This is a genomic window from Halomonas shantousis, assembly GCF_054654615.1.
On the sequence record NZ_BAAIER010000002.1, the window covers coordinates 1,881,779 to 2,337,171 of the forward strand.

Annotated in this window: 427 protein-coding genes, 3 tRNA genes and 1 pseudogene (1 of these 431 cut by a window edge); 231 read left to right on the top strand and 200 right to left on the bottom strand. The window is 59.8% G+C overall.

The genetic code is table 11. The annotated features are described in order from the left end of the window. The first annotated feature begins 47 nt into the window (after positions 1-47). The 17 genes from ACYQ12_RS09075 (at position 48) to ACYQ12_RS09155 (ending at position 19,352) form a co-directional block, all read left to right on the top strand. Complete coding sequence (locus ACYQ12_RS09075) at positions 48-707, top strand: glutathione S-transferase family protein (protein WP_459870476.1); 660 nt, start codon at positions 48-50, stop codon at positions 705-707. Positions 708-770: 63 nt separating this feature from the next. Further along, the gene (locus tag ACYQ12_RS09080) at positions 771-2,414 is read left to right on the top strand and encodes a long-chain-fatty-acid--CoA ligase (protein ID WP_459870478.1); all 1,644 of its coding nucleotides are present in this window, start codon (positions 771-773) and stop codon (positions 2,412-2,414) included. A gap of 212 nt (positions 2,415-2,626) precedes the next feature. Next, positions 2,627-3,874: a branched-chain amino acid ABC transporter substrate-binding protein gene (locus ACYQ12_RS09085; protein ID WP_459870481.1), complete on the top strand. Its 1,248-nt coding sequence runs from the start codon at positions 2,627-2,629 to the stop codon at positions 3,872-3,874. A 75-nt stretch (positions 3,875-3,949) separates the two neighbouring features. Then, the gene (locus ACYQ12_RS09090; RefSeq protein WP_459870484.1) at positions 3,950-4,894 is read left to right on the top strand and encodes a branched-chain amino acid ABC transporter permease; all 945 of its coding nucleotides are present in this window, start codon (positions 3,950-3,952) and stop codon (positions 4,892-4,894) included. Next, entirely contained in the window at positions 4,891-6,186 is a 1,296-nt protein-coding gene (locus tag ACYQ12_RS09095; protein WP_459870487.1) for a branched-chain amino acid ABC transporter permease, read from the top strand. Before ACYQ12_RS09090 ends, ACYQ12_RS09095 begins: the two co-directional genes overlap by 4 nt. Continuing rightward, positions 6,183-6,938, top strand: a complete 756-nt coding sequence (locus ACYQ12_RS09100; protein ID WP_459870490.1) for an ABC transporter ATP-binding protein — start codon at positions 6,183-6,185, stop codon at positions 6,936-6,938. The genes ACYQ12_RS09095 and ACYQ12_RS09100 overlap by 4 nt, the downstream gene beginning before the upstream one ends. Then, positions 6,938-7,636, top strand: coding sequence for an ABC transporter ATP-binding protein (locus ACYQ12_RS09105; RefSeq protein WP_459870493.1), 699 nt, complete (start codon positions 6,938-6,940; stop codon positions 7,634-7,636). The genes ACYQ12_RS09100 and ACYQ12_RS09105 overlap by 1 nt, the downstream gene beginning before the upstream one ends. Positions 7,637-7,827: 191 nt before the next feature. Beyond that, the gene (locus tag ACYQ12_RS09110) at positions 7,828-9,795 is read left to right on the top strand and encodes an acetoacetate--CoA ligase (RefSeq protein ID WP_459870496.1); all 1,968 of its coding nucleotides are present in this window, start codon (positions 7,828-7,830) and stop codon (positions 9,793-9,795) included. A 303-nt stretch (positions 9,796-10,098) separates the two neighbouring features. Continuing rightward, positions 10,099-10,884, top strand: coding sequence for an SDR family NAD(P)-dependent oxidoreductase (locus ACYQ12_RS09115; protein ID WP_459870499.1), 786 nt, complete (start codon positions 10,099-10,101; stop codon positions 10,882-10,884). Positions 10,885-10,914: 30 nt separating this feature from the next. Further along, positions 10,915-11,424, top strand: a complete 510-nt coding sequence (locus ACYQ12_RS09120; RefSeq protein WP_459870502.1) for a PaaI family thioesterase — start codon at positions 10,915-10,917, stop codon at positions 11,422-11,424. Continuing rightward, positions 11,417-12,628, top strand: coding sequence for an acyl-CoA dehydrogenase family protein (locus tag ACYQ12_RS09125; RefSeq protein WP_459870505.1), 1,212 nt, complete (start codon positions 11,417-11,419; stop codon positions 12,626-12,628). Before ACYQ12_RS09120 ends, ACYQ12_RS09125 begins: the two co-directional genes overlap by 8 nt. An 88-nt stretch (positions 12,629-12,716) precedes the next feature. Then, positions 12,717-13,484 carry an SDR family NAD(P)-dependent oxidoreductase gene (locus ACYQ12_RS09130; protein ID WP_459870508.1) on the top strand — a complete coding sequence of 256 codons (768 nt, stop codon included), beginning with the start codon at positions 12,717-12,719 and terminating at the stop codon, positions 13,482-13,484. Between the two features lie 8 nt (positions 13,485-13,492). Next, positions 13,493-14,563: a phosphotransferase gene (locus tag ACYQ12_RS09135; protein ID WP_459870511.1), complete on the top strand. Its 1,071-nt coding sequence runs from the start codon at positions 13,493-13,495 to the stop codon at positions 14,561-14,563. Continuing rightward, positions 14,560-15,351, top strand: a complete 792-nt coding sequence (gene surE / locus ACYQ12_RS09140; protein WP_459870514.1) for a 5'/3'-nucleotidase SurE — start codon at positions 14,560-14,562, stop codon at positions 15,349-15,351. The genes ACYQ12_RS09135 and surE overlap by 4 nt, the downstream gene beginning before the upstream one ends. A gap of 15 nt (positions 15,352-15,366) precedes the next feature. After that, entirely contained in the window at positions 15,367-17,046 is a 1,680-nt protein-coding gene (locus ACYQ12_RS09145; RefSeq protein WP_459870516.1) for a long-chain fatty acid--CoA ligase, read from the top strand. A gap of 62 nt (positions 17,047-17,108) precedes the next feature. Next, entirely contained in the window at positions 17,109-17,858 is a 750-nt protein-coding gene (locus ACYQ12_RS09150; RefSeq protein WP_459870518.1) for a class II aldolase/adducin family protein, read from the top strand. 159 nt (positions 17,859-18,017) lie between these two features. After that, positions 18,018-19,352 carry a hypothetical protein gene (locus tag ACYQ12_RS09155; protein WP_459870521.1) on the top strand — a complete coding sequence of 445 codons (1,335 nt, stop codon included), beginning with the start codon at positions 18,018-18,020 and terminating at the stop codon, positions 19,350-19,352. A gap of 163 nt (positions 19,353-19,515) precedes the next feature. Here ACYQ12_RS09155 and ACYQ12_RS09160 read toward each other — a convergent pair whose 3' ends face one another. After that, positions 19,516-20,445, bottom strand: a complete 930-nt coding sequence (locus tag ACYQ12_RS09160; protein ID WP_459870524.1) for a 2-hydroxyacid dehydrogenase — start codon at positions 20,443-20,445, stop codon at positions 19,516-19,518. 125 nt (positions 20,446-20,570) lie between these two features. After that, a complete protein-coding gene (locus ACYQ12_RS09165) occupies positions 20,571-21,548 on the bottom strand; it encodes an NADPH:quinone oxidoreductase family protein (protein ID WP_459870527.1) in 978 nt (325 codons plus the stop codon). A 116-nt stretch (positions 21,549-21,664) separates the two neighbouring features. Between ACYQ12_RS09165 and ACYQ12_RS09170 the strand changes: the two genes are divergently transcribed. After that, complete coding sequence (locus ACYQ12_RS09170; RefSeq protein WP_459870530.1) at positions 21,665-22,429, top strand: enoyl-CoA hydratase-related protein; 765 nt, start codon at positions 21,665-21,667, stop codon at positions 22,427-22,429. A 95-nt stretch (positions 22,430-22,524) separates the two neighbouring features. Here ACYQ12_RS09170 and ACYQ12_RS09175 read toward each other — a convergent pair whose 3' ends face one another. After that, on the bottom strand, positions 22,525-24,120 hold the full coding sequence (locus ACYQ12_RS09175) for a class I adenylate-forming enzyme family protein (RefSeq protein ID WP_459870533.1): 1,596 nt from the start codon (positions 24,118-24,120) through the stop codon (positions 22,525-22,527). A gap of 207 nt (positions 24,121-24,327) precedes the next feature. On the opposite strand from ACYQ12_RS09175, the gene ACYQ12_RS09180 reads away from it, so the two are divergent. The 7 genes from ACYQ12_RS09180 (at position 24,328) to ACYQ12_RS09210 (ending at position 32,336) form a co-directional block, all read left to right on the top strand. Further along, positions 24,328-26,004 carry a long-chain fatty acid--CoA ligase gene (locus ACYQ12_RS09180; protein WP_459870536.1) on the top strand — a complete coding sequence of 559 codons (1,677 nt, stop codon included), beginning with the start codon at positions 24,328-24,330 and terminating at the stop codon, positions 26,002-26,004. 338 nt (positions 26,005-26,342) lie between these two features. Next, positions 26,343-27,200, top strand: coding sequence for a branched-chain amino acid ABC transporter permease (locus tag ACYQ12_RS09185; RefSeq protein ID WP_459870539.1), 858 nt, complete (start codon positions 26,343-26,345; stop codon positions 27,198-27,200). After that, positions 27,200-28,231, top strand: coding sequence for a branched-chain amino acid ABC transporter permease (locus ACYQ12_RS09190; protein ID WP_459870542.1), 1,032 nt, complete (start codon positions 27,200-27,202; stop codon positions 28,229-28,231). Before ACYQ12_RS09185 ends, ACYQ12_RS09190 begins: the two co-directional genes overlap by 1 nt. Further along, positions 28,224-28,991: an ABC transporter ATP-binding protein gene (locus ACYQ12_RS09195; protein ID WP_459870544.1), complete on the top strand. Its 768-nt coding sequence runs from the start codon at positions 28,224-28,226 to the stop codon at positions 28,989-28,991. Before ACYQ12_RS09190 ends, ACYQ12_RS09195 begins: the two co-directional genes overlap by 8 nt. Beyond that, complete coding sequence (locus ACYQ12_RS09200) at positions 28,978-29,685, top strand: ABC transporter ATP-binding protein (RefSeq protein WP_459870547.1); 708 nt, start codon at positions 28,978-28,980, stop codon at positions 29,683-29,685. Before ACYQ12_RS09195 ends, ACYQ12_RS09200 begins: the two co-directional genes overlap by 14 nt. 46 nt (positions 29,686-29,731) lie before the next feature. Then, entirely contained in the window at positions 29,732-30,886 is a 1,155-nt protein-coding gene (locus ACYQ12_RS09205) for an ABC transporter substrate-binding protein (RefSeq protein ID WP_459870550.1), read from the top strand. An 89-nt stretch (positions 30,887-30,975) separates the two neighbouring features. Continuing rightward, positions 30,976-32,336 (top strand): IS3 family transposase gene (locus tag ACYQ12_RS09210; RefSeq protein ID WP_459870552.1). Its coding sequence is split into 2 segments (ribosomal slippage): positions 30,976-31,432 and positions 31,432-32,336, totalling 1,362 coding nucleotides; the frame shifts between segments, so codons are not numbered across the junction. A gap of 210 nt (positions 32,337-32,546) precedes the next feature. Here ACYQ12_RS09210 and ACYQ12_RS09215 read toward each other — a convergent pair. Both ACYQ12_RS09215 and ACYQ12_RS09220 read right to left on the bottom strand, forming a co-directional pair. Then, the gene (locus ACYQ12_RS09215) at positions 32,547-33,689 is read right to left on the bottom strand and encodes an acyl-CoA dehydrogenase family protein (protein WP_459870554.1); all 1,143 of its coding nucleotides are present in this window, start codon (positions 33,687-33,689) and stop codon (positions 32,547-32,549) included. Positions 33,690-33,699: 10 nt separating this feature from the next. Beyond that, positions 33,700-34,896, bottom strand: coding sequence for an acyl-CoA dehydrogenase family protein (locus ACYQ12_RS09220; RefSeq protein WP_459870556.1), 1,197 nt, complete (start codon positions 34,894-34,896; stop codon positions 33,700-33,702). A gap of 363 nt (positions 34,897-35,259) precedes the next feature. On the opposite strand from ACYQ12_RS09220, the gene ACYQ12_RS09225 reads away from it, so the two are divergent. The 3 genes from ACYQ12_RS09225 (at position 35,260) to ACYQ12_RS09235 (ending at position 38,541) form a co-directional block, all read left to right on the top strand. Next, positions 35,260-36,012 (top strand): electron transfer flavoprotein subunit beta/FixA family protein, encoded by a 753-nt coding sequence (locus tag ACYQ12_RS09225; protein WP_459870559.1) that lies wholly within the window; start codon positions 35,260-35,262, stop codon positions 36,010-36,012. Next, positions 36,009-36,935 carry an electron transfer flavoprotein subunit alpha/FixB family protein gene (locus tag ACYQ12_RS09230; RefSeq protein WP_459870275.1) on the top strand — a complete coding sequence of 309 codons (927 nt, stop codon included), beginning with the start codon at positions 36,009-36,011 and terminating at the stop codon, positions 36,933-36,935. The genes ACYQ12_RS09225 and ACYQ12_RS09230 overlap by 4 nt, the downstream gene beginning before the upstream one ends. Before the next feature lie 292 nt (positions 36,936-37,227). Further along, entirely contained in the window at positions 37,228-38,541 is a 1,314-nt protein-coding gene (locus ACYQ12_RS09235) for a porin (protein WP_459870561.1), read from the top strand. A gap of 262 nt (positions 38,542-38,803) precedes the next feature. Here ACYQ12_RS09235 and ACYQ12_RS09240 read toward each other — a convergent pair whose 3' ends face one another. Together ACYQ12_RS09240 and ACYQ12_RS09245 are read right to left on the bottom strand one after the other, a co-directional pair. Further along, positions 38,804-40,462, bottom strand: coding sequence for an electron transfer flavoprotein-ubiquinone oxidoreductase (locus ACYQ12_RS09240; protein WP_459870563.1), 1,659 nt, complete (start codon positions 40,460-40,462; stop codon positions 38,804-38,806). A gap of 243 nt (positions 40,463-40,705) precedes the next feature. Next, a complete protein-coding gene (locus ACYQ12_RS09245) occupies positions 40,706-42,436 on the bottom strand; it encodes a SulP family inorganic anion transporter (protein WP_459870566.1) in 1,731 nt (576 codons plus the stop codon). Between the two features lie 300 nt (positions 42,437-42,736). On the opposite strand from ACYQ12_RS09245, the gene aptA reads away from it, so the two are divergent. The 10 genes from aptA to ACYQ12_RS09295 all read left to right on the top strand — a co-directional run bounded on the left by aptA (position 42,737) and on the right by ACYQ12_RS09295 (position 55,203). Next, on the top strand, positions 42,737-44,017 hold the full coding sequence (gene aptA / locus ACYQ12_RS09250; protein WP_459874493.1) for an omega-aminotransferase AptA: 1,281 nt from the start codon (positions 42,737-42,739) through the stop codon (positions 44,015-44,017). Between the two features lie 163 nt (positions 44,018-44,180). Continuing rightward, complete coding sequence (locus tag ACYQ12_RS09255; protein WP_459870568.1) at positions 44,181-45,824, top strand: methyl-accepting chemotaxis protein; 1,644 nt, start codon at positions 44,181-44,183, stop codon at positions 45,822-45,824. A gap of 259 nt (positions 45,825-46,083) precedes the next feature. Further along, the gene (gene bktB, locus ACYQ12_RS09260) at positions 46,084-47,265 is read left to right on the top strand and encodes a beta-ketothiolase BktB (protein WP_459870571.1); all 1,182 of its coding nucleotides are present in this window, start codon (positions 46,084-46,086) and stop codon (positions 47,263-47,265) included. 139 nt (positions 47,266-47,404) lie between these two features. After that, a complete protein-coding gene (locus ACYQ12_RS09265; RefSeq protein WP_459870574.1) occupies positions 47,405-48,616 on the top strand; it encodes an MFS transporter in 1,212 nt (403 codons plus the stop codon). A 137-nt stretch (positions 48,617-48,753) separates the two neighbouring features. Further along, complete coding sequence (locus tag ACYQ12_RS09270; RefSeq protein WP_459870576.1) at positions 48,754-49,521, top strand: SDR family NAD(P)-dependent oxidoreductase; 768 nt, start codon at positions 48,754-48,756, stop codon at positions 49,519-49,521. A gap of 9 nt (positions 49,522-49,530) precedes the next feature. Next, the gene (locus ACYQ12_RS09275; protein ID WP_459870578.1) at positions 49,531-50,727 is read left to right on the top strand and encodes an acyl-CoA dehydrogenase family protein; all 1,197 of its coding nucleotides are present in this window, start codon (positions 49,531-49,533) and stop codon (positions 50,725-50,727) included. Positions 50,728-50,948: 221 nt separating this feature from the next. Further along, positions 50,949-51,083 (top strand): DUF6285 domain-containing protein, encoded by a 135-nt coding sequence (locus ACYQ12_RS09280; RefSeq protein WP_459870580.1) that lies wholly within the window; start codon positions 50,949-50,951, stop codon positions 51,081-51,083. A gap of 14 nt (positions 51,084-51,097) precedes the next feature. Continuing rightward, complete coding sequence (locus ACYQ12_RS09285; protein ID WP_459870582.1) at positions 51,098-52,750, top strand: AMP-binding protein; 1,653 nt, start codon at positions 51,098-51,100, stop codon at positions 52,748-52,750. 56 nt (positions 52,751-52,806) lie between these two features. Next, positions 52,807-54,135: a short-chain fatty acid transporter gene (locus ACYQ12_RS09290; protein WP_459870585.1), complete on the top strand. Its 1,329-nt coding sequence runs from the start codon at positions 52,807-52,809 to the stop codon at positions 54,133-54,135. Positions 54,136-54,507: 372 nt separating this feature from the next. Continuing rightward, positions 54,508-55,203 (top strand): TetR/AcrR family transcriptional regulator, encoded by a 696-nt coding sequence (locus ACYQ12_RS09295; protein ID WP_459870588.1) that lies wholly within the window; start codon positions 54,508-54,510, stop codon positions 55,201-55,203. A 71-nt stretch (positions 55,204-55,274) separates the two neighbouring features. On the opposite strand, the gene ACYQ12_RS09300 is transcribed toward ACYQ12_RS09295, so the two are convergent. From ACYQ12_RS09300 to ACYQ12_RS09315, 4 genes are all read right to left on the bottom strand, one after another. Further along, positions 55,275-56,060 carry an alpha/beta fold hydrolase gene (locus ACYQ12_RS09300; RefSeq protein ID WP_459870591.1) on the bottom strand — a complete coding sequence of 262 codons (786 nt, stop codon included), beginning with the start codon at positions 56,058-56,060 and terminating at the stop codon, positions 55,275-55,277. 173 nt (positions 56,061-56,233) lie between these two features. After that, positions 56,234-56,611: a flagellar protein FlaG gene (locus ACYQ12_RS09305; protein ID WP_459870593.1), complete on the bottom strand. Its 378-nt coding sequence runs from the start codon at positions 56,609-56,611 to the stop codon at positions 56,234-56,236. A gap of 74 nt (positions 56,612-56,685) precedes the next feature. Next, positions 56,686-57,243 (bottom strand): FlgO family outer membrane protein, encoded by a 558-nt coding sequence (locus ACYQ12_RS09310; RefSeq protein ID WP_459870596.1) that lies wholly within the window; start codon positions 57,241-57,243, stop codon positions 56,686-56,688. A gap of 6 nt (positions 57,244-57,249) precedes the next feature. Beyond that, positions 57,250-57,912 (bottom strand): hypothetical protein, encoded by a 663-nt coding sequence (locus ACYQ12_RS09315; protein WP_459870598.1) that lies wholly within the window; start codon positions 57,910-57,912, stop codon positions 57,250-57,252. A 441-nt stretch (positions 57,913-58,353) separates the two neighbouring features. Here ACYQ12_RS09315 and ACYQ12_RS09320 point away from each other — a divergent pair, with 441 nt between their 5' ends. Continuing rightward, on the top strand, positions 58,354-59,367 hold the full coding sequence (locus ACYQ12_RS09320) for a cytochrome-c peroxidase (protein WP_459870601.1): 1,014 nt from the start codon (positions 58,354-58,356) through the stop codon (positions 59,365-59,367). Positions 59,368-59,483: 116 nt separating this feature from the next. Here the strand turns inward: ACYQ12_RS09320 and guaD are convergent, their stop codons facing one another. The 4 genes from guaD to xdhA are packed head-to-tail and all read right to left on the bottom strand — an operon-like array spanning position 59,484 to position 65,628. Further along, a complete protein-coding gene (gene guaD, locus ACYQ12_RS09325; protein ID WP_459870603.1) occupies positions 59,484-60,815 on the bottom strand; it encodes a guanine deaminase in 1,332 nt (443 codons plus the stop codon). 38 nt (positions 60,816-60,853) lie between these two features. Then, a complete protein-coding gene (gene xdhC, locus ACYQ12_RS09330) occupies positions 60,854-61,711 on the bottom strand; it encodes a xanthine dehydrogenase accessory protein XdhC (RefSeq protein WP_459870606.1) in 858 nt (285 codons plus the stop codon). Then, positions 61,698-64,166 carry a xanthine dehydrogenase molybdopterin binding subunit gene (xdhB, locus tag ACYQ12_RS09335; RefSeq protein WP_459870609.1) on the bottom strand — a complete coding sequence of 823 codons (2,469 nt, stop codon included), beginning with the start codon at positions 64,164-64,166 and terminating at the stop codon, positions 61,698-61,700. The genes xdhC and xdhB overlap by 14 nt, the downstream gene beginning before the upstream one ends. Further along, positions 64,141-65,628 (bottom strand): xanthine dehydrogenase small subunit, encoded by a 1,488-nt coding sequence (xdhA, locus tag ACYQ12_RS09340; protein ID WP_459870612.1) that lies wholly within the window; start codon positions 65,626-65,628, stop codon positions 64,141-64,143. The genes xdhB and xdhA overlap by 26 nt, the downstream gene beginning before the upstream one ends. Before the next feature lie 461 nt (positions 65,629-66,089). Here xdhA and ACYQ12_RS09345 point away from each other — a divergent pair, with 461 nt between their 5' ends. Further along, a complete protein-coding gene (locus ACYQ12_RS09345) occupies positions 66,090-66,719 on the top strand; it encodes a TetR/AcrR family transcriptional regulator (RefSeq protein ID WP_459870614.1) in 630 nt (209 codons plus the stop codon). A gap of 305 nt (positions 66,720-67,024) precedes the next feature. Next, positions 67,025-67,444 (top strand): MliC family protein, encoded by a 420-nt coding sequence (locus ACYQ12_RS09350; protein ID WP_459870617.1) that lies wholly within the window; start codon positions 67,025-67,027, stop codon positions 67,442-67,444. 167 nt (positions 67,445-67,611) lie between these two features. On the opposite strand, the gene ACYQ12_RS09355 is transcribed toward ACYQ12_RS09350, so the two are convergent. Together ACYQ12_RS09355 and ACYQ12_RS09360 are read right to left on the bottom strand one after the other, a co-directional pair. Further along, the gene (locus ACYQ12_RS09355; RefSeq protein ID WP_459870620.1) at positions 67,612-68,181 is read right to left on the bottom strand and encodes a hypothetical protein; all 570 of its coding nucleotides are present in this window, start codon (positions 68,179-68,181) and stop codon (positions 67,612-67,614) included. Positions 68,182-68,554: 373 nt separating this feature from the next. Beyond that, positions 68,555-68,923 (bottom strand): hypothetical protein, encoded by a 369-nt coding sequence (locus ACYQ12_RS09360; RefSeq protein WP_459870623.1) that lies wholly within the window; start codon positions 68,921-68,923, stop codon positions 68,555-68,557. Between the two features lie 286 nt (positions 68,924-69,209). Here ACYQ12_RS09360 and ACYQ12_RS09365 point away from each other — a divergent pair, with 286 nt between their 5' ends. The 5 genes from ACYQ12_RS09365 (at position 69,210) to ACYQ12_RS09385 (ending at position 75,387) form a co-directional block, all read left to right on the top strand. Beyond that, positions 69,210-69,416 carry a DUF2795 domain-containing protein gene (locus tag ACYQ12_RS09365; RefSeq protein ID WP_459870626.1) on the top strand — a complete coding sequence of 69 codons (207 nt, stop codon included), beginning with the start codon at positions 69,210-69,212 and terminating at the stop codon, positions 69,414-69,416. 586 nt (positions 69,417-70,002) lie between these two features. Further along, positions 70,003-70,710, top strand: a complete 708-nt coding sequence (locus tag ACYQ12_RS09370; RefSeq protein ID WP_459870629.1) for a DUF3581 family protein — start codon at positions 70,003-70,005, stop codon at positions 70,708-70,710. A 1,068-nt stretch (positions 70,711-71,778) separates the two neighbouring features. Further along, entirely contained in the window at positions 71,779-72,225 is a 447-nt protein-coding gene (locus ACYQ12_RS09375) for a low molecular weight protein-tyrosine-phosphatase (protein ID WP_459870631.1), read from the top strand. A gap of 96 nt (positions 72,226-72,321) precedes the next feature. Next, positions 72,322-74,679: a hypothetical protein gene (locus tag ACYQ12_RS09380; RefSeq protein ID WP_459870633.1), complete on the top strand. Its 2,358-nt coding sequence runs from the start codon at positions 72,322-72,324 to the stop codon at positions 74,677-74,679. A gap of 579 nt (positions 74,680-75,258) precedes the next feature. Then, positions 75,259-75,387 carry a hypothetical protein gene (locus tag ACYQ12_RS09385; protein WP_459870635.1) on the top strand — a complete coding sequence of 43 codons (129 nt, stop codon included), beginning with the start codon at positions 75,259-75,261 and terminating at the stop codon, positions 75,385-75,387. A 126-nt stretch (positions 75,388-75,513) separates the two neighbouring features. On the opposite strand, the gene ACYQ12_RS09390 is transcribed toward ACYQ12_RS09385, so the two are convergent. Further along, complete coding sequence (locus ACYQ12_RS09390; RefSeq protein ID WP_459870638.1) at positions 75,514-75,645, bottom strand: hypothetical protein; 132 nt, start codon at positions 75,643-75,645, stop codon at positions 75,514-75,516. Between the two features lie 1,692 nt (positions 75,646-77,337). Continuing rightward, a complete protein-coding gene (locus ACYQ12_RS09395; RefSeq protein ID WP_459870640.1) occupies positions 77,338-77,559 on the bottom strand; it encodes a hypothetical protein in 222 nt (73 codons plus the stop codon). A gap of 634 nt (positions 77,560-78,193) precedes the next feature. Here ACYQ12_RS09395 and ACYQ12_RS09400 point away from each other — a divergent pair. Then, positions 78,194-78,472, top strand: a complete 279-nt coding sequence (locus ACYQ12_RS09400; RefSeq protein ID WP_459870643.1) for a terminase TerL endonuclease subunit — start codon at positions 78,194-78,196, stop codon at positions 78,470-78,472. 270 nt (positions 78,473-78,742) lie between these two features. Here the strand turns inward: ACYQ12_RS09400 and ACYQ12_RS09405 are convergent, their stop codons facing one another. Continuing rightward, complete coding sequence (locus ACYQ12_RS09405; RefSeq protein WP_459870645.1) at positions 78,743-80,158, bottom strand: DUF4214 domain-containing protein; 1,416 nt, start codon at positions 80,156-80,158, stop codon at positions 78,743-78,745. Positions 80,159-80,594: 436 nt separating this feature from the next. On the opposite strand from ACYQ12_RS09405, the gene ACYQ12_RS09410 reads away from it, so the two are divergent. After that, entirely contained in the window at positions 80,595-81,677 is a 1,083-nt protein-coding gene (locus ACYQ12_RS09410; RefSeq protein ID WP_459870648.1) for an alpha/beta hydrolase, read from the top strand. Between the two features lie 64 nt (positions 81,678-81,741). Here ACYQ12_RS09410 and ACYQ12_RS09415 read toward each other — a convergent pair whose 3' ends face one another. The 3 genes from ACYQ12_RS09415 to ACYQ12_RS09425 all read right to left on the bottom strand — a co-directional run bounded on the left by ACYQ12_RS09415 (position 81,742) and on the right by ACYQ12_RS09425 (position 83,425). After that, on the bottom strand, positions 81,742-82,362 hold the full coding sequence (locus ACYQ12_RS09415) for an endonuclease (RefSeq protein ID WP_459874494.1): 621 nt from the start codon (positions 82,360-82,362) through the stop codon (positions 81,742-81,744). A 54-nt stretch (positions 82,363-82,416) separates the two neighbouring features. Beyond that, positions 82,417-83,103 carry a hypothetical protein gene (locus ACYQ12_RS09420; RefSeq protein WP_459870651.1) on the bottom strand — a complete coding sequence of 229 codons (687 nt, stop codon included), beginning with the start codon at positions 83,101-83,103 and terminating at the stop codon, positions 82,417-82,419. 245 nt (positions 83,104-83,348) lie between these two features. Continuing rightward, positions 83,349-83,425, bottom strand: a tRNA-Pro gene (locus tag ACYQ12_RS09425). 260 nt (positions 83,426-83,685) lie between these two features. Here ACYQ12_RS09425 and ACYQ12_RS09430 point away from each other — a divergent pair. The 3 genes from ACYQ12_RS09430 (at position 83,686) to ACYQ12_RS09440 (ending at position 86,123) form a co-directional block, all read left to right on the top strand. Continuing rightward, entirely contained in the window at positions 83,686-84,066 is a 381-nt protein-coding gene (locus ACYQ12_RS09430; protein WP_459870654.1) for a CidA/LrgA family protein, read from the top strand. Continuing rightward, the gene (locus ACYQ12_RS09435) at positions 84,066-84,794 is read left to right on the top strand and encodes an LrgB family protein (protein WP_459870657.1); all 729 of its coding nucleotides are present in this window, start codon (positions 84,066-84,068) and stop codon (positions 84,792-84,794) included. The genes ACYQ12_RS09430 and ACYQ12_RS09435 overlap by 1 nt, the downstream gene beginning before the upstream one ends. Positions 84,795-84,989: 195 nt before the next feature. Continuing rightward, a complete protein-coding gene (locus ACYQ12_RS09440; protein ID WP_459870659.1) occupies positions 84,990-86,123 on the top strand; it encodes a COX15/CtaA family protein in 1,134 nt (377 codons plus the stop codon). 121 nt (positions 86,124-86,244) lie between these two features. Here the strand turns inward: ACYQ12_RS09440 and ACYQ12_RS09445 are convergent, their stop codons facing one another. Then, positions 86,245-87,699, bottom strand: coding sequence for an SLC13 family permease (locus ACYQ12_RS09445; RefSeq protein WP_459870662.1), 1,455 nt, complete (start codon positions 87,697-87,699; stop codon positions 86,245-86,247). A gap of 178 nt (positions 87,700-87,877) precedes the next feature. Between ACYQ12_RS09445 and cysQ the strand changes: the two genes are divergently transcribed. The 4 genes from cysQ (at position 87,878) to ACYQ12_RS09465 (ending at position 91,550) form a co-directional block, all read left to right on the top strand. After that, on the top strand, positions 87,878-88,690 hold the full coding sequence (cysQ, locus tag ACYQ12_RS09450; protein ID WP_459870665.1) for a 3'(2'),5'-bisphosphate nucleotidase CysQ: 813 nt from the start codon (positions 87,878-87,880) through the stop codon (positions 88,688-88,690). Positions 88,691-88,739: 49 nt separating this feature from the next. After that, entirely contained in the window at positions 88,740-89,207 is a 468-nt protein-coding gene (locus ACYQ12_RS09455; RefSeq protein WP_459870668.1) for a DUF2489 domain-containing protein, read from the top strand. Between the two features lie 32 nt (positions 89,208-89,239). Beyond that, positions 89,240-90,385: an amidohydrolase gene (locus ACYQ12_RS09460; RefSeq protein WP_459870670.1), complete on the top strand. Its 1,146-nt coding sequence runs from the start codon at positions 89,240-89,242 to the stop codon at positions 90,383-90,385. Between the two features lie 280 nt (positions 90,386-90,665). Beyond that, positions 90,666-91,550 (top strand): OmpA family protein, encoded by an 885-nt coding sequence (locus tag ACYQ12_RS09465; protein ID WP_459870672.1) that lies wholly within the window; start codon positions 90,666-90,668, stop codon positions 91,548-91,550. A gap of 142 nt (positions 91,551-91,692) precedes the next feature. On the opposite strand, the gene ACYQ12_RS09470 is transcribed toward ACYQ12_RS09465, so the two are convergent. Beyond that, positions 91,693-92,094: a hypothetical protein gene (locus ACYQ12_RS09470; protein ID WP_459870674.1), complete on the bottom strand. Its 402-nt coding sequence runs from the start codon at positions 92,092-92,094 to the stop codon at positions 91,693-91,695. Positions 92,095-92,466: 372 nt separating this feature from the next. On the opposite strand from ACYQ12_RS09470, the gene thrS reads away from it, so the two are divergent. The 7 genes from thrS to ihfA all read left to right on the top strand — a co-directional run bounded on the left by thrS (position 92,467) and on the right by ihfA (position 99,516). Continuing rightward, positions 92,467-94,365 carry a threonine--tRNA ligase gene (thrS, locus tag ACYQ12_RS09475; RefSeq protein WP_459870676.1) on the top strand — a complete coding sequence of 633 codons (1,899 nt, stop codon included), beginning with the start codon at positions 92,467-92,469 and terminating at the stop codon, positions 94,363-94,365. Beyond that, complete coding sequence (infC, locus tag ACYQ12_RS09480) at positions 94,337-94,939, top strand: translation initiation factor IF-3 (RefSeq protein ID WP_459870679.1); 603 nt, start codon at positions 94,337-94,339, stop codon at positions 94,937-94,939. The genes thrS and infC overlap by 29 nt, the downstream gene beginning before the upstream one ends. Positions 94,940-95,026: 87 nt before the next feature. Then, positions 95,027-95,221 carry a 50S ribosomal protein L35 gene (gene rpmI / locus ACYQ12_RS09485; RefSeq protein ID WP_459635863.1) on the top strand — a complete coding sequence of 65 codons (195 nt, stop codon included), beginning with the start codon at positions 95,027-95,029 and terminating at the stop codon, positions 95,219-95,221. Between the two features lie 38 nt (positions 95,222-95,259). Then, a complete protein-coding gene (gene rplT / locus ACYQ12_RS09490) occupies positions 95,260-95,613 on the top strand; it encodes a 50S ribosomal protein L20 (RefSeq protein WP_459635862.1) in 354 nt (117 codons plus the stop codon). Between the two features lie 132 nt (positions 95,614-95,745). Beyond that, the gene (pheS, locus tag ACYQ12_RS09495; protein ID WP_459870682.1) at positions 95,746-96,765 is read left to right on the top strand and encodes a phenylalanine--tRNA ligase subunit alpha; all 1,020 of its coding nucleotides are present in this window, start codon (positions 95,746-95,748) and stop codon (positions 96,763-96,765) included. Between the two features lie 25 nt (positions 96,766-96,790). Further along, on the top strand, positions 96,791-99,175 hold the full coding sequence (gene pheT / locus ACYQ12_RS09500) for a phenylalanine--tRNA ligase subunit beta (protein ID WP_459870684.1): 2,385 nt from the start codon (positions 96,791-96,793) through the stop codon (positions 99,173-99,175). Positions 99,176-99,207: 32 nt separating this feature from the next. After that, positions 99,208-99,516, top strand: coding sequence for an integration host factor subunit alpha (ihfA, locus tag ACYQ12_RS09505; RefSeq protein WP_459870687.1), 309 nt, complete (start codon positions 99,208-99,210; stop codon positions 99,514-99,516). 153 nt (positions 99,517-99,669) lie between these two features. On the opposite strand, the gene ACYQ12_RS09510 is transcribed toward ihfA, so the two are convergent. Further along, positions 99,670-99,879 (bottom strand): DUF2788 domain-containing protein, encoded by a 210-nt coding sequence (locus tag ACYQ12_RS09510; RefSeq protein WP_459870690.1) that lies wholly within the window; start codon positions 99,877-99,879, stop codon positions 99,670-99,672. A 152-nt stretch (positions 99,880-100,031) separates the two neighbouring features. Here ACYQ12_RS09510 and ACYQ12_RS09515 point away from each other — a divergent pair, with 152 nt between their 5' ends. Beyond that, on the top strand, positions 100,032-100,502 hold the full coding sequence (locus tag ACYQ12_RS09515; protein WP_459870693.1) for a flavodoxin: 471 nt from the start codon (positions 100,032-100,034) through the stop codon (positions 100,500-100,502). A gap of 1 nt (position 100,503) precedes the next feature. Continuing rightward, positions 100,504-100,869, top strand: a complete 366-nt coding sequence (locus ACYQ12_RS09520) for a hypothetical protein (protein ID WP_459870696.1) — start codon at positions 100,504-100,506, stop codon at positions 100,867-100,869. 61 nt (positions 100,870-100,930) lie between these two features. Here the strand turns inward: ACYQ12_RS09520 and ppnN are convergent, their stop codons facing one another. After that, a complete protein-coding gene (gene ppnN / locus ACYQ12_RS09525) occupies positions 100,931-102,295 on the bottom strand; it encodes a nucleotide 5'-monophosphate nucleosidase PpnN (RefSeq protein ID WP_459870699.1) in 1,365 nt (454 codons plus the stop codon). A gap of 549 nt (positions 102,296-102,844) precedes the next feature. Here ppnN and ACYQ12_RS09530 point away from each other — a divergent pair. Next, positions 102,845-103,768 (top strand): LysR family transcriptional regulator, encoded by a 924-nt coding sequence (locus tag ACYQ12_RS09530; protein ID WP_459870701.1) that lies wholly within the window; start codon positions 102,845-102,847, stop codon positions 103,766-103,768. A 57-nt stretch (positions 103,769-103,825) separates the two neighbouring features. Here ACYQ12_RS09530 and gcvP read toward each other — a convergent pair whose 3' ends face one another. Continuing rightward, on the bottom strand, positions 103,826-106,720 hold the full coding sequence (gene gcvP, locus ACYQ12_RS09535) for an aminomethyl-transferring glycine dehydrogenase (RefSeq protein ID WP_459870704.1): 2,895 nt from the start codon (positions 106,718-106,720) through the stop codon (positions 103,826-103,828). 110 nt (positions 106,721-106,830) lie between these two features. Then, positions 106,831-107,226: a glycine cleavage system protein GcvH gene (gene gcvH / locus ACYQ12_RS09540; RefSeq protein ID WP_459870706.1), complete on the bottom strand. Its 396-nt coding sequence runs from the start codon at positions 107,224-107,226 to the stop codon at positions 106,831-106,833. A gap of 590 nt (positions 107,227-107,816) precedes the next feature. Between gcvH and ACYQ12_RS09545 the strand changes: the two genes are divergently transcribed. After that, positions 107,817-109,199: an alanine/glycine:cation symporter family protein gene (locus ACYQ12_RS09545; protein ID WP_459870708.1), complete on the top strand. Its 1,383-nt coding sequence runs from the start codon at positions 107,817-107,819 to the stop codon at positions 109,197-109,199. A gap of 71 nt (positions 109,200-109,270) precedes the next feature. Next, entirely contained in the window at positions 109,271-110,383 is a 1,113-nt protein-coding gene (gene gcvT, locus ACYQ12_RS09550) for a glycine cleavage system aminomethyltransferase GcvT (protein WP_459870711.1), read from the top strand. 65 nt (positions 110,384-110,448) lie between these two features. On the opposite strand, the gene ACYQ12_RS09555 is transcribed toward gcvT, so the two are convergent. The 4 genes from ACYQ12_RS09555 to ACYQ12_RS09570 all read right to left on the bottom strand — a co-directional run bounded on the left by ACYQ12_RS09555 (position 110,449) and on the right by ACYQ12_RS09570 (position 115,499). Continuing rightward, on the bottom strand, positions 110,449-111,603 hold the full coding sequence (locus tag ACYQ12_RS09555) for a glycosyltransferase family 4 protein (RefSeq protein ID WP_459870714.1): 1,155 nt from the start codon (positions 111,601-111,603) through the stop codon (positions 110,449-110,451). Between the two features lie 135 nt (positions 111,604-111,738). Then, on the bottom strand, positions 111,739-112,575 hold the full coding sequence (locus ACYQ12_RS09560) for a murein hydrolase activator EnvC family protein (protein ID WP_459874495.1): 837 nt from the start codon (positions 112,573-112,575) through the stop codon (positions 111,739-111,741). 14 nt (positions 112,576-112,589) lie between these two features. After that, positions 112,590-113,462, bottom strand: coding sequence for a 1-acylglycerol-3-phosphate O-acyltransferase, YihG family (yihG, locus tag ACYQ12_RS09565; RefSeq protein ID WP_459870718.1), 873 nt, complete (start codon positions 113,460-113,462; stop codon positions 112,590-112,592). An 87-nt stretch (positions 113,463-113,549) separates the two neighbouring features. Beyond that, the gene (locus ACYQ12_RS09570) at positions 113,550-115,499 is read right to left on the bottom strand and encodes an acetoacetate--CoA ligase (protein ID WP_459870721.1); all 1,950 of its coding nucleotides are present in this window, start codon (positions 115,497-115,499) and stop codon (positions 113,550-113,552) included. 257 nt (positions 115,500-115,756) lie between these two features. On the opposite strand from ACYQ12_RS09570, the gene nhaD reads away from it, so the two are divergent. Both nhaD and ACYQ12_RS09580 read left to right on the top strand, forming a co-directional pair. Continuing rightward, on the top strand, positions 115,757-117,010 hold the full coding sequence (gene nhaD / locus ACYQ12_RS09575) for a sodium:proton antiporter NhaD (RefSeq protein WP_459870724.1): 1,254 nt from the start codon (positions 115,757-115,759) through the stop codon (positions 117,008-117,010). A 252-nt stretch (positions 117,011-117,262) separates the two neighbouring features. Then, positions 117,263-118,600, top strand: coding sequence for an MFS transporter (locus tag ACYQ12_RS09580; protein WP_459870726.1), 1,338 nt, complete (start codon positions 117,263-117,265; stop codon positions 118,598-118,600). Positions 118,601-118,616: 16 nt separating this feature from the next. Here ACYQ12_RS09580 and ACYQ12_RS09585 read toward each other — a convergent pair whose 3' ends face one another. From ACYQ12_RS09585 to ACYQ12_RS09595, 3 genes are all read right to left on the bottom strand, one after another. Then, positions 118,617-119,390: a VOC family protein gene (locus ACYQ12_RS09585; protein WP_459870728.1), complete on the bottom strand. Its 774-nt coding sequence runs from the start codon at positions 119,388-119,390 to the stop codon at positions 118,617-118,619. 445 nt (positions 119,391-119,835) lie between these two features. Further along, positions 119,836-120,105 carry a GrxA family glutaredoxin gene (locus ACYQ12_RS09590; protein WP_459870731.1) on the bottom strand — a complete coding sequence of 90 codons (270 nt, stop codon included), beginning with the start codon at positions 120,103-120,105 and terminating at the stop codon, positions 119,836-119,838. Between the two features lie 181 nt (positions 120,106-120,286). After that, entirely contained in the window at positions 120,287-121,123 is an 837-nt protein-coding gene (locus ACYQ12_RS09595; protein ID WP_459870733.1) for an inositol monophosphatase family protein, read from the bottom strand. Positions 121,124-121,261: 138 nt separating this feature from the next. On the opposite strand from ACYQ12_RS09595, the gene hybE reads away from it, so the two are divergent. Both hybE and ACYQ12_RS09605 read left to right on the top strand, forming a co-directional pair. Beyond that, positions 121,262-121,675, top strand: a complete 414-nt coding sequence (gene hybE / locus ACYQ12_RS09600) for a [NiFe]-hydrogenase assembly chaperone HybE (RefSeq protein WP_459870736.1) — start codon at positions 121,262-121,264, stop codon at positions 121,673-121,675. Positions 121,676-121,742: 67 nt separating this feature from the next. Then, positions 121,743-122,519, top strand: coding sequence for a 3-hydroxybutyrate dehydrogenase (locus ACYQ12_RS09605; RefSeq protein WP_459870739.1), 777 nt, complete (start codon positions 121,743-121,745; stop codon positions 122,517-122,519). A gap of 37 nt (positions 122,520-122,556) precedes the next feature. Here the strand turns inward: ACYQ12_RS09605 and ACYQ12_RS09610 are convergent, their stop codons facing one another. Both ACYQ12_RS09610 and ACYQ12_RS09615 read right to left on the bottom strand, forming a co-directional pair. Further along, the gene (locus ACYQ12_RS09610; RefSeq protein ID WP_459870741.1) at positions 122,557-123,090 is read right to left on the bottom strand and encodes a response regulator transcription factor; all 534 of its coding nucleotides are present in this window, start codon (positions 123,088-123,090) and stop codon (positions 122,557-122,559) included. A 25-nt stretch (positions 123,091-123,115) separates the two neighbouring features. After that, positions 123,116-124,387 (bottom strand): ATP-binding protein, encoded by a 1,272-nt coding sequence (locus tag ACYQ12_RS09615; protein WP_459870744.1) that lies wholly within the window; start codon positions 124,385-124,387, stop codon positions 123,116-123,118. Positions 124,388-124,511: 124 nt separating this feature from the next. Here ACYQ12_RS09615 and ACYQ12_RS09620 point away from each other — a divergent pair, with 124 nt between their 5' ends. Beyond that, on the top strand, positions 124,512-125,156 hold the full coding sequence (locus tag ACYQ12_RS09620; protein ID WP_459870746.1) for a hypothetical protein: 645 nt from the start codon (positions 124,512-124,514) through the stop codon (positions 125,154-125,156). A gap of 9 nt (positions 125,157-125,165) precedes the next feature. On the opposite strand, the gene ACYQ12_RS09625 is transcribed toward ACYQ12_RS09620, so the two are convergent. Continuing rightward, the gene (locus ACYQ12_RS09625) at positions 125,166-125,771 is read right to left on the bottom strand and encodes an exopolysaccharide biosynthesis protein (protein ID WP_459870749.1); all 606 of its coding nucleotides are present in this window, start codon (positions 125,769-125,771) and stop codon (positions 125,166-125,168) included. A gap of 459 nt (positions 125,772-126,230) precedes the next feature. On the opposite strand from ACYQ12_RS09625, the gene ACYQ12_RS09630 reads away from it, so the two are divergent. The 3 genes from ACYQ12_RS09630 (at position 126,231) to ACYQ12_RS09640 (ending at position 129,253) form a co-directional block, all read left to right on the top strand. Continuing rightward, positions 126,231-127,820 carry a peptide chain release factor 3 gene (locus ACYQ12_RS09630; RefSeq protein WP_459870752.1) on the top strand — a complete coding sequence of 530 codons (1,590 nt, stop codon included), beginning with the start codon at positions 126,231-126,233 and terminating at the stop codon, positions 127,818-127,820. 126 nt (positions 127,821-127,946) lie between these two features. Then, a complete protein-coding gene (gene mscL, locus ACYQ12_RS09635; protein ID WP_459870754.1) occupies positions 127,947-128,420 on the top strand; it encodes a large-conductance mechanosensitive channel protein MscL in 474 nt (157 codons plus the stop codon). A gap of 77 nt (positions 128,421-128,497) precedes the next feature. After that, positions 128,498-129,253, top strand: a complete 756-nt coding sequence (locus ACYQ12_RS09640) for a TatD family hydrolase (protein WP_459870757.1) — start codon at positions 128,498-128,500, stop codon at positions 129,251-129,253. On the opposite strand, the gene ygfZ is transcribed toward ACYQ12_RS09640, so the two are convergent. Next, complete coding sequence (gene ygfZ / locus ACYQ12_RS09645) at positions 129,250-130,299, bottom strand: CAF17-like 4Fe-4S cluster assembly/insertion protein YgfZ (protein WP_459870760.1); 1,050 nt, start codon at positions 130,297-130,299, stop codon at positions 129,250-129,252. The two genes, ACYQ12_RS09640 and ygfZ, sit on opposite strands and share 4 nt — an antisense overlap. Before the next feature lie 157 nt (positions 130,300-130,456). On the opposite strand from ygfZ, the gene ACYQ12_RS09650 reads away from it, so the two are divergent. From ACYQ12_RS09650 to ACYQ12_RS09680, 7 genes are all read left to right on the top strand, one after another. Further along, positions 130,457-130,651: a hypothetical protein gene (locus ACYQ12_RS09650; RefSeq protein WP_459870762.1), complete on the top strand. Its 195-nt coding sequence runs from the start codon at positions 130,457-130,459 to the stop codon at positions 130,649-130,651. 216 nt (positions 130,652-130,867) lie between these two features. After that, entirely contained in the window at positions 130,868-132,898 is a 2,031-nt protein-coding gene (uvrB, locus tag ACYQ12_RS09655) for an excinuclease ABC subunit UvrB (protein WP_459870765.1), read from the top strand. A gap of 400 nt (positions 132,899-133,298) precedes the next feature. Continuing rightward, complete coding sequence (locus tag ACYQ12_RS09660; RefSeq protein WP_459870767.1) at positions 133,299-134,411, top strand: branched-chain amino acid ABC transporter substrate-binding protein; 1,113 nt, start codon at positions 133,299-133,301, stop codon at positions 134,409-134,411. Between the two features lie 115 nt (positions 134,412-134,526). Next, complete coding sequence (gene livH, locus ACYQ12_RS09665) at positions 134,527-135,447, top strand: high-affinity branched-chain amino acid ABC transporter permease LivH (RefSeq protein ID WP_459870770.1); 921 nt, start codon at positions 134,527-134,529, stop codon at positions 135,445-135,447. After that, on the top strand, positions 135,447-136,703 hold the full coding sequence (locus ACYQ12_RS09670; protein ID WP_459870773.1) for a high-affinity branched-chain amino acid ABC transporter permease LivM: 1,257 nt from the start codon (positions 135,447-135,449) through the stop codon (positions 136,701-136,703). The genes livH and ACYQ12_RS09670 overlap by 1 nt, the downstream gene beginning before the upstream one ends. Continuing rightward, positions 136,696-137,481, top strand: coding sequence for a high-affinity branched-chain amino acid ABC transporter ATP-binding protein LivG (livG, locus tag ACYQ12_RS09675; protein ID WP_459870776.1), 786 nt, complete (start codon positions 136,696-136,698; stop codon positions 137,479-137,481). The genes ACYQ12_RS09670 and livG overlap by 8 nt, the downstream gene beginning before the upstream one ends. 14 nt (positions 137,482-137,495) lie before the next feature. Then, positions 137,496-138,197 carry an ABC transporter ATP-binding protein gene (locus ACYQ12_RS09680; protein ID WP_459874496.1) on the top strand — a complete coding sequence of 234 codons (702 nt, stop codon included), beginning with the start codon at positions 137,496-137,498 and terminating at the stop codon, positions 138,195-138,197. A 112-nt stretch (positions 138,198-138,309) separates the two neighbouring features. Here the strand turns inward: ACYQ12_RS09680 and ACYQ12_RS09685 are convergent, their stop codons facing one another. Together ACYQ12_RS09685 and ACYQ12_RS09690 are read right to left on the bottom strand one after the other, a co-directional pair. Then, a complete protein-coding gene (locus ACYQ12_RS09685) occupies positions 138,310-138,627 on the bottom strand; it encodes a chaperone modulator CbpM (protein ID WP_459870778.1) in 318 nt (105 codons plus the stop codon). A 5-nt stretch (positions 138,628-138,632) separates the two neighbouring features. After that, positions 138,633-139,589: a DnaJ C-terminal domain-containing protein gene (locus ACYQ12_RS09690; RefSeq protein ID WP_459870780.1), complete on the bottom strand. Its 957-nt coding sequence runs from the start codon at positions 139,587-139,589 to the stop codon at positions 138,633-138,635. Positions 139,590-139,818: 229 nt separating this feature from the next. Between ACYQ12_RS09690 and ACYQ12_RS09695 the strand changes: the two genes are divergently transcribed. The 3 genes from ACYQ12_RS09695 to ACYQ12_RS09705 all read left to right on the top strand — a co-directional run bounded on the left by ACYQ12_RS09695 (position 139,819) and on the right by ACYQ12_RS09705 (position 143,886). Continuing rightward, positions 139,819-141,324 carry a fumarate hydratase gene (locus ACYQ12_RS09695; RefSeq protein WP_459870782.1) on the top strand — a complete coding sequence of 502 codons (1,506 nt, stop codon included), beginning with the start codon at positions 139,819-139,821 and terminating at the stop codon, positions 141,322-141,324. An 82-nt stretch (positions 141,325-141,406) separates the two neighbouring features. Then, positions 141,407-142,831, top strand: a complete 1,425-nt coding sequence (gene cls / locus ACYQ12_RS09700) for a cardiolipin synthase (RefSeq protein WP_459870784.1) — start codon at positions 141,407-141,409, stop codon at positions 142,829-142,831. 140 nt (positions 142,832-142,971) lie between these two features. After that, positions 142,972-143,886 carry a LysR substrate-binding domain-containing protein gene (locus tag ACYQ12_RS09705; protein WP_459870786.1) on the top strand — a complete coding sequence of 305 codons (915 nt, stop codon included), beginning with the start codon at positions 142,972-142,974 and terminating at the stop codon, positions 143,884-143,886. 4 nt (positions 143,887-143,890) lie between these two features. On the opposite strand, the gene ACYQ12_RS09710 is transcribed toward ACYQ12_RS09705, so the two are convergent. Beyond that, on the bottom strand, positions 143,891-144,985 hold the full coding sequence (locus tag ACYQ12_RS09710; RefSeq protein ID WP_459870788.1) for a bifunctional nicotinamide-nucleotide adenylyltransferase/Nudix hydroxylase: 1,095 nt from the start codon (positions 144,983-144,985) through the stop codon (positions 143,891-143,893). Between the two features lie 122 nt (positions 144,986-145,107). Between ACYQ12_RS09710 and ACYQ12_RS09715 the strand changes: the two genes are divergently transcribed. Together ACYQ12_RS09715 and ACYQ12_RS09720 are read left to right on the top strand one after the other, a co-directional pair. Then, positions 145,108-146,025, top strand: coding sequence for a YihY/virulence factor BrkB family protein (locus ACYQ12_RS09715; protein ID WP_459870790.1), 918 nt, complete (start codon positions 145,108-145,110; stop codon positions 146,023-146,025). A gap of 95 nt (positions 146,026-146,120) precedes the next feature. Next, a complete protein-coding gene (locus ACYQ12_RS09720; RefSeq protein ID WP_459870793.1) occupies positions 146,121-146,393 on the top strand; it encodes an acylphosphatase in 273 nt (90 codons plus the stop codon). A gap of 200 nt (positions 146,394-146,593) precedes the next feature. Here the strand turns inward: ACYQ12_RS09720 and ACYQ12_RS09725 are convergent, their stop codons facing one another. The 5 genes from ACYQ12_RS09725 to ACYQ12_RS09745 form a co-directional block, all read right to left on the bottom strand. Beyond that, the gene (locus tag ACYQ12_RS09725; RefSeq protein ID WP_459870796.1) at positions 146,594-147,406 is read right to left on the bottom strand and encodes a PRC-barrel domain-containing protein; all 813 of its coding nucleotides are present in this window, start codon (positions 147,404-147,406) and stop codon (positions 146,594-146,596) included. Between the two features lie 195 nt (positions 147,407-147,601). Next, complete coding sequence (locus ACYQ12_RS09730) at positions 147,602-148,819, bottom strand: PRC-barrel domain-containing protein (RefSeq protein ID WP_459870799.1); 1,218 nt, start codon at positions 148,817-148,819, stop codon at positions 147,602-147,604. Positions 148,820-149,382: 563 nt separating this feature from the next. Further along, a complete protein-coding gene (locus ACYQ12_RS09735; RefSeq protein ID WP_459870801.1) occupies positions 149,383-150,327 on the bottom strand; it encodes a nucleoside hydrolase in 945 nt (314 codons plus the stop codon). Between the two features lie 33 nt (positions 150,328-150,360). Then, complete coding sequence (locus ACYQ12_RS09740; protein ID WP_459870804.1) at positions 150,361-151,281, bottom strand: ribokinase; 921 nt, start codon at positions 151,279-151,281, stop codon at positions 150,361-150,363. Positions 151,282-151,453: 172 nt separating this feature from the next. After that, a complete protein-coding gene (locus tag ACYQ12_RS09745) occupies positions 151,454-152,380 on the bottom strand; it encodes a D-2-hydroxyacid dehydrogenase (RefSeq protein ID WP_459870807.1) in 927 nt (308 codons plus the stop codon). A gap of 235 nt (positions 152,381-152,615) precedes the next feature. On the opposite strand from ACYQ12_RS09745, the gene ACYQ12_RS09750 reads away from it, so the two are divergent. From ACYQ12_RS09750 to ACYQ12_RS09810, 13 genes are all read left to right on the top strand, one after another. Beyond that, positions 152,616-152,876 carry an FmdB family zinc ribbon protein gene (locus ACYQ12_RS09750; RefSeq protein ID WP_459874497.1) on the top strand — a complete coding sequence of 87 codons (261 nt, stop codon included), beginning with the start codon at positions 152,616-152,618 and terminating at the stop codon, positions 152,874-152,876. Positions 152,877-152,960: 84 nt separating this feature from the next. Beyond that, positions 152,961-154,745, top strand: coding sequence for an aspartate--tRNA ligase (gene aspS / locus ACYQ12_RS09755; protein WP_459870810.1), 1,785 nt, complete (start codon positions 152,961-152,963; stop codon positions 154,743-154,745). Between the two features lie 250 nt (positions 154,746-154,995). Beyond that, a complete protein-coding gene (gene ruvC, locus ACYQ12_RS09760) occupies positions 154,996-155,535 on the top strand; it encodes a crossover junction endodeoxyribonuclease RuvC (protein ID WP_459870813.1) in 540 nt (179 codons plus the stop codon). An 81-nt stretch (positions 155,536-155,616) separates the two neighbouring features. Further along, positions 155,617-156,231 (top strand): Holliday junction branch migration protein RuvA, encoded by a 615-nt coding sequence (gene ruvA, locus ACYQ12_RS09765; RefSeq protein WP_459870815.1) that lies wholly within the window; start codon positions 155,617-155,619, stop codon positions 156,229-156,231. Between the two features lie 10 nt (positions 156,232-156,241). After that, positions 156,242-157,282 carry a Holliday junction branch migration DNA helicase RuvB gene (ruvB, locus tag ACYQ12_RS09770; RefSeq protein WP_459870818.1) on the top strand — a complete coding sequence of 347 codons (1,041 nt, stop codon included), beginning with the start codon at positions 156,242-156,244 and terminating at the stop codon, positions 157,280-157,282. After that, complete coding sequence (gene ybgC / locus ACYQ12_RS09775) at positions 157,279-157,674, top strand: tol-pal system-associated acyl-CoA thioesterase (RefSeq protein WP_459870821.1); 396 nt, start codon at positions 157,279-157,281, stop codon at positions 157,672-157,674. Before ruvB ends, ybgC begins: the two co-directional genes overlap by 4 nt. A gap of 25 nt (positions 157,675-157,699) precedes the next feature. Continuing rightward, entirely contained in the window at positions 157,700-158,386 is a 687-nt protein-coding gene (gene tolQ, locus ACYQ12_RS09780; RefSeq protein WP_459870824.1) for a protein TolQ, read from the top strand. 15 nt (positions 158,387-158,401) lie between these two features. After that, complete coding sequence (gene tolR, locus ACYQ12_RS09785; RefSeq protein ID WP_459870827.1) at positions 158,402-158,839, top strand: protein TolR; 438 nt, start codon at positions 158,402-158,404, stop codon at positions 158,837-158,839. A gap of 9 nt (positions 158,840-158,848) precedes the next feature. Then, a complete protein-coding gene (gene tolA, locus ACYQ12_RS09790; protein ID WP_459870830.1) occupies positions 158,849-160,009 on the top strand; it encodes a cell envelope integrity protein TolA in 1,161 nt (386 codons plus the stop codon). Further along, the gene (gene tolB / locus ACYQ12_RS09795) at positions 160,009-161,301 is read left to right on the top strand and encodes a Tol-Pal system beta propeller repeat protein TolB (protein WP_459870832.1); all 1,293 of its coding nucleotides are present in this window, start codon (positions 160,009-160,011) and stop codon (positions 161,299-161,301) included. The genes tolA and tolB overlap by 1 nt, the downstream gene beginning before the upstream one ends. 40 nt (positions 161,302-161,341) lie before the next feature. Further along, positions 161,342-161,860, top strand: a complete 519-nt coding sequence (gene pal / locus ACYQ12_RS09800; protein ID WP_459870835.1) for a peptidoglycan-associated lipoprotein Pal — start codon at positions 161,342-161,344, stop codon at positions 161,858-161,860. Positions 161,861-161,899: 39 nt separating this feature from the next. Further along, positions 161,900-162,664, top strand: a complete 765-nt coding sequence (gene ybgF / locus ACYQ12_RS09805) for a tol-pal system protein YbgF (RefSeq protein ID WP_459870837.1) — start codon at positions 161,900-161,902, stop codon at positions 162,662-162,664. Between the two features lie 22 nt (positions 162,665-162,686). Then, positions 162,687-163,448 carry a YciK family oxidoreductase gene (locus tag ACYQ12_RS09810; protein WP_459870840.1) on the top strand — a complete coding sequence of 254 codons (762 nt, stop codon included), beginning with the start codon at positions 162,687-162,689 and terminating at the stop codon, positions 163,446-163,448. Positions 163,449-163,515: 67 nt separating this feature from the next. Here ACYQ12_RS09810 and ACYQ12_RS09815 read toward each other — a convergent pair whose 3' ends face one another. Both ACYQ12_RS09815 and ubiG read right to left on the bottom strand, forming a co-directional pair. After that, positions 163,516-164,190 (bottom strand): HAD-IA family hydrolase, encoded by a 675-nt coding sequence (locus ACYQ12_RS09815; RefSeq protein WP_459874498.1) that lies wholly within the window; start codon positions 164,188-164,190, stop codon positions 163,516-163,518. Further along, positions 164,190-164,927, bottom strand: a complete 738-nt coding sequence (ubiG, locus tag ACYQ12_RS09820) for a bifunctional 2-polyprenyl-6-hydroxyphenol methylase/3-demethylubiquinol 3-O-methyltransferase UbiG (protein WP_459870843.1) — start codon at positions 164,925-164,927, stop codon at positions 164,190-164,192. The genes ACYQ12_RS09815 and ubiG overlap by 1 nt, the downstream gene beginning before the upstream one ends. A gap of 425 nt (positions 164,928-165,352) precedes the next feature. On the opposite strand from ubiG, the gene galU reads away from it, so the two are divergent. Both galU and ACYQ12_RS09830 read left to right on the top strand, forming a co-directional pair. Further along, positions 165,353-166,240 (top strand): UTP--glucose-1-phosphate uridylyltransferase GalU, encoded by an 888-nt coding sequence (galU, locus tag ACYQ12_RS09825; RefSeq protein WP_459870845.1) that lies wholly within the window; start codon positions 165,353-165,355, stop codon positions 166,238-166,240. A 4-nt stretch (positions 166,241-166,244) separates the two neighbouring features. Beyond that, entirely contained in the window at positions 166,245-167,531 is a 1,287-nt protein-coding gene (locus ACYQ12_RS09830) for a nucleotide sugar dehydrogenase (RefSeq protein ID WP_459870848.1), read from the top strand. A 92-nt stretch (positions 167,532-167,623) separates the two neighbouring features. Here ACYQ12_RS09830 and ACYQ12_RS09835 read toward each other — a convergent pair whose 3' ends face one another. After that, positions 167,624-168,202: a superoxide dismutase gene (locus ACYQ12_RS09835; RefSeq protein WP_459870851.1), complete on the bottom strand. Its 579-nt coding sequence runs from the start codon at positions 168,200-168,202 to the stop codon at positions 167,624-167,626. 266 nt (positions 168,203-168,468) lie between these two features. On the opposite strand from ACYQ12_RS09835, the gene ACYQ12_RS09840 reads away from it, so the two are divergent. From ACYQ12_RS09840 to tamB, 3 genes are read left to right on the top strand one after another with little or no spacing between them, the layout of a single operon-like run. Further along, the gene (locus ACYQ12_RS09840) at positions 168,469-169,521 is read left to right on the top strand and encodes a hypothetical protein (protein ID WP_459870854.1); all 1,053 of its coding nucleotides are present in this window, start codon (positions 168,469-168,471) and stop codon (positions 169,519-169,521) included. Between the two features lie 2 nt (positions 169,522-169,523). Next, positions 169,524-171,377 (top strand): autotransporter assembly complex protein TamA, encoded by a 1,854-nt coding sequence (gene tamA, locus ACYQ12_RS09845; protein WP_459870857.1) that lies wholly within the window; start codon positions 169,524-169,526, stop codon positions 171,375-171,377. Further along, entirely contained in the window at positions 171,341-175,447 is a 4,107-nt protein-coding gene (gene tamB, locus ACYQ12_RS09850; protein WP_459870860.1) for an autotransporter assembly complex protein TamB, read from the top strand. The genes tamA and tamB overlap by 37 nt, the downstream gene beginning before the upstream one ends. Here tamB and ACYQ12_RS09855 read toward each other — a convergent pair. Continuing rightward, a complete protein-coding gene (locus tag ACYQ12_RS09855; RefSeq protein WP_459870862.1) occupies positions 175,416-175,892 on the bottom strand; it encodes a YchJ family protein in 477 nt (158 codons plus the stop codon). The genes tamB and ACYQ12_RS09855 overlap by 32 nt on opposite strands. Positions 175,893-175,927: 35 nt before the next feature. Between ACYQ12_RS09855 and msrA the strand changes: the two genes are divergently transcribed. Beyond that, positions 175,928-176,563 carry a peptide-methionine (S)-S-oxide reductase MsrA gene (msrA, locus tag ACYQ12_RS09860; protein ID WP_459870865.1) on the top strand — a complete coding sequence of 212 codons (636 nt, stop codon included), beginning with the start codon at positions 175,928-175,930 and terminating at the stop codon, positions 176,561-176,563. 11 nt (positions 176,564-176,574) lie between these two features. On the opposite strand, the gene ACYQ12_RS09865 is transcribed toward msrA, so the two are convergent. From ACYQ12_RS09865 to ACYQ12_RS09900, 8 genes are all read right to left on the bottom strand, one after another. Next, on the bottom strand, positions 176,575-177,600 hold the full coding sequence (locus tag ACYQ12_RS09865) for a hydrolase (RefSeq protein WP_459870867.1): 1,026 nt from the start codon (positions 177,598-177,600) through the stop codon (positions 176,575-176,577). Positions 177,601-177,692: 92 nt separating this feature from the next. Beyond that, positions 177,693-179,015, bottom strand: coding sequence for a Xaa-Pro dipeptidase (gene pepQ / locus ACYQ12_RS09870; protein ID WP_459870870.1), 1,323 nt, complete (start codon positions 179,013-179,015; stop codon positions 177,693-177,695). After that, complete coding sequence (locus ACYQ12_RS09875; protein WP_459870873.1) at positions 178,993-179,922, bottom strand: LysR family transcriptional regulator; 930 nt, start codon at positions 179,920-179,922, stop codon at positions 178,993-178,995. Before ACYQ12_RS09875 ends, pepQ begins: the two co-directional genes overlap by 23 nt. Positions 179,923-180,090: 168 nt before the next feature. Beyond that, positions 180,091-181,170 carry an ABC transporter ATP-binding protein gene (locus ACYQ12_RS09880; protein WP_459870876.1) on the bottom strand — a complete coding sequence of 360 codons (1,080 nt, stop codon included), beginning with the start codon at positions 181,168-181,170 and terminating at the stop codon, positions 180,091-180,093. Further along, positions 181,167-182,171 carry an ABC transporter ATP-binding protein gene (locus ACYQ12_RS09885; protein ID WP_459870879.1) on the bottom strand — a complete coding sequence of 335 codons (1,005 nt, stop codon included), beginning with the start codon at positions 182,169-182,171 and terminating at the stop codon, positions 181,167-181,169. Before ACYQ12_RS09885 ends, ACYQ12_RS09880 begins: the two co-directional genes overlap by 4 nt. A 5-nt stretch (positions 182,172-182,176) precedes the next feature. After that, the gene (locus ACYQ12_RS09890; RefSeq protein WP_459870881.1) at positions 182,177-183,118 is read right to left on the bottom strand and encodes an ABC transporter permease; all 942 of its coding nucleotides are present in this window, start codon (positions 183,116-183,118) and stop codon (positions 182,177-182,179) included. Further along, positions 183,115-184,164, bottom strand: coding sequence for an ABC transporter permease (locus ACYQ12_RS09895; RefSeq protein WP_459870884.1), 1,050 nt, complete (start codon positions 184,162-184,164; stop codon positions 183,115-183,117). The genes ACYQ12_RS09890 and ACYQ12_RS09895 overlap by 4 nt, the downstream gene beginning before the upstream one ends. A gap of 144 nt (positions 184,165-184,308) precedes the next feature. Continuing rightward, positions 184,309-185,892, bottom strand: coding sequence for an ABC transporter substrate-binding protein (locus ACYQ12_RS09900; protein ID WP_459870887.1), 1,584 nt, complete (start codon positions 185,890-185,892; stop codon positions 184,309-184,311). Positions 185,893-186,116: 224 nt separating this feature from the next. On the opposite strand from ACYQ12_RS09900, the gene ACYQ12_RS09905 reads away from it, so the two are divergent. After that, a complete protein-coding gene (locus ACYQ12_RS09905; RefSeq protein ID WP_459870889.1) occupies positions 186,117-186,617 on the top strand; it encodes a c-type cytochrome in 501 nt (166 codons plus the stop codon). A gap of 35 nt (positions 186,618-186,652) precedes the next feature. Here ACYQ12_RS09905 and can read toward each other — a convergent pair whose 3' ends face one another. Then, the gene (can, locus tag ACYQ12_RS09910; protein WP_459870892.1) at positions 186,653-187,303 is read right to left on the bottom strand and encodes a carbonate dehydratase; all 651 of its coding nucleotides are present in this window, start codon (positions 187,301-187,303) and stop codon (positions 186,653-186,655) included. A 141-nt stretch (positions 187,304-187,444) separates the two neighbouring features. Between can and gorA the strand changes: the two genes are divergently transcribed. From gorA to yidD, 10 genes are all read left to right on the top strand, one after another. Next, the gene (gene gorA / locus ACYQ12_RS09915; protein ID WP_459870895.1) at positions 187,445-188,806 is read left to right on the top strand and encodes a glutathione-disulfide reductase; all 1,362 of its coding nucleotides are present in this window, start codon (positions 187,445-187,447) and stop codon (positions 188,804-188,806) included. A 256-nt stretch (positions 188,807-189,062) separates the two neighbouring features. Then, on the top strand, positions 189,063-189,641 hold the full coding sequence (ectA, locus tag ACYQ12_RS09920) for a diaminobutyrate acetyltransferase (RefSeq protein WP_459870898.1): 579 nt from the start codon (positions 189,063-189,065) through the stop codon (positions 189,639-189,641). Between the two features lie 32 nt (positions 189,642-189,673). Further along, the gene (gene ectB, locus ACYQ12_RS09925) at positions 189,674-190,939 is read left to right on the top strand and encodes a diaminobutyrate--2-oxoglutarate transaminase (RefSeq protein ID WP_459874499.1); all 1,266 of its coding nucleotides are present in this window, start codon (positions 189,674-189,676) and stop codon (positions 190,937-190,939) included. A gap of 119 nt (positions 190,940-191,058) precedes the next feature. Then, positions 191,059-191,454, top strand: coding sequence for an ectoine synthase (locus ACYQ12_RS09930; RefSeq protein WP_459870901.1), 396 nt, complete (start codon positions 191,059-191,061; stop codon positions 191,452-191,454). Positions 191,455-191,907: 453 nt separating this feature from the next. Next, a complete protein-coding gene (locus tag ACYQ12_RS09935; RefSeq protein WP_459870904.1) occupies positions 191,908-192,636 on the top strand; it encodes an ATP-dependent zinc protease family protein in 729 nt (242 codons plus the stop codon). Between the two features lie 8 nt (positions 192,637-192,644). Beyond that, the gene (locus ACYQ12_RS09940) at positions 192,645-194,150 is read left to right on the top strand and encodes an inactive transglutaminase family protein (protein WP_459870907.1); all 1,506 of its coding nucleotides are present in this window, start codon (positions 192,645-192,647) and stop codon (positions 194,148-194,150) included. A gap of 2 nt (positions 194,151-194,152) precedes the next feature. After that, positions 194,153-195,121 carry an alpha-L-glutamate ligase-like protein gene (locus ACYQ12_RS09945; RefSeq protein WP_459870909.1) on the top strand — a complete coding sequence of 323 codons (969 nt, stop codon included), beginning with the start codon at positions 194,153-194,155 and terminating at the stop codon, positions 195,119-195,121. 79 nt (positions 195,122-195,200) lie between these two features. Next, positions 195,201-195,641, top strand: coding sequence for a transcriptional repressor (locus ACYQ12_RS09950; RefSeq protein WP_459870912.1), 441 nt, complete (start codon positions 195,201-195,203; stop codon positions 195,639-195,641). Between the two features lie 96 nt (positions 195,642-195,737). After that, positions 195,738-196,187, top strand: coding sequence for a phosphoribosyl-AMP cyclohydrolase (gene hisI, locus ACYQ12_RS09955; RefSeq protein WP_459870915.1), 450 nt, complete (start codon positions 195,738-195,740; stop codon positions 196,185-196,187). Further along, the gene (gene yidD / locus ACYQ12_RS09960; protein ID WP_459870917.1) at positions 196,184-196,459 is read left to right on the top strand and encodes a membrane protein insertion efficiency factor YidD; all 276 of its coding nucleotides are present in this window, start codon (positions 196,184-196,186) and stop codon (positions 196,457-196,459) included. Before hisI ends, yidD begins: the two co-directional genes overlap by 4 nt. A gap of 33 nt (positions 196,460-196,492) precedes the next feature. Here yidD and ACYQ12_RS09965 read toward each other — a convergent pair whose 3' ends face one another. Together ACYQ12_RS09965 and ACYQ12_RS09970 are read right to left on the bottom strand one after the other, a co-directional pair. Then, positions 196,493-196,909: a SufE family protein gene (locus ACYQ12_RS09965; RefSeq protein WP_459870920.1), complete on the bottom strand. Its 417-nt coding sequence runs from the start codon at positions 196,907-196,909 to the stop codon at positions 196,493-196,495. A gap of 44 nt (positions 196,910-196,953) precedes the next feature. Further along, complete coding sequence (locus ACYQ12_RS09970; protein WP_459870923.1) at positions 196,954-198,141, bottom strand: tyrosine-type recombinase/integrase; 1,188 nt, start codon at positions 198,139-198,141, stop codon at positions 196,954-196,956. Positions 198,142-198,402: 261 nt separating this feature from the next. Here ACYQ12_RS09970 and ACYQ12_RS09975 point away from each other — a divergent pair, with 261 nt between their 5' ends. Next, positions 198,403-199,368 carry a DNA-binding protein gene (locus tag ACYQ12_RS09975; RefSeq protein ID WP_459870926.1) on the top strand — a complete coding sequence of 322 codons (966 nt, stop codon included), beginning with the start codon at positions 198,403-198,405 and terminating at the stop codon, positions 199,366-199,368. A gap of 86 nt (positions 199,369-199,454) precedes the next feature. Here the strand turns inward: ACYQ12_RS09975 and nfuA are convergent, their stop codons facing one another. After that, positions 199,455-200,045, bottom strand: a complete 591-nt coding sequence (gene nfuA / locus ACYQ12_RS09980) for a Fe-S biogenesis protein NfuA (protein WP_459870929.1) — start codon at positions 200,043-200,045, stop codon at positions 199,455-199,457. A 191-nt stretch (positions 200,046-200,236) separates the two neighbouring features. Between nfuA and metH the strand changes: the two genes are divergently transcribed. From metH to ACYQ12_RS09995, 3 genes are all read left to right on the top strand, one after another. Next, positions 200,237-203,956 (top strand): methionine synthase, encoded by a 3,720-nt coding sequence (metH, locus tag ACYQ12_RS09985; RefSeq protein WP_459870931.1) that lies wholly within the window; start codon positions 200,237-200,239, stop codon positions 203,954-203,956. 183 nt (positions 203,957-204,139) lie between these two features. Then, a complete protein-coding gene (locus ACYQ12_RS09990) occupies positions 204,140-205,792 on the top strand; it encodes a nitrite/sulfite reductase (protein WP_459870934.1) in 1,653 nt (550 codons plus the stop codon). Next, positions 205,785-206,315 carry a DUF934 domain-containing protein gene (locus ACYQ12_RS09995; RefSeq protein ID WP_459870937.1) on the top strand — a complete coding sequence of 177 codons (531 nt, stop codon included), beginning with the start codon at positions 205,785-205,787 and terminating at the stop codon, positions 206,313-206,315. The genes ACYQ12_RS09990 and ACYQ12_RS09995 overlap by 8 nt, the downstream gene beginning before the upstream one ends. Positions 206,316-206,423: 108 nt before the next feature. Here ACYQ12_RS09995 and smrA read toward each other — a convergent pair whose 3' ends face one another. Both smrA and ACYQ12_RS10005 read right to left on the bottom strand, forming a co-directional pair. After that, positions 206,424-207,023, bottom strand: a complete 600-nt coding sequence (gene smrA / locus ACYQ12_RS10000; RefSeq protein WP_459870939.1) for a DNA endonuclease SmrA — start codon at positions 207,021-207,023, stop codon at positions 206,424-206,426. 96 nt (positions 207,024-207,119) lie between these two features. After that, entirely contained in the window at positions 207,120-208,343 is a 1,224-nt protein-coding gene (locus tag ACYQ12_RS10005) for a YihY family inner membrane protein (RefSeq protein WP_459870941.1), read from the bottom strand. A 59-nt stretch (positions 208,344-208,402) separates the two neighbouring features. On the opposite strand from ACYQ12_RS10005, the gene arsC reads away from it, so the two are divergent. From arsC to ACYQ12_RS10060, 11 genes are all read left to right on the top strand, one after another. After that, positions 208,403-208,750: an arsenate reductase (glutaredoxin) gene (arsC, locus tag ACYQ12_RS10010; RefSeq protein WP_459870943.1), complete on the top strand. Its 348-nt coding sequence runs from the start codon at positions 208,403-208,405 to the stop codon at positions 208,748-208,750. 44 nt (positions 208,751-208,794) lie between these two features. Next, positions 208,795-209,424, top strand: a complete 630-nt coding sequence (wrbA, locus tag ACYQ12_RS10015) for an NAD(P)H:quinone oxidoreductase (RefSeq protein ID WP_459870945.1) — start codon at positions 208,795-208,797, stop codon at positions 209,422-209,424. Further along, positions 209,424-209,816, top strand: a complete 393-nt coding sequence (locus ACYQ12_RS10020) for a DUF2069 domain-containing protein (RefSeq protein WP_459870948.1) — start codon at positions 209,424-209,426, stop codon at positions 209,814-209,816. Before wrbA ends, ACYQ12_RS10020 begins: the two co-directional genes overlap by 1 nt. A 124-nt stretch (positions 209,817-209,940) precedes the next feature. After that, positions 209,941-210,999 carry a LacI family DNA-binding transcriptional regulator gene (locus tag ACYQ12_RS10025; RefSeq protein ID WP_459870951.1) on the top strand — a complete coding sequence of 353 codons (1,059 nt, stop codon included), beginning with the start codon at positions 209,941-209,943 and terminating at the stop codon, positions 210,997-210,999. Positions 211,000-211,028: 29 nt separating this feature from the next. Then, complete coding sequence (locus ACYQ12_RS10030; protein WP_459870953.1) at positions 211,029-211,838, top strand: sugar phosphate isomerase/epimerase family protein; 810 nt, start codon at positions 211,029-211,031, stop codon at positions 211,836-211,838. 28 nt (positions 211,839-211,866) lie between these two features. Beyond that, positions 211,867-212,856 (top strand): sugar kinase, encoded by a 990-nt coding sequence (locus tag ACYQ12_RS10035; protein ID WP_459870956.1) that lies wholly within the window; start codon positions 211,867-211,869, stop codon positions 212,854-212,856. 41 nt (positions 212,857-212,897) lie between these two features. Next, positions 212,898-213,878, top strand: a complete 981-nt coding sequence (locus tag ACYQ12_RS10040; RefSeq protein WP_459870959.1) for a 2-hydroxyacid dehydrogenase — start codon at positions 212,898-212,900, stop codon at positions 213,876-213,878. A gap of 219 nt (positions 213,879-214,097) precedes the next feature. Next, entirely contained in the window at positions 214,098-215,204 is a 1,107-nt protein-coding gene (locus ACYQ12_RS10045) for a LacI family DNA-binding transcriptional regulator (protein WP_459870962.1), read from the top strand. Between the two features lie 38 nt (positions 215,205-215,242). After that, positions 215,243-216,268: a TRAP transporter substrate-binding protein gene (locus tag ACYQ12_RS10050; protein WP_459870965.1), complete on the top strand. Its 1,026-nt coding sequence runs from the start codon at positions 215,243-215,245 to the stop codon at positions 216,266-216,268. A 66-nt stretch (positions 216,269-216,334) separates the two neighbouring features. Further along, positions 216,335-216,919, top strand: a complete 585-nt coding sequence (locus ACYQ12_RS10055; RefSeq protein ID WP_459870968.1) for a TRAP transporter small permease — start codon at positions 216,335-216,337, stop codon at positions 216,917-216,919. After that, positions 216,916-218,223, top strand: a complete 1,308-nt coding sequence (locus tag ACYQ12_RS10060) for a TRAP transporter large permease (RefSeq protein ID WP_459870970.1) — start codon at positions 216,916-216,918, stop codon at positions 218,221-218,223. Before ACYQ12_RS10055 ends, ACYQ12_RS10060 begins: the two co-directional genes overlap by 4 nt. A gap of 100 nt (positions 218,224-218,323) precedes the next feature. Here the strand turns inward: ACYQ12_RS10060 and aroE are convergent, their stop codons facing one another. Together aroE and ACYQ12_RS10070 are read right to left on the bottom strand one after the other, a co-directional pair. After that, a complete protein-coding gene (gene aroE / locus ACYQ12_RS10065) occupies positions 218,324-219,142 on the bottom strand; it encodes a shikimate dehydrogenase (protein WP_459870973.1) in 819 nt (272 codons plus the stop codon). Between the two features lie 211 nt (positions 219,143-219,353). Beyond that, positions 219,354-220,040, bottom strand: coding sequence for a cytochrome b/b6 domain-containing protein (locus ACYQ12_RS10070; protein ID WP_459870976.1), 687 nt, complete (start codon positions 220,038-220,040; stop codon positions 219,354-219,356). A gap of 140 nt (positions 220,041-220,180) precedes the next feature. On the opposite strand from ACYQ12_RS10070, the gene ACYQ12_RS10075 reads away from it, so the two are divergent. From ACYQ12_RS10075 to pdxH, 3 genes are all read left to right on the top strand, one after another. Continuing rightward, positions 220,181-220,915 (top strand): AzlC family ABC transporter permease, encoded by a 735-nt coding sequence (locus tag ACYQ12_RS10075; protein ID WP_459870979.1) that lies wholly within the window; start codon positions 220,181-220,183, stop codon positions 220,913-220,915. Further along, positions 220,912-221,262, top strand: coding sequence for a branched-chain amino acid transporter permease (locus tag ACYQ12_RS10080; protein ID WP_459870982.1), 351 nt, complete (start codon positions 220,912-220,914; stop codon positions 221,260-221,262). Before ACYQ12_RS10075 ends, ACYQ12_RS10080 begins: the two co-directional genes overlap by 4 nt. A gap of 244 nt (positions 221,263-221,506) precedes the next feature. Continuing rightward, positions 221,507-222,148: a pyridoxamine 5'-phosphate oxidase gene (pdxH, locus tag ACYQ12_RS10085; RefSeq protein ID WP_459870985.1), complete on the top strand. Its 642-nt coding sequence runs from the start codon at positions 221,507-221,509 to the stop codon at positions 222,146-222,148. Positions 222,149-222,291: 143 nt separating this feature from the next. Here the strand turns inward: pdxH and ACYQ12_RS10090 are convergent, their stop codons facing one another. From ACYQ12_RS10090 to ACYQ12_RS10105, 4 genes are all read right to left on the bottom strand, one after another. Then, positions 222,292-223,176, bottom strand: a complete 885-nt coding sequence (locus ACYQ12_RS10090) for a glycine betaine ABC transporter substrate-binding protein (RefSeq protein WP_459870988.1) — start codon at positions 223,174-223,176, stop codon at positions 222,292-222,294. 104 nt (positions 223,177-223,280) lie between these two features. Next, positions 223,281-224,120 (bottom strand): ABC transporter permease, encoded by an 840-nt coding sequence (locus ACYQ12_RS10095; protein ID WP_459870991.1) that lies wholly within the window; start codon positions 224,118-224,120, stop codon positions 223,281-223,283. After that, the gene (locus ACYQ12_RS10100; protein ID WP_459870994.1) at positions 224,120-225,328 is read right to left on the bottom strand and encodes a quaternary amine ABC transporter ATP-binding protein; all 1,209 of its coding nucleotides are present in this window, start codon (positions 225,326-225,328) and stop codon (positions 224,120-224,122) included. Before ACYQ12_RS10100 ends, ACYQ12_RS10095 begins: the two co-directional genes overlap by 1 nt. 224 nt (positions 225,329-225,552) lie before the next feature. After that, a complete protein-coding gene (locus ACYQ12_RS10105; protein ID WP_459870997.1) occupies positions 225,553-228,300 on the bottom strand; it encodes a bifunctional acetate--CoA ligase family protein/GNAT family N-acetyltransferase in 2,748 nt (915 codons plus the stop codon). 105 nt (positions 228,301-228,405) lie between these two features. On the opposite strand from ACYQ12_RS10105, the gene ACYQ12_RS10110 reads away from it, so the two are divergent. The 5 genes from ACYQ12_RS10110 to ACYQ12_RS10130 all read left to right on the top strand — a co-directional run bounded on the left by ACYQ12_RS10110 (position 228,406) and on the right by ACYQ12_RS10130 (position 232,202). After that, the gene (locus tag ACYQ12_RS10110; RefSeq protein ID WP_459871000.1) at positions 228,406-229,365 is read left to right on the top strand and encodes a histone deacetylase family protein; all 960 of its coding nucleotides are present in this window, start codon (positions 228,406-228,408) and stop codon (positions 229,363-229,365) included. 89 nt (positions 229,366-229,454) lie between these two features. Beyond that, entirely contained in the window at positions 229,455-230,081 is a 627-nt protein-coding gene (locus tag ACYQ12_RS10115; RefSeq protein ID WP_459871003.1) for a helix-turn-helix domain-containing protein, read from the top strand. Between the two features lie 93 nt (positions 230,082-230,174). Then, positions 230,175-230,489 carry a DUF1244 domain-containing protein gene (locus ACYQ12_RS10120; RefSeq protein ID WP_459871006.1) on the top strand — a complete coding sequence of 105 codons (315 nt, stop codon included), beginning with the start codon at positions 230,175-230,177 and terminating at the stop codon, positions 230,487-230,489. Next, positions 230,486-231,013, top strand: coding sequence for a molybdenum cofactor biosynthesis protein B (gene moaB / locus ACYQ12_RS10125; protein ID WP_459871008.1), 528 nt, complete (start codon positions 230,486-230,488; stop codon positions 231,011-231,013). Before ACYQ12_RS10120 ends, moaB begins: the two co-directional genes overlap by 4 nt. Further along, on the top strand, positions 231,006-232,202 hold the full coding sequence (locus ACYQ12_RS10130) for a molybdopterin molybdotransferase MoeA (RefSeq protein ID WP_459871011.1): 1,197 nt from the start codon (positions 231,006-231,008) through the stop codon (positions 232,200-232,202). Before moaB ends, ACYQ12_RS10130 begins: the two co-directional genes overlap by 8 nt. Before the next feature lie 172 nt (positions 232,203-232,374). Here the strand turns inward: ACYQ12_RS10130 and ACYQ12_RS10135 are convergent, their stop codons facing one another. The 6 genes from ACYQ12_RS10135 to ACYQ12_RS10160 form a co-directional block, all read right to left on the bottom strand. Then, on the bottom strand, positions 232,375-232,935 hold the full coding sequence (locus tag ACYQ12_RS10135) for an acyl carrier protein phosphodiesterase (protein WP_459871014.1): 561 nt from the start codon (positions 232,933-232,935) through the stop codon (positions 232,375-232,377). Between the two features lie 6 nt (positions 232,936-232,941). Further along, complete coding sequence (locus ACYQ12_RS10140) at positions 232,942-233,295, bottom strand: TusE/DsrC/DsvC family sulfur relay protein (protein ID WP_459871017.1); 354 nt, start codon at positions 233,293-233,295, stop codon at positions 232,942-232,944. After that, positions 233,295-233,585, bottom strand: a complete 291-nt coding sequence (gene tusB / locus ACYQ12_RS10145; RefSeq protein WP_459871020.1) for a sulfurtransferase complex subunit TusB — start codon at positions 233,583-233,585, stop codon at positions 233,295-233,297. Before tusB ends, ACYQ12_RS10140 begins: the two co-directional genes overlap by 1 nt. 60 nt (positions 233,586-233,645) lie before the next feature. After that, positions 233,646-234,026 (bottom strand): DsrE family protein, encoded by a 381-nt coding sequence (locus ACYQ12_RS10150; RefSeq protein WP_459871023.1) that lies wholly within the window; start codon positions 234,024-234,026, stop codon positions 233,646-233,648. 35 nt (positions 234,027-234,061) lie between these two features. Beyond that, positions 234,062-234,454 carry a sulfurtransferase complex subunit TusD gene (gene tusD / locus ACYQ12_RS10155; RefSeq protein WP_459871025.1) on the bottom strand — a complete coding sequence of 131 codons (393 nt, stop codon included), beginning with the start codon at positions 234,452-234,454 and terminating at the stop codon, positions 234,062-234,064. Between the two features lie 103 nt (positions 234,455-234,557). Beyond that, positions 234,558-235,226 carry a Bax inhibitor-1/YccA family protein gene (locus ACYQ12_RS10160; protein ID WP_459871027.1) on the bottom strand — a complete coding sequence of 223 codons (669 nt, stop codon included), beginning with the start codon at positions 235,224-235,226 and terminating at the stop codon, positions 234,558-234,560. Positions 235,227-235,394: 168 nt separating this feature from the next. On the opposite strand from ACYQ12_RS10160, the gene ACYQ12_RS10165 reads away from it, so the two are divergent. Next, positions 235,395-235,484, top strand: a tRNA-Ser gene (locus ACYQ12_RS10165). A 271-nt stretch (positions 235,485-235,755) separates the two neighbouring features. Next, positions 235,756-236,094, top strand: a complete 339-nt coding sequence (locus tag ACYQ12_RS10170) for a DUF1654 domain-containing protein (protein WP_459871029.1) — start codon at positions 235,756-235,758, stop codon at positions 236,092-236,094. A 124-nt stretch (positions 236,095-236,218) separates the two neighbouring features. On the opposite strand, the gene ACYQ12_RS10175 is transcribed toward ACYQ12_RS10170, so the two are convergent. Beyond that, positions 236,219-236,389, bottom strand: coding sequence for an Arc family DNA-binding protein (locus ACYQ12_RS10175; protein ID WP_459871032.1), 171 nt, complete (start codon positions 236,387-236,389; stop codon positions 236,219-236,221). A gap of 86 nt (positions 236,390-236,475) precedes the next feature. Here ACYQ12_RS10175 and ACYQ12_RS10180 point away from each other — a divergent pair, with 86 nt between their 5' ends. From ACYQ12_RS10180 to ACYQ12_RS10200, 5 genes are all read left to right on the top strand, one after another. Then, positions 236,476-236,778 (top strand): Arc family DNA-binding protein, encoded by a 303-nt coding sequence (locus ACYQ12_RS10180; protein WP_459871034.1) that lies wholly within the window; start codon positions 236,476-236,478, stop codon positions 236,776-236,778. After that, complete coding sequence (locus ACYQ12_RS10185; RefSeq protein WP_459874500.1) at positions 236,778-237,656, top strand: endonuclease; 879 nt, start codon at positions 236,778-236,780, stop codon at positions 237,654-237,656. The genes ACYQ12_RS10180 and ACYQ12_RS10185 overlap by 1 nt, the downstream gene beginning before the upstream one ends. A gap of 542 nt (positions 237,657-238,198) precedes the next feature. Then, a complete protein-coding gene (locus tag ACYQ12_RS10190) occupies positions 238,199-238,645 on the top strand; it encodes a Panacea domain-containing protein (RefSeq protein WP_459871037.1) in 447 nt (148 codons plus the stop codon). Further along, complete coding sequence (locus tag ACYQ12_RS10195; protein WP_459871040.1) at positions 238,620-239,111, top strand: hypothetical protein; 492 nt, start codon at positions 238,620-238,622, stop codon at positions 239,109-239,111. The genes ACYQ12_RS10190 and ACYQ12_RS10195 overlap by 26 nt, the downstream gene beginning before the upstream one ends. Before the next feature lie 40 nt (positions 239,112-239,151). Beyond that, positions 239,152-239,364, top strand: a complete 213-nt coding sequence (locus ACYQ12_RS10200) for a hypothetical protein (RefSeq protein ID WP_459871043.1) — start codon at positions 239,152-239,154, stop codon at positions 239,362-239,364. Here the strand turns inward: ACYQ12_RS10200 and ACYQ12_RS10205 are convergent. The 39 genes from ACYQ12_RS10205 to ACYQ12_RS10395 form a co-directional block, all read right to left on the bottom strand. Next, a complete protein-coding gene (locus ACYQ12_RS10205; protein ID WP_459871046.1) occupies positions 239,361-246,974 on the bottom strand; it encodes an LPD38 domain-containing protein in 7,614 nt (2,537 codons plus the stop codon). The two genes, ACYQ12_RS10200 and ACYQ12_RS10205, sit on opposite strands and share 4 nt — an antisense overlap. Before the next feature lie 80 nt (positions 246,975-247,054). Then, on the bottom strand, positions 247,055-248,032 hold the full coding sequence (locus ACYQ12_RS10210) for a hypothetical protein (protein WP_459871049.1): 978 nt from the start codon (positions 248,030-248,032) through the stop codon (positions 247,055-247,057). 56 nt (positions 248,033-248,088) lie between these two features. Further along, the gene (locus ACYQ12_RS10215; RefSeq protein WP_459871052.1) at positions 248,089-248,700 is read right to left on the bottom strand and encodes a hypothetical protein; all 612 of its coding nucleotides are present in this window, start codon (positions 248,698-248,700) and stop codon (positions 248,089-248,091) included. A 23-nt stretch (positions 248,701-248,723) separates the two neighbouring features. Further along, positions 248,724-249,773, bottom strand: a complete 1,050-nt coding sequence (locus ACYQ12_RS10220) for a hypothetical protein (RefSeq protein ID WP_459871054.1) — start codon at positions 249,771-249,773, stop codon at positions 248,724-248,726. A gap of 1 nt (position 249,774) precedes the next feature. Then, the gene (locus ACYQ12_RS10225) at positions 249,775-250,077 is read right to left on the bottom strand and encodes a hypothetical protein (protein WP_459871057.1); all 303 of its coding nucleotides are present in this window, start codon (positions 250,075-250,077) and stop codon (positions 249,775-249,777) included. Positions 250,078-250,088: 11 nt separating this feature from the next. Continuing rightward, positions 250,089-251,339, bottom strand: a complete 1,251-nt coding sequence (locus tag ACYQ12_RS10230) for a hypothetical protein (RefSeq protein ID WP_459871060.1) — start codon at positions 251,337-251,339, stop codon at positions 250,089-250,091. A gap of 56 nt (positions 251,340-251,395) precedes the next feature. After that, entirely contained in the window at positions 251,396-251,803 is a 408-nt protein-coding gene (locus tag ACYQ12_RS10235; RefSeq protein ID WP_459871063.1) for a hypothetical protein, read from the bottom strand. After that, entirely contained in the window at positions 251,803-252,603 is an 801-nt protein-coding gene (locus ACYQ12_RS10240) for a hypothetical protein (protein ID WP_459871066.1), read from the bottom strand. Before ACYQ12_RS10240 ends, ACYQ12_RS10235 begins: the two co-directional genes overlap by 1 nt. Positions 252,604-252,613: 10 nt before the next feature. Beyond that, the gene (locus tag ACYQ12_RS10245; RefSeq protein WP_459871069.1) at positions 252,614-253,588 is read right to left on the bottom strand and encodes a hypothetical protein; all 975 of its coding nucleotides are present in this window, start codon (positions 253,586-253,588) and stop codon (positions 252,614-252,616) included. Then, complete coding sequence (locus ACYQ12_RS10250; RefSeq protein ID WP_459871071.1) at positions 253,588-254,574, bottom strand: hypothetical protein; 987 nt, start codon at positions 254,572-254,574, stop codon at positions 253,588-253,590. The genes ACYQ12_RS10245 and ACYQ12_RS10250 overlap by 1 nt, the downstream gene beginning before the upstream one ends. Continuing rightward, the gene (locus ACYQ12_RS10255; RefSeq protein ID WP_459871074.1) at positions 254,567-256,045 is read right to left on the bottom strand and encodes a hypothetical protein; all 1,479 of its coding nucleotides are present in this window, start codon (positions 256,043-256,045) and stop codon (positions 254,567-254,569) included. The genes ACYQ12_RS10250 and ACYQ12_RS10255 overlap by 8 nt, the downstream gene beginning before the upstream one ends. After that, positions 256,042-256,671 (bottom strand): phage adaptor protein, encoded by a 630-nt coding sequence (locus tag ACYQ12_RS10260; protein ID WP_459871077.1) that lies wholly within the window; start codon positions 256,669-256,671, stop codon positions 256,042-256,044. Before ACYQ12_RS10260 ends, ACYQ12_RS10255 begins: the two co-directional genes overlap by 4 nt. 3 nt (positions 256,672-256,674) lie before the next feature. Further along, positions 256,675-257,088, bottom strand: coding sequence for a hypothetical protein (locus ACYQ12_RS10265; RefSeq protein WP_459871080.1), 414 nt, complete (start codon positions 257,086-257,088; stop codon positions 256,675-256,677). An 88-nt stretch (positions 257,089-257,176) separates the two neighbouring features. Continuing rightward, the gene (locus tag ACYQ12_RS10270) at positions 257,177-258,169 is read right to left on the bottom strand and encodes a N4-gp56 family major capsid protein (protein WP_459871083.1); all 993 of its coding nucleotides are present in this window, start codon (positions 258,167-258,169) and stop codon (positions 257,177-257,179) included. Positions 258,170-258,349: 180 nt separating this feature from the next. Continuing rightward, on the bottom strand, positions 258,350-259,273 hold the full coding sequence (locus ACYQ12_RS10275; RefSeq protein WP_459871086.1) for a hypothetical protein: 924 nt from the start codon (positions 259,271-259,273) through the stop codon (positions 258,350-258,352). A 34-nt stretch (positions 259,274-259,307) separates the two neighbouring features. Further along, positions 259,308-259,508, bottom strand: coding sequence for a hypothetical protein (locus tag ACYQ12_RS10280; protein WP_459871089.1), 201 nt, complete (start codon positions 259,506-259,508; stop codon positions 259,308-259,310). Between the two features lie 3 nt (positions 259,509-259,511). Next, positions 259,512-261,719, bottom strand: a complete 2,208-nt coding sequence (locus tag ACYQ12_RS10285) for a portal protein (RefSeq protein WP_459871092.1) — start codon at positions 261,717-261,719, stop codon at positions 259,512-259,514. Positions 261,720-261,751: 32 nt separating this feature from the next. Continuing rightward, positions 261,752-263,275, bottom strand: a complete 1,524-nt coding sequence (locus ACYQ12_RS10290) for a terminase large subunit (protein ID WP_459871095.1) — start codon at positions 263,273-263,275, stop codon at positions 261,752-261,754. Continuing rightward, positions 263,272-263,832 (bottom strand): hypothetical protein, encoded by a 561-nt coding sequence (locus ACYQ12_RS10295; RefSeq protein ID WP_459871097.1) that lies wholly within the window; start codon positions 263,830-263,832, stop codon positions 263,272-263,274. The genes ACYQ12_RS10290 and ACYQ12_RS10295 overlap by 4 nt, the downstream gene beginning before the upstream one ends. A gap of 372 nt (positions 263,833-264,204) precedes the next feature. Continuing rightward, positions 264,205-264,444, bottom strand: a complete 240-nt coding sequence (locus ACYQ12_RS10300) for a hypothetical protein (RefSeq protein WP_459871100.1) — start codon at positions 264,442-264,444, stop codon at positions 264,205-264,207. Between the two features lie 2 nt (positions 264,445-264,446). Beyond that, positions 264,447-264,950, bottom strand: coding sequence for a 3TM-type holin (locus ACYQ12_RS10305; protein ID WP_459871103.1), 504 nt, complete (start codon positions 264,948-264,950; stop codon positions 264,447-264,449). Then, positions 264,950-265,276, bottom strand: coding sequence for a hypothetical protein (locus tag ACYQ12_RS10310; protein ID WP_459871106.1), 327 nt, complete (start codon positions 265,274-265,276; stop codon positions 264,950-264,952). The genes ACYQ12_RS10305 and ACYQ12_RS10310 overlap by 1 nt, the downstream gene beginning before the upstream one ends. Next, the gene (locus tag ACYQ12_RS10315; RefSeq protein ID WP_459871108.1) at positions 265,276-265,842 is read right to left on the bottom strand and encodes a glycoside hydrolase family 108 protein; all 567 of its coding nucleotides are present in this window, start codon (positions 265,840-265,842) and stop codon (positions 265,276-265,278) included. The genes ACYQ12_RS10310 and ACYQ12_RS10315 overlap by 1 nt, the downstream gene beginning before the upstream one ends. A gap of 152 nt (positions 265,843-265,994) precedes the next feature. Then, a tRNA-Tyr gene (locus ACYQ12_RS10320) sits at positions 265,995-266,080 on the bottom strand. 79 nt (positions 266,081-266,159) lie between these two features. Next, positions 266,160-267,188, bottom strand: a complete 1,029-nt coding sequence (locus ACYQ12_RS10325) for a hypothetical protein (protein WP_459871111.1) — start codon at positions 267,186-267,188, stop codon at positions 266,160-266,162. Beyond that, positions 267,181-267,804: a hypothetical protein gene (locus ACYQ12_RS10330; protein WP_459871113.1), complete on the bottom strand. Its 624-nt coding sequence runs from the start codon at positions 267,802-267,804 to the stop codon at positions 267,181-267,183. Before ACYQ12_RS10330 ends, ACYQ12_RS10325 begins: the two co-directional genes overlap by 8 nt. Before the next feature lie 353 nt (positions 267,805-268,157). Beyond that, positions 268,158-268,808, bottom strand: a complete 651-nt coding sequence (locus ACYQ12_RS10335) for a metallophosphoesterase (protein WP_459871116.1) — start codon at positions 268,806-268,808, stop codon at positions 268,158-268,160. Beyond that, positions 268,805-269,242: a RusA family crossover junction endodeoxyribonuclease gene (locus ACYQ12_RS10340; protein WP_459871118.1), complete on the bottom strand. Its 438-nt coding sequence runs from the start codon at positions 269,240-269,242 to the stop codon at positions 268,805-268,807. Before ACYQ12_RS10340 ends, ACYQ12_RS10335 begins: the two co-directional genes overlap by 4 nt. After that, positions 269,239-269,562, bottom strand: coding sequence for a DUF1364 domain-containing protein (locus ACYQ12_RS10345; protein WP_459871121.1), 324 nt, complete (start codon positions 269,560-269,562; stop codon positions 269,239-269,241). Before ACYQ12_RS10345 ends, ACYQ12_RS10340 begins: the two co-directional genes overlap by 4 nt. Next, positions 269,559-270,068: a hypothetical protein gene (locus tag ACYQ12_RS10350; protein WP_459871124.1), complete on the bottom strand. Its 510-nt coding sequence runs from the start codon at positions 270,066-270,068 to the stop codon at positions 269,559-269,561. Before ACYQ12_RS10350 ends, ACYQ12_RS10345 begins: the two co-directional genes overlap by 4 nt. Before the next feature lie 100 nt (positions 270,069-270,168). Beyond that, positions 270,169-270,459: a hypothetical protein gene (locus ACYQ12_RS10355; RefSeq protein ID WP_459871126.1), complete on the bottom strand. Its 291-nt coding sequence runs from the start codon at positions 270,457-270,459 to the stop codon at positions 270,169-270,171. Further along, positions 270,456-271,118 (bottom strand): adenylosuccinate synthase, encoded by a 663-nt coding sequence (locus ACYQ12_RS10360; protein WP_459871128.1) that lies wholly within the window; start codon positions 271,116-271,118, stop codon positions 270,456-270,458. Before ACYQ12_RS10360 ends, ACYQ12_RS10355 begins: the two co-directional genes overlap by 4 nt. Next, a complete protein-coding gene (locus ACYQ12_RS10365) occupies positions 271,115-271,438 on the bottom strand; it encodes a hypothetical protein (RefSeq protein WP_459871131.1) in 324 nt (107 codons plus the stop codon). Before ACYQ12_RS10365 ends, ACYQ12_RS10360 begins: the two co-directional genes overlap by 4 nt. Beyond that, complete coding sequence (locus tag ACYQ12_RS10370) at positions 271,435-271,626, bottom strand: hypothetical protein (protein ID WP_459871133.1); 192 nt, start codon at positions 271,624-271,626, stop codon at positions 271,435-271,437. Before ACYQ12_RS10370 ends, ACYQ12_RS10365 begins: the two co-directional genes overlap by 4 nt. After that, entirely contained in the window at positions 271,623-272,348 is a 726-nt protein-coding gene (locus tag ACYQ12_RS10375) for a hypothetical protein (protein ID WP_459871136.1), read from the bottom strand. The genes ACYQ12_RS10370 and ACYQ12_RS10375 overlap by 4 nt, the downstream gene beginning before the upstream one ends. Positions 272,349-272,351: 3 nt before the next feature. Next, on the bottom strand, positions 272,352-273,299 hold the full coding sequence (locus tag ACYQ12_RS10380) for a hypothetical protein (protein ID WP_459871139.1): 948 nt from the start codon (positions 273,297-273,299) through the stop codon (positions 272,352-272,354). A gap of 158 nt (positions 273,300-273,457) precedes the next feature. Beyond that, the gene (locus ACYQ12_RS10385; RefSeq protein WP_459871142.1) at positions 273,458-273,667 is read right to left on the bottom strand and encodes a hypothetical protein; all 210 of its coding nucleotides are present in this window, start codon (positions 273,665-273,667) and stop codon (positions 273,458-273,460) included. Positions 273,668-273,686: 19 nt separating this feature from the next. Next, positions 273,687-274,031: a hypothetical protein gene (locus ACYQ12_RS10390; RefSeq protein ID WP_459871145.1), complete on the bottom strand. Its 345-nt coding sequence runs from the start codon at positions 274,029-274,031 to the stop codon at positions 273,687-273,689. Between the two features lie 64 nt (positions 274,032-274,095). Beyond that, positions 274,096-274,317 (bottom strand): hypothetical protein, encoded by a 222-nt coding sequence (locus tag ACYQ12_RS10395; protein WP_459871148.1) that lies wholly within the window; start codon positions 274,315-274,317, stop codon positions 274,096-274,098. A 70-nt stretch (positions 274,318-274,387) separates the two neighbouring features. On the opposite strand from ACYQ12_RS10395, the gene ACYQ12_RS10400 reads away from it, so the two are divergent. From ACYQ12_RS10400 to ACYQ12_RS10510, 23 genes are all read left to right on the top strand, one after another. Then, positions 274,388-275,131, top strand: a complete 744-nt coding sequence (locus ACYQ12_RS10400) for a S24 family peptidase (protein WP_459871150.1) — start codon at positions 274,388-274,390, stop codon at positions 275,129-275,131. Positions 275,132-275,196: 65 nt separating this feature from the next. Beyond that, the gene (locus ACYQ12_RS10405; protein WP_459871153.1) at positions 275,197-275,556 is read left to right on the top strand and encodes a hypothetical protein; all 360 of its coding nucleotides are present in this window, start codon (positions 275,197-275,199) and stop codon (positions 275,554-275,556) included. A 10-nt stretch (positions 275,557-275,566) separates the two neighbouring features. Continuing rightward, a complete protein-coding gene (locus ACYQ12_RS10410) occupies positions 275,567-276,169 on the top strand; it encodes a hypothetical protein (protein WP_459871156.1) in 603 nt (200 codons plus the stop codon). Between the two features lie 632 nt (positions 276,170-276,801). Next, on the top strand, positions 276,802-277,254 hold the full coding sequence (locus ACYQ12_RS10415) for a hypothetical protein (protein WP_459871159.1): 453 nt from the start codon (positions 276,802-276,804) through the stop codon (positions 277,252-277,254). A gap of 80 nt (positions 277,255-277,334) precedes the next feature. Continuing rightward, positions 277,335-277,541, top strand: coding sequence for a hypothetical protein (locus tag ACYQ12_RS10420; protein WP_459871162.1), 207 nt, complete (start codon positions 277,335-277,337; stop codon positions 277,539-277,541). Further along, positions 277,538-277,762: a hypothetical protein gene (locus ACYQ12_RS10425; RefSeq protein ID WP_459871164.1), complete on the top strand. Its 225-nt coding sequence runs from the start codon at positions 277,538-277,540 to the stop codon at positions 277,760-277,762. Before ACYQ12_RS10420 ends, ACYQ12_RS10425 begins: the two co-directional genes overlap by 4 nt. Further along, positions 277,759-277,938 carry a hypothetical protein gene (locus ACYQ12_RS10430; protein ID WP_459871167.1) on the top strand — a complete coding sequence of 60 codons (180 nt, stop codon included), beginning with the start codon at positions 277,759-277,761 and terminating at the stop codon, positions 277,936-277,938. The genes ACYQ12_RS10425 and ACYQ12_RS10430 overlap by 4 nt, the downstream gene beginning before the upstream one ends. Positions 277,939-278,011: 73 nt before the next feature. Then, on the top strand, positions 278,012-279,094 hold the full coding sequence (locus tag ACYQ12_RS10435; protein WP_459871169.1) for a YqaJ viral recombinase family nuclease: 1,083 nt from the start codon (positions 278,012-278,014) through the stop codon (positions 279,092-279,094). Beyond that, positions 279,091-280,071 carry a hypothetical protein gene (locus ACYQ12_RS10440; RefSeq protein ID WP_459871172.1) on the top strand — a complete coding sequence of 327 codons (981 nt, stop codon included), beginning with the start codon at positions 279,091-279,093 and terminating at the stop codon, positions 280,069-280,071. Before ACYQ12_RS10435 ends, ACYQ12_RS10440 begins: the two co-directional genes overlap by 4 nt. 245 nt (positions 280,072-280,316) lie before the next feature. Then, complete coding sequence (locus ACYQ12_RS10445) at positions 280,317-280,610, top strand: hypothetical protein (RefSeq protein ID WP_459871175.1); 294 nt, start codon at positions 280,317-280,319, stop codon at positions 280,608-280,610. After that, positions 280,607-281,755 carry an HNH endonuclease gene (locus tag ACYQ12_RS10450; RefSeq protein WP_459871177.1) on the top strand — a complete coding sequence of 383 codons (1,149 nt, stop codon included), beginning with the start codon at positions 280,607-280,609 and terminating at the stop codon, positions 281,753-281,755. The genes ACYQ12_RS10445 and ACYQ12_RS10450 overlap by 4 nt, the downstream gene beginning before the upstream one ends. Positions 281,756-281,924: 169 nt before the next feature. Continuing rightward, positions 281,925-282,284, top strand: a complete 360-nt coding sequence (locus tag ACYQ12_RS10455) for an HNH endonuclease (RefSeq protein WP_459874501.1) — start codon at positions 281,925-281,927, stop codon at positions 282,282-282,284. Positions 282,285-282,544: 260 nt separating this feature from the next. Continuing rightward, positions 282,545-283,408, top strand: a complete 864-nt coding sequence (locus ACYQ12_RS10460) for a DNA cytosine methyltransferase (RefSeq protein ID WP_459871179.1) — start codon at positions 282,545-282,547, stop codon at positions 283,406-283,408. A 28-nt stretch (positions 283,409-283,436) separates the two neighbouring features. After that, positions 283,437-283,832 carry a DNA cytosine methyltransferase gene (locus ACYQ12_RS10465; protein ID WP_459871182.1) on the top strand — a complete coding sequence of 132 codons (396 nt, stop codon included), beginning with the start codon at positions 283,437-283,439 and terminating at the stop codon, positions 283,830-283,832. Positions 283,833-283,882: 50 nt separating this feature from the next. Next, positions 283,883-285,052 carry a recombination-associated protein RdgC gene (gene rdgC, locus ACYQ12_RS10470; protein ID WP_459871185.1) on the top strand — a complete coding sequence of 390 codons (1,170 nt, stop codon included), beginning with the start codon at positions 283,883-283,885 and terminating at the stop codon, positions 285,050-285,052. Further along, on the top strand, positions 285,049-285,333 hold the full coding sequence (locus ACYQ12_RS10475) for a hypothetical protein (protein WP_459871187.1): 285 nt from the start codon (positions 285,049-285,051) through the stop codon (positions 285,331-285,333). Before rdgC ends, ACYQ12_RS10475 begins: the two co-directional genes overlap by 4 nt. After that, positions 285,330-285,893, top strand: a complete 564-nt coding sequence (locus tag ACYQ12_RS10480; protein WP_459871190.1) for a hypothetical protein — start codon at positions 285,330-285,332, stop codon at positions 285,891-285,893. The genes ACYQ12_RS10475 and ACYQ12_RS10480 overlap by 4 nt, the downstream gene beginning before the upstream one ends. Continuing rightward, positions 285,886-286,458: a hypothetical protein gene (locus ACYQ12_RS10485; RefSeq protein WP_459871193.1), complete on the top strand. Its 573-nt coding sequence runs from the start codon at positions 285,886-285,888 to the stop codon at positions 286,456-286,458. The genes ACYQ12_RS10480 and ACYQ12_RS10485 overlap by 8 nt, the downstream gene beginning before the upstream one ends. 186 nt (positions 286,459-286,644) lie before the next feature. Beyond that, positions 286,645-286,875: a DUF4224 domain-containing protein gene (locus ACYQ12_RS10490; RefSeq protein ID WP_459871195.1), complete on the top strand. Its 231-nt coding sequence runs from the start codon at positions 286,645-286,647 to the stop codon at positions 286,873-286,875. Beyond that, positions 286,872-287,915 carry a tyrosine-type recombinase/integrase gene (locus ACYQ12_RS10495; protein WP_459871198.1) on the top strand — a complete coding sequence of 348 codons (1,044 nt, stop codon included), beginning with the start codon at positions 286,872-286,874 and terminating at the stop codon, positions 287,913-287,915. Before ACYQ12_RS10490 ends, ACYQ12_RS10495 begins: the two co-directional genes overlap by 4 nt. 980 nt (positions 287,916-288,895) lie before the next feature. Next, entirely contained in the window at positions 288,896-289,159 is a 264-nt protein-coding gene (locus ACYQ12_RS10500; protein ID WP_459871201.1) for a hypothetical protein, read from the top strand. Positions 289,160-289,409: 250 nt separating this feature from the next. Next, the gene (locus ACYQ12_RS10505) at positions 289,410-289,850 is read left to right on the top strand and encodes a universal stress protein (protein ID WP_459871204.1); all 441 of its coding nucleotides are present in this window, start codon (positions 289,410-289,412) and stop codon (positions 289,848-289,850) included. A gap of 381 nt (positions 289,851-290,231) precedes the next feature. After that, entirely contained in the window at positions 290,232-290,489 is a 258-nt protein-coding gene (locus ACYQ12_RS10510; RefSeq protein WP_459871207.1) for a hypothetical protein, read from the top strand. Between the two features lie 133 nt (positions 290,490-290,622). Here the strand turns inward: ACYQ12_RS10510 and ACYQ12_RS10515 are convergent, their stop codons facing one another. Beyond that, complete coding sequence (locus tag ACYQ12_RS10515) at positions 290,623-291,126, bottom strand: tetratricopeptide repeat protein (RefSeq protein ID WP_459871209.1); 504 nt, start codon at positions 291,124-291,126, stop codon at positions 290,623-290,625. A gap of 250 nt (positions 291,127-291,376) precedes the next feature. On the opposite strand from ACYQ12_RS10515, the gene ACYQ12_RS10520 reads away from it, so the two are divergent. Then, positions 291,377-291,610 (top strand): hypothetical protein, encoded by a 234-nt coding sequence (locus tag ACYQ12_RS10520; protein ID WP_459871211.1) that lies wholly within the window; start codon positions 291,377-291,379, stop codon positions 291,608-291,610. A 185-nt stretch (positions 291,611-291,795) separates the two neighbouring features. Continuing rightward, positions 291,796-292,056 carry a hypothetical protein gene (locus ACYQ12_RS10525; protein ID WP_459871213.1) on the top strand — a complete coding sequence of 87 codons (261 nt, stop codon included), beginning with the start codon at positions 291,796-291,798 and terminating at the stop codon, positions 292,054-292,056. 192 nt (positions 292,057-292,248) lie between these two features. Here ACYQ12_RS10525 and ACYQ12_RS10530 read toward each other — a convergent pair whose 3' ends face one another. Beyond that, positions 292,249-292,638 (bottom strand): AAA family ATPase, encoded by a 390-nt coding sequence (locus ACYQ12_RS10530; protein ID WP_459871215.1) that lies wholly within the window; start codon positions 292,636-292,638, stop codon positions 292,249-292,251. A gap of 198 nt (positions 292,639-292,836) precedes the next feature. Between ACYQ12_RS10530 and ACYQ12_RS10535 the strand changes: the two genes are divergently transcribed. Further along, positions 292,837-293,010: a hypothetical protein gene (locus tag ACYQ12_RS10535; protein WP_459871217.1), complete on the top strand. Its 174-nt coding sequence runs from the start codon at positions 292,837-292,839 to the stop codon at positions 293,008-293,010. 1,376 nt (positions 293,011-294,386) lie between these two features. Here the strand turns inward: ACYQ12_RS10535 and ACYQ12_RS10540 are convergent. Both ACYQ12_RS10540 and ACYQ12_RS10545 read right to left on the bottom strand, forming a co-directional pair. Next, a complete protein-coding gene (locus ACYQ12_RS10540; RefSeq protein ID WP_459871220.1) occupies positions 294,387-296,096 on the bottom strand; it encodes a potassium/proton antiporter in 1,710 nt (569 codons plus the stop codon). A 42-nt stretch (positions 296,097-296,138) separates the two neighbouring features. Beyond that, complete coding sequence (locus ACYQ12_RS10545) at positions 296,139-296,987, bottom strand: hypothetical protein (RefSeq protein ID WP_459871222.1); 849 nt, start codon at positions 296,985-296,987, stop codon at positions 296,139-296,141. 221 nt (positions 296,988-297,208) lie between these two features. Between ACYQ12_RS10545 and ACYQ12_RS10550 the strand changes: the two genes are divergently transcribed. The 4 genes from ACYQ12_RS10550 to ACYQ12_RS10565 all read left to right on the top strand — a co-directional run bounded on the left by ACYQ12_RS10550 (position 297,209) and on the right by ACYQ12_RS10565 (position 301,434). Continuing rightward, positions 297,209-297,949, top strand: coding sequence for an ABC transporter ATP-binding protein (locus ACYQ12_RS10550; RefSeq protein WP_459871225.1), 741 nt, complete (start codon positions 297,209-297,211; stop codon positions 297,947-297,949). Next, a complete protein-coding gene (locus ACYQ12_RS10555; protein ID WP_459871227.1) occupies positions 297,946-298,725 on the top strand; it encodes an ABC transporter permease in 780 nt (259 codons plus the stop codon). Before ACYQ12_RS10550 ends, ACYQ12_RS10555 begins: the two co-directional genes overlap by 4 nt. Before the next feature lie 120 nt (positions 298,726-298,845). Further along, on the top strand, positions 298,846-299,910 hold the full coding sequence (locus tag ACYQ12_RS10560) for an ABC transporter substrate-binding protein (protein WP_459871230.1): 1,065 nt from the start codon (positions 298,846-298,848) through the stop codon (positions 299,908-299,910). A gap of 144 nt (positions 299,911-300,054) precedes the next feature. After that, positions 300,055-301,434: a 3'-5' exonuclease family protein gene (locus tag ACYQ12_RS10565; RefSeq protein ID WP_459871233.1), complete on the top strand. Its 1,380-nt coding sequence runs from the start codon at positions 300,055-300,057 to the stop codon at positions 301,432-301,434. Between the two features lie 26 nt (positions 301,435-301,460). Here the strand turns inward: ACYQ12_RS10565 and ACYQ12_RS10570 are convergent, their stop codons facing one another. The 3 genes from ACYQ12_RS10570 to ACYQ12_RS10580 form a co-directional block, all read right to left on the bottom strand. Then, positions 301,461-302,234, bottom strand: coding sequence for an alpha/beta fold hydrolase (locus ACYQ12_RS10570; RefSeq protein ID WP_459871235.1), 774 nt, complete (start codon positions 302,232-302,234; stop codon positions 301,461-301,463). Between the two features lie 63 nt (positions 302,235-302,297). Continuing rightward, positions 302,298-302,966: a 7-cyano-7-deazaguanine/7-aminomethyl-7-deazaguanine transporter gene (locus tag ACYQ12_RS10575; protein ID WP_459871238.1), complete on the bottom strand. Its 669-nt coding sequence runs from the start codon at positions 302,964-302,966 to the stop codon at positions 302,298-302,300. A 171-nt stretch (positions 302,967-303,137) separates the two neighbouring features. Further along, positions 303,138-305,048, bottom strand: a complete 1,911-nt coding sequence (locus ACYQ12_RS10580) for a propionyl-CoA synthetase (protein ID WP_459871241.1) — start codon at positions 305,046-305,048, stop codon at positions 303,138-303,140. A 473-nt stretch (positions 305,049-305,521) separates the two neighbouring features. Here ACYQ12_RS10580 and ACYQ12_RS10585 point away from each other — a divergent pair, with 473 nt between their 5' ends. Next, the gene (locus tag ACYQ12_RS10585; RefSeq protein WP_459871243.1) at positions 305,522-305,848 is read left to right on the top strand and encodes an ArsR/SmtB family transcription factor; all 327 of its coding nucleotides are present in this window, start codon (positions 305,522-305,524) and stop codon (positions 305,846-305,848) included. A gap of 45 nt (positions 305,849-305,893) precedes the next feature. Here ACYQ12_RS10585 and sohB read toward each other — a convergent pair whose 3' ends face one another. Continuing rightward, entirely contained in the window at positions 305,894-306,940 is a 1,047-nt protein-coding gene (gene sohB / locus ACYQ12_RS10590) for a protease SohB (RefSeq protein ID WP_459871246.1), read from the bottom strand. A gap of 186 nt (positions 306,941-307,126) precedes the next feature. On the opposite strand from sohB, the gene ACYQ12_RS10595 reads away from it, so the two are divergent. Further along, positions 307,127-307,441, top strand: coding sequence for an SCP2 sterol-binding domain-containing protein (locus tag ACYQ12_RS10595; protein WP_459871249.1), 315 nt, complete (start codon positions 307,127-307,129; stop codon positions 307,439-307,441). A 32-nt stretch (positions 307,442-307,473) separates the two neighbouring features. On the opposite strand, the gene nudC is transcribed toward ACYQ12_RS10595, so the two are convergent. The 4 genes from nudC to ACYQ12_RS10615 are packed head-to-tail and all read right to left on the bottom strand — an operon-like array spanning position 307,474 to position 310,286. Continuing rightward, on the bottom strand, positions 307,474-308,247 hold the full coding sequence (nudC, locus tag ACYQ12_RS10600; RefSeq protein WP_459874502.1) for an NAD(+) diphosphatase: 774 nt from the start codon (positions 308,245-308,247) through the stop codon (positions 307,474-307,476). Positions 308,248-308,249: 2 nt separating this feature from the next. After that, positions 308,250-309,014 carry a DNA polymerase III subunit epsilon gene (gene dnaQ / locus ACYQ12_RS10605; RefSeq protein WP_459871252.1) on the bottom strand — a complete coding sequence of 255 codons (765 nt, stop codon included), beginning with the start codon at positions 309,012-309,014 and terminating at the stop codon, positions 308,250-308,252. Beyond that, the gene (gene rnhA, locus ACYQ12_RS10610; RefSeq protein WP_459871254.1) at positions 309,014-309,496 is read right to left on the bottom strand and encodes a ribonuclease HI; all 483 of its coding nucleotides are present in this window, start codon (positions 309,494-309,496) and stop codon (positions 309,014-309,016) included. The genes dnaQ and rnhA overlap by 1 nt, the downstream gene beginning before the upstream one ends. Next, positions 309,489-310,286, bottom strand: a complete 798-nt coding sequence (locus tag ACYQ12_RS10615) for a class I SAM-dependent methyltransferase (RefSeq protein WP_459871256.1) — start codon at positions 310,284-310,286, stop codon at positions 309,489-309,491. The genes rnhA and ACYQ12_RS10615 overlap by 8 nt, the downstream gene beginning before the upstream one ends. Before the next feature lie 128 nt (positions 310,287-310,414). Here ACYQ12_RS10615 and gloB point away from each other — a divergent pair, with 128 nt between their 5' ends. Together gloB and ACYQ12_RS10625 are read left to right on the top strand one after the other, a co-directional pair. Next, a complete protein-coding gene (gloB, locus tag ACYQ12_RS10620; protein ID WP_459871259.1) occupies positions 310,415-311,182 on the top strand; it encodes a hydroxyacylglutathione hydrolase in 768 nt (255 codons plus the stop codon). 47 nt (positions 311,183-311,229) lie between these two features. Continuing rightward, complete coding sequence (locus ACYQ12_RS10625) at positions 311,230-312,543, top strand: LysM peptidoglycan-binding domain-containing protein (RefSeq protein ID WP_459871262.1); 1,314 nt, start codon at positions 311,230-311,232, stop codon at positions 312,541-312,543. A 126-nt stretch (positions 312,544-312,669) separates the two neighbouring features. Here ACYQ12_RS10625 and ACYQ12_RS10630 read toward each other — a convergent pair whose 3' ends face one another. Beyond that, entirely contained in the window at positions 312,670-323,079 is a 10,410-nt protein-coding gene (locus tag ACYQ12_RS10630) for a malectin domain-containing carbohydrate-binding protein (RefSeq protein ID WP_459871265.1), read from the bottom strand. Between the two features lie 732 nt (positions 323,080-323,811). Between ACYQ12_RS10630 and ACYQ12_RS10635 the strand changes: the two genes are divergently transcribed. Genes ACYQ12_RS10635 through ACYQ12_RS10650 form a run of 4 tightly spaced genes read left to right on the top strand, consistent with a single transcriptional unit; the run spans position 323,812 to position 329,436 of the window. Continuing rightward, positions 323,812-325,647: an extracellular solute-binding protein gene (locus tag ACYQ12_RS10635; RefSeq protein ID WP_459871268.1), complete on the top strand. Its 1,836-nt coding sequence runs from the start codon at positions 323,812-323,814 to the stop codon at positions 325,645-325,647. Positions 325,648-325,656: 9 nt separating this feature from the next. Further along, the gene (locus ACYQ12_RS10640) at positions 325,657-326,724 is read left to right on the top strand and encodes a microcin C ABC transporter permease YejB (RefSeq protein ID WP_459871270.1); all 1,068 of its coding nucleotides are present in this window, start codon (positions 325,657-325,659) and stop codon (positions 326,722-326,724) included. Next, positions 326,724-327,836: an ABC transporter permease gene (locus ACYQ12_RS10645; protein ID WP_459871273.1), complete on the top strand. Its 1,113-nt coding sequence runs from the start codon at positions 326,724-326,726 to the stop codon at positions 327,834-327,836. The genes ACYQ12_RS10640 and ACYQ12_RS10645 overlap by 1 nt, the downstream gene beginning before the upstream one ends. Before the next feature lie 13 nt (positions 327,837-327,849). Next, complete coding sequence (locus ACYQ12_RS10650; RefSeq protein WP_459874503.1) at positions 327,850-329,436, top strand: ABC transporter ATP-binding protein; 1,587 nt, start codon at positions 327,850-327,852, stop codon at positions 329,434-329,436. Positions 329,437-329,504: 68 nt separating this feature from the next. Here the strand turns inward: ACYQ12_RS10650 and ACYQ12_RS10655 are convergent, their stop codons facing one another. From ACYQ12_RS10655 to ACYQ12_RS10670, 4 genes are all read right to left on the bottom strand, one after another. After that, positions 329,505-331,727 (bottom strand): TRAP transporter permease, encoded by a 2,223-nt coding sequence (locus ACYQ12_RS10655; protein ID WP_459871276.1) that lies wholly within the window; start codon positions 331,725-331,727, stop codon positions 329,505-329,507. A gap of 220 nt (positions 331,728-331,947) precedes the next feature. Then, positions 331,948-332,925, bottom strand: coding sequence for a TAXI family TRAP transporter solute-binding subunit (locus ACYQ12_RS10660; RefSeq protein ID WP_459871278.1), 978 nt, complete (start codon positions 332,923-332,925; stop codon positions 331,948-331,950). A 167-nt stretch (positions 332,926-333,092) separates the two neighbouring features. Continuing rightward, on the bottom strand, positions 333,093-333,782 hold the full coding sequence (gene rsuA, locus ACYQ12_RS10665) for a 16S rRNA pseudouridine(516) synthase RsuA (protein ID WP_459871281.1): 690 nt from the start codon (positions 333,780-333,782) through the stop codon (positions 333,093-333,095). 1 nt (position 333,783) lies between these two features. Continuing rightward, positions 333,784-334,587: an amidohydrolase gene (locus tag ACYQ12_RS10670; protein ID WP_459871283.1), complete on the bottom strand. Its 804-nt coding sequence runs from the start codon at positions 334,585-334,587 to the stop codon at positions 333,784-333,786. 150 nt (positions 334,588-334,737) lie between these two features. Between ACYQ12_RS10670 and rarD the strand changes: the two genes are divergently transcribed. Continuing rightward, the gene (rarD, locus tag ACYQ12_RS10675) at positions 334,738-335,667 is read left to right on the top strand and encodes an EamA family transporter RarD (RefSeq protein WP_459871286.1); all 930 of its coding nucleotides are present in this window, start codon (positions 334,738-334,740) and stop codon (positions 335,665-335,667) included. A gap of 65 nt (positions 335,668-335,732) precedes the next feature. On the opposite strand, the gene ACYQ12_RS10680 is transcribed toward rarD, so the two are convergent. Continuing rightward, entirely contained in the window at positions 335,733-336,857 is a 1,125-nt protein-coding gene (locus ACYQ12_RS10680; RefSeq protein ID WP_459871288.1) for a hypothetical protein, read from the bottom strand. A gap of 324 nt (positions 336,858-337,181) precedes the next feature. Between ACYQ12_RS10680 and ACYQ12_RS10685 the strand changes: the two genes are divergently transcribed. After that, positions 337,182-338,291 carry an NAD(P)/FAD-dependent oxidoreductase gene (locus ACYQ12_RS10685; RefSeq protein WP_459871291.1) on the top strand — a complete coding sequence of 370 codons (1,110 nt, stop codon included), beginning with the start codon at positions 337,182-337,184 and terminating at the stop codon, positions 338,289-338,291. Positions 338,292-338,353: 62 nt separating this feature from the next. Here ACYQ12_RS10685 and fliE read toward each other — a convergent pair whose 3' ends face one another. Further along, the gene (gene fliE, locus ACYQ12_RS10690; RefSeq protein WP_459871294.1) at positions 338,354-338,683 is read right to left on the bottom strand and encodes a flagellar hook-basal body complex protein FliE; all 330 of its coding nucleotides are present in this window, start codon (positions 338,681-338,683) and stop codon (positions 338,354-338,356) included. A gap of 323 nt (positions 338,684-339,006) precedes the next feature. Here fliE and fliF point away from each other — a divergent pair, with 323 nt between their 5' ends. The 13 genes from fliF (at position 339,007) to fliR (ending at position 350,881) form a co-directional block, all read left to right on the top strand. Then, positions 339,007-340,755: a flagellar basal-body MS-ring/collar protein FliF gene (fliF, locus tag ACYQ12_RS10695; protein WP_459871297.1), complete on the top strand. Its 1,749-nt coding sequence runs from the start codon at positions 339,007-339,009 to the stop codon at positions 340,753-340,755. Continuing rightward, the gene (fliG, locus tag ACYQ12_RS10700) at positions 340,748-341,743 is read left to right on the top strand and encodes a flagellar motor switch protein FliG (RefSeq protein ID WP_459871300.1); all 996 of its coding nucleotides are present in this window, start codon (positions 340,748-340,750) and stop codon (positions 341,741-341,743) included. The genes fliF and fliG overlap by 8 nt, the downstream gene beginning before the upstream one ends. Continuing rightward, positions 341,736-342,488 carry a flagellar assembly protein FliH gene (fliH, locus tag ACYQ12_RS10705; RefSeq protein WP_459871303.1) on the top strand — a complete coding sequence of 251 codons (753 nt, stop codon included), beginning with the start codon at positions 341,736-341,738 and terminating at the stop codon, positions 342,486-342,488. The genes fliG and fliH overlap by 8 nt, the downstream gene beginning before the upstream one ends. Next, entirely contained in the window at positions 342,481-343,926 is a 1,446-nt protein-coding gene (gene fliI / locus ACYQ12_RS10710) for a flagellar protein export ATPase FliI (RefSeq protein ID WP_459871306.1), read from the top strand. The genes fliH and fliI overlap by 8 nt, the downstream gene beginning before the upstream one ends. 70 nt (positions 343,927-343,996) lie before the next feature. Next, a complete protein-coding gene (gene fliJ, locus ACYQ12_RS10715) occupies positions 343,997-344,461 on the top strand; it encodes a flagellar export protein FliJ (RefSeq protein ID WP_459871308.1) in 465 nt (154 codons plus the stop codon). 14 nt (positions 344,462-344,475) lie between these two features. Beyond that, on the top strand, positions 344,476-346,245 hold the full coding sequence (locus ACYQ12_RS10720; protein WP_459871311.1) for a flagellar hook-length control protein FliK: 1,770 nt from the start codon (positions 344,476-344,478) through the stop codon (positions 346,243-346,245). 198 nt (positions 346,246-346,443) lie between these two features. Further along, positions 346,444-346,926 carry a flagellar basal body-associated protein FliL gene (gene fliL / locus ACYQ12_RS10725; protein WP_459871313.1) on the top strand — a complete coding sequence of 161 codons (483 nt, stop codon included), beginning with the start codon at positions 346,444-346,446 and terminating at the stop codon, positions 346,924-346,926. Positions 346,927-346,932: 6 nt separating this feature from the next. Then, a complete protein-coding gene (gene fliM, locus ACYQ12_RS10730; RefSeq protein ID WP_459871315.1) occupies positions 346,933-347,943 on the top strand; it encodes a flagellar motor switch protein FliM in 1,011 nt (336 codons plus the stop codon). Then, positions 347,940-348,482: a flagellar motor switch protein FliN gene (gene fliN / locus ACYQ12_RS10735; RefSeq protein WP_459871318.1), complete on the top strand. Its 543-nt coding sequence runs from the start codon at positions 347,940-347,942 to the stop codon at positions 348,480-348,482. The genes fliM and fliN overlap by 4 nt, the downstream gene beginning before the upstream one ends. Further along, positions 348,479-348,952 carry a flagellar biosynthetic protein FliO gene (gene fliO / locus ACYQ12_RS10740; protein ID WP_459871321.1) on the top strand — a complete coding sequence of 158 codons (474 nt, stop codon included), beginning with the start codon at positions 348,479-348,481 and terminating at the stop codon, positions 348,950-348,952. The genes fliN and fliO overlap by 4 nt, the downstream gene beginning before the upstream one ends. Before the next feature lie 26 nt (positions 348,953-348,978). After that, positions 348,979-349,704 carry a flagellar type III secretion system pore protein FliP gene (gene fliP, locus ACYQ12_RS10745; protein WP_488193315.1) on the top strand — a complete coding sequence of 242 codons (726 nt, stop codon included), beginning with the start codon at positions 348,979-348,981 and terminating at the stop codon, positions 349,702-349,704. A gap of 109 nt (positions 349,705-349,813) precedes the next feature. Next, entirely contained in the window at positions 349,814-350,083 is a 270-nt protein-coding gene (fliQ, locus tag ACYQ12_RS10750; protein ID WP_459871327.1) for a flagellar biosynthesis protein FliQ, read from the top strand. Positions 350,084-350,089: 6 nt separating this feature from the next. Beyond that, positions 350,090-350,881 (top strand): flagellar biosynthetic protein FliR, encoded by a 792-nt coding sequence (fliR, locus tag ACYQ12_RS10755; RefSeq protein WP_459871330.1) that lies wholly within the window; start codon positions 350,090-350,092, stop codon positions 350,879-350,881. 96 nt (positions 350,882-350,977) lie between these two features. On the opposite strand, the gene flgL is transcribed toward fliR, so the two are convergent. The 11 genes from flgL to flgB all read right to left on the bottom strand — a co-directional run bounded on the left by flgL (position 350,978) and on the right by flgB (position 362,030). Continuing rightward, positions 350,978-352,204, bottom strand: a complete 1,227-nt coding sequence (gene flgL / locus ACYQ12_RS10760) for a flagellar hook-associated protein FlgL (protein WP_459871333.1) — start codon at positions 352,202-352,204, stop codon at positions 350,978-350,980. Positions 352,205-352,270: 66 nt separating this feature from the next. Continuing rightward, positions 352,271-354,160 (bottom strand): flagellar hook-associated protein FlgK, encoded by a 1,890-nt coding sequence (gene flgK, locus ACYQ12_RS10765; RefSeq protein ID WP_459871336.1) that lies wholly within the window; start codon positions 354,158-354,160, stop codon positions 352,271-352,273. Positions 354,161-354,308: 148 nt separating this feature from the next. Continuing rightward, complete coding sequence (gene flgJ / locus ACYQ12_RS10770) at positions 354,309-355,361, bottom strand: flagellar assembly peptidoglycan hydrolase FlgJ (protein ID WP_459871338.1); 1,053 nt, start codon at positions 355,359-355,361, stop codon at positions 354,309-354,311. Beyond that, a complete protein-coding gene (locus ACYQ12_RS10775; protein ID WP_459871340.1) occupies positions 355,361-356,497 on the bottom strand; it encodes a flagellar basal body P-ring protein FlgI in 1,137 nt (378 codons plus the stop codon). The genes flgJ and ACYQ12_RS10775 overlap by 1 nt, the downstream gene beginning before the upstream one ends. Then, positions 356,497-357,135, bottom strand: a complete 639-nt coding sequence (locus ACYQ12_RS10780; RefSeq protein ID WP_459874504.1) for a flagellar basal body L-ring protein FlgH — start codon at positions 357,133-357,135, stop codon at positions 356,497-356,499. The genes ACYQ12_RS10775 and ACYQ12_RS10780 overlap by 1 nt, the downstream gene beginning before the upstream one ends. 96 nt (positions 357,136-357,231) lie before the next feature. Further along, positions 357,232-358,014 carry a flagellar basal-body rod protein FlgG gene (gene flgG / locus ACYQ12_RS10785; RefSeq protein WP_459871343.1) on the bottom strand — a complete coding sequence of 261 codons (783 nt, stop codon included), beginning with the start codon at positions 358,012-358,014 and terminating at the stop codon, positions 357,232-357,234. A gap of 77 nt (positions 358,015-358,091) precedes the next feature. Next, positions 358,092-358,850 carry a flagellar basal body rod protein FlgF gene (locus ACYQ12_RS10790; protein WP_459871345.1) on the bottom strand — a complete coding sequence of 253 codons (759 nt, stop codon included), beginning with the start codon at positions 358,848-358,850 and terminating at the stop codon, positions 358,092-358,094. A 74-nt stretch (positions 358,851-358,924) separates the two neighbouring features. Next, entirely contained in the window at positions 358,925-360,376 is a 1,452-nt protein-coding gene (locus tag ACYQ12_RS10795; RefSeq protein ID WP_459871348.1) for a flagellar hook protein FlgE, read from the bottom strand. A 78-nt stretch (positions 360,377-360,454) separates the two neighbouring features. Then, the gene (locus ACYQ12_RS10800) at positions 360,455-361,162 is read right to left on the bottom strand and encodes a flagellar hook assembly protein FlgD (RefSeq protein ID WP_459871350.1); all 708 of its coding nucleotides are present in this window, start codon (positions 361,160-361,162) and stop codon (positions 360,455-360,457) included. A 38-nt stretch (positions 361,163-361,200) separates the two neighbouring features. Beyond that, a complete protein-coding gene (flgC, locus tag ACYQ12_RS10805) occupies positions 361,201-361,608 on the bottom strand; it encodes a flagellar basal body rod protein FlgC (RefSeq protein ID WP_459871352.1) in 408 nt (135 codons plus the stop codon). 5 nt (positions 361,609-361,613) lie between these two features. After that, positions 361,614-362,030 (bottom strand): flagellar basal body rod protein FlgB, encoded by a 417-nt coding sequence (gene flgB / locus ACYQ12_RS10810; RefSeq protein ID WP_459871355.1) that lies wholly within the window; start codon positions 362,028-362,030, stop codon positions 361,614-361,616. Positions 362,031-362,330: 300 nt separating this feature from the next. On the opposite strand from flgB, the gene flgA reads away from it, so the two are divergent. From flgA to ACYQ12_RS10825, 3 genes are all read left to right on the top strand, one after another. Further along, positions 362,331-363,011 carry a flagellar basal body P-ring formation chaperone FlgA gene (gene flgA, locus ACYQ12_RS10815; protein WP_459871357.1) on the top strand — a complete coding sequence of 227 codons (681 nt, stop codon included), beginning with the start codon at positions 362,331-362,333 and terminating at the stop codon, positions 363,009-363,011. Between the two features lie 143 nt (positions 363,012-363,154). Further along, a complete protein-coding gene (gene flgM / locus ACYQ12_RS10820; RefSeq protein WP_459871360.1) occupies positions 363,155-363,430 on the top strand; it encodes a flagellar biosynthesis anti-sigma factor FlgM in 276 nt (91 codons plus the stop codon). A 14-nt stretch (positions 363,431-363,444) separates the two neighbouring features. Next, positions 363,445-363,900 (top strand): flagella synthesis protein FlgN, encoded by a 456-nt coding sequence (locus tag ACYQ12_RS10825; RefSeq protein WP_459871364.1) that lies wholly within the window; start codon positions 363,445-363,447, stop codon positions 363,898-363,900. A gap of 168 nt (positions 363,901-364,068) precedes the next feature. Here the strand turns inward: ACYQ12_RS10825 and ACYQ12_RS10830 are convergent, their stop codons facing one another. Next, positions 364,069-364,989: a TatD family hydrolase gene (locus ACYQ12_RS10830; RefSeq protein WP_459871367.1), complete on the bottom strand. Its 921-nt coding sequence runs from the start codon at positions 364,987-364,989 to the stop codon at positions 364,069-364,071. After that, positions 364,990-365,853 (bottom strand): EboA domain-containing protein, encoded by an 864-nt coding sequence (locus ACYQ12_RS10835; RefSeq protein WP_459871370.1) that lies wholly within the window; start codon positions 365,851-365,853, stop codon positions 364,990-364,992. Positions 365,854-366,207: 354 nt separating this feature from the next. Between ACYQ12_RS10835 and ACYQ12_RS10840 the strand changes: the two genes are divergently transcribed. Next, positions 366,208-367,590, top strand: a complete 1,383-nt coding sequence (locus ACYQ12_RS10840; protein ID WP_459871372.1) for an alkaline phosphatase family protein — start codon at positions 366,208-366,210, stop codon at positions 367,588-367,590. Between the two features lie 206 nt (positions 367,591-367,796). Here the strand turns inward: ACYQ12_RS10840 and ACYQ12_RS10845 are convergent, their stop codons facing one another. The 7 genes from ACYQ12_RS10845 to ACYQ12_RS10875 all read right to left on the bottom strand — a co-directional run bounded on the left by ACYQ12_RS10845 (position 367,797) and on the right by ACYQ12_RS10875 (position 373,910). Beyond that, a complete protein-coding gene (locus ACYQ12_RS10845; RefSeq protein ID WP_459871375.1) occupies positions 367,797-368,708 on the bottom strand; it encodes a UbiA family prenyltransferase in 912 nt (303 codons plus the stop codon). Then, positions 368,638-369,831: a metabolite traffic protein EboE gene (gene eboE / locus ACYQ12_RS10850; RefSeq protein WP_459871378.1), complete on the bottom strand. Its 1,194-nt coding sequence runs from the start codon at positions 369,829-369,831 to the stop codon at positions 368,638-368,640. The genes ACYQ12_RS10845 and eboE overlap by 71 nt, the downstream gene beginning before the upstream one ends. Beyond that, positions 369,815-371,035 (bottom strand): 3-dehydroquinate synthase, encoded by a 1,221-nt coding sequence (locus ACYQ12_RS10855; RefSeq protein WP_459871381.1) that lies wholly within the window; start codon positions 371,033-371,035, stop codon positions 369,815-369,817. Before ACYQ12_RS10855 ends, eboE begins: the two co-directional genes overlap by 17 nt. 378 nt (positions 371,036-371,413) lie before the next feature. Continuing rightward, complete coding sequence (locus tag ACYQ12_RS10860; protein WP_459871384.1) at positions 371,414-372,406, bottom strand: adenosine deaminase; 993 nt, start codon at positions 372,404-372,406, stop codon at positions 371,414-371,416. A gap of 176 nt (positions 372,407-372,582) precedes the next feature. Beyond that, on the bottom strand, positions 372,583-372,924 hold the full coding sequence (gene hepT, locus ACYQ12_RS10865) for a type VII toxin-antitoxin system HepT family RNase toxin (protein WP_459871386.1): 342 nt from the start codon (positions 372,922-372,924) through the stop codon (positions 372,583-372,585). 99 nt (positions 372,925-373,023) lie between these two features. Beyond that, on the bottom strand, positions 373,024-373,452 hold the full coding sequence (mntA, locus tag ACYQ12_RS10870) for a type VII toxin-antitoxin system MntA family adenylyltransferase antitoxin (protein ID WP_459871389.1): 429 nt from the start codon (positions 373,450-373,452) through the stop codon (positions 373,024-373,026). A 227-nt stretch (positions 373,453-373,679) separates the two neighbouring features. Then, positions 373,680-373,910: a DUF2835 family protein gene (locus ACYQ12_RS10875; protein ID WP_459871392.1), complete on the bottom strand. Its 231-nt coding sequence runs from the start codon at positions 373,908-373,910 to the stop codon at positions 373,680-373,682. A 337-nt stretch (positions 373,911-374,247) separates the two neighbouring features. Between ACYQ12_RS10875 and ACYQ12_RS10880 the strand changes: the two genes are divergently transcribed. The 7 genes and pseudogenes from ACYQ12_RS10880 (at position 374,248) to ACYQ12_RS10910 (ending at position 381,488) form a co-directional block, all read left to right on the top strand. Beyond that, complete coding sequence (locus ACYQ12_RS10880) at positions 374,248-375,135, top strand: flagellin N-terminal helical domain-containing protein (protein WP_459871398.1); 888 nt, start codon at positions 374,248-374,250, stop codon at positions 375,133-375,135. A gap of 878 nt (positions 375,136-376,013) precedes the next feature. Further along, a complete protein-coding gene (locus ACYQ12_RS10885; protein ID WP_459871401.1) occupies positions 376,014-378,422 on the top strand; it encodes an HAD family hydrolase in 2,409 nt (802 codons plus the stop codon). A gap of 60 nt (positions 378,423-378,482) precedes the next feature. Beyond that, positions 378,483-379,289, top strand: a complete 807-nt coding sequence (locus tag ACYQ12_RS10890; protein ID WP_459871403.1) for a class I SAM-dependent methyltransferase — start codon at positions 378,483-378,485, stop codon at positions 379,287-379,289. A gap of 336 nt (positions 379,290-379,625) precedes the next feature. Continuing rightward, positions 379,626-379,958: a flagellin N-terminal helical domain-containing protein gene (locus tag ACYQ12_RS10895; protein WP_459871406.1), complete on the top strand. Its 333-nt coding sequence runs from the start codon at positions 379,626-379,628 to the stop codon at positions 379,956-379,958. A 727-nt stretch (positions 379,959-380,685) separates the two neighbouring features. Then, positions 380,686-380,808 (top strand): annotated as a pseudogene (locus ACYQ12_RS10900) (flagellin); the annotation flags it as partial. 81 nt (positions 380,809-380,889) lie between these two features. Beyond that, the gene (locus ACYQ12_RS10905; RefSeq protein WP_459871409.1) at positions 380,890-381,246 is read left to right on the top strand and encodes a hypothetical protein; all 357 of its coding nucleotides are present in this window, start codon (positions 380,890-380,892) and stop codon (positions 381,244-381,246) included. A 38-nt stretch (positions 381,247-381,284) separates the two neighbouring features. After that, a complete protein-coding gene (locus tag ACYQ12_RS10910; RefSeq protein ID WP_459871412.1) occupies positions 381,285-381,488 on the top strand; it encodes a hypothetical protein in 204 nt (67 codons plus the stop codon). 472 nt (positions 381,489-381,960) lie between these two features. Here ACYQ12_RS10910 and ACYQ12_RS10915 read toward each other — a convergent pair whose 3' ends face one another. From ACYQ12_RS10915 to ACYQ12_RS10955, 9 genes are all read right to left on the bottom strand, one after another. Further along, positions 381,961-383,100, bottom strand: a complete 1,140-nt coding sequence (locus ACYQ12_RS10915; RefSeq protein ID WP_459871415.1) for a polysaccharide export protein — start codon at positions 383,098-383,100, stop codon at positions 381,961-381,963. A 588-nt stretch (positions 383,101-383,688) separates the two neighbouring features. Beyond that, the gene (locus ACYQ12_RS10920) at positions 383,689-385,050 is read right to left on the bottom strand and encodes an undecaprenyl-phosphate glucose phosphotransferase (RefSeq protein ID WP_459871418.1); all 1,362 of its coding nucleotides are present in this window, start codon (positions 385,048-385,050) and stop codon (positions 383,689-383,691) included. Between the two features lie 120 nt (positions 385,051-385,170). Further along, entirely contained in the window at positions 385,171-386,580 is a 1,410-nt protein-coding gene (locus ACYQ12_RS10925; RefSeq protein ID WP_459871421.1) for a mannose-1-phosphate guanylyltransferase/mannose-6-phosphate isomerase, read from the bottom strand. Between the two features lie 435 nt (positions 386,581-387,015). Beyond that, positions 387,016-387,927 (bottom strand): ATP-grasp fold amidoligase family protein, encoded by a 912-nt coding sequence (locus ACYQ12_RS10930; protein ID WP_459871424.1) that lies wholly within the window; start codon positions 387,925-387,927, stop codon positions 387,016-387,018. 338 nt (positions 387,928-388,265) lie between these two features. Next, a complete protein-coding gene (locus ACYQ12_RS10935) occupies positions 388,266-389,555 on the bottom strand; it encodes a sugar transferase (RefSeq protein WP_459871427.1) in 1,290 nt (429 codons plus the stop codon). Further along, a complete protein-coding gene (locus ACYQ12_RS10940; RefSeq protein WP_459871430.1) occupies positions 389,555-390,481 on the bottom strand; it encodes a glycosyltransferase in 927 nt (308 codons plus the stop codon). Before ACYQ12_RS10940 ends, ACYQ12_RS10935 begins: the two co-directional genes overlap by 1 nt. A gap of 132 nt (positions 390,482-390,613) precedes the next feature. Then, positions 390,614-390,838: a hypothetical protein gene (locus tag ACYQ12_RS10945; protein ID WP_459871433.1), complete on the bottom strand. Its 225-nt coding sequence runs from the start codon at positions 390,836-390,838 to the stop codon at positions 390,614-390,616. A gap of 666 nt (positions 390,839-391,504) precedes the next feature. Beyond that, positions 391,505-391,882, bottom strand: coding sequence for a histone-like nucleoid-structuring protein, MvaT/MvaU family (locus ACYQ12_RS10950; protein ID WP_459871436.1), 378 nt, complete (start codon positions 391,880-391,882; stop codon positions 391,505-391,507). 448 nt (positions 391,883-392,330) lie between these two features. Then, positions 392,331-393,671 (bottom strand): Na+/H+ antiporter family protein, encoded by a 1,341-nt coding sequence (locus ACYQ12_RS10955; protein ID WP_459871439.1) that lies wholly within the window; start codon positions 393,669-393,671, stop codon positions 392,331-392,333. A gap of 246 nt (positions 393,672-393,917) precedes the next feature. Between ACYQ12_RS10955 and ACYQ12_RS10960 the strand changes: the two genes are divergently transcribed. Then, positions 393,918-394,964, top strand: a complete 1,047-nt coding sequence (locus tag ACYQ12_RS10960) for a potassium channel family protein (RefSeq protein WP_459871442.1) — start codon at positions 393,918-393,920, stop codon at positions 394,962-394,964. Positions 394,965-395,005: 41 nt separating this feature from the next. Here the strand turns inward: ACYQ12_RS10960 and ACYQ12_RS10965 are convergent, their stop codons facing one another. Then, positions 395,006-395,479 (bottom strand): 20S proteasome subunit A/B, encoded by a 474-nt coding sequence (locus ACYQ12_RS10965; RefSeq protein ID WP_459871445.1) that lies wholly within the window; start codon positions 395,477-395,479, stop codon positions 395,006-395,008. 258 nt (positions 395,480-395,737) lie between these two features. On the opposite strand from ACYQ12_RS10965, the gene ACYQ12_RS10970 reads away from it, so the two are divergent. Then, a complete protein-coding gene (locus ACYQ12_RS10970) occupies positions 395,738-395,950 on the top strand; it encodes a hypothetical protein (protein ID WP_459871448.1) in 213 nt (70 codons plus the stop codon). 319 nt (positions 395,951-396,269) lie between these two features. On the opposite strand, the gene ACYQ12_RS10975 is transcribed toward ACYQ12_RS10970, so the two are convergent. Together ACYQ12_RS10975 and trxC are read right to left on the bottom strand one after the other, a co-directional pair. Continuing rightward, positions 396,270-397,526, bottom strand: a complete 1,257-nt coding sequence (locus ACYQ12_RS10975) for an MFS transporter (protein WP_459871451.1) — start codon at positions 397,524-397,526, stop codon at positions 396,270-396,272. A gap of 127 nt (positions 397,527-397,653) precedes the next feature. After that, on the bottom strand, positions 397,654-398,088 hold the full coding sequence (gene trxC / locus ACYQ12_RS10980) for a thioredoxin TrxC (protein WP_459871454.1): 435 nt from the start codon (positions 398,086-398,088) through the stop codon (positions 397,654-397,656). Between the two features lie 98 nt (positions 398,089-398,186). Here trxC and ACYQ12_RS10985 point away from each other — a divergent pair, with 98 nt between their 5' ends. From ACYQ12_RS10985 to ACYQ12_RS11005, 5 genes are all read left to right on the top strand, one after another. Continuing rightward, entirely contained in the window at positions 398,187-399,977 is a 1,791-nt protein-coding gene (locus tag ACYQ12_RS10985; protein WP_459871457.1) for an ABC transporter transmembrane domain-containing protein, read from the top strand. 347 nt (positions 399,978-400,324) lie between these two features. After that, positions 400,325-401,152, top strand: a complete 828-nt coding sequence (locus tag ACYQ12_RS10990; protein ID WP_459871459.1) for a diguanylate cyclase — start codon at positions 400,325-400,327, stop codon at positions 401,150-401,152. Between the two features lie 82 nt (positions 401,153-401,234). Beyond that, on the top strand, positions 401,235-402,077 hold the full coding sequence (locus tag ACYQ12_RS10995) for an AAA family ATPase (RefSeq protein WP_459871462.1): 843 nt from the start codon (positions 401,235-401,237) through the stop codon (positions 402,075-402,077). A 3-nt stretch (positions 402,078-402,080) separates the two neighbouring features. Further along, positions 402,081-403,259 (top strand): vWA domain-containing protein, encoded by a 1,179-nt coding sequence (locus tag ACYQ12_RS11000; protein ID WP_459871464.1) that lies wholly within the window; start codon positions 402,081-402,083, stop codon positions 403,257-403,259. 437 nt (positions 403,260-403,696) lie between these two features. Further along, on the top strand, positions 403,697-404,515 hold the full coding sequence (locus ACYQ12_RS11005; RefSeq protein ID WP_459871470.1) for an IclR family transcriptional regulator: 819 nt from the start codon (positions 403,697-403,699) through the stop codon (positions 404,513-404,515). A gap of 190 nt (positions 404,516-404,705) precedes the next feature. Here the strand turns inward: ACYQ12_RS11005 and ACYQ12_RS11010 are convergent, their stop codons facing one another. From ACYQ12_RS11010 to ACYQ12_RS11025, 4 genes are all read right to left on the bottom strand, one after another. Continuing rightward, the gene (locus ACYQ12_RS11010; RefSeq protein WP_459871473.1) at positions 404,706-406,022 is read right to left on the bottom strand and encodes a lipopolysaccharide biosynthesis protein; all 1,317 of its coding nucleotides are present in this window, start codon (positions 406,020-406,022) and stop codon (positions 404,706-404,708) included. 232 nt (positions 406,023-406,254) lie between these two features. Continuing rightward, entirely contained in the window at positions 406,255-407,256 is a 1,002-nt protein-coding gene (gene cydB, locus ACYQ12_RS11015) for a cytochrome d ubiquinol oxidase subunit II (RefSeq protein ID WP_459871476.1), read from the bottom strand. 3 nt (positions 407,257-407,259) lie between these two features. Continuing rightward, positions 407,260-408,657, bottom strand: coding sequence for a cytochrome ubiquinol oxidase subunit I (locus tag ACYQ12_RS11020; RefSeq protein ID WP_459871479.1), 1,398 nt, complete (start codon positions 408,655-408,657; stop codon positions 407,260-407,262). A gap of 384 nt (positions 408,658-409,041) precedes the next feature. After that, on the bottom strand, positions 409,042-410,028 hold the full coding sequence (locus ACYQ12_RS11025; protein WP_459871482.1) for a calcium/sodium antiporter: 987 nt from the start codon (positions 410,026-410,028) through the stop codon (positions 409,042-409,044). 348 nt (positions 410,029-410,376) lie between these two features. Between ACYQ12_RS11025 and ACYQ12_RS11030 the strand changes: the two genes are divergently transcribed. From ACYQ12_RS11030 to ACYQ12_RS11045, 4 genes are all read left to right on the top strand, one after another. Then, on the top strand, positions 410,377-411,705 hold the full coding sequence (locus tag ACYQ12_RS11030) for a PqiA/YebS family transporter subunit (protein WP_459871484.1): 1,329 nt from the start codon (positions 410,377-410,379) through the stop codon (positions 411,703-411,705). Continuing rightward, complete coding sequence (pqiB, locus tag ACYQ12_RS11035; RefSeq protein WP_459871486.1) at positions 411,698-413,338, top strand: intermembrane transport protein PqiB; 1,641 nt, start codon at positions 411,698-411,700, stop codon at positions 413,336-413,338. The genes ACYQ12_RS11030 and pqiB overlap by 8 nt, the downstream gene beginning before the upstream one ends. A 98-nt stretch (positions 413,339-413,436) precedes the next feature. Continuing rightward, a complete protein-coding gene (locus tag ACYQ12_RS11040) occupies positions 413,437-413,997 on the top strand; it encodes a PqiC family protein (protein ID WP_459871489.1) in 561 nt (186 codons plus the stop codon). A 223-nt stretch (positions 413,998-414,220) separates the two neighbouring features. After that, a complete protein-coding gene (locus ACYQ12_RS11045; RefSeq protein WP_459871491.1) occupies positions 414,221-415,543 on the top strand; it encodes a DEAD/DEAH box helicase in 1,323 nt (440 codons plus the stop codon). Positions 415,544-415,561: 18 nt separating this feature from the next. Here ACYQ12_RS11045 and ACYQ12_RS11050 read toward each other — a convergent pair whose 3' ends face one another. The 23 genes from ACYQ12_RS11050 to fliD all read right to left on the bottom strand — a co-directional run bounded on the left by ACYQ12_RS11050 (position 415,562) and on the right by fliD (position 443,475). Further along, positions 415,562-416,263: an RNA polymerase sigma factor FliA gene (locus ACYQ12_RS11050; RefSeq protein ID WP_459871494.1), complete on the bottom strand. Its 702-nt coding sequence runs from the start codon at positions 416,261-416,263 to the stop codon at positions 415,562-415,564. A 100-nt stretch (positions 416,264-416,363) separates the two neighbouring features. Further along, positions 416,364-418,568 (bottom strand): putative bifunctional diguanylate cyclase/phosphodiesterase, encoded by a 2,205-nt coding sequence (locus ACYQ12_RS11055; protein ID WP_459871497.1) that lies wholly within the window; start codon positions 418,566-418,568, stop codon positions 416,364-416,366. Positions 418,569-418,745: 177 nt separating this feature from the next. Beyond that, positions 418,746-419,186 (bottom strand): flagellar protein FlhE, encoded by a 441-nt coding sequence (locus ACYQ12_RS11060; protein ID WP_459871500.1) that lies wholly within the window; start codon positions 419,184-419,186, stop codon positions 418,746-418,748. Then, positions 419,186-419,740 (bottom strand): hypothetical protein, encoded by a 555-nt coding sequence (locus ACYQ12_RS11065; RefSeq protein ID WP_459871502.1) that lies wholly within the window; start codon positions 419,738-419,740, stop codon positions 419,186-419,188. Before ACYQ12_RS11065 ends, ACYQ12_RS11060 begins: the two co-directional genes overlap by 1 nt. Beyond that, positions 419,737-422,043: a flagellar biosynthesis GTPase FlhF gene (gene flhF / locus ACYQ12_RS11070; protein ID WP_459871505.1), complete on the bottom strand. Its 2,307-nt coding sequence runs from the start codon at positions 422,041-422,043 to the stop codon at positions 419,737-419,739. Before flhF ends, ACYQ12_RS11065 begins: the two co-directional genes overlap by 4 nt. Further along, a complete protein-coding gene (gene flhA, locus ACYQ12_RS11075) occupies positions 422,043-424,124 on the bottom strand; it encodes a flagellar biosynthesis protein FlhA (RefSeq protein WP_459871507.1) in 2,082 nt (693 codons plus the stop codon). Before flhA ends, flhF begins: the two co-directional genes overlap by 1 nt. Continuing rightward, positions 424,121-425,317: a flagellar biosynthesis protein FlhB gene (flhB, locus tag ACYQ12_RS11080; protein WP_459871510.1), complete on the bottom strand. Its 1,197-nt coding sequence runs from the start codon at positions 425,315-425,317 to the stop codon at positions 424,121-424,123. The genes flhA and flhB overlap by 4 nt, the downstream gene beginning before the upstream one ends. Positions 425,318-425,513: 196 nt before the next feature. Further along, positions 425,514-426,197 (bottom strand): protein phosphatase CheZ, encoded by a 684-nt coding sequence (gene cheZ, locus ACYQ12_RS11085; protein ID WP_459871512.1) that lies wholly within the window; start codon positions 426,195-426,197, stop codon positions 425,514-425,516. Positions 426,198-426,216: 19 nt separating this feature from the next. Further along, on the bottom strand, positions 426,217-426,606 hold the full coding sequence (gene cheY / locus ACYQ12_RS11090) for a chemotaxis response regulator CheY (RefSeq protein ID WP_459871514.1): 390 nt from the start codon (positions 426,604-426,606) through the stop codon (positions 426,217-426,219). Between the two features lie 92 nt (positions 426,607-426,698). After that, entirely contained in the window at positions 426,699-428,396 is a 1,698-nt protein-coding gene (locus ACYQ12_RS11095; RefSeq protein ID WP_459871517.1) for a methyl-accepting chemotaxis protein, read from the bottom strand. Positions 428,397-428,456: 60 nt separating this feature from the next. Next, complete coding sequence (locus ACYQ12_RS11100; protein ID WP_459871520.1) at positions 428,457-429,521, bottom strand: protein-glutamate methylesterase/protein-glutamine glutaminase; 1,065 nt, start codon at positions 429,519-429,521, stop codon at positions 428,457-428,459. Between the two features lie 118 nt (positions 429,522-429,639). Beyond that, positions 429,640-430,524: a protein-glutamate O-methyltransferase CheR gene (gene cheR, locus ACYQ12_RS11105; RefSeq protein WP_459874505.1), complete on the bottom strand. Its 885-nt coding sequence runs from the start codon at positions 430,522-430,524 to the stop codon at positions 429,640-429,642. Positions 430,525-430,529: 5 nt separating this feature from the next. Beyond that, complete coding sequence (locus ACYQ12_RS11110) at positions 430,530-432,698, bottom strand: methyl-accepting chemotaxis protein (RefSeq protein WP_459871522.1); 2,169 nt, start codon at positions 432,696-432,698, stop codon at positions 430,530-430,532. A gap of 108 nt (positions 432,699-432,806) precedes the next feature. Further along, the gene (locus tag ACYQ12_RS11115) at positions 432,807-434,537 is read right to left on the bottom strand and encodes a methyl-accepting chemotaxis protein (protein ID WP_459871525.1); all 1,731 of its coding nucleotides are present in this window, start codon (positions 434,535-434,537) and stop codon (positions 432,807-432,809) included. A 550-nt stretch (positions 434,538-435,087) separates the two neighbouring features. After that, on the bottom strand, positions 435,088-435,582 hold the full coding sequence (gene cheW / locus ACYQ12_RS11120; RefSeq protein ID WP_459871527.1) for a chemotaxis protein CheW: 495 nt from the start codon (positions 435,580-435,582) through the stop codon (positions 435,088-435,090). Beyond that, on the bottom strand, positions 435,579-437,681 hold the full coding sequence (gene cheA / locus ACYQ12_RS11125) for a chemotaxis protein CheA (RefSeq protein ID WP_459871528.1): 2,103 nt from the start codon (positions 437,679-437,681) through the stop codon (positions 435,579-435,581). The genes cheW and cheA overlap by 4 nt, the downstream gene beginning before the upstream one ends. Before the next feature lie 44 nt (positions 437,682-437,725). Next, complete coding sequence (motB, locus tag ACYQ12_RS11130; protein ID WP_459871531.1) at positions 437,726-438,691, bottom strand: flagellar motor protein MotB; 966 nt, start codon at positions 438,689-438,691, stop codon at positions 437,726-437,728. Continuing rightward, entirely contained in the window at positions 438,688-439,560 is an 873-nt protein-coding gene (gene motA / locus ACYQ12_RS11135; protein WP_459871533.1) for a flagellar motor stator protein MotA, read from the bottom strand. Before motA ends, motB begins: the two co-directional genes overlap by 4 nt. Before the next feature lie 246 nt (positions 439,561-439,806). Further along, on the bottom strand, positions 439,807-440,103 hold the full coding sequence (locus tag ACYQ12_RS11140; RefSeq protein ID WP_459871535.1) for an EscU/YscU/HrcU family type III secretion system export apparatus switch protein: 297 nt from the start codon (positions 440,101-440,103) through the stop codon (positions 439,807-439,809). Continuing rightward, positions 440,096-441,304: a flagellar hook-length control protein FliK gene (gene fliK, locus ACYQ12_RS11145; protein WP_459871538.1), complete on the bottom strand. Its 1,209-nt coding sequence runs from the start codon at positions 441,302-441,304 to the stop codon at positions 440,096-440,098. The genes ACYQ12_RS11140 and fliK overlap by 8 nt, the downstream gene beginning before the upstream one ends. Beyond that, on the bottom strand, positions 441,301-441,681 hold the full coding sequence (fliT, locus tag ACYQ12_RS11150) for a flagellar protein FliT (RefSeq protein ID WP_459871540.1): 381 nt from the start codon (positions 441,679-441,681) through the stop codon (positions 441,301-441,303). The genes fliK and fliT overlap by 4 nt, the downstream gene beginning before the upstream one ends. 4 nt (positions 441,682-441,685) lie before the next feature. After that, positions 441,686-442,084 (bottom strand): flagellar export chaperone FliS, encoded by a 399-nt coding sequence (gene fliS / locus ACYQ12_RS11155; protein WP_459871542.1) that lies wholly within the window; start codon positions 442,082-442,084, stop codon positions 441,686-441,688. A gap of 17 nt (positions 442,085-442,101) precedes the next feature. Next, on the bottom strand, positions 442,102-443,475 hold the full coding sequence (fliD, locus tag ACYQ12_RS11160) for a flagellar filament capping protein FliD (RefSeq protein WP_459871545.1): 1,374 nt from the start codon (positions 443,473-443,475) through the stop codon (positions 442,102-442,104). A gap of 272 nt (positions 443,476-443,747) precedes the next feature. On the opposite strand from fliD, the gene ACYQ12_RS11165 reads away from it, so the two are divergent. The 4 genes from ACYQ12_RS11165 (at position 443,748) to ACYQ12_RS11180 (ending at position 447,458) form a co-directional block, all read left to right on the top strand. Beyond that, the gene (locus tag ACYQ12_RS11165) at positions 443,748-444,248 is read left to right on the top strand and encodes a hypothetical protein (RefSeq protein WP_459871548.1); all 501 of its coding nucleotides are present in this window, start codon (positions 443,748-443,750) and stop codon (positions 444,246-444,248) included. 205 nt (positions 444,249-444,453) lie between these two features. Then, positions 444,454-445,083: a CBS domain-containing protein gene (locus ACYQ12_RS11170; protein ID WP_459871551.1), complete on the top strand. Its 630-nt coding sequence runs from the start codon at positions 444,454-444,456 to the stop codon at positions 445,081-445,083. 98 nt (positions 445,084-445,181) lie between these two features. After that, positions 445,182-446,393 carry an MFS transporter gene (locus ACYQ12_RS11175; protein WP_459871553.1) on the top strand — a complete coding sequence of 404 codons (1,212 nt, stop codon included), beginning with the start codon at positions 445,182-445,184 and terminating at the stop codon, positions 446,391-446,393. A 33-nt stretch (positions 446,394-446,426) separates the two neighbouring features. Next, complete coding sequence (locus ACYQ12_RS11180) at positions 446,427-447,458, top strand: asparaginase (protein WP_459871556.1); 1,032 nt, start codon at positions 446,427-446,429, stop codon at positions 447,456-447,458. Positions 447,459-447,497: 39 nt separating this feature from the next. Here the strand turns inward: ACYQ12_RS11180 and ACYQ12_RS11185 are convergent, their stop codons facing one another. After that, positions 447,498-447,920: an SRPBCC family protein gene (locus ACYQ12_RS11185; protein ID WP_459871558.1), complete on the bottom strand. Its 423-nt coding sequence runs from the start codon at positions 447,918-447,920 to the stop codon at positions 447,498-447,500. Between the two features lie 211 nt (positions 447,921-448,131). On the opposite strand from ACYQ12_RS11185, the gene queC reads away from it, so the two are divergent. From queC to ACYQ12_RS11210, 5 genes are all read left to right on the top strand, one after another. Continuing rightward, a complete protein-coding gene (gene queC / locus ACYQ12_RS11190; protein WP_459871561.1) occupies positions 448,132-448,845 on the top strand; it encodes a 7-cyano-7-deazaguanine synthase QueC in 714 nt (237 codons plus the stop codon). Further along, positions 448,846-449,490, top strand: coding sequence for a 7-carboxy-7-deazaguanine synthase (gene queE, locus ACYQ12_RS11195; protein ID WP_459871564.1), 645 nt, complete (start codon positions 448,846-448,848; stop codon positions 449,488-449,490). It abuts the gene before it with no gap. Continuing rightward, positions 449,490-450,332: a 6-pyruvoyl trahydropterin synthase family protein gene (locus ACYQ12_RS11200; protein WP_459871567.1), complete on the top strand. Its 843-nt coding sequence runs from the start codon at positions 449,490-449,492 to the stop codon at positions 450,330-450,332. The genes queE and ACYQ12_RS11200 overlap by 1 nt, the downstream gene beginning before the upstream one ends. Positions 450,333-450,461: 129 nt before the next feature. Next, entirely contained in the window at positions 450,462-451,811 is a 1,350-nt protein-coding gene (locus ACYQ12_RS11205; RefSeq protein ID WP_459871570.1) for a mechanosensitive ion channel family protein, read from the top strand. Between the two features lie 39 nt (positions 451,812-451,850). Next, on the top strand, positions 451,851-452,111 hold the full coding sequence (locus tag ACYQ12_RS11210; RefSeq protein WP_459871573.1) for a YkgJ family cysteine cluster protein: 261 nt from the start codon (positions 451,851-451,853) through the stop codon (positions 452,109-452,111). 53 nt (positions 452,112-452,164) lie between these two features. Here the strand turns inward: ACYQ12_RS11210 and ACYQ12_RS11215 are convergent, their stop codons facing one another. The 3 genes from ACYQ12_RS11215 to hupB form a co-directional block, all read right to left on the bottom strand. Further along, a complete protein-coding gene (locus ACYQ12_RS11215; RefSeq protein ID WP_459871576.1) occupies positions 452,165-453,166 on the bottom strand; it encodes an NADP-dependent oxidoreductase in 1,002 nt (333 codons plus the stop codon). Between the two features lie 164 nt (positions 453,167-453,330). After that, positions 453,331-455,148 (bottom strand): SurA N-terminal domain-containing protein, encoded by a 1,818-nt coding sequence (locus ACYQ12_RS11220; protein ID WP_459871578.1) that lies wholly within the window; start codon positions 455,146-455,148, stop codon positions 453,331-453,333. Positions 455,149-455,373: 225 nt separating this feature from the next. Continuing rightward, positions 455,374-455,393 carry the final stretch of a nucleoid-associated protein HU-beta gene (gene hupB / locus ACYQ12_RS11225; RefSeq protein WP_459871581.1) on the bottom strand. 253 nt of this gene lie beyond the right edge of the window, so the window shows 20 of its 273 coding nt (coding positions 254-273); its start codon lies off the right edge, out of view — the gene reads right to left on this strand; the stop codon is at positions 455,374-455,376.

Genomic DNA, 455,393 nt, shown 5'->3' on the forward strand with positions numbered 1-455,393 from the left:
CCGGCGACGACGCCACGCCATGTCATGAAATATTCAGGAGAAGCGCCATGTTGAAGCTCTACGGATTCTCGATCAGCAACTACTACAATATCGTCAAGGCTGCGATGCTGGAAAAGGCCTTGGAATTCGAGGAGGTACTGGTTTATCCCTCAGCCGATCCCGACTATCTCGTCCGCAGCCCGATGGGAAAGGTCCCCAGCCTGGAAGTGGAGGGGGGAGTCCTGTCCGAGACCCAGGTCATGCTCGACTTTCTGGAGGAGGCGTATCCGCAGATACCTTTGTACCCTCAGGACGCCTTTGCCCGCGCCAAGCATCGGGAACTGATGCGCGTGCTGGAGCTGTACCTGGAGCTGCCCGCACGCCGGCTCTATCCGGAAGCCTTCTTCGGCGGCTCGGTCAGCGACCAGACCCGCCGGGAGGTCGCCGCCGATCTGCGAAAAGGCGTGGCGGCACTGCAGCGTCTGGCCCGTTTCGAGCCCTATATTGCCGGCAGCCGGTTCGGGATGGTCGATCTGGTGGCGGCCATTCATCTGCCATTGATCAGCGACGCAAGCCGACGAGTGCTGGGCGAAGACGCCCTGGCTGCCGTTGCCGAGGTGAAACCCTATCTGGGGCTGATGCGCGAGCGTGCCTCTCTGCAACGGGTCTTTGCCGACTACAAGGCGGGCCTGGAAGACTTTGCCGTGCAACGGCGTGTGAAAGGGTAAGACACACCGAGCGAGCCTTTTCAACTGAGCGAGCCTTTCTGACAACAACAATGGAGCCTGCCCATGCATGGACTCATGATGGATCGACCGCTACTCATCTCGCAGATCGTCGAGTATGCCGCCCTGAACTACCCGCACCAGGAGATCGTCTCTCGGCGTACCGAAGGGGACATTCACCGCTATCGCTTTCGCGAGCTTCTGCAGCGCACCAGTCAACTGGCGCATGCCCTCGATGCCCTGGGGGTCAGACCGGATGAACGGGTCGGGACGATCGCCTGGAACACCTATCGCCATCTCGAGCTGTACTATGGCGTGTCGGGCATCGGCGCCATCTGTCATACCCTGAATCCCCGGCTGCATCCGGAGCAGCTGGCCTATATCGTCAACCATGCCCAGGATCGCTATCTCTTCGTCGATCTCACCTTCGTGCCGCTGATCGAGAAGGTCCATGAGCATTTCCAGGGAGTGAAGGGCTACGTGATCATGACCGATCGCGAGCACATGCCCGACACCAGCCTGCCCAATGCGCACTGCTACGAGACGCTGCTCGAAGAACAACCGACGCACTACGACTGGCCGGAGTTCGACGAACGTCAGGCCTCGTCGCTCTGCTATACCTCGGGGACCACGGGCAATCCCAAGGGCGTGCTCTATTCGCATCGCTCCACCGTCCTGCATTCGCTCTCCGTGCTGGCATTGCCCGGTGTCGACTTCAACGAGGAGAGTGCGCTGCTGCCGGTCGTACCGATGTTTCACGTCAACGCCTGGGGCATGCCATATTTCGCGCTGCTGACCGGCTCCAAGATCGTCTTTCCCGGACCGCGGCTGGATGGCCCCGGCCTGGCGGAAATCATGAATCAGGAATACGTCACGGACGCCTGGGGCGTGCCCACCGTGTGGATGGGACTGCTCAACCACATGCGTCAGACCGGTACTGCCTTCACGGCACTCAAGCGTGTGCAGATTGGCGGTTCCGCGGCGCCGCGGGCGATGATCCGCGAATTCGCGGAGCGTCATGGCGTGGAAGGCATCCAGGGGTGGGGGATGACCGAGATGAGCCCCGTCGGCTCCGTTTCCATTCCCACGCCAGCGATGCGCGAACTCCCCGACGATGAGCAACTCGACATCCGCGCCAAGCAGGGACGCAGCCTGTTCGGTGTCGAAATGAAGATCGTCGATATCGACGGCAAGCGTCTGCCTCACGACGGCCAGGCCTTCGGCGAATTACTGGTGCGCGGCCCGGCGATCACCAGCGGCTACTACGAGAATCCCGAAGCCAACGCCAAAGTCTTCGATGAGGAGGGCTGGTTCCGTACCGGCGATGTGGCCACCATCGACCCGGAGGGATACATGGAGATCGTCGACCGGGTCAAGGACGTCATCAAGTCCGGAGGCGAGTGGATCAGTTCCATCGATCTGGAGAACGAGGCGGTGGGCCATCCCGAAGTGGCGGAAGCGGCCGTCATCGGCGTCCACCACACCAAATGGGGAGAGCGGCCGTTGCTGGTGGTGGTGCGGGCCGAGGGGGCTGACATCGAGCGCGAGGATGTCCTCGAGTTCCTGCGCGGGCGCGTGGCGGACTGGTGGCTGCCCAATGACGTGGTGTTCGTCGATGAACTGCCGCACAGCGCTACCGGCAAGCTGCAGAAGGCCCGGCTGCGTCAGGATTTCCACGATTACCGTTTGCCAGACGATACGCAGGCGTAAGGCCTTGGCAGCAATCCGCACATTCTAATATCGCAATGCGAAACGAAGTATCGAAAAATTACGATAAGAGGATTGTAAAAGAGCGAGCGCTCTATTTATATGTAAGTCATCCGCAATGATCGGCAAAGGCCGATCACGGATACTCCGAAAGTCGCAACAAATACAACAAAGACACGACCACTCCGGTCGTGATGATGGAAGGAGCACGCCCCATGACAATCCGCCGTCGCGCCGCCACGCTGGCTGGTGCCCTGAGCCTCACGTTCTGCGTTGCCGCGAGTGCCCAGGACGAGGGACCGATCAGGATCGCCTATATCGAGCCGCTTTCGGGCCCGTTCGCCAACGTGGGCGATGCCGGGCTCAAGCACTTTCGTTTCGCCGCTGACAAGATCAATCAGGACGGTGGCGTGCTCGGGCGCGATTTCGAGATCGTGCCCATGGACAACAAGCAGAGTGCCTCGGAGTCCACGCAGTTGCTGCAGCGCGCCATCGACCAGGGCATTCCCTTCATTACCCAGGGCAACGGCTCCAACGTGGCCGGAGCGCTGGTCGAGGGAGTGGATCGCAATAATCGTCGCAACCAGGACAACCGGGTACTGTTCCTCAACTATGCGGCGGTCGACCCCGCCCTGACCAACGAGCGCTGCAGCTTCTGGCATTTCCGTTTCGATGCCAACAGCGACATCAAGCTGGAAGCATTGACCAACTACATGGCCGATCAGCCGAACATCAAGAAGGTCTTCCTGATCAACCAGGACTACTCCCATGGCCATGCTGTGGCCAAGACGGCCAAGGCGATGCTGGCGGAGAAGCGCCCCGACATCGAGATCGTCGGGGAGGTATTGCATCCGATCGGTCAGGTGCGTGACTTCTCGCCGTATATCAGCCGCATCAAGCAGTCGGGAGCCGATTCGGTCATCACCGGCAACTGGGGCAACGACCTCTCGCTGTTGGTGCGTGAAGCCGATAGCGCGGGGCTCGACGTGAATTTCTACACCTATTACGGCGGTGGCCTGGGTACCCCAGCGGCTGTCGGTGAGCGGGGCGTGGATCGGCTGCACCAGATCAGCGAGTGGCATGCCGATGTCAATGTCGACGAGAACCTGTCGGATTACGAGGCCTGGTTCAACGAGTTCAAGCAGCGCTATCCGGAGATCGACTGGTATTACCACCGCATCTACAACGAGATGTACATGCTCAAGGAGGCGATCGAGGAGACCGGCGGTACCGATGCCGTCGAAGTGGCCAAGGCGCTGGAAGGCATGCAGTTCGAATCGCCCACCGGGACCGTCACCATGCGCGCCGAGGATCACCAGTTGATTCAGCCCCTATATATCTCGGTCATGGACGCTGACGCCAAGTACGATGCGGACAACTCCGGCGTCGGTTTCCGCACCGTCGCCCGGATTCCCGCCGAGGATGCCACGCTTCCCACCAGCTGCGAAATGCAGCGCCCGTAACGGTATTCCATCACGCGCCGGCCACCCATGCGGAGGGCGGCGCTTTCAGAATCGGATCGATGGAGGGCGGCGGTCATGATCGAGACGCTGGTGTTTTCCCTGCTCAATGGCCTGTTGTACGGCATGCTGCTGTTCATGCTGTCCAGCGGCCTGACGCTCATCTTCGGCATGATGGGCGTGCTGAATTTCGCCCATGCCAGCTTTTACATGCTGGGGGCCTACTTCGCCTACACCGTGGGCCTGGCGACCGGCTTCTGGGTGGCGCTGTTCGTGGCGCCGATCCTGGTGGGCATGGTCGGCGCGCTCGTCGAGCGCTTCGGGCTGCGCCACGTGCACAAGCACGGCCACGTGCCCGAGCTGTTGTTCACCTTCGGCCTGGCCTACGTGATCGAGGAACTGGTCAGCCTGTTCTGGGGCAACGTGCCGGTCGACTACCGCATGCCGGAGTCGCTTAACTTCTCTCTGTTCACCCTGTTCGGTATCGAATATCCCGCTTTCCGGGTTTTCGTGCTGGCCGTTGCCGCGGTGATGTTCCTTGGCCTGTTCCTGCTGCTCAAGAAGACCCGTGCCGGGCTGATCATTCAGGGGTCGCTGTCGCGGCCCGATATGGTCTCGGCGCTCGGACACAACGTGCCGCAGGTCTTCATGTGGGTGTTCGCCTTCGGCTGCGCGCTGGCGGGGCTGGGCGGCGTGGTCGGCGGGATCCATATGGTCACCGAGCCGGGCATGGCGTTCATGATGGGCCCCATCGTGTTCGTCGTCGTCGTGCTGGGAGGGCTGGGCTCGATCCCCGGGGCGCTGATCGCCTCGATCATCATCGGCGTGCTGCAGACACTGGCGCTGTCGGTGGATTTCTCGCTGGCCAGGCTGTTCTCGTGGATCGAGGTCCCGCGGGACAGTTTCTTCGCCACGCTGTGGTATCTGGATTCGATGCGCATCGCCGCGGTATTGCCGTTCCTGCTGCTGGTGCTGACGCTGATCTTCCGGCCACGCGGCCTGATGGGGAAACGTGAAGCATGAACATGACCATACAACGGGAAAAGCCCATGACCACCGCAGCCCGACTCCCCTCGAGCCGGCTACGCGCCTTCTGGCCGTGGCTTGCGGCGACCGCCGTCGCCCTGATCTTGCCGCAGCTGTTCTCCTCGGGGTACTCGATCGACATGCTCAGCCAGATGGGCGTGATGATCGTCTTTGCGCTGTCCTACAACATGCTGCTGGGCAACACCGGCCTGCTGTCCTTCGGTCACGCCGTATACTTCGGCCTGGGCGGCTACTGCGCCATGCATGTCATGCGCCTGGCCAACGATACGGGGTTGATGATTCCGCTGGAGCTGCTGCCGCTGGTCGGTGCCATTGCGGGGCTGGGCTTCGGCATCATCTTCGGCGCCGTTTCCACCCGCCGGGCCGGGGTGGTATTCGCCATGATCTCGCTGGGCATCGGTGCGCTGGTATATTCAAGCTCCTTGATGTTCACCGACTTCTTCGGCGGCGAGGCGGGGCTGTTCGGCAACCGGGTAGAGGTGGCGTCGCTGTTCGGCGTCGATTACGGCCCGAGCCTCAACGTGTACTACCTGGTAGTCGCCTGGACGCTGCTCGCCGCGGTGGCCATGTATCTGTTGCGCATGACGCCGCTGGGCTGGATGGCCAATGCGGTGCGCGACAACCCGGAGCGGGCCCAGTTCGTCGGCTATAACCCCTATGTGGTGCGCTTTCTGCAGTTCGCACTGTCGGCATTCTTCGCCGGGCTGGCCGGCGGGCTGTTCATCATCACTCAGGAGATCATCACCGACGAGGCCGTCGGCCAGGCGATCTCCGGCGAGGTGCTGCTGAGTACCTACATCGGCGGTATCGGTTACTTCTTCGGGCCGGTCATCGGGGCGGTGCTGGTGATCTATCTGCAGAGCTCGCTCTCGTCGATCACCGATGCCTGGGTGCTGTATTTCGGACTGCTGTTCATCGCCGTGGTGATGTTCGCCCCGCAGGGGCTGTTCGGTGTGGCCCACCAGCAAGTGCAGGCATGGCGGGCCGGACAGTGGAAAGGCAACACGGGGCTGCGGCTTTACGCTGTCGCCTGTCTGCTGGTCGCGCTGCTGGGGCTGATCTGTGTAGTGGAACTGGCCTATCACTATTTCCATAGTTGGGATCCGAGCGCCCCCATGACCTTGATCGCGGTCACGGTGAATGCCACCCAGGTAGCGCCATGGCTGATATCGCTGCTGATTCTGGCAACGGGGCTTGCGCTGTATGTCTGGCACGCCCGGCCCCGGCTGCAACGAGCGCTGAGCGTGCGCGCGGGAGGTGGGGCATGAGTGCGCAAATGGCCCTCACGCTGAAAGGCGTGAAGAAGAATTTCGGCCGTGCCGAGATCATCCGCGGCGTCAATCTCGACATCCGCGAAAACGAGCGCCACGTGGTGATCGGGCCCAACGGGGCCGGCAAGTCCACACTGTTCCACCTCATCAGCGGCCGCTTCAAGGTCTCGGACGGCGAGGTGGCGCTGTTCGGCAAGCCCATCAGCGGCCTGCCTCCCCATCAGGTCAACCGCCGGGGCCTGAGCCGCAGCTTCCAGGTGACCAACCTGTTTCAGAACATGACCGCTGCCGAGAACCTGCGCTGCGCGCTGCTGTGGTCCATGGGCCACAAGTATGCCTTCTGGAAGCGGGTGAGTACGCAGCGGGCGGTGACGGAACGGGCCGACGAGCTGCTGGTAAAGCTCAATCTTCAGGACCGCCGCGACGTGCCGGCATCGCTGTTGAGCTATGCCGAACAGCGCGCGCTGGAAATCGGCGCCACCATCGCCTCCGGCGCCAAGGTGCTGCTGCTCGACGAGCCCACCGCCGGCATGAGCCGCACCGAGGCCGATGATGTGGTCAAGCTGATCCAGGCCATCACCACGGAGTGTACCCTGGTGATGGTGGAGCATGACCTGAGTGTGGTGTTCGGTCTGGCCGACCGCATTTCCGTGCTGGTCTACGGCGAGATCATCGCCACCGATACGCCGGAAGCGATCCGCGCCAATGCTGCGGTTCAGGAAGCCTATCTCGGCACGGAGGTGCACTGATGCTTCAGGTACGCGATCTGCATGCCTATTACGGCAAGAGCCATGTGCTCCGCGGTGTCGATCTCGAGGTCAACGCCGGCGAAATCGTCAGTCTGCTCGGACGCAATGGCGGAGGACGCTCCACATTGTGCAAGTCGGTGATGGGGCTGGTGCCGCCCAAGGGCGACATTCGCCTGGACGGCACACAGCTCGCCGGACTTTCGCCTCACCAGATTGCCCATCACGGCATGGGCTATGTGCCCGAGGACCGGGCCATCTTCCCGGGGCTGACGGTGGGGCAGAACCTGGAGCTGGGCATGAAACGGCGCGGCAAGACCGGCAAGCAGTGGAGCCTGGAGACCGTCTATGCGCGCTTTCCCCGGCTCAAGGAGCGCGAGGACACCCCCGCCGAGGTGCTCTCCGGCGGCGAGCAGCAGATGCTCACCATGTTCCGCACCCTGATGGGAGACCCCCGCTGCATCATGGTCGACGAGCCCACCGAAGGGCTGGCGCCCAAGGTCGTCGCCGACGTCGCCGAGATCCTCAAGGAGATGGCGCAGGCCGGCATGGCCGTGCTGCTGGTGGAGCAGAAGCTCAGCATCGCCCTCGATATCTCCCAGCGCGTCTATGTGATGGGAGAAGGGCGCATCGTCTTCGACGGTACCCCCCAGCAGCTGCAGGACGATCCCCAGGTGCGTCGGGAGTGGCTCGAAGTCTAGGTCCTTATGAGAAGTGTCTGCGCTCGTCCATGCGGTGTTAAAAAACTGGCTCAAGGTACTCGTTTACCCCCATGTAAACTCCGTCCTTTCACCGGTTTTGCCTTGTCTGGTCAGCGCTCGCCGACTTTTCAGATAGGCCCTAAGCCCCCCGCCACGCAGACAGACAACAATGACGTTCAAGGAGGCCTGCAGTGACCCCTCAGCCCGACGTGCTCTGGACCCCCAGCCCGGAGCGGATTGCCGAAAGCCGTCTGCACGATTACATGCAGTGGCTCGAACGCCACCACGGCCTGCACTTCGAGGACTACGAAGCACTATGGGCGTGGTCGGTGGAGCATCTGGAAGCCTTCTGGGAAAGTCTCTGGCGGTATTTCGATATCCGCCATTCCGCGCCCTATGAGCGCGTGCTCGATCAACGCATCATGCCCGGTGCTCGCTGGTTCGAAGGGGCCCGCCTGAACCTGGCCGAGCAGCTGTTCCGTTTCCCGCGGGAGGATGGCGAGCGTCCCGCCATCCTGTCCCGCTCGGAGCTGCGACCGTTGCAGACATTGTCCTGGCGCGAGCTTCACGAGCAGGTCGCTGCGGCGACGCAGGGGCTGCGCGAACTGGGTGTCGGGCCGGGCGACAGGGTGGTGGCCTACCTGCCCAACGTGCCCGAGACGGTGGTCGCCTTCTTTGCCTGCGCCAGCCTCGGTGCCATCTGGTCGAGTTGTTCGCCGGACATGGGCCATCGCAGCGTGCTGGATCGTTTCCGCCAGATCGACCCCAAGGTGCTGATCGCCGCCGACGGCTATCGCTATGGCGGCAAGGACTACGATCGTCTCGAGGTGGTGGCGGAGCTGCAGCAGGCGCTGCCCACGCTGGAAAAGGTCGTACTGCTGCCCTATCTGGACCCCGGGGCGTCGCTGCCGGAAAGCCTCGCATGGGAAGCGCTGCTCGAGCGCCAGGCATCGCCGCGGTTCGAGCAGGTGCCCTTCGATCACCCGTTGTGGGTGGTGTACTCCTCGGGTACCACCGGCATGCCCAAGCCCATCGTGCATGGTCATGGCGGCGCTCTGCTCGAAGGGCTCAAGGGGCATGCGCTGCATCTCGATCTCGGTCCCCAGGATCGCTTCATGTGGTTCACCACCACCGGCTGGATCATGTGGAACGCCCAGATCAGCGGCCTGCTGGTGGGCGCCTGTATCTGTCTCTACGACGGTAACCCCGGCTATCCCGATCTCGGCACGCTGTGGCGCTTCGCCGGGGAGACCGAGATGACCTTCTTCGGCGCCGGGGCGGCCTATTTCGCCAACTGCAAGAAAGCCGGCATCGAGCCCGCTAAGCTGGCCGATCTTCGTCATTTGCGTAGCGTCGGCTCCACCGGCTCGCCGCTGGCGGAAGAGAGTTATCACTGGCTGCAGGCACAGTTGGGTGACGTGCTGATTGCCGCCATCAGCGGTGGCACCGACGTGGCCGCCAACTTTGTCGGCGCCTGCCCGATCAAGCCGGTGATCGCCGGCGAGATGCAGTGTCGGCCGCTCGGCGTGGCGACCCAAGCGCTGGATGATGCCGGCAATGCGCTCGTGGACGCCGTGGGCGAACTGGTCGTCACCGCTCCGATGCCGTCGATGCCGCTCTACTTCTGGAACGACGAAGGCGATAAACGCTACCGGGAAAGCTACTTCGAGACGTACCCGGGCCGCTGGCGTCACGGCGACTGGATCCGCATCACCCCGCGCGGTGGCGGCATCATCTACGGTCGCTCCGATACCACCATCAATCGCCACGGCATCCGCATGGGCACCGCCGAGATCTATCGCGTGGTAGAGGAATTCCCCGAGGTGCTCGATAGCCTGGTGGTGGATCTGGAGTACCTGGGGCGGGCCTCCTGCATGCCGCTGTTCGTGGTGCTGCGTCCGGACACTGGCCTGGATGCCGATCTGATCGAACGCCTGAAGGCCGCCATTCGCGACAACCTGTCGGCGCGCCACGTGCCGAACGAGGTCATTGCCGTCGACGAGATTCCGCGCACCCTGACCGGCAAGAAAATGGAACTGCCGGTCAAAAAGCTGCTACTGGGCATGCCGCTGGCCGAGGCAGCGAATCCGGATGCCATGGCCAACCCCGCCAGTCTGGAATTCTTCCGACACATGGCCGAGCGCTCCATGTCGGCTTGAGAGGCGGCAGGCAGGTCGTCGGCCACATGACGAATGGTCGCTTCCCGGCGCAAATGCGGCGAAATGGGGATGTTTCGCCGCATTTTGCTGCGCTAATTTCGTCGCTCCCTTTTCTTGCAGCTGGCCCGACAGCTCTGCCGGATATCCGATTTCAGCGGCAGGCACCGTGATGAGGGCATTGGCCATTAGCGTTTTGTCTAATGAAATTAGATTCCGTATATGTTGACGCTTCACGACCAGACATGACAGATTCGATAGCTAGCGAATACAGGGAAAGCCTGCACTGAATAAAGGAGCCTCTTCATGCGTTTTGAGGGTCGGGTTGCCATCGTGACGGGAGCCGGCAGCGGTATCGGGCGTGCCACCGCGCAGCGTCTGGCAGCCGAGGGGGCACGGTTGGTCTTGATCGACTGGTCTGCGCAGGGGCTGGCCGAAACCCAGGCGTTGCTGGCGGAAGGCACCGAGGTCCTGGTGCATGAAATGGACGTCTCCGACGAGGCCGCAGTGCAGGAGATCGTGACACGCTCGCTCGAGCGGTTCGACCGCATCGATGTGCTCTGCAATAACGCTGGCATCACCGGCAGCGGTTATCCGCCGATCACCGAGCAGGATCGCGGCGACTGGGAGAGAATACTCGGCGTCAATCTGATCGGACCCATGCTGTTCACCAAGCATGTCGGCGCCGCGATGCAGGCCCGGGGCCAGGGCGCCATCGTCAACACTGCTTCGGTGGCCGGTATCCGTTCCGGTGCAGGCGGCAACGCCTACAGCGCCTCCAAGGCTGGCGTCATCAACCTCACCATGACCAGCGCCTGCGATCTGGGCGAAAGCAACGTTCGCGTCAATGCGGTATGTCCCGGGTTGATCGAGACCGGCATGACCCAGCGCATCTTCGATGCCGCCCGCGCCAAGGGCAAGGAGCACAAGCTGGGTTCGCGCTGCGAGCTGCGCCGTTATGGCCGCCCCGAGGAGGTCGCCGCGGCCATCGCCTTTCTGGCCAGCGATGACGCCAGCTTCATCACGGGCCAGGTGCTGCCGGTAGACGGCGGCAATACTGCCTCACTCAACCTGCCCGGCATGAAAGTCTAACGCCACGTAACGGCTTGCCCAGGAGCTGCCATGACGGAATACCCGGAACAGTTGCATCAGCGAGAGAACGGCAGCCTGCCCATCGGTGGCGGCAATGACCTGCCGGGCTTCCATAACGTGCTGGGATACCGGCAAGTATCGTGGAGTGAAGAGGAGGCCGTCATCGAACTGACGGTCTCCCCCCACCATCTCAATCTGGGCGGGGTCATCCATGGCGGTGTGCTCACCTCGCTACTGGATATCGTCCTGGCTCAGGCAGGCGTCTACTGCCCCTATCCGGGGCGTATCCGCAAGGCCATCACCCTGTCGCTGACCACGACCTTTACCGGACAGTGCTCGGGTGGCGTGATTCGTGCCATCGGCTTCAAGCGGGCAGGGGGCAGCCGGGTTTTCAACAGCTCCGGAGAGATACGTGACCAGGACGGCCGGTTGCTCGCCATCGGCGAAGGGACCTTCCGCCTGCGTTCCGGCAGTGAACATCCAGAAGGTGTGCCGCTGGTTCCGGCGGTGCAGGACAACAAGGAAAACAGCCATGTTTGAGCTTTCGGAAAAAGCGCAGCAGATCCGGGATCGACTGATGACCTTCATGGATCAGCACGTCTATCCCAACGAGCACGTCTTCCACGAGCAGACGGCCCAGGCGGAGAACCGCTGGGCGCCGCCGCCCATCCTCGAGGAATTGAAGGCCAAGGCGAAGGAACAGGGTTTATGGAACCTGTTCCTCCCCGAGAGCGAGTTCGGCGCCGGCCTGAGCAACTTCGAGTACGCCCATCTCTGCGAAGTCATGGGCCGCTCGCACGTCGCCTCGGAAGTCTTCAACTGCTCGGCGCCGGACACCGGCAACATGGAAGTCCTGGCCCGCTACGGTACGCCGGAGCAGCAGGAACAGTGGCTGCGCCCGCTGCTCGACGGTGAGATCCGCTCCTGTTTCTCCATGACCGAACCCGAAGTCGCCTCGTCCGACGCCACCAACATTGCCTGCGAGATCCGCCGTGAAGGTGACGAGTATGTCGTCAACGGCCGCAAGTGGTGGTCCTCCGGCGCCATGACCACGACCTGCAAGATCGCCATCGTCATGGGTAAGAGCGATCCCAATGCCGAGCGACACAAGCAGCAGTCGATGATCCTGGTGCCGCTCGATACACCTGGGGTGAAGATCGTGCGCCCGCTGACCGTGTTCGGCTACGATCATGCGCCGCACGGCCATGCCGAGATTCATTACGACAACGTGCGTGTGCCGGCCAGCAACATGCTGCTGGGCGAAGGGCGTGGCTTCGAGATTGCCCAAGGGCGCCTGGGGCCGGGGCGCATTCACCACTGCATGCGTACCATCGGCGTGGCCGAGCGGGCCCTGCAGGCGATGTGCGAGCGTGTGCACGAGCGCGAGGCGTTCGGCAAGCCGCTGGCCAGGTTCGACTCCATCCGCAAGGACATCGCCCGCTCGCGTATCGAGATCGAGCAGACCCGTCTGCTGACGCTCAAGGCGGCACACATGATGGATACCGTGGGCAACAAGGTGGCGCGCCAGGAAATTGCCATGATCAAGGTCGCGGCGCCGAGCATGGCGCTGAAGATCCTCGATCGGGCCATCCAGGCTCACGGGGCGATGGGCGTATGCCAGGACAGCTTCCTGGCTGCGGCCTGGGCGCAGGTGCGCACCCTGCGCCTGGCCGACGGGCCGGATGAGGTGCACCTGGACTCCATCGCCAAGCTCGAAATGCGTTCTTACGCACCGCAGCGCTGATCCGGACGACTGAACCTCGAGACCCGTTCATGACCATCTCGTCTTGAACGGGTCTTCAGAACAAGAACCTGCTGAAAGGAAGCGACCCATGACCAACCCATTGTTCGACCTGACCGGCAAGGTGGCGCTGATCACCGGTTCCACCAAGGGCATCGGCCGTTCGATCGCCGAGGAAATGGCCAAGTGCGGCGCCAAGGTGGTGATCTCGAGCCGCAAGGCGGATGCCTGCGAAGCCGTGGCCAATGAGCTGAAGGCGGCCGGTCACGAAGCCATCGCCGTGCCCTGTCACGTAGGGCGCAAGGAAGACTTGCAGAACCTTGTCGACACTACCTTGAAAACTTGGGGGCGTATCGACGTACTGGTGTGCAATGCCGCCACCAACCCCGTGTACGGCCTGACCAGCGAGATGACCGACGAGGCCTGGGACAAGATCATGGACACCAACGTCAAGGGCACCTTCTGGCTCGCCAACATGGTGCTGCCGCAGATGGCCGAACGCGGCGAGGGCAGCGTGGTCATGCTCTCCAGCATCGCCGCACTGCGGGGCAATACCGTGATCGGGACCTATGGCGTCTCCAAGGCGGCGGAAGCGGCACTGGCACGCAACCTGGCGGTGGAGTGGGGGCCCAAGGGCATCCGCGTCAATGCCATTGCCCCGGGACTGATCCGCACCGATTTCGCCAAGGCCCTGTGGGAGGATCCCAAGCGCGTCAAGCAGGCGGAAGACAAGACGCCGCTGCGCCGCATCGGGGATCCGGTGGATATCGCCGGATTGGCCGTGTTCCTTTCGACGCCCGCCAGTGCCTACATCACCGGACAGGTGATCGTGGCGGATGGCGGTGAAACGGCCTGCTGAGGTTCTTCATGAGCGAACCACAACTGATTGACGTGCTGCCGGCGCACCGTATCGATGAAGCGGCGCTGGCCCGTTACCTGCGCGATTATCTGCCGGCAATGGACGATGACCTGAGCGTACGGCAGTTCCAGGGCGGGCAGTCCAATCCCACCTATCTGCTGGAGACGGCCGGGCGTCGTTATGTCCTGCGCAAGAAGCCTCCCGGCAAGGTGCTGCCCTCGGCGCACATGGTGGAGCGGGAATACCGGGTGATTCGCGCTCTGGCGGAAAATACCTCGCTGCCGGTGCCGCAGACGCATGTGCTGTGCGAGGACGACAGCATCATCGGTACGCCGTTCTACGTCATGGACTACATTGCCGGTCGGGTGTTGACTCATCCGGCACTGCAGGAGGTGGAGAAGTCCGGGCGCCGCGCCATTCACATGGCGACCATCGACACCTTGGCCGATCTGCATCAGGTCGATGTCGAGGCAGTGGGGCTGGGGGACTACGGCAAACCGCAGGGCTACGTCGCGCGCCAGGTCAAACGCTGGAGCGGGCAGTACCAGGCTTCGCGTACCGGCGATATGCCGGCCATGGAGCAATTGATGAAGTGGCTACCGGAACATGTTCCGGCTCGCGATGAGACCGCCATCGCTCACGGCGACTACCGCCTGGGCAATCTGATCTTCGCCCCCGACGAGCCCCGGGTCGCGGCCATCCTCGACTGGGAACTGTCTACCCTGGGTCATCCGCTGGCGGATCTGGCCTATTGCTGCCTGCCGTATCACCTGCCTGCCGACATGGAGGGCATGCGCGGTCTGATCGGCATCGATCTGCAGGCGCAGGGCATTCCCTCCGAGGCGGAGGTGCTCGAGCGCTACTGTCAGAAGACCGGGCGCGGGGATATCGGTGACTGGCACGTATTCGTGGCGTTCTCGCTGTTTCGCCTGGCCGCGATCCTTCAGGGCGTCTATGCCCGGGCCCTGCAAGGCAACGCGAGCAATGCCAATGCACTCGAGGTCGGACAGCGCGCGGGGGTACTGGCCGAAACCGGCTGGCAGATCGCCCAGCGCGGCGAACAGGGAGTCCTGTCATGAGCGGACGACCGTTTCGTCGCGTACTGCTGACCAACGACGACGGGATCGCCGCCCCCGGGCTGGCGATTCTCGAGCGCATCGCCGCCGGGCTGGCGGACGAGGTCTGGGTCGTGGCGCCGGAGCATGATCAGAGCGGTACCGGACAGAGCATCTCGCTGCATTCGCCGCTGCGGGTTTTCAAGCACGACACGCGACGCTATGCCGTGTCGGGGACGCCGGCGGACTGCGTGATGTTCGCCATGGCCGAATGGCTGCAGGATTCGCCGCCCGACGTGGTGCTCTCGGGGGTCAACTGCGGCACCAACGTCGGCGACTCGGTGCCCTATTCGGGCACCGTGGGCGCCGTGCTTTCCGCCGAGCTGCTGGGCCTGCCCGCCATCGCGCTGAGTCAGGCCTTCTTCGACCGCGACAATGTCGACTGGTCGCCCGCCGAGACCTTCGCCGATCCCATGATCCGCAGGCTCTGGCAACAGCGCGAGGGGGCGGGTTGCTGCTGGAACGTGAACTTCCCTGCCTGTCGCGCCAGCGACATCACGCATCTACGCATGGTCCATCAATCGCGAGGCTCCATTCAACGGCCCCGTCTGCTGGCCGGTGAGGATGCCCGCGGGTTGCCTTACTGGTGGTTGGGGTTCGAACGCTCCTCCAAGCATATCGTGGCGCCCGAGGCCGATATCAGTGCGCTGCGCGACAACAGGATTGCCATTACGCCGCTACGGGATACCCCAAGCTGGCTCGAACTGGGCGAAGAGCAGGCCGTCGCTGAACTGACGCCAATGTCCGGTTAAAGGAGACCGTTATTCATGTTTACCCGTCATTACGCTGTCTGGCCTGAGCATCTGCCCAAGCATTTGACGGTGCCCGCAACCAGCATGTTCACCAACCTGGAGATTTCCGCCCGGCGCTATCCCGACAAGGCGGCGATCATCTACTACGACACGGTGATCACCTACACGGAACTGCTCCGCGAGGTCGAGGCGCTGGCCGGCTACCTGCAAAGCCAGGGCGTAAAGAAGGGCGATCGCGTGTTGCTTTTCATGCAGAACGCCCCGCAGTTCACCATTGCCTACTATGCGATCCTGCGGGCCGACGCCGTGGTGGTACCGGTCAACCCCATGAACCATACCGCCGAGCTCGAGCATTATCTGAGCGATACCGGCGCCGCCATTTGTATCTGCGGTCAGGAGACGGCAGGGCAGATCTCGCCTCTGGTCGGCGTGGAGCGGCTCAAGCAGGTCATCGTCACGGCCTACAGCGAATATGTGCGCGAGCCCACCGACCTGAAGCTGCCGGCGGAGGTTCAGGCACCGCTCGAGGCGCCTGATTTCGAGGGAGGTATCGCCTGGCGCGAGGCGCTGGAGCGCGGCCACGCGCCCGGCGAACATACCGCCGGCCCCGACGACTACTGCGTGTTCCCGTACAGTTCCGGCACCACCGGTGCGCCCAAGGGCTGCATGCACACGCATCGCTCGGCGATGGCAACGGCTCTGCACCGTGCGATATGGAACCAGAACACCAGTGAAACCGTGATTCTGGCAACCTTGCCGTATTTCCACGTCACCGGCATGCAGGGGGCCATGAGTGGCCCGATCTACAACGGGGCGACGGCGGTGATCATGACCCGCTGGGATCGTCAGGTCGCGGCCAAGCTCATCGAGCGTTATCGGGTTACTGCCTGGGTCAATATTGCCACCATGGCCATGGACTTCCTGTCCGACCCCGATGTCGAGCAGTACGATCTGTCCAGTCTCAGCAGCATCGGTGGTGGCGGGGCGGCGATGCCCAAGGCCATCGAGGAGAAGCTGCGCCGTCTCACCGGGCTTCATTACATCGAAGGCTACGGGCTGTCGGAGACCATTGCCGCCACCCATATCAATCCGGTGGAGCGGCCCAAGGCGCAGTGTCTGGGGATTCCGGTCTTCGATGTCGACTGCCGGATCATCGACGTGGCAACCCAGGAAGAGCTGGGCCCCGACCAGGTCGGCGAAATCGTCAGTCACGGACCGCAGGTCTTCCAGGGCTACTGGAATCGTCCCGAGGAGACCGAGCGCGCCTTCATCGAACTCGACGGCAAGCGCTTCTTCCGCACCGGCGATCTGGGCTATTACGATGAAGAGGGCTACTTCTTCATGGTCGACCGCGTCAAGCGGATGATCAACGCCTCGGGCTTCAAGGTCTGGCCGTCGGAAGTGGAGAGTCTGATGTATCGCCACCCGGCGATTCAGGAATGCTGCATCATCTCCACGCCCGATCCGCGTCGTGGCGAGACGGTCAAGGCGTGCATCGTGCTGCGTGAGGAGCAGGTAGGCAAGGTCAGCGAGCAGGATATCATCGACTGGTGTCGTGAGGAGATGGCCGCCTACAAGGTGCCGGCCTACGTCGAGTTCCGCGATGCCCTGCCGCGCTCCTCCACCGGTAAGCTGATGTGGCGGGTGTTGCAGGACGAGGAAAAGCAGAAACAAAGCGGTCAGCCAGCCAGCTGATCCATCAGGAGGCGGGCGCCTCCTGATGGCACGCATATTCGCTCATACGGGAGACAACAACAATGCAGCCGGCACAACAAACCCCCAATCAGGACGCGGAGTGGCAGGTCCGCAAGGACCTCGCCGCCGCCTATCGTCTGGTCGCCCACTTCGGCTGGGACGATCTGGTCTTCACCCATCTCTCGGCACGGGTGCCGGGGCCCGAGCATCACTTCCTGATCAATCCCTACGGATTGCTGTTTCAGGAGATCACCGCCTCGTCGCTGGTGAAGGTGGACCGTGACGGCCAGATCGTTCAGAGCGGCAGCCTGCATCGGGTCAACCCGGCGGGCTTCACCATCCATAGTGCCGTGCATATGGGGCGTGAGGATGCCGGCGCGGTCATGCACCTGCATGCCGCGGATGGGACTGCCGTATCGGCGCATCGTGATGGTCTGCTGCCGTTGAGCCAGACGGCGATGCTGTGCCTCGATCACCTCAGCTACCACGACTATGAAGGCGTGGCATTGAACCTGGACGAGCGCGAACGCTTAATCCGCGATCTGGGTGACAAGCGAATGATGATCCTGCGCAATCACGGTACGCTCACGGTGGGCAATAGCGTGGCGGAAGCCTTCACCTATCTGTATTTCCTGATGAAGGCCTGCGAGATTCAGGTCCGCGCTCAAGCCTGCGGCCCGACTTACTTACCTTCGGAGGCGGCGATAGAGACCACTCGCCAGCAGTCGGGCGATCTGGGCAAGGCGGCTAAGCTGACCTGGCCGGCGCTGCTGCGGCTGCTCGAGAGCAACGGGCACGTCTACGCAGTGTGACAGCGTCGGGCTGACCGACATGGTGGTGCAAAGGGTGCGTGACATGAAAGCGGCCTCCCGTCGGGGGCCGCTTTTGCATGGCGCTTCGATTCCTCTCTCAGCCAAGGCATATCGTGCGTAACACGAGCCAATCCCTCATTTTCTTGCCCGTTCGACGTGATGCGTAGCACCTGGTTGTCCAGCGGCGTGCTGCTTGAGCTGATGGCCATCGCTGGCGGTATCGAAGGGTTCAGCTATCTGGCCTGCGGATGCTTCGTCACCTATTTCGCCTGCTCTTTCCGCCAGCTCGAAGGTTATGCGCAACTGTTGGCGACAGTCGCTGCGTTGAGCCTGGCCATGGTCGCCTTCAGCGGTCGGATGACACTCGAGCGGCTGGCGGGAGCTGCCGAGGCCGCGGCCTTTTATGCCTGCTTCCTGGGCAGCCTGGGACAGATGCAATGCCTGGTACGACGCTTCGAGGTGCTGAGACGCATCCATGACGTTCTGCTGGGCGGCACCTCCTTGTGGCTGTACCCCAAATATGCGCTGGCCAGTTGCGCAATGGGGTCGGTCCTCAATTTCGGCATGATGAGTGTCCTCTGCGGAGGATTGGCGGAAACGCTCGATCAGCGCGGCATTCGTCATCCGCTGCGTCTGGAGTGGTTGCGCTGCCTGCTGGGCGTGACGCTGCGCGGCTTTGCGCTGGTGCCTCTCATCGCTCCGACCAGCGTGGCCATGGCTATCGTGACGCGCGAAGTGCCGGCGCTCTCATGGGGAAGCCTGCTGCCTTATACCGCGCTGGCTGCCGGCATGTTCCTGCTGGTCGGGTGGGGGCTGGAGCGCCGTCGCTTCACCGTGATCAGCAGCCAGCGAGTGCGTCTCGATGGAATGCCCGAGGGTAGCTTGACCTTGGGAGGTCTCGTTGTCGTGCTGCTGGCGGCCATGGGGCTTATCGTAACGTTGATGGAGCTGAACGTGTCGCGTGCGGCAATGCTCATGGTGCCCTGCATTACCGTGACCTACCTGCTCATCAGCGAGCGCCGTCCGCGCCATGCCTGGCGGGAAATGACCGCCAATACCGTTCTGCTGCGCAACGAGATGTGCATCTTTGCCAGCTCCGCGGCGCTGGGTACGGTGCTGGCATCGCTGGTGCCCACCGATCTGGTCGATCCTGCGTTGCTGTCGGCCCGGCATGAACTGGCACTGGCGGTAGCCGGCATGCTGACGCTGCCGGCAGCGGCAGCGCTGGGCATCGCGCCGATCGCCGTGTTGAGCTTTCTGGCTGGAGTGCTTGCTCGCGTCGAGGAGAGCGGCATCTCGGCACTGACCATCGGTACGGGGCTGGTGATCGGCTTCTCGCTGGCGATGATGCTATCTCCCTTCGGGCCGTCGGCCATGACCTTGGCGCGCTTTGGGCGCATTTCCAAATATACCGTGGCGTTTGGCTGGAACGGCCTTTTTGCTCTCGTCTCCCTGCCGCTGATGCTGGTGCTGCTGGCTCTCATGGCGTGGTAATGGCGGCGGAACAATTCGCCCTGGGCAAGGGGGCCGAACACGACAGAGCCCGCCAGGCGGCGGGCTTGTAACGGGGCTGTCTTGGCCGCTCAGGGCTGTCTCGATCGCTCAGGGCTGTCTCGACCGCTCAGGGCTGTCCTTGGCTGCCCAGGGCCGGCATGGCTCAATAGCCGCGCTGGATGTCGATGACACCGCTGATCGCCCGGCCGGCCTCGAGCACCTGGATCTTGCTGGTGATTTGCTCAATGGTCGCCTCGCGCAGGGTACGCGCAGAGACGTGCGGCGTGATGGTGACCTGCGGCATGCGCCAGAAGGGATGCGAGGCGGGCAGGGGCTCCTCGCGGAAGACGTCGAGTACTGCCTGACTGACATGACCTTCTTCGATGCTGCGACGCAGGTCGTCATCGACCAGATGCTCGCCGCGGCCGACGTTGATCAACGAGGCTTCCTCCTTGAGTTTGGAGAGCAGCTCATAGTCGATGATGTCGCGTGTCTCCTCGGTCAGCGGCAGAGTATTGATCAGAATTCGGGTTTCGCTCAGGAAGGTGTCGAGTTCGGCTTCGCCGGCAAAGCTTTTCACCCCGTCGATGTCATGCGCCGAGCGTGCCCAGCCGTAGACTGGATAGTCGAGCGATGCCAGGGTGCGGGCGACGCGCTTGCCGATATGGCCCAGGCCGAGCACACCGATAGGCCATTCGCTGCGTTTGATCGGGCGGCGAATCTTCCAGACGCCTTCGGCTTGCTGCTGCTGATAGACGGCCATGTCACGGCTGATGCCGATCACATGGTAGGCCACGTATTCGGCCATCTGCACCGACATCCCGGCATCCTCCAGGCGGACGATGGGAATATCGCGGGGCAGGTTGGGTACCTGCAGGAGGGCGTCGATACCGGCACCGAGGTTGAAGATCGCCTTGAGCTTCTTCTCCTTTTCGAATAGCGCGGTAGGCGGCTGCCAGACGATGGCGTAATCGGCATCGCAGGCCGGAGCATCGGGGTCCCAGACGTGAATTTCGGCTTCGGGCAGCGCGTCCTGGATCGGATTCGTCCAGCGCTCGGGCTTGGGATCTCCGGCAACGAAAATGACTTTCATTAGGTTTCTCGTATGGACTGAGGATGAAGATGCCTGAACGACCGAACCTGCCATTTCCGCTCCGATAGGCGGGAATGGCAGGAGGGAGAGGTCAGACAGTGCGGTAAGGCAGTGTCTGCCGCCTGTCAGGTCATTTGCAAGACGACCTTGCCGATGGCTTCGCGGCTGGTCAGGATTCGCATGGCCTCGGCACCTTGGGCGAGCGGCAGCGTGTGACTGATGTGCGGTTTGAGCTGGCCCTCGGCGTGCCACTCGAACAGCGTCTGGAAATTCTGGCGATCTTCCTGCGGCTCTTCGGTGCGAAAGCGCCCCCAGAACACCCCGACGATGGCACAGCCCTTGAGCAGCGGCAGGTTGGCCGGCGCCTGGGGAATCCGGCCGCTGGCGAAGCCGACCACCAGCAGGCGACCGTTCCAGTTGATGCAGCGCAGGCTTTCGTCGAAGGCGTCGCCACCGACGGCGTCGTAGATCACATCAGCGCCGCGTCCGCCGGTCAGTTCCTTGACGCGATCCTTGATCGATTCCTCGCGATAGTTGATGGTTTCAGCCGCCCCGCTGGCCCGGGCGATGTCGAGCTTTTCCCGGGACCCCGCGGCGGCAATGACCCGTGCACCCATGATCCGGCCGATCTCGACCGCGGCCAGGCCGACGCCGCCGCCGGCGCCGAGCACCAGCAGAGTCTCGCCCGGCTTGAGCTGGGCACGCTGTCTGAGGGCATGCATCGAGGTGCCGTAGGCCATGCTGAAGCCGGCGCCGGTGACGAAATCCATGGAGTCGGGCAACGGGGTGACGCGGTCCTCGTCGGTGACCATCTGTTCGGCGTAGCCGCCCCAGCCGGCCATCGCGATGACTCGGTCGCCCGGCTTGAAGCGGGTCACGGCCGCGCCGACCGAGTCCACTATGCCGGCAACCTCTGCGCCGGGGGAGAAGGGCATTTCGGGCTTGATCTGATACTTGCCTTCGATGATCAACGTGTCGGGAAAATTGACGCCGCAGGCGTGCACCTGGATGCGCACCTGCTTGTCGACGACTTCGGGAGAGGGCAGGTCTTCGAGTGTCAGGGTTTCGGGGGGGCCGTATTCACGGCAAACCAGGGCCTTCATATCATGCTCCTTATGACGTTGTTGGAGTTGTGGCCAAACAAGGGTCGCTCATCGGATTTAATTGTGAAACACTATTCTGCAACAACAATCAAGCAGATCGAAAGGAGACCATCGTCATGAGCGAGTCGTCAGCTGTGCTGCGCACCATCGAACAGGGAGTTTGCCATCTTCAGATCAATCGTCCGGACAAGAAGAACGCCCTGACCGAGACGATATATCGTGAGTTGTCGGAAAGCGTGAAGGCCGCCGACCGGGATGATGCGGTTGGCGCCATCGTACTTTCCGGCGTGGGGGACTGCTTCACGGCGGGCAACGACATCGGCGACTTCCGGGATCGCGCCCAGGATCCCACTCCGCGTCCCAGTGCCGGGCTGGACTTCATCGAACACCTCATGAACTGCGAGACGCCGGTAATCGCTTCGGTCAAGGGGCTGGCCATCGGCATCGGTACCACGTTGCTGATGCACTGCGATTTCGTCATCGCCGGTCGCTCCGCGGTCTTTCGCACCCCTTTCGTCGATCTGGGGCTTTGTCCGGAGGCGGCCTCCTCCTTTCTGATGCCGCTGATGCTGGGCTATCGCAAGGCCAATGAGCTGCTGCTGCTGGGGGAAGCGCTGGATGCCGAGACTGCGCTGCGCCACGACCTGATCAACTGGGTCGTGGAAGATGACGCGCTGGAAGCGACGACACGGGAAATGGCGCAGCGCCTGGCGGCCAAGCCGCGGGAATCGGTGCGGTTGAGCAAGGCGCTGCTGCGCCGTGCCTGGGCCGCTCAGGTCAAGGAGACCCTGGAGATCGAGCGCGAACACTTTGGCGAGCGGCTCAAGTCGGACGATTGTCAGGCGGCACTCAGACGCTTTCTCGAGCGTGGCAGCAAGTAAATACAGACCATGTCTCGTTGCCACCGGCACGGGGTCCAGCAGTTGCGCTGCATCCCCGTGGCGGTTGGATTCGCCTTGCTGGGCCAGTCGCGTTTCTAGGCGTGCTGGGTCCAGTAGGGCGCCCGGAGTTCTCGCTTGAGAATCTTGCCGATCGTGCTGCGCGGCAGCTCATCCCGGAATTCGATCCCGCTCAGGCGCTGCGTCTTGCCCAGTTGCCCGTTGGCCCAGTCGAGCAGTTCGTCGCGGCTCACGTCGCTGCCGGTCTGGCGCACGACCAGGCCCAGCGGGGTCTCCCCCCAATGTTCGCTGGGGATGCCGATCACTGCCACGTCGGCCACGTCCGGATGAGCGAGCAGTGCCTTTTCCAGATCTTCCGGATAGATGTTGAACCCGCCGGAGATGATCATGTCCTTGCGCCGATCGAGAATGTACAGAAAACCATCCTCGTCCAGGCGTCCCATGTCGCCGCTGCGCAGGAACGCCTCGCCCTCGGGGCTGATCCATAGCATTTCGCGGGTCTGCTGATCCCGCTTGTAGTAGCCTCGCATCATGGCACCGGCACGGCCGACGATCTCACCGATCTCCCCCTGGGGAAGTTCCCGTCCCTCCTCGTCGAGGATACGCACCTGCGATCCTTCGGTCGGCTTGCCTACCGAATCCCACTTGTCCGGATGGCTGGCACAATCGAGGCTGGTGGAAATGCCGCCTTCGGTCAGGCCATAGACCTCGAGAATATTCCCGGGCCAACGGCGCATGGCCTCGGCAATCACCGGGCTGCGCAGCGGGGCACTGGTGGAAAGCTTGAGTCGGAAGCTCGAAAGATCGAAGTCATCGAAATCCTCGACCGCCAGGATACGCTGGTACTGCACCGGGACCAGCATGGCGTGAGTGACCCGGCGTTCCTGGGCCAGCTCCAGGAAGCTGCGTGCATCGAACTTGGCCATCAGCACCAGCGTGCCGCCATTGAACAGCGTCGGCAGGGCCGATACCAAGGTGGTGTTGGAGTATAGCGGCGTGGAGACCAGATTGACGGCGTCGTTATCCAGCCCGTAGGTGGTCAGGCGCCGAATCTGGCGCGAGCGAAAACGGTAATCGTGCAGGATGCCCTTGGGCGTGCCCGTGGTGCCGGAGCTGTAGATGATATTGAAGGGATGGTCCGGCGTGATCTCGACCGCGCATCGCTCGCAAGGCGCCTGCGCCAGCCAGTCATTGAGCCCCGGCCAGTGCGTATCCTGAAAATCCAGACCGACCTGATGTTCCGGGGGGATGGTCGCCAGACGATGGCGGAAGCCTTCCGTCAGTTGGCGATTGCGCGCCGACACGAACAGGAACCGAGCATCGCTGTCGTTGATCATCAGTTCCAGCGCATCATCGCTTGCCATGCCCGACAGCGGCACCATGCAACCGCCCGCTGCCAGCACTCCCAGATACAGTGCGACGTAGGGAGCGCTGTTCTCCGACAGGCCCGCCACCTTGTCGCCCGATTGCAGCCCTTGCTCCCGCAGACGGTGGGCGATGGCATTGACCGTACCGACCAATGTCTTCCAGGTGACTCGCTGGTCGCGATCGTATAACGCGATCTTGTCGGGTTGAGAGACGGCGTATGCCTGAATGCGTTCGGTCAGCGGCTCGAAAGGCTCGTCTGCGACATGGGGAGAGAAATCGGGCGCCTTCTCGTCTAGGGCAAGCATCGTCGTGATCTCCAGAACATTAACATTTTGTCTAATGAAATTAGATTCCATCCTTATTGACGCTCATCAACAATACATGACAGATTCGAAATCGAGCAATCGCTAGAAAAACGGGATGGCGTGTCGGTGAATTCTCCTCGCACCGACATGGACACAAGCGGCTGTTGCGGGGCCTGCACAATTCACAACAACAGGAGATCGATCCCCATGTTTACCCGTCATTACGAAGTGTGGCCTGAGCATCTGCCCAAACACCTGACGGTGCCCGAAACCAGCCTGTTCACCAACCTGGAGATTTCCGCCCGGCGCTATCCCGACAAGGCGGCGGTCATCTACTACGACACGGTGATCACCTACACGGAGCTGCTCCGCGAGGTCGAGGCGCTGGCCGGCTACCTGCAGAGCCAGGGGGTGAAGAAGGGCGATCGTGTGCTGTTGTACATGCAGAACGCCCCGCAGTTCACCATTGCCTACTACGCGATCCTGCGAGCCGATGCGGTGGTGGTACCGGTCAACCCCATGAACCATACCGCCGAGCTCGAACACTACCTGAACGACACCGGTGCCGCGGTATGCCTGTGCGGGCAGGAACTGGCGGGATTCATCGCCCCGCTCGCGGGCAAGGGGAAGCTTGAGCGAGCCATCGTCGCCGCCTATTCCGACTATGTTCGCGAGCCCACCGAGCTGGCCCTGCCTGCGGAAGTGCAGATGCCGGCGAAGGTGCCTGAGTTCTCCGGGGCCATCGGCTGGCGCGAGGCGCTGGAGCCCGATCACACCCCCGGCGAGCACACCGTCGGGCCCGACGACCTCTGCGTGTTTCCTTACAGTTCGGGGACTACCGGGGCGCCCAAGGGCTGCATGCATACCCATCGTTCCGCCATGGCCACCACGCTTTTCCAGACGGTGTGGAACCAGGGCACCAGCGAGGCGGTAGTACTGGCAACGCTGCCGTACTTCCATGTGACCGGCATGCAGGGGGCCATGAACGGACCGATCTACAGCGGAGCGACGGCGGTGATCATGACCCGCTGGGATCGTCGGGTCGCCGCCGAACTCATTCAGCGTTACGCCGTGACCAGTTGGGTCAACATCTCGACCATGGCCATGGACTTTCTCGCCAATCCCGAAGTGGAGAAATACGACCTGTCCAGCCTCAAGGGCATCAGTGGCGGCGGAGCGGCGATGCCCAAGGCCGTCGAGGCGAAGCTGCGCCATCTCACCGGGCTGCCTTATGTCGAGGGTTACGGTCTATCGGAAACGATGGCGGCAACGCATATCAATCCGGTCGATCATCCCAAGGCCCAGTGTCTGGGCATTCCCATCTTCAACGTGGACTGTCGGGTGATCGACATGGATACCCAGCAGGAGCAGGAGACCGGTCAGATCGGTGAAATCGTCAGTCACGGACCGCAGGTTTTCCAGGGCTACTGGAATCGTCCCGAGGAGACCGAGCGCGCCTTCATCGAGCTCGACGGCAAGCGCTTCTTCCGTACCGGTGACCTGGGCTACTTCGATGAGGAGGGCTACTTCTTCATGGTCGATCGGGTCAAGCGGATGATCAATGCCTCGGGCTTCAAGGTCTGGCCGTCGGAGGTGGAAAATCTGATGTACCGACACCCGGCGATTCAGGAGTGTTGCGTGATCTCGACGCCCGATCCGCGCCGCGGCGAGACGGTAAAGGCATGCATCGTGCTGCGCGACACCGAGATCGGCAAGGTCAGCGAACAGGACATCATCGACTGGTGCCGGGAAGAGATGGCCGCCTACAAGGTGCCGGCCCAGATCGAGTTCATGGAGACGTTGCCGCGTTCGCCGACCGGCAAGCTCAAGTGGCGGGCCCTGCAGGACGAGGAGTGGGCTGCCAGGGCGGAAAAGACCGAATAACCCCCGAGAACGTGGTGCCGATCCGTTGGTCTCGGCATGCCATGGATCGGCGTTGATTGGCATGCAGTATGCGTCGCGCCATTCTACGTTTTGCTGTATGAAACTACGTTTTATTAATTGACAGTTTAATTGGCGCCGTGCCAGATTGATCACACGCTCAGGTTAATAATTCGCTCCAAGGGTTAAATTAATAATGATTAATAATTCCATGGGTGAATTATAAGTTAGCCGGGTCAGAAGTTAACGCGCTTATCAATAAAGTACTGGCCGATATCAATCGGCTGGTAATCACTGTCCGAGACAAAAACAAACTTCTCCGGGAGGGCGCCGCTTTGAACTTGTTCTTTCAACAAATTCTTAATGGCATAACATTAGGAAGTATCTATGGGTTGGTGGCCCTAGGCCTGACTCTAGTATACGGCATATTGCATGTACCCAATTTCGCGCATGGCGCCTTTTATATGGTGGGTGCCTTTGCGTCCTACTTCTTCATGACGGAAATCGGCGTGCATTACTGGATTGCCATGCTGATGTCCGGCGGTGTCGTCGCAATACTGGCGGTACTCTCGGAGCGACTGGTTTTCCATCCGCTGCGCCATGCGCCTCCCATTCATGACAAGATCGCGGCGATCGGCATCCTGCTGTTTCTGGAGGCCGTGGTCCAACTGATCTGGGGATCGGATTTCCGGCGCATGCAGTCGCCCTTTACCGGCATCATGAACTTCGATGGCCTGATCATTCCCGAGCAGCGTCTGCTGATCGTGATCGGGGCCTTCACGCTGATGATACTGCTGCATCTCTTCCTCAAGAAGACCATGATCGGCTCGACGATCATCGCCATGGCGCAGAGCCGCGAGGGCGCCTTCCTGGTGGGGATCGACGCCAATCGTGTCGCCATGCTGACTTTTGCCATCTCCGGCATGCTCGCCGCCTTCGCCGCCACGCTGTATGCCCCGATCAATCTCGTCTACCCGGCGATGGGGCACCTGGTGATCATGAAGGCCTTCGTCATCATCATTCTCGGCGGTATGGGCAGTATTCCCGGGGCCATCGTGGGCGGAATGATCATCGGCTTCGCCGAGAGCTTCGGCGGCTTCTATATCTCCACCGACTATAAAGACATCATCGCCTTCGCCCTGCTGGTGGTGATCCTGTCCATCCGCCCGACCGGCCTGTTCACGAAGGGGGCGCACTAATGCATCGGATCGCATCCTTGCTTACCGGACGCAGCGCCAAATTCTTCCTGCTGGCCCTGGCTCTGGTGTTCCCCCTGGTGGCGAAGAACGAATACCAAGTCTATGTCATGGCCAGTGCCTTCATCTGGGCCATCGCCGTCTACGGTCTCAATATCATTACCGGTTATTGCGGGCAGCTGAACCTGGCGCATGGCGGCTTCTTCGCCATCGGGGCCTACACGCTGGCGATCCTGACCAGCGACCATGGCTGGAACTTCTGGCCGGCATTCCTGGCGGCGGGCGTGATGGCGGCGTTTCTTGGCTTGCTGGTCGGCGTGGTGTCGCTGCGCCTGAAAGAGCATTACTTCGCCATCTTTACGCTGTGCGTCGGATTCATCATCTATCTCCTGATGGACAAGTGGGAAGAGCTGACCCATGGCGCCATCGGCATTCGCGACATCGCCGCGCCCTATGGCTTCGGGGTGGTGGATTTCACCCAGACCACTCCCTTCTACTATCTGGTTCTGGCGTTTCTGGTATTTGCCATCTGGTTCATGGGGCGTCTCTCCTCATCGTTGCTGGGGCGGACTTTTCTGGCGATCCGCAACGGGGACGAGCTGGCGCAGTCGCTGGGCATCAACCTGATGCGCAACAAGGTGCTGGCCTTCGTGCTGTCGACCACCTATGCGGGAATCGCCGGGGCCCTGTACGCCGCGATGATCCGCTTCATCGGTCCCGAGGAGGCGAACATCAACCATACCTTCGACATGATCACCTATCTGCTGGTGGGGGGGATCGGCACCCTGTTCGGTCCGTTGCTGGGCACCGTGGGGATCGTCTGGATCACCCAGTCCCTGCAGTTCCTCGAGGACTACCGGATGATCATCTTCGGTCCGCTGCTGGTGATACTGGTGATCTTCATGCCCCGCGGGGTCGTCGGGACCTTCCTGGGCTGGAAGCTGCGCAAGGATACCGAGATGGCGCGCAAGAAGGATCCCAGGCCGGCGTCCAAGGTCGCAGCCAACAAGAACGGGGTGAACCACAATGCTTAAGATCGAGCACCTGACCAAGATGTTCGGCGGCCTGGCGGCGGTCAACGACGTCAGCGTCGAATTCGATGCCGGCAAGATCAATGCCATCATCGGCCCCAATGGCGCCGGCAAGAGCACCTTCTTCAATCTGATCTCCGCGGTACACAAGCCGACGTCGGGACGCATCCTGATCGATGGGCAGGACGTCACGCGGATGCGCTGCGATCTGGTGGCCCGCCTGGGGGTCGGACGTACCTTCCAGACCACCCATCTCTTCGAGCAGGCTACGGTGCTCGATAACCTGATCGTCGGGCATCGTCTGCGCACACGCTCGGGATTGTGGGATGTGCTGATCAATTCCCGCCGGCTGCGGCACGAGGAGCGCCAATGCCGCGAGAAGGCTCGCGAAGCGCTGGATTTCGTCGGCCTGGCCCACCTGGAAAACCGTGTGATCCTGGACATCTCCCAGGAAGAGCGCAAGCGCGTTGCCTTTGCCCTGGCCCTGGCGACCCAGCCCAAGCTGATCCTGCTCGATGAACCCGCTGCCGGGGTGAACCCTGAAGAGACGGAAGGGTTGGCCGCCCTGATTCACAAGATGGTGGCACACGACATCACCGTCTGTCTGATCGAGCACAAGATGGACATGATCATGGGCATGGCCGACAAGATCATGGTACTCGACCACGGCGAGAAGATCGCCGAGGGCACGCCCGAAGAGATCAGGAAAGATCCGGCGGTCATCGAGGCCTATCTGGGAGGGGATTACGATGCTGCAGCTTGATCGTGTCGATGTCTGCTATGGCAGCTTCAAGGCACTCAGCCAGGTTTCGATGCACGTGGAAGCGGGGGAGCTGGTGGTCCTGCTGGGCGCCAACGGGGCAGGCAAGACCACCCTGTTCAATACCATCAGCGGCCTGCTCAAGCCGACAGCGGGCGAGATCAAGCTGGAAGGGCGCAAGCTCAATGGCCTCAAGCCTTCGGCGCTGGTGGCGGCCGGCGTCGTGCAGTGTCCGGAAGGGCGCAAGCTGTTCCCGCAGATGTCGGTGAAGAAGAACCTGATGCTGGGCGCTTATCTGCATCGCCGCGACAAGGCGGGCAACCAGCGCAACCTGAAGGAAGTGCTCGAGCTGTTCCCGATTCTCGAGGAGAAGAAGGATCAGCCCGCCGGCTCGCTCAGTGGCGGACAGCAACAGATGGTGGCGATCGGTCGGGCGCTGATGAGCCGGCCCCGGCTGCTGATGCTGGACGAGCCATCGTTGGGGCTGGCGCCGTTGGTCGTCAACCAGATGTTCGAGGCGATTACCAAGATCAACCGTCTCGGCACCAGCGTATTGCTGGCGGAACAGAATGCTTTTGCGGCGCTCAAGATCGCGCATCGTGCCTACGTCATCGAGGGTGGCAAGCTGGTCATGGAAGGCGATCAGGAAGCCATGCTGGGCAATGAAGCCGTGCGCAAGGCATATATCGGGGCCTGAACGGCCAGCTCTGTAGCAACTAGCAAGTACCAAGGAGACGACAACAATGAAAACACTGAGATCGCTCGGAATCACCGCGGCCACCGCCCTGGCCATGGTGCAGGGCGCCGGGGCCTATGCGGATCAGACACTCAATATCGGTTTTACCGGGCCGCTCAGCGGCGGTGCCGCGCTGTACGGCGAGAATACCCTGTCGGGGTTGCGCATGGCGGTGGATGAAGTCAACGAAGCGGGTGGCTTCACCATCGACGACGAGACCTACAAGATCAACCTGGTGACGCTGGACGACAAGTACTCGCCGAGCCAGTCGGCGACCAATGCCAAGCGCCTGGTGCAGGAGTCCAACGTCAAGGCCATTTTCGTGCCGCACACCGGTGGCGTGTTCGCCCTGCAGGACTTCAACGTGGCGGATGACTTCCTGATCATGGCCTACACCAGTGTGCCCTCCGTGACGCAGCGCGGTAATCCGCTGACGTTGCGCATACCGCCGACGTTCACGGGATACGTCGACGCCTTCTCCGACTATGCTCTGGAACACTATGGCAAGAAGCTCGGCGCGGCCGGAGCGACCCATGAGTATGCCAAGATCTGGACGGACATGCTCCTGAGTGCCTGGAAGGAGAAGGGCGGCGAGGTGGTCGCGCTCAACCCCATGGACTACAACAAGTCGGCCGATTTCTACACCGGGGTCAGCCGTGTTCTCGCTTCCAACCCGGAAGTCATATTCGTGGGGGGCGCGTCCGAGCCGACCGGGCTGGTCGTGCAGCAGGCGCGTCAGTTGGGCTACCAGGGCGCCTTCATCCTGATGGATCAGGCCAAGCTCGACGAAGTGGCTGAAGTGGCGGGCGGCCTCGACATGCTCGAAGGTTCTGTCGGGGTCGTGCCGCTGTCTGTCTATGACACCGAAGCGGCAAAGAATTTCATCGAGAAGTATCAGGCCGAGCATGACAAGACGCCCGGTTCGGAAGCGGCCTACAACTATCTGGCGCTTCATGCACTCGTCAAGGCCATGGAACTTGCCGGCAGTACCGAGCCCCAGCAGGTGCGCAGCCACATGGACGAGGCGCTGTCCAGTATGGATCCGGCATACAATGTCTATGATGTCCAGGGCGTGACCGAAGACGGCGGTTTCATCACCGGTACCACCATGGCCGTGGTGGAGAATGGAGAGATCGTCCAGAAGTCGGTCGAGACGAACTGATTTCCCTCACTGCAATATAAAAAACCCAGCCGGCATATTGAACTGCACCCCGAAAGTTGGACAGCCAAGCCAACCTTCGGGGTGTTTTTATGAAGAAGCAGTACGACGAAAGGTTCAAGCTGCGGGTGGTGCAGCAGTGTTTACGTGAGGACACCAGCCTAAGGGAGTTGGCTCGCCAGCATGGCCTGGACGAGTCGAGCCTACGGCAATGGCGGGACAACTACCGGCAGCATGGCGCGCTGGGCCTGCGCAGGAAGTACCGTCACCGCAGTGCGGCATTCAAGCTGGCGGTACTTGAGAGGATGTGGCGGGATGGCTTGTCACGGCGCCAGGCTGCTGTCCTGTTCGATATCCGTGAGTGTGGTGCTATTGGCAGATGGGAACAGCAGTATCATAGTGGAGGATTGAGCGCGCTGGCGCCGAAGCGAAAGGGACGACGCCCGATGGCCAAGAAGCCTTCTTCATCGCCACCCCCGCCTGATCGCGAACGCTCCCACGAGGAGTTGCTCGAGGAACTGGCGTACCTGCGGGCGGAGAACGCCTACCTAAAAAAGCTCGATGCCTTGACCCGCGAGAAGCGGGCGGCGATGCGGGGCAAAAAGCCCAAGCCGTCCAAGGGTTAAGGAATGAGCATCCGCTGGTTCTGCTGCTACGTGCGGCAGAGCTGCCGCGCAGTACCTTTTACTCCCGGATCAAGGGGCAGGACGCTGCCGATCGGTACGCCTCCCTGAAGGCGCGTATCCAGGCAACCTATGAACGTCACCAAGGGCGCTATGGCTATCGTCGTATCACTGCTGTCCTCCGCCAGGCAGGCGAGACGATCAATCATAAGACTGTCCAGCGCTTGATGCAGCAACTGGGCTTGAAATCTCTGGTTCGGCCAAAGCGGTATCGCGCTTACCGAGGATCGGTAGGGCGTGTAGCTCCCAATGTACTCGACCGCCAGTTTCAGGCCCCCGGTCCCAACCAGAAGTGGGTCACTGATATCACGGAGTTCAACATCGACGGGCAGAAGCTGTATCTCTCCCCCATCATGGATCTCTACAACGGCGAAATCGTGGCCTATCAGACCGGTAGGCGTCCCGACCTCTCACTGGTGAAGCGCATGCTGCATCAGGCGTTTGGCCGCTTGAAGAACTCGGACCGGCCACTGCTGCACTCCGATCAGGGGTGGCATTACCAGCATCCCGCCTATCGTGCCCTGGTGGCAGGGCAGGCGCTGACGCAAAGCATGTCACGCAAGGGCAACTGCCTGGACAATGCCGCGATGGAGAGTTTCTTTGGCACCCTGAAAGCCGAGTACTTCCATCTGAGCCGGTTCGACACTGTCGAGCAGTTGCAGCAGGGCCTCGACCGGTACATCCATTATTACAACCACGAGCGAATCAAGATGAAACTAAAAGGCCTGAGCCCCGTGCAATACAGGACTCAGGCCTTGAGCGCCGACTGAATGAACCGTCCAACTATTGGGGGTCACTTCATATCACCGGCTGGGTTTTTTTATGCCAGGTATTCAATCACGACAATGCAGGGTGGGAGTCGCATTGCAGCAATGCGAATTGATCTACCGGCAACATGATCCGGAGCATCGTGGAAAAAGATTTCGCCAGCCTGTCGTTGCAGCGCTGGCGAAGGATGTCAGGCATCAGCGGTCAACGAATCAGGTGTTATTCATCAGTTCGCTGAAGACTTCGAGGTGATGGTCGTCATCACCCAACTGATGGTTGATCATGATCAGTCGCTTGGCATAATGCGCGAGATTGTATTCCCACGTCATGCCGATACCGCCATGTAACTGAATGGCTTGTTCCGCCACGTACTGTCCGGAACGTCCGATGGCGTTCTTGGCGGCAGAGAGCACGCGCTGACGTTCTGGACTGTCGGCATCATCCACTACGCTTGCGGCCACCAATGCCATGGAGCGGGCCTGCTCCAGTTCGGAACTCATATCCACCATGCGATGCTGGAGCACCTGAAACTTGCCGATGGGCATTCCGAACTGCTTGCGTGTCTTGAGGTAATCCAGGGTCAATGCGACGGTCTCTTCCATGGCGCCAACGGCTTCGGCGCACAGGGCCGCAATGCCTCGGCCTGCCTGGTAGATGATGCCTTCGTAAGCGTTGCCTTCTTCACCCAGCAGCGCGCTGGCGGGCACCTCGACGTCGTTGAGGAACAGATCGCACCCCTTGAAGCCGTCGTTAGTGGGGTAGACGCGCTTCTCGAGGCCCGCAGCATCGGCATCGATCAGAAACAGACTGATTCCCTGGGAATCGCCGGCTTCGCCACCGGTGCGGGCGGAGACGATCAGCTTGTCGGCGACATGGCCCCCGATCACGACCGCCTTGCGACCGCTGAGACGATAACCGGAGTCGGTCTTCTCGGCGCGGGTTGCGATATCCGCCAGATTGTAGTGGCTCTGCGGTTCCTGCAGCCCCACGGCAAGCTTGAGCTCGCCAGCGGCGACCTGCGGAATCAACTCCTCCTTCTGAGTGTCGCTGCCCAGCTGCGTGATCAGACCGCCGCCGAGGATGACGGACTGCATGTACGGCTCCAGGCACAGCCCGCGGCCCAGTTCGGTCATGACCAGTTGGGTTTCCACGCCGCCGCCGCCGATGCCGCCGTACTCCTCGGCGAAGGGAATCGCCGTCAGACCCAGTTCGCTCAGCTGCTGCCAGAAGCTCTCGCTGAAGCCGGCCTCGGACTGACGATAGGTTTCACGCTTTTCGAACTCGTATTCGTCCCGCACCAGACGCAATGCGGTTTCCTGCAGCATCTGCTGCTCTTCGGTCAGTTTGAAGTCCATGGCCGGTCTCCTAAAGCTCCAGGATCATCTTGGATACGATATTCTTCTGGATCTCGTTGGACCCACCAAAAATCGACAGTTTGCGCATATTGAAGTAGTGCGGTGTCAGCGGGGCGGCGAATTCGTCGGAGAGGTACTCCCCGTCGTAATCGAGCTCCAGCTCCTCCTCGAGGAACGGTTGCGCGTAGGGACCGATCGCCCGGCGCAGCAGATCGGTGATGGCCTGGCGGATCTCGGTGCCCTTGACCTTGAGCATCGAACTCTCCGCGCCCGGCACGCCACCGCCCTCGACGGCTGCGATGATGCGCAGGTTGCTGGTTTCCGCTGCCATGAGATCGATTTCCAGCTGCGCGATGCGACGCCGGAAACTGACGTCTTCCAGCAGTGATTTGCCATTCTTGCGCTGCCGACCGGCGAGCTGCTTGAGATGGGCCAGGGCGGCCTTGGAGGCGCCGATGCCGGCCAGGCCGGTACGCTCGTAGGTGAGCAGGTACTTGGCGTAGGTCCAGCCCTTGTTTTCCTCGCCCACCAGATTCTCGACCGGCACCCTGACGTCGTCGAAGAACACTTCGTTGACCTCATGTTCGCCGTCCAGCGTGATGATCGGACGCACGGTGATGCCTGGCGTGTTCATGTCGATGAGCAGGAAGGAAATGCCGCGCTGGGGCTGCACTTCGGTATCCGTGCGCACCAGGCAGAAGATCATGTTGGCGTGCTGGCCCAGCGTGGTCCAGGTCTTCTGGCCATTGACGATATAGTGATCGCCGTCACGTACCGCGCGGGTCTTGAGCGACGCCAGGTCGGACCCGGCACCCGGCTCGGAGTAACCCTGACACCACCAGTCCTCGCCACTCAAGATGCGTGGCAGGTACTGCTGCTTCTGTTCCTCACTACCGAACTTGATGATGACCGGTGCCACCATGTTGACGCCGAAAGGAATCGTGCGCGGGGCGCCGAAACTCGCGCTCTCCTCGTCGAAGATATGCTTCTGAATGGCGCTCCATTCGGTGCCGCCGTACTCCTTTGGCCAGTGAGTGGCGTACCAACCCTGCTTATTTAGAATCTGCTGCCAGCGCTGATGATCTTCCTTGGAGAGCTTGCGCCCCCCCTTGACCTTCGCGGCGATGTCGTCCGGCAACTGATTCTTCAAAAAGGCCCGGACTTCATCGCGGAACGCCAGTTCCTCGGGAGTGAAGTTGAGATTCATGGCTAATCTCTGTTTTGTCATTTGTGGAAGATGGTATCGCATAGCAGAATGTAAAGGATGCAGCCGGCCGATGGCAACACCCGGCCCGTAACCGGCGCGGGCCGAAAAGCCTGATGAGCAGCGAAGTGAGAAGGCATCACCGAGACTCGACCATCATTCTGCAACGAAAGCATAACTCTACATCAATTCCTGTCTTCTTTATCTTGGTTCTCAAGAAGAACAATGAATTTCATTAGCACAAATTGAAATTACACCTTTGGTCGTGCTGGCGGGTTATTGCTTGACGCCCTGTTGGGCATGATTTTATTTTTCAATAAAATCGAAACTGTATTCCTCATTGCGAAAAATATTGAAGGTAACGCCATGAAAGTCCTCGTCGCGGTCAAACGCGTCATTGACTACAACGTCAAGATCCGCGTCAAGCCGGATCACTCCGATGTCGATCTGGCCAACGTCAAGATGGCCATGAACCCCTTCTGCGAGATCGCCGTGGAAGAGGCCGTGCGCCTGAAGGAGAAGGGCATCGCCACCGAGGTGGTGGTCGCCACCGTCGGACCCAAGGCCGCCCAGGAGCAACTGCGCACCGCGCTCGCCCTGGGCGCCGACCGCGCCCTGCACATCGAGACCGACGACAAGGTCGAGTCGCTGGCCGTGGCCAAGCTGCTCAAGGCCGTGGTCGACGAGGAGCAGCCCGGGCTGGTGATCCTCGGCAAGCAGGCCATCGATACCGACAACAACCAGACCGGCCAGATGCTCGCCGCGCTCGCCGGCCTGCCCCAGGCCACCTTCGCCTCGGTGGTCGAGATCGATGGCGACAAGGCCACCGTCACCCGCGAGATCGACGGCGGGCTGCAGACCCTGGAACTGGGACTGCCGGCCATCGTCACCACCGACCTGCGCCTCAACGAGCCGCGCTACGCCAAGCTGCCCGACATCATGAAGGCCAAGAAGAAGCCGCTCGACGTCAAGAGCCCCGCCGACTACGGCGTCGAGACCGGCTCCCGGGTCGAACTGCTCAAGGTCGAGCCGCCCGCCGAACGCCAGGGCGGCATCAAGGTCAGCTCCGTGGACGAGCTCGTCGACAAACTCAAGAACGAAGCCAAGGTGATCGCATGAGTCTGCTGGTTCTCGCCGAACATCAGGGCGGCGAACTCTCCGCCGCCACCGCCCACCTCGTCGCCTGCGCCCAGGCCATCGGCGGCGACATCGATCTGCTCGTGGCCGGCGACAACGTCGGCGGCGTGGCCGAGGCCGCCGCCCAGCTCGACGGTGTCGCCCGGGTACGCGTGGCCGACAATGCCGTCTACGCCCACCAGCTCGCCGAGCCCCTGGCCGACCTGCTGGTGCAACTGGCCGACGAGTACAGCCACGTGCTGGCCGCCGCCTCCACCACCGGCAAGAACGTCCTGCCGCGCCTGGCCGCGCTCAAGGACGTCTCGCAGCTCTCCGACGTCATCGGCGTCGAAGGCCCCGACACCTTCCGTCGTCCGATCTACGCCGGCAACGCCATCGCCACCGTCAAGAGCGGCGACCCGCTCAAGGTGCTGACCGTGCGCACCACCGCCTTCGACGGCGTGGGGCAGGGCGGTAGCGCCGCCATCGAAGCGGTCGACATCGTCGCCGAGGCCGGACGCTCCAGCTTCGTCAAGGAGGAGCTGGCCGAAAGCGACCGCCCCGACCTGGGCAGCGCCAAGATCGTCATCTCCGGCGGGCGCGGCATGGGCAACGGCGACAACTTCCGGCTGCTCGACGGTATCGCCGACAAGCTCGGCGCTGCGGTGGGCGCCTCGCGGGCGGCGGTGGACGCCGGCTTCGTGCCCAACGACATGCAGGTCGGCCAGACCGGCAAGATCGTCGCCCCGGAGCTGTACATTGCGGTGGGCATCTCGGGCGCGATCCAGCACCTGGCGGGGATGAAGGACTCCAAGGTGATCGTGGCGATCAACAAGGACGAGGAAGCGCCGATCTTCCAGGTGGCGGACTACGGCCTGGTGGGCGATCTGTTCCAGATCCTGCCCGAGCTCGAACAGAAGCTGTAAGGCAGGCATGAGCGCGACATGCGGTCGCGCTCTTCAGGCCGACGTCCCGAAGCCAGGGACAGCGGCCGGATGGGGTTCGCCGTCGGTGGTCAAGTCGGAAGCTCAGTGAAGGAGCAGAACGGAGGTAGACAAGACTGCAGTGAGGCAGGCGTCGCCTGACGGCGCACCGCCGGATGGTTGCGCCATTCGGCTAACGGCTCGGAGCGGGCCAATGATGTGTCATGTTCTGATGTACCGGCAGGCCTTGCCGGGCGCAGAGACAGGCATCGGTACAAAAATAATGAGGATCATCATGCATAAGCCAGTCACAAAGATAATAACCGTTTCCGCGTTGGGCGCTGTACTAATGCTGCCGCTGGGCATGGCCCATGCTCAGCAGTCTTCGGCGGATATCGATGCTCTGCAGCGCCAACTGCAAGCATTGCAGGCGCAGATCGATGAGCTGAAATCACAACAGCAACAGACGCAGCAGAGCGTTGCCGCCGTCGAGCAGAACGCACAAAGCACCCAGATCAGTGAATCCGATCGCAGCGCCATCAAGAAGATCATCGAGACTGTCAAGCCGGTCGAATTCTACGGTGTGGCCCGCCTGTCTCTCGATTATGGCGACTCGGGGGTTAGCGACTCCGAAGAGAATAACGGGCGAGGAATCACCAGTGGCGATGTGGGGCTGTCGTCCAACACCACCATCTTCGGTCTGCGGGGGACGCATGACTTCGAGTTGGGCGGGACGCAGTATGCGGCACTCTGGCAGCTTGAGCAGAGCTTCAATCCCGGCTTGAACCAGGGCGATACCCTGGCCAACCGTGATACGTTCCTGGGTCTCAAGACACCGGCCGGCACCTTCCGAGCAGGTCTTCTGGATACGCCGTTCAAGACCATGGGTATCCTCTATAGCGCTTTCACCACCACCGTGGGTGATCCGCACGCGATCCTGGGGACCGGGCCGAATCCCGCCTATGGACGTATCGACCTGCGCGCCTCCAATGCCCTGATGTGGGACGGCAAATTCGGCGACGTATCGTATTCGCTGCAGTACGGGCTCGACCAGAATCGCGGGATTTACGACAACAACGAACAGATCCTCAACGGTACCGAGGATCTGATCGATGACAACAGCTCGGACATGTACAGCGCCAGCGTGTCGTGGAACACCGGTGGGCTGAATCTCGGCGCGGCCTACGTCAATTACTCTCAGCTCTATTCGGAGCAGAGCATCGAAGCCTACCGCTTCGGCGCCAATTACACCTTCGGTGCCGCGAAGGTCGGCGCGATCTACGAAAATATCAACGAATACGACCCCATGGATCGCGATGCCTATGGTGCCTTCGCCACCTATCGTGTCGCGCCGCGTACCACGGCCGGTGTGCAGTGGATGCATGCCAACGAAACCGAGAACGGCAGCGACAACGATGCCGATCAGGCCAGCATCGGCGTCTTCCATTCTCTGACCAAGGCGCTGACGGTTCATGCCATGTACACCAAGACCATGAACGGCGACAACGCTCAGTACCGTACGGCCGACTATGCCCATGGCGACCGCGTGAACGCGCTGCCGGGCGGAGATCCGCAGGCCTTCTCGGTCGGCGCCCAGCTCACATGGTAAGCAAGAGGTAAGAGAGCGACTTCTGTCGAGTGCAGGGGCGATCGGCAACTGAGGGCAAGTTCAGGACTGTTCGCTCCCTGCCGCTTGGCAGGTGTCAAACGACGCCATCCGATTCAAGTTTCGCTTGTCGTCACGCCTACTGTTCGTTGCCCCGCCCTTGGCGGGGCTTTTTCATGCATGCTGGCACGTGAGTGCCCGAGCGATGCTCAAATCGTCAATGAAAAGGCCCCGCATGGCGGGGCCCTTGGCATGAGGAGGCGGACTACATGTTGGGATAGTTGGGCCCGCCGCCGCCCTCGGGCGCCACCCACTGGATGTTCTGCGCCGGGTCCTTGATATCGCAGGTCTTGCAGTGCACGCAGTTCTGGAAGTTGATCTGGAACCGCGGCTGGCCGGCGTCGTCCTCGACCACCTCGTACACCCCGGCCGGGCAGTAGCGCGTCGCCGGCTCGGCGTACTTGGGCAGGTTGTGCTGGATGGGAATCTCCGGATCGACCAGCTTGAGGTGGCAGGGCTGGTCTTCCTCGTGGTTGGTATTCGACAGGAACACCGAGGAGAGCTTGTCGAAGGAGAGCTTGCCGTCGGGCCTGGGGTAGTCGATCTTCTTCGCCTGGTCAGCCAGCGCCATGCGCTCGTGGTCCGGGGTGGTGTCGCGCACCACCGGCAGCTTGCCGCCCAGCAGCTGGTTGGCGAAGTTGTAGGCCCCGCCGACGTTGGTGCCGTACTTGTGGATCGCCGGACCGAAGCTGCGCGCCTCCTGCAGCTCCTCCCAGGCCCAGCTCTTCTCCCACCTGGCGGTGAACGCCGTCAGTTCGCGGCCCCCCTCGTCACCCTCGACGAACGCCTCGAACACCGTCTCGGCGGCCACCATGCCCGACTTCATCGCCGTGTGCAGGCCCTTGATCTTGGCGAAGTTCAGCGTGCCCGCGTCGCAGCCGATCAGCAGCCCGCCGGGGAAGGTCATCTTCGGCAGGCTGTTGGCGCCGCCCTTGACGATGGCCCGTGCCCCGTAGGACACCCGCTTGCCGCCCTCCAGATACTGCTTGAGCACCGGATGGTGCTTCATGCGCTGGAACTCGTCGAACGGCGACAGCCAGGGATTGGTGTAGGAGAGATCGACGATCAGGCCCACCACCACCTGCTGGTTCTCGGCGTGATAGAGGAAGAACCCGCCGTGGGTATCCTTCTCCAGCGGCCAGCCCGAGCCGTGCACCACCAGGCCCGGCTCGTGCCGGTCGGCGGGCACGTCCCACAACTCCTTCAGGCCGATGGCATAGTGTTGCGGGTCCTTGCCCGCGGCCAGATCGAAGCGCTGGATCAGGCGCTTGCCCAGATGCCCCCGGGCGCCCTCGGAGAACAGCGTGTACTTGGCGCGCAGCTCCATGCCCGGCGTGTAGCCCGCCTTCTCGCTGCCGTCCGCCGCCACGCCCATGTCGCCGATGACGATGCCGCGCACCGTGCCGTCCCCGTCATGGAGCACCTCCTGGGCGGCGAAGCCGGGAAAGATCTCCACGCCCAGTTCCTCGGCCTGCTCGGCCAGCCAGCGGCACAGGTTGCCGGCGCTGATCACGTAATTGGGCATCGCCCCGCCGGTGTTGTGCATGCTCTTGGGGACCAGGGCGTTGGGCAGCTTCTGGGCCTTCTCGGCATCCTTGAGCAGGTAGACGTCGTCGCGCGTGGCCGGTGTGTTCAAGGGGGCGCCGCGCTCCTCCCAGTCGGGGAACAGCTCGCGCAGGGCGCGAGGCTCGAAGACCGCACCGGAGAGGATATGGGCGCCGACCTCGGAGCCTTTCTCGACCACGCAGACCGAGAGTTCGCGTTCGGCGGCCTGGGCCTGCTGCATCAGGCGGCAGGCGGCGGATAGACCACTGGGACCGGCGCCGACGATGACCACGTCGAAGTCCATGTATTCACGTTCCATGCGTCTCTCCGTGATAGAGGGTAGCTAAAAGACCATCCGCAGCGGCGCATTTTCGGACCGGACATGATGCGAGCGGTCGTCCATGGCTGAAAATGCAGTTGTCATTTCGCCGGGCCGGAGCGCGGCAGATGCATAGCGGACTTACATTCAGCTTATGATGCTGACAAGGCATGCCAAGGTCAAATTTTTCGGAATTGGATTTTATATAGCAAAATATCGGTGCCGATACTGCCGTGAAATGGTTCACCTGGTGACCGAAGAAGCGGACTTATGGTGATTTTTAAGCTCGCTCCAGGCGATGTAGGTGCTGAGAAAGACCTTGCCGGTGAGATGATCGACGAAATCGCTGCGGGCGAGCTGGTCCATCACCGGCCCTTTGACTTCTGCCAGGTGCAGGGTCACGCCGGAATCCGCCAGCCGGGCATTGATTGCCTCGAGGCTCTCCAGGGCGGAGGCATCGATGAGGTTGACGGCCGAACAGATCAGGACGACGTGTTCGATTTCGGGATGCTCGGCGACCAGGCCGTAGACGGTATCCTCGAGATAGCGAGCATTGGCGAAATAGAGACTTTCATCGATACGCAGCAAGGCCACGTGCGAAGCGCTTTCGACCCGATGACGCTCGACGTTGCGGAAGTGCTCGGTACCCGGTACGCGTCCGACCACGGCGCTGTGGGGACGGCTGGTACGGTACAGGTGGAGGACGATGGATAGGCCGACGCCTGCGATGATACCGGCTTCCACCCCTTCACCGAGCGTCAGCGCGATGGTGGCGAGCATGGCGGCGAAGTCGCTGCGCGAGTAGCGCCAGGTACGCCGTATCGCCTGCAGATCGATCAGCGTGAAGGTGGAGACGATGATGATGGCCGCCAGCGTGGCAAGCGGCAGAAAACGGATCAGCGGCGTGAGATACAGCGTCACCAGCGCCACACCGAGGGCTGCGAAGGCGCCTGCCGCCGGGGTCTGGGCACCGGCATCGAAATTCACCACGGTGCGCGAGAGGCTGCCGGTGACCGGCATGCCGGAGGATACCGCGGCGGCGAGATTGGCGGCGCCCTGTCCGATGAGCTCCTGGTCGGGCGCGATACGCTGGCGTCGCTTGGCGGCCAGCATCTGGGCCAGCGACACCGACTCGATGAAACCGACCACGCTGATCAGCAGGGCGGGAATCAGCAATTGCTGCCATAGCGCAAAATCGAATGATGGCAGTCCCAGCGGCGGCAATTGCTCGGGAATATGCCCGATGACCTTGACGCCCGCCGCGGCCAGGTCGGCTTGCCAACTGATGACCGTGGTCGCCGTCACGGCCATGATGGGACCCGCCTTCACCACGAAGCCCGCCAGCGTGGCCGACATGCCGCAGCGCTGTAGCCAGGGGCGTGCACGGCGCATCAGCATCAGGAAGATCACGCTACCCATGCCGACCAGCAGGGTGGGGAGATGAATGTCCTGGGCATGGCGAATCAGATGAGCCAACTGGTCGAACAGGGTGAACCCGGCAGATGGCAGGCCGAGCAGGCCGGCCAGCTGACTGGCGGCGATCAGGATCCCCGAAGCGCTTAACAAGCCCGAGATGACCGGGTGACTGAGGAAGTTGGCCAACAGGCCCAGTCGGAAGACACCCATCAGAATCAGCATGCCGCCGGACAGCAGCGCCAGGGTCGCGGCGGCCTCGAGGTAGGCGGGCGTGTCCTGGGCAACGACGCCGGAAAGTGCTGCGGCCGTCATCAGCGACACCAGCGCCATGGGACCGATGGCCAGCGTGCGGCTGGTGCCGAATACCGCGTACACGATCAATGGCAGGATGCTCGCATAGAGACCGACCATGGCGGGCAGTCCCGCCAGCAGGGCATAGGCCAGCGCCTGAGGAATGATCATCAGTGTCACGATGACGGCGGCGAACAGATCTTGCGACAGGGTGTGACGATCGTAGGCCGGTAGCCAGTCGGCGATGGGCAGGTAGCGTTTGAGCATCCGTTTCTCGTATTGGGAGTCGGCCGGCGATGCATGCAGCATGCGTAGAGGAATAAGGTTAGAACGCAAATGGTGGCCTGTCGTGAAAGACAGTGCAAGGTCGGCGCGATGCGCTAAATAGCGCTAACGTGCACATTGATGTCGTTGTATTTTTAAACATCCATTTTACGCCCAGTCTGAAAGAGCCGATTCCACGCGTTACTACAGGGACGAATATTCATGCCCAGCTTGGACCCCCATACCGATGCGGCTGTCAGGCCGGCCGATGGCACCGAAGCACCGCCAGGCACCGCCTACTGGATGCCGTTTACCGCCAATCGCGACTTCCGGGCGCACCCGCGCATGATTGCGGGAGCCGAAGGACGCTACCTGCGTGACACTCGCGGGCGCCAGCTGTTCGATTCCCTGTCGGGACTATGGTGCTGCGGGGCGGGGCACAATCGTGAGGAGATCCAGCGTGCCGTGTCGCGGCAGCTCGGAACGCTCGATTACGCTCCCGGCTTCCAGGCCGGGCACCCCCTGGCCTTCGAGCTGGCCGAACGTCTCGCCGCCCTGACGCCCGAACCGCTCGATCATGTCTTCTTCACCAGCTCCGGTTCGGAGTGTGCTGACACGGCGGTCAAGATGGCTCGCGCCTACTGGCGGCTCAGAGGCAAGCCGGAGAAGACCCGTCTGATCGGGAGAGCCAAGGGCTACCATGGGGTCAACATCGCCGGTACCAGCCTGGGAGGAATCGGCGGCAACCGTAAGCTCTATGGCCAGCTGATGGAGGTCACTCATCTGCCGCATACCCTGCAGCCGGGGCTGGCCTTCACTCGGGGGCAGGCGGAGACCGGCGCCGAGCTTGCCGATGCCTTGCTGGATCAGATCGCGCTGCATGACGCCTCGAACATCGCGGCGGTGATCGTCGAGCCGGTATCCGGTTCTGCGGGCGTCATCGTACCGCCCAAGGGGTATCTCGAACGGCTGCGCGAGATCTGTTCCGCTCACGACATCCTGCTGATCTTCGATGAAGTGATCACCGGTTTCGGTCGTTGCGGTGCCGCGTTTGGTGCCAACGCTTTCGGGGTAGTGCCGGACATCATGAATGTGGCCAAGCAGATCTCCAACGGCGCGGTACCGATGGGGGCGGTCATTGCCTCGCGCGATATCTTCGACACCTTCATGCATGCCGATGTCCCGGCGCATGTCGTCGAGTTTACGCATGGCTACACCTACTCGGGGCATCCGGTGGCCTGTGCCGCGGCGCTGGCGACACTGGAGCTGTTCGAGCGCGAGGATTTTCCCGCCCAGGTCCGTGCCATGGCGCCCATCTTCGAGGACAAGCTTCATGCACTGAAGGGGCGTCCATGCGTCGTGGATATTCGTAACTACGGGCTGGCCGGGGCAGTTCAGCTCGAACCACGTGAAGGCGATCCGCTGATCCGCCCACGTGACGCGGCACTCGCCTTGTGGGAGGCGGGATTCTACGTGCGATACGGCGGCGACACCCTGCAGTTCGGTCCTCCTTTCGGCTCTACCGAAGCCGAGCTGGAACGGCTTTTCGACGCCGTCGCCACTACGCTGGACACGCTGGGCTGACCCTCTTGCAATCGTGACGGGACGGCAAGCGCCTCACTCCGTCTCATTCCTGCTACGCCTAAAGTTCGATCTGCTCATGCTTCACTTGGGCGCTTTTCTCGCCGATAACGTTAGGTAACAATCCCAACAAGAGTGAGTGCGAGCCATGCAGGGAACGAGAGAGATGGCCTCCGTCGCTTGTCTCGGGGGCGCGGTGGGGCTTGCCGCATATGACGCTTCCTGGGCGCCTTATGCCGCGATACTGCCCGGATTTCTGGCAGGGTTGCTGCTGGGGGCAGGCCGGCTGGCACGCCTGTATGGCGCATCGGAGGAAACGCTGGAACGTCTGGGCGGGCGTGGCCTGGGGCCTGCCCTGCGCGACTATCTGTCCTTGCGGCGCATGGCGCATCGTCTGGTGAGACGGGCAGGGCGCACGGCGATTGCCTCGGCGGAAGTCTCTCACCATGCCGATCGCATGGACCAGCGCCTGCAGGTACAGGAGTCGGTCATTCGCGAGGCCGTCTCCAGCATGACCTCGATCACCACGGCCGTCACCCAGGTGTCATCCAGTACCCTGCACGTGGCGGAACTGGCCAGCCGGTCGCACGAAGCGAGCCAGACCAGCCGTGAAGCGCTCGAGCAGGTGATCGTGGAAATGCGCACCCTGGCGCAACGATCCCATGAAGCACTGGCCCTGTTGGGCACGTTGAGTGAAAAGACGGCACGCATACGGGACGTGACCGGCTTGATCGAGAACATTGCCGTACAGACCAACCTGCTGTCGCTGAACGCATCCATCGAAGCGGCCCGTGCCGGGGAGCATGGCCGTGGCTTTGCCGTCGTCGCCGGCGAAGTCCGTCAGCTTGCCGGGCGGACCAGTGACGCGACCCGTCAGGTAGAGGGGCTGGTCGGCGAGATCGGCACCAGCAGCCAGCAGGTGGTGGACACCATCGGACATCTCATGCAGCGTGTGGGAGAGCGTGCCCAGGAGGTCGAGACCGTGGGCACACATCTGACCTCGCTGGGCCAGGATTTCAATGAGGTCGAGAGTCAGATCGGCAGCATCGCCCGGGCCATGAGCGATACCAACGGCCACGTTGGCCAGGTGGCCGGTACGCTGAAAGCGCTGGAAAGGCATATCGACGAGGGCACGCGGGACATGCACGATCTTGCCGAGCAGTCACGTGCGCTGATGTCCGCTGCCGAGGCCGTCGACGGTGAATTGGCCCAGCAGCGCCTGCCGAGTCAGCATCAGCGTGTCTTCCATGTCGCCCGGCGCACGGCCGATCATATCGGCCTGCTTTTCGAGCGGGCGCTCAAGCGGGGCGAGCTCGACGAATCCGCACTGTTCGCGGATCGTTATCAGCGAATCGAAGGCACCCATCCCGCCCAGTACCATACTGGCTATGACGATTTCTGCGACCGCCACCTGCCGGATATCCAGGAACCGTTGCTGGATGCGTTGGGGGCGTCTTATGCCATTGCCTGCGATCGGCGCGGCTACGTTCCCACCCATCAGCGCCACGTCAGCCAGCCGCCGACGGGGGATTACGCCACCGATCTCAGACTCAGCCGCAACAAGCGCATCTTTGACGATCCGACCGGCAGTCGTTGCGGGGCGCACACGCAATCGTTGCTGGTCCAGACGTACAAGCGCGATACCGGCGAGGTCATGCATGATCTCTCGGTTCCCATCTATGTCCATGGACGGCATTGGGGCGGGTTTCGCATAGGGTATGCGCCTGAATCGGAACCTCAAGCCGCCGCCATGCCCGCCGAGACTGCGCAGGGCGAGCCCCTTCCTTCAAGGCGCGAGCCGTCCCGGTGATGGGCTGACACCCTGGCCGTAGCCGGCTCGGCCTAACGCAACCCGCGCCGTACACCTCTCCTCCTTGCAGCGACTTATGGCGAATTGACCGGTCGGTGGCGCCTGACTAGAGTGAATTTTTTGGATTATTGTCGACAATTATTGCGGATTTTCAGTCAGGCTGACGGAACGGCGATGTGCCGTCTCTCTCCGGCAGCTACAAGCACTTCTGGCGCGGCCGGGACACTGCCGGTAACAGCGATATGGTGGAGCAAGACACATGCGTGACGTAGTGGTAGTGAACGGAGTACGTACGGCGATCGGCACTTATGGCGGCGGCCTGAAAGACGTTTCCCTGGGCGATGCGGCTGCAGCAGTGGTTCGCGAGGCGGTAAATCGTGCGGGTATCGATCCCGGCGATGTGGGGCATACCGTGTTCGGCAACGTCATCCATACGGAGCCGCGCGACATGTACCTGGCACGGGTCGCCTCGATCAATGCCGGACTGCCGGTTTCCACGCCGGCGCTGACGCTGAATCGCCTATGCGGCAGTGGCCTGCAGGCGATCCTGACCGCAGCTTCCTACATTCAGCTGGGCGAGCACGACTGTACCGTGGCCGGGGGTGGCGATGCCATGAGTCGAGCGCCATTCTGGCTACCCACGAGCCGTTGGGGGCAGCGCATGGGCGATGGGGTCATGCTCGATGCCATGGTCGGTGCGCTGACCGACCCGTTCGACAAGTGCCACATGGGTATCACTGCCGAGAACGTTGCGCAGAAGTGGGGCATTTCCCGTGAGGAGCAGGATGCGCTGGCCGCGGAAAGCCACAAGCGTGCAGTGCAGGCCATCGAGCAGGGACTGTTCAAGGACCAGATCCTGCCCATCGAGGTCAAGACCCGCAAGGGGGTCGAGGTCTTCGATACCGACGAAGGTCCCCGGCAGGGCGTCGAGGTGGCAAAGCTGGCCGGGATGAAGCCGGTGTTCAAGAAGGACGGCGGCACGGTGACTGCGGGTAACGCTTCCTCTCTCAACGATGGTGCGGCGGCGGTGGTGCTGATGGAACGCCAGGCAGCCGAGGCGCGAGGCTACCGTCCGATGGCGCGGCTGGTCGGTGGCACGGTGGCGGCGGTGGAGCCGAAGTACATGGGCATCGGGCCGGTCCCGGCAATCCAGCAGCTCTTGGCGAAAACCGGCGTGTCCAAGCATGACGTGGACGTCTGGGAAATCAATGAGGCCTTTGCTGCCCAGGCGCTGGCCGTGATCAAGGATCTCGAACTCGATCCGCAGCGCGTCAATCCCAACGGCAGCGGCATCTCTCTGGGACACCCCATCGGCGCCACCGGGGCGATCCTGACCGTCAAGGCACTGCACGAACTGCAGCGTACCGGCGGACGCTACGCCGTGGTCTCCATGTGCATCGGTGGCGGGCAGGGCATCGCGGCGCTCTACGAACGCGCCTGAGTTCTTCTCTCCGTACGATTTATCAGCGGTGGCCCTGGCCGCCGCTGGTTCGCTCCCCTCGATGAAGATGTCGGCATTGGCCGGCTGCGTACCGTCTCGTGCCGGACGGTGATGGAATTCGCCACGACAGGATGTCGCCATGACCGCTCCCCAACGTCCCCCGGCAGGATTGATGATCGCCACCGGCATTCTCGTGATTGTCGTCACGCTGGTGTTCGCACGATTGGCCTACGGACTCATTCTGCCGCCCATGCGCGAAGGATTGGGGCTTAGCTACCAGCAGGCGGGCAACCTGGGCACCGTCACCGCGCTGGCCTATCTCTGTCTGGTAATGGTGGCGGGCAGCGTCGCGGCTCGCAAAGGAGGCAAGCTTGCGATACTGCTCGGCGTGCTGTTCGCCACGACCGGTTTTGTCGGGCTGAGTCTGGCGTCGAACTATCTCGTACTGCTGGCCTTGATGGCGCTGCTGGGATTCGGCACCGCCTTCGCCTACACGCCCCTGATCTCGCTGCTGGCCACCTGGTTCCCGGCGCGGCGTGGCGCGGTGATCGGACTGCTGACCTCCGGGGTCGGTATCGGCATGCTGTTGGCCGGCTTCCTGGTGCCCTATCTGACCGAGAGGTTTGGCAGTGAAGGCTGGCGGATGACGTGGTGCGTATTTGCCGCCACCGGGGTACTGGCGATGGTCGCGGTGCTCGCGTTTCTGCGCAATCCGCCGCTACCCGAGACGAGCCAGGCGCAACCGATCGATCGCGCGGGTGTGTTCCGCAACCGCCGGGTCATCGTGGTCGGGCTGGCATATGGGGTAATCGGCATGACCTATATCGTGCAGACCCTGTTCATGTTCAGTTACGCCCTGGATGCGGGGGTATCGACGCAGACGGCAGGGCGCCTGGTATCCGCCATGGGCGTTCTGTCGATCGTCGCCGCGCCCACCTGGGGCTGGCTATCCGACCGACTGGGGCGGGGCAGTGCCATGCTGGTCGCGATGATCCTGGTCCTGGTGGCAACGGCCATGCCGGTGGCATGGCCGGTGACATCGAGCTTCGTTGCGCACTATCTGTTGCTGGGCGGGGCGACGTCGGGGCTCTTCACCTCCGTGCTGGCCGCCTCCACGGAGCAGGTGGCGCCTCGCGAAGCGCCCCTGGCGGTGAGCTACGTCACCGTGTTCTTTGCCATCGGACAGCTCCTGGGGCCGGCGCTGGCCGGGACGCTGATCGAATGGACCGGGGGATTCCAGGTCGTGTTCGCGATCAGTTGCCTCGTGCTGATGGCAGGTATCTACCTGAGCTGGTTGATCCGAGGCTTCTCGCGCCCGGCAGCGGCCAGCGGCGTCATGAACCGCTCATAACCCGCGTATCCGACAATCCTGATTTTCGTTCGCCTACCTTTCGTTCGCCTACCACCTATGTCTAGTCGGCAGGACCGACATCGGCATTGTAAAAATCGAGCGCTCGCTCTAATTTTGAGTAAAACAAGGAGAACGTCATGCAGGACATGTTCAACCTCAATGGCAAGACGGCGTTGATTACCGGCGCTTCCGGTGGGCTCGGCGCCCATTTCGCGCAGACTCTGAGCGCGGCAGGCGCTCGCGTGCTGCTGGCGGGGCGTCGTGTCGAGCCGCTTGAAACGTTAGCCGAGAATCTCCGTGCAAAGGGAGGTGAAGCGCACCCGCTGCCGATGGACGTCACCAGCGCAGGCAGTGTCAGCGAAGGGCTCGATGATGCCCAGTCGCGCTATGGCGTGGTCGATGTTGCCATATGCAATGCCGGCGTGGCGGTCAACAAGATGTCGCTGGACACCTCCGAAGAGGAGTGGGATCAGGTCCTCGATATCAATCTCAAGGGATGTTGGCTGGTGGCCAATCAAGTCGCCAGGCGGCTGATCGATGCGCAACGAACCGGAAGCATCGTCAACGTCAGCTCGATTCTCGCTCACCGAGTGGCGGGAGCGATCGCCTCCTATGCGGCTTCCAAGGCAGGGCTCGAGCAGTTGACCCGCAGTCTGGCGCTCGAGTGGGCGCGCTACGGGATTCGCGTCAACGCCCTGGCGCCGGGTTATATCGAGACCGATCTCAACCGCGAATTCTTCGCCACCGACAAGGGCCAGTCCATGCTCAAGCGCATTCCTCAGCGCCGCCTCGGGCAGTGCGAGGATCTCGACGGCGCCCTGTTGCTGCTGGCCTCGGACGCGTCGCGTTACATGACCGGCAGCGCCATCGTCGTCGACGGCGGCCATCTCCAATCCTCTCTGTAAGGGCTTCGCATGGATTTCACCCTCTCTTCCGAAATCGACGACTATCGCCAGCGCATCAGGACCTTCGTCGACCGCGAACTGCTGCCGTTGGAGCGTCTCCCTGAGGCCTTCGACGTTCACGAGAATCTCGAGGAGTCGCAGCTGGTATCGCTGCGCGAAAAGGCCAGGCAGGAAGGCTTGTGGGCACTGCAGATGCCCAAGGCGCGCGGTGGGCAGGGCTTGTCCATCGTCGGTATGGCGGCCTGTTACGAGGAGATGAACCGTTCGATCTTCGGGCCGGTGGTGTTCAACTCGGCGGCCCCTGACGACGGCAACATGATCGTGCTCAACAAGGTGGCCAGCGAGGCGCAGAAGGACCGTTGGCTGCAACCTGTCGTCGAGGGAAGGGTCCGCTCCGCCTTTGCCATGACCGAGCCGCCTCCCGGTTGCGGCTCGGACCCCACCATGATGCAGACCCTGGCTCGGCGCGAGGGAAACGACTGGATCGTCTCGGGACACAAGCACTTCATTACCGGGGCGGGTGTCGCCGAGCATTTCATCCTGATCGCGCGAACTTCGGAGGATGCCCGCAAGGGGCTGACGGCATTCATGTTCCATCGCGACGATCCGGGTTGGGAAATCGTGCGGCGCATTCCGATCATGGGGCCGGAGGAGCACGGTGGACATTGCGAGCTGCGTTTCGACGGTTTGAGGATTCCCGACGAGAACCGCCTGATGGAGATCGGCGATGGGCTGAAGCTGACCCAGATACGTCTGGGCACGGCACGCCTGACGCATTGCATGCGCTGGCTGGGGCTGGCCAAGCGTTCCATGCAGATCGCTGTCGATTATGTCGCCGAGCGCGAGTCTTTTGGCCAGCGGCTGGCCGAGCGCGAGGGCGTGCAGTGGCTGCTCGGCGAGGCGGCGATGGAAATCCAGGTCGGCCGTCTGCTGACCATGCACGCTGCCTGGAAGCTCGACCAGGGCGACTTCGCCCGCAAGGAGGTGTCCATGGCCAAGGTCGCCGTCTCGGAAACGCTCCACAAGGCGGTGGATACGGCCATTCAATTGTGCGGGGCTCGCGGCTACTCCAAGGATACGCCCCTGGAGTGGATCTATCGTTACGCCCGTCAGGCCCGACTGGTTGACGGTGCCTCCGAGGTGCACAAGATGGTCTTCTCACGCAACCTGCTCGAGGAAGGCCAGGATTTCTGGGCCTGGGGGTAGGAGGTGGATCATCAGGATACCGCCCGAGCCTTTGCCACCTTCATCGCCCAGGCCACCGGGGCCGACGCTGTCGCTGCTGCCCGGGCAGCGCAAGTACGACGTATGGATGATCGCCGATGTGATGGGGATCGCAGCACGGGAGATCGCCTTGGCATCGCGACAGGAGGCGGAGATAGCTCGGCAATTTCCATGACAATGCCGGCTTGGGAGATGGCCGGGCCATGACCGAAGCGACCCTGGCCGAGGACATCCGGCGTCATGCCCTTGACGATCGTGCTGATGAACTATGCGACCTGCTGCTGGCCGTGACGCGTGCCAAACTTGCCATCAGCAATCCGAAACGTCTTACCAGCTGACTGCGGAGACGCCCATGACCCGCTCCAATGACAACATGAACGACGCACGCCAAGGCGATGCAGACAACGCGGCACTGGACAAGCGACAAGCCAACTATTCGGCGCTCTCTCCGGTGGCGTTTCTCAAGCGCTCCGCGCATGTCTTCCCGCACAAGACGGCGGTCATCGACGGCGACACGACCCTGACGTATCACGACTTCTATCGACGCTGCCGGCAGGTGGCCTCCGCTCTTGCCGCGCAAGGCATCGGGCCGGGCGATACAGTGTCGGTGATGGCGCACAACGGCCGCGAGTTGCTGGAAAGCCATTATTCGATCCCGATGCTCGGGGCCGTGCTCAATGCCGTCAATACCCGGCTCGATGCCTCAACGGTCGGTTTCATCCTCGAACATGGCGAGTCGAAGGCGCTGCTTTACGATACCGATTTCGAAGCCCTGGTCGAGCAGGCAATCTCGGGGCTCGATTCACCGCCGCGGCTGATTGCCATCGAGCGCGACGGGGGCGCGACCCGGGACGCGGAGCGGCTCGATTATGAAGCGCTGCTCGAGGCGGGCGATCCGGACTTCATCTGGCAGCCGATCGAAGACGAATGGGCCTCGCTGTCGCTCAACTACACCTCAGGCACGACCGGAAATCCCAAGGGCGTGGTTTATCATCATCGTGGCGCCTACCTCGCCGCGATGAGCAATGCCATGGCCTTCGACATGACGGCGCAGAGCGTCTATCTCTGGACGCTGCCCATGTTTCATTGCAACGGCTGGGGGTTTCCCTGGGCGGTGACCGCCATCGGGGGCACGCACGTCTGTCTGCGCGGTGTCGATTGCGAGGAGATTCATCGGCGCATCGAGGCCCACCGGGTCACGCACATGTGTGGAGCCCCCATCGTCATGAACATGCTGCTCAATGACCTGAGCCACATGGGCAAAACGATTTCCTCCCCGGTACGCTTTGCCCTGGGCGGTGCCGCGCCGCCGGATACGGTGATCGCCAAGGCCCGTCAGATCGGCTTCGAAATCACGCACCTCTACGGCCTGACGGAGACCTACGGCCCTTCGGCGCTCTGCGTCGATCAGGAAGAGTGGGCGCAGCTCTCCGTTGCCGAATTGGCCAAGAAGATGGCCCGACAGGGCGTGGCCAATTTCGCTATCGACGACATGCAGGTGTGGCGCGTGGAGGACGACCGCCCGGTACCCTGGGATGGTGTCACGCTCGGTGAAATCGTCATCCGCGGCAACACGGTGATGAAAGGCTATTTCAAGAACCTCCGCAAGACCGAGGAGGCCTTCCGCGGTGGCTGGTTCCACACCGGCGATCTGGCGGTGACTCACCCGGACGGCTATGTCGAGATCAAGGATCGCTCCAAGGACATCATCATCTCGGGCGGAGAGAACATCTCGAGCCTGGAGATCGAAGAGGTGCTTTACGCCCATCCGCGGGTCATGGAGGCGGCCGTGGTCGCCTGCCCCGACGAGAAGTGGGGGGAGGTGCCTTGTGCCTTCATCCATGTCACGCCGGACGACGAGGATGTCAGCGAACAGGAGATCATCGAGTTCTGTCGCAGCCGCATGGCGCGCTTCAAGGTGCCCAAGAAAGTCGTGATCGGCGAACTGCCCAAGACCGCCACCGGCAAGATTCGCAAGAACATCCTGCGCGAACGTATTCAGTAACACGTCTCACAACCCTGACCCACCTCCATAACAATCCACAACAACGGAGTCACACCATGCTCAACAAGCTTGCCGCGCCTTTCACGTATCTCTTCCAGCGCTGGATGCCGGATGCCTTCATTTTCGCCTGTCTGCTTTCGTTGCTGACGTTCGTCCTGGCCTTCACCGTAACCGACTACTCGCTGGCCGACACGGTGGATTCCTGGGGCAACGGGTTCTGGGGGCTGCTGACCTTTTCGGCCCAGATTGCCATGACCTTGATCACCGGCCATGTCCTGGCCCACACGCCTCCCATGAAAAGACTGCTGGAGAGACTCTCCGACATGGTCACGACCCCATCTTCGGCCTATTTGATGGTCGGGTTGATGTCAGGCATCGCGTCGCTGTTCTCCTGGGGAGTGGGGCTGATCGTGGGGGCGATCATCGCTCGGGAGACGGCGATCCAGTGCCAGCGCAAGGGCATCGTCATTCACTATCCGTTGCTGGTAGCGACCGCTTATTCCGGCTTTGTCATCTGGCACATGGGACTGTCGAGCTCCGTCGCCCTGTTGATCGCCACACCGGGCCATTTTCTGGAGTCGAGCATCGGCGTGATCCCTGCCTCGGAAACGATCTTCGCGTACTGGAACATCATCATGGCGCTGGCGGTGTTGCTGACCATGCCGGTGGTCATGATGGCGCTGCGTCCGCGTGACGAGAAGTGCGTGCCGCTGGCCATGGAGGAGGTCGCCGCCACGCATGAGGAGGTGTCGCCCGTCATCGATACTCCGGCCAAGCGGCTGGAGCATGCCCGTATCATCAATCTTATGGTCGGGGCGATCAGCCTGGCGTTCCTGCTCAAGTACTTTGTGTCCGATGGTGGCGGACTGAACCTCAATACCGTCAATTTCGTCTTCTTTACCTTGGGCATCCTGCTGTCGCGTTCGCCCATCCACTTCGTGGAACTGGTTGCCAATGCCGGCAGGACGCTGGGTCCGGTGTTCCTGCAATACCCTTTCTACGCCGGTATCATGGCGATGATGGCGGATTCGGGGCTGGCCGCGATGATCGCTCGCTGGTTCGTGGGCATCTCCACGGCGGATACGTTGCCGTTCTGGAGCATGATCAGCGGGGGGCTGATGAACATGTTCGTGCCCTCCGGAGGCGGACAATGGGCGGTTCAGGGACCGATCATGGCGCAGGCTGCCGCCGAGCTTGGCGCCGACATGCCGCGTGTCGCCATGGGCGTGGCGATTGGCGATCAATGGACCAACATGATCCAGCCGTTCTGGACCATTCCCGCCCTGGCGATCGCCGGGCTCCATGTCCGTTCCATCATGGGATATACCGTCATCGCACTCTTCTGGAGCGGGATCATCTTTTCACTGGGATTGCTGTTTCTCTAGTGGCTGGTGCCGAGAGGCGATTCGCCGGGCACCTCGTGGCCTTACTCAGGGCGCGCGGCAGCGAAGGGCGCTTTGACCTGAGCGATGCGGCCAACCGCCCTGGTGCTTCATGAATGCGGATCCGCACTGGACGTTCTCATGCAGTCCTCGACCGGTGGTATCATGCTCGCCCAAGGCTTGGAGAATGACATCCGCCATGCCGCCGAACTGGACCGTTACGCTGTTGTTCCGGTACTGAAGCAGGGAAAGTGCTGCCTTTGAAGGCTTGGCCGCTTGGTGCGGCATGTCTGGCTATGCCTGTATCGAGCGCCTGGGTCGGGTGCCGGAATCTAAACCGAAGGTTCTTTCTCAGTCTGTTTCCTGGTGTCCTGCATGCAGTCGGATTATGAAGCGTTCAAAGATGAAATCAGTCTGTCGAAATCGGAGATCTGTAGTGAGTTGTTCCATCAGAACTCCGATCTGATCCGCATCAAGAAGGAAAGGGTCGCGGTCAAGAACCTGATCCGGATCATCGACTCGACGTTGCGCCTGGCCAACTCCAAAGGTTTCCAGGCCATGACGTTGCGCGATCTGTGCAACGACTCGGGTTTGAGCATGGGCGGGCTCTACTCCTATATCAAGAACAAGGACGACCTGCTGCAACTGATACAGAATCACGGTTTCATCCTCACCCGGCGCACCCTGCTCAAGTACACTCGGGACGTCACGCCGCCACGCGAAAAGCTGTTCGTCGCCATCCGCACTCACCTCTATCTGAGCGAGCTGATGCGGGCCTGGTTCTATTTCTCCTACATGGAGGCCAAATCCCTGCCTCAGGAGGAGAAGCAGAAGGCGATCGCCGTGGAGCTCGAGATCGAGAACATCTTCGAGGCGATACTGCGCGAAGGTATCGAGACGGGCGTCTTTCAACCCGTCGATACTCGACTCATCGCTTCCTTCATCAAGGCGCTGCTGCAGGACTGGTATATCAAGCGGCGCAAGTATCGCGACCAGCAGCTCGATGTGACCGAATACGCCCAGGCGGTGCGAGAGCTGATCGAAAGCCGGATCCTGGCCACTGCGGCCTGAAGGGCGAGGTCAGGCAAGGCGCTGCCAGGCAAGGAAGAAAGCGCCTGCCTCGGGTGAGGCAGGCTTCGCCGTTACAGGGTGGCGAGGAAGGCCTGAATCGCGGTATTGACCCGCTCGGAATGCGTGAGGTTGGCGGCGTGCGGGGCCCCGTCGATAAGCTCCAGCCGGGCCTGGGGAAGGGCGTCCGCCATGGCCTGGGCGCGTGGAGTGGGGATGGCCTGGTCCGCCGTGCCGTGGATGACCAGCGCCGGGACGTTGATTTCGCCCAATCTTGGCTGGATGTCGTCGCGCTCGTCCAGGGTCGTGAAGCAGGCGGCAATGTCATGTGCGGCCTTCTGTTTCCAGCGGTCCTTCCAGGCCTCGGCGCCGGGCCAGTCCCGGCCGATGATGATGTCGGCAATGGTATCGGCACTCTCCTCCGACAGCCCCCGGGACGACCATTCCTCCACCAGGGCACGATGCCGTGGCAGGGTTTCGGGAGCTTCCGGCAGCGCCTGGGAGTCGATCAGGACCAGCGCACGGACCCGCTCGGGATGGGTCAGGGCACAGCGTAGCGAGAGGTAGCCGCCTTGCGACATTCCCACCAGAATGGCCTTTTCGATGTCGAGATGTTCGAGCAATGCCGCAAGGTCATTGGCGGAGTCGTAATAGGTGAAGGGTTCGATACTCTCCTTGGCAGTATTGCCGTGACCGCGTTCGTCCCAGGTGATGCAGCGGTACTTGCCAGACAGCGCATTCACTTGCGGTTCGAACATGCGGTGATCCATCAATAGCCCATGCGAGAAGATGATGGCAGGAGCGTGACCGCCGGTATCTTCGTAATAAAGATGTTGTCCGTTAACGTCGGCATAAGGCATGGCGTCATCCTGATTGTTGTCGATTGTTGTCAGTCGTCGGGCATCGCAAGGTCAGACCGGCCTGACCTTTCTGCTGTGAGAAATCAGATTTCATTCTCAATGATTTAAATTAGCGAATGCCGTGAGGCTGTCAACCGAACGAGCATCGATCCCCCTTGCGCTTTGGTCGGATGTCATACGCGCAAGGTGATCAAGCGTCCCTGAAGCTGTTCCATGGCCTGGGCGATACGCAACACTTCCTCGCAGGGAATCTGACGAATCAGGTCGCCGCTCGCGCGATCCACGATGCGCGTGATGACCCGGCCGTCGAAATCGTCGAGTTGGAATTCGACGCCATAGGCACGCATTGCGGTGTTGATCCGCTCGATTTCCTCGGTGAGTTCACCCCGGGTAGCCGAGGAGGCATGCATGCCTTGAGCCCCGTAGAAACCATCCGGTGCCGCGGACGAAGGGAGATGGGAGAGCAGCATGTCCAGTCGTTGCTGCCCGGTCAGCGTGTCGCCCCGTGTCGTGGCATGGGCGGGTATCGTGTCGATAGGTGAAGACGCCATGAATATATCCCTGCAGACGAAGACATTATGGTTGTTATCGGCGTGTCCGGTTTCCCGCTGCCCCGCGGTTCGTATCAATAGGGCGTCGGCAGCATGGAGCGCACATTACGATTCATGGGTAGCGTGAAGTTGGTGGCGCCCAGAATCATGTTGTCCGAGGCACGTACGATTCTGGCATTGACGTAGGCATAGGTATCTCCCTGGGCATAAGTACCGATCAGGATCGCCTGGGCATCGTGTGAGGCCGACAATCGATGGATGTCGCGAGAGAGCATGAGCTCGCCAGTGTCTTCCTGAATGAACAGACTGTCGCGCATCTTGACCTCGATGACCGATACTCCGGAGCGCACCAAGGCCGAGGCAAACATCTCTGAAAGCGTTCTGCCCAGGGTCGAGGACTGCTGAAGATTGTCGATATTGACGAACGTGGCGGCGATAACCGTTCTGTCGGGCTGCAGTGCATGAGTATGCGTGACGAGATCCGTCGCGGCATTCTCGACCTGCTCGAGAATATCCACATCACTGTCCCGTTTCGCCGGGGCGTGTGTCGTCGTCGAGCAACCTGTCGCAAGCGCCACGAATGCCGTCAGGATCATGGCCATGATGGGGTTGCGAAATCGAGTCATGTTCATGGCTATTTACCAACGGTTCGTGACGGGGATGGTCTTGGTACCGGATTCGTAATGGTCGTCGTCGCCGGCATTGATGTAGTAGATATTCGAGGAGGAATACAGGATTCGGTTATTGTCGGTGACCTGCGTGGTGATGATCACTTCCTCGTGACTCAATTCGGTCCAGTTGCCGCTGAACAGGTCGACGATTCCGGCAGCGGGAATCAGGGCCAGAGCCGGTTCGTTCCAGTGATTGATGGGGAGCGTGGCCACGGCGATGCCCGTCGACAAGGCCGTCCAGGTACCGGGAGATTCGCGGATATAGCCCCGGTCCTTGTGCTTGACCACCTGGACGGAGTAGTGAACCTGGGCGGCATTCAGCGGATCGGTACGGACGATGGCTCCGCTCGACACCAGTCGACTGATCAGCAGATCGTCGAAGCCGTTGGCAAAGGGCGTCGTCTGGGTATTGCCGGCAACGAAGAGAGGCCTGTCACGCAGGCTGGGCCTTGTCAGTATCTGCTGCGCCTCATGCTGGGCCAGTACATCCCAGTGATGGGCGGCCTGCATCTTCTGCTGCTCCGTGATGGGATAGGTCGTCGCCATGGGAACCTGCGAGGTGTTGACGTAAAAGCAGCCACTCAACAATGTTGCGGCGCTCATGGCAACGATCCATGTCCTGACCGGCATGATGGTTATCCTGTCTCGATAGGTAGAGTTGTCTCTTGAAGGTATCGGCGTGACGGGGAAAAGCTTGAGGGGGCGAGAATCCATGGAAAACATGGGCGAGTCGAAAGTGCACCACGTTGGCGGTCGGGTTCACGTAACCGAAGAAGGGGTGTAGATCGGATCCTGGCCCGAGCGGGCCATATTGCGGATGACACGCTCGGCATCGGCGCCCTCAGGCGCATTCCCGACGGCATAGGCCCGTACAGGTCCAGCCGGAATCGCCTGCCTCGACGGCGTCGGGCGTCAGCGGTCTTGATCTGCATCAACGCTGGCGGTGGCGAACTTGATCGGTATCAAGTCGCGCCAAGGAGGGCTTCCCAATAATGAAAACAGAGTGAAAAGACAACCTGTTGCATAGGTTGTCTGGGCAGGGGCCTGTCTGATTCAGCAAGGGAGAAAAAAATGAAATACCGTGCCTGGGGACTTGTTACCGCCATGGGGATGGCCGCATCCATGGCGACCTCGCCGGCTATCGCGGATCGCATCGCCAATGAGCCGATCAAACCCGTGGAGCCCGCCAGCGTCGAGAATCCGCTCAAGGTGGAGCTTGGCAAGAAGCTATTCTTCGATCCACGACTGTCGCGTTCGGGGGCCATTTCCTGCAATTCCTGCCACAACCTGAGCATGGGCGGTAGCGACAATCTGCCGACATCCATCGGCGATCATTGGCAGGAAGGGCCGATCAATTCACCCACGGTGCTCAATTCCAGTCTGAGCATGGCGCAGTTCTGGGATGGCCGTGCCAAGAACCTGCAAGAGCAGGCCGCCGGACCCATCGCCAACCCCAAGGAGATGGCCTTCACTCACAGTCTGGCCATCGATGTCGTGAGTTCCATACCCGAATATCGCGAGATGTTTCGTGATGTCTACGGCACCGTTGAGATCAGCATGGATGAGGTGACCGACGCCATCGCCGAGTTCGAGAACACGCTGGTCACGCCCAACTCGCGTTTCGACCAGTGGCTGAAAGGGGATGACAGTGCCATAAGCGATACCGAACTGGCCGGCTACGAGTTGTTCAAGGAGATTGGCTGTGCCGGTTGTCACCATGGACCGGCCGTGGGAGGCACATCGTTTCAGCGTATGGGAATGTTTGAGGAATATCTCACCAACAACCCGTCCCAAGGGCGCTTCGAGGTTACCGGCAAGGATGCCGACCGTATGACATTCAAGGTGCCCACCCTGCGCAACGTGGAACTGACCTACCCGTACTTCCATGACGGTGCCTACTGGAAACTGGAAGAAGCGGTGAATGTCATGGCCACTCTACAGGTGGGACGTCAGCTCGAGCAGGAGGATATCGAAAAGATCGCTGCGTTCCTGCGTACCCTGACGGGCGATCAGCCGGACTTTGCCATACCGCAACTGCCTCCCTCCAGTGTGGAAACGCCGCGGCCGGTTCCCTTCGCGGAGTAAGACGCAAGCAGATGACAGACCCCGCCCGTTCATGACGGGCGGGGTTTTTCGTTTCTTGGCGCTTTCTTGGCTTCGGCCTTGTAGCGGGATTCTTGCTTCGTCGCTTTCGGATTGCCTCAGTTCGTGGTTGTCGCTTCCTGACGCTGGTGGACACGTTGACCATTCGCCCAGGTGGCAAAAACCTGACGATCGTCTCCCAAAATCATCAGTGCGAACAGGCGTTCCGCCAGCGTCTGGGTGCGTGCCATACGCCGTGACGACAGCGGCGTGGCGTCATGATCGAGTACTACGATATCCGCTTCCATCCCCTCGCGCAGACTGCCGATGTGCGCATCCAGATGCAGTGCGCGCGCGTTGCCCAGAGTCAGACGGTAAAACCCTTGCCAGGCAGTAAGCGGTTGGCCGAGCAGCGCGCCGACCTGATAGGCGCCCCGCAGGGTGCCGAAGCCGGACAGGTCGGTGCCACCCCCCACGTCGCTGGCCAGCGACGTGCTGAGTCCCGCTTCGCGGCAGGCCAGACGATCGAACAGGCCGCTGCCGAGAAACAGGTTGGACGTCGGGCAGAAGGCGATATTGGCGCCGGCCTGGGCCAAGCGCTGACGCATCTCCTGGGTGAGATGAATACCATGGGCGAAGGTGCTGCGGGGGCCTACCAGGCCGTAATGCTCGTAGACGTCGAGATAGTCCTTGCGCTCCGGATACAGCTCGGCAACCCAGTCGATCTCGCCGAGATTCTCGGAGAGGTGGGTCTGCAGGTGAAGATCCGGCGCATTGCGCAGTATGGCCCCCGTCGCCTCGAGCTGGGCCGGCGTGGAAGTGGGCGCGAAGCGCGGTGTCAGGCTGTACCCCAGGCGGTCCTTGCCGTGCCAGTCACTGATCAGGCGCTCGGTGTCGCGTGCGCCGCCCTTGGCAGTGTCGACCAGGGCCTCGGGGGCATGGCGGTCCATCAGTACCTTGCCGGCGAGCATGCGCAGTCCACGACGCCGGGAGGCGGCGAAGAAAGTGTCCACCGAGATCGGGTGCGAAGTACAGAAAACCTGGGCGGTCGTCGTGCCGACTCGCAGCAGCTCATCGAGAAACGCCTCGGCGACACTCTCGGCATGGGCACGTTCGGCGAAGCGGCACTCCTCGGGGAAGGTATAGTCATTGAGCCAGTCGAGAAGTTGACGCCCATAGGAAGCCATGATGTCCAGTTGCACATAGTGCACATGGCTGTCGATGAAGCCCGGCATCATCAGCTTGCCGCTGTAATCCACCACCTCGATGCCCGCCGGCAACCGCGACTGCAAGGCGGTGAAATCATCCACGGCGCGGATATGGCCGTCGACGATCCATATGCCGCCATCCTCGAGGTAACGCACACTGCCCTCGGCAGGTGCATCGCCTTCGCCGGGGTCGTCCAGAAAGGTCAGCAGGGGGCCGCGCAATACGCGGGTATCAGCCGTCATGAATCGGATTTCTCCTGAAGTGCTGGGCAAGGGGATGTTTATGGCTGCCGAGAGCTTGGGAAGACGTTGCGCAACGCCTGAGAGGATAGCCCACGCTGATCCGGGCCGCCGGGCGTGGCTGCCTTGAGCGTGAGCAGCTCGGCCGTTACTGCCAGGGCGATTTCGTAAGGGCGTTTGCCCGGGGCGCCGGGAATGCCGATCGGGCAGCGTACCTTCTCCAGAGCCGCCGCGCCATGGCCCGCCTCGCGCAGGCGACTTCGGAAGCTGGCCCATTTGCTGTCCGAGCCGATCAGGCCAATGGAGGCACTGTCGTTGCGCATGAGCAGGGCATCGATCAATTCTCGATCCTGGGCGTGATCATGGGTCATGACCAGTGCATGGGTCCGCGAGGGTAGCGCTGCGATGGTCCGGCGAGCCTCGCTCAGGGCATGGCAGGTAAGCCGGGGCTGTTCGCAGGCCCAGGCGGGAAATATCTCCTCGCGGCTGTCGAACCACATGACACGCCAGTGCAGCGGTGCCAGCAGACCGACCAAGGCCTGTCCCACATGGCCGGCACCGAATACCGCGACTGTCATCTCGGCACCGGCGAAGAGTTCGATCAGCACATGCACATAACCGCCGCAGCACTGTCCTGAGCGCCCGCCGAGGGGGAAGGCTTCGAGCTGGGGCGTCGCGACGTCTTCACCACGCGTCAGCGTCGCCAGTGCGTGGCGTGCACTCTCGATCACCTGATATTCGAAAGTGCCGCCCCCCAGCGTATCGAATATACTGTCTTCGGTAATCACCATCTTGGCGCCGGGCTCTCGAGGTGTAGAACCTGCCGCCCCGACCACGCTGGCCAGGGCGTGGGGCGTGCCATCACGCTGTAAGCGCGCGAGGGCATCATACCAGGTCATGCGCGGTTTCCTCGGCCCGCTGGTGGGATGCACGCAGGGCTTCGGCCGCCATCAATACGCGCTCCGGCGTAGCTGGGGTATCGAGGCGCGGACAGCGACGATAGTCGCTCAGGCTGGAGAGGGCATCGCGCAATGCCGCCCACACCGAAATGGCGAGCATGAACGGCGGTTCGCCCACGGCCTTGGAGCGATAGATACTGGCCTGGGAGTTGGGATGGCCCTGAAGCAGTTCGACATTGAACTCGGGAGGCAGGTCGCCGAAGGTGGGGATCTTGTAGGTCGCCGGACCGTCAGAGATCAGGCGGCCTTCGGCATTCCACTTGAGCTCTTCGCTGGTCAGCCAGCCCATGCCCTGGATGAAGCCGCCCTCCACCTGGCCGAGGTCGATGGCCGGATTGAGCGAGTCGCCCACGTCGTGGAGGATGTCGGCTCGAGTCAGCCGATACTCGCCGGTGAGGGTGTCGACGAGGACCTCGGCGACCGCCGCGCCATAGGCGAAGTAGTAGAAGGGCCGGCCCTTGCCGGTATCGCGGTCGTAGTGGATCAGCGGGGTGGAATAGAAGCCGGTGGCGGACAGCGAAACGCGGCCCAGGTAGGCCGCTTGCACCAGCTCACCCCAGGCGATACGGCGCTCGCTCTCCCCACTGCCGGTAATCAGCTCGCCGGCCTGTAGATGCATGGCTTCGCGGTCGATCTGGTAGTGTTCGGCGGCGAAGTCGAAGAGCCGCTCGCGTATCTGACGCGCGGCGTCGCGTGCCGCCATGCCGTTCAAGTCGGCACCGCTGGATGCGGCGGTCGGCGAGGTGTTGGGTACCTTGTCGGTGCGCGTGGCGGAGATACGCACGGTATCGAGATCGAGCCCCAGCTCGCGAGCCACGACCTGGCACACCTTGGTATGCAACCCCTGGCCCATTTCGGTGCCGCCATGGTTGATCATCACGCTGCCGTCAGTATAGACATGCAGCAGGGCGCCGGCCTGATTGAGATGCTTGGCAGTGAAGGAAATGCCGAACTTCACCGGCGTCAGTGCCAGACCCTTCCTGAGCACTGGGCTTCTGGCGTTGTAGGCGGTGATCGCCTCGCGACGCGCCCAGTATTCGCTGCTCGCTTCGAGCTGTTCGATCATTTCCACCATCAACGCCAATTGATCGACCTGCTGACCGTAGTGGGTGACGTCTCGTCCCGGCCGGTAGAGATTGCGCTTGCGCACTGTCAGCGGATCCTCGCCGACATGGCGGGCAATGTCGTCCATGGCCTGTTCGATGATCATCATGCCCTGCGGCCCGCCGAATCCACGGAAGGCGGTGTTGGAGGCGGTATGCGTACGCGCCCGGTGACCGGTGACGCGTGCCGCGCCCAGCGAGTAGGCGTTATCGGCATGGAACATGGCGCGGTCCACGACCGCTTCGGAGAGATCCGGCGAATGGCCGCAGTCGCCGATGACGGTAATGTCGCCACCGAGCAGCACACCCTGCTCGTCGAACCCCAGCCGATAGCGATTATGGAAGGGGTGGCGCTTGCCAGTGGCGCGCATGTCCTCGGACCGCGGCAGGCGCAGGCGTACCGCTCGTCCGCTACGCCGGGCAATCAGTGCGGCGATGCAGGCCCAGGGGGCGGCCTGAGTCTCCTTGCCGCCGAAGCCGCCCCCCATGCGCCGGACCTCGACGGTCACGGCGTGGAAAGGGATGTCGAGCACTTCGGCGATCAGCTTCTGCACCTCGCTGGGGTGCTGGCTTGAGGTATGCACGACGACGCCTTCGTCTTCGCTGGGCAGCGCCAGGCAGGCCTGGCCTTCCAGATAGAAATGCTCCTGGCCGCCGACGCACTGTTCGCTCTCCAGCACGTGGGGCGCCGTGTCCAGAACCTGCTCCCAATCGCCGCTCTGCTGAACGTGGGTGGGGCGGACGAACTCTTCGGCCTCGACGGCGGCCACCGGATCCAATCGGGCCGGCAGAGCGTCGATCTCGACGATCGCCTGCTTGACCGCGAGGCGTGCCGCCTTGTGGCTGCTGGCGGCGACGGCAAACAGTGGCTGACCGACGTAGCGGATCTCGTCGTCGACGAACAGCGGATCACCGGGAAATACCGGGCCAACATCGGTATGCCCGGGAATGTCGACCACGGTCACGACATCCACCACGCCAGCGGCGCGCTTGACCTTCTCCAGGTCCAGACGGGTCAACCGGCCATGGGCGACAGGACTCAAGCCGACGGCGACATGCAACGCACCGGACGGCGCGGGGAGGTCATCGATATAGGCGGCGCGGCCGGTGACATGCTTGATGGCACTCTCATGAGCCCGGCTATGAACCTGCGGGTGGACCACGTCACGTGCCAGCGGGCCATCGCCTCGGATCTGCCCCTCCAGCTCGCGCCTGGCTTCGGTCGATTCCGGCGCCACATCGCCGGTGGTGGGGTGGCAGGTTTTCTTATGAAGCTTGGTGAGTGTGCGCATCGAGGCTGATCTCCCTATTGTCGTTGTCGGAACTGGTCAGGGTCAGGTACAGGCGCTCGAGCAGGTTGGCGGCGGCGGTCAGGCGATACTCGCTGGAGCCGCGCACATCGGAGAGCGGCTGGAATTCGCCACGCAGGGCTGCCTTGGCGGCTGCGAAGGTTTCGGGTGTCGGCTCTTGCCCTTCCAGAACGGCTTCGGCCCGAGTGGCGCGGCGCGGAATCGCGGCCATGCCACCGAACGCCAGGCGCACGTCTCGCAGAACGTTGTTTTCTAGGCACCAGCCAAAGGCGCCGAGCAGAGTGGAAATATCATCCTCGCGGCGCTTGGATAGCTTCCAGACTTCGAGCTGTTGGTTCTGCGCCGAACGAGGGAGAAAGATGGCGCGGATGAATTCACCTTCTGCGAGCGCGGTCTTCTTGTAGCCGAGGAAAAAGTCCTCGAGGGGCAGCTCCCGCGAGCCGTCCGGCCCCGCCAATGCCAGCCGGGCTTTTAGTGTCAACAGTACCGGCGGGGTATCACCGATGGGCGAGGCATTGGCGATGTTGCCGCCCAGCGTGCCACGATTGCGCACTTGGGCCGAACCCAGACGTTGCAATAAACGGGCGAAGGCAGGGTAATGCGCGGCCAGCAGGGGCTCAAGGCGGCTGTAGGTGACGGCGGCACCGATCCACCAGCCGTCAGGCGTCTCCTCCAGGTCGTTCAGCTCGGCGACCCGGCGCACATCGATCAGCTCGGTGAGCGGGTTCAGCTGTTGTGTGGTTTCTAGCCATAGATCGGTGGCACCGGCCACCAGGCGGGCTTCGGGGCGTTTACGCTTTATCTCGCGCAACTGGTCGAGCGTCCGTGGGGCGACGAAGTGGCCAAGATCCGAGGAGGTTTCGCTAGGTGGTTCCTGTGCTGCAGCCTGGCGCAGGGCGGCGATATTTCTGGCCAGATCGGGATCGTCTGCCCAGATCGGACGGGTGTCGACCGCCTCGCTCATGCTCAGGGCGGCATCACGGATCGGACGATAGCCGGTACACCGACATAGATTGCCGCCGAGCGCTGCCTCGAGGCGTTGCTGGCTCAGCGGAGCGGGAATTCGGCGTTGCTGTTCGTGCAGGGTGAACAACGACATGACGATACCAGGCGTGCAGAAACCGCATTGACTGGCATGACAATCGACAATGGCGGCCTGAGCCGGGTGTAAGGCGTCACCGCGTGACAGACCTTCAACCGTTACCAGATGACAGCCCTGGAGCTGGTGCGCCGGGGTGATGCAAGCGTTGGCGCTGTGGTAGTGCAGTTCTCCCGTTTCATCGGGTTCGCCGATGGCAACGGTACACGCGCCGCAATCGCCCGAGGCGCAGCCTTCCTTGGTGCCGGTGTGGTCGAGCATGGTGCGCAGGAGCTCGAGTACGCTCATGTCTGGTGCAACATCGGCGCAGGTTCGACATTGTCCATTGAGATAAAAGTCGATCATCACGGTTCCGCCAGTGGTGAATATTGTTCAGTTTGTCGTTGTATTGCCTGATTCCCGGGAGGCGACACGCCCGGTAAACGTCAGGCGTTGGGCCGCCAGGAGCGGGCCTGGGTCATCACCGCTTTCTGACCAAATGGTCAAGCCATGAAAATCCTGGGCCAAATCAAGCACGATGGCAAGTTCGTTGCTACCGAATTTGCCGACTTGTTCAGATGGTCAAAAACATCGCGGAATGCCATGCAATGTATGGGCCGGGACACGGCACCCGTGCGGACCCGAGAGGCATGATGCATGAGAACGGCCCATTACCCATGAGGCCCGCGACATGAGTCAGGCCATTGGCGCCAGGTTGGCGGGGCTGGCCAGTGTGGGCGAGGTGGCAGGGCCCCATCCGCCGGCAACGTTGCTTGCGACACGTTTTCTGGGCAGACTCGGAGGCCCTTCAGGAGTGGATGAGTTCCATGACTTCTATGACCATGCCCGAAGGTGGAGCACGAGCCCGCAACGAAAGCCTGATTTTCGAGGCGGCGGAGCGAGTTTTCGCCTGCCACGGCTATCGTGGCGCCAGTGTGCAGAGCATTGCCGAAGCCGCGGGTCTACCCAAGTCCAATGTCCTCTACTATATCGGCAGCAAGCGCAAACTGTATGTCGCACTGCTCGAGCGCATGATGTCGCGCTGGAACATGATGCTCGATGACATCAGCGAGGATGACAACCCAGCGGAAGTGCTGGAAACCTTCATTCGCACCAAGATGCAACTGACAAGAATGCATCCTCAGGGCTCGCGGCTGTTCGCTGCAGAGATTCTCCAGGGCGCCCCCTTTCTACAGGACTACCTCAAGGGGGAACTGCGCGAATGGGTGCGGGCGAGGGCGAAAGTGTTCGATCAATGGGCTCAGAAGGGATTGATGGATCCGGTGGATCCGGTATGGCTGATATTCCTGATCTGGTCCGCGACCCAGCACTATGCGGATTTCGAGGCTCAGGTACTGGGAATTACCAACCGTGCCGAGCTCGAGGAGAGCGACTATCAATCCGTTACCGACTTCTTGTGTCAGGTCGTGATCAAGGGCTGCGGTGTCAGAAAGTAAACGGGAACCTGGCTGCCCTTTCGTATCGCAGTCTGGAAGACGGGTAATGGCTACAGGAGCCGTATGCCGATGAGGATGCATCCGGCATACGGTGGGGTCTGACTTATTGGTGTTGGAAGCCTGATGTCATGATGCTTGGATGGGCGTCTTTCGCGCTGTCAGGGCGGGGCAAGGATTGACTGGCATCAGAACATGACCGGCGAGGCTATTCCGGCGGGAGCGGCCTGTACCGGTAACGGTCGAAATGTATTATCGTAAGGCTGGCTTGAGCCTCATCAACCTATGGATACAGGTGAATCATAGCTATGAAAACAGGACTGCTTCTCGCCAGCTTGCCATTGTTGTTGCTGCTGGGATGTAGCGATGATGCGCCACCGAATGTCGAGGCGCCTGAGGATCAAGCCGACGTGCAGGATGTGGAAGAGGGCGCGCAGAAAGGTAAGGCATTCCGTGTCACCTGTGACGATGATGCCAAGTTTCTCATTCGCTATATGCAGGAGAATGGCCAGGATGCCGTCGAGCTGACCTATGACAGTCAAGTCTACGAGCTGAACCGGGTCGAAGGGGCCATTGATGAGCGTTATGCCTCTCCGCGGGGGCCCGTCGAGGGCTTGGGCATCGAATGGCTGCATGATAAGGATGAGGCGACATTGTCGACTTATCCGATAGGCTCTGATAGCAGCAAGACAGGTACACCTCTGCATATTCGTTGTCATGCGCAGTGAGACTGGTGCCTGCCAGACGGGAAAAGCGGCTGCGCGACTTACGCCAGCGCAGCATGCAATACATGACATCCCGGCGTTTTGTGTCTTGTCTTGGCTTCGATCATCGACTCGGGGCAAGACACATTACCTGTCATCGATCGAGTTCAAAAAGCGCACAGCGGCTGACATCATCGAATGCTAGATGCTAGCTGGCCCGCATCCAGAACCTTCTCCAATACCCGTACCTTGCGTTTAAGATCCCTGTCTGCTGATCTGGCATTGCTGCCCTGACCATAGATGAAAAGATCCATTATCCAGCCATCGATCCTTTCATCGGTGAGCCTGGCTCTTTGGAATTCGAGCTGCGCAGCGTCTTCGTCATTCTCGAACGCTTCACTGCTATGACAGGCCTGCAACAGCTTTCCCGTAACCATCATGCACTCTTCAAAGCTGGCAAACCGCTTCCTGTCACGAAAGAGGAACCCGAGGGCGACAATGTGGAGGGTGTGATGTCCACGCTCGGTATACCAGCGTTCGATACGTGCCGTTTCGAAAAGACCTTGCGGTGAATGTATTCGATAAAGAAGAGATTTGAGGAAAGGCTGGTGTTCGATTTCAGGAATCGTTTCGACAGCTTCCGGCACACTAACCAAGGATCGATACGGATGTATTTCGCCATTCTCGTGTGTCTCGGAAGCATAGGGGATATTGAAACATTCATCATCGAGGGTGAGGCGTAGGCCGACTTTTCTGATCACGATTGCTCCGGGTCTCGAGGACGAAAACACCAGAGCATAACGCTAGATTTCTCCCAGAGCACGGATCAGCCAGTGAATTCGGCACATTAGAAGGAACCGCCGGCCCGGAAGCCGGGTTCAACCGCCCCCGATGCCTTCAATGACATATCCCGTCCCAGCGCATTGCGGGCATTCCTGCTGCCCGATGCGGCCGCTACCTTGACAATGGCGGCATATGTTCTCTCCTGTCCCCGGTGTACCCGGTTTCGCCTCATCTCCAGGTTCCATGGGTCTATCGGATCTATCGTCCTGTACTGTCATGACCACACTCCGTTATAGGATATCTGGGTTCGATTGAGCGAAAGGTAACCCGCTGAAGAGAAGCTTCAACCTTTCAGGAATTTTCTTGATTCCTCTCATCGGCAAGGGTTCTGGCCTCTTCTTCGGTCTCGAAAGTCCCCATGCTCTGGCCACTATGGGCGTGATAAACCTCGAACCGGGTCGCCATATCGCTGCCAGGAACATCTATTTGACGCACCATGTAGGCTTGGTCTAGCTCACCTTCCCCTATCTGATCATAGAGTGTGTATTCAGGGTCACCCTCGTAATCGCGGGCTGCTTTTATCGCCTCAGGCTCGGTATCGTGTCGAGATATTTCAGCTCCTTGATTATCGTCACTAGCGTCTACGACTTTCCAGCCGCTAATAAATTGGCTATCCCCATGATGCTCGGTAATGGGTTCAACGCGGGCTGTCCTTACCATCCTGAAACTCCTTTAACATATCGAGGCTACTTGTATAGCTCGAAACATATATAGTTCAAAATATCGATGTTAGCGGTACGGTACCAGGCATGGATCGCGCTTCGTTACGCAACAACACCTGCAATGCCGGCTCTATCCGCGCCGCAACGTTTGATTTGCGTATCGCTGAGCGAAGCGGACCTGAGATCAGGGTTGTCGTGGCTCATCGTTTGACTACATTGAGAATGCAGGAAGAGAGTACAGGTAACCAATCATCTTCTATTGTCGGTGAAAAAAGGAGCGAATCATGACGCGCGGTCTCGGAGGTCACTCGCCTGCCAATATCACTCACCATCTGAAAGGAGTGGACTTTCCAGCTTCCAGAACGGATCTCGAAAAGCATGCCAAGGATAACGGTGCCGAGAAGGATGTGCTTGAGGTAATCCGAAACATGCCAGACAAGGAGTATGGGGATATGTCGGATGTCACGAAGGGCATCGGTGAAGCGGAATGATGCTGGTCACTGCTAGTCAGCAAACCCCATGATGAATAAATATCACCATGAGGCTGAATATATGGCCTCATTGTAGAATCAGTTTTGTGTGACAAGCGGGGCGCATGCTCGGCTGGTTTTTGCTCCGCTTTATTTGATTGCGTTGCTTCTTCTAGTGTCGTCTTCTTCTATAATTCTTCTGTAACAAGTAACCTGCATGTCGTTCTCCAGCGAGATAGTACCAGTGCTGTCGTGCAATCGGAGCCATGGCTTAATTTCTAAGTGGTAGCCAATCCTCTCTCCATATCCATCCTGCTACAAGCCCGGTAAGCTGTTTAACATTCATCATGGCATCGTTCAGACATTAATTCTGATCGACGGTTGTGGCCTGTCTCCTGGATGCCTTTCGCGTCTATGCGGTGTTATGACACTTGCGATTTTTGTAAAGTCATGATGCTGACGCAGGCGGCCGGTTGAAATGGCGCATCGTGCGAAAACGCTTGGCCTCGGCGGCGCAGGATGATAGAACGCATGGCTCATGTCATATCAAGTCAACAAGATCATCCTTGGCCGCTATACTTAGGCCCGTCAGGCATCAGGACATTGCATGTTTCTCGATAATTTTCATACTCGAACTGGTGAGCGGATTGCTATCACCGCAGAGCAGGCCAGTCGCTTTGCCAAATGCATGGCGGATGATTACAACCCTATCCACGATCCGGGGGCTCGACGCTTTTGCGTGCCGGGAGATCTGCTATTTGCGTTGGTGCTGGCTCGCCATGGTCTTTCCCAGCACATGTCGTTCCATTTCTGTGGCATGGTGGGTGATGGCGCTTCGCTAAGCATTCACGAGCATGCCGACAACCATCTCAGCGTGTCCGATGATTCAGGCAAGAAGTTTCTGCATGTCGAGCGTGAAGGTGAAATCATACAGGATACGCTCACCGTTGAATCCTTTATACGTCGCTACATCGCTTTTTCGGGACGAAACTTTCCTCACTATCTCAAACCCTTGATGGAAGAACATGGGGTCATGTTTAACCCTCAGCGTCCGCTGGTCATCTATGACCGCATGGATTTCATGCTGGAGACACTGGATATCGCCGAACTGCAGGTAGAGTTTGCTGACTCCCGATTCCACAGTCAGGGGCGGCGGGGAGAGGCGTTACTGGAATTTCGCATGAAATCCCAAGGCAGGGTCGTCGGCAGGGGGTCCAAGACGCTAATCGTAAGTGGCCTGCAAACCTATGATGCGGCCCTCATGGATGCTTTCGTAGAAGAATTCAATCGTCGCAAGCTCCAGCAGGCTAACTGAGCGGCAGCTTAGCCTGTTTGGACGAAAGCCTTGAAACCTATACGGCAGGATGCAGGGCAGTAGTCGCACGGTATCAGTGCCTTCTACTGCCTATGTACTGACTGAAAATGCCTGCACTCGCCATGCAGCGTTAAAAATCATCTCGGCGCGGGTCCGATCACAATGCTCATTTACCCTTCGTAAATCCGAATTCGAGCCCGGTCTGTTTGTCGCTAACGCTAATTTTGTCTTGGCTACGCGCCTCGCCATTCAGAGAGCCCTCACCATGCTCTTTAAGAAAACCGTAAGAACAAGACAGTACTGTCAACAGAGTTGCTGCGCCGACGGGCCAATTCGACTTTTGACACTTATAGGTACTTTTGCATGTTCTACTTGAGTTTTCTTTATTTAAAGCTAGTTTGGGCTTTTATAGGAGTGCTAGAGGAAGAGGAGGAAGAGAAAATTTTTTATCACCAACGTATCGTCCAGAGCGAATTTGGCGAAAATCATGAAGAGTCATTCGTGAAAGCTGAGCGTAGTGAGCCGTCAGGGTGTTGTTAGCATAGCTCCGCTATCGTTAGCTTGTCTCATTGACTTGCATATCATAAACTTTGATGTTATAGGGCTCGGAAGGATGCCCTGCGTTCTGTCTGAAAAATGCCTGCGCTCACTCATGCAGAATTAAAACCAGCTCGGACGCGAGTCCGATCACAATGCTCATTTACCCTCTATAAACCGCGAATACGGCTCAGTCCGCTTTATCGCTAATTTTTACCTTGACTACGCGCCCCGGCCGAACATCGTTCGCCGATTTTACGGAAACTTAACGCTTCTAGCGTACGCCTTGCAGCCTTCAGGATGAATTATGCAGTCAGTTTTACGATGCTTGGTATGAAAAAATTAATTCCATATTTATTTTAACTTAAATTTTCTATAGAAAAAGCATGTTTTTTTTAAACAGGAAGATATTGAATGGGAAAAACATTGCATTGTGTGAAGTTTATATTAATGTTGTAACCATGATTCGTCTACATCACGCGGTTCGCTTATGAATATTTGTAGCTCTAACGTATATTTATTAGATCGATCATGAAATTTTCAAATATACTCATCGTTTGCACAGGAAACATTTGTCGTAGTCCTGTAGCACAAAATCTACTCAAGACTCGCTTGCCCCATCTTTCTATAGAGTCAGCGGGGCTCGGTGCACTCGTGGGCCAAGACATCGAGCCTACAGCGAAAGCCTTGCTTGAGGCTGAAGGAGTAGAAGTTGGGCAGCATCAAGCTCGGCAAGTTACTGCAGAGATGATACAACAAGCCGACGTGATCCTGGTGATGAGTGAGGGCCAGCGGCACGCTATCGGCAAAATTCTGCCTTCAGCCATTGGAAAGACGTTGTTATTTGGACGTTGGCTTGGTCAAGGAGGAAAGGGCATCGAGATTCCCGACCCCTACCGCAAAAGTCGTGAAGCTTTCGAGCACGTCCATGACCAACTGGTGAAGGCTGCCGATACCTGGAGTTCCAAGCTTGGCTAAATTCAAAGGTAAACAGTTACTTGTTAGTCTTGGGAACCATGCTTGGTTGGTACGGTTCATGTTTTAGCAGCATGCTGACTTCGCTTTGAGGAGAGTATGGAGTTAAAGACCTTCTTTGCACAAGATGAGAAAGGAAATGTAGTCCCCGGTGCGAAGGCTCATGTCTATTTAACGGATACCATGCAGCTGGCTGTGGACCTACATGATCGTAACGGTAATGCTTTAACCAATCCATTTACCGCCGATGACAACGGACAAATCCAGTTTGCTGCGCCGAATGGTCTATATGATTTGCATGTCTCTTCTGCAGGGCGTGACTATATCGTTCCGGTCAAGTTTTTTGATGCCGAAGATATAGGGACGTTGCGGGTAGTGGCGCAGGGTACCCATCATCTTCCCAAGCCGGATCAAGTGACGCTTGCCGAGATTGCTCGTCGTGTAGCAATGCAGGAACCTGCCAGGATAGCTTACCTGCCCAAGCCTCTTCTGGCAGGTGAGAATATTGTCGCCCTGGCAGACTTGGTTGGGGATGACATCGATCCAACAAGAATCGGATTTTCATTAAAAATAAAGCGTGATGATGATTATTTGTCTGTCAATGACGATGCTTGGCAATATAATAAAGCCAATAAAGCCATTGCTCTCTTCGCCCGAGGAGGAGACGAACTAATAGCTGTAGAATTAGTAACTGGCAATGGGGCCAAGAATGACAATGCTGTACATATCAAGGATTTTATAACATCGGTTGACATCGAGTTTAGTAATGATCGGCATGATGCCGATAAAGATTGCACGCAAATGTTTGAAAGAGCGCTTCGGGCTTCACAGCAGCTAGGTCTGCCGCTTGACTTGGGGAGCGGAAATTATTTCCTTTCAGGAAAGACTATCAATGCTTTGGAGGATTGTGATGTCAACATCCGCGGAAATGCGGGTTCATGTAATGTCTATTGTTCAGGATGGGAAGTTAAAGATTTAACCAAAGATCAGGCTTTAACCGCTCATACTCAATTCAGTTTTCCTATGCAAGGGGAGAATTACAGCAAGCTGAAGAGACGGCTGTCTCTTTCAGGGATTCGGTTTATCAATCTTGACGATTCATTTTCCACCCGGTGCGTTCATGCTAGTGGTTGCATGGATTACCTTGAGGTAAACCAATGTGAATTTATGGGTTTTACCGCCGCAGGTGTTTTTGGAAAGAACATTACGACCTTTGGGATACACCCCGGTTCCGATGCACAGACATCGATAAATAGTGCTTCTATCCATAATGTGTCTGTCGCGTCAGATAAGAGGACGACAGGGCAGGCTCCGAAGAGTTTTCATATCCATCACAGTCACAACACCACGATAATGTATTGCCGCTTTATGGGGTATGGCAATGGCTATGTCTTTCGCCTCAACGGCGGTGGGTTCGATACAGTTCCCGTTGTAGGCCGTGGTTCCGCTAATGTTCGGTTTGTGGCGAACTATGTATATACGGAAGTAAGGAATTACGAATATTGCCAGATTACAAAAACAACCAATATCATCATAGCCAATAATACGGCAGATGCTTCAAATGGTGATACTCCTCATAATTTTTTCGATCTTTTTAATTGTATTGGGGTATCTTTTTATGGAAACACCGTTTACGGTGGTGGTCTGTTATTTCATGGCCATGCAGATCTTAATCATGGGAAAAGTCCTGATAATTTGATTGGCTCGCGTGGGCTGACTGCATCAGGTAACGTTATAATAAACCCAACCCATTATGCCGTTTTTAACTTGGGAGGGGACGGAACGGTAGATGGTGGTCGCGCATATGCTGTTGCAACGATTACAGGGAACTCGGTGTATTTGACGCCAGATTTTACACCGTTCAAGAAGTGCTATTTCATTTATGCTTTTGTAGCAAGGGATATCACCGTTACTGCTAACACTGTCTCGGGGGTCGCTGGTTTTTTTAGAACATTCTGGAGCAGAAATATATCCATTTACGGCAATACGATTAAAAATTGCATGGATATTGTTCGCAATGATGGCAACGATCGCAGGCAGATCAGGTTTGGCGTTAATGACATTGGTGAATCAAAATATGACTTTGCAGGGCAGCATGTCATTGAGCCTGAGAAAATTCATAATGCTTTGGAAGTCGGCGGAGATATAAAAGCACATAAATTTTATACACGGTCCGATACCACCGAATATGTGTCGGACGGGAGTGTGGTCCTCGATTTGGACATGCCCAATGAAGCTTCTCTTTATCTGTTGGCAGTAACGCTGGGTTCCTATATAGGCGGTCAGTCGCAAGCAATGTATATGGTGAGTCGTTCAGGAGATGCCGGCTATGTGGTGCCAATAACCGATGCAATTAAAGGTGTTGTTGTCGCAGTCGACAAGAAAAACGGTTTGAGCGTTAGGAATGTCACGGGGAACCGAAAAAAGTTATCGGCTACTGCATTCCGAATCCAATAGAGCTATGGCGGCTAAAGTTCTATACCGCTCATATATAAAGAGCATCATAATGAAGAGTAACGACCAATACAGTGTGAATAGGAGGCAGCTGACTATGGATCGTCGGGCTTTCCTTCAAGGGGCGGCAAGTGTGGTAGCGCTATGCTTTACTCCGCTCGCTGCAGGCGCGCTTACTCAACGGCCATGCAATATAATTCGTGTTACTAGCGAGGCCAATATACTGGTGCTGACAGAAACCGGCATTGCGAACCCTGACAGCATGTAACAGCTAGCATATCAAAGAGTTATAGCTGGGCTTGGGGCTGCCAGTAGAGCGCCCATATCGTAGATGTTGCCCTTGATTTGTTGCCAACGAGCACCATTACCATCAAGGTAAGGCTGGGTCATTTCTTCGTCTGCGTGTCCCATCAGTACCTGGATGTCACTGATCGGCACGCCCTTGAGTTCGAGCAGACGGGAGCCCAGTGAGCGGATCTCATTCTCACGGTGGGCCGCATGAGCTGGCGGAGGTGTGCGATTCGCAGTTGGTGATCCTCACGCGGTTGAGACGGGCGCTGGGCGACCCCGCAGCGCGAGGCTGTGCTGGCGTCTTTCGTCTGCAACGCTGGGGCTAGCGCATTCAGGGAATCGACGCTGCTGCGCAAGCTAAATGGTGCGCCGTGGGGCGAATGCCGATCAGGCGGCGGCCGTGGAAATCATGCACAATGATATTGGAACGAACGAGTGAAAATCTGTGAGGCAGCTTAAACGCTTTGTATCATCACCGGTAATAAGCGATAAAAAAGCGGGAGGTTACCCCCCGCTTTATAATGTACTCTAGCCCGAAAAAAAGAATTAGACGTCCCAGATACCTTGATCGCCGGCATCATCTCCGAAATCGCCAAATTCATCTTCGGCCAGATCACCATCGCCGTCCTGATCGTAGGAGTTATAGACACCTTCGCTAAACTCACTGTCGTCAAGCATGCCGTCACTATTTGCATCCCAGTCTTCAAAAACGCCCCCGTTATCAAAACCGGCATCCCACTCTTCAAAATTGACGACGCCGTCACCATCAGAGTCCCAATCATTGAAATTATTTTCCTGCGCGAATGCACTTCCGGCACTCAGCAGAGAAAATGCAACGAGAGTTCCACCAATACCATTAATCTAATTGCGTTTCATGCTTACCTCCTAGGCTGCTGAAAACGAAAGGGAACCATAACGACTGCTCCCTAACCGATTGAAATTTATGGCTTGTATGATTAACGCTTTAATATTTAAGCGTTAATTCAAGATAGAAAAGAAAGGCGGGATGTTCAAAATAATAAATGCGGTTTCATGTTGTAAAAAAGTAATATTGCGAAACTTTTTGGGCTGGAAGGAAGCTAAGGACTTTGCTCAAGATTGATCTTAACGCTTACGTATGTGCTGCTTGTGCCACTAATATACTTATGAGTATGCTAATTAGAAGGCTTTTGATAGCAACATCTTCGAAACTCATTGATGCTGGTTGAGGCTGGCCCAGTAACTTCATAAGGTACTTCGTATATATAAATGCGTGGCCAATACAATGCCTCTTTAAAGCCTTGGCATGAGCCGCTGACAAAAATGGCAGCCGGTGTTGGCTGCCATTCCCTGTGGTCGATAGCAGCTGATCGGGCGGCCACGGCTGAAATCATGCGTAACGATGTCAGCGGAGAAGAGTAGCTTCTATGCAATAAGAGAGTTAGGCGAGTTACTTCGATGCCGGCCTACCGAGCGCAGGCACCTTGTATTGGCAAGCCCGGGGTAATTGTCTGCTCATTATCGGGATTGGTGTAGCCAGTGGGAGAGACAGCAATGGCTGCTGCCAAAAGAGAGTATGTAGTGACCCTGCTTCTTAGAGAGTTTGAGTACCTTGGTTTGCCTTGACACTCTCGATTTAGAGCATCGTCATTTCTCGCCTCTGTCCTGTCCGCTTGCAGCGTTAATCGCTGCTGTTCTTCTTCGAGTAGATGCTGGCTGTAATCAGACGTTCGAGGAGACGCACACCCGGACATAATGATGCTTAGGACCGTGATGGCGTAAATGAGTGTTCTCATCATTGTCTCTCTGCCATTTGTATGGATACCATTTTAGAACGGTGTTTTCTAAATGGCGAGGTTAGCTGTTTGTGGATGGGATAGCGATAACCTTGCCATATGAGAGCCTAGCGTGGCCTACCTTCATTGACCGCCCGACGAGGGTCTATCGGGGGACACACCGTCATGACGCAAAATCGCGGGTCCTTCCCCGGGGCGCCGCCCAGACCACGGGGGTGTGCAGCCACGGATTCTGGCAAGTTTTCGGGTCAATCCTCTTCGGTAGTGAAAAAATATCCATGAAGAACATGCAATACCACAGGAAAGAGAAGGCCCGGGCTGAGTTCTCTCTCGTTCCGTACTCGTAACATTCTCCATGAAGACCGTATGACGGTTCACCATGTGCTCGGGAAATCCGGCTTGCTCACGTTGTTTGGAGTATCTTATATAGGCATATGCTTTGAAGCAAAGTCTCAACAACGGCGCTTAAGGATGCGTTCTGATTCGCCTCTCTAGCATCTTTAAAAAGGCTGGCGTCGGCGATCCGCTGCCTCGGTACGTACCTGGAGGATTTGTCCGCTGTCTTCGTGACGCTCGCGCATCGTCTCCAGGCGCATTACCACGCGCAGTGCGAAAAGATTACCGGTCGATCGAGCAGCACACGCGTCACGATGATTCCGCTCGACGGTTGATGGCGATACGGGGCATTGGGCCGATTATGACTAGCGTGATTGTCGGGGCGGCGGGCGATGCCTCGCACTATCGCGCGGTGATGCAGCGGCAGCACCAGCGCAACGATCGATTGGGCGATCTGGTCAACGGAGGTGAGTTCGCCCACGTCGGGTGCGACGCTCGCCTGAGAGAGTGGCCCCGCCTAAAGGGTTTTGCAGCGTAGGATCGCGATGACGACAAACGGCTCACTGCCTGTCCGAGAAACTGACCATAAAACAGCACTACGATGCTGTGGGCTTTTTGAGGTCGGACAGTCGCGGCTTCTCATCAAGGGCCGGGCGCCAGTGATGCGTGCCCATCAAGAGCCCGGATACGTTGGCACAAGCCCACTTTGTCAATGTCGTAGATTCGCGTTGCAAAAGCCAGGCTGACCATACCTTTTCATGAAAGGATTTCGGCCGTGGACAGGGCGCGGCCGGATGGCCTAAGGCCCGGCAATGATCGATCCAGACCGGTGCGCATTAAGCACGCAGCGGGATGATCCTATCGATCAAGCTGCATAAACTAGCGATCCATCTTTCAGTCGAACCGGGCAGGATCAGATGCAGGAAGTCCTATGGTTCATCATGCGCGCTATTGATGCCCTGATCGCGATGATCGTAAGCCTTACAGCCAGGCGCGGGAAGGTATTCTGGATACTGACGCTGCTCTCAGTGTCGTTATTCTTTGGGATCATTCTCTCTTACTACTTATAGACGTGCCTACCTAGCTGGAAATCGAGGGTTCTTCCCCCGAAGAACATGAGCCCGCCGATGCGCGAGATGAAAGCGGCCGTGACGTCCAAGCGCTGGCGTCATTCCTGTGGCCCGGCGCTGATATGGATGAAAAATAAAGTCGTGGCCAAAGTCGATGCCAAGGAGAACATCTATCCGCGCAAGGAAAATCCAGAGAACAAGACCGACGGCATCGTTGCTATCCACATGGCGCTGGGCCGGGCCTCCTGCTCACACTCGCCTGCTGCGAGCCTTGGTCGATTTCACAATAACGCTGCTGGGGCTCGTGCCTCATGTTGCACCTGATTTACCGGCCCCGCGAGGGACCGGTTTTCTTGCTTTAGGCTGCCTCTCTGATGCACTCTGTCTCAGCTTCACAGCGGTGCTGGGGGTACCGCCACAAGTTCTTTCATGATAGTGCTCATACTGGGTTCCGGGCTTGCTCTGCGTTCAGGGACAGCACTGCATCCAGGTCCGCTCACACCGCAGCCGTCTCGAGCGGTTTTTGTGCCTGTCGGTTGGCACTGCCTGGCAGAAGAAGCGAGCCAGCATTATGCGGGCTCGTTGTGCAGGCTATTAGGTGAGAATGAACTCTCCTGGCTGAACGCCTAGTACGGGCTCGAACTGGTCATCGGTATATACGTCCGCATAGTCGATGCCTTCTGAGCGTGCCGGTATCTCAAGGGCCAGCAAGGGATTGAGGTCATCGAATGTGCCACTAGCCATGGCATCTATGATCCCTGTCAGACCAATAATCCCTTCAAGAGTCAGTGCACTGGCAAGGGCGCTGTAATCGATCTCGAGCCCCTGGGCAACCTGATCCATCTCTTGCAAGCCCCGTTGCTCGATGAGTAGCGTCGGGGTTCCTTCTATACCCAGACCATTTCTGCCAATCGCGGGATTGTCGCTGCCTGGGTAAATAGTCAGCTGGTCATGCTCGTAATCTTCCAAGGCGCTGGAAATGGCAACAGCGGCACGCATTCCGGCTTCCATAACCTCAGTAGAGGCATCTTCGTTGGTGGCCCAGAGCACCGATGTCGTATCCAGCGAGCCATCGTCGTTTCGATAGTTATTCTGGTTGTGGTAATCGACCATCAGATCCGGCTGATACCGAGCAATGACCTGTTTGACAGCATCTGATTCTGGGGCTTGAACCTCGCTGTAATCTGCCTCAGGGTCATAGGTTCGATTAAGGTCCACCTCCGCCTCATTCAGCCTGGGATCCAGAATATCCTGGCCTCCTGCCGCTTGCTCCTGCCAGCGAGCAAAGCCATCCGGATTGACCCGGGGCATGACGACAAGGGTAACTTCATCTCGCAGAGCTTGGGCCTCTGCGCTATCACCTGCAAGATATTCCAGCAGCTGCAGCGCCGCCTCGGTGCCTAATGGCTCGCCCCCGTGCTGTTGGGTGACCAACATAAGCGTCTGCGGTCCATTGCCGACAACGGCGGTATAGAGAGGATTGCCCCCTATGGATGAGCCAACTTGTTCGAGGTTCAGCGTGTCATAGTCTTCATTCAGGCGCTGTAATTCCGCATAGAGTTCCTCGTTTGAATGAAGGTTCTGGTAGGTGAGTTCCTTGTCGGGATCGAACTCCTCTTGTGTGACGTTTTCCGTGTAGTAATCCGAGATAGCCAGCTTGGCGTTTAGTGCTTCCTGGTCTTTCTCGCTCGCCGAGTCCATCATGGTCGTTGCGAGCTGCCCAATCGTAATCTCGCCGCTCTCAAGGCGCCCCGTCCAGTACTCCCTGCCTCCTGTGTCCGCCTCTCTATCGAAAAGAGACTGGTACATGGCCTGAACCGTCTCTTCCGCAGAGAGACCGCCTGTATACTCTTGGAATTCTTCCGAGGAAGAAAACGAGGCGATGAGGTTGTCAATATTGCTGTTCTGTAATTCATTCGTCCAATAATCATATCCTGACGGGTCTGCTGCACGGCCCAGCATAGAGAGATAAAGCCCTTGTACGCTCTTGGCTTGTTCCGATAGTGCCATGGGAGATGCTCAAGATTACTAATATTTATTAGTGAACCCCATGATCAGATTAGCCATATTTTGTTGCGCTGGGCTCTGTTTAGCAAAAAAATACGCTTACAGCATCAACTTAGCTGACTGGTTGTTTAATGTTTACTAGGTATCTTGGCGATATGTTGTGGTAGATAACAATGGGCGCTGCCTAACGTCTTAATTATCTGAGTCATTGTCGCCGCGAGCGGTTTTTGTGCCTAATGTTTCGTTGTTATAGATTCGTTCCCTTGCGTGATAGCTGTTTTTTATGCAGTAATCGAAGTGTTAAAAGCGAGAGGCAAGAACCGTTGAGATTTCCCTGGCCCACACCTGCATGACAAATGTCTTACGGTGGGCTCATGAGCTCCGTCTATGCTGCAACATGCAGAGCAGCGTTATATAAAAACAAGCACGGAGTCCGCCTATGCCGCACTTACTCAGAACAAGCATCAGCTTTAGCTCGGTTGCCGCTCTACTGGTCTCTTCGCCATTGCTGGCGGAAACGACGATGAACGAGCATCACGTCACCAGCCCGACGGATGACAATATCGAGATCTATGTCAGAGAGAGACTCCCCGAAGGGAAGTCGCCGACTGAGTTGAAGGAGGCGGTGCTCTTCGTTCATGGCGCTACCTATCCGGGGATTTCTTTCGACATGGATCTGGAGGATGGCAAGAGCTGGATGGATCATACGGCCGAGGCCGGCTACGCCACGTATTACCTTGATCAACGGGGGTACGGTAACTCAACGCGCCCGGAGGTAATGCAGCAGCCCGCTGAAGAGAATGAGCCCTTTGCCCGAGCCGAAACTGTCATTCATGACATTGATGGCGTGGTCGACTTCATACGTGAACGCACCGGGGTGGATAAGGTCAACCTGGTCGGATGGTCTTGGGGCACGGTCACCAGCGGTATGTATACAGCCCAGAACGGTGACAAGGTGGATCGGCTGGTGCTGTTCGCCCCGGTCTATAGCTATGAAAATGAGAACTGGACCAGCATGCTGGCTGACAAGGAGGCCCCCGATCAGCTCTCGGACGTGGGTGCCTATCGGGAAGTGAACCATCAGCAAGCTGACGAGCGCTGGGCCAAACAGATTCCGACAGAAAACCCGCAGGATTGGCGAAACCAGGAGGTATTCGATAGCTGGTTTAACGAGATGCTCAACATGGAGCCGGGAGAGAACGCCGAAGTTGTCAAAGCACCGAACGGTGTGCTCGTTGATCTGTGGGAGATCTTCAACGCTCGGCCAATCTATGACGCCTCGCAGATTACCGTACCCACTCTGGTGATTCGTGGCGATGACGATCCAACGGCAACCGATCCGGATGCCCGCGGATTGTATGAGGCGCTAGGTTCAGAGGTGAAACGCTATGTCGTTGTAGGCGAAGGGACGCATTTCCTCAACTTGGAAAAGCACGCTCCCCAGCTGTTTGCGGAAACGACGCTGTTCCTGAACGGGGCAGAGGAGAGCCTACAGCAGCTGCAGCAGGTTCAGACGAACTGATCGCCAACAGCAGTGAGTCCGAGGGGCAAGCGGCTCCTCGGCTTTCCTTTTGTGGCTTCTCCTCTCAACGGCTGCATATCGACTCGCAGGGGACGCCATCGCCGTCACCATCGAGCCGCCTGATACCGCACTGCTCGAGATAGAAATGCGCCTCCGCGCAGCTCGTCATGGCGCCGCAGGTTTTCTTCGTTCCGCATACAGATGTGCCGCTGGCGGCCGGGGCGATAACCGGATCGTTCGCCGCTGGGGTGGGCATTGGCGCCGGCGTGGCGTCTGTCTCGATGTAGGGGTTGCCGTGGCCCTGTATTGCGGCAATACGGCGATTGTGCAAGCGCTCCCAATCGTTGACCGGATCGGCAACCGCCCAGGCTTCGGATAGTTGCTGCTGCTGGCGGCTGATCGAAACGTCGTAGGTGTCGCGTATATACCAGTACGTCCGGGCTATGTCGCCGCGTATCCCGGGCCGGGGCTCGAATCGCCGCTCGCTGAAACTCATCTTAGATTGGCACTGGCCATACTGGAACGTATCGACACTGGCGACCATTCTATATCGCATGTTGATGTGGTCCCCATTGGCTTCACCGATACTCGACACCAGATTCATCAGGTCTCCCTCGGCCTGGTTGAAGGCAAGCTGGCGGAACGATGAGGATGCAAAGCAGAGCGGCGAGGATAAAGCGCATATGGCACGTTCCGGATAGAGAGCGGAGCGCGATTGTGCCTCAGTGTAGGACGGTGTCTAGCTTTCGTTGTCTGGAAGGGCAGAGGATGCTTTGCGACGGTACTCAAGCATCACTCGCAGTTGCTCGACGGCTACAGCAAGGTTGCCATCCATGGAGGATTCCTGACGTGCAGTACTGGAGTCACCAGTCACCGGGCGCTCTTTATAGAGCCTGACCATTTCGTCAGAGCTGGGTACCTCTTCTTGCTTGGCGAATATCGGTGCCTCAAGCAGCTTGGCGTGGGCCTTACCGATGATGACATCGAGTGCTGAGATGATTTCAGGTGCTAATTCTTCTATCAGTTTGGCTTTCTCAATCTCCCTGAGCAGATCAATAGCGTCAGCGCTTCGTCCGTCACGAGCATCGAAAAGGTTATCGTATTCTCCCGACTCCCGCTTAACGAGGCGTAGTGCGATTCGATACAAAGCGATTCTGCTCTCACCAAGGCTTGAAAGCATATTCTCGGCATCCTTGGTCAAATTTCTAAGCTTAATCTCGCTTCCGAACAACGTGAACTGCTCAACCCTGTTCCATACCAGGGCTATGCCAGCCAGGCCCAGGCCAAGCGTCAGCATGCTGACAAAGGCTCCACCTGCCATACGCTCCGATAGGAAAAAATAAAAAGCCAGCGTGATGAGCAGTGCTGAGACGATAGCTACGGCAACGCGGATTATCGTGTGCTTGGTATCGGTGCGGCTCTCCATCCATTCCCTGCCTAATCAGTTGTTGCAAGATCTACTGAGAGTATCAGAGCACACGTGGCGTGGGGCATAAATGGGGCAAACCGGACGCCAGTCCATGCTACTCGGTGCCGGCGCAGGACTGGCAGCGTTGCGAGAGGAGGATGGTCCTAAGGTTGCTATATGTAGAGTTTTGGGGGAATTTCTTGAGAGCAACAAAAAACCGCCACTCGGCATGATCCGTAAGTGGCGGTTTTTACTAACTATTCTGGTCGGAGCGACAGGATTCGAACCTGCGACCTCTGCAACCCCATTGCAGCGCGCTACCAAGCTGCGCCACGCTCCGTTTTACTGTTTCCACGCCAGCATATTTCGCCTTGCCCCGTGGAACGCTGCGTATATTACCTGCCATGCTTGGAAAAGCAAAGCCCCGTTTGTGTTTTTTTTCAATTGCTTGCTAGATTGCGGTAGGGCAGCGTCAGCTGAATGCCGGCCTCTCTTGTCACGCAAGCGCCAAGCCACGATGCATTGCTCTGTCGATCCTCGTCCCCCTTCGTTAGACGAAAGCATATAGAATGCTCGTGGGTTTCGCTTGAGGAGCGGGAGATGCCACTCATTATCGGTATGAGCATCATTCTAGGATGCCAGTTTGTCGGGGAGTCGTTAGTACTCGCCTTGGACCTGTCGGTACCCGGACCAGTCGTTGGCATGTTGCTACTACTTGTAACGCTGATGATCAATGGCCGTGTCCCCGAAGGACTCAGATATACAGGGGAGGGATTGCTGCGTTACCTGACATTGCTCTTCGTGCCGGCAGGGGTCGGTATGATGGTGCACTTTGATCTGATACGGGCCGATTTCTGGACGCTTGTCGTCACGCTGATAGGTTCCACTGCCATCACGATGGCGGTCACGGCTAAGGTTATGGACTGGCTCAACCAGAAACATGCCGGGGAAAGCTGCCGCCAGCCGGGGGACGAGAACTGATGAATGTCGCCTCACTCGATCAGCTTTGGGTATATCTTGCTGCCAGCCCGCTGCTGCATTTGCTTGCCACGCTGGTGGCTTTCATCATCGGCACTCGTGTCAACAGATGGGCGGGTGGGACACCCTTCCTGCATCCGGTGTTGGTAGCCATTTCCTTGCTCATTGCATTTCTGCTAGCAACGGATACGGACTACGCCACCTACTTCGAAGGAGCCCAGTTCATTCATTTCCTGTTGGGGCCGGCAACGGTCGCTCTGGCGATCCCTCTATATGATCATCTGGATCGCGTCAGACGCATGTTGTTACCCATCATCGTCGCCTGTGTGACGGGCATCGTGACCGCCGTGGCGTCTACCGTGGGGATCGCCATGCTGTTAGGAGCCAGAACGGAAACCATAATGTCGCTGGCGCCCAAGTCGGTCACATCTCCCATTGCCATGGGAATTGCGGAGAAGCTGGGCGGAATACCATCATTGGCTGCGGGACTGGTACTGCTGACGGGAACTGTCGGCTGTGCCTTGGCACCGCTCATCTTTCGCATCATGAAAATTCGCGATCCCAGTGTACAGGGATTCACCATGGGGCTTGCGGCGCATGGTTTCGGCACGGCGTACAGCTTTACCTCTATTGGCGCGTTGGCCGGTGCTTTTGCGGGGCTCTCCATGGGACTGACGGGCCTGCTGACGGCTTTCCTGCTACCGCCACTGGTCAGACTCCTCGGTTTTTGATTCGCCAGGCCGGATGGCCGGGGTATTCGACGGCGCTTCTGCCGCTACCTTTATTTGCATGATTCGCGGCTCGTTACGGGCAAAGCCGTTTTAGAAGGAGATTTGGGCTTCAGGTGGGGTTGCGTTCCGGACCGTCCATGACTAGAGATTAATGTTAGGGGGCAAGGACGCGAACGTAACCGCAAGGATATCGCCGTGAAAGGAGACTTCCAGAATTCCGAATCCCGTTTCGTTGGATATGGCCTGGGCGCTGACATTTCGAGGCCTCTCTATCGCAAAGGCGGAAGCAATGTCATAGCGCTGCGTTGGGCAAAGATTATTAGCCTGGCAAGCGTGGTGTTGGCCCTCGTGGTTATCTTGTTGGGTGCCGGCACGAGATTGCTGGATGCAGGATTGGGATGTCCCGACTGGCCGGGTTGTTATGGACGTCTGGTAGTGCCCGATGCGGACACGGCAGCGCTGCATGCCTCCGGTGTCCCGCTGGAGCCTATCAAGGCCTGGGCGGAAATGCTGCATCGATACGTGGCTTTCGTGCTCGGTATGCTGGTGCTGTCCCTGGTCGCCCTCGGCTGGAAGCAACGCCATGAGCCCGATTATCCCTGGCGGGCCACGTTGATACTGATGTTGCTGATCTTTTTGCAGGGGGCTTTCGGCGCATTTACCGTCACTCTCCGGCTCTGGCCCCAGATCGTGATGCTGCACCTGCTGGGTGGGCTGAGTATCATGACCATGTGCCTGTGGCTACATTTGCGGCTTCGCCAGCAGGGCCGTGGATCGCCGCCGCAAAGCATGCATCGTCCTGGCATCTTGTGGTGCATCGTAGCTGGCTTACTGATACTGCAGATAGCCTTGGGCGGGTGGACTTCGAGCAATTACGCCGGGCTGGCATGTCAGGGGTTCCCGACCTGCAATACGCAATTGTGGCCAGCCATGGACTGGAGCGAAGGCTTTCATCTGACCCAGACCATTGGCCCTAACTACCTGCATGGAAAACTGCACGCCGAGGCACGTACGGCCATTCACGTGGCCCACCGGCTTGGAGCCTTGTGGCTGGGGATCGGGATTATCCTGTTGGTATGGCGCTATCGGCATCACGGTACGCTGAGAAAATATACCGTTATCTTATTATTGGCTTACACAGCTCAAGCCACAATCGGAGTCGTCAATGTTCTGTTATGGCTGCCGCTGGGGCTGGCTCTGGCGCATACCGCTGGTGCGGCATGTCTGGTATTGGCACTGACGCTAGGCATATGGCGAAGTGCGACGACTGAGAGTGATGAGAGCACTGCTGGCGTGGCCAGGTATGGGAAGCGGGCCACCCCGGTGTAGCGGGCCATTCACCGACGGTGTTATCGCTGCCCATCAGAAAGGGGCAGGTAGCGGATGCAGCTCTACAACGCAAAACGGGGCCTGTTGGCCCCGTTATCTTTCAGCGACAGAAAATCAGGCGCTACATCCAGACCAGTTCGATCAAGGCAACCGTCACTAGCGTGACGAATATCGTCCCCGCAATATTGAGGAACAGGCCGGCACGAATCATCGACTGGATTTTCATATGCCCCGTGGCAAAGACGATGGCATTGGGGGGCGTGGCCACTGGCATCATGAAGGCGCAACTGGCCGCTATTGCGGCTGGAGCCGTGATCAAGAGAGGGTTCATGTCCAGCGACAGGGCCAGTGCACCAAGCAGCGGCAGAAAGGCGGCTGCCGTGGCAGTGTTGGAGGTGACCTCGGTCAGGAAAATGATGACCAGGACCACGATGCCGACCAGCAGCAACAATGGCAAGGCTCCGAACATGGACAGTTGGCCGGCGATCCACTCCGCCAATCCGGAACTCTTGATGACACCAGCCAGTGCCAGGCCGCCACCGAACAGCAGCAGGACACCCCAGGGCAGTTTCTGGGCATCGTCCCAGTCGAGCAGACGCGTGTTGGCCTGAGTTCCGCTAGGCAGCAGGAACAGGGCGATACCTGCAATCAAGGCGACAACCGTATCCGACAGCCAGCCGATTCCCGCCTGGTTGAGCATGGGGCGGAATATCCACGCAATGGCCGCCAGAAGGAATACCAGACCGACGCGCCGCTCTGCCGATGTCATGGCGCCTAGCTTACCGAGCTCGTTGCGGATCATCTGCCCACTGTCTTCGGCGGCATTCAGCTTGAAACCGCCTCGTGTCAGCCACCACCATGTGATGATCATCATGCCGATACTGACGGGAAGACCCACGATCATCCACTGAGCGAATCCGAGATCGATGCCCTGGGTGTCGGAGAGGTAGCCGGCCAGCAGGGCGTTGGGCGGTGTACCGATAAGAGTGGCAATGCCACCGATACTGGCGGCGTAGGCAATAGCCAGCAGCAGAGCGGTGGAGTAGCGAGCCATTTCCTTCTCGTCGTTGTCACCGAGCAGACTGATGACCGACATGCCGATCGGCAGCATCATGATACTGGTGGCCGTATTCGAGACCCACATGCTGAGAAAGCCGGTGGCAATCATGAACCCCGCTATCTGACGCTTGGGCTGCTGACCAACGGTCTGCAGCACTCTCAGGGCAATACGGCGATGGAGATTCCAGCGCTGCATGCCGATACCCAGCAAGAATCCGCCCAGAAAAAGAAAGATGATCGGGTTGGCATAACTAGCGGTAGTGGGGCCAAGTTCTCCGATGCCGAGGGCGGGTACCAGCACGATGGGAACCAGTGAAGTGGCCGGAATGGGGATGGCTTCGGTAGCCCACCAAGTGGCCATCAAGAGCGACAGACCCACACAAGCCCAGGCGGGATCGGACATCCCGGCGGGGGCAGGCAGCAGTATCGTGATGAGTACCCAGGCTGGGCCCAGCCAAAGGCCGATGCGCGAGGCAAGGGAGGGCTTTGCCGGCTCGGGTGTCGAAGCCTCGTTCATAGATGTCTCCCTCAGCAGTCATGATAAATATTGAGGCGGTATTCTACTTAAGTCCCACATGTGGGCGAGCGTTTCTTTTTTAGCCTTTGGTCTAAGGTATCCGGCCGGTTGTGGTCCTGATAACGGGCAGGTAACGTGCCTGCCTTGACAGCGAGACGTGATGGACGCCGGGAGAATAATGATGAGGCATGTGGAGCCCAGTATTGCTCTGATGGATGAGGTCATCGGTTTGTGCCGCAAGGCAGGCAAGGCCATCCTTGCGGTAAGCCGTGACCGCCTGGATACACACCAGAAAGCGGATGAGAGCCCGGTGACTGCGGCCGACCTGGCGGCTAACGAAGTGCTGGTCAGGGGACTCGAGCGCCTCACGCCGGGAATTCCGATCCTGTCGGAGGAACAGGCGGAGACTGCCTGGGAGGAGCGTCGGGGCTGGGCGTGTTACTGGCTTGTCGATCCCTTGGACGGCACCCGGGAGTTTCTGGGACATTCCGGAGAGTACACCGTCAACGTTGCCTTGATCGAAGGACACGTTCCCGTATTGGGCGGTGTTCATGCGCCGGCGCAGGGCGTTTCCTGGAGTGGTGTGGTGAAGCTGGGAGCCTGGCGCCACGAGGAGGACGGCGCTCGTCAACCGATTTCGGTAAAGCCGCGGTCTCCGTTGAGGATCGTCGCCAGCCGCTCGCATCTCAATGCAGAGACAAAAGCTTTTATCGAACGCTATCCCGATGCTGTCGTCGCCCATGCGGGGAGTTCGCTCAAGTTATGCCGTATCGCCGAGGGTAGTGCAGATCTGTATCCACGCTTCGGGCCGACCAGCGAATGGGATATTGCAGCGGCGCAGGCTGTTCTGGAAGCTGCAGGCGGGCAGGTGCTGGAAGCCATGGGACTGCAGCCATTGCGCTACAATCTGTCTCCCAGTCTGCGTAATCCCGATTTCATTGCCTGCGCCGAAGCGTTCGGCGGCTGGCGGGCCGCGTTCGAGGCACAATAATGCCAGGAGACTCTTGCCGAGTGTCCGCATCGCAACTCAAGGAGCTTTCATGACGTTAACACTGGCGTGGGGGCTGCTGGCCGTAGCCGTTCTGATAGTGGTGGGGCTGGCACTCTATGCCTTTCGGTTGTGGAAAAGGGTTCACCATCGCGAGGCGCTCCAGCGTGACGAGATACGTCGTGCCAATGAGAACTGTCTGGAGAGTCTGGATGTCATTGCCAGAGCCATGCTGGCGGACCAGGTTGACCTGATCGAAGGTGCGCTGCGCTGCAAGGTGCTGCTCGAGATTATCGAGCCGCAACTTGTCGAGCGCTCCCGCTTCCATGTCTTTGCCGAGGTGCATCGGCGAGCAGGGCATTTACATACCCATTCGGCACGCCAGGCACTGTCACCCCGTCAACGACTGGAGGAGGACCGTGAGCGCATCGCCTTGGAAGAGGAACTGCGTGCTCCCTTGCAGCAGGCGGCACACGCAGTGGTGGATTTTAAAAAGCGTTGGCCGGCCGGCCTGCACTAAGCTTCATGGTTCGTATTGAAGAGTACTGTTTCATGACTGACAAGCTGTTGGGAGCATCGCTAGCCGAGCTGCGTCACGCGTTACATGCTCGCCCCGAGAGATCCGGGCAGGAAGCCGAAACGGCGCGATATATTGCGCAGTGGCTGTCCGAGGCTGGAGCCGATACCGTCATTACCGGCCTGGGTGGGCATGGTGTTGCCGGTGTGTTTCGAGGACGCGAGCTAGGGCCAAGGATCATGTTCCGCGCCGAACTGGATGGGTTGCCTATTCAGGAGAGCGGCTCCGTTGCCTGGGCATCGGTGCGCTCTCACCATGCCCATAGCTGCGGCCACGACGGACATATGGCGATACTGCTGGGCCTGGCGCAGCAATTGGCAAAGACGCCTCCACGCAGTGGTGAAACGGTGCTCCTTTTCCAACCCGCCGAGGAAACAGGCGAAGGGGCGCGAGCTGTCATCGGATCACCTCGCTTTGCCGAATTACAGCCGGACCGGGTCTATGCCCTGCATAACCTGCCGGGCCGTCCGCTGGGTGAGGTTTCTTTGCGCGAGGGAGCTTTTACCTGCGCTTCGCGTGGCCTGATCATACGTCTGACGGGGTTATGCTCTCACGCGGCACACCCTGAGCAGGGACGTAATCCTGCCATGGCCATGTGCCGTATTCTCCAGGGGCTCAAACGTCTGCCGCAACAGCTTCCCGATGATCAGGGGCTGGCCATGGTGACGCTCATCCATGCGCGCCTGGGGGAGGTAGCCTTCGGCACCTCTCCCGGGCAGGCCGAAGTGATGGCGACCCTGCGTACCGAAAGCGATGAAATGATGCGGGCATTAGCAGAAGCGGCGGTGTCACTTGCCCATGCCGAGGCGGAAGAGGATGAGCTGGGTATCGAAATCGATTGGTGCGACGTTTTCATGGCAACGTACAATGATGCTCGTGCCGTGGACGAGATAGAAGAAGTTTCGAAAGCGTTGGGGCTGGCGGTAAATCGTATGGAAAACGTGCATCGTTGGTCCGAGGATTTCGGTCGCCTTGCCGCCCTGGGGCAAGGCGCGATGTTTACGCTGGGAAGTGGAGAGCAATGCCCCTCTTTACATCATCCCGACTACGATTTTCCGGATGAGCTTCTCGATATTGGCGTGGCAATCTTCGAGCGCTTGCTGCGCCAGTACCAGGGATGACCCGCGTCAGGGCATCAGCACTTTTCTGTCATCTGGAGAGTGTCAACGTTGCAACGCGTCGTGACTTGCGTCAATGTAACCGCTGGATAATGCCGGGTTCCGGCGGGGGAGGAAAGTCAGCTGTTGGCCTTGTAAAGTACTAGCTGAGCGTGGCTGAATATGCTTTCTTTCCAATTGAGCGGAAAGAAAATGTCTTCCTCCTCGGGGGTTCCACTTCTATACTTGGACCCGCTGGGTAACGCCCTGTTACGACTAGCGCTGTGTTAAGAAGGAGTCTTACATGAGAAAATCTACGACTGGCTTGCTGCTCGGTTCTGCGTTGGTGGTTGGCCTTTCGGGCTGTGCCAGTTCAGGAATGCAGTCCACAAGTGGCAGCACGGGTGACAAGGCTTGGTACCAGCAGCCTTTTGTCTGCGGTATTGCCGGCGGTCTGATTGGCGGTGGTATCGGTTACGCTACCAGCGGCGAGTCGGATGAAGATACAGGAGCAGCCATCGGTGGCGTAACAGGCGCAACGGCAGGTGCACTGCTGTGTGCAGATTATTCGGCCTCTATTGGCGATGCCGATGGCGATGGTGTGCCTGATGATCGCGACCAGTGCCCGAACACGCCGGCAGGAGTGGCGGTCGATGCCGTTGGTTGCCCGCTGGACACCGATGGCGACGGCGTTGCTGACTACCAGGATCAATGCCCCGGTACTCCGGCAGGTGTAGAGGTCGATGCCAAGGGTTGCCCGCTGGATTCCGACGGTGATGGCGTTCCCGACTATCAGGACCAGTGCCCGGATACCCCGGCAGGCACCGAAGTCAATGCGTTGGGCTGCCCGGCAGATCTCGTGCTGCGCGATGTCAACTTCGAGTTCGATTCCGCCCAGCTGACGGAAAATGCCGAGACGATTCTTGATCGTGTCGCTGAGAAACTGGTATCCAACGAGAACGTACGCGTACGCCTGGAAGGCCATACCGACTCGATTGGTTCTGCAGCGTACAACAAGGAACTCTCGCAGCGTCGTGCTGAGTCAGTCAAGGAATACCTGGCGTCTCAGGGCGTTAGTCAGGATCGCATGACCGCTATCGGTTATGGCGAAGAGCAGCCGATCGCGACCAACGAAACGGCTGAAGGTCGTGCCGAGAATCGTCGTGTCGAGTTGGGCGAAGCTCAGTAAAACGCAGATCAACAAGGCCGCAAGACGAAGCTTGTCGGTACTTGACCTGAAGATACAACCCCGCCGAGGCGGGGTTGTATCGTTTTTGAACTTTCTTTCGTGAAAGTGGGTGCGGGATGATGAACAGCTCGGGCTGAAACTGCTACTTGGGTTGCTGCTGACAGAGAGCGGTTGCCTGAGTGGTTCCTTGAGGAGTGTTCAGGCGGACTGTTACGGTGTCGATCCCATGCTTGCGCAAAGTACTGCGCAATTGTTCATTACAGGCGATCGCTTCCCAGGCGGCCGTGGCGGCAGGATTGCGCCGGCCTGTCGTGTTGGGGCCTGCGCTGGAAGCGGAGCGATCGTTCAACTCGAAACGCATTTCATAAGCGTTTCCGGGCCCGCCAATGTGGCGGATATCTTCAAGCTGAACGGCGTTTTCGTCATAACTTTCCGTAATGCTCGCTCCTGCATCCTGTAAATCCCCAATGGCGGAAGGCGACTGGGCCAATGCGGCGCCGACCGGGAAAAGCAAAGCCCCAAGCACTGCATCTCTCCATTTCATGCAAACCTCCTCTCTCCGTGGGTCAGCTTTCAATCTGGTGGGCAACCCGCAGTGACGCAAGTTCCTGCGTCATGGTTACGATCCTGCATTGCAGGACGTTTCGAGCCTGCTCTGCAGTGCGAGAGGAGGCACGAACCTGGTCCGCCGATGTGATGGATCAAGAGCATGTGCGGTGGACGAAATGCTGTTGGCTTGCTAATGTTGCGGGCCTGTTATCTCTCGTTGTCTTGTAACGGCCGCTTGATCCGGATTTCCAGCCTGTCCCCATCGTAAGGGTGACGGGTGGAGTGGGGCCTGCCGCTGCTTCAAATGATTTCATCCTCTTCATGTGGTCCTTGGTAGGGGCCACCACTGAATCCAAAGGATACGTTGATGCCTATCGTAACTCTGCCCGACGGCAGTCAAAGAACCTTCGATCGTCCGCTTAGCGTCATGCAGCTTGCCGAGTCCATCGGTCCGGGATTGGCCAAGGCCTGTCTGGCTGGAAAGATCGACGGTGAGCTCGTCGATGCCGCCGACATCATCGATCACGACGCCCAGGTGGCAATCCTGACTGCGCGTGACGAGGAGGGGCGCGACATCATCCGCCACTCCTGCGCTCATCTCGTGGGACATGCCGTCAAGCAGCTTTATCCGGATGCCAAGATGGCTATCGGGCCGGTTATCGAAGATGGTTTCTATTACGACATCGACTTCGGTCGCTCGATTACGCCTGAAGATCTCGACGCTATCGAAAAGCGCATGAAGGCGCTCATCGACTCGGAGTACGACGTAATCCGGGAGTATGTCGATCGCGATACGGCCATGGCAACGTTTCGGGAACGGAATGAGCCCTATAAGCAGGAGATCATCAGCGCGATTCCCGAAGGTGAGACCATCCGGCTCTACTACCATAAGGAATACACGGACATGTGCCGTGGTCCGCACGTGCCCAATACGCGTCACTTGAAAGCATTCAAGCTGCTCAAGTTGGCGGGTGCCTACTGGCGAGGCGATGCTTCAAAGCCCATGCTGACCCGGATCTACGGTACGGCCTGGGGAGACAAGAAGGAGCTCAAGGCCTACCTCCAGCGCCTGGAGGAGGCGGAGAAGCGCGATCATCGCAAGATTGCGCGTAAGCTCGACTTCTTCCATATGCAGGAAGAAGCACCTGGCATGGTGTTCTGGCATCCTCGCGGATGGGCGATCTGGCAGGTTGTCGAGCAGTATATGCGCAACGTCTATAAGGAAAGCGGCTATCAGGAGATCCGCTGCCCTCAGGTCATGGATGTCTCGCTATGGAAAAAGTCGGGCCACTGGGACAACTATGCCGAAAACATGTTTTTCACCGAGTCGGAGAAGCGGGAGTACGCGCTCAAGCCGATGAACTGTCCCGGCCATGTCCAGGTATTCAATTCAGGATTGCGTAGCTACCGGGAGTTGCCGATTCGCTATGGCGAGTTCGGGGGGTGTCATCGTAACGAGCCCTCTGGCGCCCTGCATGGCATCATGCGCGTCAGGGCCTTTACTCAGGATGACGGTCATGTGTTCTGTACCGAGGAGCAGATCGAGTCCGAGGTGACGGCATTTCATTGTCAGGCGCTTAAGGTATACAACGATTTCGGCTTTCACGATATCGATGTCAAGATCGCATTGCGCCCTGACAAGCGTATCGGTGCCGATGTCGATTGGGACCGTGCCGAGGGCGCGCTGCGAGCGGCGCTTGCGAGTTGCGACGTGCAGTGGGAGGAGCTGCCTGGGGAAGGGGCGTTCTATGGTCCCAAGATCGAGTACCATATGAAGGATTGCCTGGGGCGCGAATGGCAGGTCGGTACCATGCAGGTCGACTTCATGATGCCGGGGCGTCTGGGGGCGCAGTATGTCAGTGAGGATGGCAGCCGTCGCGCACCGGTCATGCTGCACCGTGCTATCGTCGGTTCCTTCGAGCGCTTTATCGGTATCCTGATCGAGCACTATGCGGGAGCATTGCCGCTCTGGCTGTCACCGGTCCAGGCGGTAGTCCTGAATATCACCGATGCTCAGCAGAATTATGCGATATCGCTGACGCAACGTCTGCAGCAGGCCGGTATTCGAGTCAAGACAGACTTGAGGAACGAGAAGATCGGCTTTAAAATCCGGGAGCATACTTTGCAGAAGATCCCTTATCTGCTGGTTGTCGGTGATAAGGAGATCGAAACGGATTCGGTGGCCGTTCGTACCCGGTCCGGGGAAGACCTCGGTACGTTCCAAGTGGACGCTCTGATTGGACGTTTGCTGGAAGAACGGGTATAAGTATAACGTTAATTGCCAAAATGGAGATGTAACGATCAAGCGGAACAATCAGCGTGGGCGCCCTCAAGAGAAGCGCGCCCCGATCAATGACCGTATTCGTGCGGATGAAGTCCGCCTCATCGATAGCGAAGGCGAACAGGTCGGTGTCGTGCCGATGCAGGAAGCTCTTGAGCGCGCCGAAGCCGAGGGGTTGGATCTCGTCCAGATTTCCAGTGGTGATCCGATCGTCTGCAAGATCATGGATTACGGCAAGTCTCTCTTCGAGCAGAAGAAGCAGAAGTCCGCTCAGAAGAAGAAGACTAAACAGATTCAGGTGAAGGAAGTCAAATTCCGCCCTGGAACCGACGAGGGCGATTATCAGGTCAAGCTTAAAAACCTGACGCGTTTCCTCGAAGGTGGGGACAAGGGCAAGGTCACGCTGCGCTTCCGCGGTCGTGAGATGGCTCACCAGGATATCGGCCGCAAGCTGCTGGAGCGGGTTGCTGCGGATATGGATGAGCTGGCGGTGGTCGAGTCCTTCCCCAAAATGGAAGGACGGCAGATGATCATGATCCTTGCACCCAAGAAGAAGTGATCCGTTGGCAGTTTAACGGGTGAATCACGTATGGCGTGGTTCATCGGCCACGGGTTTTCTGAAAAACATCGAGTGGAGTTTTCCCTCATGCCAAAAATCAAGAGTAACAGTGGCGCGGCCAAGCGCTTCAAGAAGACTGCTAACGGCTTCAAGCACAAGCAGTCCTTCCGTAGCCACATCCTGACCAAGAAGTCCACCAAGCGTAAGCGTCAACTGCGTGGTATGAAGCAGATTCACGACGCTGACAAGTCATTGATTCAGCGCATGCTGCCGAATCTATAAGACCTTGGGTCGGTAATTTTTAACGTCAGGAGATAGCTATGTCTCGCGTCAAGCGTGGTGTCGTCGCACGTCGTCGGCACAAGAAAATCATGAAGCAGGCCAAGGGTTACTACGGAGCCCGGTCTCGTGTGTTTCGCGTTGCCAAGCAGGCGGTCATCAAGGCAGGCCAGTATGCCTATCGCGACCGCCGCCAGCGCAAGCGTCAGTTCCGTGCGCTGTGGATTGCGCGTATCAACGCTGCGTCCCGCATCAACGGTCTGTCCTACAGCCGCTTCATCGCCGGCCTGAAGAAGGCGGGTATCGAGATTGACCGTAAGGTCCTGGCCGATCTCGCGGTTCATGAGAAAGCCGCTTTTGCTGCCATCGTCGAAAAGGCCAAGGCTGCTCAATAAGTGGCATTGTTACTGTCGCGATCGGCAGTAATTCACTTATGAACGTCACAGGGGGAGAGCAGCCGCTCTCCCCCTGTTTTTTGTTATGCACGTATAGGCGTGCGCTGGACATTCATTATCGGAGCTCAACGGATGGACCATCTTCCCACTTTGGTCGCCGAGGCTCGTTCTGCCATCGAAAGTGCTCAAACGGTCAAGGCACTCGATGAAGTTCGGGTTCGCTATCTCGGTAAGAAGGGCGAGATTACCGCCTTGCTCAAGAGTCTCGGCAAGTTATCCGCCGATGAGCGCCCCAAGGCTGGTGAAAGCATCAACCAGGCCAAGCAAACGTTAGCGGCAGAACTGGATAGTCGACAGCAGCAATTGGAGCTGGCCGCACTTGATGCCCAGCTTGCCGCTGAGCGTGTCGACGTCACCCTGCCGGGGCGGGGGGAGTCCAACGGCGGCCTTCATCCGGTAACGCGTACGCTGGAGCGGATAGAGGGACTGTTCACCCGTATCGGCTTCGATGTGGCCATAGGTCCCGAGATCGAAGACGATCATCATAATTTCGAGGCGCTCAATATTCCTGCGCATCATCCCGCCCGAGGGATGGCCGACACATTCTATTTCGATACCACGCGGCTTCTGCGGACTCATACATCACCGGTGCAGGTGCGGACCATGAAGTCGCAGGAACCACCGATTCGTATCGTCTGCCCGGGACGGGTTTACCGCAGTGATTCCGACCTGACACATACCCCCATGTTCCACCAGGTCGAAGGATTGCTGGTAGATGAAGATGTCAGCTTTGCCGATCTCAAGGGGACCATCGAGGATTTTTTGAAGGCCTTCTTCGAACGCGATGAACTGTCGGTGCGCTTTCGCCCCTCCTACTTTCCTTTCACCGAGCCCTCCGCTGAAGTCGATATCCAGTGTGTGATCTGCAGTGGCGAGGGGTGCCGTGTATGTTCCCACTCGGGGTGGCTGGAAGTCATGGGGTGCGGCATGGTGCACCCGGAAGTGTTTCGCCATTCGGAAATCGATGCCGAGCGATACAAGGGCTTTGCCTTCGGTATGGGGGCCGAGCGCCTTGCAATGCTGCGTTATGGCGTAAATGACTTGCGCCTGTTCTTTGAAAACGATCTGCGCTTCCTGCGTCAGTTCGCGTGACCCGAGCTAGGAGACTGGAAGGATCATGAAATTTTCCGAAACGTGGCTGCGTGAATGGGTCTCGCCCGAATTGAGTACTCAGGCGTTAGCGGATCAGATCACCATGGCGGGGCTCGAAGTGGACAGTATCGAGCCCGTAGCGGGTCTGTTCAGCGGTGTGGTCGTGGCCGAGGTGCTTGCTAAGCAGCCGCATCCTGACGCGGACAAGCTGAACGTTTGCCAGGTTGACGACGGCAGTGGCGAGACGGTGCAGGTGGTATGTGGTGCGCCCAATGTGTCCGTCGGGCAGAAGGTTCCTTTCGCCCGTGTCGGCGCGGTGTTGCCCGAGGACTTCAAGATCAAGAGAGCCAAGCTGCGGGGTGTCGAGTCTCGTGGCATGATCTGTTCCGCCTCGGAGTTGGGGCTGGAAGAGGGCAAATCCGAAGGCATCCTGATCCTGCCCCCGCAGGCACCCAGTGGCGAGGATTTTCGTCATTGGATGGCACTGGATGACCATGCCATCGAAGTGGATCTCACTCCCAATCGCGGAGATTGCTTGAGCCTGAAGGGGCTGGCGCGGGAAGTCGGCGTGCTCAATCGGCTGCCGCTGAAGAATGCTGGTACCGCGGCAGTGCCTGCCGAGCATGAGGTGAATTTCCCGGTACGGGTCGAGGCGCCTGATCAGTGTCCCCGCTACGTGGGACGTGTGATTCGCGGGGTTGATCCGCAGGCTCAGACTCCGATATGGATGGTCGAGCGGCTGCGTCGCAGTGGGGTGCGCTCAATCGACCCCATTGTCGATGTGACCAACTACGTGATGCTGGAGCTTGGCCAGCCCATGCATGCCTTCGATCTGGCGTGCCTCGAGGGTGCGGTCATCGTTCGCCCGGCACGCCCGGGGGAGCAGCTGACCCTGCTTGACGGCCAGAAAGTGGCGCTCCATGAAGATACGCTGGTCATTGCCGATGAGCGTGGTCCTCTCGCGATTGCAGGAGTGATGGGAGGGGAGAACTCGGGTGTCAGCGCCAAGGCGCGCGATATTTTCCTGGAGTCGGCGTTCTTCACGCCGCTGGCCGTTGCCGGACAGGCCCGTCGCTACGGGCTCCACACCGATGCCTCCCATCGCTTCGAGCGTGGCGTGGATCCCGCGCTGACCCTGGATGCGATCGAGCGTGCCACTGGCCTGCTGATGGAGATCGTCGGCGGTAGTCCCGGCCCACTCATCGAAGTGGCGAGTCCCGATCATCTGCCTCATGAAAGACGGGTTCGTTTGAGAGCGTCGCGCCTCGAGCAGGCCTTGGGCCTGTCGCTTCCCGATACCGAGGTGGTCGAGATACTGCAACGCTTGGGGATGTACGTCGAAGTCGAGAGTGAGGTGGCCTGGCGGGTCACGGTGCCTAGCTGGCGCTTCGATATTGCCATTGAAGAGGACTTGATCGAGGAGCTGGCACGGATCTATGGCTATAACCGTTTGCCGGTGCGTCGCCCCAAGGCAAGCCTGTCGCTCAGGGCCGACGGGGAAATTCAGCAGCCCCTGGCCCGGCTTCGCCGCCATATGGTGGCCCGTGGGTACCAAGAGGCCATCAGTTACAGCTTCGTTGCCCCTGATTTGCATAAACTGCTGAGCCCCGACGCCATCTCGCCCACATTGGCGAATCCCATCTCCAGCGACATGTCCATGATGCGGGCCAGTCTGTTTCCTGGGTTGGTAAAGGCTCTGATGCACAATCTCAACCGCCAGCAAACGCGGGTACGCTTGTTCGAGACCGGCTTGGTGTTCCGGGGGGATCTCGACCATCTGGAGCAGGAGCCGATGATCGGCGGGCTGATATGTGGCAGCCGTGATCCTGAAGGATGGTCGGCACGACGGGACAAGGTCGACTTCTTCGATCTGAAAGGGGACGTGGAATCGCTGCTGGCGCTGTCCGGCGCTTCTGATCAGTGGCGTTTCTCTCCGGAACAGCATCCCGCGCTGCATCCGGGGCAAACGGCACGTCTGATGCACCGCGATGCTCCCGTGGGCTGGCTTGGTGCATTGCATCCTGGTGTCAGGGCCGAGCTGGGTATCAAGGTCGAGGTGTTTGTTTTTGAGGTCAGTCTTGCGGCGGTCTCGGAAGGCGAATTACCCCGCTTCCTGCCCCTGTCTCGCTACCCTGAAGTGCGCCGTGACCTGGCTCTGGTGTTGCGGGAAGAGGTGCCGGTGCAGGCGGTACTGGATGCCGTACGGGGCGAGGCGGGCGACTGGCTTACGGACCTGCGTCTGTTCGATGTCTACCAGGGGACAGGGGTCCCGGAGGGATATAAGAGTTTGGCGATGGGCTTGACCTGGCAGCATCCTTCGCGCACCCTCAATGATGAAGAAATCAATCAGTTAATCGAGGCGATTGTCAATGAAGCGCAACGGCGTTTCGAGGCAGTGCTGCGGAGCTGATGAATGTCGTCATTCTGCACGAGGAAGTGAGAATGGGTGCGCTGACCAAGGCTGAACTGGCCGAACATCTGCATTCCGAGCTTGGTTTTTCCAAGCGCGAAGCCAAGACGATGGTAGAAGCGTTCTTCGAGGAGATACGTGGATGCCTGCGAGAGAATGAGCAGGTGAAGCTGTCAGGCTTCGGTAACTTCGACTTGCGCGATAAACGTGAACGTCCTGGACGTAACCCCAAGACCGGCGAAGAAATCCCGATTTCCGCTCGCCGAGTGGTAACTTTCCGCCCGGGACAGAAACTCAAGTGTCGTGTAGAGCACTTCGAAGGCGAGCTGGAAACCGAGTAACCCACGCTCTATAGAATGCAGTCTGGCCAGAGCGCTCTTGGTGAGGCGGGGAACATTCGAAAACCCGCTGGGCGAGTCAATCTGCAGAGCACCAGTATAGAGTCATCCTGCTTTTGAAAGGGCGGGATGACTCTCGTATGGACGCACCCCGCTTCAGGCGCCCCCATAACTTTGAAGAAGCTCAGCGATAACTGCCTTGAGAATGAAACCCAGCATACCGGCCCCAAGCACGATGAACAGCATGATGGTGCCGAACTTGCCGGCCTGTGATTTTCGTGCCAGATCCCAGATGATAAAACACATAAACAGGATTAAACCGCCGATCATCAATGGCGTGAGCCATGTCTCGAAACTGTTTGGCATAACGACTCCTTGACTGGATTCAATATTATAACGCGTCTTCTCTAGGGTTTCCGGGTGAAGGCCTTGAGTCCAAAGCTATCGTCGATGCTCGCGTTCGCCGCGGCACGGGCTATGGTAATATCCGATCAAATTCTGCAAGCAGGGCGGTACTTATGCCTACGTTGAAGATCTTTGTTGGCACCATGTACGGTGGGGCGTTGGATGTGGCTGAGCAGGTAAAACCCCTGTTCGAGCAGGCGGGCTATAGCGTCAGTATCTTCGACCAGCCGACGCTGGCCGACCTCACCGATACGCTGCCCGATCTGGCGTTATTCTGTACATCGACTACCGGAAGCGGCGATTTCCCGGGAAACATGGTGCCTTTCGTGCGGGAAATGAAGGACTCGTCTCCCAGCCTGACAAGGCTGCGCTATGGCATGATTGCGATGGGGGACAGTTCCTACGGAGAAACTTTTTGCGGCGCAGGACGGGCATTGGATGCGTTGCTCGAGGATCTGGGAGCGCAGCGCCTGGGAGAGCGTCTGGAAGTCGACGCCACGGAAACCTTCATGGCCGACGATGCGGCCCTGCCCTGGGCAGAAGCCTGGATCGAGGAGCAGGAACTGGCAAGCCGCAAGGATTGATATGCCATTCCCACTGTCCTCCTCGCGCCTGAGCGTCATGCTCGGGCTGTTGTTCGTCATGCTGGCGACATTGCCGCGTTATTGGCTGGGGCAGCATCAGACACGCTTGACTTTGATGCTGGTTGCCATGGGCGTCGTATCTGTCGTGCTCATTGCCCAATGGCGGATGCTCGATCGTGCGCAGCGCCGGCACATGCCTCATTGGTGTGCCCGCCTCGCCGTCGCAATGATCGCTGGACTGGCGCTGGCAGGCATGTGGTACCTGCTCGTCTCGCCATATGTGAATGCATGGCCGACAATCCTGTCGCATGGCGCCACGCTGGGGTTGTTCCTGCATGTATTGAGCACGTGGTGGCGGCCCGATTGAGAAATGTTTCGTGCAGGGCAAGGAGGGCACCGCAGATGAGCCGCGGCGCCCTCGGCATATATCAGCTAAGCGTGTAGCAGGGCACGTACTCGGTTCCCGGCAGCTTCATGCGCCCTTGAGCGACAAAGGAATTGAGCATTTCATCCAGTCGCGTCATCAACTCCACTTCGGCATGTAACCTGAAGGGGCCATGTGCCTCGATGGCTCGAATGCCTGCGTCCTTGACGTTACCTGCAACGATCCCCGAGAACGCGCGCCGCAGATTGGCGGCCAGTTCATGAATCGGCTGGTCATGGTGCAGCGCGAGTCCGGCCATGGCCGAATGAGTCGGCTCGAATGGTTGCTGAAAGCCACCCTGGATGTTCAGACGCCAATTGAAGTAGAAGGCGTCATTGTGAGCGCGACGAAAGGCCGCGACGTCGTCGATGCCCTGCCGCATCGCCCGAGCCACACCGGTGGGATCATCGATCATGATGCGGTAGCGTTCACGAGCCTTGTCTCCCAGTGTGTAGGCCAGGAACTCGTCGATGCGCTGAAAGTAATCCTCTGCGCTGCGTGGCCCGGTGAAGATGACCGGAAACGGTATGTCCGCATTGTCGGGATGAAGCAGAATGCCGAGCAGGTAGAGGATTTCCTCAGCCGTTCCGACGCCACCCGGAAAGACGATGATGCCATGCGCTACCCGTACGAAGGCCTCGAGGCGCTTTTCGATGTCGGGCATGATGACCAGTTCGTTGACGATCGGGTTGGGAGACTCGGCAGCGATGATGCCGGGTTCTGAAATGCCCAGATAACGCCCGTCATGCCGGCGCTGCTTGGCATGAGCCAGATTGGCGCCTTTCATGGGGCCTTTCATGGCGCCGGGGCCGCAACCGGTACAGATGTCCAGCTCGCGAAGCCCCAGGTGGTAACCCACGTCCTTGGTGTAATCGTACTCTTCGCGGGAAATGGAGTGGCCGCCCCAGCATACTGCCAGGCTGGGTTCACGCGAGGACTTGAGCGTCCCGGCGTTACGCAGGATATGAAACACCGCGTTGGTGATATCTTCGCTGTTACTGAGGTCGAAGCGCGGATGATTCTGTATTTCGTTGTAGGCATAGACAATGTCACGGAGCACCGCAGAAAGTTGCTCGCGGATGCCGCGGATCATCTTGCCATCGACAAAGGCGCAGGCGGGTGCATTGTCCAGCTTGAGACGAATACCGCGGTCCTGCTGGATGACTTCGATTTCGAAGTCGTGATAGGTCTCCATCACGGCGCGGCCATCGTCGGTCGGGCTGCCACTGTTAAGTACTGCCAGGGCGCAACGGCGCAGCACATCATGCAGCCCGCTGGCCGAGGTGTCGCGCAGGCGGTTGACCTCTTGCTGGGACAGGACTTCCAGGCTCCCTTCGGGAGATATGACGGTAGAGAGGGTTCGGGACATCGACGGGGCTCCTTGTCCTGTCGTTACGATAACGGCTACGGCTAGCGACTCATTTCTTCAGCTTCGCGTGACGACGGCGCCTTGATCCCATGCACGCGGCGGGCTTTCTCTCGATTGGTTTGCCATGCTCCGTAGGAACTCGCCTTTTCGGCAGTCTTGCCGGGTCTCGGCTTCGCTGGTGTCAATCGTGAAGGGGTTATACGGCTGCGCGGGCGTCATTCATGGCTGCTGAATGTGGAATCATGTCGCTCAGAGTAAAGAGATCCGCTTCCGGCGCATGGGGCTCCATGCCGATGGGAGCAGGGTAAATGGCGTCGGCACGCTGGGTGAAAGGGTCAGACATCAAAATATCCATAAACCGTATTCGAGACGCCTGATGCTATCACGTGTCTCGAATGTGCGCAGCGCCGCCTCTTGGTGTATAATCTGATATAATAGATTTTCCGAACTTCTTCTAAGTTACCGTTATCGGAGCTGGCCTTGACCAAAGGCACCGTCGGATTCCGATCACGCGCTCCTGATGAACCGTAAGTGAGTCATCGACGCTCCATGTTCAACGCTCAATATTTCCGAACCTTCATTACCCTGGTCGAGACCGGCAGCTTCACGCATACGGCTCGCAAGCTGGACATGACGCAGCCGGGCGTCAGTCAGCATGTGCGTAAGCTTGAACAGTATCTCGACAAGGCGCTACTGCATCGGCATGGTCGCCGTTTTACCCTGACCGAAGCCGGGCGGCGTGCCTACGATTACGCCATCAAGCTTTTCGCAGAGCATGAATACTTTCGCCATTCGCTGGACAACGATTCGCCCGATTCGGGGGAGTGCCGCATCGCGTCGCCTGGCAGTATCGGGTTGATGTTCTATCCGTTCATCCTGGGCTATCAGCAGATGAACTCGGGGCTGACGGTCAGCTATAGCTTCGCCTTCAATAGCGAGATCGTTCATGATGTACTGGCGGGTCGTTTCGACCTGGGCATCGTGACGGATGTCATCAAGCATCCTGATCTGCATTACGAGCCGTGGCATCAGGAACCGCTATGTCTGGTTGTGCCGGCCGACTTTACCGGTAGCACGATAACCGAGCTGATGGCTTTAGGCTTCGTGAACTACTCGGACGGCGTCAATAACGCCAGCCAGGTGCTGAGGAGCAATTTTCCCGGCGAGTTCCGCTCGGTGAGTCATTTCCCGCAGCAGGGTTTTACCAATGAAGTCGGGCTGGTACTGGATGCCGTGGCGCGTGGGCTGGGCTTTACCGTGGTATCGCGTCTGGTGCTGGAAACCTCACCCTGGCAACGCCAGGTAAAGGAGCTGGTACTGAGCCAGCCGGTCTACGAGACTCTCCACGTGGTCACCAAGGCAGGATCGGAAATCCCCAAGCGCTACGAGCAATTGCTGACTGAATTCCGCCAGCAGCGGCGTAACGTCCTGTATGGGTATGCCGAAGCGCCTGCGCTGGAAAATGAGCGCTAGCACCACCACACACCCCGGCTTACGCCGGGTGTGTGGTTTCAAGCCATGCTTGGCGGCTCAGTCTCGATACGCATCGACCGAAGGGCATGAGCAGATCAGGTTGCGGTCGCCATGGACGTTGTCCACCCGGTTGACCGAGGGCCAGAATTTTGCAGCCTTGACCGCTTCGGAGGGGAAGGCTGCCTGCTCCCGCGAGTAGGGGCGGGACCATTCCGGATCCATGAGATCCGCCATGGTATGAGGCGCCCTGACCAGAGGATTGTCATTTCCCGCCCACTCGCCGTTCTCGATGTGTCGGATTTCCTCACGAATGGCAATCATCGCGTCGCAGAAGCGATCAATCTCATAGCGCGACTCGGACTCGGTGGGCTCCACCATCAGCGTACCCGCGACCGGGAAAGACATGGTCGGCGCATGGAAGCCGTAATCCATCAGGCGCTTGGCGATATCCTCTTCGGTGATGCCTGAAACCGACTTGATCGGCCGAATGTCGAGAATGCACTCATGCGCTACGGTGCCGTTTGCTCCCTTGTACAGCACGGGATAATGCTTCTCGAGTCGCGTGGCGATGTAGTTGGCGTTGAGTATGGCAAGCTCCGTGGCCCTGCGTAGTCCCTGGGCGCCCATCATTTTGATGTAGGCCCAGGAGATCGGCAGGATCGAGGCGCTACCGAAGGCGGCGGCTGAAACGGCCCCGCAATCCTCGCGTACACCGGCCAGGGGCGTGACTACATGATTGGATACGAACGGTGCCAGATGTGCCTTGACACCGATCGGCCCCATGCCAGGACCGCCGCCGCCATGAGGGATACAGAAGGTCTTGTGCAGATTGAGATGCGAAACGTCTCCGCCGAAGTCGCCGGGGCGGCATAAGCCGACCTGAGCATTCATGTTGGCGCCGTCGATGTATACCTGCCCGCCATGTTCGTGAACGATCCGACAGGCTTCGCGTATGCTCTCCTCGAAGACGCCATGAGTGGAGGGGTAGGTAAGCATGATGGCCGAGAGCGCTTCACTATGCTTTCCGGCCTTGGCGCGTAGATCCTCCAGATCGATGTTGCCGTTACCGTCGCATTCCACTACCACGACTTTCATCTGTGCCATCGCCGCAGAGGCTGGGTTGGTGCCGTGGGCGGAGCTGGGAATGAGACAGATGTCCCGCTCGCCCTCACCCTGGGCCGCCTGATAGCGGCGGATTGCCACCAAGCCTGCATACTCGCCCTGAGCCCCTGAGTTGGGTTGCATGGAGATGCTGTCGTAGCCAGTGATCTCGACCAGAAATGCCGAGAGCTCATCGATCATCTGCTTGTAACCGACAACCTGATCGGAAGGTGCAAAGGGGTGAATCTGCGCGAACTCGGGCCAGCTGATGGGGATCATTTCGCTGGTGGCGTTGAGCTTCATGGTGCACGAGCCCAGCGGGATCATGGCATGGGTCAGTGACAGGTCCTTGTTTTCCAGGCGCTTCAAGTAGCGCAGCATTTCGGTTTCGCTGCGGTAGCGCTGGAAGGTAGGGTGTGTCAGGAAGGCGGATTCACGACGGCATGCAGCGGGAATGCCACTGGCGCCAGAGGCTATCACTTGCTCGTCGAGGGTGGTTACCGACAGGCCATGCTCCTCGCCGATCAGGACATCGAACAGGGTCGCTACGTCAGCAGGCGTTGTCGTTTCGTCAAGGCTGACTCCGATACGCCCGCCCGAGTGATAGCGCAGATTGATTTCATGGGTCATGGCGCGACCATGAATCTTGCCGGCATCGGCGCCTTCCAGCGTCAGCGTGTCGAACCAGCTATCATGCGCAAGCTGGATACCCTTGCGCTTGAGCCCCTCGGCCAGGACCGTTGTCAGCCGATGAATGCGGTTGGCAATGGTCCTGAGTCCTTCTGCGCCATGATAGACGGCGTAGAAACCGGCAATGTTGGCCAGCAGGGCCTGGGAGGTGCAGATATTGGAGGTGGCTTTCTCTCTGCGGATATGCTGTTCGCGTGTCTGCATGGCCATGCGCAGAGCCGGGTTGCCGCGGGCATCCTTGGAAACCCCGATGATGCGACCGGGCAGGGAGCGCTTGAGGTCATCGGTGGTGGCGAAGAAGGCAGCATGAGGGCCGCCGAAGCCCATGGGTACGCCGAATCTCTGCGAGTTGCCCACGACGATGTCGGCCCCTAGTGCGCCGGGTTCCCTGAGCAGGACCAGACTCATCAGATCCGCGGCCACGCAGGTCATCACCTGACGCTCCCGGGCGCTGGCCAGCAGCGGGGCAAGATCGCGGACCTGCCCCGTTTGACCGGGATACTGGAAGAGTGCGCCGAAGACGTGGTAATCGCTGAACTTCTCGGCACGATCGATGACCAGCTCGAAGCCGAAGTAGGCGGCACGAGTGCGCACCACGTCGAGCGTCTGCGGCAGGACATCATCCGCGACGAAGAAAAGCTCCGTCTTGGCCTTCTTGTTGGCTCGCCGACACAGTGCCATGGCTTCCGCCGCAGCGGTCGCTTCATCGAGCAGTGAGGCATTGGCAAGCGCCATGCCTGTCAGATCCATGATGGTCTGCTGGAAATTCAGCAACCCTTCGAGGCGCCCCTGGGCAATTTCCGGCTGATAGGGAGTGTAAGCGGTGTACCAGCCGGGATTTTCCAGTACGTTTCGGGCAATGACGGCCGGCAGGTGAGTGTTGTAGTAGCCTTGGCCAATATACGTCTTGAAGACCTTGTTTTGTCTTGCCAGACGTTTCAGATAATCGAGGGATTCAGCCTCGCCTCGCGGACCTTCCAGATCGAGTTCCCGGTCGAGGCGGATTCCCTTGGGCACGGTCCTGTCAATCAGGGACTCGAGGCTGTCCAGGCCAAGCGTAGCCAGCATCTGCTCGATGTCGTGGGCGCGCGGACCGTTGTGACGATGGACGAAAGCATCATGGTTGGCCAGCTCGGCCAGGCTACGGTTGTCTTGTGCCATGGAAATACCCGAAAGAGGCGAGCGGCTGGGGCTCGCAGGCAACGTGAAAACACGCCGAGGCGAAATCGAGTCGCCTCGGACATGACAAGCATGGTATGGCGAGTAGACGGTCAGTCTTCTTCGGCTGCTGCCAGGTTGGCGTAGGCCTCAGCGTCGAGAAGCGTTTCTAGGTCGTCTGCATCCGCCAGCTTCAGCTTGGCAATCCACCCGTCTTCGTAAGGCGAGTCGTTGACGGTCTCGGGAGCGTCCTCGAGCGCTTCGTTGATCTCGACGATCTCCCCCGAGAGCGGGGAGTACAGATCAGAGGCAGCCTTGACGGATTCGATGACACCGAACTCCTCGCCGGCTTCAAGTTCCCGCCCGACTTCCGGCAGTTCGACGAAAACGACGTCACCGAGTGCTTCCTGGGCATGATCGGTGATGCCGATCGTGACGGTCCCGTCGCCATTATCCAGCACCCATTCATGGCTGTCGGTATAGCGGAGATTTGCGGGAATGTGGCTCATCACGTTTTTCCTATAAGAAAAGGTTTTCTGATCCGGAAACGAGGCGCCATTATGCATCATTATCGGGATGGTTGGCACATCGTTCGCTAGTCATGGGTTTGGATACCCGGCTTCCAGTAAGCGTGGCCATCTCGGGGCGAGGCGTCCAGCATAAGAGTGCTTGGATGCATAGAGACGCGCAAGCCTCGCCAAGGCGAAAATAAACATCATTCAGTGTCGAGGTACAAGCATTGGGTGCATGACTCAAGGCAGCCCCTCGTGGCGTCCTTGGGAGCCTTACGACTTCTGCCTGGCTTGCGAGCAAGGGCGTCATCAAGGCAGCTCGGCATGGGCGGAAAGGAGGATGGCGTTTCTTATAAGAAATATATTTTCTTATCGGGGCTGGAGGCCAGTGATCAGAACCGCAATCCAGCAGCCCGATGTTGTACAAGAGAGGGAACATGACGGATAGCAGCATAAATTCTCCATGAAGCTAGAGCATTCATAGTGTAATCCGCTATGGTTGGCGGGTTTTTGATCCTGTCTGGTCATGCAGTGCGGCAGCGCATGCTGATGCTGCATTAATAATAATGCGAAGTGGAGGAATGCAATTGGAAACGCTTAACAGTCTGTTCGGAGCCATCAATGGTGTGGTCTGGGGCCCATTGATGCTGGTCCTGCTGCTCGGAGTGGGGATCTATCTGCAGGCGGGGCTCAAGTTGATGCCGATTCGCAAGCTCGGCCTGGGCTTCAGTCTGTTGTGGGGTGGCCGCTCGGCGACCAAGGGAGATGAAAAGGACGGCGAAATCTCGCCTTTCAATGCCTTGATGACGGCGCTATCCGCCACTATCGGCACCGGCAATATCGCAGGGGTGGCTACGGCGATTGCACTCGGCGGTCCAGGAGCCGTGTTCTGGATGTGGATTACCGCGTTGGTGGGCATGGCCACCAAGTTCTCGGAAGCGGTGCTGGCGGTACGTTATCGTGAGAAAGATGCCAACGGCAATCATGTCGGCGGGCCGATGTACTATATCCGTAACGGACTTGGCAAAAAATGGGCGTGGCTGGGAGGCGTGTTTGCCTTCTTCGGCGCGGTGGCGGCCTTCGGCATCGGCAATACCGTTCAGTCCAACTCTGTCGCCGATGCGCTGGTGACGTCTTTCGGTATTCCGACCTGGCTGTCGGGGCTGGTCATGATGGTCCTGGCCGGCGCCGTGATTCTCGGCGGCATTCAGCGTATTTCGAAAGTTGCCGGCAAGCTGGTGCCCATCATGGCCGTCGCCTATTTCACGGCAGGCATCATTGTTCTGATCATCAATGCCGGACAGATCGGTGACGCTTTCGGCATGATCTTCGGTTACGCCTTCAATCCTATCGCTGCCACCGGTGGCTTCGCAGGTGCCGCTGTCGCGGCGGCTATCCGCTTTGGCGTGGCCCGCGGCATCTTTTCCAACGAGGCAGGCTTGGGAAGCGCGCCGATCGCCCATGCGGCGGCCCAGACCAAGAATCCCGTGCGCCAGGGGCTGATCGCGATGCTGGGCACCTTCATCGATACCATCATAGTGTGTTCCATCACGGCGCTGGTCATACTGACCTCCACGCATTGGACCGATGGCGAGAACGGTGCGGCGCTGACGTCGCTCTCCTTCGACTCGGCATTGCCCGGGGTCGGGCAGCCTCTCGTCGCGATCGCGCTGGCGGTCTTTGCATTCACTACCATTCTGGGCTGGTCATTCTACGGCGAGAAGTGTTTTCAGTACCTGTTCGGTACTCGAGCCATCATGCTGTATCGCATTGCCTTCGTCATCGCCATTCCCGTGGGCGCCATGGCCAAGCTCGGTTTTATCTGGCTGGTGGCGGACACGTTCAATGCCATGATGGCCATACCCAACCTGATCGCGCTGGCACTGCTGTCGCCGGTGGTGTTCAAGTTGACCAAGGATCACTTTGCCGGCAAGACCGTTCTGCCCGGGGAAGATCTGAATCAGCGCTGATTAACGATACGCAACAATGCGGTATGGGGCGGGTGTTCCGCTCCATGCCGTATCCGACCGGGAGTGTCACGATGTCTGACCTTCACAAGACGCCACTGCACGACCTGCATGTCGAGCTTGGCGGCAAGATGGTGCCTTTCGCAGGCTACAGCATGCCGGTGCAGTACGCACTGGGAGTGAAAAAGGAGCATGAGCATACACGCCAGAGCTGCGGGCTCTTCGATGTATCGCACATGGGGCAACTGGTGGTCCGCGGAACGGCGCCCGCCAGAGCGCTCGAAACGCTGGTGACGGCGGATATCGTCGGGCTGGCGGAGGGCATGCAGCGTTATGCCCTGTTCACCAACAACGAAGGGGGCATTCTCGACGATCTCATGGTGGCCAATGCCGGAAGCCACCTCTATCTGGTGGTCAACGCGGCCTGCAAAGGGCAGGACGTGGCGCACCTGCGCACCGGGCTTGGCCAGGATTCAGAGGTCGAAGTGCTCGATCGTGCCCTGCTGGCACTGCAGGGGCCTCAGGCCAAGGACGTCATGGCTCGGCTGTGTCCGGCGGCCTGCGACTTGGTTTTCATGCAGCATGGCCGCTTCGAGGCGGAAGGCATGGAGCTCTGGATCAGCCGCAGTGGGTACACCGGCGAGGATGGATTCGAGATATCCGTGGCGACAGGCGATGCCGAGCGTCTGGCGCGCTGGCTGGTGAGTCAGGAGGAAGTCGAGCCCGTCGGCCTGGGTGCCCGCGACTCGCTGCGCCTCGAGGCCGGTCTTTGCCTCTATGGCCATGATATCGACAGCACGACAACGCCTGTCGAGGCGAACTTGATTTGGGCGGTGGGCAAGGCGCGCCGTCAAGGAGGCGAGCGCGAAGCAGGGTTTCCCGGCGCCGACATGGTCCTGCACCAGATCAGAGCAAAGGATCATGGGCGCCTCAGGGTGGGGCTGCTGGGTGAAGGGCGTGCCCCCGTACGGGAAGGGGCCGAGCTGTTCGATGCCTCCGAGCGGCGGGTGGGTGTCGTGACCTCCGGTAGCTTCGGTCCGAGTGTGGGCAGGCCGGTGGCGATGGCCTACGTCGACATCGATCATGCGGCATCAGGTTCAACTCTCTATGCCGAAGTGAGAGGTAAGCGTCTCCCCATGACGGTCGAGAAGATGCCGTTTGTTCCGGCAAAATATTATCGCGGCTGATATACCGTTATCTTCATGTCTTTGATATAGGCGCCAAAGAATAGCCATGGAGAAATGTGTCGAATTCAGACCCGAAAGGTAGGGGCGACTTGCTGCTCGGTTTGCCGGGCAGCAAGCAGGTAGTCGAGAAACATCTCGCCAATACGTGACCAGCCAAGGTCTTCAACGCTTTCTCGTGCCGCTCGTCCCAGCCGAGCGTACATGGCAGGGTGCTGGCAGAGTTCGACGGCCATATCGATGAATCCAGCAGTGTCCTCGAGTTCAGCGAGACGCCCGTTGTACCCGCTGCGTATCAGCTCGGCAGCAGCCGCATACCGAAAGGCGACAATGGCGAGGCCGCTGGCCATGGCCTCGGGTATCACGTTGCCGTAAGTCTCGGATTGGGAAGGAAACAGAAAAATGTCGGCGCTGGCATAGTGGCGTGCCAAGGCTTCGCCCCTCAGGGGGCCGGTAAATACGGCTTGGGGCAACAGGCGTTCCAGTTGAGGGCGTTGCGGGCCGTCCCCCACCATCACGGGAACCAGATTAGGCTGAACCTTCTGCATGGCGTGGATGCTTTCGGCAAGCAGGGTGACATTCTTTTCCGCCGCAAGCCGCCCGACATACAGAGCAACGGGCTGGTGATCGGCGGCGCCCCACTGGCCTCGTAACGAAGCATCACGCTTGCGCGGAGAGAAAACCGCACAATCGATGCCCCGGCCCAACACTTTGACGTTTCGATAGCCCTGTTGGGTCAGTTGCTCGGCCTGAGCAAGGGTGGGTACCAGCGTCGCCTGAGAGCGATTATGAAAATGGCGCAGCCCTCGATGTACGATGTTGCGTAGCCAGCCTAGGCTGTAGCTGCTCGTGTACTTGTCGAAGTTGGTGTGAAAACCGCTGACGGCGGGAATCGACAGCCGCCTTGCTGCGCTGAGGGCCGCCCAGCCGAGAGGACCTTCCGTCGCGATGTAGGCGACGTCAGGCCGGGCCTCGCGCCAGAAGTTTATCAGACGCGTACGGCAGGGTACGCCGATATGGACGCTGGCGTAGAGCGGAAGGGGGAAGGCGCGTACCTGGAGATCGCACTCGATGCCCTGTTCCTGGCCCCCATCCTCGGGGCTGGGGCGTATCAGCTGCAGAGCGATGTTGTGCTCCAGCAGGTATTCGGCAAGATGCCCCAGGGTATGAGCGACACCATTGATTTCCGGCGCCCAGGTTTCGCTGACGATTGCGACTCGCATTGACCCTCTCCATGTCGGCCCAAGGTGTTACAGCTTCGATTTCCGGCATGACAGGTGATCAAAACACCGGTGACATTTCCATGACGATTGCCATGAATTCATTCATGCCTGTCAGTATACGTAGCGAATCATTTCTTAGCGTAGCATTCTGAGTGGGTCGATGGGTTTGCCGCCGTGGCGAAGATCGAAAAGCAGATCGTAGCGCTCGGTGCTGCTGTTGCGTCCCACTTCACAGACGGGTGTTCCCTGCTTGACATGCTCGCCCTCCTTCACCTTGAGCGTGGCGCAGAGGGCATAGACACTCTGCAGGTTGTCGGCATGGTGGATGATCACGACATGATCGAGCTGACGCATGGTATTGGCAAATCTCACCGTGCCCGCAGCAACGGACTTGGCAATACTACCGGACTTGGTCGTCAGCAGCATGGGTTGCAGGGTTCCACGACTGTCGGGGCCGAAGCGGCGGGCAATCTTGTAATCATCGAGCGGCCATGGCCAGTTCTTGGCTGAACCCGGCAGTGGACCGGGGTCGGGGCGGGTGACTGGAGCGGCCTTCGCAACGGAAGCCGGCCGCGGCCGGGAAGAAGGGGGCGCGCCGCTGCGCAGAGGAACCTGGATCAATTGGCCGACCTTGAGTGCGTTGGGATCAGTGCCGCGATTGGCGGCCTGAAGGTAGGCGGTCTGGCTGCCAAAACGGCGCGCAATACTGGAGTAGGTGTCGCCCGGGCGAACCTGGTAGCGATAAGGGCCTCCGCTGGGAGCACGCTCATTCCGGGTCGGTATCAGGATACGCTGGCCAATGGCAAGGCGCCGGGCATCGACACCGGGGTTGAAGCGCTGCAGGCGTGCCAGAGGAACATCGGCGCGCCTGGCGAGTGCTCCCAGCGTGTCACCACGCTGAATGGTGACCCAGTTACCGCCGATTGCCGAGCCTCCCGGTCGTGTACCGCCCGCGCAGCCGACAAGCAGCATCATGAGCAGAAGGATCAGGCTCGCGATGAAAGGATGCGATCCTTTTCCTGCCATAGCGCGTTCAGCCATGAATGGAAGCGTTCCTTGTAGAGCGGGTCGTGTTGGTAGTCGCCATGGAGCATCCAGCTCGGCAACTCCAGCTTCCTGAGGTGTATGTTCACGGCGCTCTCCCGGCCGCAGAGAAAATCCCAGAAGTCGGGAAGCGTACGTTGGTAGTGCAGGGTGACGTCAATGATGCCGCTCAAGCGATTTCCCAATAGCGAGATCACTTGCGCCGTTCCTCCGGCCTTGGGCCGCAGAAGGTGGCGGTAAGGACTCTGCTGGCTGTCGCGCTTGGCCGGAGTGAAACGAGATCCCTCGACGAAGTTGTAGATCGCCATGGGCATTTCCTGGGCGCGCTCGCACATACGCTGCGTGGCTTGCATGTCACGCTTGGCCAAGCGCGGATTGCGTGCCAGCCGCTGACGTGAGTAGCGATTCATGAAGGGAAATTCCAGCGCCCACCATGCCAGACCGACGATGGGGATAAAGATCAACTCCCGCTTGAGAAAGAACTTGGGCATGGGAATGTGTCCATGCAGAACGTACTGCAGGACAAAGATATCCGTCCAGCTGCGGTGATTGGCAATCACCAGCCACCACTGTTTGGGCGACAGGCCCCCCGGTAGCCGGGCGCTGATACGGGGACGGATCCAGTGCCGGATCCACCAGTTGTTGGTTGCGATCCACGCCAGGGCGATACGATTCAAGCCACCCAGCACACGCCGGCGAAGCCGGCGGGTCGGCGTGACCAGCTTGATCGCCGTCAGCAGGAATAACGGCATCCCCCAGACCAGAGTATTGATAATCAGCAGTAGCATGCTTACGAGGCCCTTCAGGGTCGACATGCCATTCTCCTTCAATGACTTGCCGCCTATGCTACTGGAACCGGACGAAGCTGCCCAGCTTCTGCGTTCGGCTGGGCTATGGTGCGATCAACTGCTGAGTTCGGGAAGGTCCTCGTAGAGCTTCAAGGCCTCGGGGTTGGCCAGAGCATCCACGTTGTTGACCGGGCGTCCGTGCACAACGTGACGTACGGCCAGTTCGACGATCTTGCCCGACAAGGTGCGCGGGATGTCCATCACCTCGATGATCTTGGCCGGGACATGGCGCGGGCTGGTGTGGGTGCGGATGGCCTGGCGGATCTCGTCGCGCTTGGCCTCGTCAAGTGCCACGCCTTCCTGCATGCGGACGAACAGAATCACGCGCACGTCATTCTGCCATTCCTGACCGATGCACAGCGATTCCATGACGCCTTCGACCTTTTCCACCTGGCGGTAGATCTCGGCCGTGCCGATGCGTACCCCGCCCGGGTTCAAGACGGCGTCCGATCGGCCGTGAATGATCAGGCCGTCATGCTTGGTGATCTCGGCATAATCGCCATGCGCCCATATGCCCGGAAAGTGTGAGAAGTAAGCTTCGTGATAGCGCTTGCCCTCGGGGTCGTTCCAGAAACCGACCGGCATGCAGGGGAAGGGCTTCGTGCAGACCAGCTCGCCTTTGCCCTCGGCGAGAGGGTGCCCGTCATCGTCATACACCTCGACTGCCATGCCCAGTCCACGACACTGCAGTTCGCCACGATAGACAGGCCGAATGGGACAGCCCAGGGCGAAGCAGGAGACGATATCCGTGCCGCCTGAAATCGAAGCCAGCAGAAGATCCGATTTTATGTCCCTGTAGACATAGTCGAAGGATTCATGAGACAGGGCCGAACCGGTGGAAAGTACCGCTCGCAGCGGCCTGAGATCGTGGCTTTGTCCGGGCCTGAGCTCTGCCTTTTCGCAGGCGGCAAGATACTTGGCGCTGGTGCCGAAAACGGTGACGCCTTCGTGAGCCGCGATGTCCCAGAGAATCTCGGGGCGGGGAGCGAAAGGCGAGCCATCGAAGAGCAGCAGCGTGGCGCCGCTGGCCAGGCCCGAGGCCAGCCAGTTCCACATCATCCAGCCGCAGGTGGTGTAGTAGAAGAGAACATCTTCATCGTCGAGATCCGTATGCAGGCGATGCTCCTTGAGATGCTGGAGCAGGGTGCCGCCCGCGGAGTGCACGATGCACTTGGGCACTCCCGTCGTTCCCGACGAGTAGAGGATATACAGCGGATGCTCGAAAGGCATGGCCTGGAAATCGATTTCGCTGGCCGAATTGTCAAGATAATCGCGCCAGTTCACGGCCTTGGGAATGGCGGAGAGTTCGGGTGTGTCGTTCAGGAAGGGAAGGACCACGATCTGATTCAGCGATTCGATAGCCTGGCCGAGCTTGGCGACGCGTTCGCGGGTGTCGATGGCCTTGCCGTTCCAGGTGTAGCCATCGGTGGCGATCAGCACCTTGGGCGTAATCTGGCCGAAGCGGTCGAGAACGCCGTTGAAACCGAAATCCGGAGAGCATGACGACCATACGGCGCCGAGGCTGGCAGTCGCCAGCATGGCGATGATGGCGTGCTCGCTGTTGGGCACGAACCCCGCGACCCGATCGCCGGGGGCGACACCGCTCTCCTTGAGTGCCTGGGCCAGCTTGGCGACTTGCTCGTAGAGCTCGGCATAGCTGATGACGCGGCGGCGTTCGCGTTCGTCCCGCACGATCAGGGCCGGATGCAGGTCCCGGCGACGCAGGAGATTGGCGGCAAAGTTCAGGCGGGCTTCGGGAAACCAGCGAGCGCCAGGCATGGCGTCTGGGTTCTCCAGTACTCGGCTGCCACGTGATTCGGCGATGACCCCGAATTCGTCCCACAGCAGCTCCCAGAACTGTTCGGCATGCGCAACGCTCCAGGCGTGCAGGGCGGCATAGTCGGGAAGATCGTGTGCGTGCTCGTGGGCGATGCGCTGCATCAATGCCGTCATCTGGGTGGCATTGATGGCCTCCGGGGAGGGCTGCCAGAGCGGGGTTTCCATACGTCGTTCTCCTTCCTGGGGGAATAATTCGCTCCAAAAAGATCAAGAATTACGCATTGGAGACGATAAACCTGACATCAGGAGCGTCGCGCTTGCATAATGCCTCCCGATTCAGTGCGAGTCAGGCAGATGCGCTAGTGGCGATGGCATAGCTGCCGTTCATTTAAATCTTCGATTCGCCTGCCGTCCACTCGACTATTGTGGGAAACCCTCCTGTCACGTCCGAGCGCCCAGCAGGCTCAGACGGGAGTGTTAGCATGTGGTTGCAGGTCCTGTTGCTCATACTGGCAGTAGGGGCGTTCGTCCTTATCGCGCTTGAAGATGTCCTTCATCTCAACAAAGCCAAATCGACGCTTTTCATCGGCTCCTTGAGTTGGCTGTTGCTGTTCATGTTCGGGAAATCCGCTCTGGGATTGGAAAACGTGGTCGACTCTCTTGACGAGAATCTGCTGGAAATCGCCACGTTGTGGTTGTTCCTGATGGCGGCAATGACTTTCGTCGCCTACCTCAACGCCAAGGGAATGATCAGCAATCTGATCTATCGGGTTCTACCCCGACGAATTGGTGAGCGGCAGTTGTTACTGCTGGCTGCGACCTTTGCCTTTCTCTTTTCGTCTCTGGCCGACAACATTACCGCGACACTGGTTTCCATTGCGCTGGTCCTTTCTCTTCAGCTGCCTCCCAACAAGACGGTCAAATTCGCCGTTCTGACGGTTTTTGCAGTGAACTCGGGAGGCGTGTCGCTGATCACCGGCGACGTCACCACGCTGATGATCTTCCTAGATGGCAAGGTGGCGATCCCGGATCTGATCACCCTGATTGTGCCTGCGTTTATCGGCGTGCTGCTGCTGGCGCTGATGCTGATGCCCGGTCTTGGAGGGGAAGTGCGCATTCCTCATGAGCGCCAGCCGACGCGGCGCATCGACAGAATTATCGCCGTCATCTTCCTGCTTACCATCGTCTCGACACTGGCCGGCAATGTCGCCTTCGGCATTCCACCGTTGCTGACATTCCTGTTCGGGCTGTCGTTGATGTTCATGATCGGGCACTTTGCCGAACGGCGCTTTGATCAGGATGAACGCAAGCTTCTCGATTACATTCGGGTCATCGAATATGACACGCTGCTGTTTTTCCTCGGCGTGCTACTGATTGTGGGGATGCTCAAAGAGATAGGCGTGCTGGAGGCCTTGCCGGCACTCTACGCAACCCTGCCTACGCTGGGAGCCAACTACTTGATGGGACTGATGTCCGCGCTGATCGACAACGTGCCGCTGACCGCTGCGTTGCTCAAATCGGGCATCGTCATGGATCGTGCGGAATGGCTGGCGTTGACCTATGCGACCGGCGTCGGCGGGTCGCTTCTGGTCATCGGTTCCGCGGCCGGCATCATCATGCTCTCCAAAGTGCGTAGCATGACGTTCATCAGCTATCTGCGTTACCTGCCGTTTCTGTTCGTGGCGTATAGCGTGGGGTATGCGGGGGCCTATGCCATCGGCCTGCTGGCGACCTGATCGATGATGAAAATCTGAACAAAATGTACTAGAAGCGCTTGGTAGCTACGGTATAACGAGCTGTCACGGGGTAACGCACAAGGTTATCCACAGAAATTGTGAATACTTTCTTACGCCCTCGAAAAAACATAACAGAGAGCGGATGAAGCCGACTGCACCGGCCACTGGAATAATGGCCTACACTTGCAGACATCCTGGCCGTGCCTTACCCGCACGGCCTTTTCGTCTTTTCAATTCGTTACGGAGGTCGACTTGCGCAGTTTACCCGCGACACTGCCCATTCTGTTTCTCTGTGAGATTTTCTTCCTGCTGGGGCATGGCCTGATCATGACGCTGCTGGGCGTGCGCATGTCCCTGGAAGGGTTTCCCTCGCAGATGGCGGGGCTTTTGATGTCGAGTTTCTCGCTGGGGTTCGTGCTCGGCAGCTATATGATCGAGAAGCGTATTCGCTCGGTGGGCCATATTCGGGTGTTCGCGGCTTGCGCTGCGGTGCTGGCGGTGACTGCCATGCTGCATGGACTCTGGATCAACCCTTGGGCCTGGCTGGCCTGGCGAGTCGCCGGCGGTGCGGCGACGGCAGGCCTGTTGATGGTCATGGAGTCGTGGGTTTCGGGAGAGTCGAACAACGAGAACCGTGGCAAGGTACTGGGCTGGTACATGGTCATCTCGACACTGTCCCTGGCGGGGGGGCAATGGATGCTGAACTTGGCCGATCCAGCGACGGTAGTATTGTTCTCGGTCACGGGCATCCTGTTTGCGCTATCGCTGGTTCCATTGTCGATCCATCGTATCCATGGCCCTTCGATAAGCCACGACGTGGCTCACAAGATCAAGTTGCGCGATCTCTACCAGAGAGCTCCGGTAGGGCTGGTCGGGGCATTTACCGCCGGGCTGATGGTCCAGGCCTTCTTTGCCATGACGCCCTATTACGGTCAGGAGATCGGTCTGAGCACCAGCCAGACGGCCCAGTTCATGGCGATTACCACCATGGTTGCGCTGGTCGCCCAATGGACGCTGGGGCGCGTATCGGATCGGATCGACCGGCGCAAGGTGATCCTTTGCATGGCACTGGTCATGGCTGTCACCGGCAGCTTGATTTCGCTGGCCGCCGGTTACAGCTACGTGGCGCTGCTGGTCGTGGCCTGTCTGCATACGGCCATGCTGCATACCCTGTACTCGCTTAGCCTGGCGCACACGCATGACTGGCTGGAGCCTGCCGAAATCATCGCAGCCAATGCCAAGCTGATGATCTGGTACGGCATCGGGTCGATCATCGGGCCGTTCAGCTCATCGCTGGTCATGCAACTGGCGGGGCCCGAAGGGTTGTGGTTCTTCCTGGGCGCGGCGGCCTTGTCGCTGGCGGTCTTTGTCATGTTCCGTCTCTTCAGCCGTCAGAGCCTCGAGGAACCGGAAGTGGAGCAGGAGCCTTTCGCACCCATGCCGTTGGTGGAAACCTCGCACTATTTCGAACTCGACCCGCGCCACGAGCTACAGCAACTTGAGTTCGATTTCGACGCCTACGGGCTCACCGACGACGAAGCGCCGAGTGAGGATGAAGAGCGTTCCGACTTGCGGCGCGAGGTCGCCTGAGAAGAAGGTCAGCGGCTCAGGCAATCTCACAACGGGTATGGTGAGGCAGCAGGAACTCGGCTGAACGCTCCCTTCTGCCTGGGAGGCATCGCTGCACCAGTGCGAGTCCTCCCGAGACGATGCGGTGCTCGTCGCCCTGCGCGAAGACCAGTTTTTGGGAACAGCAGGGATAGTAGCGGTAACTGAGCAACGGCGAGACCGGCAGGAAACCCCGACGACGATCGGCGCTCCCGACCAGGCCGTTTTCCTGCATGGCGCGATCGAGGCTGACGAGATCGCTGTCGAGAGAATCGCAATCGAAGCCGGCATGATGCAGGCGAGGCCCCATTGCTGCCAGCCATGCCGCCAGCGGATGCGCTTGTTGCAACAACTGGTAGGTGGCCCAGTCCGGCATTGGCCAGGGACGGCCTCGGCACAACAGGTTCTGTCCCTTGGCATCCTGAGGATGGGTCTGTTCGACCAGGCGTTCTAATGCAAGACGCGGTTCGCGGGTCAGGGCCGCCATTTGCAGTTCAGCCACTACCAGCCAGGGACCTTGGTCTCCCGAAGACAGCAATGTCACCAGTAGCCCGCGATCCGCCAAGGCATGGCTGCCCGCTGCTTGGTAGCCGAAATGATAGAGACTGGGCAACAGGGAGGCGGTGTTCATGGGCTGCTTGTCGAGGGTCAACAGTACCATATACTCCGCGGCTTGCCCCGGGGGCCAGAGTCGCATGTCGCCGATATCGGGATGTTGATGAATATAATCGAGCCAGAGCTGCTGTAGAAACTCGGTACGCTGCATCGCCATGTTCCCCCTGTAAGGCATGAAATCCATCAGCCGATTCCACGCAATACCTTTCCAGGCAACCGGTGTCACTCAGCAGGCTCAGGCGAAGGCGGGTTCGGTCTGGCTCATACCTCATGGCCCGGATTGACTCAGCCGGCTGCCTGGCGGCTGGATCTTTCCTAAACGGTAGGTGGCGGTCTAGCGCTGCGCTGTCAGGCCATGAATCCCCACCGTCTGGCCGGGATATGGCTGTACATCTTGGGCGATGCCGCCTACCTGTCTCAGGAGTATAGGCCTAGCCTGGAATTTGCCATTCAACGCTACGGAGGGTTTGTAGGTGGGCGCTAGAGAGCATGGAGATGAACGATAACCGCCGGCAGGAGCCGGCGGCATAGAACCTTCGAATGCGAAGCTACTGGCAACGTGACCGTGCCGTTACCGGGTATGGAGATACAATGCCGTGCCTTTATGCGCTGGCAGGTATCAACGCATTATCGCGGACGTACTGATCAAACTCGGTGAAGCCGCCGATATGCGTCTGATCGACGAAGATCTGCGGCACAGTTTCGACCGGCTTGCCGATGGTCTTCTCCATGTCGGCCTTGGTAATGCCTTCTTCATGGATATCGATATAACGATAACTGAAATCGTCACGTGCTTCGCTGAGCTTTTCGGCAAGCTCCTTGGCACGAACGCAAAAAGGACAACCGGGGCGGCCGAAAATAACGGTTAGCATTCATCTCTCCTTGGAAATGGAAGAGCAGATAGATTTGGAGCCCATTATTTCTCATCCGATGGTCGAATGCCAATAGTGTCTCCCTAGGCCACTCATTGCCCTCATCTATCGCGTGGCGGAAGCGAAGGCAAGACGCCGGGAAGCGGCTCTCTGCAGAAGTCTGTCAGCGGCAAAAGACGCATCAGGAGGTGCTCTCGCCCGGAGTATCGAATTGTCCTGCATCGGCCCGTTCGAGCAGCTTTCTAAGCGGTGCAAAGAGAGACGGTGCCGTCACCAGCAGGTTCTCGCCGTAGAGGTCGGCGGGCAGACGATCCGGGACATCATAGAGATGTCCGGTGCGAGCGCCGGCTTCGCGGGCGATCAACAGGCCGGCGGCGAAATCCCAGGGCGAGACGCTCTCATAGTAGGCATCAAGGCGCCCGCAGGCGACATTGCACAGATCCAGTGCGGCTGAGCCGTTACGTCGGATATCGCGACATTGGCCGAGTACCGCCGTCAGTCGTCTCAGCAGGGGAGTGCGTCCATCGCGGCGATAGGGAAACCCGGTTCCTACCAGACTGAGCGACAGATCGTCGACCTCGCTGGTCCGGATCGGTTTGCCATTCAGCATGGCGCCCTCGCCACGCACCGCCGTGAACGTCTCGCCGAGAAAAGGCGCATGAACCACGCCCAGGCGGACCTTGCCGCCCTTGGCCCATGCGATCGAGACCGCCACATGGGGATGCCCATAGGCGAAGTTGACGGTACCGTCGATGGGATCGACGATCCACAAGGCTCCTCCATCGAGCAGGATGTCGCGGTCCGGAGAGAGCTCTTCTGTCAGGCGGGCCTCATCATGGAAATGCTTGTCCAGTTCGCCGGCGATCAACCTGTCCACCGCGACGTCAGCCTCGGTCACGAGTTCACTGTTCTCCTTGTAATGATGAGCGAAATCCTGAGTCTGACGTGCCTCGAGGATGCGTTGCCCGGCCAATTCCGCGATGCGTACCGCCTCGGCCAAGCGCTCTGAAGAATGCATGGTTGTCTCCTGTACCGGTGTCCCAATGGCTTTCAAACTAGCCTAACAGCTTATACGCTCGTGACCGGGTTATCAGCGATCTGCTCCCTGATAGAAGATGACTTCCGTTTTCGATACGAGTGATATCCGGTAAAACTCATGCAGTCTCTATCTCCAGAACTTTATGCGCGTCTTCATCGACTGGCGACCTCTTATGCAGACCAGCACATCGCCGAATACAGGCATGACGAGCGGCGCAACGCGCGGCTAGGGGTCGATACCTTGTGCTTTCAATGGCATGCCCGGGAATTGCTGGGCATTCTCATCACTCCCGTGTCGCTTTCGCTGCTACTGGTGGCGCCTGGGGCGGAGCATGAGGAAAGCCATCGGGTGGAAGAGCGTGTACTGGAATTGCCTAGTGGACGTTATCTTTTGCGGGGCGAATGGGTCGCGGGTGAGGGGCCGATATGGCGCTGCGAGCTGCTGGCGGGGCTGGAAGACATCGAGGATATGCTTGAAGCCAGTCGTCTGGCACAACGGGTAATGCGTCAGGTGATGAGCGAATCGTCCTGAGCTCAGGTGGCGTCGACGCTCGGGCTCGGCATATGCTATGGCAGTTCACCTCGTCAAGGAGTTCACGATGAGCATGCCTTCTTCGCCCGGTAATCCGCGGGTCGCTCTCGTTACCGGCACTACCAGCGGTATCGGTGAGGCAGTCGTCAAGCAATTCTGCCAGGATGGGCTGCAGGTGCTGGCGGTCGATGCCAATGCGGCTGGAGAAAACGTGGCCGAGGCGGCGGGAGCCGCTTTCTTCCATGCCGACCTGACTCAGGCCGACGCATGCCGGCAGGCCGTGGACGAGGCCGTCAAGCGCTTCGGCCACGTCGATATTCTGGTCAACAATGCCGGCATACAGCATGTGGCAGCCATCGAGGATTTTCCCGAAGCGAAGTGGCGCCAGATCATCGACCTGATGCTGACGGCCCCCTTTCTGCTGACGCAGGCCGTATGGCCGTACATGCGGGAGGGGCAGTGGGGACGCATCATCAATATCGCTTCGGTCCATGCCCAGGTAGCCTCCGCCGGCAAGGTGGCTTATGTCAGTGCCAAGCACGGCCTGATCGGCCTGACCCGCACGGCCGCACTGGAGGGCGGCGGTGATGGTATAACCGTCAATGCGCTGTGTCCCGCCTACGTACAGACCCCCCTGGTGGAGAACCAGATCGCCGCCCAGGCCAGGATGCATGACATGGGGGAGCAGGAGGTCATCGCTGACGTGATGCTGAAGAATGCCGCCATCAAGCGCTTGATCGACCCCTCCGAAGTGGCGCTGCTGGTCGGTTATCTGGCGTCGGAGAATGCCGGTGCCGTGACTGGGGCCAGTTGGAACATCGATCTGGGGTGGACGGCGCAATAATCGGTAAGGATCGAGAGTCCGCCAGAATCGAAGCCAATCAGTGTCTGACAGGACGCTTCTGAAGTTTGCGCTGTAGCGTTCGCCGATGCATGCCCAATGCCCGGGCCGTCGCGGAGATGTTGCCGTCGTGCTCCTGCAGCACCTTCTGAATATGCTCCCAGGTCACACGGTTGATCGATGGCGGAGTGTCGGAGATGTGGATGTCGGGGTCGCCCACTTCGCGATCCAGAGCCGCCAGGATCTCGTCGGCATCGGCAGGCTTGCAGAGATAGTTCACGGCTCCCAGCTTGATGGCCTCGACGGCCGTGGCAATGCTCGAGTAGCCGGTCAATACGACGATGCGGCATCCGGGGGCGACGGACATCAGTTCGGGAAGCAGCTTCAATCCCGACGTCTCCTCCAGCTTCAGGTCGAGAGTCGCCAGGTCGGGAGGTGTCTGATGGGCAAGCTGTAACGCTTCGGCCGCCGTGCGGGCCGAGGCGACATCGAAACCCCGCCGACGCATGGCGCGAGCCATGACAAAGCAGAACTGTTCATCGTCATCGATTATCAGTAACCGTTCAGGGTTCATGATGTCTCCTTAGCGATCTTGCCGGTTATGGACCCGCTCTTGTCGCAGCCCGGGGAAGCTTGACCTCGGTCAGCGTTCCGCCTTCCTCATGGTTGAAGAGGCTGACACCGCCTCCGAATCGGTTGATGGTGGCATGTGTCAGGAACAAGCCGATACCCATTCCCTTGCTCTTGGTCGACACGAAAGTATCGCCGAGCTGGTCGGCGATGGACATTGCAATGCCCGGGCCGTGATCGCGAATATCGATGATGACTTCGTCATGGTCCCAGTCCAGGCTGATGACAATGTCGTCAGGATTGGCGTCGGCCGCGTTGTTCAACAGATTCATCAGGGCCTGCTCCAGGGTGGCATCAACCGCCAGCCAGGGGGTGCCACGCTTGCCGAGTTTCTCGACCCGGTGGCTGACATCGGGACGCAACACCAGCCAGCGCTGGATGACTTCTTCCAGCCAGGTCGCGGCAGGTCGTGCTTCGGGTTCGGCGAGGCGGCGTCGGTCGGCATTGGCTACCAGCGTCTGCAGTCGCGTCTTGCAGGTGTCGACCTGGCTGCGTAACAGGTCGATATCCTCTCTCAGCGAGGGATTGTCGCGTGCATCCTCGCGCATTTCCTTGAGCAGTACGGCCATGGTGGAAAGAGGCGTTCCCAACTCATGGGCGGTGCCGGCTGCCTGAGTGGCAACGGCCAGTACCTGCTCGTTGCGCAGGGCGGCCTCGCGCGTGCGCGATAGGGTCTGGTCGCGACGCCGCAGGGCTAGGGCCATCTTGAAGATGAAGAAGGTCACCAATCCCGCAGACAGGCCGAAATTCAACCACATGCCGAGAATGTGCAGGCGAATGTCGGTGCCTACGAAGCTGTTGCTGAGTTGGGGAACCGGCTCGAAGAAGAGCATCAACAGCGTATAGCCCGCCATCGCGGCGCTGGCGATGATCCAGGCATAGAGCCAGGGCAGGGTCGCTGCGGCGATGGTCACCGGCACCAGGTAATAGGTGATGAAGGGATTGGTGGAGCCGCCGGTATAGTAGAACAGCAATGTCAGGCCGACGATGTCGGCAAGCAGATGCAGTAGATATTCCGTGTCCGTCACGGCCCGGGGGCGCCCGAGGCGCCACCACGTAGCCACATTGACCATGCCCATGGCCACGATGATGGCGATGACCGGCACGATATGCAGCTGAAACCCCAGCATTTCGATGCCGAAGATGATGGCCCCGAGGAACCCTGTCCAGGTGATGCCCCGAACGATGGTCAGCCGTACCAGATTGCGGTTGGGGGTAGATAAGGGCAACGGTTGATGCATAAGATCCCACTAAATTTCTCTGGCATCATCATACCTGAAGTCGGACGCTGCGGTCGTTACCTATTCCGCTCTGGCATGATGGGATACGCTGCGTTCCTGCAAGCAGGCCTCAAGGAGCACGCGCATGGAGTGGCTAAATGAGAATTCCGGTAGCCTCAACGTTATCGCCAGTTTCTTTACTCTGGTCATATGGCTCTTCTATGCCCAACTGCTTTACTTCAATTATGCTCGCCAGCGCCGCCCACGTATCCTGATCAATCGCGGACGAAGCAAGGATATCAATGCCCTGTGCCTGATCAGCAACATGAGTTCGGAAGCCATTTTCCTGGAACATATCGTCGCGATCCTGCACACCTCGGAGGGCGAGATAGTCCGGGATCTGATCGAGTTCGAACGGCCCGGGGACTATGACAAGGAGACCGATCGCCTGGCGGAAACGACGCAGCCGGGACCGTTGGAATCCGGTGGTTTCCGCCATATCGGCTCTTTCAGTGACATCATCAAGCGTGTCGCCCAGTCACAACGCATTCGCATGCGCGAAGGACGTCCCCTCGACGATGTCCAATTCTTCTCCCTGGAGATTCGCATCATTGCCGTCTATGGCAGCGAAGACAATCCGGTGGGCGCCTGCCGTTCCTTCAATCTGAAGGATACCGAAGAGGATGACGCCTATGAACTGGAACCGGCGTCATTCGACACCATGCGCCTGGCGAGCCGCCGTAAGCGTCGGGAAGTGCGCCGCTGGATTCGCGACCTGCCTACCGTATGAGGGCTGGCGCTACAGGAACTGATAGATGAGAATGCCCAGCCCCACCAGGTAGAGCGCGAGCGTCACGGCAAGCAGCGCGCCATCACGGGCGATGAGACCGAGTCCGATGGCGGACAGGGCGGCGCCCGAAAGACTGTTGGCAAAGGGAATCAGCTCCAGGGGCGGCATGCTCAGCGCTATCACCAGGCAGATGATGGCGACGAGCGGTTTTGCCGGTCCGTGGGTCAGGATCTTCAGACGCGGCTTGATGAACCTGTCGACCCGGCGTGCCCAGGGCTGCAGAAACAACGTTGCTCGCAGAAAGCGCTTGCGCGGAACGGAGCGTTTCAACAGCCACTGCGGTAGCCAGAAATGCGAGCGTCCCGCCAGCAGCTGTCCCGCGATCAGCGCGACCAGCACCCCGCAGAGCGTTGGCAGGCCCGGGATACCGCTTAACGGCGAGAAGAGGAGTAGCCCCGGGACCAGCAGAAGGGCGCCGAAGGAGCGATGCCCGACCGCACTGAGCATGGTGCCAATGCTGACGTGTACTTCGTCATCGGCGTGGGTGTCGCCTGCCTGGTGCAGGTAATCGACGAGTTCTTCGAGGTTTTCGGGGTCGTGTTGCCGATTTCCCATAGGGCAGGCGGTATCCGGAGCATTGTCGGGCCGTGGTGTCCTTACCCGGCCATGAGGCTTTGCATAGTTTGTATAATAAGCGTAGCGAATGCGTGCGAGAAACAAAGCATGAGAGAATCGCGGAGGGAGATTGAAGAGCCGAGAGGAGCCAAGCATGTTCGCCGGGAGGAGACTGAAGTCTGCACTGCGCTGCTGGAGACGACTCAGACTATGGGGGCACATCCCTGTGCAGTGACATCCTGTCGGGTACGGGTCCGTGCACCTTTTCAGGCATCCTGCCCTTTTCAATATTACCCTTGCGGTGATGGCAATCCTGTTACGTTTTTTTCTCGCATCCTGGTCCATCAGCCTGCCCTACACGAATTCGCTGCGAAATCGTAGAATGCACCTAGAGTCAATCCACCGTCGGCCGGATGCGTAAGTGCATGAGGCTGCGTAAGAATCAGTGAATAACATTCGATGCCAGATTCCCAGATAGCCCACCATACCGGGCTGCGCAGAACGTTCGCGATCATCAGTCACCCCGACGCGGGCAAGACCACCATCACCGAGAAGATGCTGCTGTTTGGAAATGCCATCCAGCTGGCGGGATCGGTCAAGAGCAAGCGCGCCGAGCGCCACGCGACATCCGACTGGATGAAGATGGAGCAGGAGCGCGGCATCTCGGTGACGACGTCAGTGATGCAGTTTCCCTACAAGGGACGCATCGTCAACCTGCTCGACACCCCGGGCCACGAGGATTTCTCCGAGGATACCTACCGTACCCTGACAGCGGTGGATTCGGCGCTGATGGTCATCGATGGCGCCAAGGGTGTCGAGGAACGCACGATCAAGCTGATGGAAGTCTGCCGTCTGCGTACCACGCCGATCCTGACCTTCATCAACAAGATGGATCGCGACATCCGCGATCCCATCGAGGTCATGGATGAGGTGGAGACGGTCCTGAACATCCAGTGTGCGCCGATGACCTGGCCGATCGGCATGGGACGTCATTTCAAGGGTGTCTATCATCTCTACAATGACGTCATCCACCTCTACAAGCAGGGGCAGGGCAGTCGGATTCCCGACGACGTTCGCATCGAGGGGCTCGACAACCCCAAGGTGGACGAGATACTGGGGGCAGACCAGGCCGAAGAGTTGCGCATGGAGGTCGAGTTGGTGCGCGGGGCCTCGCATGAGTTCGATCTCGAGGCCTATCGGCGCGGTGAGCTGACGCCGGTCTACTTCGGCACGGCCATGGGCAACTTCGGCGTTCGCGAAATGCTCGACGGTTTCGTGGAGTATGCGCCGGCGCCACTGCCTCGCGAGACCGATACCCGCGAAGTCAGCGCCGATGACGAGCGCTTCAGCGGCTTCGTTTTCAAGATCCAGGCGAACATGGATCCCAAGCATCGTGATCGGGTGGCCTTCCTGCGCGTCTGCTCGGGCAAATACGACAAGAACATGAAGATGCGTCACGTGCGTATCGGCAAGGATGTCAAGATTGCCGATGCCCTGACGTTCATGGCCGCCGATCGCTCCCATGTCGAGGAGGCGTGGCCGGGCGACATCATCGGCTTGCATAACCATGGCACCATTCAGATCGGTGACACTTTCACGGTTGGCGAGGACATGCGCTTCGTCGGCATTCCGCACTTCGCCCCTGAACTCTTCCGGCGCGTCCGTCTGCGTGATCCGCTCAAGATGAAGGCGCTGCAGAAGGGGCTGCAGCAGCTCTCCGAGGAAGGCGCCACGCAGGTCTTCATGCCGCTGGACAACAACGACCTGATCGTCGGCGCCGTAGGGGCACTACAGTTCGATGTGGTGGCGCACCGCCTCAAGGAGGAATACAAGGTCGATTGCCTCTACGAGCCGGTCAACGTCCAGACCGCACGCTGGGTGTACTGCGACGATGCCAAGAAGCTCGATGAGTTCAGGCGCAAGGCGAGCCTCAACCTGGCGCTCGATGGCGGCGGGTACCTGACGTATCTGGCACCGACTCGGGTCAATCTGCAGATGATCCAGGAGCGCTGGCCGGAGGTGCGCTTCCAGGCTACGCGCGAGCACTAAGCGGCCTGCCCAGGCGCGAGGCTTGATGACGGCTCCCGTCTGGGCAATGCTGAAAAGGAGGCGGTCACGCCGGTATCAGAACGCCGGTACCATGGATGAAGGCCGTTTCGTGACAAGGAGTCGAACATGGCAGCCAACTTTCTCAAGGAATTTCGTGAATTCGCCGTCAAGGGCAATGTCGTCGACATGGCGGTCGGCATCATCATCGGCGGCGCTTTCACGCTCATCGTGCAGAGTCTGGTCAAGGATATTTTCAATCCCTTGCTGGGCATGCTCATCGGCGGCGTGGATTTTTCCAATTTCTTTCTGGTGCTCAAGTCGGGTACCCCCTCGGGCCCTTACCAGACCCTGATCGAGGCTCGCGAAGCGGGCGCGGTCACTGTCAACTATGGCCTGTTTTTCAATGCCGCCATCAGTTTCGTCATCGTGGCGTTTGCGGTATTCCTGCTGGTTCGGACCATCAACCGCCTCAAGCGTGAAGAGACCGTCGCTCCCAAGGCACCTACGGACAAGGCCTGTCCGTTCTGTTTCCTGACGATTCCCATCAAGGCGACTCGCTGCGGACATTGCACGTCCGAACTGCCGCCTTCCGATACCTGACATGCGAACCCGCCAAGGTGAGCGCCGATCAGCCTGATATCGCGCCGGTTGCCGCTGTCTGCAAAAGGAGATTGCCCATGATCGACACGCATTGTCACCTGGATTTCAACGATTTCGCCGAGGATCGCGAGGCGATGTTCGCCAGAGCCCATCATGAGGGGGTGACGCACTTCGTGGTGCCGGGCACGACGCGCGCCCGCTGGGAGGGCGTGATTGCTCTGGGCCGGCGCGATGACGTAAGCCTGTGTCTCGGCCTGCATCCCTATTTCCTGGATGAGCATGCCGAAGGCGATCTGGAGGCGCTGAACGAGCAGCTGGATGCGCATCCCGAGGTAGTCGCGCTCGGTGAGTGTGGTATCGATGCGCGTTTCGATACTCTCGATGCGCAGTGGCATTGGTTCGAGGCGCAGCTACGTCTGGCCAAGGAACGCAAGCTGCCCGTCATCATTCACTGCGTGCATGCCAATGACAAGGTAGCCAAGCGCCTGCGGCAATTGGATCTGCCGGCAGGCGGCGTGATCCATGCCTTTGCCGGCAGTCCTGAACAGGCGCATCGGTTCCTGGATCTGGGTTACCGGATCGGCCTGGGAGGCGCCGTCACCTACGAGCGGGCGCAGCGCCTGCGCCGCGCGGTGGAAGCGTTGCCGGATGATGGCTACGTACTGGAGAGCGACAGCCCGGACATGCCGATAGCCGGTTATCAGGGGCAACGCAACGAACCGGCAAGATTACCGCAGATCCGGGATTGCATCGCTGAGCTACGCCAACAGGATCCGCAGGACATCGCCGCACACAGCACGGCGAATGCCCGAGAACTTCTGAAGCTGGCTTAGGGCGCTCCCTGAGCCAGGGATTCGGGATCCAGCCGTTCGATGGGATACGGCAGCTTCAGGGGCTTCAAGGGGATACCGTTGACCTGCATGGCCTCCGGCGTATCGCGCGTCGTGACCACCGCCAGGATCTCGGCCTGACCGTAGGCGTCGATGGCCGCGCAGAATACTTCGCCCAATGCCTTGCCGCTATTGTCCTCGACGGATGTGCCTGGAGCAGGCAATTCGCTGCCTTCGAGCTGTCCACGCATCAGGCGCTTCTTGACTTGGCCGCGGAAGTGCGCCCGGGCCACCACTTCCTGCCCCGTGTAGCATCCCTTGCGAAAGCTGACCCCTCCCAGGGCCTCCCAGTTCACCATCTGTGGCAGGTAGGCATCCTGGTGAGGCTTCGATACCCATGCCAGGCCGGCCTGAATGTCATGGAGTTGCCACACGGCATTGCCTACCGGTGTTGCGCTGGAGGCCAGCCTGTCCCAGAGCGCTGCCGCTTCGTCTTGTGGTGTACCGATCAGAAAACGTGGCAGGGGCCCGGGATGACGCGTTGCGATGTAGCCCGCGGTGTGTCTCATGCCCCATTGGCCCGTAGGCACCATGTCCAGGCGGGTCTCCAGCAGTGCCGGTGCATCGCGGCCGATGAGTCCCAGCAGAGCGATATCATCGCGAACCGTGATGGCCAGCTTGTAGAAAACCGCAAACTTGCCCAGATGTTCATGCAGCGATACCGCCAGGCTGGCATCGAGGATCAACCAGTAGCGCTCGGGGGCAACCTGCATCAGTTGCGCATTGGCCTGCATGCGTCCCTTGGCACTGCAGAACGCTGTCAGGGGCGCGAAGGTGCCGTCGGCCAGGTCCACCTGGGCACTGGTCTGTCCCTGCAGGAAAGGCTTGGCATCCGCACCATCGATCTCAAGCACTCTGAGGTGGGGGAGCGGCGCAAGCGTCGTGTTCTCCAAGGCCAGGCGTGCCTGATGTTCGTCACCGAAATCGCAGCGATCCGGTGCCGCAAAACGGGCACCTTGTGCTTCGAGGTAGGCAATCCAGTCTTTCATGGCGCAACTCCTGTTCGGCTGAAGAGCGGGCCTGACCCGCCGGCAGTATAGTAGCTACATAATTGGGACCGCGACGTCATTTCCAACCGTCGTGATGGGTGTGGCATGTTAGACTACAGACCAATCATGATCCTATCTGCAGCCCGTAGGAGGCAGCATGGCCATCATCTCCTTGAGTTTCGACGGGGTCACGACACCCGAAGATGTCAATAAAATCACCACGGCCCTCATGATGGTGGATGGCGTCGACAGTGCTGAAGTCGGCCGGCATGGTGCAGAAGTGGAGGGACGCGTTAAGCCTGAGGCACTCGTCAATGCTGTCGAGGCGCTGGGCTTCAAGGTGCGTCGCTAGTTCGACAGACAAGGCCGTGAGGCAACGGGGTGAACATGGCAGGGGTTTCGCTGTCTATCGCTTCGCCTACCGATGGCCTGCTGCCATCGGCATCGCGGTGCCGTTGCCCCGCAGACATTGCCGTACCACTGGCATGATCCCTCCCTGGCATTCGATACGGCGTGATCTCGAAGCGTGCGCCTTGAACCCGGGGAACGTGAGCCCCATCTGAGAGCCATGAGCAAACCATTTCGTATCCAGTCGCAATACCGTCCCGCCGGTGACCAGCCCGCCGCCATTCAGGGCTTGATCGATGGCCTCGAAGCCGGGCTGGCCCATCAGACCCTACTCGGGGTGACCGGCTCCGGCAAGACGTTCACCGTTGCCAACGTGGTGGAGCATCTACAGCGTCCGACGATCGTCATGGCGCCCAACAAGACGCTGGCGGCGCAGTTGTACGGCGAGTTCAAGTCGTTCTTTCCCGACAATGCCGTCGAATACTTCGTCTCCTACTACGACTACTACCAGCCCGAGGCGTACGTGCCGTCATCGGACACCTTCATCGAGAAGGATGCCTCGATCAATGACCACATCGAGCAGATGCGGCTGTCGGCGACCAAGGCATTGCTGGAGCGACGGGATGCATTGATCGTGGCCTCGGTCTCGGCGATCTATGGCCTGGGCGATCCCGCCAAGTATCTGCAGATGGTCATCCATCTCGACCGCGGCGATCGCGTCGACCAGCGCGAGTTGCTGCGGCGGCTGGCGGAGTTGCAGTACACGCGCAACGACATGGACTTTCGTCGCGGGACCTACCGCGTGCGCGGCGACGTGCTGGATATCTTCCCGGCCGATTCCGAGGACGAGGCGGTACGCATCGAGCTGTTCGACGACGAGATCGATACCATTCGGCTCTTCGACCCGCTGACCGGCGAGATGCGCGGCAAGCTCCCGCGCATCACCATCTATCCCAAGACGCACTATGTGACGCCGCGCCAGACCATTCTCGATGCCATCGAGTCGATCAAGGAGGAGCTGGCGGAGCGGCTGTCGGTGCTGCGCAAGCAGGACAAGCTGGTCGAGGCCCAGCGGCTGGAGCAGCGCACGCTGTACGATATCGAAATGATGCTCGAGCTGGGCTATTGCAACGGCATCGAGAACTATTCGCGCTACCTGTCGGGACGTGCGCCGGGCGCGCCGCCACCGACGTTCTTCGACTACCTGCCCGACGATGCCTTGCTGATCATTGACGAGTCTCACGTCAGCGTACCTCAGGTGGGCGGCATGTACCGCGGTGACCGCTCGCGCAAGGAAACGCTGGTGGAGTACGGGTTTCGTCTGCCATCGGCCCTCGACAACCGTCCGATGACCTTCGAGGAGTGGGAGTCGATCATTCCTCAGACGGTTTTCGTCTCCGCCACGCCAGGCCCTTATGAGGAAACGCACGCCGGCCAGGTGGTCGAGCAGGTGGTGCGTCCCACCGGGTTGGTCGATCCCGAGGTCGAGGTGCGCCCGGCCACCACTCAGGTGGACGATCTGCTCTCCGAGATCCGCTTGCGTACCGCAGTGGGCGAGCGTGTCCTGGTCACCACGCTGACCAAGCGCATGGCCGAGGATCTCACCGAATATCTCGACGAGCATGGTGTGCGGGTACGCTATTTGCACTCCGATATCGATACCGTCGAACGGGTCGAGATCATCCGCGATCTACGGCTGGGCAAGTTCGATGTGCTGGTGGGCATCAACCTGCTGCGAGAAGGGCTCGATATCCCCGAAGTCTCGCTGGTGGCGATTCTCGATGCCGACAAGGAGGGTTTCCTGCGAGCCGTGCGTTCGCTGATTCAGACCATCGGCCGTGCAGCGCGTAACGCCAACGGCAAGGCGATTCTCTATGGCGACCGGATTACCGACTCGATGCGCCGGGCCATCGATGAGACCGAGCGGCGCCGGGCCAAGCAGATGGCGCATAACGAGAAGCACGGCATAACGCCCAGAACCGTGACCCGTTCCGTCGCCGACATCATGGAAGGCGCCCAGGTACCGGGCAAGAAGGGGGGGCGCAAACGAGCGGAACAGCGCGTAGCCGAAGCGCCGGGCCAGTACACGGCCGATGCCCTGCGCAACATGAACGCCGAGCAGCTGGGCCGTGAAATCGCCAAGCTGGAAGATGCCATGTTCGAGGCGGCGCAGAATCTGGAATTCGAGGAGGCTGGACGTCTCCGCGATCAATTGCATGCACTCAAGGCCCGCCTGATCGAGCTGGGCTGATTCCTTTCCTTTCTTTGTCTCGCTTGACGTCTTGTCTCCTCATTCCGGCCGAATGACGCCGGGATGAGGCTTTGCTGCCTGTCCGTGCGAGCCGGTCCTTGGGGTATGACGGTCGCGCATCGGACTGCTGCAATGCGCCGGCTCAATGTCTGGACGCCCGAAAAAAAATTTCAGCGCCTGTTTTTAGGTCTCGGAAGCGCTTTTTGCTCTGAAGCGAGTGCGTCTCGGTGTTTGTTTTCGGGAAACCGTCAATCGCAGGTTGAGACATGATGTGATACGACTAAAGAGCCCCGTTTCATGGTGGTTACGTGGCTTTACAGCTTGTTCGGCCGAGGCCAATAATGGCGCCGTATGCCGCATCATGCGGTGAGCCATAAATAACAACGAGATCAAGAACACCATGAAAAACGCGATGCGCAAGTCACTGCTGGTGTTGACCGTGGGAGCCTGCATGGCGAATGCCACGGCGCAGGCCGATATCACCATCGGTCTGGCGGGGCCGGTGACCGGGCCGCTGGCTCAATATGGCGACATGCAGTTCACCGGTGCCGAAATGGCCATCGAGAGGATCAATGAGCAGGGCGGCGTCAACGGTGAAATGCTCAAGGGCGTGAAGTATGACGACGCCTGTGATCCGAAGCAGGCCGTGGCGGTAGCCAACCAGATCGTCAACGATGGCGTGCAATTCGTGGTGGGGCATCTCTGCTCGAGTGCGACCCAGCCGGCTTCCGATATCTATGCCGAAGAGGGCATTCTGATGATTACCGCGGCGTCGACCAGCCCGGCGATCACCGAGGCGGGCTACGAAACCATCTTCCGCACCATCGGGCTCGACAGCATGCAGGGGCCGGTCGCCGGAAAATTCATCGCCGAACACATCAAGCCCGAGCGTCTGGCGATCATTCATGATAAGCAGCAATACGGAGAAGGTATCGCTACCGGTGTTCGTGATACGGTCGAGGACGCCGGCATCGATGTCGCCGTGTTCGAAGGTATCACCGCTGGCGACAAGGATTTTTCCTCGCTGATCTCCAAGCTCAAGCGCGAGAACGTCGATTTCGTCTATTACGGCGGCTACCACCCTGAGCTGGGCCTGCTGCTGCGTCAGTCCCGCGAGCAGGGGTACGATGCTCAATTCATGGGGCCTGAAGGTGTCGGTAATCCCGACATTTCCAAGATCGCAGGCGACGCTTCCGAGGGATTGTTGGTGACCCTGCCGCAGGCCTTCGAGACCGATCCGGCCAATGCCGATCTGGTTGCCGCCTTCGAGGCGAAGAATCAGGATCCCTCGGGTCCCTTCGTGATGCCGGCCTATACGGCCGTGTATCTGATGGCCGAAGGCATGAAGGAAACGGGCTCCACCGATCCTTATGAAGTGGCCGAATACCTGCATTCGAACACCTTCGAGACGCCGATCGGTCAGGTTCAGTACGACGAGAAGGGAGATCTCAAGGAGTTCAACTTCATCGTCTATAACTGGCATGCCGATGCCACCAAGACCGAGGCCGAATGATCGTCGCTTCAGCACATCACGCTAACCGTCGCTGATCGCGACGCCTCTCTTCGCCCGACCGCTTTCCCGGTTCTATCGAGAGAAAGCCGGTCGGGCGTTTGCGTAGGTAATTCCGATGGAAGCAACACTCTACTTCCTGCAACAGGTGATCAATGGGCTGACCATTGGTAGCACCTATGCGCTGATCGCCATTGGCTACACCATGGTCTATGGCATTATTGGCATGATCAATTTCGCCCACGGCGAAATCTACATGATCGGCACCTATGTGGCTTTTATCGTCATCAGTGGGCTGGCGATGATGGGCATCGACAATACTGCCTTCATCATGGTTGCTGCGCTGCTGGTCGCGATGGTCGTAGCCAGCGGCTATGGCTTCGCCGTGGAGCGTGTCGCCTATCGTCCGGTCCGCGGCTCGAAACGGCTGATCGCGTTGATCTCCGCCATCGGCATGTCGATTTTTCTGCAGAATTACATGCGCCTGGCCCAAGGCTCAAGGGACAAGGCCATTCCCAGCCTGTTGCCGGGCGGCTGGGAGTTCGGCAGCGATAGCTACATGGTCAATCTCTCTTACATGCAGGTGATCATTTTCGTGGTCACGCTGATCAGCATGGCACTATTGGCCTTGTTCATTTCGCGCTCCCGGCTGGGACGCGCCTGTCGTGCCTGTTCGCAGGACAGGGGTATGGCCAACCTGCTGGGGATCAATACCGATCTGGTGATTTCCATGACTTTCGTCATCGGCGCGGCGCTGGCCGCAGTGGCTGGCCTGCTGCTGGGCATGTACTACGGCGTGGTCAACCCCTATATCGGTTTCCTGGCAGGGCTCAAGGCGTTTACTGCAGCGGTGCTGGGCGGAATCGGCAGTATTCCCGGTGCCATGCTGGGCGGCCTGATCCTGGGTGTGGCCGAGGCGCTGACCGGTGGCTACCTATCGACCGAATACAAGGATGTGGTGGCTTTCGGGCTACTGATCCTGATTCTCCTGTTCCGTCCCTGGGGCATCCTCGGCAAGCCGGAAGTGGAGAAAATCTGATGTCGGGTCATATTCTTTATGCCGCCTTTTCCGCCGGGCTGACTCTGCTGCTCGGTGCTTCGGTGCTGGGCGTTCAACTGCGCTCCGAAGGGGTCATGACAATCGTGACCCTGCAGGGGCCGATGACATGGTTGTGGCTAGGGCTTGCCGCTATCGCCGTGTTTGTCTATCAGCTGCTGAGACCACGCATCGAAGCCATGCGCCGGAACGCCCGGAGCGGGTCACGCTTTTCGCTGCCGCCGTTCTTGCAGCATCATGCCCAGCGTCGGCTGATCGTGGCGCTGGTGATCGGCGCGTTGCTGCTGTTTCCCTTTCTGGGCAATCGCAGTGCGGTGGATATCGCCACACTGACATTGATCTATGTGATGCTGGGGCTGGGACTCAATGTCGTGGTCGGCCTGGCTGGGCTGCTGGACCTGGGCTATGTCGGCTTCTACGCCGTGGGTGCCTATACGTATGCACTGCTCAACAGCTATTTCGGCTTTTCCTTCTGGGAGGCGTTGCCTGTTGCCGGAGCCATGACGGCGCTTTTCGGCTATTTGCTGGGATTTCCGGTGTTACGTCTGCGTGGTGATTACCTGGCGATCGTGACGCTGGGGTTCGGCGAGATCATTCGCATTCTGCTCAACAACTGGACCGAGCTGACCGGTGGCCCCAATGGGATCTCGAGGATTCCCAAGCCGACCCTGTTCAATCTGGAGTTCTCGCGCCGTGCCAGCGAAGGCTATACGCCTTTCCACGAGTTCTTCGGCATCGATTACGACCCCAGCCACAAGGTGATCTATCTCTATATCCTGGCGCTTCTCCTTGTCCTGGCGACCGTCTACGTCATCTATCGCCTGATGCGTATGCCGATCGGTCGTGCCTGGGAGGCGCTGCGTGAGGATGACATAGCCTGCCGCTCCCTGGGGCTCAATCCGACAGGTATCAAGCTGTCGGCATTCACTATCGGAGCCAGTTTTGCCGGGTTCGCCGGGTCGTTCTTCGCTGCCCGTCAGGGGTTCATCAGCCCCGAATCCTTTACCTTCATCGAGTCGGCCATCGTGCTGGCCATCGTGGTGCTCGGCGGTATGGGGTCGCAGTTGGGCGTCATTCTTGCCGCGATCGCCATGACCCTGCTGCCCGAACTGGCACGCGAATTCAACGAGTACCGCATGCTGCTGTTCGGGCTGATCATGGTGCTGATGATGGTGTGGCGCCCGCAGGGGCTGCTGCCGCTCAAGCGACCGCAGATGGAGTTGAAAAAAAGTGGCTGAATCTCCCAAGGGGATTTCCCCCCTGCTCAGCGTGCGCGACCTGTCCATGCGCTTCGGCGGTCTGCTGGCGGTGGATCGGGTCAGCATGCACGTGAATCCCCGTGAGGTGGTTTCGATCATCGGGCCCAACGGCGCCGGCAAGACCACGGTCTTCAACTGCATCAGCGGCTTCTACCGGCCGACCAGCGGCGAGGTGATCTTCGAGAACCAGCCGATGCATCGGCTGCCCGGGTTCAAGATTGCGCGTGCCGGCATGGTGCGCACTTTTCAGAACGTGCGCCTGTTCAAGGAAATGACCGTTATCGAGAACCTGCTGGTCGCCCAGCACATGCAGGCCGAGCGTAACTTGTTGAAGGGACTGTTTCTGACCCCGGGCTATCGCCGGCGCGAAAGCGAAATGATGGAGCTGGCGGCGCACTGGCTCGAGCGAGTGGGATTGGTCGATTTCGCCAACCGCGAGGCGGGCAACCTGGCTTACGGGCAGCAGCGACGCCTGGAAATCGCTCGTTGCATGGTCACTCGTCCCAAGCTACTGATGCTCGACGAGCCGGCCGCGGGGCTCAATCCCAACGAAACGCGGGATCTCGATCATCTGATCGTCCAGCTCAAGGAGGAGGAGGGGATCACGGTGCTGCTCATCGAGCACGACATGAGTCTGGTCATGGGGATTTCCGATCGCATCTATGTCGTCAATCAAGGCAAGCCGCTTGCCGATGGCACGCCGGAAGAGGTGCGCCGTAACGCCGAAGTGATCAAGGCCTACCTGGGCGAGGAGTGAATGTGACCGAAGCGATGCTGAAAGTCGATGGCCTGACGACGCATTACGGCCCCATCCAGGCCCTGGACAATGTCTCTCTCGAGGTCCGCCAAGGTGAGATCGTGACATTGGTGGGCTCCAACGGGGCAGGAAAGACAACGTTGTTGATGTCGATCTGCGGTGACCCATGTCCGAGTGCCGGCAGAATCCGGTTCGATGGCCGGGAGATTCAGGGGCAGCCTACGTCGCGGATCATGCGCTCGGGACTGGCCGTGGTCCCCGAGGGCCGACGCATCTTCACCGGTATGACGGTGGAGGAGAACCTGGCCATGGGGGGCTATTACCGTTCCAAGGGAGAGAACCAGGACAGTATCGATTATGTGCTGTCGCTCTTTCCCCGCTTGAAGGAACGCTTCCACCAGCGTGGCGGCACCATGTCCGGCGGTGAACAGCAGATGCTGGCCATCGGCCGTGCACTGATGACCCGGCCGCGACTGCTGCTGCTCGATGAACCGTCGCTGGGGCTGGCCCCCATTATCATCGCTCAGATATTCGAGATCATCGAGAAGCTGCGCGAAGAAGGCACCACGATCTTTCTGGTCGAGCAGAACGCTCATCGAGCGCTGTCGATCGCTGATCGGGGCTATGTGCTGGAACATGGCAGGGTGGTACTGCAGGACAGCGGCAGAGCGCTGCTCAGCAACGATGACGTGCGGCGTGCCTATCTGGGTGGGTAATATTTATACCGTTATCTAGATAAATAACCTCAACGATATCATCCGGCGATATGAAGTCGCCGGAGAGATCACCTGAATTCAGCCAAGCCCTATATCGAGACCCGACCGAACTTCATCGATAACCCTGCCTTCCCAGGCGTTCGCGAAGGTCATCGATCTCATCCATGAGCTCCAGCGCCAGCGCGGCACCGGCCAGGTTGACGCCCAGGTCCCGTTGCAGGCGCCGTACGACCAGTGCACGGCGCAGACTGACACCATAGAATCGCCAGCTGGAACGATCCTGGCCCACCGGCGTGATGATGCCCTCCTCAACCAGTTCGATGACCCACTCGGCATGCATGGTGCAGGCGCGACATAGCTCACCGAAGGTGAGAATAGGGGTTTCGTCGAGGTTCTCTCCGGTCAACACGGAGTGCGTTTGGTTTGTCATGACAACTAAACTCCCAGGTCGGCACGCGGATTGAAACTCAGTTCTTCAGCCATGCGGCGATAGGCCTGCCGCGCCCGCTCGTTGTCGGCAGGGGGCAGGACAACCTGCAGAATTGCATAAAAATCACCGGGAGGCTTACCGGGAATGCCGCGCCCCTTGAGCCGCAAGCGCTGTCCGGCATGCGATTCGGCAGGAATCTTGAGTTCCACGCTGCCGTCTGGCGTCGGTACCCTGACGGTGGCTCCCAGGGCAGCTTCCCACGGCGTCACCGGCAGTTCGAGAAAGACGTCATGCCCTTCGACGCGATAGCGGTTATGCACGTTGAATTCGACTTCCAGATAGAGATCGCCGGCCTTTCCGCCTTCCAGGCCGGGGCCGCCCTGACCGCTCAGGCGTATGCGCTGGCCCTGTCTGATCCCCTTGGGAATACGAACGTTGAGCCTGCGTTCACGCCGCTGAATTCGGCCTCGGGCGTCCAGCTCCGCCGATTGGAGCGTGATGGTGCGTGTGGCACCGCGGTAAGCGTCTTCCAGCTCGATCTGTATGCGGGCATGATGGTCCTCGCCGCGCAAGTCGACGCCATGGCGATGGGCGTCATGGAACCCACGTTGGCCGAAGCCACTTCTTCCGAACAGCGACTCGAAGAAATCGCTGAAGGCCGCGGCATCTTCCTGCGTATAGCCACCGCCACGGAATTCAAATCCAGTGTCCCAGTCCGGCGGTGGTTGGAAGTCCTGTCCGGCCTGCCAGTTCTGACCGAGCTGGTCGTAAGCGGCGCGTTTTTCCGGGTCCTTCAGGACTTCATAGGCTTCCCCGAGTTCCTTGAAGCGCTCTTCTGCGTCCGCTTCCTTGCTAACGTCGGGATGATACTTGCGGGCCAGCCTGCGATAGGCTCGCTTGATCCCGTCCTGTGGCGCATCGCGTCCCACACCCAGTACCTGATAGTAATCCTTGAATTCCATTCCATGCTCCAATGACCGCTTGTAGCGGCATATCACGAACGTCTTCTTTATAGCAGAAGTGGGCGACAACGGTTTCGTCGTGTATGGCCGTGAGCAGCAAACGGCTCTCGTGGCGAGCAAAGCCTGCCGTAGCGGTGACGATCAGGTATAATTCGTGCCCACGAAACGCGACGCGCCTCCTGACGGCATCCTCGCGTCCATACCGTCATCCGCAAGGAGCTTCTTCTTCATGACCGTGATACGCCAGGACGATCTGATCCAGAGCGTGGCTGATGCCCTGCAGTACATCTCCTATTACCATCCCAAAGATTTCATCGACGCCATGCATGCGGCGTATCAGCGGGAGGAGAACCCTGCCGCACGTGACGCCATTGCTCAGATCCTGATCAATTCGCGCATGTGTGCCATGGGGCATCGCCCGATCTGCCAGGATACGGGCATCGTGACGGTATTCGTACATGTTGGCATGAACGTGCGCTGGGACGCCGAGATGAGTCTCGACGACATGATCAACGAGGGCGTGCGTCGCGCCTATCTGCTGCCGGACAATGTACTGCGTGCTTCTGTCCTTGCCGATCCCGACGGCAAGCGCCAGAACACCAAGGACAATACACCGGCGATCATTCATCACAAGATCGTTCCCGGCGACAAGGTGGAAGTCCATGTCGCGGCCAAGGGCGGCGGCAGCGAGGCCAAGTCCAAGTTCGCCATGCTTAACCCTTCCGACAGTGTCGTGGATTGGGTACTCGAGCAGTTGCCCAAGATGGGGGCGGGCTGGTGTCCGCCGGGCATGCTGGGCATCGGTATCGGCGGCACGGCGGAGAAGGCCATGGAGATCGCCAAGGAGGCACTGCTCGATCCCATCGACATTCAGGACCTTCAGGCGCGTGGCGCTTCCAACCGCGCCGAGGAACTGCGCCTGGAGCTGTTCGACAAGGTCAACAAGAGCGGCATCGGCGCTCAGGGGCTGGGCGGGCTGACCACGGTACTCGATATCAAGGTCAAGGATTACCCGACCCATGCCGCCAACAAGCCGGTAGCCATCATTCCCAACTGCGCGGCGACCCGTCATGTTCACTTCACGCTGGACGGTAGCGGCGCTGCCGAACTGCCGGCGCCCAGGATCGAGGACTGGCCGGAGATCACCTGGGAAGTGGGCGAAGGCGTCAAGCGCGCCAATCTCGACGACATCACGCCGGAAGAGGTCAGGACCTGGAAGCCCGGCGATACCGTCCTGCTATCGGGCAAGCTATTGACCGGGCGTGACGCCGCCCATAAGCGAATGGTCGACATGCTGGCCAAGGGAGAGTCGCTTCCCGTCGATCTCAAGGGGCGTTTCATCTACTACGTGGGGCCCGTCGATCCGGTGGGTGACGAGGTGGTGGGACCTGCCGGGCCGACGACGGCCACGCGCATGGACAAGTTCACGCGGACCATGCTGGAGCAGACGGGACTGCTCGGCATGGTGGGCAAGGCGGAGCGTGGCCCGGTAGCCATCGAAGCGATCCGCGACAATCAGGCCGTCTACCTGATGGCCGTGGGCGGCGCCGCCTACCTGGTCGCTCAAGCCATCAAGAAATCGCGTGTCGTGGGCTTCGAGGATCTGGGCATGGAGGCGATCTACGAATTCGAGATCGAGGACATGCCGGTGACCGTCGCCGTCGACAGTCAAGGAGAGTCCGTGCATCAGACCGGACCGGCAAAGTGGAAGGAAATCATTGCAGAACGTGCCTGAACCGGCATGATTGAACCTAAGGCCCCGCTCAGGCGGGGCCTGTTTGTATGACACGCTTGCCCGAGACAGGAGACCGTTACGGATGACATCCGAACTCATCGGTGGAGCGCTTTTTCTCATTCACGTGACAGGCGCTCTGACTGCCGTCATGGCACTGATGTCCGTGCGCACGTCTCAGGGGGCGGTGGCATGGATCGTGGCGCTGCTCACGTTTCCCTATCTTGCCGTACCCGTCTACTGGATATTCGGTCAGCCCCGTTTTTACGGTTATGTGTCGGCCCGTGATGAGCGCGATACCATTCTGCGTCAGGTATTGCAGCGCTATCGCCCCAACCTGCTGCCATATCTGTCTCATCCCAAACAGGATGTCGGACATATTCATGCCGTCGAACGCCTGGCCATGATGCCGATGACCACCGGCAACCGGGCCGAGTTGCTGATCGATGGGGCGGCAACGTTCGAGAGTCTGCTGGCCGGAATCGATGCGGCGCAGGAGTACATCCTGATTCAGTTTTTCATTGTGCGTGTCGATAGGGCAGGCCTTGAACTGAAGCGGCACCTGGTGCGCCAGGCCGAACGGGGAGTTCGCGTCTGCTTTCTCTACGATGAAGTCGGGTGTCACGGTCTGCCCGACGGCTATCTTCGCGATCTGGAGGAGGCGGGTGCCGAAGTTTCGGCCTTCAATTCGTCTCGCGGATGGCGGCATCGCTTTCAGCTCAACTTTCGCAATCATCGCAAGGTCGCCGTTGTCGACGGACAGGTGGGGTGGACGGGAGGGCTCAATGCGGCCGATGAATACCTTGGCAGAGTCGAGCGGTTCGGTGCCTGGCGAGATACCCACCTGAAGCTGACAGGACCCAGCGTGCTGGGGCTTCAGGAGGCATTCTGGGAGGACTGGTACTGGGCGACAGGGACGATTCTCGCTCTGGAATGGGAGCCCGCGGTAACCTGCAGGGAGTGCCAGCATGTCGTCATCGTTCCTTCCGGCCCGGCCGACCGACGTGAAACGGCGAGCCTGTTGGTTCAGCATGCGATCCATAGCGCCAGGAAACGACTATGGGTGACCAGTCCTTACTTCGTCCCCGATCAGGGCGTGCAGGACGCACTGGTTCTGGCGTCGCTGCGCGGGGTCGATGTCAGGGTGATGATCCCGGAGCGCCCCGATCATCTTCTGGTGTTTCTGTCGGCTTTTGCGTTTCTGCCGGACATGATTCGACAAGGCATCAAAATATACCGTTATCTTCCTGGATTTCTTCATCAAAAAGTTCTCTTGATAGATGATCATACAGCCATGGTCGGCACGGTAAATCTCGACAACCGTTCCTTTCGCCTGAATTTCGAGATTAGCGCTTACGTTCCCGATAAGCAGTTTGCCGCTGAAGTTCATGCCATGCTGGAAAACGATTTTCTCCACTGCCGGGAAGTCAGCTGGGAAGAGCTCAACTCTCGTCCCTTATGGCGCAAGCTGGTATCGCGCGCAGCCTATCTGCTCGCTCCCGTGCAGTAAAACTCCACTACACGCATGGACGACAGAATCGCGATTGGCTGTCATGGTGCGTTTCGTTACACTTTCCGGTTATCAATTACCTGGCTTGCCCCCATCCGCTGGCGGCGTCCTGATATGCATCGCCGAGCGAAGGAGATCCGGTGAATCTCGAAACCAAATGGCTGGAAGATTTCGTTGCCTTGGCCAATACACGCAGTTTTTCCGCATCCGCTCGTCAGCGTCACGTCACCCAACCGGCTTTCAGCCGCAGGATACGCTCTCTGGAGCAAGCGGTCGGTACTACGCTGGTCGATCGCTCGACCACTCCGGTGAGCCTGACACCGGAAGGGCAACTCTTTCTGATTACGGCACGCAACATGGTCGAGCAGCTCGGGGAATGCCTTGGCCACCTGCGAGGCCTGTCGATGGCCAACGAGGCGCTGGATATCGTCGCGGCTCACTCTCTGGCTCTGGCATTCTATCCTCAGTGGATCTCACGCTTGCAGAAGGGCGTCGGTGAACTGCCCACCCGACTGGTGGCCATGAACGTGGGTGATGCTATCCATGTCCTGCGCGAGGGTAACTGCGATCTGATGCTGGCGTATCATGACCCTTACGCCACCATGCAGCTGGATGCGGAAGCGTTTCCTTCGTTCTCCATCGGGCAGGTCAAGATGCTGCCCGTCTGCGTGCCCAAGGAAGATGGCTCGCCACGCTTCCCGCTGTCCGGAGAGGAGGCGATCCCTTTTCTCGCCTATACCCAAGGTGCCTTTCTGGGGCGCAGCGTACGCATGCTGCTGAAGAATGACCCACTGCGCATGCGCCTGAAGACGGTTTATGAAACGGCCATGGCGGAAGGGCTGAAAGGCATGGCGCTACAGGGAGTCGGTATGGCCTGGATTCCCGATTTCTGCATTCGCGAAGAGCTGGCCTCAGGCCGCTTGGTGCAGGCAGGACCGGACTGGAGTATCGATCTCGAGATACGTCTCTACCGCTGCTCGCTGGTTCACAAGCCTGGTGTCGAAAAACTGTGGCGGCAAATGATGAAGCTGCCGCGTGACTTTCTGCAAGCGTAATCCATCACGAGGATGCCATATCGGCAGGCAGCCCTAGAAAATTCTGGATAATGAAGAAGTGATCCTCGAACAGCGTGTCCGGCTCAAGATCCGCCAGAGGCACCCAACGCGCCTGCTCACTCTCTTTGGACCCCTTGAGCCGCGGAAGCTGCTGTTCCGGTCGTAACGCAAAATAGAAGGCTTCTGCCAGCGTGCGACCTCGCCAGCTTCGATGAGGTTCGTCGAACAGACGTTGTCCCCGAAGCGATCCCTTCAGGACCGCTTCGGGGACCTTGAGGCGCACACGCTCGCGTAGCTCCCTCAGACAACCATCGATCAATCTTTCATGCTGACGAACGAAACCGCCCGGCAAGGCCAGGAGCCCCTTGCCGGGGGCCGCACTGCGCTTGACCAGCAACACGTGTCCGGACTGCACCACGACGGCATTGACGGTGATGAAAACCGGTGGATAGGGCGCCTGGGCCCATGCCGCCTGATACTGGCCGAGCAGATGCTGTTCCTCGAGCAGGTTCTGATAAGGCTCGGAGCGCTGGAATGTCGCCAGCGTCTCACGGATCGGCTGGTCCAGATCCCGTTGAGCCTCTCTCGCCAGATAGGCCGTCGCTGAAGGGGACGAATGGAAAAGATGTTCTCGAATCTGGCTGGCCGATATCCCGTCGACCAGCGGTACACTGACCGATTCCCACTGCGGAAACAGACTCAGATAGTAGCTCGACTGCCCACGGCTGGCACCGATCAAGCCGATTCTCGGCAATTTGCCATGTACCGGGCGGGCAATGTCCCGCACCTTGCGCTGGACATCCCTGACCCAGACATCATCGTTATAAAGGGCATCCAGTAACGGCTCGATTTCGAGGCGGTGATTGGCACTTTCGTCGAAGCAACTGCGCAGCATCCCGGCACGCTCATCGAAGCGCCACGGATTGCGCAGCGAACGGGCCTGCCACGCGGATCCCACCAGGACGATGACCTGACGAGCCCGCCGCAGGGCTTCATGAATGACCGCCAGGTGCCCCAGGTGTGGCGGCTGGAATCTGCCGATGAATACAAGGCAGTCGAAATCATAAGATGCTGACGAGCTGGAAGGCGTTGGCGCCATGAAAGCTCCTGTGGCTGAATCACTGGGCGGTCGCCATTATGGTCAGACCAGGCTCAGCCTGCAATGTGAGGGAGCTATCGGCGAGCTGCTTCGCTATGCTGCTGATAAAGCCTTCGAAATACATGAAAGGAGCCTATGTGAAGGAACAGCTGCGGGTCGACTGGTTGTGTGTCGTGAAGAATGCCGTAGGGTTATGGCTTGATCGAAATGCCTTCAGTTATGCGGGTTCTCTCGCTTTCTACACGCTATTTTCTTTGGCGCCGACCGTCATCATTGCAGTGACCGTAATCGGCCTGGTGCTGGGCGAGGATGCCGCTCAGGGGCAGATTGTCACGCAGTTGCAGGACACCATAGGTGCCGATGCGGCATCGGCCGTCGAACAGGCCGTGGCCCAGTCACGCATCGAGGAGTCTGGCATCCTGCCGACCTTGCTTGGGGTAGGGGCGTTGCTGGTCGGTGCCACCACGGTCTTCGGCCAGATGCAGTTCTCGCTCAACATGCTCTGGGGCGTGACCGCCCAGCCGGGACGAAGCAGCATACTGCTCTTTCTCAAGACGCGCTTGCTGTCGTTGGCCGTAGTACTGGCAATCGGTTTCGTCATGCTGGTATCGCTGTTGCTGGGGGTCGCGCTGCGTACCGTAATCCGTTATGCCAGCGAGTGGTTACCTCTGCCGGGATTCTTGCTCAGCGGTTTCGAGTTTCTTCTGTCTCTGGCGATGATCACGTTATTCTTTGCCACCATCTTCAAGGTGTTGCCGGACATCGTCATCGGCTGGCGAGATGTCATGCTTGGAGCGTTCGTCACGGCAGTGCTGTTCGCGCTGGGACGTTATGGCATCGCTGCCTATCTCGCCTACACGGCAACGGCATCGACTTATGGTGCTGCCGGCTCCGTTGTATTGATTCTGTTGTGGGTCTACTACTCCTCCTTGATTCTGTTGTTCGGAGCCGCCTTTACCAAGGTCCATCTGCAAGCGCGCGGCAAGCCCATCGTGCCGCGGAATACGGCTGTACGGGTCAAGCATGAAATCGTTTCCTGAAGCCTGGAGGCTTTACGCGGTCGGGTCGGGTTCAGTGTTCGGAGCAACGGATACGAGAAACCCTAATCACACATGAAGACAGAAGGAGGCGGGAAATGAGCAAGTGCAGCGTCAGAGCTGTCGTGACAGGCAAGGTCCAGGGCGTATCGTTTCGTCAGGCCACTCAGGAGAAGGCCCTTGCGATGCGGGTCACCGGCTATGCGAAGAACCTTCCCGATGGTCGAGTGGAAGTCCTGCTCTGCGGCGAAAGCGAAGCGGTCAATACCGTAGCGCAGTGGCTCTGGCAGGGCCCTCCGGAGGCACGGGTAACTCATGTCGAGGTGGAAAGGCTGCCTTGGCAGGACAAGGACAGCTTTTTGTTATATTAAAGAGTCCATTTCCAACCTTCTCGGCGAGGCGGACCGAGGGCAGGTCGGAGCGACGGTCATTCGACATGGCCGGAAATTGATCCCTTTCATTGCGGCGCCCATGGCGGTCAGATAACGCATATAGCGCCCAAGGAAGGGTTTGCTGCGCCGTCGCAAAACCTGGAGGAGACTCGGTATCTAGGGCCTCCTCCAAGTAGAGCTTACTGAGCATTTCTTCTTAAATCGCCCACTAACTCGTAATCTTGTGAAGAAACCTCGGTGTAGTTCTGCTCATCGAAACCTGACTGCTCCATTTCATCAGGAGTCTTGGTGGTTTGCCAAACGAGCTGATCCCCGTCGAGCTGAAGTTCGCTGAGAGGGATCAATACCTGCTCCTCAAACAGCCCCCAGAAGCCACCCATGCCGATGACGACCCCAACATTGTTGTTGTCATTGGACATGACCACATTGTCGATGGAACCAAGTTCGTCGCCTCCTGTGCCGTGAACGGTCATTCCTTCAAGATCGGAAACCTGCATCCTGTCCAAGGGACTCGGTTCCGGTGCAGCAGGCTCCGGTGCAGCAGGCTCCGGTTCAGCAGGTTCCGGTGAATCCTGACCCGCCGTCACCCTGGGCTGCTCTTGCTCTACCTGAGCTCCGGGTTGCTCCTGTTCTACTTGAACATCATTAGTCTGGGGGGGCTGGGAAGCTTCGCCACCTTCTGCAGAGTCTGCCTGAATAACCTCTACATCCGGCTCCGGCATATTGACAGTCACCTTGGGTTCTGGCTGTTCGACGATAACTTCTGCTTCATCCTGATCGTTCGCGACGTTCACGTTGGGGGTTGCCGAATCACCGACCGTCACTTCAGGTTCCGCTTGTTTGACTGAAACTTCTGGCTCAGAGGATTCCACCGTGACCTGAGCTTGGTCGGTTTCTTCCGATTGAGCGTTTGCAAGTGGCGCCAACAATAAAGTGCTGGCAGCCCCGAGCGTTGCGATTTGCAGTTTTCTTGTCAGCTTCCGGTCCGTCATAATATCCCCTTTTACTTGATCGCTAGCACTGCCCACCACGATACAGCGGAGGAATCGTAGCCGCTTCATACCTGGCTGACTTATTACACGGGCATGGATGCCCCATTTAATCCATGGCGGTTATGAACTCCCCCTTCAAAGCCTTTCGTCTTGGGAGCCTTGAAGGGGGATATATGAAGCCTGTATCGATTTATATCACTGGGCGTTTCTTAGTTGGCCCAGGTTGTCATATTCCTGTGGCGAGACTTCATTGTAATTCTGTGCCTGGTAGCCTTCTTGTGACATCTGGTCCAGTGTCATTCCTGTTGCCCAGACGAGCTGATTATCAGCATTGAGGCGTACTTCGTTAAGGGGCACAACCACCCGGTCTGCACCAAAGCCCAGAACGCCGCCAGACTCCACGACAAAGGCGGGTTCATTCGTATCTCGTGCGACTACGATCCTTTCCACGGAGCCAAGCTCATCGCCTTCCTGAGTAAAAATATCTGCACCTACCACATCAGTAACCAACATTGCATCCAAAGCTTGCTGCTGAGCTGACGTGATACGAACTTGTGCACCTTCGGCGGATTCAACCTCAACTTCAGGGTTGGCGTTATCGGTTACCCGTACGTCAGCCTCCGCCTGCTCTACCTGAACCTGGGCTTGATCCTGATCTGCCACTGCCACACGGGCTTGGTCGCTTTCATCTACAACGACACGCGGTTTTGCAGGCCTGACAGAAACTTCCGGTTCGGGGCGCTGAACAGCTACATCGGGACGGCCCTGGGTGACATCGACCTGAGGCTCCTGCAACTCCACCGAGACGTCAGGCCGGCCCGTTTCGACATCCACGTTCGGGTCACGCAAGATCACTTCAACTTCCGGTCTAGGGATGTTGACGGTGACCTCGGGACGTGGCTGCCTGACAATAACCTTGGGTCGTCTCTGGTCGACTGTAACGCTTGGGTCTGCTGGTTCGACTCTGACTTGAGGCGCAATCTGCTGCACAGATACTTGTGGCTCAGCGGGATCGACATTTACCTTGGGCGGCTCGCTATCCACGACAACCTGAGGCTGCTGAGACTGCACGACGACTTCTCTTTCTCCTCCATCACCGTTGCGCTCCTGCTCGGCAATGAAAACCAGTAAGCGCTGATATTCTTCCTGATTCAGGGCTTGATCGTCGTCCTGATCATATTCACCCAGAATTTCATCGCGGCTGCTCTGGATCTGGGCAGTCTCGAGTCGTGGCCTGAGCTCCTCCCATTCGAGAAGTTGGTTAGTGTTCTGATCTAACCGCTGGAATTCGGTTGCTGCCCGATCAGCTGTTTCGCTCTGCGCGTGAGCCGCGGAAACAAGTAGGAATGTGCTTGCCGCACCTAGGGTTGCAAGTTGCAGGCTCAACTTTCCTATCAGTTTTTCTTCCTTCATAAAATTCTCCCTTGCCAAGCATATATCTGATGGTATGTCTCGTTAACTTAGAGCGTCAGGATCCACATGGCGCAATCGTACTGCACCAATGCATGTCGCTACGCATAGAGCGCGGAACCTAATATAATATTCAATGATGGTTATTAAATAATCGTATTGAATTAACTTTCGTCAAAAGCGTAGTGCTCTTCCCGGAGGCCGGCAAATAAATGTTTTGCTGACAATCCCGTCAATGTTTTGTTATGTTTGTTTTCTTTCGAGCAATGTGTTTTCGTCAAACGAGGCGGTACGTATTTTTTATAAAAAATGTTAAATAAAATATTGTCTCGTCTAAATGGGGCGAGGGTGAGAGGGAATAATTGCATTTAAATGTTGGTCTAATATTGTTTTTATAATAATAATCTCTGGATTATTGTAATGATGGATATGATTGGATGATTTTAGCCAGCACACGGGCAGTGGATAAAGGAAGTCGTAAGCTGACTACCCGTTGAAGGTGGGGAAGGGGAGCAAAGGATGCCAGGATCCGGCTCCCCCGTTTGCCGTTTGGGCAGGTTAAAATTTCAAGCCGTCAGGGTCTCGACAATCCAGTCAACCACTGCATCACCGTCGGCTCCCAGGCAGACGTCCACCAGCGGTGTCCGGGACCACTGTTCGCCCAGGAATGCACGCCCCTCGGGGGCGAATACCGTCTGGCCTTCGGCGAGCCCATCGGTGATGACGTTCAGGTGCCCTCTGGCAGTGGTAAACAGCTCCGGCTTCAATAGCCACGCCAGCGCACAACTGTCGTGAGGGCAGCAGCCGTCGATTCCCAGCGCGCCCTGATAGAAGCGGCGATAGAAGGCGTAGCTGCCCGATAGAATCTTGCCGAGTTCACCTTGTGCGGCGGCGATTTTTTCCATGTGTGCCGGACTCAGCACGCAGCGATGAGTGGCATCCAGCCCCACCAGCGTCAGCGGCCAGCCAGCGGTAAGAACGCGGGCGGCAGCATGCGGGTCGTTGAAGATGTTGGCTTCCGCCACTGGCGAAACGTTACCGCCTTCGCGAATGGATCCGCCCATGATCACGACCTGCTTGACCTTATCGACAATGCCCGGATCGAGTTGCAGTGCAGCGGCGAGATTTCCCAGAGGGCCGACGGCGACCAGCACGATTTCGCCCGGCCGGGAGTTGACCTGCTCGACGATGAAAGCCGGAGCGGACAGTGTTACGGCATGATGCTCAAGCTCCGGCAAGTCAATGTTGCCCAGCCCGTTCGCACCATGGATGTGCGCTGGAGCGGGGTATTTGTTCTTGACCAGCGGAGCCGCTGCCCCTTGGGCCACCGGAATGTTCTCACCTGCCAGTTGCGACAGCAGCAGGGCGTTATGCGTGGCAGTATCGATGTCGACATTGCCGTAGGTCGTGGTCATCCCGATCAGATTGATTTCGGGGTGTGCCAGGGCGATGGCGATGGCCTGGGCATCGTCGACGCCTGGGTCGGTATCGAAAATGATGGGAATGCGCATGGTGGCTTCCTTTCCTTGTTCGAGTGGGGGCATTCAGTTGTGAAGCATCTCGAGTGACGGCCAGGCTTGCGATGCCGCTTCGACCTCGTTTGCCAAGGGAATGCTGGGCGCCGCTCCCGCTTTCTGTACGCACAGGGCGGCAGCCGTGCTGGCTCTGCACAAGCACGATTCGATGGCACTGCCAGCCTGCCTGGCCGCCATGAAGTAACCGATAAAGGTGTCTCCCGCTGCCGTGGTGTCGACAGCCTCGACCCGATGAGCCGCCAGCTCGATACGCTGCACGTCATACTGGTAGAAGGCTCCCTCATGCCCCAGGGTCAGGACAATTTCGACGCCGGGCAGACGTTCATGCAAGGCATCGAGCAGGACGTGAGCCGAGGTCCGCTCGTCGTTGCCTGTCAGGGCGGCCGCTTCACCGCGGTTGAGGAACAACAGCTGGCAATATTCCAGCGGTAGGCGCGTCACGTTGGCACTTAGCGGCGCCGGATTGAAAGCGATCTTCATGTCGCGTTCGGCGGCCAGCCGGATAATCTTGTCGGGGGAGTTGCATTCGTTCTGCATCAACAGCCAATCCCCGGCTTCTACCGAAGCCATCAGCGCATCACGGTGCGTGTCGGTAAAGCCGTGGTTGGCACCGGGATGCAGAATGATGGCGTTTTCCCCGGTATCGTCGACCTGAATCAGGGCATGGCCACTGGCTTCGGCGGTCAGCTCGATATGGGAGGTATTCACTCCCGAGGAGGCCAGTGTCTCCAATGCCCAGCGGTCCTTCTGACCGAGGCGTCCCCAATGGGTGACCCGGCCACCGGCTCGGGCAATGGCCAGCGACTGGTTGGCGCCCTTGCCACCGAGCACCTGTCGATAGCCTTGGCTGGTCAGCGTTTCGCCGGGGCGCACCAGGTGAGGCACTCGGTAAACGTGATCAATGTTGATGGACCCGTAATTATAGATCATGAACCCTCCTGTAAGGCGCGCATCCTGTCGAAGCCCGGGGCGAATGTGTCGACGAGTTTAGGGCAGGTCATGACATCATGTAAGCTCCGGTACGCCTGAAAGACCTGACGGACAGGAAGGGAAATTCACATGCCGGCGAACGATGCACGGCTCATCGCAACGCCGACACCCTTCATCGACGACGCAGATTGTCAGCGGTCAGGCGCACGATATTGGCGCGGGCTTCGGGCGAGATCCAGGCGCTATGCGGTGTGACAATCAGATTCAGCGGCTCCGCAAGCGCGTCGATCAGAGGGTGGCCCTCACGAGGAGGCTCCTGCGGCAGTACATCCACGCCAAGCCCGCCCAGACGGCCCTCCCTCAGCGCCATAAGCGCTGCCTCTTCGTCAATCATGCCGCCACGTGCACAATTGATCAGCAGGGCATCCGGCTTCATCTTGGCGAGCAATGCCTCATTCACCAAGTGGCGGGTCGCATCGGTCAAGGGGCAGTGCAGGCTCAGCACGTCCAGCTCCCCGGCCAGATCGGCGAGGGATGGCCTCGTGTCCTGACCCTCCATGCCCGGGCGTGCGGCAAAAATGACCTGCATGCCGAACGCCTCGGCAAGCCTGGCGACAGCCTGCCCCAGAGTGCCATGGCCGACGATGACCAGCTTCTTGCCTGACAGTTGCAGAGTGCGATGATCCAGCAGGCAGAAGAAGGGGCTCTCTCCCCAACGCCCCTGGGCGACGTCACGCGTGTAAAGAGGCAGGCGATTGGCCAGCGCCAGCATGAGCATCAGCGTGTGCTGAGCAACACTGTCGGTCCCGTAGGCACTGACATTCCTGACCTCGATTCCCAGGCGCTTGGCCGCCGCCATGTCGATGTTGTTGGTGCCGGTCGCCAGAATGCAGATCAGCTTGAGTCGGGGCAGGGCATCGAGCAGTTCCGCATCCAGTACCACCTTGTTGACGATCGCGACGTCGGCCTTTTCCAGACGCGCGTATCGCGCCTCCCGGTCGGTATATGCATGGACTTCCAGTTCGTCTACCACCTCTCTGATAGGGGACAGATCGATATCGTCACCCAGGCTCGCTGCGTCCAGTAGTACGGCGTTCATCACGGCTCCTTGTCACATCATGAAAAGCATGGGCGGGATTCAGGGCATCGGATGAACAAGCGACGAAGACGCCTGCTTGCCCTTGCCCGCCCAGCCCCGCAACACGCTATAATGCTCGGCTTCCATGGCAGGCTTGGAAAACGCCACGAAAGGCCACATATTCAAGCCGCCGCATGCCAGGTTTGTTCTTGAGGATGCCTGCGGTTGCCTTGTCGATTACAGAGTGATGAGAACCATGCCCATCTACGAATACGAGTGCAAGACTTGTGGCCATCGCTTGGAGAAATTGCAGAAGGTCAGTGCCGCGCCGTTAACGGATTGCCCTAGCTGCGCCAAGCCTTCGCTATCCCGCCTGGTATCCGCTCCCGGATTTCGTCTGGCCGGCGGTGGATGGTATGAAACCGATTTCAAATCAGGCAGCAAGAAGAACCTGGCAGGAGATTCGAGCGACAAGCCGGCTGCGTCGAACCAGGACAGCGCCAAGGCTTCCGCCTGAACCCGACTGGCTCCGCAAGGCGGGGCCAGTGGGCCGCCATCGATTCAGCCACTACTTACAGCAGCAACAGAAACAGGATTTGTCATGCGCAGCCATTATTGCGGCCAGTTGAACGAGACCCTGGTGGATCAGGAGGTCACGCTTTGCGGATGGGTTCACCGTCGGCGTGATCACGGCGGGGTCATCTTCCTCGACATGCGCGACCGGGACGGCGTCGCTCAGGTCGTGGTCGACCCCGATACGCCGGAGGCGTTCGCCAATGCTGACCGCGCTCGCAGCGAATATGTACTGCGCATTACCGGGCGCATCCGCATGCGTCCGGAAGGCACCCAGAATCCCAACATGCCGACGGGACTGATCGAGGTGCTGGCCAAGCAGGTCGAAGTGCTCAATACCTCCGCCACACCACCATTCCAGCTCGATGAGCATGGCAAAGTCGGAGAGGAAGTACGCCTCAAGCATCGCTATATCGATCTGCGCCGTCCGGAAATGATCGAGAAGCTGCGCCTGCGTTCGCGTATCTCGCACAGCGTACGGGCCTATCTCGAAGGCCAGGGCTTTCTCGATATCGAAACTCCGATCCTGACTCGGGCCACCCCTGAAGGCGCGCGTGACTATCTGGTACCCAGCCGCACCCATCCCGGCAGCTTCTTTGCCTTGCCGCAGTCGCCGCAGCTGTTCAAGCAGCTGCTGATGGTGGCCGGGTTCGATCGCTATTATCAGATCGCCAAATGCTTCCGCGACGAGGACCTGCGCGCCGACAGGCAGCCGGAATTCACTCAGATCGATCTCGAAGCCTCGTTCGTCGATGAAGATGACATCATGGGCATCACCGAGGCGATGATTCGTCAGCTGTTCCAGGACGTGCTCGACGTCTCGCTGCCGGACTTTCCCCGCATGTCATACAGCGAGGCGATGCAACGCTACGGCTCCGATAAGCCGGATTTGCGCATTCCGCTGGAGCTGACCGATGTCGACGATCTGATGCAGCAGGTCGATTTCAAGGTCTTCTCCGGACCTGCCAAGGCTGAGGATGGACGTGTCGCCGCGCTGAAGGTCAAGAATGGCGCCAAGCTGTCACGCAAGGAGATCGACGAGTACACCAAATTCGTCGGTATCTACGGCGCCAAGGGGCTGGCCTGGATCAAGGTCAACGAGCGCGCCAAGGGGCTCGAAGGGCTGCAATCGCCCATCGTCAAATTCATGGAGAATGTCGTCGAAGCACTGCTCGATCGAGTGGGTGCGGAAGATGGCGATATCATCTTCTTCGGCGCCGACAAGGCCCGTGTCGTCAATGAAGCGCTAGGGGCGTTGCGCGTCAAGCTGGGTGAAGATCTCGATCTCTACACGAGCCAGTGGGCACCGCTGTGGGTCGTCGACTTTCCGATGTTCGAAGCCGATGATGCTGGCCGCCTGTCCGCGCTGCACCATCCCTTCACCGCGCCGTCCTGCACGCCCGAGGAGCTCAAGGCCGCTCCGGCCAAGGCCTTGTCGCGTGCCTACGACATGGTGCTCAACGGCACCGAACTGGGCGGCGGCTCGATTCGTATCCACGATCAGGCCATGCAGCGTGCGGTATTCGAGGTATTGGGCATCGGTCAGGAAGAGGCCGAGGAGAAATTCGGCTTCCTGCTCGACGCCTTGAAATTCGGCGCACCGCCCCATGGCGGACTGGCTTTCGGTCTCGATCGCCTGGTGATGCTGATGACAGGAGCCCGCACCATTCGCGAAGTGATTGCTTTCCCGAAGACGCAGAGCGCCGCGGACCCCATGACCGATGCACCGGGGGAGGTCAGCGCCGACCAGCTCAAGGATCTCAATATTCGCCTGCGTCAGAAGGCTCAGACGGAGTCCGGCACGGAGCAGTAGGTCTCGTCTCGGCGGAAGTCTTGCACTGACGGAACTTGCCGGCACTGGAAACGGTGTCGGCAATCTGCGAGAGGAAACCTCTATGAATGTGCTGTCGACTGCAGAGCCCGACAATGTTCAGGACGTCCACTCGAATGTCGCTTTTGATGATGATGTCGTGGCGCCGCTCGATTGAGCCTTTCGGGGCAGGCCGCTTGCGTCTTCGCGATCTGCCTACCTTTCCATTCCCCCTGTCCACTATCGAGATGTCATGATTCTGCTGGGTATCGACCCCGGTTCGCGTATCACCGGGTACGGCGTCATCGATATCGCTCTGTCCAAACCCCGCTATGTCGCTAGTGGCTGCATCCGCATCCAGGCCGATTGCCTGGCGCAGAAGCTGGCTCAGGTCTATGCCGGTGTCGCGGAACTGGTCGCCCAATACCGGCCTGGCGAATTCGCCATCGAGCAGGTGTTCATGGCCAAGAATGCCGATTCGGCATTAAAGCTGGGGCAGGCCCGAGGCACGGCGATCGTCTGCGCCGCCAACCATGGCCTCGAAGTGTTCGAGTATGCGCCGCGTCAGATCAAGCAGGCGATAACGGGAACCGGCGCGGCGGAAAAGGCTCAGATACAGCACATGGTCACGGCAATCCTGGGCTTGAGCGCCGCCCCCCAGGTCGATGCTGCCGATGCGCTGGCCATCGCGCTGACCCACGCCTATGCCCGTCAGGGGCTGATAGCGCATGCCAGCCGCAGCAGCCGTCGGAGCGGGCGGGGACAGCGTTGGCGGGATTATCGTCCGGGCTGAAGCCGTCAACGCCAGGATGCTAGTCAGTCGAACGACTGATCAGTATAGTGGCTTCCCAGTTATCGGAAGGATACGAACTGCATGATAGGACGCCTGCGCGGCATCTTGCTGGAAAAACAGCCGCCCTGGATCGTGGTTGATGTCGGAGGGGTCGGCTACGAGCTTGAAGCCCCCATGAACACCCTGTTGGCGTTGCCGGGCATCGGCGAAGAGGTGCATCTGCACACGCACCTGAGCGTGCGCGAGGATGCACATCTGCTTTACGGATTTTCCGGCCCCCAGGAGCGGCAGCTGTTTCGCGCCCTGATCAAGGTCAACGGCGTTGGGCCCAAGCTCGCGTTGGCCATTCTGTCCGGAATGGAACAGAACGCTTTCATACGCTGCGTGATGGAGGATGATGTCAAGGCATTGACACGCCTGCCGGGTGTCGGCAAGAAAACCGCCGAGCGTCTTATCGTCGAGATGCGTGACCGCTTTCCGCACTGGAGCCTGGAGCACGGCGATGGCCTCGAGGCCATGGGGCGTGCCGCCACTGCACAAGCCATGGCGCCGGACGCACAAGCCGATGCCGAAGCGGCACTGGTCGCGCTGGGGTACAAGCCGACGGAAGCGTCTCGCATGTTGTCCGGCCTGGATGACAACCTGTCGACGGAGGGGCTGATCAAGGCCGCTCTGACACGCAAGCTTGCCGGTTGAGGACGTCCCGATGATCGAATCCGATCGACTGATCGCGGCTGCGCCGCAGGAGGGGGAAGGGCGTGTCGACCATGCCATCCGGCCCCGTCGGCTGGCCGAATATATCGGTCAGCCGCGAGTGCGCGAGCAGCTCGACATCTTCATCACTGCGGCCCGCAATCGGGGAGACAGCCTGGACCATACGCTGGTCTTCGGGCCGCCCGGACTGGGCAAGACCACCTTGGCGAACATCATTGCCGAGGAAATGGGCGTGGATATCAAGTCCACTTCCGGGCCGGTGCTGGAGCGGGCCGGCGACCTGGCCGCGATGCTCACCAATCTTCAGGCAGGCGATGTGCTGTTCATCGACGAGATTCATCGTCTTCCGGCTTCCGTCGAGGAGGTGCTCTATCCGGCCATGGAGGATTACCAGCTCGACATCATGATCGGGGACGGGCCGGCGGCACGCTCTATCAAGCTGGATCTGCCCAGGTTCACTCTGGTCGGCGCCACCACCCGCGCCGGCCTGTTGACTTCACCGTTACGGGACCGCTTCGGTATCGTACAGCGGCTGGAGTTCTACGCCATCGACGAATTGACCGAAATCGTGGCGCGCTCGGCCCGCCTGCTGGGTATCGATGCCGATCCGGCGGGAGCGTTGGAAGTGGCTCGCCGAGCACGGGGCACGCCTCGTATCGCCAATCGCCTGCTGCGCCGGGTGCGGGATTTCACCGAAGTCCGTGGCGATGGCCGACTCAGCGCGACCATTGCCGATCAGGCGCTAAACATGCTCAATGTCGACCGCCATGGACTCGATCATATGGACCGCCGCCTCTTGCTGACCATGATCGAGAAATTCGATGGAGGCCCGGTAGGCGTCGACAGCCTGGCCGCCGCGATCAGCGAAGAACGCGACACCATCGAAGATGTCCTGGAGCCGTACCTGATCCAGCAGGGCTTCATGCTGCGTACCGCCAGAGGACGGATGGTGACACGTCTGGCTTATCTGCACTTCGGACTGACGCCCGCGGACTCGGCGGTCGAGTTGCCCTCCGGGGGCGACACGCAATGAGCACTTTTCAGCATCCGGTCACCGTCTATATCGAAGACACCGATGCCGGTGGCATCGTGTATTACGTCAATTACCTCAAATTCATGGAGCGGGCACGCAGTGAGTGGCTAAGGCAGTTTGACCTGACCCAGCAGCAATTGATGGAGACCGGTGTCCAGTTGGTCGTTCATCGCCTCGAATGTCGCTATGCCAAGCCTGCCCGCCTCGACGACCGTCTGCTCGTCAGTGCCGAAGTCGTCGCGACCTCCGCCTGTCGCATGACGTTCAGGCAGGAGGTGTCAGGCCATGGGGACGTGCTGTGCGAAGCCGAGGTCGATGTCGCCTGTCTCGATGCCGCGACGCTCCGCCCCAGAAGATGGCCGGACGCATTGCGTCCGGTGCTGAACGGTTGATTTCATCAGCGTAACGAGGATTTCCGTGAACGACACCATGTCCATTCCCCACCTGATCATGAATGCCAGCTTCGTGGTCCAGATGGTGATGCTGTTGCTGCTTGCCGGATCGATTGCTGCCTGGGTGGTGATTTTCCAGCGAAGTTTTGCGCTCAAGCGAGCGAAGAAAGCCTATGCCGATTTCGAGGAGCGTTTCTGGTCCGGTGTCGATCTCAACGAACTGTATCGAGAGATACCGGCCGAACAACAGCCACAAGGTGTCGAGCATGTCTTTCGGTCCGGTTTCAGGGAATTCAACCGCCTGCTTCCGAAGGCGAAAAGCCCCGATGCCGTACTCGATGGCGTACAGCGGGCCCAGCGTATTGCCTTGTCTCGTGAAGAGGATCATCTCAATCTGCACTTGATCTTTCTGGCCACTGTGGCATCGGCCAGCCCCTATATCGGCCTGTTCGGTACCGTATGGGGCATTATGGGATCGTTTCAAAGCCTTTCCATGGCGCAGCAGGCCACGTTGAGCACTGTCGCCCCCTGGATTGCCGAAGCTCTGGTCGCGACTGCCATGGGGCTTTTTGCTGCCATTCCCGCCGTCATTTTCTATAACCGACTGTCGGCCCAGGCTTCGCAATTGCTCGGCAAATATGAAGATTTCGCCGAGGAGTTCCACTCCATCCTGCATCGCAATCTGCAGGGACGCGACGAGCGTACTGCCTGAGCAAGGATCCGAGACATGCAAGGTCCCTATAACCGCAGCCATCGGCGCAAGCCTATGGGCGAAATCAACGTGGTGCCTTTCATCGATGTGATGCTGGTGCTGTTGGTGATCTTCATGATTACCGCGCCCATGCTCACTCAGGGCGTGCAGGTGGAACTTCCCCAGGTCACTTCGGAACCCATCGACACGGAGAGCCAGGAGCCGCTGATCGTGTCCGTGGATCGTGAAGGTGCCTACTATATTTCTCTGGGTGAGGAAGAAACCTCTGTTTCACTGGAAACGCTGGGTGATCAGGTCATGGCCGTACTCAGCCGCCGCCCCGAAACACCGGTCATGGTAAGGGGGGACCGAAACGTCTCCTATGGGCAGATCGTGACACTGATGAGCACTCTCCAGGTTGCGGGTGTCGCCAATGTGGGGTTGATTTCCGAACCCCCGCCCAGTGATAGCTAAGGAGTCGACATGGCGAGATATCAACGCCGTGTAGGCTATGGCTGGCCGATCGTGCTTGCGATCGGGGTGCACGTGGGTGTGTTGTTGCTCACGATGCTCAAGCTCCCCCAGAGCGAGCCCACTCCCACTTCCTCTTCCATTGTCCAGGCCACGCTGATCAGCACCGAAACCGCGACGGATCAGGCACAGCGGGTTCAGGAGGCACGCGCCCAATCTGCCGCCCGGCAAGCACAAGCACAGCAGGAAAAGGAGCGCCAGGCCGAAGCGGAAGCCCAGGCGCAGGCTCAGGAGGAAGCCCGGCAACAAGCTGAACTACAGGCACGCGAGGCAGCGCTCCAGCAGGCTGAAGCCGAGGCTCGCCAGCGTGCGACTGAGGCCGAACAGGCTGCCCAGCAGCGCCAGCGTATCGAACAGGCACGCCAGGCCGAGGCGGAAGCCGAGAAGAAACGCCAGGCCGAAGCGGAAGCCGAGAAGAAACGCCAGGCCGAAGCGGAAGCCGAGAAGAAGCGTCAGGCCGAAGCGGAAGCCGAGAAGAAGCGTCAGGCCGAAGCGGCAGCCGAGAAGAAGCGTCAGGCCGAAGCGGCAGCCGAGAAGAAGCGTCAGGCCGAAGCGGAAGCCGAGAAGAAGCGTCAGGCCGAAGCGGCAGCCGAGAAGAAGCGTCAGGCCGAAGCGGAAGCCGAGAAGAAGCGTCAGGCCGAGGCGGCAGCCGAGAAGAAGCGCCAGGCCGAAGCGGCAGCCGAGAAGAAGCGCCAGGCCGAAGCGGAGAAAAAACGTGCCGAAGAGGCGGCACGCCGCGCCGCTGCAGCCAGCGCTTCCTCATTGGATGACCTGATCGCCAATGAGCAGGAATCGATCGCCAATGCGCGTCAGGCCAGCGAAGCGGCGAACGGCTTCAAGAATCTGGTGCGGCGCTACGTCGAGCAGAATTGGGTACTGCCTGCAACTTCAACCGCAGGGCTGCGTGCTATCGTCCGCATCCGACTACTGCCCACCGGCGAACTGGTAGACGCCACTATAATCCAGAGCAGCGGTAACGCAGCATTCGATCGCTCGGTCGTAGTGGCTGTCGAGAAAGCGGCACCGTTCAGAGAGTTGCGCCAGCTTGATCCAGCAGCACAACGCCAGTTCCGTGAATTCAATCTGGACTTCAAACCAGAGGATATGCGCTGATGAAACGAATCAAAGTATTGTGGGTCGGGCTGCTTATGCTACTGGCAAGTGCCATGGCTCATGCCGAACTGACCATCGAGATCACCAAGGGTAATGACCAGGCGATTCCGATCGCTGTTGTCCCGTTCGAATTCAGCGGGCAGGGCGGGCTCCCGCAGGATATTTCGCGAATCGTCAGTGACGATCTGGCACGCAGCGGACAGTTCGATCCCTTAAAGCGTGAGTCGCTCATCGCTCTGCCCAGCCGCAGCGAGGATGTTTTTTATCGTGACTGGCGTCAGGTCAATGCCGATTATCTGGTTGTCGGCAGTGTCCAGCCGGAAGGTAGCGGTTATCGCGTCCAGTTCGAATTGCTGGACGTTTATGGCGAACGCCGAATGATCGGTGAAGTCGTCACTTCCAGCCGCGAGCAGTTGCGGGCCAGTGCGCACTACATCAGTGATCAGATTTTCGAGGCCATCACTGGCATCCGTGGCGCCTTCTCGACACGTATCGTCTATGTCACGGCTAACGGCACGGGCGACAATATTCGCTTCTCGCTGCAGGTTGCCGATGCCGACGGCTACAACAATCAGGAAATCCTGTCGTCCGACGAGCCCATACTTTCGCCTGCCTGGTCTCCCGATGGCCAGAAGCTGGCTTACGTTTCCTTCGAGACGGAGCGCCCTGCGATCTATATCCAGAATATGGCGACCGGCCAGCGGGTAAGGGCGACTTCTTTCGAAGGTATCAATGGCGCTCCTGCCTGGTCTCCGGACGGCAGAAAGCTTGCCATGACACTGTCTAAAGATGGCCAACCCGAAATCTATATCATGGATATCGGTGCACGAAGCTTTCAGCGCATGACCAATAATCCAGCGATCGATACCGAGCCGGAATGGGCGCCGGATGGCCGTAGTCTTGTGTTCACATCCGATCGCAGCGGCGGGCCACAATTATATCGGCTGGATATTGCCAACGGGCAGGCAGAGAGAATAACCTTTACCGGAAATTACAATTCCCGAGGCCGCTTCGGAACGGAGGGCAAAGAGATATTTATGGTACATCGTGATGACAGTGGTTATCACGTGGCAAAGCAGGATCTGGATACAGGACGCGTCACGGTTCTGACCGATTCACAGTGGGATGAATCTCCTAGTGTTGCGCCGAATGGCACCATGGTAATCTTCGCCACCCAGCAGGGAACCCGAGGGGTGTTGGGTGCAGTGTCGGCGGATGGTCGGGCGTCTTTCCGCCTGCCTTCGCCACAAGGTGACGTAAGGGAACCCGCCTGGTCACCGTTTTTAAACTAAGCACTAACTGTTGTTGTGTCATTCGAGCAAGGAGATGACAATGCAATTCAAACCGTATGCCAAGAGCCTGGCTGTAGCTCTGTCCCTCGCTGTTATGGCTGGTTGCTCCAGCAGCGGTGGCACCCAGGATGGGGGCATGGATGGCACTGCCGGCACTTCCGGCGCAGGCACTTCTGGCATGACCACCGGCCAGGGCGCTTCCGGTTCCCAGATGGGGCAGCGTGATCAGATTCCTGATGTGCGCACGATCTACTTCGCTTTTGACCGCGACACCATTCGTCCGGAGTTCGAATCCGTTCTGAACGCGCATGCGCAGTATCTGCAGTCTCATCCCAACACGAGTGTCGTGCTGGAAGGTCATGCCGATGAGCGCGGAACCCGCGAGTACAACCTGGCACTGGGCGAGCGTCGTGCCAAGTCCGTACAACAGTATCTGACCGTTCAGGGCGTTTCTCCTTCCCAGATCGAAATCGTCAGCTACGGTGAAGAGCGTCCGGCGGTTCAGGGGCACAGCGAGCAGTCCTATGCCCAGAATCGTCGCGTAGTTTTCAACTACTGAGCTAAGCTTTGATCCTATAGGCTTTAAAGGGAATCAAGCATGAAACACAGTCTGAAAGGACTGTGCGGCGCGGGAGCCTTAGTGCTCCCGTTGTCCGTATGGGCCCAACCCGTCGTTGAAGACCTGACGGCTCAACCGCAGTCCATCTACAACCAGGCGGTCGTGCGGGAGAAGGGAGGGGGTAGCCTGACCCTCTTCAATGATGTCCAGGAGAACCAGCAGCAGATACAGCAGCTGCGCGGTGAAATAGAAGAGCTGCGCCACCAGCTCGAGCAACAGCGCAAGCTGTCTCAGGAGCGTTATCTCGACCTCGAGCAGCGGCTAAGCCAGATGACTGGCACTGGCAGCCCGGGCAGTCCTCAGGACAGCACCTCGCAGCAGGCTCCCAGCGCCGACAGTGCCGGTCCGAGCGGCGCCACGAGTGGCGACGAAGGCCGCGAAGCCTATCAGGCCGCTTTCCAGAAAGTCCAGGCGCGTGACTTCGACGCGGCAATCCGCGATTTTGAAGCTTTCATCGAAGATCATCCACAATCGAGCCTGCGTGCCAATGCCCATTACTGGCTGGGTGAACTGTATTCCGCTCAATCCAGTCTGGATGACTCGGCGCAGGCTTTTCAGACCGTGATCGAGGACTTCCCGCAGAGCAGCAAGGTTCCCGACGCGCTCTACAAGCTCGGTCTGCTTCGTGCCCGACAAGGGCAGCCCGAGAAGAGCCGTGAGCTTCTCGAGCGGGTTCGAAGTGAGTATTCCGACAGCAACGCCGCCCAGATGGCCTCGGATTTCATCAACCAGTCCGGTAACTGATCCCGGTGCGACAGGAGTAGCAATGAACTGCCGGATTGATTATCAAGCTCCCAACGATCTGCTTGAGGGGCGTATCGTCCTGGTCACCGGCGCAGGTGATGGCATCGGGCGTGCTGCAGCGCTGTCCTATGCGCGTCATGGCGCTACCGTGATTCTGCTCGGACGAACGACCGCCAAGCTGGAGCACGTCTATGACGAAATCGAAGCGCTGGGGGCGCCTCAGCCCGCGATATTTCCGCTGAATTTCGAGGGGGCCACGCTCAAGGATTATCAGGACATGGCGCAGACCCTGGACAAGGAGTTTGGCCGCCTGGATGGGATCCTGCACAATGCCGGCCAACTCGGGCGCATCGCCCCCTTCGAACAGTACAACCCCCAATTATGGGAGCAGGTCATGCAGGTCAACCTGAATGGCCCTGTCTGGATGACCCAAGCCCTGCTGCCGCTGCTCAAGGCCTCCGATGATGCGTCGGTCATCTTCACGTCGTCGGGGGTCGGTCGCAAGGGGCGCGCATACTGGGGCGCGTATGCCGTCTCCAAGTTCGCTACCGAGGGATTCGTTCAGGTTCTTGCCGACGAGTTGGAAAATCTCACCTCGATCCGCGTCAACTGTCTCAACCCTGGCGCCACACGCACCCAGATGCGCAAGACTGCGTATCCGGCCGAAGACGTTAATACGCTGCGCCTGCCGGATGACATCATGCCGACGTATTTATGGCTGATGGGGCCCGATAGTAAAGGCCATACGGGAGAGTCGTTCGACGCACAGCCTCCCCGTCCGTGACCTCCGGCCACTGGGAGAAGCGGAATCTGCCGAGTTACCAACGCCTCCTGCGGGAGGCGTTTTCATGTCATGCAAGACGCGACAGCAATGCCTCGGCCAGTGCTGCGGGCGTTTCGAACCAGCAGTCCACCGGCCAGTTGTCGGGAGTCTCTTCATCACCGATATAGCCGTACCGCACCGCGATGGCCTGCATGCCGGCAGCTCGTGCCGCCTGCATGTCGCGTAGATGATCCCCGACATACCAGCAGCGTTCGGATTCCACTGCCAGGATTCTGGCAGCTTCCCATAACGGTTCGGGGGAGGGTTTCTTGACCGGCAAGTCATCGGCACACAGCAGAACGCCAGGCGTCAACTCCAGTGCCTCGATCAGGGGGGCCGCGTAGGCACGCGGCTTGTTGGTGACGATCCCCCAAGGAAGCGCAGCGGCTTCCCACTGCCGCAAAAGACGCTCCAGTCCGGGGAACACCCGGCTCTGCGAAGCGACATCCCGGCCATAGGCTTCGAGCAGAAATCGCCGGGCCTCGGCATGATCGACATGCGATGCTTCCAGCCCCAGCGCCAGGCGAACCAGGGCGCTCCCTCCATTCGACACCTCGGCACGAATGGTCTCGTAGGGCAGGTCATCGAGACCGTGATGGGCACGCAGCACATTGGTTGCCTTGGCCAGATCCGGTGCCGTATCCACCAGCGTACCATCCAGGTCGAAGAGCAGGGCGTCGGGTAGGGTGCGTACCGTCTGCATCACGCGCTCGGCTCTTGAGGTACCCACTCGGGGGTGCAGTGCATCATGTAATTGACCGAAACGTCGCGCCTGTTCAGGCGGTAGCGGCGGGTCAGGGGGTTGTAGGTAAGGCCGGTCTGCTCACGTACACGCAGGTCGCTCTCACGGCACCATGCCGCTAGTTCCGAAGGACGGATGAGCTTACGGTATTCATGGGTTCCCTTGGGCAGCAGCTGCAGGACATATTCCGCCCCCAGTATCGCGAAGGCGTAAGCCTTGGGGTTGCGATTGATCGTGGAGAAGAAGACGTGCCCGCCCGGCTTGACCAGCGTCGCACATGCCCGGATCACGGCGGCGGGATCCGGCACGTGCTCGAGCATCTCGAGGCAGGTCACCACGTCATACTCTCCGGGATGCGCAGCCGCCATCTCCTCGGCACTGGCCTGGCGATATTCGACGTCGACGTCGCTTTCCATCTGATGCAGGCGAGCCACCGCCAGCGGTGCTTCCCCCATGTCGATGCCCGTCACCCGGGCGCCGTGAAACGCCATGGCTTCGCTGAGAATGCCCCCGCCACATCCGACGTCGATGACTTTCTTGCCGGCCAGCCCGGCGCGTGCGTTGATGAATCCCAGGCGTAGCGGGTTGATATCATGCAGTGGCTTGAACTCGCTATTGCGGTCCCACCAGCGGCTGGCCAAGGCTTCGAACTTGGCGATCTCGCCCTGATCGACATTGTGGCGTAGCGGTGTTGTCATTTGCCTTCCCTCGCATTGTGCATGGCTGACATCATTTGTCGGTAGCGTATGGCCATGGTCTTGAGTTCTCTGGAATCGATCCTCCACCGTACTCCTCCCCAGCTGGATTTGCGTGCGTCCTCAGACGTGGCTGGCCTGACGATCGTTACGTGCATGGGCGATAGCCGAGGATGTATCGGCGGGCTCCTTGGGTATGATCTCTTCATTCTACTCTTTACACTGCTTTTGGGGCCACGCCGATGAAGCGTCGGACCCGCATCGGGCAGATGCGGCGCCGCGCTGATCGCTGGAATTATCTCAGCCAGCAAGGGGGAGTCCGTGAGCCGCCCAGCATGATCACGACCATGCTGGGCGGCATCGCAAGCGGGGCGCAGCTATGCCATACTGCAGGCGTCGCTTTCATATACACCAAGGAAGGAGTTGTTATGATTCGTAAGGCTGTGCTTCCCGTTGCTGGTCTTGGCACTCGTTGTCTGCCAGCCTCCAAGGCGATCCCCAAGGAGATGATCACCATCGTCGACAAGCCGGTCATTCAGTATGTCGTCGAGGAAGCGGTCGCGGCCGGGATCAAGGAAATCGTCTTGGTCACCCATTCCAGCAAGAGCGCCATCGAAAATCATTTCGACAAGCACTTCGAACTCGAGGCGATGCTGGAAGCCAAAGGCAAGCAGGAGATGCTCGAAGAGGTGCGCAGCATCGTTCCTCCCGACGTCAATATCATCAGTGTGCGTCAGCCGGAGGCGCTGGGCCTGGGACATGCCGTTCTTTGCGCGCAGCCCGTCGTAGGCGACGAGCCCTTCGCCGTACTGCTGCCGGACGTGCTGGTCGATGGTGAGGGCCTCGAGCGCAACGATCTGGCCGGAATGATCGCGGCCTACGAAGCGACGGGCGATGCGCAGATCATGGTGGAAAACGTTCCCGAAGACGTGACCTACAAATACGGCATCGTCGCTCTCCAGGGCGATACGCCGGCACCGGGGCAGAGCGAGAAGATCACCGGTATGGTGGAAAAGCCCAAGGCAGGCGAAGCGCCTTCGACTCTGGCCGTTATCGGACGCTATCTGCTGCCGGGCAACATCTTTTCGATTCTGGCCGAGACGCCTCCCGGGGCGGGTAACGAGATTCAGCTGACCGATGCCATAGACAAGCTGCGTGAGACACAGGGTGTCGCTGCCTACCGGATGCAGGGCGAAACCTACGACTGTGGTCATCAGCTGGGCTATCTGGAAGCCACCATGGCATTTGCCAAGCGTCATCCCAAGTTCGGGGAAGGTTTCCGCGAACTGCTGACTCGCTACGCCAGCGAGGGTTGAGACTATGCGAGTCGTGGTGCATGGAAGTGAACTGGCAGCGGCGACGGCCGCTGCCGCCCTGTCGTCGGTCGGCCATCAAGTCTCCTGGTGGCCACATCCCGATTTTCCATGGTCAAGCCTGTCGAATGCGGAGTGGCTGATTCGGGAGCCGGGCCTCAAGGCACAGATCGACGACAGCCTGAGTTCGGGCATGCTGAATCTGGTCGATGACATCTCCACCCAGGCCGATGCCGAAATCCACTGGCTCGCATTGGCCCCGGATCAGCGGGATGCCGCCGAAACCTACGTTGCCCGTGTGCCTGGCAAGCAGTCGACCCCACTGGTCGTCATCAACAACTCCACGTTTCCCGTCGGCCAGACTGAACGTCTCGAAGCACTGCTTGGTCATGCCGGACAGGTTGCGGTGGCATTGCCCGACATGCTCGAGGAGGGGCGCGCCTGGCAGACTTTCACGCGTCCTTCACGCTGGTTGCTGGGTAGCGAGGATGAATGGGCGACACAGCAGCTGCGGGAATTGCTGCGCGCTTTCAACCGACGCAACGAAATCTTCCAGCGCATGCCCAGGCGTGCCGCCGAACTGACCAAGCTGGCCATCAACGGCATGCTGGCGACGCGCATCAGCTACATGAACGAGCTCGCCGGTCTGGCTGACTCGCTGGGTGTGGATGTCGAATGCGTCCGTCAGGGAATGGGAGCCGATCCGCGCATCGGTTTCGAATACCTGTATCCCGGCTGCGGGTTCGGTGGCCCCAACTTCTCTCGCGATCTGATGCGTCTGGCCGATGTCCAGCACTCCACCGGGCGCGAGTCCCTGCTGCTGGAGCATGTGCTCGACATCAACGAGAACAAGAAGGAAACCTTGTTCCGCAAGCTGTGGAGTCACTTTCACGGCCAGCTCGAAGGCCGCACCGTGGCCATCTGGGGCGCGGCTTTCAAGCCTGGCACGACACGCATCGATCACGCGCCGCTGCTCATCCTGCTCGAAGCTTTGTGGGCGCAGGGTGTCAAGGTTCGCGTGCACGATCCGGAAGCGCTGCCGGCTCTACGAGCCCAGTACCCGCAGCAGCCGTTGCTGGAAACCTGCGAGGGCGACTTCTATACGGCCTGTCAGGATGCGGATGCGTTGATGCTGGTCACCGAGTGGAAGTGCTACTGGAATCCGGATTGGCGTCGGCTGTCCGGACTGCTGCGCACTCCGCTGATTCTCGACGGACGCAACATCTACGATCCGACCTATGTGGCCTCGCGCGGTCTGGTCTACCGTGGAATAGGGCGACGGGCCGATCCATAGTTGTTGGTTCTTCCTGCGATCATGCTCGATGACATACGCCCCGCAATGCGGGGCGTATGTCTGAATGCGCCGGGACGATGGGGGCTATCGGGTCAGGCGTAATTCTGGGCCACGAAGTCCCAGTTGATGACGTTCCAGACCGCCTCGAGATATTTGGGCCGCGCGTTGCGGTAATCGACGTAGTAGGCATGCTCCCAGACGTCAATGGTCAGCAATGGGGTCTGGCCGTGAGCAATCGGGGAGTCGGCGTCGTCGGTATTGATGATATCCACGCCGCCATCGGCCGTCTTGACCAGCCATGTCCAGCCGGATGCGAAGTTGCCGACGGCCTTGGCATTGAACGCTTCCTTGAACTTGTCGAAGGAGCCGAATTTGGTATCGATGGCTTGTGCCAGGGCACCGCTCGGTTCACCGCCACCGTTCGGCGACAGGCAATGCCAGTAGAAGGTATGGTTCCACACCTGCGCCGCCTGGTTGAACAGAACGCCGGAAGAGGAGTCGATGATCTCTTCCAGTGATTTGTCGGCGTCGGCAGTGCCTTCGACCAACTCGTTGAGCTTGGTCACGTAGGCCTGATGGTGCTTGCCATAATGATATTCAAGCGTCTCGGCGGAAATATGCGGTTCCAGTGCGTTCTTCTCGTAAGGCAGTGCGGGCAATTCAAATGCCATGAGGAGTCTCCTTGTAGTCAGGGTAACTTGTAATCGTTAGAGGGGATGCGAGACGGAGCGCCGCCTTCAGCGATTTGCCAACTAATGCCGATCGCTCGTCAGGGTCACGCCGAGCGGCAAAAAACCTTACAATACCAAGCACCTTTATAGCGAAGCGAAACGGTGCGGCGCCATCATAGCACCACGCTCCGATAGCGCCAATTCCGACGCCTGCGCTAGGAATTGTCATCCCATAGCCGAAAGAGTCCGAGACGAAAGGTAACGTTATGGCCCCTCGACCCGACAATACGCGACTCGGTCCCATCGTGCCGGAAAGAGAAGATGGTACGCAGCCGCCACGCTACATGAAGATGGAATACGCCGGAGCACCACGCAAACCACGTGTATGGCCACTATGGGGGCTGACCCTGTTGCTGATGGTGGGAATGATTGCCGGCGGGTATTACTACTGGCAGCAGCGCCACGCCTGGCAAGCTCGCTTCGAAAGCATGAATGCCCAAGTTGAGTCACTGCAGGAGCGGGTGGCGGCCACGGATGATATTCTCAACGCTTCAGGTGCCAGCCTGCGCGATGAACTCGACCGCTTGCGTCAGGATCTCGAGGCATCCCAGGCGGTCATCGGCAGCCTCGACCAGCGTGTCGCCGAGGATAGACGATTGAGGCCCGAAGCCTTGCGGGCTTCGATTGATGCCCTCGAAAAGGCGGATGAAACGCGCCAGGCTACGCTGGCATCGTTGAGCGATTCGCTGCAGGCTCTGGAAAGGCTGGGTGAGGAAAGGCGCACCATCCTCGCCGAGCGGCTCGAGGGGCTTGCCGCCAACCAGGCCGATCAGGCCGAGCAGCTTGAAACCCTCGCCGATCGTCAGGCATCGTTGACCTCCCTGCGCGGTGAGCTCGAAACGCTGCAAACTGCGTTCGACAGGCTGATGGACAGAGCCGATACTCTGGAAGAGCAGGCGGCCGGGCGCGCTTCTCGTCTCGAGGAGATGGCCAGTCGCCAGGAGAGTCTCGCGGCTCGCATCGAAACGCTGGAAGCTTCGCCTGGGGATTCGACAGATATTGCTTCGCTCGACAGCAGCGTGCAGCAGCTCGAAGGCTCATTGAGAGAGCTGCGTCAGGCACAGATTGCCATGAGCGCCAGCCTGGAATCGCTTCGCTCAAGAATGGAATCGCTCACGCAGGGTGCCTCTTCGCAGGAACTGCGGGACCTCAAGACAAGGATGGAATCTTTGGAAACCAGTCGAGCCCAATTGACGCGTCGCGTCACTTCTCTGATGTCGGATGTTGCCAGTCTCCAGCGCCAGGCGGGGAATGGATAAACATGCGGTACGGTGCACTGCTGCGTTGCGGTTTGCCCTGGTTGGCGCTGTGCCTGGTACAGACTGCCCAGGCGCTGGATGCCGAGGTGCGTGGACTATCCGGCCCGGCGGCTGCCAACGTGGTGAATTATCTTGTCGAGCTGGAAGCAGCTGACGAGCCCGACCAGACGAGCCTGGATGCTGCCGTTCGCCAGCGTACTCAGGAAGCGCTACGGGCTTTCGGATATTACCAGCCGAATATCGAGACGGCGTATCCCGGCCGCTTCCCTGACGATGAAGTGATCATCACGCTCAGTCCCGGTCCGCGTGTTCATATCACGGAGCTGGATATCGACATTGCCGGTGATGCCAGGGATGACGAAGCCTTCCAGCTCGCGCTGGACGAGTTTCCTCTATCGGAAGGCGATGCGCTTCGCCATGCTCCCTACGAAAGCTTCAAGAGCCAACTGGCGACGCTGTCGCTGGAACGCGGCTACTTCGATTCCAGTTTTACGCATCAGCGAATCGAAGTGCGCCCTTGGGAAGAGAGCGCAAGAATCTATCTTCACCTGAAAAGCGGCCCCCGCTACCGTTTCGGCAACGTCACCTACAGTGGCAGCCAGATCGATGAAGAACGTCTGCGCCGCATGCTGACCTTTGCGCCGGGCGAGCCTTATCTGGCCGGTGACCTTGCCCAGTACAACCAGCGCTTGAGCAGAACCGACTGGTTTCGGGGCATTGCCGTGCGCCCCCGTGTCGATGAAGAGCCTCTCGCATTGGCGGCGAATACTACCTGGTGGCAGGAGGTCACGGGGGAGGGCCTCGCCGACTCGACGCCGATGATCGGCGAAGCGGGAATTCGCGCCTCACGACGTCTGGCAGGGCAACGGAGTACCACCGTACCCGTGGATGTCAGCCTGATCCCCGCAGACCGCCACAAATTCGAAGTCGGCGTCGGCTATGCCACCGATGTCGGTCCCAGGATGCGCTTCGCATGGGACCGACCCTGGATCAACTCACGGGGACATAGCCTGGAGCACGAGCTTTACCTGTCCGCTCCGGAGCAGCGCTTCAGCGGTGAGTACATCATGCCTCTGGAAAACCCGCTGCGCGACAGTTATCAGCTGCGTTATGGCCTGGAGAGTCTCGACAACGAGGACACCAAAAGTTTCGTGAGTGCGGTGGAACTCGCCCGCCACTGGGAGTTCGACACGCTGGACGATGGCTGGAGCCAGGACGTGTATCTACGGGCGGCATACGAGGACTTCGTCCAGGCGGATCAGGAAAACCAGGTGTTCCTGCTGTATCCGGGCATCAGTTGGTCCCGTGTGCGCACGCGCAATCCGCGCTTTCCGACCTGGGGGGATCGTCAGCGCCTGGCGATCGAAGTTTCCGACCCGGCCTGGGGCTCGGATGCCCGTTTCGTTCGAACCACCTTCGATAGCCAATGGATTCGCATGCTCGGCAGCAACAACCGCTTTGTCGGTCGGATGGGGGTGGGCGCCATGGCCACCGACACCTTCGAGGATGTTCCACCTTCGTTGCGGTTCTTCGCAGGCGGGGACCGAAGCGTGCGCGGCTACTCCTACGAGAGCCTGTCACCGGAAAACGAGGAAGGCGAACTGCTCGGTGGCCAGCACTTGCTGACGGCGAGCCTGGAGTACCAGCGTCGTGTGACCGGTGACTGGTGGGGAGCCGCCTTCGTCGATACCGGCAACGCCTTCGATGCCTGGTGGCCCGATGACCTCAAGACAGGGGCCGGGCTCGGCATCCGCTGGGTCTCGCCGGTCGGTCCGATACGCTTTGATATCGCTCACCCCTTCGACGACGAGGAGGACTCGTGGCGTCTGCATTTCGCCATCGGGCCGGAATTCTGATCCGCGCGCTGATTTACGTCCCACTCTGGCTGTTGGGGTTACTGTTGCTTGTGCTGGGTCTGGCACTTTCGCCCTGGGGAACGTCCTGGCTGGTGTCCCAAGGCGAGTCGCGAGGCTGGCTGAGCGTAGAGAGCGTCGAAGGCGCGCCACTCGACACACTCGTGTTGCGTGGCCTGCATGTCGAGACCGACACGCTGGAACTCTCCGCCGATCTGCTGCGTCTGAACTGGGCCGATGATTGTCTGCTCCATGGCCGGTTGTGCCTGGACGCCTTGCAGCTTCGCGGGGCACGTATCCGCCTCGAGCAGGGCGAATCTGCTGACGATCCCGCACCGGATGCGTCTGACTCGCAGCAGGGTATGCCGAGTATCGACCTTCCTTTTCCCATCGAGCTGCGTGCCCTCGCGCTCGAGGATGTGTCGGTTCATCTGCCCGATGGTACCCGGCTGAGCTGGGCGCGATTCACGTCAGGCCTGCGGGCTTCCGGTCATCGTGTCACGCTGCTGCCGACCCGCTGGGAGGAAATCCGTCTGGCGTTGCCGCAATCCGCGGGCCAGACACTCGCGCTCCAGCCGCTGGAGGCTGCCTCCCGCCTCACCGCGGAGGCGATCGATGCCGCCAACGCAGTGCACGAATCGCCGCAAGCAGTCGACGAGCCACTGTCGAGCGATGTGAATGTCGCCGCCGCCAAGCAGGTCGTGCCGCAGACCCCGGCCGAAGACATTGCCGACGCGATACCGCCAGTGACGGCGCAGACGCCAGATGGCAAGGAAGAGGCACCACGCTTGGCATTGCCCGATGTCGAATTGCCGATGGATGTCCATGTTCCACGCTTGATCGTCGATGATTTCCGCCTGCAGGGGCCGACACCGTATCAGGTCGATCAACTGCGCCTGTCGGCCAGCGCCCAGGACAGCGAGGTTTCTATCGATCAGTTGCATGTGGAGACCCCGGATGGCAGCGCTCGCCTCAAGAGTCAGGTACGACTGCAAGACGAGTACCCCCTCGAGGCTCACCTGGTTGCCGACATTCACCGCGAGCCGCTTACCGATCAACACGTGGTGTTGGATGCAGCAGGATCCCTGGCATCGCTCGTGCTCACCCTGCAGGCCGAAGGGGATGTCACGGCACGGTTGAATGCCGAACTGGACGCCCTGGCACCGGCGTTGCCCTTCTCGGTGGAGTTGCAGGCCGAAGATCTGCACTGGCCGCTGACGCCGCCTGCCACGGGTGGGCCCCTGGGCTCGGATGACGGGATCCACGCTCCCGCGATCGCGGCTTCACGCCAGCTGGCGCAATCGAGCCAGCCTGCATACCGTCTCGATACGTTGACGCTACAGGCCTCGGGCAGCCTCGACGAATATCATGTAGCGCTTTCCGCTGCCGGCGAGGGTGACGGAATTCCCCCGGCGCAGTTGGCGTTGACCGGACGCGGGGATCTCGAGCACTTCGCTTGGCAGCCGCTGACCCTGGAGACCCGGCAGGGGAGCTTGCGCAGTGAAGGCGAGATCCACTGGGTGCCGAATCTGGCCGTCGAAGGACAGATCAATCTGAATCGTCTGCCCCTGAATCTGTTTACCGATGCCGTGGATGGCAGGCTCAACGGTCAGGCCCGTCTGAACTTCAACATGACCGACGAGGGCTGGTACCTCGATCTGCCTGAGCTCTCCGTCGACGGCACCCTGCAGGACCGTCCCCTGAATCTCGAGGCGCGCCTGCAGGGTGACAGCGACATGCATTGGCAGGTCGAGCGCCTTGAGCTTCGCCAGGGCCGCAATCGTCTCCAGGCCCAAGGGCGGATCGGCGAGACGCTGGCTCTGCATGGTTCGGTGGAAGCCCCGGCGCTGTCGACGCTGCTCCCCGAACTGGGTGGCGCGCTGAATGGGGAGTTTGAAGCCGGCGGCACCTTGGAGGCACCCCAGCTCGACATCGAGCTGCAGGGTAGTGCACTGCAGTACGCAGACAACCGCGTGGGTTCTCTGAGCCTCGAGGCTCAGACCGCCGGACTCGAGGATCCGCGCCTGAACCTGGACCTTGACGTGCGGGATATCGTGGCGGCGGACAATCGCATCTCTTCGCTCAATGCCGAGCTCGACGGGCGCCTCTCCCAGCATCGGCTGACCATCCAGACCGATCTGGGAGAGGAGTTGCCGGCGTCGCGTGCCCAACTGAGTCTGGAAGGAGGGCTGAACCAGCGGACCCAACGCTACGAGGGACGTTTCACGCAACTCATGGCCAAGACGGATTACGGACAGGTTCACCTCGAGGACGGACTGCCATTTAGCGCCGATCTGGCCGCCTCGCGCCTCGAGGCGCAGCCTTTCTGTCTGGTACGCGAAGAAGGAGGACGCATCTGCTCTCGGGAAGCCCTGCAGGCCTCCGCCCAGCAGGGTAATGCCGCTTTCATCCTTCGTGAAATTCCCCTGTCACTGCTCAACGAGTCGCTGCCACCGCAATGGAAGATCGCAGGCGACCTCGACGGCCAGACGGCAGTGCGCTGGAGTGGCGGTGGCGCAGAGTGGTCCGCCGATGCCAGCCTGGAAGGAGAATTCGGCATCACCGGTGAGGATGCTTCCGGCCAGCCCTGGCAGGTGCCTCAAGCCTCTCTGGCGCTGCAGGCACAGGCGACGCCGCGCCAGGCCAGTACCGAGATGACACTTGACCTGGAGGAGGCCGGACGGCTAGCGCTGGATCTGGATATCGATGATCCTACCGGCCGTCGGGCCCTGGATGGGCGCATGACGCTCGATGATCTGCAACTCGCGCCTTATCGCGCGCTGGCTGGAGATCTGCGCAGGCTGGAAGGGGCGCTCAACGGTGACGTGGCGATCGAAGGTACGCTCGAGGCACCACGCCTGAACGGCGATCTCCTGCTGGAGAATGTCCAGGTTCAGGGCACCGACATTCCGGTCACCATAGCGGATGCGCGTCTGGCCGTGGCTCTCGAGGGCACCTCGGCCCGCATCGATGGTTTTGTGGCGGGAGACAACGGCGGTCGCCTGAATCTCGAAGGGACCGCAGCCTGGCCTGAGCCGGCCGAATGGCAGGTCAGCCTGCAGGTCAACGGCGTCGAGTCACCGCTGCTGGTCACGTTGCCCCAATTCGGGCGCTTGCGCGTGGCGCCGGATCTGCAGATTGACGCCGATCCCGACCTGCTGCGGGTGCGAGGTCAGGTTCGGGTACCCTGGGCCCGTATAGAGGTGTCGCAGGTACCGGAGTCGGCGGTGGCGCCCAGCAGCGATGAAGTGATCATCACGCGCCGCGAGGATGCCCGAATGGCGGCCGAAAACTTGACGGAGGAGCAGAGCGAAGCCGCGGCCCAGGCACTGGCAGAAGCCGGTATGGCGCTGGACGTTCGTATCGAGCTGATCCTAGGAGACGACGTTACACTGGCAGCGTTCGGTCTGGAAACCGACCTGACCGGCAATCTGGAAATTCATCAATCCACCGGCCCGGTCCAGCTCTTCGGCGATATCAATCTGGAGAATGGTCGTTACAGCGCCTTTGGTCAGGACCTGGTGATTCGGCAGGGACAGGTGCTGTTCAGCGGTCCGGCCTCACAGCCGCGCCTGCAGTTCGAGGCGATACGCAACCCCGATACGACCGAGGATGACGTCACTGCCGGATTACGCGTCACCGGACCGGCATCGCAGCCCAGCTTGGAGATCTTCTCGGAGCCCGCCATGGACGAGAGCCGGGCCCTGTCCTATCTGCTGCGCGGGCGGGCCCCGGAGAGTTCGGGCGACGACAATGCGCTGGCTTCGGCGCTGATCGGGCTGTCATTGTCACGCAGCGGCCGCGTGGTCGGCCAGATCGGCCAGGCATTCGGTGTCGAGGATCTTAGCCTCGATACCGCCGGCAGCGGCGATGAAAGCCAAGTCGTGGTCAGCGGCTATGTTTTCGACGATCTCAAGGTGAGTTACGGCGTGGGCGTCTTCTCGCCGATCGCCGAACTCACCCTGCGTTACCGGCTACTGCAGGATCTGTATGTCGAAGTGGTCAGCGGGGCGGCCCAGGCCGTCGATCTGATCTATACCTTCAGCCGCGGGCGCAGCAGCGCTTCGCCTTGAGGCCACTGCCGCATGGGCAGAGCGTGTTGCGGCCGATATCGAGGCGATGCCACTGAGCGTCGCCGTCGACATATCGCCAATGACCGTCTTCGGCAGAGAAGCGGAAGCGGCTGGTCTCGCACAGCTCACCGAAGCGGCCGGACTCGACAAAGCGGGCTCGAAAAGTGACGCTGCCGTCCCCATCTTGCTGTTGGGCATTTTCGATGGTGAGCCCTATCCAGCGTGGCCCCGGCTCGGATAGTGCCTCGGGCGAAGGGCGCCGCTGCGGATCCCAGGTCGCCAGCAGCACGTCGGTCGCCTGCATGACGAAGGCCGTGTAGCGCGCCCGCATCAGGGCCTCGGGAGTCGAGGCGCAGCGAGGGTCTTGATGCACCGGGCCGCAGCATTCGTCGAAGCGTCGTTGGCTGCCGCAGGGACAGAAATCGCTATGCTTTACATTAGTCATTACTATTTGCATCCATCAGAGCGAGGCGTTTCTCCATGTGGACATTGAACAAGACCCGTCTTCCCACCGCCGAGGAGGCGTTACCGGGTCGCGATACGCCCATCCGCATCAGTGGCGAACATCACGTGACAGGGCGCTCGATGATACCGCCCTATCCCGAGGGCAGCGAGACCATCGTTCTGGGACTGGGCTGTTTCTGGGGCGCCGAGCGCCTTTTCTGGCAGTTGCCCGGGGTTCATGTCACGGCCGTGGGCTATGCCGGGGGGATTACACCCAACCCCACCTACGAAGAGACCTGCACCGGCAAGACCGGCCATGCGGAGGTCGTCAAGGTGGTCTTCGACCCCACGGTCATCGGCCTGCCCGAGTTGTTGCGCGTCTTCTGGGAAGCGCACGACCCGACCCAGGGCATGCGTCAGGGCAACGACATCGGCAGCCAGTATCGCTCGGCGATCTACACCACGCGGGATGAACAATTGCCCCTGGTCGAGAAGAGCCGCGACGAGTATCAGCAGGCGTTACAGGCGTCCAGGCTCGGTGCCGTTACCACCGAGATCGCTCCGCTCGATTCGTTCTATTACGCCGAGGAGTATCATCAGCAATACCTGGCCAAGAACCCCGGCGGTTATTGCGGCCTGAAAGGGACCGGAGTGAGCTGCCCCATCGTCTGAGCGCAGCGGAATCAGCAATTGCGCCCGGCGGTGGCTCGTGCCCGCCGGGTCATGGTCGTCCAGTCCTGCAGTTGCGCCTCCACCCGGCGACACAACCATGGCACTAGTCTGCCCCGGTGCATCTCCATGAATCCGACGTGGCCCCCCTGAGGGGCGATCTCGATGCGCACCGCATCCGATGGCGCAGGCAGCCGGGTCAGCATGTCCACCGGCATGAAGGGGTCGTCTGCAGCCTGCAGAATCAGGGTGGGCAGTTCGATTTCACCCAGGTATCGTCCTGCCGAGGCCCGCTGGTAGTAGTCGCTGGCCGAGGTGAATCCATGTAGCGGCGCCGTCACCTCGTTGTCGTAGGCCCAGAAGGTGTCGAGCTCCTTGATCTGTTCAGGTGAGAGACGAATGGGCAAGGGGCCACTGGCCAACTTCAGGGCAATCTTGCGTTTGAGACATTTGAGCAAGTGCCGCTGGTAGAGGCGCGAGAAGCCCCGGTTGAGGGCATCGGCACTGGCCGCGAGATCGAGCGGGGCGCTGATGGCGATCGCCCCGGCCAGATCGAGCCCGTCACCGCCCTGTTCCGCCACCAGTTTGATCAGCATGTTGCCACCCAGTGAAACGCCGGCAGCCACTTTCATTGCCTGGGGATAGCGTGCGCCGAGTTGGCCGATCACCCAGTAAGCGTCGGCCGTATCACCGGAATGGTAAGCCCGCGGCAAGCGGTTGGGTGTCTTGCCGCACCCCCTGAAGTGCATCATCACGGCCCGCCAGCCGAGCCGCGAGGCCATGAACAGCAGCTCGCGAGCATAGGGGGAGTCGAAGGAGCCTTCCAGGCCATGAAAGAGCAGGAAGATGGGTGCGTCGGGGGCAACGGGAGCCGGACGCACCCAGACCAGTTCGACGAAATCGCCATCGGGCAGATCGAGAATCTCGCTATCCCGTTCAAGCGGCCGTCGTGGCATCAACCTCGGCAGCAGCGTCTGTACATGGCAGTTGCCCAGCCCCCGCGGCGCTCGAAAATCAGCGGCAACGATCGTGCGTGACATGGCGATATTCCCGGTCTGCTAGCTTCAGCTTATCCATTCCCCGAGTTCCGGCAAGCGCAAGCGAGCGTGGCAATCCAGCTCGACGAAGTCGTTCAGCGGCGGGTCAGGTTGCGTGAACCTTCGGCCGTGATGGCAATATTGTCCTCTATGCGAATCCCGCCGTGAGCGCGCAGCCCATCGACTCTTGCCCAGTCGATATCACGACCTGTCTGACCCTGTCTGAGGGGCTCGAGCAGCATGTCGATGAAATAGAGCCCGGGCTCCACGGTGACGACCATGCCCGTCTTCAGCGGTCTCGTCAGACGCAGGGCCGGATGCTCGGCGGGGGCGGGCAGCGTTTCGCCGCTGGCGCTCTTTTGCCGTCCGGCCACGTCATGCACCTGGATACCCAGCAAATGTCCCAGGCCATGCGGACAGAATGCCCGCGTGATGCCCCGGGCAAGCGCGGCATCGACACTGCAGTTGATCAAGCCTTCGCGTTTCAGCAGAGCAGCCAGGTGGCGGTGCGTCGAGAGATGCAATTCGACGTAGCTGACCCCTGGATGCATCTCTTCGATCAGCGCCTGCTGCAAGGTTTCAACGCCTTCCACCAAGGCCCTGAAAGTGTCGTGCGCCTCGTCACCGGCCCAGGTGCGGGTAATGTCGGCGGCGTATCCGGCCACCCGGCATCCGGCATCCACCAGCAGCGAATGGCGTCGTGCGGCAGGTGTCCGGTCATAATGCTGATAATGCAGCACCCCGGCATGAGTGTTGACGCCGACGATGTTCTGGTAGGGCACATGAGATTCGCGCTGCCGGCTGGCCATGAGATAGGCAAGCTGGATGTCGAGTTCGGCGTCGCCTGCGAAAAAGCTGTCGCGAGCGGCCATATGGCCTCGCAGCGCGAGGCGGTTGGCCTCTTCGATGCAGGCGATTTCGTAGTCGCTCTTGCAGACACGTAGCTCATCCAGGGCCGCGACGAGCGCGGCAGGATTGGCCTCGGCGCCAAGCGCCTGAGCCTGGATTGGCGTGACGTCCCCCAGCACCGCCAGCCTGCCCGGCAGTCGCTCGGTAAAGCGTGGTTCGCGCAGTGCCTCGATGGTAAAGCGTTCGGCAGTGACACCGCCAGGGAGGGCAGGGCTGAGATGCCAGAAATCCTCGGGCGCGTAGAACCACAAGCACGGAGGATGGCCGGGACGAATCAAGAGCCAGCTGTGCTCGATGTCCGCAGCCGACAACCAATGGACGAAATGGCCGTAACTGACGAAGGAAGCTTGCTGATCATCGGCGAAATGATAGTGGGGATGACCGCTGTAGAGCCATACGCCGTCATACCCCTGCTCGTCGAGGACACGGGCATAATCACGCTCCAGCCTGTCGAGGTGGGCGTGGTGAAGCGATTTCAGCCGATCATCAGTCATGGCGTCGTCCATCATGCAGTGTCTCCCGTAAATGTTTCCATAGATCGTCGAGGCCGGGGTGGCGAGAATTCTCATGCGCATAGAGCCGCAAGTGCAAAGGAACGTCCCAGCGCTGATCGCCGGCACGTACCAGCTCGCCGGAATCCAGGCCCTGTCGCGCTGCCCGCCAGGGCAGCCAGCCCATGCCGTAGCCCTGCGCCACCAGCTCCTTGATATTGGCCGTCTGGATATTCTCGTTGAGAGGCATGAGATATGCCTGCTGCGAGGAGCGCTGCAGATGCGCCTCGAGCGCCGCGGCCATCAGGCTACGGGGGTGAAAGGCGATGAGCGGCAGCGGCATTCGCCGCTTGCCGGGTAGGGCGAAGCGAGGCTTTCCCTGTTCATCGGGGGCGCTGACCGGAATCAGCCGCTCCTCGCCGATGGTCAGGTAACGCAGCCCCTGCCAGTCGCTCTCCAGGTCGAACCGTCCTTGTGGCCAGTAGCACAGCGCCATGTCGCATTCGCCTCGCTCCAGCGCCTGAAAATAGTCGGCCAGTAGCCAACTGGTCGCACGCAGGTAGGGAATGAGGCGCTGTCGCAGACCGTGGGCGTCCAGCCACTGGGGCAGGAAATACGATACCAGACTCTGCGGCGCGGCCAGCGAGATACGGCTTGCATCCACCGAGGCAATGCTCTGCAGACGCTCATGCGTCAGCCGAACCCGCTCGGTGACCTGTTCGCAAAGCAGCAGAAACTCCTCGCCGGCCGGCGTCAGGCTCAGCGGAAGCGTCTGCCGATTGATCAGCGTCGTGCCCATCTCTTCTTCGAGCAGGCGAATGCGTCGCGAGAACGTCGGCTGGGTGACGTTCTGTTCATCGGCGGCACGCGAGAAGTGACGCGTCTTGGCCAGGGCAATGAAATCTTCCAGCCAGCGGATTTCCATCTTAGAGTCTCGTGGCGAACAGAATTGCCGAAGCAACGGGCAACGATAAGTCGGCGAGCGCAAGCCAGGCGGTAGCATGCTGCCCTCGTTGCGTGCGGCGCTTCCATTATGTGATACCGCTGCCCGTCCGTCCGTCACGGGCAGGCAGCGAACGGGCCGTCCCGGCGATCAGATACGGCCTTCTTCCACCGCATGGCAGGCCACAAGATTATCACCGTCGGTTGCGAACAGGTGCGGCACCTCCTGACGACAACGAGCGTTGGCGTGCGGACAGCGTCCGTGGAAGACGCACCCCGAGGGCAGGTGAACCGGCGTCGGCACCTCGCCCGACAGGCGCACGAAATCCGGCCGGTCATCCTCGAGACGCGGAATGGCCGACAGCAGGGCCTGCGTGTAGGGGTGACGGGGCGTGGCAAACAGGCTGCGGGTATCCGCCAACTCGCAGACCGTCCCCAGATACATGACCGCGACGCGAGTCCCGAAGTGTTCGACCACCGCAAGATCATGGGTAATGAACAGGTAGGTCAGGTTGCGCTGCGTCTGGGCATCCATCAGCAGATTGAGCACCTGCGCCTGAATCGAGACATCCAGCGCCGAGATCGGCTCGTCGGCGACGATGAATTCCGGGTCGACGGCCAGCGCCCGGGCAATGGCGATGCGCTGACGCTGGCCGCCGGAAAACTCATGGCCGAAGCGCGCCCCCCAGTCGGGGTCGATGCCGACCGATTCCATGACCTCGGCGACCTTGCTACGTATCTGGTCCTGGGTCCAGTCGGGATGGTGGAAACGCAGCGGCTCCTCCAGCGTCTGTTGAATCGTCATGCGCGGATTGAGCGAGGCATAAGGATTCTGGAAGATCATTTGCATGCGTCGGCGGTACGGCAGCAACTGGCGCGGGCTGAGGTGATCGATGCGTTCGCCGTCGTAGCGGATCTCACCGGCACTGGGCGTCAACAGGCCCATGACGGTACGCGCTACCGTCGATTTGCCGCAACCGGACTCTCCGACCACGCATAGCGCCTCGCCACGCTTGACCTCGAGATTCACGCCGTTGATGGCGTGCACGGCCTCCTTGCGCCGGACCAGCCGCCCGCGCTCGAAGCGCAGCTGCTCGAGTAACCCTTCCGTCAGCGGGAAACGCTTCTCTAGCCCATGGATCTCGACCAGAGGACGTGCCGTGGTCGTCTCCGAGAGAGGCGTGCTGTCGACTGCAGGAGCGTCGCTGGCAGGAGATTGAGCGGTCATCATGGCGTTTCCCTCTCGTGGAGCATATCCCGCACCATGTGGCAGGCGACTCGACAGTTACCGGCGACGACGAATTCCGGCACGGTCTCCTCGCAGTCCCGTCGCGCATTGTCCTGGGTATCGAGACGATACTGGCAACGCGGATGGAAGGCGCAGCCGCTGGGAATGCGCGACAGCGAAGGCATGGCGCCGGGAATCTGGTTGAGCCGCTGCCCCGGTGTGGCCATCTGCGGCAGGGCATTGATCAGCCCTTGGGTATAGGGGTGCTGGGCATCGTTGATGATCTCCCGGGTCGGCCCCTGTTCGATGATGCGCCCGGCATACATGACCAGCGTGCGCTGCGTCACCTGACTGACCACGCCCAGATCGTGGGTGATCAGGATCAGACCGACATTGTGCTGCTCGCACAACTCGAGCAGCAGCGCCATGATCTCGGCCTGGATGGTGACATCCAGCGCCGTGGTCGGCTCGTCGGCGATGATGATGTCCGGATCGAGCAGCAGAGCAATGGCGATGATGATGCGCTGACGCATCCCGCCGGAAAGTTCATGAGGGTACTGATCGAGCCGCTTTTCGGGCGAGGGGATATGCACCTGCTGGAGTTTCTGCAGGGCGATGGCGCGTGCCTCGCGAGTTGAAATGCGCCGGTGAGCCTTCAGGCATTCGACCATCTGTTCACCGATCGACAGCACCGGGTTGAGCGTCATCATCGGATCCTGAAAGATCATCGACATGCGATTGCCTCGAATACGCTGCAAGGCACGCGATGATAGCTTCGTCAGGTCCTGGCCATCGAAGCGGATACTGCCTCCGGCGATGTAACCCGGCTTGGAAATCAGGTTCAGCAACGTGAAGGCAGCGACGGATTTGCCCGCGCCGGATTCGCCGACGATGCCGAGGCGCTCGCCGCGGTCCAGGGTGAAACTGACATCGCGAAGCGCGCGAACCTCACCCTGGCGAAGGGCGAAGCGCACGTCGAGATTGGAGACTTCGAGTAATGCCATGTGCATCAGCCCTTGTAGAGTCGGGGGTTCATGACGTCGCGCAGCCAATCACCGAGCAGGTTGATGACCAGCACCAGCACGACCAGCACGGCGCCGGGCAGCAGGGTGATCCACCAGGATCCCGACTGGATGTAGTCGAACCCGGACTTGATCAGTGAACCCAGCGATGGGTGGGTTTCGGGCATGCCCAGACCGAGAAAGGACAGCGCCGCCTCCGAGATGATGGCGTTGGCGATCTGTACCGTGGAAATGACGAAGATCGGCGACAGGGTATTCGGCAGGATATGGCGAAACATGATCCGCTTGGCGCGAAAGCCCATCACCCGGGCGGCATCGACATACTCCTTGCTGCGTTCGGCCAGCACCGAGGCGCGTACGGTACGGGCGTACTGGGGCCATTCGGCGAGCCCGATGATCAGCACCAGGATCGGCACGGCATATTCGCTATAGGTGGCACCGCCGAAGGTGGCCTTGATCACCGCGCCGACGATGATCGCCACCATCAGCGTGGAGAACGACAGTTGGATATCGGCCAGTCGCATCAGGAAGGTATCCACACGCCCGCCCAGATAGCCTGCCAACAGGCCGAAGGTGACACCGATCAATGCCTGAAGGATCACCGCGCCGAAACCGATGATCAACGATACCCGCGCCCCGTAGAGAATGGTGGAGAGCATGTCGCGCCCCTGGGCATCGGTACCCAGCGGATACATGGGATCGCTGCCGTCGACCCAGAACGGCGGAAGCTCGGAACTGAGAATGTCGATCTGCGTCAGGTCGTAGGGATTCATCGGCGCCAGCCAGGGTGCCAGAAACGCCGCGAGAACCAGGGCGACGAACACCACCAGACACAGCTGGGCAATGATGTCCCGCTTGAAGCTGTAGAACAGGTAGGAGTTGCGTAGCCGCGTCCAGCGTGACGGTGTCGTCTGTAGGGTCGTGTTCATGCAGGCTTCCCGGTCAGCTTGACGGTGGGATTGACCAGGCCGTAGATCAGATCCACCAGAGTGTTGGTGATCACGAAGATCAGCCCGACCACCATCAGATAGGTGACGATGAGCGGAATGTCGGAGCGGTTGATGGCATTGAGGAACATCAGCCCCATTCCCGGCCACTGAAATACCGTCTCGGTGAGAATGGTGTAGGCCACCATGGTGCCGATCTGCACGCCACCGACGGTGATGACCGGCAGCATGGTGTTCTTCAATGCATGCAGGAAATAGATACGGCGCATGGAGATGCCCTTGGCCCGGGCGAACTTGATGTACTCGGACTGCATGACTTCGAGCATCTCGGCGCGGATCAGGCGAATGAACAGCGGCAGCATGATCGAGGCCAGCGAGACAGCTGGCAGAACCAGGTACTTTAAGCCATCGAGCGAGGCGAAATTGGTGTACCAGGTACCGAAGACGTGGGTGAGGTCGTTGCCTCGGCCGTAGGCCGGCATGCCGCCTTCGGTAGACAGCAGGCCGTTGAGCCAGGCGCCCCAGCCGGTGTCCTCGGGGAAGGGCGTGAAGCTGACCCCGACGGCGAAGATCTGGATCAGCACGATTGCGGTGAGGAACACCGGGATCGAGATACCGACGATGGAGACGCCCATGAAGAAACGTGACAGGGGCGAGCGCGGCTTTATGGCGCTGTACACCCCGATGGGGGCCGACAGCAGCATGATGATCAGGGTGGCCGCAGCGACCAGTTCCAATGTGGCCGGCAGGTGGCGGAGAATCACTTGCGTGGTCGGTTCGTTGAAGAAGTAGGAGTAACCGAAGTCACCCTGTACGGCGTTCTTGGCGAAACGCAGATACTGGACGAGGAAAGGGTCGTTGAGCCCGAGCTGCTCGCGCAGTTCCGCCCGTTCGCTTTCCGGAACCGACTGGCCAACCATCTGGTGAATGGGGTCGCCGAGATTGCTCTGTATGGAGAAGCCGATGATGCTGATGACGAGCATCACCAGGATGGCGTGCGACAGCCGCCGGATCAGAAAGGCAATCATGGATTGCGTGTCCTGTCTGCAGACGAAAAGGACGCGGACGTTACGAGCGTCCGCGTCTTTTCCGAGCTTGGATGAGTTAAGCCACTGGCAGGAAGCCACCGCCCGCCATGCCAATGAACGGAGCCGGGCAAGTGGCGATGAAGATCACTCCTCGACGACGAGGTCCCCCAGGTAGGGGAAGTTCATCACGTTGAGTACCGGCTCGATCTGGATACCCTTGCGGGCCGCCCAGGCAAGATCCTGCCAATGCAGCGGCATGAAGGCGGCATCGTCATACAGGGCCTTTTCCACGGCCTGCAGCAGCTCGGCCCGCTGCTCACGGTCGATCATGGTATTGGCCTCGTCCACCATGGCATCGACTTCCGGATTGCAGTAGTTGGCCGAGTTGTACTGGCCGGCGCCGGTCTCCGGATTCGGGCACTCGGTCAGGTACTCGAAGAAGTTTGCCGAGTCCTCGGTGTCTGAGTGCCAGCCGATCATCATCATGTCGGCAGCACGGTCATCGAACTCATCCCAGTACTGCGCAAGAGGCAGCGTCTTGAGGTCCACCTTGACATTGATGCGAGAGAGCATCGCGGCAACGGCCTGAGCGATCTGGGCATCGTTCACGTAGCGATTGTTGGGCGCCATCATGGTGATGCTGAAACCGTCGGCGTAACCGGCTTCCTCCATCAACTGCTTGGCCTTCTCCAGATCGTAGCGCGGCGTCAGCTCCGGATTATGGCCGGAGTAGCCTTCAGGAGACAGCTGGGCAGCGGGAGTGGCGAAGCCCTTCATCAACCGGTCGGCGATGCCTTCCTGATTGACGGCGTAGTTGAACGCCAGGCGCACGCGAGGATCCTTGAACGCCTCGACCCGATTCTGGTTGAGCTGGAAGGTGATGATGCGAGTCCCCGACATGGTGACGAGGTCGGCGTTCTTGTCGGCGCGCACACGATCGAGATCATTGGGCGGCACCGGAGCGATGAAGTCGACATCGCCGGAGAGCAGGGCGGCGACGCGTGTCGCGTTCTCGCTGATCGGCGTCAGGACAATGTGGTCGACGTTTCCTGGCGACTGGGTATCCCAGTAATCGTCGAAGCGCTCGAATTCGACCTTCACGCCTTGCTGACGGCTGGTGACGGTATAGGGGCCGGTCCCTGAAGTGTTGCGCGAGGCAAAGGAATTGCCGCTCTTGACGATCTCGCTCTTGTCCTTGCCGTCCGCGGTCGTGCCGGAATAGAACTCGCTGTCCATGGGGAAGATATAGGTCGCGAGATTGAGCAGCAGCGGATAGGGCTTCTGAGTCTTGATTTCTACCGTATGCGCGTCGATCGCCTCGGCACTCTCGATGGGCTCGAAGATGGCCTTGTAGTCCGGGCTGCGCTTCAGACGCTCGATGGTCCAGACCACGTCCTTGGCGGTGAAATCGTTGCCGGAGTGGAACTTGACGCCGTCACGCAACGTGAAACGCATGGTGGTGTCATCGATCCGCTCCCAGTCGGTCGCCAGGCGCGGCTCGAAGTCGAAGTCCTTGGTCCAGCGTACCAGCGGATCATGGGTCAGGTGGGACAGTTGGAGCATGCCCCCCGAAAGCTGCTCATGAATATCCAGGGATACCGGATCCGCGTCATATGCCACGCGCAGGGTGATATCGCCATCGGGACTTGCGGTTTGTGCCATGCCTGCCAGCGGAAGGCTGAACGCCGCACCGACCAGAGTGGCCAGCAAAGTCTTCTTGAATGTCATGTAAAAGCCCATGGTAATGTTGTTATGCGGCTGTATAGCCGTTAACACAACATAAAGAAGGGCGTCGCCCGGCGACAATCGAAATTGTCACTGACCTCATGCATGGACTGAATAACGCAAGCCGGGCGAAACTTCGAAATGCTTCGATCAGAACTTTTCCTGCAAGATATATAACAGCGTGACTCTGCGTTCCGCTGCCTCAATCCTATTGACCAAGGATATCCATGATGACGTTACTGCGTTTGCTGCCCCTGATGCTGATACCGGCCCTTCTGACGGCCACGCCCCTGGTGCGAGCCGCTGACACCGAGACGATGCCTGACGAAACCTCTACTGAGACCTGGGACACGCCAGAGCAGGCCATCGAGTGGCGACGCGAAGAGTTCAAGGCCATTGAACGCGCTCTCAAAAAGCTGCGCTTCTCTCTAGTGGTGCATACCGATCCACAAGCGGCGCGCGAACCTCTGGCCCTGTTGAAGGAGAAGGCCAATGGCGAGCACATGCTGCCTGCGTTTCGCATGAAGAGCCTGGGCGGCGACTCCCAGGCGCGCCCCGAGATCTGGGAGAACTGGGAAGCTTTCGCGCAGGGATTCGATGATCTCGAGGCCCGGGTAGACGCACTGAATCAGGCGGCACAGGCTGAGGATTACGACACTGCCAGGCAGGCTCTCAGCGACGTCGCTCTGAGCTGCAAGAGTTGTCACCGGCGCTTCAAATCGCGCTGATCCTGCCGCCGGCAGGCGGCAGGACTCATGACGTTTCAGGCGTCCGGGGAGGGCACCAGGCGGTCCATGCGGTACAGCTGGGCCACCTGTTCGAGCCCCGACAGAGTGGTGTCCAGATCGGTGACCCGACCATCATTCAGGCTATACACCCAGCCATGCACCGAGAGCGGCTGCTCTCTCAGCCAGGCGCGCTGCACGATCTTGGTGCGGCTGAGGTTGGCCACCTGCGCCTTGACGTTGATTTCGCACATTCGATCGACCTGCTGCTCAAGCGGCAGATGTTCCAGCTGCGCGCGATGCTGGTTGTAGAGCTCGCGCACATTGTGCAGCCAGTAGTCGACCATGCCGTTCTCGCCCCCGGCGATGGCGGCCCTGACGCCGCCACAGCCATAGTGGCCCACGATCATGATGTGCTTCACTTTCAATACATCGACGGCAAACTGAACCACTGACAGGGCATTCATGTCATTGTGGTAGAGGATGTTGGCCACGTTGCGGTGGACGAACACCTCGCCGGGAGGCAGGTCGATGATCTGGTTGGCCGGGACGCGGCTGTCGGAACAGCCGATCCATAAATAGTCCGGATTCTGCTGCTGGGAGAGCCGAGAGAAGAAATCGGGGTCTCGTTCACTGATCGATTGCGCCCAGCGACGATTCTGTTCGAGAAGCTTGTCGATGTCGTTCATGGATTGGTCATTATCCTCTAGTCCATTGTCATGTTAGGGCTTTTACTCTGAGCCCGCGATCCGGGTCAACCTGAGACACCTCTCCCTGAAGGGACGCTGGGCTGGTATCATCGCCGATATTTTACGCATCAGGAGATCGACGTGGCGCAATACGACTTTGACCTTTTCGTCATCGGAGCCGGCTCAGGCGGAGTGCGCGCGGCCCGTACCGCAGCGGCAACCGGCACCCGCGTGGCCATCGCCGAGGATCGCTACCTTGGCGGTACCTGCGTCAATGTAGGGTGCGTCCCGAAGAAACTATATTCCTACGCCGCTCATTTCCACGAAGCATTTACCGACAGTGCCGGTTTCGGCTGGACATTGCCCGAGGCCCCGCATTTCGACTGGGCAACGCTGCGCGATAACAAGATCAAGGAGATCCAGCGACTCAATGGAATCTACGGCCGGCTGCTCGATGGCGCAAACGTAGAGTTGATCAACGGTCGCGCCACGATCGTCGATCCCCATACCGTCGAAGTCGCCGGGCAGCGCTACAGTGCCGAAAAGATCCTCGTCGCCACGGGCGGCTGGCCGTGGATTCCGGATTTCCCCGGTCACGAGCACGTGCTCGACTCCAACCGTGTCTTCGACCTCGAGACCTTTCCCAAGCGCTTCCTGGTACTCGGCGGGGGCTACATCGCCGTCGAATTCGCTAGCATCTTCAATGGTCTGGGCAGCGAGTCGCACCTGATTTATCGTGGCGAGCTGTTCCTGCGTGGCTTCGACCGCGAAGTGCGGGAATTCACCCGCAACGAAATGCAGAAGAAGGGCGTGAACCTGCATTTCGAGACCACCATCGAGCGAGTCGATCCCCAGGGCGATGCCTTGCTGGTGACGCTTACCAACGGTGAGCAAATCGAGGTCGACGCTGTACTTGGCGCGACGGGGCGGCGTCCCAATCTTGCCGGGCTGGGACTCGATTCGCTGGACGTGGAACTCAACGCCAATGGCACGATCAAGGTCAATGAGCGTTACGAAACTTCCGAGCCCAGCATCCTGGCACTGGGCGATATCATCGGAGGCCCGGAACTGACACCGGTGGCCCTGGCAGAAGCCATGCACCTGGTTCAGATCCACTATGGCGAGACCTCGCCACGTCCGCTGGATTACGAGAACATTGCCACCGCCGTGTTCTGTCATCCTAACATCGGCACGGTCGGCCTCTCCGAGGAGGAAGCCCGCGAGCGTTTCGGGGAGGTGCGCATCTACAGTGCGGACTTCCGGCCCATGAAGCACACGCTGTCCGGTAGTGAGGAGCGTTGCCTGATGAAGCTGATCGTCGATGATGCCAGCGATCGTGTCGTCGGCGCTCACATGGTGGGCGAGGAGGCGGGCGAGGTGATCCAGGGCATCGCCATCGCCGTCAGGGCCGGGCTGACCAAGGCTGACTTCGATGCCACTGTCGGCATCCATCCCACTGGGGCCGAGGAATTCGTGACCATGCGCAGCGTCACCCGTCGCTGATCGCTCATGCAGTCCAGAGGCCGCGCAACGCGGCCTTTTTCGTTTTCTGACTCTTTCCCGCTAATGGCGGGCATCACTGCGCCAGAGTGAACTAGACTGAATCCATCCAGAGCGAGTCACGTATGTGACGTTTGCCGGAGGGGCATGCTCATAATCTCTCATTATTGTTTTATAAGACCTTGATAAGTCCCCATTTGATTGCTTTATAAGCTCCTGTTATCATTGCTAGTGAATTCGCCAACTGCGAAATATAGATATGAACGCTACCACACAAGTCTTCACGCCTTCAGCCGATCTGGCCCGCCCGAGTGTTGCGGATGCCGTGGTCGGCAGTGCCGATAAGCCATTGTTCATTCGCAAGCCGACCACGGATGATGGATGGGGTATTTATGAGCTGGTGAAGTCCTGCCCCCCGTTGGACGTCAATTCAGGCTATGCCTATTTGTTGCTTGCCACCCAATTCCGGGATAGCTGCGCAGTCGCCACCAACGAGGAAGGGGAAATTGTCGGTTTCGTTTCAGGCTATGTGAAACGCAGTGCACCCGATACCTATTTCCTGTGGCAGGTGGCCGTAGGCGAAAAGGCCCGAGGCACTGGACTGGCCCGCCGTCTCGTCGAAGCGGTGTTGAGCCGTCCGGAGCTGGCTGAAGTGCGCCACCTGGAAACCACTATCACACCTGATAACCAAGCATCGTGGGGGCTGTTCAAGCGCTTGGCGGACCGCTGGCAGGCGCCGCTGAATAGCCGTGAATACTTCTCGACAGATCAACTTGGCGGAGAGCACGATCCGGAAAATCTGGTCCGGATCGGTCCTTTCGAGCCTCAACGTATCTGATTTGACACCAGGAAGGTGGAGCAAGCATGAACATGATCACTGATATTCTGGAACGGATGGAGTGCGGAGTTCGCACCTATTCTCGCTCTTTTCCTACGGTCTTCACCCAGGCCAAGGGTGCGCGCCTGTACGCCGAGGACGGCAAGGAATACATCGATTTCCTGGCCGGCGCCGGCACGCTGAACTATGGGCATAACCATCCCAAGCTCAAGGAAGCGCTGCTCGATTACATTGCCTCCGACGGCATCGTCCATGGTCTCGACATGTGGACCAAGGCCAAGCGCGACTATCTCGAGGCGCTCGAAGAGAACATTCTCAAGCCGCGCGGTCTCGACTACAAGGTCCACCTGCCGGGGCCGACCGGTACCAACGCCGTCGAAGCCGCAATCCGACTGGCACGTGTCGTCAAGGGGCGCCACAACATCGTCGCCTTTACCAACGGCTTTCACGGCGTGACCATGGGGGCACTTGCCACCACGGGCAATCGCAAGTTCCGCGAAGCCACCGGCGGCATTCCCACTCAGGGCTCCAGTTTCATGCCGTATGATGGCTATCTGGGCGAGGGCATCGATACGCTGGACTACTTCGAGAAGCTGCTGGGCGACAAGTCCGGCGGCATGGATTTTCCGGCAGCCGTCATCTTCGAAACCGTACAGGGGGAGGGAGGTATCACTCCCGCCGGTATCGAATGGATGAAACGTCTCGAGAAGATCTGTCGCGAGAACGACATTCTATTGATTGTTGATGATATCCAGGCCGGCTGCGGCCGTACCGGCAAGTTCTTCAGCTTCGAGCATGCCGGCATCACGCCAGACATCATCACCAACTCCAAGTCCCTGTCCGGCTTCGGCCTGCCGTTTGCCCACGTACTGATGCGTCCCGAACTCGACAAGTGGAAGCCCGGCCAGTACAACGGCACGTTCCGTGGCCACAGCCTGGCCATGGTCACCGCAACTGCCGCGATTCGCCACTTCTGGAGCGATGACACCTTCGAGCGCGAGGTTCAGCGCAAGGGGCAAATCGTCGAGGAGCGCTTCAAGCAGATTGCCGCCTGGATCACTGAGAAAGGGTATCCGGCCAGCGAACGCGGCCGTGGGCTGATGCGCGGTATCGATGTCGGCCGTGGCGAGATCGCCGACAAGATCACTGCGCAGGCCTTCAAGAACGGGCTGATCATCGAAACCAGTGGTCAGGACGGTCACGTGGTCAAGTGTCTATGCCCGCTGGCAATCAGCGATGAAGACCTTAACGAAGCGCTCGATATTCTCGACAAGAGCACCAAGGAAGCATTGTCTTGATCGCTGCATTGACAAGTATCGTGCTTGTCAGCCTGCCAGCTAGTCTCTAGCGTGTACGGTCGGCCCGTCAGTTACGGGCCGGCCTGTTTTGTGTTGACCTGTCAAAAAGGAAGATTGATATGATCGTGCGTAATCTTGAGGAGTGTCGCAAGACAGACCGTTTCGTCGAAGCGGAAAACGGCAACTGGGACAGCACGCGTCTGGTTCTGGCCGATGATAATGTAGGATTTTCCTTCAACATTACTCGCATTCATCCGGGCACCGAAACCCACATTCACTACAAGCATCACTTCGAGGCGGTTTTCTGCTACGAAGGCGAAGGCGAAGTGGAAACCCTGGCCGACGGCAAGATTCATCCCATCAAGGCCGGCGACATGTATCTGCTGAACCTCAATGACGAACATCTGCTGCGCGGCAAGGAAAAAGGCATGACCGTAGCCTGCGTCTTCAATCCGGCGCTGACCGGACGTGAAGTGCACCGCGAAGACGGCTCTTACGCACCGGCCGACGAATAAAACCGGCCAGCCAGACAAGCTAGCCGAGGATGCTCCGGAAGGAGCATCCTTTTTTATGCTTAGGGCCATGAGGTGCATCCATCGATGTGTGTCCATGTCATCGGATCCGACAGACAACGAAGCTGCAGCCTGTTCGTATAATAAATATTATGTTAAATCCATGGTGTCCAGCCGCACAGCTTTCGCTGACTCAGCCCTCTGCGCATGGACGTGCCGCAACCCAGCCCTTATCATCTTGTGCAGCTTAATTCCTGCCGCCCGACTCTGAGCGGACACCATTCTCATCAGGGTTGCCAAACCCTTGACGCGTTTCTCGCTGGAAGCGTTGCCGAACTGGAATCAGTAATGCCGATCCGATCTTTTGCGTTGCCTGCCTTGTTCATGGGGATGCTATCCCTGACCGCTTGTACGGCCATGTCAGATTCGCCTCCTGCTCCTGAGACTGTCACTCCGATGCAGCTCGATACGCGCATTGGTCAGCTTGAGCAGCTGCTGGCTCAACAATGCAATGTTCAGACGGAACTGCTGCGAGAACATGCCGAAAAGACGCAGCGGGTAATGGCCGGCATTACCGACAACGGCGTGTTGCTGCGAGGCTTGCGAGCCGATGTCGAGAATCTCGACGATAGCCCGCAAATCATCCGTACCTGTCCCACCGACACGGAAAGCCCCGTAGACAACAAGGAGATCGTGGGGCGCACCGAATGGGTCGGCTTTCCCTCGATCGGTACCTACCTCAAGGCCCGTGTCGATTCTGGCGCCAATACTTCGTCTCTGTCGGCCAAGGACATCACCGAGTTCGAGCGCGACGGTGAAAACTGGGTTCGATTCAAGCTTGCGCTGGAAGATGACGATGCCGCGAGCGCAGGCATCCAGGAGCAGTGGATCGAGGCACCCGTGTCCCGGTCGGTCAAGATTCTGCAGGCTTCGGGTAGCGAAAGCCGCCCGGTCGTGCGTCTGCTGATGACACTGGGGCCCATAAAACAGCGTGTGGAGTTCACGCTCAATGACCGGACCCACCTGACCTATCCCGTGCTGTTGGGACGACGTTTCCTGATGGACATCGTGGTGATCGATGTCAGTCGTACCTATATGCATCCACGACCGGAGTTCGCCGGCGATGACAGCATCAACGCCACTGGCCAGGATGATGCGGCGATCGATAACGCAGAGACGCGCTAAGGACTCCCATGTCACGAGTACCCTTTTATCTTCTGGTCGGCACCCTGCTGCTGGCCGGCATCGTTCTGACAGCCTACCGGCACGTGCACTCCGACGTACCCTTGACGCCCGGAGAACAGCGTCAGATATGGGAGGTCGAGGCCCAGGTCAACTTCACGGCACTTGGAGAGGCGGTGAAGGTCGACCTGGCTCTGCCCTCGCATCAGCCCGGGTTCCGGATCCTGACGGAAAATACGGCCTCTTCCGGTTATGGGCTCTCCTTTCTCGAGAATGACAACGGCAGGCGTGCGCAATGGGCGATTCGTCAGGCCGTAGGGCCTCAGCAGCTCTACTACTCGGCCCAGTTTCTGGCGACTGAAGGTAACGAGTCTCTAAAAGCGCCCCTGCCGGCGCTGCAGGAGGACATCGTCTGGGAGCACCCGTACGATACGGCGGCGGCCGCCGTGATCCGTCAGGCCTATGAGCGTTCCGCGGACTCCTATACCTTCACCCGTGAGTTGATAAGAGAATTCGGCGAGAACCGCCAAGGCGAGAATGCCCGCCTGCTGCTGACTCAGTATGCACGTCCCGACCTCCTCATCCGTCTGCTCAACGAGGCAAAGGTTCGCTCGCGTCTGGTCTACGGTCTCATGCTCGAGGATGGCCGACGCCGCCAGGCGCTAACGCCCTGGCTGCAGGTATTCGAGGGTGATCGGTGGGTGCTGATCAATCCTGAAACCGGTGAGCAGGGCCGGCCTGACAACCTTCTGCTATGGGGGGCTTCGGGCCAGGCCGTTCTCGAGGTTCAGGGCGGAACCAATTCCCGCGTGACGTTCTCCATCATCCGGCATAGCGAACCGGCCTCGGTTGCGGTCCGCAACCAGCTGGTCGACAGCACGCTGATCAACTTCTCGATCCACAGTCTGCCACTGGAAGAGCAGGCGCTTTTCAAGACCATCCTGCTGATTCCCATCGGCGCGCTTGTCGTGGTGCTGCTGCGGGTGCTGGTCGGTCTCAAGACATCCGGCACTTTCATGCCGGTACTAATCGCCCTGGCCTTCATCCAGACCACCCTGTTCACGGGGTTGATCGGCTTCCTGCTGATCGTATCGGTGGGCCTGGTCATTCGCAGCTATCTGTCGAGACTCAATCTGCTCCTGGTGGCGCGAGTATCGGCAGTCATTATTACCGTGATCGCCATCATCTCCATTTTCTCGGTCATGGCCTACCGCTTCGGCCTCAATGCCGGCCTGACGATCACCTTCTTCCCCATGATCATCCTGTCATGGACCATCGAACGCATGTCGATTCTCTGGGAAGAAGAAGGTCCCAAGGAAGTGATCAAGCAAGGGGGCGGCAGCCTGTTGACCGCAGTATTGGCGTATCTGGCAATGAACAACCCCTGGGTACGCCACATCACGTTCAACTTTCTCGGTGTCCAGATGATCCTGATGGCGTTCATCCTGCTGCTTGGCAACTATACGGGGTACCGGCTACTCGAGTTGCGCCGCTTCAAGCCCTTGGCAGAGGATTGAGTATGTGGATTTCTCCCGCCAAGCTTCATGCCAAGGGCATCATCGGCATGAACCGGCGCAATATTCGCTATATCGGCCGCTACAATGCGCGCCATCTGTATCCGCTGGTCGATGACAAGCTCAAGACCAAGCTGCTGGCGCAGCGCCACGGCATCACCACACCGGAGCTGATCGGCACCATCACCACTCAGTTCGGCGTCAAGAGCATCGCCGATCTGGTCGCTCCCTATGCAGGATTCGTCATCAAGCCCTCCAAGGGCAGCGGCGGCAAGGGTATCCTGGTCATTGAACATCAGGACGCCGAGGGCTACGTCAAGCCCAGCGGTGCGCATATCGACCGTGGTGACATCGAGCGCCACGTTTCCAACATCCTGTCCGGTCTCTACTCGCTGGGAGGATCGCCTGACGTCGCCCTGATCGAGACGCTGATCGCATTTGACGAGGTCTTTGCCGAGTACAGCTATGAAGGCGTGCCGGATATCCGCGTGATCGTCTTCAAGGGATATCCGGTCATGGCCATGATGCGCCTGTCGACGGCGGCCTCCGATGGCAAGGCGAACCTGCATCAGGGGGCCGTGGGCGTCGGGTTGGACATCGCAAGCGGAACGGCGCTGCGTGGCGTGCAGTACAATCTGCCTCGCGAGGATCATCCCGATACCGGACACGATCTCGCCTCGCTACAAGTGCCTGGATGGGAAGAGCTGTTACGTCTGGCGGCCAGCTGTTATGAAATGACCGGTCTTGGCTACCTGGGCACCGACATGGTGCTGGATCGTTATCGCGGTCCCATGCTGCTGGAGCTCAATGCCCGTCCCGGGCTTGCCATTCAGATGGCCAACGGCGAAGGCTTGCGCAAACGCCTCGATCTCGTCGAGCGTCAACCCGAAGGGCGTTCAGTGAACGAACGGGTCGCTTTCTCTCAGCAGCACTTCGCTCGCAAGGGAGAGCTCATCATCGATAGGGCATTGTGAAGCTGCAGCCGGGAAAGATGCCTGGCCGTCACCTTGGCGAACCACGTAGAATGTTTTCTTTTAAAAGCTCTGGTCTTCCATGTTCGATTCTCAAGCGCTTCTCCGGCAGGCGGAGCATCAATGTCAGTTACGGGGGGTCCGCTTCACCCCGATTCGCCGCCGCGTGCTGGAAATGATCTCGACTTCGCCCGGTGGCCTGAAAGCTTACGATCTGCTGGATCGCCTGGCGGCCGAGCACGCCTCGGCCAGACCCCCTACCGTTTATCGAGCGCTGGATTTCTTGATCGAGCAGGGTCTGGTGCATCGTATCGAGTCACTCAACGCTTATGTGGCCTGCCCGTGTCCGGATCACGTGCATAGCTTTCAGCTACTGATCTGTCGTCACTGCGGGCGTGTCGAAGAGCTTCACCTCGATGACGTCGGCGACCAGTTGGCTGGCGCAGCGCACCGGCAGGGGTTTCATGTCGAGCGCCAGACCATCGAGTTGCTGGGGGCCTGCGACCAGTGCGCTTCGCGCTGAGACAATGACGTATGGCCGCCCTGCCCCAGCGCCCTGAACATGCAGAAAAATGAAACGGCGTGCAGCTTTCGTTAGCCGTTTTCCCACAGGTGATCCATGACCGAACTTTTCAGACAACTTGAAAGTGCGACTATCGATACGAAGCGCCCCTTGCAGGAGACGCTCGAAGCCGTTCGCTGGAACGGCGACGGACTATTGCCGGCGATTGCCCAGCAGTTCGATACGGGTGAAGTCCTGATGATGGCCTGGGTGAACCGTCAGGCGCTCGAGGAAACACTCACGACGGGTCGGGTCTGTTACTGGTCGCGCTCGCGCGGCAAGCTATGGCGCAAGGGCGAAACCTCCGGCCAGGTGCAGCAGCTCAAGACGGCTCATCTCGATTGCGATGGCGACACATTGCTGCTGAGCGTCGACCAGCACGGTCCGGCCTGTCACACCGGACGCCGCAGTTGCTTCTATGTCGAGCTAAGCCAGGAGGGTGCCAGGATTGATGCCGCACCTCTTGTAGATCCTGCCGAACTGTATGCAGGCCATGAGCGGAAATGAATCTCGTGCGTAGCATCCTGGCGGGGTCGTTGATCGGGCTGGTGAAGAGTTATCAGTACTTGATCAGCCCGATTCTAGGGCCGCGTTGTCGCTTCTGGCCAAGCTGTTCCCAGTATGCGGTAGAAGCCATCAATGAGCATGGTCCGCTCAGAGGGAGCTGGCTGTCATTGCGACGCATTCTGAAATGCCACCCCTGGCATCCCGGCGGCGTCGATCCCGTCCCCCCCTGCCGTTCTTGCCACGAATCGGATGACAGGAGTGTCAACCACTGATTGGCGACCGCTACAAGCGGTCGCCAATCGCTCTCAAGCCGCTGCTTCCTGTCTGGCGACGTCATAGATCCTTGCGAGCATGGCATTCAAGCCATTGCTGCGTGTGGGCGACAGGTGCTTGTCGAGTCCCAGATCGTTCAGAAAGCTCGGTTGGGTAGCGAGAATCTCCCCGGGGGTACGGTCATTGTAGATACGCAAGAGTACCGCGATCAGCCCGGAGACGATGGCGGCATCCGAGGTGGCCTCGAAGTGCAGCTTGGCGTCGTGTCTTTCGTGATGCATCCAGACATTGGACTGGCAGCCCTCGATCTTGTTTTCGGCGTTCTTGAAAGGCTCGGGAAAGCCCGGCAACTGCTTGCCCATGTCGATGATGTACTGGTAACGGTCCATCCAATTGTCGAAAAGCGAGAATTCTTCGATCAGTTCCGCCTGGGCTTGCTGCGCACTCATAACTCTCTCCTGCGGGTTCCGGCTTCGATATCGATAGAGGGGCATTATAACGTTTCTGGGGACTCATCCGGGCGGACGACCTTGTGGCGTGCCAGTTGCTGCTGCCACTCTTGTGCTTCGGCATGCAGGTAACGCGCCGTGGTGTCCAGGCGGGCGTGCCGGGCGGTCTTGGCCAGATAGCGTAGCTCGACTCCTGCCTGGGCCTGATGCGTCAATGCCGTATGGCGTAGCCAGTGCGGTGTTGCCCGTCGCAAGTGGCATGCCGATTCCGGGGCCTCCCCTTCCCGCTCGAGGGCATCGGCCGCATCGCGAAACGTGGTCCGAATCATCCGATAAAGCTGATTGTCACCTAGCGCGCGCTGGCCATCGAGGGTACGCAGCAGTGGGCTATCTTCCGCGCCGTCGGGATAGGCCGGGAGATGCAGCACCTCGCGCCATTCGATGAGTAGCCGCAACATGTCCGGCGGCAGCGGAATCTCGGCCAGCTTGTCGCCCTTGCCCACGACTCGCCACCACCAGTACCCCTCCCGGCGATAGAAGTCGTTCATCCTTGCCGCTGCCATCTCGTGCAGTCGCGGCGCGAGCAGGTAGGCAAAGCCGAACACGAAGCGTCGCCGCACATGATCAAGCTGGCGGGCCGCGGTAGCATTCTCGTCAACGGGGCGCTCTAGCCAGCGCCAGAGCCAGGCCCACAACGGCTGCTCGAGATAACGTTCGATCGTTGTCGTCCGGTTGTCGAGCTTGCGGCGCTTGCCTCGCATCAATCGAAAGGGATTGTGATCGAGCCACCCCGCTTCCACCAACCAGGCGAACATGCCCTGAAGGATGACAAGGCTCTGCCGGCGGCTGGCGGCGGTCAGCGGACCGCGAAACGGCCGCCATTCAAGAGATTGGCGCGGCCTTGGCGGGCCTATCCAGCGGTGTGCCGGCTGCGGGTCGGCCAGGAAGCGCTCGTATTCGTCCAGGCTGTTTCGACGCAAGTCCCTTAGACCCTCGCCCCGCCCTTCCAGCCATAGCAACAGCCGTTCCGCCTCCTTGCGATAGGCACGAAACGTCTGAGGACTGTCGCGATACTCGGCCAGCCATTGGCTCACTGCCTGGGCATCGTCATTGGCGAAAATCCTTGGTTCGCGAGCAAGCAAGGCCTTCCGGCCCTGCGAGACGGCAAGGCCCGATGCGGCGGGTTCTTGCGTCTCTTCTTCCCGTTGCAGAAGCAGATTTCGTGACGTCATGCGGCCTTATGTTTCCTGATCTTCATTTCACCCTGTCGGCAGCGTGTTGCTCCATTGCAGCTGTCATTTTCTGCCTGACAGCCAAAATAATCAAGATAATGCGCGTAATCATGAGTTTTTAGCTTTTAAAGTAACGTATTTTACGTATTACGTATAATGTAATATATTGCATAGCCATACTGATTCGCTATGATCGCGTGTCGGTAAAACTGATGGATCCCGGCCGAAACCTAGGCAATTCGCTCATTCACAGGAGTCACTATGGCCCGCAGCGGTATTCAGTACGGGGATGTACAGCGCGCAATCGATACCTTGCTCAAGCGCCAGGAGAACCCCAGCGTGCAGAGAATCCGGGAGGTGCTGGGCACCGGCAGCTTTACCACCATCAATGAACACCTGCGAGAGTGGCGCACTCGGCGCGAGGAGAATCGCGACATGCCAGCTGCGTCGGGGGTGCCCGAGCCGCTCGAGAAATGGACCCAGGAACTCTGGGACAAGGCTCAGGAATTGGCTGTCGAGCATCTGGCCCACTATCGGGAGCAGGCCGATCGCCGTGTCAGCGAAGCCCAGGAACAGGCGCGGCAGGCATGGCGTGAGGCCGAGGATGCCATCCAACGCCTGGAAGCGCTGAATACCCACCTAGGGCAGATCCAGGCGCGCCTGGAGGAGAAAACGGCGCTATCGGCTCGCCTGGAGAGCGAGCGGCAAGCGGCGGAACAGCGCGAAGCCGCGTTGAGCCAGCAATTGCTGGAGAGCGAGAGACGGCATCAGGAACAACAGGCGCACCAGGAACGAAAGATACAGGCCTACCGCGAGCAGCTCGACCAGATGCAACAGGAAGCCGCCACTCGACTTGAGCAAGAGGAGCAGCGCCATGAGGCGGCGGAGGCGCGACTCATGGCGCTGCTCGACGAATCTCGCCAGACACGCCAAGCTCTCGAAAAGCAACACGCCAAACGCGTGGAATCCCTCGAGAACCGTATCGAGAAACGGGAAAGGGAGCTGAGCGAACAACGCCGCCTGCAGGAGGAAGCACGCGAGACAGCGCGCCGAAGCGATTGGGAGAAACAGCGTCTGGAAGAAGCCCTACAAGCGTCGCGAGAGCTTGCGGAACAGGCCCGACACGACAAGTCGCGCCTTGAACAGGAACATCAACAGCTATGGGCAGCCCATCAGGGCCTTCAGCAGCGCCTGGCGCAGACGCCACTGCCGCCTTTCGTCTATTGATGTTCGAGGTGTCGCCATCACCTGGCGTATGGCAAACCGAGCGGTAGGGAGAGAACGCTGGAGAAGGTCACGAGACCTTCCCCGCCTCAGCGATAATAGGCGTTGGTCGCGTCGCTGTGATCAGTCACGTCACGAATGCCGGCCAGCTCGGGGATACGCTCCATCAGCGTCTTTTCGACCCCTTCCTTCAGCGTCAGGTCGACCGCGGCGCAACCTTGACAGCCGCCACCGAACTGCAGCACCGCAACACTCTCGTCGGTCAACTGAATCAGCTTGATCTCGCCACCATGCGCGGCCAGCCCGGGATTGATCTCGCTGTAGAGGATGTAATTGATACGATCCTCCAATGGACTGTCGGCGTTGACCTTGGGCATCTTGGCGTTGGGCGCCTTGATGGTCAGCTGCCCCCCCATGCGATCGGGGTTGAAGTCGACCACGGCTTCCTCGAGAAACGGCAGGCTGTTCTTGTCCAGGTAAACGGTGATCTTCTCTAGCGCCAGCCGCTCGTCGCTAGGCTCTTCTTCACCGGGGCGACAGTAAGCCAGACAGGTTTCGGCATAGGGCGTGCCCGGCTGAGTGATGAAGACGCGCACTGCGATATCCGCCACGCTCTGCTTCTCCAGCAGTTCGGCAAGATAATCCTGGGCGCTGTCGGTAATCTGAATCGCTTGACTCATAACTCGTCCACTCTGCGATGGGAATAATGTATATGGTAAGAAAAACCCCGTGCGGACACAATCCCGACTGAATTGCTGGGTTATAGCACCTGCCCGGCTCTCAACGCTTCTGCTACCATATTGCGCCCGGTTTCGGTGGCCTCGTGCTATCGACGACAACGAATCGCTACCGCTGGAGAACCATCACCATCATGGCCGCCGATATTGTTCCCTTGCCGACCATCTCTCCTGTCTTCCAGGCCCTGACCGACGGCATGAAAGACAGGATCCTGCTGCTGGATGGCGGCATGGGTACCATGCTGCAGAGCTACCGCCTTGACGAAGCGGATTTCCGCGGTGAGCGCTTTGCCGACTGGCCAGCGGAACTCAAGGGCAACAATGACCTGCTGGCGCTGACCCGCCCGGATATCGTTTGCGACATCCATCGCGCCTATCTGGAGGCCGGGGCGGATATTATCGAGACCAATACATTCAACAGCACGCAGCTATCCCAGTCCGACTACGGCATGGAATCGCTGGTCTTCGAGCTCAACCGGGAAGCGGCTCGCCTCGCCCGGGAGGTTTGCGACAGCGTTGCCGCCGAGACCGGCATCCCGCGCTATGTGGCCGGCGTGCTGGGCCCGACCAGCCGCACCGCCTCGCTCTCCCCGGACGTCAACGACCCGGCCAGGCGCAACGTTACCTTCGATGCCCTGCGCGACAATTATCGCGAGGCTGCCAAGGCATTGATCGAGGGCGGCAGCGATCTGATCATGATCGAGACAATCTTCGACACCCTCAATGCCAAGGCAGCCATCTTTGCACTGGAGGAGCTGTTCGAGTCGCTGGGTCAGCGTTTACCGGTGATGATTTCCGGGACGATCACCGATGCCTCAGGACGGACGCTGTCCGGACAGACCACCGAGGCGTTCTGGAACTCGGTCCGCCATGCCCAGCCGTTGTCCGTGGGACTCAACTGTGCGCTGGGCGCCGCCGAACTGCGTCCCTATCTGGAAGAGCTATCGAGCAAGGCGGATACCTTCGTCTCGGCGCATCCCAACGCCGGCCTTCCCAACGAGTTCGGCGAATACGATCAGACTCCCGAGGAAATGGCGGCGATCATTCAGGAGTTCGCCCAGAGTGGGCTGGTCAACATCATCGGCGGCTGTTGCGGCACCACGCCGGAGCACATTGCGGCCATCCGCGCCGCGGTGGATGGCGTGACGCCACGCGCTGTTCCTCAGCGCCCCCGCGCCTGCCGTCTTTCCGGCCTTGAGCCCTTCAACATCGAGACCGACTCGCTGTTCGTCAATGTCGGCGAGCGCACCAATGTGACCGGCTCTGCCCGCTTCAAGCGCCTGATCAAGGAAGAGGACTACACCACGGCGCTGGAGGTGGCGCTGGAGCAGGTCGAGAGTGGCGCTCAGGTCATCGATATCAACATGGACGAGGGAATGCTCGAGTCCCAGGAAGCAATGGTGCGCTTTCTTAACCTGATCGCTTCCGAGCCGGACATCTCCCGCGTGCCGATCATGGTCGACTCGTCCAAGTGGGACATCATCGAGGCCGGCCTGAAATGTATCCAGGGCAAGCCGGTGGTGAACTCCATCTCGCTCAAGGAAGGCGAAACGGCCTTTCGTCATCAGGCCACCGCCTGCCGGCGCTACGGAGCCGCAGTGGTGGTGATGGCCTTTGACGAACAGGGCCAGGCCGACACCTTCGCGCGCAAGACCGAAATATGTCAGCGTGCCTATACCATTCTGGTCGACGAGATTGGCTTCCCGGCGGAAGACATTATCTTCGATCCCAACATCTTTGCCATCGCCACGGGCATCGACGAGCACAACAACTACGCCGTCGATTTCATAGATGCCACGCGCTGGATTCGCGAGCACCTCCCCTACGCCATGGTCTCCGGCGGCGTCTCCAACGTGTCGTTCTCGTTTCGCGGCAACAACCCGGTGCGCGAGGCAATTCACTCGGTATTTCTCTATCACGCCATCCGGGCCGGACTGACCATGGGCATCGTCAATGCCGGCCAGTTGGCGGTCTATGACGATCTGCCCGGAGAGCTGCGCGATGCCGTCGAAGACGTGGTGCTCAACCGGCGAGACGACGCCACCGAGCGCCTTCTCGACATCGCCGAGCAGTATAAAGGGGATGGAAACGCCGACGAGAAGAAGGAGGATCTCGAATGGCGCACCTGGCCGGTGGAGAAGCGCATCGAGCATGCCCTGGTCAAGGGCATCACCAGCTACATCGATGAGGATACCGAAGAAGCCCGCCGTCGGGCTGAACGCCCTATCGACGTGATCGAAGGTCCGCTCATGGACGGCATGAACGTGGTTGGCGACCTGTTCGGCGCCGGCAAGATGTTCCTGCCCCAGGTCGTCAAGTCCGCGCGGGTCATGAAGCAGGCCGTGGCGCTGCTGATCCCTTATATCGAGGCGGAAAAGAGCGAGACCACCCAGGCCAAGGGCAAGATCGTCATGGCCACCGTCAAGGGCGACGTGCACGACATCGGCAAGAATATCGTCGGTGTGGTTCTGCAGTGCAACAATTACGAAGTGATCGACCTCGGCGTCATGGTGCCCGCCCAGAAGATCCTGCAGACGGCCATCGACGAGAAGGCCGATATCATCGGTCTGTCGGGGCTGATCACGCCCTCGCTGGATGAGATGGTACATGTCGCCAAGGAGATGCAGCGCCAAGGTTTCGAGCTGCCATTGCTGATCGGCGGCGCTACCACGTCCAAAGCGCACACGGCGGTCAAGATCGAGCCGCAATATCAGCAGCCGGTGATATATGTCACTGACGCCTCGCGCGCCGTGGGTGTCGCGGGGCGTCTGCTGTCTGCCAGTCAGAAACCGGCTTATGTCGCCGAAATCCGCGCCGAGTACGAGAAGGTCCGCGAGCGCAACGCCAAGCGGCGCCCCAAGGCTGCGGATCTCTCCTATGCCGAGGCTCGCGAACGGCGCTTCAAGCCCGACTGGGCGGGCTATGCGCCCCCTGCGCCGGCCTTCACCGGCCTCAAGGTATTCGATGACTATGATCTAAGGGAACTGGTCGATTACATCGACTGGACGCCCTTCTTCATGAGCTGGCAGCTGGCGGGCAAGTATCCCAAGATACTCGACGATGAGATCGTCGGAGAGACGGCACGCAGCCTGTTCGAGGATGCCCAGGCGATGTTGCACAAGCTGATCGATGAAAAGCATCTCACCGCTCGCGGCGTGATCGGTTTCTGGCCGGCCAATACGGTGGATGACGATGTCATCGAAGTTTATGCCGACGATTCGCGGAGCGAAGTACTGAGTCGTCTGCACCATATCCGGCAGCAGATGACCAAGAATCGCGACGGTATCTGTTATAGCCTCGCCGATTTCGTCGCGCCGCGGGAAAGTGGCACAACGGACTGGATCGGCGGCTTCGCAGTGACCACCGGGCATGGCGCCGAGGAATTGGCCAAGCGCTACGAACAGGCCGGTGACGATTACAATGCCATCATGGTAAAGGCACTGGCGGACCGCCTGGCCGAAGCCTTCGCCGAGTGCATGCATGAGCGTGTGCGCCGGGAGTATTGGGGGTATGTTCCCGAGGAGTCGCTGGACAATGAGGCGTTGATCGCCGAGAAATATCAGGGTATCCGCCCGGCGCCAGGGTACCCGGCATGCCCCGACCATACCGAGAAGGCCACGCTGTTCCAGTTGCTGAATGCCACGGCCAACGCCGACATGACATTGACCGACAGCTTTGCCATGTGGCCCGCCGCCGCCGTCTCGGGATGGTATTTCTCGCACCCGCAGTCCAAGTACTTCTCGACGGGCAAGATTACGCGCGACCAGGTCGAAGCTCTGGCGGATCGCAAGGGAATGCGCCTTGCCGAACTGGAGCGCTGGCTCTCTCCAGTGCTCTCCTATGATCCCGAATGACCGGAAAACGCTTGGGTTTGCCCTGTTACGCCGTGGCCCGTGAGCGAGACCGGCTACGCCACGAGTGCAGCCTGATATAACATAAAAGCCAATAGCTATGATTATTTATTCTTTCATAGAATATAGGTGGCAGAGTAAGGTGCTGCTCTGCAATGGCCATTCTGACTAGTAGGATACGCTTGAATGTATCGGTATGACACGTATGACCAGACGCTCGTCAATGAACGCGTTGCGCAGTTTCGCGACCAGATGGATCGCTATCTTGCAGGCCGCCTGAGTGAAAGCGAGTTCCTTCCGCTGCGCTTGCAGAATGGCCTCTATATCCAGCGTCATGCGCCGATGCTGCGCATCGCCATTCCTTACGGCATGCTGTCCAGCCATCAGTTGCGTACACTCGCCGACATCACGCGCCGCTACGATCGGGGCTACGGTCATTTCTCCACGCGCCAGAACATCCAGCTCAACTGGCCCAAGCTGGAAGACGTGCCGAGTATTCTGGCAGAGTTGGCCAAGGTCCAGATGCATTCCATCCAGACCAGCGGCAACTGTATCCGCAACACTACCAGCGATCAGTTCGCCGGTATCGCCAGTGACGAAGTCGAGGATCCACGCCCCTGGTGTGAGTTGATCCGTCAGTGGTCCACGTTGCATCCTGAATTCGCCTACCTGCCGCGCAAGTTCAAGATCGCGGTGACCGGCGCCCGCGAGGATCGTGCCGCCATTCAGGTGCATGATATCGGGCTTCGCCTTTGGAAGAACGAGGCTGGCGAACTGCGTGTACGCGTGCTGGCCGGCGGTGGCCTGGGCCGCACCCCGATGATCGGCGACGTGGTGCGTGAAGATCTGCCCTGGCAGCATCTCCTGACCTATCTCGAAGCGATTGTGCGGGTCTACAACCAGTTCGGGCGGCGCGACAACAAGTTCAAGGCACGCATCAAGATCCTGGTCAAGGCACTGGGCATCGAGGAGTTCCGGCGCCGCGTCGACGCGGAATGGGCCCACATGAAGGATGGTCCGCAGACGTTGAACGACACGATCATCGCCTCGGCTCGTGCCCACTTTCCCGAACCTGAGCGACGCCCGGTCAGTGAGACGGCAGTCGTCGAATTCGAACGGCTGCGGGAAAGCAATCGTGCCTTCGCTCGCTTCGTGACCAATAACGTGACCGACCACAAGGTCCCTGGCTACAAGGCCGTCACTCTCTCCCTCAAGCGTCGCGAACACGCCCCGGGAGACGTGACGGCGGATCAGATGGAAGCCATTGCCGATCTGACCGATGCCTTCAGCTTTGGCGAAGCCCGAGTCACTCACGAACAGAATCTGGTGCTTTCGGACGTTCCGGTGGATGAACTTGAGGCACTATGGCACAAGCTCGAGACACTGGGCATGGCCAACCCGACCGTGGGGACTCTGGCCGATATCATCTGCTGCCCCGGCGGTGATTACTGTGCGCTGGCCAATGCAGTGTCGATTCCGATCGCTCAGGCTATCCAGGAGCGCTTCGAGGATCTCGATTTCCTCTACGACCTGGGACCTATCGATCTCAATATCTCTGGCTGCATGAATGCCTGCGGCCATCATCATGTCGGCAATATCGGCATTCTGGGCGTCGACAAGAAAGGTGAGGAATACTATCAGGTCTCGCTGGGTGGCAGTGCCGATGACGATGCGTCACTAGGCAAGATTCTGGGTCCTTCCTTCTATCGCGAGGACGTGCCCGAGGTCATCGACAAGGTACTCAAGGTCTTCGTCGAGCAGCGTCACGAGGAGGAGCGTTTTCTCGATACCTATCGCCGGATTGGCCTCAAGCCCTTCAAGGAGCGGGTCTATGCCTGACACTCAACCTGTTACCGCCCCCCAACTGACCAGCACGCTGCTCAAGCTCGGGCAGCCGGCCGAGGATATCTGGTACCTGTCCAGGGATAGCGAGGCGTTGCCCGAAGAACGCCCTGCCATCGTTCCACTGGCGCTGTGGCGTGAAGCCGACTCAGCGGATGACCTGGCGCCCTGGCTGCCCAGCGATACCGAGCTGTCGGTGGAGCTGGCCAGCCAGCTGCAGTCGGCCCCACTCGTCGCGATCGATTTTCCCGCCTTTACCGATGGCCGGGGCTATACTCTGGCCCGCTTGCTGCGCGAGCGTTTTCAGTACGCAGGGGAAGTCCGGGCCATCGGTGACGTGCTGATCGACCAGTTGTATTACATGACGCGCTGCGGCTTCGATGCCCTCGCGCTTCGTGAAGATCAGAACGTCGACGACGCGCTACGAGCGCTGACGACATTCAGCGTCAGCTACCAGTCAGGCGTCGACGTCCGGGAGGCACTGTTTACCCGTCGGCTGCGTGAAGCCTCGGCGCAATAGTTTCCCCCGCATGAAGCACAAAGCCTCGCCAATTGGCGAGGCTTTGTGAAAGGCGTTGATGAAAAGCCTACCTGAAAAGCGGCAATGGATAGTGCCGCCCCCTTCTCTTTACCCACCGCGTTTCTGTTGAATCTCACGGTTTCGAGCGCGTGCACGTTCGGACTTGCGCAACATCACATACGTGGCACCGATGCCGCCGTGCGCTGGCTGCGCCGAGGCATAGGCCTGGACGTTCTCGAACTGGGTAAGCCATTTTGCCACATAGGAACGCACGACATTGGCGTGACTGGCAAGTTCTCGACCACGGCCGTGAACGATCATGACGCAGCGCAGGTCATGTGATTGGGCATCGGTAATGAAACCGAACAGGGCCCGCCGACATTCCGTAAGCGGTGTCTTCTGGATATGAAGACGGGCTTCAGGCGCATAGCCCCCTTGGCGCAGCCGATCGAGAACGCCGGTCTGAATACCGTTACGCCGATATTCCAGCGGATCATGGGGGGGTAGCAGATCGACAAACTCATCGGAAAGAAAGTTATCGTCTCCCAACGATGCCTGAGCGCTTTCGCGCCTGGCCAGCTGAGCTTCTGAAGGCGTTCTGGAGATGCCCCTCACGTCGGCACGATCCTGACCCTTGGTCAAAGGCTGGATATCGCTACCCATCGCACGACGAAACTCCCATTCGTCACGGCTCACAGACTGATTCATCGGCCTCTCCTCAGAACTATGCTTAACTATGGAGCTTCTTTCTTCGTTTGGGTTCCCACCTTTTTATAGTTGTTATTTAAGATAACGGTATAAATATCATTTGACCGACTTGGACCCGACAATCAACGCCCCTAGCGGTATCTGCGTCGCCTGACGCTGACGTTCGCATCCTTCCACCAGAACTTCGTACAAAGGCTGCAGGCGTGGTAGCGGCACATGATCCAGCTCGGCCGTCCACGGTAGCGATCGAGTCGCCTCCCACAAGGTGATGGAATCTAGGTCGCGAGACAAGACCCAATCCCCCGAGCCTGTTTGTGTCGCTACACCAATTGAAGCCAGGGGCTCCATGATCAGGTGATAATGGCTTCCCAGCCGGGAGATCAGCGTCTTGTCACGCAACGGGACCCCCGCCGTATGGGCATCCCGCAACATGACGAGTATCCCCATTGCCTGCCAGAAATCGGGCCATTGCTGCCAACTAGCCTGATGCCGCTCCCCTAGCCAAGCCGTCAGCTCCGCTCCTAACAGAACGATCGACCAAAGCAGAAATACCCAGAGCAGAAACAAGGGCACGGTGGCGAAAGTGCCATAGATCACTTGGTAAGTGGGGAAGGAGGAGACATAAAGAGAGAACCCTGCCCTGGCGAGCTCCAATGCCAGGGATGCCATGGCTCCTCCGATCAGTGCATGGCGCAACCGGACACGACAGTTGGGTACAGCCATGTAGATGAACACGAAGGCGATGAAACTCAGCAGGAGCGGTAGAAGGCGCAATACACTCACCAGGCTACCGAATAGCGAAGCGGCTCCCTGAAAGACGCCCAACGACGCCAGATAGGACGATAACAAGAATCCCGAGCCGACCAACAAGGGGCCAAGCGTCAGTACCGTCCAGTACAGCAGGAAGCTGGCCAGCCCCCGGCGACTATGGCGAACCTTCCAGATGACATTGAACGCATGCTCCACGGTCACCATCATCAATACGGAGGTCACGAACAGAAACAGCAGTCCCACGCTCGTCAGGCTGCGGGCCTGATTGGAAAAGTCACGAAGATATTCCAGCACGGTAGATCCCGTAGCCGGGACGAACTGCTCGAATATCAACGACTGTATCTGTTCGCTCACGCCCTGAAAGCTGGGGATACCGGAAAGCATGGCATACAGCACGGTCATGAACGGCACGACGGCAAACAGCGTCGTGTACGTCAACGCCGAAGCGGTTCTGAAACCATCATGCTCGTTGAAACGCCGCATCAGGATCCGGGCAACATGGAAAGGGCCTTGAAGCCAGGCGATGCGGGGGAGTTGTGGCCATTGCATAGGGCGCTCTACAATACTTAATCGCTTGATTTATCGAATTCAATCGACCGGAGTTGGGCATGGCTGAATTTATAATGTATCACAACCCCCGCTGCTCCAAGTCGCGGGAGGCCCTGGCCCTGCTGGAAGCTAGCGGCGTGGAATTCCGGCTTCACCGCTATCTGGACGACCCCCTCGATGAAAAGGCGCTTCGGGAGTTGGCGGCACGCCTGGATGGCGACAGCACCGAACTGTTGCGAACCAATGAAAGCGACTGGAAGACGCTCGGCATCGACTCCCCCAGCGAGGCACAGCGCCTGCATGCCATCGCAGATAATCCCCGTCTGATGCAACGCCCCATTCTGGACCGGGGCGACCGGGCTGTTATCGGACGTCCGCCTGAAGCCATTCTTGCCTTACTCGAGTAAGGCGCGCAGTACGTACTGCCCTCTCACCGGTAAAAGGAACCGACATGCCGCCGCCAGCCAATACGCTACCTTACATACTCGTGCTGTATTACTCTCGACACGGCGCGACTCGCACCCTGGCCGAACAGATCACCGCAGGCGCCGAAAGCGTTGCCGGAATGAGTGTACGCCTGCGCACCGTACCGGAGGTCTCGCCGACCTGCGAAGCCGTAGCTCCCAGCATTCCCGAGGAAGGCGCCATCTATGTCGACCAGGAAGATCTGCGCGGATGCGCTGGCCTGGCCCTGGGGAGCCCCACCCGCTTCGGCAACATGGCGGCACCGCTCAAGTACTTTCTGGACACGACCAGCGCCTTGTGGATGAACGGCGCATTGATCGACAAGCCCGCGACTGCCTTTACCTCGACCGCCAGCCTGCACGGCGGTCAGGAAAGCACGCTTCTCACCATGCTGGTGCCACTGCTGCATCACGGCATGGTCTATGCCGGGATTCCCTACAGCGAAACTACGCTGCTTTCCACGCAGAGCGGCGGGACTCCCTACGGCACCAGCCATGTAGCGGGCGCGCGCGGTGAACATGTCGTCAGCGAAGATGAGCGTATCCTGGCCCAGGCACAGGGGCGGCGACTCGCCCAGCTTGCCTTGGCCCTGGCGCCCCTGCATGAGGAGTCCTGATGCGTCAGTTATTTGATCGTCTGGAGCGTACCTACGGCCTGGATACGGTGACCCGGCGAGCGCGCCAGGGCGTATGGGCCGGGTTCGCTGCATTGATCGTTCTGCTCCTGCTGGGCGGCCTGCAACTTTATCAGAGCGGCCAGTCCGGCCTGGCACCGGTACTGGTGCGGGTACTGCCGCTGCTGCTGTTTTTGCCCTCGATCATGACCCAACGCCCGCGAGGTCATGCCTGGCTGGCGTTCGTCAGTCTGCTCTACTTCATGCAGGGCACCATGATCGCCACACTTCCCGACAAGACCTGGCTCGGCTTGCTCGAGATAGCTGCCTCGCTGCTGCTGTTTGTAGCCTCGATGAGCTTTGCACGCTGGAGAAGCCGACAGCTTCGACAGTAATCCTCACGCGAATTGCCAATCCATGCTGGCGGCACTCGCCGCATGGGTTGGCAGCCCTTTTCACGACTTTCGGTGCATTGTCTCGGCTCTTCTCGAAGGCTAGTGTGGGAACGGTTCCATCGCCATGCCTCCGACGGAAGATATCGTGCCATCGACATCAAGCAATGCCACGCCACGCTCCACCATCATCGAGGTCGCCCGCGATGCCGGCGTTTCCAAGACCAGCGTATCGCGCTATCTGGGCGGCGAGCAGCATCGACTGTCAGCGGATATGCAAGCGCGCATTGCCGCCTCGATCAGGCGGCTGAGCTATCGCCCTAACCTGATGGCACGTGGCCTCAAGGGCGGGCGCTCGAGACTGCTTGGCATGCTGGTCGCGGATATTCGCAACCCGTTCTCGGTGGAGGTACTGCATGCTGTCGAGCAGGCTTGTCGTGCCCAAGGTTTCTCGCTTCTGGTCTGCAATACCGACAACGATCCAGCCCAGGAACGTGATCATCTGGCCCTGCTCGCCTCCTACCGGGTGGAAGGCCTGATCATCAATGCCGCCGGACGACCCAGTACCGAACTCAAGACCCTGGCCGAACAGGGCACGCCGATCGTGCTGCTCGATCGCAGCCTGAGCGATTTCGAGGCGGACGTGGTCGGACTCGACAACGTTCACGCCATCGATATGGCCATCGACCATCTGCTCGCGCAGGGATACGACAAGCTGATCTATGTCAGCGAGCCTCCCGAAATGGCCAGCTCGCGCCAGACACGCCTGGAACGCTTTCAACAACGCCTGCAGGAGCTAGACGACGCATCGGGCAGTGTCGTGTGTCAGGACATTACCGCTGGCAGCCAGACACTGCGCAATGCACTCGAGACGCTTCTTGCCGGCCCATCGGGCGCCGCGCATGCCATCCTCTGCGCCAACGGCAACGTTACGCTGGCCGTTGCCCATGCCCTTCAAGCGCTTGGTGTCCCTCTCGGCCAGACCGGCCTGATGGGTATCGATGAACTCGACTGGTGCGCCCTGGCCGGCCCGGGCATCACCACTCTGGCCCAGCCTACCGATGCCATCGGCCATGCAGCGATCGATAGCCTGATGCATCGGCGGAAAAACCCTCTCCGCGACGAGCCTCCCAAACGCACCGTATACGCAGGCCATCTGATTTCTCGCGGCTCGACACGCCGCTGATGCTTACCACATACCGTCAGGAACCCACTATGCGCGATACGAGGGGAACGTTCCCAGGACATATTTTCCAGAGCCGACACCGTGACCGTCCTCCCCTGCTAGTCGCCACTTCGGCCTATGGTCATGAGCAGGTGGCACGCCACGGGCAGAGGGGTGTATTGCCCTGGCTGGTCGCCGCCGGTGCCGACGGCGTCGAGATACGCCGTGAACTGCTGCCTGAAGGTTTCGTGGATTTTGCGGCATTGGGCAAGGATTGTGCGCGACACAACCTGGCGGTGGTCTATTCGGCCGCCGACGCGCTATGGCACAACGACGCCTGCTTGCCGGACGTGACGACTCGCCTGAACGAAGCTGCAGCCCTGGGGGCCGTGGCTGTCAAATTCTCGCTGGGACAGTACACGACTGGCCCGGAAACGGCCTGGAGCCGCCTGAGGAAGCTCCTGCTGGCCTCGCATACTCCCGTGGTGATGGTCGAGAATGACCAGACCCGGGATGGCGGCACGCCTGAACCCCTAAGCGCGTTTCTTGCCGATGCCGAGCGGGCCGAATGCCCGCTTTTCATGACCTTCGACATCGGCAACTGGCGTTGGACCGACAGCGATGTCGACGACGCGGCACGTCGGTTGGGAAGGCATGTGCGCTACGTCCATTGCAAGGGTATCGAGGCTCGTCAGGGGCAACTTCATGCCTGCATCCCGAGCGAAAACGAACTCGATGCCTGGCGCGCGCTGATGGCACGCTTTCCCGCCGGCGTACCGCGTGCCATCGAGTATCCCCTGCAGGCCCCCGATTCCGCGGCGCTGACGCGGCGGGAACTGGACCGGCTGGCCACGCTATGACCCCCGACATCATCAGGAGAATATTCGCATGACATCCCCCGCCTCCCCCACGCCCCGAACGACCGCGCCGGAGATTCTCACGTTCGGCGAAGCCATGACGATGTTCATCGCCGAGCAGCCCGGTGAACTGGCCAGCGTCGACCTGTTCCATCGGCGCATTGCCGGCGCCGACACCAACGTCGCCATCGGCCTGGCCCGTCTGGGGTTTCATGTCGGCTGGCTGAGCCGGGTCGGTGCCGACAGCTTCGGGACCTATATCCAACGCACGCTCGAGTCCGAGGGGCTCGACTGCCGGTACTTGCAGCACGACACCGAGCACTCCACCGGTCTTGTCTTCAAGGAGCGGGCCGAACGTGGTGAAGATCCTCACGTGGAATACGTCCGGCGTGGCAGTGCCGCCAGCCACCTCGGCGTAGCAGATGCCGCCCAAGTCGACTTCTCCTCGGCCCGGCATCTCCATGCCACCGGTATTCCTCCGGCGTTATCGGCCAGTGCGCGCGAATTGTCGTTCCACATGCTAGACCGTGCACGCGAAGCCGGCACCAGCGTCTCCTTCGATCCCAACCTGCGCCCCAGTCTGTGGAAGAGCGAGCGCGAAATGTGCGCAACCCTCAATGATCTGGCCGCCAAGGCCGATTGGGTTCTCCCCGGGCTCGCCGAAGGACGCCGCCTGACCGGCCTGGACACGGCGCATGACATCGCGGGCTTCTATCTCGACCGGGGGGCCCAGGCGGTAATCATCAAGCTGGGTCCGGAAGGCAGCTATTATCGATCTCAGGAGCAAGATTTCACCGTGGAAGGATTCAAGGTCGACAAGATCATCGACACCGTCGGTGCCGGCGACGGCTTTGCCGTCGGCGTGGTCAGCGCCATGCTCGATGGTCTCACGCCACGTGCCGCGGTACGCCGCGGCAATCTGATCGGCGCCCAGGCGGTGCAGGTGATAGGCGATATGGAGGGCTTGCCCAGTCGTGAGCGCCTGACCGAACTCGAAGCCGGCCTGCCCATCCTCGATTGAGACGACCCCCGATCGAGACAATCACCCAGGGAGCATCTGTCATGCCAAAACGCATCGTCGCCTTTCGCCGCCTGAACGAACAGCAACTGGCTCAGCTGCGCGAGCGATTCCACGTCGACTATTTCCCGTCGCTCAACAGCGCGGACGACCCGGGATTTCGCGAGGCATTGGCCGAGGCCCACGGCCTGGTCGGTGCCAGTCTGAAAATCACCCCCGAACTGCTCGACCAGGCCCCCCACCTGGAGGCCATCGCCAGCATTTCGGTGGGCTATGACAACTACCCCCTCGATGAGCTGTCCCGTCGCAACATTCTGCTCTGCAATACACCGGACGTGCTGACCGAAACCACTGCCGACACCGGCTTCTCGCTGATCATGGCGACTGCACGCCGAGTGGTGGAACTGGCCGAATTCGTCAAGCGAGGCGACTGGCAGGAGAGCATCGGCGAGGCGCAGTTCGGCTGCGACGTCCACGGCAAGACACTCGGCATGGTCGGTTTCGGTCGCATCGGTGCCGCCGTGGCGCGGCGCGGCGCGCTGGGCTTCAACATGCAGGTACTGTATGCCAATGCCTCTCCCAAGCCGGCCCTCGAAGCCGAGCTCGGCGCGCGGCACTGCGAACTGGACACGCTTCTCGAACAGGCGGATTTCGTTTGCGTGACCGTGCCGCTGACCGCCGAGACCACGCATCTCTTCGGCGCCGAACAGTTTGCGCGCATGAAGAAAAGCGCCATTTTCATCAATATCGCTCGCGGCAAGGTGGTCGACGAAGCCGCGATGATAGGAGCTCTTCAAGAGGGACAGATTCACGGTGCCGGGCTCGACGTCTTCGAGAAGGAGCCCCTGCCCGCCGGCTCGCCGCTTGTGCAGATGAGCAATGTCGTGGCACTGCCGCACATCGGCTCGGCAACCCACGAAACGCGCACCGCCATGGCTCAGCGAGCCGTGGACAATATCACGCGGGCCCTCGATGGCGAGCGTCCGCTCAGTCTGGTCAACACCGAGGTCTGGGAACGCCGCTAGCGCCAGGCCCCGCCTGCTTTCCATTTTCACGCCTCGCCGGCTGACGCCTCATGGACGTCAGCCGATTCTTTTTCCATGGATAGCGCTTCCGCTCCGCTTGCACGACTAAAGCCCATTCCACCAAAGGGGCATTGGTTCCTTACCCCGGTATCGCCTAGATTTAGACCCATCCAAATTTAGACCCATCCAAAAACACTCTCTCGGTAAAGCGGAGCTCGCATGGTCCAAGACAATGACAACGTTCCGGCCGATGCCCCGCAGCCTCCTGCCCGGCCCGAAGGCAATGTGACGCTGCAGGACATCGCCGCGCATGCCGGCGTGTCACGTTCGACAGTGTCGCTGGTACTGCGCGAGAGCCCGCTGGTCGCCGAACGCACCCGGGAGAGGGTACGGGCATCGATCAAGACGCTGGGCTACGTCTACAACCGCGGTGCCGCGGCGTTGCGCGGTAGTCGCACCCACACGCTGGGCGTCGTGGTGTATGACATCGCCAATCCTTTCTTCGGTGCCATGGTGGCCGGTATCGATGCCGCACTGAACCACCAGGGCTACGTGTCGTTTCTGGCCAACAGCGAAGACTCGCCAGCGCGCCAGCAGCGCTTCCTGGAGCGCATGCGCGAACACCGAGTCGACGGTATCCTGCTGTGCCCTGCCGAAAACACCGATCCCCAACTGATCGACACCCTGCGGGAATGGAAACTGCCCTGCGTCCAGGTGCTGCGTCACGTCGGTCGGCCGCCCTTCGACTATGCGGGTACCGACTTCGAACAGGGCATGCATCAGGCCGTGGATCATCTCGTGGCCTTGGGACATCGGCATATCGCTTTCATCGGCGGCCTGGCCGAGCATTCCGCCACTCAGGCACGCTGGCGCGGCTATTTCGCTGCCATGGCCCGTCACGGCCTGGAGCAGACCCGACGGCTTCGTACCGGACTGACCCGCCAGGCCGGCTTCGAGGCCATTCAGACATTGATGGTCGAGTCCACACCGCCTACCGCAGTGATCTGCCACAACGATCTGATGGCCTTTGGCGCCATGCTCGGCCTCAAGCGCATGGGTCTCATGCCCGGCATCGACTGTGCGGTGATCGGTACCGATGACGTCGAGGAAACCGAACTCAGCGACCCGGCATTGACCAGCGTCGCCACGCATCCCTATGCCATCGGCGAGGAGGCCGCACGCCTGGCCCTTCGCCGTATCGCCAATCCCGACGGGGCGCGGGAGCAAGTCGTATTGTCGCCTCGACTCAAGGTACGCCAGTCCTGCGGCGCCACGCCCTCTGACGTGCCTCATCACGCCAAGCCACTCGCTACATTCGAAAGCTGATCTGCGTCACTCGCAGACAACAACAACGAGGTGCACTCATGACTCATCGATGGATCGCTCCAGACGCCCACCCCAAAGCCAACGACTTTGTCAAGACTCTCTTCACCGGTACCGTGCTGGCCGTGAGCCTCGGCCTGTCAGGGGCCGCTCAGGCCGTCGACCTGCGCTTCGGTCATGGCGGCACCGAGGACACTGCCTATCAACTGGGCGCCGAGAAGTTCAAGGAGCTGGTCGCCGAGAAGAGCGACGGCGATATCGACGTGACCATCATGGGCAACTCGGTACTGGGTCACGAAACCGAGATGTTCGAGCAGCAGATGGCCGGGGCACTGGACATGTCGATCGTCAATCCCGGGCTGATCACCGATTTCTCGCATACCGCCAACGTCTTCTCGATCCCCTTCATGTACCGTGACGTCGATCACTGGCAAGCCGTGCTGGATGGCGACGTGGGTCGCGAAATCGCCGACCGGATCGAAGACGAGACCGGCGTCAAGGTGCTGGCCTTCTTCGGTGGCGGCAAGCGCCAGGTCGTCAGCACCCGTCCGCTCGAAAGCCTGGATGACCTCAAGGGCATGAAACTGCGCACCAACCCCACCGAGCCGCTGATCGCCGCCTGGTCGGCCTTGGGTGCCGAGCCCACCGTCATGGCCTGGAAGGAGATCTACACCGGCCTGCAGCTGGGCGCCATCGATGGCCTGCTCAACGAAGCCGAATGGATCCTGCGCATGCGCTTTCACGAGGTCGCCCCGCATATCGGCCTGTCGCAGCACGACATCACCGTGCGTCTGTTGACCATGTCGCAAATGAGCTGGGAGCAGCTCGATGACGATCAACGCCAGGCGGTGATGGAAGCAGCCCAGGAAGCGGCCAAATACGCGCGTAACGTACAGCTGGAGCAGGACGCTGCCGCCCTCGAGACGCTCGAGCAGCAAGGCGCCACCCTCTATCCGATGGATCGTGAGCGCATGCAGGAGATCGTTGCCGAACCGCTGCAGAAGGTCATCGACGACATGGGCCTGAGCGAGCTGTATCAGAAGATCATCAACGCAGGCCAGTCCTGAGCCGCAGGCCGGGCGTCGGCATGACGTCCGGCCGACACTTACTTCCATCATCATGAGGAGAACGCCATGGCCTCTCTCCTGCACGGCCTGTCGCGGCTCAATCGGGGGCTGGAGCGTCTGCTCAACCTCCTTCTGCTGGCATTGTTGCTGGGCTTCATCCTGCTGGTCATTTACCAGATCGTCAGCCGTAATCTGCCTCTGCTGCCACGTCTCTACTGGACCGAGGAGTTCAGCCGCTTTGCCTTTCAGTGGCTGATCATGCTGGGTACCGCGATCGGGGTCTACCATGCCGACCACTTCGTGCTCGAGGCCTTTCCGCGCGGCACGCGTGCGGACATGGCGACACGGCTGCTCCGCGATCTGGCCTGCCTGGCGGTAGGTGCGATCTTCATCTACTACGGCAAGGACTTCGCGCTCTCCGGACTGCGCCGCAAGGCGACGGCTTCGGGGCTGCCGATGATCTACGTCTACTCGGCCTTTACCGTCAGCGGCATCTTCATCCTGCTCTACAGTCTCGAGCGCCTGTTGCATACCGCCCTGTACGGCATGAATGCCATGGAATCGGCACTCAACACGCCCAACGAGCTCGACGAAGTCGCTCACGTCGATCAGGCGCGGCTCGATACCATCGAACGAGGGCCGACACCATGATGCCGATGGACTGGATTTTCATTCTGCCCTGGCTGCTGTTCGGGCTGCTGGGGGTACTGATCGTCGCCGGCGTGCCCATCGCCATGTCGCTGGTGCTGACCGCCTTCGGCGTCATTCTGCTCGATCCGCGCCTGACCTTCTGGATCATGTTCCAGCGCATGTATAACGGCATGGACTCCTTCGTGCTGTTGGCGGTGCCACTGTTTCTGCTCGCCGGCAACCTGATGAACGCCGCGCATATCACCGATCGCCTGATCACCCTGTGCATGCGTCTGGTGGGACATGTGAAAGGCGCACTGGCCCACGTCAACGTCATGGTCAGCATGCTCTTCGCCGGTGTCTCCGGCTCCTCCACGGCAGACAGTGCCGGCGTGGGCACGGTATTGATCCCGGCGATGAAACGCGAGGGCTATCCGGTCCACTTTGCGGTCGCCGTCACCGCCGCCTCATCGGTCATGGGCATCATCATTCCGCCATCGATCAACATGATCGTCTGGGGTGCGCTGACCAACACCTCGATTGCCGGGCTGTTTCTCGGCGGTATCGTGCCGGGGGTAATGATCGGCATCGCCCAGTTGCTGCTCAACATGCTCTATGTACGTCGCTATGACGTTCCCGTGCGCAAGCGGGCGACCTTTTCTCAACTGATGAGTTCGGGAAAGGACGGGCTGCTGGCGGCCGGCATTCCCATCGTCATCATCGGCGGCATTACGCTGGGGCTGGTCACGCCCACCGAGGCGGCCGTCATTGCCGTGCTCTATGCCATGGCGCTAGGCTTCTTCGTCTACCGCGAGCTGACCGTCAGGCATGTGCTGGAGGCCTCGACCAGCACCGTACGACTCTGCTCGCTGTCGTTGTTCAGCCTGGTCGGTGCCGCAATCTTCGGCTATCTGATCAGCTTCTACCAGATCCCGCCCAAGCTGATGGCCGGCGTCAACATCACCGACCCTGTCGTGCTGCTGGTCATCATGACGGGCGTCATGCTGCTGATCGGCACCTTCATGGACTCGCTACCGGCCATGGCCATTCTGGCCCCGATCTTCCAGCCCTTGGCGATGCAGGCCGGGGTACATCCCGTGCAGTTCGGTGTGATCAGTGTCATGGCACTGGGGCTGGGGCTGATCACGCCTCCCTACGGGCTGTGTCTGATGATTTCGGCCAAGATCGGTGGCATTCCCCTGCTCAAGGCCTTAGGTACCACGCTGCTCTACCTGGCGGTCATGCTGGCAGTCATCGTGCTGCTGATCTTCTATCCGCAACTGATCCTGGCCGTGCCGCGCTGGCTGACACCGGATTTCGTCTGACACCGACCATCGGGCCAGGCGACCTGGCCCGATGCATCTCCTCCATCTCTCGGTGCATTCTGCGGCTGTAGCGCCTCGTGAATTTGCTATTCGTCCCCTTTCAGAGGCCGAGGCGCTCGATCTCGTCGAACATGGCCTTCTCCATGACCTCGAAGGGGGCCGAATCGACACCGGTGTAGAGCTCGACCTGGCCACATGACTGGTGGATCATCATCCGCGTTCCCGGAACCGTCGTACAACCGAGCGCATCGGCCTCGGCAATCAACCTGGTGCGAGTCGGAATGAAGGCAACGTCCATGACGATGAGGTGGGCCGCGAGGCGCCCTTCGAGCGGGCTGGCGCCGGCATCGCGAAAGCCGACCGATGTCGCATTCACCACCACGTCAAAAGCATCGGGATCGAAATGCTCTAGCCCGCCGCCATAATGCACGCCCAGCGATTCGGCCAGCTCGCGGGCCTTCTTCTGGGTGCGATTGAAGACACTCACCCTGGCGCCCTGCTCTCGAAAGCCATAAGCCACCGCCCGTGCAGCGCCGCCTGCTCCGATGACCGCGAGACGCTTGCCCGCCGGGTCGGTGACTTCACGCAGCGCACGCACGGCCCCGACATAGTCGGTGTTGTAACCGGTCAGCCGCCCTTCAATATTATTGATGGTGTTGACGGCCCCGATCGCCTTGGCGGCCGGATCGAGGGCATCGAGATGGGGAATCACCGCCTGCTTGTAGGGCATGGAGACGTTGGAGCCTCGAATCCCCAAGGTACGCATTGCCTCGATCGCCGCCTCGGGGTTCTCGACGCCGAAACAGACGAAGGTGTAATCGAGTCCTAGTGCCTGATAGGCGGCATTATGGATCCTGGCGCTGAGCGAAAACGGCTTGCCCATGATCGAGCCACACAGAACGGGAATCGACGTCGACATTGCATTTCTCCTGAAAATGGTACTTGTAAGTCGATGGGAACGGTTCCATGCCATTCCATGAGAAAACCCACGATGTAACCTCACGCCCTTGGCCGAGGCCGTATCGTTCACTATAGGGACCGGAGTCCCTCACCGACAACAGCCCAAGACAGAATGAAAAGAACATGAGCATGAAATGACGGGATTCCTGACAGCGTTGCCGGCCCCATGATCAGTTAACCAACCAGACGACCAGGGTCGCAGCAATGGCGGCAGCGCCCCACGCCCGCCATGCAGGCACCTTGTCGCTGGCCAGCCCTACCGCTTCATCGCCTACGGTCTTGCGTCCGGTGATCATCGCCATGACGAGCGATTCGCCCTGGAAGCGATGCAGCACGACGGCAACGACATGAAACGCCACCAGCCACAGCAGTACGTTGACGTTGATCCGATGGAGCCACATCAATGTGTCAGCCGTCTCGCCGGAAACCGCACCCGCCAGAGGCCCCTCGAAAAAGACATCATCCGAGGCGAACAGCCCCGTGACGGCCTGCAAGGTAAGCGATGCCAGCATGGCCAGTACCATCCAGCCCCCCAAGGGATTGTGACCGACATAGCGCGGCGCCCTGCCTGTCAGAAACTCCCTGGCGTAGCGCATGCCGGCGGCGGGAGATGCCAGCAGATTCCGCCAGCGGGCATGGCGGCTACCGACAAAGGCCCACATCCAGCGAAAGACCACCAACCCGAGCACGACATAGCCCGCCCGGGAATGCCACTCCATGGGAAAGGCAAACAACCTGGCATCGGTGGAGCCGGTGTACCACAGCAGAGCCAGCGCCAATACCAGCCCCCAGTGGAATAGTCTCACCGGAATGTCCCAGACCCGAATACGCCTCCGTGTCGTTGCCTGCCGTTGCATCACGCGTTCTCCCCTAGTCCAATCGCTTTATCAGCACTTCGCTATATAATGGCATGCCAGGATACGATAAAGCGCCCTTTGCCGACGCTGGCGCGTTTACCGTAGCTTCCGCCTCAACCCACCCTGACCGATTCGACACAATGTCCGACGCGCCCTATTCACCAGTCCCGACAATCTCCTGGCGCGATGCCGCCACGCGCACCCTGCCTGTCATGTTCGGCTACCTGCCGCTGGGTGCGGCATTCGGTATCCTCTTCAGCCAGCTCGGTTACCCTTGGTGGGCCGCCCTGCTGATGTCGTGCATTATCTATGCCGGGGCCGGACAGTTTCTGGCCGTGACCCTGCTGGCCAATCATGCGGGACTGCTGGAGGTCGTCGTCGCCACCTTCATGCTCAATTCACGCCATCTTTTCTATGGCCTCTCCCTGCTGGAGCGATTCAAGCATGCAGGATGGCGCAAGCTATACCTGATCTTTTCCCTCACCGACGAAACCTACTCCCTGCTGACTTCCTATCCGCGAACCCGTGAATGCCATCGCAAGGAGGATCACCGCATGGCATTACGGGTCAGTGCCCTCAATCAACTCTGGTGGGTGCTGGGTACGGTGGTCGGAGCGCTGGCAGGCGCTACGCTGAGCTTCGACAGCCAAGGCATCGAGTTCGCTCTGACGGCGCTCTTCATCGTGCTGACCATCGAACAGGCCAGTCGCCTGAGACAGTTTCTGCCGTTTGGTGTCGCGCTGCTCTGCGGCCTCGGCGCCATCATGCTGCTACCGGAGCGCCATCTCCTGCTGGGTGCCATCGGTGCCACCAGCCTGGTGCTTCTAGCGCATTACCGCATGACGACGCATCAAGCTCACGGGAGCAGAGAATGAGCCTTTCGCAATTGATCCTACTCATCGTAGCCTGCGCTCTGGCGACATTTGCCACGCGCGTTCTGCCCTTCATTGCTCTCTCGCGGCACGCCGATCATCCCCTGATTCTGCATCTCGGGCGTTATTTACCGCCGGCCGTCATGCTGATCCTCGTCCTTTATGCGCTACGCGACTTCCGCCCGCTCCAGGACGGCTTGATCAACCTGGCTCCCAATGGTCTGCCGACACTGCTGGCATCCGTGACGGTTGTGGTCATTCATCTCTGGCGGCGCAACGCGCTGTTGTCCATCGTTTGCGGTACCGGACTTTACATGCTCCTGGTGCAGACCGGATGGACCGGACGCTGATTATCGGACTCCGATTGGAACCACACCGGCGGCTCCCCGATAATCGAGGTTGAGCCATGACACAACCACTGCGAAGATAAGGCCTGCGCTCTGTCTGAAAAATGCCTGTGCTCACTCATGCAGCATCAAAAATCAGCCCACGTGATCATTTGCCCCTGGCAAGCTCCGCTTGCTCGCTGATTTTTGCCCTGTCTGATCATCGCTCGTCCATTTTTCAGACAGAGCTTAAGCCCAGGAGAATGCCATGAACCGCGATATCGCCGATATCCGCCGCGATTACTCGGGAGATCATCTCGATCCTTCCGCCAGTCCCGATACGCCCATGCCGCTATTCGAGCAGTGGTTCCAGCTAGCCCACGCGCGCGAAGGAGGTGACGCTAACGCCATGACACTGGCCACCGTCGACAGTCAGGGATATCCGCACGCGCGCATCGTGCTGCTCAAGGGCCTCGACGAGCAGGGTCTGGTGTTTTTCACCAATTACCAGAGCCACAAGGGGAGTGAAATGGCCAATGTGCCCAAGGCGGCACTGGTATTCTGGTGGCCGGCCCTGCAGCGCCAGGTCCGTATCGAGGGCAGCGTCGAGCAGGTCAATGCCGATGAGTCTGAAGCCTACTTCCGCAGCCGCCCGAGAGATAGCCAACTGGGCGCCTGGATCTCGCAGCAGAGCGTCGAAATACCCGATCGCGAGTGGCTCGAGGAGCGCAAGCAACGCTTCGAGCAGGTCTACGATGGACAGGACATTCGCCGCCCGCCGCATTGGGGAGGCTATCGTGTTCGCCCCACACTCTTCGAATTCTGGCAGGGTCAGCCGAGCCGTTTGCATGATCGGCTGCGTTACCTGCGCCATGACGGCGATTGGCTGAAGGTCCGCCTGGCGCCCTGAAACGACGCCTGCAAAGACCTGCAAAACCCTGCAAAGCTACGCTGAGAAAAAAACACCTACGCAAAAGGCCCGATCTTATGATCGGGCCTTTTCATGGCACTTATACGCACTTATGCCGTTGCGTTAACTGCCGGCATTCATGCTCAGCCGTCGCAGTTCTGCGTCCACTGATCGACGATGTCGGCGTGGTTCTCTACCCACTGTTTGGCATTGGCGTAGGGATCGGAGTCCTCTTCCTGATTCATGAGCATGACCTCGCCCATCTGATCGGGAGTCCACTCGAAGTTATCGAGGATGCAGTAGGCCTGGGGCATGTCATCCTTGAGCCCATCACGTGCGATGGTGTGGATCTGCTCGGCCCCGCCGTAGACGTTCTTGGGATCGTCGAGATACTTGAGGTCCCAGCGCGCGAACATCCAGTGCGGTGTCCAACTGGTCACGACGATGTCTTCATGATTCTTGATGGCATTGGACAGCGCTGCCGTCATGGTGGCACCGCTGCCGGACTGCAGATCGATTTCGTCTTCGAGGCCGTACTCATCGAGCATGTCCTCGGTCAGCCCCATCAGGCCGGCGCCGGGATCGATTCCGATGATTTCGCCGTTAATGCTATCGGCCTTGTCACCGAGTTGGTCAATGGACTGGATATCGGTATAAGCCGGAACGACCAGTCCCAGCTTGGTGCCATCCAGGTTGGCGCCCAAGTCCTCGACCTGATCCTCGACCCGCTCCAGATACTCCTTGTGCGTAGTAGGCAACCAAGCGGCAACGATGGCATCCGCATCACCATAGGCCACCGCCTGCCACATGGCTGCAGCGGACAGCGAGGACATGTCCACGTCGTACCCCTGCTGCTCCAGCACGGCGCGCACGACATTGGTCGAAGCGACCTCGGAGGCCCACTCGACATAAGCCAGATTGACCGTTCCCTTGTCCTGAGCCTGGACGGCTCCAGCTCCGAGGCTCATGCCCACTGCCGCCATCAAGGCGCCGAAACGAGTCGCTTGAGACCTTGCGTTGTGTGTCATTGTTTTTCCCCTTCTATCTAGCGTTGGATGGGTCTTGAATGAGGCTGCTCCGCCTGACAGGCATGAACGGCCTCGTGGTGCCTTGCTGCACCTTGTGGATCGGCTTACTGCGCCTTCTTCTTGCGCACGGCCTGGGTCAGCCGGTCCAGCAGCATCGCCAGAATCACCACGGCGATGCCGGCTTCGAAGCCATCACCGGGGCGCAGACGCTGGATGGCCCGCCAGACTTCGCTGCCCAACCCGTCGGCACCGATCATGGCGGCAATGACCACCATCGACAGCGCCAGCATGATGGTCTGGTTGATGCCTGCCATGACCGTCGGCAGCGACAGCGGCAGCTGCACCTTGAAAAGCTTCTGGCTGCGCGTCGAGCCGAAGGCGTCGGCAGCTTCGATCAATTCCTTGGGAACCTGACGGATACCCAGGGTGGTAAAGCGGATCGCGGGCGGCATGGAGAAGATGACCGTGGCGAAAATCGCCGACACCGAACCGATCCCGAAGAAGGGAATGGCAGGAATCAGGTAGACGAACGCCGGCATGGTCTGCATGAAGTCCAGTATCGGCATGATCACGTTGTAGAAGCGATCGGACAATGCCGCGAAGATCCCCAGCGGGAGCGCGATGATCACGGCGACCAGCGTCGCGATCACCACCAGCGTCAACGTCTCGATCATCGGCTCCCAGAGACCGAGGTTCCAGATCAGCGACAGCCCAAGTATCGAGCCGATCGCCAGGCGGACCCCGGAAAGGCGCCAGCACAGCAGCGCAATGAGCGCCATCAAGGACCATTCGGGCAGCCACATGAGAGCATCGTTGAGGAAATTGATGCCCGTTTGGGTCACCCGCGAAATGCCCCGCGTTACCACGGAGTATTCGGAGGTCAAGAAATCCAGGCCACTCTCGATCCAGTCGCCCAAGGGAATATGAGGAATGTCGATCGCCATCAATGGTCTCCCGCTTCCGCCAGCTCAGCCAGTACGGCTCCTTTCACAACGACGCCCAACAGGCGCTGCTCCTCGTCCACCACGGCGATCGGATAGCTGTTGTCGCCGAACAACGCAAACAGGTTATGCAGGGGTTCGTCGGGGCCAACCTTGTGGAAGTCCTGTCGAAGCTGATCGGCAATGGCATTCTTGCCGGCCTTTGCCGCCTGATCGGCGGTTTCGGCATCGACGATACCCAGCAGCGTCCGGTCGCGGCGGGTGACATAGATGGAATCGAGACCATTTTCACGCATCTTGTGCAATGCGGTACGCGGGCCATCGTCTTCGCGTGCAGTGGCCCGTACCGGGCGCATGGCACTGCTTGCCGTCAACACCCGCGACATGTCCACGCCCTCGATGAAACGCGCCACATATTCATCGGCCGGGTCGGTCAGGATCTCCTCGGGCGTACCGATCTGCACGATTTCGCCATCCTTGAGCAGGATGATGCGATCGCCGATGTTGAGCGCCTCGTCGAGATCGTGGGTAATGAAGATCGTGGTCTTGCGCATCCGGCTCTGCAGCTCGAGCAGTTCCTGCTGCATATCCTTGCGGATCAGCGGATCGAGGGCGGAGAACGCCTCGTCCATGAGCAGCACGGTAGAATCGTTGGCCAGCGCGCGTGCCAGACCGACACGCTGCTGCATGCCACCCGAAAGCTGGTTGGGATAGGAGTTCTCCCACCCCTCGAGTCCGACCTGCTTGAGCGCGTTCTTCGCTCGCTCCTGGCGGGCGGACTTGTCCACGCCCTGGATTTCCAGGCCATATTCGGCGTTCTGCTGCACGGTACGATGCGGGAACAGCGCGAAATTCTGGAACACCATGGAGAAGTGCTTGCGCCGGCAGTGGAGCAGTTCCTTGTCGCTGAGTCGCGGAATGTTTTCGCCATCGATGATGATATCGCCCTCGGTGGGCTCGATCAGGCGATTGAGACAGCGGATGAGGGTCGACTTGCCGGAGCCCGAAAGCCCCATGATCACCAGCAGCTCTCCTTCACGCACATCGAAATCGATGTTGGAAAGCCCCAGTGTCTGGCCGGTCTTTTCAAGGATTTGGGGACGCTTGAGTCCCTGGTTGCGCAACTCCAACGCCTTTTTTGGCTGGTGGCCAAAGACTTTGCTGAGTCCGCGAACCTGGATCTTGGTCTTGATCTCTTGAGTATCGGTCATGGCCTGCCTGTTCGCTCAAGACAGCAGTCACCATCAGCACGATGGCCCTGTGTCAAGTTATAACGTTAGGTTATCTTTTGTTTCGGATCATACGTTGTTATTGAATCGTCATCAAACAAAAACACATTATAATTGATTGACGGTTCAATAACCACCCGATGCAGTAGCCTGCAAGAAAGCAAACGCAGAGGAATAAAAAGGCCACCTCAAGGGTGGCCTGAAAATTACGCTGTCGAGGTTTCCAACCGGTGTCGCTGCCAGTCGCTCGCAGGCTCGTTGAGCCGCAGCACCGCATCCACCACCTGCTCTTCCATGTTGTAACGACAGGTGAAACCGAGATGCTTCATCAGGGCCCGCATGGGATGGTTGTCGACCATGATCTTGCCTTCCATTTCCAGCGTGCCCACCGCTTTGCAGTAGCGAATCATCTTGTTCATCAGCAGACTGCCAAGTCCCTGCCCATGCAGGTCGTCGCGAATGATGATCGAGAATTCGGTACGAATGTTGTCAGGGTCGTTCCACACGCGAACCACTCCCAACATCTCCTTGCTGCCATCGTCGAGCTCGTGTTCGGCGATGAAGGCCATCTGTCGGTCGTAATTGATATGCGTCAGCAGCGACAGGTCGCGCTTGGAAAGATCTGCCTTGTGATGGAAGTAACGGAAACGAATGCTCTCCTCGGAGAGGCGCGTATGAAACTTGGTGATCAGCGGCGCATCCTCACCACGGATCGGACGCACTTCAACGCGCATGCCGTTCTCCAGGGTCACCCATTCCCGCAACTCCTCGGGATACGGCATGATCGCATGACGCGCCGGAGAGCCAAGATCCATGGCGAAGTCCACGGCCACGAGGCGATCGCGATTGAGCAGCAGCGGGTTGAGCTCCAAGCCCTTGAGCTCGGGCAGATCCGAGGCCATTTGCGACAGCTTGACCAGCAGCTGGCATAACTGATGGATATCCCGTGACGGCGCCGACGAGTGTTCGAGGATGACTTGGGCAGCGTGGGTATGTGATACCAGATCATGCGCCAACGTCATGTTCAATGGAGGCAGTGCGACGTGACGGTCGGCCAGCACATCCACCTTGTAGCCGCCCGTGCCGAATACGATGACGGGTCCGAAAACCGGGTCCCGGGTAATCCCGGCGCAGAACTGCATGGAGGACTTGCCGCGCTGCATGGCCTGCAGGCAATAGCTGTAGATTTCACTGCTGGGATATTTCTCCTGGATCTTATCCGCCAGGCGCTGGACGCCTTCGGCCACCTGCTCCGGGGTGGAAAGATCCTGCAGCAACCCGGCCGAGAGCCGGCGGGGATGCTTGCGATAACGAAACGGGACACAATTGTTTTCATGTACCGCCTTGAGCGCCATGGGACCGTCGAACTCCCGGGCAGCCTCGAGCGCGTCATCCGGGCCGAAAATGTAGCGGCTACGGGCCACGGGAATACCATAGGCCGCCAGCACTTGGGCGGTTTCCTGATGGGTCAGGCGATCGCGCCCCCGTGCCTTGGCCGCATCGATCAGGGCATGACAGCGAGCCCGGATTTCAGGGCTCGTCGCGAATGGCAGGCTGGGAGGCGTCTCCTGCAGCAGCAGTTGCACGCGCTGATAGTCGACCATGTGCATGAATGCCTTGACGGCCTTTTCCGGCGAGATGTACGTCGGAATGCCTGCCAGGTTGCACTCGTGCCGGGCGGTCAGCGCCTCCTCCAGCCCCATCCAGCTGGTCAGCAGGTTGCGTTTGAACCGCTTGCGATTCGCCACCAGGGCTTCTGCGGTGATACGCGATGGCGCCATGCGTGTCGGGGCATGGACCACCAGCACCGCATCGACATTGGCATCCGCCGCGACGATCTCCAGCGCCTCGACGAAGCGCTGCGGCGAGGCATTACCGCCGAGATCGACCGGGTTGCGCCCCGGAAGACTGACATCGAACTCACCTTCCAGTAGTGCCGTGCGGGTCGCCTCGCTGAACTCTGCCAGTTTGCCGCCACCGACGATCAGCTTGTCGATGGCCAGCAAGGCCGGCCCCAGTCCGTTGGCAACGATGGCCAGCCGATCTCCGCGCAGGGGACGCATGCGCGACAGCGTCTCCAAGGCATCGAACAGCTCGTCGGAGTTGTCCACGCGCACCACACCGGCACGCGCCAGGGCAGCATCGAAGATGACATCACGATTGTCCACGCCCGGCGTCGGGGGTTCGCCGGAAAGGTCCGACTGCGGCGTGCGGCCACTCTTGATGGCAACCACCAGGCGATTGCGTGACGCCTCCCTCAGCGCCGTCATGAAGTGCTGCGAGTCGTGAATGCGTTCCAGATGCAGCAGAATGGCCTGGGACGGGGCATACTGGTTGATGTAGTCGATCAGGTCGGGGATCATCACGTCGATGCTGTCGCCTAGCGTGACGAGGTGCGAAAACCCGATGCCGCGTCCGGCCGCCCAATCGATCATCGCGTTACCCAGCATGCCCGACTGGCCCAGATAGGCCACCTTGCCGGCCTTTACCGGCTGACTGGCGTAGGTGGCGTTCAGCTTGCGCCCCGGCACCACGATTCCCAGACACTCGGGGCCCAGCACGCGGATACCCGAGCGCAGCGCCGCCTTGAGCATGCGCTCGCGGATGGACGAGCCGCCGCGGCCCTGGTCATCCAGATAGGAGCCTCCCGAGAGCACCATGGCGGCGCGCACGCCGAAGCGCCCAAGCTGATCGATCAGCTTGGGTACCGTCTCGACCGGTGAGCACACCACGGCGAGATCCGGCACTTCGGGTAGATCGCTCACCCTGCGAACGCAGGGTACACCGAATACCGACTCGTAATGCTTGGGGTTGACGGCCCATACCGGGCCGGGAAATCCGCTATCCTGAAGGTTGCGAATGACCAGCCCCCCCATGGACAGGTCCTTTTCCGAAGCGCCGATCACCGCCAGCGTCTGCGGCTCGAAAAAATGGCGTAAGAATCGCGTACCCACAGACGTCTCCTCTAAACCACCGTATAGCTTGTGTACGACTTATTGCCACTGTGATGCAAGTACAGCGTAGCCTTATCTTCCGGCTCACGACGCGCGGAGAACACCATGATCACCTCCTACATCACCCATCCCGATTGCGCCCTGCACTACATGGGACCGGAACATCCTGAAAGTCCGTTGCGACTGGAGGCGATCCGGGCACGTCTCGCCCTGTCCGGCGTGCTGCAGCAGACCATGCAGTCGGAAGCGATGGCTGCCAGCAACGAAGCTCTGGGACGTGTCCATGCACATCGCCATCTGCACGCCCTCGAACGGTGCGTTCCCGATGAGGGACTGATCGGCCTGGACGATGATACCTTCATGTGTCGCGATACCCTATCGGCCGCGCGCGTCGCAGCCGGCGCCGTGATTCGCGGTGTCGATCAGGTCTATCGTCACCAGGCCGATAACGTCTTCTGCGCAGTGCGCCCACCGGGACATCACGCCGAGCATACCGATGCACTCGGCTTCTGCTTCTACAACAACGTTGCCGTGGGGGTCGCCCATGCACGTGCCCAGCATGGCGCGCAGCGTGTCGCCGTGATCGATTTCGACGTTCATCAGTGCAACGGCACCGTGGATATCTTCAAGGACGATCCAGACGTCCTGATCTGCTCCAGTTTCCAGTATCCCTTTTACCCTTGGCGCTATCTGCGCTCGCAGTGGGACAACGTGATCAACACGCCGCTGGACCAAGGCACCGGCAGTCGTGACTTCCGCATCGCCGTCGAACGCGACTGGTTACCGGCGTTACAGGCCCATAAGCCGGACATCGTGCTGGTGTCGGCTGGATTCGATGCCCATCGGGAGGATCCCATGGCAGACCTTTGTCTGGAGGATGAGGATTATCACTGGGTGACGCAGCTGGCGATGGATGTTGCCCGCCTCTATGCCGACAATCGCCTGGTCTCGGTTCTCGAAGGCGGTTACGACCCGGCAGCGCTCGGCCGCAGCGTCGAGGCGCACGTTCAGGCTCTGCTCGGCTTACCGTTTGGCCCCCCCGTGGGGATGGACAACTCCGCCTGAACAGGCATCATCTTGTCTTCCGGGCAGGCGCAGGAAGCCGGTCTGCCTATGGTATGATGCGGGAAACTTTTTTCCTATCGTGAAACTTCATGACCCACGACCAAGATGCCGCGCTACGTATCGCTTCCGGGCGCAAGGCATTCGTAGAACCTTTACGGCTGGGCGAGCGTCTCAAGGAGATCCGGCTGGCCAACCACTGGACACTGGAAGACGTGAGTCAACGCACCGGGCTGGCACGCTCGACCCTGTCCAAGATCGAAAACGACCAGATATCCCCTACGTTCAGCGCGGTCCAGAAACTGATCGGCGGATTGGGCATCGACCTTCCGCAGTTGCTGACTCCGCCAAAGGCGCAATCGCGCACTCTGGGCCGACGCGACCTGACCCGGGTCGGCGAAGGCAAGCAGCACCCAACGCCCACCTACGAGCATGAACTGCTTTCCTGGCAGTTGGCCCAGAAACGCATGATCCCCTTCAAGACGATTGTCAGGGCCAGGAGCTTTGGCGAATTTCATGAGTGGGTTCGCCATGACGGCGAGGAATTCCTGATCGTGCTCGAGGGCGATGTCCTGCTGTACACCGAATTCTACGAACCCCTGCGCCTGGTGCGCGGCGACAGTATCTATTTCGACAGCGACATGGGCCATGCCCTAGTATCGGTCAGCGAGAGTGATGCCGTGGTGTTGTCGGTATGCACACCTGGCGAGTCCGCCTGATCCGACGACGTTGATGCGCTGTCCGACATGCTCACGGCATGGTTTCTCCTTTGTTATGCTTGTACCGCGATCACGCTCAGGAGAGACCAACCCATGCAACACCTTGACGATACAACACGCACCGAGATTGAGGCGGCCGCCTTTCGTCGCCTGCTGGCGCACCTGGATGCCAACAAGGACGTCCAGAATATCGACCTGATGATTCTTGCCGACTTCTGTCGCAACTGCCTGTCGAAGTGGCTGGTGGCCGCTGCCGAGGAGCGCGGGCAGGCGCTGGATTACGAAGCAGCACGCGAACACGTCTACGGCATGCCATACAGCGAGTGGAAGGACAAGCACCAGGCCCCGGCCACGCCGGAGCAGCTCGCCGCTCTCGAGGCACGCCAGCGGAACAAGGGATCGGCATGAACACCGGTGAAGAATTCGTTCCCCTCGATGTGGCAGTGCTGACCATCTCGGACACTCGCACCGAAGCCACCGACCGCTCCGGTCAGACGCTGATCGATTGTCTGAACGACGCAGGGCATCGACTGGCGGCCAGACGGATCGTCCCCGACGATGTCTACCGTATCCGTGCCGTCGTCGCGGAGTGGATCGCCGATAGTGACATCCAGGTGATCCTGACCACGGGCGGCACCGGTTTCACCGGGCGCGACTCGACGCCGGAAGCTGTCAGCGTGTTGCTCGACAAGCACATCGAAGGCTTCGGTGAACTGTTCCGCCATCTGTCCTGGCAGGAGATCGGCAGCTCCACCATCCAGAGTCGTTGCCTGGGGGGGCTGGCCAATGCGACCGTGGTGTTCTGTCTGCCCGGTTCCACCGGCGCCTGTCGCACTGCCTGGAGCGGCATCCTGCAAGAGCAGCTCGACAGCCGCCACAAGCCCTGCAATTACGCCAATCTCGTCATTCCCGGCCGGGGGACGCATGGCTGAGCTGCAGAGCGTCGAGCGGGCTCTCGAGGCCCTGTTGCGAGACGTCGTGCCTCTTGAAGGCGAGTCCGTGGCATGCGATGCGGCGGCAGGTCGCGTGCTGGCGGTTCCGGTCATGGCCGAACTCGATGTCCCCCCCGCCGATAACAGTGCCATGGATGGCTATGCGCTACGCGCCGCCGATGCCGGTCGACGCCTGCCGATCCAGCAACGTATCGCTGCAGGCCATGCTCCGACCTTCTTGCCCGTCGGCACCTGCGCACGCATTTTCACCGGCGGGGAAATACCTCCCGGCGCCGATTGCGTCGTCATGCAGGAAAAAGTGGAAGTCGACGATACGGGGCAGGCGGACATCCCGCACGACATCAGGCCAGGCGATAACCTGCGCCGCCGAGGCCAGGATGTCACGGCAGGATCGGAATTGCTGGCGGCAGGGATACGCCTCGAGGCGGCGGTGCTTGGGCAGCTTGCCGGACAGGGCGTCGAGAGGGTCGTCGTGCGGCAGCGGCCACGGATCGCCTTGCTGTCGACCGGCGATGAAGTCGTCGATCCAGGACAGCCGCTGAAACCGGGACATATCTATAACTCCAACCGCCCCATGCTCAAGCGCCTGCTGGAACGCTTCGGTGCCGAGGTCGTGCTCATGCAGCACGTGCCCGATGACGCTGACACAACCCGCCGCCTTCTCGCCGACGCCGCGGAGCAGGCCGATATCGTGGTCACGACAGGCGGGGTGAGTGTCGGCGAGGAGGATCACGTCAAGCATGCCATCGAAACACTGGGCCAGCTCGACCTCTGGCGCATCGCCATGCGTCCCGGCAAGCCACTGGCCTTGGGCCGGATCGGCAATACCCGCCTGGTCGGCCTGCCGGGCAATCCCGTCTCGAGCTTCGTGGGAGCCTGGATATTCCTTCGCCCCCTGATGGGCGCTCTTCTCGCCTGCCCGGCATTGAACGAACTGCCCCGCATCGCTGCACGCGCGGATTTTGCCACACGCACCCAGCTACGCCGGCACTACATGCGTGTTCTTCTGGAATTTACACGAGATGGCATCATCGCTCGCGCTTTCGAAGATCAGAATTCCGCAGTGCTATCATCCTGCGTGCATGCCAATGCCTTGGCAATGGTGGAAGCGCATAGCGTGATCGAACCGGGTGACACCATCGAGTGTCTTTGGCTGGCGGGGACTTAGAAGACATCGCCAACGTATCTTCGCCGAGATCCGTGGGCAGGTCGGAGCGAAGGTCGTTCGCCATGGCGAATATAGCGTTCAGGAGAAGCTTACAGCGCCTTCGCAAAAACCCGTCTTGGGGCAAAAGCCGGTCATTTGGCGTCACGAAAGGTATTACCAATCGCGTAAGGCATTATTGAACCGGGTCACTCAGCTCGTGTCGCAGGGCGGGCCATAGCCGGTTAAAGTCCCGCTCAAGCGCTTCGTAATCCGCCATGAGCCAGGGGATCAACTGAGCCAGCGGATTATCGGAGCCGCGCAGACGCCGTCCGATACCTTCGATGGCCCGGCAGGTGAACGCGAAGTCCGCATAGCGCGTCAGCCAGTCCTCGGCGACCAGGTGTGGCACCATGGCGGCCAAGCGATTGGGCGCCGGCCGAGCGGCCATGACGCGATAACAGCGCCGAACCAAGTCGGGATCCTCATGATGAAGCGCCACGAAGTGATCCCAGACCAGATCCAGGGCGATCCCCACGAAGCGTCGCTGCGCGGAAGGGGCGCGGGCCTTGGCCTCGGCAATGACCGCGTGGCGATCAACGACGGCATCGACACGCCGATGATGCCGTATCCCCCGTGCCATCTCGGCGGGCCAGGCGGAGAGGTCCTGCCCTTTCACGCCGTCCGCGATCAGGTTGCCATAGAGAAAGGCATCGCTGCCATTGCGCGCCAGCCAGGCGTGAGCGAGAAAATTCATGATCGATCAGAGGCAATTGGTCGGTTTGGGCAACCCGGCAAGACGGGCGGCCACCTTGGCCGGACTTTCCGGAAACAGCTGCATCAGGTAGAGGGATTTCCCCTTCTCCGGACCTAGCGACTGCCCCACGGCCTTGACCAGTGGGCGCATGGCCGGCGCCGTCTCGAAACGCGCGTAGAAGTCGCGTAGCACATGAATCACCTCCCAGTGCTCCTGGCGGAGCTCGCGCCCCTCCTCCAATGCCAGCACCAGCGCGACTTCCGGCGACCAGTCGTCGAGAGACACGAGATAGCCCTCAGGATCGAGGGCCACGACACGATTCTCGACGTTTATGTAACGCGCCGCCTGTACTGTTCCCATCAGAACCAGCTCACCGTTTTTTCAGCCTCTTCCGTCAGGGTGACGAACCCCTCCATATCGACTACCCAGACCTTCTCATCGCAGCGTCCGAGCATACCACGAGCGCCCAGATCCTCTTTCAGGGCATAGAGACGCCCCGTCACGTTCTCGAAGTAGCGCACCAGCGCCGGCATGGCGCCAAGCACACCGTCTTCGACCAGCAGCAGGCGATCCTCGGGCCCCATGGCACGAAGTGCGTCCTGATAGATCCTGCTCGTAGCGGGAGAGCGATTCAGCAAGTGCAGAATCATTCGCGATGAACTCCTCACGTAGGTGTCGGACAGCACCGACATCCTTCCTTGTACCAAACGTCAGAAGGAAAAAATAAGCGTATGGTCTGCCAGCGTCGCCGCAACCTCATGCGCTGACAATAGCCTGACGGGCAATCGAAGATCATTCTCGTCCAGCCCACGACTGGTCAACGCGTCACGGTCCACCAGAATATCGTCGATGTCATACATTTCGAGCATATCGATCTGGGGATGCGTTCCTTTCTGCCCCAGCGGGCCGCCACCCTGACCTTGCAGCAGTGCGGTGACGCCATCTCCGGTCAGCAGAAGCTTGACACCCTGTCCCAGAGCAGCGGCAACCAGCGCTACATCCAGCCCTTCGCGCAGCCAGCTGCTGCCATGTGGAGCATGACGCAGCATGACCAGAACTTGCTTGTCAGCCGCTTCATCACGAGAGGCCATGGCGTTTACTCTTTCGCAGTCTTGCCCTCGAGACATCAGGGGGCAAAGGTGATCAGACGATCATGGTTCAGGCCCGCGTCGATCAGTTGACCCAGCCCGGTCAGCTCAAAGGGAAACTCAAGGCTATTGCCCGCCTTGCCATGGCGAGCGGCCTCCTTGTCGTCGAGCAGGCCACGCCGCAGCGCAGCAGCAATACAGACCAGCAATGACGTGCCATAACGGGCGTGCAATTCACACCAGGCATCCACGAGGTGGGGCTCATCCTGGGGTGGCGCCGCCAGACGAGCCGCATTGTAAACGCCATCATGATAGAAAAAAACGGTCGCCAACTCATGGCCTCTTGCAATCAGGGCATGCGCAAAGCGGATGGCCGAATGGGCCGCCTGGTGACTGTAAGGTCCTCCATGAACGATCAACGCATAACGCATGGGCGTCCTCTCTCGCCTGACCGACAGCTACGAACCAATAATTGCTATCCAACCCATAATGACAAGGCCCCGCACCAGGCGGGGCCCAACGCATCTTCACACATCAGTCGTCGGACATGATGCCCAGCAGGGACAGCAGACTGACGAAGAGATTATAGATCGAGACGTACAGGGTGATGGTCGCCAGGATATAGTTGGTTTCACCGGCGCGATGCACCATTTCGCTGGTCTGATAGAGAATCGCCGCAGAGGCGAACAGGACGAAACCTGCAGATACCGCCAGCGCCAGCCCTGCAATGTTAAAGACCATTGCCGCAATCATGGCAAGCACCAGCACGATAGCGCCCGCGATCATGAAATTGCCCAGGAAGCTGAAATCCTTGCGCGTGATGAGCGCTACCGCGGACAGCCCGATGAAGGTCGCGCCGGTCATCGCCAATGCGGTCATGACCAATTGCGCCCCATTGGGGACTGACAGGTAGAGATTCAGCAGCGGACCCAGCGTGAACCCCATGAACCCGGTGAAAGCGAATGTCGCCAACAATCCCGCTGCCGAGTTCGCCGTCTTGTGCACCAGGAACATCAGGCCATAGGCACCAATGAAGAACACGAATATGTTCATCTGCCCGACGCCCATGGCCATCGCGGCACCCGCCGTTGCAGCAGAAAACAGCAATGTCATGGCCAGCAGCATATAGGTGTTACGCAACACCTTGCTGGCGCTTACCGAGCGCGTCTGACGCTCGGTAACATGGGAAGTCTGATAGGCCATAGGTCTGGCTCCTGTCCTAGTTGGGAAACCGTCAATAAGACAAGAATGCCCGTAACAGGTTCCTTAAACAAGGATTGTTGCGAAACGTTCGCATGCAAATAACTTGTTGAAACCAAACGCGGCACTTGACGAAACAGAACAAGCTGGTAAGATTGCTCGCCGTAAGCCGGAGGGATGGCAGAGCGGTTGAATGCACCGGTCTTGAAAACCGGCAAGGGTTAACGCCCTTCCAGGGTTCGAATCCCTGTCCCTCCGCCACAATACGAAGGGGAATCAGTCACTTGGCTGATTCCCCTTCTTCGTTTCCGCCTGCAAAAATCCCCCAAAGTGCAACGGGTGCAACGTTTGCTGTTGCACCGCCCGCCCTAGACCAGTGCCTAATCACCATTTTTTAGACGAAAGTATTAATCTTTTCCCTGCTCGCTCAACCCTTCGGGCCGTTGATATCCGCGTTCCGCTTAACGCTTGCCTTTCTCTTTATCCGTTTACGATACTGTACAAACAACCAGTAATCGCAAAGGAGGAGATCATGACGTTTGAAACGGAGGCCGCGGAACAATCTTCCTACATCAAACTCGGCAAGCGAATGCAGCGGGCGGTCAACTCGCCCCGGGGCCGAGTCGCCCAGAACATCATTCTCGAGCGACAGCCTGACGAGAGCACCGAAGACTGGGAACGCATGCTGGAACCTGGCAGAGATGTCAGCATGAGCCTGCCGCCCTCTGCAGCGCATGCGCCCTTCTCGCCGCGCCCACGACATGCTCGTGGCACTCAATGGCATGATGGCTGCCGAGCGTCTGTAGCGCCGGCCCTAGCTCGCGCTGCCAACGGCTCGCCATCCACTTGGCGTGATAGCACAACAGCCTGAGCTCGACCGCCTGCGATTCGCTGAGCGTCACCCGCCCCTCCCGCCTCTTCCAATATCCAGCGTGCCGCTTGCGGGCAATCTGCCCGCTCTTACGTCTCAATCTGCTCATGTGGCCCTGTCTGCGTTATGTCTTCGACCGGTCTCCCTTCCCTCTATGCTCCTCCTGAGCAAGCGATTGCTCGAGGCGATAAGCGATCTCGGAGCTCAGGCTCCGACGATTCTGCTTCGCCCGCTGTCGCAGTCGCTCCTTTATACCGCTGGGCAGGCGTACGTTGGTCTGTTCGTGAGCGGCCATAAGAAAGTCCTTTTCAAGCGTTGCGCTTTATAAAGCTAGCACACCGCTACATTGACCCATGTAGCACTTTGCTACATCTTCGCTGCATGGCAGATACCGACCCCCAGTTGAACATGCGCATCCCTGAGTCGCTCCGTGACTTGATAAGAGATGCTGCAAAACAAAACAGACGCTCTCTCACGGCGGAAGTGGTCGATCGCCTCGAAGAAAGCTTTGCTCGAGAGGGATTGCTCAAGGGACCTCGCTCCTTCAGGCCGCGCAGTGCTGACGACCCTGATACACGAGAACTCATCGTAATGATGGAGCTGATGATGAATCAGCTGGACCTGATGCGCCGCGAACTTGATGCGAGGATGAAGGGATTGAAGAGCGAGGATGAGCCGTCTTGATGCATCGCGCCCTCCTTCTGCTCTCCTGCTTGCTCATCGCACTACCCACGTTTGCTGACGCCCCCTCGTCGTTCTCAGCAGCCAAACGGATTGCTTGGGAAATCCACGCTGATCACAGGGAAACTTTCTACTGCGGGTGCTCGTATGGCGGACCTGATAACACACCAGACTTGGCCGGCTGCGGCTACCAGGTGCGCAAGCAAGAGGCGCGTGCCAACCGAATCGAGTGGGAGCACGTCATGCCGGCTTACGACTTCGGGCGGGCGCTACAGTGCTGGCAGGAAGGAGGGCGTAAGAACTGCGAGGCAACCAGCCCCGAGTTCAATCGGGCCGAGGCCGACCTGATCAACCTCGTGCCGAGCATCGGTGAGGTCAACGGAGACAGGTCGAATATGGGCTACGGCATGGCGACCAGTACCGACGCGTTTCAGTACGGCGCCTGCAAGTCGAAGGTCGATTTCGGCGTTGATCGCTTCGAGCCACGCCCTGAAGTGAGAGGCGATGTAGCCCGGATCTATTGGTACATGAGCGACACCTACGACATCAATATCAGCAGCCAGCAGCAACGCCTATTCGAAGCGTGGGCAGCGGCGGACCCTGTAGATAGCTGGGAGCGCCTGCGCAACCAGCGTATTGCCGCGATCCAAGGCCGTGGCAATCCATACGTTGATTCCAAGGCGACGCCCGCACCGCTCCCTACCCCAGCGGCCAACGATCCGGTCTTCGCTCAGCCATCAGCGCAGTTTGATTGCGGGACGAAGAAGACGTGCAGCGCTATGTCCAGCTGTCAGGAGGCAATATTTCATCTGCAGCAATGCGGTAATGGAAGGCTTGATGGCGATAAGGATGGCACGCCGTGTGAGGCTATCTGCCGGTAACCGTAATGCTGAGCCATGACGGCGAAAGGAAGGTGACGCGGTATCAGTAGCCGAAAGGTCGCAGATGCGCGCCAAGCACACCACTCTGCTCTAATATAGGTTCTCCACAACAAGGAGAACATCATGAAGAAAGTTGCTATCGCTCTGCTCGCCGTTCTGGTCCTGGGGGCTGGATCTGCTTATGCGTGCCCCAAGGGAGAGCATCCTCACGGCGGTACCGGACCTCACCACAAAGGTGGCTACTGCTCTTGATCGCAAGATGGCGCCGGCATTCAGCCGGCGCCAACCGTTTGGTTATTTCAAATTCGACCCTGCTAGAGCATAACGATCAGAGTAAATGTTTCAGGCTACTGGCCGATGTGATGGTAGATGGTGAGAGTTGAGGAGTTGAGGTCTAGGGCTGATCGATGCCGGGCAGGCCCGGGCGTATGAGGGAGGAACGAAGGGCGGCGCGTGATGCAGTGGCGTTTGATTGTGGCTTGTACTGTACTCATATATAGTCGTAATTCATTTTTGAATATAACTGAGCTTAGGAGGTACTTATGGCTATCTCCGCAATGCAGGCAGCCAAAGCGGCCTGCCAGATGTCAGGTTGGGATCTGAGCAACTTGCAGCTGCACAAGCTCCTATACATCGCCCACATGCTGTACTCGGGTACTCATGAGGGAGAGCCGCTGATCCATGACGAGGACTTCCAGGCCTGGGACTACGGCCCGGTTTTACCCTCCGTCTACCGTCAGTGCTCAGCTTTTGGCAGCTCAAAGATACGAAACGTGTTCAATCATGTGCTACCTGATCCAAGTGCGGATGACGAGTATGAGTTCATTCAGGATGTACTGAAGCAGTTTGGGGACACGCATCCTTATAAGCTCGTCGAGCTGACACATGAGCCGGATTCCGCTTGGGCGCACACCTATATCCCTGGCGTCAGGAACATGCCTATCAGTCATGCAGAGGTCCTGGATGAGTACCAGCGACGATTCGGATAAGCAGGACCCTGGAAGTCCCTCCGGTAGACGAACCTCTTCAGCCATGCGTGCTAATCTCCTTGAGAAGCTCAAGCAGATGGATAGCAGCTTCGGCTCGACAAGATCAGATCAGAGCCGTTCCAGGGCAGAGCAAAGGTTAGAGGAAGAGCTGGATGCTGAGCGCGATGGGAGGCAGGAAGATCGTTTCCTGTTCATCATTGCGCTCTTTGTTTTGTTCGATATATGGACATTAAAGGATTCGGGCACCTGGGCGCTGCCCATAGTCCTAGCGGTCATACAGCTTTTCGCCCTCCTCATCCTTGCGCGGCGCATGGGAATTGAGGAGATACACTTGATCCTCAACCAACTGCTTCCTCATTTCAGGTTGAAGAACAAGGACGCCGATGATTCACCCCCGGTCGGCCAAAAAAAACAGGGTGTAACCAGCCCGGCAGCCAAAAAATATGAGCCGCCGCCAGAGGAATGAAAATCTCGCATTCCGCGCCGCGCCCCGTTACGCTACACCCATGAACATGGATACATTTGGCCCGGTACTGATGGCCCTGCCGCTGTTTGGCTTGCTGGTCATGACCGTAATGCCGCGTGACTGGCAAAACCTGCAAGGCTGGCTGATCGTCAGCTTTGTGGCCATCCCTGGCCTATTGCTGGTGATCTGCTTCCCTCCCCTGGTCTTCGGGCTGCTGTTCTTTGCCGGCGTGTTCGCCAGCAAGAAACGCTAGCTGGCTGCCCTCGCCTCCTGCACCCGCTCACCCAAGGCCCGCTGAATCTGGTTCTTCACTGCACGCAGCCTATCCATGCGCTGCCGCTTCTCTTCGCCGCCCAGATTCGATCGGCGAATCAGATCCATCTGCTGGTTCACCGTGCGCAAGCGTGACTGGGCGCGATTGAGTGCCGGGCGCAGCCTGAGCATGGCCTGCTTGCTGTCGGCGACTTCCCTTGCCTTCTCCAGCTCCCCCATCTCGCGCAATTCTTTCACGTCTGAATAGGCGCGCTGGGCCTCGCGCATGCCGTCGTAGAACAACGTGCCGTATTTGGTATAGCGGTCCTCGTCATCCAGGTTCTGGTAGAAGCGCCGTATCGGCTGATATTCATACCAGCGCTGCGCCGGGCTGGATTCGCCATTCAGGGTTCTCCAGCCGACATCCGTCGCACCGGCTGCCCAAGCGCCGACCTGCCCTAGATAACCCTGAATGAGGTGATCGACCTGCACCGGGGACAGTGCCAGCGGGTTGTCCTCCTTGGAGATGCCCAGCCATTCACCCAGTGCCCCCGCCGTACTGTTCAGGGCCGTGCTGACACCTTGTGCCGCGGCTGTCGTCGAGCTGTTGCGGCGCAGTTCTGGTGATAGCCGATCCATGCCCATGCTCTCGATCGGCCGGCCGGTGAAGTCGTCCTTGTTTGAGTAAACATTGAGAATCGGCTGGAAGGCCTGCGGTACCGGCGAGAAGCTGAACGTATCGGTGAGCATGTGCACCAGGCGCTGACGGAACAGCGCGCCGGTTGCCTCGTCATCCATGGCCTGCTCGAGCATGCGCTCTGTCAGCGTGGCGATGGCGCCCACTTCGAACGGCTTGGGAATGAAGAATGCCTTGTCGCCTACCCTGAACCACCAGTAGGTATCCTTCTGCCAGTCCTCGAGCTTGCGGTATTCCTCGTCGTCGTGGTTGTGGGCATACAGCGCCATGGTGGCCACGGCCAGTGCACCGGTCACGGTCCAGAAGCGTGCTGCCGCCTGCTTGTCACTGACGCCAGCCTGCCCCTTGCCGAACGCTGCAAGCACGACATTGGCGCCGGGCTTGATGCCGCTACGGTAGATCTTGTCGAGGCCCTGGATGCGGGCATTCAGAAACGGCACGATGTCGATGAGAATGCGCACGGCCGGCCAGGCACCGTGGGCGCTGAAGTCCATCAGGTCACGGCTCTCGAAGGCCGAATACAGCTTGCCGCGTCCGGCTTCTCGGTTCTGCTGGTAGACCGCGGCGCGGTTGACGTTCTCGGCGAAGTTGTTGACCTCGTTCCAGCCAGCCCACAGCTTACGTATTGCGGCAGAAGGCAGGGCCATTACGCCGGGCAGTTGTGAGCCTGGTAGCCCAATGATCTTGGCGTTGCGCATGTTGCGGGTTAGCTGAGCGCGCAATTCGTCGGGGTTGTCGCCGTAGAGATGCCCGAAGTTGAAGTTGGCGCCGCTGGCCATCATGCGCGCATGGGCACGAGCGTCGCGTAACGTCCGGCCCCCGGTGAGCATGTTGGCCAAGGCGTTCTTGCTGACCTGGGACGTTGCCGAGGCCTGGAGGCTATCGCGGATCAGGTTCGCCACGACGAACTGCGGCGTGACGGTCGTCATGTTCGTGAACACGCGCTTGAAGCCGCGCATCACTTTCATAGCAGTGCTATTCATGCCCGGGTGCGCCAGGCTGGTGATCGCTTTGAACACCAGCGGGTCGTCGATCTGGTAGAACACTTTCTTGCCATCGCGCATCACGAAGGTGCTGTTGGTGGTGTCGCGGTTGGACTCTGGTACTACCTGGGCAATGCCCACCTTCTCGGCATTCTCCACGGCCTGCATGGCGGCCTGGTTCTTGAGGCTCGCCTCCATCAAGTGGTGGAAGTTCATCATCGTGTTCTGCAGCAGGTCATTCAGGTTCTCGGTGCCGCCCTTCAGCTTCTTGAAAGCCTGCTGCCGGGATAACCCACTGGTCGCGATCGGGCCCTGGAATGTCTTGTCCTGCTCGCTGACGCGGTAAAACGGCACATAGAACTCGTCGCGCCACATGGCCCGCTGATCGGCGCTGATGATGCCGGACTGTTCGGCGATGGCGAGCACGTCGTCACGGTACTGCTGGAACTCCTTGAATACGTCGTCGTAAAGCTGGGCGCGGTTGCGACCGTCTTCGGTAGAGCCGCGGTTCCAGTTGCGCATTGCGGCAATTTCGGCCGGCTCGAACAGGTTCTCCCGGCCTTCGGCGGCCAGCTTCGCCGACCGGTTGCCGGCAATCCAGCCCATGAAGCGCTCGATCTCGGCGGCACTACCCAGGCGCCCCAGCACACTACCCAGCCCCTTGCTGTCGTCGTCGCGGATGTCGATGACCTTCTCGTCGGGATCTAAGTAGACGCGGCCATTGTGGAGCATGGCATGCAGCGCGCCGTTGGCGGCATTGGCCATGCGAGCCAATACCCAGCTCGAGGATGCGGTGCTGTTCTGGACGACGTCGCGGTCGCCGGCAGCGGCCCGGTCGATCTCGAGTAGCGCGGCATAGCGGTCCACCATGCCCTGACGAATCTTCAGGCCGGCACGGTCGGCATGCTCGCGGAACCAGTCGATGGCGCGTCGCGTCGGTGTCTTGGGTCCAATCTTGTCAGCGGCGCTGCGGTCGGTATCGGTGAAATCGTTGAACTGGGCGGATAGCGGGATGCGACGCTTCGAAGCGAGCGCATAGAGGGGATCGTTTAGAGGTGCTTCAGGTCCGGATCGATCGCCAGTTGCTCCTTCATCCACTGGCCAGACGCCTTCATCTCGCGCCGCAGAGACTCGATCTCGGACGGTGTCAGGCGATAGATGTCCCTTGTCGAACTTGAGGAGCGTTCGAGCTTCGGATTGGGTGAGGCCTTCGAAGCCATGTCCGAAGGTGTCACGCCACCAGTTTTCGATAGAGCCGAATCGGTCACGGACTTGCTCGATAACGGAGGGTTCAACGGCAAGTTTGCGCGAGTACTGCTTGCCGGTCAACGCCGTGACGCCCAGGACGCGCCCGCCCTGGTCTTCGATGTGCGTCTTGAGCTGGGCCAGCGTGCCACCCTGAGTCAGTGTGTCGTCGATCAGAACGTAATCGCCGGCTCCCACTTGACCATCAAAGGTTGGCTGTCGGCCCAGCCGATCGAGTGCTGACGCCGAGGTGCGCGAGACTTTCTGGACCTGTACGGCATCGTCGCTGACATCCAGCCCAAGCCGACTGGCCAGCACATACGCCGCGGCTTGGGGGATGCGATTATCACCGGCACCTTCTCGGGCCAGGACAGGCACAATGCGAGGATGGGCCCCGTCGGGAATCAGTTGCCGAACCTGCTCGACATACTCCGGCGTGACTGCATCACGCGCCAGACGCAGGGCTGCCTGGTTATCCCCGGCCTTCGCCGCCTCGTAATCAGGATGGCTGTTGAGCCAGCGAAGCGGATGAGCAAGGGCTGCGTCAGGGAAGCTTTCTCGCCAGCCGCGACGGGAGAATAGCGGCTGATCCTGTTGCTGATCGCCGCCCTGCTGCTCCGCCTGCCGCTTCTGCAGCCACGCCCGGCTCTGCTCGCCCAGGGCCAGCACGTCGGTATACGTCCAGGCGACGGTCGGGAACAGCTTGCGCAGCAGGCTGCGGATCTTCGCCATGGCACGCTGCCAGGCCTTGGGGCGGAAGCCCTTCTCAAGCAGATGGGCGACCATTTCCTCGGCGATGGTGATCTGATCGTCGGGGTTATTGCGGTCGAGGAAGGTGTAGGTCTCCAGCACCTCATTGAGCGCTTCGCGGCCCTTCGGATGGTGCGGCAGGTTGCGGTACAGGCTGCGCATCACCGGAGCCAATTCGTCGCCGAGTACAGCGCGCATGCCCTTGTGACCGACGGTTTCGTGTACGGCGGTGCGCACGGCCTGCTCCAGGCTGTCGTTGTTCGAGGCGATGACGTAGAGCTGATCGCCGACGTACAAGCCGCGCACGCTCTGGGGGCTCACGCCCCGGAACGCCATACCCATAAGCACGTCAGGCGGCAAGTCACGGGGATGATCGATGACCTCGACGTCGTCGAACTCCGCATGGCCGGACAGGGCTTCGCGAACGGCGTCGGCGGTGAGTGGCTGAGCGGTTCCTGCAGTTTGATCGCCGAGCGAATAGCGGGCCTCATCAGTCAGCAAGTCGCTCTGCCCCCGCGCCATGGCCTCATCCGCCTGCCGGTCACTGCCGGCCAGCGTGAAGTCCCTGGCTTCGGCATCCGCCTGGGCGCGCTGCTCCTGCTCGAGGCGCTGGGTGGTTTCGGCCTGCTGCGCCTGTTCACGGGCCCGGTCGCGCTCAGCAAGATCCCGTTCGCTGTAGGTTTCGAGCAGGGGTGCGTCGTCTACCGCTTCGGCTTCTGCAGTCCTTTCGGCAGGCTCAGCTTCTCTCCCCGGGGCAGGTTCCGATTGGCCTCGCCCAGTGCGTCCTGAAACATCCCGCGCAGGTGTTCGTTGCTCCGGGCGCGCAGCTGGATCTTCTCGGTTGAACGCGGCATCGAATACGTCCTCGTTGGTAGTGGTGTCTTCGAACAGCGCGCCATTGCGCTCGCTCTCGGCGCGACTGCGCACTGACTGACCAATGTAACGCGCCGCGTCGCTCAGTGTACGACGGGAGCGCATGCTGTTGTTGAATGCCAGTGCCAGCTCGGCGGTCAGCGCCGGCACCGGGTCGCTGAAGGCATCGCCCTGGTTGACCAGTTCCCGCACGCCGATGCCCTCCTGACGGGCGCGGCGAACGATACGCACGGCATCGTTGATGGTATCGATGGCATCGAGCGCCTCTTGACTGCCGGTCTCGCGGGCAATCGCCAGATCCGGCGCGGCGGATTGCAGGGCCGCCGTCAGGTTGCGCATGGCGTTACCCTGCTCGGTGGCCATCTCGACCATATCGGGGTCGGCGTAAGCCTTGGCGAACACGGCACGCTGCATGCGCTGTCCGAGATCAGGCGCAGCTTGGCCGTCACGCGTGGCATAACGCGCCGCCTCGTTGTTTCCCAGACGAGAGACGAAGGCGCGCTGGAAGGCACGGTTGCTGGCTGCCAGGGGATCGCCAGTCTGGTCGGGGCTCCATTGCTGCAGATCGTCGGCGCTCAGGCTGTCCGCATCGGCCATGGCCTGCTCGTAGCCGCTCATGCCGGAGACGGTGGACTCATTGGCGCGACGAGCGAACTCGGCGCGGTCGATGTTGGTCGCGCGCTCGCGCACCAGCACCGGCTGGGCCATGCCTTCGACGGCGGCAGGGTCCATGCCCAGGGCGCCGGCCTGCTGTCGCACGTAGTCCCGGTACCGGCGGGACTGTTCGCCGTTCTGCTGGTAGGCCTGAGCCAATGCCATCGTGCGGCCGTTGCCGGACTCCACGACGCCATCGGGACCGATGATCGGCGCGCCGGTGGCGGCATCGCTGCTGCGACCGAGACGCTCCGGATTGAGGTTGGCGGCAATGTTGCGCACCTGCACCTGGCTGTTGGCGTTGGTGCGGTCCCGAGGCTGCAGCTCCTGCGGATAGCGGGAGTTGATACGACCGTCCGGCGCGTTGGATGCCGTCAGGTCGGCCAGATCCACCACGCGGTAACGGGTCTGTACCGGTGTATTGTCGGGCAGGTAGGCGGTTTCCACCGGGCCGCGTGTGCGGGAGAGCTCGGCGACACGCTGCGCCTGACGCTCCATGTCGGCGCGCTGGGCGTCACGGCCCTGCTGGGCGCCGGTATCGGTGAAACTCGCACGGTCGAAGGATTGATCAAGGCCGGTGTTGGCATTGCCGCGGCGCGTGGTCTCGCCCTGGCCATAGACGATGCCCTGAACGGTGATCTGAGGGCGCTGGGCAGCGACCTGCTCACGCATGCGACTTGCACCCTGCTGCTGAGTGGCCATCCGCTCGTCGCGGCGCACGGCGCGGGCCTGCGGGTCGTATTGGGTGGTGTCGGCGGTCGGTCCGCCCATGTTGATCACGGAGGGATCGGGGGCGCCCAGCCGCGGGGCGCTATCCTGGCCAATCAGGCCGGATAGGCGGTCGGGCTCGGCAAGCTGGCCCTCGAGGGGACGCTCGCGGGAGCCGGCGCGATTAAGGGCGACGGTCAGGTTCTGAGTGATACCTTCGGCGCGGGCGGTGAGCCGCTCGGCCAGATCGAGGTTGCCGCTGTCGTAGGCGGACTCGGCGCGGTTGAGCACCGACTGCAGGTTGCGAAGGCGGGCCTGCCCTTGATCGGAGCCGCGTGCCAGCCCTTCCAGATCGGCGGCGGCGTCCAGGGTCATCTGGATGCGGTTGCCCAGCTGCGCGGCGCGCTGCGGCGCTTGCGCGGTCTGCTCCTGACGCGTCACGCCATCGGCCATCTGCTCGGCCTGTTGTGCGGCCTGCGCCTGGCTCAGGGCATCACCACCGGCGGCAGCCGTCTGCTGTCGGGCCTGGCTGATCGCCTGATCCTTGCGCTGCTGGGCGCGCTGCACCGGAGGTGTATCGTACTCCGACCAGGCGTTGCGCCACTGCTGCTCGCCCACATTGGCGTTCTGGAAACGGGCGGGATCTGGATCGGCGTCAGCCCCCTGCTCGGTCGGCGGCAGGTTGTTGCGCCGCTGCTCCTCGGCAGCCACGGCGGACTGGGCGCGGCCACGTTCGACGATGCCGGCAGGGGCGCCCATGGCGCCACCCATCAGACCGCCGGCCGCCGCGGCGTCGATAACCTCTTTCCAGTTGGCTTCGCCCAGGTTGTTGAACAGGCTCTGTCCGTTGTTATCAACCCAGTACTTGGCGTGCTGCTCGATCAGGGTCTGCAGGCCCTCGGTCGAGGATTCGGCGAGCGTCTGGGTCAGCATGCCCTTGCCAGCCGCGCCTTTGAGCGATTGATCTGCGGTACGCTTCAGGCTGGAAACCGTGCTATCGGCGATCTCGTTGGCGGCTTTCTTTGCCAATTCATTCCCGCCGAACTTGCGAAGGGCGCGCATTACCGGCAGTGCGTCGAGCGCGCCAGCAATGGATCCGTGAGTCAGCGCGACGTCGGCATTCTCGACCTCACCCATGATCGAACCGGTTTCCATGCCCGCTGATGCGGCATAGGCGCCGATGGCCTGGCCGGCCCGGGTCGCGGCCTGCTTGGCAACGGTCCCGGCCAGCATGCGCGCACCGACGCCACCCACGCCGCCGCTGACCATGGACGTGGCCAGCATGGGCAGCAGGTTGCCTGCGGTGTAGCTCGCCCACTGCAGCGCGCTGGTGTCGGGGTCGGTGAACAGGTCGGTGAAGCCGTAGCCCAGGCTGTTTTCCTCAGCCTCGGCCATGTTGCGCTGGTAGACGTCGCGACCAGCGTTCCATGTGGATTCGCTGCCGAGCTTCTCGCCGGCCGCCATGAGCAGACCGCCACCCATCGCCTGCATTTGATCGACGCCGGCAGAGAAGCCAGCGCCGAAGCCTGGCTTGTTGTCGGATTGAGGCTTAGCGCCCTCGAGCGTGCCGAAGGCGGCATAGCGCAGCGCGCTGTCGGAAAGGTTGCGGTACTGGGGATGTTGGGCGAGCAGTCCGAGCAGTTCGTCGTCGGATGCATCAGCCAGGCGAGGATCCTGGCGCAGTTGTTCAATCAGAGCCATGCAGCGTTGTCTCCCGACAATGCGTTGTGAATCGCTACACGGCGCAGGCGTGGTTCAGCCAGCGCCGTGTAGCGGACGGGTCATTGTACCTCGATACCGCTATCGCGCAGCTGTCGCAGCGCATCCATGATCTGGTTGCGCTGGAAGTCGGTCGTGCTGGGGTCGTCGTGCAGCCGGATCAGTTCGCTGGCCAGTTGCTGACCACGGCTGACCGATTCGGCATCGGGCTCGATCGCCCCACCGTTGCGGGCCTGGTTGACGCTCGCGGCGAGCCAACTGTCGGCACCACCGTTGCGCTGGCGTGTGATGGACTCGACAAGATCCGCTGCTTGCTTGGCGGTGGCGTTCACGACACGCTTGTGCTCGTTGCTCTGCGCTTTCTGCTGGCTGGCCTGTCGCTCCTGCTGGAGCAAACCTCGGGCGCTGGTCGGCTCCTGCGGGGCCTGCTCGGCTCCGGCGTCGGATGAGGCTGGCGCAGATGGGGTACTGGCGGCGTTGCCACGCATCGCGACTACATCATCGGCCAGGCTGCCACCGCCGGCGCCCCCGTTCATACCAAGCATACTTTCCAGTTGAACCTGCAACTGATTGCGTTGCAGCTCAAGCTTGTTCTTCTGTTCCCCTTCCAAAGGGACATTGGAGTTATACAGCTGTTTGTCGATGGCCTGGATCTGGCTCTGCAGATATTTGCTCTGCGCCTGCTGGCGCTCAGTCATGGCGCCGCCCAGCAAGCCTTTCGGACTGATGCCTTCCGGCACCGCGGCGGTTTCGCCGGTGGCCGTGTTGAATCGCGTGTAGCCGCCGTCATCGGTGGGTACCATTTGCCATGCACCGGCATTGGTCCGGTAGTTGGCGCCGGCTTGCCGCTGGTCGGCAAGACGCGCCTTTTGCTCGCGGTCTGCAGTGTTCTGCTCGGCCGTGAAGTCGCGTTGCTGCGCATTCTCGTCCGAGGTGAACTGCTGCTGATCGTTTTGCTGCTCCATCGCCAAGTTGTGATCCATCTGCTTCAGCGCTTCCTGCCGCTTCTGCTCGATACTGCTCTGTGCATTCCATTGCATTGCCTTCCCCCCGCCGGCCACTGCCCCAGCGAGTACGCTTCCGAGTAGCCCTGCCATCACATACCCCCTGCTTGCTGCGGTTGTGCTGAGGCCTGCTGCACTTGCCCGCCCTGCCCAGTGGCTTTTGCTTTAGCCTCGCGCAGGGCGCGTATCATTTCGGCGTAACGCTGTCGCTGGCCGGGCTTCATATGCTTGGATGCGGCCTTGCCGAAACGAGCCATAGCGATCATGAAGCCAGCTTCGATGGCGTCACCGTCATCTTCGGCGAGCACGCCGCGGCGAATAGCCATTTCCCCCACGGCCTGGGCCACGATCATTGCCGCCTGAATCATCACGCCGGGCGGAATGGTCTTTCCCTGTTCGACCAGCGCTTGGTAGGCGGTGAGCAGCAGTTGCGAGACCACGCTGCCGATAGCCTCGGCAGGCTGGTCGCGGCGCTGTTCGAGTTGGGCGCGTACTTGATCGAGCGCCGGGCCGTAGAGCGACTCCAGCATGGCGTTGACGAGCTGCTCGCGCTGCTGGCCGCCCTGTTCGGGACTCATGTTCACGCTGGGATCACCTTGCGGCGCAGTCTGTTGATGCTGGCCCGGCCGAGCCTGTCGTGATGGGGGCGGGGTGCCTTGGGGGTGGGCCTGCGGCTGCATGCCCTGCTGGAGAAGTCCTGCCATGTGTCACCTCGCGGCGAGTGGAGTTAAGCGAAAAAGCGTTCGGCGTAACTTGAATATCCGTCGAAGTCTACCGCACCGTAACGGGCGCTAGGGCGTCTCGTGGCCGTATTGGACGGCGCGCTGTTCACGGCGCTGGCAAGCAGTCCCTGAGATTGGGCTCCACCCGTTCCGGAGCCTATTGCCGAGCCTTCGTTCGGGTCTGCAAGGGCGGCTTGGCGGCCAAAGTTCTTGCCCATCGCACCGGCCAGCAGCCCACCGGCAACAGCGCCCGGCAAGCCTGCCACCGACGCGCCTGCCCTGGCGCCTGCCATGCTACCGACCTTCCCGCCCAAGAAGCCGGTAGCAGCGCCGACCGACTGCTGCGCCAGGCTATGGCCGAAACTGGAATCCAGATTGGCGCCGGTCATGTCATTGTAGTGCTCGATGTTCCGTGCCGCTTCCCGGGCTGACAGCGCAGTGTTGATACTCGTACTCAGCGCCACGCCCGGCACACCGCCCACCAGGCTGGCCACGGTAGAGATTGTGCTGCCCAGTGCGCCCGGGCTGGCATTCTCCTGAATGCTACGCTCCGCCTGGGCATCCGTCATGGGGGCGGCGTCCAGGCGATCCATGAAGCTGCGCTCTGCTTGCTCGCTGGTGTCATTCAGGCTGGCTACGGCGCCCTCTGCGACGCCACTCATGGGGGTGCCGGTCTCCACGCTGCCGTATAGCCCGCTGGCACGACGGGCCTCGGTGCGTGTCATGCTGGCCGTGTCGGCTCGTGTTGTTGCAGTGTCCCGGCCGGTATCTCGACTCAGGCCGCCCCCCTGCCCGGCAACTACCCCGCCTGAATCCACCTCAGAGCCGAAACCGTTTGAGTAGCCGCCGCCATCATCCCTCGAAGATCGGCTTGAGGCATCAACTGCATTGCCGATGGCGCCACTGTAACCGCCACCGCCTCGTCCGCTATTGCCGCCACCGGCGGCTCCCTTGCCGGCACCCGAGGACGAGCCGCTGCTGCCGCCATGAGAACCGCCTGGAGAGCCAGTGCTGCCGCGCCCGACGCCGCCGCGACCGTCAGAATCGCCTGCCATGTCACTGGCCCTCCGTAATCAGGCCGTTGGAAATCAACCCATTGGTTACGGTATTCAAATGCGAGCCATAATTGCCAATCTCTCCGGGCTTGGCATAGGCATCCTCGCGCTTGCGCTTGTACATCTGCATATCGAAGGCGCGTTGATCTTCCGCTTCCTTGTTTTGCAAATAAGCCTGCCCCACACCTACAGCCACACCTCCGATAAGGTTGGCGGCCTCGGGATTTTCGCCAATCCAGTCGAACGCGGTGGTGGCGTATTTTGCTGCTGACGAAAAAAGATTGCCGACACTATCCCAGTCCATTGCTCATCTCCTTACGCGGTTGGAAACACGCCGGTATCGGCTAGGTAGTTTGGCAAGCTCTGGTAGAGGCTTTGCTGGAACTGGATATCGCTATCGCGCATAGACATGACCTGCTCGATCATCTTCGTCTTGTCTGCAGCGGCGATATTGCTGTTGGATTGGATATTGTTGATGGCGTCCATTGACTGAGCCACGATGTCGGTGACGTTATTGCCCATCACGCCCCATGCGTTGGCCATGCTGGAGCCGTACAGTTTTTTCATCTCCTGTTCAGTTTCCTGCTTGAGCAGATCGCCCCTCAGCCCGTATTCCTGCGCAGTGGATTCTAACTGCTGATTAAACAAAACTTGATCACGCTCACGCTGGATGCCGGCTTGCTGATCGGTGATCTGCTGGGTGCGCTCAAAATCGTTGGCCGCCTGGGCTTCCTGCAATTCCGCGTTGAGACGCTGCATATCCTTGTCGTAGCTGGCCAGCTGCTCGTCGCGCTGACTCTGGAGTTGAGCCTGCTGATCGTTGAGACCCTGCTGCTGCTGGTAGCTTTGGTCGGAGAGCTGCGTCTGATACCCGAACTGCTGATCGTTGAGACCCTGCTGCTGCTGGTAGCTTTGGTCGGAGAGCTGCGTCTGATACCCGAACTGCTGATCGTTGAGACCCTGCTGCTGCTGGTAGCTTTGGTCGGAGAGCTGCGTCTGATACCCGAACTGCTGATCGTTGAGACCCTGCTGCTGCTGGTAGCTTTGGTCGGAAAGATAACTTTCACCCAACAGGCTGTTAGCCTGGCTGCGCATCTGGTTCTCGGCGTTGGCGTTGAACTGGGCCTGGTCGAAGTAATTTCCGGAATCCTGAAGCGCGCCCTGTCCCATGATCTGGTTTTGCTGGCTTCGCATCTGGTTTTCCTGCCCAGTGTTGAATTGGGCAAGGTTGGCGTAGGTCTGGGCGTCTTGCAGGGCGAAGGGTTGCGCGTTCTGAATCATCGCGCCCTGGCTTGCGCCCGCTGCCATGCTGGAGTTGAGCAGGCCGCGCCGGGCCGCCTGTTGCCTTCCCTGCGTCGCCGCCTGCTTCATCAGCGGCGAATCGCTCTTGAGCATGCTGTTCAGCAGGCCGGCCGAGGTCTGGCCTTGGGAGACGGATGCTTTCGTCGCGCCTTGGAAATCGACGTCTGACAGAAGCCCCAGTGCCGTCTGATCCTGCGAAACACTGGCCGTTTTGGCGGACTTCATCTTGTTGAGCGTATCTTGAAGACTATCGGTTGTTGCCATGGGGAAACCTCACGGTTTGCCGGAAATTGAGAATCAGGGAGCGAGCGATTCCCACATCACCGCCCTGGCCGCTCGCTATCTTGCACCGCACCCGATAGCACCGCCTCGGGATCGATCGTGAACCCGGCATCGACCAGCATCTGCAGCCCAGCTGGCAGCGTTGCGGAGTCCAGATCGATGTGCTCGCGTACCGTGCAGTCGGTGATCAGCGCCTTAACCTGGGTGTTGTCGCTACTCAGGATCGGGTACTTCTGATCGCCGAAGCGGTCAAAGAAGGCGCCGACGGTGATGTGGCGAGGGCTAGTATCGATTGGTACGTAGCCATCCAACGCAAGCCTCCCTTCATAATCGGCAACTACGTAATCGCCAACAATACGCGCGTTTGCAAATAATGCCTTGTCGTCTGGGTAGCTTACCAGCCTGCTGCCGGGAATGTGTTCAACAGGAAACTGTACAGTACGCATCACAAGATTCCTCCGAGCGCCACATAAGTCTCTTTGACAGTTTTTGAAAACGATGTCATTGATGCTCTAAACGGGGATGACCCGCACTGTTGCACAAACCCATTATAATCAGTGCAGAACAGTTGTCTGGACTGATTGTAGTCGCTTGCCAACAACCCAACCTCTCGCGCAGCGTATAAATTCACTGCCGATTGCTTTGAAATGTTGTATATAGTCAATCTCGCACCGTCAGAGAATGTGCTAGTGCTGCCGGTAATTATTACGCCAAGCCCATCCGTCGTCACAAGCTTTCCACCTGTACTATATTCGCTAACGAAAGCAAAGCTATTATCGACCTCTATCAAAGAATAGCCGCCGATATAGAAGCCTGATAGGTCTGGTTTATGCCAAAATCCGTTGTACATCTCTGTTGAACTAACGCCCGCATCAGCAACAGTCAAATCTACGGATACGCCAGAAAATGAACCGTCTGATATGGATACTTCTCGAATAAAAAATGTTGCCGATCCGTCTGTAAAAGCAAATAGCAGGCTGGTCTGACTATACCAGCAGGCGCCGACCGTTGCCGTGGCTCCGGGAACATCTGAATAGCTTATCGTCCACAGGACTGAGCCACCCTGGTAGTAGGACCAGTTGCCTGTTGTTGCTCCTGCTTCAAAAGCGTCCCCGGTGTTTTCCGGGTGACCAAAAGCAACAGAGCTTCCTGCTGGGTAAGCAGGAAGGACGTCAACTGGCGTTATTCCGTATACTGATCCACTACCACCGCCACTACCCCCAAAGAAATCGCTCAAGTTGCTCATCATTAACTCCTTATGCCAGGACCCAGCCGCGGGTCGCGTCTGCGTAGCTCAGTGTGATGGCCGCATTGGCCGCGTCGATCGTCAGATCCTCAGCCAGCCCCATGATGTTCGCGCCGTTACGTCCGACGACGCAGGTCTCGCCACCCGACAGATTCGACACCCGCACCCAGTCGCCCACCCTGGGCGACGCAGGCAGGATCAATGCCAAGCTGCTGGTCAGCACGTAGGTCTGAAATGCCGCCGCCGTGGTGCTGTCCGAGATCACCTGAATGGCGTCGGTATTGCTGCGCTTTCCGTCCAGAGCGCTCTGCAATCCGGTAACGGCGCTGATCGCGTGGCTGTGCGTCGCGGGCGGGAAGGTTGTCGGCTTGTCGGTGACGCTGGTCCATGTGTGTGAGTGCGTCGCGGGCGGGAAGGTTGTCGGCTTGTCGGTGACTTCATCGAACGTCGGCCAACGGGTGGCAGCTTCAGGCGTGTCGGTCACCTCGCTGAAGGCGGGCCAACGGGTGGCGGTGACAGGTTTGTCCTGTACTGCATCCCAGCCCAGATCCGCTGCCGACTTGGCCTTCTGGCTCCAGTGATAGGCGCTGAATTTGCCCGGCTCAACTTCAACGTCTTCCGCTTCGCTCGCCCATTTGCCGGCCAGTTGCGCGCTGGTATCGGCGGCCTGACGATCTTCGCCGGTCGCTGTCCTGTCCTGCCCTGTCTGCTGGGCATTGCCGGCTGCGGACTGTGCGCTACTGTCTGCTTCACTGGCTGCCTGTAACGCCTGAGCGCGGGCCGCGTTGTAGTCCGCGCCGCGTACCAGCATGTCGTCCCAGTAGCCGCTGCCCCCAGTGTCATTGGGGCCCGTGCCACTGATAGGCGCCGTGCAGAAATATGACTGACCATCGTCTTCTACCACATCGTATTCGGCATACGAGGCTGCAGCATCATACTGGCCGCGCCAGTTGAAGCGTACGCGGCCCAGATTGAGTATTGGCATTACAGGATTACCTCCATTTCGCCGGCGGCATTGATTGAGAAGGTGCTGTCATCCGCGTAGCCCATGAAACTGACGATCAGGTCCGCGCCACTCAGCTCAAAGCTGAGAAAATCCACGGTCGTGGTCGCGCCGATCCGCTCTTCGATCTCAACGGAATGTTGCTCCGATGCGGCAGCAGCCTGGGCGCTTTTAGCGGCGCCGCTGGCCGAATCACCGGCAGCCGAAGCGCGAGCATCTGCCGTACTGGCCGAGCCGGCGGCATTGGTGGCCGACTGACTGGCGCTAGATGCGGATTCGCTCGCGGCATTGCGATGTTCCAGCGTCGTATCGCGGTACTGCTGAGACAGATCGCGGGCGGCCTGGCTGGCATCGCGGGCCTGCTCGGAGAACCCCTTGGCGCTCTGGCTAGCGTCGCGGGCAGCCTGCGACGCGTCGCGTGCCTTCTCGCTGCCCTGCTGGGCGACCTGCGACCCATACAGCGCTTCGCGTGAATGATCGCGGTGCTGCCGCGCCAGATCGCGGGCATCGAGTGCCTCATCCTTCAGCCCGCGCGTATCCGCCTTGAGCTGCTCTAGTTCCTCGGCATTGATCGCCAGCGCAAGGTTGGCCGTGCTGAACGTGGTGTCGCTGATGTGCCGGACCTGCACGACATGGATGTTGTGCGTCACCGGATTGCGCAGCACGTCGTTAATGAAATATTCGGTATTGGCCGCCCAGTCGCCGCGCCAGTTGAGGCCGGCCAGCAGAGCCAGGTTGCCGTCCTGATCGAAGCCCACTACCCGGCGACGGCGTTGGTACGCCGACGCATTCAACTCTTGACTGATCGCCTCGGCGGGCAGCTTGATGGCGCGGTTGGTGTCTTGCTCGACCAGCCCCATGCCGGTGGCGATCTGATCGAACTTGTCATCCACCTCTTGCGCCTTGGCGGTGGTGCCCGGCTGCAGGCGCTGCGCCTCGTTGCTGTTGTCGTAGTACCGATTAGCCACGGCGTGCTCTCCTCATGTCGAACGCCAGGTCGTAGCCCAGCACTTCGTGCGGCTCGCTGATGCTGTTGCTGTAGATGGCGAAGTTGATCGCGGTTCCGCTGCCGGCGATATCCATCGGCTCTTGCGCCAAGCTCGGCACCGACCAGGTGAACTCATCCCAGTTATCCGCGTTCCACAGCCCGCCGCCGAGAATGAATGACAGAATCTGGCGCAGGTGGCGGGCGGACTCGATCTTGCCGTAGTCGAAGTCCGGCTGGATGCTGATAGTGGCGTCGCTCCCCGAACGCAGATCCCAGAATACGCGCCGGAAGCGCTTGCGCGCCGAGGGCTGCTTGAGGTCGGTATAGGCCAGCGTCAGAAACGCCTCGATGGGCTCGCCGTTGAACGAGGGGGCGTCGTTGCCCAGGCGATGCACGCGCCCCTGATCGTCGCCGAACAGCAGCACCTCCTGGCCGTTCTCGTACTCACCGGCATGTGTGACGCGGACCTGGTCGGGGTATTTCACCGTGGTAATGCCGGTCGGGCTCAGGTACATGCCGGTGCCGTTGTCGAAGTACACGCGGTACTGAGCGAGACGCTTGCTGACCACGCTGGCCACCACGCGAGTGGCCAGGCCGTCCTCGGCGAACAGCGATTCCACACGAGCGCCCGGCTGCAGAGGCCGGAAGTCGCCATACTGCTGGGTCGCGTCCAGGGCCGTGATGCCGCGCTCGGCAATGAAGTACGGCTGCATCAGCGACTGCGCCGAGTACGGCCAGGCGCCACTGTTGGGCACGGTGGTCTTGAGCTGGAAGTCAGCGCTGCTGGTACCGTAGAGCGTCTTGACGCTGTCGCGGCAGAGGATATGCAGCACGCCGCCGGTGCCCGGCACCAGGCCGGTCAGAGTCTGGCCGACGCCGATCTCGCCGGCGCCGCCGGTCGCCGCGTCCCACACGGCAGGCTCGCCAATGCCGGAGTGCTGCAAGCTGCCGGCGGGGAAGCCCAGCATCAAGTGATTGCTGAACAGGGCGATGTAGCGAGCGCCGGCCATGGCGCCAGTCAGTTCGGTGAACGTGCCGCCGCTGGTCAGCTCGAACGGCTTGCCGCCGCCGACACCGTAAAGCGCCCGGCCGGCCTCGGTGGCGTAGACGTTGCCCTCGACGAACTCGTGGCGGCCATTGTGAAGCGCCCCCGCTATCCCGACCACGTCCCAGCTGTTCGTGCCGGTATTTAGCGTGTACAACGTGGCCGTGTCGGCCCCAACATCCTTGCGCACGGCATGAATAGCGTCGTTGAACGTCACCACGCCCAGCATCGGCCCCTCACCGGGGACCACCGGGCCTTGCTGGGTGTAGCCGTCGATGCGCCGATAGCCGCCGCTGATCGGACACTCGTAGTTGACCGCATACAGGCAGGTACCAGGGGACAGCTGACGGGGCGGCGTCATCAGGTCGATCCCCCCGCCCAGAGCGATGTAGCTGGATTGGCTCATGCCAGGGGCCCCGCGAAGCTGAGGGTGGGCAGTTCCGACAACTCCATCTGGCTGAGCAGCCGCGCTGCATTGATGCCCGCTTGCTGGACCACTTCGGGGGCGTTCTCGTAGAGCCCGTACTGCAGCATGGCTCGGTAGACGACGAGCATGTGGTAGCGCTCAGGCAGGCGCGGCGTGTCGGTGTTGCTCTCAAGCACCTGCGGCGTGCGCCAGTACTCGAAGGTTATCTCTCCCGATGTCGCCGGATAATCGTCCAGATGCAGAATGCCATCGGGGGCGATGGCGACATGACGCGGCCCTTGTCCGGCCGGCTCTCGGTAGCGCTCACGAAAGACGGCCCAACTCACAACCTGCAATGTCTTGCCCTGTAGGCGTAAGGTGCCGGCATCCCAGCGGTCGAAGTCATCCGGCAGCAGGTATTCGCGGAAGTCGTGCACCACGTCCACGCCGCCCTGTGCCCAATCGAAGCGCCAGTCGCGGCGCTCAGCCTGCAACTCCGCCCAAGCGTCACGCACCCAGCCGATCAGTCGCGCATACTCCCCCGACTGCCCGGCAATGTTGGACGGGCCATTACCCGCTGCGCCAACCTCCCGGCGCAGCCGTTGGCAAAGCTCGAGGAAGGTCATGGGTTACTCCGTACTGAGGACGGTATAGGGATAGGACGGGACCTCGATCATCTCTTCGCTGTCCTCATCCTTCACCATTTGAACCGCGTTCTTCAGGCTCTCGAAAAGTCCTTCCCCGATGGTCACGGTCTCGCCACGCTTGATACGCACCACGCGGCCGTTGCAGGCCAGCGGCACCGGCTGCTTGTCCTTGCCATCCTTGTGGATCTTGATGGTGTAACGCTTCTCGTCTTTGCGCACGGCAATGCCGCTATCCTCAGAGACGGCAGGCTTAGCAGTTGGCTCACCCAACGCTTCCCGGATCTTCTCGCGAATAGTGTCGTCGCTGGGATTGCCTTTCAGCTCAATGCCGAGAATGCCGGCTTGTGCCTTGAGCTCTTCCTTATTCAGGGTGTCGAGATTGAGTTCTTCGCTCACTGAGATTCTCCTGCGGCCCTCACGGGCGGCGTTTCATCAGATATAAAGGGAGGCGAATGCCTCCCTTGAGTCACTGCATGTCACTGGTTTACACCAGATCGGTAGCTGCCACTTCCAGGCGGGCCATCCACATCTCGTTGGCAATGAAGCCCTTCCAGTAGGTTTTCCAGCCCACCCAGCCCTTCTGGCCCAGCTTGTCATTGGAGTCGATCTCGCCGGGCTGGCGAATCTTCATTTCAACGGCTTCCTTGCCCTTCAGCGCGATATGCCCGTAAGCATCCTTGCCGAAATAGATCACCGGGTAGACGTCGGCGTTGGCGCCGCTGGTTGAGACCATGCCATTCACGACACCTCCGGCATCGGCGAACGGTTCGAGCACCGGCGTGAGCACATAGCGCACGTCCTCGACCTTGCCGATCTCGAACGGTAGCGGCTTCATGCTTCCGTACTTCTCGGTGGGTACGAATCCGGGCATGTCGCGGATGTCGGCTTCCAGATGGGTGTGGGCCACACCGATGTAAGCGGCATCGATCGCTTCGGTGCCGTACTTCACGCTTGAGGACACCATGCTGGTGACCTTCTTGGCACGCTCCGCCTTGAGCAGCCGGGTCACGGCACGCTGCTTGGCCAGGCTGATCGGCGAGTTCACTGCGTTGCGTGCGGAGCCATTGGCATAAAACACGTTGGTGCCGCCGCGCAGGATGCCCCACATCAACGACTCGATAGTCTCGCCCGACTGCTCGCCCGTCAGCGCGGTCGCGTCCTTGAGGACCGGATCTTCAGCCAGGTCGGCGACCTTGTCGGTGATTTCAACCACATCGCCGTATTGGTCAAGCGTGACCGATACGTCTTCGTAGGTCAGCGCCTTGGACGTAGGCGCGACGCCCTCGGTCAGTGGCGTAGTGGCCAGGGCCAGCGGTACAGGACGGCGGAACTTCACTGACTCGGACTTGTTCTTCGGCACGGGCTTGGACATGCCGAACTTGGAAAGCACCAGCTGCGGCTCGGCATGCTTGAGATGCTCGGCCATGGCCCAGAAGGTGGTGCGCTGGGAAAGGCCGCTATAGGTAGTGGCAGGCATTGCTTGGGTTCCTATGTGTCAGAAGTAGAAAGGCTTGCGTTGCGACCCTTTCGCTTGCTCACACGGAGGAGGCATCAAAAAGCCCCGCGTCCCGAGGGAGGCAGGGCTTTCGTGTTTCGTCCGCTCGCTTGCGTTGCGGGTATGTCGTGCAGACCAGGATGTCAGGCGGCGACTGCGGCCTTACTGGTTTGCGAAGTAATCAAACAGTGCATCCTCATCATTGTCGGGGATAGCGCTGCGCTGACGACCGCCCCGGCTCGGGACGGTCTGGGCGGATTGCAGCTGCCTTTGGCGGCGTTGCTGCAGTTGGGAGTTGGGCTGCTGAGCTTCACCAACGGTCAGCTTGAAGGTGGAAAGCAGATACGCGGCATCTGCGGCGCTGTCGCTTTCCGTCAGCTTCTGAATGGCCGGTGGCTGCTGTTGCAGCCAGTTGTGAAACTCGGGTTTGTTGACGGTATCCCGCCAATCGGGGTGCTGTTGATCGAGCGCGGAGAACTGAGCCTGCATCGCCTGGTCCTGCGCCTGCTGCTGGATGGGCTGGATCTGGCCCTTGAGCTGCTCGATCTGCTGCTCGTAACGGGAACTCATGGCGCCTAGCCGAGCATCCAACGCTTTGGCGAGGTCAGGGAAGTCACTTTTTAACGCCTCCCACTCGGCATCTGACATGCCTGAGCCTTCAGGATTTTCACCGGTAGCCTTTTGCTCGGGCTTCTGGCCGCCCTTCTGCAGCTGTTCGATCAGTTGCTGCTGCTCTATGATCTTGCGCTGCAGGGCGCTCTGACGGCCCAAGTCGGACTGATAGCGGTGCTGCCACTGCTGGGCCTCCTGCCGGTAGCGCTCGAGCTGTGCGAGAGGGTCGGCATCGTTGCCCCCGCCCTCATTCGCTTGAGCGTCCTCGCCTGGCTCGTCGTGGCCATCGTTCGTCGCAAATCGCCCCTGGTCGTCACGAGGCTGGCCAGCCGGATCGTCTCCGTTCTCCTGGTCATCAGGCAGGCCGGGGTCTTCAGCGGGCTTGCCCCCGGAAAATTCCTCGAACAGTGCATCTGCATTGGCGTCGTCGATGGCGGCCTGCTCGTCAGGAGTGGCGTCACGTTGTGTGGTCATACAGCCTCCAGCGGCCCTCACGGGCGGCTATTGGTTACCGGTAGTTGTCCGCCACAACGGGCGGGATGGATGCTTCCTTGGTGAGCTTGAGCAGCTCGTCGATCAATTCGATCTTGCCGCGCTGCTGCTCGGAGTCGCGGTCCGCAATCAGCATATCGATGGCCTCCTGGCGCTGCTGCCGTGCCCATTCGGTCACGGCCCGCCAAGTATCGGAGTGCTTGTCGATCTCAGCCATGCCTTACCCCCAGCTGTCGTAACCATTAGCCATGTTCTGCTGGCGAGACATGCGCTCGTTCTGCTGGTCGGTGAGTTGCGCCGCGGCCTTGTCGCGTTCTGTCTGGATCTTGGCCGCTGTCTCCTGCATCTTCAGCTCGATCTTCTGCGACTCCAGGCCCAGCTTGGCCTCAAGTTCTGCCTGGGTCATGCCTTGATCCAAGGCCATCTTCTGCCGGGCAATTTCCTGATCGCTTTGTAGCTGGGCCGCCTTGTACTGCTGATCCCACTGCTGCTGTTGCTGACGCAGCTGGAAGTCGGCTTGCTGCTGTTGAGCCTTCATCTGCAGCTCCTGCTGTTTGAGCTGCAGTTCCGCCATCTTAATTTGCTGCTCGGGGTCGCTCTGTTGCTCTGCCATCTGCTTGCGCTTGCTCTCGACATCGCCATCCGACAGGGTGATGTTCTGATATGGCACCTCCAGCGCCTTGGCAATCTCCCGGTCCATCCCCGCCCAATCGCGCCGAATGGCGAATTCCGGATTGCTGGCACTGATGTTGGCGTAGACCATCAGGCTCTCTTGCTGCTTTTCGCGCACCAGCAAAGCACCGGAGCCACGCGCATCGATGCTGTAGTCGCCTTTGATTTCTGCCTTGCTGCTGTACTGCATATTCCAGTCGTAGAAGCGAGTGATCGTCGGCCGGGTAATGTCGTCGTCCCAGTTCTTCACGGCGCGGCGCAAGACGATGTTGGCGCTGTTCATCAGCATGGCCATGCCGCTGGATGTCTTGGTGACATGCTGGGACTGCTCGCCCTGGGCAATCAGCGGCAGATTGGTTTCTTCATCGGCAAGCTGGCGAGCCATCTGGAAAATGGCAGCCAGCTCCGCCTGGTGATTAGGGATGGTGAAGCTACCGAATACATCGTGAACGTTGCGCCCCTTCTCGGTGAGAAAGTAGAGCTTCTTCTTGCCGGGCTGGCTGGACCAGCTACCATCGGCGGGAACAATAGCTTCCCGGTTGGCGACGATGATGTCGCTTACAGAAGCCCCCGCATTGTCGAGCATCATGCGCCAGGCGGCGTTGATGACGCGCTGCGGGCTACGCATAAGATAGGGAATACCGAACCCGAAGATGCAGCTCTCGTCCTTCTCCCAGTTGAACACCGAGTAGGGACGGTCATCGGTATCCATGGGATTGAGAACAACTTTCAGCACGTGGTTGCCGGAGAAGAACACGACAGCCTCGACTTCATCATCCAGCTCGTCGATTTCTGCGTCTTCCAGCGTCTCGCCAGACTCGTCCATGGCATCCATCAGCTCGGACTTGCTGATCGGGCCGTGGTACTCCCACACCTCGTACTTGGTGTCGGAGCTGATTGAGTCCACTCCGGTGATGGCGCGGATATCGTTGGTGTGGTCCTTGGCGATCGCCGTGTTGTCCTTACCGCCTTTCACCACCGCCCGGATCTGATCGACCAGAGTGCCAGGCAGTCTGGCGAACTCGCGCAACTGCCGCTTGCTCATCATGCGGCGCTCAAAGATGAACTCGCACTCATCAACGGTGCGAGCGCTCATGTCGGGGTAGAAATCCCACGGATCCACACGCTCGATAGAGGGCTCCAGCGCTTCTTCAATCGTCAGAACCGAAGTCCCATCCTCGCCCGTGTCCCAGCGCTTATGCATACGGCCCACGATGACCGGCCCCTTGAGCACACCGGTTCCCATGAGCGCCGCATCGTGAATGCTGTCACGCGCCTTGATCTGGAAGCGGCTCTCTTTGAGCTGGTCGTCGATCTCAGATTGCATACCGTCAGCCTTCTTCTTGGCCTCGCGCATGACATCATCTGCGATCTTTCCCATGTCCACCGGCTGTCCTTCGGGCCCAGTGGCCATTTGCCCCGGCTCGATGCGATCCAGCTCCGGAACCGGCGTGGGCTGAATGCCCCAGTTGCGGTCGTCGGTCGGAAACAACATGTCCTGCAGTCGGGCTTCGGCGGCATTGGTCTTGTTGCGGGTAATGTTGACGTAGACCTCGGAGCCCTCGGCGCGAGCTAGGCGCGACGCGGTTTCCGGGTCGTACTCGCCATGATACTGGCGATAGTCGTCCAGCCAGCGGGTCTCGAGCGAACTGCGCTTTTGCACCTGCTCATGCGCCTTGCGCGACAGGCGCGTGGCAAATACTTGCAGACGCTCGGCGGCGAGCTGCTGTTCGTCGTCTTGATTGGCAGAGTGCATCAGAGCCTCACGGCTGTGAAAAGTGAAGGGGGTCAGTAGCCGGCAGTGGAGTCGGCCACTACTGTTTCGACGACAGAATGGCGGTCCTTGGGCCTGACCGGCTCGGCAAATGTCATTGCCAGCGCGTCGGCGCCGTCCGGCGATCTCAGCCCCCGGCTGCGCATGTTCTCCTTGCTCTCAAGGATGCGGCGCTGGTTGCTGTCGTATTTGTACTGCGGGCCGCACAGGTCGGCGTGCAGCGCGTCGGAATCGGGGATCATCACCGGCATGTCGCTATCGAGCCAGTCGCGCATCGTCCACCACATTTCCGCACGCTTGTTGCGGTAGCGCTCAGGATCCAGGGCAGACGAGCCGAAGTTAACCGCCACCACGATATCGCTATGGCCCAGCTCGTTGAGGCGATCCACTACGCCGGCACCGATGCCGCCCACGTCGATGGCCACCTGTGCCGGCTTCTCGGTCTTGATGATCGAATGCACCAGGCCAGCCACCTCCATGGTGTCCTTGTTCTGGTGCGTCTCTAGGTTATAGGCCGCCCGGTTGCGACGTCGAATGATCGCCGTGCGGTCATCACCGAAGCGTGCCGGGTCCACGCCGATAATCAGCGGACCGCTGCCCAGGCACTTGTACTTACGTGCCGCGACCACCGGCTCGGGCTGGATCAACGTATCGCCACCGGAGACCTGGAAGGCCTCCTGCGCGGTCATCGGGTATTCCTGCTTGAAGGCGCTCTTGCCGTCGATGCCGTCGGCAGTCAGTTCGGCGATCTTGAAACGCCGGAACATGATCTGCGCATTGTCCAGCCGGTAGAGCTCGACCAGCTTTTCTTCTTCGGCGGTCAGGCTGAAGTCGTTCGGTACCGGTTTCCGGTACTCGGGCTGCCAGAACCAGGGCACGAAGATGGCGATGAACTCGCTCTCGCCGGACTCTGCCTTCTGCCACTGTTGGTGGTAGTAGTTGCCGATGCCGTTGGCGGTGGACTCGAGGATGACCTCGGTGTCAGGCTCATCCGGCACCGCCTGCAGGATGCCCTTGGCATGCTCGGCGGCATGCGGCCAGAAGGCGACCTCGGAACCATGGAAATACTGGACCGTGGTACCGCGACCTACCGCCTTGTTGCCCGCGGTGCCGACCTTGTAGCCCGAATCCAGCCGGTCGAAGATCAGCTCCTTGGCGTTGGATGCTCCGGTGCTGGGCTTCACCAGGGGCGGACAGTGCTCGTGATAGCGCTCGGCCATCTCGAACAGCGCGGCGGTACTCTCGGCCTCGTGCGTCAGGATGAAAGCCCGCACACCCTTGCGGTGCGACACCAGCCAATAGAATCGGCCTTCAGAGTATGTGGACGCACCCTGCTGCCGCCCCTTGAGGATCAGCGCTCGTACCTTGCCAGTTTTACGCTTCTGTTCCTCAAGACAGGCATGGATATGCCGCTGCGCCTGGTTCAGCGTGAACGGCTCGACCCTGCCGGCTTTGGTCCGGATCTTCAGGCAGCGCGGCGCGTAGTGCTCGAAGTCGTCTCGCAGCTTGAGGCGTATTTCCCTCTCACGCTCGTTCATTCGAGTTCGTCGAGCGCATCCAGCGCATCTTCGTGACTGGCTTGCTTGTCACCTTCCAGATCCAGCCCATAGGACTGACGCTCCAGCTTGACCACTTTCTCAAGCGCCGCGGTGCCGTTGGCCATGGCCTTGCCGACATAATCCAGCGGTACGTCGATCTCGGCCACGTCGCCAGACTTCAGTTGTACATCGATCTTGCCGGTGGCCAGTTGTGCCTCTAGCTGTTCGGCATAGCGATCGGCAATGCCACGCCACCGGCCCAGCAGCTTGCGGTGACCGTGCACAACAGCGGAATTCTCGTTCGCGGCATGCTCGACGATGGCCTCGTCATCATCGCTCAGCGCCTCACGGGCTTCGGGAGGCAGCGCCTCCCTAGTAATCTTCTCCCGAGTGCGCTCGCGTACCTTCTGGGTCAGATCCTTCTTCCAGCCCTGCGCCTTGATCTTCTTGCGGATCGCAGCCTCAGACGGGCCGTGGCGGTCAGCAAGTTGGCGTAGCGAGAAACGACCGGTGCGATATTCCGCCTCGATCGCCTCCCAGTCGAATCGTGCTGCCATTCCATATCCGGACGCCTCACGGCGTGCGGCCTCTTTGTAAGGGTGCGGGCGTCTCACGACGTGCCGCTAAACTTTGAACGTTAAAAGCCGATATCTAGGGCTCAATTACTCATGAGGACCGGTATGTCCACATCTCGTTACGGCGTCCGCGCCATTTCGCAGAACAGCCCTACTGATGCACCTGAGTGGGAGGTTTATGATCTCGATACCGGCCTGTCGATGGGACGGTTTGCAACCCAGGCTAGTGCAGCAGGAGAGGCCAACAGATTGAACTCACTTGAGACTGAATGGGAACCACCTGCTCCTTCGGGGCCGTCTATGTAAAATCCGGGCGGCGCCTCACGGCGTGGCCCTACCCCTCGCGGGGATTCGTTACTCCACTACATTGCGCTCGGCGAACACCTTGGCATTGCAGTGGTACACGTCCTGATCGTTCAGGTAGACGATGTAATCGCCGACCATGACGGGCTCGTACGCCTTGAAGTCGATCTGCTTATCAGCAATTTCGATGCGCCAGGTAGCTTCACCCACCTTGGTGATTCGGCTATTAGGCTGAACCTGATAGGCGAGACGCGTGATGGGCTTGCTCTGGTACTTGCGAAAACCTTTCATACTTACCTCGTCTTGATCCGGTCCAGCAGCCCCTGGCCGCTGATGGTCTGAGTGACTTTCTCGAGAGAGCGCCCGCCAATGTACCCGCCCACCCCCAGGGTCATGAGATCCCAGAGCCGATCCGGCAGGTCCAGCGTCAGCGCACTGCCGAACATGGCGCCCAGGTACGGCGCGAACAGATAGTTGTTGGCCACCACGGCGGTGATGGTCAGCATCAGGATCGGGCGCCAGTTGCGCTGCAGGTAGCTCTCGCCCTGCGCCTCGGCGATGACCACCTTGGCCTGAGCTTCAATACGCACCGACTCCAGATCCGCCTCGACCTGGCGCAGCTTTATTGCCGCCTCCGGATCAGCCTTGAGCGATTCGGCCAGCGCTTCCGGCGTTTCCGACACGCCCAGGGCGCGAGCAGCGAGGCCACCAACAGCAGCACCAGCAGGGCCGCCCAGAGCTGCGCCAAGCGCTGGCGCGATCTTGCCCACCGTCGTTGCGACATCTTTCCACTCCATCACGGCACCCCTTTCATGAGCTCGAGGATGGCGTTGGCAATGAGCGTGCCGATGGCCCCGACTACCACCAGGAACACGGAGAACAGCGCTCCCCAGCGGCCCAGCAGTCGCTTTCCCTCCTGCTTGGTCGTGGCCACGTTGACGGCATGCTGCAGCTCCACGTCACGGATGCGCTTGCCATGCTCAGCCAACTGCGTGTCGTGAGCCTCGAGCTTGCCGGCATGGGAGTTCTGACGCTCCTCCATGCGGGTCAGTCGGTCGAGAATCTGATCGACCTTGCCCTCGATGCGGTCCTGTTGGGAGCCGGGCACCGGTACCTGGGACATCAGCTGGCCTCCCCGTACAGATGGACAACACGCCGGAACCAGCCATAGGCGAACGCCTCCTGACTCTGGCGTTTCCGCGCCAGGCCTCGGCAGTAGATGATGCGACCGGCATTGACTGTCGCAGCCAGCACCTCAAGCCCCTCGCTGCCACGCGCCTTGCGATAGGCACGCAGCGCCGAGAGCGTGATCGGACCAATCGCCCCATCGACTCGCATGTCGCGGTAGTAGCGTTGCTGGTCGTTGAGAACATTGAGTGTGATCTGCAACTCTTCACCGGCCCGGGCGGGACCGGAGTTCACGCCGTAGTCGAAAAGTGCCTCGGCCAGCGGCTCGTGGATCGCGGCAACGTCGTCGAGGCGTAGCGAGTCCCAGTAGTCGGCGGCATAGATCTCGCACGCTTTCTGCCTGGGCAGATCGCACATGGCACCGGTGTAGCCATGACGCCTGGCCACCGCCTGGGTAATGCCGTACTTGGTGGGCCCGCCTCGGTCGGCGGGATGATCGACGTAACCGCCCTCACGGTCGATGACCGCGGCGATCAGTCGCTGCTGGAGCGGATGCGTCATGTAGGTACCTGCTGTCTCACGACAGTAGAAAAAGAGAGCGGCGGCCAAGGCTGACTGAGTCATGACATCACGGAGCGGTCAGGGTCACAGGGCCAGACTTACGCGGCGCGCCGCAAACGGAAAGGCCCCGCCGGACTGGCAGGGCCTGGAATTGGTGGGCAGCGGTCGGAATCGAACCACGCAGCCAGTGGCGGCAGATTTACAGTCTGCTGTGCGTCCCAGCGCACGGTCACTGCCCGGAAACGAAAACGCCCCGGCTTTTGCCAGGGCGCAGTAATCGATCATGGGGAAAGCGTAAGCGAAACGTAGGCAGACGGTCAATAGGAATTCAACCAACTATGAGCTAAACCTATAACTCCAGCATCTTTGGTTGGGCTTTTCTCTATTTCGTCAGCTAATATTCTATCACTTAATTCTCTTGTGCCGGCAATGTTTGTGGTGATCACTTCTTTAACTTCCTCATAGTTCTTTTTTGTAATCTCCGAAAAATCACTAATTATACTAGAGAGCTCCTTGAGCATTACAACATCCCTAGAGTTGAATACATTAGAAGCTCGCCGCCAAACTTCAATGATCAAATACACCCTATCCAGCATAGATATTAACTGCAAATACTGTTTACTAGCTGCGCCTATAGTTACGATATTCCCCGGCAAGCCCATCACATAATCATATTCTCCAACATATTCAAAACCATCACCTTTGGATAGATTTATTCCCTTATCAAGAAACAGGTCCTTTAATAACACTAGGGCAGCCATGTTCGCATATTCTATCTGCTCTGCGAAGCTATCAGCTTCCTTACGGCCTGTATGAACCCACAACAGGGCGCTGAGAAAATCCTTAACCCTACCCAGGGTATTATTATTCTTGAAGTCACCACTAGCAGAGTTTGGAAAAAACATCTGATAGTAGAACGGCGGGTCTTGTGATATTTTTTTCGATATTTGACTATCCTGCTTCTCTCCAAACATCTTGTTGCAGATGTTGGCAAAGTAATCTGCGTGTTGGATTGCGTTTGCAAGTTCGTTCTGCTGAGAGGTTATCCTGAGAGACTTGGCATTCTGTGCTGAGCTGTGCATCCTTGAGAAAGTGGCACCGAGAGGAATTGCCAAGGCCATGACCCAGAATTGCACCTTGAAATTATCATAAAGCCGCCCCCACCCCTCAGGCCTCGGGTCGAAGCGCAAGGCCTCCCAGCCAGTAATAACTGAAATCATGATCCCCGCTATGCCTAAAAGGATAGGAACAGCCGTAACCATCCAAAACCAGCGGTGATGGAGCAGACCAGCTTCTGCTTCCAACCCCCAGATAGATTGCTCCCACCACTTATTCAACTTACGCAACGTATCTATGCTCCATTAATTCAGCGCATGGAGTAAGTAGTACCACATCCCAGTCATCCAAGGCATTAGTTGCGGATACCCATACCCCGCCCCAAGTCATCCGGTCCCTTCGTGCCCAGTAGTGCACATCCAGTTCAACGTCATATTCATCCGCCATGAAGCGCTGCACCGCCTTGGGTGTTGCCAGCCCAGGCCGCGAGTAAGGCCATGTCGTTTCTGCGTAGTGATACGCCGCCGTCCGGCAGAGCCAGTAAAGCTGGTTCAGCATCTCTTGTGTCGGCTTGCCCTTTCCTTGACCCGGCAGCTTAGTACCCTTAGCCAGCAGCTCTCGGTAAAGCGCTACCTGCACCTCGTCGAGGTACTCGTCGCGCTCCTCCCTGGTCAGCGGGCCATAGCAATATAACGCCAACGCCTTCAGATGCGCCGGCAACGCCTCGACCACCGACATAACCGCTCCCGCCTCGAGCCCATGCACGATGCGCCAGTCGTTGTTCTGCTTCACGCTCGCCTGCACCACGTTGCCCAGCTGGGCCCGCTCGATCGCACCTGCCATCACGCTATCGCCGGTCATGCGATAAGCATCAAAGATCATCTGCCGTGCCGAGTTATATCGCATCGCTATCCCCTCATGGTTCGCACCACTGCGTACTGCGTACCAAATCGCGTACTTTCGCGAACTGTTATTGCCCCTGAATCCCGCTCTATCCCGCATGGTTGCTGCGGTTCGCAGGTGCGTACCTTATGCCCCGTTCAGCTCTCGCATCGCATCTCTCACCCGCTCTCTGGTCACACCCGGCAACTTCCCCTCCCAGCGCTGGAATACCGCCTCTCGATTTCCCTGGCCGGCCTCGAGCGTCTGCCTCGCAACCATCTTTGCCTGGCAGTACAGCGTCCACTCGGCCCACTCCGGCGGATAACCGTTCACGCCCCCGACTGGGCGGCCGTCTGGCCAGGTGCGGGGTGGCGGGTTCACTCGAACAGCTCTCGTGCATCGATCAGCGTCAGGCGTCCGGTATGGAATGCCCCAGTGTCGATGTAGTAGACGTTGCCCAGCCAGGCTGGCTCCTCGACGATGGTGTGCCCGACAATGACAGCGTCGATGCCAGCCACTGGCGTAACGTCCATGCTCTTGATGCGCGAGCGCCCCCACACCAGCTCTTGCTTGTACGCATTACCAGCCAGCTCGAGCAGCGCCCAATCCCCCGGTGGCTCCGCATGAACCATGCCGATACGCTTACCCGCTACTTCGATCTCTCGGGCATACGGCAGATAGCGCAACGCCTCGCCAAGGATCTGCTTTACTTCGGCCGTGTTCAGGTTCAGCGACCACGTCCCACCGTTTATCAACCAAAGCTCTGTACTGCCCTCACCGGTCAGGGCCTCATAGGCCAGCATCTCGTGATTGCCGCGCACTCCGTAGAACCACGGCTCAAAGGCCAACGAGAGGCAATCGAAGGAATCGGCGCCACGGTCGATCAGATCTCCCACCGAAAACAGCCGGTCTTTACTCTTATCGAAGCTGACACGCTGCATGGCATCCTTGAGCAACTGAAGCTGCCCGTGGATGTCGCCTACGAAGAAGTCGCGCCCCACTGTGTTTGGTCCATGCTTCACGATCATGTCGCCTTTCCCTCCTGGGGCAGTTCGCCTTGGCTTGCCCCGTTATCGCCGGTTTCTTTCCCTACAGGGATAAGCCATACCCACATGCCCGGCTGCCCTTCCTGCCCTATCTCCGGCGGCCTGATGCTCCAATCCCGCACATACTCGCCGCGGTCGTCATGCAACACGCCAGACGACACCAGGCAGTCCTCGATCATCTTGGCCGTGAAGCTGTAGTTGCCGGTGTCCCTGGGCTGGCGTGCCATCCTCCCGGTCAGGTAGGGCCTGAACACGATATCGATGCACTCATGGATCCGTTGCAGCCCAGCCAGGCGCACGGCATTGCGAGTGATCAGCAGGCAGGCATCCTTCTCCTGCTTGCGCTTGCGCCAGTGGAGACCGGCGTAGATATCGTTGGTACTGGGCCCCATGAACGGCACGAACAGGCGGATCATGCAGCCCCCTGGATGCTGATGACGCCCTTGGCATACAGCCGTTCGATGGTGCGGGCCTGCCCCCGGCGCATGTAGAACTCGCGCTCCTCGTCGGTGATGGAGATGCAAGTCCGGCGGTCGATGGCGTCATGGCAGCTCGAGCAGGCGAAACAGGAGCTGACGTCGCTACTCTTGGTGCCCATGCCGTTGGTCTCGCTGGGCAGGTGGGCCAGCACCGTCGTATCGGGGTTGTGATTGCATATCCCCGGTATCTGGAGCGTGCACTCTTCGCCCCGGGCTGCGTCACGGATCTTCTGCGAACGAATCTTGGGTCGGATCACGCCACCTCCCTCGGCATCAGCCGGATCATTTCCTCGATAGTCTCCTGGCTCTCGCTGGGCCAGTAGCGCTCGCAGATGTGGCGGCAGATCCCACACCAGAACTGCTGAAACTCGCTCTCGTCCATCGCATCGAACGCCATCGACTGCGGCACCACGGTCTTGATCTGGCCTACCCCGGGCACGTCGGTGTAGTAAACGTCGCAGCACACCTCGGCATCCTGCTGGAGCTTCTTCAGGGCACTATGGTGGTCGTGGTCCTCGAACCCCTCGATGTGCTGGCAGACCAGCCCACCCAGGCCGTGCACGAGGCGATGAATGGTCACGTTGCGGGGTGCTGTCAGCTCGGCGCGAACCGTGGCCCCCACCTTGAGCCCACGCTTACGCATCATTGCGCCATCGATGTCATAGGCCGGGACCAGGGCGCCAACCTCGACGCCCGTTGCGGGATCTACCAGCTTGCGCACCACCAGATACAGCGGCCGGGCTGGGCGCTTGCGCTTGGTCACTCCGAGCCCTCCGGTTGCAGCGGATCGCACTTGGCACCACGCAGGAAGGCGCAGGCAAGGACGTAAGCGAGCAGCCATAGCGCGGGAATCAGGATCCAGTTCATGCCGGCTGCTCCTCGTGTTGCTCCTGTTCCACCAGTTCGTCGCCGCCGTCGATGCGCATCAGGTTGTTCTCGGCTACCCAGTAATCGCAGAGCGAGTCGCTCGTCATCTCGACGAGCCAGAAGTCATGCTTCAGATGCAGCTTCTTCTCGCTCGCCAGCGTCTTTTCGGGGTGGAAAGGCACGCCTTCGCCCTTACTAGCTTTCTCGACGCATCGCACAACATGGTTGGCGAGGTTGCCGCGCAGGATTAGGGCCAAACACCCCGGCTCAATCGGCTTCATGCTCATGCCACGTCACCCCCTGCGCTCTGAACAGCTTCGGCAAGTGCCATCAAGTGAGATCGATGGGATCGCCGCCCATGATGCAGTTCTTGGACTAAGTCATTGACCCGCTTTGCAAGCCGGGCCTGTTCGCCGTAGGCATCCTTGAGGCGCCGGTTCATCTCCTCAACATCCCCTACGCGGGACAGCAGCTTCACTAGGATGAACTGCTCACGGCCGTGGTCGGTTTCATGTCGCCATTCTCGAAGCGCTTCCACATATGGGCCGTAATGCCGCTTCATGACTGGACCGGCCTGAGGCTTCACATGCCCGCGTTTATTGACCCACAGCAGTCCCCAGCTCTCGGGCAGCTCATCGGCGCCGATCAACCCTTCGGGGCACATGAAATAGCGCCAGTTTCCGACGCCGCCCTCCTGGCGATGGCGTTTCTTGCTGTCGGCCAGGAAGTCCGAGCGGGAGACCTTCACCTCGACGACCACGGAGCCATCCCGGTGATCGTCCTTGCGCCGGAACCCAATGGCGTCGGGAATCTCGCCGGTGTAGCCGGTCTTCACCTCGCTGACGGCGACGTTGCATCCATGGCCTTTCTGGCTCGGCTCCCGCTTGAGCCACTTGACGGCAACGGCACATAAATCTGCATGAGAAAGCTGAAATAGATCGGTCACGCGGCACCCCCGAACATGTCGTCCTGTTTCGGCCCGGGCGCATACCCGCTGACCATCCGGTATTCATCCGCCGTGCTGCCCTGGCGCCGGCGGCGCATAATGGTCAGTCCGCACTGGTTGCGCAGGTCACGGATACGGGCACTGACTGCCGCATGGCTGTCCATCACCTTGAAGCGCGTCTGGATCGACTCGGCGATCTCATGCAGTTGCATCCAGTACGTGGCGTCGCGCAGCACCAGGTACGTCCGGCCCATCTGACTCCCGGCATCCAGCTGCTCGGCGACCCGGCGCGGGCGGAGTTGCGTTACGGTTCCCATCAAGCGGTCCTCCCTTTGCTGGCGACTGCCAGGGCCTTGCGATTGAGCCGGCTGATGCTCATCTGGCAATCCTTGCACTCCGTCAGGATCTGGCGCTCGTAGCGGCTCGTAGCCACGGTCATCTTGCCGATCGGCTTGTCGTGCCCGCATGCCGGGCAGCGAATGGTTGAAGGGCGGCGTAAGGTGGTCATGCGGCACCTCGCTGCAGGCGCTCGGCCTGGTCCAGTAGTTCGTTGCGGCGTTGTTCGGTGGCCACTTTCTCCTGGCACCGCCTCTCGGCGGCGGCTTCGCTCTGCCCATCGATGATGGCGCGAAGGTGATCAACGATCTGCCGGCGTTGCTCCTTGCTCTCGTCCGTATCCGGCGCCTTGGGGGCTGGTAGCAAGTGCGCTACTTCCGGAGCAGGCAGTAGGCCCGTCGTCACCGCCTTCTGGGCCGCTTCCTGCCGGCGCACCGGGTCATGTCCCAGCGATAACTGCCACTCAGGCTGACGCCCTTCTGCCTTGGTCGCCGCCACCTCCCGCTCATAGGCGCTGATGAACGCCATACGGGCCCCGACTTTGTCGCCTTGCTCAAGGACCGGTTGTGCCACACCCTTGGCAACCGCCACCTCACGGGTCCAAATCACGGTTTCGTGCTCATCTTGCGAGGTCAGTGCCAGCGCCCAGGCCTCATTCGGTGAAAGGAACGCATTGGCGCTCGGCATCCGCTCGAGGATCGCGGCCAGCGTCAGGCGCCCGGACAACTCGGCACGGCAGCGAGCCAGGGCCTGCTCGACTTCCGGTCGGTTGTAGGGTTTCAGGTCGCGTACCATCAGGTTTACGACGGTATCGCGCATCTCGTGCCCCAGGAGTTCGGCAGTGGCGCCGATCTGTTCGGCCAGAGCGTGGGCGTCTTGCTTGGTCAACGGCATTGGCTAGTCCTCCCAGGTCGCGTCGATCAGGGCCTTGGCTGACTCGATGTGGCCCAGGTTGGTTTGCGTGCTGTCCATCTGACGAGCTCGCGTCGCGGTCATCTGGCTGCCGGTCTGCATCTGGGTGGCGATCCCTTCGCAGTCCTGCAGCAGCAGGCCAACGCCATGGCCCTTGGCCACGTAGAACTGGTTATTCATGCGGAGGTAATACACGGCAACAGCCGGGGCCAGCTCCTTGCCCACCCGGTCTACCAGCTGGCTCAGCTGTCCAGCGGTACGCTGGTTCCAGATCGGATAGACCCCGTAGCGCTGCCGGTAGGCCACGGCGTAGTTCGCCCAAGGTTTGAAGGTCTTGGCGTGTGGATCCTTGGGGCCTGGTAGGTCGGCAGGAATGCGAGCGAGTTCATCAGCGGTTTCGTCGTTCGAAGCTTCGAGCCCGTCGAGTGTGAGCGGCTGGGGCTCTGCCCCGGCCGCAACCTGATTGCTGGTATCCTGATTGGTACCCTGATTACTGGTATCCTGATTTGTCGGAGATTTTTCCGACCCTGGCTCGGATATTTTTCCGTGGGAGCTCGGATTTTTTTCCGACCCGGTACGGATTTTTTTCCGACCCCCGCTCGGATATTTTTCCGACCCATCGAGCTTCTTGTTCCACGTCTTTCCCTTGGCCGTTAACCGCACCAAAGTGATGGACTGGGTATTCGATAGCTCGATCAAGCCCGCCGACTTCAGAGCACGCAGCATCCGGTAAGCGGTGTCCGGCTTGTCGGTCAACAGTGGCAGCTCTTCGATGATCTTCGTCTTGCTGAGCGCGTAGAAAACACCGTCATCCGTGGTGACCGGTTTCGCCCAGGAGGGGCATTCGTAAACGAAGGCGAACAGCAGCGATTGCTGCGCATTCAGCCCCCATTCGAGCGCCTTGGCCTGGTTGATGGAGATAGTGAATTGCATTACGCACTCCTTGCCGGGGCACTATCAGGCCCTGACGATTTGGCGCCCTCACGGCGCGTACGGTACTTGTCGAGCTCTGCTACATTCGGCATACTGAAATCACTCCTTGAGCCCCGGCATCGGTCCCCACCACCGCCGGGGCTTGTTCTTTCTGGTTGCTACACCAGCCGCAACGGCGGCGGGTTACCCTTTCGATTATTCAGCGCAAAAAGCGCCTCTCTTGTTGCTTCCTGCGCGACCAGTAGCGCCGTCTCAAGCGCTACGTCACAAGCTGCCATGCCGCGTTTCCTTGCGACTTCCTCCACCATTGCCTGGTACTTGGGGCTTGTTCTTTGGAGTGCGGCTTGCGCCATTTCCCGGTCGTACACTCGTGCCTCCTAGGGCCTTTCAGGCTGTTAGCTGCTGATGCAGACTCCGCATGAGCCCGACCTCGAGCATGCGCTGCAGCATCTGCGTTGCGGCTTCACGGCTATCCGTACTGAGCGGTTTGCCTTCGGCCAACTCAGCGAGTAGCTGGGCGTGACGCTGCTGGTTTGTTTCGAGCGCCTCCAACGCCAGCTCGCGGACATAGGTCGCAACGCGGCCCCCTGTCTGCAGCGCCGCTGCCGCCTCCAGATCCGCGAACTCGTCGTCGGTAAAGCGCACCTTCACCTCGTTGCGCTGATGCGTGCCCTCCGGCTTTCGGCGGCGATCCTCGAGCAGGTGGGCTTCGTTTGAGAGATAACGATCCATGTGGAATTCCTTGTTGCTTCTGGTTCTCGATGGTCGCGGCTCTCACGAGCAGGCGGTCAGGGAGTTAGGCGGCTTGATGGGTGCCGAAGATGTCAGGGCGCAGCCCCTCGATAGTCAGCTCCCCGCCGGAGGCGTCTTGCAGGCGCTTGGCTTTCTCAAGTGATGCCTTGCGATGACCTCCTGCCAGTTGCCAGAGGTAGGGAACCGTTGTGTTTGCGCTGGCAGCGACTTGCTCGCGCTTGGCCTCGGGGGCTTGAGCAAGCCAGTCGCGAAGTTGTTGCGACATAGGGCGTCTCCTTCTCAATGTGAGAAATTTAGCTTGTAGCTAACTTTTTTTCAAGCATAGGTTTAGCTGTATGCATATTTATCACCATGCTAAATCCTGCGATTCTTTCCCCATGGACATTTACGCGATCCGGAAAGAAAACCTGCGAAACCTGATGAAGGGCAGGAAGCAGTCGAGCTGTGCTGAGAAGTGGGGGACGTCGGCTTCCGCTCTGAGCCAGATCGTGTCTAAACGTAGCGTCAGAAATCTGGGCGACGATTTGGCGCGCCGCATCGAGACGGCCGAAGGGTTGGAGTACGGGTGGCTGGACCGATTTCACGCCGAGATCGCAAGAGAGCCGTTATTGCCTCAGGTGAAATTGATGCAAGACATGGCGGCTCACTCAGCGCAAGCAGGCAATGTCAGACCCGGCCCACTCAGCTTCAGGCATGTGCCTGAGATATCCTGGGTTGCAGCTGGGTGCTGGACCGATGTTGATGAGTGCAATGTCAACCTGACAGATGCTCCTTACTGGCCCTGCCCCGTCAGTTGCAGCGAGAACACGTTTGCGCTTCGAGTAGAGGGTGACTCTATGGCGCCCACCTTTATGCCCGGCACGCTGATCTTCGTTGACCCCGAAGTGATGCCCATTAGTGGCAAGAAGGTCGTCGCCATCATGACCGACACCAATCAGGCCACCTTCAAGCAGTACATCGAGGACGGTGGCCAGAAGATGCTCAAGGCGCTGAATCCCAACTGGCCTCAGCAATACGTGCCAATTAATGGCAATTGCCGGATCGTGGGGACAGTGATCTTTGCGGGAATGGAGATGTAAGCCTGGCGATAAGCACTGAGCCGCCCGCAAGAGGCGGACCATTCACCAACGCAAGGGGAACGAAAATGCTCAAGAAGACTTCTGTGGCCGCCGCTCTGGCGTTCGCCCTGTCAGGCACGGCTTATGCTGGATGCTACGGCACCGGCAATTATGAGCATTGCTACGATTCGCAGTCCGGTAACAATTACAGCATCCAGCACAACGGCAATACGACCCGCATGCGCGGATATAACAGCAGCACCGGATCGACCTGGAGCGAGACCAGCCACGACTATGGTAGTTTCACTCGCCATAGAGGGGTTTCTTCCGATGGAGAGGCCTGGAGTTCAACGACTCGCAATTCTTCAAACAGCAGCTCGTTCGGCTCAGGAGCTGGAATCACCGGCCAAGGTATCAGCAACTGTGGCATCGCTGGCTGCGAGTAAGGAGCGCCCCATGAAAAGGATATTGATCGCATCCTCTCTCGCGGCGGCACTGTCCGGGTGTGCCGGCCTTCCAGCCGGCAATGATCGCCCTCACTATGACCATGACCGTCAGGCAATGGTGGCACCTGGGTATTCTGTAGAATTCATACCCAAGCCTAAAGGGTATAAGCTCTACGAAATTTATGGCGACGAGTCTCGCCAGAAGTATTCCCAGCCTGGGGAATACGGTAGTGCAGGCGCCACTTTCGATGCTGTTGTCTTTGTGCGAGACAATCCTCAAGCCGCCATCGTGATGACCTTCAAAGGAGCGGGACCAGACAGTCGTTGGCTTCCTTTCAAGCTTGATTACTACGAGTTCGTCGGAAACACGAAATTTTCATATGGGTTCGAATCAGGGCGATTCATTGAACTCTCTGGAAACGACCCGTATTTCACCAATTCGACCAACTGCGCCATTGCCGTCAACATTGGCTCAAACAATCGTGATCAGCGTAAGCAATTTGTCGGAAGGTATGTGGAAGAGGTGCCTTGCGAGAAGATAACACCGAAGCCAAGTCGCAGACTGGAAGAGTCTATGCGGAGAAAGGCCTATCACGCACTCAATATAAACTGACCTCCTGCCTGCATCGCAACCCGCCACCCGGCGGGTTTTTTTGTGCCCATTTTTTCCCCTTCAGTACATCCCTTTCAAAAAATTTAGCTCTGAGCTATTGACGAATATTTAGCTTGAAGCTAAATTCGTGCTTAACGGTTGCCAGATGAAACTTTAGCTGTCAGCCAAAGGCCCTACCAGGCCATCCCGAGCCAGCGGGTTATCTGGACGTGAGCTTTGATCCGGGAAGACCCGGGGAGCCTAGGCCGAGCCGACCCTCTCAATGCATGGCGGTAGGCGAGCGATGAGTCCAAGACTCAGCCCAGCCGGAGGTGGCGTTATAACGCCGGCATGCAAGACGCGCTACCTGCGACAGTGAGACCAAGTGCCCCGCCCCTGGGCTGAGAATACGGGGGTATCGGGAAGGGCTGAATGCGCAGGCTGATGCGTAAATACGTGATGAGGGCTAATCACTGGGCAGGCCACTCAGGACGGCGATTCATCCGCTCCAACCGGGCAAGGGCAGAATCGAAACCTCAATGCCGGGATCAGCACCGGCCAGCCCTTCCCGATACCGGCAAGCGTCTGTATCGATCGTGTCCCCTGCCCGCCGCCGAGCGGGCTTTTTTACGCCCAATCAACAGGAGATCGCCATGAGCGATGCAATATCAGTTGGCTACGAAGTCGGTGAAACCTGCAATCGCCATGGCTGCCAAGGCGTCATTCAAGAGATTGATCCGGATGGTTGCTGTAGCTGCCACATAAGTCCGCCGTGTGGCTATTGCACAGCGCCTCGCGAGCATTGCCCTGAATGCGAATGGCGGCTGGAAGACGACGAAACCACCTTCAACGATTTCCGAGTTGGGCCAGTCAAGTTAGATGGAGCGTGGACGCATTACCGGCCGCGTCCACTCAATCCAAGCAAGATCGATTGGCGCAGCAAATCGCATACACACTCAAGCATGATCAAAGAGGGTGTCTATCCACAAAGCGTCGATGACGACAAGGACAGGGCTGCGGTACTGAAAGAGGTTGAAGGCACATTCGGTGGCCGCTTCAAGCATTTCGGCAACGGTAGGTTCGAGTACATCGCTTACACCGACTGATCACTCCGCAGCATCCCATTGAGCAACCCATCCAACCCGCCAAGCGCGGGCTTTTCTTCGCCCAAACCAAGGAGGTTTGCATGCCACGTCCCATGGACCTGTTGAATGCCCGCGTAACGATGCCCTCTCTCGAGGCGCAGACGCGGGCACAAGCCGAACGCCGCGAACTGGCTGCGCAGGCGGACTATCGAGCCAACAATAAGCCGCTAACGCTGGATCAGCTCAAGAACGCCCAGCAAGCGGTGGCATACCGGGAGCGGGCTATCGGGTTGGGAGGTGCCTCATGAACCAGCCCGACGTCACCGAGGAACACGTCATCCAGCTCAACGCCCTCGCCCAGGCGAGGCGCCGCATCGACGAGCTAAATCAGGCGATCCGAGAGATGAACGAGCGCTACGAGGAATTGCTCAGGACAGCCGAGCAGGTCTGCAACGCCCCGCTGCGCAGCTCTGGGACAGCAGTGCGGCTGCTCGAGCGGGCCATCGAACGTGTACGGGAGGTGTCATGAACCAGGTCGAGCAGGTTCTTGAGGCCATTTATAACGGTCACGGCGAAGCGGCAGAGCGGTTCAACGAGTACGCCGCTGGCGAGGCTATGGCCGCGTTCCTGGAAACGGACCGGGGCGCAGCGTTCGCCCGGGCATGGGCGGAGCAACAGGTAGAGGAAGCCAAAGAAGCGGCATGAAAAAGCCGGCTGTTGCGAGCAGCCGGCCACCTGCCACACGTAATCCTGTCGGATCACATACGGAGCATATCTCATGATTCTCGAAGAGGCGAAAGCGGAGCTCTCCGCCAATGGTCGCATCAGCACCCTGGGCATGGATCAGGACGTCTGGCTGCAGCTGCGCGGCTTAGGCATCGGGGCCAGTGAAGCCGCTGCGGCGATCGGCATCAGCGAGCACCGTACGCCCTATGAAATAGCCGAGCGCAAACTCGGCCTGGCCCAGGACGACGACGAAGCCAACTATCGCCGTCAGCTCAAGATGGCGATGGGCCACGTCATGGAGCCGGTCACCGCCTCGCGGTTCGCCGAGGCCACCGGGCTCAACGTCCAGAACTACAACGCCATGGTCTGTCATCGTGACCATCCGTGGATGATGGCCAACATCGACCGCCGCGTGGTCGGTGTCACCGAAGGCCAGGCCGCCTGGCTGGAAATGATCTTCGGTCAGACAGTGAAGGGTCCCGGCGTGATCGAGTTGAAGAACGTCGAGTTCGGCCAGCAATGGGGCAAGCCGGATAACGTCCACGCCACCGCCGGGCTCTGCACGTCTGGCGAGGTGCCCGAAGACTACTTCATTCAGGTCCAGCACCAGCTCGCCGTGATGAATTACGAGTGGGCTTTCTTAGTCGTGACTATCGCCGGCTGGGAAACCCGCTGGTACCCGATCCTGAGCGATGAAGATCTGATCGCCGACATCATCGACCTGGAAGGCGAGTTGTGGGCCAGTATCCAGCGCGGCGAACTGCCGGATATTGACGTTGAGCATCCCAAGGCGGTCGAGCTGCTCAAGCGGCGCTTCCCAGGGACGGATGGCAGCATCGTGGATCTATCCGAGCTAGAGCATTGGCGCAAGGTTGAGCACGAGGCCAAGGAAACCATCAAGGCCAACGAGGTCGTTGCCGAGCAGGCTCGGGCGCGAATCCTCAAGGCGATGGGGCCGGCCGCCGTGGCCACCTTCAGCGGCGATGAGGTTCTGCGCCGCAAGGTCACCAAGCGCAAGGCGTACACGGTTCAAGTGGAAGCCAGCGAGTTCATCGACATCCGCTACGGCAAGATCAACAAGGCCGAGCGCGAAGCGCTTGAGGCCGAAGCCAATCAACAAGGAGAAGCCGCATGACTACCCAGACCGCTACCGCATTGCAGCAGAACGATCTTCAGCAGGAATTCAACGCCCCTGCTTCCATTGCGGACCACCCGCTGGCCGGTGCCGACATGCGCAACCAGCTGCAGACGGCGATGATGCCCAAGACGTTCGCCGACGTGATGACCATGAGCGAGTGGATCGCCAACAGCGACCTGGCCCCCAAGGACTTCAAGGGCAAGCCGGGCAACGTGATGATCGCCTGGCAGACGGCCATCAGCGTCGGCATCATCGACCCGCTCCAGGCCATCCAGAACATTGCCATCATCAACGGCCGCCCGGCCATCTGGGGCGACATGATGCTGGCCATATGCCGCGCCTCCCCCGCCTGGTCGGAAGCGGACTTCGCCGAATGGATCGAGGGCGAAGGCCTGAATGCCACCGCCTACTGCACCGTGCGCCGCCGTAGCGGCCAGCCAGTCACGCAATCCTTTAGCATGCAGGATGCCAAGGCCGCCGGTCTGGCCGGCAAGCAAGGCCCCTGGACGCAGTATCCCAAGCGCATGCTGCAGATGCGGGCCCGCTCCTTTGCTCTGCGCGACACCTTCACTCCCGAGCTGAAAGGCATGCGGATGGTCGAGGAAGAGCGCGACATCACCGCCGAGTCCGGCCAGCCGGTTCAGCAGAGCCAGGCCTCGCCACAACAGCGGGCCGGCACCGCCGGCAAGGTGGGCAGCAAGCTGGCCGAGCAGCGCGCCAAGCGTCAGAGCCGCCAAGTGTACGAGGCGACCGTCGAGCAGCAGGCCGATACCCAGCCCGACCAGGCCGAACAGTCAGGCGTGATCACCTGTGCCTACGTCTGCGATCAGATCAACAAGGCAGCCACGCCGGACGAGCTGGCCGAAGCCATCGACCTGGCTCGCCATGTGCCCGAAGAAGATCGTGGCGTGGTCAACGAAGCGTACAAGGCTCGCGTCCAGCAGCTAAAGGCGGCGGCTGCCAAGCAAGAATAGCCAACATCCCGCCGTTACCCTGAGCAGCTAGCCCCGGTGGGGCATGGCGGGTGGTTTACGAGGGACGAATAACCGGAGAGCAGCCAGCGATTCTGCCGTCCTCCACGCGCTACCCGCCGTTGCCGCGGCGGATGGGCGTACCGCAAATGCGGGAGGCAGGGGGCGCTGGCCGTCGCCGCACGTCACGCGGCTCTCATTCTCAGGCCCTGCCAGTTCGGCGGGGTTTTCTGTTTCTGGAGGTGGTTATGCAGTGCGAATGCCGATCACGCATCGAAGAAAAACTGCGGGCCAAAGTGATGGAGCAACTGCCCGAAGGGGCCCGCGATTTCGTCGGAACGCTTGAAGGTTACGCCTTCATCATGACCGATAACATGGGCCTCGGAATGCAGCCAGTGATGCCGTTCAAGGTCGAGTATGAAGCGCCCAAAAAGCGCGGCGATGGTTTCACGAAGAAGAAGCAGACAGTGAACATCACCGCCAATTACTGCCCGTTCTGTGGAAAGGCGGCCAAGAGCCCGGAAGGCGAGGTAGCCGCATGAAGGAGCGTCCGATCTTATTCAATGGCGAGATGGTCCGCGCCATTCTCGATGGCAGGAAGACGCAGACGCGACGGGCAGTGAAGCTCAACGCCGCCGGCCGAGTTCAGCGCGCTGGGAAGCAATGGCACATAGAAGATCCAGATGCCGTACTGGCTTGTCCTTATGGTCGCCCGCCTCAGGTGACACGCAGACCGATACCTAGCTGCTCTAACTACGAAGCAGGTGACGACGGGAACATCTATCGTCGTGGTTCCGTCGCGCCGTTGAAGCACTGGATGGGTGGGTATGAGTGCGGCTACCGCATGGTGTCCGCTGGGGCGATGCGGAAAGCATACGTCCACCGCCTCGTATGTGAAGCGTTCTACGGCGTAGCGCTGCCCGAGTTTCCCGAGGTTCGCCACCTGAATGGCAACACGCAGGACAATCGACCGCAGAACCTCGACTGGGCCACGAAGGGTCAGAACGCAGCCGATCGCAGCGCACACGGCAGGGCGAGTCATTCTAACCACGGAGCGTCAAAGCTGACCGCCATCGAGGTTGCCGAGATCCGTGCCAGCGGACTGACCCGCCCAGCCATCGCCGAGAAGTACGGCATTAGCAAAGGAGCCATCGACGACATAATTGACGGTCGGACATGGTTGCCGCTCCCGGAGCAGCCGCCCGCCAACTTCGAGAGGTACGTTACGGAGCAGCCCGGCGACCGGCTCTACATCAAAGAGACGCACTGGGCATGGGGCCGCTGGGAAACCCGCTTTGACCAGAAGAAAGGGCGAGATGCCTGGCATTTCGTAGACATGACCCATGAGTGCGGAAGGGAATACGCATTCGAGCAACTGGAACCGGCCGGTACTCGCGCGGGTACCGCACCGGCGTGGCATAAACGCCCTTCCTTGTTCATGCCCTGCTGGGCGTCGCGCATCACGCTAGAGATCGTCAGTGTCCGCATCGAGCGGCTTCTGGATCTGAGCTACGAAGATGCGATCGCCGAGGGCTGCGCTGGCGGCCACGGATCAATCCCTGGGTACGGATACTCCTCAACGCCGAGGGAGCATTTCCGCCACCTATGGGACTCCATCAACGGCGCCGACTCATGGGACGCTAACCCCTGGGTGTGGTGCATCACATTCCGGAGGATCGGCGCATGAAACGATGCCCATCCTTTCCCGGCTATTCAGCCACTGCTGACGGAAAAGTCATTTCTCACAGAAGCGAGGGATTCGCCCTTCGGGTAAAGGCTCCGTTTCGAGAATCGAGGCCTCGCATCATTTTGAGTTAAGCCAGGCCACAACATCGAAAGGCTACAGGACTGTCAGTATCTCATTTGGCAATGGTCGCGCCCGCCCTGTAGGGGTCCACCAGCTTGTGGCAGATGCTTTTCACGGCCCTTGCCCAGATGGTTTGCAGGTCAGGCACCTCAATGGAATCCCAAGCGATAACCGACCTGCCAACCTTGCTTATGGAAACGCTCTACAGAATGCGATGGATCGCAAGCGACATGGCACTTACCTCGGCGGAAGCAATCACCACAACGCAAAGTTATCAGGTGGGCAAGCCGCTGAGATCAGGCATAAGCGACGGCTCGGCGCCAAGGTAAACGCCTTGGCTGAGGAGTATGGAGTCAGCGTTTCCACAATCGAGAGCGTCATCTATGGAAAATCTTATAAAGCGTCCTGAGGCGTGCAAACGCCTCGATGAGCCGAGGGCCGCCGCATGAACATGATGAAGGCCATCGGCGCGATGCTCGGCGCCACTGCTCAGGAATGGTCGTTGCCTGCCTCACCCTCGCCTCTGCCTCGCGCCACCGCTTGCCAGGGCGTGAAGCATCATCAGCGACAGGCGGCAAAGCGCAGAGCTCGAAGGCGGGCGAAGCGATTCAACCACTACTGACCAGGCCACCCCAAGCGGTGGCCTTTCTCGTTTCATAAGGAAGAAAAATGAACCTGAACTTGGGGCTGTTCGGCCACGAACTTGTGGTCGATAACTTCGCGGGCGGGGGCGGCGCATCCGAGGGCATCGAACAGGCCTTGGGTCGCCCGGTGGATCTCGCCATCAACCACGACGAAGCGGCCATTGCCGTCCACACCGCAAACCACCCGGGCAGCGAGCACGCCGTCGCCGACGTCTGGGACATCGACCCCGAGCAAGCAACGCGGGGCATGCCTGTAGGCCTGGCGTGGTTCTCGCCCGACTGTCGCCATCATTCCAAGGCCAAAGGCGGCCGGCCTGTATCGAAGTCAGTGCGCGGCCTGGCCTGGGTGGCCGCACGCTGGGCTGCGAAGGTGAAGCCCCGGGTGATCATCCTCGAAAATGTCGAAGAGTTCCTCGGCTGGGGGCCGCTGATCAAGGGCGCAGACGGAAAGTGCCGGCCGGATCCTGCCCGCAAGGGCCAGACCTTCCGGGGATTCGTCCGTTCACTCAATCGGCACGGCTACCAAGTGGATTGGCGCATCCTGCGCGCCTGCGATTACGGGGCGCCGACCATTCGAAAGCGCCTGTTCCTGCTCGCCCGCCGCGACGGCCTGCCGATCACCTGGCCGAAGCCGACGCATGCCGACCCGGCAGCGTCCACCGTGCGTCAGGGCAAGCTCAAGGCCTACCGCACCGCTGCCGAGTGCATCGACTGGTCGCTGCCCTGTCCCTCGATTTTTGGGCGCGGCCGGCCGCTGGCCGAGAACACTCTCAAGCGCATCGCCAAGGGCGTGATGCGGTACGTGGTCGAGAGTGGTGACCCGTTCATCGTGCCGATCGCCAACTATGGTAACGGCGCCGTCCAGGCCAACGACATACGCGAGCAGTGAGCGCGGCGGGCGAGATCTTCGCGAGCCAATGCCCACCGTCTGCGCCGGCGGCACCCATGCCGCAGCGGTGGCCGCGTTCTTGGTGAAGTATTACGGCCGAGGTATCGGTCAGGATCCAAGCGAGCCATTGCACACCGCACCAACCCGGGACCGCTTCGGCCTGGTCACCGTGACGATCAAGGGCGAGCAGTACGTCATCACCGACATCGGCATGCGCATGCTGCAGCCCCACGAGCTCGCCGTGGCGCAGGGGTTTCCGAGTACCTACCAGTTCACCCAGGCCGAAGGACGGTCCGTTCCGAAGTATGTCCAGGTTCGCCTGATCGGCAACAGCGTCTGCCCGCCTCTCGCCCGCGCAATCGTCGAGGCGAACTTCACTCACGAACGTCGCTTCATGCCGGCGCCGGATTCGGTTGCCGCCTGACTGTCATTGCCGCCCATTGAGGCGGCCTTCTTCTTTCTGGAGACCCTGCCATGTGGTTCAAAACCCTACACCTGTACCGGCTTCACTCTGATGCCGTCGCCCTGCCCCTGCTGGAAGCTGCCCTGCCCGGGATGGCTTTCCGTCCTGTTGGCCCCACCGAATCCCGGCGCATGGGCTGGGCCCCACCTGCCGGGCGCCATGGCGAGCAGCTGGTGCACGAGATCAACGGCCAACGGTTGCTGACCGCACTGCGCCAGGAGCGTCTGCTGCCCGGCTCGGTGGTCAAGGATGAGGTCGAGGAGCGCGCTGCCGAAAAGGAATCCACGCTGGGGAGGCCGCTGTATCGAGCCGAAAAGCAGACCCTCAAGGAGCAGGTCTATGAAGAATTCCTGCCCCGCGCCTTCACCCGCACCCAGCGGCTGGACGTGTGGTGGGACACGACACGCAACCTGATCGCCATCAACGCCGCGAGCCGCAAGCGCGCCGAGGACGTGCTCGACCTGCTGCGCCAGACGTTGGGCAGCCTGAAGGTCACGCCACTGGCGACCAGGGCGCTGCCGAGCCGCACGATGACCGAATGGCTGCGCGATCCCGGCAAACGGCCGGCACGGATGGAAGTGGGCAATCAGGCGGTGTTCACGGCACCCGCCGGCGACGAGGGCGCGATCACTGCCAAGCAGGTGGACATGGACGGCGGCGAAGTGCTGGCCTGTCTCGATGCCGGGCGCCAGGCGGCACGCATGGCCCTGACCGTGGATGAACAGGTGTCGCTGATCCTGCACGACGACCTGACGCTCAAGTCGCTGCATTTCAGCGATGCCCTCCTCGATGAGGCCAGCCAGGCCAACGATGGCGACGATCCGGTGCTGAGGCTCGAGACAGACTTCGTGCTGATGACCGGGGCGCTGGGCAGTGCCATTGATCTACTGATCGAGGGGCTGGGTGGCGAGGCGGATCCGGCGTTGCCCACAGCAGATAGCGCGGCAGCGATGGCGAGCTACAACGGTGAGCCGGACCCGCTCTATGACCAAGCTGTCGCGTTCGTTATCGAGTCGCAGCGGGCCTCAGTGTCCACGCTGCAACGGCAGTTCAAGCTCGGTTATAACCGCGCAGCGCGCCTGATCGAGGTCATGGAGGTTGCTGGCGTCGTCTCGGCGATGCAGACGAATGGCAGCCGCCGCGTACTTCATGCGGGGGAGCCATTGGAGGAAGCCCAATGACGATACGTATAGCGGACCCCACTACAGGGGAAACGGTGTCACTCAAAGAGTTAGCCGCTCGCCATGGCTGCAACTACAGCAGCATGAAGGGTCGATATCACCGAGGGCGCCGCGACTGGGATCTGATCCGCGCTTCTCCGAGGGGGCGCATCCAGGAGGAAGCTAAGCGTCGCGAAGTCATGGTGCACCACACCAACCGGATCGCGCTGGAGCGGTTCATGTCATCCCCGCAGGGGCGGCTGACGACACGATTGTTCAAGGACTATGGGAGGGCGGCGTGATGGAGGTGGATCGCGACTATGCGACCGACAAGCTGGAGCTTCTGCTTCGCGACATCGGCATGTACACGGCTGAGGAGTTCTGGCGGCAGATGAGCCGCATTGCTGCCGGCGCTACCGGCATGCCGCACGCAGAAGAGCTGCGTCAGGATTGCGACATGCACCGTGACGCCGAAATGGCCTGGGAGAAGGCGATGATGCAGGCCATCGGCGAAGATGGCATTAGGTCGGCTGTCGAAGCGATCGAGCAACTGCGCAATGAGCGCGAAGCGCTGGCCGCGCATGTGGAAGCCTGTCAGCCAGTCGTTCGCGCCTATGCAGATGCCTGCTTCTTTGACGTGGGAAAAGAGGGCCTGAAGGAGGACGCCAAGCGGCTTGCTCGCCACCAGCCCGAAGCCAGCCTCGCCCGCCTGATCGCTGAGAAGCAGGCTGAGGCGCTTAACCATGTGATTGATAATATGCCACGTCGAGTACCTGTAGAGGCGCAGTTGGACTGGCTTGTCGGTGAGAAATGGAAGCTCGATAAAAAGGCTAGCCAAGCGGAGGGAGAGCAAAATGGCTGACTTCAAGCGGGAGCATCGATACTGGGCTGTTAAGCGCAAGCACCTGACGCCGGACCAGGACGAGCGAGTACGGCAATTTCTGAGCCAGCTACGGGATGAGGGCGTGCCTGATGTTGAGTGCGTCGCGGTTGAGAGCGACTGGCCTATCTATGAAGAAACTTGGGAGAACGTCCAGCGACTGGCCGAAGGCAAGCCATCTATCCGTGACGAGCGAGACGAGTACCGGCGATTAAGCGATCAATACAGCGATCTGTGGCGAAGGGAGAGAGACAGAGCCGACGCGCTGACATTGAAGATGTCAGGTGTGTGCCTTGCCGCTCACAAGCTGGTAGCTGCCAAGGATGAAGGCGAAGCCGATGCCGCAGTCACGGAGATTGAAAAGGCTTCGCTGGCATTCAGCGAAGATCTTCTCACCCGCTGCATTGCTGACGAGCGTGCCGATGCGATGGGCTGGGCGCTTGCTCAGTCATGCCTCGAGGAAAACGAAGGCGTCATGTGGCGGGCCAAGATTGTCGGTCCGGAGATTGAGCGGCTGCGCCGCATTGCTCAGGGAGGCGAGCCTTGATTAGCAAGCGAGAGACCATCCAGCTTGCAAGGTGGGCTGGCAGCTTCGCTGCATGGGTGCGCGACTGCATTCGGTAGTCAATGCGCACACATAAACCAGAGAACACGCGCCGCCTACGAGGCGGTTTTTTATTGCCCCATGCAAGGCCCTGCCGGGGCCTGTCAGATCAGATAGATAGAGGACATCATGGCAATCGAGCCGCTTTTTCTGACCCCCGAAGAGCTTGAGCAGCTCACCGGTCGTAAGCGCAGCAAGGAGCAGCGCGAGACGCTCGACAGCATGGGTATTCGCTGGAAGCCGAATGCCTCGGGCGACACGCTGGTCGGTCGTCGCCACGTCGAAGAGGTGTTCTGCGGCAACTCCGTTCGCCCTGAGCAGGAACGCAAACGCCCCAACCTTGGAGCCTTGAGTCGATGAGCAATATCGGTATCCCACGCGTCTACTGGCGCAAGGGTGCCTGGCGGTACATGTGCAACAGCCGCCAGAAGGCCTTGGTCGGCAAATCGTGGATCCGGCTGGGCGCCACTGAGGAGGAAGCGCTGGCCGAGTTCAAGCGCTGGGAAGAGAGGCTGTTTCCGAAAGCCGGGATGGGTCGGCTGTTCGATCGCTATGAGGCCGAGATCATCCCCGCCAAGCCCAGCTCGGCAACGCGTGACTCCAACAGAAACGAGCTCAAGCGTCTCAGGTCAGTGTTCGCCGAATGTGAGCTGGAGGATATCGGCGTACATGACGTCTACGCCTACATGGATGCTCGCGGTGCTCAGTCGAAGACCCAGGCCAACCATGAATTGGCGCTACTCAAGCACATCTTCCGCTATGGACAGCGCTGGGGTGTCTGCGAGCACAATCCGGCGGACCCGGTCCAGAAGTTCAAGACGAAGTCGCGAGACCGATATGTCACCGACAGCGAGTTTCGACGCTTTCTCAAGTTCACTTCCCCCTGGGTGCGCCGCTACGCCCTTTTCAAGTACAAGACCGGGCTGCGCCAGGGAGACCTGCTGTCCCTGCGCCTGGATCAATTACAGCCGGACGGCATCCATCTACGCACGAGCAAGGCGGGCAAGCTGGCGATCATCCCCTGGGACGATGAGTTGCGCCGGCTGGTGATGGAAATTAAGGCCGACAATCTTGCGCGAGGGCGTCAGGGCCCCACACTGTTCTGTACTCGGGAAGGTAGGGGTTACGACAAGGACCGTTTCCACAGTCGCTGGCAGTACGGTATGCGCAAGGCAATGAAGGAAGGCGGCGTGCAGCGATTCACTGAACATGACCTGCGCGCCAAACATGCCACCGATGCCGAGAAGCAGGGACTCGATGTGCAGGCCAATCTGCAACATAGTGACCGCCGCACCACCGAGATCTACCTGCGCGCCAAGCAGGTGTTGCAGGTATCCACCCTGGGCGCCGACTCCTTCATTGAGGGCGGCGATAGTGCAACGCCAATGCCCCGAAAGTGAGGGGTAACCGCCTCGGAAGCAACGGGGTGCAACGCAAAAGCGTTACCCCCAAGCCATATAAGCTATTGAATGATACTGATAAATCCAGCGAAGCCGACCGGTCTTGAAAACCGGCAAGGGTTAACGCCCTTCCAGGGTTCGAATCCCTGTCCCTCCGCCACAATACGAAGGGGAATCAGTCACTTGGCTGATTCCCCTTCTTCGTTTCCGCCTACCGATATCCGTCCGACTGACGCGATTCTTCTTTGCAGCCAAGGACTTCGTCCTTTGTCAGCACAGGAGGTTATTGTCGTCGCCCTGCATCGATTGAGTCTCGTCAGAACTGATTCGTCATCGTCCGAATCGCCAGGGACGCCTACTGATACTCATATCCACTTGCCTCCTGATGGCTAGGCCACCGGCATGCAGCATCCTTGCGCTTCTCACGGAGCGTGATGAGAACTGCTCCGAAAGGCATGGCAAGTGATGCGAGCAAAGAATCGATCTACGTTCACATGGTGATGGTCGATATTGTCGGGAATCTCGCTGGCTCGTATCGGAAGATGCGCTCCAACAGTCCAAGCTGGTAATCGGATTCGGGGTCGATGAATTTGATCATAAGACGCACCACTTCACGACGGATCAGACCATGGAGGTAATCGTTGTAAGTCGTGATGAACTCATGACAATGTTCGCAAAAAAGCCCATCGGAGAGGTCTGGTTCCCCTCTCCAACATGTCGATCGACAGCAACCGGGGCACTCCACTTGCCGAGACATATTGAACATGCTGCCTCCTACCTAAGTGTGGCGAGACGGTATGAGGTTAGTACTTCTTCGATGAACAAGACATGAAGTTTTATTAGCAATTCATTTATAAAACAGTGTTTTAAATCAAAAACAATTGCCAGGTATCATCGATGAGCCACTGTCTGTGTCTCACGACAGGGACGAAACAGGTAGGCTACGCTGTGGTGGTAACCCCATCCAAAGAGGAGCCTTCGTGCATAAACTCGATCTCACCCAGGAAGAGCGCGAATACATGAACGAGCTAAGAATGCTTGCGACGGACAACCGCGGCGATGAGATTGTCGTCGGGCTCAGCCGAGACGAGTCGCTTCGCTATATCGAGAGTCACCGCGTTTTTCTTTCCGGCGAGGGCGGCCATAGCGGCGCGGGAATCGATGATTATATGATGCTGCAGGCAAAGCACGAGCGTGCTCGCATGGCGGGAATGGCTGCCGACTCGAGTCCTGCCGAGCCTTGACCAGGGTAGAACGAGCCAGGATTCACGGGGTAGCCTGACTCCGGTCGGAACAGAATCGGCCTCAGCATCTTTTCAGTGGCTTTCACCGACGCCTTGGCGGCAGTATCTGGCTCCTTGAATCGGACATAGCAGAGTACCGTCCGAACATGGCGGAACGGGCCCACATGTCTCGTAGCGCTATCCAGGCAATATTGCCTGCGATAGCCCAAACGTACATAAGCAGGATAATCAGGAACTGAGGAGTCACACGATGGCCAAGACATTTCTTGTTCCCGTGGACGGTTCAGAGACCGCCAGGAAGGCACTGGATGTCGCCTGCCTTCTGGCCAGGCAGGAACAAGCTCGCCTTTGTATTCTGCATGTCCCTGAAAAAGTGTCTTGTGAAACGACCTTGGTGTGGGATGCGGGCTCGATACTGATGAATGCATCGCCGACCGATCTCGAGCAGGCCGGGCGAAAGATCTTGGAAGGTGCCAGACAGGCTGCAACCGAACAGGGCGTCACGGATGTGGATGTAAGTATTCAACAAGGCGACCCTGCAAGAGTCATCACCGAGCAGGCCAAGCTGCTGAGCGTCGATACAATCGTCATGGGTAGCCGGGGCTTGAGCGACATAGAGGGGCTCATCGTGGGCAGCGTTTCACACAAGGTCGCACATGCGGCCAATTGCCAGGTTATCGTGGTGCACTAAGTTCTATCTGAAAAATCGGCGAGCGATGCCTCAGGCAAGGCAAAAATCAGTGAAGAAGCGGAGTTTACAAGAGTAAATGAGCATTCTGAGCTGATTTTTAACGCTGCATGAGCGAGCGCAGGCATTTTCAGACAGAACGTAGTACCGAATTCTCCGGTCTCTCAAGTTGTCACGAAGCGCCATTGCCTATCCAGTACGAAACTGACAGGCCAGTTTTCTCATCGAGTCATGGGATGCTCGGTGCGGATATCGCCCTGACGTAACTAAAGCCATAATTTTGTATATTTTTTTTAGCACTGTAATAATGACGTTTTCCATCTGCTGCTACGAACATCGGAAATGCTACGCTATGTTGGTCAACCTGAAGCGACGAGGTGCAACATGGCACAAGGACATCTTCCTTCAAAGTATTCTTATGCGCGGCTCATGGACTCCCTTCGGAGCCAGCAGGACGATCCGCGCAATCCTGTGGAACGCATGCAGGAAGCCAACCACAAACTGCAGGAAGCGGTAGCGAGACTCAAGCAAGCTCAGACGCACATGGAATACAGCGTTACTGACTTACGTTTTTCCGTTTCCCGGTTAATGGAGAAATATCCAGAGCTATATAAAGCTCCTAGTAATAAAGATCATTCTTGATGTGCTCTCGGCCTCGAATCCTTTGGCAATAGGCAAAGCAGTTCGAGGCTTGTCCATCCACGCATGGATAAGTCCATAAGCACTCTCTGTCGCACCCTTCCGGCTCCTGTCTGGTCAGGGATATCAAACGATATCAAGGTGAGGTCCGTGCAACAGGAGCCAATTTTTCGCTGCAATGCGACTCGAGCCAGCTTGATGCCAAGCGCTGAGCTTGGTCGATGCGCTTTTCCGACATTCGCTGGGCCAGTTTATCGCGTTGTGATCTTGCAGTATCGCTTCCGGCATTGGCAGCGATACTAAGCCATTTGTAAGACAGAATGCTGTCTGCAGGCTCGATTCGCCCTTCGTTCAACATGAGCCCAAGATTACGCTGCGCTCCCGAATGGCACTGCTCGGCAGCCTTGCGATACCATTGCAAGGCTGCTTCAGGATCCTGCGGCACCCCCTTTCCTTCATCGTACAGGACCGCCAGATGATATTGAGCCCTGGCATCATCCTTTTCCGCAAGGGGCTTCCAGAGGTTAAACGCCGTTTTCCAATCTCCGAATGAGGCCGCCGCAAACCCGTTTTCAAAATCTCCTGCCAGGATTGGCGAGGACACTACGAGAAAAATCAATAGGGCTATTACCCTTTTCACGACCCGCCCTCCCCATGGATATTCCTTGACCGCTTTTCACGCCCACCTTGCCGTGCATTGCGTTCTGCATCGCGCCATTACCCGCCCTGATCGCCAAGATTGCCTCTAGAATCTCTCTTTGTCCCTACCAAACACCTCATCCTTCGGGGATGAATAGTGTCATCAAAAGTGACATTTCGTTGCCGATATGACTATGCTGTAAAAAGAAGCAATGCAACACGCTACGTCAGGGAAAGATGTGGGGATAATAATGAAACTCTTTTTCACTACCACCGCCGCTATCGCTGCACTGGGTCTAGGCATGGTCTTTCTTAACACTTCGGAAGAGGCTGATGCCGCACTGACACCGGATCAGGAGAAATACTGCGCTGACGTCGAGAAATGGCGCATGCAGCAGTTGCTCGATGTCCCTAAATGGTCCCGGACTTCCGGCTCTCCCGATTACAAAGGGACATATCAGCAATGGTGCGTTTCATCCAAGTAATATGCCGAGTGATCCGCGACTCCCGGCCATCGTTCGACGATGGCCGGAATTTCTTCGTGACAGCTCCATCAAACGCCAGGCATCGCTTCACTTGGAAATGGGAAAATTTGTCGTGAGCTTTACTGCCGCTACACTTCGGTAGGATGCAATACGGTATAGCATAGCGCGATGCGGAGACCCACTCGATGAGCGAAATCACACGGGACCTTATCCAAAAGGCTCAGGAACATCATGACATCAACGCCGTCATAGAGGCCGATGAGCACGAACAGCCCCCACCGGAGGATGCCCCCCTCGCTGAGCTAGGCAAGGCGATCTACGAACTTGAAGGTGAAGGGGTGGATATCGGTAACATTGTGGATCGCTATCGGGGCGACGGCCTTACGCCAGCCCTGGCAAGCAACGCCAGGCTCTTCTATCTCTCACTAAACGGTGAAAGGGAGTGAGTGACCAGGCTTTCTGCAAAAGCTTTTCGATGAGCGTAACCACTTGGCAAGCAGACCATGAGCTTATGCAGTCATCGAATGGCTTCAGACCAGAGAAGCGGGTGAGAGTCAGCCTTTCGCCCGCGCTCTTGCCCTGCACTTTATTTTTTTATTTTATTTTATTTTTCCAAATCATTCTTGATTTACTCTTCCCTACAACTTTACATTGAAGCGTTGGCTCATCCTTTCAATGTCTTCTTCTGGCACATCATGTAACGAAGTACTGCCATGCCTGTTTTCGACAATAACGGAAAAAACCCGATATCCATATATCTCAGCGAGACGATAATAAGGCTTCATTTCTCGGTAACGTGTAAAAGTGTTCGTTACGGCAATGTCATGCCCCGACCGCATCTCTTGCTCGACCGCGCTCTGACAGCTCCGGTGAGCTGGCCATAGCTTATCGACATCGAAATGATAATGGCCTTGCTGATCATAGAAGTAATCATCAGCCGCGAAGATACGTTGTGAGTCCATGATGCTCTTGGCGAATGTCGTTTTGCCGGCACCTGGCAACCCCCTGACGAGATACAGATTAGGCATGGTTGCTTGCTACCCCTTTCGACACGATTGTCCTTGCTCAACGATAACAACCCTTCACACGCCCTCCTCGGCGTGCACAGTGTGCCCCTTCAGCGTAGACGTAGCCAGGATTACCGATCGTACCCGCCCCTCTCGTACCGCTTGATACGAATTTTTGAGCTATAGGTATCTCTACCATTTATCAATCGAGGAGGTCATATGCCTAAGCAAGCCCGTATCGAGCCCGTTTTTGAAGCTAGCGATCTCAATCAGAAGGTTACGGGATGGTTGGTCATCGACACGAGCCAACCGGAGAACGAAACTGTCGTATCGGAGCATGAAACCCAGGCTGAGGCCATCAAGGCCGCCGAAGACTTCGAGCAGTACTCCTGAGTTCTACCTGAAAAATCGACGAGCGAAACTGAGGCTAGGTGGAAAAAGCCGAAAGAACGGAGTTAAGGAAGCTAAATTAGCAGCTTGAGATTTTTACAACGCCGTATCTTTGGGCGTGAGGATTTTCAGAGCATCCTCGCCACCAACCCTCTCACGAGGCCAGGCTTAGCTTGGCCTCGTGAACCGAAACGAAGTGGCGACGCAGGTCATTTATCGCTTCTTACCAGTGCCAGGGCCATGAAAGTGCCCGAAACAAAGAAAAGCAGCAGGATGGCAAGCCAGTATGACATTTGAGGCTCCGTTGAAGCTGTCTGACAGGACACAGACAGCAACATTGCAATGGTTATGTTCGATAGTGTGTACGGCAGGTGTTGCCGAAACTAAAGCCATAAGCCTTTTTTCGCAAGTTTTTAATCAACGCAGTGAGATGTCACCTCACACCTGAAGTCGCTCTCCCATGCTCAACCGTGCAAAATCCTCAGGTTAAAGAGCAGGATAGCGTAGCCCTCTTCCATTAGACCTTGCTTCAAGAAGAAACGGTGACGATACAGGGTCGGCAGCGTCCCACTTCCGATGCTCGGACGATACGCTAGCGAATTACAGAACGGGTTGGATACGCGGCTGTCTCCGGAAGAGACGCGGCCGGAGGAGCTTCATGCTGGCAGGTGGCGTCAATAGAACATCAGGCAACGATGATGAGAAAGAGGCACATGTATGAGAGCGGCACGGCGATGTCGTCATTCCACGTTCAAGACAGGTATAACCTTATGGCCCGCCTGGCTTCGACTTCATGGATCATGGGCGCCCATCTGAATCCATGGCAAGCAGGCGATCCAGAAGATTGTTCGGCCGCCCTTTCAATGGCGAGCCCAGAAATTCGTAATCGGTCATCGCGCATTTCGGGCAAGGGGGCTTCGTTACGGGAGGTTGGCTGATAAAAACGACCACACCACAACAACGACACCGAAAAAGGCCTTTCTTGGTGCTCGACATAAACACTCCGTAACGGCAGAAATATGTTTCTGTTGCTTATATGTAAGTAACATAGCGATCTGCATGACAGCATGCCATATCAATATACTCATTAAAGTGATGAATTATTTAATATCGAAGATGAGCCACAATATTTAAAAAGATATGATCAATACCCGAAACAAGGGACTAAAAGCTTCAAGGAAAAATAGACTATAAAATTAGAGCATTCATGGCGGTAATGAAAAACCTAGTGTTTTCTTGCACGGCCAACCTTTTAGTGTGCCAATATTTATCAAGCGTAATCTGCCGCCCATCCACTGCCAGGCCGTACCATTCATGATGAATGCCAGCCCAGTAGCTCGCGCACCGCGAGATAACTACACAACGGCTTCCTGACAGGTTCACTGGTAGAGCCGTAGTCCTACACGAACGACACGGTTGCCTTCCATTTCGCTGATGACCCAGTGAAAACCATGCCAATCGACATCATCGCCCACAACCGGGTGCCCCCCGACGCGTAACGAGACGAATTCCCCCAACGTCATGTCCTGCTCGCCTGCACTCAAGGTCAAACCATAGGCGTCCGCGACATCGCGCATCAGCGCGCCACCCTCGAGAGTGAAGGTGCCAAAGAAGGCCCGTTCGCGCTTGAGTTTTGCCTCGCCGTTGAAAAGCCGGTTGAGCGCTGGCAGATCGCCGCTGCGTCCGATGACGCAAATGATGTCATGAAGACACAACTCGGTGCTTCCCTTGGGGTGCAACATCGTATGCTGACGGAACAGGGCGGAGATCAGCGCCCCCGAGGGGAAGCGCAAGAGTCGAATCGGCACGCCCTCCAGAGCATCGTTCTCCACCGTATAGACGAACATCTCGTAATCGTTCTCGGGCAGTATCCCCAAGGGACCACGCCGATCCGGAGTCACTCCCTGGGGGACTTCGACACGCATCCAGCGTGCCATGGGTGCCAATGTCGTTCCTTGAAACAGCAACGAGAACAGCACGACGAAGAACGCCACGTTGAAGTAGAGCGATGAATTCTCGACCCCGGCAATAACGGGGAAGATGGCCAGGACGATCGGTACCGCCCCGCGCAAGCCGACCCAGGAAATGAAACACGACTCGCGCCAACGGAACTTGAAAAACGGCTTGAGAAACAGCAATACCGCCAACGGACGGGCCACGAAGATCAAAATCAGCGCCAGTATGACGCCGGGGATCGCGTAATCGATCATTTCACTGGGGGTGACGAGTAGCCCGAGTATCAGAAACAACCCGATCTGACTCAGCCAGGCCAGTCCGTCATGAACCGGAAGAATGAAGTCGAGGTGTCGTCCGGGTTGGTTGCCGATCATCAAGCCCGCCAGATAGATGGCAAGGAAACCGCTGCCTCCGATGAGCCCCGTCACTCCGAAAATGCAGAAGCCCAGCGCAAGCGCCAGCAACGAGTAGAGACCAGGCGCCAGATCCAGCCAGCGCAGCAGCTTCGCCACCAGCCAGCCGCCTCCGATGCCGATGACCAGCCCGATTCCGAACTGCGAGACGAAACGCAGGGCGGTTTCGCCGACCCCCGAGGTTTCACCGACCAGCATTTCTGCCAGGGTGATGGTCAGAAAGATCGCCATGGGATCGTTGGTGCCCGACTCGATCTCCAGCGTGGCCCCGACACGCTCATTGAGACTGACGCCCTGTCCGCGGAGCATCGAGAAAACGGCTGCCGCGTCCGTGGACCCCACAATGGCGCCTACCAGCAATCCCTCGACGGGGCTCAGACCGAATATCCCCATCGCGGCGACCCCCACGACACCGCTGGTCACGAACACGCCCAGGGTCGATAGCGACAGAGCGGGTTTCAGGCCGACACGGAAGGTCTTGAAACGGGTGCGTAATCCGCCATCGAGCAGGATCATGGCCAGTGCCAGTTGCCCGATCAGAAAGGCGCGAAAGTAATCGTTGAACTGTATTCCCAGCAGCCCATCCTCTCCGGCGAGCATGCCCAGTCCCAGAAACAGTACCAAAAGCGGCACACCGATGCGGGAAGACACCCGGCTGCCGAGGATGCTTAATGCAATGAGAAAACCGCAAACCAGAAAAAGACTATTGATCGAGTCCACTCGCCACCTGCCAGTTGAATATCCATTTCATTGTATCCCGCCTCAGCAGGCACTCCGCCAGACAGGACGTGCCGCCATCCACTGCCATTGCACGTCACCGCAAACGTGCATGGCCCAGAGTACCGCCCGCATTGCCATACGAAACGCTCCAAGCTCAGGTACTGGCTGATGGCAGCGATAAGCGGCGAGAAAGGCGTCATACTGCCTCTGGGAGCGACACAACAACTCTACCAGACAGTGATCCAGTTCCCATGGAGCCCACACCAGCGCCTCCCAGTCGCTCCAGTACCAACCTGTCGCTCCACACAAGAACTGGTCGGGGCGCAGATCCGGCAGGCTCCATACCGCCCGGGTGGGCACCGGCATGGACAGGGATATCTCGATCTCATCGCGCCGCGGATGACGTTCGAGAAACGACCGGGCAAGACGTGGCCACTCGTCAAGGGCCCACATTTTGGTGAGTGGATGTCCCCAGCCGGACACACTCTCATGATGCAAGCGCCCCACCTGGTCTCCCAGCAGTTCGGCGAAGGTCTCGGTCATGGCGGGCTTGTGTGCTTGCCGCCAGGGCAGACTCCACAAAGGAGCGCTCTGCATGCGCCCGAGAAAGGTCAGCGGCAGCGGCGGCATCGGCAAGCGCGCCGGCAGCGCGCCGCCCAGCCGTGTCAGCGCCTCGGGATGTTCCCAGCGATCGAAGCCAAACAGATCTTGTATCCCTTTCCAGAAGGCATCGCCACGAGGCGACGTCCGGGCCAGCTTGAGCAACTGCGGAGCATCCCCCCGGGTCCGCCATAACCAGTTGGCGCTGTCGGGCCAATCCAGCGGCACCGGCGAAACGCAATGCCCCGTGTATGCCTTGATGCGGCGGGTCAGTTCAGCATCGGGATACATGCAGGCTCCTTCCTGACAGATGACGATCGGCCCCGGTACCGTGCTGAGCTGGGCAGGCCGACCCGGCACAGGATACAATAAAGCTTCTGGATGGGGGTGCCCCTGCAACTCGCAGTGGCTGAGAGTGCCAGTCACAACCCCGGAACCTGATCCGGTTAATCCCGGCGGAGGAAATGCCAGACCGTGCCGAGCGCACGCCTTCGCCTCGCCACGGAGCTTCAATGCCATCTCTTGGGCTATCTCTGCGCCGCGCCAGCCTGGCTTTCCATGGCCAGCCCCTGTTCAGCGACATTGCCTGCGAGCTTCCGCCTGCCAGCTGGACCTGTCTGCTGGGACGCAGCGGCAGTGGCAAGAGTTCGCTTCTGCGCATGATCGCCGGGTTACCCCTGCCAGAGCCGCATACCCTCGATCTGGCCACGTCCGATAGACTTCCATTGACCGGGCGCATCGCCTGGATGGCGCAGCAGGACCTGCTGCTGCCGTGGCGGCGCGTGATCGACAATGTCCTGGCCGGCCCCGCGCTACGCGGTCGCATCACGGCCGTTGACCGTCAACGGGCGCATGCGCTGCTCGACAAGGTCGGCCTCGCCAGCAAGGCCCGGCAATGGCCGGCCGCGCTCTCCGGAGGGCAGCGCCAGCGAGTCGCCCTGGCCCGGACCCTGTTCGAGGATGCCCCGCTGGTGCTGATGGATGAGCCGTTTTCGGCTCTCGACGCCATCACGCGCCTCGAGCTTCATGAACTGACGGCCCGCCTGCTACAGGGGCGTACGGTGATACTCGTCACTCACGACCCGCTCGAGGCGCTGCGCCTGGGAGACCAGTTGCTGATTCTGGGTGGAGATCCGGCCCGGCTCGAACATTTCCAGGCTCCTGCCGGACAACGGCCTCGCTCTCTGGATGACCTGGAGTTGCAGCGCCTCCAGGCGCGTCTGGTGGCACGACTGAGCGGAGGCACATCATGACGCGACGTCTCCAGGCTGCGAAGCGCCTGCTCCCGCCCCTGCTGGGACTGCTGGTACTGATAGGACTCTGGCAGAGCGTAGTGACGCTGACCGGGGCACCGCGTTACGTGCTGCCCTCGCCCCTTGCGGTCGCCCGGGCGCTTGGCACCCATCGCGATCTGCTACTGCACCACGCCAGCGTGACCGCGTTCGAAATCGTCGCCGGGCTGCTGATCGGCAGCTTGTGCGGTCTCGTTACCGCCCTGTCGCTGGCCCGTTTCCACGGCCTGCGCCGGACGTTGTTACCACTGCTGCTGATCAGCCAGGCCATTCCGCTGTTCGCTCTGGCCCCGATCCTGATGCTGTGGTTCGGCTATGGCATGGCCTCGAAGATTCTCATGGCCACGTTGATCATCTATTTTCCCGTGGCCTCGACCTGCTACGACGGCCTGCGCCAGACACCCCAGGGCTGGCTGGACCTGGCGCAGACGCTGGGTGCCAATCGTTGGCGCCGCCTGTTGCACATCCAGTTGCCCGCGGCACTGCCGGCGTTGTCTTCCGGCATGCGCATGGCGGCAAGTGCCGCTCCCATCGGCGCCGTCATCGGCGAGTGGGTCGGCTCCAGCCAAGGACTGGGTTATCTGATGCTGCAGGCCAATGCCCGCCTGCAGGTGGATGTGATGTTCGCTGCCCTGGGCATACTCGTGACCTTCGCCGTGGCGCTGTATTTCGGCGTCGATGCATTGATGCGACGCCTGATGCCCTGGCATGACGACCGGATCGGTAGAACGACCTGAACCTGCATACGCCCGGTCTCACGCCATGAGGCCGGGCAGGAACGACCGTGATACGGTCACCATCGCCGCCCCCGATGTCGGTATCGTGCATCAGGGGATGAGCTCCGTGGAGATGATGAGATGAATATGCCGTTACGCCACCTGATGACAGGCTTGATATGGCTGGGGCTGGCAACGTCGCTCTCGGTACATGCCGACACGACGGCCCAGAGCCAGTCGCTTTCCGGCGCCGCACTTGAGGCGACTCAGCAGGCGACAGGCAGTGCGGCGGAGCCCGAGCCGCTTATCCCGCCACCGCTGCGTCCGCTGAAGGTCATGCTCGACTGGTACCTCAATCCGGTACACGGTCCGCTGGTCATCGCCCGGGAGAAAGGATTCTTCGAGCGACAGGGGCTGGATGTGGAGTTGATTTCCCCCGCCGATCCCAGCGTGCCTCCCAAGCTGGTCGCCGCCAACCGGGTCGATATCGCCATCAGCTACCAGCCCCAGTTGCACCTCCAGGTGGACCAGGGCTTGCCCGTGGTTCGCATCGGTACCTTGGTGGCAACGCCGCTCAACATCGTCGTGGTCCGCCAGGACAGTGGCATCGATTCGATGGCCCAGTTAAAAGGCAAGAAGGTGGGTTATTCGGTCGGCGGGGTCGAGGAAGTCCTGCTGGCTGCCATGCTCGAACACAATGGCCTGAGCCTCGACGATGTCGAAATGGTCAATGTGAATTTCTCGCTGACGCCGGCGTTGATCAGCAAGCAGGTGGATGCCGTCACCGGGGCATTCCGCAACTATGAGCTTGCCCAGATGGCCCAGGAAGGTGTGCCGGGACGTGCCTTTTTCATCGAGGAAGAGGGCATTCCCATCTATGACGAACTGATCTTCGTTGCCAATCGCGATACGCTCAATGTCAATCGCGATGCCTATTCGCGCTTCCTTCAGGCCGTCGAGGATGCGACTTCCTGGATCATCAATCATCCCGAGGAAGGCTGGGATATCTTCAAGCAGTCGGATTCCGCCCTCGATACGCCGCTCAACGAGAAGGCCTGGTTCGCCACCCTGCCGCGCCTGGCGCTACGGCCGGCGGCTCTCGATGCGCGTCGTTATCAGGCGTTTGAATCTTTTCTGCTCGAACGCGGTCAGATTCGCGTACAAAGCCCGGTATCGCGGCTGGCCGTGGATCTGCACGCTCCTTGAGATCGTTTCGCTTCGTCCATCACGCCAGTCGTCCTGGTCAGCCACTGCTCTGCAGTGGCTGATGGCTTTCGGCCTTCGATGCCAGAATGCCATCCTTCCCCGAGATCCGAGCTTATTACTCTCCCATACGGTGAAACGGAGCGCATGATCGACGATCCCCTGATATTTCTCGACCTGGAAACCACCGGTACCCGCACCACGCGTGACCGTATCACTGAAATCGCAGCACTCAAGGTCCTCGACGGCGAGGTGGTGTCACGCTACGTCACTCTGGTCGATCCCGGGATCTCGATTCCCGAGCCGATTCGCAACATCACCGGTATTACCGACGCCATGGTCAACGGACAGCCGACATTCGAAGCCCTGGCCAATGATTTCTTTGCCTGGCTCGGCACGGGCCGCTTGGTGGCGCACAACGCCCGCTTCGATTACGGTTTCCTGCGCAACGAATTCAAGCGTGCGGGACTGCACTACCAGGCCAAGGCCATCTGCACACTGAAACTGTCACGCCGTCTGGCCCCACAGGAGCCCCATCACAACCTCGATGCGCTGCTGGCCCGTCACGCTCTCGTCAACGCCTCGCGCCATCGGGCCCTGGGCGATGCCGAGGCACTACTGAACCTGTGGCAGCGCTGGCATGTCGAGCACGATTCGGACCTTATCGAGCGTGCCGTTGCCGAACAGCTGCGTCGGGAGAGCTGGCCCGCGCATCTGGACCCGGGTGCCTTGAATGACCTGCCCCAGCGTCCCGGAGTCTATCTCTTCTACGGCCATAACCGGACACTGCTGTACGTCGGCAAGAGCGTCAACCTACGCTCACGCGTGCTCAGCCATTTCAGCAGCGATCATCGAGACGACCGGGAGATGCGCATCAAGACCCAGTTGCAGAGCCTCGAATGGCAGGAGACGGCTGGAGATCTGGGCGCCCAACTGCTCGAGGCCCGCCTGGTCAAGCGACTGATGCCGATACATAACCGTCAGTTGCGCCGGCGCGGCCGGCTGGTCAGCTGGCGATGGCGTGAAGGCGAGACGATGCCGGAACTGCTCGAGGATACTCGGTCAGACAGCTTGCAGCATGTTCTCTACGGCCTGTTTCGCAACCGGCGTGACGCCCAGAAGGCCCTTCAGGGCATCGCCGAGAGAGAAGGGTTATGTCCCAGGGTCCTGGGGCTCGAGAAGGGCAGCGGGCGTTGCTTCTCGCATCAGCTGGGACGCTGCCGGGGCGCCTGCTGCGGAGGGGAGTCGCTCGAGACACATACGAAACGGGCATGTGCGGCCCTCGAAGGGTTGAAAGTCCGGCACTGGCCCTGGCCAGGACGCGTGGCCTTTCGCGAAGAGGGGCCGGAGGGCGTCGTGGCGTATCATCTCGTCGATCACTGGTACTACCGAGGCAGTGCAGCGCGTCTCGACGAGCTCGATACGCTGCCCGCAGCCGATGCCGCTTTCGATGTGGACACTTACAAGATCCTGAGCCGTTTCCTCACCGCTCAGCGTGACGACATTACGCCCATCGCGCTCGATTGAATCGTCCTCCGGCCGGTCCCCGGAACTTAGCGTTCGGACAGAAAGGCTTCGACCGCCGCCTGGAAAGCCTCGGGCTGCTCGGCATGCAACCAGTGTCCAGCCTCCAGGGTTTCGATCCTGGCCTCGGGCAACACTTCACGGACGCGGGGAAGCAGTGCGTCGGTCACGTAATCGGAGCGCGACCCTCGCAGTACCAGTGCCGGCCCTTCATAAGCCCCCTGCCCACCCGGCTCGGAGACGATCGAGGCATAGTCCGCCTCTATCTCCGCGAGCCCGACACGCCAGACCATGACACCCTCATCGTCACGCACCAGATTGGTCGCCAGAAACAGGCGCGTCGCCGGTGTTTCGATGCTTTCAGCCATAAGCGCATCTGCCGCCTTGCGGTTTTCGGGGCGGGCCTCGGCGACACGATGCATCGCCTCGAAGATCGCCTCGTGTCCATGACGATAGGCGACGGGTGCGATATCGGCCACGATCAGACTGGCAACACGCTGCGGAGCCTGGCGGGCCAGCGTCATCGCGACCTTTCCTCCCATCGAATGACCCAGCAGGTCGCAATTCTCGATCGCCAGGTGGTCCAGCAGCGCGGTGACATCCTCAGCCATCTGCTCGTATCGCATGCCCGGGGCATGCGGAGAGCGGCCATGATTGCGCAGATCCACGGCGATGACGCGACGCTTCTGCTGCCACTGCTTGACATGCGAGCGCCAGTTGTCGGCACTGCCGAACAGGCCGTGAAGGACGACCAGCGGCCGGGAATCGCCACTGGTATCGACATGATGCAGTTCGAGACTCATAAGTCCTCCTGAAACTGAAGGACCTTATGCTAGCAGATTGCCCGATCAGACACTGCGTCCCGATCAGACACTGCGTGTAGTGCCGCGCTCGGTCGTGAACGCCACGAGACGGCGTGACAGCCAGCCCAGCAGCAGGCCATACAGGGGCAGGAAGAACAACAGACTGATACTGAGCTTGATGGCGTAATCGACCCAGGCGATTTCCACCCAATGCTCGCTCATGAAAGCGCTGGGCCCATGCCAGAAGGCGATCGAGAAGAAGGCGAAGGTATCCGCCAGGTTGCCGAAGACGGTCGACACGGCCGGTGCGACCCACCAGGCACGCAGGCGGCGCATCCTGTCGAAGACGTGTATGTCGAGCAATTGGCCCAGCACATAAGCCATGAAACTGGCCAGTGCAATACGTCCGACAAACAGGTTCCAGGTGAAGAGCGCCTCGAACCCCTGGAAGCGCCCCTCCTGAAACAGGACCGATACGGCATAGGACACCACCAAGGCAGGCAGCATGACCCGGGCGATGATGGCTCGCGCCGGTTGCTTGCCGAACAGACGGACTGTCAGGTCGGTGGCCAGGAAAATGAACGGAAAGCTGAACGCTCCCCAGGTGGTATGCAGGCCGAACAGTGTGAACGGCAACTGGACGAGGTAGTTGCTGGCGGTAATGACGGCGATATGAAAACCGACCAGAATCGCCAAGGCGAGGCGAAACTGTCGCGAATCGAGCATGAGCATTGAGGTGCCTTTTTGCGTCGCTGGGTAGCCGAGGGGTGAGGGAACCCTCGTTGAATTGGCGTCTGATCGCGGGGATCAAACAAAGGGCGCGGAGTATAGCACGCTCAAGAGCACCTCAGGCAAACCGACCGAGTCCCGTTGCGCCGACAAGAGGCGGGACCCCTCGAGGCGCTATAAGCGCCGCGCTTCGTGTGACGTGCCGACCTCGCGCTCGATCATGGCTTCATGCACGTCCTGGATACTGACCGGATCATCGATGGTGGATGGAACGCCGTACTCCTTGCCGTCGGCAATGGTACGCAGCAGCTTGCGCAGGATCTTGCCCGAGCGCGTCTTGGGCAACCGATTGACCACCAGCACCTGGCGAAAACAGGCGACGGGACCAATCTGGCGGCGCATCTCGGCCACCAGTTCCTCCTCGAGGCGTGCCTCGTCACCATCGAAGCCATCCTTGGGAATCACCAGCCCGATGGGAATCTGTCCCTTCAGGGCGTCATGAATTCCGATCACGGCACACTCCGCCACTGCGGGGTGCGTGCCCAGAATCTCCTCCATCTCGCCGGTTGACAGACGATGTCCGGCGACATTGATGACGTCATCGGTACGCCCCATGATGAACAGATAACCGTCCTCATCGAAGTATCCCCCATCACCGGTCAGGTAAGCGCCGGGAAAAGCCGCCATGTAGGCGCGATGAAAACGCTGCGGATCGCGCCAGATACCGCTCAGGCAACCCGGTGGCATCGGCTCGCGGATCACCACGCTACCCTGCTCTCCCGGGCGCGCCGGTTGCCCGTCGCCCTCGAGCACCTGCACATTGAAACCGGGCACCGGAAAGGATGCCGAGCCGGCCTTGACCGGACGGGGATCGAGCCCCTGAAGATTGGCGGCGATGGGCCAGCCGGTCTCCGTCTGCCACCAGTGATCGACAACCGGTACGTCGAGTAGGTCCTCGAGCCAGTGAAAGGTCGGCGGATCCAGACGCTCGCCCGCCAGGAACAGGGTCCGCAGACAGGAGATGTCGTGCTCCTGCAGGCGTTGCCCTTCGGGATCCTCCTTCTTGACGGCCCGAAAGGCGGTCGGCGCGGTGAAAAAGGCACGTGCACGATACTCTGCGATAACACGCCAGAACGCCCCCGCATCGGGGGTACGTACCGGCTTGCCCTCATAGACGACCGTGGTGCATCCGCGAATCAGCGGGGCATAGACGATATAGGAGTGGCCCACCACCCAACCGACATCCGACGCCGAGAAGAACACCTCTCCCGGCGCCATGCCGTAGACGTTCTCCATGGAGTAATGCAGCGCGACAGCATGCCCGCCGTTGTCCCGTACCACCCCCTTGGGCTTGCCGGTCGTGCCGGAGGTATAAAGGATATAGAGCGGGTCGGTCGCCCTGACCGGCACACAGTCGGCCGGTTCGGCATCGGCGATCAGCGATGTCCAGTCATGTTCCGTCGGCCCCAGCTCCGCCCTCAGTTGTGGACGCTGGAAGATCACGCAGGCGTCGGGCCGATGGCGGCTCTGCTTCAGTGCCTCGTCCAGGTAGGGCTTGTAGGGCACGGTTCTGTCCACCTCCACGCCGCAGGAGGCAGCCAGCACCACCTTGGGTTCGGCATCGTCGATACGTACCGCCAGCTCATGGGGTGCGAAACCGCCAAACACTACCGAGTGCACCGCGCCGAGACGGGCGCAAGCGAGCATTGCCATCAACGCCTCGGGCACCATGGGCATATAGATGATAACCCGATCCCCCCGCGCCACACCGAGCTTCGCCAGCCCTCCCGCAAGCCGTGCCACCTCGTCGCGCATCTCCCGATACGTCAGGGTGCGTTTTGAACCGGTAACAGGCGAATCCCAGAAAACCGCCGGCTGCTCGCCTCGTCCCTGCTGTACATGATGATCAAGAGCGACGTGGCAGGTATTCAGCATACCGTCTTCATACCACCGGGCATGGTCCTGATCGTCGTAGGTCAGGATACGCGTCGGCGCCTCGAACCAAGGAATCCGTTTGGCCTGTTCGCGCCAGAAGGCCTCCGGCTCATCAATGGAGCGCTGGTATTCGATGTCGTACGTGCTCATGGAAACACCCCGTTCTCGTTTGGGGGCTGGCCTGGCGGGCTTGCGGCAGCCGCTTGCGGAAGTCATGACGGTGCGAAGCACATCGTGATTGCTGACACTTTAGAGGATTCCCGGGGCATTACCTTCATACCATTGGCTAGCCCGAGGGGGGATATGCCACATGCCTGATTCTACGGAAATCGGCACTTGGCGAAATTCGCAACCCCCTTATCGATGATTCACCGTTAAATAGATGTTTGGACAGGGATGGCGAAGTTATTGAAGATTCGCTAAATCAGAAAGATAACAGTGCGGCATTGCACCGCACGAAAGCGAAGCGGCCTCTCTGCGCTTACAAGACACACGACACCGACACTTAGCTATATGGCACACACGGCAGGCAGGACGAGAAGCCCCTCATTGTCATCGAGGGTTTCAGAAAGAATCTGCGACACCGGCTCGTCCCGCTGCCGCGACGCATCAGGAGAAACATCATGAGCTCCCACCAGTCATCAGCCACCTCATTGCACGAAGCCGGAGAGCACTCGCTTCATCGAGCCACTTCCCTGCTCAAGGCCATGGCCAACGAAAATCGGCTGCGCATTCTCTGCCTGCTCGACGGTAACGAACTCTCGGTCACTGAACTGAATGGCAAGCTGAACCTCAGCCAATCAGCGCTTTCGCAACATCTGGCCATTCTGAGACGCGAAGGATTAGTGACCACCCGACGCGCCTCGCAGATCATCTACTATTCGCTGAGCGGCGAGGAGACCCGAACCGTGGTAGGGGCGTTGGAGACACTTTACGCAACCCAACATTGAAGTTGAATGTTCTGGATCGACCAAGGTTCACGGGGCCGTTCCGGATCAGCGTCTTTGCCAGGGGGCGCTTTCCAGACGCTCGAAGAGTCGCTCCAGCATCCGCTCCATGCCCAGCGACAATCCAATTCCCACCCGTTGCGTGATCGGCTTGCGCTGCTCCAGTGAAACCATCAGGACCCGAGCGGTTTCCATTCGGGAAACCAGATAGGCCTCACTGGTTCCCAGCGAGTCGATCAGCCCCTTGTCCAGCGCCTGACGCCCGTACCAGATTTCGCCGCTGGCCACCTCATCGATAGGCAGGCCAGGGCGTCGCTCGGCAACATAGTGCTTGAAGAGATCGTGGGTGCTCTGCAGATCCTCGATGAACTTGGCGCGCCCCTCTTCGGTATTCTCGCCCAGCACCGTCAGTGTCCGCTTGTGGCGCCCGGCCGTGAGCAGTTCCACATCGATGTCATGCTTCTTGAGCAGGCGATGGACGTTGGGCACCTGCGCGACGACGCCAATCGAGCCAATGACGGCGAACGGTGCGGCGATCAGCTGATGAGCGCAACATGCCATCATGTAGCCACCACTGGCGGCGACCTTATCGACGCACACGGTCAATCGGGCCCCGGCTTCGCGCAGCCGATCCAGTTGCGCGGCGGCCAGACCGTAGCTATGGACCAGTCCGCCTCCGGAGGTGAGCCGCAGCACTACCTCGTCGCCAGCGCGAAATTCTCCGAGCAACAGGGAAATTTCCGTGGATAACGCCGGAGTCGCCGAGGCTTTCAGATCCCCCTCGAAATCCAGTACCCAGACACGGGAGGAAACATCGTCCTCCTGCGAATGCTTTTTCTTCTTGCGCCGCGCCTTCTCCACCTTGCGCATGGCCTTGTCGGCCTGCGCCCGCCCTGCCGGTGCCATGCCCGCCAGATGCAACTGCTCACGCCGCTGGCGAAACCGCTCGTTGAGATCGACGATCTTCAGGCGTGCATCGTCTCCCTTCCCGCCACCTCTGGCTCGCAATATCAACACCACGACGGCAACCAACGCCACCACCAGGGTGGCGACCTTGGCGAGAAACCCCGCATAGTCGGAAAGCCACTCGATCACATCGACTCCTTGTAGACTCATCAAAAGCAACAATACGAAAAGAAATTTCCACCTTTACTCAAAGCGCTATCTGGAGGGCCGGCGCGATACTCAGCCAACTCGACAGCCAGCCTCTTGTATCAAACAATCGTTTTAAATATTCTCGTGTTGTAGTTTCCATCTTGTACCGACAACAGGAACATTCCCATGGCCGATGCACAAGCCGTCGTCGAAAAGCTTCAGAAACGCTTCGATCCCAACGCCGCCAAAGGTATGGACGAGGTCTTTCAGTTCAACCTGAGCGACGCGGAAAACTATTATCTGCATGTCAACGATGGCGCTCTGGACGTGCAGCAGGGCGAGCACGACGACCCATCGGTGACGCTGAGCATGGACAGCGACACGCTCAAAGGGATCATGGATGGCGAGATCGACGGCATGCAGGCCTTCATGAGCGGCAAGCTCAAGGCCACGGGCAACATCATGCTGGCAACCAAGCTGACCAGCCTGTTCCCCAACTGACAGCACCGACCCGCTGAGCCGCAAAAGCTGGCTCAGCGGGTTGCCACCGCCCGGATGTGAGTCTCGATCAGTTCACGGGATATCGAATAGGGCGGGGGCAATCCCGGCAGGCGGGTCGGCGTGAACCAGGCCGCATCGGCAATCTCCACCCCATCGATACGGATGCGGCGGCTCGCCGCTTCGGCGAAGAACCCCAGCATAAGGGAATGCGGGAATGGCCAGGACTGGCTCTTGAAGAAACTGACTCGCCCGACCTGCACCCCCACCTCCTCGGTCACTTCGCGCCGCACGGCCTCTTCGGCCGTCTCCCCGGGCTCGATGAACCCCGCCAGTGTCGAATAGCGCCCCGCCGGGAAACGCGGGCTGCGTGCCAGCAACAGCTCCTTGCCGTACGTCACCAGGGTGATGATACAGGGTGAAATCCGCGGATAATTGCGATTCCCGCAATTGTCGCAGTGCATCGCGAACTCATGCGCTATCCGACGCATGACCGCTCCGCAGCGGCCACAGAAGCGATGATCGCGAGCCCAGGACAACACTTGCAATGCCGTAGCCAGCAGACTGAACTGCTGCTCCGGCAGGTGTCCCAGCCAATCCCTTGGCGCCGGCCAATCCGGCTCTCCCGGCTCCTCGACCACCGCCACCGCCTCTCCCTGCCAGTGCCCCAGCGCGAAGGCCTCTTCCGGCCAGGCATCGCACCAGGTCAGAAAACTGCCGTCGTGCGCTGGCGCAATGCCCTGGGCTCCCACACGGATCAAATACCCCCTGCGGGGCGCGGCATGACCGGGCAATTCACGCAGAAACATGGTCACGTCGTCTCCTGCGTTGCGGGCTGCCCTGACGTCTCGAGCACATCCCATTGGCAACTGCCCGCCGCCTGGCGGATCCTGTCCAGCTTGGCGCGATGCGCCTGCATCTCGGCATCCGTCGGCACTGTCACGGCCAGGCGCAACCCTTCGCGAGCGATGCGCCGAATGCCGCTGGCGCTTCTCTGATCACCGCCCCGGCTCTCATCGTTGCCCCCCAGCAGCAGCGCTGTCTGCCCGCCCGTCATCGCCAGATAGACATCGGCGAGGATCTCGGCGTCGAGCAGTGCCCCGTGCAGCACGCGGTGGCCATTGTCGATGGCGTAACGCTTGCACAGCGCATCGAGATTGTTGCGCTGCCCCGGATGCTTGTCCCGTGCCAGTTTCAGCGTATCGAGAATGCCACAATGCGCGCTGACCGGGCCCAGCGCGGGAGAGCCGCGCGAAGCATTGAGCATGCCGAACTCATGATCGATGAACCCGACATCGAACGCGGCATTGTGAATCACCAGCTCGGCGCCCTGGATAAACTCCCAGAAGGCATCGGCCACGTCAGCGAACACGGGCTCGTTGGCAACCCGTTCGTCGGTGATGCCGTGCACCTCGATCGCCTCGGGATCGATGGCGCGCTGCGGGTTGATGTACTGATGATAAGTGTTGCCGGTCAGACGGCGATTGATCATCTCCACGGCCCCGATCTCGACCAGGCGATGCCCTTCCTTCGGGTCGATCCCGGTCGTCTCGGTATCCAGCACGATCTGGCGCATCAGAGATCTCCTTGCGTGTTCAGGGTCACGGCAGCCTGCATTTCGTCGATGGCCTCGTTGGCCAACGCATCGGCCCGTTCGTTGCCGGGGTGGCCGCTATGCCCCTTGACCCAATGCCACTCGATAGTGTGACGGGCCGTTTCGCCAAGCAACTCCTGCCATAGTTCGGCATTCTTGACCGGTTGCCGGGAGGCGGTCTTCCAGCCGCGCTTCTGCCAGCTGTGGATCCACTCGGTGATCCCCTTGCGAAGATACTGGGAATCGGTCCAGAGCTCGACATGGCAGGGCTGGTTCAGTTCGCGAAGCGACATGATGGAGGCCATCAGTTCCATGCGGTTGTTGGTGGTCACCGCCTCGGCCCCTTTCAGCACCTTTTCGTGCCGTCCGGCCCTGAGCACCGCGCCCCAGCCACCGGGCCCGGGATTGCCGCGACATGCACCGTCGGTAAAGATGATCACGTGGGGTTGGGGTCTGTCAGTCAACCTCGGGTATCCTGTATTCGTGGATAGCACTATGTTCATGCTGGGACCGCGAAGGCCGTGGCCGCTCGCAGTTATGCAGAGGCGAAGCTCCTAGCCAGGAACCGGCCATCAATGGGCGGGGGGCAAACTCCGGACGAATCGGCTGCATTCGGATCGTCTTGCGCCGGGCGACGATCAGGTAGGTGCCGCCCAAGGGAAGATTGTAGCGTCGTCCCAGGGTTTCCAGCCGCAGGTTGCGCACGACCCGCCCGGGAAAGCGAAAACCGCAGTAGTCTACCCGTTCGATCTCGAAATCGACAAACGCCAGCCAGTCCCGCAGGCGATTGCTGCTTCGCCAATGTCCACGCCATGGCCACTGACGCCGACGCGCAGGCCATATTCGGGACAATCCTTCGGTTCCGAAGGGATGCCAGCCCAGAATGACGAGCCGTCCATTGTCCTGAAGCACACGCGTCGCTTCACGCATGACATGATGAGCCTCGGGCACGATTTCGAGCAGATGATGGATCACCACCAGATCCAGGCTATCATCGGGCAGAGGCAGGCTATCCGGCATGCAGACCAGACTCGAAGACGTCTCGGCCAATTCACGCGTCGGTGCCCAATCCAGTGGATGACGGATGGGACACATGTCCGTGAGCCGCGGCGCCATACCCAACTGCAGGCTGTGCTGGCCAAACAGCGACTCGCACACGGGCCCCAGGCAAGCGCGTTCCGCCTGCCATAAGGCCTGGCCGGCAGCCGAAGCCCAGAACCGTCGGCCTTCGAGCACGGCCTGCGCCAAGGTCATGGGGTCACATGAATTTGACACTGGGGAGCGTTCCCTCCATCGTTGACGCATTTTTGCGGCATGTCTCCTGTTACGCTGTAAAGTTGGCATTATCGGAGACCAGACTGCACCGTCGAGGAAACCTGATCATGTTGACCGTGATACCCATTCCCGCATTTCAAGACAACTATATCTGGCTACTCCGCCAGGACACCACGCCCCAAGTTACCGTGGTGGACCCGGGAGATGCCCAGCCCGTCATCGACTATCTGGAACGGGAAGGCCTCGAACTGGGCGCCATTCTGATCACGCATCACCATAAAGACCATACTGGGGGTATCGGGGCGCTCGTCAAGCGCTACGGTCCGAGAGTCATCGGACCCGATAACCCTGCCATTGCGGGTGTCACCGAGCATGTCGCCGACGGCGACGAATGTCAGGTACTGGGGCGGCGCTTCGAAGTCCATGCCGTCCCCGGCCATACATTGGACCATCTCGCGTTCTTCACGCCCGGCACGCCGCCGCTGCTGTTCTGTGGAGACACGCTCTTCTCGGGCGGGTGCGGGCGGCTTTTCGAGGGTACACCGGAACAGATGCATGCTGCACTGTCTCGCCTGGCCCGTCTGCCCTCGGATACGCTGGTGTTCGCCGGTCATGAATATACGCAGGCCAACCTGGCGTTTGCCGCCGCTGCCGACCCCGACAATGCCGCACGTGACGCTTATCGTCGCGAATGCGACAAGGCACGTGCGCTGGAGCGCCCGACCTTGCCCAGCACCATTGGCCGTGAGCGCCAGATCAATCCCTTCCTGCGCGTTTCCGAGCCTGGAGTGAAGGCAGCGGCGGCGACACAAGGCAGCACCGAGGATGACCTGGCCACGTTCACCACCTTGCGTCACTGGAAAGACATTTTCTAATCCGCCATGTCCCATCTCGCCCCGATTCTCCGGAAGGACTTCGTTTCATGATCGAGCGATCGACTCGCCGCCAGGCCACCGGCCTGGCGGGCGGTTTGCTGTTGGCCCTGTTCTCCCTGCATTGTGCAGCCGGATCCGGTCTGTCTGACACTTCACGGTCGTTCAATACTTTCTGGACAGCGCTGGACACTCAGTCCGCCTCCTACCCGGACGTCTGGACCCGCCTGAAAAGCGGCTTCACCCTACCCCACGATGTTCAGCATCCACGCGTACGGAAATGGCTCGACTGGTACCGGACATACCCTCACCATGTCGAAGAGATCGCCGAACAGGCCCGCCCCTGGTTACGCTGGATCACCCGCCAGCTCGAGGCCCGCGGCATGCCGACCGAGCTCGCCCTGGTGCCGTTCATCGAGAGCGCCTACGATCCTCTGGCCAGCCACCCCGGAGGTGCGGCCGGTCTCTGGCAGTTCATGCCGGGCACCGGCGACGCATTCGGCCTGTCGCGTACCTGGTGGTACGATGGCCGCCATGATGTCGTGGCCGCCACCCAGGCGGCACTCGACTACCTGCAGCAGCAGGCGGACCAATGGTACGAGGGCGATCTCGAACTCTCTCTGGCAGCCTACAATGCCGGGGCAGGCACGGTGAACAATGCTCGTCGGGTCGCCGCCAGCCAGGGTCAGCCGATAGACTACTGGCATCTCGATCTTCCCAACGAAACCATGGACTACGTGCCGAAATTGCTTGCGCTGGCGGCGGTCATCGCCGATCCCGAGCATTACGGCGTCAGTCTGCCCGATATTCCCGATACGCCCGTTTTCGCTCGGGTCGAGACGGGAGGCCAGATCGATCTGGCACTGGCGGCCGAACTTGCTGATGTCGATTTGGAGACATTGCGCGAGCTCAATCCGGGCTTTCGTCGCTGGGCGACCCGGCCGCAGAACGATCCGCCACTGCTGATTCCTGCAGACCGCCAGCAAGCTTTCGAGACCAGTCTCGCCAAGCTTCCCGATGAACAGCGGATGACCTGGGATCGCTATGTCGTGAAGGCGGGCGATACCCTGTCAGGCATTGCGGCAAGCCACGCGACCCCTATCCATTTGCTGCGTCAGCAGAACCATCTGCGCAGCGACATGTTGCGTATCGGTCAGGCATTGCTGATTCCCGTTCAGGAGACTCGATTGGCAAGCACGGGTGAGGCTGATGCGGCCATGACGGTTCAGGTTCGGGCCGGCGACAGTCTCTCGGGAATCGCCGCACGTCATCATGTACGGGTTGAGGACATCGCCCGCTGGAACAAGCTCGATGTTCGCAAGTACCTGCGCCCGGGTCAGCAATTGACTCTCTACGTGAAGTAGCTCGGTGCACGCCGGCCTCCGGTCTCGCATACGAAAACTGCCTCATCAGGCATCTGATGAGGCAGCGTGTCGAGGCCAGCCTGTTCCGATCAGTCATCCCGATCAATTCACCGGCTCGGCTGCCAGCTAGATGACGCCCTCCATGGTGCTCAGGTTAATTCCCACGATGTCGGCGCTCTCTGCCATCCCGGTGACATCAGCGCCTGCGGGGCTCGTCCACTCGATCTCGATTTCCGCCGGATTGCCGGTTTCAGCCGCCTGAAAATAGTAACCACTTTCCTGCGAGGTGAGCCGGAAACCAATCGTATCGCCTTCATCCAGCTCGGCCTGGTCGACGAGTTGCTGAACCAGCTCTGTCACATCGATCTCGAAGCTGTCGCCGTTCAAGGCCGGTGTCGCCGTCATCGATGCCAGGTAACTCCGCCCGATGATGGTCCCCATCTCCGCATAGGAATCCGCTGTATCCGTCGACTCGATCTGGACGGTGATATCGCCGGTCACGAAGTTCGACAGGGGCCGCGGATCGGGACTGAAGATCAGCTTGGCGCTGGAAACGCTGGCCTCTGCGGCGACGGTGTCGGAGAGCGTGAATACCACGCCGGTGGTGTTGGTCTGCGCGCCCCCACTTGAGGTAACCTCCAGATCATTACTGGTGACCTGAATACCCGATCCCGGCTTCTGTTCGGCATCGAATGCGCCGCTGACCACGACCCCAGTCGCAACACCGCTCTGGCCAGCACCGCCACTCCCCTCACCGTCATCCCCTTCCCCGTTGCCGGCGTCATCATCGGCAACCTTGATCGCCAATGACGGTGCCGTGCGATTTCCCCCCGCGGCCTCGACGTAGCGGGTTCCACCGGCTCCCTCAACCTTGACGGTAATGACGTCGCCTGCCGTCAGGCCATTCTCGTCGATGAGAACGTTGAGCTGATCCGCCAGGTCGACACCGACCGTGATCGTTTCTCCGTCCTGCCAGGTGCCGGATGTCTGCCACGTCTCCTGATCGGCCAGGTACGTACGGCTCGTCACGGAACCGAAATTCGCTCCGTTGAGCGTATTCTCGACCGAGAAGGTCAGCGTGGTATTCCCTGAGTGCGTCCTGTCGGAAACCCAGTCGATGATGGCGCTATCGATCGTCGCCTCACTGCCCAGGGCAACGTTATCGGGCACGGTGAATTGCATGCCTACCACGTAAGAGCCGATCTCGAGATCGGGACTCGTCACACTCGACCCCTGCTCGATATCGTCACTGGCGTTCTGCACCGTGGCGACGAAGGTTGCCTCCCCGCCGTTTCCATCATCGTCTTCCGGCGCCACTATCAGATCGAACGAGGCTGTTGCGAAGGCGCCGTCCTCATCGGTGACGCGCACCTGCAGCGGGTAGGTTCCGACGCCTGCAGCGGGAGTACCCGAGAAGGCTCTGGCCTGCTCGTCGAAAGCCACTCCGGCAGGCAGGTTCAGCGCCTCGTAGTCCAGCGTATCGCCATCGAGATCGGCGAACACGTTATCGGGAATCACGAAGACGAACTCGGTGCCGGCCTCGATGGTTCGATCCGCGATGGGGTTGTCCACGAAGGGGGCGGTATCGCCATTCGCCACCAGATAGATCGGTTGCGAGACCGGGCCCAGCGCCAGCCCTTCGGAGGTAGTGGGGTTATCGATGACCGCCGCCACAAAGCCCAGCGGGAGCGTGTCGTCTCCATCGAAACCGGCAGTGCCGTTGAGAAATTCATCGTAGGTGAATTCTCCGGAAATGTCGGCACTACCCTCGGCGCCGAGCTGCACATCGACGATCTGGAACTCCGCCGCGTTGTTAGCCGGGAAATCCTTATCAGCCAGGCGCTCCTCGACGGTATCGGCAAGACCGTTCTGGTTATTGGCTACCGGCTGATGCCCCTTGGTCATTACCACCCTGACCCATTCGCCCGCCGGGCCGCTGACGATGACAGACGGGACCGCCCCGCCATAGGCACCCAGGCCGCCGGAAGACACCCCATTGACGGACAGCTCCGCCGTCAGGTCCGGCGACGCCTCGGTGACCTGCACCTGCGCGCCCGCCTGACTGCCGTCGCTCATCAGCTGACCGCGGGCCGTGCTGCCGTCGGTGAATTTGATGTAGACGTTGGAGCCGATGAGCTCTGCGCCGGAAACGCCCCCGACATCCCAGGCCGGAACCGAGCCGGTATCGACGCCCGCGGACCCGTTCTTGTCGAAGCCGGCAATGGAGTTGGGATCCATGTCACCGCTGAAGCCGACCACTTCTCCATGGGTAAAGCCGCCATCGTTCGTCGCGGAAAACTTCACCAGGGCGCCCCGGAAGCCGCCGTTATCATTCGGATTGGCCGGGTCGGGATCGGTGCCCGGCAGGAAGTAATGCTCATAGCCGCTGGGCTGAATGGCGCCGGTGTTCCCGTCGCTGTTGATCGCCCACTCCTTGAATGCCGCATCTCCCCCCTTGCCATCGGGATCGAAGACGCTATCGCCGTAAAGGGCCGTGGTCACGTCGAAGAAGACGGCGGCGATCTTCTTGTCTCCGGTGTTCTGGACCTTGAACGAGTCGTTGCCGTAGTTCGACTCCTGAACATCGTTGTTGCCTGGCGTCACCGTCACGAGCGCCGAACCGACATCGCCTTGCCCATAAGTGTCGCCGAGGTCGAGATTGGCTGCGGCGAATATCTTCTCGACCTGCGTGGCAGGTACCGGCGGCGTGCCCGTATCGTCGTCGATTTCCGTTGCCGTGACCTCGAGATAGTCATAGGCAGCGGTGAAAGGGGTGGCCGTGCCGTGGGTATGGGTGACCCCGACGCCCACCGAGGCCGCCGGATCGACGATGGCCTGCTCAAGCGTGCCGGTCAGGTCAAGCCCGTTGATCGTGACACTGGCAGCGTTGGGTAACGCCTGCCCAGCGCTATCCAGCAAGGTGATCGTGGCATTGGCCGTCGCATTGCCGCTGCTGTCGACGACGACCTCCATGATCAGCTTCGCCTTGGCGAAGTCCGCAAAGCCATAGCCGCCCGGGAAATCGGCACCCAGCTTGGCCTCGACATTGCTGTCACGTGTCGAGAATTCGATATCCTGCCCCACGCTGCCGAAGACCAGCTTCACGAAATCATCGCTGTTGACGCTGACGGCAATGCCCAGTTGCGAGTAGCTGCCTGGCGTCGTGGTGAATGGATTATCGACCACCGTCTCCAGCACGAAGCCGCCCTCGCGCACGATGCCCAGGTGATAGTCGTTCTGCGGCGTGTTGGCGCTCCCGGTATCGCCGCTGGTCGTCGTCACCCTGAGCTGGCCATTCTCGACCGTACCCGCTCCGGTATCTTCCTCCACGAACGCCGGGTTCGAGCTGGCCATCACGCCTGTAAAGCCATTCTGGTACGGCGTTCCATCGACATTGAAATCCAGCCGCAACGTATCGCCATCGGCGAGAGGCTGGCCATCGTCAGCGTCGTAGGCAAAGACGTCGTCCCCGTTGGCGACGCCATCACCGTCTATATCGTTGTCATCCTGGTTGGCGATGCCATCCCCATCGATATCTTCTTCCGAGGCAGGATTGTCCGGCGCTTCCCCAGCATCTTGCTGTATGCGCAGATAGTCGTAGCTGGCAATGAAGCTCGGGCCGCTACCGAAAGAGGTCTGTGTCACACCCACTCCGAACGTTGCCCCCTCGGTGGTGACGGCCGTATTGAGCGGCCCCTCCGGCAGTTCGAGCGCCGGTAGCGCGGTCGACCCCAGGGCCTGGCCCGAGGCGTCGAGGAAGGTCATGCTGCCCGAGAAGGTCGCCACGTCGTTGGCCACGCTCGCCTCGAGCGCAATGACCACGTCGGCGATCTGAGAGAAGCTGACACCGCTGGGCAGGCCAAAGGTCTGCTTGGTCTGCGCTCCGCCATTCTCGTAGGAGTATTCGATCTGCTGGCCGCCGCCGGTATTGCCGAACGTGACTTTCAGGTACTCGTTCTGGCTGAGACTGATATTCATGCCGAGCTGCGAGTATTGCGCCGGCAATGTCGGGAAGGGATTGCCGAACTTCAGCGAGGCGCTGAAACCCTCTCCTCCGGACACGTTGGTGTAGTAGTTGTCGTTGGCATCGTTGCCGCCGCCGGCATCGCCGTCAGTCGTCTCGATGACCAGATTGCCGCCGGTAATCGTGGCCGTGCCGGTCTCTTCGGCATCGGTTCCCGAACCGTCGGTGAGGCCATCGAAGAGCGCAGCAAGGGTATCACCATCGTTGAATTCAAGATCGGTCGTGGAATCCACATCATCATCCTCGTTGACGCTGCCGATCGCCTTGGCGGACTCGGCATCGATGGTGAAGGCGGAGTCATCTACACCGGTCAGGGTGACCGTGACACTCTCCGGACCGTTGTCCTGATCGTCACTGGCCACCTCGACCGCCAGCGTTCCGATGCCGTCGTTGAAGCTTACCGTGCGGGTTTCGGCGCCGCCGTCGATGGTCAGGTTCAGGACCACGTCGCCACTGAACCCCTCCGAAGCGCTCAGGCCGAAGTTCAGCGTGGTCGTGCCGTCATCGCCGCTCTCGACAACGGCCGGGGCATCGGCGATGGAAATCGCGATCTGCGAATCGGGTGGGTCGACCAGGTCCGGCGAGGTCACGTTGAGATACTCCCAACTAGCCTTGAAGGAGCCGACAGGATTGTTGTAATCGGTCGAGGTCACCCCGACGGCCGTTTGCCCGCCGGGATCCGTCAGGTTGGCCAACACCGCCGCCGGCAGGGTTTCTGCGGCTGCCGTCGCGAAACCCTCGGTCGGTTCGGCACGCAGCCCGCCCAGAACGCTATCGTTGGTGCCGAAAAGCGTCACGATGGGCGTCACCGTCCCCGCCGCCTTGTCGATGGACAGGGTGAGTTCCACCGCAGCGATATCGGTCAGGCCTGTCGAGGCATCGCTCAGCAACTCCTCGAGGTCGAGAACCGTATTGATGCTGCCCTTCGACCAGATCTGTACGGCCGTGCCGCCGTTGCCACCGAAAACCAGCTTGACCAGTTCGTTGCTGTTCTGGCTGCCCAGGCCGAAAACGATGCCCTGCTGAGCCCAGTTGGGTACGGTCGCAGTATCCAGCCCTTGCGCCGCGAGCGCTTCGGGAAAGGGATTGTCGAAGCGTGACGAAATATTGATCTCGTTGAGGGATTCGCTGCCCAGTGCCACGTACTTGACGAAATCATTGGCACTGGGATTGGCCGCCTGGGAGAGGTCGCCGTTGGAGGTCCATACGACCAGCTCGCCATCTTCGATACTCGTCACGACGGAGTCATCCGAGACGCTGCCCAGCGTACCGTCGAAACCGCCCTCTTCGAGCGGCGATCCTGCGTTCTCGAAATCGAGCTCGAGAATGACACCATCGCTCGAGTAGTTGGCGTAGACCGAGCTGGCCGTCGCGCCGTTGCCGTTGGCGTCGTCATCGAGCACCGCATTGGCGGCGACCGAGGCGGTGAGGGTCCCGGTCTGCCAACCGCCGTCCGGTGCATCGAAGGCATAGGTGGCAACGCCACTGGCGCTATCGTAAGCCACCAGTGAGGGAGACACCGGCGCACCGCCGGCCGAGGACGAGACCGTCACGTCATTGGCATCGATCTGCGCCTGCGCAATATCGTCATCGTCGGTATATCGAACGGCGACGACCACTTGCCCATCGCTCGATTCCGGTGTGTCGATCGACAGAATGCTGGCGACCGGCATGCCTCCCTCAACGGCTCGATAGATGGCAATGGCGTTGAAGCCCGGCTGGCCGGTATCCGCACTGACGCCAATCACGATCTTGCCGTCGGTGACGACGACGTTTTTGGTCAGCACGACCGGCTTGTCGGCCCCGCCTGCCTGGGTGAAGGCATCGAAGTTCTCGGCGAGAACCTCGCCCTGGATCGTGTAGTCGCCTTGGCGCTTCCCCGCCTGGGACTGGTAAAGCTCGGCGAAATGCAGCTCGACGACATAGACGCCGTTGGGCACTTCATAGGTAGCGGTATACGAACCGGCGGAAGAGTCGCGATAGGTATGGTAGGCCGACCCGTCGAGATCGATCCCCCCGCTGTTGCTACCGGTGGTTCCGGCCTTGCCGTCGATATTGCTGCCGATCTTGGTGCCTGGGGAGTAGTAACTGGGATCGTCCGCTTCGAGATCGATGCCCAGAATCGGGTCGTCGACAATCGCGCCGCCATAGGTGTGCTTGTCGTCGCCCGCGAGGCTGTTATCGACAGCGTCGCTAGTCGGGCCGACATTGATGGCACGTTGCAGCGTGCCTTTTACCAGACTGTCCAGGTTCGTGACGATGAAGGCATCGGTTTCGTAGGCGGCAACCCCGAGTCCCGCCGTATCGGTATAGCTGCCGGCGGCAACGCCCACCTGGAAAGCCCCACTGCTCCAGGCATTACTGTCCGACGGCGGAGAAATCAGATACTGGATAGTGGCCGTCTTGCCATCGCTACCGAGCGTAATCGCGTCGCTGCCGGTGGCCAGCGAGACACTGCCCGGCTCATACCCGGTGAAGATCAGTTCATCGCCGGTGATGGACTGCGTATCGATGCCTGCATTGTCAGTCACCACGACCGTGGCCAGGATGGCGCTGTCGTTGTCGAGCGGCTGGTCGAGCGTGATCGAGACGACTTCCGGAGGTGTCGTATCCTCGGATGGCGCGTAGTTGCCCTCCACCTTCCATATCGCCAAGCCGCTGATCTTGGCCTGGTTGACCGAGGCATCGAAGCCGATGTCGAGAACACCGTCGGTGACGGTCACGGCATAGGTCTTGATCACTTCAGCGGCTGCGCTGCCGACATCGCCGATGATGTCGTAATCATCCTCCACCAGCGCATCTTCGACGCTGATGTCAAAGACGCGCGCGCCGGCTCCCTTGGCGTTTTCCACACCATGGAAGATCTCGGCGAAATACAGATCGATCAGGTAGTCACCGTTCTCGACCGGAATCGAATAGCCCCACTCCCCGGTGTCCACTGCCGAGCGCTCGGACTGATGCAGTGCATCGGGCACGCTGCCATCGACGTCGACTGCGTTGACGTAACTCTTGGAGGTGACCCCGCTGACCCAGCCATTGACCTCGGCGTTGGTCATGTCGGAGAGAAAATCGATCTGCTGGTCACGCACGGTGACGCCATTGATATCGGGTCCGCCCGAGCTGATGGCGGCGACCGGGGTCAACGCAGGTGTCGTGGTTATACGCGTCCCGTTGGCGGTGGACGTAAAGTGGAATACGGATGCACCGGTACCGGGATCGAAGTCGGCGAAATCCTCACCGCTGAACGTGATGGCCGTCTCGCCATTGATGGTGATGATCGCCGACCCGGCCTGATAGGTCACGTCGCTGGCATCGAACGAAGCGCCCTGGACCACGACTTCATCGTCGGGCGAAAAATCGGTAATTTCCGTGCCGTCGAGATTTCCCAGCGTTCCCTGGAAACTGTCGGCTCCGCCGCCTCCGGTGAATGTGTTGTCGCCGCTCCCGGCAATCATCACGTTGGCGCCGCTGTTGCCCGTGGCGTGGAAATCTGCCGCGGAGCCGGAGCCATCGAAGTTCTCGACGCTGCCGTCGAGCGGTGCCAGCTGGGTATCGGTACCCGTATAGAGAATGGTATCCACACCACCGGAGCCAGCAGCGCCGACACCTTCTGCGCTGCTGGCCGCGATCTCGTTACCGAACCCGTGAATATGCAGATTATTGAAGTTGACCGGCGCCAGCGGGGCCCCTTCACTGGTTTCGGCAAGGAAGCCGAAAGCCGCTCCCGAGGATAGCTGGGTATCGCTATCGCCGATGGTGTGCGCGCCGGTCAGGACGTCCTGCAACACTCCTTCAGGCAGAGAGAAGCCCTTCAACGGCAGAGCGGTGAATTCGTCTTGGCCATTGAGACGATAACCCGCATGGAGGGTGAAGCCGTTCGCCATGTCGATTTCGAGGCGTAAATCGACCTCGGTAGTGCTGCCATTGGCCAGCGCCGGCAAAGCCACCTGCGCCAAGGTCTGATAATGGCTGTCGCCAATTTCGTAACCGACCTCGAAACCCGGTTGGCCGTTTACTTCGCCAAACACCAGGCGTACGAAATTGGCCTGCGTGCCGTCACCGAACATGATACCGGTCAGTTGGCCGTCCTCTACGCCGCCCGCGGTGGGAATCCAGTTCTGCACCTGCGTGGTTGCGACCAGACGTTGTACATCGTCGCTGGGATTGACGCCCACATGCATGGCGTCACGGGCGCCATTGCCCGAGCCGACCACGCTGCCGGGAACCACGTTCTTGATCTGAAAGATCGGCGCGTTGGCGCCAGGAATGATATTGCCGCCGTTATCGAAAAGCCCCGGGATGCCCTGATCGGGATTGGCGTCCTGGTTGGGTGTCGAACCATCCAGGGCGGCGCCCATCAGGCCGGTGTCGGCGAGCGTTCCGGGATAAGGCGCCTCGGTCGGCTGAAAATCCAGGATGATCGCCTTGTCAGGCGTGAGTTCGAGCCCGTTGGTGGCGCTGTACTCGAAGGGGTCGTGGATATTGTCCACGCCATCGAGATCGTGATCCGACGGATCATTGGCTTCCGAGCCTGCCAGCGGCACGGCGCCATTGTTCGGCTGCAGGATCTCGATCTTGGTACCGCTGCCGCTGTAAACCGAGGCCCAGACCGAACCACGAAAGGCCGCCTGGTTGTCCCAGGCGGACAGATCGTCGCCGATCGAAGCCAGACCCAGGGGACTGCCGGTCAACTCCAGTGTGATCCGGTCGGCCGCTTTCGTCGCGCCGGCGCCGCTGACGGTCTGCATGACACCGCTAGCGTCACGGCCCATCACGATCAGATCCCCGCCATTGTACTGCGATGCCAGAATCGCGCCCGACATCTTGACGCCGCCTGAATCGAATACGGTCGAAGTGTACTCGGTCAGGCCGTTGATCGACCCGAGACCGGAATCGAGCGCCCCATCGGTATACCCCCCCTCCAGGTAATTGCCTTCGATGGGATTGAGCGTCGCGACCACCTCGTCGAAATCTGCGGGTACGCCGGCCTCGCCCAGCACGTTCGAGCCTTGGATACTCGAAGGATTCCCCGGGTTCTCGCTAACCGGGTAGGCATTTCCATTCTCGGTAATGTAGTAGAGCTTGCCCGGGACGACGCTGATGACGCGGCTCGTCAGTGCACCCGCCCCAACCCCGCCAGGCGGGTTCTCGACGCTGGCGAACCAGTCGATGACCGCACCGTAATGCGCCTCGGAGACCAGCAGAAAAGCATCGTCGACACCGTTCTTGGGAGTAAACAGCAGTCCGGCCTCGCCCCCGCTGGCACGTGTCGGATTGGGATGCCCACCGTAAACCAGAGTCAGCGGCTCATCGAAATCCGGGTGTGTCATGGTGTAGGTTGCGGCACCGCCCTGTCCTGCGGAGAGAATCCGCCCGGCGAGATCATCGGAGCGCGTAATCTCATGAAACTGATCGTAGTTCTTGGGGTTCCAGCCGCCTTCGAGGTTGATGGTATCGCTGCTGTTGCCGTCGCCATTGTTCAGGTTCGTGGCGATATAATCGGCATCCTGCGCATAATCGACTTTACTACCGTTATCCCCCGCTTCACCGATGGGCCGGCCACCCCAGCTGTTGTTGGCCCCGTTGTCATAGGTCCAGACACGCCCGTCTTCGGTCACTTCCACGTCATAGGCGTTGCGGTACCCGGGCGAATAGATCTGCACCGGGCCGTCGGGATCGATCTTGCCAGCATTGAATCCGTCATTGCCGCCGAAAGGATCGTTGTTGTCCCCCACTCCGGCACGCGAGGGGTCATCGAGCGTCGGCACGTCGTAAATGTAGTCACGACCATTATCCGACTTGATCGCCATCGTCTTGAGCTGATCGAGATCGATGTCGAGAATCGCGCCGCTGTAGGCGGTCTCCTGCTGGCCCGAGAAGTTATTCGAGGGCGCTCCGGCGTTGGCGTTGCCACCGTTTGCCACAATGATCCGCTCGCTTAGCAACTGACCGTTCCCATCGAGCTCCTGAATCACCTCGAGCCCATTGAGGGCATGGTTTTCCTCGGAGCGGGCCAGCCCGCGGACGAGATCCACCGCCTTCCACCCGCTCTCCGTCTGGGTCAGGCGGGTGATGATTCCCGAATTCGTATCCAACCCGGTATCTTCACCGCCATTGCCCGCACCGATGCGGCTATCGCTCGACGTGACATAGACATTGACCGCCGGCTTTCCGTTGATGAGGACCGGCGCCCCGTTCTCATCGAACTGCGGGGTCACGTCGATCCCGGTAACCTCGCGGCTGCTCGAACCACTGCTCGAGCCATCGTCATCATGATTGGGAATGCTTTTTATCAGCGAAATGGTTTCGGCTTCGGTGACGTAGAAACCGGCGGTGTTGTCACCGTCACCGGGATTCGGATCGCCAAATGCTACCGTCAACACTTTCACGTCCCCAGTGACTTCAGTGACGTAAAGGCGGCCATCCTCCCCCCAATCAAGTGCCGTCGGCATGTAAAGGGATATCTTGCCGTTAAGGTCCAGGCTGCTTTTGGAGAAGTTATTGGTAACCATGATATATCCCGGTGAGCTTATATAGGCTTGAAGATATTTATCTTTCGAGGCACATAAAACTCACCACATCACCCGTATGAGCTTTACTACCTCTATATCTTGAATCGGCAGGAGAAGAGAGACGCCTTTGGTTTCCTGGCCCTCTTTTGGCTTCACTTACCATAGCCAAACGCCGCCCAACAAACCAACGCATAAAGGCATGCTTTTTTAAACCAAAGAAAAACTACTGGCGCCATGCTTTTTTATGTTCGAGTGCCAAGTCAAACGCTCCTCATCATCTAGACCATGAAAAACAACGTTTCTTCAGGATAAAACGAAAGACGCCCCCACCCCTCCAAGCTTTATTTACTAATACCATTACAACCACAACCCACGTAAAAACGAGACTTGATATAAACATCCATACTTATTAATTCAGTGCCAAGCGAAACAAACCGCAACAATTATCGATAGATTGTTTCCTCAGTCTTGTAACCCGGCATCAAGCAATTAAGACCCATCGAGATTAAGTCTTATAGAAAGCCATCATAAGAGCGGGCTTACACGGCCATACTCAATCTGCAACCCCGACATTCGGAAGGACAGCGGCCAAGGCTATCCCCATAAAGAGGGTTCCTATATTCTGGGGATGCGCCATGGAATTAACCTCCAGGCGCGTTGTCATGAGAAAGGACGTGTTTCGCTCCGAATTTCCCGTATCGCCGGGAGAGATGCATCAGGAAGCAGTTGCCGATGACTTTTTTTACCCGTGCCGTATGGTTTGCTGTCAGCATTGCCATGGTTCCCTCGCTGGCCAGTGCGGCCGCTCCCGAGGATGTTCCTACCGTTCACGGTATTGCCCTTTACGGCGAGCCAGCCCTGCCGCCCGGCTTCACTCATTTTCCTTATGCCGATGTGGACGCTCCCCAGGGAGGAAGCCTGGTGCGAGCCGCTCAGGGCAGCTTCGATTCCACCAATCAGTTCATCATTCAGGGAACGCCAGCCACCGGCCTTGACGAAATCTACGATACCCTCATGGTCGCCAGCGCCGATGAGCCCTTCACCATGTATGGCCTGCTTGCCGAGGGGATTCGCCTGGACCCGGATCGCCGCTGGCTGGAAGTCGATCTCAATCCCGAGGCTCGCTTTCACGATGGATCGCGGGTCACCGCAGAGGATGTCGTATTCAGCTTTCGTCTATTGCGCGACGAAGGCCAGCCCTTCTATCGAGCCTATTATGCCGATGTCGAGTCGATCCAGGCCGTTGACGACGACACGGTACGCTTCGATTTCGCCGCAGATAACTCCCGTGAGCTTCCGCTGATTCTGGGCCAGCTACCGGTCCTGCCCGAGCACTACTGGGAGAAGCGCGATTTTGCCAAGCCCACGCTGGACATCCCCTTGGGCTCCGGCCCCTACACGATCGCCAGCATCGACCCTGGGCGTCGCATCGTGTATCGGAAGGCCGAGAACTACTGGGGCCAGAACCTGCCGGTGAACCGCGGACGACACAACATCGAGCGGCTGGTCTATGACTACTATCGCGACCAGACCGTCGCACTGGAGGCCTTCAAGGCAGGCAATCTCGATCTGCGCATCGAAAGTAGCGCCAAGAACTGGGCCACCGCCTACGATATTCCGCCTGTCGAGCAGGGCTACATCGAGCGCCTGGTCATTCCCGATGCGCAGCCGGCCGGCATGCAGGGCTATGTCATGAATACGCGCCGCGACAAGCTCTCGGATCCTCGGGTTCGCGAAGCGCTGAGCCTGGCGTTCGATTTCGACTGGCTCAACCGGCATCTCTTCTATGAAGCCTACACTCAGACCGATAGCTACTTCGAAAGCTCTGACATGGAGGCAAGCGGTCTTCCCGAAGGCGACGAACTGGCACTTCTCGAGCCCTATCGCGACCAGTTGCCGGCCGCCGTCTTCGAACAACCGCTGCCCATCGAAGAGCCTACCGATCTGCGCCCCAGGCTGCGCAAGGCGCTTGGCCTGCTGCGCGATGCGGGTTACGAGGTACAGAAAGGCGTGCTGGTGAATCGCGAGACCGGCCAGCCGCTGACGCTGGAGTTTCTGCTTTACGACACCCAGTTCGAGCGCGTCGTCCAGCCGCTGCTGCGCAACCTCGAGCGCATCGGTATCCAGGGCAAGATCCGTGTCGTCGATGTCAATCAGTATCTCAACCGGCTGCGCAATTTCGATTTCGATATCGTCGTCGGCGGTTTTCCCCAGTCGGCCAACCCCGGCAATGAGCAGCGCGAATTCTGGACGAGCGATTACGCCGACCGCCCGCAGAGCCGCAATCTGGCGGGCATCAAGCTTCCCGCGATCGACGCGCTGGTCGAGGCACTGATCAATGCCGATTCCCGCGAAGCGCTGGACACGACGGCCAGAGCCCTGGATCGCGTACTGCGCTGGGGATTCTATGTGATTCCCCAGTGGCACATGGATGGGACTCGTGTCGCGTTATGGGACAAGTTCGGCTATCCGCAGCCATTCCCGACCTACCAGCCCGACTTTTCCAGCTGGTGGGTGGATCCCGAGCGGGCCCCCGCCATCGAAGCGCGTCAGCGCGGTCAACGTTAAGGAACGCCAGTGGCACGTTATGTACTGCGCCGCCTCTTGCTGATGATTCCCACCCTATTGGGAATCATGCTGCTCAACTTCATCATCGTGCAGGCGGCCCCCGGGGGGCCCATCGACCAGATGCTGGCCCGCTTCGAGGGACTCGACAGCAGCGCCAGCACGCGGCTCGACAGCGGCGGCGGGGATCGTACCGGCGGTTCGCGGGGTGCCCGGGGGGTCGATGAACGCCTCGTCGCCGCTCTGGAACAGCAATTCGGCTTCGACCAGCCCCCCTATCAGCGTTTTCTCGGCATGCTCAAGGATTATGCGACGTTCGATTTCGGCGAAAGCTTCTTCCGGGGCCGGCCGGTCCTCGACCTGATGCTGGAACGGCTGCCGGTTTCCATCTCGCTGGGGCTCTGGACCACGCTGCTGGTCTATCTGGTGTCGATCCCGCTGGGTATACGCAAGGCGCTGCGCCATGGATCCCGCTTTGACGTCTGGACATCCGGCCTGGTGATCGTCGGTTTCGCAGTCCCGGGGTTTCTGTTGGCGATCCTGCTGATCGTACTGTTTGCAGGGGGAAGCTACTTCGACCTTTTCCCCTTGCGCGGCCTGACATCGCCCAACTTCGACGAGCTCTCGTCAGGAGGGAAAATCGCCGATTACTTCTGGCATATCACCCTGCCGGTCATCGCGTCGGCCGTCGGCAGTTTCGCCACCCTGACCATGCTGACCAAGAACAGCTTCCTCGACGAGATCCACAAGCAGTACGTGCTGACCGCCCGCGCCAAGGGAGCCAGCGATCGCCGCGTGCTGTACGGTCATGTCTTCCGCAACGCCATGCTGATCATCATCGCCGGCCTGCCGGCGGCCCTGGTGGGCATCTTCTTTACCGGGTCGCTGCTGATCGAGGTGATCTTTTCGCTCGATGGACTCGGCCTGCTGGGATTCGAGGCGGTCATGCAGCGCGACTATCCGGTCATCTTCGGCACGCTGTATCTGTATACCCTGATCGGGCTGATCCTCAAGCTGGTCTCCGACCTGACCTATGTCTGGGTCGATCCGCGCATCGATTTCGAAAGTCGGGAGAGCTGATGGCACATTCTTCGTTTCGCTCACGTCCGCTATCCCCCATCACCCGCCGGCGCTTGGCAGTCTTCCGCGGCAACCGCCGCGCCTGGCTGTCGCTATGGCTGTTTTCGATCATCTTCGTGCTGAGCCTCGGCGCCGAACTCGTCGCCAACGACAAGCCCCTCGTGGTGCATTACCAGGGGCATTGGTATGCCCCCTTGCTGGTCGATTATCCCGAAACCACCTTTGGCGGATTCCTGCCCACCAAAACCGTGTATCGCGATCCTTTCGTACGCGAGGAAATCGAAGCCAACGGCTGGATGGTGTGGCCGCCGATCCCCTTTTCCTACCAGACGCTGGACGAAGCCCTGGACCAGCCCGCCCCCTCGCCGCCGAGCCTGCGCCATTGGCTGGGCACCGACGATCAGGGGCGCGACGTGTTGGCCCGGGTCATCTATGGCCTGCGGCTGTCGGTGGTCTTCGCCCTGGTCCTCACCGCCGGGTCGCTGGTGCTTGGCGTACTCATCGGCGGCGTGCAGGGCTATTTCGGCGGCAAGGTCGATCTGGTCGGGCAACGCCTGATCGAAATCTGGTCGGGCCTGCCCGTACTGTTCTTGCTGATCATTCTGGCCAGCCTGGTCCAGCCCAACCTCTGGTGGTTGCTGGGCATCATGCTGCTGTTCTCCTGGCTGGGACTGGTCGATATCGTACGCGCCGAGTTTCTGCGCGCGCGCAATCTGGAATATGTGCGCGCCGCGCGCGCCATGGGGCTGCCTTCTCACCTGATCATGTGGCGTCACGTGCTGCCCAATGCCATGGTGGCCACACTGACGTTCATTCCCTTTCTGTTCACCGGAGGCATCACCACCTTGACGGCGCTGGATTTCCTGGGCTTCGGCTTGCCACCCGGCTCGCCCTCGCTCGGCGAACTGGTGGCCCAGGGCAAGAACAACCTGCAAGCGCCGTGGCTGGGGATCACCGCCTTCTTCAGCCTGGGCATCCTGCTGACGCTGTTGGTATTCATCGGCGAGGGGCTGCGCGACGCCTTCGACCCTCGCCACATTCTGACGCCCGCCAGGCCGGCCGGCACGACGACGCCCGTGACATCGCGAGAGGAGCTTGGACACAGTGTCTGATAGCGCGACCCAGGTGGTCTTCGAACTCCAGCATCTCAGCATCCGCTTCGGCTCCCAAGCCGTCGTCTCGGATCTTTCGCTGGCCCTCTCCCGGGGCGAGACCTTGGCCCTGGTGGGCGAGTCCGGCTCGGGCAAGTCGGTCAGCGCGCTGGGAGCGCTGGGTCTGTTACCGAGCAGTGCCGAGGTCGAGGGGGAGCGCAGGCTCGAGGGCAAGGACCTCTCCCGCTTGTCCAAGCGCCAATGGAATGACGTACGTGGCGGTCGGGTCGGCTTCGTTTTCCAGGAGCCGATGACCTCCCTCAACCCGCTGCACACCATCGGCAAGCAGCTCGGCGAAACGTTGCGCCTGCATCAGGGCCTGACCGGCCGCGCCGCTCGTAAACGGGCACAGGAGTTACTGACGCGGGTCAGGCTGCCACGGGCCGATGAAATGCTCGATGCCTGGCCGCACCAGTTGTCCGGCGGGCAGCGTCAGCGTGTCATGATCGCCATGGCCATCGCCAACGACCCGGTGCTGCTGATTGCCGACGAGCCGACGACGGCTCTCGACGTCACGGTACAGCAAGAGATCCTCGCGCTGCTGGCGGAACTTCGCGATCACCACGGCATGGCGATGCTCTTCATCACCCATGATCTCAATCTGGTACGCCGCCACGCCGACCGAGTCTGCGTGCTGTATCGCGGCCACGTACAGGAAACCGGTCGGGTGGAAGATGTCTTCACCCGGCCGCAAAGTGACTATACCCGTGCCCTGTTGAATGCCGAGCCCGAGGGACGACCGGCCCCCGTGGAGCAAGTATCGCCACTGCTCGAAGCCAGACACCTGAGCGTCAGCTTCTCTCGCCCCAAGCGCCTGTTCTCGCGCCGCCCACCCCCTTTCGTCGCGGTCCAGCCTCTCGACCTGAGCCTGGCCAAGGGCGAGACTCTGGGCATTGTGGGCGAGTCCGGCTCCGGCAAGACCACACTAGCCATGGCGCTGTTACGCCTGAACGCGGCGCAAGGCGAAATTCACTTCAACGGCGAGCGCCTCGACACGCTCTCGGGCTCGGCCATGCGGGCCCGACGCAAGCAACTCCAGATCGTCTTCCAGGACCCCTACGGCTCGCTTTCTCCGCGCTTGCCCGTGTTCGACATCGTCAGCGAGGGGCTACGCTTTCATTTTCCCGAACTCAGCCGGGAAATGATCTCACGCCGGGTCGCAGAAACCCTGAGCGAGGTCGGCCTTCCCGAAGACTGCAGCGCGCGCTATCCGCATGAATTCTCCGGTGGCCAGCGCCAGCGCATCGCCGTGGCCCGGGCCATCATTCTCGAACCCCAACTGGTAGTACTCGACGAGCCCACTTCGGCGCTCGATCGCACCGTACAGAAACAGCTCGTCGCTCTGCTGCGCGATCTGCAAAAACGTCGCGGCCTGAGTTACCTGTTCATCAGTCACGATCTGGCCGTGGTACGTGCCATGGCCCATCGGATCATGGTCCTTCGCGATGGCGAGATCGTCGAGCAGGGCGATTGCCGGGAAGTGCTGGAGCGCCCCCGTAACGCCTATACCCAGGCCCTCGTCGCGGCAGCGGGGTTATCCCACTCCCAGTTGGCTCGATGAGCTGCCCGCGATGGGCGCCGTATCCTTCACCCCATCAGAACTGCCCCGGGCAGCAGCGCTCCATCCGCTCATGTACCGGCCGGGCGCTTTCCGGTCGGCAGTTTCTTCTGCAGCAGCAGTAGGCCCGATGCCAGGGCAACGCCAGCGGCATCGGTTATCAGTCCTCCCGCGATCATGAACAGTGCGGCGATGACCAGGCCTCCCCGGACCAGCCAATTGGCCCGGGCACCGAAGAACCATCCCTGCACACCCGCTGCCAGCAGGAAGACCCCGACGCAAGCGGTAATCAAGGCTTGGGCAATCTTCAATGTCGATGCCTCCATCAGTAGCGCATCGTTATAGAAGAACATGAACGGGACGATGAAGGCCGCCAGGCCGATCTTGAACGAGGCCACCGAGGTCTGCATGGCGTTGGCACCGGAAATGCCGGCGGCGGCGTAAGACGCCAGCGCCACCGGCGGCGTGATGGCCGAGACGACGGCGAAGTAGAAAACGAAGAAGTGGGCGGTCAGCGGCTCGATGCCGATATTCACCAGTCCCGGCGCCACCACGGAAGCCGCAACCGCATAAGCCGCCGTGGTAGGCATGCCCATGCCCAGTAGAATCGAAATCAGCATGGCGAATACCAACGCCAGTAGTTGGCTGGCCTCAGCCAGCCCCAGCAGCAACGAGGAAAAACGCGCCCCAACTCCGGTCAACGAAATCACCCCGACGATGATGCCCGCGCAGGCACAGACGGCAATGATCTGGATCGACATGGTACTGGCCAGGGCCAAGGCTCTCAGCATGGCCCTGATTCCCATCTTGTGCGGGGAAAGCCAGCTCACCACGACAGCCGATACCGTTGCCAGCGTCCCTGCGCGGATCACCGAATAGCCCAGGTATAGCGCCGCGATCAGGATGATGATCGGGGCGAACAGATACACTTGCTTGATCAGTCGCGAAAACAGCGGGATTTCCTCCTCGGGCATCCCTTGCATGCCTCTCTTCGCCGCTTCGAGATCCACCATGAAATACACGGAAGCGAAGTAGAGGATGGCGGGAATCAGGGCGGCGACGGCGATCTCGGTATAGGGAATGCCCGTGATTTCCGCCATGATGAAGGCACCTGCGCCCATGATGGGCGGCATGATCTGTCCGCCGGTGGAAGCTGCGGCCTCTATCGCCCCGGCATTCTGCTTGTTGTACCCCACCTTCTTCATCAGCGGGATCGTCAGGGAACCGGTGGAGACGACGTTGCCGGCGCTGGTGCCGTTGATCATGCCCATGAGACCCGAGGCGAAGATCGCCACCTTGGCCGGTCCGCCCCGTGCACGGCCGGCGCAGGCAAATGCGAAGTTGACGAAGTAATCCCCGACCTTGGAAGCCTGCAGGAAGGCGGCAAAGATGATAAACAAAATGATGTAGGTCGACGACACGGCCGTGGTGGGTCCCAGGATGCCGGCGTCGGTGTAAACCTGGCTGAAGAAGCGCTCCACCGACAGGCCCGGATAGCTGAGGAAACCGGGCAAGGATGGGCCGGCAAAGACATAACCCAGAAATACCAGCGTGATGATGACCAGAGCCAGACCGGCGACGCGGCGAGTCAACTCCATGATCAGCGCTGCACCCGCCACCGCCGCGAAGGAGATCCCCACCGGAGCGAAAGGAGTGCCGGTGGACATGCGCAGCGATGTCCCGTAAATGACGACCAGATAAGCACTACTGGCAAGAGTGCATAACATCAGCACGCCATCCGGCGGGCTGAAACGCGCCTGTTTTTCCCGCCAGACCCATGACAGTATGATGGCCGCACCCGTGGCCACCAGTAGCGGGATGCCGAAATGGTAGGTTTCGATCTCGGGCGCGATACGCATTGCCCCGGTATTGAACGACTGATGCATGAAAAATACCTGCACGACGGCATAAGCTGCCGGAAGCAGAAGCAGGTAACTGACGATACTGATCCAACGGGAACGCCTTCCCGCCGTCACGGGAGCGATGGCGGCACTGGCGTATAAGGCGAATCCCAGCAATAGTGCGCCACTGACGTGAAGAATCCGAAACGTCCAGGTTTCCAGCGGAAGGATATTGAGCGTCACGAGATGAAAGCTCGAGTAGAAGATGGCGAACGCCGTGCAAACCCACCACTTCCAGCCGGTGAATAGCCGGCGATTGGGCTCGACCGGTTCCTCGTCCACACCTTCCACTCTGATCCGCTGGTCGGCGGCAGCAACTTCGTCGCCGCCATGCTCTTCGAAACGGCCTGACGGCTCGGGCCGCTGCGCAGCATTCTTTGAATTGTTATTCATGTAGATCATCCTGCGCTGGGTACGATGCTGCGGGCCCTGCGACCGGAGGTGGTGCAGGGCCCGGTACTGCCTGGTTTGTCAGAAAAGTGCCTGCGCTCATCCGCTCGGTGTTAATCGGCTCAAGATATCCATCACTTCACATGAATGCCGCTCTTCTGCCGATTTTTGCCCTGGCTACGCGCCCCGGCCGAGCATCGCTCGCCAATTTTTCAGACAGAACCTAGGACTGCTTGATCATGTCGTCGGCGATGTCATAGCCATTTTCGTTGAACCAGCGCGCCGCGCCCGGGTGGAAGGGAATGACCGTATTCTTGTCGTAGTTTTCGGGAACCGTACTTTGGGCCGCCTTGTGGATCTGCACCATCTGGTCGTGGTTTTCCATGACCGTCCTGGTCACTTCATAGACGAAGTCTTCGGGCAAGTCACAGCCGGCAATGGCGAAATTCCACATGGAGACTGCCCGCGCATCATCCTCGAGCGAGGTATAGGTGCTTGCCGGAATGGTGAACGCCGAGACCGGAAATTCTTCCATGATCCTGGCCTGCTCGTCCTCGGTGAACTCGATGATATTGATATCGGTCTGCACCTCCAGCTGGCTTACGGCGGGGATAGGAATACCGGCCGCAAAGGCGATGACGTCTACCAGACCATCCTGCAGTTGCCCGGCCAGGTCTCCCCACCCACCGTTGCGACGTTCGAAATCCACGCCCAGGGTTTCCATCATGGCCGGGAAGTAGGAGTCGGAGGTCGATCCGGCCGGACCGAAACCGATCGAGGCGCCATCGGGAATGTCATCTATCGATTCGATTCCCGAGCTGGTCAGAGCGGTGATGGAAAACGGAGTCTGATACATGGGAAACATGGCGCAGACGTTGTCGAACTTGACGCCCGGCGCCAGAGGACTATTGCCTTCCAGCGCTTCCCGAGCCGGGCCCATGGTCGTCATGCCGAAGGCCAGATCGCCGGTTTCGACCAGCGCCAGGTTCTGGTTGGGGCCTCCGGTGACCTCGCCACCGCCGGATATGCCCAGCGCCTCTCCCACCATGTTGGCCCAGCCCGAGCCGTAAGCGAAGTAAGTGCCGCCCTGACTGGCGGTGCCGACGGTAAAACTCGATGGCCATTCGGAACGATCGGCGTAAGCGCTGGCCGCACACAATGCGATAAGGCCTGCAGCGGCGATCCTGATGGGAAGAGACATGATGACCTCCGGTCTGTTGTTATGGTTGTACGACGCTTTCTATGCCGCCTCTTTACCCTAGCGAACTCCTTTATTGGTCGATAGCTGACGCTTATTGGTCTTTAGTTGAGCCATATGAATATCAAGTGAAGGGTTATTTAGTGTGACTTCACAAGATAACGGTATAACTATATTCTTCCGATTTCTTCCTCGGTCAGTTCACGCCATTCTCCCGGTGCCAGCTCGTCATCGAGAGCAATCGGGCCGATCCGCTCGCGATGCAGGCTGACGACCCGATTGCCCAGCGCCCCGAACATCCGCTTGATCTGGTGATACTTCCCTTCCATAAGGCTCAGCCGTACATGATAGGGGTCGAGGATTTCCAGCTCGGCAGGTGCCGTAGGCTGCTCTTCTGCGTCGAGGAGGATGCCCTGGGCGAACTCTTCGACAGCGGAGGGGACGACCGGCTCCGCCAACACGGCATGATAGATCTTCGCGCACCGATGCTTGGGTGACGTCACGCGATGCGACCACTGCCCATCGTCAGTGAGCAGTACCAGCCCGGTCGTGTCGACATCGAGCCGACCCACGGCATGCAGGCGCTCGGCCTTGGGAAGATCGATTAGTTCCAGCACCGTGGGATGCAGGCCGCGACGCGTGGTGCACTCGTAGCCTTGCGGCTTGTGCAGCATGATATAGCGCAACCCGACCAGTTCCAGGGGCTCGCCGAGCCAGACTACCTCACTGTTTTCATCCACCTGCGTGGCCGGGTTCTTGACGACGTCGCCGTCGACCGTCACCTCCTCTCGATGCAGAGCCTTCTTGGCCAGCGTTCGCGTCAGCTCGGTGGTATCGCTAAGAAACTTGTCAAGACGCATATCAACGCTCCAGGGTAAAACGGTCGGCATCCATCCATGCCGGGAACTTTTCACGAAACTGCACCAGCGCTTGGCGATCGAGGACACCTGTCTCGATGAAGGGCCGATCGCGGGGCTCGTCGATCATGGCTTCGCCCTTGAAGTCGATCAGCATCGAGTCGCCGGCATACGCCAGCCCCTTGGCATCTTCGCCGACGCGATTGACACCGACGACATAGCAGAGATTCTCGATCGCCCTGGCCTGCAGCAATGTCCGCCACGGATGGCGCCGCGCCGCCGGCCAATTGGCCACGCATAATAGGGCATCGTATTCGAAATGTTCATCGACAGGCGCCTGCTGTCGTAGCCAGACGGGAAAACGCAGGTCATAACAGACCGAGAGCAGCAGACGAAAGCCCTTGAGTTCCACGACGACCCGATCATGGCCCATGCCGTAGCGCTCATGCTCACCGGCCATGCGGAAAAGGTGTCGTTTGTCGTAGCAGGTCACGTCGCCATCCGGTGTCGCCCAGACCATGCGGTTGTAGCAGGTATCCCGATCGTTGACGGCGATGCTGCCCGTCATGACGCAACCTCGCCTCTGCGCCTGTTCACGCATCCAGGCAACGCTGGCGCTGTGCGCCATCGGTTCGGCCATCTCGCGAGAGTTCATGGTGAAACCGGTGGCAAACATTTCCGGCAACACGATCAGGTCGGTCTGCCGGGCATCGAGTCCCCCCAGCAAAGTCTCCAGCGCCCGGCAGTTGGCGTCGGGATCTTCCCAACGCAGATCGGCCTGCACCAGTGTAGTGCGCAATTGGCTCATCGACATTCCCTCACGGTAAGCGTGACAACAATGTGTCATTGTACACGCTTGGCTGTTGCCTCTACCGAGTGAAGACACCGTGCGGCAAGTGGGCGCCCATCATGCTAAATTAGCGCATCCCGGTTCGGTGACCCTTGCTGAAGAGAGACTATGACGACCGCTCGTTCCCCCGAATATGACGACACCTCCCGCAGCGCCGGACGCGAAACCAGCAAGGGTGTCGCGTTTGGCCTGACCGCCTACACCATGTGGGGCTGCTTCCCGCTGTTCTTCGCCCTGTTCGAGGGCGTACCGGCCTGGGAGATCCTGATTCACCGAGTCATCTGGGCCTGCCTCTTTCTGGTTCTGGTCATCTCCGCCCTGAGACGCTGGCAACCCATCCGACAGGCGCTCACCGAGCCACGCCGCCTGGGTCGTGTGCTGGCCTGCTCCCTGCTGATCGGCTTGAACTGGGGGCTGTACATCTACGCCGTCGAGCAACATGAGGTGCTGCAGGCCAGCCTGGGATACTTCATGACACCTCTGGTCAACGTCGCCCTGGGCATGTTGGTGCTTCGAGAACGCATGTCGCGCCTGCAAGGCGCTGCCGTGGCCTTGGCCTGTATCGCGATTGCCGCTCAGTTGGTGATGGTGGGCCAGCTACCCTGGATCAGTTTGACGCTGGCCACCACCTTCGGCACCTATGGCCTGCTGCGCAAACAGATCCCTCTCGACGGCCTGTCGGGCCTGTTCGTGGAAACGCTGGTGCTCTTTCCGCTTGGCCTGGTGGCTGTCGCCTGGCTATGGCAATCAGGCGCCTCGCATTTCGGTCGTGACGCCATGACCACCGGCCTGCTCGCCGCCAGCGGTGCCATCACCGCCCTGCCGCTGCTGGCCTTTGCCGGCGCCGCGAGGCGACTCAAGCTATCCACGGTAGGGTTTCTGATGTATATCAACCCGACCCTGCAGTTCCTGATTGCGCTCGCGGTCTTTCATGAACCCCTGGACTCGACTCAGCTCACGACATTCGTACTGATCTGGATCAGCCTGCTTCTCTACTCTTTTTCCGCCTGGAACAGGCATCAGCAAGGCAGTTCGTGACGGCCGGTTCCCGTCACTATCATTGTTGTCGATACGTCATGTCTTCGATACGACATGCTCGGGGGCTAGGCACTGCCAAGCAGAAAATTGTCGCGAGGCAGTTCCTGCGGGTTACAGACGAGCTCGGCACTTTGCGGCATATTGCTGTCCAGAATAGTGATCATCGCCTTGAGCACATCCAGGCTGGATATCTGGAACTGCCAGAGTGCCTCGACCACACCATCGCTCGCAAAAGCCTCCCGGTAGAGCCGAGCGGCAGGCTCATCGCTGCGATCCTGGAGTTGCTCGATCGCCAGCGCCAAAAGCGCCGCAGAAGGGGTTTCGGGCAGGGTGATGCTGCAATGGCGGATGCCGTGCGCATTGATGGCGAACATTCTGCCACTGTGTCGGGTGCGCCATATCTCCAGGCGCAGGCGACTGATGAAGGAGATACGTTCCACCGCATCGCAATTCGCCAGCCATTCGCTGGCAACCTTGCCGTTGGTACGCTGGTGGACGCATAACATGCCTGCATGCATGAAGCGGAACCCACTGCGCTGCATCAACCAGTTCATGGCATCATCACAAGGCACGCCGTCAGGGCGCTGATAGGCCATTTCCCGCCGGGATATGGCATTACGCACCGTGGCCAACTTGAGCCCCGAGACAGCAGCGATCTCCTTGATGGTCAACATGTCCGGTCGGCCGATTGGCAAGCCGCGCACGGGCCTGCCACCGAATGCCAAGTCATCGTCGCGGCAGATGGTGCATCGACTGCGGACATGAGTTTCCAGCTTGTAGCGAATCGCGACCAGCCCCAGAAGATGCTCCAGACGGCAGGAGTCGACGGAATGAAAATGCTCGGCTGCCAAGCGCGCCAGCATGACGAAGGCGGAGTAATCGAAAACCCAATGCTCGAAGCTCTTGCCCTGCAGGACCGAGCCATCGAGATTGCCTCCCTCGACACCATAGAGGTGGAATACCTTGGCAATGCGCAGCACGTAGGAGAGGAGAATGTCACTTTCCAGAATCTCCAGGCGTGAACGCTCATCCGGATGCAGCGTCAGCAGGCGCAGCAATGTTCCCGAGTGAAAGGTGCTTGCCGAACGAATGTCCTCTTCCAGCACCGGCCATGCCAACTGCTGGGTGACAGGCTCCCCGAGCAGCCCATCGTGCAGCCACGCGTCGGGCGACATCATCCTCTTGAACATTGATTCATCTCCCCGGCTTTCCGGTCGTCCTTGACTGCGTACCGGTCAGGCATATGCGATAAAGAGCGTATCGGCGGCTCACGAAGTGGCTCTGCCCGAATGGATACACCAAATAGACAGACTAACACAAAAAATTACTTTACTTGTTTCCACACCATCCAATGAAATGTCTTGCTACCTATATCGTCCGCTGCTGCCCATACTTGAGCCTGGATGCAATAAACTTGAGTCTCGACGAATCGAGCGAGCGCCCGGCTCGGCCAGCACATGCACGAAACCCCGCCAGATCCACCATGTCATCCGGACGACTGCGCACCAGACGGCATGGCCCATATCGTGCTGGCAGGCGCCGGGCACGCCCATCTCCATCTCGTGACCCAGGCGGCACACTTCCGGACGCATCGCATACGCCTTACCCTCGTCGCCCCCGGCCGGTTCTGGTACTCAGGCCGGGCCAGCGCCGTACTCGGCGGCCACTATCGCAAGGAAAAAGGGACTATCGACGTCACCCGTTTGAGCCGGGATCACGGTGTCGCTTATTGCCAGGACACGCTGCAACATCTCGACCCGGCCCGGCAACTCGTGACGCTAAGCGACGGTCATCGGCTTCGCTATGACAGGCTCTCGCTGAATATCGGCAGCCGCATCACTCCGCGCTTTCCCATCACCTCTACCGCCAATACCTCCACACGACTCTGGACGGCCAAACCCGTCGCCAATCTCTGGGCACTGCGCCAATCTCTGATACGCCAGCTCGCCGGCGGCGGTACACCACAGCTGGTAGTCGTCGGCAGCGGCGCAACGGGCATCGAGATCGCCGCCAATCTCAGCACCTTGTGCCAACGGTACGGCAAGTTCTGCCCGATCACGCTGATCGGCAAACACTCCCGGCTGTTGCCCCAGGCTCCCGATTCAGCATCGCGCTGGATACGGCGCCATCTCGTCTCGCGTGGCATACGCCTGCAGCTCGAGCGCGAGGTCACCTTCCTTGACGGCTCCATCATCGGCGGTCGGCACTGGTCGCTGTGCGCCGACCATGTCGTTCTGGCCACCGGGCTGACGCCTTCCGTCATCCCCACGACGCCTCCACTGCCGACATGCCGGGGAGGACTCTGCGTAGCGGATACCCTGCAATCGTCAGATGCCCCTCATGTCTTCGCAGCCGGAGACTGCGCTGCGCTGGAGAGCATGGCGTTGCCCAAACTGGGGGTCCATGGCGTGCGCCAGGCCCCGATACTGCAGAACAACCTGCTGGCCTCTCTCGCAGGGAAGCCATTGAAGCCCTACCAACCGCCGCCCCGGTCATTGCAGATCCTTGAGCTGGGCAACGGCCAGGGCCTGGCATTACGCGGGAACTGGTGGTGGGCCGGGCGGCTGAGCCTGTTTGCAAAACACCGCATCGATGAGCGATTCCTGCGCCGCTATCGCCGCTGAGCGGCAGATGCCGAACATCGCCGCACCCGGTGCCCATCCCTTGTGAAGCCCCTGCGCAATCTCTATACCTGCATGTTCATGACATCCTTGTAGGCGGTCACGAGGCGGTTACGCACCTGCATTCCCATCTGGAATGCCACGCTCGCCTTCTGCATGTCGACCATGACGTCGTTCAACGCCACGTTGGGTTCACCGGCTTCGAATGCCTTGGCCTTGGCATCGGCGGCCTGCTGCAACTGGTTGATACGCGAAATGGAAGCCTGCAGTTCATTGGCGAAACCGCCCTGCCCGACGGCAGTCGCAAGCTGCGCGCCCTGCGGCGCCTGGCCGGCAGCCTGGGTGGCCAGTGCCTGCATCTGCTGCAGAGCGGCGGCGATGGCGGGAGAACTCATGTGACTCACTCCTATCTCTCGGACAATGCCGAAACAAAAAAGGCAGGCACACGCACCTACCCCAGCGTGGAGCAAGCCTAGCAGGGCTCCGCCCGACCTCATGCTTACAAATGGATAACAAAATATCGGCTTTTCGGGCCTTTATGCTTTCCTGCCCCCCACATAATAGCCGCCATCACACATACGCCCCGACGCTTCCACCGGATGGAGCCCCACTGCTCCCAACGAAGCTCGGTTGATCGGATGCAACGGATTCTGGAGCTGGACATCGCAATGCATTCTGGACCGACACCGCGCCCCACGTTGCGCAGGCGGAGAACCGCATGAGTACAGCTGCTTCTGCCAATGACGCCTCCCAGAACACGACCGGGCAGGCGACTGCAAGCCCCGCCCAGGGAGCCAACCAGTGGCTGACACAGCTGCGCACCAACCCCCGCCTGCCATTGATCATCGCGGGCGCCGCCGCAGCGGCGATCATCGTCGCCCTGCTGATGTGGGCGCGCAGCCCTGACTATCGTGTGCTCTATTCGACACTGACCGACGCCGACGGCGGCCAGATCATTGCCGAACTGGACACGCTTGGCGTGCCCTACCGTTTCAGCGAAAGCGGCCAGACACTGCTGGTGCCCGCCGACCAGGTCCACTCGTTGCGTCTGAAGCTTGCCGAGCAAGGACTTCCCCATGCCAGCGGCGTGGGTTTCGAGCTGATGGACAATCAGGCTTTCGGTATCAGCCAGTTCGCCGAACACATCAATTATCAGCGCGCCCTGGAAGGCGAGCTCGCGCGTTCCGTCGAAACTCTCGGGCCGGTGCAGAAAGCCCGTGTCCACCTGGCCATGGCCAAGCCATCGGTCTTCGTGCGTGAGCGTCAGCCCGCCAGCGCCTCGGTCATGCTGGAACTGCAGCCCGGCCGGGTCATGGGCGAAGGTCAGGTCAACGCCATCGTGCACATGGTATCGAGCAGCGTTCCCGAGCTTGCCGCCGAGGATGTCACGGTGGTCGACCAGAACGGCCGCCTGCTGTCCCAGCCCGCCGCGGACAATCTGCAGCTCAACGGTACACAGCTCGCCTACATCACCGAAGTGGAGCGCTCCTACCAGCGTCGTATCGAAGCCATCCTGGCTCCGATCATGGGAACGCAGAACATCAAGGCCCAGGTCGCCGCACAGATCGACTTCTCGCACCGCGAGCAAACCGCCGAACGCTACAACCCCAACCAGGGACCCAACACCGTCTCTGCGGTACGCAGCCAGCAGAACAGCGAAGCGTTCCAGAGTCGTGCCGACATGGCTGCAGGCGTTCCCGGCGCGCTCACCAACCAGCCTCCCGGTGTCGCCCCCTCCCCCATCGACAACGGTGCTCCGGCAGAGGAAGGCGAAGAAGGTGAAGCGACTGCGACGGCCGAAACGGCCGAGACCAATAACCAGAACCTGGGGCAGATGCGCCGCGAGAACACGGTCAACTATGAAGTGGACCGTACCGTCGAGCACGTGCAGCAGCGCAGCGGCAGCATCGAAAGACTGTCGGTCGCCGTCGTCGTCAACTATCGCACCGCACTGGACGATGAAGGCCAGGTCGTGCACGAGCCGCTCAGTGACGCCGAGCTGGCGCAGATCGAGCAACTGGTGCGTCAGGCCATGGGCTATTCCGAAGCGCGGGGCGATGCCATCGCCGTCGTCAACAGCCAGTTCACCGAGCCACAGAGCGATGAGCGCGACGTCGACTGGTGGAAGACGCCGCAGACCATCGAGCTGGCCATGACCCTGGGCCGCTACCTGCTCGTCGCCCTGGCCGCCCTGTTCCTGTGGTTCAAGGTCATCCGTCCGCTGGTGCAGCGTCATAGCCGCCCGTCGGCACCGGCCACCCCGACCTTCACCCCGGCACCGGATATCCAGAAGATTGCGGAAGACAGCGCAATGGAATCCGATACCTACAGCCGTGGCGAGCCGAAGCGCAAGCGTAACAAGTCGGCCAGCTACGAACAGAATCTCAAGGATGCCCGCGAGATGGCCCAGGAAGATCCGCGTCTCGTGGCCATGATCGTCAGAGGCTGGGTAAGCAAACATGACTGACATGAGCGGCGCCCGTCGCGGCGCAATCCTGTTGCTATCGCTGGACGAGGACAGTGCGGCGGAGGTGTTCAAGTTCCTCTCGCCGACGGAGATCCAGCAGATCAGTATCGAGATGGCCTCCCTCGACCAGGTGTCGCACGAGGACATGGCCGAGGTGCTGCGCGAATTCCATGACGAGGCCGAGCAGTTCACCGCCATCAACCTGCACTCCAGCGATCATATCCGTTCGGTGCTGACCAAGGCGCTGGGCAGCGAGCGCGCCTCGAGCCTGATCGAGGACATTCTCGAGAGTTCCGGTACATCGTCGGGCATCGATGCGCTCAACCTGATGGAAGCGTCGATGGCAGCGGATCTGATTCGCGACGAGCATCCGCAGATCATCGCCACCATCCTCATCCACCTCGAGCGTCACCAGGCGGCCGGTGTCATCGAACAGTTCGACGACAAGCTGCGCAATGACGTGGTGCTGCGCATCGCCACTTTCAGCGGCGTGCAGCCCGCAGCCCTGCAGGAACTCACCGAGGTGCTGGGCGGCATGCTCGATGGCCAGAATCTCAAGCGCAGCAAGATGGGCGGTGTACGTACGGCAGCCGAGATTCTCAACCTGATGAACTCCTCGCAGGAAGAGCAGATCATCGAGACGGTGCGGGCCCACAACGAGGACCTGGCGCAGCGCATCATCGACGAGATGTTCCTGTTCGAGAACCTGCTCGACATCGACGATCGCGGCATTCAGCTCATTCTCAAGGAGATCGATACCAACTCACTGGTTATCGCACTCAAGGGCGCCCAGGATGCACTGGTCGAGAAGTTCATGCGCAACATGTCGCAGCGTGCCGCGGCCCTGCTGCGCGAGGACCTCGAGGCCCGCGGCCCGATTCGCGTGTCCCAGGTCGAGGCCGAGCAGAAGACCATCCTGCAGGTGGTACGCCGCCTGGCCGATGGTGGCGAGATAGTTCTCGGCGGCGGAGACGATGCCTATGTCTGAGCAACGTCCCGAGCGCCCCGCAGCGGCTTACGGCGCCGCTCACTGGCAGCGCTGGGAAATGGACTCGCTGGCCAGCGCCGGCGAAGACAGGCGCGACATGCAGCAGGCGATCGACGCTCGACGGCGCCTGGCTGCCAAGCGTAGCGCCGAACTCGAGGCACAGCAGCGCAAGGCCTACGACACGGGGCATCAGAAGGGCTACGAAGCGGGCCACGGCGAAGGATATGAAGCCGGTTACCAGAAAGGCCTGGCCGAAGGCCGGACGGCCGGCGAACAGGAACTGAGCCGCCAGACGCACCAGACGCTGGCCCCGCTGGCCGGACTGGCCGCGGAATTTCGCGACGCCTTGGCCCAGCTCGACGACCAGTTGGCCGATCATCTGACCGAACTGGCGCTGACGGTGGGTAGACAGTTGGCTCTCGAGACGCTCGAAGCACGCCCCGAGGCCGTCGTCAATCTGGTGCGTGAACTGCTGCATACCGAGCCGGCACTGAGCGGCCGGCCACGACTCTGGCTACACCCGGCCGACCTGACGATGGTCAAGGCCCACCTGGGTGCAGAGCTCGACGCCCAGGGCTGGCAGACACTTCCCGACGAGACACTGACCCGGGGCGGCTGTCGCGCCAGCAGCGCCTCGGGCGGCTTCGACGCCAGCGTCGAGGCCCGTTGGACCGCAATCCTCGATCAACGCCGACGGCGCACCCAGGCACCCGACATGCCTGTACGGAACGACCCTCATGAGTGACATGAATCTCGCCTCCGACAGTGCCGCACCGGAAACGGTACATTCCCGACACTGGAAGCATGTGCTGGGCAAGGTCTCCCAGCGCATCGACGGGCTGCCCCCCTACCAGGCCCATGGGCGGATCACCCGCGCCACCGGCATGGTGCTCGAGGCGGTCGGGCTGCGCCTGCCTCTGGGCAGCGCCTGCCAGATCGAGCTCTCCGCCCCTGACAACAGCAGTGGCGACTCCGCCCAGAGCGGGGCACACCGGTACGCCGAAGCCGAAGTCGTGGGCTTCTCGGGCGAAAAGCTGTTCCTGATGCCGTTGGGTGAAATCAGCGGCCTGCTGCCGGGCGCCCGGGTATTCGCCCTGGGAACCAGCCGCCTCGATGGCGCCAGCGCCCGACGCTTCCCCATCGGCGAGACCCTGCTGGGCCGCGTGGTGGATGGCAATGGTCGGCCGCTGGACGGCAAGGGCCCGCTGGACCAGGCGCCGCATGCACCGCTGGCGACACCGGCCATCAACCCGCTGGAGCGCGCCCCGATCGAGTCGGTCATCGATGTCGGCGTGCGTGCCATCAACGGCCTGCTCAGTGTCGGTCGCGGTCAACGCATGGGATTGTTCGCCGGTTCCGGCGTAGGCAAGAGCGTGCTGCTGGGCATGATGGCGCGCTACACCGAAGCCGACGTGATCGTGGTCGGCCTGATCGGTGAGCGCGGCCGCGAGGTCAAGGATTTCATCGAGAACATTCTCGGCGAGGAAGGACGCCGACGTGCGGTGGTGGTCGCCGCGCCTGCCGACACCTCGCCCCTGCAGCGCCTGCAGGGTGCCGCTTATGCCACCCGACTGGCCGAGGCCTTCCGCGACGACGGCCACGACGTGCTGCTGATCATGGATTCCCTGACCCGCTATGCCATGGCCAGTCGAGAAATTGCCTTGGCGATCGGCGAACCGCCGGCGACCAAGGGCTATCCGCCCTCTGTGTTCGCCAAGCTCCCGAGCCTGGTCGAACGGGCCGGCAACGGTACCGAAGGAGGCGGCTCGATTACCGCCTTCTATACGGTGCTTACCGAAGGGGACGACCAGCAGGACCCCATCGCCGACTCGGCGCGGGCGATCCTCGATGGGCACATCGTGTTGTCACGTCAGCTCGCCGAAAGCGGACACTACCCGGCCATCGATATCGAAGCCTCGATCAGCCGCGCCATGAACGCCATCGTCGATGCCACGCACCAGATGCGCGCGCAGCGCTTCAAGCAGATGATTTCCCGCTATCAACGCAACCGCGACCTGATCAGCGTTGGCGCCTACGCGGCCGGAAACGATCCGCAGCTCGACCGTGCCGTCGCCCTGTACCCGCGACTCGAGGCCTTCCTGCAGCAGCGCATAGACGAGCGCGCCGACGTGGCCGCGACCCAGACCGCGCTCGCCACGCTACTGCCCGAGGTGAAGCCATGATGGCTTGTCCCGGCAACCCTTATGTTCAGCTCCACCGCGCAAGCGGTTCGTTCTGCTAGGAGGTGAGTTCATGGCACAGTCCGCCCCGCTGGATACCCTAAGAGAACTGACCCGAGAAACCCGCGATCAGGCGACGCAGGAACTGGGACATCTGCGTCGCGCGCACCAGGACGCCCAAACGCGCCTGGAACAACTGCAGCATTACCGCCACGAATATCGCCAGCGCCTGCAGCAGAGCATGCAAGGCGGCATCGACCCGGCCAGCTGGCACAACTACCAGCAATTTCTCGTCTCGCTCGACCAGGCCATCGATCGCCAGCGCCAGCAACTGACGGAGCAGGCGAGGCGTGTCGACCAGGGCCTGATCCGCTGGCAGGGGCAGCAACGCAAACTGAATGCCTACGACATACTGGCCGAACGCCGCGAGCAAGACGCTCGGCGCCATGCCACGCGCCTCGAGCAGCACCAGTTCGACGAGATTGCCGCCCGCTCGGTCCGGCGCCGGAACGAAACCAACAACGAATCATTGTCTTAACGAGGCCATTACGCATGGATATCGCGTTGCTCACGCCAGCCAAAGGCGGCGACTCACGCCCGGAGCCCCGTAACGGCGCACCGGGGCAGTCCGGCGCTTCCTCGCCATTTGCCGCCGAGTATCACAAGGCACGCCATTCCGGCAGTGCACGTCAGGAAGCCCCCGGCGCTGCAGGACAGGAGGCTACCGCTTCAGCCGTACCGTCCGCTCCCGGCAACAAATCCCGCCCCGCCTCAGCGGATGAGCGGGCACACGCTGGCGAAGCGTCGGAAACAACGCAGCCTGGCGCACAGACGGCCACGCCTGCCGCCGGTGCTGCGCTTGCTGACGCAGCCACACTGTCTACCGGTGTCGCCGTGAGTGATGCGGATCTGGCAGAGGCTGCACGAACGGCGCGGGAAGCCGCTGCACTCCCCGATACCGCTCAGACGCTTGCCCTCGATCCGCTGGCCCGGGATATCGCGCTGGCCAACGGCGAGATCCTGCTCGGCGGTGAAAGCGTCGATTTCAGCGGCATCTGGCATGAGCGGGCACACGCTGGCGAAGCGTCGGAAACGACGCAGCCTGGCGCACAGACGGCCACGCCTGCCGCCGGTGCTGCGCTTGCTGACGCAGCTACACTGTCTACCGGTGTCGCCGTGAGTGATGCGGATCTGGCAGCGGCTGCACGAACGGCACGGGAAGCCGCTGCACTCCCCGATGCCTCCCAGGCGCTTGCCCTCGATCCGCTGGCCCGGGATATCGCGCTGGCCAACGGCGAGATCCTGCTCGGCGGTGAAAGCGTCGATTTCAGTGGCATCTGGCAACAGACGGCCCGGCTCGAGACGAAGAAGGACGATCAGGATACGCTGGCCGCGCCCCTGTCGCTCAACCTGGCTCTGGCGGATGTCCGCGAACGTCTGGCCGCCATCCAGCAGGCCGGTCAGGCACCGGCCCCGACATCCGGCGAGCGCTCCACTGCGGTTGCCGGCAGCATGCCAGGGTTGCAGGCGCTGCTCGCCGAGCAGGCTCCCTCGGCGACGCAGCCGACCTCTCAGGCCGGTGACGACCAGGCCTTCGATGCGACGATGACGAAGCTCCAGTCCGCCACGCCCCCCACCGGGGATGCCACCCTGCAAGGTACCACGCTGCAAAATACCATGCTGCAGGGCGCCACCCTGTCGAAGGCAGACCGGGCCGGTCTCGAATCCCTTGCGACAAACGCCGGCATCAGCGGCACCGAGTCGGGCAGTTCTGCCTCCAGCTCTCATCACTTGGCAGCAGCCATGCCACAAGCTCCGGGAGCCCAGGCCCAGCCTACCGTCGGGCCCGGCAGCCCTCCGATGGCCACGGCCACGCTGAGCCCACCGGTGGCCTCCTCCGAGTGGGGCGCCGCGCTTTCCCAGCAGCTGGTACGTATCCAGCAGCGCGGCGACCAGCGTGTCGAGCTGCACCTCAACCCGACCGAGCTGGGGCCGCTCAGCGTCAGTCTGAAGCTGGGCGAACAACAGGCCCAGCTGCATTTCTCATCGGCACATGCCTCGGTGCGTGCCGCAGTGGAAGCGGCCATTCCGCAACTGCGCGAGGCGCTGGCTGACAGCGGTATTTCGCTCGGTGAGGCAATGGTCAGCGATCAAGGTCAGTTCTCCCAGAATCCGTTTTCCCAGGAGCAATCGGAGCAACAAGCGGGCTCCGGCCGGCCGGGGCTCGTCGATAACGGGCTTGCCGACATCGGCGAAAGCATCGCGGGCAGCGCAGAGACACGCGATCTCGACGTCTCGGGTGCCATCAGCCTTTATGCCTGAGCCCTGCTGCCGATAACACGACTGGAGCTCGCCGCCTCGGCCTGCTCGACATTGGCGCCCGGGAACATCCCGGGCGTCAATTTTCCACGAACCTTAAAGCGTGAAGTTGGCGTGATTGAAACAGCTTTTTCGAGCAATCGATCCAGAGCGCAATCGCCATACTCACTTCCAGCATTCGACTGACTTACGGCGGAAGCAATGGCCAAATCACAAACAGCGACGGACAAGCGTCGTAAACCCTGGTGGCTCATCGGGCTATTGATCGTACTTCTCTCGGTCGGCTCCTCGCTGGGTGTGTACTTCTTCATGAACTCACCGAGCGTGGCCAACGAGACGCAAGCGGTCGAACCCCCGCCTCAGCCTCCCGTGCCGGTGTTCGTGACCATCAATCCATTCACGGTCAATCTGCAGAGCGACTACGACAACCGCCTGCTCTACGTCGGCTTGTCGCTGCGTGTGGGTGATGAAGCGACACGCGACTTCCTGATGGAGCACATGCCGGAAGTCCGTAGCCGTTTGCTGCTGCTGCTGTCCAATCAGCAAGCCGAGGAACTGGTCACCTCCGCGGGCAAGAAGAAGCTCACTGCAGAGATCCTGGCCATCTTCGATACGCCGATGTCCGACCCCCAGCCCACGCTGACGGTCAATGACGTCCTGTTTTCCGATTTCATCGTGCAATAGGTCACCATGTCTCAAGATGATCTGCTCTCGCAGGAAGAGATCGATGCCCTGTTGAAAGGGGTCAGCGGCGACGACGACAGCGCCAGCGAGGAGTCCTCTCGCGGTGGCTCGAAGATCCGCCCCTACGATCCTGCGACTCAACACCGGGTGATCCGCGAGCGCCTCAATGCGCTGGACATCATCAACGAGCGTTTCGCTCGCCAGTTCCGCATGGCGCTGTTCAATCTTCTCCGGCGCAGTGCGGATATCACGGTCGGCAGCGTCCGCTTCCAGAGCTACAGCGAGTTTTCACGCAACCTGCCCGTGCCCACCAACCTCAACCTGATCGGCATGAAGCCGCTCAGAGGCACGACGTTGATGGTCTTCCCGCCGAGCCTGGTGTTCATGATCGTGGACAACCTGTTCGGCGGTGACGGGCGATTCCTGACCAAGTCGGAAGGGCGCGAGTTCACGCGTACCGAGCAGCGCATCATTCAGCGTATCCTCGACCTGGCACTGCATGCCTACGGCGATGCCTGGAAGGCCATCTACCCGCTGGACATCGAATACCTGCGCTCGGAAATGCAGATCAAGTTTGCCCACATCACCAACTCTCCCAACGAGATCGTGGTCAACAGCACCTTTCATGTCGAGGTGGGCAACCTTTCCAGCGATTTCAACATCTGCATGCCCTATTCGATGATCGAGCCGATACGCGACTTGCTCGCCAGCCCGACCCATGACAGCCATCCCGACGAGGATCGGCAATGGGAAGCGCGCATGGCGGGCGAGATCAAGCACTCCGAAGTGGAGCTGATCGCCGATTTCCTGCATATCCCCTCGAGCATTGCCCGCGTGATGTCACTCAGTGTCGGTGACGTCCTGCCCATCGAGCTGCCGGAGACGGTCACCACCCGGGTCGATGGCGTTCCGGTCATGACCTGCGAATACGGCAGCCAGAAGGGCCAGCGCGCCCTGCGGGTCAAACAACTCATCGAACACGGTTCGTTACCTGTAGCGAAGGATCCCCTCAAATGACAGACCCCAACAAACCCGACCAGAAGAGTGCCGAGGACGAGTGGGCCAACGCCATGGCCGAGCAGGAAAGTGCCGACACCCCGGCGGGCGATGACGATCCCTGGGCCGAGGCGATGGCCGAGCAGGCCAGCGCCGAAACCGGAGCGGACGACCCCTGGGCGCAAGCCATGGCCGAACAGGAATCCGCCAGCGAGCCGGCACCGGCTGCCAGCAAGGCCGAAGCGGCCGGCGACAAAGTTTTCAAACCCCTTGAGCGAGGCGCTAGCGAACATCACGTGCGTGATCTCGAAATGATCATGGATATCCCGGTCAAGCTGACCGTCGAGCTTGGCCGCACCCGCATTACCATCAAGGAACTGCTGGAGCTGGCCCAGGGCTCGGTCATCGAGCTCGAAGGACTGGCGGGGGAGCCGATGGATATTCTCATCAACGGCTACCTCATCGCCCAGGGCGAGGTCGTGGTGGTCGACGACAAGTACGGCATCCGGATCACCGAGATCATCACTCCGTCAGAACGCGTGCAGAAACTCAACCGATGAGTGTCACCGCCTCCGCCAGCCAGGCCGGCAACGCGGTCAACTCCGCCCAGGGAGACACCCTGCTGGGGCTGGCCGTGTTCGGCAAGACGGCCCTGTCGCTGGTCATCATCATCGGCGTGATCCTGCTCTGTGCCTGGCTGCTCAAGCGCATCGGCCCGGGGCGCATGCATGGCAGTCAGCATCTGAGAGTCGTGGCGAGCACCGCCGTCGGTCAACGCGAGCGCGTGGTCATCGTCGAAGTGGAGGACAGCTGGCTGGTGCTGGGCGTCGGCGGCGGACAGGTCAATGCGCTGCATCGTCTAGACGTGCCCCCGCCTGCCGAGCGCGAAAGCTCCCGTGCGCCCACGGACGCCTCGAGCTTCGCCCAGCGTTTCGCCCAGGCACTCAAGCATAATGCCCGCCAGAGCCTGCCGGGAGGGCGCAGCAAGCCGGGGCGCGATGACACGGCAGCACCGGAGGAGCGCCCGTGATGCAACGACTGCTACGCCCCGGAGTCATGCTGGGCCTGCTGTGCCTGATCCTGTTTCCCGCCTCGGCGGGGGCCCAGGAGATCACCGGCGTGATCAGCCAGCCGACGCCCGGCGGCGGGCAACAATGGTCGCTGAGTCTGCAGACGCTGCTGCTGCTCAGCTCCCTGGCCTTCCTGCCGGCCCTGTTGCTGATGATGACCAGCTTCACGCGTATCATCATCGTGCTGGGGCTGTTGCGTACGGCGATCGGTACCCAGTCCGCCCCCCCCAATCAGGTGCTGCTCGGTCTGGCGCTGTTTCTGACCTTCTTCATCATGTCGCCGGTGCTCAACCAGGTTTACGAGCAGGCCTGGCAGCCGTTCAGCAACGACCAGATCAGCATCGATCAGGCCTTCGAAATCGGTCAGCAGCCGTTTCGCGAGTTCATGCTCGCTCAGACCCGCGAGACCGATCTCGCCCTGTTCGCCCGCCTGGCCGACATCGGCGAGATGCAGGGTCCCGAGGATGTGCCGATGCGTGTCCTGCTACCCTCCTTCGTCACCAGCGAACTCAAGACGGCCTTCCAGATCGGCTTCACCATCTTCATTCCGTTCTTGGTCATCGACCTGGTGGTCGCCAGCGTGCTAATGGCGCTGGGGATGATGATGGTGCCGCCCTCGACCATTTCGCTGCCCTTCAAGCTCATGCTCTTCGTCCTGGTGGATGGCTGGCAGTTGCTGATCGGTTCGCTGGCGGAAAGCTTCTACATGTAGCGTGCGCCACGGCCGCCTTTCGGCAAGACCCAATTTCCGACTGACATCCAATTTCCGACTGACATCCAATTTCCGACTGACTATGGGGCGCAGGCCCCGGAGACCGACGATGACGCCCGAAACCGTGATGAGCCTGGCTTACCAGGGCATGAAGGTGACCCTCATGCTGGCAGGGCCGCTGCTACTGACGGCCCTGCTCATCGGTCTACTGGTCAGCCTGTTTCAGGCGGCCACGCAGATCAACGAGATGACGCTGTCCTTCATTCCCAAGATTCTGGGCGTGTTCGGTGGGTTGATACTCGGCGGTCCGTGGCTGCTTCAACTGATCGTCAACTTCACCCGCGAGCTGTTCCAGAACCTTCCCTACCTGGTCAACTGACACGCCGTGATCGATGTCACTTTCGCCCAGCTACAGGGCTGGCTACTGCTGTTTCTCTGGCCATTCGTCCGCATCATGGCGTTTATCGCCGCCTCGCCGCTGTGGGGTGACAAGAGCGTGCCGCGCCAGGTCCAGATCGGGCTGGGTGCCGTTCTGGCCCTGGTGATCGCTCCGACCCTGCCTCCGTCCCCCGATATTCCGCTGTTTTCGATCGAAAGCTTCGGCATTCTGGTGCAGCAGATGCTGATCGGTACCGCCATGGGCGTCGTGCTGCGGGTGATGATCGCCGTGGTGCAGGCCGCCGGGGAATTCATCGGCCTGCAGATGGGTCTGGCCTTCGCCACCTTCTTCGCCCCCGATGTCGGCAACACCATGGTGCTGTCGCGGCTGATGCAGATGCTCACGCTGTTGATGTTTCTGGCGCTCAACGGCCATCTGATGACCATCGAAATCCTGGCGGCGACCTTCGACACGTTGCCGATCGGCAACACGCCGCTGGATGCCTCGTTCGGTGAAATCCTGGCTCGCTGGGGCGGCACCATCTTCACTTCCGGCATGTTGCTGGCCATTCCGCTGATCGCCTCGCTGCTGACCATCAACCTCTCGCTGGGCATCCTCAATCGCGCCTCGCCCCAGCTGTCGATCTTTTCCGTGGGCTTTCCCATGACGTTGACGGTCGGCCTGATTCTACTGATGGTGCTGATGCCGAATCTTGCCCGCTTCCTGGAGGGGCTTTTCGGCGATTCGCTGGTCTTCATGCAGGCCCTGGTCGAGCAGATGAATCCCGCCATTGACTGATCACGCCTCGCGCGACCCACACGAATCCAAACAAGCCCAAGCAAGAAAATCGCCCGCCAATTGGCGGGCGATGCATGTGGCGATACGGTAGAGCGATTACTTCAGGAAGTTGAGCAGCGACATGCCCTGCACATCGACGAAAGCCTTCTGCGCGGCCTGCAGTCCCACCTGACGCAGCGCATAGTCGGAAACCGCCTTGTTGTAGTCGAGATCGACCAGATCCGACAGGGTCTGCTGGTAGCTCACGTCGCGGTTGCTGCCCACGGTATCCAGCACGTCCAGCTCGTTGAGACGCGCGCCCACCGAGGCCCGCGTGGTCAGCACGTTGTCCAGTGCCCCGTCCAGTTGACGGCTGGCGGTGGCAAGCGTGTTCTCCAATGCTGCCTGGTCCGACTCCGTTTTCACCGGGTTACTGAGTACATCCAGAGCGCTCTTCAGCGTCGAGAACAGACTGTCGTACTGATCTTCGGCGGGGCCCATCGTGATTTTATCCGTTGTCTCAGGCTGGCCCTCCAACGTTAGAGACAAACCGCCAGCCTTGATAGCCAACCCTTCGGTATAAGTCCCGGCTTCAGTCGTTTCATTCCCGTCTTGATCGACTGTAGTCACTTCAAAATTGGTCGCGTCACTAAACTCCACCGTAACACTCTTGAGGTTAGCGGCAGCACTGGCATCGACCACCGTCGGCCCGGTAAAGGTCAGATTCCCTTCGCTGTTTCCCGCCGGCTCGGCCTTGGCGGTATACCCCGCGCCGTTCTGCAGACTGTTGAAGATGCTCGCGCCGGTATCGCCGACTGCCATCTGACGCGAGGCGTCGACCTGCTGAGTGCGAACGCCGCCGTCCCCGACATACTCGATATCGCTGTCCGCTCCGTCCTTGCGCACGAAGGGCGGTGAGCTGTCGCTGTAGCCGCCGAACAGATAGCTGCCACTGCCGTTGGTGGCGTTGGCCTGGCCGATCAATGTCTCGTAGATGCCGTTGAGTTCGGAAGCGATCGATTCACGGTCGGCGTTGCTCAAGGTGCCGTTGCCGGCCTGCACGAGTAGCGTCTTGGCGCTGGCGATGGCGTCGCTGACGCTGCCCAGCACGCTCTCTTCCTGGCTCAGGGCATTACGCGCCGATATCCGGCTGTCCTTCTGCTGCTCGTTGACCGCGGCGGACTGCGACACGCCGACGGCACGCGAGGCCGCCTGCGGGTCGTCGGAGGGGCTGACCACGCGACGCCCGGTAGCGATCTGCTGACCCACCTGCATGAAGTTGCTCTGCTGGCGGTTCATGGACGACATACTTTTTTCGAACATGGTCACGGTACTGATACGCATGACGCTCTCCTCAATAAGGGCCGCCGCACTTGTGCAGCGTGCCCTGGCATCAATTCATCACACGCGTCAGGCGCGCAGACCCAGAATACTGTCGAGAATGGTGGCCCCGACCTCGATCGTCTTGGCGTTGGCCTGGTAGTACTGCTGGTACTTGACCAGATTGGCGAATTCCTCGTCGAGGTTGACGCCGGACTCGGCCTGCTGAAAGGCGCGCAGCTGCTCGGTGAGACCCTCCTGGGCGCTGAGGTTGACCTGAACGATGTTGGTGCGGTTGCCCACTTCGCTGACCAGCGAGGCATAGGCGTCGCTGAAGCTGGCGCTCTGCCCCACTGTCTTACGCTGCTGGAGACCCTGCAAGGCCAGAGCGTTGCGGTTGTCGCCGGTACCACCGAGATTGGCAGGATCGGAGAAGGTAATCTTGTCGCCGACCTTGGCTTCGCCTCCGAGCGTAAAGGTGATGCCCTTAAGCGTATTTTCCTCGCCAAGGTTAAGCGTATCTCCCCCCTCCAGGGTCAACGTGCCGCTCTCCTTATCCACCGCGGTAATCGTATAGCTCATATCACCGGCATTTTTTTCAACTTCGGTTTCACCGGAAATGTCGCTCACCTTCAGACTGATTCCGGACACGTTTTCCAACTGCACCGGCCCGGCGGCGGCAGCGATTCTGGACGTATCCTTGATGGCCACTTCGAACTGACCGGCCGTCTGGCGGGTGGGCTGGATCAGGAAGGTATCGCCTTCCTGGGCTCCATTGCCCGGTTCACTGGAAACGGTAAACGTCATGCCGTCGAAACCGAACTTGTCGTCTTCAAGCTCAAACGAGCCCAGATCGGTGTTATCGGCAAGACGCGTGACCTGATATTTATCATCTTCCGTCACCGTGACGCGGTAATCGCTGGCGGTGACGGCATTGCCATCGGTGAATGTGCCGGTCAATTCCGCACCGCCATTGTTATTGGCGTTGGAAAGGACATTGGGACCACCAATGGAAAAGAATTCTCCGCCGGTCGCGCCTTTGAGATCCACGCCCAACGCATGCTGCGCATTGAAGCTGGTGGCCATGCTTACGGCCATCTGCCCCAGGCGGTTCTGCACGCCATCCAGGGTTTCGCGACGGAAGGTCACCAGGCCGCCCAGCTCACCCTTGGTGATCAGGGTCTCGTCGAGTTCCTGCAGGTTGCCGCCCGCGTCCCGGTAACCCACGGCAGTGCGGGAGGGATCGGCAGAAGAGGTCGTGGCCTCCAGGGCGAAGCTCTTCTGCCCCGCCACCAGCGGCTGGCCGTTGCCGATCGACAGGGTGTAGCTGCCGCCGTCCTGCACGGTCAGGTCTACGCCGACCAGCTCGTTGAGTTCGGAAACCAGCTGGTCGCGCTGATCCAGCAGGCTGTTGGGTTCTTCACCGGTCTTGGCCCGCGCCAGGCTGATCTCGCGGTTGAGGCTGGCGACCTGGTCGGCGGTGTTGTTGACCTGGGTGACGACATCCTTGATCTGGCTGTTGATGCCCGACTGCATGTCGTCGAGGTAACTGTCGAAGGCGCGGAACTGAGCCGTCATGCTGTCGGCGGTGCCCAGCACGCCCTGCCTCGCGGCAGGATCCGACGGCGCGCCGGCCAGGTCCTCCAGGCCGGAGAAGAAATCCTGCATCAGCGGTGCCAGCCCCGCCTCGCTGTCCGCCAGCAGGTTGTCGATCTGGCTCACCTGAGACTGATAGGTGGTCAGCGCGCTGTTCGCACTGACAGCCTGGTTGTACTGCGTAGTGAGATACTGATTGAACTGACGCTGGGTGTCGTCCACCGACACGCCGATGCCCACCGAGCCGCTGGAACCGCTCTCGCCCAGAATCGTCAACTGACGGTTGTAGCCCGGCGTATAGACGTTGCTGATGTTGTTGCTGGTGGTCGTCAGTGCGGACTGGGCCGCACTGAGACCGCTCAAGCCGATGGAAAAGATGCTCATCACTGGTTTCCTGGGCAGAGGCGTTACGAGTTACGCCAGCGCATATCATGGTGGCCTGTATGAAAAGCGTCTGCGCTCGCCAACGCGTTGTACAAGGCCGGGTCTATAAGAGTTATCGGCCGAAACAGGGCGCTCTTGAGCGCCTATATCAGAAGATCTGTGTCGGGTTGCGCTCGATACTGAAAGGCGACTTGGCCGTGGCGGCATCATTGCTCGCTACCGCTCGCGCCGGCAACGTCCCGTCGTCGACCTGGGCCATGATGGAGATCAGCTTGTCCGCGTACTTCGGGTCCGTGGCATAGCCTCCCGCCTGCAATGCCCGCGCCGCCTCATGGGGAGTGGCGGCGGTGACCACGCCGGCATAGCGCGGGTTATTGCCGATCAGCCGGGCATAGTCGGTGAACGCCTCTTCGAAGGAGTCGTAGACACGGAAGGCGTCGACGACCTTGCGCGGCCGCCCATCGATATATTCCGTGGTAGTGATTTCGGTTACCTCACCGTCCCAGCGGCTGCCCGCCTTGATGCCGAACAGGTTGTGGCTGTTGCCGCCATCCGCGGTGGGAATCTCGCGACTGCCCCATCCGGTCTCCAGTGCCGCCTGAGCCAGAATCAACTCGGCCGGCACGCCCGTCGTGCGCGAAGCCACCTGGGCCGGCGTCTGCAGCTTGCTCAGGAAGGCCTCGACATGTGGCGCCCGGTTGACCGGAGACGCTGGAATGTCCGTCTCGTAGCGCTCGCCCGGCGCTTCCGGTTCGCCCGGCACCTCGTCGAGAGCCGCGAGCGAGGCGATTTCCTCGTCCAGCGCGGGCAGGTCGCTGCGCAGACCGTCATGCAACACCCGCGGCGTGCCGCGGGGAATGCCGGCAATCAGGTTGTCGCTCGACGAAGCCCCCGGTACCAGACCGCTGCTTTCGAGCTGGCTGACGATCTGCTCGGCCAGGCCGAGGCCCCGTCCGGCGAGATGCTGCGCCCACTGCTGATCCTGCATCGAGGTATAGAACTGCGACTGCTGGCTGTTCAGCAGCCCCGACTGGGGCGAGGCATCGCGCATGCTCTTGAGCATCATCTGCAGGAATACCGCCTCGAACTGCCGGGCCGCCTCCTGCACCCCCTTCTCCGGCGCCGTCTTTGCGGTATGCTTCAGGCGCTGCATGCCCTGCATGTCGAGGGCGAACTGGCTACTCAAATCTCCCATGCTCATCAGATGATCTCCAGTTCGGCCCGCAGCGAGCCCGCTGCCTTGAGCGCCTGCAGGATCGACATCAGATCCTGGGGATTGGCTCCCAGCGCGTTCAGCGCATTGACGACATCCACCAGATCGGCGCTGGAAGTGATCATCTGCAGCGCACCGCCCTCCTGCTGCACGCTGATGTCGGCATTGGGCACCACGACCGTCTCGCCGCCCGCCAAGGGGTTGGGCTGGCTGACTTCGGGGTTGGAGTCGATGACGATCGACAGGTTGCCATGCGCCACGGCGGCACGCTGCAGCGTCACCGCACTGGTCAGCACTACCGAGCCGGTACGCGAGTTGACGATGACCTTGGCCGGCCCCATGCCGGGCGTGACCTGAAGCGACTCCACCCGAGCCAGGAAATTGACGCGAGAGTTGCTGTCCGCCGGTGTCTTCAGGCGGACCACACGGCTATCGAGAGCCGCCGCAACGGGGGTGCCGAACTCGCCATTGATGGCATTGACCACCTGCTGGGCGGTACCGAAATCCGCGTCGTTGAGATACAGATCCAGCGTGCCGTCCGCGTGTCCCAGGCTCAGCGGCACTTCACGCTCGACGATGGCACCGCCCGCGATGCGTCCCACGGCCTGCTGGTTGACCTGTACGCTGCTGCCTCCCGCCTCGGCACCCACACCACCGACCAGCATGTTGCCCTGCGCCAGGGCGTAAATGGCGCCATCCGCCCCCTTGAGCGGCGTCATCAGCAGGGTGCCGCCGCGCAGGCTCTTGGCGTTGCCCATGGAAGAGACGACGATATCGATCTCCTGCCCCTGACGCGCGAAAGGCGGCAACTGGGCCGTCACCATCACGGCGGCGATGTTGCGCAACTGCATGTTGGTGCCGGAGGGAATCGTCACGCCCAGCTGCGACAGCATGTTGGTCAGGGTCTGTCCGGTGAACGGCGCCTGCATGGTCTGGTCACCGGTGCCGTCGAGCCCGACCACCAGCCCGTAGCCCACCAGCGGGTTGTCACGCACACCGGCGAAGGACGCCAAGTCGCGGATACGCTCGGCGTGTGCCGGCAGGGCCAAGATCGTCAGGCTCAGCATGGCGGCGATCAGGAGCGCAGAGATACGCACGGGACGAAAAACGTTGAGCATATTCATCAGAAGGGCGACACGTTGAGGAAGAAACGTTGCAACCAGCCCATGGTCTGGGCCTCGTTGATGTAGCCATCACCGACATATTCGATGCGTGCATCGGCGACCTGGGTGGAAGGCACGGTGTTCTGGGACGTGATGGTGCGTGGATTCACGACCCCCGAGAAGCGGATATATTCCGTGCCCTGATTGATGGCGATCTGCTTCTCGCCTCGCACGACGAGATTGCCATTGGGCACCACATCGACGACCGTGACCGTAATCGTCCCGGTGAAGGTGTTGTTGGCATTGGCCCCGCCCGAGCCGCTGAAGACATTCTCGCCTTCGACATCGATGCCGTAATCCGCGAGGGTATCGAGCACGTCGGGGAGCTGATTCATCGTCATGCCGATGCTGCCGTTGCGCGTAGCGTTGGCCGCGGAATTCTTGCTGGCGCTGACCTGCTCATCGAGCACGATGGTCAGGATATCGCCCATCGAGCGCGGACGCCGATCCTCGAACAGTGGCTGGTAGCCATAGCGGGCCTGGAAGATCGAGCCGTTGGCTTGCGGCAGCGGTCGTTCCGGCACGACGATGGGGGTGGGCTCCGCCACCACCGACTGGCGCGGAATCTGGGCACAACCGCTCACGACCAGACAGGCCATGGCGACGATCAGCCCGCCGCGCAACAGTGCGATGGGGTTACGTGCCTTCAAGTCATGTTCCTGTCTGGACATCAGCATCTTACTCACAAGGATTCATTAAAGCTGGGAAAGGCGCTGCAGCATCTGGTCGGAGGTTTCCACGGCCTTGCTGTTGATCTCGTAGGCCCGCTGGGTCTCGATCATGCTGACCATCTCCTCGACGACATTGACGTTGGAGGTCTCGACATAGCCCTGATAGAGACGCCCCGCCCCGTCCATGCCCGGCATCACGTCGTTGCGCGGCCCGGAGGCATCGGTTTCGAGATAGAGGTTCTGGCCGATGCTTTCCAGCCCCGTCGGGTTGATGAAGGTGGTGAGCATCAGCTGGCCGACCTGGGCGCTTTCGGTGGAGCCCGGGCGGGTGACCGAGACGATGCCGTCCTCGCCGATGGTGATCGACAGCGCGTCCTGCGGAATGATGATCGCCGGCTCGATGGGGTAGCCGTTGGCAGTGACCATCTGGCCGTTCTGATCGACCTGGAAACTGCCGTCGCGCGTGTAGGACGTGGTGCCGTCCGGCATCTGCACCGGGAAGAAACCCTGGCCGTTGATGGCCAGATCCTTGGAGTTCTCGGTGTTCTGCAGGCCACCCTGGGTGTGCAGGCGCTCGGTGGCGACCGGACGCACCCCTGTACCCACCTGCATGCCGGAGGGCAGGTTGCTGACCACCGAGGATTGGGCACCTGGCTGGCGCATGTTCTGGTAAAGCAGATCCTCGAATACCGCCCGGGAGCGCTTGAAGCCATTGGTGGAGACGTTGGCCAGGTTGTTGGAGATGACGTCGAGCTTGGTCTGCTGCGACTCGAGGCCGGTCTTGGCCGTCCACAACGATTTGATCATGTGAGTATTCCTGAGTGATTCATCATGCTGTCTGCGTCATGCCGCCGTAGGCTGGCCTGCAGGGCGTCGTGTCTGCGTCAGCCCTGCAGCGACAGGATGTTGTTGGCCCGCTGCTCGTTCTCGTCGACGCTCTCGATGATCTTCATCTGCATGTCGTAACTGCGCGAGCTGTCGATCATCGCCACCATGGCGTCGGTGGCGCTGAAGTTGCTGCCCTCCAGCGCACCCGATGCCAGGCGGGCCTGATCGTCGAGAGGCTGGGGCGGCGCGATATCCTCTCCCGGCGGCGGCGGCAGACGGAACAGGCCGTCCTCGCCGCGCTGCAACTGGGCCTGAGGCGGCGTGACCAGCTTGAGACGTGCGACCGGCTCGATGGCGTCCGGCTTCTGGCCCGGTTCGATTACGCTGATCGAACCATCCTCGCCGATGGTGACGTTGGCCTCCAGCGGCAGGAAGATCGGCCCATCCTCGCCCATCACGGGCCGGTCCAGCACGGTCAGCAGCCCCGTGGAGTCGACCTGGAGATCGCCGCGCCGGGTATAGGCTTCGCTGCCGTCCGGCGTCTGCACGGCCAGCCACGCGTTATCCTTCAGCGCCACGTCCAGCGTGCGCCCGGTGGGCGTGAAATTACCGGCACGAAAATCGTATCCCGGCGTGGTGGCGGCGGCCGATACCCGAGTCGCCAGGCCATCGCCCTGCACCGGCACGGCACGCATCGCCATCAACTGGGCGCGAAAACCCGGCGTGGAGATGTTGGCCAGGTTGTGGTTGTCCACCGCCTGACGATCCATGATCTGCTTGGTACCGCTGGCGGCGGTGTAGAGAATCCGGTCCATGTCGCGAGTCGCTCCGGCAAGACGAAAAAGAGCCCATGTGCCCGGCCGATACGGTTACCGGCCGGGACTGCGCATTACTTCAGGTTGACGACGGTCTGCAGGACTTCGTCCTGCGTCTTGATGGTGTTGGTGTTGGCCTGGAAGTTGCGCTGGGCGATGATCAGGTCCACCAGTTCCTTGGTCAGGTCGACGTTGGAGGCCTCCAGCGTACCGGACTCGACGGTGCCGAACTGCCCAGTACCCGCCGTACCCATGACGGCGACACCAGAGGCACCTGTTTCAGCCCACATATTGTTGCCCATCGATTGCAAGCCTTCTTCATTGCCGAACGTCGCAAGGGCCATACGACCGAGAGCGATAGACTGCTCATTGGTGTAGTTGCCGACGATGGTGCCATCATCCGCAAATTCGATACCGACTAGCTGACCGGAAGCATAACCATCTTGCCGCGGGGCACTGATGGCATAGTCCTGAGAAGTCTGGGTAGAGCCGGCAAAGTCAAAGGAGAAATCCATCGGCGCAGAGCCGTTCTGACCATTAAAAGAGAACTTGACTGCACTTTCTCCTAACTGACGGGAGCCAATGGTTTTATTATTCACTGCACCTGTCGCAGCAACCAAATCACCGTTCTGATTAAAGGCAAGTGTCACATCATCGAGTACTGATTGATAGGATATGCTTCCTCCTGAGTAGCCAGTGACACTACCACTTGCATCCGTTGTGGCGGTTGCATCAGTAACAGTTGCTTCATAAGCTTGACCACCCACAGTAAATGGATAGGTCTTATTTCCTCCTTGGGCAGTATAGGGAGCAATTCCTCCCGGGTAAGTGGCACTACTATCTACTTTTTTAGGGAAAGTATTATTTTCGCCAAGTGTTACCCTTGACTCTACGTTCCAATTATTAGCCCCTGCTTTAACAAAATACATCTGCAGATTATTGGCATTGCCCTGCGAATCATAGAATGTAGTGGAAGTACTGTAATTATAAGAAGAGGCATCCTGCGTATTGAATGGAGTCGTCTCCGGCACCTTGTCGCTGGCATCCAGGCTCATGGCTGCTAAAGACTCTGTTGTTTTCTGAGCTTTCATCGCCTCTGAAGGCAGCTGAATGATTTCGGGTTCGCCACCGGTTGGTACCGACGCTGTCTCGGTATTGAATCCGGTAATGTTATAACCCATCAGCTGAGCACTCTGAGCGTTCTGCAAGTAGCCATCCTTGGTCATGGTCAGCTGGCCGTTGCGGGAGTAACCGACCTGTCCGCCTTGGTTGAAGCGGAAGAAACCGTCACCACTGATTGCCAGGTCCAGGTCGCGGTTGGTGGTTTCCAGCGTACCGTTGTTGAAGTTCTGCAGGACACCAGCAACCCGCGTGCCGAGACCGCCCTTGCTGCCGGCGAAGACATCGGCGAACTGCACCGAGGAACTCTTGAAGCCCTTGGTCTGGGAGTTGGAGATGTTGTTGCCGATGGCGTCGAGCTGAGTGGAGGCTGCGTTGACCCCACTCAATGCTTGTGAAAAGCCCATGTTTCAGTTCCTTATCGTATGTAAGCGATCAAGTGGTGACAGCGCGCCTGCATGGCTGCGCTCATCCGTCACTGCTGGTTAAAGAATCTGTCGGACATCCGCCAGCTTGACGTCATCCATGTTCGGTCCCAGGTCGAGCAGCGGCTCTCCATCACCTTTCATCACGCCGCTCACCAGGCCATAGTTGAGCAAGGTATAGGAGGAGACCGGCTCATCACCCACGGTGGCCTCGACGCGGCTAACATAGTAAACGCCATCCGGTGCCGGCGTGGCGCCACCCTCGAGCATTCCATCCCAGTAGAAGGATTGAACACCCGCTTCGACCGCCTTGCTGGACGTGTGGGCAACGACCTGTCCTGAAGCGTCGGTAATCGTAAAATCGATATTATCGACGTCTTTTCCTAGCTCGATACCGATCGGTGTCGTCACGACATTACCGTCAGCATCCGAGCCCATACGGATCTCATTGCCCGGCACCAGCACGCCCTGCCCGATCAGCGCGGTAGCCTGCAGCGACTGCCCCGCCTCGATCTGTCCGGTGATGCCTTCCAGCGTGGTATTGAGTTCCTGAATGCCGCTGACGGTATTGATCTGCGCCATCTGCGAGGTCAGTTCCGCGTTCTCCATGGGATTGAGCGGGTCCTGATTCTTCAACTGGGTGATCAGCAGAGTCATGAAACGGTCGTTGAGCTCATCTGCCGTGTTGGCGCCGGTCGTCCTGGAGCTGCCGCTACTGGCAGTACCGTTGATGGCAGCGAGAGTGCTGTTGCCGATAGGGCTGGTCATGTCTTCTCTCCATTAACCTTAGCCGTTAACCTGGGCCGTTAGCCTTCGCCTATGGTCAGGGTCTTGAGCATCATCGTCTTGCTGGTGTTGAGCACCTCGACGTTGGCCTGGTAGGAGCGCGACGCCGAAATCATGTCGACCATCTCGTTGACCGGCTCGACGTTGGGCATGGAGATATAGCCCTGCTCATCTGCCAAGGGGTGATCGGGGCGATACTCGCGGCGCAGCGGAGACTGATCCTCCATGACCTTGGATACCCGCACGCCCCCCGTACCGTGGCTCCCCTGGGAAACGGTCTCGAACATGACCTGCTTGGCGCGGTAGGCCTCGCCATCCGGGCCGGCGACGCTGTCGGCGTTGGCCAGATTGCTGGCGGTCACGTTCATCCGCTGCGCCTGGGCACTCATTGCCGAGCCGGAAATCTCGAAGATATTGAACATCGACATCGGGTTTACTCCGGTTGCATTGCCGACTTCAGCCCCTGAATCTTGCGGCTGAGAATGGTCAGGTTGGCCTGATAGCGCACGGCGTTATCGGTGAAGTTGGTGCGCTCACGGTCCATGTCGACGGTATTGCCGTCCAGACTGGGCTGATCCGGCACCCGATAGAGCAGATCGCGCCCCAGCCCCATGTCGCTGCCCTGAGCGGGCAGATGGCGGCTGGACGTGGTGTTCAACGACAAGGCGTTGGCGCTAGCCCGCCCCTGCGTCATCACCTGGTCGAGCTCCGCGGCGAAATCGAAGTCGCGCGCCTTGTAGTTCGGGGTGTCGGCATTGGCGATATTGCCGGCCAGCACCTGCTGGCGCTCTGCGCGCAGGTTGAGTGCTTCCTGATGAAAGCGCAGTGCGCCGTCAAGCTTATCGATCATTCTGAGAGTCCCTGCTTTCTTGTTCCCGGCCCGGGCCGTTCGGGAGAATGTGCAGGCTGGAGAATAGCCGCCCCCCTGTCATCCCAAACGCTGGAACAGACTCGCAATTGAGCGTCATTTCCACCTTTGGCAATGCCCCTGCGCCCCTAGAATCTCTTTTCATCGATGCGCGCAACGGCGAATCGCGCAATCCATGCCAAGGTAGCGGCAATGCCAACGGGGTTTATCATGACGCAGCGCAACACGAGCAATTGGCGAAAAACGCTTCGTCTGTCCGGGTATATCGGGGCTTTATCCCGCATGAGGTCCCGCATGGGCTTGCATGGCGTGGCACTACTGATTGCGGCACTCGTCGCGCTGTCCGTGGCATCGCCGGCAGCGGCCAGCGATCAGGATGTAATCGACACGGTGGAGTCGTTTCTCTATGCGCAAGCCGAAGGTGAATCGGTCAGCGTGGAGGTTCAGCCCTCCCCGGTGCGCCTGCCGCAATGCGACAATCCCGAGCCCTTTCTGCCGCGCTCGGGGCCCCCACAGGGGCGGGTGACGGTCGGGGTCCGCTGTGGCGATCAGACACGCTACCTGCAGGCCACGGTCTCGATCAGCGTTCGCCATCTGATTGCCGGGCGCGACATCGCTCCCGGCGACATCGTCACCCGGGACATGCTCGAGTGGGACATCGCCGATCAGAACCGACTGCCAAGACAGTGGCTGGACGATCCCGGCACCGTAGTCGGTGCGGTCACGACCCGGCGCATTCCCGCCGGTACGACCCTGCAGCCCTCGATGATCCGGGAGCGCTATCTGGTCCGGCGTGGCGAACCGGTGACATTGGTGGCGCAAGGAGCGGGATTTCGTATCACGCGTGAGGCGAAGGCGCTCGAGAGCGGCGGGCTGGGGGCCTCGATACGCGCCCGGACGGACAGCGGCGATATCCTGCACGGACAAGTGAGTGGGCAGAGCCGGCTCGACGTTGCGTTCTGATCGCCGATTCGAAGAACAGATGACAGGGCACTAAAATTGCAATGGCTGTTCCAAGGAACCGCTGAATTTATCCAGCCAATCCCTAAAGCTTTGGCCTGCAGGGCCGATACTCCCTACAAGCCCGCTTTCAAGAGATCAGAACCTTGAAAATCGATACATTGCATTCGTTAACTCGCCCTTCGTCGCTGGAGAAGTCCGACAATACTTCCGGCGTACGCGATACCGCGCACAATGCCCCGGCCAGCTCGGCGACGGTGACAACCCTCAGCAAGGCGGCCTCCGGCGATAACGCTCAGGATATCGACACGGCACGCGTTGCCGAGATTCGCCAGGCCATCAGCGAAGGCCGCCTCGATATTCGCTCAGACAAGATTGCCGACGGTCTCATCCAGAGCGTACGAGACCTGCTCGGCGAGTAAGGATGAAAGCCTGCATGAACTACCGTGACTGCCTGACCCGCCAGAAGGCGGCTCTGGAAACCTTCGTCGCCCTGCTCGACGAGGAGCACCTGCAACTCGCTCAGGGTCGGATCGACGGCGAGTCGTTGTCCCGCCTCGCCGTCGACAAGCAGCGCATCGCGGCGGAGATGGAAGAACAGGAACATGCCCGCCTGGCCGCTCAGCGCGCGGCAGGCTACGGCGACGGCCAGCGTGGTGCCGAACGCGCGGCCCAGGCGAACGCCTGTCACGACGACTGGCAGGCGATGCGAACCCTGGCCGAACAGGCCCGTCAGAAGAATCGCATGAACGGCCTGGTGATTCAGTTGCGCCTGGAGCACAACCAGCGAACCATCAACTTCCTGTCGGAAGCGGCAGGCAGCGCGCTCTACGGTCCCAACGGCCAGTCACGGCGCAAGGGGTTTGGAGGAGGCGTCAGTTCCCGCGCATGAGCCTGCGCAAGGACATTTGATGAACAGGTATCCCGTCGAACATGGCAGGTTGGCGGAATAGAGTCCGGTCAAGCCCCGGGCTCGTTGCGTTTTTTCTGTCATTCTCATCGCCGCCCGACTCCTGTCACCCCACCTTCTGCCGCCCCCGCCTTCCGCCAGACTTCACGGCTATTCGATCAGCAACTTGCCGGCGCGGCGCTCACCGGGCGCCTCGATACGCGGCTCGCGTCCGCCGCGCAGGATCGAGTTGCCTTCGAACAGGGTGCGCTGATCGATCTCCGGCGGACTGAGCCAGTCCTCCTCACGTATCTGGCCACTCTTGCCGTACACCTCGAGCGTATTGGCATAAGTCACCTTGCGTACCGTGTCCTCGGGGATACCGCTCTCGAGTGCCAGCCTGGCGGTCTTGGCCACCCCCAGACAATCGGATATGCCCCAGTCGCAGGCGCTGTCGACGATGATCCCCTCACCCCCGTATTGCTTGAGCAGCTCGACCATGCGCGCATTGCCCATCTTGGTCGAAGGGTAGATGGAAAAGCCCGCCCAGAAACCGCGGTCGAGCACTTCGGCAACCGTCTCCTCATTATTGTGATCGATCACCACCCATGACGGATCGACTCCCATCTCCTCGCAGACATCCATCGAGCGGGACGTGCCGCGTTTCTTGTCCCGATGCGGCGTATGCACCATGACCGGCAGCTTGAGTTCCCGGGCAAGTTCCAGTTGGGCACGAAAGTACTTGTCCTCCAGCGGCGTCTGCTCGTCATAGCCGATCTCGCCGATGGCGACGACGCCCTCCTTCAGTGCAAACCGCGGCAGCCACTCCATCACTCCCTCGGCGAGTTCCTCGTTGTTGGCCTCCTTGGAGTTGAGCCCCACCGTGCAGTAGTGCCGGATGCCGAACTGCCCGGCACGAAACCGCTCCCAGCCGACGATGGTGGAAAGATAATCGACGTAGGTGCCGACGAAGGTGCGTGGCTGTCCCAGCCAGAACGCCGGCTCGATCAGTGCGACGACGCCGGCCGCTGCCATGGCCTCATAGTCGTCGGTGGTGCGGGAAATCATGTGAGCGTGCGGATCGATGAACATTCAGGCGACCTCAGTGGCGGGCAGGGAGTCCCAGCTGACGCGACCTTCGTCCAGGTCCGCCATCAGTGGTGTCGTTTCGAGAATCTCGCGGGCCCTGACGCTCGGGCTGGAGAAGAGCGCCAGCGCAGCTGCCGCCTGTTCGGTGGCACTGCCGGCCAAGGCGCGTTTCAGTTCCTCGAAGGCGCCGACCTCCTCGGCGAAGGGTCCCACACAACGCCAGAGTTCAGGAGAAACCGAGCGCTTCGCCGCCCAGCGCTCATGCGCGTAATCCACCAGGATACGCGCCAGCTCCGGGTTCGCGCGTTCGTCCAGGCCGCAGATGGGTCCCAGACGGCTACCCACGAACAGCGCCTTCAATACCATGTGATTCCAGCGATGATCGTCGAAATGGTCGCGCGGATAGGGGTTGTAATGGGCGATGGACTCGAAGACCGCCCGTATGTTCGAGCGCAGCCCCTCGCCCACTTCGAATGCCAGACCCTGCGGCTCGGGATAGAGCGGCAGCCCTCGATAGAGTGCGATCATCTCGCTGACGTCCGCGGTGCGGCGCAGGTCCTTGAACGTGTCGACAAATGCGCGCTCGCCGCGGAAGGCCAGAAGCGCCGCCACCCGGGCCGCACCATCCACACTCCAGCCCTGCGGGTTCCAGCCGGGCCGGGCGTCATTCGCCTGCGCCAGTTCCTCCCGGGACAGCGCCAGATCCGCCTTGCCCAACCGGCGCGGCGCCAATCCCATGACGATATGCAATTCTCTTTCGGTACTGCCAGCGGCCAGTGCATCCAGACAGTTACCGAACCAACTGCCCTGCTCCCCCGACTGGCGTATCACCCAATAGCGTAAAAGCTCAAATGCTTGAACAGACATGTTTGACTCCCCTGGTTCCCCTGCAAGGAGCCTTCACATTAATTGCGTATCTCTTGTTTACCAATATGATTTATATAGTGACATAAACCGTTATTTATCATGCTCCATCAAAACGGATCCATCATGAATCTCCTGTTTCAAAAAGCATGAGCAATCAATAAAACCATGTTTATGCATTAATTTATCCCCTCTCATGCACAACGACTTGAGTTAATTGCAACGCATTGATAATCGTTGTGCTGCAAACGTGAAGATACTGCAAGGAAGCTCACCCAGGCAGACACCGACTCCGGCTATCACATGAGAGGATCGGAGCGGCGCTTCTCCCGTTAACACACCTCAGCAGGGCATGTCGTGAACAGTACACTCGTGATTCTTGTCGTAGGCCTGACTCCCGGCCTGGTCGGTCGTCATACGCCGCACCTGGCAGCGTTGGCCAAGCGTGGCGGCATGCGACCGCTCAACACGGTGACACCGGCCGTGACCTGCACCGTGCAGTCCACGCTGGTGACCGGCCTGCCCCCCGCCGAGCATGGCGCCGTGGCCAACGGCTGGTATTTTCGCGATCTCTCGGAAGTCTGGCTATGGCGCCAATCCAACCGGCTGATCGGCGGCGAGAAGATCTGGGAAACCGGCAAGGCGCGCAATCCCGACTTCACCTGCGCCAAGATGTTCTGGTGGTACAACATGTACGCCAGCGCCGACTGGAGCGCCACGCCCCGCCCGATGTATCCGGCCGACGGGCGCAAGATTCCCGATCATTACACCTATCCGCCGGAGCTGCATGATGAACTGGATGCCAAGCTCGGCCAGTTCCCGCTGTTCAAGTTCTGGGGCCCTGCCGCGGACATCTCCTCGAGCGACTGGATCACGAAATCGACCCTGCACATCATGGCGACGCGCAACCCCACGCTGACCCTGACCTACCTGCCCCATCTGGACTACAACCTGCAGCGTCTGGGCCCGGACCTGACGCACCCGCGCATTCAGCAGGACCTTGAGGAGATCGATGCGCTCTGCGGCGAGCTGATCGATGCGGCAGACAAAGAAGGGCGGCGTGTGATTGTCGTCTCGGAGTACGGCATCACCCCGACCACCGACGCGGTGCATATCAACCGCGCCCTGCGTCAGGCGGGCCTGATCGCGGTACGGGTCGAGAAGGGGCGTGAGCAACTGGACCCAGGCGCGTCGGCCGCCTTCGCCGTGGCCGATCATCAGATCGCGCATATCTATGTACAGGACACGCAGCGCACCGGCGAGATCAAGGCGCTGATCGAGTCATTGGACGGCGTCGAAGCGGTGTGGGATCGCGACGCCATGCATGCCAACGGGCTCGATCACCCCAACTCGGGGGAACTGGTCGCCATCTCGAAGCCGGATCGCTGGTTCAGCTACTACTACTGGCTGGACGATACATGCGCGCCCGATTATGCCCGTACCGTCGATATCCACCGCAAGCCCGGCTACGACCCGGTGGAACTCTTCTTCGACCCCACGCTCAAGTGGCCCCTCTTCTCCGCCGGTTGGCGGGTGGGCAAGCGCAAGATGGGGTTCCGCCAGTTGCTGGACGTGATCTCACTCAAGGACACCCAACTGGTGAAAGGCTCTCACGGACGCATCACCGACGACCCGCAGGAAGGGCCGCTGGTCATCTCCTCGGAGGCCGACCTGCTGCCGGAAGGCGCCGTGGACGCCACCGACTTCAAGCGCCTGACCCTTGCGCATGTGTTCGACTGAGCAGAAAGGCTCCTGACAGATCGAACTGCATGAAGCGGTACCCTCCGTCTACCGCAGGACGTTATATCCTCACGGGGCCTTACTTCAAAGAACTTGTTTCAAAGAGCCTGCTTCAAAGAATCCGACCCGAAAAAAAGGGATGCCGCGCTGGCGGCATCCCCGATGCTTGGCTTTGGTTCTGGCTTTCCATCTGCGGCTTTGGCGCTCTACGTTCCCGGTGCGATCCGCTGCAGCACCAGCGTGGCTCCGAAAGCCCCAACGGCAAGTCCCGCCAGGCCATACGCTCCGACGGCGGCCACGAGCGCCGCGTCGTAAAGCGAGATGCCGGCGATCAGGCTGACCACGGCTTTCGGCACGTCGCCCGGCTGGCGCCGAAACAGCAGACGCAACGCCCAGCATCCCCAGCCGACATAGGCGGTCAGCAGCACGAAGCCCACGATGCCCTCCGCACTGACCGCCAGCCATGTCGCTATACCGACCGGCACGAGCATGACCAATAGCGGCCAGGCGGAACCGATCCGGTCGTAGGCTTCCTGCTTGGCGGCATAGGTCAGGCCCACCACATGGCAGAACAGCCCCAGAGCACCGATCGCGACGGCGCTCTCCACGTTCGCCCCTGCACTCAGCGCGGCGGTGAAGTAGACCAGCAGCCGGCAGGCGCCCATGATCACCGGGCCCAGGGCAATCCGCTTGTGCCACCAGTCGTAGGCCACGATGGCCGTGCCCAGCGCCAGACCGCCCAGCCCCGCCGGCACGCCGATGAAGAACAACAGCGTCGCTCCCAGCCCCAGCATGACAAAGCCCAGCGCATAGACGAGGCCTCGGGACACCTCACCCAGCGGGATCGGTCGGTTGGCGCGCTCACGCGCATCGATCTCGGCATCGAAGGCATCGTTCAGATACATGCCGCCGACATAGAAAAGCGACAACGCGAACAGCAGCAGCAACAGGTTCCCGGCTGCCGGCGAGGCGCCCGCCAGCACCCAACCGGCGATGCCATTCGACCAGACCGTGGGCAGGTTCGATACACGGCCGAGCTTGAGCCACTTATGCCCGTTCGACCAGCCGCTCCATGACCCAGCGAAGCTCGCCTGCCACGGCATCTTCCATCCTGTCATGTCTGAGTTCCTCAGGTAGTACGTTCCAGCTGTAGGTTTCGACTTCCAGATGCGCCGCGATGGGTTCGCGGCGATGCAACGCGAGAATCTCTTCCAGGAAGGGCTGCGTCGTCCCCAGCACGCCGAAGGTGCTGGCGAAGACCGGCACATGAAAATGGATACGCCACTCCTCGCCATCCGCCGCCGCCCCGCGCGCCAGCGCCTCGGGCAGATCGGCGTAGCGCGCGAGCCCCGAGGGCCCGCGGGCCACGACCTGATGCAGATAGGTCGGCTCGCTGAATGCCGCCAGCGCCTCACGCGTCTCGGCGTTCACCTCGGCGACACGCAGTGCCGTACTCAGTTGCAGCTTGTGGATCGGAATCCCCGCGGCACGCAGTGCCGCGATGCTGGCGACGGGATCCTCGAATTCGACTGCCGCGTGGCAGACGTCGTAGCAGAGCCCAAAGTGCATCGGCAAGGCCTCGGCGGCTTCCGTCACGGACAGGCCGCTCAGTTGCGCCAGCCGCTGCGCCGCGGCATCCGAGTACAAGTATTGTGAGAAGAACGACGTCGTCTCGGCGATCGTTTCCAGGAAACAGAAAGGCTCCGGCTCCAGAGCCAGCGCGATTCCTACGCCGGTACGCTGCCTCAGTGCCACGCAATGCGCAGCCGCACGCAGCATCCTGTCGGCCATCGCCTGTTCGGTCCCCTGGCTCAGCGGCTTGAAGCTGCCCGGCACCGTACTCAGGCTGACCCACTCCCCGGCCGGCGTGATCGCCGCCATCAGATCGGCCAGCGCCGTGGTGTAGGCCAGCCGTTCCTCGGTGCGCCAGTCGGGCTGGTAGACATCCTCCTTCACCCGCATGCCATGAAACGGCCCATAGGGAAAACCATTGACCGTGATGGCCCGGTAGCGCTCTTCATCCAACAGCGCGACAAGCTCCGCCCGGGATTCCGGCGATGACAGTGCCTGGACGGTTTCGGCGGAGAAACGCAGCCCTACCGCAAAGGGCGCATCGGGCGAGACGAGAGCCTTGACCGCACGCACCGGCCCGGTGAGCGCCGCGCGGGCCTCCGCCCAGGTCTGGGTCGGGTGGATGTTCAGGCAATAGGTGAGCTGGCCCAGGTCATCCGGCAAGCGCATGGTCCACCTCGCGCGCCTGGAGCCAGGCAACGGCCTGCATGGCCAGCTCGGGATTCATGGCATGAATCTCGACGCCCACCCCCATGTCCGCCAGCAGGGTGATCGTCAACTCGCCCCCGAGGTGCTCGCGAAACTCCTGCAACCCGGTCAGTATCAGCGCCTCTCCGCCCTTCCCTGACGACGCCAGTGCCGGATGGAACGTCGCCAGGCCGAGCCCTTCCAGCAGCGAGACGATACGTACATCCTCTCCGTCCGGCAGCAGGCCGGTCAGCACCGAATAGCGCGCATCGAGCGCCATGCCGATGGCCACGGCCTCGCCGTGATGGACCTCATGATGCGTCAACGCTTCCAGCTTGTGTGCCGCCCAGTGACCGAAATCCAGCGGCCGGGCCGAGCCCAGCTCGAAAGGATCGCCGCCGTGCGCGATCTGGCGCATGTGCAGCTCCGCGCTCCGGCGAATCATGTGCTCCTCGACGTCGCGCTCGTGAGCGTTCAAGCCGTCGACGTTGGCCTCCAGCCACTCGAAGAACTCCCGGTCGCGGATCAGGGCGACCTTGATGGCTTCGGAGATACCGGCCATGCGCTCGCGGCGGGACAGCGACTCCAGCAGATCGAAATCGTTGAGTACCGCCCAGGGAGGGGCGAAGCAGCCCATGAAGTTCTTCACGCCGTTGAGATTGACGGCATTCTTCACCCCGACGCCGCTATCGTTCTGCGACAGTACCGTGGAGGGGATACGAATGTGACGAACGCCGCGATGCGCCGTGGCCGCGGCAAAGCCGATCGCATCCAGCACCGCCCCGCCGCCGATGGCGATCACGTAGGAATGGCGGTCCACACCCAGTCGATGGATGGCATTCTGGATGGACTCGACATATCCCGGCTCCGCCTTGATCCGTTCACCGCCGGGGACCAGCGCGGGAGATGCCAGCAGTTCTATCTGCGCATGTGCCGCAAAGTAGGCCTCGATACGCTCGATCAGATCCGGCTGAGCCTCGGCAAGTCCGCTATCGAGATACACCAGGCATTTGTGACGCTTGTGCGGCTCCTTTAACGCCAGCATATCCGCGAGCAGGAAATTCGCCGGTGAAAACAGCCCCCGAGTAAACGCCACGGGGTATTCGTATGGCACCGAGAAGCGCTGCCAATTGATAACGGTTGTGGCGTGATTATTACCGGCCACCTGAGTCTCTGTGATCGCCATCGGCAGTGTCCTTGCTCAACGCAATAGTGGAAATATGACTTGTCATGGAGCATGCCACCCAAGAGCCATTAAGCTCGATTCAGGGAAGGAATTAATATTTAAAAAAGCGGTGGCCATGATTTCAATAACATAACAATACATAAAACCGGGCACTGATCACAAGGATCATCAGAGAAAAGTAATAATCAATTTAACCATTCTGAAAGCGTAATTCGAATATGAGTTTTACCATGTCGAAAATCAGAAAATTAATATTGAATATGTTATTAATCTCATGATTACTCTCTTACAGGAGTACCTCCATAACAAATCGTCCATAAAAAAACGCGATGAGGTCTCATCGCGTTCAATTCAATTCGATGGCTGCGCCGATAACGACTAACCAGCGCTCAACTGTACCAGCAGTTCCTGGCGTCGCGTCTCTTCCATGAAAGCCACGTCGATGGCATTTTTTGCCAGCTCGGTAAACGTCGCCTTGTCCCAACCGAAGGCAGCATGACAAGCCAGGTAGTTATCCAGCACGCCACCGCCAAAGTACGCCGGGTCGTCGGAGTTGATCGTCAGCTTGAGGCCGGCGTTCAGCAGTTTGGGCAAGGGGTGCTCCGTCATGGCATCCACCACCTTGAGGCGCACGTTCGACAGCGGACAGACCGTCAGCGGAATGCGTTCCTTCCTGAGGCGTTCCACCAGCGCGTCGCTTTCCAGACAACGCACGCCGTGGTCGATCCGGCACACGTCGAGAACATCCAGTGCCTCCTCGATATATGCCGCCGGCCCTTCCTCGCCCGCATGCGCCACCCGCGGGATACCCAATGCCTTGGCACGCGCGAATACCTCGGCGAACTTGCGTGGCGGGTGGTCACGTTCAGCGCTGTCCAACCCCACGGCATCGATCAGCTCGTAATAGGGCTTGGCGTCTTCCAGCACCTGCATGGCCTCATCGGCATCGCGATCGCGCAGGAAACTCATGATCAGCGCCGTGGACATGCCCCACTGCTCATGAGCCTGCTGCATGGCGCGCTTCAGCCCCTCGAAGGGAACCGCCAGTTCGATGCCGCGGGCTCGGTGCGCCTGGGGATCGAAGGACAATTCGACATGCACCACCCCCTCGGCCTGAGCGCGGGTGAAGTAATCCATGGCCAGATCATAGAAATCCTGCTCGGTCTTCAGTACGCCCATGCCTTGATAGTAAAGATCGAGAAAGGACTGCAGATCATGAAAGTCGTAGGCCGCCCGTACCTCCTCGATCGATGCGTAGGACAGCTTCACCTGGTTGCGCTCGGCCAGGGCAAACATCAACTCCGGCTCCAGCGAACCCTCGATATGCAAGTGCAGCTCCGCCTTGGGAAGTGTGCGTAGCCAATCCTTCATGAAGCGATATCCTTCTGCCGCCTGGGTGGGTAGTGAATTATCCCCATAGCATGCAGGAAAGGTGCCATACGACCAAGCGGTCAGCTTGGAAGGGGGTCGGTCAACCGCCTGCCGGCAGCCGAGGGCAAAATTACGTCTGTCTAAGGGCAGTGCTCAGCGCGGCCACGATATGGAAATCATCCGACGCCAGGCCCTTTCAACTGTGCGTTGGCGAAATCCAGCAGTTGTTGGTAATGCCGCTGTCGGATAATTCCAATCACGATATCGGCGTCCAGATTCAGATAGTCGTGAACGAGCGCATTTCGCAGACCAACGACCCTGTTCCATGGCGTGCCGCTGTTATCCATGCCCAATGCCTGCAACTTGGCAAAGGTCTGGCGGGCATCATTGGGCACGGCAGTGTCTCGGGCCTTCAGTGTCTGTTTGGCAATACCGATACAGGTTTCGGTCAGCAACTGCAGATTGCGCTCCGCAGCGCGATAGAGTAACGGTGGAAGCTGACCGGTTGGCAGCGTCATCTCATGCAGCTGCGCCAGTTCTTCGGCAAGCTACGCGATATGTTCCTGCATCGCGGCGGTATATTCAGGCTCCACATTTGTTCTCCATGTATCGCTCGACTACGCAAAATGTTGCCGATGGTACTGATAATCCAGCTCCCACATCGAGGTGATGCGATTTTCTTCCCGCGCCAGCCTTAGCGCGCTATTGACGCACAGCGTCCTGCCAGTGCGCACGATGGCCATGGCCAGAGGCACGGGTGCCAGATTGATGTCCACGACAGAGAGCATCCCTTCCGCAAGCGCCAGCTCGTCCTGCCATTGCTGCGCCAGCAACTCAGGACGCAAGCGCTTCTGCAGAGGGTCACGCTCGGGGAAGCGAAAGGCAACCGCCAGATCGTAATCGCTGTCCTCGCTCGCCATCCCCTTGGCCCGAGAGCCGTATAGCCAGAGCACATCGATATCCGGGTTGCGACGAACCAGATCGGTTAGACGTGACAGAACGGTGGGTTCGTCAGGGCGCGTTTCAGGTGAGTGCGCAATGGTCATGTCAGTTCTCACGACACGTCGGAAACATGCCGCAGTGTAGCATTCGTCGTGATCGTGGCGGCAAGCGCTTCGATTTCCAAGCGATGCCGCAGCGCCTTCACGTCTGATTGCCAAGCCCCGTGTCATTGGTGATGGTCATGCCTCCGGAGTCGTTCGCCCCCCCCCTATGCGCTACATGTAACGCATGGATTGTCTACCTGCCGCTTCCAGGCAATGCTTTCACGCCGTCAAGGAATGCCTCGCAACGCTATGATCGATTCGAACTTCCCCGCTTCGCTGAATGACAGTCGGAACACTCCGCTCACCCCATCTCGGGTCACGACATGGCGCAGCGCGCGGGCAGGAAACATCACCCTTCGCCCATCCAGGCTATGCGCATAAACCTGCTGCACGCCGCCCTGATAGTGCGCCAGGCACTGGGCAGCGGTTAATTCGATCACCACGTCGATACTGGGCATTCTTCTTTCCGACCAACAAATAGCGTCAACACATCACAATCCCTCCCCAGCCCACGGCGACACTGTGCGAAGGGGATAGTCACAACCATGCATGGTCCAGGACAGCCGAGAATCCTGTCATGGCATTGGGGATCATACCGATTGGTTCGCCCCGCGGGGGCCAAGGTACCACCAGGCGAAGCTGATGCTACCCACCCCACCAACAAATTTACATTTTTTCCTAAAGCATTCTGCGCACGCGTCGATAAACAGGGTAACGGCAACGGTGCCGTTGCGGCGGGGCAGGCTCCAGAGGCGCCCCGCCAAAGCAGCCCCCTACTAGAGTAAGGAAATTGTCATGGCAGTTATCAATACCAACATCACCGCTCTGATTGGTCAGAACAACCTGAACAAGTCCCAGTCTGCCCAGCAGACTGCCATGGAGCGTCTGTCTTCCGGCCTGCGTATCAACAGCGCCAAGGACGATGCAGCTGGTCAGGCCATCGCCAACCGTATGAGTAGCCAGATCACTGGCCTGAACCAGGCCAGCCGCAATGCCAACGATGGTATTTCCTTGGCCCAGACTGCCGAAGGTGCATTGGATCAGGTCAACGACAACTTGCAGCGCATCCGCGAGCTGACCGTGCAGGCCCAGAACGACACTAACTCTGCCAGTGACATCGACTCCATCCAGAAAGAAGTCAATGAGCGCCTTGCTGAAATTAATCGTGTGACGGAGCAAACCAGCTTCAATGGCACAGATGTATTTGGCGGAGCGAGTGGCACATCTTTCTCTATCCAAGTTGGAGCGAATGATACTGAAACCATTTCTATTGAAATTGGCCAGTCCAACAGTGCTGGATCGGCTTCCACGACAGGCTGGGATATGTATGATACTTCAGCCACGAACAGTGTAACTATTGTAAATGGAAATTCGCGCGACATAACTAATAAGGGTTTTGATGTCCTTAGTACAAACGCTCTAGCTACTTTAGACAACAAACTGAAAGCTGTAGATAATACTCGTAGTGATCTTGGTGCAGTACAGAACCGATTCGAATCTGCAATCGATAACATCACGACAACCTCAACCAATCTGAGTGCTGCACGCTCACGTATCCAAGATGCAGATTATGCAACAGAGGTGTCGAACATGACGCGAGCAAATATTCTTCAACAAGCTGGCACCTCTGTTCTATCCCAAGCTAACCAAACGCCACAGAGCGTTCTCTCCCTTCTAAGATAAGTTAGCTTAAACAAGCCCGATATAGGCCCCGCATATTGCGGGGCTTTCTGTTAAGCAAAAAGCCAGCTTTCAGGCCAGTACACGACGGCTGTGCCGGTCCACGATGGCGACCAGATACATAAACCCTCGCGCTATTGGGATATGGTCACACTATGACCCAAGCCTGATTGGAACGGCCGATGACGCGATCCCTCAGCAGGCAAGGATAAACCCGATGCCCTACGTCAGGCTGGCTGGTGCGCGGCTTCGGGTACAGGTGCTCTTCGTCGATCAGGCGCATCAGTGACAGGTTCTCGGCCCGCATGCCTCGGGGTTAGTAGTACATCGATGAGTGGCTGATGTCGAGCAACTGGCATGCCTTCGGAGACTGACATCGGGCACCTGCGGCTCGACCAGGACCAGGCGGAGGTCCGGCTCAACGATCGAGCTTGCGTGATAAAAAATTTCGCTTCACTGTCGCTTGCCGATTTAACGGTAGAGGGTATCGATCTCCTCCTGGCTCTTCTGAACGGTCTTGCCAGTCTTGCCTTCGAAGACGACGGTGACGTTATCAGCAACTTACGCCTCCACTGGCTGACTATGGTGGGGTAGTTATCGAACCGTGCGGCAAGCTCTGATGGGGGCTGACCGCCCTTGAGCGCTGCGAGGGCTATTTTGGCCTTGGAGCCGCTGCTGTACTGCTTGCGTTCTCTGCTCATGCTCGTTATCTCCAGTAGTCATGATCAGAGCTTAACGCTTGGTTCGAATTCAGGGATCGTTTCATTCTACCAGCACCAACAGACAAAAAGGGCTGATTTTCGCCTGCTTTTCTCTCTAACCCTCCTTTTATTCCATGAGAAAATGTGCAGCCGGCTTCCTATTGATTTCTGGAAAAGAAAATGACGACTAGTGTAGCGCCTCCCTCTCCTCACTTAGCCAATGAAAACAACATTAATGTTGCAAGTGATGTTTTCCGTTCAGTTAGGGATAAGATTTTAGAATCGGATACGCCAGGCGTCCTAACCATGGACTGCTTTGATACGCTATTCTGGAGGTTCCTAAGCAAACCAACCGATATATTTTTTTACATAAAAAACGAACACAATATTAGCGCACAGGATAGGATAATTGCAGAACAAAAAGCACGTCGCAAAAAAAATATCACCACTGGAACAACGGAAGTTAACTTAAAGGAAATTTATGAAGAAGCCTTACCCGGCATAAGCGAAGACATCATTACGGAATTAGAAAAATCTGAAATAAACGCTGAAGTTCAGTTTGGATTTATCTTCCAGGAAGCGCTAGAGCTTTTAAAAATAGCCAAAAAAAAGGGTTGGAAAACAGCTATCGTAAGTGATACTTATTTCTCATCCTTTCAACTAGCAACCATACTGAACTCGACCGAAAGCAACACGACTGATTATATTGACGCTATTTACTGCTCAAGCGAATACGGTGCTTCAAAAACCACAGGGTTATGGTCACATGTATTGAAAATAGAAAAATTAACGCCAAATAATATACTACATATTGGCGATAACAAACACGCTGACTACATTTCTCCAGCTAAAAAAGGGATTAACGCTTGGCACTTTGAACAAAGTATAGCAAGTGTACAAAATATAAATAGAATGCGAGCCAACCCCGCCAATATATTATTTTCAGAGATTGGAAAAACAGAGGGCGTGCTTTCTCCATTTCATGCTTGGATGTCATCTAACGTTCCCATCATTCATAAACGAGAAGAAAGAATAGCATATAGTTTTCTAGGGCCAGTCACTTTTAGCTTTGCTTCATTTATTGTGGAGGAGTTGCGCCCGAAAAAAAATAAAAAAGTCGCATTCTTGATGCGTGATGCTCATCTCATAAGCGAAGCCGTTAGAGTGATGTCTCCCGAAGATACTTCACATTACAGCAATCTTCGCATTAGTCGCTACACATCATTGGCTAGCTCCTTTGTCGATAAGGAAAGCATCAAACAATATTTAGTAAGATTCTTGAGAAATGACAACCTAGAGGAGGTACTTAATCAGCTTTTACTCTCTAAAGAAAAAACAAGAAAGATTTTGAAAAATATCAAGCAAACAGCCTTTCCCTCTAATGCGCTGGCAAAGTTCGTATTATCTAATAAGACTTCTAAAGAGATCATAGGTAATTCTTTAAATTTTAGAACGAGGTTGTATAAACATATTTTGAAGGAGACAGGTATAAAGCCAGGGGATACGCTCTTCCTTGTAGACCTCGGGTATGAAGGGACAACACAAAACTTTCTCTCCAAAATAATGGAAAGAGAGCTAGAAATTAAAGTGAAAGGTTTATATTTTTTAGTTTCTAAAACCCCTAATTGGCATGAAGACAGAAAGGGTTTAATTGACCCAGAAAAATTAGATAGCTCAGCGATAAGCACACTGACACGTCATATTGCTGCTTTCGAGATACTAAATTCAAGTAATGACAGCACGGTAATCGACTACTCTGAGTCAGGCGATCCTATTTATGGGAAAAAGCCCAGCTTGGAGCCTGCATCCTTGAAATCTATAAAAGAGTTACAAAATACTACAATAAAATTCGTCAAAAGCTATCAACTTCAATACGGAGAAAAAATAAATAAAAGCAATCTTCCTATGTGGAAATCAGCCGCCATTGACTTGGCCAGGTATATATTTTTCCCAACTCAGGAGGAAGTTAAGCTTTTAGAATCCCTTGCTTTTGAAATTAACTTGGGCACAGACCAACAAGTATCATTGGTAAATACCAATGCGGGAAGAGCAACAGTCAGAGAGAAAGGAACGTTTTTTTTGACTAAGGATAATACCTCAAACATGAGAATGAATTACCCAGCTGAGCTAAGGAATATCAGCCTTGATCTTTCCATCTCGCTAATGAGTAGCTATAGAAACTCTTTAGATTTCAGCTCCCAAGATACTACTTATTCTCTCATAGACGTTGAGGTATTATTCGCTTCAGGAAAACAAGGGCTAACCCAAACATTACAGGCCAGTTTAACATATGATGGTCTTTATTCGTTAACGTTACCGCACGGCAACCTTGATATTGCCGTGCTATTTGGAAGGATTTTCAATTCTGTTGAAATCTATCAAATTAACTTTATAGAAAAAGAATTTTTTTTAACAGGCCTTGAGCCTGACCACACGCAGAAGGCTACCGAATCCATTGATTACTTTATTAGTGGAGATAAATTAAACAACAACTTGTTATCTTTCAAGCAGGATGGTTTTATCTATATACCGGCGAACAAGGGTGTTGAGGAAATTATACGAATTGTTTTCCGCCCACCACTTCAATAAATTACTGAAAGCTGCGCAGGATTTTCACCTGCCAGCTATAAATTTTAACAAGGAACTCAAATGGACCTACTCATACATTCTCTCGCAGAATTCAAATCAATAACCATCCCTTTGCTCAACATAGCTAAGCCGCACAGAGTGTGTGAAATTGGTGTTGAGCACGCAGGAAACACACAGCTTATTTATGAATGGGCAAAGAATCAAGACTCTTCTATATTAGGCATTGACCCATCGCCGAGTAAAGCCTTCTATGAATGGCATAAAGGTAAAGAAGATAAAGTATCTATTATATTAAAAAATAGTCTTAGCGCACTTGAAGAAGCTAGAGATGTAGACTTTTGGTTTGTCGACGGAGATCATAATTGGTATACTGTATATCATGAGTTGATTGCTATAAAAAATGTATCTATTAAATCTAACAGAAAACTTTTAATAGCCTTGCATGATGTCTCATGGCCATGTGCCAGAAGAGACTTTTATTATGACCCCACTTCCATACCTGAAAAATTTAGGCATGAGTATTCATGGGATTTAGGTGTCCACCTTAACTCTGACAACCTAGTAGAAGGAGGATTTCATGGAGCCGGAAACTTTGCTATCGCAAAGAATCTTGGCGGCCCTAAAAATGGAGTTTTAACAGCAATTGAAGATTTCATTAAAACTGACCCTGAAAGCTATTGCTTTGCTTATATCCCTGGCGTTTTCGGCTTGGGCATTCTATTTGAAAAGAGTCACGAAAAAGCACGAGAGATAGCTGAATTCTTAATTCCTTACCACGAAAACGAACTATTAAAGAATTTGGAAAAAAATAGAATCTTGAATTATCTTAAAGTTTTAGAATGGCAAGAAGGGCTTAAACTATCATAGTGCAGTAAAACTACAGCATATAAATTACATATTATGCTCTTATACAGTTGCTGGCGTTATCTAATTTAAAGAGCGGCCTCAAGCTTCAAGCGCAACCGACAATAACCTTGTGTTCTACCCCAATCAGGAGGCAAAATGCCCGCCGACACGTCACCCGCCTCACCTAGCTTGTCTGCAGACGATACGCTATTGCATGTCGCGGGCTGCTGCGCCAACGCTGTGCATGCCCGCTGCGCTTCAACCTGTTCAACACGCTGCACAGCGCATCCGATGAGATGCGTCTGCATTTATGCTTTCTTGCCACCCAGCTCGACCCGCAGGCGCATCGCTAGGCACATGGCCGTTGAGACATTTTCTATCCTGCCTCTGCGTTCAGGGTCCGATCTCGATGGAATATATGTTGAAATTTGCCAGTACCAAAATCGCGCTCAGCACGGCCTTGCCACAGCCATGGAGCGCGCACCTTCAGGGCTACGCGTCAATAGCGCTCGCGATGCCGCCGCGGGCACTGCTATTACCAACCGAATGGAGGCCAACCTGCGTGCCAACAGCCAGATGACGCGCGGAATCAACGATGGCATCAGCTTGGCACAGACGGAGGGAAACGGGCTAATTCCCCGGAAACTGGCAGTCCAGACGGCCAACGATACCTTGTCGGATATCGACTGAGCCTCGATCAATCAGGAGTACAAGCAACTGCACAGTGAAATCGGCCGGATCACATTGGATATGGAAATCTTCGACAAACAACCCCTTACCTCACTGGAGCCTCGTCCCAAAGCCGTCAAGCTGGGCGATACATCTCATGTCGTCGATATCGAAACGGATAATGATGCTTCGATACGATCTGGTATAAAATACTTGGCCTATATTTCTGCCAGCGCAACGGGTTTAGTCATTGAAATCGACTCTTGTAATAAAGATGATCGGCAAGTCTTCACTCGCTCAGGTAAGTACCTGGTCGGCCCCCCTATCACGGAGGATACCACCATGCTGTCTGGTTCAGTAATGAGATCGATACGGAAGCAGTGCTCAGCACAGGAGTTGCAACTCCGAACAGTGGCTTCCAGACCAATGCTGCCTACGACGGTACCGAGTTTCTCGATGTCATCGACCAGTATAGCCAGGCCTCTCCTCCAGTCACCTTGACAACTGACAATGGGACAATGGATGACGATCACCTATTCCGGTAATGGCGACCGCTTGAATACGGACTTGACTGAGATGGTAGGCACTCCGTTCAACAACGGTACCGCTTCCAGCAATACCAACTTCGACGAAAAGCGTACTGACACTTGAGCGAGTCATCATCGACGAAACGAACGACAGAAGACCTTCTCCTTTCGTTACTAGCAAAGGCGCTTTCTGGCCAACTTTCAGTTGGGATGAAATCCCTGCCGACTATGCCGTGGAGGTTTCCAGCATGACCAAGGCGCAGATCCTGCAGCAGGTTTCTACATCCATGCTGGCTCAGGCCAACCAAACGCCCCAGACCGTATTATCGCTACTGCAATCATAGTGAAGAGTCGGCTATGCCCTGCTGCCCCGTTCTGAATCGGGCCGGCTCCCAGCAGGAAGCCTAGATATTCAAGGAACTACAGTGCCAAGTGCTCAAAGCAACCTATCCGCTCGGGATCTCCTGCATGACGTCATTCCCAAGCTGAACGCCACGGAAAAGCTGGTCAACGATACGCTTCAGGCAAAGCTCGAAGAGAGCCGCACCGCGGAAGAGCATGCACGCGCATTGAAGCAGCAGCAGGAGTTTCAGCTGGAAATCACCATCATCAGGATGAACCTGGATCATCTTTTAGCTCGTTATGCCAACGAGCTGAAGCAGTTCACCGATACCGGCAGCCGCCATCCCGGCCCGATGCTGAAGCTCGATCCGCATGAAAGCGTGGCGATCAACAATGCCAGGCAGCTCTATACACGAGTCCGCGAGATTCAGACCGGGTGATCGCTCACGTCCCAGCATACAGCTTCGCAGGCAGCGATATGAATGAGTCCGAATGTCAGCAGGTCATCGATAAACTCGAGGATGCCATTGTCGACGCCCGCCAGCTGATGGAGCGCTTCGAGGCGACGGGCATGGAGGAGGAGATGCCGGGGGATTACGCCAGGCTCCATGCGCTATATACGCAAGCGGTCAATGAGCAGCAGCACTACACGCATCTTCTGTTACAGACCGAGGCGCCGTGAGCCGCTCTCCTTTCGCTACGGCTTACTTACATTACGTCTCTATCATCTCGCTAAGTGTGTGGCCCCATGGCCAATTACCTGATCTTTCTGGTCACGCCGCGCTGACGGTGTGACCCCTGACATCGACTTTCGGCGCCTTGTGAAGCGCACCAATAGGCTACCGGATTGTCCATTCCCAGATTACTTGACGGGAGAGCATACGATGCAGGCTCTTGCCGGGCTTGCCGGTACCCTCGGCCAGCGCCTCGAATCCTACTGTTGCGTTGATCAGGTCACGGAGTATCAGGCGCGCGGTCTCGGGCTCTCCGTGCAATAAATTGCTCAAATACAAGCAAGCCGCGAATTTCTACGCGTTATATTGCTCAAAATTCACCATGTTGCGTGTTATTGAGTGCATCTCAGCAAATCCAAAAAAGCGGACCCGGTACCTTTCGGTAGCGGGTCCGCTCTGTTGATCAACCGTACTGACCGATCACATATCCTGAACGTTGTCGGTAATTTCCGTCGCCATGAAGATAGTCGACAGTGACGGCAGCAGCAGGCTCAGCACGCGGTTCCAGCGAGCGACCGGTGCGGCGGTCACATAGACCACATCCGTCGGCTGCAGGATGAACTGCGCACCCAGTATGAAGGCGGTGGCGTTACGCGCATCCAACTGATAGACCGTCGCAATGGTGTCGGTGTTGCTGATATCGGGGTTGCGGCGGATGACGAAGATGCCCGAGGCGTTGGCTCGGCCTTCGTTGATGCCTCCCGCCTGAGCAAGGGCGTCGGTCAGCGAGATCGGGCTGTTGAGTAGCGGTATGGTCAGCGGATCGTTGACTTCGCCCATCACGTAGACTTTCTGGTTACCGGCATCGGGGATGTGCAGTACATCGCCGTCCTGCAGCAGCAGATTCTGCTCCAGCTCACCGTAGGTCAGCATGTCGTAAAGCGATAGCCGGATGTCCTGACCATTGCGGGTCAACACGATGTTATGCCAGCTGGCCGTGCCGCTGAGACCGGAGGCGTAACTGATCGCGTCCAGTACGCGCATGGGCACATTGGTGATCGGGTAAGGCCCGGGGTCGCTCACCTGCCCGGTGACGTAGACTTTCTGCGAATTGAAGGCTGCCACGCGAACATCCACCTGGGGCTCGGCGATATAGCCGGTCAGGCGACGCTGAATCTCGTCGCGCACTTCACGCACCGTACGACCGGCGACTTTGACCTGCCCGATATAGGGATAGAAGATGTTGCCTTCGGGGTGGACGACTTGACCGGATTCCGTTGCGGAACGCTCCGAGCCGGCAGGGATCGTAAGCTCGGGATGGTCGTAAACGATGACCGAAAGAACGTCGCCACGTCCGATACGGTATTCATAATCGGCCAGCGACTTGTCCTTTCCGTACAGCTTTTCCAGATCCTCGATGCTGTACATCGGCGTCTGGCTCTGCTCGCGTAGCAGTTGCAAGGTAATCGGCTGGATATCGACATGGCCTTCCAGCGGTGTGGCCTCGGCATCATAATCAATGTGCCCGCCCGGAGATAATGCACACCCCGACAGGGTGGTGAGTGCTAGGCAGGTGGCGGCAACGAAAGGTAACCACCGCTGGCGAGATTTCCGGTTCATGTTTGTCATCCTTATAATTCGATGTTCCTTTTCCTGACCATGGCTATCGAATGGTTCCGCACTTCAATAACCGCTCTTATAACCGCCAAAATCATGTTTTTAATATTCAGCCCCGCTCCAGCATCGTAAGGCTCCTCGATATTGGAAGACGCTTAATACTTAAAGCCTTCTTAGTCCCCGTCCGGCATCGCGCTATCAGGCGGCGGTATTACTTTCCAGCCTCAATATATCCTCTCCTCCTACACTCTCTACCTGACAAGTGGACCGGTGATTACCGGTTAATGAATAACGATTAACGCTCATGTCTTGTAAGGACGTTAGCCGATGCTACCGCGCTTGTCATTATGGTAAAGTTAATTATCTGAATGATTTTAAAAAAACCATACGACTGACAATTTAGAGATCATGCCCTCTGTATTAATGAATGACTTTGTCTCATGTTTTTTAGCTAGTTACTGCTCAGCCACGCCACTCGCGCAAAAACAAAACCAATGGTTTGCACCATTGGCTTCGTTTCGTTCAGTATGACGACTATTTCATCTTGACTTCCGGCAGGGATGGAGTGGGCCGTAATAATGAGCAGCGGAGTCAATAAACATGCTTGCCTGAAAATCCCTTGAACACAGTCAGGAAGATAATCTTCATATCCAGTAGCAGCGACCAGTTATTGATGTACCAGAGATCGCATTCGACCCGTTTCTGCATCTTGTCCAGCGTGTCCGTCTCGCCTCTATAGCCACACACCTGCGCCCACCCGGTAATACCGGGCTTCACCTTGTGACGCTGCATGTAGGATTCCACCAGATCCTTGTAGTAATCGTTATGAGCCAGGGCATGAGGCCGCGGGCCCACGATCGACATGGAGCCTTGCAGGACATTCAGGAATTGCGGCAGTTCATCCAGCGATGTCCTGCGGATAAAGGCACCGACCCGCGTGACGCGTGGATCACCCTGGGTCGCCTGTCGGACCCAGCCATCCGCCTCATCGTGTATTTTCATGGAGCGAAACTTGTAGACGAGAAAATCTTCACCGTTGATGCCCGTCCTGTACTGCTTGAAGATGATCGGGCCCGGCGAGGTCAGCTTGATGGCCAGCGAGACGAACAGACACACCGGCGATATGGCCAACAGGATCAGGCTGGCCACGACGATATCCTCAAGCCGTTTGACGAATATCGCCCCACCGGTCATCGGCGATACGCTCAGATCGATGGCATGCATGCCCGATACGCGGCTAACGCGATGGTTGAGCAGAGGAATCTCGGAGAATTGCGGTATGAAGCGTATCTCTACCGTGAGATGACGCAAGGCATGCATGATCGGCTTGACACTGTCGCCCATCCTGACCGGCATGCATAACCAGACTTCTCTTGCCTGCGACTTCTTGATCCGACGTGCGAGACAGGCCAGTTGATCTACATCGAGACTGCCGGCGGAGCGGCATATCCCCGCGATGGCGTATCCCTCCTGCTGGTTGGCCCGCATGGACCTGGCAACATCCAGCAGCACGTCACCGGGCCCCACGAGAAAGACCTGCTTGCGGTGCCGCGCATGCATGTTGTGGTAGGCGACCAGCATCATCAGGAAAGCGCGAGCGGCGCAGGCAAAGCAGAAGGACAATGCCAGAGTGAACACCACCCATTGACGCGAAAAGGTTTCAGCCTGCTGGAACAGGAACATGAAGCTCGCCACCAGCGCGAACATTGCGCCCCAGACCCATACCAGCCGATAGATTCGCCGCATCAGATGCGTGGAGCGCCATCGGTTGTAACCGCCACTGAAGAGGTTGATCAATACGACCAGCAGCGCCATGCCGAACAGTACGACGATATACCGGTCGGCCAGCATGTAGTTCTCAAAGCGCGCTCCATATGCGAGGAAACCGGCCAGTATGATGGCCACGATGTCGATGATCGGAGCGACACCTCGAATCGGATTCAAGCTTTTCATATGGCCTCCCTACGAGCACCCTGGCGAGTCATTGCCTGTTTTCCGAGGGCTGCTAAAGCCATCTCACGCTGATGATCTGCAGTTGAAAAAATCGTGTTGGACATAGCGTCTTGCTTGTTTTCAGGCTCGACCATATTTGTCTTCGAAACGGACGATATCGTCCTCGCCCAGATAGGAGCCGGACTGTACTTCAATCAGCTCCAAGGGAATCACTCCCGGATTTTCCAGAGCGTGAACCTGCCCGATCGGAATGAACGTCGACTCGTTTTCGGAGACCAGGTAGGTTCTGTCCCCGTTCGTGACCTTGGCCGTTCCCGATACGACGACCCAATGCTCGGCGCGATGATGGTGCATCTGCACCGAGAGCTTGGCGCCAGGCTTGACCCTGATGCACTTGACCTGGTAACGCTGGCCATTATCGATGCTGTCGTAGGAGCCCCAGGGGCGAAACACCTCCCGGTGACATTGATATTCGGGACGGCCTTCGGCCTTGAGACGCTCCACGATACGCTTGACCTGCTGGGCCTGATCCTTATGGGCGACCAGCACGGCATCCTTGGTTTCGACGATCATCAGATCCTCGACACCTACGGTGGCAACCAGACGGTTCTCGGCTCGCACCAGGGTATTGCGCGTATCTTCGAACATGACATCGCCGGTCAGGCAGTTGCCCGACTCGCACTTGTCGCTCATCTCCCAGAGGGACGACCAGGAGCCGATATCGCTCCAACGCGCATCCATGGGCACCATCGCGGCTCGATCGGTTTTTTCCATGATGGCGTAATCGACGGATTCTGCAGGACACGCGGCAAAAGCCTCCGCATCCAGGCGTGTGAACCCTAGATCCTTCTGGACACTGCTCAGGGCTTTCTGACATGCATCGAGAATGTCCGGACAATGAGTGCCCAGTTCCTCGAGATAGCGACTGGCACGGAACAGGAACATACCGCTGTTCCAGCAGTAGTCCTGTGATGCCAGATAGGTAGATGCCGTATCGATATCCGGCTTTTCCACGAACCGCTTGACCTTGGTACCAGGCCCCAGGCCCAACATGTCGCCTTGCTGGATATAGCCATAACCGGTCTCGGCATGAGTCGGCACGATACCGAATGTTACCAGGTACCCCTGCTCAGCCAAGGGCAGTGCGTGCTTCACGCTTTCATGAAATTTTTCGACATCATGGATCTTGTGGTCAGCTGCCAGTACCAGCAATAGAGGATCCTCGCCATGCTGGGCAGCGGTAATCGCGGCTAGCGCGATAGCCGGTGCCGTGTTGCGTGCCAGAGGCTCCAGGAGAATCTGCGCATTGTTAACCTCGATCTGGCGTAGCTGTTCGGCGACGACGAAACGGTGCTCCTCGTGACAGATAACCGTTGGCGCTGACGTCTCCAGCCCCTCCAGCCGGGCCAGCGTCTGCTGCAGCATCGTGCCCTCGCCCTGGAGATTGAGGAACTGTTTCGGCCGCAGGTGGCGGGAAAGAGGCCAGAGGCGAGAGCCATTACCACCAGCCATGATAACGGGGGTTAACATTTCGGTTGTTCTCCTTCGATATGGCTATAGCCGTGAGTTAGGACATGGTCTGCTCGCCTTAACACTAATCAGCCGCCGTAAAATGAATTTATCGACATATTTCAATAAGTTTGCTGTTAGTAATAAAAGCAATTGTCCTACTTTATGTCTATAACCATTTTTTTTGATTTTTATTTTAAATAACAACCTGAAAAGAGCTACAGAAAAACCCGCTACAACCAATATTTTTTAGCTGTACATTTAATGCTTCGAATATTGAAAAACTAATACCCCGGATTCCAGACGCTCATCATCAAGAATATGAGAGCTGCACACTGGCATAAAAATAACGTTACCTTGACGTTACCCATTATTACTTATACTGAGACAAGAGGTTACTGAAGATAAAATAATTTCTCGCTGCATTCTCGATGTAAAAGCCACCATGCCGCATCATTAAGAAGAGCTGGAATCCAGAACTTCTTCATTAAGGTAGTTTTTGTATTCTCTCCTTTCCTTTCGCTGATGCTGATTGCTAGAAAAGGACAAGTCCTGCATCGTGAACAAGGATAGCTGACGCTCAAGGTCAAACCATTGCCCAAGCTTTTCGTCCATATTACTGGGCTCATATATCATATGCCCGGCAGCAGGAGTAAAAGTCATTTCTCCAAAATACACATGGTTTCTATGGACATATAGATCGACACGCACATAGGCAAAACCATCGGCAAGTGCCCAGGCCGTTTCAATCAACTTATTGCGCACTTTGGCGCAGTCGGGGCGCATATCCTCAATGCTGTTCGGGTAGTACGCTTTAAGGGGTAGAAAATTCCATTCAGCATCGTAATGATTTCTGACATGGCTACCATGGCGATCCTTGTCCACTTGAATAATGATATTTCTATCACCATTTCGAGAAGTGAAACAATGTATCTTGTAATCATCCGGCACTCTGCCTTCGTCATCCAGCAAGAGCTCTTCGACTAACAATTTTGGACGTATATGTTTATATTGTTTTTCACGAGCGGTTACGTAAAAATTTCTCGCAATCCAGCTATCCGTCATTTTTTTCAGGTTGCGATAAGAGTATTCTTGTTTATCGAACACCAGACAATTCATAGCGCTACCATGATTGGCTTTGATGACAAAGCTTCGAGGAAGTCGCTCATAAATTTCATATGTCAAATGTGGCATCGTTGTTATAAAAGGAATAAGGTAACCGCTACCTAGCCTTTTGGAAACAAATTGGCGCACCGTAATCTTATCGGCCAAATCCCGATAAATAGGTCTATCTGCGTCCAATTTGAAAACGACAACTTTCTCGTTATAAGTCGTAGGCTTTTTTAATGACGGCTTGTATCCGAGCAACCTCTCAAATCTCCAGACCGAGTAAACCCTATCCGGGATGAGGTTTACCTTCATGGATTCGTAGACTTTTCTAACATAACAAGATAAAGACATTTCCTTTGTCCTTTACAGCAGATCAAGGCCACCCTGCATGTACCATTACTGCTATGATTTACTATAACTATGGCGGATGTGGCAGAAAGAAAATCATCACTGCAAATTATTTTACAACAATATTAAACAAAATGCCCAACAACGCTACGAATTAATCAACAAAATGATCATAATTACTGTCTTTTAAGAAAAAAACATTAGATTATTACCAGCCGAGGCATATTAAATTAATGCAATATAATTAATTACCTGGCACCAAATCCTGAGACAACGGTCTTTATCGTCTTAAAGAAAATAAGCACATCGATCCACAACGAGAAATGTTTAATATAATAAAAATCGTACTGTAGCTTGGCCGTCATGCCTTCAATTTGAGCGGCATAGCCCAACTCCACTTGAGACCAGCCAGAAATGCCAGGCCTGACAACATGACGATAGCTAAAGAAAGGCACTTCCTGTTCATACCACTCGGAAAGCTCCATCGACTCAGGGCGAGGGCCAATAAAGCTCATTTCACCTTTAATGATATTCAGTAGCTGAGGCAGCTCATCGATCCGGTACTTGCGTATGACTCTTCCAACCCGGGTTATTCGAGGGTCTTCGCTGCATTGTGTATAGCCACACCCCTCCTCTCCTACATACATGCTGCGAAATTTGTAGACGAGAAAAGGCACACCGCGGTAACCCATACGCTCCTGGATGAAGAATACGGGGGCATTAGGGTTTTCCAATTTTATCGCTATGCCTGTAACGAGCATGATCGGCATGAGCAATGGGAATAATAAAATGACTCCCAATAAATCTATGACACGCTTGAAGAGAAAATATAGTGATGATGGCAATAACGATCCGAACACATTTTCCGAAAGATGCTCGATCTGGACTCTTCCCGTCATGGATTCACGGATCTGTTTTATGTGATAGACAGGAATGCCAGACAATGTACAGTGTGCCAGGAACTTTTCCCAATCAGGTGCCAGGTCTTTCGCTCTTAAGTCAGCGACTATACTGTCGAAGCGGACTCCAGAAGTGTCAGGGACATCCAGCCAACGTAGCTCGACACTCTCGGTAGGCTGCAGATCAAGCGCTTCCCCAAAAGGAACGACCGCCAATTTTAAACGTCGATAACGGCGGCCAAGCCAGTAGCCGCAAAAAAACCAGACCAGGCTAAATAAGTAAGCACTGAAAAGAACCTGGCGGGTATACCCCAATCGCATAAAGAACAATATAGCCACTGCGATGAGGAAAATAATCGTTACGGTAGGGATAATATAAGCGGAAGTATGCGCCCCAGGGAATCTGACCAGCCTGCGCAAGGTGAAAAAAACGAAGACGAAGGAAGCGCCAATAGCAATTAATGTATTGGTCCGTATATTGGGCATGTAATCCCAGAATCCCCACCCCCAACGCAACAGAGAGGGCAAGAAAATGACTAATGTAAGACCTAGCAGTAGCTGAAAAGGTAAGCCTAACAGAATCCTTTCATACCATCGTGAATGGCGGCGTTGATAAGGAGTACGCACTTTACCTTCCATTAAAAGAAACCAAAGAGTATAAACAAAAAAAGCATTACTTGGTCACGAACTCTTCTCCGGAACTTTGCGACACAACAAAGCATACGGAGTCTACAAAAATAATTATTATAGCATACCCAGTTTGCTGGAGGCAATTTTTCAACCTCAAGCAAAAGTACTAGTTTTTTAATTTCATTACGATACCAACCTTGCCTGACTTTAGCCAAGCGGTTATATGCTTGTTTCATTCCTTGGTTGGCACCGACCTGATTAGCTTCATGTTGCCTATAATAGAGAGAAGGTTCACTGTCAATGAACCAATTCCACCCTTGGGCTCTAAAAAAGGCATATATTAACCAATCATGTAATACAAATTGATTTATTTCATCCCAGCGGAGCTTGATGAAGCCCTTAAGAAAACATGCATTTTCATTTTTAAGAACGTAAGTGCTTCCCGGCCCTGCCGCCTCAAACAGGAAATCCCACTCTTTTTGCGACTGAGCTTTGTTAATTTCCAGTTTTCGCCCACTGGGCCAACAAGCTACCACATTACTGGAATAAGCCTGCAGATTGTTGCTATCCATTATGGCCTGAGCACGCCATAACTTGTCTTTAAACCAGATGTCATCCTGATCCGAAAAAGCCACATAGTCGAATTCAGAGAAATCCACTTCATTTATCAATCTATAAAAATTAGGCCCAGCTCCTCCAAAATAACTTCCAACAGGTAATATATCGATACAGCCATTAAATTCTTCAACAAGCGCCTTACAAATATCGTAAGTTTTATCGGTAGATAAATCTATGCTGACGAAAATCCTGACCCATACACCCTTTTGATCAAGAATCGATCTTATTTGCTCGGAAATCCATTTTTCACCATTGTGAGCGGCTAAAAGAACTGCGAAAGTAGGAATGTTTTGCCTGCCTGCAATGGACTGCATCATAATAGTTCATTTCAATAAAAACTTGTTCACGTCATCGACAATTATAATGCGATCCGTGGGCTATAAAGGAACTATAACAGAAAACGTAGTTATATGTATATATTACACCAACTTACAATGCCATTATTTGTGTCAAGAAATTCGCTCCAGATCGATTAGAGTGCGCAACAATGCCGTTACATTTTCCTGAGAAAGACGATATTCTTCCATCAGATCATGCAGACGTTTTTCAAATGATACCGGGGGCTGTTCCTCCGTCTGCTGGCTCGGGCGGTTTGAATGTTCCATGTCACGCAGGGCCTGAGCAAATGCATCATCCAGTTCACGGAATTTCCTCAGCTTTTCGCGCTCATCCATGGGCTTTGCTGCGAAGCGATTATCATGTTTTCTCATAATGAAATTAAATTTGCCGGGTTTGAGGCAGTCAGATGCCAAGCGTAACGCATTTTGAGAGCCAAAACGCGCTTATCGTGTGATGAAGTTTAACGCACTGGAAAGCTAGGTTCCTACCGTATTTCCTATACATCTCGATACACACCTGTAGGCTACAGCGTTATCATAAATTTATCGGATTAATACCAAGCAGTTTTAAATACTTCTTACTGTATTATTTATTAGACTCTATCTGGAAATCTGCAGGCTTTTCAAACTTCTAATATATGGCAAGAAGCCATTCCTGCCATGCTCCTATTCACGGGACTTGTCCAGGTTGATTACCTGGCCTGGACATCGCTCGCTACGCTCTGCCTGAAATGTCGGCACTCACTCAGGCAGCATTAAAAATCAGCTCGGGCGCGGGTCCGATCAAATGCTCATTTACACCACGTAAGCTCGAATGCGGGCCCTGTCCGTCTATCGCTGACTTGCCTTGGCTACACGGCCCGATCAAGTATCGCTCGCCGATTTTTCAGACAGAACTTAACAGTCAGAAGTATTTAATCACCAAGCCTGGTTAGCCTAAGCGATCAGGCAGCATGAGCCTTTACATGCCACTTGGTCATATCGATAGCTTGATGACACTGCTCAATCTTCGGTGCGCACCAGCCATTCTTCCACGGTGTCATTGCCGTATTCGTCTTTCCAGGCCTTGAGCGTCTTGTGATTGCCCCCTCTCGTCTCGATAACTTCACCCGTCTCCGGATGCTTGTAAATCTTCAGTTTACGCTTGCGCCGGCCGCCGGTGGACGGCGCCTTGGCAGACGTAGCACGCGTCTCACTGCCGACATTAAGAAATTCTGCAACGTCAGTTGCATTCTTGCCGTATTCGCTCATCAAGGACTCAAGCTTCTGCTTGAAATCGAGCTCTGACTTCAGACGCTGGTCTTGCTCAAGCTGTTTGAGCTCTTCATCCAGCTGCTTGAGCAGCTGTTCCTTTTTCATGTACTCGCTTAACAGGGACATTCTCGCCTCGTATCACAGATAAGTTCAGCATGTTGTATTTATTATCAACCTTGAGTGGTTAATTGCCAAGCCCAACGTAGCTAATAAATCGAGCATGAAAGAAGATGCGGCTTATCATTCATTAGCTGGGAATAGATGCCATGCCGGACGACGAGGAAACACTACGTTCTATCTGAGAAATGTCTGCATTCTCTCACGCAGCGTCAAAAATCATCTCATGAGCGAGTCCGGCCAAAACCCTCATTTACAATGCACTCCGTTTTCTCGCTGGCTTTTGGCCTTGGCTACGCGCCCCGGCCGAGCATCGCTCGCCGATTTTTCAGACAGACCCTTGGCGTCTCACTCGGTTTGGTCAATCGAAAGCGGCACAGGCAAGCGCTTGTACCGCCGCAGTGACTCGAGCCATCCGCACTTTAGCCACATGAGCCCATGAAACGACCAACGTCAATTACAGCCACATGGCAGCCAGCCAGCCGAAGATGACCAAAGGGATGTTGTAATGAAGGAAAGTAGGTATCACGCTATCCCGAATATGGTCATGCTGCCGGTCGACATTGAGCCCCGAAGTGGGTCCAAGCGTAGAGTCCGAAGCCGGTGATCCCGCGTCTCCCAAGGCTCCCGCGGTACCTACCAGTGCAATGGTGGCCATCGGCGAAAAGCCGAACTGCATGGCCAGCGGCACATAGATGGCAGCAATGATAGGGATCGTCGAGAAAGACGAACCGATCCCCAACGTTATGAAAAGCCCCACCAGGAGCATGATCAGAGCGGCCAGAGCTTTATTGTTGCCGATCACGGCAAAGGCATTCTCCACCAGCGAGCCGATATCCCCTGTCGCTTTCATGACGGAGGCAAACCCCGCTGCGGAGATCATGATGAAACCGATCAGGGCCATCATGCGCATGCCACTGGTAAAGAGATCATCGGCCTCACGCCACTTGAAGATCCCGCCTACGGAAAGCAGGGCAAAACCCACTAGTCCGCCGAGAATCATCGAACCACTATAAAGCTGGATACCCAACGCCGCCGCAATCGCCACCAGAGCCATGAGCAGCCCTTGATTGCTGACACGGATATCGGCGGTCTGCTTAGGCATCATCTCGATATCTTTCGGCACATAGTGGCGCGGCCTGCGGTATGAGACGAACAATGCCACGACAAGCCCCAGAGCCATGCCGCCCACGGGGATCCCCATCGCCAGAGGCACCATCGCGCGCGTAATCTCGAGACCGAATTCACTACCGGCACTGTTGATGTTGGCAAGCAATATCTCGTTGAGAAAGATTGAGCCGAAGCCCACAGGCAGGAGCATATAGGGCGCCGTCAGTCCGAACGTCAGCGCACACGCCACAGCACGCCGATCCAGGCGTAACTGATTCATCATGTGCAGTAAGGGAGGGATCAGAATCGGGATAAAGGCAATATGGACCGGAATGAGGTTCTGCGAGGAAATCGCTACCAGAAGCACGATTCCCAACAATAGATACTTCACGACTGCCTGACGTTGTACCGATGCCTCATGCCCCAGCAGACGAATCAGTCGCTGCGCCAATAGATCCGGCAGGCCAGAGCGAGAAATGGCGACCGCGAAAGCACCCAACGTCGCATAAGCCAATGCAACCTGCGCACCTCCACCGACGCCCTTATTGAAAGCCCCAAGAGTCTCCTCCAGACTCAAGCCACCATAAAGGCCCCCCACCAATGCCCCGATCACGAGAGCGAACACGACCGACACGCGCGCCAACGCGAGCCCTACCATAACCAGGACGGCCAGAATCACCGCATTCATGCGTTATTCCCATCAGGATTCACGGTCAGGCGGCATATCGCCACCACGAAAACCGGCGATATTAACAGAACGCCAAGGCTAGCTGGGATTAGAAATTGATGAAGAGTCCTGAGAACCCGGCTCCACAAGGCTGCTGCGCTTGGCTTAGCCGCGAGGTTCTTCTTCACTGTTCCGTCAGGAAGACGCAAAGAGAGGGCAACGGCATGCCGAGCCGCCCCGCTTCATACTACAAGGAGGTACATCAACATGATAGGTCACCCGTTTTGGGCGATAATGGGAACGTTACTGATACTGTTTGTGGCCTACGACTGCACACGAACCACACTGTCCGCTTCCAGTTCCGGCCCGTTGACCAATCGTCTGAGCAAAGGCACGTGGTCCGTGCTGATGGCTTATCATCGGCGTCGTCCGCACCATTCCTTGCTTGGCGCCGCTGGCACCTGGGTTACGCTAACGCTGATTTTCTGCTGGCTCAGCCTTACCTGGTTAGGGTGGTGGCTGGTTTTCTGCGGGGATCCTCAGGCCGTCGTCAACTCGACTTCCATGGCGACCGCTTCGCTCATCGAACGGGCCTATTTCGTAGGTTATACGATTACGACGCTGGGTTATGGGGATCTCGTACCCAATACTTCTCTATATCAAATATTGTGCTTCCTCGCGGCAGGCAACGGCTTTCTGCTTTTCACACTCTCCATCACTTATGCCATACCGATCGTTTCAGCCGCGACGCAAAAGCGTCAGCTTGCTCTTTCAATCAATGCGCTGGGGCATGATCCGCTCGAGATCATCCGGCAGGGAGCCGATGACGGGAGCTTTCAGAGCCTCTGCAATCAGCTTCAGCAGGTCCAGAGCTCGATAGTAGGCAGCAGCCAGCAGCACCTGGCCTATCCTATCCTGCATTACTTTCATAGCGAGGAAACCAACAGTGCCCTCCCACTGGCTCTCGCCAGGCTGGATGAGGCGCTGTCGATGATTCTTTTCTCTTGTACCAGCTTGCCTTCGACGTCACGTTCCCAGATGGCGATAACACAGCGTAGTATCGATGAATTCCTGCACACGCTCGAGAGTGCCTTTGTGCATCCGACACGGGAAGCGCCCGACATTCCGGAACTTGAAGGCCTCTCAATGCTTTCCATCAACGATACGCCGCCCTCTGCCATTCGCGATCACTTGCAGGCTCTGGATAGACAGAAGCTTCTGCTTGCCTTCGTCGAGAATGACGGCTGGGAGTGGCAGGATGTATGGCAGGCGACTCGCGATCAGGGCAGAAATTCGCCTGCTGCAGCCACATGACCCCATGCCGTGTGTGTCTGAAAGAATACCTCAGGTAGGACTCAAGCCACTTCGGGTGCCACCACATCCTGTCGTATCGAAACGGTGGCGGGATGGGTCGATACCCGCATCGACTGGATATCGCCACCGGTATCATGATCTCGTGTGGCAGCATAACGAACGGCCTCGATGGCGCTCTTGCCATGATCCATGGCCGCCAGGGCCCATTTCCATCCCGTGCCATAGGCGACAGGGCCCGTGACCGGCATTCTCACGAGCCGGTCGAACATTTCGAAGACTCCGTCAGGACCGGCAATGATCATCTCGATTCGCGTGACGTGCGGTTTGGCGTGGTTCGGCGCACCGGCATTGAGCCACTCCATCACCTCCCACCACCCTTGCTGTTCACCGGCAAAGGCCACCCACTCCCCATTGTCGAGTTGGAAAAGCTTGCGCGCATGGTTGTAGGTGGAACCGTTAACGCTGATCAGGGAATCCGTTGCCAGCGTTGTGCCATCCCAAACGATCGTGGTCATTGTCTGCCTCTCTGCTCGGACTGGGTGAGAGCCGCCTGCCGTTCGCTGCGAGTTGCCGCAGCCTCGCCCGGATGCAAGTGTGAATTAAGCTTTCACTATTTTGTATATTTTTGTATGTACAGGTGGAGCGATAAGAGCTGTCGAGCGCCATCTATTCGAGGTTTCGCCCATTCTTCCCTATTGGGCCACATTCGATTCGAAGCCTGAGGAAAAGCAGGCTAGGGTGTGAAAGTGCATGAACTTCATGGAGGAAACAGGATGCAGATGCCGATCAATACCCCGACAGACGCACGCCAATGGTTTGTCGGCAGCCAGTATGTCGATTGGGAATGGTACGAGGGATTCGATGAGGATCGGCTGATCGCCTTCGTCCATCGTTACGGCAACGATTACGACGATGAGCAACGCATGGTTGCGGACTTCCTGATTGCGGAGGAGCTGGTCCCCGAGGACTTCGGATTGCCTGGATAAGGGAGCTGCAGTTGCTCAATGAGCAGGAGGCATCTCGAACGTGTCTCCTGCAGCTGCGGTCAGCAGCGCCCTTTCCTGGTCTGTTCCGGCGCGCAGAATCGTCTTCGTGACGAGGATTCCCATGGCGATCGTGAGCGTCACCGATTGCCACTATCGGCTTGGCTTCGGTGCGCGCCGGCGTATAACGGCAACCCGCGATTATCAGCACGAGGCTGACCACGCCTGCCGGCAGCAATGCATATCCTTCCCGCAAATGGTCTGTCTCGCCGCGACTCTATCACTATGTCAGTGGCTTCATGTCAGCTCATGCCGAACCGATCTACGCGGGCGTCTTGGGCGAGACATCCTCCAGCCGATCGGCCTTGCGCAACGAGGGGAACCCCCACATCCACAATCCCACTACCGCCAGGGTTCCCATACCGCCGATCACTGCAGCGGGCACTGTTCCGAACCAGGATGCCGTCACCCCCGACTCGAACTCCCCGAGCTCATTGGAAGCGCCAATGAACAGCATGTTGACGGCGTTGACGCGCCCTCTCATCTCGTCGGGTGTCGCCAGCTGCAGAAGCGTCAATCGCACGTAGACACTGATCATGTCGGCCGCCCCCGCAATCATCAGCGCAAGGAAAGAGAGCCAGAAGACATGCGAAAGCGCAAATACCAGATTGGCGATGCCGAATACGGCCACGGCTGCGAACATCACTATCCCCGCATGGCGTTTGATGGCCCGTACGCCAAGATAGAGCCCCATCAGGAAGGCACCGATGGCAATGGCACTACGCAAGGCGCCCAGCCCCTCCGGGCCGACATGCAGAATTTCCTGAGCATAGACCGGAAGCAACGCCACGACGCCACCGAACAGCACGGCAAAGAGATCAAGCGAGATGACGCCGAGAATGACCGGCTGGCGACGGATGTAGACGATTCCCGCGGTGAAGCGTTTCCAGGCGGTCGTCTCCTGGGCGACACGCTCGCCCTTGTAAACCACGGGCACGAAAAACAGCGTCGCCACGGCTATCACGAAGCATGCCAGGCACACCAGATAGGCCATCTGGGCACCGAAAGTGTAAAGCAGCCCTCCCAGCATCGGTCCGCTGATCACGGCAATCTTCATGATCGACGAGTTCAGGGCAATCGCCTTGCCCAGCAGAGCCGGCGGGACGATTTGCGGCAGCAGACTCTGCAGGGTCGGCCCGGTAAAGGCTCGCGCCGCGCCGAACAGGACCAATACCGCATAGAAGGGACCGGCGTGGCTCGGCGGCTCTAGCGCCAGCCATAGCAGCAATGCACTGCAGATCCCCTGGACGGCCCAGCTCAAATGGAGAATCAGGCGCCGGTCGAAACGATCGACCAGGTCGCCGGCGGGCAATAGCAATACGACCATCGGCAGGAACTGTGCCAGCCCCACATACCCCAGCGTAAGAGGATCCTGGGTGATGGCATAGACCTGCCAGGCGACCACGATCGCCTGGATCTGCATGGCGAACGCGGCCGCTAGACGCGAACCAAGAAACGGCGCAAAACCGGGATGGCGATAAACGGGTAGATCGGGTGTTGCAATGGAATCGGCAGACATGAGGTCTCGTAGCGACATTGAGCAGACTAACGGTCTGGTAGTGTACGCCACCTGCCGGAACAACACGACGCCTCTACTCTGCGCTCGGATCAGTTTGGCCCAGACATCTCCTGTAGGGACAACAATCCTAGAGGTAGGATTGCAGCCACTGCTTGAGTTGAGTGGCCGACATTGCTCCCGCCTGACGGGCGATCTCCTTTCCCTGCTGGAAGATGATAAGGGTCGGAATGCTGCGAATACCGAAGCGCCCCGCCAGGGCCTGCTCGGCTTCGGTATCCAGCTTGGCGAAGCGCATGCGGGGCTCGAATTCGGCTGCCGTCTGGGCGAAAACCGGCGCCATCATCTTGCATGGGCCGCACCAGCTGGCCCAGAAATCCACCACGAGGGGCAAATCGCTGCGCTCGACCAAGGCTTCGAAGTTGGCACTGTTCAACTCCATCGGGCCTCCGGTGAAGAGCCGCTGGCGACACTTGCCGCATACTGGCTGGTCCTCGAGACGCGACTGGCGGACACGATTGAGGGTTGCGCAGTGCGGGCAGGCAAGCTGCAGGATGTCAGGCATGATAACCTCCCGATCAGTTCAATGTTTCACTTCATATGGAGGCGAGCGAGCGGCGCGTCAAGCGATACCGCCCCTTCCTCACTGACAAGAGCTCGCAGATGTCCGAACCCCGTCGAAATCCACGTGTTCTATTGCGTCTGCTATCGATGCTGCGGCCTTACCGCCTACGCCTGTTCAGTGCCAGCATGGCGCTGCTGGCGGCCTCCGGCAGCGTACTGCTGCTGGGTCAGGGGCTTCGCCTGGTCATCGACCGGGGGTTCATGGCCAGCGATGCCGCAAGCCTCAACCAGGCATTGATGGCGCTACTCGGGGTGGTCGGCATCCTGGCTGTCGCCTCGGCGCTGCGCTACTACCTTGTCACCTGGATTGGTGAACGACTCGCTGCCGATCTGCGCCGTCGGGTGTTCGATCACCTTTTGACGCTGGAGCCCGACTTCTTCGAGCGCAACGGGGCCGGCGAGATCCAGTCGCGACTGACTGCCGATACCAGCGTATTGCAGAGCCTGTTCGGCTCCTCGTTGTCTGTCGCGCTGCGTAACCTGTTGATGCTTATCGGCGCGATAGCGCTGATGGTGGTGACCCAGCCATGGCTGAGCGCCTTGGCCCTGCTGGGTATTCCCGCCACCGTACTGCCGATTCTATGGCTTGGACGCCGTGTTCGACGGCTTTCCCGGCACAGCCAGGATCAGGTGGCCGAACTGGGACGCTATGCCAGCGAGGCCCTGACAGGCATCCGGACCCTGCAGGCCTTTGGTCATGAAGAGATCGACCGACGCAGTTACGCTCGCCATGCCGAAGCCGCTTTCGTCATGGCCATCGCCCGAACCCGCCAGCGCGCCTGGCTCACCGGCATCGCCATGCTGATGGTTTTCGCCGCGGTGGGGCTCATGCTCTGGCAGGGCGGGCACGCCGTACTGGCTGGAGAAATGACGGCCGGAGAGCTGTCCGCCTTCATGTTCTATGCCGTACTGGCGGCCGGAGCCGTCGCCGCTCTGGCCGAAGTCGCAGGCGATGTTCAACGTGCCGCAGGTGCCGCCGAACGATTGCTGGAACTGCTGGATGCCAAGCCCCGTATCAAGGCGCCCGTCTCGCCCGTCTCATTGCCGCAGCCTCCCCAGGGCGATATCCGGGTGGAAGCGCTTCACTTCTCCTACCCCAGCCGCCCGCAGACGCCGGCCCTGACGCAGCTTTCACTTCATATCCAGCCTGGTGAACGTGTCGCTCTGGTCGGCCCTTCCGGCGCCGGCAAGAGCACCCTGCTGCAGCTACTGCTGCGCTTTTACGATCCCGATGCCGGCCGACTATGCCTTGATGGTGTGGATCTTCGCGACCTCGACCCGGCGGTACTCCGTGCATCGATCGGCATGGTGGCGCAGGAGCCGGTGCTGTTTTCCGGCACGGCCGCCGACAACATCCGCTACGGCGTGCCTGACGCCAGCGACGAAGCGGTGTTCGCCGCGGCGCGCGATGCCAATGCCCTGGCCTTCATCGAAACGCTGCCTCAGGGTTTCGACAGTTATCTGGGGCCGGGCGGTATACAGCTCTCGGGTGGCCAGCGCCAACGCTTGGCGATTGCCCGGGCCTTGTTGCGCAACCCCAGCGTACTGCTGCTCGACGAGGCCACCAGTGCACTGGATGCCGAAAGCGAACGCCTGGTTCAGGAGGCGCTGGACCGGCTGATGAGCGGCCGCACCAGCCTGGTCGTCGCCCATCGTCTGTCGACGGTGGTGGCTGCCGACAGGTTGCTGGTGTTCGATCGGGGACAACTGATCGGTGCGGGAACGCATGCCCAGTTGCTTGAAAGCAATACCTTGTATCGCCATCTGGCCAGCCTGCAGTTCGATCTCGGCGCGCCCTCTCGCTCCCTCGAGGACCGTCCGCTCGGGTAGGACATGGCCCATGCGCCCTCCCGATGCCGGAGCCAGATCGAACCGCCGTCCCGACAGGCGGTCCCTGATGCACTGCATTGCCTGCCGATCCGTTTTTCAAGCTATTGCGTCCTCCTGCCGATAAACCAGGTTAATCCACCCTCGACGACTCGGCGGGCCGGTCCGGCTCGGTGCCCTGTGTCCTTGGTGCCATGCATCACAGCAAGCGATAGCGGCAAGCCATGCGACTCCTGCGGACTCTCATCTTACATTTCCCTTTTCTTCCCGCGTTGACGGTCCTGCTACTGGCAGCGGGCAGCATGCTCTGGTGGATCGCCCAGCCTTCGCTTCCCTTGTCCGGTGCCTTCATGCCGACGTCCGGTTTGACGTTGCGCCTCGGTCTTGCCTCTCTGGTGCTTCTGGTTACCCTGGGGCTCAGCGCCATGCTCCTGCAACGCTGTTGCACCTCCCCACTGCTTGAACTCGTCGACTATGTCAAAGGTCAGCGCCGTGGCCGACCCATGGCCCCGCCGTCTTCAGTGCTCAGACGCCAGGACGCCCTTGCCCAGCTTGCACAGGAAATTCAGCAGGTCCTGGAAACGTTACGGGAGCAGAACGACAGGCTGCTCGAAGAGTCGCTCAATGACCCTCTGACCGGCCTGGGCAATCGGCGTCTACTGGAACAGCGTCTCGAGATTGCGTTGCCCCTCAGCCGCCGGCGCATGGCACCCCTGTCCGCGCTGATGATCGATGTCGATCATTTCAAGAGTTACAACGATCACTACGGGCACCTCGCCGGGGACGACTGCCTGGTAGAGATCGCCAACGTCCTGCGGGACAGCTTTCGCCGCGAGACGGATATCGTGGTCCGCCTGGGCGGCGAAGAGTTTCTGGTAGTGTTGCTCGATACCGGCCTCGACGAAGCCATGCGACTGGCCGAAGCCATGCGCGGTATGCTACAGGCCGTCGGCATTCCTCATGAGGCGTCCCCCACCGCTCAGGTTGTTACCGTCAGCATCGGTGTGGCCACGGCCAACGCCGGGACCCTGATCGATGTCGAGAAACTGATCGCCTGCGCGGATATGGCTCTCTACCAATGCAAGTCAGAGGGCCGCAATCGCAGCGCCGGTTGTGTGGTTGAAATCGAAGGCCTCCTTGGAGTCGAGGATCCCATCGAAGCGCCGGTTTCACGGTAGGCCTCTCAACCCTCTGGTTAATTGAGGATACATGCCGGCTTCCGTACACTCGTTTCATTCCCCCTGAATGAAGAGACTGCGCATGGCTTTCGACAGCACGTCCACCTACGTCGCCACCGAGGCACTGAAACTGGCGGTAAACGCGGCGATCACGCTGGAGCGCCCGCTGCTGGTCAAGGGCGAGCCCGGCACCGGCAAGACGCTGCTTGCCGAGGAACTGGCGAGCTCTCTGGACGCCAGGCTGATCACCTGGCACATCAAGTCCACGACCAAGGCGCACCAGGGATTGTACGAATATGACGCCGTGAGCCGTCTGCGCGACTCGCAGCTCGGCGTGGAAGGCGTGAATGACGTGCGCAATTACCTGCGCAAGGGCAAGCTGTGGGAAGCCTTCGAGTCTGATGAGCGTGTCGTTCTGCTGATCGACGAGATCGACAAGGCGGACATCGAGTTCCCCAACGATCTGCTCCAGGAACTGGATCGCATGGAGTTCTACGTCTACGAAACGGACGAGACCATTCGCGCCCGCCAGCGCCCGATCATCCTTATCACTTCCAATAACGAGAAGGAGCTGCCCGACGCCTTCCTGCGCCGCTGTTTCTTTCACTACATCGATTTCCCCGACCGCGAGACGCTGCAACGTATCATCGACGTGCACTTTCCCGACATCGAGGCCCAACTGGTTTCCAGGGCGCTGGAGGTCTTCTTCGATCTGCGCCAGACCCCGGGGATAAAGAAAAAGCCCTCGACCTCGGAAATGGTCGACTGGCTGAAGCTGCTGATGGCCGACAAGCTCGCCCAGGACGCCTTGCATTCACGTGACCCCGGGCGTGCTCTCCCTCCGTTGGCAGGCGCACTGATCAAGAATGAACAGGATACGCAGCTGCTCGAGCGCTTGGCCTTCATGATACGCCGGGGGCGCTAAGCCATGTTTCTCGGCCTGTTCGACACGCTCAAGCGTGCCGGGATTCCCGTCACCCTGCGTGAGTTGCTGGATCTGCATGCTGCAGTGGAGCGCGGCGTGGTCTTTGCCGACATGGAGGACGTGTATCGGCTTGCACGCACGATCATGGTCAAGGACGAACGTCATTATGACCGCTTCGATCGGGCATTCGCCGCCTGGTTCAAGGGTCTCGAGAACATCGACGACGCCATAGAGGCGTTGATCCCCGATGAGTGGCTGCGTCGCGAATTCGAGCGCTGGCTGAGCGACGAGGAGAAGGCCCGAATCCAATCGTTAGGCGGGCTGGAGGCGCTGATCGATACGTTCAAGAAGCGTCTGGAGGAACAGAAGGAGCGTCACGCGGGCGGCAACAAGTGGATCGGCACGGGCGGTACCAGCCCTTTCGGTGCCTACGGTTACAATCCAGAGGGGATCCGCATCGGTCAGGACGGCTCCCGCCATCGTCGTGCCGTCAAGGTATGGGATGAACGGCAGTATCGCGATTATGACGATACCCAGGAGCTCGGCACCCGTAACATGAAGGTGGCATTGCGACGTCTGCGCAAGTTTGCCCGTCAGGGCGCTGCGGAAGAGTTCGATCTGGAAAGTACCATCGCCTCGACCGCACGTGATGGAGGATTGCTCAACATCCGCATGCGCCCGGAGCGCCATAACGCCGTCAAGCTGTTGCTATTGCTCGATGTCGGCGGCTCGATGGACGATCACATCCAGGTTTGCGAGGAACTCTTCTCCGCCTGTCGTAGCGAGTTCAAGCATCTGGAGCACTTCTACTTCCATAACTGTGTTTACGAAGGGCTATGGAAGGACAATGCCCGTCGAGGTCGGGAGCGCATCGATACCTGGGATGTGCTGCGCACCTTCGGTGCCGATTACAAGGTGGTGTTCGTGGGCGATGCCGCCATGTCGCCTTACGAGATCAGCCACCCGGGGGGAAGTGTCGAACATTTCAACGACGAGGCGGGTCACGTCTGGATGTCCCGGTTCGTCGATAAGTTCGGTCACCTCGTTTGGCTCAATCCCATGCCGGAACGCGCCTGGTCCTACACGACCTCCACTCAGATGATCAGGGATCTGGTGCAGGAACGAATGTATCCCCTGACCTTGCAGGGACTCGAGGCCGGCATTCGCGAACTGACCCGTTGATATGACCGGCTCGGCGCCAGCTCACCGCGCTGTTCAATAGCCATCGCTACGCTAGCGATCGGCGCCGATACGCAGCAAAAGCGCGGTGAACCCTTTTAGCGCGGTGAACCTTTTTACTGCCTCTCGAACTCCGGGCTTGCCCGGCTTGCACTCTCCTTCGCTCTATATTTTTCCTGGCAGCCCCTGCCTTTGCCGTAATCTCTGAATACAATGAAACCGAGATTCGCATAGCAGAATCACATTGACAATCACTATCACTTGATGGCATTGAAAGGGAGAGCATCGCCGGTTGGCGACCTGGCCGATTGGCTATCAACGTTCGACAAGTGGCAAGATACGTCCCTGTCAGGGACAACTAACAGGAATAGACGTCTGGAGCGCTTGGTGGCAATACAACAACGAGGCGGACCGATATTTGAAGATCCATGGGGTGAAACATGAACAAGCCATTGAGCATTGACGACGACCAAGCCGCACACGCCAAGGATCGCAATTTCGTCACCGCCCTCTCCCGGGGACTGGAGTTGCTTCGGGCCTTCGGGGCAGGCGAGGAATATCTGGGCAATGCCGAACTTTCCAGTCGCACGGGAATCCCTCGGCCTACCGTCTCGCGCCTGACCTATACGCTCACCCAACTGGGTTATCTGCAGCACAACGAGCGGCTGGAAAAGTACCGTCTGGGAGCGGGCGTCCTGGCCCTGGGGTACCGCTATCTGGCGAGCATGGGCATTCGCGATCTGGCCCGCCCCCACATGCAGCGCCTGGCCGATGCCACCGACTGCATGGTGGCCTTGTGCAACGAGGACCGCCTGGCCATGACCTATATCGAAGTCTGTCAGGGCAGTGGCCCATTGGTGATGCGGCTCGAAACCGGATCACGCATCCCCATGGTGACCAGCGCGGTGGGGCGCGCCTGGCTGTGCGGTATCACGGAGGCCAGAAGAGAACAGGTCCTGCACGACCTGCGCAAGCGCGACCCCGATAACTGGCCCGCCATCGAGAAAGACGTTCAGAACTCCATGAAGGACTACGCCAAATATGGATTCTGCATTTCCGAGGGCGACTGGGAGCGCGAGATCAGTGGAGTGGCCGTCCCGCTGGTACTGGAAGACGGCGCTGAAGTCATGGCGATCAATTGTGGTGGATCCTCGCTACGCCTGAGCCATCGGGTTCTGACCGAAAATCTCGGCCCTCGCCTGCGCGATCTGGTCGAGCAGATCAAGGCTCCGCTGAACCCGTCACTCGGCGCGTCATAACAGCTCACTTCACCGCAAAGCTCTACGCGCCGACAAGAGCCGGGCTGGGCCTGGCTCTTTCTCTCTTATCCATTCCTCTGGGGCCCAGGTCGCCCCATGATGCCCATTGCCTCCCTTTGCCGTGGGCCGTAATGTGCCGCCTCAGGCCCCCATGGGCCGAACCGCCTGCACCCGCCCCGAAGAGACCGCTTCAGGCAGGCTCCTTGCCATGGAATGTGTCGTAATCCAGCCTTTTCGCGTACAGGATGGTGAAAAGAATCAATGCCGCATTCAACACGGTACCTGCGAGCGAAAACAGTGCAACGGCTGCGATGTCGTCCGCAAGAAGATAGAACCCAGCGCCAAGTGCGCCGAAACGCACCACGACGCTTACCACCTCATAGACCAGAAACAAGCCTTGCAGCTTCAATACCGGCAACGCACTGACGGCCGGCCGGTTGACCAGGGCGAAGAGGAGCCACAGGCTGAGCCAGCGGGCATATTCACCGGCCACACTCCATTCATCGCCGAATACCAGGCCGAAAAGCCAGGGGCCGGCCAGCATGACCAGCCCGAAAGGCACGATCCCCAGAGCCATCAGCGCCAGAGTCGCCTGGATAAGCAGCTTCGCCAGATTCTCGCCGTTCTTCTCGGCGGCACTGATGCGCGGGTAGAAAACGTCTCCGATGGACTTGCTCAGCAGCTGCGCAGGTGCACCCAGCGCTTGCTTGGCGAGCGTATAGAACCCGGCCGCGGCAGGCCCGAACAGGCTGGCCAGCATCAGCACCGGCAATCCCTGAGACAGGGCATTGAGAAACACTTGTGGCGTCCTGTACATGGGAAAATCGCCATACTGCCTGGCCAGATGTTTCAGCGAACGACGCTCTTCGCCTCCATCTGCCGCCTCCTGCGTCAGTGTCTTGCCCTGGAAGGCATATTTCACAAGGATCAGGACATGAAATGCCGTGCCCAGTATGGTCAGAACGATCAGGGCAAGCGCCGTCGGGGCAAATAGCCCAGCGCCCACCTTGCTACCGTTCAGCACCAGCGCCTTCGCAATGAGCGCCTTGGCTGTCGCCTTGTAGCGGTGCTTCCTGATCAACCACTGTTCGGCGATCTGGACGCCTGCCATCAACAGCATGGCGAGAGGCAGAAACGCCAGGAACGACGACAGCGATTCGGCCCCCAGTAACGAAACGACGTCATGCCCCCACAGCAGCAGTATCAGGCTTGTGGCCAGTGCCGTAGCCACGGCGATCAGTGCCGCCAGCCTGACCAACCCCACGGCCTGTCCGTCATGCTTGGGCAGGATGATGGCGACCGGATACGTCAGCGACGCCAATGGCGCCAGTATTGCCACCACGGTCATGAACGTGCCGAGTATGCCGATGACATTCGGGTCGTAGAGGCGCGTGATGATCGGCGCCAGGGCTAAAGCGATGATCTGCGAAAGCGCGGCCCCCGAGGCCACGGTTGCCACATTGCGAACGAACTTCTTGCGTACCAGTCGGGCCAGCAGCTGCTGCATGATATTGACCGTTCTTATTGCTATTGAGGTTGTTGCTATCGACGTTGCGAAACAGGCTCGAGACCGCTCAAATACCGCCCGGCACCATGCCTGCGCATCCTGTTGTCGGTCAAGGAATACCGGCTTGGCTCAGCTTCACTCAGGGAGGGGATTCGCTACGCCGACACACGACCGCCACGCTCTAGAGCGTGGCGGTCGTTATTGCTGCGCTTACGCGACATTTCGGGCCGTATCAGTGATAGCCCTCATCGGCGCGCACCTTTCCACGGAAGACCCAATAAGACCAGCTCTGATACCCGAGGATGATGGGAATGACGAACAGGGTCCCTACCAGCAGAAACATCTGCGACTCAGGTGCCGAGGATGCGTCCCAAAGAGTGTGGTCGGGCGGCACGACATAGGGCCAACGACTGACCAGCAATCCCAGATAAGTGAAGATGAACATGCCCATCGTGAAAACGAAAGGCAGTACTTCACGCCGGGCTCTGGCTGACCAGAAAAGTGCTGCTGCACAGAGTATCGCCAGTGCCGGCAGAATCCAGATCACTTGAATGTTGCTGAACCAGCGCTCCCAGACACCGGGATCGACATAGGGGGTCCACAGGCTGACGATGGCGAATACGACCAGCACGATGGCAAGCAGCTTGGGAATCAGCCCATAGGCCCACTCCTGCACGTGCCCTTCGGTCTTCATGATGATCCAGGTGGCGCCCAGTAGCGCCAGACCCGCCATCATGCCGAGACCGGTCATGATCGTGAAAGGCGTCAGCCAATCGAAGGGGCCACCCGCGAAGGTACCGCTCTCCGTCTTGAAGCCCAGTATGTAGGCTCCCACCACTGCGCCTTGAGCGAAAGCCGCCACCGCAGAGCCGCCGGCAAAGGCGATGTTCCACAACTTCCGTGAACGCTGGGCCTTGGAGCGCACCTCGAAGGCCACTCCCCGAAAGATCAGCGCCGCCACCATCAGGAAAACCCCGATGTACAGGGCAGGCAGAATGATCGTGTAGACCAGCGGAAAGGCGCCCAGCAGCGCAGTGCCGGCAAGCACCAGCCAGGTTTCGTTGCCATCCCAGATGGGTGCCCCGGTGTTCATCACTATGTCGCGGGCCTCTTCGTCGGGAGCGAATGGAAACAGAATCCCCATTCCCAGCACGAAGCCATCCAGCAGTACATACATGATGATGCTAAAGGCGATGATGACCGCCCAGATTATCGGCAGACCGGACATGTCCATGAGTTACCCCCTCCTTGATGCAGTGTTGCCAGCAGCAGATACATGAGAAGGCATCGATGCCGATGTCGGCACTGCGCCATGATCCTCGCCCTCCTGCATCCCCTTGCGGATGACCCGGGTGAGATAATAGATTCCCGCCCAGAAAATCACTGCGTAGACCGCGGCATAACCGAGCAGGGTAAACAACACCATGCCTCCGGTCAGCGACGGCGTGACGCCCTCAGCCTGGCTCATCATGCCGTAGACCACCCAAGGCGCACGGCCTGTCTCGGTGGTAATCCAGCCCGCCAGCAGAGCGATGAAAGGCGCCACGCTCATCAATCTCAGCCCCTGCAGGAAGGGCCGGCTGGTATAGATCCTTCCTCCGCGCCGCAGCACCAGACCCGCCACGGCAAACGCGATCATCAGCACGCCCAGCGCCACCATGATGCGGAAACCGTAGAAGGTGAACCACACCGGAGGCTGCTCATCGCGGGGAATCTCGTTGAGGCCCGGCAATTCACCATGCGGGTCGTGAGTCAACAGCAGGCTCGCCAGATAGGGGATGCCAATCTCGAAGCGGCTGGTCTGATTGTCCTGATCGGGAATCGTGACCAGCAGCAGCGGCACCGAGGATTCTGTCTCCCAGATCCCTTCGATGGCGGCGATCTTGCTCGGCTGATGCTCCAATGTATTGAGACCATGGAAATCGCCAATGACCGCCTGGGCCGGCGCAGCGAACAGCAATAGCCACAAGGTCATCGACAGCGCCTTCTTGTTGGCTTCGACGTCATGGCGACGCAGCAAGTACCAGGCACTGACCCCAGCAACGATAAAGGCGCCGCACAGGAAGGAGGCCATGACCATATGCATGAGGCGATACGGGAAGGAGGGATTGAAGATGGCATCTATCCAGGAGGTTACATGGAAGACACCGTCTCGCAGCTCCACCCCGTCCGGGGTATGCATCCAGCTGTTGCCGGCGAGAATCCAGAAAGACGAGATCAGCGTGCCAAGCGCGACCATAAGCGCGGCAAACAGGTGTACACCGGGCGGAACGCGATCGCGGCCGAAGAGCAACACACCGAGAAAGCCCGCCTCGAGGAAGAAGGCGGTCAGTACTTCGTAACTGAGCATGGGCCCGAAGAAGTTGGCTGCGGCCTGGGAAAAGTTGCTCCAGTTGGTGCCGAACTGGAAGGCCATCACGATACCCGACACGACCCCCATGCCGAAGACCACGGCAAACACCTTGGTCCAGAACATCGACAGGCGCTCCCAGGCCTGGTTGCGGGTCGCGACATAAAGTCCCTGCAGGAGTGCGACAAAAGATGCGATACCGATCGAGAACGCTGGGAAAATGGCATGAAAGGACACGACGAAGGCAAACTGAAGTCGCGACAGCAATAGGGGATCAAGCTCCATGGTTGACTCCTTGCAAACCCATGAATGTTTTTTTGCCGCAGCCGCCAGGGAGTGTCTCTACCGGAACCTCGACAGCCTCTTCCGAGCCACGAAGCCCGCGCCGGGCGCTGATCGGCACGAGCGGCGCAGCTAGCGGATACGGCGAACGGCCCGGAGGCGACATGACTTCACGGCAAGCAACATCGTACGGCGACTCGTCCTGTTACCAAAGTCTCTTTGCCCCAGTCGGGTGTGTCTTGTCGTCGCAGGCAATCGCCGGGAGGCATCCCGCCTCTCCGGCAGAACATCACCAACCGTAACTCTAACGCTTCAGGACAAGGCACTTCGCGCCTTCTAAAGCGTAGAGCGTCATGGCAAGGCTTCGCCAGTCATCGGAGGGTGAATTCATGCACCCCGCTCAGCGATGACCGTCATGACCAGATACGCGGTATAGCCGACGAAGGTCGTCAGCAATGCCGCTCCCTCCCAGCGATTGATGCGACCCTGCCGCCCTTTCCAGCCGATACCGAAAATCATCAGCGCCAGGGTTAGCCCTGCCATGACCGGCCAATCGCGCATCAGTACATCACCGCCGGCCTCGATGGGCGTAATGATTCCGGCCAGGCCGACCACTGCCAACGTATTGAACAGATTGGAGCCCACCACGTTGCCGATGACCAGATCATGTTCGCCCTTCTTTATCGCGCTGATCGACGAGGCCAGTTCAGGCAGCGACGTACCGATCGCCACTACCGTGAGGCCGATGATCAGGTCGCTGACGCCGAAACTTTCGGCTATCGTCACCGCTCCCCACACCAACAGGCGCGAACTGCCAATCAGCACTATCAGCCCTATCAGCGTCCATATCACACCCTGTTTGAGCGACATGGGATGTTCATCGAGGTCTTTCTGCGCTCCCGTGGCCAGGACGTCGTCATCGTTATTCTGACGGGCCTGCCAGATACTGTAACCCAGGAAAGCCAGCAGGATGACGAGCAATACTCCCGCATTGAAGCGCGATATCACGCCATCCATCAGCACCCAGACGGAGAACAGAGTGACGACCGCCAGGACCGGTAACTCCTTTCGCAGCACCTGTGAATGCACGGCCAGAGGGCTCATCAGCGCGACCACCCCGAGGATCAGGCCGATATTGGTAATGTTGGAACCATAGGCGTTACCCAGCGCAAGCCCCGGGTTGCCCTGCGATGCGGCCAGTACCGACACCATGAGCTCGGGTGCCGACGTGCCGAAACCGATGACGATCATACCGATCAGCAACGGCGGCAGTCCCAGATGGCGCGAAGTAGCAGCGGCACCGTCAACAAAGCGATCGGCGCTCCATACCAACAGTGCGAGGCCAATTCCGATGGCAATCAAGGCAATCAGCAAGATGTCTTCTCCCTATAATGAAAATCCATGTCGGGCAGCCCCGCCAGACGAGGCTCTCCTAAACTTTCCACTCCCCAGCCTAACGGCCCCTGACCAGAAAGCGAACATGGCATAATGCTCTGGCATGGCGCGCATTCTAGCCAGATTTCACGGAGAGAGTCGCCATTCATGGGAGAAGACTGCTAACCTGCAGCACTGCATGTAAGTAAATCGTCCCAGTCAGCAAGCCAACGGATGAGCCGAGAGTCTCGCTCCGATGCTGGTAACGATGGATCCGCATTCGACGAGGAACGGTACAATTTGGTAGACACCGCATTCACTGCTCCTGACCACTCCCCCAGACCCTCCATGTCGTCGCGCGTCGCGTCGGTATCCAGACGTCGGCTGCGTGCTTGTCACGAGTGCGATCTGGTGGTGGCCCTTCCTCCCCTGAATGCGGGTGACAAAGCCGATTGTCCCCGCTGCCGCCATACCCTTGCACGGCGTTACCATCACCCCGCCGAGCGCAGCCTGGCACTGGCGCTGGCGGCCCTGATTACGCTGGGACTGGCCGTTTCCTTCCCCTTCGTCAGCTTCGAGGTGCGGGGTGTCGGTAACCGTATCGACCTGACCGAGACCGCGACGACGCTGATCGGTTTTCATGAGCCGATCGTTGCCGCTATCATTCTGCTGACCGTGGTGATACTGCCCATGGTCTACCTGCTGGGTGTGATCTGGCTGCAGGTGGGGCTGATGCGTCGTCGACCTCTGCCACGTAGCCGGCAAATCGCGCGTTCACTGGCCCACTTGACGCCCTGGATGATGGCCGACGTATTCGTCATCGGCGCTCTGGTCAGCCTGATCAAGGTGGCGGGCATGGCCGAAATCAGCCTTGGCCCGGCCTTCTGGGCATATTGCATCTTTGCTGTGTTACTGCTGATGACCAGCCAGTCGCTCGATGAAGACTGGATGTGGTTTTCGCTGGCCAGCGAGCCTCTGGCACCCGAAGGGGCCCGAACCGGCGAGACGGCGGCACCGCAGCGCCTTGCCGGCTGCCCAACCTGCGGACTTCTCAATCGCCTCGATGAACACTGCCGGGGTTCGTGCCAGCGTTGCGGCGAACATCTGCACGCTCGAGAGCCCCATACGCTTCAGCGAACCTGGGCACTACTTATCGCCGCGACGGTCCTGTATGTGCCGGCCAATACCTATCCGATCATGACCACGACCACCCTGGGGGAAGAGATACCTTCAACCATCATTGGCGGTGTCCTGATCTTTCTTCAGGGAGGCGACTGGCCCATCGCGCTGATCATCTTCACCGCCAGCGTCGTGGTGCCGATCGGCAAGATCCTGGCCCTGGCCTGGCTGTGCGTCGTCACGCGCCGCGGTGCTCCGCCTCTGAGCCATATGCACCGCATCCGCCTCTATCGCCTGACCGAGTTCATCGGTCGCTGGTCCATGATCGATGTCTTCGTGGTGGCCATTCTCGTCGCCCTGATCCGTGCCGGCGCCCTGATGTCCATCACTCCCGGCCCTGCAGCGCTGGCCTTCGGCTCGGTAGTCGTCATCACCATGCTGGCCGCCATGAGCCTGGATCCCCGTGTTCTCTGGGATACTCCTTCGCACTCGTCCCGCAGGCGGACGCGAGCCCCGCTCCATGCCCCGTCATCAACCCAGGATGTCCATGATGAATGACACCCCCCGCCGTGCCATACGTCAAAGACAGAGTCGCCTGTCGCCGATCTGGATCGTTCCTCTGGTCGCCGTATTGATCGGGCTGTGGATGGTCTATGACAGCTACTCCAGACGTGGCCCGGTGATCACGCTGACCATGCAGAACGCCGAAGGGATCGAGGCCGGCAAGACGCTGGTCAAGTCACGCAATGTCGAGGTCGGCCGCGTTGCGGAGGTCGAGCTTTCCGAGGACTTCAGCCATACCATCGCCACCGTGCGCATGGATCCGGATACCGAACGGATGCTCAACGATCGCACCCGATTCTGGGTCATCAAGCCACGCATCGATCGCGAAGGTATCAGCGGCCTGGGAACCGTGCTGTCGGGGGCCTACATCCAGCTGTTGCCCGGCCAGAGTGAAGAACCCCAGCGCCATTTCGAGGTGCTCGATCATCCTCCTGTCGCGCCTCCCGATGCCGCTGGGCTGCGTATCGAACTGGTCAGCCAGTTGGGCAACTCCCTCCGTACCGGGGATCCGGTCACTTATCAGGGCTATACCGTGGGAAGGGTCGAAAGTACAGAATTCAACCCCGAAACCCGTGAAATGCGTCACCAGCTCTATATCCAGTCGCCCTATGATGTACTGGTCACCGACACCACTCGCTTCTGGACGGCTTCCGGCTTCGGTCTGCGTCTGGATTCCGAAGGGTTTCGTCTCAACGTGGAGTCCTTCGAGACCCTGCTCAGCGGCGGGGTGACTTTCGGCGTTCCGGAAGACGTCGTCATGGGACAGCCCGTTACCGCTGGCGAGACGTTCACGCTCTATGCCGACGAAGAGAGCGCCCGGCAAGGCACCTACAATCGCTATATCGAATATGTTCTGCTGGTCGATGACACCGTTCGCGGGCTGAGCCGCGGCGCACCGGTGGAGTATCGTGGCGTACGCGTGGGCACGGTGGTCAGCGTGCCCTGGCACTTCACCGCGCCCCAGCCCGACTCACGCCAGCGCTTTGCCATACCGGTGCTCATCCATCTCGAGCCGCAGCGGCTCGAGGATGGCAAGATGGACTACAGCCTCGAACAGTGGCGCGCTCGGATCGATCGCATGTTCGAGCATGGACTGCGCGCCACGCTCAAGACCGGCAACCTACTGACCCAGGCGCTATACGTCGATCTCAACTTCGTGCAGGACGCCCCGAATTACAACGCCGAGACCTTCGAGGGCAAAGCCATTTTCCCGACGACCTCGGGAGGCCTGGCTCAGATTCAGCAGCAAGTCACGGAGTTGCTCGAGAAGATCAATGGCCTGCAGATCGAACCGATCCTGGATAGGCTCAACGGCAATCTGCAGGCTTCACAGGCTACGCTGGAGGAGGTTCAGGACACGGCCGCCTCCATCAATGCCCTGCTGAATGATCCGGCTCTCAAGGACATGCCCCGCAGCCTCAACGACACCATCGAGGAACTGCGCAGTACGCTGGAGGGCTTTTCTGCCGATTCCCAAGGCTATCAGGAGCTGGTCAATACACTTTCCAGTCTGGAAACGCTGCTGCGCGACCTGCAACCGGTCGCCCGCACCCTGAGCGAACAACCCAATGCCTTGATCTTCGACAAGCGCAGTTCCGAAGATCCGCTACCGAGGGCCCCGCGATGAGCTTACCGATAGAATCGGCCACCGCCAGTCACAGACCGCTCCCGTCTCCAGCGTTTTCATGGCGCCGGCACTGTCTCGCGACGTCCCTGCTCAGCCTGATGCTGAGCGTGCTCGCGGGATGCGCCGGCACCTCGACGCCGTCAGCGCGGTATACGTTACCCGCGCCGCAGGATACCGTGCAGTATACGGATTCCGCGACACGCGCTCTGGTCCTCGAGCCCATCCGCATCGCCGACTACCTCGACAGTGACGGCATCGTCATGCAGCTCAGCGACATCGAGATACATCAGGCCAGCAATCACTTGTGGGCCGAAAATCTCAGCCGTCAGCTCGAAAGGAGCCTGCGCCATCATCTGAGCCTTGCGCTGCCCAACGTACGCGTCTTGCGCGACAGTCGCGGAGCGGATGCCGGCGAGGCTCTCAGCGTCAGGCTCGACGTGGAGGAGTTTCAGGGGCGTCACGATGGGATGGCCGTCGTCAGCGGACAATGGCAGTTGCGAGATGCCGAGGGCCAATTGCGTTCAGTGCAGCGTTTTCATGTCGAACGCCCTCTCGATGCAGACGGCTACCCGGCACTGGTTCGCACTCTGGGCCGTGCCTGGCAGACGGTAGTCGAGCAACTGGCCGCGGACATCGCCAACCCGCCATCCGCCAGCTGATGACGCAAGAGGCTTGCGGGGGAATCCGCGTGGGTCATGTCGGGAGGTGCATATCGCATTGATTTCTGGCATCATACTGGACGCGGCTTACGACCAGTCACCTCGCCGCGCCCATTCCAGGCGTACGATTCCCGCTACCGCCCTGATCCCGTTTCGAGACACATCGGCCCCTGACTGGCACCCTGACGACGGGTGACCGGCGGATGTGCGTTGTGGAGTTTTCATGTCCTTTTCCGAACTTGGCCTTTCCGCCGAGCTGCTGCGTGCCATCGAGGCACAAGGCTACACGACCCCGACACCGATACAGCGCCAGGCAATCCCGGTTGTCCTCAAGGGTGGCGATCTGCTGGCCAGCGCGCAGACCGGCACCGGCAAGACTGCCGGCTTCACCCTGCCGATGCTGCAGCGCCTGAGTGGCGGCGCACGCCCCCGCGCCCGGCAGGTCCGGGCCCTGGTGCTGACGCCGACTCGCGAACTTGCCGCCCAGGTAGGCGACAGCGTACAGACGTACGGACAGAATCTGCCCCTGCGTTCGCTGGTCATTTTCGGTGGCGTAGGTGCCCAGCCGCAGATCGATGCCCTGAAATCCGGCGTCGACATCCTGGTCGCCACTCCGGGCCGCTTACTCGACCTGCAACAGCAGCGTCACGTCGACCTCTCCCAGGTAGAAATACTGGTGCTCGACGAAGCCGACCGCATGCTCGACATGGGCTTCATTCGCGATATCCGCCGAATCCTTACGCTGTTGCCGGCGCGGCGCCAGAACCTGTTGTTCTCGGCCACGTTCTCGACCGAGATCCAGACGCTCGCCGACGGGCTACTGAACGCGCCGACCCATATCGAAGTGGCGCGCCGCAACACCACGGCCGAAACCGTCGACCAGGCCGTCTTTCGGGTCGATCGCGGCCAGAAGCGCGAACTGCTGGCCCATCTGATCCAGACGCATCGCTGGTATCAGGTACTGGTATTCACCCGTACCAAGCATGGTGCCAACCGTCTCGCCGAACAGCTCTCCAAGCAGGATATTCCCGCCATGGCCATCCATGGCAACAAGAGCCAGTCGGCGCGCACCCGGGCGCTCGGCGCTTTCAAGGATGGTAGTCTGCAGGTACTGGTGGCCACGGATATTGCCGCCCGCGGCCTGGATATCAGCGAGCTTCCGCATGTGGTCAACTTCGAGCTGCCCAACGTACCCGAAGATTATGTGCACCGTATCGGCCGCACGGGCCGCGCGGGTAGCGAGGGTCAGGCGGTATCGCTCGTATGCGTCGATGAGGACAAGCTGCTGACGGATATCGAGAGGCTGATCAAGCGCAAGCTGCCCAGCCACGTCGAACCGGGCTTCGAACCCGACCCCAACGCCCGTCCCGAACCCATCGAGAACGGTCGTCGCGGCCAGGGACGCCGGGATGGCGGCCAGCGTCGTCAGGGCAGCGGTGCCGGTAACCGCAGCAACGCCTCGTCGGGCCAACGCCGACAGGAGGCTAGCGACAAGCCGGCACGTCAGCGCCGCCGGAGCAGCGCCGGTCGTCAGAACAGCCGCTGAAGCAGGAAGTTTCGTCCGCTAAGCCGCCAGCCGTGAGCGCAGCCGCGCCACGGCCTGGCTGTGTAGTTGGCAGACACGAGATTCACTGACGCCGAGTACTGCGCCAATCTCCTTGAGATTGAGTTCTTCCTGATAATACAGGCCCAACAGGAGCTTCTCGCGCTCCGGGAGGCCATCAATCGCCCCGATCAGCTGTTCGCGCTGGTCTCCCTGAAGCAGCGATTCCAGAGGAGATAGCGGAGCTCCCTCCCCGGCGGCAGCCGGCTCACCACTCTCCTCGACGACTTCATCGAATGCCAGCAGGTGACCGTTGTTGGCGTCGATCAGCAACTGTTGATAGTCAGCGAGCGCCATGTCCAGCTCCGCAGCGATTTCGCGCTCCTCGGGCGGACGCCCCAAGCGCTGCTCGAGCCGCCGAACCGCCTGATCCAGCGCCCGCGCGTTACGGCGAACGCTACGAGGGATCCAGTCGCGGCTGCGCAACTCATCGATCATCGCACCACGGACGCGCTGGCTGGCATAGGTGGAGAAACTCGCCCCTTGGGAGGTGTCGTAGCGTCCCAGTGCGTCGAGCAACCCGACCATGCCTGCCTGAATGAGATCTTCCAGCTCGACGCTCGCCGGCAGGCGTACCTGCAGGCCCAGCGCATGGCGTCTGACCATGGGCAGGTATTGTTCAAGCAGCTCTGAATGATCGATTTTACCCTGTGCCGTATACATCGCCTCGCCTCGGGTCGAAGTTAGCTCAAGTCCAGTAGCGTCTTGCTTACTGACCCATGACCCACGCTGGCATTATTGACGCGACGGCACACGTCCCAAGTCATGAATACCCGGTACTTCCGGGTCCTATTTTCCGCTTTGTATCAATATGTAGCGCATGCCAGGCGAAGACCTCCTCGAGCGGCATGGGCCTGGCAAAGCGATACCCCTGCAGTTGATCGCAGCCGTACTGCCGCAGCAGCTGGTGCTGCTCGGCACTTTCCACCCCCTCGGCCACCACGATCAGATTCAATGCATGCGCCATGCGGATGATGGCGTCGATGATATTGCGATCGTCGTCATCATCGACCATGTCCATGATGAAGCTGCGATCGATCTTGAGCGTATCGACGGGAAAACGTTTGAGATAGCTCAGACTGGAATAGCCGGTACCGAAATCGTCGAGTGCCACCGAAGCCCCTGCCGCTCTCAGGCGAGTCAGCAATTCCGCCGCCCGGGCCGGCTCCTGCATCAGCGAGCTTTCGGTGATTTCCAGGGCAATTTCTCCCGGCGAGACGTGATGGCGACGCATGACGCGCTGCAGCTGTTCGGCGAAATCGCTCTCCATGAACTGGCGTGCCGCGATGTTGACGGCTATCTGGGAGCTGCATCCCCGCGCTTTCATGCGCTGCAGGTCCTGGCAGACACGCTCGAGAATCCAGTAGCCCACCGGCACGATCAATCCGGTATCCTCAAGCACGGGAATGAACTGTGCCGGGGATACCGGGATGCGGTCCGGTCCGCGCCAGCGCAACAGCGCCTCGAAACCGACCAGATCCAGACTGCGGGCACAGACCTTGGGTTGGTAATAGAGTTCGAAGTCCTCGTTTTCCCAGGCCCGGTTCAGCGCGCTCTCCAACGACAGCCGACTCAGCGTGGTTTCGTCGTCGCCCGACTTGAAGAAACGTATCGTGTTGCGTCCCTGGTACTTGGCGTTTGACAAGGCGACATCGGCGTTCTGCATGAGGATATCGGTATTCTCGCCATCCTGCGGATAGCTGGAAATACCGATGCTGGCCGTGATGAAGACGGCATTGCGCCCAAGCATGAAGCGTTGCCCCAATGCCACGGTGATGCTGTGAGCCACGACACGCTGCTCTTCCTGGCTGCGCTCGCCTTCGAGCACGACCGCGAATTCATCCCCTCCCAGCCGGGCCAGCAGCGCTGCCGAATTCAACGACACATGGATACGCCCGGCGACTTGCTTGAGCAGCTCATCACCTTGATGAGGCCCGAGACTGTCATTGATCTGCTTGAAACGATCGAGCCCGACGAGCAGCAATTGAAACGGCTTGCGCTGCCGACAAGCCTCTTCCAGCCACTCCTGGCAGTGAGTGCGGTTGGCCAGCCCCGTCAGTTGATCATGATTGGCAAGGTACTGCAGACGTTGCTGACGCTCCCGATCCTCGGTGATGTCGGAAACGATACCCACCAGACGTACCACCTCACCCTTCTCGATCACCGGATACTTGAGATCGTGAACCCAGATGAGGCTACCGTCGGGGCGCGTCATGCGATACTGCAGATCGATGGGAGCGGGATTCTTCAGCCAAGTGTCGCAATCGTAGACCATCTCACGGACACGAGGCAGATCGTCAGGATGGATGTTATGCGTCCACGCGGAGGGATCCCTGTTCAGGGTGTCGAGCCCGATACCCAGCAGTTGCTCGAAAGAAGGGCTGATGTATTCGTACTGTCGCGTTCGGACATCGAATACCCAAAAGACCTTGGCAATCTTGTCGATCAGTTCACGAAAGCGTGACTCGCTGCGCTCCAGTGCCGCGTGCAGGCGGTACTGCTCGCTCACGTCCCGCGATACCACCAGCACGAAGCGTCGTCCCGAGACGCTCAACGGGACAAAACACAAATGCCAGTCGCAGCAACCTCCCTGGCAGTGGTGCCGCCTGGCTACACATTGCTGGCGTACCCCCTGCAGCGCCTTGTCAAGCAACTCCAGCAGACCAGCGTGCTGCGTCTCGGGCCATCGCTTCACCCAAGCATCGCCGGGAATCGTCTCGCTTTCCGGATACCCCAGCAGAACCCGCCCCTGCTGCCCTACGAAACACACCAGCCCTCGATCGTCGATGATCTCGACGCAGCCCTCCTGCGCTTCGATCAATCCACTCAGCAACGCCTGCAGCCCCTCTTGCAAACTGCCATGACGATAAGCGACGGCCATCTCCCGGACCTTATCGCCGCCCTCTCCCTCCAGGAGCAGGCGTTCGATAAGAGACAAATCGTTATTGGGCGAATTGGACAGCGCCATAGTAGGTTCCACAGTCGTGTCAGTGGATAAACGCCTCAGCAGAAGGCCAGTCATTTGCACAAAGCAAGCCGAGCCGGCACGTACTCAGCGGCCAGCTCCCTTTTATATCGGCTGTCAATTTAAGAACTGTAATCCTGCGGCACATGGCGAAGCACCTGCGCGGTTCCAGGCTCCGCTCTAGCGGTAATCGACGATGATCTGGAGCCCTTTCACGCGCATATGCGTGGCCTGGCCGTTATCGGCGTGCAGACGAAAGCGGAACGTCAGAGGCGTTTGCGCCGGCAGGCCTGCAAGCGCATCACTCATGCCACGGCCCGCAGGCAGGGTCATGCAACGGTCAAAGTGGCAAAGCCAGGCTTCCAGCTTCGACATGGCCTCCGTCGGGGCCTGGTAGCGCCAGTGAATCCGGGTGATGCGTCCCTGCCGAGCAGGGCCGCCTGTAGGGGGTGACAGCGCCTTGGAGGTTTCGAGTCGCCCCGGAGTGGTCAGCAACACGCTTTTGCCTTGGGCGACCCAACTGCCCGCGGCGGCCAGTGCGCCTTCCGCCGAGGTCAGGCCGAACATCAGCACGAGCCCCAGCGTGGCAGCGGTTCTGCATGCAGGACGCAGGAAAGACATTATCCGACCATGGCGACATGAGCGTCGCGTTCGCGCAGGATCAGCAGCTCGGTGTCCAGAAAGCGCGCAGCCGACTGTTGCAAGTTGACCAATAGACCCGCCGAGGGCGATAGCCCCGCGTGCACGACCAGCAGGCGACGCGGCCCTCCTGCCAGACGCAACCGCTTGATTGCCAGGTAGGCGCGCCGAAAGCCCTCGGGATCATGCTCGACCCACAACGCCCAGTGTGTCTGCTGTTGCACCAGGGCGGGCAGATGCGGGCTGCGTACGTCGAGTGCCACCACACGCCAGGCATGGGCCTTGCCGACCCAACGATGCCCCTGACGCTGCCAGCGCTCAAGGGCTTCCATCACCCGACGCGACGCCGCGGGAGGCGACGTCGGCAACCCCACCGTCATCAGCATGCGACGAACCTGCGGTACGGGTGTCGAGCTCCCCGGTGCCGGACTCTCCGGTGCCGAAGTTCGGGATACAGACGACTCGGCGCCCAGTGGGCTGTCGCCTGACTGCGCCTCGGCCCAGCGACGTAGCCCTGCGGCCTGATCCAGACTCATATGGCACGCTCCGGTACCAGGCCCGCCCCACCCAGATCGCGGAAGGCGTCGCAGGCCGTCAGCAGTTGTACCAGCGCCTCGAGTAGCGCGACGGCCGAGCGTGAACGTCTCCCACCCAGCAGGCCCAGCAGTTGCGCCCGCACATCCAGCGCCCACTCGCTATTCTCCTGGTCGAGCCGGCTGGCAACCGCCGCCAGCGCACCGGCCAGCAGTAGCTGCAGCTCGGGATCGCAGGGAGCATGACCCCTGTCAGCCACACGCTGCCAGGCACGCTTGATCAATGCCGGCTGCTCCTCCTGAGCGAGTTGGTGGCAGATCGCCCGCTGCTGGAATGCCTCGTCCTGCCGCCCCGGCATGACGGGAGACAGCCAGTAGCGCTGTGCCAGCCACTGGCCACTGTCGCTATCGGTCAGATCGCCCCACCAGGCCCTCACCGGCTGACCATCCGCCAGCTTGACGCCAAGCGTGCGCAACACCAGACGCGCGGTACGGCCTCGGTAGCGACAGGTCAACGCCTCGTGCTGCTCCCCGACCTCATCGCCAAGCGCACTGAGCATGTGCCGTTCACCTTCCAGCGTTACCCGTGTATTGCCCTTGGCGCTGGCCAGCCACCAGGTCGGCGGGCACTCCCCGGTCAGCCCAGCCAGGTGACGGCGCACATCGCGTCCGGGGCAGGCCGGCAGCAGATGGCAATCGACTTCCTGCTGGTGCGCGATATCGAGCAGACGCGCCAGCTCTCCCGCCGGGAGGCGATGCATCAGCCAGGGGAAGGTCAGCGGGATGCCTTGCCTGTCCAGCGCCAGAGCCGGTAGCTGCCAGGTACTTCCCGAAGGAGCGCCCAGACGCGGCCACAACAGCACCTTTGCCCTCGAATCACCGCGCCCCTGTCCATCCGCTGCCCATGCCACTGGATCGAGCAACTCGGCCATGCCGCTCGCCTGCTTGGCGGACGACTTGCCGGTCAGTTGCCAGGCCCATTCCAGATTGGCGAAACCGGAGACTTCCCGGCGCAGTATGTCCAGCGTTGCCGCCAAGGCCCGGCCCTGGCCCAGCAGTCCGCGGGTCAGCGCCTGCAGCTTGCGACCTGCGACGGGCTGCTCGCGTGGCACGACGGTATCCAGTGCAAAGGGCGAATCGCCATGCACCGCCAAGGCCTGACGCAACAATCCCTCGCGTTCGGCCAGGCGCAGGTCCTCGGGCACCTGCTGGCCGTGGGAGACATACAGCACACGCAGGCCATGACGCATTACGGTATCCAGCACGGCACCCAGGCGCGGCGCCTCGTCGACCTTGGTCAGGATGCAGCCGTCCAGCCCGGTACCCGCTTCGCGCGAAGCCTCCTGGTAGGTCTGCATGACATCCTCCAGCGTATCGCCGTGACTCGCGGCGTTGAGCAGCAGCAGGCGGCGTACCGGCCGGCTGCCGCCGCCCAGACGGGCGATCTGCCCGGCCAGACGCTGGTCGCGCTGGCTCATGCCGACGGTATCGATGATCACCAGTTTCTTGTCGGCAAGCTGGTCGAGCAATCCGCCCAGCGGCGCATCGGCCTGCAGGGCGTGAACTTCGACCCCCAGCAGCCGGGCATAGATACGCAGTTGCTCATGGGCGCCGATACGGTAGCTATCCGTCGTCACCAGCGCGACCCCGGTGCCGCCATGACGCATCACGTAGCGCGCCGCCAGCTTGGCCGTCGTGGTGGTCTTGCCCACGCCGGTCGGTCCGACCAGCGCAAAGACGCCGCCCCGATCGAGCAGCGCCGCCTCGTCATCCAGCACCGGCAGGCGCGCAGCCAGCTGCCGCTCGAGCCAGGCTCCGGCACGGGGAGCATCGCCCCCCATCTCGGTCGGCAGGGTCTCGAGCAGATCGAGTACCAGACGCGGCCCGAAACCCGCCTGCAGCAGGCGCTGACGCAATGCCATCACGCCCGGCGCAGGCAACGCTTCCTGCGTCCCGCTGCCGGGCTGGCGAGACAGCATCTCGCGCATGCCCTGCATTTCGCCCAGCAGCCTTTCGCTCAGTGCTGCGAAATCAAGGGGTCCACTCGACACCGCCGTGCCCGTCTCCGCGACGGCATGACTCGGCGATGGGGCGCCCGGCTGCAGCGGCGCAGCGACACGCGGCGCAGGTACGTCGCGTACCTCGCCTGCCGTCAGACGCTCGTGCTCATCGTTGGCCAGGGCCAGGACCTCGACCCCGTCCTCGACACGCCGATTGGACAGGATCAGGGCATCCTCGCCCAGCGTGGCGCGCACTTGTCGCATGGCGTCGCGACTGTTGGCGCCGGTGAAGCGATGCACGCTCATCAGTGACCTCCGATCATGGTCGTGACGCGCAGAGTGCGATCATCGGGAATTTCAGCCTGGGACATCACGACCAGGTGCGTGATGCGACGGCGCAGGAAGCGGGCCAGCAACGCGCGCAGTCCGTGCTGGACCACCAGTACCGCCGGTTCGCCGCGCGCTTCCTGACGCTCCACGGCGGAAACGGACTGCTGCATGAGCGTATCGGCCAGCCCCGGCTCCAGGGCACCACCGTTGCCCATCGCCTGGGACAGCACCTGTTCGAGATTGGCATCCAGGCCGATGACATGCAGTTCCTGACCGCCCGGGAACCACTGTTGGGTAATCGCCCGTCCCAGCGCGACCCTGACCATCGCCGTAAGATCGTAGGGATCGCTCTGCGGTGTGGCGTGTTCGGCCAGCGCATCCAGAATCGTGCGCATGTCGCGGATCGAGACCTCTTCGCTGAGCAGGTTCTGCAGGATGCGCTGCAGCGTGGTCAGCGAGAGCGTCTTGGGTACCACGTCTTCGACCAGGGCCTTGTTCTCTTCACCGACCTTGTCGAGCAGTTGCTGAACCTCCTGACGACCGAGCATCTCTCCGGCATGGCCGTGCAGCAGATGGTTGAGGTGCGTGGCCACGACGGTGCTGGCGTCGACCACGGTATAGCCGTAGACCTGCGCCCGTTCGCGTTGGCTGCCTTCGATCCATACCGCCGGCAGGCCGAAGGCCGGATCCTTGGTGGCGGTACCTTCGATGCTGCCCGACACCTGCCCGGGATCGATCGCCAGCCATTTGCCCGGATAGGCTTCGGCACGCCCGACCTCAACGCCCTTGAGAGTGATCACGTAGGTGTTGGGTCCCAGTTCGAGGTTGTCGCGGATATGCACCACTGGCGGCAGGAAGCCGACATCTTGCGCGAATTTCTTGCGCACGCTCTTGATACGTCCGAGCAACTCGCCCTGCTGGCGATGATCGACCAGCGGAATCAGGCGATGACCCACTTCGAGTCCCAGGGTGTCGACCAACTGTACATCATCCCAACTGGCTTCGGGCGTCTCCGGCGTCGGCGGCGGCACCTTGGCATTGACCTCCTCCTCGGCGCTACGCTGCTCCTTCTGGGTCATCCACCAGCCCAGCGAACCGAGCAGCACGGCAAACAGCAGGAACACCAGATTGGGCATCCCCGGCACCAGGCCCAGCAGGCCCATCACGCCGGCGGCCAGGAACATCACCTGAGGGTTGTTGAAAAGCTGGCTGATCAACTGCTGGCCAACGTCCTGATCGGTGTTGACCCGCGACACCGTGACGCCCGCCGCCGTGGAAATCACCAGCGCAGGAATCTGCGCTACCAGACCGTCGCCGATGGTCAACAGCGTGTAGGTGCGCGCCGCCTCGCCGAACGGCATGCCGTGCTGGGCCACGCCGATGATCAGTCCCCCGATCAGGTTGATGACCATGATCAGCAGGCCGGCCATGGCGTCGCCGCGCACGAACTTGCTGGCACCGTCCATGGAGCCGAAGAAGTCCGCCTCCTGAGCGATCTCGTTACGCCGCTTGCGAGCGTCCTCCTCGCCGATCAGGCCGGCGTTGAGGTCGGCATCGATGGCCATCTGCTTGCCTGGCATGGCATCCAGGGTGAAGCGCGCCCCGACTTCGGCGATACGCCCCGCACCCTTGGTGATGACCATGAAGTTGATGACCACGAGGATCAGGAACACCACCAGGCCCACGGCGAAGTTGCCACCGATGAGGAACTCGCCGAAGGCTTCGATGACGTCGCCCGCCGCGCCGGCACCCTCATGCCCATCCATCAGCACGACCCGGGTCGAGGCGACGTTGAGCGACAGGCGCAACAGCGTGGAGAACAGCAGCACGGCCGGAAATGCCGCGAAGTCGAGTGGCTTCTGGGTGAACATGCTGACCAGCAGCACCATGATCGACAGCGCGATATTGAAGGTGAAGAACATGTCCAGCGCGAACGGCGGCAGGGGCAGGATCATCATCGACAGAATCATGATGATCAGTACGGGCCCCGCCAGCAGCTTGAAGCGTGCGTCATTCAGCCAGGTCTGACGGCCCAGCAGGTCACTCAGCGCATTCATTCGGATTCCTTGGCATCGCTAGCGGCTTGGCGGCGATCGTCGTGTTGAGAGGCCTGCGTCTGGCTGTCCAGTTCATCGGGTACCGGCAGGTTCTTCGGGGTTTCGGGCATCACACCGCCCTCCTCGCGCATGCGCTTCAGGCGATAGGCCCAGGCCAGCACCTCGGCCACCGCAGTGTAGAGATCCGCCGGTATCTCGCGATCGAGATCGACGTGGTGATACAGCGCCCGAGCCAGAGGCGGCGCTTCGAGCAGAGGAATATCGTGTTCCCGGCCCAGCTCGCGGATCTTGGCTGCGACATGATCGGCGCCTTTGGCCACCACGCGCGGTGCTGCCATCTCCTGGTCACGGTAGGAGAGCGCCACGGCATAGTGAGTCGGGTTGGTCACGATGACATCCGCCTCGGGCACCTTGCTCATCATGCGCCGTCTCGCCATCGCCTGCTGCTGCGAGCGGATGCGCCCTTTCACATGCGGATCGCCCTCGGACTCCTTGTGCTCCTTGCGAACCTCTTCCTTGCTCATGCGCAACTTCTTGGCATGGCTCCACAACTGGTACGGAACGTCGATGAGGATCACCACGATCAACGAGGCAACGATCAGCGCGCAGCCCAGAGCGGCCAGCTCCATCGCCGTCGCCAGCGCCTGATGCAGCGACTGACCCGCCAACCCCAGCAGCTGTCCACGATGCGACCAGAGGAACATCACCGCCACGCCGCCCACCAGAATCGACTTGGCGATCGCCTTGGCCAGCTCGGCCAAGGCTTGTGACGAGAACATGCGCTTGATGCCCTTGACGGGGTTGAGCTTGCTGGCCTGGGGCTTGAGCGATTTCGCGGAGATCAACCAACCGCCCAGCAGCATCGGCGCCACCAGCGCCACCACCGTCAGCAGCGCGAACAGCGGCAGCAGCGCGAACAGCGTCCGCTGTCCCAGCTGCCAGATGTGCGCCAGCATCATGGAGGTGTCGAAGGCGATGCCCCGCTCGAAGAGAAACGACTGCTCCATGACCAGACCGAGCTGGTCGTAAAGCAGCCTGCCCATCGACCAGAGCCCGGCCACGCCTCCCGCCAACAGCAGGAAAGTGGTCAGTTCGCGGGAGCGCGCAACCTGGCCATCCTCACGCGCCTTTTCCAGGCGCCTGGGCGTGGCCGCTTCGGTCTTGTCATCATCGCTGTCGCTTTCCGCTGCCATGTCCCTCTCCGCCCACGGGCGTCGGATGGTCGGGTGGATGCAGCGTATTCTGGCGGGACAGGGCGAGAAGCAATCATGAGAAAAGCGCGCCGATTCACACGCTATTTACCGGGACACTGGCCCCGATGAAAACGCATCGGCCCCTGCCGATGCGAAGGATCAGGGCCCAAGCAAGGGCCCTGGAGAGGCAAACCGCTCAGAATCCCAGGCTGTCGAGCAGGTCGTCGACCTGATCCTGGCTGCTGACGGCATCTTCGCCATCGGGCTTGATCTGGGGACCATTGAGCAGGGTATTTTCCTGTTCCTTCTTTTCATCGGCGGCACGCTGCAGCTCACGACGCTCATGCCCCTCGGGAACATTGTCCACCAGCACCTGAACCAGCTGGTTCTCGATCTGGCGGATGACTTCCATCATCTTCTTGATCACCTGGCCCGTCAGGTCCTGAAAGTCCTGAGCCATCATGATTTCCAGCAACTGGGCATTGGTCGCCTGGGTCTTCGCGGGGATATCCTGCAAGTAGGTGCGGGTATCCTTGACCAGTTCCTTGGCATCGCTGAGCTCGATGGGAGACTCGAACCAGGACTGCCAGCGCTGATCGAGCTGCTGCGCTTCGGCTTCGAGCTTTTCCTGGATAGGCTGGGCCTGGTCAATGGCGTTAAGCGCGCGATCCGCTGCCTGCTCCGTCATCATGACCACATAGTTGAGACGATCACGAGCATCGGGAATGGCCTGCGCCGCTTTCTCGACCTCCTTGTCGAGCCCCAACTCGCGCATGCTGTCATGCAACATGCGCGTCAACTGGCCGATCCGCAGAATCAGATCGTCGGCGGGCACGTTACGCGTGGCCCCCTCTTGTTCTTTAAGCGCTTCTCCGCTCATGATCTGTGCTCCTCCAGGCTCACTTACCCAGTTTTTCGAATATCTTGTTGAGCTTTTCTTCCAACGTCGCCGCGGTAAAAGGCTTGACCACGTAGCCGTTGGCGCCCGCCTGGGCAGCCGCGATGATATTCTCCTTCTTGGCCTCGGCCGTTACCATCAGCACGGGCAGATGGGAAAGGCTGGCATCCTGACGAATCTCCTTGAGCATGGCCAGACCATCGAGGTTGGGCATGTTCCAATCGGACACCACGAACTCGAATCCTCCCGACCGCAGCTTGTTAAGCGCCTCCTGGCCATCCTCGGCCTCTTCCACATTGGTGAATCCCAGCTCCTTCAGCAGGCTGCGGACGATACGGCGCATCGTCGGAAAGTCGTCCACCACCAGGATACTCATGTTCTTGTCAGCCATCGTATTTCCTCGTCATGCTTGGCTCGATGCATCGGCCTGTACGCCGGCACTATCTATGAATGGGGATGAGCCGGCGACTGCCAGTCAACCCGTTAAAATTCTTCCCAATCGTCCACCTCGGCGGCCGGTGCCTTTGCGCGGGGCTGCTTCAGTGGCGCTAGAGAGCGCGCCTCGCGGGAGCCGCCCGACGCCAGCATTCGGTTCGCAGAAGCATCCGGCGTCTGCGTCGCATCGCCGTCCAGTCGGAACGAAGCGACCGCCTTTTCGAGCCGACCCGCCTGGTTTTCCAGTGAAGCCGCCGCCGCCGACGCCTCCTGAACCAGCGAGGCATTCTGCTGCGTGACCTGATCCATCTGGCTGATCGCCTGATTGACCTGGCTGATGCCATTGCTCTGTTCCAGCGATGCCGCCGCGATTTCATCCATGATGTCGGTGACGCGCTGTACCGACGCCAGAATATCGCCCATGGTGCTACCCGCCTGATCCACCAGCTTGGAACCGCTCTCGATGCGTCCCACCGAGGTATTGATCAGTTCACGGATCTCCTTGGCAGAAGCGGCCGAACGGCTGGCCAGGGTCCGCACCTCACTGGCGACCACCGCGAAACCGCGGCCCTGCTCACCGGCCCGTGCCGCCTCGACGGAAGCGTTCAGCGCCAGAATGTTGGTCTGGAAGGCGATGGAGTCGATCACGCCGATGATCTCGGCCATCTGATGGGCCCCGCGGGTGATGTCGCGCATGGTCTGTACCACCTGGTCTACCACCTCACCGCCACGTCCGGCAGTCAGCGAGGCATCGGATGCCAGTTGGCTGGCCTGGCGGGCATTGTCGGCATTCTGCTGCACCGTGGCGGTCAATTCCTCCATGCTCGAGGCGGTCTCTTCGAGCGAAGCGGCCTGCTGCTCGGTTCGCGAGGAGAGGTCGGCATTGCCTTCGGCAATCTCACGGGCTCCGCCGTGAATCGAGCCGCTACTCTGGCGAACCGTCCCCACGGTACGCGCCAGCCCTTCCTGCATCCGCTTCATGGCAGCATACAGACGCCCGATTTCGTTGTTACCCCGGTCCGTGATACGCCGGGACAGATCCCCCTGGGCAATCCTGTCGAAATGCACGACCGCCTCGTCCAATGGCCGGACCACCGCCTGCATCAATCCGAAACGTACCGCCAAGGCGATCAGAACCGCCAGCCCCAGCAGTCCCAGCGATGCCAGGTCGATGAGATGGGCAAAGTGCGCGTTATCGGCGACAAGGGCTTCACCACGCTCCTCGCCGTAATGAATGAAATCGTCGGCCGTATCGTTGAAGGCTCGAGTCAACTGCAAGATGCCTTCGTCATGACCGTCGAGATACTCCGGGTCCGCGCTGTCGAGCAACGGCATCAGCCCCTCGTTGACCAACGCGCCATAAGCGCTGGTAATGGCCTCGACATAGGGCTGTCGCGGGCTGCCTTCCGGCACCGGAACGGCCTGGAACTCCTCGAAGCGTTGCCGACTCTCCTCCAGGGCCCCTGCAGCCTGCGCGTGGAGGTTCTCGGCCCGGTCGGCCTGCCCTTCCTGATAGGCGCTGACGTAGCTGGACATCAGGATTCGGGCGCGCAGCAGATTCACCTGAGCGCGATTGAGCGCATTGGTCTGCTCCACGTTGATCTGCGCTAGCTCATCTATCGCGTCGCCACTGACGTTTTCGGCCATGTATCCCAGGCCCGTGACTATCGCAATCAGAACCACCATGACGCCCATGGCGAGGTTCAGGCTCAGCCTGACCGAGAGGTCGCGCATCTTTCGCTTCATCACTAACATCTCCGTGTTATCACCGCGTGGTTTCAGCATCCATTTCGTCAGGCCATTGCCTCATACCCGCTGAGCTCTTCCCGAAGCCGCTACCCGGCCCAGCAGCCGCGTCGGAATCTCCTCGAGAGAGGCCACCTCCACGGCACCGCCCAGGGCGATGGCCTCCCGCGGCATGCCGAACACCACACAGCTCTCTTCATCCTGAGCCAGCGTGTGCGCCCCGGCCTGACGCATCTCGAGCAATCCGGCAGCGCCGTCCTTGCCCATCCCGGTAAGAATCACGCCCACCGCATTGCGCCCGGCGGACTGCGCCGCGGAATGGAACAGCACATCCACCGACGGACGATGCCGATTGACCGGCGGACCGTCATCCAGCCGCACGACATAGTTCGCGCCGGAGCGCGCCAGCTTGAGATGGTGATCGCCCGGTGCGATGTAAGCATGCCCCGGCAGTACGCGCTCGCCGTCCTCGGCTTCCTTCACCGTGATCCGGCACAACCGATTGAGGCGCTCGGCGAAGGAGCGAGTGAAGCCGCCCGGCATGTGCTGGGTGATCAGGATCGCCGGACTGTTGGCGGGCAATGGCTCGAGCACGCTACGAATCGCTTCCGTTCCGCCGGTCGAGGCGCCAATGATGATCAGCTTCTCGCTGGAGAGCAGCGGTACGTTCTGAGGCAGGCTGACCGGCGCCTGGGTGTCACGGCGCAGGGTTCGCGGTCGCGAGCGGGCCGCTACCCGAATCTTGTCGGCGATCAGTTGGGTATACTCACGCATGCCATCTCGGATACCGATCTCGGGTTTGGCGACGAAGTCGACCGCCCCCAGCTCCAGCGCACGCAGCGTGATTTCCGAGCCCTTCTGGGTCAGGGACGACACCATGACCACCGGCATCGGACGCAGACGCATCAGCCGTTCAAGAAAATCCAGCCCATCCATGCGCGGCATTTCGACGTCAAGCGTCAGCACGTCCGGATTGGTGCGCTTGATCAGATCCCGCGCCACCAGCGGGTCCGGCGCGGTGGCCACGACCTCCATATCCGGCTGGCTATTGATAATCTCGCTCATCAGGTCGCGAATCAGCGCCGAGTCGTCGACGCAAAGCACCTGTATCTTGTTGGGGGACAATGCAACGTCTCCTCTTGGAGCCCGCCCTGCGGGTGATGGCCGCGTGAATCGCTGTTGCGTTGACCGGCTCTGTCAAACCGGCCATTCATTTGGCGCCGTGTAAGGGTTATCGGCGACGCTACGCCGGGCTTGAGGTCTTGCGCGACAATTCGTAGACCGTCTGGCCCCGCAACCGGAACGCCTGGCTGATATAGGAGAAATTCTCCGAATGACCGGCAAACAGTAGCCCGTCGGGCTTGAGCAAGGGCGCAAAGCGCTCGAGAATCCGCGTCTGGGTCTGCTTGTCGAAATAGATCATCACGTTGCGACAGAAGATCGCATCGAACGGCCCTTTCACGGCCCAGCTGGGCGCCAGCAGGTTCAGAGGCTGGAAATCAACCATTTCCGCAATTTCCGGGCGTACCCGGACCATGCCGGCCCGGGAACCGTTGCCCTTGAGAAAAAAGCGCTTGAGTTGCGCCTCGGAGAGCTTGCCGACCTGTTCGAGCGAGTAGACACCCGCCTTGGCCTTGGCCAAGGCTTCGGTATCGATATCGGTGGCGACGATTTTGGCCTGACTGGCGCGCGTCCCCAGGGTCTCGATCAGCGTCATGGCAATGGAGTAGGGCTCCTCGCCGGTGGAGGCGGCAGCACACCAGATCCGCACCGCACCCGATGACTGCGCCACATGCCGGGCCAGCAGGGGGAAATGGTGCGACTCGCGAAAGAATGCCGTGAGATTGGTCGTCAACGCGTTGGTGAAGGCCTCCCACTCCTTGGCCTCGGCATTACGCTCGAGGCGGTCAAGGTATTCTGAGAAACGCGTCATGCGATGCAGGCGCAACCGCTTGGCGAGACGGCTGTAGACCATCTCGCGTTTGTGCTCCGCCAGCACGATGCCGGCACGCTGATAAATAAGCTTGCGAATCCTTTCGAAATCGGAATCGGTCAGCTCGAGATCCCGCTCGAGGGCGCCGAAGCCACTGGTCAGGCCGCGCTGCGGCGCCAGAACGTCACGGGAAATATCGCTCAAAAGGCCTCCCAATCATCATGAGCCGGCGCGACCTGCTTGGGCGCGGCGGCAGGCTTGCTTGTGGCCGCACGAGGCGCGCCATGGGGCAGCGAGGGACGTGCATTGCCGAGGGCCTTGGCAGGCATGGGACGAGTACGACTCTCCGACTCGCTGCCCTCCAGGCGGAATACTGCGACGGATTGCGAAAGGAAACGCACCTGGGCCTCGAGTTCAGCGGCAGTGGTCGCCGAGGTCTGGACGAGTTGGGCGTTCTGCTGGGTGACGTCGTCCATCTGCGTGATGGCCTGATTGATCTGCTCGATACCGCTGGTCTGCTCCTCGGAAGCCGCTGAGATCTCATGCATGATGTCGTTGACACGCTTGACCGACGCCACGACCTCCTCGATCGACTGCTCGGCCTGACGCACCAGATCGGCACCATCACCCACCTCTTTCGTGGAGGCATTGATCAGGTCGCGAATCTCCTTGGCCGCCTGCGCGCTGCGACTGGCCAGGTTACGCACTTCACCGGCCACCACCGCGAAACCGCGGCCCTGCTCGCCGGCACGCGCCGCCTCGACGGAAGCATTCAACGCCAGGATATTGGTCTGGAAGGCGATCGAGTCGATCACGCCGACGATATCGCCGACCTTGCGCGAACTCTGGGTGATGCGATCCATGGTCTGGACGACTTGCCCCATGACTTCGCCGCTGTGACGCACGGTATCCGTCGCTCCACCGGCCAGTTGACTGGCCTGGCGTGCGTTGTCGGCGTTCTGCTTCACCGTCGCGGTCATCTCCTCCATGCTCGATGCCGTCTGGGTCAGCGAAGCGGCCTGCTGCTCGGTGCGTGACGACAGGTCGACGTTACCGCTGGCAATGTCCTGGGTGGCAGGAATCACCACGCCGACACCGCTGTTGACGTCGTGAATGATGTTGCTCAGGCTGCGACGCATGGTATCCAACGCCTGGGTCAGGCGGCCGATCTCATCGTCCTTGTGCTTGGACATGCGCACACCGAGATTGCCCGCCGCAATCTGCAGCGTGACGTTGAGCGCTTCACGAATCGGTCGCAGCGTCGCGCGGATCGTGCGAATTCCCAGCGCGATCAAAAGCACCAAGCCAACGATCAGCAGCCCACCCTGCGCCATCAGCATGGTGCGCTCCTGCGTTTCGGACTGGGCAGCCATCTCCAGTGCGGCATTGCGCTTTTCCTGGATCAGACCGTTGAGTGCCGTGCTGACGGCTTCTCCCTCGCCGACCATGACATCGTTATAGGCCACATAGGCCTGGTAGAAGTCGCCGCTGTTCAGTGATTCCATGACCGCCGACAGGCCATCATCGATATAGTGGCGAAGCCCCTTGCCGAAGGTCTCGGCCGCGGCCGTGTGATTGACCTCGCGCGCCTCATATTCCGACCAGATGTTTTCGAGCTTGGTCAGTACTTTGCCGACCTTCTCGTCAACCGCCGCCATGTCATCCGACATGGGATTGCTCACCGGGCGACTGACCAGCTGGCGCCCCTTGGCCATCAGCTGATCGAGCTCCTGCAGGCGGACGACATCCTCCAGACCATCCTGATTGAGGGCATGCAGGCGGTCACTGGCGGCCATGAGACTGTAGATAGAGAGCGCACCGCTGAGCGCCAGGGTGATCACGGCAATGTTGATCATGCCGATCAAGCGGCCGCGCAATGTGCCGAACTTGACGCTGCGCAGACGTGACAGGACGCCGCCGGCCTTGAGCTGCCCCCGCACCATACGGATGCCGCTCGCCTGACCTGCCGCCAGACGCGCATAGCTCTTCTCGGCATGCTGGCGGGACTTGGTATCCGGCTTGACCCGGACCGAGGTGTAGCCGACGATCTGGCCCGACTCGACGATCGGCGTGACCGTGGCATGGACCCAGTAGTGATCCCCGTCCTTGCGACGATTCTTGACCAGCCCGGTCCACACCTCCCCGGCCTTCAAGGTTTCCCAGAGGTTGGCAAAGGCCGCAGAGGGCATGTCGGGGTGGCGCACGATATTGTGTGACGCACCAATCAGCTCTTCCCGACTGAATCCACTCGCTTCAATGAAGGCGGGGCTGGCATAGGTGATCTGTCCCTTGGCATCGGTGCGGGAAATCAGGAACTGGTCATCGCTGATTTCGTACTCGCGCCCGGTAACCGGCTGGTTGTTACGCATTCACTTTGTCCCCTGCGTCAGTTGTTATCCAGATATTCGTGAATCGTTTGTCGTCGTGGCCGCCTGCATCGTCAAGGGCACGAGGTATCCACTCGGCGGCCATAGGAATTAGAAGGAATCCCACTCCAGTTCGCTGCCCGCTTGCCCCTTCGTCTGATCAGTCGCCCGGTTTTTGGGCGTGTCGTGAGCCAGGCGCTGAGCCGTCCGGGACCCATTGTCGCCCCTTCCCTCAGGCTTCGGCTCAGCTCCGTGCGACACCTCCGCCGCAGTCCACTGATCGCTGCCGGCGCTACCGGACAGGCGAAACACTGCAACGGCCTCACGCAGGGCGGCAGCCTGACGCTCCAGATCGGCGGCGGAGCTGGCGGCGTCCTGAACCAGGGAGGCGTTCTGCTGGGTGACCTGATCCATCTGGGCAATGGCCTGATTGACCTGGCCGATGCCGTTGCTCTGCTCCTGCGATGCAGCGGCAATCTCATCCATGATGTCGGTGACCCGCTGAACTGCCGCGACGATGTCTCCCATGGTGCGTCCGGCCTGATCGACCAGCACCGAGCCACTCTCGACACGCTCTACCGAGGTACCGATCAGGTCGCGAATCTCCTTGGCGGATGCCGCCGAGCGACTTGCCAGCGAACGAACCTCACCGGCCACCACGGCAAAGCCGCGCCCCTGTTCGCCGGCCCGTGCGGCTTCGACGGAAGCATTCAGCGCCAGAATGTTGGTTTGAAAGGCGATGGAGTCGATGGCTTCGACGATCTCGGCCATCTGGTGGGCACCCTGGGTGATGCCGCGCATGGTAGCGACGACTTCACCCACGACTTCTCCGCCGCGCTGCGCAGTCTGCGAGGCGTTGGATGCCAACTGGCTGGCCTGGCGCGCATTGTCGGCGTTCTGCTGTACCGTGGAGGTCAGCTGTTCCATGCTCGAGGCAGTCTCTTCCAGCGAGGCGGCCTGCTGTTCGGTTCGTGAAGAGAGGTCGATGTTGCCTTGAGCGATGTTGCGTGAGCCGGCATAGATGTTGTCGCTACCCTCGCGTACCGTTCCTACCGTACGCGACAGGTTCTCCTGCATGCGCGACAGGGCCGAAAACAACTTGCCGATCTCGTTGTCGCCGCGACTTTCCACCTCGGCCGACAGATCCCCATGGGACAAGCGTTCGAAGTGACCGACGATCCGCTTGAGCGGGTTGATGACGTTGACGGTGACGCCCCAGAGCACGATGGCGACCACGACCAATGCCAGCGCGACCGCGATACCGATAGCCACCTCTAACGCAACGGACTTGGCCTTGAATGCCTGATAAAGATCGGTCCCCTGCTTCTCGACGGTCACGAAATAGTCGTTGGCGCTGGCATAGAGGGTGTCGTTGAGCTGTCCGACACGCTCGACCTGGGAAGTGTATGCATCCAGATCCCCCGCCTCGAGCGCTGCCATTTGCTGCTGCATGGCCGTGATCAGCGGCTGATAGTCGGCCTTGATCCTGTCGACCAGCGCCTGGTGGCGAGGCGGAATGTCCATGTCGAAGAATGACGCGAAGAGACCGTTCACTTCGGCAAAGCGACCATCGAATGCCGACGCATCGATGTCTTGCGAAGTCGACGACTGCAAATGATAGAAATACTCCTGCATTTCCAGCCGCAGGTTCATCAACTCGCTGTTGGCACGATTCAGGGTCGACTTCTGCGTGATATCGACCTTGTTGAAGGCATCCAATGCACCCTGGCCATACTGCACGGCATATCCGCCCAGCGCACTTACGGCCAGTATCAGCCCCGTAAACGCCGCCAGCACCAGTATCCAGCTAACGCGGACCGTCATGTTATCGATTAACTTCACCTTGCCTCCCCTGCATGTCTCGTCGGCCACACCGGCCTGGAAAACCTCCCCCGGTACCGGGAAGAGGCATTGGGACGTTGTTGGTTTTCTGCTATCCCGCATCGCCAGCACCGGGTGCACGGATGCAGCGAACATCCGGGCCCGTTCGGTTCTTAAAGTATCGGCGATATGGGTATGATCTTGAGGGCAGAAAACGACTTTAGAACGATGCCTCGGCAGAGGCAGACAGCCGGTGCATGTTCGACGTCGGGCCAGACTCACGCGCTGGCCTTCGGCGATCCGAAACCGCTCCGCCTTTCATCAGACGCTCGGCCTGCTGCCCAGCGTGGCGTTCCGATGAATAACCTGCCCTATCTGCCCCATCGCCTGGCTGATCCGCTCGGTGTCGGCGCTCGTCCAGCAAATGCCGCATACGAGCGGCAATGCCCCGCCTGTTGGCGATACCCGACATTGCCAAAAAAACGCCCGCCTCCTGTCCAGAAGCGGGCGTAACCAGTCAGCGCAACGAGAGGTCGTAGCCGACCACCTCGAAGCGAATATCCTGTCGGCGTTATTTGCTGGTCTTGTCGATCAGCGCCATTTCGTCACTGGTGAGCAGCTTGTCGATATCGACCAGTACCAGCATGCGGTCTTCCAGGCTGCCCAGACCGCTGAGGTAGTCCGAGGACAGCGCCACGCCGAATTCCGGCGCTGGCTTGATCTGTTCGGGCGTCAGGCTCATGACGTCGGAGACGCCGTCAACGACGATGCCCACAACACGCTCACCCACGTTGACCACGATGACCACGGTCTGGCCACCGTACTCGACATTCTCGAGGTGAAACTTGATGCGCAGATCCACGATCGGCACGATCACGCCGCGCAGGTTGGTCACCCCCTTGATGAAGGCAGGCGCATTGGCGATGCGCGTGACATTTTCGTAACCGCGTATCTCCTGCACTTTCAGGATATCGATGGCGTACTCCTCGCTGCCCAGCGAGAAAACCAGATACTCGCTGCTTGCCGCGTCGCTGGCCGCCATCGTGGCCTGGGATAGGTTCGTCATGATGCTAGGACCTCCTGCTTGGGTTCCGCCTGGTTGTCACGGCGTGTCGCCGGGTTCTTGCGGCGGTTGAGTCGTTGTAGATCGGCAATGTCTAGAATCAGCGCCACACTGCCATCGCCCAGGATGGTGGCAGCGGAGATCCCCGGGACCTTGCGGTAGTTGGTTTCGAGGTTCTTGACCACAACCTGCTGCTGTCCGATGAGATCGTCCACCAGCAGGGCATAGCGCCGACCGCCGCCCTGCACGATCACGGCGATACACTCGGTCGGCTTGGTCTTGGCTCCTGCAACGTCCAGCACCGAATGCAGGGCGACAACGGGCAGATACTCGTCGCGCACCTTGAGAAGCTGATCGTCACCCGCCATGGAGTAGATGTCGTCTTCCTGCGGTTGCAGCGATTCCAGTACGGCGCCCAGCGGCAGAATGAACATCTCCTCGCCTGCCTTGATCGACATGCCGTCGAGGATGGCCAAGGTCAACGGCAGGACGATACGCGTCGTGGTGCCTTGGCCGGACTGCGAGAAGATCTCCACATGGCCGCCCATGGCCTGAATGTTGCGCTTGACCACATCCATGCCCACACCGCGCCCGGAGACGTCGCTGACCTGCTCGGCGGTGGAGAAGCCCGGTGCGAAGATCAGCTGCCAGACCTCGTCATCGCTCATGCTCTCCGATACCGCCAGGCCATTGCTCTCGGCCTTGGCCAGCAGCCTTTCACGGTTGAGACCGGCACCGTCATCGATGACCTCGATGAGAATGTTGCCGCCCTGATGCTGCGCCGACAGGGTCAGACGCCCGGTCCGCGACTTGCCCTTGGCCTCGCGCGCTTCCGGCGTCTCGATACCGTGATCCAGGCTGTTGCGCACCAGGTGCGTTAACGGATCGATGATGCGCTCGATGAGGCTCTTGTCGAGTTCGGTGGACTTGCCTTCGGTCACCAGTTCCACGTCCTTGCCGAGCTTGGCGGCAAGATCGCGCACCAGGCGCGGGAAACGGCTGAAGACGTAGTCCATGGGCATCATGCGGATCGACATCACCGCTTCCTGCAGGTCACGAGCGTTGCGCTGCAGCAGGTTCATGCCGTTGGCCAGCGGCCCATGCGTTACCCCATCCAGTTCGCTTGCCGTCTGTTCGAGCATCGACTGGGTGATGATCAGCTCACCCACCAGGTTGATGATCTGGTCGACCTTGTCGACAGGGACACGAATGGTGCCGGATTCCCCACCGCCGCCCTTGGCTGCCGGCTTGGCTCCGGCCTTGACCGGCGCCTTGGCCGGCTTGGGCGCCTCGTCCTTCGACGACGGCGCAGCCACCTGGGTCGACGAACGCTCCGCTGCCGGCGTTTCAACCGGGGCTTCAGGCGCGGCGGGCAGCTTCTCCGCGGTGCCGGACGCCTTGCCGATTTCCAACTGCTCGGGTTCGATGATGAAACACATCACCGCCTCGATGTCCTCGGCGCCGACATTGGATTCCAGACGCACCACGTAGCGCGAGGTATCGCCACTCTTTTCGAGGATAGTCCCGAGCTGCCCCAACTCCTCGACGAGCAGTTCACGATCCTTGTCGGAAACGTTAAGCAGCGCGACGCTCAGCAACGATTCACCGGTGCCTTCCGCAGCCGCGCCACTCTTGGCCGGCTCGGGTTCGGGGGCGGGTTCGGGCTTAGGTTCGGCTGCCTTTGCCGGAGCGCTACCGCCATCGACACTCTTGCCCATCTCGTCCAGCGCGAGCTGCTTGAGCGTCTCGCAGATACGGGCATAAGCCTCCGGATCGGGTTCGGAGCCATTGCGGTAGGCATCCAGCTGGTCGTGAAGCATATCCTTGGTTTCCAGAAAGAGGTCGACGATATCCCGGCGCAGCGCCATCTCGCCGCGGCGCGCATGATCCAGCAGGTTTTCGAGCAGATGCGTCGTGTTCTGCAGGATGGTGAAACCGAACGTGCCGGCACCGCCCTTGATGGAATGCGCGGCACGGAAGATGGCGTTGAGCTGTTCGGCGTCCGGCTCGTCGACGTCGATTTCCAGCAGGTGCCGTTCCATGTCACCCAGAAGCTCTTCCGCTTCTTCGAAGAAGGTGTCGTAGAAATCGGTAATATCCATGCTCATTTCCACACAAGTAGAGTCAGTGGGCCCCGGTCCACCAGTTACTGTCCCGCCGGGGGTGTAGTCGTCACGTCAGGTTCCGAAGCAGGCGCTTCCGCCACGGGGGATTGCGGCTCGACGGCCGGCAGCTCGGGCGTTTCGAGCTGGGGCACGATGGCCGTTGCCGGCAGGGAGCCCATCATGCTTTGCGCCTCGATCCTCGCCGCTGCCCGTTTGTCCAGCACGATGATGCTGATACGCCGGTTCACGGCGTCACTGGGATTCGTCTCGGCAAGGTTGATGCGCGACCCCATGCCGGCGACCCGCAGCAGCTTGCCAGCGTCCAGCCCCGATGCGACCAGCTCGCGACGCGAGGCATTTGCCCGGTCTGCGGACAGCTCCCAGTTGCTGTACCCTCTCTCGCCTCCGGCATACGGAATGTCGTCGGTATGACCGCTCAGGCTAATGGAATTGGGCATCTCGTTGAGAACCGGAGCGATGGCCTGAAGGATTTCGCGCATGTAGGGCTCGAGCTTGTCGCTACCCAGTTCGAACATCGGTCGCTTGTCGGTGTCCACGATCTGGACGCGCAGACCTTCCTGCGTCATGTCGATGCGCAACTGCGAGCGCATCTCCCGCAATCTCGGATTGGCTTCGATGATCCTTTCCAGCCGCTGGCGCAGGTTGATCAGACGTTGCTGCTCCTCGCTCGGCCGCGTCTGCAGACGCGTGTCGATGCGTCTGACCTCGCCTTCGGCATGGGTCGGATCGTCTCCACCGCCGGGAATCGCACTGGTACTGGCGGTGTTCTTGTCGCCCCCCGTCAGCGCGACCGCGATCGGTGTGCGGAAATATTCCGCGATCGTGCGCAGTTCGTTTTCGTTGGCGGATGACAGAATCCATAGCACCAGAAACAGCGCCATCATTGCCGTCATGAAGTCGGCATAGGCGATCTTCCAGCTACCGCCATGATGGCCGTGCATCACTTTCTTGCGCTTGATGATGATCGGGCGACGATCCTGACTCATGCGGCACCTGCGTCAGGCTTGTTATTACGCACGTGATCCTCAAGCTCGTTGAACGTGGGTCGCTCGGCGCTGTGCAGCGCCTTGCGCCCGAACTCCACGGCCAGTTGCGGGGCATAGCCGTTGAGACTGGCCAGTAGCGTGACCCGAATGCACTGGAGCATTTTCACGCCTTCCGCCACCTGCCGATCGATACGGTGCGACATCGGCGTCACGAAGCCATAGGCCAGGAGAATGCCGAGGAAGGTTCCCACCAATGCATGAGCGATCATGATGCCCATCTGCTCCGCCCCGGCATCCGCCGAACTCAGCGCCTTGACCACCCCCATGACCGCCGCCACGATGCCGAAGGCCGGCAAGCCGTCACCCACCTTGGCCAGAGCATCCGCCGGCACGTGCGCTTCATGTTCGAAGGCTTCGATTTCATGCTCCATCAACGCATCGATTTCGTGCGGATCCATGTTGCCGCTGATCATGATGCGCAGATAATCGGTCATGAAGGCCATGATCATCGGATCGGCGAGAATGCGCGGATACTCGGCGAACAACGCACTCTCCTGAGGCGAATCGATGTCGCGCTCGATGGCCAGCATGCCATCGCGACGCGCCTTGGACAGCAGCTTGTACTGCAGGGCCATGAGCTCCATGTACATGGCCTTGTTGTATTTGGTGGTGCGCTTGAGCTTCGAGACGGATTGCAATGTCGCCTTCATCGCCTTGCCATTGTTGGCGGCGATGAAGGCACCCACGGCTGCTCCACCGATCATGAGAAATTCGGTGGGCTGGAAGAGCGGCCCCAAGCTTCCGCCGGCCAGGACGAAGCCGCCGAATACCGACAGGGTCACAATCACAAGACCAATCAAAATGAACACTGAAAATTCCCCTGGCTGCATACGTGACTGACGTGTTGAATCTTCTATCGGCAGCAGAGGGCCCGGCCTTGAGGAGAAGGGTCCCGGAAAGACAAGTTTTTCGAGGCGGAGACACTCTCGCAGCCATTGCGAAGCGCATCAACGCGCCCGATGCACGATCATCAGCGCCATGGCGCCCTGCGACGCATCCAGAGAATGATTGCTTGAATGGCTGAAGCGGCCAGAGAGGCCCGCCACAGGACCTGCCTACATGTCTTGTGGCGGGTGAGCGGGTTGCATTTCATGCACCCAGGCGAGCAGCTCGGCGATGACTTGGTAAAGCTCGGGAGGAATACGGGCATCGAGATCGATCCCCATCAGCAGACTGACCAGCTCCGGCGCATCGTGGACGAAGACCCCCTGCTCTCTCGCTGCCGCAATGATGCGCTCGGCCAGGTCGCCATACCCCTTGGCCACGACCGAGGGGGCCGACGCCGACTCATGATATGCCAGCGCGACCGCTTGCCGTCGCTTGTCGGGCCGGGGCTTGGCTTCTTCACTCATCGAAAGCCTCCAAACGTCTGTCGACTTTTATGTCGGCAGCGAGCCCCAGCCCGCTCAGCCTCTCCTTGAGTGTCGGCACTCCCTGCTCGAGCCGGGACAGATTGTCAGCGCTCTCCGTCTCCAGCCGGATGGATACACGCCTTTCGTACAGCATGAGTTCGACCTCCAGCCGACCGAAACCCGGTAGCGTCAACGCCAGCTCGCTACGCCAAGGCGCTCCGTCCGGCCCCGACTCCCCACGCGACTCGGCATGGCCCTGTTCGCCATGGCCACCTTCGTGGATCAGCAGGGCCAGCATGACGCCGGGCCATATCATGCCCTCCCAGCGCAATGTCGGTGTCACCAGAAGCTCAAGCTGATGCCTGACGAGACCCTGGAGCGGATCGGACAACTTCTCATGCGTGTGACCGGCCCTCTCGAACGCCTCGGCCGCCGCCTCCTGCGAGATACCGTTCATATGCGACGCATAGGCGTTACCCTGTCCCACTCGCTCGCCTCCCGCCTCGGTGGATCGAGAGGCGGAAGGCGGCGGTGAAACGATGGCGGGAGAGACGGAAGGCGAGGCAGGAAGAGACGATCTCGAAGTTGCCGGCGTAGATGACATCTCACGGGAAGCGGAGAGCATCGGCGAAGCCTGCGTGCCAGGTGGTGGGCCGTCTCCCTGCTGTGTCGCAGTTGGCGTCAGGGAACGAAATGCCAGGAAGCGCCACATCTGCGGTTCGCGCATCAGCATTTCCCGCGGCAGTTCGCCCCGATACCAGCGGGCCAGGTGCGATTCATAGAACAGCCCGCTCTCGTCTATGCTCTGCTTGAGCGCCGTGGCAAGTGCCGGTGCGGAAACCTCCTGCGAAGCAAGCGGCGCAGCGGGACTGATCACGGAGGGTGGCGCAGGGAACTTGACGAGAATGTCGGCGATGGTGCGCGCCGCCGAGCTGAAGTGAGTCCGTGTGGAAGACGGCGCCAGAGGCGCCAGGGAGAGATCCCGAGCCGGCCGCCTACCCTGCGCCTCCAGCGGGGTATCCGAGGAGACGGTCGGCGCATTTCCACCCTGCAGACGGGAATCGCTATGCAGCGCCTTGATGGCATCCTTGGGCGAGGCCGGCCTGACCGGCTCCGGCAACTCCCGGGTTACGGGAATGTCGACACGCCGACCCAGCACCTGATGCAACAGAGTATCGAGTATCGGCGTGATGCCACTCACGAGCGGCCTTCATGCCGGGCTGCCCGAATACGGGTCGAGATGTTACCCAACCCCTGATTGTACGCCTGGGACAGGGCACGCTGACGCTTCGAGTTGCCCAGCATGTCGCTGAGTTCGTCACGGCGAGCCTCGAGACGGCGGCGGATTTCGCCGTCGTTCTCGAGGATGCCCGTCAACAGCTCCGCCTTGGCGTCAAGTTCCTCGCCGGCAAGTTGACAATCCGACTCCAGACTCCGCAGGCGCTCCACGTCCACGACATAGCGGGACTTCTGCTGAATCAGTTGGTCCCATTCCTGCCGTCGTGCACTCTCGAGCATGGCCTTGGACTGAGCAAGCAATGCCTCATAGATGGTCAGGAGTTCTGCGGGTGTCTGCATAGGATCAGGTGCCGTTCGCTTGGGGTCCGATCTGTCGCCAGGCCGAACCGATATCATCGAGTAATTTCGCAGCCTGCTCCAGACGGGCCTCGTCGTTGTGCAGATTGGCTTGCAACAATAACCGCGATACGTAATCGTAAAGTTCTGACAAGCGGCCGGCGATCTCCCCGCCTTTGTCATGATCGAGCGCCGCCGCCAGGCCATTGTTGACGATATCCAGCGCCTTGGTGATCGAGCGTCCCTTGGCGGCGACATCGCCGTCCTGCATCTGCAGTCGGGCAGCACGAATCGCGGCCTGGGCACCGTCGAACAGCATGACGATCAATTGGTGAGGACTGGCCGACATCACGCCGGTCTCGATGCCGACCCGCGCATAGGCATTAGCGCCACGCATGGCATTCATGGTTGGTCTCCTCGGCATCATTGCTTGAGCTGAGCGCTCATGGCATTAAACTGCTGGGTCAGGTAGGTGCTGGTCGAATTCATCTGGCTGACCAGGCTATCCATGGCGGCAAACTGGGTCTGATAACGTGCGATCGTTGTATCTATTGACTGCTCGACACGATCATAACGCTCGTCAAGACGCTTCAATGTCGTGTTGATGCCGTCTGTAGCATTTTGGATCAACCCCTTGTCACCGAGTATCGCCTCAAGACTGTTACCCATTCTCGCAGAAAAACCGCTCTCGCCATCAGGCCCGGCAAAGAACTCGCTCACTCCCGACAGGTTGCCACTGATCGCCTCATCGAGCTTCTCGTCATCGACCTTCAACGATCCATCCAGCTGCAAGGTAATACCGAGATTGGAAAGCAGCTTGTAATCGCCCTCGCCTTCTGCACCGCTCGTGATATTGCGTAAACGCGACTCGACACCACGCAAGGTGGCATTGCCGATCAATACCCCTGAGGCATCCGGGTCGGGATCATATTTGCTCAGGCTGGTAATCGTACTCTGCAGTGAGTTGTAGGCAGCGGTAAAATCCGTTACAGCGCTCTTGATAGTCTTGCTGTCACGCGACACTGTCAGAATATCTGACGTTCCTTCGGTTTCAGAAGACAACTCCAGCGTCACGCCCTGGACAGCCCCCTCTACCGTATTAGAGGCACTGGCAATATCGATGCCGTTGACCGTCAGTTGGGCATTTTGAGCTGCAACTTTCTGATCCATTCCTGCGTCAACGACATCCGAGCCTCCCGAATAGCTGAAGTCTGTCGAGGCACCCCGGTTATCTACAATTCCAGTAAGCTGAGACTCGGTTCCGGTATTCTCGGAAGTCAATACGAGGCGGTCAGCGCTTCCATCATTGATGATCGTTGCGGAAATACCGGCTTTCTGGTCGTTTATCGCATCACGAAGATCTTCCAGGGAATCCTCGGCTCCAAGGGTCACGTCGAAGCTCGAACCGTCCGCCTTGTTGAAAGTAAGCGTGCCTGCGCCCACCGGATCGGTTTTTTCCACTCCCTGAGAAGCGAGTGTCTGCGCCCTGGCCAGTTGCGTTACCGAAACCTCGTAGCGTCCGGGCACGGCTTCGCTATCGGTGGAGACCGTCACGGCACTGCCTGTAACACTACTGGTTACCGCCTGGAAGGTTTCTGCGTTGCCCAGCGCTTTCGCCGAGGTCTGCAGCTTGTCCAGGGCGCTCTCCAACTGACCGAAAGCGGACAGTTTGGCCTTGTAGCTGGTCTGCTGATTGGTGATGGGGGTGAGCTTTTCCTGCTCGGCAGACTTCAGCTGGTCCAGCAAGCTGTTGAGATCCAGTCCCGAGCCGATCCCCAATGATGAAATCGTAGCCATGGCATCCCTCTGAGATGGTGCCTTTTGTACCATGTCGGAACATGCCCCATGACACGAAAAGGCGTTGTATATATACGCTATTCCTGTACATCGGCTTTTTGACGCCGAACTTTAGTGTGCCGAACCATTCTTTGCTCATAACCTCGTTAGTCATTGCCATGTACCACGCGACATGACATCCGCTCATCCCGTTGCCGGCCGGTCTCCTGGCCAGCCATGGGCGAAATGAGAGAAGATAGGGGTTTGGCTGCCCCACCCCCGCAGGAGTTGCAATGGATTCGACCCGCCTCTTTACCGATTACCATCTCTGGCAGCGCTTCCAGCGTCAGGACCAGTTGAGCCGCGAACATCAGGCCGCCCTGCGCAAGATGGCCGAATCCGGTGCCATGGCCACCCGCGTGACCCAGGCCTACCGCAGCATGGCCGACAAGGGTGCCAAGGAAGGCGCCTGCTATCGCACCCTCTTCCAGCGCAAGCGTGAAAACGACGAGGTACTGGCCTGCGAAGGTTGGCTGTTCATCCGACGGGTGCTGGCCGAGGGCGGGACGACCCGGGTCCGGGCGACGCTGCTGGAGAGCTTCACGCTCGAGGACGGCATCATTGCTCCCGGCACCAAGCCCGGCCAGAAGGTCACGCTGGAGATCTTCGATGAAATTCTGGTCAAACGCACCATGAGCCTGGGCTGTCGCGTCGATCGGCATGACGCCCCGGACGATACGCGATTCATCACTTTTCTCGATAGCGTCCGCGGTGACCTTCGCTCCCACTTGTGATCCGCTCGCTCATCGCCGGGCCTTCGGCACGAGACCTGCCATGGTCGTCGTTGGTGCCAGTACCTCGGCACGTGATGTTTCTCGCGTTGGGAATTGAACCTGTAACGGAACTCACGGTCTTTCCGGTGATAGCTTGATTAGCCCCGCCCCGTGATTGCTGAATATGCCGATCGCGGGGCTTACCGACAACAAGGACTCTGTCGCCATGCCCCCTACCACGACTCCTCCTGCTCCAAGCCGTTATGCAGCACTCAATCTCGAGAGCCTCGATAACGTCACGCATATCGCCCAGCCACCTGCACCCGAGCACACGCTGAATCTCGACAGTCCTGCGCGTGTACTGCTCACCGACTTCCAGGTGACACGGGCCCAGAGCATCCTGGCCACGAACACCATCTCGCATGCGCTGAATGCCATGAAACAGGCCGGCGTCCGCCTGTTGATGGTCATGGATACCGATGGCCGCTTCACCGGTGTGGTGACGGCTCGCGAACTCATCGGAGGCCGCCGCGTCACGCTCGCCATGCATCAGCACCAGGTGGGACGAGACGAAGTCACCGTGGACATGGTGCAGACCCCCCGGGAACAACTGCACGCATTGCCGCTGGCCAGACTGGAGCGCGCCATCGTCGGCGACCTGGTCGAAACGCTGAAGACCTTCGGCGATCAGCATATTCTGGTCACGGAGCCAACGCCGGACGGTGCCAGTCAGATCCGCGGTCTGGTATCCGCCTCGGACATCAGCCGGGCTCTCGGCATCGATCTCGACCACCCGCCCGAAGCCCGCTCCTTCGCCGCGATCTGTCAGGTCATTCTGGGTCACGAGATCGGCTGACGGCGCACTTTCGCATGACGCAGCGAAACGTCAGCGCACCGTGACCTGAGGGCACGTCCCTGATAGCCTACCTGCCTTTCTTTCAAGGCGAGTTCCGCATGACGCGAATCTCAAGGCAGGCAGGCCTTCTTTCGTTTCTTCCTTTGATGATTCTGGTGGCGCTGAACCTGCGCCCCGCTCTCTCCTCGCTAGCGCCCATGCTGCTGCGCATTCAGCAAAGCACGGGCCTGTCCGAGCTGGCCATCGGTGCCCTGACCACGCTTCCCGTGCTTTGCCTGGGACTATTCGCGCCCATGGCGCCTCGCCTGACCCAGCGTCTTGGCGCCGAGCGCACGTTGTCGCTGGCCTTGCTGCTGCTGGGTGTGGCATTACTGGTCCGTGCCAGCGCGGACCCCTGGCGTCTGTATCTGGGAACGTTGATGGCCGGTGCCGCCATCGGCATTGCCGGCACCCTGCTTCCTGCGCTGGTAAAACGCGAGCTCCCCGATCAGGCCGATCTGCTGACCGGTGTCTACACCATGGCCTTATGCCTGGGCGCCGCTCTCGCCGCCGGCTTCAGCGTGCCGATCGCTGACGCTTTCGGCGACTGGCGTATCGGCCTGGGTATCTGGGCCCTGCTGGCCTTCGTCGCCCTGCTGGTCTGGTATTGGCGCATGCCGCACCCCTGGCCTGAAACGACATCCTCCACTTCGCAGCTTGTGCCCGTGAAGCTAGGACGTTCGTCCCTGGCCTGGCATGTCACGCTATTCATGGGCTCACAGTCCTCGCTCGCCTATATCGTGTTCGGATGGCTGCCGGTTCTTCTGCAGCGACGAGGATTGAGCGAGGCGGAATCGGGCTGGCTGCTGGCCATCTCCCTCATGGCACAACTGGTTACCGCACTTGGCGCCCCCTGGCTGGCCCGCCTTGGCAACGATCAGCGTCCCGCGATCTGGCTCATGCTGTTCGCTACCGGCACCGGCTTACTCAGCCTGCTACTGGCCCCTCTCGAATGGCGTTGGGCAAGCGCCGTACTCCTGGGGCTCGGTCAGGGAGGCAGTTTCAGCATGGCACTTTCGTTGATCGTGCTGCGTACGGCGAATTCGCGCCTGGCGGGGGAGCTTTCGGGCATGGCACAGGGTTTTGGCTACTGTCTGGCGGCGCTGGGACCATTGGCAGTCGGGGTTCTTCTGCATTACACCGACAGCCTGAACGTGATGGCCATGCTGTTCGCCACGATCATTGTCGTCTCCGCCTTTTTCGGCGGCCTCGCCGGGCGCGACAGGCGCCTGGACACCGATACCGAAGGTCACCTGGTGATTCGACGCTAGCCTATTGTCCATTGACCGTATGAAGGATTTCTCATGGCCTCCATTCTCGTGATTTACGCTGGCGGCACGCTGGGCATGGTGCCGGGAGCGCGCGGACTACAGCCTGGCGGAGATTTCGAACCCCGATTGCGTCAGGCAGTGACGCGGCTGCCTCCGGCACGCCAGGCATCGCTTCCCGATTTCGCCATGCTGGAGTACGCCCACCCCATCGATTCGAGCAGTGCCATGCCGAGTGACTGGCAAGTTCTGGCTCGGGATATCGCCAGCCGTTATGACGCCTATGCCGGGTTCGTGGTGCTACAGGGCACCGACACCTTGGCTTGGACGGCTTCCAGCCTGGCGTTCCAACTGCAAGGAACCGGCAAACCTGTGATCATCACCGGTGCCCAGAAGCCGCTAGAGGCCGACGCAAGCGACGCGTTGGCCAACATCGAAGCGGCCCTGCGCTTTGCCACCCGACCGGAACTGCAGGAAGTCGCCGTCTGTTTCGGCGGTAAGCTGCTGCGGGGTTGCCGTACTCGAAAATGGGAAACCCAGGCGTTCGAGGCATTCGTTAGCCCCAACTGTCCCCTGCTAGGGGAAATCGTCGATCACGATGCCATTCTTTACGCTTCCCGCGGGCTTGAGCGACAGCGCCGCGGAGCGCCGCGTTTCGAGCTGCCTGACCTGGCCGCCCTGCCGGCATCGCCGGTCGTGCGCATCGCGCTCTGGCCTGGCATTACGGCCCGACAGATCGAAAACTGGCTGCAAGATGCGCAAGTCAACGGAGCGTTGCTGGAAGTCTGGGGTAGCGGCAACTTACCCGATGATCCGGCATTGCTGGGCGTGCTGGCCGAAGCCAGCGGTGCCGGCAAGTTGATCGCCGCGATCAGTCAATGCCCTCGCGGGCCGATGGCAGCAGGCACCTACGCTGCGGGGCAGGGTCTCGTAGCGGCCGGAGTCCTGTCGGGAGATACCATGACGCCGGAGGCGGCCATGACCAAGCTGATTCATCTGCTGGCACAACCATCGGGCGCCGAGGATCGGCGCGAACGCTTCCTGACATCGCTGGCAGGAGAGCGCTGAATACCGGCCGGGACCCTCAAGCACTCGATGTAAAGAGCCTCAGCCCGAAGCGTGCAGCCTCGCCTCGACACGCTCGAGAATCTGCCGACTGACCTGATTGACCAATGGCTGAGCGGCTCGACTCACCGCCTTCTCCACCAGCTTGTTGCGGAGCTGGTACTCCACCGTCAGCCGTACGCAGGTGCCTTCGGGAACGGAGCTCAGCTCGTAACGCCCCTGGTTGCGTACGCCATCGATGGACTCCCAGGCCAGTGTCGAGGGCGCCTTTCGCTCCGTGATCAGCACGTCGAAGCTCCAATCCATTCCTACGGCATGCACATGCCAGCGATAGCGGGACTCTCCCAAAGGTTCGATCGTCTCGATCATGTCCGAATAGTCGGCAAAGTTCTCGACGCGCTCGAGTAATGCAAAGACTTGCTCCGGCGGCGCATGCAGGACCGCGCTGTGTTCGATAATCGCCATGCACTCTTCCCATTCGAGATGTCTTCATGAGAGTAACGATAACGCACCTCGACGGCCACCCTCTCTCCGAGCGGCCGCCACGGCGGTGACATGGGATAGTCCACGCGGCTGGCCCATCCTGACAGGCCCCGCTAGAATACCCGGCTCGCATCCGGACCGGATCCCGGATGATCGCTCACGCAGTTTTATAAATTCTCCGAACGAGGCTCTCATGATATCTGCATCGCCTTCATCACGCGCCGTGGTCATTTACTCCGGCGGCATGGACTCCTTTACCGTACTCCACCGGGCCATTGTCGACGGTTTCGAGGTCCACGCCCTGTCGTTCGATTACGGCCAACGTCACGCCCGCGAACTCGATGTTGCCCGGCGGGTCTGCGAGCAGCTCGGCGTTGCCCATCAGATCGTCGACATCCGCGCCATTCATGGCCTGATCGGCAATTCGGCACTGACCGACACCAGCCGCGTCATACCAAGCGGCGATTACGACAGCCACAACCTGGCGGCCACCGTAGTACCCAACCGCAACATGATTCTGTTGTCGCTGGCCATCGCGCAGGCCGTCAATATCGAGGCTACGGTGGTTTTCTACGGCGCCCACGGAGGCGACCATGTGCTCTACCCCGACTGTCGTCCCGAATTCGTCGAACGCATGAATGACGTGGCGGCCATTGCCAATTTCGAAGCGGTGGAGATTCGCGCCCCCTATCTTCGCCGTAGCAAGGCCGACATTCTCGCCGACGGGATCGCCATGCAACTCGACTATTCCCAGACATGGACCTGCTACCGGGGCGAGGCCGAGGCCTGCGGTGAATGCGGCAGTTGCCGCGAGCGTCTGGCCGCCTTCGCCGCTCACGGCCTGCACGATCCCCTGCCTTATCGCGGACGTGACGTCTCCCGTCCCACCGCAGAGCGCGAGGGCTGAATGTATCACGTCAAGGAAGCCTTCTATTCCCTGCAGGGAGAAGGCGCGCGGGCCGGTCGCGCCAGCGTGTTCTGCCGCTTTACCGGCTGCAACCTATGGTCCGGACGCGAACAGGACCGGGCCGACAGCCTTTGTCGCTTCTGCGACACCGACTTCATCGGTACCAACGGGCAGAATGGCGGGCGTTTCCGCGATGCCGAGGCGCTTGCCGCGCATCTTGAAGCATTGTGGCCATGCATGGACTCGTGTGCGACGCCCTATGTGGTGTTCACTGGGGGTGAACCGCTGCTGCAACTCGATATCGCGTTGATAGAGGCCATGCATTCACGCGGCTACGAGGTGGCGGTAGAGACCAACGGCACACTCACTCCCCCGCCAGGCATCGACTGGTTGTGCGTGAGCCCCAAGGGGCGTTCGGAGCTGGCAGTGGTCCGCGGCGACGAGCTCAAGCTGGTCTATCCGCAGAGCGACGCCCCTCCCGAGCGTTTCGCCCGGTGCGATTTTCGTTATTTCTATCTCCAGCCCATGGACCTGCACCCGCAAGGCATGAACGGCACGACGATGACGGCTACCGTGAACTATTGTCTGGCCCACCCGCAATGGCGACTTTCGCTGCAGACTCACAAGATCGCGGAGATCGACTGATGACACTCTTCGTTAACGGTCTGACTCAGATCGACGCTTCGCTCTGGTGCCCAAGCCGCGGCCTGGTCGGCGCCAGTTGGCAGGTCGACGCCGAGCTCGACGGTGAGCTTGGCGAGGATGGCATGCTGTTCGATTTCGGCGAGGTCAAGCCCTGGATCAAGTCCCGCCTCGATGCCGAGGCGGACCACACGCTGCTGGTGCCCACCAAGGCCCCTGGCATCACCGTTCACGAATGCAGCGAGGGACTGTGCCTGCGTGCGACCCTGCCCTATGACATGGAGGTCCGCGGACCGCGCCAGGCATTCACCCTGCTGCCCTGGAGCGAAGTCACCGCCGAGCGTCTGGCCCACTATTATGGCAAGGCCCTGACACGGCGTCCGCCGCCACGGGTCACGGCCATTCGACTCGAACTGGGAGAGGAGCATGTCGAGGGCGCCGTCTATACCTACAGTCACGGCCTCAAGCGTCATGCAGGCAATTGCCAGCGCATCACGCATGGACACCGCTCACGGTTACGGATCTGGCACGACGGGACACGTGCGCCGCAACTCGAAGCCCAGTGGGCGCAACGGCTGGCGGACCGCTATCTGATAGATGTGGAGGATATCGTCGACGATGACGCTCCGCACGGCCAGTTGACCGTGCGCTACCGGTCGGCCCAGGGACGTTTCTTCCTGCGCCTGCCGCGCGAGCGCTGCGAGGTGTTGCCGACACCGACCACTGTGGAGCACATTGCCGCCTGGCTGGCCGACGAGATTGCCCGCAGCAACTGCGGATCGCGCATTCGCGTCCAGGCTTTCGAAGGCATCGGCAAGGGCGCTTTCGCCGAGGCCTGTCACTAGCGGCGCTGCGCCGGTAGTTTCAGTGCTGCCCTGATGTCACGAAAGGATGAATTTCATCTAGGCTAACAAGCAGCACACGGGCAAGCGGACGCCCGAGCCAAGATCATTTTGCCGATGGAGACCAAAGGAATGCAGTGGCTTGAACGCCAACTCGGTACCTCGATTTCAAGCTGGGCCGTCGCCCTGGCCATTGTGCTGTTCCTGTCTGCCCTGTCGATGGGGCTCCGCCAGTTGCACAGGTATGTGCAGATCAGCGTTCACCCCCGCCTGCGCGCCATCAGGGTACTCGGTCAGGCAGTCTACGTTCCGATCCAGCTATTGATCTGGCTCTATGGCCCCGCTCTGGCCCTGGCAACGCTGCTCCCCGACGTTCCTGCACGCATGGCGGTGCTGGTCACGGCCCATACCATCGGGGCGATACTCGCCGTCTGGCTGTTCCTGCGCGTGGCCCGGCGCATGATCGGGTATCTCGACCGCTGGTCGCAGCGACGCAACGGCGCCCTGGATCGCTACTTCCTACCCTTTCTGGCGCGTTGTTGTGCCGTGCTCTTTCCGGTACTTCTGCTTTTCTCCCTGCTGCCGCTGGTGACCGACTCGCCCAGCCTGCAGACAGCCCTTCACAATCTCGCCAGTCTGACGCTCATCGCGGGTATCGCAGGCGTGTTGATGTACATGGTGGGTATCGGTGAGAACATCCTGCACTCTCGCTTTCGCACCGACGTGACGGACAATCTGCGCGCGCGCCAGGTCCATACTCAGGTCGCCATGCTGCGCAAGCTGATCAATTTCATCATTATCGTGCTGGCCATTGCCTCGATGCTGATGGTCTTCGACAAGGTCCGTCAGCTCGGAGCGAGCATTCTGGCCTCGGCGGGGATCATTGGCGTCGTTGTCGGCTTCGCCGCCCAGAAGGTGCTCGGCAATCTGCTGGCCGGCATCCAGATCGCGCTGACACAGCCCATACGCCTGGATGACGCCGTGGTCGTCGAAGGCGAATGGGGCCGTGTCGAGGAGCTGACCCTGACCTATGTGGTGATCAAGATATGGGACCTGAGACGCCTGGTGCTGCCCATCAACTACTTCATCGATAATCCCTTCCAGAACTGGACACGCAACAATGCCGACCTGATCGGTACCGTCTTCCTCTATGTCGACTACACGCTTCCTCTGGATCCTATCCGGGAAGAACTGGCGCGTATCGTCGAGGCCTCTCAATACTGGGACGGCAAGGTGTGCGTGGTTCAGGCCACCGATTTCAGCGAGCGCACCATGGAAGTTCGCATCCTGGTGAGTGCCGGAAGCGGCGGCGACGCCTTCGACCTGCGTTGTGAAGTCCGCGAGAAGCTCGTGGCCTATATCAACGCTCACTATCCTGATGCTCTGCCACAACTGCGCATCGAGCCGGGAGAGCGCTCCCCGCGGGACATGCCCACCCGCAGGGATGCGAACCTGGCGCAAAGACTCGGCGAAAAAGCCTGACTGGATTACACTCCCCGCTCCTCGGCTCGGACTCATATCATGGCCTGTCGCATCGGTTGCGGTGCCTGCTGCATCGCGCCCTCCATCACGTCTCCGATTCCCGGCATGCCGCAGGGCAAGCCGGCCGGTATCCGCTGCGTGCAGCTGGACGCAGCCAACCGATGCCAGCTGTTCGACGACCCTCGCCGCCCGGCTGTGTGTAGGGAGTTCGCATACGCTGCTGATATCTGCGGCGACCGGCGGGAACAGGCCCTGGCTACCCTGAGCTGGTGGGAAAAAGAGACGGGGAACGGCGGCTGAAGAAGCCGCCAGGCAATGCGAAGCCTCGCCATCATGGCGAGGCCGGAGAGGACTTACAGGCGCACCAGCATTTTACCCTGATTGGCACCTTCGAAAAGTTTGAGGAATGCATCCGGAGTCCGTTCAAGCCCCTCCTCGACGGTTTCCTGATAGTCGATGTCGCCATGCTCGACATGTGGCGCCACCTCATCGAGAAACTGCAGGTAATGATCCCAATGCTCACCGACAATGAAGCCCTGCATGCGCGCCCGTTTGGTGGTCAGCATGAACAGGTTGGAAGGTCCCGGTTGCGGAGTCTCTTCGTTGTAACGCCCGATCATCCCGCAGACGGCAATGCGACCGTGATCCCGCAGAGTGGTGAGTGCCGCCTCCAGCAATACTCCGCCGACGTTTTCGAAGTAGACATCGAATCCCTCGGGACAGGCCTCCTTGAGCGCTTCGGTCAGCGCCTGGGCATCCTTGTCACGGTAACTGACGGCTCCCACACCCAGTGACTCGAGCCAATCCAGCTTGGGCTGGCTACCCGCAACGCCTACCACCTGGCATCCCTTGCTCTTGGCCAGTTGCACGGCCAGCGAGCCGACCGCCCCGCTGGCGGCACTGACTAGGACTCGCTCTCCCTCCTGGAGTTGTGCAATCAGATTCAGCCCGGTCCAAGCGGTCATGCCCGGCATTCCCAGCACGCCGAGATAGGCCTGTTCCGGTACGTCATATACCGGCAAGGGATCCAGATGATCTCCCGGCACCTGGGCGACATCGCGCCAGCCGTACATATGGCGCACCCGGTCCCCCTGATGAAAGCGGGGATGGCGGGACGCCACCACTTCGCCGACCGCCCCTCCCTGCAGAGGCTCCCCCAGCCTGTAGGGCTCGACATACGTCTTCACCCCGTTCATCCGGCCGCGCATATACGGATCCACGGACAGCCATGTGTTGCGTACACGCACTTCACCCTCGGCGATATCTTCCAGCGGCATTTCACGCAGCTGAAACAACTCACGTGCCGGCAGCCCGTGCGGATGCTCATCGAGCGTGAAATAGCGAGATACGGTCATGGCTTTTCTCCTAACCAGGAAATATTCGATGCTCTCAGGGTAGGAGGCTCCCGTGAGGCTCGCAACTTCCTGTCAGGGCTGAGAATTACAAAAAGGGCGCAGATTGACTGCGCCCTGTCGTCCTGCAAGCGATACGCAATCGCCTCAGGGATTTCACTCAGCGTTCAGTGACGTTCGATCTCGGCGTCCTGCCGCAAGGTGGCATTGAGTCCCTGAATAGCTGTCTGCGCCCGTAGACGCTCTGCCAGCTGCACGACAAAGCCATTTATTTCTTCGTTGCTGCTTCCTTCGTTGACGGCCGTCAGAGCGACCACCGCCACACCATCCGACATCTGCGTAGTGCCATAAGTGGGATCATCCTGAGGATGCGGTAGGCGGAATGCCTCGGCCAGCACGGCTTGAGGAACCTCCTGAGCGCCCTGACGCGTCGCGCCCTGCACCTGGCGCCAGTCCAGATCCGGCGACTCTCCATTGCGCAGCGCAGCTACTGCCGTCGCAGCCTGCTCCATCAGGGCTTCGCGAGCCTTGTTCTGTTCCACGGCACTACGCACCTGCTGCTCCACTTCCTCGAGCGGTAGCGTCGTGGCCGGGCGGTGCTCGGCAACACGCAGCACCATGCGGCGCTGATCGTCCAGTTCCAGCACTTCGCTGTTGTAGCCTTCCTCGAGAACATCCGGCGTGAAAGCCGCGTCCATCACCCCCGGTTCCGCCAGTACTCCCGACGCATCATCACGAGACACCCAGTCGGACTCCTGCACGGTCAGGTCCAGATCCTCAGCGACACTGGCCAGATCATCGGCTGCGAAACTTTCGTCGATGAGCTGCTGAGCCCGTTCGTTGAAAACATCGTCGGCAGCGGCAAGGCGTACCCGCTCGGCCAGTTGGTCCTGCATCTCCTCGTACGGCGGAATCTCCAGACCCGTCACCTTGAGAAGATGAAGGCCGTTTTCCGTCTCGACGATCTGGGACACCTGCCCTTTCTGCAATCCAAAAGCGGCGTTCTCGAACGCTTCTCCGAAAAAGCCCCGATTGATGACGCCCAGGTCGCCGCCACTTTCTGCCGTCGCCGCGTCATCGGAATACTCAGCCGCCAATTCGGCGAAATCGGCGCCCTCGGCCAGGCGTTGCTGTACCTCCTGCAAGACGCCGCGCGCTTCCTCTCGGCTCCGCTCCTCACCGAAGCTGACCATGATGTGCGATACGCGTCGAGGCGCCTCACGCAACTCAGCCGTATAAGCTTCCCGTAACTGCTCCTCGCTCACCTCGATACCTTCCGCCAGATCGGCCTTATCGAGGACGATGTAACGCAGCCGAACCTGCTCGGGACGCTGATAGGCCTGTTGATGCGATGCATAGTAGGCTTGGGCTTCTTCGTCGCTCACCTCAACCGGTGAGCTCAGATCGTCCCGGCCCAGCACTGCATAACGGAAGTCGCGAGCCTGGTTCTGCAAGGCCGCAAGGCGTTCACGCTCGGAAGGAAGCACGAAGGCTGCCTGCGCCAGCCCCTGCTGCAGCTGCTGGCGCAACATGTCGACCCTCAACTCCTGACGAAACGACAGCGGCGTATAGCCTGCACTGGCCAGCTTGTTGCGAAACAGCTCACTGGAGAAACGGCCGTTCTGATCCTGAAATTCAGGCAGGCCGACGATGATCTGATCCAGCTGGGCCTCAGAAAGGGTCATTCCGCCCTCTTGGGCATATTGCTCGAGCAGCGTCCGGGAGATGAGCTGGTCAATGACCTCTGCGCGAAGTTCGCGCTCCTGCTCCGGTGGCACCTGACCGGAGCGGATGCTGCGCTGTACCTGCAGCTCGACCTCCTGGCGCTTGATATCTTCACCGTTGACGGTCGCTACGGCATCGCTACTCGCACTGAAGAGGCCGACCAGTGACTCCACGCCAAAGAATGCGAATGTCACGATAATCGCCCCGACGATGACCTTGGCAATCCATCCCTGGGAGCCTTCTCGAATACGTTGCAGCATGCTGGCCTCAAAATGACGGGTTGTTGTTCCGAACCGCATTATACCGGCTCAAAGTGAGAAGACACCAAGAGCTCCGTATACTGTACGGAAGCAATAAAAAAGCGCACCGCTTTGCGATGCGCTTATTTTGAGCGGACCAGATCCAAGCAGCATGTTGCCAGCGGAACGACTATCGACTTGTCGAACAAACGGCAGACGCCCCAGCGGCCCGCGAGTCTTCAGGTTTCAGTTGACCGAATCCTTCA

What these genes read in the sequence shown, in the direction of transcription:
- ACYQ12_RS10990 (WP_459871459.1), top strand. Translation starts at nt 400,325, where the DNA reads ATGCCGACGTCCGGTTTGACGTTGCGCCTCGGTCTTGCCTCTCTGGTG.
- guaD (WP_459870603.1), bottom strand. Translation starts at nt 60,815, where the DNA reads ATGACGGCTGATACCCGCGTATTGCGCGGCCCCCTGCTGACCTTTCTG.
- ACYQ12_RS11215 (WP_459871576.1), bottom strand. Translation starts at nt 453,166, where the DNA reads ATGACCGTATCTCGCTATTTCACGCTCGATGAGCATCCGCACGGGCTG.
- tusD (WP_459871025.1), bottom strand. Translation starts at nt 234,454, where the DNA reads ATGCGTTATGCGTTGATCGTTCATGGAGGACCTTACAGTCACCAGGCG.
- queE (WP_459871564.1), top strand. Translation starts at nt 448,846, where the DNA reads ATGTATCACGTCAAGGAAGCCTTCTATTCCCTGCAGGGAGAAGGCGCG.
- ACYQ12_RS10975 (WP_459871451.1), bottom strand. Translation starts at nt 397,526, where the DNA reads ATGTCTGCCGATTCCATTGCAACACCCGATCTACCCGTTTATCGCCAT.
- ACYQ12_RS10285 (WP_459871092.1), bottom strand. Translation starts at nt 261,719, where the DNA reads ATGCACTCTGCCAATCAAGACGACGAACAGCAGCTCGCCGCCGAGCGT.
- flgL (WP_459871333.1), bottom strand. Translation starts at nt 352,204, where the DNA reads ATGCGTATCAGTACCGTGACCATGTTCGAAAAAAGTATGTCGTCCATG.
- ACYQ12_RS09105 (WP_459870493.1), top strand. Translation starts at nt 6,938, where the DNA reads ATGCTTCAGGTACGCGATCTGCATGCCTATTACGGCAAGAGCCATGTG.
- ACYQ12_RS09265 (WP_459870574.1), top strand. Translation starts at nt 47,405, where the DNA reads ATGACCGCTCCCCAACGTCCCCCGGCAGGATTGATGATCGCCACCGGC.
- ACYQ12_RS09975 (WP_459870926.1), top strand. Translation starts at nt 198,403, where the DNA reads ATGGCCCGCAGCGGTATTCAGTACGGGGATGTACAGCGCGCAATCGAT.
- ACYQ12_RS10855 (WP_459871381.1), bottom strand. Translation starts at nt 371,035, where the DNA reads ATGGCGATCACAGAGACTCAGGTGGCCGGTAATAATCACGCCACAACC.
- ACYQ12_RS09630 (WP_459870752.1), top strand. Translation starts at nt 126,231, where the DNA reads ATGCCAGATTCCCAGATAGCCCACCATACCGGGCTGCGCAGAACGTTC.
- ACYQ12_RS10310 (WP_459871106.1), bottom strand. Translation starts at nt 265,276, where the DNA reads ATGTCCCAGGTACCGGTGCCCGGCTCCCAACAGGACCGCATCGAGGGC.
- ACYQ12_RS09470 (WP_459870674.1), bottom strand. Translation starts at nt 92,094, where the DNA reads ATGAAATGGAGAGATGCAGTGCTTGGGGCTTTGCTTTTCCCGGTCGGC.
- ACYQ12_RS10795 (WP_459871348.1), bottom strand. Translation starts at nt 360,376, where the DNA reads ATGGGCTTTTCACAAGCATTGAGTGGGGTCAACGCAGCCTCCACTCAG.
- ACYQ12_RS10170 (WP_459871029.1), top strand. Translation starts at nt 235,756, where the DNA reads ATGACGTTTGAAACGGAGGCCGCGGAACAATCTTCCTACATCAAACTC.
- gcvH (WP_459870706.1), bottom strand. Translation starts at nt 107,226, where the DNA reads ATGAGCCACATTCCCGCAAATCTCCGCTATACCGACAGCCATGAATGG.
- ACYQ12_RS10630 (WP_459871265.1), bottom strand. Translation starts at nt 323,079, where the DNA reads ATGGTTACCAATAACTTCTCCAAAAGCAGCCTGGACCTTAACGGCAAG.
- ACYQ12_RS10885 (WP_459871401.1), top strand. Translation starts at nt 376,014, where the DNA reads ATGACGACTAGTGTAGCGCCTCCCTCTCCTCACTTAGCCAATGAAAAC.
- ACYQ12_RS10835 (WP_459871370.1), bottom strand. Translation starts at nt 365,853, where the DNA reads ATGTCTGTTCAAGCATTTGAGCTTTTACGCTATTGGGTGATACGCCAG.
- fliS (WP_459871542.1), bottom strand. Translation starts at nt 442,084, where the DNA reads ATGAATGCCATGCGTGGCGCTAATGCCTATGCGCGGGTCGGCATCGAG.
- ACYQ12_RS09640 (WP_459870757.1), top strand. Translation starts at nt 128,498, where the DNA reads ATGATCGACACGCATTGTCACCTGGATTTCAACGATTTCGCCGAGGAT.
- ACYQ12_RS10575 (WP_459871238.1), bottom strand. Translation starts at nt 302,966, where the DNA reads ATGCTCATGCTCGATTCGCGACAGTTTCGCCTCGCCTTGGCGATTCTG.
- ACYQ12_RS10110 (WP_459871000.1), top strand. Translation starts at nt 228,406, where the DNA reads ATGATCACCTCCTACATCACCCATCCCGATTGCGCCCTGCACTACATG.
- mscL (WP_459870754.1), top strand. Translation starts at nt 127,947, where the DNA reads ATGGCAGCCAACTTTCTCAAGGAATTTCGTGAATTCGCCGTCAAGGGC.
- aroE (WP_459870973.1), bottom strand. Translation starts at nt 219,142, where the DNA reads ATGTCGACGTCGATTCCCGTTCTGTGTGGCTCGATCATGGGCAAGCCG.
- ACYQ12_RS10895 (WP_459871406.1), top strand. Translation starts at nt 379,626, where the DNA reads ATGGCCGTTGAGACATTTTCTATCCTGCCTCTGCGTTCAGGGTCCGAT.
- ACYQ12_RS09095 (WP_459870487.1), top strand. Translation starts at nt 4,891, where the DNA reads ATGAACATGACCATACAACGGGAAAAGCCCATGACCACCGCAGCCCGA.
- galU (WP_459870845.1), top strand. Translation starts at nt 165,353, where the DNA reads ATGATTCGTAAGGCTGTGCTTCCCGTTGCTGGTCTTGGCACTCGTTGT.
- ACYQ12_RS10020 (WP_459870948.1), top strand. Translation starts at nt 209,424, where the DNA reads ATGCGTCAGTTATTTGATCGTCTGGAGCGTACCTACGGCCTGGATACG.
- ACYQ12_RS09605 (WP_459870739.1), top strand. Translation starts at nt 121,743, where the DNA reads ATGAGCATGCCTTCTTCGCCCGGTAATCCGCGGGTCGCTCTCGTTACC.
- ACYQ12_RS11220 (WP_459871578.1), bottom strand. Translation starts at nt 455,148, where the DNA reads ATGCTGCAACGTATTCGAGAAGGCTCCCAGGGATGGATTGCCAAGGTC.
- ACYQ12_RS10520 (WP_459871211.1), top strand. Translation starts at nt 291,377, where the DNA reads ATGAAACTCTTTTTCACTACCACCGCCGCTATCGCTGCACTGGGTCTA.
- ubiG (WP_459870843.1), bottom strand. Translation starts at nt 164,927, where the DNA reads ATGACAACACCGCTACGCCACAATGTCGATCAGGGCGAGATCGCCAAG.
- ACYQ12_RS10915 (WP_459871415.1), bottom strand. Translation starts at nt 383,100, where the DNA reads ATGAACCGGAAATCTCGCCAGCGGTGGTTACCTTTCGTTGCCGCCACC.
- ACYQ12_RS09880 (WP_459870876.1), bottom strand. Translation starts at nt 181,170, where the DNA reads ATGATGACCGCTCAATCTCCTGCCAGCGACGCTCCTGCAGTCGACAGC.
- ectA (WP_459870898.1), top strand. Translation starts at nt 189,063, where the DNA reads ATGAACGCTACCACACAAGTCTTCACGCCTTCAGCCGATCTGGCCCGC.
- ACYQ12_RS09155 (WP_459870521.1), top strand. Translation starts at nt 18,018, where the DNA reads ATGCGTAGCACCTGGTTGTCCAGCGGCGTGCTGCTTGAGCTGATGGCC.
- ACYQ12_RS09215 (WP_459870554.1), bottom strand. Translation starts at nt 33,689, where the DNA reads ATGGACTTCAAACTGACCGAAGAGCAGCAGATGCTGCAGGAAACCGCA.
- ACYQ12_RS09590 (WP_459870731.1), bottom strand. Translation starts at nt 120,105, where the DNA reads ATGCTAACCGTTATTTTCGGCCGCCCCGGTTGTCCTTTTTGCGTTCGT.
- uvrB (WP_459870765.1), top strand. Translation starts at nt 130,868, where the DNA reads ATGAGCAAACCATTTCGTATCCAGTCGCAATACCGTCCCGCCGGTGAC.
- ACYQ12_RS09515 (WP_459870693.1), top strand. Translation starts at nt 100,032, where the DNA reads ATGCCTACGTTGAAGATCTTTGTTGGCACCATGTACGGTGGGGCGTTG.
- ACYQ12_RS10410 (WP_459871156.1), top strand. Translation starts at nt 275,567, where the DNA reads ATGAAAAGGATATTGATCGCATCCTCTCTCGCGGCGGCACTGTCCGGG.
- ACYQ12_RS09245 (WP_459870566.1), bottom strand. Translation starts at nt 42,436, where the DNA reads ATGCTCAAACGCTACCTGCCCATCGCCGACTGGCTACCGGCCTACGAT.
- ACYQ12_RS10955 (WP_459871439.1), bottom strand. Translation starts at nt 393,671, where the DNA reads ATGAATGCGGTGATTCTGGCCGTCCTGGTTATGGTAGGGCTCGCGTTG.
- ACYQ12_RS10830 (WP_459871367.1), bottom strand. Translation starts at nt 364,989, where the DNA reads ATGTTCATCGATCCGCACGCTCACATGATTTCCCGCACCACCGACGAC.
- fliF (WP_459871297.1), top strand. Translation starts at nt 339,007, where the DNA reads ATGAGTACAGCTGCTTCTGCCAATGACGCCTCCCAGAACACGACCGGG.
- ACYQ12_RS10720 (WP_459871311.1), top strand. Translation starts at nt 344,476, where the DNA reads ATGGATATCGCGTTGCTCACGCCAGCCAAAGGCGGCGACTCACGCCCG.
- fliH (WP_459871303.1), top strand. Translation starts at nt 341,736, where the DNA reads ATGTCTGAGCAACGTCCCGAGCGCCCCGCAGCGGCTTACGGCGCCGCT.
- ACYQ12_RS10625 (WP_459871262.1), top strand. Translation starts at nt 311,230, where the DNA reads ATGATCGAGCGATCGACTCGCCGCCAGGCCACCGGCCTGGCGGGCGGT.
- ACYQ12_RS10120 (WP_459871006.1), top strand. Translation starts at nt 230,175, where the DNA reads ATGCAACACCTTGACGATACAACACGCACCGAGATTGAGGCGGCCGCC.
- hepT (WP_459871386.1), bottom strand. Translation starts at nt 372,924, where the DNA reads ATGACGCTGCCAACCGGTCAGCTTCCACCGTTACTCTATCGCGCTGCG.
- ACYQ12_RS10195 (WP_459871040.1), top strand. Translation starts at nt 238,620, where the DNA reads ATGAGTACCAGCGACGATTCGGATAAGCAGGACCCTGGAAGTCCCTCC.
- ACYQ12_RS10185 (WP_459874500.1), top strand. Translation starts at nt 236,778, where the DNA reads ATGCATCGCGCCCTCCTTCTGCTCTCCTGCTTGCTCATCGCACTACCC.
- ACYQ12_RS09610 (WP_459870741.1), bottom strand. Translation starts at nt 123,090, where the DNA reads ATGAACCCTGAACGGTTACTGATAATCGATGACGATGAACAGTTCTGC.
- ACYQ12_RS11170 (WP_459871551.1), top strand. Translation starts at nt 444,454, where the DNA reads ATGCCCCCTACCACGACTCCTCCTGCTCCAAGCCGTTATGCAGCACTC.
- ACYQ12_RS10495 (WP_459871198.1), top strand. Translation starts at nt 286,872, where the DNA reads ATGAGCAATATCGGTATCCCACGCGTCTACTGGCGCAAGGGTGCCTGG.
- ppnN (WP_459870699.1), bottom strand. Translation starts at nt 102,295, where the DNA reads ATGTCCCGAACCCTCTCTACCGTCATATCTCCCGAAGGGAGCCTGGAA.
- ACYQ12_RS10860 (WP_459871384.1), bottom strand. Translation starts at nt 372,406, where the DNA reads ATGAAGGATTGGCTACGCACACTTCCCAAGGCGGAGCTGCACTTGCAT.
- ACYQ12_RS09090 (WP_459870484.1), top strand. Translation starts at nt 3,950, where the DNA reads ATGATCGAGACGCTGGTGTTTTCCCTGCTCAATGGCCTGTTGTACGGC.
- ACYQ12_RS09380 (WP_459870633.1), top strand. Translation starts at nt 72,322, where the DNA reads ATGGAGTTAAAGACCTTCTTTGCACAAGATGAGAAAGGAAATGTAGTC.
- ACYQ12_RS09345 (WP_459870614.1), top strand. Translation starts at nt 66,090, where the DNA reads ATGACTTCTATGACCATGCCCGAAGGTGGAGCACGAGCCCGCAACGAA.
- ACYQ12_RS09315 (WP_459870598.1), bottom strand. Translation starts at nt 57,912, where the DNA reads ATGCCGGTCAGGACATGGATCGTTGCCATGAGCGCCGCAACATTGTTG.
- ACYQ12_RS10220 (WP_459871054.1), bottom strand. Translation starts at nt 249,773, where the DNA reads ATGGCAGGCGATTCTGACGGTCGCGGCGGCGTCGGGCGCGGCAGCACT.
- pdxH (WP_459870985.1), top strand. Translation starts at nt 221,507, where the DNA reads ATGAACCGCGATATCGCCGATATCCGCCGCGATTACTCGGGAGATCAT.
- ACYQ12_RS09595 (WP_459870733.1), bottom strand. Translation starts at nt 121,123, where the DNA reads ATGCATTCTTCAGAGCGCTTGGCCGAGGCGGTACGCATCGCGGAATTG.
- ACYQ12_RS10210 (WP_459871049.1), bottom strand. Translation starts at nt 248,032, where the DNA reads ATGCAATGGAATGCACAGAGCAGTATCGAGCAGAAGCGGCAGGAAGCG.
- ACYQ12_RS10115 (WP_459871003.1), top strand. Translation starts at nt 229,455, where the DNA reads ATGACCCACGACCAAGATGCCGCGCTACGTATCGCTTCCGGGCGCAAG.
- ACYQ12_RS10545 (WP_459871222.1), bottom strand. Translation starts at nt 296,987, where the DNA reads ATGTATCCCGATGCTGAACTGACCCGCCGCATCAAGGCATACACGGGG.
- ACYQ12_RS09520 (WP_459870696.1), top strand. Translation starts at nt 100,504, where the DNA reads ATGCCATTCCCACTGTCCTCCTCGCGCCTGAGCGTCATGCTCGGGCTG.
- ACYQ12_RS10465 (WP_459871182.1), top strand. Translation starts at nt 283,437, where the DNA reads ATGCCCACCGTCTGCGCCGGCGGCACCCATGCCGCAGCGGTGGCCGCG.
- ACYQ12_RS09165 (WP_459870527.1), bottom strand. Translation starts at nt 21,548, where the DNA reads ATGAAGGCCCTGGTTTGCCGTGAATACGGCCCCCCCGAAACCCTGACA.
- ACYQ12_RS09995 (WP_459870937.1), top strand. Translation starts at nt 205,785, where the DNA reads ATGCCTGACACTCAACCTGTTACCGCCCCCCAACTGACCAGCACGCTG.
- ACYQ12_RS10680 (WP_459871288.1), bottom strand. Translation starts at nt 336,857, where the DNA reads ATGTTCAAGAGGATGATGTCGCCCGACGCGTGGCTGCACGATGGGCTG.
- fliJ (WP_459871308.1), top strand. Translation starts at nt 343,997, where the DNA reads ATGGCACAGTCCGCCCCGCTGGATACCCTAAGAGAACTGACCCGAGAA.
- pheT (WP_459870684.1), top strand. Translation starts at nt 96,791, where the DNA reads ATGAAATTTTCCGAAACGTGGCTGCGTGAATGGGTCTCGCCCGAATTG.
- ACYQ12_RS10100 (WP_459870994.1), bottom strand. Translation starts at nt 225,328, where the DNA reads ATGACCGATACTCAAGAGATCAAGACCAAGATCCAGGTTCGCGGACTC.
- ACYQ12_RS09280 (WP_459870580.1), top strand. Translation starts at nt 50,949, where the DNA reads ATGACCGAAGCGACCCTGGCCGAGGACATCCGGCGTCATGCCCTTGAC.
- ACYQ12_RS09990 (WP_459870934.1), top strand. Translation starts at nt 204,140, where the DNA reads ATGTATCGGTATGACACGTATGACCAGACGCTCGTCAATGAACGCGTT.
- ACYQ12_RS09125 (WP_459870505.1), top strand. Translation starts at nt 11,417, where the DNA reads ATGTTTGAGCTTTCGGAAAAAGCGCAGCAGATCCGGGATCGACTGATG.
- ACYQ12_RS09120 (WP_459870502.1), top strand. Translation starts at nt 10,915, where the DNA reads ATGACGGAATACCCGGAACAGTTGCATCAGCGAGAGAACGGCAGCCTG.
- ACYQ12_RS09275 (WP_459870578.1), top strand. Translation starts at nt 49,531, where the DNA reads ATGGATTTCACCCTCTCTTCCGAAATCGACGACTATCGCCAGCGCATC.
- nudC (WP_459874502.1), bottom strand. Translation starts at nt 308,247, where the DNA reads ATGTTTCTGCGTGAATTGCCCGGTCATGCCGCGCCCCGCAGGGGGTAT.
- cls (WP_459870784.1), top strand. Translation starts at nt 141,407, where the DNA reads ATGACATCCGAACTCATCGGTGGAGCGCTTTTTCTCATTCACGTGACA.
- ACYQ12_RS10460 (WP_459871179.1), top strand. Translation starts at nt 282,545, where the DNA reads ATGAACCTGAACTTGGGGCTGTTCGGCCACGAACTTGTGGTCGATAAC.
- ACYQ12_RS09510 (WP_459870690.1), bottom strand. Translation starts at nt 99,879, where the DNA reads ATGCCAAACAGTTTCGAGACATGGCTCACGCCATTGATGATCGGCGGT.
- bktB (WP_459870571.1), top strand. Translation starts at nt 46,084, where the DNA reads ATGCGTGACGTAGTGGTAGTGAACGGAGTACGTACGGCGATCGGCACT.
- fliO (WP_459871321.1), top strand. Translation starts at nt 348,479, where the DNA reads ATGAGTGTCACCGCCTCCGCCAGCCAGGCCGGCAACGCGGTCAACTCC.
- fliE (WP_459871294.1), bottom strand. Translation starts at nt 338,683, where the DNA reads ATGAGTTCTCCCGCCATCGCCGCCGCTCTGCAGCAGATGCAGGCACTG.
- ACYQ12_RS09815 (WP_459874498.1), bottom strand. Translation starts at nt 164,190, where the DNA reads ATGCAGACGGTACGCACCCTACCCGACGCCCTGCTCTTCGACCTGGAT.
- ACYQ12_RS10645 (WP_459871273.1), top strand. Translation starts at nt 326,724, where the DNA reads ATGGCACATTCTTCGTTTCGCTCACGTCCGCTATCCCCCATCACCCGC.
- flgG (WP_459871343.1), bottom strand. Translation starts at nt 358,014, where the DNA reads ATGATCAAATCGTTGTGGACGGCCAAGACCGGCCTCGAGTCGCAGCAG.
- ACYQ12_RS10095 (WP_459870991.1), bottom strand. Translation starts at nt 224,120, where the DNA reads ATGGCGATCGACATTCCTCATATTCCCTTGGGCGACTGGATCGAGAGT.
- ACYQ12_RS09730 (WP_459870799.1), bottom strand. Translation starts at nt 148,819, where the DNA reads ATGAAGGAAGAAAAACTGATAGGAAAGTTGAGCCTGCAACTTGCAACC.
- ACYQ12_RS10300 (WP_459871100.1), bottom strand. Translation starts at nt 264,444, where the DNA reads ATGAAAGGTTTTCGCAAGTACCAGAGCAAGCCCATCACGCGTCTCGCC.
- ACYQ12_RS10405 (WP_459871153.1), top strand. Translation starts at nt 275,197, where the DNA reads ATGCTCAAGAAGACTTCTGTGGCCGCCGCTCTGGCGTTCGCCCTGTCA.
- ACYQ12_RS10510 (WP_459871207.1), top strand. Translation starts at nt 290,232, where the DNA reads ATGGCACAAGGACATCTTCCTTCAAAGTATTCTTATGCGCGGCTCATG.
- ACYQ12_RS09890 (WP_459870881.1), bottom strand. Translation starts at nt 183,118, where the DNA reads ATGAACACGACCCTACAGACGACACCGTCACGCTGGACGCGGCTACGC.
- ACYQ12_RS10215 (WP_459871052.1), bottom strand. Translation starts at nt 248,700, where the DNA reads ATGGCAGGACTTCTCCAGCAGGGCATGCAGCCGCAGGCCCACCCCCAA.
- ACYQ12_RS09390 (WP_459870638.1), bottom strand. Translation starts at nt 75,645, where the DNA reads ATGCTTGACGACAGTGAGTTTAGCGAAGGTGTCTATAACTCCTACGAT.
- ACYQ12_RS09150 (WP_459870518.1), top strand. Translation starts at nt 17,109, where the DNA reads ATGCAGCCGGCACAACAAACCCCCAATCAGGACGCGGAGTGGCAGGTC.
- ACYQ12_RS09200 (WP_459870547.1), top strand. Translation starts at nt 28,978, where the DNA reads ATGCTGCAGCTTGATCGTGTCGATGTCTGCTATGGCAGCTTCAAGGCA.
- ACYQ12_RS09615 (WP_459870744.1), bottom strand. Translation starts at nt 124,387, where the DNA reads ATGCATCAACCGTTGCCCTTATCTACCCCCAACCGCAATCTGGTACGG.
- can (WP_459870892.1), bottom strand. Translation starts at nt 187,303, where the DNA reads ATGAACGACATCGACAAGCTTCTCGAACAGAATCGTCGCTGGGCGCAA.
- ACYQ12_RS10180 (WP_459871034.1), top strand. Translation starts at nt 236,476, where the DNA reads ATGGCAGATACCGACCCCCAGTTGAACATGCGCATCCCTGAGTCGCTC.
- xdhC (WP_459870606.1), bottom strand. Translation starts at nt 61,711, where the DNA reads ATGACCTGGTATGATGCCCTCGCGCGCTTACAGCGTGATGGCACGCCC.
- ACYQ12_RS09560 (WP_459874495.1), bottom strand. Translation starts at nt 112,575, where the DNA reads ATGCTGCTTGTCGGCTGCGCGGGCGGTACACGACCGGGAGGCTCGGCA.
- ACYQ12_RS09555 (WP_459870714.1), bottom strand. Translation starts at nt 111,603, where the DNA reads ATGCGAGTCGCAATCGTCAGCGAAACCTGGGCGCCGGAAATCAATGGT.
- flgC (WP_459871352.1), bottom strand. Translation starts at nt 361,608, where the DNA reads ATGTCGATGTTCAATATCTTCGAGATTTCCGGCTCGGCAATGAGTGCC.
- ACYQ12_RS11110 (WP_459871522.1), bottom strand. Translation starts at nt 432,698, where the DNA reads ATGCGTAACAACCAGCCGGTTACCGGGCGCGAGTACGAAATCAGCGAT.
- ACYQ12_RS09170 (WP_459870530.1), top strand. Translation starts at nt 21,665, where the DNA reads ATGAGCGAGTCGTCAGCTGTGCTGCGCACCATCGAACAGGGAGTTTGC.
- ACYQ12_RS10075 (WP_459870979.1), top strand. Translation starts at nt 220,181, where the DNA reads ATGTCCGACGCGCCCTATTCACCAGTCCCGACAATCTCCTGGCGCGAT.
- ACYQ12_RS10200 (WP_459871043.1), top strand. Translation starts at nt 239,152, where the DNA reads ATGAACATGGATACATTTGGCCCGGTACTGATGGCCCTGCCGCTGTTT.
- ACYQ12_RS10175 (WP_459871032.1), bottom strand. Translation starts at nt 236,389, where the DNA reads ATGGCCGCTCACGAACAGACCAACGTACGCCTGCCCAGCGGTATAAAG.
- ACYQ12_RS10890 (WP_459871403.1), top strand. Translation starts at nt 378,483, where the DNA reads ATGGACCTACTCATACATTCTCTCGCAGAATTCAAATCAATAACCATC.
- ACYQ12_RS10235 (WP_459871063.1), bottom strand. Translation starts at nt 251,803, where the DNA reads ATGCGTACTGTACAGTTTCCTGTTGAACACATTCCCGGCAGCAGGCTG.
- ACYQ12_RS09420 (WP_459870651.1), bottom strand. Translation starts at nt 83,103, where the DNA reads ATGGAGAGCCGCACCGATACCAAGCACACGATAATCCGCGTTGCCGTA.
- ACYQ12_RS09725 (WP_459870796.1), bottom strand. Translation starts at nt 147,406, where the DNA reads ATGACGGACCGGAAGCTGACAAGAAAACTGCAAATCGCAACGCTCGGG.
- ACYQ12_RS10400 (WP_459871150.1), top strand. Translation starts at nt 274,388, where the DNA reads ATGCATATTTATCACCATGCTAAATCCTGCGATTCTTTCCCCATGGAC.
- flgJ (WP_459871338.1), bottom strand. Translation starts at nt 355,361, where the DNA reads ATGAGCATGGGAGATTTGAGTAGCCAGTTCGCCCTCGACATGCAGGGC.
- flhF (WP_459871505.1), bottom strand. Translation starts at nt 422,043, where the DNA reads ATGAGCGTGCATCGCTTCACCGGCGCCAACAGTCGCGACGCCATGCGA.
- ACYQ12_RS10970 (WP_459871448.1), top strand. Translation starts at nt 395,738, where the DNA reads ATGCAGATGCCGATCAATACCCCGACAGACGCACGCCAATGGTTTGTC.
- ybgC (WP_459870821.1), top strand. Translation starts at nt 157,279, where the DNA reads ATGAGCACTTTTCAGCATCCGGTCACCGTCTATATCGAAGACACCGAT.
- cydB (WP_459871476.1), bottom strand. Translation starts at nt 407,256, where the DNA reads ATGGACATGTCCGGTCTGCCGATAATCTGGGCGGTCATCATCGCCTTT.
- ACYQ12_RS09080 (WP_459870478.1), top strand. Translation starts at nt 771, where the DNA reads ATGCATGGACTCATGATGGATCGACCGCTACTCATCTCGCAGATCGTC.
- yihG (WP_459870718.1), bottom strand. Translation starts at nt 113,462, where the DNA reads ATGTCGACCCTGAAGGGCCTCGTAAGCATGCTACTGCTGATTATCAAT.
- fliN (WP_459871318.1), top strand. Translation starts at nt 347,940, where the DNA reads ATGACAGACCCCAACAAACCCGACCAGAAGAGTGCCGAGGACGAGTGG.
- ACYQ12_RS10045 (WP_459870962.1), top strand. Translation starts at nt 214,098, where the DNA reads ATGGTCCAAGACAATGACAACGTTCCGGCCGATGCCCCGCAGCCTCCT.
- ACYQ12_RS10660 (WP_459871278.1), bottom strand. Translation starts at nt 332,925, where the DNA reads ATGTCTCTTCCCATCAGGATCGCCGCTGCAGGCCTTATCGCATTGTGT.
- ACYQ12_RS10380 (WP_459871139.1), bottom strand. Translation starts at nt 273,299, where the DNA reads ATGCAATTCACTATCTCCATCAACCAGGCCAAGGCGCTCGAATGGGGG.
- ACYQ12_RS11205 (WP_459871570.1), top strand. Translation starts at nt 450,462, where the DNA reads ATGCAGTGGCTTGAACGCCAACTCGGTACCTCGATTTCAAGCTGGGCC.
- cheZ (WP_459871512.1), bottom strand. Translation starts at nt 426,197, where the DNA reads ATGAGCGGAGAAGCGCTTAAAGAACAAGAGGGGGCCACGCGTAACGTG.
- fliI (WP_459871306.1), top strand. Translation starts at nt 342,481, where the DNA reads ATGAGTGACATGAATCTCGCCTCCGACAGTGCCGCACCGGAAACGGTA.
- ACYQ12_RS09735 (WP_459870801.1), bottom strand. Translation starts at nt 150,327, where the DNA reads ATGCGCATTCCCATCATTTTCGATACCGACCCAGGCGTCGACGATGCC.
- ACYQ12_RS10050 (WP_459870965.1), top strand. Translation starts at nt 215,243, where the DNA reads ATGACTCATCGATGGATCGCTCCAGACGCCCACCCCAAAGCCAACGAC.
- ACYQ12_RS09830 (WP_459870848.1), top strand. Translation starts at nt 166,245, where the DNA reads ATGCGAGTCGTGGTGCATGGAAGTGAACTGGCAGCGGCGACGGCCGCT.
- ACYQ12_RS10275 (WP_459871086.1), bottom strand. Translation starts at nt 259,273, where the DNA reads ATGACCACACAACGTGACGCCACTCCTGACGAGCAGGCCGCCATCGAC.
- ACYQ12_RS09180 (WP_459870536.1), top strand. Translation starts at nt 24,328, where the DNA reads ATGTTTACCCGTCATTACGAAGTGTGGCCTGAGCATCTGCCCAAACAC.
- ACYQ12_RS10390 (WP_459871145.1), bottom strand. Translation starts at nt 274,031, where the DNA reads ATGGATCGTTATCTCTCAAACGAAGCCCACCTGCTCGAGGATCGCCGC.
- ACYQ12_RS09885 (WP_459870879.1), bottom strand. Translation starts at nt 182,171, where the DNA reads ATGGCATTACTCGAAGTCTCCAATCTCGACGTGCGCTTCGCCCTTCGC.
- ACYQ12_RS10525 (WP_459871213.1), top strand. Translation starts at nt 291,796, where the DNA reads ATGAGCGAAATCACACGGGACCTTATCCAAAAGGCTCAGGAACATCAT.
- ACYQ12_RS10430 (WP_459871167.1), top strand. Translation starts at nt 277,759, where the DNA reads ATGAACCAGGTCGAGCAGGTTCTTGAGGCCATTTATAACGGTCACGGC.
- rsuA (WP_459871281.1), bottom strand. Translation starts at nt 333,782, where the DNA reads ATGCGTCTTGACAAGTTTCTTAGCGATACCACCGAGCTGACGCGAACG.
- motB (WP_459871531.1), bottom strand. Translation starts at nt 438,691, where the DNA reads ATGAGTCAGGATCGTCGCCCGATCATCATCAAGCGCAAGAAAGTGATG.
- ACYQ12_RS09320 (WP_459870601.1), top strand. Translation starts at nt 58,354, where the DNA reads ATGAAATACCGTGCCTGGGGACTTGTTACCGCCATGGGGATGGCCGCA.
- ACYQ12_RS10135 (WP_459871014.1), bottom strand. Translation starts at nt 232,935, where the DNA reads ATGAATTTTCTCGCTCACGCCTGGCTGGCGCGCAATGGCAGCGATGCC.
- tolA (WP_459870830.1), top strand. Translation starts at nt 158,849, where the DNA reads ATGGCGAGATATCAACGCCGTGTAGGCTATGGCTGGCCGATCGTGCTT.
- ACYQ12_RS11210 (WP_459871573.1), top strand. Translation starts at nt 451,851, where the DNA reads ATGGCCTGTCGCATCGGTTGCGGTGCCTGCTGCATCGCGCCCTCCATC.
- ACYQ12_RS11140 (WP_459871535.1), bottom strand. Translation starts at nt 440,103, where the DNA reads ATGAGTGAAGAAGCCAAGCCCCGGCCCGACAAGCGACGGCAAGCGGTC.
- ACYQ12_RS10255 (WP_459871074.1), bottom strand. Translation starts at nt 256,045, where the DNA reads ATGAGCCAATCCAGCTACATCGCTCTGGGCGGGGGGATCGACCTGATG.
- ACYQ12_RS09160 (WP_459870524.1), bottom strand. Translation starts at nt 20,445, where the DNA reads ATGAAAGTCATTTTCGTTGCCGGAGATCCCAAGCCCGAGCGCTGGACG.
- ACYQ12_RS10925 (WP_459871421.1), bottom strand. Translation starts at nt 386,580, where the DNA reads ATGTTAACCCCCGTTATCATGGCTGGTGGTAATGGCTCTCGCCTCTGG.
- ACYQ12_RS10875 (WP_459871392.1), bottom strand. Translation starts at nt 373,910, where the DNA reads ATGCCCAGTATCGACGTGGTGATCGAATTAACCGCTGCCCAGTGCCTG.
- cheY (WP_459871514.1), bottom strand. Translation starts at nt 426,606, where the DNA reads ATGGCTGACAAGAACATGAGTATCCTGGTGGTGGACGACTTTCCGACG.
- ACYQ12_RS09465 (WP_459870672.1), top strand. Translation starts at nt 90,666, where the DNA reads ATGAGAAAATCTACGACTGGCTTGCTGCTCGGTTCTGCGTTGGTGGTT.
- nfuA (WP_459870929.1), bottom strand. Translation starts at nt 200,045, where the DNA reads ATGAGTCAAGCGATTCAGATTACCGACAGCGCCCAGGATTATCTTGCC.
- ACYQ12_RS09965 (WP_459870920.1), bottom strand. Translation starts at nt 196,909, where the DNA reads ATGAGTGCGCAGCAAGCCCAGGCGGAACTGATCGAAGAATTCTCGCTT.
- eboE (WP_459871378.1), bottom strand. Translation starts at nt 369,831, where the DNA reads ATGCGCTTGCCGGATGACCTGGGCCAGCTCACCTATTGCCTGAACATC.
- ACYQ12_RS10070 (WP_459870976.1), bottom strand. Translation starts at nt 220,040, where the DNA reads ATGCAACGGCAGGCAACGACACGGAGGCGTATTCGGGTCTGGGACATT.
- fliM (WP_459871315.1), top strand. Translation starts at nt 346,933, where the DNA reads ATGTCTCAAGATGATCTGCTCTCGCAGGAAGAGATCGATGCCCTGTTG.
- ACYQ12_RS09950 (WP_459870912.1), top strand. Translation starts at nt 195,201, where the DNA reads ATGTTCGATTCTCAAGCGCTTCTCCGGCAGGCGGAGCATCAATGTCAG.
- tolB (WP_459870832.1), top strand. Translation starts at nt 160,009, where the DNA reads ATGAAACGAATCAAAGTATTGTGGGTCGGGCTGCTTATGCTACTGGCA.
- ACYQ12_RS10270 (WP_459871083.1), bottom strand. Translation starts at nt 258,169, where the DNA reads ATGCCTGCCACTACCTATAGCGGCCTTTCCCAGCGCACCACCTTCTGG.
- ACYQ12_RS10315 (WP_459871108.1), bottom strand. Translation starts at nt 265,842, where the DNA reads ATGACGCATCCGCTCCAGCAGCGACTGATCGCCGCGGTCATCGACCGT.
- ACYQ12_RS09135 (WP_459870511.1), top strand. Translation starts at nt 13,493, where the DNA reads ATGAGCGAACCACAACTGATTGACGTGCTGCCGGCGCACCGTATCGAT.
- ACYQ12_RS10800 (WP_459871350.1), bottom strand. Translation starts at nt 361,162, where the DNA reads ATGACCAGCCCTATCGGCAACAGCACTCTCGCTGCCATCAACGGTACT.
- flhB (WP_459871510.1), bottom strand. Translation starts at nt 425,317, where the DNA reads ATGGCAGCGGAAAGCGACAGCGATGATGACAAGACCGAAGCGGCCACG.
- ACYQ12_RS10190 (WP_459871037.1), top strand. Translation starts at nt 238,199, where the DNA reads ATGGCTATCTCCGCAATGCAGGCAGCCAAAGCGGCCTGCCAGATGTCA.
- pal (WP_459870835.1), top strand. Translation starts at nt 161,342, where the DNA reads ATGCAATTCAAACCGTATGCCAAGAGCCTGGCTGTAGCTCTGTCCCTC.
- ACYQ12_RS10960 (WP_459871442.1), top strand. Translation starts at nt 393,918, where the DNA reads ATGATAGGTCACCCGTTTTGGGCGATAATGGGAACGTTACTGATACTG.
- ACYQ12_RS09195 (WP_459870544.1), top strand. Translation starts at nt 28,224, where the DNA reads ATGCTTAAGATCGAGCACCTGACCAAGATGTTCGGCGGCCTGGCGGCG.
- ACYQ12_RS10935 (WP_459871427.1), bottom strand. Translation starts at nt 389,555, where the DNA reads ATGGAAGGTAAAGTGCGTACTCCTTATCAACGCCGCCATTCACGATGG.
- ACYQ12_RS09620 (WP_459870746.1), top strand. Translation starts at nt 124,512, where the DNA reads ATGGAGTGGCTAAATGAGAATTCCGGTAGCCTCAACGTTATCGCCAGT.
- ACYQ12_RS09690 (WP_459870780.1), bottom strand. Translation starts at nt 139,589, where the DNA reads ATGGAATTCAAGGATTACTATCAGGTACTGGGTGTGGGACGCGATGCG.
- ACYQ12_RS09290 (WP_459870585.1), top strand. Translation starts at nt 52,807, where the DNA reads ATGCTCAACAAGCTTGCCGCGCCTTTCACGTATCTCTTCCAGCGCTGG.
- ACYQ12_RS10245 (WP_459871069.1), bottom strand. Translation starts at nt 253,588, where the DNA reads ATGCCAATACTCAATCTGGGCCGCGTACGCTTCAACTGGCGCGGCCAG.
- ACYQ12_RS09365 (WP_459870626.1), top strand. Translation starts at nt 69,210, where the DNA reads ATGACGCGCGGTCTCGGAGGTCACTCGCCTGCCAATATCACTCACCAT.
- ACYQ12_RS10055 (WP_459870968.1), top strand. Translation starts at nt 216,335, where the DNA reads ATGGCCTCTCTCCTGCACGGCCTGTCGCGGCTCAATCGGGGGCTGGAG.
- ACYQ12_RS09205 (WP_459870550.1), top strand. Translation starts at nt 29,732, where the DNA reads ATGAAAACACTGAGATCGCTCGGAATCACCGCGGCCACCGCCCTGGCC.
- thrS (WP_459870676.1), top strand. Translation starts at nt 92,467, where the DNA reads ATGCCTATCGTAACTCTGCCCGACGGCAGTCAAAGAACCTTCGATCGT.
- hybE (WP_459870736.1), top strand. Translation starts at nt 121,262, where the DNA reads ATGCAGTCTCTATCTCCAGAACTTTATGCGCGTCTTCATCGACTGGCG.
- ACYQ12_RS10615 (WP_459871256.1), bottom strand. Translation starts at nt 310,286, where the DNA reads ATGACCTTGGCGCAGGCCGTGCTCGAAGGCCGACGGTTCTGGGCTTCG.
- ACYQ12_RS11185 (WP_459871558.1), bottom strand. Translation starts at nt 447,920, where the DNA reads ATGGCGATTATCGAACACAGCGCGGTCCTGCATGCGCCGCCGGAGCAA.
- ACYQ12_RS10685 (WP_459871291.1), top strand. Translation starts at nt 337,182, where the DNA reads ATGGCCCATATCGTGCTGGCAGGCGCCGGGCACGCCCATCTCCATCTC.
- ACYQ12_RS10260 (WP_459871077.1), bottom strand. Translation starts at nt 256,671, where the DNA reads ATGACCTTCCTCGAGCTTTGCCAACGGCTGCGCCGGGAGGTTGGCGCA.
- ACYQ12_RS10240 (WP_459871066.1), bottom strand. Translation starts at nt 252,603, where the DNA reads ATGAGCAACTTGAGCGATTTCTTTGGGGGTAGTGGCGGTGGTAGTGGA.
- ACYQ12_RS10965 (WP_459871445.1), bottom strand. Translation starts at nt 395,479, where the DNA reads ATGACCACGATCGTTTGGGATGGCACAACGCTGGCAACGGATTCCCTG.
- tusB (WP_459871020.1), bottom strand. Translation starts at nt 233,585, where the DNA reads ATGATTCTGCACTTGCTGAATCGCTCTCCCGCTACGAGCAGGATCTAT.
- ACYQ12_RS09405 (WP_459870645.1), bottom strand. Translation starts at nt 80,158, where the DNA reads ATGGCACTATCGGAACAAGCCAAGAGCGTACAAGGGCTTTATCTCTCT.
- ACYQ12_RS10330 (WP_459871113.1), bottom strand. Translation starts at nt 267,804, where the DNA reads ATGCGATATAACTCGGCACGGCAGATGATCTTTGATGCTTATCGCATG.
- ACYQ12_RS11200 (WP_459871567.1), top strand. Translation starts at nt 449,490, where the DNA reads ATGACACTCTTCGTTAACGGTCTGACTCAGATCGACGCTTCGCTCTGG.
- ACYQ12_RS10530 (WP_459871215.1), bottom strand. Translation starts at nt 292,638, where the DNA reads ATGCCTAATCTGTATCTCGTCAGGGGGTTGCCAGGTGCCGGCAAAACG.
- ACYQ12_RS10435 (WP_459871169.1), top strand. Translation starts at nt 278,012, where the DNA reads ATGATTCTCGAAGAGGCGAAAGCGGAGCTCTCCGCCAATGGTCGCATC.
- ACYQ12_RS10995 (WP_459871462.1), top strand. Translation starts at nt 401,235, where the DNA reads ATGGCTTTCGACAGCACGTCCACCTACGTCGCCACCGAGGCACTGAAA.
- ACYQ12_RS10280 (WP_459871089.1), bottom strand. Translation starts at nt 259,508, where the DNA reads ATGGCTGAGATCGACAAGCACTCCGATACTTGGCGGGCCGTGACCGAA.
- ACYQ12_RS09145 (WP_459870516.1), top strand. Translation starts at nt 15,367, where the DNA reads ATGTTTACCCGTCATTACGCTGTCTGGCCTGAGCATCTGCCCAAGCAT.
- ACYQ12_RS09075 (WP_459870476.1), top strand. Translation starts at nt 48, where the DNA reads ATGTTGAAGCTCTACGGATTCTCGATCAGCAACTACTACAATATCGTC.
- ACYQ12_RS10370 (WP_459871133.1), bottom strand. Translation starts at nt 271,626, where the DNA reads ATGACCACCTTACGCCGCCCTTCAACCATTCGCTGCCCGGCATGCGGG.
- ACYQ12_RS09235 (WP_459870561.1), top strand. Translation starts at nt 37,228, where the DNA reads ATGCATAAGCCAGTCACAAAGATAATAACCGTTTCCGCGTTGGGCGCT.
- rpmI (WP_459635863.1), top strand. Translation starts at nt 95,027, where the DNA reads ATGCCAAAAATCAAGAGTAACAGTGGCGCGGCCAAGCGCTTCAAGAAG.
- ACYQ12_RS10910 (WP_459871412.1), top strand. Translation starts at nt 381,285, where the DNA reads ATGAATGAGTCCGAATGTCAGCAGGTCATCGATAAACTCGAGGATGCC.
- ACYQ12_RS10140 (WP_459871017.1), bottom strand. Translation starts at nt 233,295, where the DNA reads ATGGGAACAGTACAGGCGGCGCGTTACATAAACGTCGAGAATCGTGTC.
- gcvT (WP_459870711.1), top strand. Translation starts at nt 109,271, where the DNA reads ATGTCTGACCTTCACAAGACGCCACTGCACGACCTGCATGTCGAGCTT.
- ACYQ12_RS09445 (WP_459870662.1), bottom strand. Translation starts at nt 87,699, where the DNA reads ATGAACGAGGCTTCGACACCCGAGCCGGCAAAGCCCTCCCTTGCCTCG.
- ACYQ12_RS09375 (WP_459870631.1), top strand. Translation starts at nt 71,779, where the DNA reads ATGAAATTTTCAAATATACTCATCGTTTGCACAGGAAACATTTGTCGT.
- ACYQ12_RS10080 (WP_459870982.1), top strand. Translation starts at nt 220,912, where the DNA reads ATGAGCCTTTCGCAATTGATCCTACTCATCGTAGCCTGCGCTCTGGCG.
- tolR (WP_459870827.1), top strand. Translation starts at nt 158,402, where the DNA reads ATGCAAGGTCCCTATAACCGCAGCCATCGGCGCAAGCCTATGGGCGAA.
- rplT (WP_459635862.1), top strand. Translation starts at nt 95,260, where the DNA reads ATGTCTCGCGTCAAGCGTGGTGTCGTCGCACGTCGTCGGCACAAGAAA.
- ACYQ12_RS09310 (WP_459870596.1), bottom strand. Translation starts at nt 57,243, where the DNA reads ATGAACATGACTCGATTTCGCAACCCCATCATGGCCATGATCCTGACG.
- pepQ (WP_459870870.1), bottom strand. Translation starts at nt 179,015, where the DNA reads ATGATGGACGACGCCATGACTGATGATCGGCTGAAATCGCTTCACCAC.
- ACYQ12_RS10225 (WP_459871057.1), bottom strand. Translation starts at nt 250,077, where the DNA reads ATGGACTGGGATAGTGTCGGCAATCTTTTTTCGTCAGCAGCAAAATAC.
- ACYQ12_RS09530 (WP_459870701.1), top strand. Translation starts at nt 102,845, where the DNA reads ATGTTCAACGCTCAATATTTCCGAACCTTCATTACCCTGGTCGAGACC.
- ihfA (WP_459870687.1), top strand. Translation starts at nt 99,208, where the DNA reads ATGGGTGCGCTGACCAAGGCTGAACTGGCCGAACATCTGCATTCCGAG.
- ACYQ12_RS11040 (WP_459871489.1), top strand. Translation starts at nt 413,437, where the DNA reads ATGCTGAGCGTGCTCGCGGGATGCGCCGGCACCTCGACGCCGTCAGCG.
- ACYQ12_RS09175 (WP_459870533.1), bottom strand. Translation starts at nt 24,120, where the DNA reads ATGCTTGCCCTAGACGAGAAGGCGCCCGATTTCTCTCCCCATGTCGCA.
- msrA (WP_459870865.1), top strand. Translation starts at nt 175,928, where the DNA reads ATGTGGACATTGAACAAGACCCGTCTTCCCACCGCCGAGGAGGCGTTA.
- pheS (WP_459870682.1), top strand. Translation starts at nt 95,746, where the DNA reads ATGGACCATCTTCCCACTTTGGTCGCCGAGGCTCGTTCTGCCATCGAA.
- ACYQ12_RS10290 (WP_459871095.1), bottom strand. Translation starts at nt 263,275, where the DNA reads ATGAACGAGCGTGAGAGGGAAATACGCCTCAAGCTGCGAGACGACTTC.
- ACYQ12_RS09305 (WP_459870593.1), bottom strand. Translation starts at nt 56,611, where the DNA reads ATGGCGTCTTCACCTATCGACACGATACCCGCCCATGCCACGACACGG.
- ACYQ12_RS10555 (WP_459871227.1), top strand. Translation starts at nt 297,946, where the DNA reads ATGACGCGACGTCTCCAGGCTGCGAAGCGCCTGCTCCCGCCCCTGCTG.
- ACYQ12_RS10475 (WP_459871187.1), top strand. Translation starts at nt 285,049, where the DNA reads ATGACGATACGTATAGCGGACCCCACTACAGGGGAAACGGTGTCACTC.
- ACYQ12_RS10005 (WP_459870941.1), bottom strand. Translation starts at nt 208,343, where the DNA reads ATGCAATGGCCACAACTCCCCCGCATCGCCTGGCTTCAAGGCCCTTTC.
- ACYQ12_RS09270 (WP_459870576.1), top strand. Translation starts at nt 48,754, where the DNA reads ATGCAGGACATGTTCAACCTCAATGGCAAGACGGCGTTGATTACCGGC.
- ACYQ12_RS10440 (WP_459871172.1), top strand. Translation starts at nt 279,091, where the DNA reads ATGACTACCCAGACCGCTACCGCATTGCAGCAGAACGATCTTCAGCAG.
- ACYQ12_RS10090 (WP_459870988.1), bottom strand. Translation starts at nt 223,176, where the DNA reads ATGACACACAACGCAAGGTCTCAAGCGACTCGTTTCGGCGCCTTGATG.
- ACYQ12_RS10490 (WP_459871195.1), top strand. Translation starts at nt 286,645, where the DNA reads ATGGCAATCGAGCCGCTTTTTCTGACCCCCGAAGAGCTTGAGCAGCTC.
- ACYQ12_RS09750 (WP_459874497.1), top strand. Translation starts at nt 152,616, where the DNA reads ATGCCCATCTACGAATACGAGTGCAAGACTTGTGGCCATCGCTTGGAG.
- ACYQ12_RS09625 (WP_459870749.1), bottom strand. Translation starts at nt 125,771, where the DNA reads ATGGGAAATCGGCAACACGACCCCGAAAACCTCGAAGAACTCGTCGAT.
- rdgC (WP_459871185.1), top strand. Translation starts at nt 283,883, where the DNA reads ATGTGGTTCAAAACCCTACACCTGTACCGGCTTCACTCTGATGCCGTC.
- ACYQ12_RS09230 (WP_459870275.1), top strand. Translation starts at nt 36,009, where the DNA reads ATGAGTCTGCTGGTTCTCGCCGAACATCAGGGCGGCGAACTCTCCGCC.
- ACYQ12_RS11010 (WP_459871473.1), bottom strand. Translation starts at nt 406,022, where the DNA reads ATGCAGCAGCTGCTGGCCCGACTGGTACGCAAGAAGTTCGTTCGCAAT.
- ACYQ12_RS09585 (WP_459870728.1), bottom strand. Translation starts at nt 119,390, where the DNA reads ATGGCGATGCAGCGTACCGAGTTTCTACAGCAGCTCTGGCTCGATTAT.
- ACYQ12_RS10550 (WP_459871225.1), top strand. Translation starts at nt 297,209, where the DNA reads ATGCCATCTCTTGGGCTATCTCTGCGCCGCGCCAGCCTGGCTTTCCAT.
- mntA (WP_459871389.1), bottom strand. Translation starts at nt 373,452, where the DNA reads ATGACCATTGCGCACTCACCTGAAACGCGCCCTGACGAACCCACCGTT.
- ACYQ12_RS10780 (WP_459874504.1), bottom strand. Translation starts at nt 357,135, where the DNA reads ATGGCCTGTCTGGTCGTGAGCGGTTGTGCCCAGATTCCGCGCCAGTCG.
- ACYQ12_RS10160 (WP_459871027.1), bottom strand. Translation starts at nt 235,226, where the DNA reads ATGGCCTATCAGACTTCCCATGTTACCGAGCGTCAGACGCGCTCGGTA.
- nhaD (WP_459870724.1), top strand. Translation starts at nt 115,757, where the DNA reads ATGTGGTTGCAGGTCCTGTTGCTCATACTGGCAGTAGGGGCGTTCGTC.
- ACYQ12_RS09875 (WP_459870873.1), bottom strand. Translation starts at nt 179,922, where the DNA reads ATGGAAATCCGCTGGCTGGAAGATTTCATTGCCCTGGCCAAGACGCGT.
- ACYQ12_RS09685 (WP_459870778.1), bottom strand. Translation starts at nt 138,627, where the DNA reads ATGACAAACCAAACGCACTCCGTGTTGACCGGAGAGAACCTCGACGAA.
- ACYQ12_RS10035 (WP_459870956.1), top strand. Translation starts at nt 211,867, where the DNA reads ATGACATCCCCCGCCTCCCCCACGCCCCGAACGACCGCGCCGGAGATT.
- ACYQ12_RS10305 (WP_459871103.1), bottom strand. Translation starts at nt 264,950, where the DNA reads ATGGAGTGGAAAGATGTCGCAACGACGGTGGGCAAGATCGCGCCAGCG.
- ACYQ12_RS10880 (WP_459871398.1), top strand. Translation starts at nt 374,248, where the DNA reads ATGGCAGTTATCAATACCAACATCACCGCTCTGATTGGTCAGAACAAC.
- ACYQ12_RS10775 (WP_459871340.1), bottom strand. Translation starts at nt 356,497, where the DNA reads ATGAATATGCTCAACGTTTTTCGTCCCGTGCGTATCTCTGCGCTCCTG.
- ACYQ12_RS09940 (WP_459870907.1), top strand. Translation starts at nt 192,645, where the DNA reads ATGTCACGAGTACCCTTTTATCTTCTGGTCGGCACCCTGCTGCTGGCC.
- ACYQ12_RS09370 (WP_459870629.1), top strand. Translation starts at nt 70,003, where the DNA reads ATGTTTCTCGATAATTTTCATACTCGAACTGGTGAGCGGATTGCTATC.
- ACYQ12_RS10395 (WP_459871148.1), bottom strand. Translation starts at nt 274,317, where the DNA reads ATGTCGCAACAACTTCGCGACTGGCTTGCTCAAGCCCCCGAGGCCAAG.
- ACYQ12_RS10060 (WP_459870970.1), top strand. Translation starts at nt 216,916, where the DNA reads ATGATGCCGATGGACTGGATTTTCATTCTGCCCTGGCTGCTGTTCGGG.
- ACYQ12_RS10790 (WP_459871345.1), bottom strand. Translation starts at nt 358,850, where the DNA reads ATGGACCGGATTCTCTACACCGCCGCCAGCGGTACCAAGCAGATCATG.
- ACYQ12_RS10130 (WP_459871011.1), top strand. Translation starts at nt 231,006, where the DNA reads ATGGCTGAGCTGCAGAGCGTCGAGCGGGCTCTCGAGGCCCTGTTGCGA.
- ybgF (WP_459870837.1), top strand. Translation starts at nt 161,900, where the DNA reads ATGAAACACAGTCTGAAAGGACTGTGCGGCGCGGGAGCCTTAGTGCTC.
- ACYQ12_RS10560 (WP_459871230.1), top strand. Translation starts at nt 298,846, where the DNA reads ATGAATATGCCGTTACGCCACCTGATGACAGGCTTGATATGGCTGGGG.
- ACYQ12_RS09570 (WP_459870721.1), bottom strand. Translation starts at nt 115,499, where the DNA reads ATGGAAACCCCGCTCTGGCAGCCCTCCCCGGAGGCCATCAATGCCACC.
- ruvA (WP_459870815.1), top strand. Translation starts at nt 155,617, where the DNA reads ATGATAGGACGCCTGCGCGGCATCTTGCTGGAAAAACAGCCGCCCTGG.
- ACYQ12_RS10920 (WP_459871418.1), bottom strand. Translation starts at nt 385,050, where the DNA reads ATGAAAAGCTTGAATCCGATTCGAGGTGTCGCTCCGATCATCGACATC.
- ACYQ12_RS10445 (WP_459871175.1), top strand. Translation starts at nt 280,317, where the DNA reads ATGCAGTGCGAATGCCGATCACGCATCGAAGAAAAACTGCGGGCCAAA.
- xdhA (WP_459870612.1), bottom strand. Translation starts at nt 65,628, where the DNA reads ATGATCGACTTTTATCTCAATGGACAATGTCGAACCTGCGCCGATGTT.
- wrbA (WP_459870945.1), top strand. Translation starts at nt 208,795, where the DNA reads ATGCCGCCGCCAGCCAATACGCTACCTTACATACTCGTGCTGTATTAC.
- ACYQ12_RS09115 (WP_459870499.1), top strand. Translation starts at nt 10,099, where the DNA reads ATGCGTTTTGAGGGTCGGGTTGCCATCGTGACGGGAGCCGGCAGCGGT.
- ACYQ12_RS09350 (WP_459870617.1), top strand. Translation starts at nt 67,025, where the DNA reads ATGAAAACAGGACTGCTTCTCGCCAGCTTGCCATTGTTGTTGCTGCTG.
- ectB (WP_459874499.1), top strand. Translation starts at nt 189,674, where the DNA reads ATGATCACTGATATTCTGGAACGGATGGAGTGCGGAGTTCGCACCTAT.
- ACYQ12_RS09720 (WP_459870793.1), top strand. Translation starts at nt 146,121, where the DNA reads ATGAGCAAGTGCAGCGTCAGAGCTGTCGTGACAGGCAAGGTCCAGGGC.
- ACYQ12_RS11045 (WP_459871491.1), top strand. Translation starts at nt 414,221, where the DNA reads ATGTCCTTTTCCGAACTTGGCCTTTCCGCCGAGCTGCTGCGTGCCATC.
- ACYQ12_RS10950 (WP_459871436.1), bottom strand. Translation starts at nt 391,882, where the DNA reads ATGTCCCTGTTAAGCGAGTACATGAAAAAGGAACAGCTGCTCAAGCAG.
- ACYQ12_RS09865 (WP_459870867.1), bottom strand. Translation starts at nt 177,600, where the DNA reads ATGTCACGCACGATCGTTGCCGCTGATTTTCGAGCGCCGCGGGGGCTG.
- ACYQ12_RS10040 (WP_459870959.1), top strand. Translation starts at nt 212,898, where the DNA reads ATGCCAAAACGCATCGTCGCCTTTCGCCGCCTGAACGAACAGCAACTG.
- ACYQ12_RS09695 (WP_459870782.1), top strand. Translation starts at nt 139,819, where the DNA reads ATGACCGTGATACGCCAGGACGATCTGATCCAGAGCGTGGCTGATGCC.
- ACYQ12_RS09225 (WP_459870559.1), top strand. Translation starts at nt 35,260, where the DNA reads ATGAAAGTCCTCGTCGCGGTCAAACGCGTCATTGACTACAACGTCAAG.
- ACYQ12_RS10505 (WP_459871204.1), top strand. Translation starts at nt 289,410, where the DNA reads ATGGCCAAGACATTTCTTGTTCCCGTGGACGGTTCAGAGACCGCCAGG.
- ACYQ12_RS09460 (WP_459870670.1), top strand. Translation starts at nt 89,240, where the DNA reads ATGACTGACAAGCTGTTGGGAGCATCGCTAGCCGAGCTGCGTCACGCG.
- pqiB (WP_459871486.1), top strand. Translation starts at nt 411,698, where the DNA reads ATGAATGACACCCCCCGCCGTGCCATACGTCAAAGACAGAGTCGCCTG.
- tamA (WP_459870857.1), top strand. Translation starts at nt 169,524, where the DNA reads ATGCGGTACGGTGCACTGCTGCGTTGCGGTTTGCCCTGGTTGGCGCTG.
- ACYQ12_RS09400 (WP_459870643.1), top strand. Translation starts at nt 78,194, where the DNA reads ATGAGCCCGCCGATGCGCGAGATGAAAGCGGCCGTGACGTCCAAGCGC.
- ACYQ12_RS11095 (WP_459871517.1), bottom strand. Translation starts at nt 428,396, where the DNA reads ATGAAGCGAAAGATGCGCGACCTCTCGGTCAGGCTGAGCCTGAACCTC.
- ACYQ12_RS11175 (WP_459871553.1), top strand. Translation starts at nt 445,182, where the DNA reads ATGACGCGAATCTCAAGGCAGGCAGGCCTTCTTTCGTTTCTTCCTTTG.
- ACYQ12_RS09840 (WP_459870854.1), top strand. Translation starts at nt 168,469, where the DNA reads ATGGCCCCTCGACCCGACAATACGCGACTCGGTCCCATCGTGCCGGAA.
- fliQ (WP_459871327.1), top strand. Translation starts at nt 349,814, where the DNA reads ATGACGCCCGAAACCGTGATGAGCCTGGCTTACCAGGGCATGAAGGTG.
- ACYQ12_RS10635 (WP_459871268.1), top strand. Translation starts at nt 323,812, where the DNA reads ATGACTTTTTTTACCCGTGCCGTATGGTTTGCTGTCAGCATTGCCATG.
- ACYQ12_RS10945 (WP_459871433.1), bottom strand. Translation starts at nt 390,838, where the DNA reads ATGGATGAGCGCGAAAAGCTGAGGAAATTCCGTGAACTGGATGATGCA.
- ACYQ12_RS10535 (WP_459871217.1), top strand. Translation starts at nt 292,837, where the DNA reads ATGCCTAAGCAAGCCCGTATCGAGCCCGTTTTTGAAGCTAGCGATCTC.
- ACYQ12_RS09220 (WP_459870556.1), bottom strand. Translation starts at nt 34,896, where the DNA reads ATGAATCTCAACTTCACTCCCGAGGAACTGGCGTTCCGCGATGAAGTC.
- ACYQ12_RS09240 (WP_459870563.1), bottom strand. Translation starts at nt 40,462, where the DNA reads ATGGAACGTGAATACATGGACTTCGACGTGGTCATCGTCGGCGCCGGT.
- ruvC (WP_459870813.1), top strand. Translation starts at nt 154,996, where the DNA reads ATGATTCTGCTGGGTATCGACCCCGGTTCGCGTATCACCGGGTACGGC.
- ACYQ12_RS10450 (WP_459871177.1), top strand. Translation starts at nt 280,607, where the DNA reads ATGAAGGAGCGTCCGATCTTATTCAATGGCGAGATGGTCCGCGCCATT.
- ACYQ12_RS10025 (WP_459870951.1), top strand. Translation starts at nt 209,941, where the DNA reads ATGCCTCCGACGGAAGATATCGTGCCATCGACATCAAGCAATGCCACG.
- cheW (WP_459871527.1), bottom strand. Translation starts at nt 435,582, where the DNA reads ATGACGAACCTATCCCAGGCCACGATGGCGGCCAGCGACGCGGCAAGC.
- metH (WP_459870931.1), top strand. Translation starts at nt 200,237, where the DNA reads ATGGCCGCCGATATTGTTCCCTTGCCGACCATCTCTCCTGTCTTCCAG.
- aspS (WP_459870810.1), top strand. Translation starts at nt 152,961, where the DNA reads ATGCGCAGCCATTATTGCGGCCAGTTGAACGAGACCCTGGTGGATCAG.
- gloB (WP_459871259.1), top strand. Translation starts at nt 310,415, where the DNA reads ATGTTGACCGTGATACCCATTCCCGCATTTCAAGACAACTATATCTGG.
- dnaQ (WP_459871252.1), bottom strand. Translation starts at nt 309,014, where the DNA reads ATGCGCCAGATCGTGCTGGATACCGAGACGACCGGGATCGACCCGAAG.
- hisI (WP_459870915.1), top strand. Translation starts at nt 195,738, where the DNA reads ATGACCGAACTTTTCAGACAACTTGAAAGTGCGACTATCGATACGAAG.
- ACYQ12_RS09715 (WP_459870790.1), top strand. Translation starts at nt 145,108, where the DNA reads ATGAAAGGAGCCTATGTGAAGGAACAGCTGCGGGTCGACTGGTTGTGT.
- fliL (WP_459871313.1), top strand. Translation starts at nt 346,444, where the DNA reads ATGGCCAAATCACAAACAGCGACGGACAAGCGTCGTAAACCCTGGTGG.
- ACYQ12_RS10485 (WP_459871193.1), top strand. Translation starts at nt 285,886, where the DNA reads ATGGCTGACTTCAAGCGGGAGCATCGATACTGGGCTGTTAAGCGCAAG.
- ACYQ12_RS09710 (WP_459870788.1), bottom strand. Translation starts at nt 144,985, where the DNA reads ATGGCGCCAACGCCTTCCAGCTCGTCAGCATCTTATGATTTCGACTGC.
- ACYQ12_RS11065 (WP_459871502.1), bottom strand. Translation starts at nt 419,740, where the DNA reads ATGAGTCTGGATCAGGCCGCAGGGCTACGTCGCTGGGCCGAGGCGCAG.
- ACYQ12_RS10030 (WP_459870953.1), top strand. Translation starts at nt 211,029, where the DNA reads ATGCGCGATACGAGGGGAACGTTCCCAGGACATATTTTCCAGAGCCGA.
- ACYQ12_RS09935 (WP_459870904.1), top strand. Translation starts at nt 191,908, where the DNA reads ATGCAGCTCGATACGCGCATTGGTCAGCTTGAGCAGCTGCTGGCTCAA.
- ACYQ12_RS09945 (WP_459870909.1), top strand. Translation starts at nt 194,153, where the DNA reads ATGTGGATTTCTCCCGCCAAGCTTCATGCCAAGGGCATCATCGGCATG.
- ACYQ12_RS11020 (WP_459871479.1), bottom strand. Translation starts at nt 408,657, where the DNA reads ATGGAGCTTGATCCCCTATTGCTGTCGCGACTTCAGTTTGCCTTCGTC.
- ACYQ12_RS09100 (WP_459870490.1), top strand. Translation starts at nt 6,183, where the DNA reads ATGAGTGCGCAAATGGCCCTCACGCTGAAAGGCGTGAAGAAGAATTTC.
- rarD (WP_459871286.1), top strand. Translation starts at nt 334,738, where the DNA reads ATGACGACCGCTCGTTCCCCCGAATATGACGACACCTCCCGCAGCGCC.
- ACYQ12_RS10570 (WP_459871235.1), bottom strand. Translation starts at nt 302,234, where the DNA reads ATGAGTCTCGAACTGCATCATGTCGATACCAGTGGCGATTCCCGGCCG.
- aptA (WP_459874493.1), top strand. Translation starts at nt 42,737, where the DNA reads ATGCCGTTTACCGCCAATCGCGACTTCCGGGCGCACCCGCGCATGATT.
- ACYQ12_RS10580 (WP_459871241.1), bottom strand. Translation starts at nt 305,048, where the DNA reads ATGAGCACGTACGACATCGAATACCAGCGCTCCATTGATGAGCCGGAG.
- ACYQ12_RS09435 (WP_459870657.1), top strand. Translation starts at nt 84,066, where the DNA reads ATGAATGTCGCCTCACTCGATCAGCTTTGGGTATATCTTGCTGCCAGC.
- ACYQ12_RS11180 (WP_459871556.1), top strand. Translation starts at nt 446,427, where the DNA reads ATGGCCTCCATTCTCGTGATTTACGCTGGCGGCACGCTGGGCATGGTG.
- smrA (WP_459870939.1), bottom strand. Translation starts at nt 207,023, where the DNA reads ATGAATCAGTCTGTGAGCCGTGACGAATGGGAGTTTCGTCGTGCGATG.
- ACYQ12_RS11055 (WP_459871497.1), bottom strand. Translation starts at nt 418,568, where the DNA reads ATGGCGCTGTCCAATTCGCCCAATAACGATTTGTCTCTTATCGAACGC.
- ACYQ12_RS10655 (WP_459871276.1), bottom strand. Translation starts at nt 331,727, where the DNA reads ATGAATAACAATTCAAAGAATGCTGCGCAGCGGCCCGAGCCGTCAGGC.
- flgA (WP_459871357.1), top strand. Translation starts at nt 362,331, where the DNA reads ATGAGGTCCCGCATGGGCTTGCATGGCGTGGCACTACTGATTGCGGCA.
- queC (WP_459871561.1), top strand. Translation starts at nt 448,132, where the DNA reads ATGATATCTGCATCGCCTTCATCACGCGCCGTGGTCATTTACTCCGGC.
- ACYQ12_RS10355 (WP_459871126.1), bottom strand. Translation starts at nt 270,459, where the DNA reads ATGAGCATGAAGCCGATTGAGCCGGGGTGTTTGGCCCTAATCCTGCGC.
- ACYQ12_RS10595 (WP_459871249.1), top strand. Translation starts at nt 307,127, where the DNA reads ATGGCCGATGCACAAGCCGTCGTCGAAAAGCTTCAGAAACGCTTCGAT.
- ACYQ12_RS10205 (WP_459871046.1), bottom strand. Translation starts at nt 246,974, where the DNA reads ATGGCTCTGATTGAACAACTGCGCCAGGATCCTCGCCTGGCTGATGCA.
- ACYQ12_RS09130 (WP_459870508.1), top strand. Translation starts at nt 12,717, where the DNA reads ATGACCAACCCATTGTTCGACCTGACCGGCAAGGTGGCGCTGATCACC.
- ACYQ12_RS09970 (WP_459870923.1), bottom strand. Translation starts at nt 198,141, where the DNA reads ATGACGTCACGAAATCTGCTTCTGCAACGGGAAGAAGAGACGCAAGAA.
- ACYQ12_RS10585 (WP_459871243.1), top strand. Translation starts at nt 305,522, where the DNA reads ATGAGCTCCCACCAGTCATCAGCCACCTCATTGCACGAAGCCGGAGAG.
- ACYQ12_RS09410 (WP_459870648.1), top strand. Translation starts at nt 80,595, where the DNA reads ATGCCGCACTTACTCAGAACAAGCATCAGCTTTAGCTCGGTTGCCGCT.
- ACYQ12_RS09190 (WP_459870542.1), top strand. Translation starts at nt 27,200, where the DNA reads ATGCATCGGATCGCATCCTTGCTTACCGGACGCAGCGCCAAATTCTTC.
- ACYQ12_RS11060 (WP_459871500.1), bottom strand. Translation starts at nt 419,186, where the DNA reads ATGTCTTTCCTGCGTCCTGCATGCAGAACCGCTGCCACGCTGGGGCTC.
- ACYQ12_RS10845 (WP_459871375.1), bottom strand. Translation starts at nt 368,708, where the DNA reads ATGACAGGATGGAAGATGCCGTGGCAGGCGAGCTTCGCTGGGTCATGG.
- fliD (WP_459871545.1), bottom strand. Translation starts at nt 443,475, where the DNA reads ATGGCTACGATTTCATCATTGGGGATCGGCTCGGGACTGGATCTCAAC.
- ACYQ12_RS09455 (WP_459870668.1), top strand. Translation starts at nt 88,740, where the DNA reads ATGACGTTAACACTGGCGTGGGGGCTGCTGGCCGTAGCCGTTCTGATA.
- ruvB (WP_459870818.1), top strand. Translation starts at nt 156,242, where the DNA reads ATGATCGAATCCGATCGACTGATCGCGGCTGCGCCGCAGGAGGGGGAA.
- ACYQ12_RS10375 (WP_459871136.1), bottom strand. Translation starts at nt 272,348, where the DNA reads ATGCCGTTGACCAAGCAAGACGCCCACGCTCTGGCCGAACAGATCGGC.
- ACYQ12_RS09295 (WP_459870588.1), top strand. Translation starts at nt 54,508, where the DNA reads ATGCAGTCGGATTATGAAGCGTTCAAAGATGAAATCAGTCTGTCGAAA.
- ACYQ12_RS10340 (WP_459871118.1), bottom strand. Translation starts at nt 269,242, where the DNA reads ATGATCCGCCTGTTCGTGCCGTTCATGGGGCCCAGTACCAACGATATC.
- ACYQ12_RS09900 (WP_459870887.1), bottom strand. Translation starts at nt 185,892, where the DNA reads ATGACATTCAAGAAGACTTTGCTGGCCACTCTGGTCGGTGCGGCGTTC.
- ACYQ12_RS11030 (WP_459871484.1), top strand. Translation starts at nt 410,377, where the DNA reads ATGTCGTCGCGCGTCGCGTCGGTATCCAGACGTCGGCTGCGTGCTTGT.
- ygfZ (WP_459870760.1), bottom strand. Translation starts at nt 130,299, where the DNA reads ATGAAAGACTGGATTGCCTACCTCGAAGCACAAGGTGCCCGTTTTGCG.
- ACYQ12_RS09255 (WP_459870568.1), top strand. Translation starts at nt 44,181, where the DNA reads ATGGCCTCCGTCGCTTGTCTCGGGGGCGCGGTGGGGCTTGCCGCATAT.
- trxC (WP_459871454.1), bottom strand. Translation starts at nt 398,088, where the DNA reads ATGCCTGACATCCTGCAGCTTGCCTGCCCGCACTGCGCAACCCTCAAT.
- ACYQ12_RS09745 (WP_459870807.1), bottom strand. Translation starts at nt 152,380, where the DNA reads ATGAACGCCGTACTACTGGACGCAGCGAGCCTGGGTGACGATATCGAT.
- fliP (WP_488193315.1), top strand. Translation starts at nt 348,979, where the DNA reads ATGCTGGGCCTGCTGTGCCTGATCCTGTTTCCCGCCTCGGCGGGGGCC.
- ACYQ12_RS09285 (WP_459870582.1), top strand. Translation starts at nt 51,098, where the DNA reads ATGACCCGCTCCAATGACAACATGAACGACGCACGCCAAGGCGATGCA.
- ACYQ12_RS10230 (WP_459871060.1), bottom strand. Translation starts at nt 251,339, where the DNA reads ATGGCAACAACCGATAGTCTTCAAGATACGCTCAACAAGATGAAGTCC.
- ACYQ12_RS09810 (WP_459870840.1), top strand. Translation starts at nt 162,687, where the DNA reads ATGAACTGCCGGATTGATTATCAAGCTCCCAACGATCTGCTTGAGGGG.
- gcvP (WP_459870704.1), bottom strand. Translation starts at nt 106,720, where the DNA reads ATGGCACAAGACAACCGTAGCCTGGCCGAGCTGGCCAACCATGATGCT.
- arsC (WP_459870943.1), top strand. Translation starts at nt 208,403, where the DNA reads ATGGCTGAATTTATAATGTATCACAACCCCCGCTGCTCCAAGTCGCGG.
- ACYQ12_RS10425 (WP_459871164.1), top strand. Translation starts at nt 277,538, where the DNA reads ATGAACCAGCCCGACGTCACCGAGGAACACGTCATCCAGCTCAACGCC.
- fliG (WP_459871300.1), top strand. Translation starts at nt 340,748, where the DNA reads ATGACTGACATGAGCGGCGCCCGTCGCGGCGCAATCCTGTTGCTATCG.
- moaB (WP_459871008.1), top strand. Translation starts at nt 230,486, where the DNA reads ATGAACACCGGTGAAGAATTCGTTCCCCTCGATGTGGCAGTGCTGACC.
- ACYQ12_RS09905 (WP_459870889.1), top strand. Translation starts at nt 186,117, where the DNA reads ATGATGACGTTACTGCGTTTGCTGCCCCTGATGCTGATACCGGCCCTT.
- ACYQ12_RS10150 (WP_459871023.1), bottom strand. Translation starts at nt 234,026, where the DNA reads ATGGCCTCTCGTGATGAAGCGGCTGACAAGCAAGTTCTGGTCATGCTG.
- ACYQ12_RS10565 (WP_459871233.1), top strand. Translation starts at nt 300,055, where the DNA reads ATGATCGACGATCCCCTGATATTTCTCGACCTGGAAACCACCGGTACC.
- ACYQ12_RS09670 (WP_459870773.1), top strand. Translation starts at nt 135,447, where the DNA reads ATGTCGGGTCATATTCTTTATGCCGCCTTTTCCGCCGGGCTGACTCTG.
- ACYQ12_RS09680 (WP_459874496.1), top strand. Translation starts at nt 137,496, where the DNA reads ATGCTGAAAGTCGATGGCCTGACGACGCATTACGGCCCCATCCAGGCC.
- ACYQ12_RS10335 (WP_459871116.1), bottom strand. Translation starts at nt 268,808, where the DNA reads ATGATCGTGAAGCATGGACCAAACACAGTGGGGCGCGACTTCTTCGTA.
- ACYQ12_RS10415 (WP_459871159.1), top strand. Translation starts at nt 276,802, where the DNA reads ATGAGCGATGCAATATCAGTTGGCTACGAAGTCGGTGAAACCTGCAAT.
- ACYQ12_RS09300 (WP_459870591.1), bottom strand. Translation starts at nt 56,060, where the DNA reads ATGCCTTATGCCGACGTTAACGGACAACATCTTTATTACGAAGATACC.
- surE (WP_459870514.1), top strand. Translation starts at nt 14,560, where the DNA reads ATGAGCGGACGACCGTTTCGTCGCGTACTGCTGACCAACGACGACGGG.
- ACYQ12_RS09660 (WP_459870767.1), top strand. Translation starts at nt 133,299, where the DNA reads ATGAAAAACGCGATGCGCAAGTCACTGCTGGTGTTGACCGTGGGAGCC.
- ACYQ12_RS09360 (WP_459870623.1), bottom strand. Translation starts at nt 68,923, where the DNA reads ATGGTAAGGACAGCCCGCGTTGAACCCATTACCGAGCATCATGGGGAT.
- ACYQ12_RS10295 (WP_459871097.1), bottom strand. Translation starts at nt 263,832, where the DNA reads ATGGCAGCACGATTCGACTGGGAGGCGATCGAGGCGGAATATCGCACC.
- ACYQ12_RS11165 (WP_459871548.1), top strand. Translation starts at nt 443,748, where the DNA reads ATGGATTCGACCCGCCTCTTTACCGATTACCATCTCTGGCAGCGCTTC.
- flhA (WP_459871507.1), bottom strand. Translation starts at nt 424,124, where the DNA reads ATGAATGCGCTGAGTGACCTGCTGGGCCGTCAGACCTGGCTGAATGAC.
- ACYQ12_RS09430 (WP_459870654.1), top strand. Translation starts at nt 83,686, where the DNA reads ATGCCACTCATTATCGGTATGAGCATCATTCTAGGATGCCAGTTTGTC.
- cheA (WP_459871528.1), bottom strand. Translation starts at nt 437,681, where the DNA reads ATGGATATTACCGATTTCTACGACACCTTCTTCGAAGAAGCGGAAGAG.
- cysQ (WP_459870665.1), top strand. Translation starts at nt 87,878, where the DNA reads ATGATGAGGCATGTGGAGCCCAGTATTGCTCTGATGGATGAGGTCATC.
- ACYQ12_RS11000 (WP_459871464.1), top strand. Translation starts at nt 402,081, where the DNA reads ATGTTTCTCGGCCTGTTCGACACGCTCAAGCGTGCCGGGATTCCCGTC.
- ACYQ12_RS09835 (WP_459870851.1), bottom strand. Translation starts at nt 168,202, where the DNA reads ATGGCATTTGAATTGCCCGCACTGCCTTACGAGAAGAACGCACTGGAA.
- ACYQ12_RS09085 (WP_459870481.1), top strand. Translation starts at nt 2,627, where the DNA reads ATGACAATCCGCCGTCGCGCCGCCACGCTGGCTGGTGCCCTGAGCCTC.
- ACYQ12_RS10420 (WP_459871162.1), top strand. Translation starts at nt 277,335, where the DNA reads ATGCCACGTCCCATGGACCTGTTGAATGCCCGCGTAACGATGCCCTCT.
- yidD (WP_459870917.1), top strand. Translation starts at nt 196,184, where the DNA reads ATGAATCTCGTGCGTAGCATCCTGGCGGGGTCGTTGATCGGGCTGGTG.
- ACYQ12_RS10670 (WP_459871283.1), bottom strand. Translation starts at nt 334,587, where the DNA reads ATGAGCCAATTGCGCACTACACTGGTGCAGGCCGATCTGCGTTGGGAA.
- ACYQ12_RS09650 (WP_459870762.1), top strand. Translation starts at nt 130,457, where the DNA reads ATGGCCATCATCTCCTTGAGTTTCGACGGGGTCACGACACCCGAAGAT.
- ACYQ12_RS11050 (WP_459871494.1), bottom strand. Translation starts at nt 416,263, where the DNA reads ATGTATACGGCACAGGGTAAAATCGATCATTCAGAGCTGCTTGAACAA.
- ACYQ12_RS09855 (WP_459870862.1), bottom strand. Translation starts at nt 175,892, where the DNA reads ATGACTAATGTAAAGCATAGCGATTTCTGTCCCTGCGGCAGCCAACGA.
- ACYQ12_RS11005 (WP_459871470.1), top strand. Translation starts at nt 403,697, where the DNA reads ATGAACAAGCCATTGAGCATTGACGACGACCAAGCCGCACACGCCAAG.
- ACYQ12_RS09740 (WP_459870804.1), bottom strand. Translation starts at nt 151,281, where the DNA reads ATGATCTATAATTACGGGTCCATCAACATTGATCACGTTTACCGAGTG.
- ACYQ12_RS09895 (WP_459870884.1), bottom strand. Translation starts at nt 184,164, where the DNA reads ATGATTGCCTTTCTGATCCGGCGGCTGTCGCACGCCATCCTGGTGATG.
- fliT (WP_459871540.1), bottom strand. Translation starts at nt 441,681, where the DNA reads ATGCAGACACCCGCAGAACTCCTGACCATCTATGAGGCATTGCTTGCT.
- ACYQ12_RS10940 (WP_459871430.1), bottom strand. Translation starts at nt 390,481, where the DNA reads ATGATGCAGTCCATTGCAGGCAGGCAAAACATTCCTACTTTCGCAGTT.
- flgB (WP_459871355.1), bottom strand. Translation starts at nt 362,030, where the DNA reads ATGATCGATAAGCTTGACGGCGCACTGCGCTTTCATCAGGAAGCACTC.
- livH (WP_459870770.1), top strand. Translation starts at nt 134,527, where the DNA reads ATGGAAGCAACACTCTACTTCCTGCAACAGGTGATCAATGGGCTGACC.
- ACYQ12_RS10985 (WP_459871457.1), top strand. Translation starts at nt 398,187, where the DNA reads ATGTCCGAACCCCGTCGAAATCCACGTGTTCTATTGCGTCTGCTATCG.
- ACYQ12_RS09930 (WP_459870901.1), top strand. Translation starts at nt 191,059, where the DNA reads ATGATCGTGCGTAATCTTGAGGAGTGTCGCAAGACAGACCGTTTCGTC.
- xdhB (WP_459870609.1), bottom strand. Translation starts at nt 64,166, where the DNA reads ATGCGCACACTCACCAAGCTTCATAAGAAAACCTGCCACCCCACCACC.
- ACYQ12_RS10825 (WP_459871364.1), top strand. Translation starts at nt 363,445, where the DNA reads ATGAACTACCGTGACTGCCTGACCCGCCAGAAGGCGGCTCTGGAAACC.
- flgK (WP_459871336.1), bottom strand. Translation starts at nt 354,160, where the DNA reads ATGAGCATCTTTTCCATCGGCTTGAGCGGTCTCAGTGCGGCCCAGTCC.